Origin of the sequence: Endozoicomonas sp., from assembly GCF_965196975.1 — a bacterium.
Taxonomy (GTDB): Bacteria; Pseudomonadota; Gammaproteobacteria; order Pseudomonadales; family Endozoicomonadaceae; genus Endozoicomonas.
This window is the reverse complement of record NZ_OZ239981.1, coordinates 1,841,773-2,303,145: the sequence shown is the minus strand read 5'-3', so window position 1 is coordinate 2,303,145 and position 461,373 is coordinate 1,841,773. Positions and strand designations below refer to the sequence as shown.

General features: G+C 47.3%; 407 protein-coding genes, 16 tRNA genes, 1 other RNA gene, 7 pseudogenes and 1 riboswitch (1 of these 432 only partly in view). Of the genes and pseudogenes, 262 read left to right on the top strand and 169 right to left on the bottom strand.

What is annotated here, in order from left to right:
- Positions 1 to 173 precede the first annotated feature (173 nt).
- The 15 genes from acpP (at position 174) to ACOCLE_RS10215 (ending at position 14,740) form a co-directional block, all read left to right on the top strand.
- On the top strand, positions 174 to 407 hold the full coding sequence (gene acpP / locus ACOCLE_RS10285; RefSeq protein ID WP_020582918.1) for an acyl carrier protein: 234 nt from the start codon (positions 174 to 176) through the stop codon (positions 405 to 407).
- 314 nt (positions 408 to 721) lie between these two features.
- A complete protein-coding gene (gene fabF, locus ACOCLE_RS10280) occupies positions 722 to 1,963 on the top strand; it encodes a beta-ketoacyl-ACP synthase II (RefSeq protein ID WP_419537194.1) in 1,242 nt (413 codons plus the stop codon).
- Between the two features lie 31 nt (positions 1,964 to 1,994).
- On the top strand, positions 1,995 to 2,819 hold the full coding sequence (gene pabC / locus ACOCLE_RS10275) for an aminodeoxychorismate lyase (protein WP_419536618.1): 825 nt from the start codon (positions 1,995 to 1,997) through the stop codon (positions 2,817 to 2,819).
- A complete protein-coding gene (mltG, locus tag ACOCLE_RS10270; protein WP_419536617.1) occupies positions 2,812 to 3,855 on the top strand; it encodes an endolytic transglycosylase MltG in 1,044 nt (347 codons plus the stop codon). Before pabC ends, mltG begins: the two co-directional genes overlap by 8 nt.
- Positions 3,856 to 3,899: 44 nt before the next feature.
- A complete protein-coding gene (gene tmk, locus ACOCLE_RS10265; RefSeq protein ID WP_419536616.1) occupies positions 3,900 to 4,538 on the top strand; it encodes a dTMP kinase in 639 nt (212 codons plus the stop codon).
- Positions 4,539 to 4,654: 116 nt separating this feature from the next.
- Positions 4,655 to 5,674 carry a DNA polymerase III subunit delta' gene (locus tag ACOCLE_RS10260; protein ID WP_419536615.1) on the top strand — a complete coding sequence of 340 codons (1,020 nt, stop codon included), beginning with the start codon at positions 4,655 to 4,657 and terminating at the stop codon, positions 5,672 to 5,674.
- A 48-nt stretch (positions 5,675 to 5,722) separates the two neighbouring features.
- Positions 5,723 to 6,064: a PilZ domain-containing protein gene (locus tag ACOCLE_RS10255; RefSeq protein ID WP_419536614.1), complete on the top strand. Its 342-nt coding sequence runs from the start codon at positions 5,723 to 5,725 to the stop codon at positions 6,062 to 6,064.
- Between the two features lie 124 nt (positions 6,065 to 6,188).
- Complete coding sequence (locus tag ACOCLE_RS10250) at positions 6,189 to 6,971, top strand: TatD family hydrolase (protein WP_419536613.1); 783 nt, start codon at positions 6,189 to 6,191, stop codon at positions 6,969 to 6,971.
- A gap of 722 nt (positions 6,972 to 7,693) precedes the next feature.
- Positions 7,694 to 9,031 carry a Na(+)-translocating NADH-quinone reductase subunit A gene (locus ACOCLE_RS10245; protein WP_419536612.1) on the top strand — a complete coding sequence of 446 codons (1,338 nt, stop codon included), beginning with the start codon at positions 7,694 to 7,696 and terminating at the stop codon, positions 9,029 to 9,031.
- A 33-nt stretch (positions 9,032 to 9,064) separates the two neighbouring features.
- Entirely contained in the window at positions 9,065 to 10,237 is a 1,173-nt protein-coding gene (locus tag ACOCLE_RS10240; RefSeq protein WP_419536611.1) for an NADH:ubiquinone reductase (Na(+)-transporting) subunit B, read from the top strand.
- Positions 10,237 to 11,028 (top strand): Na(+)-translocating NADH-quinone reductase subunit C, encoded by a 792-nt coding sequence (locus ACOCLE_RS10235; RefSeq protein ID WP_419536610.1) that lies wholly within the window; start codon positions 10,237 to 10,239, stop codon positions 11,026 to 11,028. Before ACOCLE_RS10240 ends, ACOCLE_RS10235 begins: the two co-directional genes overlap by 1 nt.
- Positions 11,028 to 11,693 (top strand): NADH:ubiquinone reductase (Na(+)-transporting) subunit D, encoded by a 666-nt coding sequence (locus ACOCLE_RS10230; protein WP_419536609.1) that lies wholly within the window; start codon positions 11,028 to 11,030, stop codon positions 11,691 to 11,693. Before ACOCLE_RS10235 ends, ACOCLE_RS10230 begins: the two co-directional genes overlap by 1 nt.
- Positions 11,694 to 11,696: 3 nt before the next feature.
- Positions 11,697 to 12,293, top strand: coding sequence for an NADH:ubiquinone reductase (Na(+)-transporting) subunit E (gene nqrE / locus ACOCLE_RS10225; RefSeq protein ID WP_419536608.1), 597 nt, complete (start codon positions 11,697 to 11,699; stop codon positions 12,291 to 12,293).
- Between the two features lie 15 nt (positions 12,294 to 12,308).
- Positions 12,309 to 13,535 (top strand): NADH:ubiquinone reductase (Na(+)-transporting) subunit F, encoded by a 1,227-nt coding sequence (nqrF, locus tag ACOCLE_RS10220; protein ID WP_419536607.1) that lies wholly within the window; start codon positions 12,309 to 12,311, stop codon positions 13,533 to 13,535.
- A 314-nt stretch (positions 13,536 to 13,849) separates the two neighbouring features.
- Entirely contained in the window at positions 13,850 to 14,740 is an 891-nt protein-coding gene (locus ACOCLE_RS10215) for an IS982 family transposase (protein WP_419533099.1), read from the top strand.
- A 354-nt stretch (positions 14,741 to 15,094) separates the two neighbouring features.
- Here the strand turns inward: ACOCLE_RS10215 and ACOCLE_RS10210 are convergent, their stop codons facing one another.
- The 5 genes from ACOCLE_RS10210 to ACOCLE_RS10190 all read right to left on the bottom strand — a co-directional run bounded on the left by ACOCLE_RS10210 (position 15,095) and on the right by ACOCLE_RS10190 (position 21,659).
- On the bottom strand, positions 15,095 to 17,584 hold the full coding sequence (locus ACOCLE_RS10210; RefSeq protein ID WP_419536606.1) for a S8 family peptidase: 2,490 nt from the start codon (positions 17,582 to 17,584) through the stop codon (positions 15,095 to 15,097).
- A 623-nt stretch (positions 17,585 to 18,207) separates the two neighbouring features.
- Positions 18,208 to 19,098 carry an ABC transporter permease subunit gene (locus ACOCLE_RS10205; RefSeq protein WP_419536605.1) on the bottom strand — a complete coding sequence of 297 codons (891 nt, stop codon included), beginning with the start codon at positions 19,096 to 19,098 and terminating at the stop codon, positions 18,208 to 18,210.
- 1 nt (position 19,099) lies between these two features.
- Positions 19,100 to 19,951 (bottom strand): taurine ABC transporter ATP-binding protein, encoded by an 852-nt coding sequence (locus ACOCLE_RS10200; protein WP_419536604.1) that lies wholly within the window; start codon positions 19,949 to 19,951, stop codon positions 19,100 to 19,102.
- An 83-nt stretch (positions 19,952 to 20,034) separates the two neighbouring features.
- The gene (gene tauA / locus ACOCLE_RS10195; RefSeq protein WP_419536603.1) at positions 20,035 to 21,066 is read right to left on the bottom strand and encodes a taurine ABC transporter substrate-binding protein; all 1,032 of its coding nucleotides are present in this window, start codon (positions 21,064 to 21,066) and stop codon (positions 20,035 to 20,037) included.
- Between the two features lie 116 nt (positions 21,067 to 21,182).
- Positions 21,183 to 21,659: an aminotransferase class III-fold pyridoxal phosphate-dependent enzyme gene (locus ACOCLE_RS10190; RefSeq protein WP_419536602.1), complete on the bottom strand. Its 477-nt coding sequence runs from the start codon at positions 21,657 to 21,659 to the stop codon at positions 21,183 to 21,185.
- A 74-nt stretch (positions 21,660 to 21,733) separates the two neighbouring features.
- Here ACOCLE_RS10190 and tnpC (ACOCLE_RS10185) point away from each other — a divergent pair, with 74 nt between their 5' ends.
- On the top strand, positions 21,734 to 23,239 hold the full coding sequence (tnpC, locus tag ACOCLE_RS10185; protein WP_419532963.1) for an IS66 family transposase: 1,506 nt from the start codon (positions 21,734 to 21,736) through the stop codon (positions 23,237 to 23,239).
- Between the two features lie 6 nt (positions 23,240 to 23,245).
- Here tnpC (ACOCLE_RS10185) and ACOCLE_RS10180 read toward each other — a convergent pair.
- A pseudogene (locus tag ACOCLE_RS10180) lies at positions 23,246 to 24,142 on the bottom strand (aspartate aminotransferase family protein); the annotation flags it as partial.
- 204 nt (positions 24,143 to 24,346) lie between these two features.
- On the opposite strand from ACOCLE_RS10180, the gene ACOCLE_RS10175 reads away from it, so the two are divergent.
- From ACOCLE_RS10175 to ACOCLE_RS10165, 3 genes are all read left to right on the top strand, one after another.
- Positions 24,347 to 25,870 (top strand): PLP-dependent aminotransferase family protein, encoded by a 1,524-nt coding sequence (locus tag ACOCLE_RS10175; RefSeq protein WP_419536601.1) that lies wholly within the window; start codon positions 24,347 to 24,349, stop codon positions 25,868 to 25,870.
- 108 nt (positions 25,871 to 25,978) lie between these two features.
- Positions 25,979 to 26,713, top strand: coding sequence for a TSUP family transporter (locus ACOCLE_RS10170; RefSeq protein ID WP_419536600.1), 735 nt, complete (start codon positions 25,979 to 25,981; stop codon positions 26,711 to 26,713).
- 40 nt (positions 26,714 to 26,753) lie between these two features.
- Positions 26,754 to 27,518: an SDR family oxidoreductase gene (locus tag ACOCLE_RS10165; protein ID WP_419536599.1), complete on the top strand. Its 765-nt coding sequence runs from the start codon at positions 26,754 to 26,756 to the stop codon at positions 27,516 to 27,518.
- Between the two features lie 135 nt (positions 27,519 to 27,653).
- Here the strand turns inward: ACOCLE_RS10165 and ACOCLE_RS10160 are convergent, their stop codons facing one another.
- The 5 genes from ACOCLE_RS10160 to bla form a co-directional block, all read right to left on the bottom strand.
- A complete protein-coding gene (locus tag ACOCLE_RS10160) occupies positions 27,654 to 28,229 on the bottom strand; it encodes a hypothetical protein (RefSeq protein ID WP_419536598.1) in 576 nt (191 codons plus the stop codon).
- Between the two features lie 23 nt (positions 28,230 to 28,252).
- Positions 28,253 to 28,654, bottom strand: coding sequence for a hypothetical protein (locus ACOCLE_RS10155; RefSeq protein WP_419536597.1), 402 nt, complete (start codon positions 28,652 to 28,654; stop codon positions 28,253 to 28,255).
- A 90-nt stretch (positions 28,655 to 28,744) separates the two neighbouring features.
- Entirely contained in the window at positions 28,745 to 29,212 is a 468-nt protein-coding gene (locus ACOCLE_RS10150; RefSeq protein WP_419536596.1) for a hypothetical protein, read from the bottom strand.
- A 329-nt stretch (positions 29,213 to 29,541) separates the two neighbouring features.
- Positions 29,542 to 30,177 (bottom strand): nucleoside deaminase, encoded by a 636-nt coding sequence (locus ACOCLE_RS10145; RefSeq protein WP_419536595.1) that lies wholly within the window; start codon positions 30,175 to 30,177, stop codon positions 29,542 to 29,544.
- 83 nt (positions 30,178 to 30,260) lie between these two features.
- Complete coding sequence (gene bla, locus ACOCLE_RS10140; RefSeq protein WP_419536594.1) at positions 30,261 to 31,127, bottom strand: class A beta-lactamase; 867 nt, start codon at positions 31,125 to 31,127, stop codon at positions 30,261 to 30,263.
- A 98-nt stretch (positions 31,128 to 31,225) separates the two neighbouring features.
- On the opposite strand from bla, the gene ACOCLE_RS10135 reads away from it, so the two are divergent.
- The 7 genes from ACOCLE_RS10135 (at position 31,226) to dcuC (ending at position 38,689) form a co-directional block, all read left to right on the top strand.
- Positions 31,226 to 31,936 (top strand): SDR family NAD(P)-dependent oxidoreductase, encoded by a 711-nt coding sequence (locus ACOCLE_RS10135; protein ID WP_419536593.1) that lies wholly within the window; start codon positions 31,226 to 31,228, stop codon positions 31,934 to 31,936.
- Between the two features lie 381 nt (positions 31,937 to 32,317).
- Entirely contained in the window at positions 32,318 to 32,944 is a 627-nt protein-coding gene (locus ACOCLE_RS10130) for a hypothetical protein (RefSeq protein ID WP_419536592.1), read from the top strand.
- A gap of 191 nt (positions 32,945 to 33,135) precedes the next feature.
- Positions 33,136 to 33,726 carry a M20/M25/M40 family metallo-hydrolase gene (locus tag ACOCLE_RS10125; RefSeq protein ID WP_419536591.1) on the top strand — a complete coding sequence of 197 codons (591 nt, stop codon included), beginning with the start codon at positions 33,136 to 33,138 and terminating at the stop codon, positions 33,724 to 33,726.
- A 47-nt stretch (positions 33,727 to 33,773) separates the two neighbouring features.
- The gene (gene tnpC / locus ACOCLE_RS10120; RefSeq protein ID WP_419532963.1) at positions 33,774 to 35,279 is read left to right on the top strand and encodes an IS66 family transposase; all 1,506 of its coding nucleotides are present in this window, start codon (positions 33,774 to 33,776) and stop codon (positions 35,277 to 35,279) included.
- A 57-nt stretch (positions 35,280 to 35,336) separates the two neighbouring features.
- The gene (locus tag ACOCLE_RS10115; protein WP_419536590.1) at positions 35,337 to 35,957 is read left to right on the top strand and encodes a M20/M25/M40 family metallo-hydrolase; all 621 of its coding nucleotides are present in this window, start codon (positions 35,337 to 35,339) and stop codon (positions 35,955 to 35,957) included.
- A 63-nt stretch (positions 35,958 to 36,020) separates the two neighbouring features.
- Positions 36,021 to 37,331 (top strand): amidohydrolase, encoded by a 1,311-nt coding sequence (locus tag ACOCLE_RS10110; protein ID WP_419537193.1) that lies wholly within the window; start codon positions 36,021 to 36,023, stop codon positions 37,329 to 37,331.
- A gap of 98 nt (positions 37,332 to 37,429) precedes the next feature.
- Complete coding sequence (gene dcuC / locus ACOCLE_RS10105) at positions 37,430 to 38,689, top strand: C4-dicarboxylate transporter DcuC (RefSeq protein ID WP_419536589.1); 1,260 nt, start codon at positions 37,430 to 37,432, stop codon at positions 38,687 to 38,689.
- Positions 38,690 to 38,770: 81 nt separating this feature from the next.
- Here dcuC and ACOCLE_RS10100 read toward each other — a convergent pair whose 3' ends face one another.
- From ACOCLE_RS10100 to ACOCLE_RS10085, 4 genes are all read right to left on the bottom strand, one after another.
- Entirely contained in the window at positions 38,771 to 39,550 is a 780-nt protein-coding gene (locus ACOCLE_RS10100) for a DsbC family protein (protein WP_419536588.1), read from the bottom strand.
- A gap of 239 nt (positions 39,551 to 39,789) precedes the next feature.
- Positions 39,790 to 41,295: an IS66 family transposase gene (gene tnpC / locus ACOCLE_RS10095; protein WP_419532963.1), complete on the bottom strand. Its 1,506-nt coding sequence runs from the start codon at positions 41,293 to 41,295 to the stop codon at positions 39,790 to 39,792.
- 111 nt (positions 41,296 to 41,406) lie between these two features.
- On the bottom strand, positions 41,407 to 42,315 hold the full coding sequence (xerD, locus tag ACOCLE_RS10090) for a site-specific tyrosine recombinase XerD (protein WP_419536587.1): 909 nt from the start codon (positions 42,313 to 42,315) through the stop codon (positions 41,407 to 41,409).
- Positions 42,316 to 42,557: 242 nt separating this feature from the next.
- Positions 42,558 to 44,051 carry an LDL receptor domain-containing protein gene (locus ACOCLE_RS10085; RefSeq protein WP_419536586.1) on the bottom strand — a complete coding sequence of 498 codons (1,494 nt, stop codon included), beginning with the start codon at positions 44,049 to 44,051 and terminating at the stop codon, positions 42,558 to 42,560.
- 489 nt (positions 44,052 to 44,540) lie between these two features.
- Between ACOCLE_RS10085 and ACOCLE_RS10080 the strand changes: the two genes are divergently transcribed.
- Positions 44,541 to 45,821, top strand: coding sequence for an ISKra4 family transposase (locus ACOCLE_RS10080; protein ID WP_419532972.1), 1,281 nt, complete (start codon positions 44,541 to 44,543; stop codon positions 45,819 to 45,821).
- Positions 45,822 to 46,125: 304 nt separating this feature from the next.
- Here ACOCLE_RS10080 and ACOCLE_RS10075 read toward each other — a convergent pair whose 3' ends face one another.
- The 6 genes from ACOCLE_RS10075 to ffh all read right to left on the bottom strand — a co-directional run bounded on the left by ACOCLE_RS10075 (position 46,126) and on the right by ffh (position 51,297).
- Entirely contained in the window at positions 46,126 to 46,974 is an 849-nt protein-coding gene (locus ACOCLE_RS10075; protein WP_419536585.1) for a magnesium transporter, read from the bottom strand.
- Between the two features lie 510 nt (positions 46,975 to 47,484).
- Positions 47,485 to 47,838: a 50S ribosomal protein L19 gene (gene rplS / locus ACOCLE_RS10070; RefSeq protein WP_066013809.1), complete on the bottom strand. Its 354-nt coding sequence runs from the start codon at positions 47,836 to 47,838 to the stop codon at positions 47,485 to 47,487.
- Between the two features lie 15 nt (positions 47,839 to 47,853).
- On the bottom strand, positions 47,854 to 48,615 hold the full coding sequence (gene trmD, locus ACOCLE_RS10065; RefSeq protein WP_419537192.1) for a tRNA (guanosine(37)-N1)-methyltransferase TrmD: 762 nt from the start codon (positions 48,613 to 48,615) through the stop codon (positions 47,854 to 47,856).
- Between the two features lie 66 nt (positions 48,616 to 48,681).
- On the bottom strand, positions 48,682 to 49,233 hold the full coding sequence (gene rimM, locus ACOCLE_RS10060; protein ID WP_419536584.1) for a ribosome maturation factor RimM: 552 nt from the start codon (positions 49,231 to 49,233) through the stop codon (positions 48,682 to 48,684).
- Between the two features lie 13 nt (positions 49,234 to 49,246).
- Entirely contained in the window at positions 49,247 to 49,495 is a 249-nt protein-coding gene (rpsP, locus tag ACOCLE_RS10055) for a 30S ribosomal protein S16 (RefSeq protein WP_066013807.1), read from the bottom strand.
- Between the two features lie 386 nt (positions 49,496 to 49,881).
- Positions 49,882 to 51,297: a signal recognition particle protein gene (gene ffh, locus ACOCLE_RS10050; RefSeq protein WP_066013805.1), complete on the bottom strand. Its 1,416-nt coding sequence runs from the start codon at positions 51,295 to 51,297 to the stop codon at positions 49,882 to 49,884.
- A gap of 223 nt (positions 51,298 to 51,520) precedes the next feature.
- Here ffh and ACOCLE_RS10045 point away from each other — a divergent pair, with 223 nt between their 5' ends.
- The 3 genes from ACOCLE_RS10045 (at position 51,521) to ACOCLE_RS10035 (ending at position 54,409) form a co-directional block, all read left to right on the top strand.
- Positions 51,521 to 52,321, top strand: a complete 801-nt coding sequence (locus tag ACOCLE_RS10045; protein ID WP_419536583.1) for a cytochrome C assembly family protein — start codon at positions 51,521 to 51,523, stop codon at positions 52,319 to 52,321.
- 93 nt (positions 52,322 to 52,414) lie between these two features.
- Entirely contained in the window at positions 52,415 to 53,674 is a 1,260-nt protein-coding gene (locus tag ACOCLE_RS10040) for an HlyC/CorC family transporter (RefSeq protein ID WP_419536582.1), read from the top strand.
- A gap of 153 nt (positions 53,675 to 53,827) precedes the next feature.
- Entirely contained in the window at positions 53,828 to 54,409 is a 582-nt protein-coding gene (locus ACOCLE_RS10035; RefSeq protein ID WP_419536581.1) for a chalcone isomerase family protein, read from the top strand.
- A gap of 20 nt (positions 54,410 to 54,429) precedes the next feature.
- On the opposite strand, the gene ACOCLE_RS10030 is transcribed toward ACOCLE_RS10035, so the two are convergent.
- A complete protein-coding gene (locus tag ACOCLE_RS10030) occupies positions 54,430 to 55,038 on the bottom strand; it encodes a CoA pyrophosphatase (RefSeq protein WP_419536580.1) in 609 nt (202 codons plus the stop codon).
- A gap of 281 nt (positions 55,039 to 55,319) precedes the next feature.
- Here ACOCLE_RS10030 and ACOCLE_RS10025 point away from each other — a divergent pair, with 281 nt between their 5' ends.
- Positions 55,320 to 55,880: an NUDIX hydrolase gene (locus ACOCLE_RS10025; protein WP_419537191.1), complete on the top strand. Its 561-nt coding sequence runs from the start codon at positions 55,320 to 55,322 to the stop codon at positions 55,878 to 55,880.
- Here ACOCLE_RS10025 and ACOCLE_RS10020 read toward each other — a convergent pair.
- Together ACOCLE_RS10020 and ACOCLE_RS10015 are read right to left on the bottom strand one after the other, a co-directional pair.
- Positions 55,855 to 56,247: a hypothetical protein gene (locus ACOCLE_RS10020; RefSeq protein WP_419536579.1), complete on the bottom strand. Its 393-nt coding sequence runs from the start codon at positions 56,245 to 56,247 to the stop codon at positions 55,855 to 55,857. The two genes, ACOCLE_RS10025 and ACOCLE_RS10020, sit on opposite strands and share 26 nt — an antisense overlap.
- A 2-nt stretch (positions 56,248 to 56,249) precedes the next feature.
- Positions 56,250 to 57,416, bottom strand: a complete 1,167-nt coding sequence (locus ACOCLE_RS10015; RefSeq protein WP_419536578.1) for a 1-acyl-sn-glycerol-3-phosphate acyltransferase — start codon at positions 57,414 to 57,416, stop codon at positions 56,250 to 56,252.
- Positions 57,417 to 57,766: 350 nt separating this feature from the next.
- Here ACOCLE_RS10015 and ACOCLE_RS10010 point away from each other — a divergent pair, with 350 nt between their 5' ends.
- The 4 genes from ACOCLE_RS10010 to ACOCLE_RS09995 all read left to right on the top strand — a co-directional run bounded on the left by ACOCLE_RS10010 (position 57,767) and on the right by ACOCLE_RS09995 (position 62,604).
- Positions 57,767 to 58,351 (top strand): tetratricopeptide repeat protein, encoded by a 585-nt coding sequence (locus ACOCLE_RS10010; RefSeq protein ID WP_419536577.1) that lies wholly within the window; start codon positions 57,767 to 57,769, stop codon positions 58,349 to 58,351.
- Positions 58,348 to 58,587 (top strand): putative signal transducing protein, encoded by a 240-nt coding sequence (locus ACOCLE_RS10005; RefSeq protein ID WP_419536576.1) that lies wholly within the window; start codon positions 58,348 to 58,350, stop codon positions 58,585 to 58,587. The genes ACOCLE_RS10010 and ACOCLE_RS10005 overlap by 4 nt, the downstream gene beginning before the upstream one ends.
- Positions 58,588 to 58,590: 3 nt before the next feature.
- Positions 58,591 to 59,196: an SOS response-associated peptidase gene (locus ACOCLE_RS10000; protein ID WP_419536575.1), complete on the top strand. Its 606-nt coding sequence runs from the start codon at positions 58,591 to 58,593 to the stop codon at positions 59,194 to 59,196.
- A gap of 150 nt (positions 59,197 to 59,346) precedes the next feature.
- Positions 59,347 to 62,604, top strand: coding sequence for an ATP-binding protein (locus ACOCLE_RS09995; RefSeq protein ID WP_419536574.1), 3,258 nt, complete (start codon positions 59,347 to 59,349; stop codon positions 62,602 to 62,604).
- Positions 62,605 to 62,695: 91 nt separating this feature from the next.
- Here the strand turns inward: ACOCLE_RS09995 and ACOCLE_RS09990 are convergent, their stop codons facing one another.
- The 3 genes from ACOCLE_RS09990 to ACOCLE_RS09980 form a co-directional block, all read right to left on the bottom strand.
- On the bottom strand, positions 62,696 to 65,281 hold the full coding sequence (locus ACOCLE_RS09990) for a TRAP transporter permease (protein WP_419536573.1): 2,586 nt from the start codon (positions 65,279 to 65,281) through the stop codon (positions 62,696 to 62,698).
- A 267-nt stretch (positions 65,282 to 65,548) separates the two neighbouring features.
- Positions 65,549 to 66,529, bottom strand: a complete 981-nt coding sequence (locus ACOCLE_RS09985) for a TAXI family TRAP transporter solute-binding subunit (RefSeq protein ID WP_419536572.1) — start codon at positions 66,527 to 66,529, stop codon at positions 65,549 to 65,551.
- Positions 66,530 to 66,877: 348 nt separating this feature from the next.
- Positions 66,878 to 67,372, bottom strand: coding sequence for a YchJ family protein (locus ACOCLE_RS09980; protein ID WP_419536571.1), 495 nt, complete (start codon positions 67,370 to 67,372; stop codon positions 66,878 to 66,880).
- 205 nt (positions 67,373 to 67,577) lie between these two features.
- Here ACOCLE_RS09980 and ACOCLE_RS09975 point away from each other — a divergent pair, with 205 nt between their 5' ends.
- The 5 genes from ACOCLE_RS09975 to ACOCLE_RS09955 all read left to right on the top strand — a co-directional run bounded on the left by ACOCLE_RS09975 (position 67,578) and on the right by ACOCLE_RS09955 (position 73,287).
- A complete protein-coding gene (locus ACOCLE_RS09975) occupies positions 67,578 to 68,216 on the top strand; it encodes a hypothetical protein (protein WP_419536570.1) in 639 nt (212 codons plus the stop codon).
- 126 nt (positions 68,217 to 68,342) lie between these two features.
- Entirely contained in the window at positions 68,343 to 70,526 is a 2,184-nt protein-coding gene (dinG, locus tag ACOCLE_RS09970; RefSeq protein ID WP_419536569.1) for an ATP-dependent DNA helicase DinG, read from the top strand.
- Between the two features lie 53 nt (positions 70,527 to 70,579).
- Positions 70,580 to 71,029 (top strand): GNAT family N-acetyltransferase, encoded by a 450-nt coding sequence (locus ACOCLE_RS09965; protein ID WP_419536568.1) that lies wholly within the window; start codon positions 70,580 to 70,582, stop codon positions 71,027 to 71,029.
- Between the two features lie 162 nt (positions 71,030 to 71,191).
- Positions 71,192 to 71,575: a hypothetical protein gene (locus ACOCLE_RS09960; RefSeq protein WP_419536567.1), complete on the top strand. Its 384-nt coding sequence runs from the start codon at positions 71,192 to 71,194 to the stop codon at positions 71,573 to 71,575.
- Positions 71,576 to 72,093: 518 nt separating this feature from the next.
- Positions 72,094 to 73,287, top strand: a complete 1,194-nt coding sequence (locus tag ACOCLE_RS09955; RefSeq protein ID WP_419536566.1) for a hypothetical protein — start codon at positions 72,094 to 72,096, stop codon at positions 73,285 to 73,287.
- Between the two features lie 223 nt (positions 73,288 to 73,510).
- Here the strand turns inward: ACOCLE_RS09955 and glk are convergent, their stop codons facing one another.
- On the bottom strand, positions 73,511 to 74,485 hold the full coding sequence (gene glk, locus ACOCLE_RS09950) for a glucokinase (RefSeq protein WP_419536565.1): 975 nt from the start codon (positions 74,483 to 74,485) through the stop codon (positions 73,511 to 73,513).
- Between the two features lie 484 nt (positions 74,486 to 74,969).
- Between glk and prfB the strand changes: the two genes are divergently transcribed.
- The 3 genes from prfB to ACOCLE_RS09935 all read left to right on the top strand — a co-directional run bounded on the left by prfB (position 74,970) and on the right by ACOCLE_RS09935 (position 78,805).
- A protein-coding gene (gene prfB / locus ACOCLE_RS09945) for a peptide chain release factor 2 (RefSeq protein ID WP_419536564.1) occupies positions 74,970 to 76,068 on the top strand; the annotation gives its coding sequence in 2 pieces (ribosomal slippage) (positions 74,970 to 75,044 and positions 75,046 to 76,068; 1,098 coding nt in all).
- Between the two features lie 49 nt (positions 76,069 to 76,117).
- Positions 76,118 to 77,623, top strand: coding sequence for a lysine--tRNA ligase (gene lysS, locus ACOCLE_RS09940; protein WP_419536563.1), 1,506 nt, complete (start codon positions 76,118 to 76,120; stop codon positions 77,621 to 77,623).
- Between the two features lie 462 nt (positions 77,624 to 78,085).
- Positions 78,086 to 78,805, top strand: a complete 720-nt coding sequence (locus tag ACOCLE_RS09935) for a TetR/AcrR family transcriptional regulator (protein WP_419536562.1) — start codon at positions 78,086 to 78,088, stop codon at positions 78,803 to 78,805.
- A gap of 97 nt (positions 78,806 to 78,902) precedes the next feature.
- Here the strand turns inward: ACOCLE_RS09935 and ACOCLE_RS09930 are convergent, their stop codons facing one another.
- Positions 78,903 to 79,916, bottom strand: coding sequence for a Ppx/GppA phosphatase family protein (locus tag ACOCLE_RS09930; RefSeq protein ID WP_419536561.1), 1,014 nt, complete (start codon positions 79,914 to 79,916; stop codon positions 78,903 to 78,905).
- Positions 79,917 to 80,080: 164 nt separating this feature from the next.
- On the opposite strand from ACOCLE_RS09930, the gene ung reads away from it, so the two are divergent.
- The 5 genes from ung (at position 80,081) to ACOCLE_RS09905 (ending at position 81,868) form a co-directional block, all read left to right on the top strand.
- The gene (gene ung / locus ACOCLE_RS09925) at positions 80,081 to 80,767 is read left to right on the top strand and encodes a uracil-DNA glycosylase (protein WP_419536560.1); all 687 of its coding nucleotides are present in this window, start codon (positions 80,081 to 80,083) and stop codon (positions 80,765 to 80,767) included.
- A 115-nt stretch (positions 80,768 to 80,882) separates the two neighbouring features.
- Positions 80,883 to 80,959 (top strand) — tRNA-Arg (locus ACOCLE_RS09920).
- Positions 80,960 to 81,550: 591 nt separating this feature from the next.
- A tRNA-Arg gene (locus ACOCLE_RS09915) sits at positions 81,551 to 81,627 on the top strand.
- Between the two features lie 62 nt (positions 81,628 to 81,689).
- Positions 81,690 to 81,766, top strand: a tRNA-Arg gene (locus tag ACOCLE_RS09910).
- A 9-nt stretch (positions 81,767 to 81,775) separates the two neighbouring features.
- Positions 81,776 to 81,868, top strand: a tRNA-Ser gene (locus ACOCLE_RS09905).
- 33 nt (positions 81,869 to 81,901) lie between these two features.
- On the opposite strand, the gene ACOCLE_RS09900 is transcribed toward ACOCLE_RS09905, so the two are convergent.
- Complete coding sequence (locus tag ACOCLE_RS09900) at positions 81,902 to 82,915, bottom strand: phage integrase (RefSeq protein WP_419536559.1); 1,014 nt, start codon at positions 82,913 to 82,915, stop codon at positions 81,902 to 81,904.
- A 374-nt stretch (positions 82,916 to 83,289) separates the two neighbouring features.
- On the opposite strand from ACOCLE_RS09900, the gene ACOCLE_RS09895 reads away from it, so the two are divergent.
- The 8 genes from ACOCLE_RS09895 (at position 83,290) to ACOCLE_RS09860 (ending at position 89,384) form a co-directional block, all read left to right on the top strand.
- Positions 83,290 to 83,475 (top strand): excisionase family DNA-binding protein, encoded by a 186-nt coding sequence (locus ACOCLE_RS09895; protein ID WP_419536558.1) that lies wholly within the window; start codon positions 83,290 to 83,292, stop codon positions 83,473 to 83,475.
- 520 nt (positions 83,476 to 83,995) lie between these two features.
- Positions 83,996 to 84,286, top strand: a complete 291-nt coding sequence (locus ACOCLE_RS09890) for a hypothetical protein (protein WP_020582996.1) — start codon at positions 83,996 to 83,998, stop codon at positions 84,284 to 84,286.
- Positions 84,286 to 84,498, top strand: coding sequence for a hypothetical protein (locus ACOCLE_RS09885; protein WP_419536557.1), 213 nt, complete (start codon positions 84,286 to 84,288; stop codon positions 84,496 to 84,498). The genes ACOCLE_RS09890 and ACOCLE_RS09885 overlap by 1 nt, the downstream gene beginning before the upstream one ends.
- A gap of 18 nt (positions 84,499 to 84,516) precedes the next feature.
- Complete coding sequence (locus ACOCLE_RS09880; protein WP_419536556.1) at positions 84,517 to 84,720, top strand: major capsid protein; 204 nt, start codon at positions 84,517 to 84,519, stop codon at positions 84,718 to 84,720.
- A 129-nt stretch (positions 84,721 to 84,849) separates the two neighbouring features.
- Positions 84,850 to 86,175: a virulence factor TspB C-terminal domain-related protein gene (locus ACOCLE_RS09875; protein WP_419536555.1), complete on the top strand. Its 1,326-nt coding sequence runs from the start codon at positions 84,850 to 84,852 to the stop codon at positions 86,173 to 86,175.
- A 22-nt stretch (positions 86,176 to 86,197) separates the two neighbouring features.
- Positions 86,198 to 86,509 carry a DUF2523 family protein gene (locus ACOCLE_RS09870; RefSeq protein WP_020582999.1) on the top strand — a complete coding sequence of 104 codons (312 nt, stop codon included), beginning with the start codon at positions 86,198 to 86,200 and terminating at the stop codon, positions 86,507 to 86,509.
- 146 nt (positions 86,510 to 86,655) lie between these two features.
- Entirely contained in the window at positions 86,656 to 87,960 is a 1,305-nt protein-coding gene (locus ACOCLE_RS09865) for a zonular occludens toxin domain-containing protein (RefSeq protein ID WP_419536554.1), read from the top strand.
- Between the two features lie 116 nt (positions 87,961 to 88,076).
- On the top strand, positions 88,077 to 89,384 hold the full coding sequence (locus tag ACOCLE_RS09860; RefSeq protein WP_419536553.1) for a hypothetical protein: 1,308 nt from the start codon (positions 88,077 to 88,079) through the stop codon (positions 89,382 to 89,384).
- Between the two features lie 34 nt (positions 89,385 to 89,418).
- Here the strand turns inward: ACOCLE_RS09860 and ACOCLE_RS09855 are convergent, their stop codons facing one another.
- Positions 89,419 to 89,646, bottom strand: a complete 228-nt coding sequence (locus ACOCLE_RS09855) for a hypothetical protein (RefSeq protein WP_419536552.1) — start codon at positions 89,644 to 89,646, stop codon at positions 89,419 to 89,421.
- An 825-nt stretch (positions 89,647 to 90,471) separates the two neighbouring features.
- On the opposite strand from ACOCLE_RS09855, the gene ACOCLE_RS09850 reads away from it, so the two are divergent.
- The 3 genes from ACOCLE_RS09850 (at position 90,472) to ACOCLE_RS09840 (ending at position 93,947) form a co-directional block, all read left to right on the top strand.
- Entirely contained in the window at positions 90,472 to 91,272 is an 801-nt protein-coding gene (locus tag ACOCLE_RS09850; protein ID WP_419536551.1) for a hypothetical protein, read from the top strand.
- 93 nt (positions 91,273 to 91,365) lie between these two features.
- Positions 91,366 to 92,931, top strand: coding sequence for an ATP-dependent nuclease (locus ACOCLE_RS09845; RefSeq protein WP_419536550.1), 1,566 nt, complete (start codon positions 91,366 to 91,368; stop codon positions 92,929 to 92,931).
- Entirely contained in the window at positions 92,916 to 93,947 is a 1,032-nt protein-coding gene (locus tag ACOCLE_RS09840) for a hypothetical protein (protein WP_419536549.1), read from the top strand. The genes ACOCLE_RS09845 and ACOCLE_RS09840 overlap by 16 nt, the downstream gene beginning before the upstream one ends.
- Positions 93,948 to 94,154: 207 nt before the next feature.
- Here ACOCLE_RS09840 and ACOCLE_RS09835 read toward each other — a convergent pair whose 3' ends face one another.
- The 4 genes from ACOCLE_RS09835 to tnpC (ACOCLE_RS09820) all read right to left on the bottom strand — a co-directional run bounded on the left by ACOCLE_RS09835 (position 94,155) and on the right by tnpC (ACOCLE_RS09820) (position 103,040).
- Positions 94,155 to 95,435 (bottom strand): ISKra4 family transposase, encoded by a 1,281-nt coding sequence (locus tag ACOCLE_RS09835; protein ID WP_419532972.1) that lies wholly within the window; start codon positions 95,433 to 95,435, stop codon positions 94,155 to 94,157.
- A 100-nt stretch (positions 95,436 to 95,535) separates the two neighbouring features.
- Positions 95,536 to 96,570: an IS481 family transposase gene (locus ACOCLE_RS09830; protein ID WP_419533178.1), complete on the bottom strand. Its 1,035-nt coding sequence runs from the start codon at positions 96,568 to 96,570 to the stop codon at positions 95,536 to 95,538.
- Between the two features lie 1,023 nt (positions 96,571 to 97,593).
- Positions 97,594 to 101,259, bottom strand: coding sequence for a hypothetical protein (locus ACOCLE_RS09825; protein ID WP_419536548.1), 3,666 nt, complete (start codon positions 101,257 to 101,259; stop codon positions 97,594 to 97,596).
- A 275-nt stretch (positions 101,260 to 101,534) separates the two neighbouring features.
- Positions 101,535 to 103,040, bottom strand: coding sequence for an IS66 family transposase (tnpC, locus tag ACOCLE_RS09820; protein ID WP_419532963.1), 1,506 nt, complete (start codon positions 103,038 to 103,040; stop codon positions 101,535 to 101,537).
- 697 nt (positions 103,041 to 103,737) lie between these two features.
- On the opposite strand from tnpC (ACOCLE_RS09820), the gene ACOCLE_RS09815 reads away from it, so the two are divergent.
- From ACOCLE_RS09815 to ACOCLE_RS09805, 3 genes are all read left to right on the top strand, one after another.
- Positions 103,738 to 104,310: a TetR/AcrR family transcriptional regulator gene (locus tag ACOCLE_RS09815; protein ID WP_419536547.1), complete on the top strand. Its 573-nt coding sequence runs from the start codon at positions 103,738 to 103,740 to the stop codon at positions 104,308 to 104,310.
- Position 104,311: 1 nt separating this feature from the next.
- Complete coding sequence (locus tag ACOCLE_RS09810) at positions 104,312 to 104,818, top strand: GNAT family N-acetyltransferase (protein ID WP_419536546.1); 507 nt, start codon at positions 104,312 to 104,314, stop codon at positions 104,816 to 104,818.
- Positions 104,819 to 105,206: 388 nt separating this feature from the next.
- Positions 105,207 to 105,428 (top strand): YjhX family toxin, encoded by a 222-nt coding sequence (locus tag ACOCLE_RS09805; protein WP_419537190.1) that lies wholly within the window; start codon positions 105,207 to 105,209, stop codon positions 105,426 to 105,428.
- Here the strand turns inward: ACOCLE_RS09805 and ACOCLE_RS09800 are convergent.
- Entirely contained in the window at positions 105,379 to 105,690 is a 312-nt protein-coding gene (locus ACOCLE_RS09800; protein WP_419536545.1) for a hypothetical protein, read from the bottom strand. The two genes, ACOCLE_RS09805 and ACOCLE_RS09800, sit on opposite strands and share 50 nt — an antisense overlap.
- A gap of 274 nt (positions 105,691 to 105,964) precedes the next feature.
- On the opposite strand from ACOCLE_RS09800, the gene ACOCLE_RS09795 reads away from it, so the two are divergent.
- The 4 genes and pseudogenes from ACOCLE_RS09795 to tnpC (ACOCLE_RS09780) all read left to right on the top strand — a co-directional run bounded on the left by ACOCLE_RS09795 (position 105,965) and on the right by tnpC (ACOCLE_RS09780) (position 111,266).
- Positions 105,965 to 106,849, top strand: coding sequence for a hypothetical protein (locus ACOCLE_RS09795; protein WP_419536544.1), 885 nt, complete (start codon positions 105,965 to 105,967; stop codon positions 106,847 to 106,849).
- A gap of 101 nt (positions 106,850 to 106,950) precedes the next feature.
- Positions 106,951 to 107,975: pseudogene (locus ACOCLE_RS09790) on the top strand (IS481 family transposase).
- A 152-nt stretch (positions 107,976 to 108,127) separates the two neighbouring features.
- A complete protein-coding gene (locus tag ACOCLE_RS09785) occupies positions 108,128 to 109,408 on the top strand; it encodes an ISKra4 family transposase (protein WP_419532972.1) in 1,281 nt (426 codons plus the stop codon).
- A 352-nt stretch (positions 109,409 to 109,760) separates the two neighbouring features.
- The gene (gene tnpC, locus ACOCLE_RS09780; RefSeq protein WP_419532963.1) at positions 109,761 to 111,266 is read left to right on the top strand and encodes an IS66 family transposase; all 1,506 of its coding nucleotides are present in this window, start codon (positions 109,761 to 109,763) and stop codon (positions 111,264 to 111,266) included.
- A gap of 182 nt (positions 111,267 to 111,448) precedes the next feature.
- Here tnpC (ACOCLE_RS09780) and ACOCLE_RS09775 read toward each other — a convergent pair whose 3' ends face one another.
- A complete protein-coding gene (locus ACOCLE_RS09775) occupies positions 111,449 to 112,588 on the bottom strand; it encodes a hypothetical protein (RefSeq protein ID WP_419536543.1) in 1,140 nt (379 codons plus the stop codon).
- Positions 112,589 to 112,602: 14 nt separating this feature from the next.
- Between ACOCLE_RS09775 and ACOCLE_RS09770 the strand changes: the two genes are divergently transcribed.
- Positions 112,603 to 113,883: an ISKra4 family transposase gene (locus ACOCLE_RS09770; protein WP_419532972.1), complete on the top strand. Its 1,281-nt coding sequence runs from the start codon at positions 112,603 to 112,605 to the stop codon at positions 113,881 to 113,883.
- A gap of 8 nt (positions 113,884 to 113,891) precedes the next feature.
- On the opposite strand, the gene ACOCLE_RS09765 is transcribed toward ACOCLE_RS09770, so the two are convergent.
- Complete coding sequence (locus ACOCLE_RS09765; RefSeq protein WP_419536542.1) at positions 113,892 to 114,476, bottom strand: hypothetical protein; 585 nt, start codon at positions 114,474 to 114,476, stop codon at positions 113,892 to 113,894.
- A 273-nt stretch (positions 114,477 to 114,749) separates the two neighbouring features.
- Positions 114,750 to 115,421, bottom strand: coding sequence for a pyridoxamine 5'-phosphate oxidase family protein (locus ACOCLE_RS09760; protein ID WP_419536541.1), 672 nt, complete (start codon positions 115,419 to 115,421; stop codon positions 114,750 to 114,752).
- Positions 115,422 to 115,524: 103 nt separating this feature from the next.
- Between ACOCLE_RS09760 and ACOCLE_RS09755 the strand changes: the two genes are divergently transcribed.
- A complete protein-coding gene (locus ACOCLE_RS09755) occupies positions 115,525 to 116,985 on the top strand; it encodes a PLP-dependent aminotransferase family protein (protein ID WP_419536540.1) in 1,461 nt (486 codons plus the stop codon).
- A gap of 43 nt (positions 116,986 to 117,028) precedes the next feature.
- On the opposite strand, the gene ACOCLE_RS09750 is transcribed toward ACOCLE_RS09755, so the two are convergent.
- Together ACOCLE_RS09750 and ACOCLE_RS09745 are read right to left on the bottom strand one after the other, a co-directional pair.
- Positions 117,029 to 117,310 (bottom strand): hypothetical protein, encoded by a 282-nt coding sequence (locus tag ACOCLE_RS09750; RefSeq protein ID WP_419536539.1) that lies wholly within the window; start codon positions 117,308 to 117,310, stop codon positions 117,029 to 117,031.
- Positions 117,311 to 117,430: 120 nt separating this feature from the next.
- Positions 117,431 to 118,711, bottom strand: a complete 1,281-nt coding sequence (locus ACOCLE_RS09745; protein ID WP_419532972.1) for an ISKra4 family transposase — start codon at positions 118,709 to 118,711, stop codon at positions 117,431 to 117,433.
- 189 nt (positions 118,712 to 118,900) lie between these two features.
- Between ACOCLE_RS09745 and ACOCLE_RS09740 the strand changes: the two genes are divergently transcribed.
- Both ACOCLE_RS09740 and ACOCLE_RS09735 read left to right on the top strand, forming a co-directional pair.
- Entirely contained in the window at positions 118,901 to 119,098 is a 198-nt protein-coding gene (locus ACOCLE_RS09740; protein ID WP_419536538.1) for a hypothetical protein, read from the top strand.
- A gap of 218 nt (positions 119,099 to 119,316) precedes the next feature.
- Complete coding sequence (locus tag ACOCLE_RS09735; RefSeq protein WP_419536537.1) at positions 119,317 to 121,239, top strand: hypothetical protein; 1,923 nt, start codon at positions 119,317 to 119,319, stop codon at positions 121,237 to 121,239.
- Between the two features lie 205 nt (positions 121,240 to 121,444).
- Here ACOCLE_RS09735 and ACOCLE_RS09730 read toward each other — a convergent pair whose 3' ends face one another.
- Together ACOCLE_RS09730 and ACOCLE_RS09725 are read right to left on the bottom strand one after the other, a co-directional pair.
- Complete coding sequence (locus ACOCLE_RS09730) at positions 121,445 to 121,954, bottom strand: YqhA family protein (RefSeq protein ID WP_419536536.1); 510 nt, start codon at positions 121,952 to 121,954, stop codon at positions 121,445 to 121,447.
- Positions 121,955 to 122,066: 112 nt separating this feature from the next.
- On the bottom strand, positions 122,067 to 123,431 hold the full coding sequence (locus ACOCLE_RS09725) for a serine hydrolase domain-containing protein (protein WP_419536535.1): 1,365 nt from the start codon (positions 123,429 to 123,431) through the stop codon (positions 122,067 to 122,069).
- 186 nt (positions 123,432 to 123,617) lie between these two features.
- Between ACOCLE_RS09725 and ACOCLE_RS09720 the strand changes: the two genes are divergently transcribed.
- Entirely contained in the window at positions 123,618 to 123,917 is a 300-nt protein-coding gene (locus ACOCLE_RS09720) for a DUF1971 domain-containing protein (protein WP_419536534.1), read from the top strand.
- Here ACOCLE_RS09720 and ACOCLE_RS09715 read toward each other — a convergent pair.
- A complete protein-coding gene (locus ACOCLE_RS09715) occupies positions 123,907 to 124,950 on the bottom strand; it encodes a transposase (RefSeq protein ID WP_419533005.1) in 1,044 nt (347 codons plus the stop codon). The two genes, ACOCLE_RS09720 and ACOCLE_RS09715, sit on opposite strands and share 11 nt — an antisense overlap.
- A 392-nt stretch (positions 124,951 to 125,342) precedes the next feature.
- A complete protein-coding gene (locus tag ACOCLE_RS09710) occupies positions 125,343 to 126,623 on the bottom strand; it encodes an ISKra4 family transposase (RefSeq protein ID WP_419532972.1) in 1,281 nt (426 codons plus the stop codon).
- 256 nt (positions 126,624 to 126,879) lie between these two features.
- On the opposite strand from ACOCLE_RS09710, the gene ACOCLE_RS09705 reads away from it, so the two are divergent.
- Complete coding sequence (locus tag ACOCLE_RS09705; protein WP_419536533.1) at positions 126,880 to 129,660, top strand: ETS domain-containing protein; 2,781 nt, start codon at positions 126,880 to 126,882, stop codon at positions 129,658 to 129,660.
- A gap of 126 nt (positions 129,661 to 129,786) precedes the next feature.
- Here ACOCLE_RS09705 and ACOCLE_RS09700 read toward each other — a convergent pair whose 3' ends face one another.
- Together ACOCLE_RS09700 and ACOCLE_RS09695 are read right to left on the bottom strand one after the other, a co-directional pair.
- Positions 129,787 to 130,302 carry a hypothetical protein gene (locus ACOCLE_RS09700; RefSeq protein ID WP_419536532.1) on the bottom strand — a complete coding sequence of 172 codons (516 nt, stop codon included), beginning with the start codon at positions 130,300 to 130,302 and terminating at the stop codon, positions 129,787 to 129,789.
- Positions 130,303 to 130,509: 207 nt separating this feature from the next.
- Positions 130,510 to 131,292, bottom strand: a complete 783-nt coding sequence (locus ACOCLE_RS09695) for an MBL fold metallo-hydrolase (RefSeq protein ID WP_419536531.1) — start codon at positions 131,290 to 131,292, stop codon at positions 130,510 to 130,512.
- Positions 131,293 to 131,448: 156 nt separating this feature from the next.
- Here ACOCLE_RS09695 and ACOCLE_RS09690 point away from each other — a divergent pair, with 156 nt between their 5' ends.
- Entirely contained in the window at positions 131,449 to 132,423 is a 975-nt protein-coding gene (locus ACOCLE_RS09690; protein ID WP_419536530.1) for a GlxA family transcriptional regulator, read from the top strand.
- A gap of 420 nt (positions 132,424 to 132,843) precedes the next feature.
- Here ACOCLE_RS09690 and ACOCLE_RS09685 read toward each other — a convergent pair whose 3' ends face one another.
- The 3 genes from ACOCLE_RS09685 to ACOCLE_RS09675 all read right to left on the bottom strand — a co-directional run bounded on the left by ACOCLE_RS09685 (position 132,844) and on the right by ACOCLE_RS09675 (position 135,254).
- Positions 132,844 to 133,416, bottom strand: coding sequence for a class I SAM-dependent methyltransferase (locus ACOCLE_RS09685; protein ID WP_419537189.1), 573 nt, complete (start codon positions 133,414 to 133,416; stop codon positions 132,844 to 132,846).
- 335 nt (positions 133,417 to 133,751) lie between these two features.
- Complete coding sequence (locus ACOCLE_RS09680; RefSeq protein ID WP_419536529.1) at positions 133,752 to 134,249, bottom strand: YbaK/EbsC family protein; 498 nt, start codon at positions 134,247 to 134,249, stop codon at positions 133,752 to 133,754.
- A gap of 216 nt (positions 134,250 to 134,465) precedes the next feature.
- Positions 134,466 to 135,254 (bottom strand): NERD domain-containing protein, encoded by a 789-nt coding sequence (locus ACOCLE_RS09675; RefSeq protein ID WP_419536528.1) that lies wholly within the window; start codon positions 135,252 to 135,254, stop codon positions 134,466 to 134,468.
- A gap of 40 nt (positions 135,255 to 135,294) precedes the next feature.
- On the opposite strand from ACOCLE_RS09675, the gene ACOCLE_RS09670 reads away from it, so the two are divergent.
- Together ACOCLE_RS09670 and ACOCLE_RS09665 are read left to right on the top strand one after the other, a co-directional pair.
- On the top strand, positions 135,295 to 135,477 hold the full coding sequence (locus ACOCLE_RS09670) for a hypothetical protein (RefSeq protein WP_419536527.1): 183 nt from the start codon (positions 135,295 to 135,297) through the stop codon (positions 135,475 to 135,477).
- A 247-nt stretch (positions 135,478 to 135,724) separates the two neighbouring features.
- Positions 135,725 to 136,428, top strand: a protein-coding gene (locus ACOCLE_RS09665) for an IS1 family transposase (RefSeq protein WP_419533548.1) whose coding sequence is annotated in 2 segments (ribosomal slippage) — positions 135,725 to 135,965 and positions 135,965 to 136,428 — 705 coding nt in all. Because the reading frame shifts where the segments join, the coding sequence is not laid out codon by codon here.
- Between the two features lie 247 nt (positions 136,429 to 136,675).
- On the opposite strand, the gene ACOCLE_RS09660 is transcribed toward ACOCLE_RS09665, so the two are convergent.
- The 3 genes from ACOCLE_RS09660 to ACOCLE_RS09650 all read right to left on the bottom strand — a co-directional run bounded on the left by ACOCLE_RS09660 (position 136,676) and on the right by ACOCLE_RS09650 (position 139,436).
- On the bottom strand, positions 136,676 to 137,956 hold the full coding sequence (locus ACOCLE_RS09660; protein WP_419532972.1) for an ISKra4 family transposase: 1,281 nt from the start codon (positions 137,954 to 137,956) through the stop codon (positions 136,676 to 136,678).
- Between the two features lie 68 nt (positions 137,957 to 138,024).
- Positions 138,025 to 138,681: a hypothetical protein gene (locus tag ACOCLE_RS09655; RefSeq protein WP_419536526.1), complete on the bottom strand. Its 657-nt coding sequence runs from the start codon at positions 138,679 to 138,681 to the stop codon at positions 138,025 to 138,027.
- Positions 138,682 to 139,271: 590 nt separating this feature from the next.
- Positions 139,272 to 139,436, bottom strand: coding sequence for a hypothetical protein (locus tag ACOCLE_RS09650; protein ID WP_419536525.1), 165 nt, complete (start codon positions 139,434 to 139,436; stop codon positions 139,272 to 139,274).
- A 163-nt stretch (positions 139,437 to 139,599) separates the two neighbouring features.
- Between ACOCLE_RS09650 and ACOCLE_RS09645 the strand changes: the two genes are divergently transcribed.
- Complete coding sequence (locus ACOCLE_RS09645) at positions 139,600 to 141,381, top strand: protein kinase domain-containing protein (RefSeq protein WP_419536524.1); 1,782 nt, start codon at positions 139,600 to 139,602, stop codon at positions 141,379 to 141,381.
- Positions 141,382 to 141,453: 72 nt separating this feature from the next.
- Positions 141,454 to 141,672, top strand: a complete 219-nt coding sequence (locus ACOCLE_RS09640) for a hypothetical protein (protein ID WP_419536523.1) — start codon at positions 141,454 to 141,456, stop codon at positions 141,670 to 141,672.
- A gap of 215 nt (positions 141,673 to 141,887) precedes the next feature.
- Here the strand turns inward: ACOCLE_RS09640 and ACOCLE_RS09635 are convergent, their stop codons facing one another.
- Positions 141,888 to 143,327, bottom strand: a complete 1,440-nt coding sequence (locus tag ACOCLE_RS09635; RefSeq protein WP_419536522.1) for a catalase — start codon at positions 143,325 to 143,327, stop codon at positions 141,888 to 141,890.
- Positions 143,328 to 143,938: 611 nt separating this feature from the next.
- On the opposite strand from ACOCLE_RS09635, the gene ACOCLE_RS09630 reads away from it, so the two are divergent.
- Positions 143,939 to 145,219 carry an ISKra4 family transposase gene (locus ACOCLE_RS09630; RefSeq protein ID WP_419532972.1) on the top strand — a complete coding sequence of 427 codons (1,281 nt, stop codon included), beginning with the start codon at positions 143,939 to 143,941 and terminating at the stop codon, positions 145,217 to 145,219.
- A 31-nt stretch (positions 145,220 to 145,250) separates the two neighbouring features.
- Complete coding sequence (locus tag ACOCLE_RS09625; protein ID WP_419536521.1) at positions 145,251 to 145,709, top strand: hypothetical protein; 459 nt, start codon at positions 145,251 to 145,253, stop codon at positions 145,707 to 145,709.
- A gap of 218 nt (positions 145,710 to 145,927) precedes the next feature.
- Here the strand turns inward: ACOCLE_RS09625 and ACOCLE_RS09620 are convergent, their stop codons facing one another.
- The 3 genes from ACOCLE_RS09620 to ACOCLE_RS09610 all read right to left on the bottom strand — a co-directional run bounded on the left by ACOCLE_RS09620 (position 145,928) and on the right by ACOCLE_RS09610 (position 149,829).
- Positions 145,928 to 147,844 carry a monovalent cation:proton antiporter-2 (CPA2) family protein gene (locus ACOCLE_RS09620; protein ID WP_419536520.1) on the bottom strand — a complete coding sequence of 639 codons (1,917 nt, stop codon included), beginning with the start codon at positions 147,842 to 147,844 and terminating at the stop codon, positions 145,928 to 145,930.
- A gap of 2 nt (positions 147,845 to 147,846) precedes the next feature.
- Positions 147,847 to 148,464, bottom strand: coding sequence for an NAD(P)H-dependent oxidoreductase (locus ACOCLE_RS09615; protein ID WP_419536519.1), 618 nt, complete (start codon positions 148,462 to 148,464; stop codon positions 147,847 to 147,849).
- Positions 148,465 to 148,668: 204 nt separating this feature from the next.
- Positions 148,669 to 149,829 carry an AAA family ATPase gene (locus ACOCLE_RS09610; RefSeq protein WP_419537188.1) on the bottom strand — a complete coding sequence of 387 codons (1,161 nt, stop codon included), beginning with the start codon at positions 149,827 to 149,829 and terminating at the stop codon, positions 148,669 to 148,671.
- Positions 149,830 to 150,124: 295 nt separating this feature from the next.
- Here ACOCLE_RS09610 and ACOCLE_RS09605 point away from each other — a divergent pair, with 295 nt between their 5' ends.
- The 3 genes from ACOCLE_RS09605 to ACOCLE_RS09595 all read left to right on the top strand — a co-directional run bounded on the left by ACOCLE_RS09605 (position 150,125) and on the right by ACOCLE_RS09595 (position 153,015).
- Positions 150,125 to 151,498 carry a protein kinase domain-containing protein gene (locus tag ACOCLE_RS09605; protein ID WP_419536518.1) on the top strand — a complete coding sequence of 458 codons (1,374 nt, stop codon included), beginning with the start codon at positions 150,125 to 150,127 and terminating at the stop codon, positions 151,496 to 151,498.
- A 230-nt stretch (positions 151,499 to 151,728) separates the two neighbouring features.
- On the top strand, positions 151,729 to 152,109 hold the full coding sequence (locus ACOCLE_RS09600; protein WP_419536517.1) for a hypothetical protein: 381 nt from the start codon (positions 151,729 to 151,731) through the stop codon (positions 152,107 to 152,109).
- 93 nt (positions 152,110 to 152,202) lie between these two features.
- Complete coding sequence (locus tag ACOCLE_RS09595; RefSeq protein WP_419536516.1) at positions 152,203 to 153,015, top strand: crotonase/enoyl-CoA hydratase family protein; 813 nt, start codon at positions 152,203 to 152,205, stop codon at positions 153,013 to 153,015.
- A 23-nt stretch (positions 153,016 to 153,038) separates the two neighbouring features.
- Here the strand turns inward: ACOCLE_RS09595 and ACOCLE_RS09590 are convergent, their stop codons facing one another.
- From ACOCLE_RS09590 to ACOCLE_RS09580, 3 genes are all read right to left on the bottom strand, one after another.
- Positions 153,039 to 154,487, bottom strand: coding sequence for a cytochrome P450 (locus ACOCLE_RS09590; RefSeq protein WP_419536515.1), 1,449 nt, complete (start codon positions 154,485 to 154,487; stop codon positions 153,039 to 153,041).
- Between the two features lie 108 nt (positions 154,488 to 154,595).
- The gene (tnpC, locus tag ACOCLE_RS09585; protein WP_419535703.1) at positions 154,596 to 156,101 is read right to left on the bottom strand and encodes an IS66 family transposase; all 1,506 of its coding nucleotides are present in this window, start codon (positions 156,099 to 156,101) and stop codon (positions 154,596 to 154,598) included.
- Between the two features lie 198 nt (positions 156,102 to 156,299).
- A complete protein-coding gene (locus ACOCLE_RS09580; RefSeq protein WP_419536514.1) occupies positions 156,300 to 157,157 on the bottom strand; it encodes a DUF922 domain-containing protein in 858 nt (285 codons plus the stop codon).
- 244 nt (positions 157,158 to 157,401) lie between these two features.
- On the opposite strand from ACOCLE_RS09580, the gene ACOCLE_RS09575 reads away from it, so the two are divergent.
- From ACOCLE_RS09575 to ACOCLE_RS09555, 5 genes are read left to right on the top strand one after another with little or no spacing between them, the layout of a single operon-like run.
- Complete coding sequence (locus tag ACOCLE_RS09575; RefSeq protein ID WP_419536513.1) at positions 157,402 to 157,782, top strand: hypothetical protein; 381 nt, start codon at positions 157,402 to 157,404, stop codon at positions 157,780 to 157,782.
- Positions 157,783 to 157,824: 42 nt separating this feature from the next.
- Positions 157,825 to 158,496, top strand: coding sequence for a ZrgA family zinc uptake protein (locus tag ACOCLE_RS09570; protein ID WP_419536512.1), 672 nt, complete (start codon positions 157,825 to 157,827; stop codon positions 158,494 to 158,496).
- 1 nt (position 158,497) lies between these two features.
- Positions 158,498 to 159,241, top strand: coding sequence for an ATP-binding cassette domain-containing protein (locus ACOCLE_RS09565; protein ID WP_419536511.1), 744 nt, complete (start codon positions 158,498 to 158,500; stop codon positions 159,239 to 159,241).
- Positions 159,241 to 160,503 carry an ABC transporter permease gene (locus ACOCLE_RS09560; RefSeq protein WP_419536510.1) on the top strand — a complete coding sequence of 421 codons (1,263 nt, stop codon included), beginning with the start codon at positions 159,241 to 159,243 and terminating at the stop codon, positions 160,501 to 160,503. The genes ACOCLE_RS09565 and ACOCLE_RS09560 overlap by 1 nt, the downstream gene beginning before the upstream one ends.
- Positions 160,504 to 160,514: 11 nt before the next feature.
- The gene (locus ACOCLE_RS09555; RefSeq protein ID WP_419536509.1) at positions 160,515 to 161,051 is read left to right on the top strand and encodes a DUF3299 domain-containing protein; all 537 of its coding nucleotides are present in this window, start codon (positions 160,515 to 160,517) and stop codon (positions 161,049 to 161,051) included.
- 244 nt (positions 161,052 to 161,295) lie between these two features.
- On the opposite strand, the gene ACOCLE_RS09550 is transcribed toward ACOCLE_RS09555, so the two are convergent.
- A complete protein-coding gene (locus tag ACOCLE_RS09550) occupies positions 161,296 to 161,799 on the bottom strand; it encodes a hypothetical protein (protein WP_419536508.1) in 504 nt (167 codons plus the stop codon).
- A gap of 413 nt (positions 161,800 to 162,212) precedes the next feature.
- Here ACOCLE_RS09550 and ACOCLE_RS09545 point away from each other — a divergent pair, with 413 nt between their 5' ends.
- The 3 genes from ACOCLE_RS09545 to ACOCLE_RS09535 all read left to right on the top strand — a co-directional run bounded on the left by ACOCLE_RS09545 (position 162,213) and on the right by ACOCLE_RS09535 (position 164,392).
- A complete protein-coding gene (locus tag ACOCLE_RS09545) occupies positions 162,213 to 162,707 on the top strand; it encodes a CinA family protein (protein WP_419536507.1) in 495 nt (164 codons plus the stop codon).
- Between the two features lie 124 nt (positions 162,708 to 162,831).
- Positions 162,832 to 163,929 carry a recombinase RecA gene (gene recA, locus ACOCLE_RS09540; RefSeq protein ID WP_419536506.1) on the top strand — a complete coding sequence of 366 codons (1,098 nt, stop codon included), beginning with the start codon at positions 162,832 to 162,834 and terminating at the stop codon, positions 163,927 to 163,929.
- A gap of 4 nt (positions 163,930 to 163,933) precedes the next feature.
- Positions 163,934 to 164,392, top strand: a complete 459-nt coding sequence (locus tag ACOCLE_RS09535) for a regulatory protein RecX (RefSeq protein WP_419536505.1) — start codon at positions 163,934 to 163,936, stop codon at positions 164,390 to 164,392.
- A gap of 168 nt (positions 164,393 to 164,560) precedes the next feature.
- On the opposite strand, the gene ACOCLE_RS09530 is transcribed toward ACOCLE_RS09535, so the two are convergent.
- On the bottom strand, positions 164,561 to 165,478 hold the full coding sequence (locus ACOCLE_RS09530; protein ID WP_419536504.1) for a M14 family metallopeptidase: 918 nt from the start codon (positions 165,476 to 165,478) through the stop codon (positions 164,561 to 164,563).
- Positions 165,479 to 165,631: 153 nt separating this feature from the next.
- Between ACOCLE_RS09530 and ACOCLE_RS09525 the strand changes: the two are divergent.
- The 5 genes and pseudogenes from ACOCLE_RS09525 to ACOCLE_RS09505 all read left to right on the top strand — a co-directional run bounded on the left by ACOCLE_RS09525 (position 165,632) and on the right by ACOCLE_RS09505 (position 172,154).
- Positions 165,632 to 166,294: pseudogene (locus tag ACOCLE_RS09525) on the top strand (tRNA-uridine aminocarboxypropyltransferase).
- Between the two features lie 212 nt (positions 166,295 to 166,506).
- A complete protein-coding gene (gene alaS, locus ACOCLE_RS09520; RefSeq protein WP_419536503.1) occupies positions 166,507 to 169,128 on the top strand; it encodes an alanine--tRNA ligase in 2,622 nt (873 codons plus the stop codon).
- A gap of 452 nt (positions 169,129 to 169,580) precedes the next feature.
- Positions 169,581 to 170,822, top strand: coding sequence for an aspartate kinase (locus ACOCLE_RS09515; protein WP_419536502.1), 1,242 nt, complete (start codon positions 169,581 to 169,583; stop codon positions 170,820 to 170,822).
- 401 nt (positions 170,823 to 171,223) lie between these two features.
- Positions 171,224 to 171,388: pseudogene (gene csrA / locus ACOCLE_RS09510) on the top strand (carbon storage regulator CsrA); the annotation flags it as partial.
- Positions 171,389 to 172,061: 673 nt separating this feature from the next.
- Positions 172,062 to 172,154: transfer RNA gene (locus ACOCLE_RS09505), tRNA-Ser, on the top strand.
- Between the two features lie 318 nt (positions 172,155 to 172,472).
- Here the strand turns inward: ACOCLE_RS09505 and ACOCLE_RS09500 are convergent.
- On the bottom strand, positions 172,473 to 172,736 hold the full coding sequence (locus ACOCLE_RS09500) for a hypothetical protein (protein ID WP_419536501.1): 264 nt from the start codon (positions 172,734 to 172,736) through the stop codon (positions 172,473 to 172,475).
- Here ACOCLE_RS09500 and ACOCLE_RS09495 point away from each other — a divergent pair.
- The gene (locus ACOCLE_RS09495; protein ID WP_419532972.1) at positions 172,735 to 174,015 is read left to right on the top strand and encodes an ISKra4 family transposase; all 1,281 of its coding nucleotides are present in this window, start codon (positions 172,735 to 172,737) and stop codon (positions 174,013 to 174,015) included. The genes ACOCLE_RS09500 and ACOCLE_RS09495 overlap by 2 nt on opposite strands.
- Here the strand turns inward: ACOCLE_RS09495 and ACOCLE_RS09490 are convergent.
- Together ACOCLE_RS09490 and ACOCLE_RS09485 are read right to left on the bottom strand one after the other, a co-directional pair.
- The gene (locus tag ACOCLE_RS09490) at positions 174,010 to 176,805 is read right to left on the bottom strand and encodes a hypothetical protein (RefSeq protein ID WP_419536500.1); all 2,796 of its coding nucleotides are present in this window, start codon (positions 176,803 to 176,805) and stop codon (positions 174,010 to 174,012) included. The genes ACOCLE_RS09495 and ACOCLE_RS09490 overlap by 6 nt on opposite strands.
- A gap of 444 nt (positions 176,806 to 177,249) precedes the next feature.
- Positions 177,250 to 178,323 (bottom strand): hypothetical protein, encoded by a 1,074-nt coding sequence (locus tag ACOCLE_RS09485; protein ID WP_419536499.1) that lies wholly within the window; start codon positions 178,321 to 178,323, stop codon positions 177,250 to 177,252.
- Between the two features lie 337 nt (positions 178,324 to 178,660).
- On the opposite strand from ACOCLE_RS09485, the gene ACOCLE_RS09480 reads away from it, so the two are divergent.
- The 5 genes from ACOCLE_RS09480 (at position 178,661) to tnpC (ACOCLE_RS09460) (ending at position 183,919) form a co-directional block, all read left to right on the top strand.
- Positions 178,661 to 179,002 carry a hypothetical protein gene (locus ACOCLE_RS09480; RefSeq protein WP_419536498.1) on the top strand — a complete coding sequence of 114 codons (342 nt, stop codon included), beginning with the start codon at positions 178,661 to 178,663 and terminating at the stop codon, positions 179,000 to 179,002.
- Between the two features lie 308 nt (positions 179,003 to 179,310).
- Complete coding sequence (locus ACOCLE_RS09475) at positions 179,311 to 179,814, top strand: MauE/DoxX family redox-associated membrane protein (protein WP_419536497.1); 504 nt, start codon at positions 179,311 to 179,313, stop codon at positions 179,812 to 179,814.
- 176 nt (positions 179,815 to 179,990) lie between these two features.
- Entirely contained in the window at positions 179,991 to 181,271 is a 1,281-nt protein-coding gene (locus ACOCLE_RS09470; RefSeq protein ID WP_419532972.1) for an ISKra4 family transposase, read from the top strand.
- Between the two features lie 107 nt (positions 181,272 to 181,378).
- Entirely contained in the window at positions 181,379 to 181,900 is a 522-nt protein-coding gene (locus tag ACOCLE_RS09465; RefSeq protein WP_419536496.1) for a rhodanese-like domain-containing protein, read from the top strand.
- 513 nt (positions 181,901 to 182,413) lie between these two features.
- On the top strand, positions 182,414 to 183,919 hold the full coding sequence (gene tnpC, locus ACOCLE_RS09460; RefSeq protein WP_419532963.1) for an IS66 family transposase: 1,506 nt from the start codon (positions 182,414 to 182,416) through the stop codon (positions 183,917 to 183,919).
- Here tnpC (ACOCLE_RS09460) and ACOCLE_RS09455 read toward each other — a convergent pair whose 3' ends face one another.
- Positions 183,920 to 184,048, bottom strand: coding sequence for a hypothetical protein (locus ACOCLE_RS09455; protein WP_419536495.1), 129 nt, complete (start codon positions 184,046 to 184,048; stop codon positions 183,920 to 183,922). It abuts the gene before it with no gap.
- 74 nt (positions 184,049 to 184,122) lie between these two features.
- Between ACOCLE_RS09455 and tnpC (ACOCLE_RS09450) the strand changes: the two genes are divergently transcribed.
- From tnpC (ACOCLE_RS09450) to ACOCLE_RS09435, 4 genes are all read left to right on the top strand, one after another.
- The gene (gene tnpC / locus ACOCLE_RS09450; RefSeq protein ID WP_419532963.1) at positions 184,123 to 185,628 is read left to right on the top strand and encodes an IS66 family transposase; all 1,506 of its coding nucleotides are present in this window, start codon (positions 184,123 to 184,125) and stop codon (positions 185,626 to 185,628) included.
- A 207-nt stretch (positions 185,629 to 185,835) separates the two neighbouring features.
- Positions 185,836 to 186,048, top strand: coding sequence for a hypothetical protein (locus ACOCLE_RS09445; protein ID WP_419536494.1), 213 nt, complete (start codon positions 185,836 to 185,838; stop codon positions 186,046 to 186,048).
- 456 nt (positions 186,049 to 186,504) lie between these two features.
- On the top strand, positions 186,505 to 186,984 hold the full coding sequence (locus tag ACOCLE_RS09440) for a SycD/LcrH family type III secretion system chaperone (RefSeq protein WP_419536493.1): 480 nt from the start codon (positions 186,505 to 186,507) through the stop codon (positions 186,982 to 186,984).
- A 13-nt stretch (positions 186,985 to 186,997) separates the two neighbouring features.
- Positions 186,998 to 188,212 carry a hypothetical protein gene (locus ACOCLE_RS09435; protein ID WP_419536492.1) on the top strand — a complete coding sequence of 405 codons (1,215 nt, stop codon included), beginning with the start codon at positions 186,998 to 187,000 and terminating at the stop codon, positions 188,210 to 188,212.
- A gap of 122 nt (positions 188,213 to 188,334) precedes the next feature.
- Here ACOCLE_RS09435 and ACOCLE_RS09430 read toward each other — a convergent pair whose 3' ends face one another.
- From ACOCLE_RS09430 to ACOCLE_RS09410, 5 genes are all read right to left on the bottom strand, one after another.
- A complete protein-coding gene (locus tag ACOCLE_RS09430; protein ID WP_419536491.1) occupies positions 188,335 to 189,117 on the bottom strand; it encodes an SDR family NAD(P)-dependent oxidoreductase in 783 nt (260 codons plus the stop codon).
- Positions 189,118 to 189,163: 46 nt separating this feature from the next.
- The gene (locus tag ACOCLE_RS09425) at positions 189,164 to 189,862 is read right to left on the bottom strand and encodes an RraA family protein (RefSeq protein WP_419536490.1); all 699 of its coding nucleotides are present in this window, start codon (positions 189,860 to 189,862) and stop codon (positions 189,164 to 189,166) included.
- A 69-nt stretch (positions 189,863 to 189,931) separates the two neighbouring features.
- On the bottom strand, positions 189,932 to 191,434 hold the full coding sequence (locus tag ACOCLE_RS09420) for a tripartite tricarboxylate transporter permease (RefSeq protein WP_419536489.1): 1,503 nt from the start codon (positions 191,432 to 191,434) through the stop codon (positions 189,932 to 189,934).
- Between the two features lie 54 nt (positions 191,435 to 191,488).
- Positions 191,489 to 191,911: a hypothetical protein gene (locus ACOCLE_RS09415; protein WP_419536488.1), complete on the bottom strand. Its 423-nt coding sequence runs from the start codon at positions 191,909 to 191,911 to the stop codon at positions 191,489 to 191,491.
- 107 nt (positions 191,912 to 192,018) lie between these two features.
- On the bottom strand, positions 192,019 to 192,960 hold the full coding sequence (locus ACOCLE_RS09410; RefSeq protein ID WP_020583083.1) for a tripartite tricarboxylate transporter substrate binding protein: 942 nt from the start codon (positions 192,958 to 192,960) through the stop codon (positions 192,019 to 192,021).
- Between the two features lie 293 nt (positions 192,961 to 193,253).
- On the opposite strand from ACOCLE_RS09410, the gene ACOCLE_RS09405 reads away from it, so the two are divergent.
- Positions 193,254 to 194,534, top strand: coding sequence for an ISKra4 family transposase (locus ACOCLE_RS09405; RefSeq protein ID WP_419532972.1), 1,281 nt, complete (start codon positions 193,254 to 193,256; stop codon positions 194,532 to 194,534).
- 211 nt (positions 194,535 to 194,745) lie between these two features.
- Here ACOCLE_RS09405 and ACOCLE_RS09400 read toward each other — a convergent pair whose 3' ends face one another.
- The 7 genes and pseudogenes from ACOCLE_RS09400 to putP form a co-directional block, all read right to left on the bottom strand.
- A complete protein-coding gene (locus tag ACOCLE_RS09400; protein ID WP_419536487.1) occupies positions 194,746 to 195,435 on the bottom strand; it encodes a DUF1826 domain-containing protein in 690 nt (229 codons plus the stop codon).
- 2 nt (positions 195,436 to 195,437) lie between these two features.
- A pseudogene (gene zigA, locus ACOCLE_RS09395) lies at positions 195,438 to 196,640 on the bottom strand (zinc metallochaperone GTPase ZigA).
- Between the two features lie 212 nt (positions 196,641 to 196,852).
- Positions 196,853 to 198,037 (bottom strand): DUF819 family protein, encoded by a 1,185-nt coding sequence (locus ACOCLE_RS09390; RefSeq protein ID WP_419536486.1) that lies wholly within the window; start codon positions 198,035 to 198,037, stop codon positions 196,853 to 196,855.
- A 16-nt stretch (positions 198,038 to 198,053) separates the two neighbouring features.
- Positions 198,054 to 199,331 (bottom strand): alanine racemase, encoded by a 1,278-nt coding sequence (locus ACOCLE_RS09385; RefSeq protein ID WP_419536485.1) that lies wholly within the window; start codon positions 199,329 to 199,331, stop codon positions 198,054 to 198,056.
- Between the two features lie 119 nt (positions 199,332 to 199,450).
- Positions 199,451 to 200,812 (bottom strand): D-arabinono-1,4-lactone oxidase, encoded by a 1,362-nt coding sequence (locus ACOCLE_RS09380; protein WP_419536484.1) that lies wholly within the window; start codon positions 200,810 to 200,812, stop codon positions 199,451 to 199,453.
- 26 nt (positions 200,813 to 200,838) lie between these two features.
- Positions 200,839 to 201,219, bottom strand: coding sequence for a c-type cytochrome (locus ACOCLE_RS09375; RefSeq protein ID WP_419536483.1), 381 nt, complete (start codon positions 201,217 to 201,219; stop codon positions 200,839 to 200,841).
- A 219-nt stretch (positions 201,220 to 201,438) separates the two neighbouring features.
- Positions 201,439 to 202,929, bottom strand: a complete 1,491-nt coding sequence (putP, locus tag ACOCLE_RS09370) for a sodium/proline symporter PutP (protein WP_419536482.1) — start codon at positions 202,927 to 202,929, stop codon at positions 201,439 to 201,441.
- A 360-nt stretch (positions 202,930 to 203,289) separates the two neighbouring features.
- Here putP and ACOCLE_RS09365 point away from each other — a divergent pair, with 360 nt between their 5' ends.
- From ACOCLE_RS09365 to ACOCLE_RS09355, 3 genes are read left to right on the top strand one after another with little or no spacing between them, the layout of a single operon-like run.
- A complete protein-coding gene (locus ACOCLE_RS09365) occupies positions 203,290 to 203,682 on the top strand; it encodes a MerC domain-containing protein (RefSeq protein ID WP_419536481.1) in 393 nt (130 codons plus the stop codon).
- Between the two features lie 26 nt (positions 203,683 to 203,708).
- Positions 203,709 to 204,449 carry a DUF1007 family protein gene (locus ACOCLE_RS09360; protein ID WP_419536480.1) on the top strand — a complete coding sequence of 247 codons (741 nt, stop codon included), beginning with the start codon at positions 203,709 to 203,711 and terminating at the stop codon, positions 204,447 to 204,449.
- Positions 204,450 to 204,458: 9 nt separating this feature from the next.
- On the top strand, positions 204,459 to 205,502 hold the full coding sequence (locus ACOCLE_RS09355; protein ID WP_419536479.1) for a nickel/cobalt transporter: 1,044 nt from the start codon (positions 204,459 to 204,461) through the stop codon (positions 205,500 to 205,502).
- Positions 205,503 to 205,664: 162 nt separating this feature from the next.
- Here ACOCLE_RS09355 and ACOCLE_RS09350 read toward each other — a convergent pair whose 3' ends face one another.
- Both ACOCLE_RS09350 and ACOCLE_RS09345 read right to left on the bottom strand, forming a co-directional pair.
- On the bottom strand, positions 205,665 to 206,276 hold the full coding sequence (locus ACOCLE_RS09350) for a helix-turn-helix domain-containing protein (protein ID WP_419536478.1): 612 nt from the start codon (positions 206,274 to 206,276) through the stop codon (positions 205,665 to 205,667).
- A 326-nt stretch (positions 206,277 to 206,602) separates the two neighbouring features.
- A complete protein-coding gene (locus tag ACOCLE_RS09345; protein ID WP_419536477.1) occupies positions 206,603 to 211,789 on the bottom strand; it encodes a RecQ family ATP-dependent DNA helicase in 5,187 nt (1,728 codons plus the stop codon).
- A 217-nt stretch (positions 211,790 to 212,006) separates the two neighbouring features.
- Between ACOCLE_RS09345 and ACOCLE_RS09340 the strand changes: the two genes are divergently transcribed.
- On the top strand, positions 212,007 to 212,435 hold the full coding sequence (locus ACOCLE_RS09340) for a DUF5412 family protein (protein WP_419536476.1): 429 nt from the start codon (positions 212,007 to 212,009) through the stop codon (positions 212,433 to 212,435).
- A gap of 293 nt (positions 212,436 to 212,728) precedes the next feature.
- On the opposite strand, the gene ACOCLE_RS09335 is transcribed toward ACOCLE_RS09340, so the two are convergent.
- Positions 212,729 to 214,705: an NERD domain-containing protein gene (locus tag ACOCLE_RS09335; RefSeq protein ID WP_419536475.1), complete on the bottom strand. Its 1,977-nt coding sequence runs from the start codon at positions 214,703 to 214,705 to the stop codon at positions 212,729 to 212,731.
- 74 nt (positions 214,706 to 214,779) lie between these two features.
- On the opposite strand from ACOCLE_RS09335, the gene tnpC (ACOCLE_RS09330) reads away from it, so the two are divergent.
- Positions 214,780 to 216,285 carry an IS66 family transposase gene (gene tnpC, locus ACOCLE_RS09330; RefSeq protein ID WP_419532963.1) on the top strand — a complete coding sequence of 502 codons (1,506 nt, stop codon included), beginning with the start codon at positions 214,780 to 214,782 and terminating at the stop codon, positions 216,283 to 216,285.
- On the top strand, positions 216,275 to 216,835 hold the full coding sequence (locus ACOCLE_RS09325) for a hypothetical protein (protein ID WP_419536474.1): 561 nt from the start codon (positions 216,275 to 216,277) through the stop codon (positions 216,833 to 216,835). Before tnpC (ACOCLE_RS09330) ends, ACOCLE_RS09325 begins: the two co-directional genes overlap by 11 nt.
- A 333-nt stretch (positions 216,836 to 217,168) precedes the next feature.
- Here ACOCLE_RS09325 and ACOCLE_RS09320 read toward each other — a convergent pair.
- Positions 217,169 to 217,255, bottom strand: a tRNA-Leu gene (locus ACOCLE_RS09320).
- 350 nt (positions 217,256 to 217,605) lie between these two features.
- Between ACOCLE_RS09320 and queA the strand changes: the two genes are divergently transcribed.
- The 6 genes from queA to ACOCLE_RS09290 all read left to right on the top strand — a co-directional run bounded on the left by queA (position 217,606) and on the right by ACOCLE_RS09290 (position 223,842).
- A complete protein-coding gene (gene queA, locus ACOCLE_RS09315) occupies positions 217,606 to 218,634 on the top strand; it encodes a tRNA preQ1(34) S-adenosylmethionine ribosyltransferase-isomerase QueA (protein ID WP_419537187.1) in 1,029 nt (342 codons plus the stop codon).
- An 84-nt stretch (positions 218,635 to 218,718) separates the two neighbouring features.
- Positions 218,719 to 219,852, top strand: coding sequence for a tRNA guanosine(34) transglycosylase Tgt (gene tgt / locus ACOCLE_RS09310; protein WP_419536473.1), 1,134 nt, complete (start codon positions 218,719 to 218,721; stop codon positions 219,850 to 219,852).
- A gap of 267 nt (positions 219,853 to 220,119) precedes the next feature.
- Positions 220,120 to 220,467, top strand: a complete 348-nt coding sequence (gene yajC, locus ACOCLE_RS09305; RefSeq protein ID WP_419536472.1) for a preprotein translocase subunit YajC — start codon at positions 220,120 to 220,122, stop codon at positions 220,465 to 220,467.
- A 115-nt stretch (positions 220,468 to 220,582) separates the two neighbouring features.
- Positions 220,583 to 222,451 carry a protein translocase subunit SecD gene (gene secD, locus ACOCLE_RS09300; RefSeq protein WP_419536471.1) on the top strand — a complete coding sequence of 623 codons (1,869 nt, stop codon included), beginning with the start codon at positions 220,583 to 220,585 and terminating at the stop codon, positions 222,449 to 222,451.
- Between the two features lie 10 nt (positions 222,452 to 222,461).
- Entirely contained in the window at positions 222,462 to 223,379 is a 918-nt protein-coding gene (secF, locus tag ACOCLE_RS09295) for a protein translocase subunit SecF (RefSeq protein ID WP_419536470.1), read from the top strand.
- Between the two features lie 73 nt (positions 223,380 to 223,452).
- The gene (locus ACOCLE_RS09290) at positions 223,453 to 223,842 is read left to right on the top strand and encodes a hypothetical protein (RefSeq protein WP_419536469.1); all 390 of its coding nucleotides are present in this window, start codon (positions 223,453 to 223,455) and stop codon (positions 223,840 to 223,842) included.
- Positions 223,843 to 223,862: 20 nt separating this feature from the next.
- On the opposite strand, the gene ACOCLE_RS09285 is transcribed toward ACOCLE_RS09290, so the two are convergent.
- Complete coding sequence (locus tag ACOCLE_RS09285; protein ID WP_419536468.1) at positions 223,863 to 224,663, bottom strand: inositol monophosphatase family protein; 801 nt, start codon at positions 224,661 to 224,663, stop codon at positions 223,863 to 223,865.
- Between the two features lie 336 nt (positions 224,664 to 224,999).
- Here ACOCLE_RS09285 and trmJ point away from each other — a divergent pair, with 336 nt between their 5' ends.
- From trmJ to ACOCLE_RS09160, 25 genes are all read left to right on the top strand, one after another.
- On the top strand, positions 225,000 to 225,740 hold the full coding sequence (gene trmJ, locus ACOCLE_RS09280) for a tRNA (cytosine(32)/uridine(32)-2'-O)-methyltransferase TrmJ (protein WP_419536467.1): 741 nt from the start codon (positions 225,000 to 225,002) through the stop codon (positions 225,738 to 225,740).
- A gap of 154 nt (positions 225,741 to 225,894) precedes the next feature.
- Positions 225,895 to 226,713 carry a serine O-acetyltransferase gene (gene cysE / locus ACOCLE_RS09275; RefSeq protein ID WP_419536466.1) on the top strand — a complete coding sequence of 273 codons (819 nt, stop codon included), beginning with the start codon at positions 225,895 to 225,897 and terminating at the stop codon, positions 226,711 to 226,713.
- Between the two features lie 584 nt (positions 226,714 to 227,297).
- Positions 227,298 to 227,768, top strand: a complete 471-nt coding sequence (iscR, locus tag ACOCLE_RS09270) for a Fe-S cluster assembly transcriptional regulator IscR (RefSeq protein ID WP_419536465.1) — start codon at positions 227,298 to 227,300, stop codon at positions 227,766 to 227,768.
- Positions 227,769 to 227,877: 109 nt separating this feature from the next.
- On the top strand, positions 227,878 to 229,092 hold the full coding sequence (locus ACOCLE_RS09265) for an IscS subfamily cysteine desulfurase (protein WP_419536464.1): 1,215 nt from the start codon (positions 227,878 to 227,880) through the stop codon (positions 229,090 to 229,092).
- 62 nt (positions 229,093 to 229,154) lie between these two features.
- Entirely contained in the window at positions 229,155 to 229,559 is a 405-nt protein-coding gene (iscU, locus tag ACOCLE_RS09260; protein ID WP_066016291.1) for a Fe-S cluster assembly scaffold IscU, read from the top strand.
- Positions 229,560 to 229,663: 104 nt separating this feature from the next.
- On the top strand, positions 229,664 to 229,996 hold the full coding sequence (gene iscA / locus ACOCLE_RS09255) for an iron-sulfur cluster assembly protein IscA (RefSeq protein WP_066016292.1): 333 nt from the start codon (positions 229,664 to 229,666) through the stop codon (positions 229,994 to 229,996).
- 176 nt (positions 229,997 to 230,172) lie between these two features.
- On the top strand, positions 230,173 to 230,715 hold the full coding sequence (gene hscB, locus ACOCLE_RS09250) for a Fe-S protein assembly co-chaperone HscB (protein WP_419536463.1): 543 nt from the start codon (positions 230,173 to 230,175) through the stop codon (positions 230,713 to 230,715).
- A 21-nt stretch (positions 230,716 to 230,736) separates the two neighbouring features.
- Positions 230,737 to 232,614 (top strand): Fe-S protein assembly chaperone HscA, encoded by a 1,878-nt coding sequence (gene hscA, locus ACOCLE_RS09245; protein ID WP_419536462.1) that lies wholly within the window; start codon positions 230,737 to 230,739, stop codon positions 232,612 to 232,614.
- A 2-nt stretch (positions 232,615 to 232,616) separates the two neighbouring features.
- Entirely contained in the window at positions 232,617 to 232,955 is a 339-nt protein-coding gene (fdx, locus tag ACOCLE_RS09240; RefSeq protein ID WP_419536461.1) for an ISC system 2Fe-2S type ferredoxin, read from the top strand.
- A gap of 76 nt (positions 232,956 to 233,031) precedes the next feature.
- Positions 233,032 to 233,235: a Fe-S cluster assembly protein IscX gene (iscX, locus tag ACOCLE_RS09235; protein WP_419536460.1), complete on the top strand. Its 204-nt coding sequence runs from the start codon at positions 233,032 to 233,034 to the stop codon at positions 233,233 to 233,235.
- Positions 233,236 to 233,661: 426 nt separating this feature from the next.
- The gene (gene ndk, locus ACOCLE_RS09230; protein WP_419536459.1) at positions 233,662 to 234,093 is read left to right on the top strand and encodes a nucleoside-diphosphate kinase; all 432 of its coding nucleotides are present in this window, start codon (positions 233,662 to 233,664) and stop codon (positions 234,091 to 234,093) included.
- A gap of 118 nt (positions 234,094 to 234,211) precedes the next feature.
- On the top strand, positions 234,212 to 235,363 hold the full coding sequence (rlmN, locus tag ACOCLE_RS09225; RefSeq protein ID WP_419536458.1) for a 23S rRNA (adenine(2503)-C(2))-methyltransferase RlmN: 1,152 nt from the start codon (positions 234,212 to 234,214) through the stop codon (positions 235,361 to 235,363).
- A gap of 133 nt (positions 235,364 to 235,496) precedes the next feature.
- Positions 235,497 to 236,246 (top strand): type IV pilus biogenesis/stability protein PilW, encoded by a 750-nt coding sequence (pilW, locus tag ACOCLE_RS09220; RefSeq protein WP_419536457.1) that lies wholly within the window; start codon positions 235,497 to 235,499, stop codon positions 236,244 to 236,246.
- Positions 236,239 to 237,198, top strand: a complete 960-nt coding sequence (locus ACOCLE_RS09215; RefSeq protein WP_419536456.1) for a helix-turn-helix domain-containing protein — start codon at positions 236,239 to 236,241, stop codon at positions 237,196 to 237,198. Before pilW ends, ACOCLE_RS09215 begins: the two co-directional genes overlap by 8 nt.
- A 193-nt stretch (positions 237,199 to 237,391) precedes the next feature.
- Positions 237,392 to 238,669, top strand: coding sequence for a histidine--tRNA ligase (gene hisS / locus ACOCLE_RS09210; protein ID WP_419537186.1), 1,278 nt, complete (start codon positions 237,392 to 237,394; stop codon positions 238,667 to 238,669).
- Positions 238,670 to 238,746: 77 nt separating this feature from the next.
- Positions 238,747 to 239,436 carry a YfgM family protein gene (locus tag ACOCLE_RS09205; protein ID WP_419536455.1) on the top strand — a complete coding sequence of 230 codons (690 nt, stop codon included), beginning with the start codon at positions 238,747 to 238,749 and terminating at the stop codon, positions 239,434 to 239,436.
- 4 nt (positions 239,437 to 239,440) lie between these two features.
- Positions 239,441 to 240,607, top strand: a complete 1,167-nt coding sequence (gene bamB / locus ACOCLE_RS09200) for an outer membrane protein assembly factor BamB (protein WP_419536454.1) — start codon at positions 239,441 to 239,443, stop codon at positions 240,605 to 240,607.
- Positions 240,608 to 240,762: 155 nt separating this feature from the next.
- On the top strand, positions 240,763 to 242,187 hold the full coding sequence (gene der, locus ACOCLE_RS09195) for a ribosome biogenesis GTPase Der (RefSeq protein ID WP_419536453.1): 1,425 nt from the start codon (positions 240,763 to 240,765) through the stop codon (positions 242,185 to 242,187).
- A 16-nt stretch (positions 242,188 to 242,203) separates the two neighbouring features.
- The gene (locus ACOCLE_RS09190) at positions 242,204 to 242,536 is read left to right on the top strand and encodes a cupin domain-containing protein (RefSeq protein WP_419536452.1); all 333 of its coding nucleotides are present in this window, start codon (positions 242,204 to 242,206) and stop codon (positions 242,534 to 242,536) included.
- A gap of 220 nt (positions 242,537 to 242,756) precedes the next feature.
- Positions 242,757 to 243,290, top strand: coding sequence for a hypothetical protein (locus ACOCLE_RS09185; RefSeq protein ID WP_419536451.1), 534 nt, complete (start codon positions 242,757 to 242,759; stop codon positions 243,288 to 243,290).
- Between the two features lie 103 nt (positions 243,291 to 243,393).
- Positions 243,394 to 244,236, top strand: a complete 843-nt coding sequence (locus ACOCLE_RS09180) for an SPFH domain-containing protein (protein ID WP_419536450.1) — start codon at positions 243,394 to 243,396, stop codon at positions 244,234 to 244,236.
- 164 nt (positions 244,237 to 244,400) lie between these two features.
- Entirely contained in the window at positions 244,401 to 244,883 is a 483-nt protein-coding gene (gene purE / locus ACOCLE_RS09175) for a 5-(carboxyamino)imidazole ribonucleotide mutase (RefSeq protein ID WP_419536449.1), read from the top strand.
- Between the two features lie 51 nt (positions 244,884 to 244,934).
- The gene (locus ACOCLE_RS09170; RefSeq protein WP_419536448.1) at positions 244,935 to 246,044 is read left to right on the top strand and encodes a 5-(carboxyamino)imidazole ribonucleotide synthase; all 1,110 of its coding nucleotides are present in this window, start codon (positions 244,935 to 244,937) and stop codon (positions 246,042 to 246,044) included.
- Positions 246,045 to 246,360: 316 nt separating this feature from the next.
- Complete coding sequence (locus ACOCLE_RS09165) at positions 246,361 to 246,810, top strand: hypothetical protein (RefSeq protein WP_419536447.1); 450 nt, start codon at positions 246,361 to 246,363, stop codon at positions 246,808 to 246,810.
- A gap of 559 nt (positions 246,811 to 247,369) precedes the next feature.
- A complete protein-coding gene (locus ACOCLE_RS09160; RefSeq protein ID WP_419536446.1) occupies positions 247,370 to 248,086 on the top strand; it encodes a sulfite exporter TauE/SafE family protein in 717 nt (238 codons plus the stop codon).
- Positions 248,087 to 248,111: 25 nt separating this feature from the next.
- Here the strand turns inward: ACOCLE_RS09160 and ACOCLE_RS09155 are convergent, their stop codons facing one another.
- Together ACOCLE_RS09155 and yjeH are read right to left on the bottom strand one after the other, a co-directional pair.
- Positions 248,112 to 249,122 (bottom strand): hypothetical protein, encoded by a 1,011-nt coding sequence (locus tag ACOCLE_RS09155; protein ID WP_419536445.1) that lies wholly within the window; start codon positions 249,120 to 249,122, stop codon positions 248,112 to 248,114.
- Positions 249,123 to 249,333: 211 nt separating this feature from the next.
- Entirely contained in the window at positions 249,334 to 250,608 is a 1,275-nt protein-coding gene (gene yjeH / locus ACOCLE_RS09150) for an L-methionine/branched-chain amino acid transporter (RefSeq protein ID WP_419536444.1), read from the bottom strand.
- A gap of 140 nt (positions 250,609 to 250,748) precedes the next feature.
- On the opposite strand from yjeH, the gene ACOCLE_RS09145 reads away from it, so the two are divergent.
- The 3 genes from ACOCLE_RS09145 to ACOCLE_RS09135 all read left to right on the top strand — a co-directional run bounded on the left by ACOCLE_RS09145 (position 250,749) and on the right by ACOCLE_RS09135 (position 252,826).
- Positions 250,749 to 251,174 carry an Lrp/AsnC family transcriptional regulator gene (locus tag ACOCLE_RS09145; RefSeq protein WP_419536443.1) on the top strand — a complete coding sequence of 142 codons (426 nt, stop codon included), beginning with the start codon at positions 250,749 to 250,751 and terminating at the stop codon, positions 251,172 to 251,174.
- An 18-nt stretch (positions 251,175 to 251,192) separates the two neighbouring features.
- Complete coding sequence (locus ACOCLE_RS09140) at positions 251,193 to 252,035, top strand: helix-turn-helix domain-containing protein (RefSeq protein ID WP_419536442.1); 843 nt, start codon at positions 251,193 to 251,195, stop codon at positions 252,033 to 252,035.
- A gap of 341 nt (positions 252,036 to 252,376) precedes the next feature.
- Positions 252,377 to 252,826, top strand: a complete 450-nt coding sequence (locus ACOCLE_RS09135; protein WP_419536441.1) for a DUF2799 domain-containing protein — start codon at positions 252,377 to 252,379, stop codon at positions 252,824 to 252,826.
- Between the two features lie 114 nt (positions 252,827 to 252,940).
- On the opposite strand, the gene ACOCLE_RS09130 is transcribed toward ACOCLE_RS09135, so the two are convergent.
- Positions 252,941 to 253,573: a deoxynucleoside kinase gene (locus tag ACOCLE_RS09130; protein WP_419536440.1), complete on the bottom strand. Its 633-nt coding sequence runs from the start codon at positions 253,571 to 253,573 to the stop codon at positions 252,941 to 252,943.
- Positions 253,574 to 253,802: 229 nt separating this feature from the next.
- Between ACOCLE_RS09130 and ACOCLE_RS09125 the strand changes: the two genes are divergently transcribed.
- The 6 genes from ACOCLE_RS09125 to ACOCLE_RS09100 all read left to right on the top strand — a co-directional run bounded on the left by ACOCLE_RS09125 (position 253,803) and on the right by ACOCLE_RS09100 (position 258,874).
- A complete protein-coding gene (locus ACOCLE_RS09125; protein WP_419536439.1) occupies positions 253,803 to 254,162 on the top strand; it encodes an Hpt domain-containing protein in 360 nt (119 codons plus the stop codon).
- A gap of 100 nt (positions 254,163 to 254,262) precedes the next feature.
- Positions 254,263 to 254,781, top strand: a complete 519-nt coding sequence (locus ACOCLE_RS09120; RefSeq protein ID WP_419536438.1) for a M48 family metallopeptidase — start codon at positions 254,263 to 254,265, stop codon at positions 254,779 to 254,781.
- A 64-nt stretch (positions 254,782 to 254,845) separates the two neighbouring features.
- Positions 254,846 to 256,126, top strand: a complete 1,281-nt coding sequence (locus ACOCLE_RS09115; RefSeq protein ID WP_419532972.1) for an ISKra4 family transposase — start codon at positions 254,846 to 254,848, stop codon at positions 256,124 to 256,126.
- Positions 256,127 to 256,324: 198 nt separating this feature from the next.
- Complete coding sequence (locus tag ACOCLE_RS09110) at positions 256,325 to 256,735, top strand: response regulator (RefSeq protein ID WP_419536437.1); 411 nt, start codon at positions 256,325 to 256,327, stop codon at positions 256,733 to 256,735.
- 9 nt (positions 256,736 to 256,744) lie between these two features.
- Complete coding sequence (locus ACOCLE_RS09105) at positions 256,745 to 257,296, top strand: CHASE domain-containing protein (protein ID WP_419536436.1); 552 nt, start codon at positions 256,745 to 256,747, stop codon at positions 257,294 to 257,296.
- Between the two features lie 75 nt (positions 257,297 to 257,371).
- Complete coding sequence (locus ACOCLE_RS09100) at positions 257,372 to 258,874, top strand: ATP-binding protein (RefSeq protein WP_419536435.1); 1,503 nt, start codon at positions 257,372 to 257,374, stop codon at positions 258,872 to 258,874.
- Positions 258,875 to 258,897: 23 nt separating this feature from the next.
- Here the strand turns inward: ACOCLE_RS09100 and ACOCLE_RS09095 are convergent, their stop codons facing one another.
- The 3 genes from ACOCLE_RS09095 to ACOCLE_RS09085 all read right to left on the bottom strand — a co-directional run bounded on the left by ACOCLE_RS09095 (position 258,898) and on the right by ACOCLE_RS09085 (position 260,768).
- Complete coding sequence (locus ACOCLE_RS09095; protein WP_419536434.1) at positions 258,898 to 259,692, bottom strand: response regulator; 795 nt, start codon at positions 259,690 to 259,692, stop codon at positions 258,898 to 258,900.
- Positions 259,693 to 259,759: 67 nt separating this feature from the next.
- On the bottom strand, positions 259,760 to 260,071 hold the full coding sequence (locus ACOCLE_RS09090; RefSeq protein ID WP_419536433.1) for a TusE/DsrC/DsvC family sulfur relay protein: 312 nt from the start codon (positions 260,069 to 260,071) through the stop codon (positions 259,760 to 259,762).
- An 85-nt stretch (positions 260,072 to 260,156) separates the two neighbouring features.
- Positions 260,157 to 260,768, bottom strand: a complete 612-nt coding sequence (locus ACOCLE_RS09085) for an HNH endonuclease (RefSeq protein ID WP_419536432.1) — start codon at positions 260,766 to 260,768, stop codon at positions 260,157 to 260,159.
- Between the two features lie 324 nt (positions 260,769 to 261,092).
- On the opposite strand from ACOCLE_RS09085, the gene ACOCLE_RS09080 reads away from it, so the two are divergent.
- From ACOCLE_RS09080 to ACOCLE_RS09065, 4 genes are all read left to right on the top strand, one after another.
- Positions 261,093 to 261,458 carry a thiol-disulfide oxidoreductase DCC family protein gene (locus tag ACOCLE_RS09080; RefSeq protein ID WP_419536431.1) on the top strand — a complete coding sequence of 122 codons (366 nt, stop codon included), beginning with the start codon at positions 261,093 to 261,095 and terminating at the stop codon, positions 261,456 to 261,458.
- A gap of 43 nt (positions 261,459 to 261,501) precedes the next feature.
- Entirely contained in the window at positions 261,502 to 261,957 is a 456-nt protein-coding gene (locus ACOCLE_RS09075) for a DUF3429 domain-containing protein (protein ID WP_419536430.1), read from the top strand.
- Between the two features lie 35 nt (positions 261,958 to 261,992).
- The gene (locus ACOCLE_RS09070; protein WP_419536429.1) at positions 261,993 to 262,247 is read left to right on the top strand and encodes a DUF3081 family protein; all 255 of its coding nucleotides are present in this window, start codon (positions 261,993 to 261,995) and stop codon (positions 262,245 to 262,247) included.
- 140 nt (positions 262,248 to 262,387) lie between these two features.
- The gene (locus tag ACOCLE_RS09065) at positions 262,388 to 263,440 is read left to right on the top strand and encodes an aldo/keto reductase (RefSeq protein WP_419536428.1); all 1,053 of its coding nucleotides are present in this window, start codon (positions 262,388 to 262,390) and stop codon (positions 263,438 to 263,440) included.
- 102 nt (positions 263,441 to 263,542) lie between these two features.
- On the opposite strand, the gene ACOCLE_RS09060 is transcribed toward ACOCLE_RS09065, so the two are convergent.
- The 3 genes from ACOCLE_RS09060 to ACOCLE_RS09050 form a co-directional block, all read right to left on the bottom strand.
- Positions 263,543 to 263,851, bottom strand: coding sequence for a DUF1272 domain-containing protein (locus ACOCLE_RS09060; protein WP_419536427.1), 309 nt, complete (start codon positions 263,849 to 263,851; stop codon positions 263,543 to 263,545).
- A 26-nt stretch (positions 263,852 to 263,877) separates the two neighbouring features.
- On the bottom strand, positions 263,878 to 264,357 hold the full coding sequence (locus tag ACOCLE_RS09055; protein ID WP_419536426.1) for an avidin/streptavidin family protein: 480 nt from the start codon (positions 264,355 to 264,357) through the stop codon (positions 263,878 to 263,880).
- A gap of 94 nt (positions 264,358 to 264,451) precedes the next feature.
- Positions 264,452 to 265,483 carry a DUF2157 domain-containing protein gene (locus ACOCLE_RS09050; RefSeq protein WP_419536425.1) on the bottom strand — a complete coding sequence of 344 codons (1,032 nt, stop codon included), beginning with the start codon at positions 265,481 to 265,483 and terminating at the stop codon, positions 264,452 to 264,454.
- A gap of 191 nt (positions 265,484 to 265,674) precedes the next feature.
- On the opposite strand from ACOCLE_RS09050, the gene ACOCLE_RS09045 reads away from it, so the two are divergent.
- The gene (locus ACOCLE_RS09045; protein WP_419533099.1) at positions 265,675 to 266,565 is read left to right on the top strand and encodes an IS982 family transposase; all 891 of its coding nucleotides are present in this window, start codon (positions 265,675 to 265,677) and stop codon (positions 266,563 to 266,565) included.
- 323 nt (positions 266,566 to 266,888) lie between these two features.
- On the top strand, positions 266,889 to 267,278 hold the full coding sequence (locus ACOCLE_RS09040; protein ID WP_419536424.1) for a nuclear transport factor 2 family protein: 390 nt from the start codon (positions 266,889 to 266,891) through the stop codon (positions 267,276 to 267,278).
- Positions 267,279 to 267,324: 46 nt separating this feature from the next.
- On the opposite strand, the gene ACOCLE_RS09035 is transcribed toward ACOCLE_RS09040, so the two are convergent.
- The 9 genes from ACOCLE_RS09035 to ACOCLE_RS08995 form a co-directional block, all read right to left on the bottom strand.
- Entirely contained in the window at positions 267,325 to 267,750 is a 426-nt protein-coding gene (locus ACOCLE_RS09035) for a hypothetical protein (RefSeq protein ID WP_419536423.1), read from the bottom strand.
- Positions 267,747 to 268,457 (bottom strand): hypothetical protein, encoded by a 711-nt coding sequence (locus ACOCLE_RS09030; protein WP_419536422.1) that lies wholly within the window; start codon positions 268,455 to 268,457, stop codon positions 267,747 to 267,749. Before ACOCLE_RS09030 ends, ACOCLE_RS09035 begins: the two co-directional genes overlap by 4 nt.
- 101 nt (positions 268,458 to 268,558) lie before the next feature.
- Positions 268,559 to 269,104, bottom strand: a complete 546-nt coding sequence (locus ACOCLE_RS09025) for an MOSC domain-containing protein (RefSeq protein ID WP_419536421.1) — start codon at positions 269,102 to 269,104, stop codon at positions 268,559 to 268,561.
- 45 nt (positions 269,105 to 269,149) lie between these two features.
- On the bottom strand, positions 269,150 to 269,851 hold the full coding sequence (locus ACOCLE_RS09020) for a class I SAM-dependent methyltransferase (protein ID WP_419536420.1): 702 nt from the start codon (positions 269,849 to 269,851) through the stop codon (positions 269,150 to 269,152).
- Positions 269,852 to 270,080: 229 nt separating this feature from the next.
- A complete protein-coding gene (locus ACOCLE_RS09015; protein ID WP_419536419.1) occupies positions 270,081 to 270,428 on the bottom strand; it encodes a hypothetical protein in 348 nt (115 codons plus the stop codon).
- Positions 270,429 to 270,435: 7 nt separating this feature from the next.
- Positions 270,436 to 270,744 carry a DUF952 domain-containing protein gene (locus ACOCLE_RS09010; RefSeq protein ID WP_419536418.1) on the bottom strand — a complete coding sequence of 103 codons (309 nt, stop codon included), beginning with the start codon at positions 270,742 to 270,744 and terminating at the stop codon, positions 270,436 to 270,438.
- Between the two features lie 94 nt (positions 270,745 to 270,838).
- Positions 270,839 to 271,339: a GNAT family N-acetyltransferase gene (locus ACOCLE_RS09005; RefSeq protein WP_419536417.1), complete on the bottom strand. Its 501-nt coding sequence runs from the start codon at positions 271,337 to 271,339 to the stop codon at positions 270,839 to 270,841.
- 119 nt (positions 271,340 to 271,458) lie between these two features.
- The gene (locus ACOCLE_RS09000; protein ID WP_419536416.1) at positions 271,459 to 272,220 is read right to left on the bottom strand and encodes a hypothetical protein; all 762 of its coding nucleotides are present in this window, start codon (positions 272,218 to 272,220) and stop codon (positions 271,459 to 271,461) included.
- Positions 272,221 to 272,401: 181 nt separating this feature from the next.
- Positions 272,402 to 272,824 (bottom strand): hypothetical protein, encoded by a 423-nt coding sequence (locus ACOCLE_RS08995; protein WP_419536415.1) that lies wholly within the window; start codon positions 272,822 to 272,824, stop codon positions 272,402 to 272,404.
- On the opposite strand from ACOCLE_RS08995, the gene ACOCLE_RS08990 reads away from it, so the two are divergent.
- The 3 genes from ACOCLE_RS08990 (at position 272,809) to ACOCLE_RS08980 (ending at position 276,980) form a co-directional block, all read left to right on the top strand.
- Positions 272,809 to 273,924: a dual specificity protein phosphatase family protein gene (locus tag ACOCLE_RS08990; protein ID WP_419536414.1), complete on the top strand. Its 1,116-nt coding sequence runs from the start codon at positions 272,809 to 272,811 to the stop codon at positions 273,922 to 273,924. The genes ACOCLE_RS08995 and ACOCLE_RS08990 overlap by 16 nt on opposite strands.
- A 118-nt stretch (positions 273,925 to 274,042) precedes the next feature.
- Positions 274,043 to 275,323, top strand: a complete 1,281-nt coding sequence (locus tag ACOCLE_RS08985) for an ISKra4 family transposase (RefSeq protein WP_419532972.1) — start codon at positions 274,043 to 274,045, stop codon at positions 275,321 to 275,323.
- A 376-nt stretch (positions 275,324 to 275,699) separates the two neighbouring features.
- Positions 275,700 to 276,980, top strand: coding sequence for an ISKra4 family transposase (locus ACOCLE_RS08980; RefSeq protein WP_419532972.1), 1,281 nt, complete (start codon positions 275,700 to 275,702; stop codon positions 276,978 to 276,980).
- Between the two features lie 155 nt (positions 276,981 to 277,135).
- On the opposite strand, the gene tnpC (ACOCLE_RS08975) is transcribed toward ACOCLE_RS08980, so the two are convergent.
- From tnpC (ACOCLE_RS08975) to ACOCLE_RS08960, 4 genes are all read right to left on the bottom strand, one after another.
- Positions 277,136 to 278,641: an IS66 family transposase gene (gene tnpC, locus ACOCLE_RS08975; protein WP_419532963.1), complete on the bottom strand. Its 1,506-nt coding sequence runs from the start codon at positions 278,639 to 278,641 to the stop codon at positions 277,136 to 277,138.
- An 85-nt stretch (positions 278,642 to 278,726) separates the two neighbouring features.
- Entirely contained in the window at positions 278,727 to 279,638 is a 912-nt protein-coding gene (locus ACOCLE_RS08970) for a type I restriction endonuclease (protein WP_419536413.1), read from the bottom strand.
- Between the two features lie 22 nt (positions 279,639 to 279,660).
- Positions 279,661 to 280,959: a restriction endonuclease subunit S gene (locus tag ACOCLE_RS08965; RefSeq protein ID WP_419537185.1), complete on the bottom strand. Its 1,299-nt coding sequence runs from the start codon at positions 280,957 to 280,959 to the stop codon at positions 279,661 to 279,663.
- Positions 280,959 to 282,590, bottom strand: coding sequence for an N-6 DNA methylase (locus ACOCLE_RS08960; protein WP_419536412.1), 1,632 nt, complete (start codon positions 282,588 to 282,590; stop codon positions 280,959 to 280,961). The genes ACOCLE_RS08965 and ACOCLE_RS08960 overlap by 1 nt, the downstream gene beginning before the upstream one ends.
- Before the next feature lie 119 nt (positions 282,591 to 282,709).
- On the opposite strand from ACOCLE_RS08960, the gene ACOCLE_RS08955 reads away from it, so the two are divergent.
- From ACOCLE_RS08955 to ACOCLE_RS08920, 8 genes are all read left to right on the top strand, one after another.
- Positions 282,710 to 283,426, top strand: coding sequence for a hypothetical protein (locus tag ACOCLE_RS08955; RefSeq protein ID WP_419536411.1), 717 nt, complete (start codon positions 282,710 to 282,712; stop codon positions 283,424 to 283,426).
- Between the two features lie 64 nt (positions 283,427 to 283,490).
- A complete protein-coding gene (locus tag ACOCLE_RS08950; protein ID WP_419532972.1) occupies positions 283,491 to 284,771 on the top strand; it encodes an ISKra4 family transposase in 1,281 nt (426 codons plus the stop codon).
- Positions 284,772 to 284,783: 12 nt separating this feature from the next.
- Positions 284,784 to 285,134, top strand: a complete 351-nt coding sequence (locus ACOCLE_RS08945) for a DUF6387 family protein (RefSeq protein ID WP_419537184.1) — start codon at positions 284,784 to 284,786, stop codon at positions 285,132 to 285,134.
- Between the two features lie 153 nt (positions 285,135 to 285,287).
- Positions 285,288 to 285,491 (top strand): helix-turn-helix transcriptional regulator, encoded by a 204-nt coding sequence (locus ACOCLE_RS08940; protein WP_419536410.1) that lies wholly within the window; start codon positions 285,288 to 285,290, stop codon positions 285,489 to 285,491.
- Between the two features lie 9 nt (positions 285,492 to 285,500).
- Positions 285,501 to 285,956: a hypothetical protein gene (locus ACOCLE_RS08935; protein WP_419536409.1), complete on the top strand. Its 456-nt coding sequence runs from the start codon at positions 285,501 to 285,503 to the stop codon at positions 285,954 to 285,956.
- A 57-nt stretch (positions 285,957 to 286,013) separates the two neighbouring features.
- Positions 286,014 to 286,343: a BRO family protein gene (locus ACOCLE_RS08930; RefSeq protein ID WP_419536408.1), complete on the top strand. Its 330-nt coding sequence runs from the start codon at positions 286,014 to 286,016 to the stop codon at positions 286,341 to 286,343.
- 206 nt (positions 286,344 to 286,549) lie between these two features.
- The gene (locus ACOCLE_RS08925) at positions 286,550 to 286,774 is read left to right on the top strand and encodes a DUF4224 domain-containing protein (RefSeq protein ID WP_419536407.1); all 225 of its coding nucleotides are present in this window, start codon (positions 286,550 to 286,552) and stop codon (positions 286,772 to 286,774) included.
- A gap of 205 nt (positions 286,775 to 286,979) precedes the next feature.
- Positions 286,980 to 288,035 (top strand): tyrosine-type recombinase/integrase, encoded by a 1,056-nt coding sequence (locus ACOCLE_RS08920; RefSeq protein WP_419536406.1) that lies wholly within the window; start codon positions 286,980 to 286,982, stop codon positions 288,033 to 288,035.
- Between the two features lie 215 nt (positions 288,036 to 288,250).
- Here the strand turns inward: ACOCLE_RS08920 and ACOCLE_RS08915 are convergent.
- A tRNA-Ser gene (locus ACOCLE_RS08915) sits at positions 288,251 to 288,341 on the bottom strand.
- Positions 288,342 to 288,387: 46 nt separating this feature from the next.
- Positions 288,388 to 288,478 (bottom strand) — tRNA-Ser (locus tag ACOCLE_RS08910).
- A 207-nt stretch (positions 288,479 to 288,685) separates the two neighbouring features.
- Here ACOCLE_RS08910 and ACOCLE_RS08905 point away from each other — a divergent pair.
- The 9 genes from ACOCLE_RS08905 to ACOCLE_RS08865 all read left to right on the top strand — a co-directional run bounded on the left by ACOCLE_RS08905 (position 288,686) and on the right by ACOCLE_RS08865 (position 296,183).
- Complete coding sequence (locus ACOCLE_RS08905; protein ID WP_419536405.1) at positions 288,686 to 289,357, top strand: Bax inhibitor-1/YccA family protein; 672 nt, start codon at positions 288,686 to 288,688, stop codon at positions 289,355 to 289,357.
- A gap of 127 nt (positions 289,358 to 289,484) precedes the next feature.
- The gene (gene tusD, locus ACOCLE_RS08900) at positions 289,485 to 289,877 is read left to right on the top strand and encodes a sulfurtransferase complex subunit TusD (protein WP_419536404.1); all 393 of its coding nucleotides are present in this window, start codon (positions 289,485 to 289,487) and stop codon (positions 289,875 to 289,877) included.
- 1 nt (position 289,878) lies between these two features.
- The gene (gene tusC, locus ACOCLE_RS08895) at positions 289,879 to 290,238 is read left to right on the top strand and encodes a sulfurtransferase complex subunit TusC (RefSeq protein WP_419536403.1); all 360 of its coding nucleotides are present in this window, start codon (positions 289,879 to 289,881) and stop codon (positions 290,236 to 290,238) included.
- Positions 290,238 to 290,519: a sulfurtransferase complex subunit TusB gene (gene tusB / locus ACOCLE_RS08890; protein ID WP_419536402.1), complete on the top strand. Its 282-nt coding sequence runs from the start codon at positions 290,238 to 290,240 to the stop codon at positions 290,517 to 290,519. The genes tusC and tusB overlap by 1 nt, the downstream gene beginning before the upstream one ends.
- Before the next feature lie 301 nt (positions 290,520 to 290,820).
- Complete coding sequence (locus ACOCLE_RS08885; RefSeq protein ID WP_419536401.1) at positions 290,821 to 292,899, top strand: S9 family peptidase; 2,079 nt, start codon at positions 290,821 to 290,823, stop codon at positions 292,897 to 292,899.
- 265 nt (positions 292,900 to 293,164) lie between these two features.
- Positions 293,165 to 294,097 (top strand): SPFH domain-containing protein, encoded by a 933-nt coding sequence (locus ACOCLE_RS08880; protein ID WP_419536400.1) that lies wholly within the window; start codon positions 293,165 to 293,167, stop codon positions 294,095 to 294,097.
- Positions 294,097 to 294,546: an NfeD family protein gene (locus ACOCLE_RS08875; RefSeq protein WP_419536399.1), complete on the top strand. Its 450-nt coding sequence runs from the start codon at positions 294,097 to 294,099 to the stop codon at positions 294,544 to 294,546. Before ACOCLE_RS08880 ends, ACOCLE_RS08875 begins: the two co-directional genes overlap by 1 nt.
- 208 nt (positions 294,547 to 294,754) lie before the next feature.
- Positions 294,755 to 295,903 carry a Na/Pi symporter gene (locus ACOCLE_RS08870; RefSeq protein WP_419536398.1) on the top strand — a complete coding sequence of 383 codons (1,149 nt, stop codon included), beginning with the start codon at positions 294,755 to 294,757 and terminating at the stop codon, positions 295,901 to 295,903.
- A 10-nt stretch (positions 295,904 to 295,913) separates the two neighbouring features.
- Positions 295,914 to 296,183, top strand: coding sequence for a hypothetical protein (locus ACOCLE_RS08865; RefSeq protein ID WP_419536397.1), 270 nt, complete (start codon positions 295,914 to 295,916; stop codon positions 296,181 to 296,183).
- A gap of 51 nt (positions 296,184 to 296,234) precedes the next feature.
- Here the strand turns inward: ACOCLE_RS08865 and ACOCLE_RS08860 are convergent, their stop codons facing one another.
- From ACOCLE_RS08860 to ACOCLE_RS08845, 4 genes are all read right to left on the bottom strand, one after another.
- Positions 296,235 to 296,444 carry a hypothetical protein gene (locus tag ACOCLE_RS08860; RefSeq protein WP_419536396.1) on the bottom strand — a complete coding sequence of 70 codons (210 nt, stop codon included), beginning with the start codon at positions 296,442 to 296,444 and terminating at the stop codon, positions 296,235 to 296,237.
- 106 nt (positions 296,445 to 296,550) lie between these two features.
- Complete coding sequence (locus ACOCLE_RS08855) at positions 296,551 to 296,865, bottom strand: AzlD domain-containing protein (RefSeq protein WP_419536395.1); 315 nt, start codon at positions 296,863 to 296,865, stop codon at positions 296,551 to 296,553.
- Positions 296,865 to 297,590, bottom strand: a complete 726-nt coding sequence (locus ACOCLE_RS08850) for an AzlC family ABC transporter permease (protein ID WP_419536394.1) — start codon at positions 297,588 to 297,590, stop codon at positions 296,865 to 296,867. The genes ACOCLE_RS08855 and ACOCLE_RS08850 overlap by 1 nt, the downstream gene beginning before the upstream one ends.
- Before the next feature lie 117 nt (positions 297,591 to 297,707).
- Positions 297,708 to 299,102 carry a sodium:solute symporter family protein gene (locus ACOCLE_RS08845; RefSeq protein WP_419536393.1) on the bottom strand — a complete coding sequence of 465 codons (1,395 nt, stop codon included), beginning with the start codon at positions 299,100 to 299,102 and terminating at the stop codon, positions 297,708 to 297,710.
- 155 nt (positions 299,103 to 299,257) lie between these two features.
- On the opposite strand from ACOCLE_RS08845, the gene ACOCLE_RS08840 reads away from it, so the two are divergent.
- From ACOCLE_RS08840 to ACOCLE_RS08815, 6 genes are all read left to right on the top strand, one after another.
- Positions 299,258 to 300,262, top strand: a complete 1,005-nt coding sequence (locus ACOCLE_RS08840; protein ID WP_419536392.1) for a sialidase family protein — start codon at positions 299,258 to 299,260, stop codon at positions 300,260 to 300,262.
- A gap of 13 nt (positions 300,263 to 300,275) precedes the next feature.
- Entirely contained in the window at positions 300,276 to 300,743 is a 468-nt protein-coding gene (locus ACOCLE_RS08835) for an MEKHLA domain-containing protein (RefSeq protein ID WP_419536391.1), read from the top strand.
- Positions 300,744 to 300,867: 124 nt separating this feature from the next.
- Positions 300,868 to 301,233, top strand: coding sequence for a hypothetical protein (locus ACOCLE_RS08830; RefSeq protein WP_419536390.1), 366 nt, complete (start codon positions 300,868 to 300,870; stop codon positions 301,231 to 301,233).
- A gap of 114 nt (positions 301,234 to 301,347) precedes the next feature.
- Entirely contained in the window at positions 301,348 to 301,509 is a 162-nt protein-coding gene (locus ACOCLE_RS08825) for a DUF3012 domain-containing protein (protein WP_419536389.1), read from the top strand.
- A gap of 361 nt (positions 301,510 to 301,870) precedes the next feature.
- Positions 301,871 to 302,533 carry an RraA family protein gene (locus ACOCLE_RS08820; protein ID WP_419536388.1) on the top strand — a complete coding sequence of 221 codons (663 nt, stop codon included), beginning with the start codon at positions 301,871 to 301,873 and terminating at the stop codon, positions 302,531 to 302,533.
- A 296-nt stretch (positions 302,534 to 302,829) separates the two neighbouring features.
- Positions 302,830 to 303,063 carry a hypothetical protein gene (locus ACOCLE_RS08815; protein WP_419536387.1) on the top strand — a complete coding sequence of 78 codons (234 nt, stop codon included), beginning with the start codon at positions 302,830 to 302,832 and terminating at the stop codon, positions 303,061 to 303,063.
- A 40-nt stretch (positions 303,064 to 303,103) separates the two neighbouring features.
- Here the strand turns inward: ACOCLE_RS08815 and ACOCLE_RS08810 are convergent, their stop codons facing one another.
- Together ACOCLE_RS08810 and metH are read right to left on the bottom strand one after the other, a co-directional pair.
- The gene (locus tag ACOCLE_RS08810) at positions 303,104 to 304,426 is read right to left on the bottom strand and encodes an MATE family efflux transporter (protein ID WP_419536386.1); all 1,323 of its coding nucleotides are present in this window, start codon (positions 304,424 to 304,426) and stop codon (positions 303,104 to 303,106) included.
- 304 nt (positions 304,427 to 304,730) lie between these two features.
- Positions 304,731 to 308,438 (bottom strand): methionine synthase, encoded by a 3,708-nt coding sequence (gene metH, locus ACOCLE_RS08805; RefSeq protein ID WP_419536385.1) that lies wholly within the window; start codon positions 308,436 to 308,438, stop codon positions 304,731 to 304,733.
- Between the two features lie 200 nt (positions 308,439 to 308,638).
- On the opposite strand from metH, the gene ACOCLE_RS08800 reads away from it, so the two are divergent.
- Positions 308,639 to 311,935 (top strand): tetratricopeptide repeat protein, encoded by a 3,297-nt coding sequence (locus ACOCLE_RS08800; RefSeq protein ID WP_419536384.1) that lies wholly within the window; start codon positions 308,639 to 308,641, stop codon positions 311,933 to 311,935.
- A gap of 35 nt (positions 311,936 to 311,970) precedes the next feature.
- Here the strand turns inward: ACOCLE_RS08800 and ACOCLE_RS08795 are convergent, their stop codons facing one another.
- Complete coding sequence (locus tag ACOCLE_RS08795; protein WP_419536383.1) at positions 311,971 to 312,402, bottom strand: deoxycytidylate deaminase; 432 nt, start codon at positions 312,400 to 312,402, stop codon at positions 311,971 to 311,973.
- Positions 312,403 to 312,473: 71 nt separating this feature from the next.
- Positions 312,474 to 313,688 (bottom strand): multidrug effflux MFS transporter, encoded by a 1,215-nt coding sequence (locus ACOCLE_RS08790; RefSeq protein ID WP_419536382.1) that lies wholly within the window; start codon positions 313,686 to 313,688, stop codon positions 312,474 to 312,476.
- Positions 313,689 to 313,963: 275 nt separating this feature from the next.
- Here ACOCLE_RS08790 and ACOCLE_RS08785 point away from each other — a divergent pair, with 275 nt between their 5' ends.
- On the top strand, positions 313,964 to 315,013 hold the full coding sequence (locus tag ACOCLE_RS08785) for a potassium channel family protein (RefSeq protein WP_419536381.1): 1,050 nt from the start codon (positions 313,964 to 313,966) through the stop codon (positions 315,011 to 315,013).
- Positions 315,014 to 315,313: 300 nt separating this feature from the next.
- Here ACOCLE_RS08785 and tnpC (ACOCLE_RS08780) read toward each other — a convergent pair whose 3' ends face one another.
- A complete protein-coding gene (tnpC, locus tag ACOCLE_RS08780) occupies positions 315,314 to 316,819 on the bottom strand; it encodes an IS66 family transposase (protein ID WP_419532963.1) in 1,506 nt (501 codons plus the stop codon).
- Positions 316,820 to 316,924: 105 nt separating this feature from the next.
- Between tnpC (ACOCLE_RS08780) and ACOCLE_RS08775 the strand changes: the two genes are divergently transcribed.
- The 10 genes and pseudogenes from ACOCLE_RS08775 (at position 316,925) to ACOCLE_RS08730 (ending at position 327,417) form a co-directional block, all read left to right on the top strand.
- Positions 316,925 to 317,080 (top strand): periplasmic nitrate reductase, NapE protein, encoded by a 156-nt coding sequence (locus ACOCLE_RS08775; protein WP_202969810.1) that lies wholly within the window; start codon positions 316,925 to 316,927, stop codon positions 317,078 to 317,080.
- 151 nt (positions 317,081 to 317,231) lie between these two features.
- Positions 317,232 to 318,490 (top strand): annotated as a pseudogene (gene torC, locus ACOCLE_RS08770) (pentaheme c-type cytochrome TorC).
- 27 nt (positions 318,491 to 318,517) lie between these two features.
- Positions 318,518 to 320,992: a trimethylamine-N-oxide reductase TorA gene (gene torA / locus ACOCLE_RS08765; protein WP_419536380.1), complete on the top strand. Its 2,475-nt coding sequence runs from the start codon at positions 318,518 to 318,520 to the stop codon at positions 320,990 to 320,992.
- 142 nt (positions 320,993 to 321,134) lie between these two features.
- Positions 321,135 to 322,333, top strand: a protein-coding gene (locus ACOCLE_RS08760) for an IS3 family transposase (protein ID WP_419536379.1) whose coding sequence is annotated in 2 segments (ribosomal slippage) — positions 321,135 to 321,435 and positions 321,435 to 322,333 — 1,200 coding nt in all. Because the reading frame shifts where the segments join, the coding sequence is not laid out codon by codon here.
- A 236-nt stretch (positions 322,334 to 322,569) separates the two neighbouring features.
- Positions 322,570 to 323,094, top strand: a complete 525-nt coding sequence (locus ACOCLE_RS08755) for a porin family protein (protein WP_419536378.1) — start codon at positions 322,570 to 322,572, stop codon at positions 323,092 to 323,094.
- 149 nt (positions 323,095 to 323,243) lie between these two features.
- Positions 323,244 to 323,645: a globin gene (locus ACOCLE_RS08750; protein WP_419536377.1), complete on the top strand. Its 402-nt coding sequence runs from the start codon at positions 323,244 to 323,246 to the stop codon at positions 323,643 to 323,645.
- 461 nt (positions 323,646 to 324,106) lie between these two features.
- Positions 324,107 to 324,532 carry a hypothetical protein gene (locus tag ACOCLE_RS08745; RefSeq protein ID WP_419536376.1) on the top strand — a complete coding sequence of 142 codons (426 nt, stop codon included), beginning with the start codon at positions 324,107 to 324,109 and terminating at the stop codon, positions 324,530 to 324,532.
- Between the two features lie 146 nt (positions 324,533 to 324,678).
- Positions 324,679 to 325,959: an ISKra4 family transposase gene (locus tag ACOCLE_RS08740; protein WP_419532972.1), complete on the top strand. Its 1,281-nt coding sequence runs from the start codon at positions 324,679 to 324,681 to the stop codon at positions 325,957 to 325,959.
- Between the two features lie 71 nt (positions 325,960 to 326,030).
- Complete coding sequence (locus ACOCLE_RS08735) at positions 326,031 to 326,645, top strand: hypothetical protein (protein WP_419536375.1); 615 nt, start codon at positions 326,031 to 326,033, stop codon at positions 326,643 to 326,645.
- A gap of 103 nt (positions 326,646 to 326,748) precedes the next feature.
- Positions 326,749 to 327,417: a hypothetical protein gene (locus tag ACOCLE_RS08730; protein WP_419536374.1), complete on the top strand. Its 669-nt coding sequence runs from the start codon at positions 326,749 to 326,751 to the stop codon at positions 327,415 to 327,417.
- 141 nt (positions 327,418 to 327,558) lie between these two features.
- On the opposite strand, the gene ACOCLE_RS08725 is transcribed toward ACOCLE_RS08730, so the two are convergent.
- The 5 genes from ACOCLE_RS08725 to ACOCLE_RS08705 all read right to left on the bottom strand — a co-directional run bounded on the left by ACOCLE_RS08725 (position 327,559) and on the right by ACOCLE_RS08705 (position 333,084).
- Positions 327,559 to 328,839, bottom strand: coding sequence for an ISKra4 family transposase (locus ACOCLE_RS08725; protein WP_419532972.1), 1,281 nt, complete (start codon positions 328,837 to 328,839; stop codon positions 327,559 to 327,561).
- Between the two features lie 211 nt (positions 328,840 to 329,050).
- Positions 329,051 to 329,905, bottom strand: coding sequence for an SDR family NAD(P)-dependent oxidoreductase (locus ACOCLE_RS08720; protein WP_419536373.1), 855 nt, complete (start codon positions 329,903 to 329,905; stop codon positions 329,051 to 329,053).
- Entirely contained in the window at positions 329,902 to 330,846 is a 945-nt protein-coding gene (locus tag ACOCLE_RS08715) for an SDR family oxidoreductase (protein WP_419536372.1), read from the bottom strand. The genes ACOCLE_RS08720 and ACOCLE_RS08715 overlap by 4 nt, the downstream gene beginning before the upstream one ends.
- Positions 330,833 to 331,750 (bottom strand): bile acid:sodium symporter family protein, encoded by a 918-nt coding sequence (locus tag ACOCLE_RS08710; protein WP_419536371.1) that lies wholly within the window; start codon positions 331,748 to 331,750, stop codon positions 330,833 to 330,835. The genes ACOCLE_RS08715 and ACOCLE_RS08710 overlap by 14 nt, the downstream gene beginning before the upstream one ends.
- Positions 331,750 to 333,084 carry a flavin-containing monooxygenase gene (locus ACOCLE_RS08705; protein ID WP_419536370.1) on the bottom strand — a complete coding sequence of 445 codons (1,335 nt, stop codon included), beginning with the start codon at positions 333,082 to 333,084 and terminating at the stop codon, positions 331,750 to 331,752. Before ACOCLE_RS08705 ends, ACOCLE_RS08710 begins: the two co-directional genes overlap by 1 nt.
- A gap of 126 nt (positions 333,085 to 333,210) precedes the next feature.
- Between ACOCLE_RS08705 and ACOCLE_RS08700 the strand changes: the two genes are divergently transcribed.
- Entirely contained in the window at positions 333,211 to 334,188 is a 978-nt protein-coding gene (locus tag ACOCLE_RS08700) for an AraC family transcriptional regulator (protein ID WP_419536369.1), read from the top strand.
- Between the two features lie 40 nt (positions 334,189 to 334,228).
- Here the strand turns inward: ACOCLE_RS08700 and ACOCLE_RS08695 are convergent, their stop codons facing one another.
- From ACOCLE_RS08695 to napF, 8 genes are read right to left on the bottom strand one after another with little or no spacing between them, the layout of a single operon-like run.
- The gene (locus ACOCLE_RS08695) at positions 334,229 to 334,357 is read right to left on the bottom strand and encodes a TIGR02808 family protein (protein WP_419536368.1); all 129 of its coding nucleotides are present in this window, start codon (positions 334,355 to 334,357) and stop codon (positions 334,229 to 334,231) included.
- A 29-nt stretch (positions 334,358 to 334,386) separates the two neighbouring features.
- Positions 334,387 to 334,998 (bottom strand): NapC/NirT family cytochrome c, encoded by a 612-nt coding sequence (locus tag ACOCLE_RS08690; protein WP_419536367.1) that lies wholly within the window; start codon positions 334,996 to 334,998, stop codon positions 334,387 to 334,389.
- Positions 334,999 to 335,025: 27 nt separating this feature from the next.
- Positions 335,026 to 335,553 carry a nitrate reductase cytochrome c-type subunit gene (locus ACOCLE_RS08685; protein ID WP_419536366.1) on the bottom strand — a complete coding sequence of 176 codons (528 nt, stop codon included), beginning with the start codon at positions 335,551 to 335,553 and terminating at the stop codon, positions 335,026 to 335,028.
- A complete protein-coding gene (gene napH / locus ACOCLE_RS08680; protein WP_419536365.1) occupies positions 335,553 to 336,443 on the bottom strand; it encodes a quinol dehydrogenase ferredoxin subunit NapH in 891 nt (296 codons plus the stop codon). Before napH ends, ACOCLE_RS08685 begins: the two co-directional genes overlap by 1 nt.
- Positions 336,440 to 337,210 (bottom strand): ferredoxin-type protein NapG, encoded by a 771-nt coding sequence (gene napG, locus ACOCLE_RS08675; RefSeq protein ID WP_419536364.1) that lies wholly within the window; start codon positions 337,208 to 337,210, stop codon positions 336,440 to 336,442. The genes napH and napG overlap by 4 nt, the downstream gene beginning before the upstream one ends.
- A 23-nt stretch (positions 337,211 to 337,233) precedes the next feature.
- Positions 337,234 to 339,822, bottom strand: coding sequence for a nitrate reductase catalytic subunit NapA (gene napA / locus ACOCLE_RS08670; RefSeq protein WP_419536363.1), 2,589 nt, complete (start codon positions 339,820 to 339,822; stop codon positions 337,234 to 337,236).
- Between the two features lie 4 nt (positions 339,823 to 339,826).
- Complete coding sequence (locus ACOCLE_RS08665) at positions 339,827 to 340,078, bottom strand: chaperone NapD (RefSeq protein ID WP_020583073.1); 252 nt, start codon at positions 340,076 to 340,078, stop codon at positions 339,827 to 339,829.
- Positions 340,075 to 340,626 carry a ferredoxin-type protein NapF gene (napF, locus tag ACOCLE_RS08660; RefSeq protein ID WP_419536362.1) on the bottom strand — a complete coding sequence of 184 codons (552 nt, stop codon included), beginning with the start codon at positions 340,624 to 340,626 and terminating at the stop codon, positions 340,075 to 340,077. The genes ACOCLE_RS08665 and napF overlap by 4 nt, the downstream gene beginning before the upstream one ends.
- Positions 340,627 to 340,914: 288 nt before the next feature.
- Between napF and ACOCLE_RS08655 the strand changes: the two genes are divergently transcribed.
- Both ACOCLE_RS08655 and narL read left to right on the top strand, forming a co-directional pair.
- The gene (locus ACOCLE_RS08655) at positions 340,915 to 342,783 is read left to right on the top strand and encodes a histidine kinase (RefSeq protein ID WP_419536361.1); all 1,869 of its coding nucleotides are present in this window, start codon (positions 340,915 to 340,917) and stop codon (positions 342,781 to 342,783) included.
- Entirely contained in the window at positions 342,776 to 343,435 is a 660-nt protein-coding gene (gene narL / locus ACOCLE_RS08650) for a two-component system response regulator NarL (protein ID WP_419536360.1), read from the top strand. The genes ACOCLE_RS08655 and narL overlap by 8 nt, the downstream gene beginning before the upstream one ends.
- A 110-nt stretch (positions 343,436 to 343,545) precedes the next feature.
- Here the strand turns inward: narL and mukB are convergent, their stop codons facing one another.
- The 7 genes from mukB to ubiG all read right to left on the bottom strand — a co-directional run bounded on the left by mukB (position 343,546) and on the right by ubiG (position 354,689).
- On the bottom strand, positions 343,546 to 347,958 hold the full coding sequence (gene mukB / locus ACOCLE_RS08645) for a chromosome partition protein MukB (RefSeq protein WP_419536359.1): 4,413 nt from the start codon (positions 347,956 to 347,958) through the stop codon (positions 343,546 to 343,548).
- Positions 347,955 to 348,788: a chromosome partition protein MukE gene (locus ACOCLE_RS08640; RefSeq protein ID WP_419536358.1), complete on the bottom strand. Its 834-nt coding sequence runs from the start codon at positions 348,786 to 348,788 to the stop codon at positions 347,955 to 347,957. Before ACOCLE_RS08640 ends, mukB begins: the two co-directional genes overlap by 4 nt.
- Positions 348,775 to 350,145, bottom strand: coding sequence for a hypothetical protein (locus tag ACOCLE_RS08635; RefSeq protein WP_419536357.1), 1,371 nt, complete (start codon positions 350,143 to 350,145; stop codon positions 348,775 to 348,777). Before ACOCLE_RS08635 ends, ACOCLE_RS08640 begins: the two co-directional genes overlap by 14 nt.
- A 381-nt stretch (positions 350,146 to 350,526) precedes the next feature.
- Entirely contained in the window at positions 350,527 to 352,176 is a 1,650-nt protein-coding gene (locus ACOCLE_RS08630; RefSeq protein ID WP_419536356.1) for an HAD family acid phosphatase, read from the bottom strand.
- 182 nt (positions 352,177 to 352,358) lie between these two features.
- The gene (locus tag ACOCLE_RS08625) at positions 352,359 to 353,105 is read right to left on the bottom strand and encodes a YciK family oxidoreductase (RefSeq protein WP_419536355.1); all 747 of its coding nucleotides are present in this window, start codon (positions 353,103 to 353,105) and stop codon (positions 352,359 to 352,361) included.
- A 68-nt stretch (positions 353,106 to 353,173) separates the two neighbouring features.
- Positions 353,174 to 353,884 carry an HAD family hydrolase gene (locus tag ACOCLE_RS08620; RefSeq protein WP_419536354.1) on the bottom strand — a complete coding sequence of 237 codons (711 nt, stop codon included), beginning with the start codon at positions 353,882 to 353,884 and terminating at the stop codon, positions 353,174 to 353,176.
- A gap of 91 nt (positions 353,885 to 353,975) precedes the next feature.
- Positions 353,976 to 354,689, bottom strand: coding sequence for a bifunctional 2-polyprenyl-6-hydroxyphenol methylase/3-demethylubiquinol 3-O-methyltransferase UbiG (ubiG, locus tag ACOCLE_RS08615; protein ID WP_419536353.1), 714 nt, complete (start codon positions 354,687 to 354,689; stop codon positions 353,976 to 353,978).
- A gap of 569 nt (positions 354,690 to 355,258) precedes the next feature.
- On the opposite strand from ubiG, the gene gyrA reads away from it, so the two are divergent.
- The 13 genes from gyrA (at position 355,259) to ACOCLE_RS08550 (ending at position 373,494) form a co-directional block, all read left to right on the top strand.
- Positions 355,259 to 357,880: a DNA gyrase subunit A gene (gene gyrA / locus ACOCLE_RS08610; RefSeq protein WP_419536352.1), complete on the top strand. Its 2,622-nt coding sequence runs from the start codon at positions 355,259 to 355,261 to the stop codon at positions 357,878 to 357,880.
- A 164-nt stretch (positions 357,881 to 358,044) separates the two neighbouring features.
- Complete coding sequence (gene serC, locus ACOCLE_RS08605) at positions 358,045 to 359,163, top strand: 3-phosphoserine/phosphohydroxythreonine transaminase (RefSeq protein ID WP_419536351.1); 1,119 nt, start codon at positions 358,045 to 358,047, stop codon at positions 359,161 to 359,163.
- Positions 359,163 to 360,248, top strand: coding sequence for a prephenate dehydratase (pheA, locus tag ACOCLE_RS08600; protein ID WP_066013183.1), 1,086 nt, complete (start codon positions 359,163 to 359,165; stop codon positions 360,246 to 360,248). The genes serC and pheA overlap by 1 nt, the downstream gene beginning before the upstream one ends.
- Before the next feature lie 221 nt (positions 360,249 to 360,469).
- Positions 360,470 to 361,576, top strand: coding sequence for a histidinol-phosphate transaminase (hisC, locus tag ACOCLE_RS08595; RefSeq protein ID WP_419536350.1), 1,107 nt, complete (start codon positions 360,470 to 360,472; stop codon positions 361,574 to 361,576).
- A gap of 127 nt (positions 361,577 to 361,703) precedes the next feature.
- A complete protein-coding gene (locus tag ACOCLE_RS08590; protein WP_419536349.1) occupies positions 361,704 to 364,076 on the top strand; it encodes a bifunctional prephenate dehydrogenase/3-phosphoshikimate 1-carboxyvinyltransferase in 2,373 nt (790 codons plus the stop codon).
- 165 nt (positions 364,077 to 364,241) lie between these two features.
- Positions 364,242 to 364,937, top strand: a complete 696-nt coding sequence (gene cmk / locus ACOCLE_RS08585) for a (d)CMP kinase (protein ID WP_419536348.1) — start codon at positions 364,242 to 364,244, stop codon at positions 364,935 to 364,937.
- A gap of 256 nt (positions 364,938 to 365,193) precedes the next feature.
- Positions 365,194 to 366,873: a 30S ribosomal protein S1 gene (gene rpsA / locus ACOCLE_RS08580; protein WP_419537183.1), complete on the top strand. Its 1,680-nt coding sequence runs from the start codon at positions 365,194 to 365,196 to the stop codon at positions 366,871 to 366,873.
- A gap of 345 nt (positions 366,874 to 367,218) precedes the next feature.
- Positions 367,219 to 367,518, top strand: a complete 300-nt coding sequence (gene ihfB / locus ACOCLE_RS08575; RefSeq protein WP_419536347.1) for an integration host factor subunit beta — start codon at positions 367,219 to 367,221, stop codon at positions 367,516 to 367,518.
- A gap of 15 nt (positions 367,519 to 367,533) precedes the next feature.
- The gene (locus tag ACOCLE_RS08570) at positions 367,534 to 367,881 is read left to right on the top strand and encodes a hypothetical protein (RefSeq protein ID WP_419536346.1); all 348 of its coding nucleotides are present in this window, start codon (positions 367,534 to 367,536) and stop codon (positions 367,879 to 367,881) included.
- Positions 367,874 to 369,046, top strand: coding sequence for a lipopolysaccharide assembly protein LapB (gene lapB / locus ACOCLE_RS08565; RefSeq protein WP_419536345.1), 1,173 nt, complete (start codon positions 367,874 to 367,876; stop codon positions 369,044 to 369,046). The genes ACOCLE_RS08570 and lapB overlap by 8 nt, the downstream gene beginning before the upstream one ends.
- An 886-nt stretch (positions 369,047 to 369,932) precedes the next feature.
- Positions 369,933 to 371,438, top strand: a complete 1,506-nt coding sequence (gene tnpC / locus ACOCLE_RS08560; RefSeq protein ID WP_419532963.1) for an IS66 family transposase — start codon at positions 369,933 to 369,935, stop codon at positions 371,436 to 371,438.
- A complete protein-coding gene (locus ACOCLE_RS08555; RefSeq protein ID WP_419536344.1) occupies positions 371,428 to 372,039 on the top strand; it encodes a hypothetical protein in 612 nt (203 codons plus the stop codon). Before tnpC (ACOCLE_RS08560) ends, ACOCLE_RS08555 begins: the two co-directional genes overlap by 11 nt.
- Before the next feature lie 312 nt (positions 372,040 to 372,351).
- Complete coding sequence (locus ACOCLE_RS08550) at positions 372,352 to 373,494, top strand: hypothetical protein (protein ID WP_419536343.1); 1,143 nt, start codon at positions 372,352 to 372,354, stop codon at positions 373,492 to 373,494.
- 13 nt (positions 373,495 to 373,507) lie between these two features.
- On the opposite strand, the gene ACOCLE_RS08545 is transcribed toward ACOCLE_RS08550, so the two are convergent.
- Both ACOCLE_RS08545 and ACOCLE_RS08540 read right to left on the bottom strand, forming a co-directional pair.
- Positions 373,508 to 373,583: transfer RNA gene (locus tag ACOCLE_RS08545), tRNA-Asn, on the bottom strand.
- 86 nt (positions 373,584 to 373,669) lie between these two features.
- Positions 373,670 to 374,818: a pyridoxal phosphate-dependent aminotransferase gene (locus ACOCLE_RS08540; RefSeq protein ID WP_419536342.1), complete on the bottom strand. Its 1,149-nt coding sequence runs from the start codon at positions 374,816 to 374,818 to the stop codon at positions 373,670 to 373,672.
- Between the two features lie 329 nt (positions 374,819 to 375,147).
- Between ACOCLE_RS08540 and uvrB the strand changes: the two genes are divergently transcribed.
- Both uvrB and ACOCLE_RS08530 read left to right on the top strand, forming a co-directional pair.
- The gene (uvrB, locus tag ACOCLE_RS08535; RefSeq protein ID WP_419536341.1) at positions 375,148 to 377,160 is read left to right on the top strand and encodes an excinuclease ABC subunit UvrB; all 2,013 of its coding nucleotides are present in this window, start codon (positions 375,148 to 375,150) and stop codon (positions 377,158 to 377,160) included.
- Positions 377,161 to 377,241: 81 nt separating this feature from the next.
- A tRNA-Val gene (locus ACOCLE_RS08530) sits at positions 377,242 to 377,317 on the top strand.
- Positions 377,318 to 377,344: 27 nt separating this feature from the next.
- Here the strand turns inward: ACOCLE_RS08530 and ACOCLE_RS08525 are convergent.
- Positions 377,345 to 378,046 (bottom strand): hypothetical protein, encoded by a 702-nt coding sequence (locus ACOCLE_RS08525; protein WP_419536340.1) that lies wholly within the window; start codon positions 378,044 to 378,046, stop codon positions 377,345 to 377,347.
- Positions 378,047 to 378,100: 54 nt separating this feature from the next.
- A complete protein-coding gene (locus tag ACOCLE_RS08520) occupies positions 378,101 to 378,298 on the bottom strand; it encodes a hypothetical protein (protein WP_066016520.1) in 198 nt (65 codons plus the stop codon).
- Positions 378,299 to 378,453: 155 nt separating this feature from the next.
- On the opposite strand from ACOCLE_RS08520, the pseudogene ACOCLE_RS08515 reads away from it, so the two are divergent.
- Together ACOCLE_RS08515 and ACOCLE_RS08510 are read left to right on the top strand one after the other, a co-directional pair.
- Positions 378,454 to 380,733 (top strand): annotated as a pseudogene (locus ACOCLE_RS08515) (glycosyl hydrolase family 18 protein); the annotation flags it as partial.
- A complete protein-coding gene (locus ACOCLE_RS08510; RefSeq protein WP_419537182.1) occupies positions 380,722 to 381,543 on the top strand; it encodes a chitinase C-terminal domain-containing protein in 822 nt (273 codons plus the stop codon). The pseudogene ACOCLE_RS08515 and the gene ACOCLE_RS08510, both read left to right, overlap by 12 nt.
- Before the next feature lie 280 nt (positions 381,544 to 381,823).
- On the opposite strand, the gene lon (ACOCLE_RS08505) is transcribed toward ACOCLE_RS08510, so the two are convergent.
- Entirely contained in the window at positions 381,824 to 384,256 is a 2,433-nt protein-coding gene (gene lon, locus ACOCLE_RS08505; RefSeq protein ID WP_419537181.1) for an endopeptidase La, read from the bottom strand.
- Positions 384,257 to 384,714: 458 nt separating this feature from the next.
- Between lon (ACOCLE_RS08505) and ACOCLE_RS08500 the strand changes: the two genes are divergently transcribed.
- The 3 genes from ACOCLE_RS08500 (at position 384,715) to ACOCLE_RS08490 (ending at position 386,925) form a co-directional block, all read left to right on the top strand.
- Positions 384,715 to 385,320 carry a chalcone isomerase family protein gene (locus tag ACOCLE_RS08500; protein ID WP_419536339.1) on the top strand — a complete coding sequence of 202 codons (606 nt, stop codon included), beginning with the start codon at positions 384,715 to 384,717 and terminating at the stop codon, positions 385,318 to 385,320.
- 130 nt (positions 385,321 to 385,450) lie between these two features.
- Positions 385,451 to 385,732, top strand: a complete 282-nt coding sequence (locus ACOCLE_RS08495; RefSeq protein WP_419536338.1) for a ComEA family DNA-binding protein — start codon at positions 385,451 to 385,453, stop codon at positions 385,730 to 385,732.
- 158 nt (positions 385,733 to 385,890) lie between these two features.
- Positions 385,891 to 386,925 (top strand): IS481 family transposase, encoded by a 1,035-nt coding sequence (locus tag ACOCLE_RS08490; protein ID WP_419533178.1) that lies wholly within the window; start codon positions 385,891 to 385,893, stop codon positions 386,923 to 386,925.
- A gap of 89 nt (positions 386,926 to 387,014) precedes the next feature.
- Here the strand turns inward: ACOCLE_RS08490 and ACOCLE_RS08485 are convergent, their stop codons facing one another.
- Positions 387,015 to 388,937 (bottom strand): inositol phosphate phosphatase SopB, encoded by a 1,923-nt coding sequence (locus ACOCLE_RS08485; RefSeq protein WP_419536337.1) that lies wholly within the window; start codon positions 388,935 to 388,937, stop codon positions 387,015 to 387,017.
- A 193-nt stretch (positions 388,938 to 389,130) separates the two neighbouring features.
- Here ACOCLE_RS08485 and rarD point away from each other — a divergent pair, with 193 nt between their 5' ends.
- From rarD to ACOCLE_RS08470, 3 genes are all read left to right on the top strand, one after another.
- On the top strand, positions 389,131 to 390,138 hold the full coding sequence (gene rarD, locus ACOCLE_RS08480) for an EamA family transporter RarD (RefSeq protein ID WP_419537180.1): 1,008 nt from the start codon (positions 389,131 to 389,133) through the stop codon (positions 390,136 to 390,138).
- Positions 390,139 to 390,998: 860 nt separating this feature from the next.
- Entirely contained in the window at positions 390,999 to 392,279 is a 1,281-nt protein-coding gene (locus ACOCLE_RS08475; RefSeq protein ID WP_419532972.1) for an ISKra4 family transposase, read from the top strand.
- 63 nt (positions 392,280 to 392,342) lie between these two features.
- Positions 392,343 to 394,346 carry a Sip1-related alpha-galactosidase gene (locus ACOCLE_RS08470; RefSeq protein WP_419536336.1) on the top strand — a complete coding sequence of 668 codons (2,004 nt, stop codon included), beginning with the start codon at positions 392,343 to 392,345 and terminating at the stop codon, positions 394,344 to 394,346.
- Between the two features lie 46 nt (positions 394,347 to 394,392).
- On the opposite strand, the gene folD is transcribed toward ACOCLE_RS08470, so the two are convergent.
- Positions 394,393 to 395,247 (bottom strand): bifunctional methylenetetrahydrofolate dehydrogenase/methenyltetrahydrofolate cyclohydrolase FolD, encoded by an 855-nt coding sequence (folD, locus tag ACOCLE_RS08465; protein WP_419536335.1) that lies wholly within the window; start codon positions 395,245 to 395,247, stop codon positions 394,393 to 394,395.
- A gap of 353 nt (positions 395,248 to 395,600) precedes the next feature.
- Between folD and ACOCLE_RS08460 the strand changes: the two genes are divergently transcribed.
- The 7 genes from ACOCLE_RS08460 to clpX all read left to right on the top strand — a co-directional run bounded on the left by ACOCLE_RS08460 (position 395,601) and on the right by clpX (position 400,359).
- Positions 395,601 to 395,677, top strand: a tRNA-Pro gene (locus ACOCLE_RS08460).
- Positions 395,678 to 395,695: 18 nt separating this feature from the next.
- Positions 395,696 to 395,772, top strand: a tRNA-Arg gene (locus tag ACOCLE_RS08455).
- 73 nt (positions 395,773 to 395,845) lie between these two features.
- Positions 395,846 to 395,921: transfer RNA gene (locus ACOCLE_RS08450), tRNA-His, on the top strand.
- Between the two features lie 75 nt (positions 395,922 to 395,996).
- Positions 395,997 to 396,081 (top strand) — tRNA-Leu (locus tag ACOCLE_RS08445).
- 385 nt (positions 396,082 to 396,466) lie between these two features.
- Positions 396,467 to 397,810, top strand: coding sequence for a trigger factor (gene tig / locus ACOCLE_RS08440; RefSeq protein ID WP_419536334.1), 1,344 nt, complete (start codon positions 396,467 to 396,469; stop codon positions 397,808 to 397,810).
- Positions 397,811 to 398,002: 192 nt separating this feature from the next.
- Positions 398,003 to 398,653 carry an ATP-dependent Clp endopeptidase proteolytic subunit ClpP gene (gene clpP, locus ACOCLE_RS08435; RefSeq protein ID WP_419536333.1) on the top strand — a complete coding sequence of 217 codons (651 nt, stop codon included), beginning with the start codon at positions 398,003 to 398,005 and terminating at the stop codon, positions 398,651 to 398,653.
- A 404-nt stretch (positions 398,654 to 399,057) separates the two neighbouring features.
- Entirely contained in the window at positions 399,058 to 400,359 is a 1,302-nt protein-coding gene (clpX, locus tag ACOCLE_RS08430) for an ATP-dependent Clp protease ATP-binding subunit ClpX (protein ID WP_419536332.1), read from the top strand.
- 101 nt (positions 400,360 to 400,460) lie between these two features.
- On the opposite strand, the gene ACOCLE_RS08425 is transcribed toward clpX, so the two are convergent.
- Positions 400,461 to 401,768: a YjiH family protein gene (locus ACOCLE_RS08425; protein WP_419536331.1), complete on the bottom strand. Its 1,308-nt coding sequence runs from the start codon at positions 401,766 to 401,768 to the stop codon at positions 400,461 to 400,463.
- A 369-nt stretch (positions 401,769 to 402,137) separates the two neighbouring features.
- Here ACOCLE_RS08425 and ACOCLE_RS08420 point away from each other — a divergent pair, with 369 nt between their 5' ends.
- The gene (locus ACOCLE_RS08420; protein WP_419536330.1) at positions 402,138 to 402,437 is read left to right on the top strand and encodes a hypothetical protein; all 300 of its coding nucleotides are present in this window, start codon (positions 402,138 to 402,140) and stop codon (positions 402,435 to 402,437) included.
- A 72-nt stretch (positions 402,438 to 402,509) separates the two neighbouring features.
- Here ACOCLE_RS08420 and ACOCLE_RS08415 read toward each other — a convergent pair.
- Positions 402,510 to 402,586: transfer RNA gene (locus tag ACOCLE_RS08415), tRNA-Pro, on the bottom strand.
- A gap of 222 nt (positions 402,587 to 402,808) precedes the next feature.
- Between ACOCLE_RS08415 and ACOCLE_RS08410 the strand changes: the two genes are divergently transcribed.
- From ACOCLE_RS08410 to ACOCLE_RS08400, 3 genes are all read left to right on the top strand, one after another.
- Positions 402,809 to 403,453: a peptidylprolyl isomerase gene (locus ACOCLE_RS08410; protein WP_419536329.1), complete on the top strand. Its 645-nt coding sequence runs from the start codon at positions 402,809 to 402,811 to the stop codon at positions 403,451 to 403,453.
- A gap of 5 nt (positions 403,454 to 403,458) precedes the next feature.
- Positions 403,459 to 405,651: a tRNA(Met) cytidine acetyltransferase TmcA gene (locus tag ACOCLE_RS08405; RefSeq protein ID WP_419536328.1), complete on the top strand. Its 2,193-nt coding sequence runs from the start codon at positions 403,459 to 403,461 to the stop codon at positions 405,649 to 405,651.
- Positions 405,652 to 405,743: 92 nt separating this feature from the next.
- On the top strand, positions 405,744 to 405,986 hold the full coding sequence (locus ACOCLE_RS08400; RefSeq protein WP_419536327.1) for a GrxA family glutaredoxin: 243 nt from the start codon (positions 405,744 to 405,746) through the stop codon (positions 405,984 to 405,986).
- Between the two features lie 11 nt (positions 405,987 to 405,997).
- Here the strand turns inward: ACOCLE_RS08400 and ACOCLE_RS08395 are convergent, their stop codons facing one another.
- The 5 genes from ACOCLE_RS08395 to ACOCLE_RS08375 all read right to left on the bottom strand — a co-directional run bounded on the left by ACOCLE_RS08395 (position 405,998) and on the right by ACOCLE_RS08375 (position 410,518).
- Positions 405,998 to 406,894 (bottom strand): hypothetical protein, encoded by an 897-nt coding sequence (locus ACOCLE_RS08395; RefSeq protein ID WP_419536326.1) that lies wholly within the window; start codon positions 406,892 to 406,894, stop codon positions 405,998 to 406,000.
- Positions 406,895 to 406,928: 34 nt separating this feature from the next.
- Positions 406,929 to 407,576: a pyridoxamine 5'-phosphate oxidase gene (gene pdxH, locus ACOCLE_RS08390; RefSeq protein WP_419536325.1), complete on the bottom strand. Its 648-nt coding sequence runs from the start codon at positions 407,574 to 407,576 to the stop codon at positions 406,929 to 406,931.
- 53 nt (positions 407,577 to 407,629) lie between these two features.
- Positions 407,630 to 408,433 (bottom strand): MBL fold metallo-hydrolase, encoded by an 804-nt coding sequence (locus ACOCLE_RS08385; protein ID WP_419536324.1) that lies wholly within the window; start codon positions 408,431 to 408,433, stop codon positions 407,630 to 407,632.
- Between the two features lie 109 nt (positions 408,434 to 408,542).
- Entirely contained in the window at positions 408,543 to 409,100 is a 558-nt protein-coding gene (locus ACOCLE_RS08380) for a hypothetical protein (RefSeq protein WP_419536323.1), read from the bottom strand.
- A gap of 119 nt (positions 409,101 to 409,219) precedes the next feature.
- Positions 409,220 to 410,518, bottom strand: coding sequence for an inosine/guanosine kinase (locus ACOCLE_RS08375; protein ID WP_419536322.1), 1,299 nt, complete (start codon positions 410,516 to 410,518; stop codon positions 409,220 to 409,222).
- Positions 410,519 to 411,144: 626 nt separating this feature from the next.
- Here ACOCLE_RS08375 and ACOCLE_RS08370 point away from each other — a divergent pair.
- Both ACOCLE_RS08370 and ACOCLE_RS08365 read left to right on the top strand, forming a co-directional pair.
- Positions 411,145 to 413,940, top strand: coding sequence for an insulinase family protein (locus ACOCLE_RS08370; RefSeq protein WP_419536321.1), 2,796 nt, complete (start codon positions 411,145 to 411,147; stop codon positions 413,938 to 413,940).
- A gap of 357 nt (positions 413,941 to 414,297) precedes the next feature.
- Positions 414,298 to 415,395, top strand: coding sequence for an enoyl-CoA hydratase/isomerase family protein (locus ACOCLE_RS08365; protein WP_419536320.1), 1,098 nt, complete (start codon positions 414,298 to 414,300; stop codon positions 415,393 to 415,395).
- A gap of 156 nt (positions 415,396 to 415,551) precedes the next feature.
- On the opposite strand, the gene ACOCLE_RS08360 is transcribed toward ACOCLE_RS08365, so the two are convergent.
- Complete coding sequence (locus ACOCLE_RS08360) at positions 415,552 to 416,100, bottom strand: dihydrofolate reductase family protein (RefSeq protein WP_419536319.1); 549 nt, start codon at positions 416,098 to 416,100, stop codon at positions 415,552 to 415,554.
- An 80-nt stretch (positions 416,101 to 416,180) separates the two neighbouring features.
- Between ACOCLE_RS08360 and ACOCLE_RS08355 the strand changes: the two genes are divergently transcribed.
- The 3 genes from ACOCLE_RS08355 (at position 416,181) to ACOCLE_RS08345 (ending at position 418,617) form a co-directional block, all read left to right on the top strand.
- A complete protein-coding gene (locus ACOCLE_RS08355; protein ID WP_419536318.1) occupies positions 416,181 to 416,768 on the top strand; it encodes a TetR/AcrR family transcriptional regulator in 588 nt (195 codons plus the stop codon).
- Positions 416,769 to 416,860: 92 nt separating this feature from the next.
- The gene (locus tag ACOCLE_RS08350; protein WP_419536317.1) at positions 416,861 to 418,213 is read left to right on the top strand and encodes an MATE family efflux transporter; all 1,353 of its coding nucleotides are present in this window, start codon (positions 416,861 to 416,863) and stop codon (positions 418,211 to 418,213) included.
- 185 nt (positions 418,214 to 418,398) lie between these two features.
- Complete coding sequence (locus ACOCLE_RS08345) at positions 418,399 to 418,617, top strand: VF530 family DNA-binding protein (protein ID WP_419536316.1); 219 nt, start codon at positions 418,399 to 418,401, stop codon at positions 418,615 to 418,617.
- Between the two features lie 89 nt (positions 418,618 to 418,706).
- Here the strand turns inward: ACOCLE_RS08345 and ACOCLE_RS08340 are convergent, their stop codons facing one another.
- Positions 418,707 to 419,495, bottom strand: coding sequence for a transporter substrate-binding domain-containing protein (locus tag ACOCLE_RS08340; protein WP_419536315.1), 789 nt, complete (start codon positions 419,493 to 419,495; stop codon positions 418,707 to 418,709).
- 268 nt (positions 419,496 to 419,763) lie between these two features.
- Positions 419,764 to 420,453 (bottom strand): NUDIX hydrolase, encoded by a 690-nt coding sequence (locus ACOCLE_RS08335; protein ID WP_419536314.1) that lies wholly within the window; start codon positions 420,451 to 420,453, stop codon positions 419,764 to 419,766.
- A gap of 85 nt (positions 420,454 to 420,538) precedes the next feature.
- Between ACOCLE_RS08335 and ACOCLE_RS08330 the strand changes: the two genes are divergently transcribed.
- From ACOCLE_RS08330 to ACOCLE_RS08295, 8 genes are all read left to right on the top strand, one after another.
- Positions 420,539 to 421,213 carry an isochorismatase family protein gene (locus ACOCLE_RS08330; protein WP_419536313.1) on the top strand — a complete coding sequence of 225 codons (675 nt, stop codon included), beginning with the start codon at positions 420,539 to 420,541 and terminating at the stop codon, positions 421,211 to 421,213.
- Positions 421,214 to 421,224: 11 nt separating this feature from the next.
- Positions 421,225 to 422,409, top strand: a complete 1,185-nt coding sequence (gene pncB, locus ACOCLE_RS08325; RefSeq protein WP_419536312.1) for a nicotinate phosphoribosyltransferase — start codon at positions 421,225 to 421,227, stop codon at positions 422,407 to 422,409.
- A gap of 46 nt (positions 422,410 to 422,455) precedes the next feature.
- A riboswitch (yybP-ykoY riboswitch) is annotated at positions 422,456 to 422,634 on the top strand.
- Between the two features lie 16 nt (positions 422,635 to 422,650).
- On the top strand, positions 422,651 to 423,205 hold the full coding sequence (locus ACOCLE_RS08320) for a TMEM165/GDT1 family protein (RefSeq protein WP_419536311.1): 555 nt from the start codon (positions 422,651 to 422,653) through the stop codon (positions 423,203 to 423,205).
- Positions 423,206 to 423,395: 190 nt separating this feature from the next.
- An RNA gene (ffs, locus tag ACOCLE_RS08315) (signal recognition particle sRNA small type) lies at positions 423,396 to 423,492 on the top strand.
- 166 nt (positions 423,493 to 423,658) lie between these two features.
- Entirely contained in the window at positions 423,659 to 425,794 is a 2,136-nt protein-coding gene (gene dnaX, locus ACOCLE_RS08310; protein WP_419536310.1) for a DNA polymerase III subunit gamma/tau, read from the top strand.
- Positions 425,795 to 425,862: 68 nt separating this feature from the next.
- On the top strand, positions 425,863 to 426,189 hold the full coding sequence (locus ACOCLE_RS08305; protein ID WP_419536309.1) for a YbaB/EbfC family nucleoid-associated protein: 327 nt from the start codon (positions 425,863 to 425,865) through the stop codon (positions 426,187 to 426,189).
- 84 nt (positions 426,190 to 426,273) lie between these two features.
- Positions 426,274 to 426,873, top strand: a complete 600-nt coding sequence (recR, locus tag ACOCLE_RS08300) for a recombination mediator RecR (RefSeq protein ID WP_419536308.1) — start codon at positions 426,274 to 426,276, stop codon at positions 426,871 to 426,873.
- Positions 426,874 to 426,890: 17 nt separating this feature from the next.
- Complete coding sequence (locus tag ACOCLE_RS08295; protein WP_419536307.1) at positions 426,891 to 427,745, top strand: DUF72 domain-containing protein; 855 nt, start codon at positions 426,891 to 426,893, stop codon at positions 427,743 to 427,745.
- A gap of 11 nt (positions 427,746 to 427,756) precedes the next feature.
- Here ACOCLE_RS08295 and tnpC (ACOCLE_RS08290) read toward each other — a convergent pair whose 3' ends face one another.
- Together tnpC (ACOCLE_RS08290) and ACOCLE_RS08285 are read right to left on the bottom strand one after the other, a co-directional pair.
- Positions 427,757 to 429,262, bottom strand: a complete 1,506-nt coding sequence (gene tnpC / locus ACOCLE_RS08290; RefSeq protein WP_419532963.1) for an IS66 family transposase — start codon at positions 429,260 to 429,262, stop codon at positions 427,757 to 427,759.
- 204 nt (positions 429,263 to 429,466) lie between these two features.
- Entirely contained in the window at positions 429,467 to 430,453 is a 987-nt protein-coding gene (locus tag ACOCLE_RS08285; RefSeq protein ID WP_419536306.1) for a LacI family DNA-binding transcriptional regulator, read from the bottom strand.
- Positions 430,454 to 430,992: 539 nt separating this feature from the next.
- Here ACOCLE_RS08285 and ACOCLE_RS08280 point away from each other — a divergent pair.
- A complete protein-coding gene (locus ACOCLE_RS08280; RefSeq protein ID WP_419536305.1) occupies positions 430,993 to 432,294 on the top strand; it encodes a hemolysin family protein in 1,302 nt (433 codons plus the stop codon).
- A 142-nt stretch (positions 432,295 to 432,436) separates the two neighbouring features.
- Here the strand turns inward: ACOCLE_RS08280 and ACOCLE_RS08275 are convergent, their stop codons facing one another.
- Complete coding sequence (locus tag ACOCLE_RS08275) at positions 432,437 to 432,778, bottom strand: hypothetical protein (RefSeq protein ID WP_419536304.1); 342 nt, start codon at positions 432,776 to 432,778, stop codon at positions 432,437 to 432,439.
- Between the two features lie 219 nt (positions 432,779 to 432,997).
- Positions 432,998 to 433,074 (bottom strand) — tRNA-Pro (locus ACOCLE_RS08270).
- A gap of 531 nt (positions 433,075 to 433,605) precedes the next feature.
- On the opposite strand from ACOCLE_RS08270, the gene lon (ACOCLE_RS08265) reads away from it, so the two are divergent.
- From lon (ACOCLE_RS08265) to ACOCLE_RS08255, 3 genes are all read left to right on the top strand, one after another.
- On the top strand, positions 433,606 to 436,029 hold the full coding sequence (gene lon / locus ACOCLE_RS08265; RefSeq protein ID WP_419536303.1) for an endopeptidase La: 2,424 nt from the start codon (positions 433,606 to 433,608) through the stop codon (positions 436,027 to 436,029).
- A gap of 713 nt (positions 436,030 to 436,742) precedes the next feature.
- A complete protein-coding gene (hupB, locus tag ACOCLE_RS08260; protein ID WP_419536302.1) occupies positions 436,743 to 437,015 on the top strand; it encodes a nucleoid-associated protein HU-beta in 273 nt (90 codons plus the stop codon).
- A 250-nt stretch (positions 437,016 to 437,265) separates the two neighbouring features.
- Positions 437,266 to 439,131 carry a SurA N-terminal domain-containing protein gene (locus tag ACOCLE_RS08255; protein ID WP_419536301.1) on the top strand — a complete coding sequence of 622 codons (1,866 nt, stop codon included), beginning with the start codon at positions 437,266 to 437,268 and terminating at the stop codon, positions 439,129 to 439,131.
- 164 nt (positions 439,132 to 439,295) lie between these two features.
- On the opposite strand, the gene ACOCLE_RS08250 is transcribed toward ACOCLE_RS08255, so the two are convergent.
- Positions 439,296 to 440,165 carry a LysR family transcriptional regulator gene (locus ACOCLE_RS08250; RefSeq protein ID WP_419536300.1) on the bottom strand — a complete coding sequence of 290 codons (870 nt, stop codon included), beginning with the start codon at positions 440,163 to 440,165 and terminating at the stop codon, positions 439,296 to 439,298.
- 144 nt (positions 440,166 to 440,309) lie between these two features.
- Here ACOCLE_RS08250 and ACOCLE_RS08245 point away from each other — a divergent pair, with 144 nt between their 5' ends.
- Positions 440,310 to 441,440: an S-(hydroxymethyl)glutathione dehydrogenase/class III alcohol dehydrogenase gene (locus ACOCLE_RS08245; protein ID WP_419536299.1), complete on the top strand. Its 1,131-nt coding sequence runs from the start codon at positions 440,310 to 440,312 to the stop codon at positions 441,438 to 441,440.
- 76 nt (positions 441,441 to 441,516) lie between these two features.
- Entirely contained in the window at positions 441,517 to 442,356 is an 840-nt protein-coding gene (fghA, locus tag ACOCLE_RS08240) for an S-formylglutathione hydrolase (protein ID WP_419536298.1), read from the top strand.
- A 73-nt stretch (positions 442,357 to 442,429) separates the two neighbouring features.
- On the opposite strand, the gene tnpC (ACOCLE_RS08235) is transcribed toward fghA, so the two are convergent.
- The 3 genes from tnpC (ACOCLE_RS08235) to ACOCLE_RS08225 all read right to left on the bottom strand — a co-directional run bounded on the left by tnpC (ACOCLE_RS08235) (position 442,430) and on the right by ACOCLE_RS08225 (position 445,022).
- Positions 442,430 to 443,935, bottom strand: coding sequence for an IS66 family transposase (gene tnpC, locus ACOCLE_RS08235; RefSeq protein ID WP_419532963.1), 1,506 nt, complete (start codon positions 443,933 to 443,935; stop codon positions 442,430 to 442,432).
- Between the two features lie 85 nt (positions 443,936 to 444,020).
- On the bottom strand, positions 444,021 to 444,620 hold the full coding sequence (locus ACOCLE_RS08230; RefSeq protein ID WP_419536297.1) for a GTPase: 600 nt from the start codon (positions 444,618 to 444,620) through the stop codon (positions 444,021 to 444,023).
- A gap of 15 nt (positions 444,621 to 444,635) precedes the next feature.
- A complete protein-coding gene (locus ACOCLE_RS08225) occupies positions 444,636 to 445,022 on the bottom strand; it encodes a hypothetical protein (RefSeq protein ID WP_419536296.1) in 387 nt (128 codons plus the stop codon).
- 117 nt (positions 445,023 to 445,139) lie between these two features.
- On the opposite strand from ACOCLE_RS08225, the gene ACOCLE_RS08220 reads away from it, so the two are divergent.
- Entirely contained in the window at positions 445,140 to 446,420 is a 1,281-nt protein-coding gene (locus ACOCLE_RS08220; protein WP_419532972.1) for an ISKra4 family transposase, read from the top strand.
- 350 nt (positions 446,421 to 446,770) lie between these two features.
- On the opposite strand, the gene ACOCLE_RS08215 is transcribed toward ACOCLE_RS08220, so the two are convergent.
- Positions 446,771 to 447,474, bottom strand: a protein-coding gene (locus ACOCLE_RS08215; protein ID WP_419534371.1) for an IS1 family transposase whose coding sequence is annotated in 2 segments (ribosomal slippage) — positions 446,771 to 447,231 and positions 447,231 to 447,474 — 705 coding nt in all. Because the reading frame shifts where the segments join, the coding sequence is not laid out codon by codon here.
- Between the two features lie 119 nt (positions 447,475 to 447,593).
- Positions 447,594 to 448,166: a hypothetical protein gene (locus ACOCLE_RS08210; RefSeq protein ID WP_419536295.1), complete on the bottom strand. Its 573-nt coding sequence runs from the start codon at positions 448,164 to 448,166 to the stop codon at positions 447,594 to 447,596.
- A 159-nt stretch (positions 448,167 to 448,325) separates the two neighbouring features.
- On the opposite strand from ACOCLE_RS08210, the gene mak reads away from it, so the two are divergent.
- The gene (gene mak, locus ACOCLE_RS08205) at positions 448,326 to 449,249 is read left to right on the top strand and encodes a fructokinase (protein WP_419536294.1); all 924 of its coding nucleotides are present in this window, start codon (positions 448,326 to 448,328) and stop codon (positions 449,247 to 449,249) included.
- Here mak and phnP read toward each other — a convergent pair.
- The gene (gene phnP, locus ACOCLE_RS08200) at positions 449,246 to 449,998 is read right to left on the bottom strand and encodes a phosphonate metabolism protein PhnP (RefSeq protein WP_419536293.1); all 753 of its coding nucleotides are present in this window, start codon (positions 449,996 to 449,998) and stop codon (positions 449,246 to 449,248) included. The two genes, mak and phnP, sit on opposite strands and share 4 nt — an antisense overlap.
- 20 nt (positions 449,999 to 450,018) lie before the next feature.
- Positions 450,019 to 450,495, bottom strand: a complete 477-nt coding sequence (locus tag ACOCLE_RS08195; protein ID WP_419536292.1) for an Lrp/AsnC family transcriptional regulator — start codon at positions 450,493 to 450,495, stop codon at positions 450,019 to 450,021.
- Positions 450,496 to 450,829: 334 nt separating this feature from the next.
- Between ACOCLE_RS08195 and hppD the strand changes: the two genes are divergently transcribed.
- From hppD to ACOCLE_RS08165, 6 genes are all read left to right on the top strand, one after another.
- Entirely contained in the window at positions 450,830 to 451,909 is a 1,080-nt protein-coding gene (gene hppD / locus ACOCLE_RS08190; RefSeq protein ID WP_419537179.1) for a 4-hydroxyphenylpyruvate dioxygenase, read from the top strand.
- Between the two features lie 168 nt (positions 451,910 to 452,077).
- Positions 452,078 to 452,878, top strand: a complete 801-nt coding sequence (phhA, locus tag ACOCLE_RS08185) for a phenylalanine 4-monooxygenase (RefSeq protein ID WP_419536291.1) — start codon at positions 452,078 to 452,080, stop codon at positions 452,876 to 452,878.
- 267 nt (positions 452,879 to 453,145) lie between these two features.
- Positions 453,146 to 453,922 (top strand): cyclase family protein, encoded by a 777-nt coding sequence (locus ACOCLE_RS08180; protein ID WP_419536290.1) that lies wholly within the window; start codon positions 453,146 to 453,148, stop codon positions 453,920 to 453,922.
- A 154-nt stretch (positions 453,923 to 454,076) separates the two neighbouring features.
- Entirely contained in the window at positions 454,077 to 454,757 is a 681-nt protein-coding gene (locus ACOCLE_RS08175; RefSeq protein WP_419536289.1) for a Bax inhibitor-1 family protein, read from the top strand.
- Positions 454,758 to 454,972: 215 nt separating this feature from the next.
- On the top strand, positions 454,973 to 455,830 hold the full coding sequence (locus ACOCLE_RS08170) for an alpha/beta fold hydrolase (RefSeq protein ID WP_419536288.1): 858 nt from the start codon (positions 454,973 to 454,975) through the stop codon (positions 455,828 to 455,830).
- 164 nt (positions 455,831 to 455,994) lie between these two features.
- Entirely contained in the window at positions 455,995 to 456,789 is a 795-nt protein-coding gene (locus tag ACOCLE_RS08165; protein WP_419536287.1) for a DUF4892 domain-containing protein, read from the top strand.
- 20 nt (positions 456,790 to 456,809) lie between these two features.
- On the opposite strand, the gene ACOCLE_RS08160 is transcribed toward ACOCLE_RS08165, so the two are convergent.
- The 4 genes from ACOCLE_RS08160 to ACOCLE_RS08145 all read right to left on the bottom strand — a co-directional run bounded on the left by ACOCLE_RS08160 (position 456,810) and on the right by ACOCLE_RS08145 (position 459,723).
- On the bottom strand, positions 456,810 to 457,475 hold the full coding sequence (locus tag ACOCLE_RS08160) for a hemerythrin domain-containing protein (protein ID WP_419536286.1): 666 nt from the start codon (positions 457,473 to 457,475) through the stop codon (positions 456,810 to 456,812).
- 83 nt (positions 457,476 to 457,558) lie between these two features.
- A complete protein-coding gene (locus ACOCLE_RS08155) occupies positions 457,559 to 458,101 on the bottom strand; it encodes a YaeQ family protein (protein ID WP_419536285.1) in 543 nt (180 codons plus the stop codon).
- A gap of 72 nt (positions 458,102 to 458,173) precedes the next feature.
- A complete protein-coding gene (locus tag ACOCLE_RS08150) occupies positions 458,174 to 459,001 on the bottom strand; it encodes a hypothetical protein (RefSeq protein ID WP_419536284.1) in 828 nt (275 codons plus the stop codon).
- Positions 459,002 to 459,483: 482 nt separating this feature from the next.
- Entirely contained in the window at positions 459,484 to 459,723 is a 240-nt protein-coding gene (locus tag ACOCLE_RS08145) for a YecH family metal-binding protein (RefSeq protein ID WP_066016959.1), read from the bottom strand.
- A gap of 203 nt (positions 459,724 to 459,926) precedes the next feature.
- Between ACOCLE_RS08145 and ACOCLE_RS08140 the strand changes: the two genes are divergently transcribed.
- Positions 459,927 to 460,982: an ADP-ribosylglycohydrolase family protein gene (locus ACOCLE_RS08140; protein WP_419536283.1), complete on the top strand. Its 1,056-nt coding sequence runs from the start codon at positions 459,927 to 459,929 to the stop codon at positions 460,980 to 460,982.
- Positions 460,982 to 461,373, top strand: the 5' portion of a protein-coding gene (locus tag ACOCLE_RS08135; protein ID WP_419537178.1) for a DUF1579 family protein. 40 nt of this gene lie beyond the right edge of the window; 392 of the gene's 432 nt are visible here — the first part of the coding sequence; its start codon is at positions 460,982 to 460,984; its stop codon lies beyond the right edge, outside the window. The genes ACOCLE_RS08140 and ACOCLE_RS08135 overlap by 1 nt, the downstream gene beginning before the upstream one ends.

Below are 461,373 nucleotides of genomic sequence, written 5' to 3'. Positions count from 1 at the left end.
GAAAACCCTGTTCTTATGGGTTGGGTTTTGGGGTTTTATTAAATCTGTTGTCAATTTGCGTGGATAGTCACTGGTTTTCCATGAACTGGCTTGAAATTCCCATAATTGACCATATACACTAGTTCACCTGTAGCCTCAGGCTGCACCGAATATCGATAGGAGCACAACAAGGTATGAGCACCATTGAAGAGCGCGTTAAGAAGATTGTTTGCGAACAGCTTGGCGTGAAGGAAGACGAAGTCACTAACAGTGCGTCATTCGTAGAGGATCTGGGCGCGGACTCTCTGGACACTGTTGAGTTGGTGATGGCGTTGGAAGAGGAATTCGAAACTGAGATTCCTGATGAAGAGGCTGAAAAGATCACCACTGTTCAGGAAGCGATTGACTACGTTGTTGCACACTCCTGATTCTGCCTTGATTTGCACAACTGTTTCTTTGTGACACGCTTTTTCGATGCTTTTTCTTTAGTGGAAGTATTTCGAAAGTGTGCCAGTCGAAAGCCGCATGACGATTGTCTGCGGCTTTTGTTGTTTATGGCAGCCTGCTGGGCTATAAAGGCTGGCTGCATGGTGAAATTATCATCGTGTTGTTGTCGTTTTTCATATGAGCATCCCTGATGATGTTCTGATGTACAAATGACGGATCATTAAATCTGTACGGCAGGTCAGCAGGAGAGTCAGTCTTGTCGGAAGAAAAAAAAACAGAACGATTATCGCAGCGAATGCGTAGGCGAGTGGTTGTGACAGGCATGGGGGCGATCACCCCTGTGGGCAATAATGTCAATGACAGCTGGTCAAATCTGGTAGCAGGTCGCAGTGGTATTGAGGCGATCTCTCACCTTGATACCGAAGGGTTCAGTGTCTCTATCTGTGGGGCGGTCAAAAGTTTTGATCCTGCTGGTGTTATTGACAAAAAAGATGCCCGAAAAATGGACGTCTTCATCCAGTACGGTGTTGCTGCTGCAGCTGAAGCAATAGCGGACTCTGGTGTTGTTGTTGATGACGATTGTGCTCACCGTTATGGTGTGGCGATTGGTTCGGGTATTGGTGGTTTGACGTCTATTGAACAGAACCACTCTACGTTACTGAATAACGGTCCTCGTCGAATATCCCCATTCTTTATTCCCGCTGCGATTGTCAATATGGCGGCGGGCTGGGTCTCCATGAAGTACAACCTTCAGGGGCCCAATTTTGCGACCTCTACAGCCTGTGCAACAGGGAGCCATGCCATTGCTCTGGCGGCGAGAACTATTGCTTACGGTGATGCTGATCTTATGGTGGCTGGCGGTGCCGAAAAAGGTTCGTCAGCACTTGGAATGACTGGTTTTGCGGCAGCTCGTGCGCTTTCTACCCGCAATCATGAGCCTGAAAAAGCCAGTCGCCCCTGGGATGCGGAGCGTGATGGTTTTGTCCTGGGTGATGGTGCCGGTATTCTGGTGCTTGAAGAATACGAACATGCGGTTAAGCGTGGGGCCAGAATATACGCAGAACTCAGTGGTGCAGGCATGAGTGGTGATGCCTGGCATATGACGTCACCGCCTGAAGATGGTCGTGGCGCCGCACGTGCCATGATGTCAGCTCTGGAAGATGCAGGTTTGGTACCGGAAGAGGTGTCGTACATTAATGCTCACGGTACGTCCACACCCGCAGGGGATGTAGCAGAAACCCGGGCAATTCATAAGGTATTCGGCGAGCACGCTACCCGTCTGGCGGTCAGCTCTACAAAATCCATGACTGGCCATTTACTGGGCGCTGCCGGGGCTGTCGAGGCGGTATTCAGTATCAAGTCGCTAGTTGAGGGTGTGATTCCCCCGACCATCAATCTGGATGAGCTGGGCGAAGGCTGTGATCTTGATTATGTGCCGCACCATGCCAGAGAAATGCAGATGGATCATGTTTTATCCAACTCATTTGGCTTTGGTGGCACCAATGTCACGCTGGCATTTTCCAAAATAGACGGTTGACACTGAAACTGATGTGTAAGAGGGCGGCCGGATGAGTGATTTTTCAGTCTGGGTTAATGGTGAGCCTGAAGGTTTTTTGCCGGTTTCAGACCGCGGGCTGGCCTATGGGGATGGCTTATTTGAAACGGTTCGGGTTTCGGTTGGTAAGCCAACGCTTGCAGATTACCATTGGCGTCGCTTGCAGCGCTCTTGCGAACAGCTGGGTATTGCACTGGATATTGAACATCTGCTTGGAGAGGTGGATGCCTTTCTGTTGGATAACCAGGCCGGAGACGCTGTGCTGAAGGTTATGATAACCCGGGGCAGCGGTGGGCGAGGCTATAACCCCGAGGGTTGCCTCTCTCCTTGTCGGATCTTCTCACTTCACCCTCTGCCGTCAAGGTCGCGTGATCCTGGTTTGCATGGCGCGCGGGTAAAGCGCTGTCAGTTACGTCTTGGGCGAAGTGCTCTGGCAGGGTTGAAGCACCTGAACCGTCTTGAGCAGGTGCTGGCCAGAAGAGAATGGCAGGGAGATGCATACGACGAAGGTCTGTTGTGTGATTTCGACGACAACCTGATTGAGGGCACCATGAGTAATCTGTTTGTTGTGACTCATGAGGGGAGCCTGGTTACTCCGGATCTCTCGTTTAATGGTGTATCGGGGGTTTGTCGCGATTTTATTATTGAGTTTGCCCGTCATCGTGGAATTAGTGTTCAGGAGCAGTCTGTATCCCCTGATCTGGATGTTGCAGAAATCTTTCTCTGTAACAGTGTCAACGGTGTCTGGCCTGTGATTGAATATGAAGGAAGGGAGTGGGGGATTGGATCCCTGACCGCCCAAATTCGAGATTGTGTACTGGAAGAATTAAATGCTTAGGAAGTTGCTGCTGACGTTGTTCGGTGGTTTGCTGGCAGTGGTTATAGGTCTTGCTGTTGGCTGGTATGGTCTGCACTGGTACGGTGATCAGAAGATTCCGGTTGCCAGTGATGCAGAGTTTGTTATTGTGCCGGGAGACTCGCTGGGACGTGTGGTAAAGCGACTGTCGGCAGGCCAGCTTATTCAATACCCTGAAATGTTTAAGGTTCTTGCCAGGGTCAAGGGGGTTGCTGCGGACCTTCATGCTGGTGAGTACCTGATTGCTCCCGGTACGACCTATCGGCAGCTGTTGAACAAGTTTGTTGAAGGTGATGTCCGTTACTTCAGTGCTACTTTGGTGGAGGGGTGGACATTAAAAGAGTTACTAATGGACTTGAATAGCCACCCGAAGCTGAGCTCTCCTGTAGAGTTGAAAAACCTGGCGGCGGTAATGGCTCCAATTATTAAAGATGTTCCGCAGACAGAAAACCTGGAAGGGTTGTTTTATGCCGACACCTACAGCTTTGAGGCAGGAACCTCGGTTTCTTCCATTCTGAAAAGGGCTCATAAAAGGCTTCAGTCAGTTCTTGAGGATGAGTGGGGCAAGAAGGCTGAAGACCTGCCCTATAAATCGTCTTATGAAGCCTTAATCATGGCCTCGATTATTGAGAAAGAGACCGGCGTACCATCAGAACGACCTGATATTGCCGGTGTCTTTGTCAGGCGCCTGGAAAAAAGGATGCGACTGCAGACGGATCCGACGGTTATCTACGGTATGGGTGATCGCTATGAGGGGGAGCTGAATCGTCGTATGCTTCGGGAGCGAACAGCCTATAACACCTATGTTATTCACGGTCTGCCGCCTACACCGATAGCAATGGTTGGACGGGAGGCTATTCAGGCAGCACTGAATCCATCCGATGGGAAAGCGCTTTACTTTGTTGCCCGCGGTGATGGAACTCACCACTTTTCCAAAACACTGGCTGAGCATAATCGTGCCGTGCGAAAGTATCAGATTACGGAACGGCGGAAAGATTATCGCTCTTCTGTGCAATAATAATGCACAGAAAAATATTGGTTACTGATGAAACTGAGAGATAGATGGGTTTTTTTCTGACGATTGAAGGCTGTGAAGGGGCCGGAAAAACCACTGCGAAAGGGGTTGTTCTGCAATGGTTGAAAGCTGCTGGTCATGAGTTTATTGAGACTCGTGAGCCGGGTGGAACGCCATTGGCAGAACAGCTCAGAAATCTGGTGCTATCAGAGCATGAGGAAATCGTTACTGATACCACTGAGCTTCTGATGGTGTTTGCTGCGCGCAGTCAGAACTTAAGTCAGCGAATAGAGCCTGCTCTGGCAGAGGGTAAAGTGGTTGTTTGTGATCGGTTTACCGATGCAACCTATGCCTACCAGGGTGGGGGACGTGGTATTGATGAGCAGCGTATTGCCATACTGGAACGGCTGGTACAGGGTGATCGCAGGCCGGATATGACGCTGCTTCTTGATATTGAGCCAGAGTTAGGTCTGGCGAGGGCTAAAGGCCGTGCTATCGAGCAGGGTGGGTCTCTGGATCGAATTGAGCAGGAAGCGATCGAGTTCTTTCACCGTGTTCGCAATGTTTATCTAGAACGAGCTCAGCGCTTTCCAAATCAATACGTTGTTATTGATGGTGGTCAGTCGATTGCAGAGGTAGAAGCAAGCATAGTTAAAGCTTTGCAGGAACGGCTTGGGAATAAATAGTTTTCCTGCTGTCTAATGCATGGTCGCCCGTCAATCAATACCTGCAAAAGCATGAGCGGTTCTGGCTTTTTCAGACAGCGGTTAGCGTCTATTAAAGTGGTGAAAGGTTGGATTAATTGAGTTCTGAATCAACTGATATTGTAAACAATTTTCCGTCAGGGCCTCTGCCCTGGCAGGATGCGCAGTGGAAGCCTCTGATTCAGCGAATGCAGGCAGGCTTGCTTTCCCATGCGTTGTTGCTAAAGGGTGTGCCAGGTGTTGGCAAAGGGAATTTTGCCAGGGCTCTGGCTACCCGCGTACTGTGCAATCAAAATGCTGATGATTATGCCTGTGGTCACTGTAAAAGCTGTGAGCTGGTAAAGGCAGGTACTCATCCTGATCTGCTGGTGGTTCAACCTGAGGCAGCAGGAAAGCCCATTAAGATTGATCAGATTCGCCATGTCAATGAGTTTGCCCGTAAAACCGCCCAGCAGGGGGGGCGCAGGGTGATCGTTATTAACCCGGCCGAAGCGATGAATGTTAATGCTGCCAATGCATTACTGAAGAGTCTTGAAGAGCCGGGAGGTGATACCCTCTTTATTCTGGTCAGTGCTCGCTCCGGAGATATGTTACCCACAATCCGTAGTCGCTGTCAGATGGTTTCTTTCACCGTACCGGATCTTGCTCAGTCAAAAGCCTGGTTATCGGATCATATTGCCGATTCATTGGTGGTGGATCAGTTATTGAGCCTTTCATCAGGTTCACCTATGTCGGCCAGATCAATGTTTGATAATGACACCTTGTCGGTTCGTGGTCGCCTGGTTAATGCTGTGCCAGAGTTGTTCCGGGGGAATATTACTCCGGTAGAAATGGCGAAAGACTGGCATAACGGTAACGTTACTGAGCTGCTGGCATGGATGGGAAGTTGGCTGGATGATGCTGTAAAACTCAAATTGGCCGCCGATGAAAGCAGTATTAGAAATCGTGATTTGTTGAGAATGCTGAACTATCTTGCTAAGAAAGTTGAAGCGTCCGAGCTGTTGAAGTTGAGAGATAAAATCATGCTCCAGAGGCAGCAGTTGCTTGAAGGCGCCAACCTGAATAGCCAGATGCTGATGGAAGGTGTATTCAGTGACTATCTTGAGCTGGTGGTATAGTCAGGGTTTTAATGAGCTATTTTAGAAAATAGTAAGGAGAGGGTTGTCATGGGGAAAGGGATGCAGGGGCTGATGTCTCTGACCATACGGGACACGGCATCACTCTATGAAGCGTACATGCCATTTATCAGTGGTGGTGGATTGTTCGTACCGACCCATAAACATTACAACCTCGGGGATGATGTATTTATTCGTCTGACTCTGATGGATGAACCGGAAAAAATCCCGGTGCCCGGTAAAGTTGTGTGGGTTACTCCTATGGGAGCTCAGGGTGGCCGTCAGGCTGGCATTGGTATTCAATTTAATGATCCAACGGACAGTGTTCGAACCAAGATTGAAACCTATATTGCCGGGGCTCTGGCTTCAGATCGTCCAACTAATACGATGTGATTTCATAAGTTAGAAGATTTTAGCGGCTTTTACTGCACTGCAGTAAAAGCCGTGTTTTGTTGAAGTGTCTGTTGGCTGAAAGCTTTGATTGCTTCAGCTTGTGTGAAAGTCTATAGGGCTGTGTATGTTTATTGACTCCCACTGTCATCTGGATCGCCTGGATTTGAGTGTTTATCAAGGAAATCTTGATCTGGCGGTAGAGGCTGCCCGTGAAGCGGGCGTGGATCGCATGCTCTGTATTGGCATTGATCTGAAAAATGGTCCGGAAGTCGTATCGCTGGCGGAACGATATGAAGATGTGTATGCCTCAGTTGGTGTTCACCCGCTGGACTGTAAGGAGGTCGTGCCTGATATCGAGGTTGTTCGTTCACTTGCGAACCATAAAAAAGTGGTTGCTATCGGTGAGACAGGGCTTGATTACTACTATGCCACTACCGAAGGCGCTCAGGCGGTGCAGCGGCAGTCCTTTATTAACCATCTTGAGCTCGCCGCAGAGCTGGAGTTGCCAGTGGTAGTGCATACCCGCGATGCCAGGGAAGATACTCTGGACTTTATCCGTGAGTACGGTTCCAGAGAGTCTGCCGGGGTGCTGCACTGCTTTACCGAGTCTCTGGAAATGGCAAAGGCAGCCTTGGATCTGAATTACTTCATCTCCATCTCTGGTATCGTTACCTTTCGCAATGCTTCGGCGTTAAGAGAGGTGGTTGAATACCTGCCTATGGACCGGCTGCTGATTGAAACCGACTCCCCCTATCTTGCGCCGGTCCCGCATCGGGGAAAGTCCAATGAGCCTCGGTTTGTTGCCGATGTGGCACGATTTATTGCTGAGCTAAAGGGAGTTACGCCTGAGGAGCTTGGTGAAAAAACCTCTGACAATTTCTATCGGCTTTTTTATCGAGCAGTCTGATTAATAAATAATTGTCGTGTAACTTAATGCGATAAATAAAATGTCATTTATCAGGTTTTGTGTGTTTTATGGGGCTGTTTGCTCTGCTCTCACATCGTTTTTGTCTGCCGAAGCGGGGTGAGAAAAACTATGGCGATTAAGGTATTTTTTGGTTATTTCTAATAGATATTGGTAAAAATATCCTGCTCGCCAGTATGGCATATCACTTCCAGTCTCTTTATAATCGCACCACCATTTTCATCGGTGATGTTGCGGATTTAGGCTCAGGTACGGAATTTCCGATCATGCTTCGGCTAAATATAAGGAACTTAGTGTTCTCAAATTACGACGCGTGTCTATCTGGATGCCCATCAGAATTCTGCTGGTTTCAGCGGAGTCTTTTCTGTGTCTGATCGGATTGCCAGATTGCTTTCCGGGAATATAACTGCGCAGCAGTAACCTTGAAAAAGGGGTGCACTACTTAGCCCCTGCTGCTTGACCCTGATGCCTCCGGTCTCAGGGTTTTGCTTTGCCCGGCGTGTTTGCTCCCCTTTCTCAAGTTGTCTACTGACCATTATGTGCAGTGCCCCGGCCAGTGCTCTGGTTATCGGGAGCCGGTTTCTTTGTGTTTTTTCATCTGAGAAGACTCAATGAACCAGGCTTCCTTAATTCGTTAGGACAGTTCCGGATCACCGGAGAGACGGGTTACTCCTGACCTCAACTTGATTGATTAGGCGAAAGGTATGATCAAAATCAAACAGGGGCTGGATCTCCCGATCTCAGGATCGCCTGAACAAAGTATTACGGAAGGCAGAGCAGCACGCTCTGTGGCCGTGATTGGCTTTGATTACGTGGGTATGAAGCCTACGATGGCGGTTGCTGTGGGAGATCGAGTTAAAAAAGGGCAACTGCTCTTTACCGATAAGAAGACACCGGGTATCCGGTACACAGCGTTGGCTGGCGGTACAGTTTCAGCAATCAATCGTGGTGAAAAACGGATTTTGCAATCCGTGGTGATTGATGTTGATGGCCAGGAAGAAGAAGAGACCTTCACAGCGTACAAGCCTGAAGAACTGGCGGGACTGACCGCTGATCAGGTAGAAGCGCTGCTGAATGAGTCCGGTCTTTGGACTGCTCTGCGCACCCGTCCGTTCAGCAAGGTGCCAGCATTAGGAACCCGTCCGGCTTCCGTTTTTGTCACGGCGATTGATACTCACCCGCTGGCCGCAAACCCAGAAGTAGTGATCAGGGAGCACGCGGAAGCGTTTGAGCAGGGTATCAATATCCTGGGCAAACTCAGCGGTGGCAAGATCTTTCTGTGTAAGGCACCAGGTGCCAACATTCCAGCAGGCATTGCCAACAGCGAAGAGTTTGCGGGTCCTCACCCTGCAGGCCTGCCAAGCACGCACATCCATTTCCTGGATCCGGTTTCTGCCACCAAAACGGTTTGGCAGGTGGGTTATCAGGATGTGATCGCCGTGGGTAAACTGTTTACCACTGGCAAGCTTTTCACTGACCGTGTTGTCTCGCTGGCAGGACCTCAGGTTGAAAAGCCGCGTCTGGTTCGTACCCGCCTGGGTGCCTCCACCGATGAAATCACCGCTGGTGAACTGAAGCCTGCGACCAATCGTATTATTTCTGGTTCGGTTTTTGGTGGTCGCACTGCCAACGGCCCATTCGCTTACCTTGGACGTTACCATAATCAGGTTTCCGTGCTGGAAGAGAGCGATGAGCGTCTGTTCCTGGGCTGGGTTAATCCAATGGTTGACCGCTTCTCCATTCTGCGCGTCATGACCTCTGGCCTCAGCAAGAGCCGTCTGTTCAACTTCACCACAACCACGAACGGTGGTGAGCGTGCAATGGTACCCGTGGGTAACTACGAGCAGATGATGCCTCTGGACATCCTGGCGACACAGCTGCTTCGTGCAATCATCGTTGGCGATACCGATACCGCTCAGAAACTGGGTGCGCTTGAGCTGGAAGAAGAAGATCTGGCTCTTTGTACGTTTGTCTGTGCGGGTAAATATGAGTACGGCCCCCTGCTGCGTGACAACCTGACCCGTATTGAGCTGGAGGGGTAATCAGTGAAGCCATTAAGAAAACTCCTTGACTCGATGGAGCCCCATTTCGTCAAGGGCGGTAAATACGAAAAGTTCTATGCGCTGTTTGAAGCAGCTGACACGCTGTTCTATACACCGCTGGACAAAACCCATAACACCAGCCACGTACGTGATGCAGTTGACCTGAAACGTATGATGGGTCTGGTCTGGTTATGTACTTTCCCGGCCATGTTCTTCGGTATGTGGAACGTGGGTTATCAGGCAAACACTGCCATTGCCAATGGTCTGGGCACGATCCCGACTGACTGGCACGGCATGCTGATTGCCATGCTGGCTGGTAATGATCCTGCCAGTATCTGGGATAACCTGATCTACGGTGCCGTTTACTTCCTGCCCATTTATGCCGTGACGTTCTTTGTCGGTGGCTTCTGGGAAGTGCTGTTTGCGATCATCCGTAAGCACGAAGTGAACGAAGGTTTCTTCGTGACCTCCGTTCTGTTTGCCCTGATCGTTCCGCCATCCATCCCATTGTGGCAGGTAGCACTGGGTATCTCCTTCGGTGTTGTTATCGGTAAGGAAGTGTTCGGTGGTACTGGTAAGAACTTCCTGAACCCGGCACTTACTGGTCGCGCGTTCCTATTCTTTGCCTACCCTGCACAGATTTCTGGTGACCTGGTATGGACTGCCGTAGACGGCTTCTCCGGTGCAACCATGTTGAGCGTGGCTCAGCAGGGCGGTATGGAAGCGCTGCAACAGTCCATCAGCTGGATGCAGGCGTTCATTGGTGTGATGCAGGGGTCCGTTGGTGAGACTTCCACATTGGCTATCTTCATCGGTGGTGCGGTTCTGCTGTTCTCCGGCATTGCTTCCTGGAGAATTGTAGCGGGCACCATGATCGGTATGATCGCTCTGTCTACCCTGTTCAACTTTATTGGTTCTGATACCAATTACATGTTCCAAGTGCCATGGTACTGGCATATGGTGCTGGGTGGATTTGCCTTCGGTCTGATCTTCATGACCACGGATCCGGTATCCGCTTCCATGACCAACACTGGTCGCTGGTTCTACGGCGCGCTGATTGGTGTCATGGTTGTCCTGATTCGAGTGGTGAACCCTGCATATCCTGAAGGGATGATGCTGGCCATTCTGTTTGCCAACCTGTTTGCGCCGCTGATTGACCACTTTGTGGTAGAGGCCAATATCAAGCGTCGGGAGGCTCGGGCCTGATGGGAAACGATACGATTAAAAAGACGCTGCTGGTCACAGTGGTACTGTCACTGATCTGTTCAGTGCTGGTATCCATGGCGGCAGTATTCCTGAAGCCGGTTCAGGATCAGAACATCAAGCTGGACGTTCAGCGTAACATTCTGGACATCGCCGGTCTGAGCAGCGATGCAAGAGCGCTGAGTGCCACTGAAGTTGCTGAGCTGTACAAGCAGATTCAGCCACGCCTGGTTGATCTGAAAACCGGTAAGTTTGTTGATGAAGCCAATGGTCTGACGGTTGACCAGTACGATCAGCGTACTGCGGCTAAAGATCCTAAGGCTTCCAAAGCACTGGGCAGTGCCGACATCGCCGGTATTTCCCGCCAGGCTGACGTGGCCAAGGTCTACATGGTAGAAAAAGACGGCAAGATGCAGACGCTGATCCTGCCCGTTCACGGACGTGGTCTGTGGTCTACCATGTATGGGTTCCTGGCGCTGGAAAACAACCTGAACACCGTTAAAGGTTTCGGTTTCTTTGAGCAGGCGGAAACTCCCGGACTGGGCGGTGAAGTCAGCAACCCGGTATGGAAGTCCCGCTGGGTGGGCAAGGAAATCTACGGTGTTGATGGCAAGGTTGCACTGCACGTGATCAAGGGTGGTGTTGATCCAACCAACCCGGGTGCCGTAAACCAGATTGATGGCCTGGCTGGAGCGACGTTGACTGCCAATGGTGTCAGCAACCTGATCAAGTTCTGGTTGTCCGATGCCGGCTTTAAACTGTTCCTGAATAATCTGAAAGCGGGGAATGCATAATGTCTGTGAAGACCAAAGATATCCTGCTGGAACCGGTTGTTAAGAATAACCCCATTACCCTGCAGATCCTCGGTATCTGTTCGGCGCTGGCGGTAACGACCAGTATGCAGGTCAGCCTGGTAATGGCTCTGGCGGTAATCGGGGTAACCACCTGCTCCAACCTGGCGGTTTCCCTGATCCGTAACCACATTCCCAACAGTATTCGTATCATCTGTCAGATGACGGTTATTGCATCGCTGGTAATCGTGGTTGACCAGATCCTGAAAGCCTATGCTTACGACATTTCCAAGCAGCTGTCGGTATTCGTTGGCCTGATCATTACCAACTGTATCGTAATGGGTCGTGCGGAAGCCTTCGCCATGAAGAACGGTCCAATGCTGTCAGCTCTGGACGGTTTCGGTAACGGTCTGGGATATGGCTGTGTGCTGATGATTGTTGCTTTCTTCCGTGAGCTGTTCGGTGCCGGCAACCTGTTTGGTGTGGAAATCCTGGCAACCGTGAACAACGGCGGCTGGTACGTTCCAAACGGCCTGATGCTGCTGGCTCCTAGTGCCTTCTTCCTGATCGGTCTGCTGATCTGGGCGATTCGCAGCTGGAAGACAGACCAGGTTGAAGAGGTGGAATTCAAGATTGCACCCAACACCAAATTCAGCGAGGCGCACTAAGTCATGGAACATTTTATTTCGCTATTCGTGAAAGCAGTGTTCGTGGAAAACATGGCGCTTGCTTTCTTCCTGGGAATGTGTACTTTCCTCGCAGTATCCAAGCAGGTTAAAACTGCATTGGGTCTGGGGGTTGCGGTGGTTGCCGTACTGACCATCACCGTTCCTATTAACAACGTCATTTACCAGAACATCCTGAAAGACGGTGCCCTGGTTCCTGGTGTTGATCTGAGCTTCCTGGGTCTGATCACCTACATCGGTGTTATCGCAGCCCTGGTACAGATTCTGGAAATGTTTCTGGATAAATTTGTACCCGCTCTTTACAACGCGCTGGGCGTGTTTCTGCCACTGATCACCGTAAACTGTGCCATCATGGGTGCGTCACTGTTCATGGTTCAGCGTGACTACAACCTCGGTGAGTCCGTGGTTTATGGTTTCGGTGCTGGTGTGGGCTGGGCTCTGGCCATTGCTGCACTGGCGGGCATTCGTGAAAAGCTCAAGTACAGCGATGTACCTGCAGGACTGAGAGGTCTGGGCATTACCTTCATTACCGTTGGTTTGATGTCTCTGGGCTTCCTGTCGTTCTCTGGCGTACAGCTGTAAGGGGATTGGGACGATATGGATTTAAATATTATCTATGGCGTTGCCATGTTTACCATTATCGTACTGGCGCTGGTGTTGGTTATCCTCGCCGCCCGTTCGAAACTGGTGAGTATGGGTGACGTGACCATCGGGATTAACGAAGATCCTGAAAAGGCCGTGACGACTGCTGCCGGTGGCAAGCTGCTCAACACCCTGTCCAGTGCAGGTGTATTCCTGCCATCCGCCTGTGGTGGTGGTGGTACCTGTGCACAGTGTAAGTGTAAAGTGCTGTCCGGCGGTGGTGAAATGCTGCCAACCGAGCGCTCTCACTTCACCAAGCGTGAAGAGAAGGAAGGCTGGCGCCTTTCCTGCCAGGTCGCTGTGAAGCAGGACATGGAAATTGAAGTTGAAGAAGAACTCTTCGGCGTCAAGAAGTGGGAATGTGAAGTTGTATCCAATGACAACGTAGCCACCTTCATCAAGGAACTGGTACTGAAACTGCCAGAAGGTGAAGACGTTAACTTCCTTGCCGGTGGTTACGTTCAGCTGGAATGTCCTCCTCATACCGTTGAATACAAGAATTTTGATATTCAGGAAGAGTACCGTGGTGACTGGGATAAGTTTAACCAGTGGCAGTACGTTTCCAAGGTAGATGAAGAAACCATTCGTGCCTACTCCATGGCCAACTACCCAGAAGAGAAAGGCCTGCTGAAGTTCAATATCCGTATTGCTTCACCACCTCCAGGTACTGACTTTGCCCCTGGTAAGATGTCTTCGTTCGTCTTTAACCTGAAGCCAGGCGACAAGATGACCGTGTACGGACCATTTGGTGAGTTCTTTGCCAAAGAGACCGATAACGAGATGGTCTTCGTAGGCGGTGGTGCTGGTATGGCGCCAATGCGTTCGCACATCTTTGACCAGCTGAAGCGTCTGTCTTCCAAGCGGAAGATCTCTTTCTGGTACGGTGCACGTTCTCTGCGTGAAGCTTTCTACGTGGATGAGTTCGACAAGCTGGCTGAGGAGAATGAAAACTTCACTTGGCATCTGGCGCTGTCTGATCCGTTGCCAGAAGATAACTGGACCGGTTACACCGGCTTCATCCATCAGGTTCTGTACGATAACTATCTGAAGGATCATCCGGCTCCGGAAGACTGTGAGTTCTACATGTGTGGACCACCCATGATGAACGCAGCGGTTATCAAGATGCTGGAAGATCAGGGCGTAGAGCCTGAGAACATCCTGCTGGATGATTTCGGTGGTTAAATTCCCGCTTTAACGTTGTAAGAAAAGGCCGGAGCTCTTTGAGTCCGGCCTTTTTTATGATCTGAAAGTAAGTCATATCAATTGCACTACCTAACTCCTTATTGTGCGATGGCCTGAAGTGTATTCCTGCGTTGAAGCTCCTGCCGTAGCTACGGCTCGTTGCTTCGCCGCCCTTCAGGGTATTGCCTTACACTCCCGTCCCTCATGCTCATTACGGGTTTACGCCATGTGCGACTTTTAGGTTTGCATAAGGAGACATGACTGATCCTGCTTTCTGCTATTAAAAGCAGTAGAAAGCAAAGAAGGTTTCAGTCATGCCCGTTGAAGAGTTTATCACTACAGTCTACTGCTTGATCGACGATTTGGTAAAAGAGCTTTTTCCTGTACCACTGCGACTTCGAGGGTTTCCACCAAAGCTCACTGATAGTGAAGCGATCACCATGGAAGTTGTCGGTGAATGGCTTGGGCATCATAAGGACACTGAGATTTGGAAGTATTTTACCCGACACTGGCGACACCTGTTTCCTGACATTCCTTCACGCTCGGCATTTGTCAAACAGGCCGCCAACTTATGGCATGTGAAACAACGACTGCAAATTCGTATAGTCCAGATGATGCATGCAGATAATGCAGATATCCATTTAATCGATGGTTTTCCGATTGATGTTGTCGTCAGAACCCGTGCACCACAGAGCCGTATCTTTAAAGCTGAGGCTGGTTATGGTTACTGCGCTTCCAAGGACAAGAAGTTCTATGGCTTTCAGGGGCATTTGCTGGTTGAAGCACGAGGGATTCCTGTGGGTTTTACTCTGACCGCAGCGAACGTAGATGAGCGTGATGCAGCCTATGACATGCTCGAGACCATTTCTGGCCTCTTGCTTGGCGATAAGGGCTATATAAGGCCTGAGTTTAAAGCTGATTGTCAGGAATTAGGTATTGATCTTCAGACGCCACTGAGAAAAAACATGCAAGATGAACGTCCGAAGTCGTTTGTAAAGCTGGTATTACGGGTACGACGGAGAATAGAAACAGTGATAGGTCAATTGACAGAGCGCTTTGAAATAGAAAAGTGCCATTGTCGAGATAGATGGCATATGACATCACGTATCGCTCGGAAGTTACTGGCACATAATATTGGTTCTTATCTGAATATAATTGCTGGTCGTCCTGCAATACAGTTTGAGAACCTTATTTCCGAAGATTAAAAAACGGAAAGCAAATAATTGCGTGATTTTGAAGATACAACTTGGACTTACCATCATGCTAGCCCGGATATTTCATAAACGTGCTCCCGTTCTCGCTTGTCCTTTGCCGCCCTAAGGGAGTTTTGCTCGGTCGACCGTACTCCCCGGTACGGCACTCCCTCACAAAATCCCTTAGGGCGACAAAGTCCTGCCCGAGATTCGGGGCAGTTTATGAAATATCCGGGCTAGTAATTTGAGATAGTTTCAGACAAAGTCGCACATCGCGTGGGTTTAGAAAATTTTATTGGTACAATATATCTATCTTGTAAGCTGATTCTAAGGGTTTATTTTGGGTGGCTGGATTCTTTAGAAAAATCAGAACGCGAAGCTAAGGTTAAGTAGGGCAATAGTGTCATCGTTGTCAGGGATATTGCCATGATCAGTAATTTTGAGGAGATTTATTTTAAACGATAATGGGTGTTTTTCTGAAGACCAGGTGGCCACAAGCTCGTATTCCATATGATGACCGCCAGGTTCCAGATTTATATTGAATTTCTGATAAGACAGTTCATCATTGTTATACCTGACAGGAAGATCCAGCGCTGCTTCTCCACTCTGGAGCCTAGTAGGTTGCGTAATCAATAAACCGTATTCCCAATGATCATTTCCCTGAATCAAAAGTCCACTTGAAAATGCATTGGCAATAATGTCATCTGATATTTCCAGCAGCTCTGAGAACTGTTCAGGCTCAGTGGAGAGCTGGTAGTAACTCATCAGAAGTTGTAAGGATGGGGAAAGTTGATAATGAATTCTGGTGCCAATAAGCATGGTACTGCTGCCGTTTGCTGTGCTCCAAATTCCAGAACCATGACTGGCCAGTAAGGATTTGTTTTCCCGCATGCCACCCAGTACAAAACTGCCTGTTATGTCCTTGGTTATTGGTCGTGTCAGGTTAATCGACATAGTGGTTGTTGACAGTGGGCTTGAGTGGGCGCTTATGTTTTCGGACACTTTGCCATGGTAGGTTTCTGCAGTAAGGACACTCTTATCTGGAAAATGATACTTATATTGGACACTGTGCCCATGAGTCTGGAAGTGGGCTAATGGGTGATGGAATGCCTGACTGATGTGAAAATGGTCCAAAGAGGTATGACCCGAACTACTAGTGAAACTCCCGTAGTTTTTATTTCCATAACCAATGCTCAAGCTGGTGTTAGGGCCAAGGGAGTATTTAAGCTTATAGTGTGCTTGTATTTGTGAGTGAACCTGATCAAAAGGGTTAACGTTAAAGCTAAGGTTCTCGTTGATATGGGCCGTGTAGGATCTATCTTTACCCAGGCTGCGGCGAAGATAGGTAGAAGAATCAATCACCGTCGGGTTTTGATCCCCATTGCTGAGAAGATAAGTGGCAGGATAGATAAATCCAGCATTGTCGTAACTGTCTACAACAATAAAATGGATCCCTGACAGCTGCTTTTCGATCTCATTGCCTAAAATGAATGAGTGGTCGAGTTGGTTTTCTCCAAGCCTCAAGGTAGTGCCAGAGCTGGTGTGCAGCTGTGCAGTGCCTATTAGTGATGTGGCAGCATCCAGATTAAGCAGTCCCCGGCCGTAAACACTGTCAGTACCCTCTACACCCAGGTCGGTAGCTGACGTCAGTAGTCGGTTAACCACCGCTTTACTGTGACATTGGTTGCGATTATATCTTGGGTGTCCTTGCTGACAGACATCACGTTGCCGATTGTCTGAAGGCAGTTTCAAGTTTGGAAATGCTGCGGCGACCAGTGCAAATGCGCCAGATACCTGTGGGGTAGCCATGGAGGTTCCGGAAAGTGGCTGGTAACTGCCTCCAGGGTAAGTAGAGGTTACAGCGCTGCCTGGTGCAGAAATACAGAATTCAGCGGCATCACCACAAGCATGAGATGATAGTGCACGCCCCCCCTGATTATTGGTATTTATTACCGTAAGCCACTGATAGTCCAGATCATGCTTAATACTGGAGTCAGCATAGATTAACGGAGCCATGGACATTACTGATGGCTGTTCTGTTTCAGGCGTATTACCCACCAGATAGTGATCAAAATTACCAGCGGCCACAATAGTAACGAGTCCCTGCTGTAAAGCGGCTCTTGCTTGTTGGTAGTCACTTGCAGCATCCTCGCTTTCAGATCCGAAGAGGTGATTTTTTAACTCATCGTGATTGTAGTCAGGGTTCGGTCCAGCAATATCGGATGCAACCTTTGTCCGCCCGCCCTGAGTAAATGCATAACTCATATTAGCTACTGATGCGCCATTACTGGCTGACCAGAGCATCAACTCGCCGTTTCCTACAGGTTCTTGATAGCAACCACCTCGCACGTAAGCACAACCTGGCAGAATACGGGCATTAAAGGCTACTCCATGGATTCCACTGGTGTTTTTTTCGGCCGCTGCGATGCCCGCAACATGAGTACCGTGACCATTGGGATCTGATATGGAATAGTGTTCACTGCAGGGCAAACCAGTTTCACAGGGGGGAAGAATGTTTTCATTAAGATCTGGGTGAGTCGCATCAACTCCTGTATCCAGAATGGCTATCGTAATGCCTGCGCCACCCTGAAGTGCACCTGTACTACTGTTGAATGCCGCAATATTGGCATAAGCTTCCTTTGCTTTAATTGTGTCCAGGTCAGTGCGATTTAAATACTCGCTGGTTTGGTAGAACGAAGGGGACGTTGCATCTCCCTGCTCGCGGAAATTATCCGAAAATTCTGTGTTTCCAGGTTGAGTGAATGATGCAGGTTCAGGACTGTTGCTGCTGCCTGCACCAGCAAGAGATGCTGCTAGGCCTGTTGCGCTCCCCCCAATTAGCAGCCATGAGTTCATCCAGCTACCGGAGAGTATAGAACTTAGCCCAGACAGAAAGTGCTGAAGGGGACGGTCTTTCGACTGAGTTAATGGTGTGCAGTCATTGAGAGTTATAAAACTATCGGAAAGTACCGGATGGCATATGTGCCTTTGTATGCCTAAAGCTGATGAGTCTTGTTTCAGCGGTACTGATGGCTTTTCACTTGAAGTATCAGTATGTGACGTTCTTCCGAAGCAGGGTAGTGGATACAGTAGGATTAAGCTGATAGAAAGAACGGGGTAAACAGCAGTCCATGATCGCATACCTGAATTCCTTTTCAGTAGTGCTCAGTCCTTAGCCACTTTTTTATCTTCAAAATGATTATTTCAAAGCCAGCATCGTTCAAAGAAAATGGCTGATTTTAAGACCATTTAAGAAGCAATAGGTCAAAATATGCAATAGAGAAAAGAGAGGTACTTTCTTGACTTTTAGCGGAAAGTTGATGTGTCGCTTACAGGGGCGTGGGATCGGGCTGGATGAGTTTTTTTCGAAAAAAATTACCTGTGATGTTCAAATCAAACGAACCGGTGCCAGAAGCAAGAGTTCAACCAAGTGAGCCATCTTGTGACTTGCTCACTTGGTTGGTTCAGGAGTGCTTTGACTAATACCCTTTCCAGGGCACCAGTTTTTTCTCCAGATGACGCATCAGCATATCGAAACTATAGGCAATCAATCCAATAATAATAATCCCGGCAATGACCACATCCGTTACCATAAACTCGGCAGCGTTCAACACCATAAAGCCTATACCTGCTTCAGCGGCGACCATTTCTGAGGCTACCAGTGTCGTCCAGCCAAAGCCGATACCAATTCTCAGCCCGGTTAGTATCTCGGGCAGGGCACTTTTAATGATCACGTGGTAAAGCACCTGCAGTTTGCTGGCTCCCATGGAATAGGCCGCCTGAATCTGTTCACTTTTGGCAGCATTGACACCCGCACGTGCACTTAACGCAATGGGGGCAAACATGGCCAGATAGATCAGGGTTACCTTGCTCGCTTCGTCAATGCCCAGCCAGATAATGATCAGTGGAAGATAAGCCAGTGGTGGCAGTGGGCGGTAAAATTCAATAATGGGATCGAAAATACCGCGAAACCAGACATTGCAACCGATCAATATCCCCACAGGAATCGCAGTGACTGCTGCCAGTATGAATGCTCCAAAAACACGGCCAAGGCTGGCCTGCATGTGTTCAGCAAGGGACGCTCCGGCAAAACCATCCGTCACCAGCTCTCTCATTCTGGCTGCCACATCAAGCGGGGAAGGTAGAAACAAGGGCTTGATCCAGCCCAGTTCGGTGGCGGCCATCCATAGCAGAATGCAGCAGAGAGTGGTGACTATGGCAATGAGTCGACTGTCTCCCTGACCAGGCTCCCCATAATAACTGCCGGGTGTCATGGTTTTTGTCAGGATTTTGTCTTTCAATTTAACCAGCAATGGTGTCGGTTGCCTGTCTGCTTCACACTGTTCCAGTGGGATGGATTCTGTGTTCATTTCAGCAAGCCTCCTGAACTTCATCCTGGTGAATGATGGAGAGAATTTTTTCTCTCATTGCAATAAAATCAGGTTCAGATTTAACCGCTCTTGCATCCCTGCATTCCAGAAAACGACGGTTGAAGTTCAGGTCAAAGGCGTGGGTAATCCGCCCCGGTCTGGGAGACATGACGATCAGTTTTGAGGCCATAAACAGTGCTTCTTCGACACTGTGGGTAATAAAGAACATCATTTTGCTGGTGGCCTGCCAGGCGTCCAGCAGCAATTCCTGCAGTGTTTCCCTAGTCAGAGCATCCAGTGCGCCGAGTGGCTCATCCAGAAGCAGAATGCTTGGGTCATTGGTTAAGGCTCTGGCAATACCAACCCTCTGTTGCATACCACCGGACAGCTGATACACCTTGTGTTGATGAAAATCCTGAAGGCCGACCAGGGAGAGGTATTTTTCTGCTTTTTCACGGCGCTCTGAAGCATTGACTCCCTGAAGCTTCAAGCCAAACTCTGTGTTCTCTACCACATTCATCCACGGGAAGAGGGCATGCTTTTGAAAAACCACACCGCGTTCAGCGCTGGGGCCGAGAATCTGGTCACCAATGTCACGCCCCATGGATACCCGGGGGACACCCGATAACGTTGAGCTGCCCAGTGTCAGATACCCGTTGGTTGGCCTGATGAAGCCGGCAATAAGGTTGAGCAGTGTCGTTTTACCACAGCCTGAAGCACCAAGGGCGACGACCAGCTCTCCCTGTTCGATATCAAGATTGACACCGGACAGGGCAGTAACCGGGGATCCTCCCTGCAAACCGGGATATTCCACTGAGACGTCCCGGATTCTCAGCACCTTGTCCATACTCATGTGATTACTTCCTTATCCAGCGAATGGGAATACCTGACTTTTATAAAGTCAGGTATTAATGACACGCAAAAACTGTTCCGGAATCAGTCGGCCAGTTTCATGGCCAGTTCGGCATAGGCAGGGTTAACGAACGTGCTGTAGTCATTCTGAAGTGCATTGATCTTCTTTTCTTCCAGCAGAAATTCGGAGGTGTACAGAAGCGCTTTTGCCGCACCACCTTCCATCTGGCATCCAAGCCACTTGCAGGAAACCTGTGCAGGGATATCCGGGAAGTCATAAAGGGCCATTGCTTCCACCACCTGATCCAGTTCTCCACCTACGATGTTTTTGACAGACTGTGCGATAGGGTGTTCGCTGGAGAAGTCGGCACCCGCCTGGCGGTAAGTGCTGTCCACCTCAGCAATTACTTTGATCACTTTTGCCACAAATTCGGGAGATTCTTTGGCAAAGGACTTACTGGCGATCAGACCATCAAAGGTCGGTTTACCCCAGTTGCTCAGCTCTTTGGATGAAATAAGTACAGAGCCTTCTTTTTTGATGTTGCCCAGTACCGGGTCCCAGATAAAGGCGCCATCAATATCACCCCTGGCCCAGGCGGCAGAAATGGCATTGGGCTGCATATTGACCAGCTTTACGTCCTTTTCACTCAGGCCAAACTCTTTGAGGGCGAAGAGCATGTGGTAATGGGTGGTCGAAACAAAAGGTACGGCAATCCGCTTACCTTTCAGATCTGAAGGCGACTTGATTCCACTGCCATCACGAACTACCAGAGCTTCTGCCTCAGCAATGTTTTCCATAATCCAGACCAGCTCCACATCAACACCCCGGCTGACGGCAGTGGCAATAGGGCTGGAACCGGCTACGGTCAGGTCAACACTGCCAGAGGCAATGCCGGTAATGGCCTTGGCGCCGGAATCAAACTTCCGCCACTTGATCTCAACACCGGTCTCTTTTTCAACCAGTTTCTGGTCGATGGCGTATTTCCAGGGGTTGAACATCCCCTGATAGCCGATGGTGACCACGTCTTTGGCATAACTGATGCCAGACGTAACCGCCAGACCGAGAGAGAGGGCTACCGTACCCAGGGTATTTTTAAATGTACCGGTTTTGCTCATGACTGTTTCCTTTCAGTTTATGGTGACTGGTTGTATTTATAAGTTTGGGTTGCACCAAGTGGGTGCGTTAGTAAGGGTGTTTACTTTGTCGTGCACTGTTTGAAGTACAGTGTCTTCTAAGGTGATATCTCTGTAATCACTTCATCCAGAATGCTCAGGATACGATCCGCTTCTTCCTGGTTGATGGTCAGCGCAGGGCTGAGGCAGAGGGTATTATTGAACTGGCTGAAGGAGCGGTTGGTTCTGCCAATCATCAAGCCTTTCTGAAGGCACAGCCCTGCTACCTTGATGGCTACCTGCTCATCTACCGGCTCTTTGGATACAGGGTCATTGACGAGCTCAATGCCGAGGAAAAGGCCTTTGCCCCTGACATCGCCAACAACAGGGTGCTGTTGTTGAAGCTGTCTGAGACCAGCCATCAGGTACTCACCCATATGGCTGGCATTTTCCAGCAGCTTCTCATCTTCCAGAATTCGCAGGTTTTCCAGTGCAGCGGCGGGCCCGGCAGTGCATCCGCCAAAGGTGCTGATATCGCGGAAATAGTCTTCCCGGTCTGCAGGGTTGCCTTTAAATAGATTGTAACTATTCAGCACCCTTCATATAAATCTGGAATTTTCTGATTTTTCGACCATCATCTTATACTCAATTTTTCTAACAAATCTCCAGTATGGAACCAGACTTCCCAGCTACTCCGTTTACCGAAGCTCTCCTTAAAGAGAATGAAGAGCTTCGGACCGAGAATGCGCTTTTACGGGAACGTTGCAGCGAACTGGAAGAAAGGGTTAATAAAAACAGTCAAAACAGTAGTAAGCCACCATCGTCAGATGGTTATCAAAAGCCCAGTAAAAAAGGGAGTGATAAAGGTGATACATCTTCCAAAGAAGCCCCCTGCTCCTCACAGGAAACACCGAACCCCAAAAGCCTTAGACCATCTTCAGGCAATAAACCAGGTGGCCAGAAAGGTCATCAAGGCTCTTGTTTGAGACGTGTCGCCTTACCCGATTATGTCAGGCATCTGAAGGTTGAAAAATGTTGCTGTTGCCAGTCTTCGCTTATCGATATTAAACCCACCAAATACATTGAGCGACAGGTTTTTGATCCAGGTAGACCCGGAGAATTTGAAGTTACCGCGTACTGGGCAGACGTTAAAGTATGTCCTTGTGGTAAACGGAACACCGCTGAGTTTCCCCAAGGAGTGAAAGCCGCTGCTCAATACGGAGAAGTGACTCAGGCAATGGCTGTTCATTTAAACCAGTATCACTTCATCCCATATCACCGGGTGTCTGAGTATTTCAATACTATTTATTGCATGAGTGTCAGCGCAGGCTCTGTTGCCAATTTTGTTGCCTATACCCATGAGAACCTGGCCTCTACTGAGCAGAGTATCCGCGATGCTTTACAAGAAAGTCCGGTTGCAGGAGCGGATGAAACTGGCATGCGGGTTGACGGTTCACTGTGGTGGTTACACATTATGCGAGATGACCAATGGACGCTTTACTACCTCTCAGAAAGGCGAGGTTGTGAAGCAATGGATGCAATGGGCATCCTGCTGACTTTTGCAGGCATTCTGGTTCACGATCATTGGAAGTCCTACTTTGCCTATGCGGCAGTGCATGTGCTTTGTAATGCCCATCATCTGAGAGAGCTTCAGGGAGTTGTCGATAGGGATGCGAATAAGCTGGCTCTGCGGCTGATGAAATTGCTTACGCTCTCCTGGCACTTCTGCAAGAAATACAAAGCAGCCGGTCTGACTCAAATGCCTGGTGCAATACAGCTTCGCATTGAGACGATATACGACCAAATCCTTCAAAGGGCTCTCACGAAGGAAACCGCTTATATGGAAAAACAACGACAGGTGCTTGGACGTAAGAAGGTCAGGAATACCAAGGCCTACAACCTGTTCAAAAGGCTTATTGAGTTTAAGGTTGAAACGTTGCGCTTCATGTCGGACTTTTCAATTCCCTTCGATAACAATGGCAGTGAACGTGATGCCAGGATGGCCAAACTTAAGCAGAAGATCTCAGGCTGCTTCAGAAGCGAAGACGGAGGTACCATGTTTACCCGAATCCGAAGCTATTTATCATCTGCTAAAAAGCAGGGGTTGAACATATTTCAGGCGCTTCTTAAAGCGGTTCGAAATTACAACAATACGCCTTTGCTGGGTGCTGAATAGTTACAATAGATTAAAGACTTCTTCTGTAGTCACGGTGCAGGAGATCGCGGCGTAACCTGATGCAACGCCCTTGGCCAGAGTGACAATGTCCGGCTTGATACCGTAATGCTGATAACCAAACCAGGCACCGGTCCGGCCCATGCCGCAGACCACTTCGTCAATGTGCAGCAGAATGTCATACTTACGACAGATTTCCTGTATTTTCTGCCAGTACCCTTCCGGCGGGGTAATGACGCCACCTCCGGCAGTAATGGGCTCAAGGACAACCGCACCAACGGTGTCAGGCCCCTCTTTCAGAATGACCTCTTCCATCGCCTCTGCAGCGCGTATGCCATAGTCTGCGATATCGCCATACTGACTCCTGTACTCGCAGCAATGAGGGATTTCGATAAAACCGGGAGTAAAAGGGCCGTACTGTGAGCGTCGCTCTTCCTGTCCGGTTGAGCTGAGGCAGGTGATGGTTGTGCCGTGATAATCCCGTTCTCTGTACAGAATTTTGTGTTTTTTACCGTTGTATTTCTTATGGGCGATCTGACGCACCATTTTGTAGGCTTTCTCATTGGCTTCAGAGCCTGAGTTAGACAGATAGACTCGGCTCATGCCCGGCATCTTCTCCAGCAACTTCCTGCTGAACTCCGCAGCAACCGGTGTGCCAGCTGTTGCTGCAAAGAAGTTTAATGTTTCCAGCTGCTGCTTTACGGCCTCCGCAATTGAACGTCTGCCATAGCCGACATTCACCGTCCATACGCCACCGGCAGAAGCGTCCAGGTATTCATTACCATTGATGTCCCAGACTTTCAGTCCCTCACCTTTCACCATGACAGGAGGCTGTTTATGGTCATAGATGGCGTGTTGTGAAAGGTGGTGCCAGACGTGCTGACGATCAATTTCTGCAATATTCATTGGCTTACTCCCTGGCGTTTGTGCTTTTTTTCAAACTAAAAAAATCCTGCAAATGTCGCCTAGTGACAGTTTTGTTTTTTTATAAGGCCAGTAACCAGCAAATGGTTGGCCAGAAACTTGCTTTGCAGATACGGCAGGTGTTTAGAAAGGGAGTTGATAGGAATACTGCTCCAAAATGGTGAGGCTAAAGGAGATGGATGACGAATGAGTGAGCATTTGCTGCATATTGACTTTACCCGGGGAAGAGGTCTTCAGGAGCAGATTCGCGAGCACCTGACCACCATGATCCATCAGAACCATTTTGGCGATCGAGCGTTGCCCTCCTGCCGGAAGATGGCGGAAATGCTCAAGGTTTCCAGAAATACCATTGTCCTGGTTTATGAAAAGCTGGTGGATGAGGGATTTCTGATCTCACGGGAACGAAGCGGCTATTTTGTCAACCTGGACTACCTGTCACAGAATACACAACTGGTGTCCAGAACCTTTTCTCTGAACCCGTCAGTATCGGACTCATGTTCTTCTTCGATTTCCTGGAAAGATCGGCTTGTCAGGGATCTGTCCAGCTATCAAAACATCAGGAAACCCTCAGACTGGCAGGATTACCCATACCCTTTTATTTTTGGCCAGCCTGATCATTCACTTTTTCCCCTGAATCAGTGGCGTGAATGCAGTCGTCTGGCCCAGCGGCAGAGTGCGATGAAAGCGTGGGTTTCGGATTTTATGGATAATGATGATGAGTTTCTGGTTGATCAGTTAAAACAGCATGTGTTGAGTAAGCGGGGAATTCAGGTCAGCACGGATGAAATACTGGTGACTGTAGGCACCCAGAACTCTTTGTATCTTCTGGCATCCCTGCTGGCAGGGAAGGGGACCCGGCTGGGCATGGAAGATCCGGGCTATCCGGATGCCAGAAATATCTTTACCCATCATGGAGCGGAGGTGGTTCCGCTGGGAATGGATGATCAGGGCGTCATGCCGGATAGCCAAATGGATACCTGTGATTATCTATACCTCACGCCCAGTCATCAGGTACCCACCAATGTCACCATGTCGATGGAGCGACGGCAGGCACTGTTGTCTCAGGCCAGTAAGAAAGACTTCATCATTATTGAAGATGACTATGAGAGTGAAACAAACCTTCAGGCGCAGCCTCATCCTGCCTTGAAGAGCCTGGATCAGTCCGGGCGGGTGATCTACGTGGGCAGTCTTTCGAAGTCGTTGTCGCCAGGGCTGAGAATCGGGTTTCTTGTTGCGGATGCTGAACTGATTCAACAGGCCAGGATGTTACGGCGACTGATGTATCGACATCCTCCCATGAACAATCAGAGAACCGCAGCCCTGTTCATTTCCATGGGCTACTACGACAGCTATCTGCGCAAACTTCGCAAAAGCTACGGCGAAAAGTGGCAGGTGATGAGCGAAGCCCTTGAGCGCTATCTTCCCGGGAGTATCATTAATCACACGTCAGGTGGTTGTTCTTTCTGGCTGCGGTTACCCGATGCCATTGATTTGGATTCACTGGTGTTCAGGTGTGCCACAGAAGGCATTATTATTGAACCGGGAGATGTTCATTTTCTGTCGTCAAAATCACCGGGCAACTTTATCCGACTGGGCTTCTCTGCCATTGCTCCTGAAGCCATTACACCGGGTATTCAAATTCTGGCTCAGGTTATTTCAGCTCAGGCATACCCCTTGGACTGTCCATCAAGATTACCGGTAGCGGTATAGCAAGAATTAACCTTAATGATGGTTCTCTGTCCCTAAAAAAAATAGCTTCTGTCTCTAATGGTCCTGGTTCCCAGTGATTAGACTGAGAAGGGTTTATAGGGATAGTGTATGTTGTCGATCGAGTGGTTACTGTTTGTTCCTGTTGCCATTGCTGCGATGATCCGTGGGTATACAGGGTTTGGCTTTGCCGCCATTTCAATACTGGCTATCGGTCAGTGGTATCCGGTTCATATTGCCGTGCCTGTGGTGTTGCTTCTGGATGCTGTGACTGGGTTGCCGCTTCTGCTGGGCAGCTGGCGCCAATGCTGTGTCCCAACCCTGAATTCATTATTACTGGCTGGCGTTGCAGGCATGCCTGCCGGGTTGTTTCTGCTGTTCTATCTGGAAGAATCCACTCTGAGGCTGCTGGTGGCTCTGGTTATTCTGCTGATGGGGCTGATGAGTTATCTGCCATCCGGCGTTGGTCAGTCGGTGATAAAGTCTCGCTGGATCTGTGGCGTAATGTCTGGTTGGACAACCAGTGCCGTATCGGCGGGGGGGATCCCGGTGATTATGCACATGGTGCACTCGTCGCTGTCACTGCGAAAACAGCGGGCAACGCTCATCATGTATTTTGCGATCAGTTCCTTATTGTGTGTGTCACTTATTCTGATGGGCACAGAGGATCTGGATTCGGTATTTTCCCTTTTCCTGGGACTGCTTCCGGTTTGTATCACGGGTGCCCTGACAGGCAAGGCCATTTTCCACTTCTACGAGACTGGCAGGGTTCAACAAATCGCATTTTCCTTTATGATGCTTCTGGCATCGCTTTCACTGGTCAAGGCAGTTTATGTGGTGTTTTGATGTAAACTGCAACACAAGAAATGAAATGGAGTTACGCAGAATGAGTTCATCCACCGTTTTGATCACAGGGGCAACCTCCGGTTTTGGTCTGGCCAGTGCCAGGTTGTTTGCTGAGCATGGTCATCCTCTGATCATCACCGGTCGCCGTGCAGAACGTCTGCAGGCGCTGGCGGATGAGTTGACGCCCAAAGCGCCGGTTCACAGCGTGACTCTGGACGTTCGCGATACCCAGGCGGTATCGGATATGGTGGATTCACTGCCCGACAGTTTTCGAAATATTGAGGTTCTGGTGAATAATGCCGGTCTTGCGCTGGGAGCAGGCCCTGCGTGGGAAGCCAGCCTGGAAGACTGGCAGACCATGATTGATACCAATGTGACCGGGCTGGTGAATGTGACTCATAAATTACTGCCCATTCTTCGCGACCAACCTAAAGCGTCCATCATTAATCTGGCTTCAGTCGCTGCCAACTGGGCTTATCCGGGGAGTCATGTCTATGGAGCGAGTAAGGCATTTGTTGCCCAGTTCTCCCGCAACCTCCGTTGTGATCTGGCTGGCAGTGGCGTCCGTGTGACCAGCCTTGAACCTGGCATGTGCGAAACCGAGTTTTCACTGGTGCGTTTCAAAGGGGACCAGGCGAAAAGCGACAGTATTTATAAAGGGGTGAACCCGCTCCGTCCGGAAGACATTGCCGATATCATTCTCTGGATTGCCCAGCAGCCAGCACATATCAATATCAACAGCCTTGAAGTGATGCCCACCTCCCAGGCATGGGATAATTTCAAAGTGGTCCGCAAAGTGGACTGACGGGATGTTTTGTTTAACCACATAGGTCACAAAGAGCACAAAGGAAAAGAAAAGTTCTTCTTCGTGCTCTTTGTGATCTCTGTGGTTCAATTAGTATAAAATGTTGAATGCTTCACGCTAAGTTAGGCCGAGTATCTATGCTGGCTGGACGATTTGCCATGAGCCATCGGCTTGTAGACAGGCCTGTCCCCAGGCTTCCTCTGTTTTTCCACCAATCGTAACCGACTGCTGAAACTCTCGGCAGACCAGTCCGGAGGTTGAGCTTTTGCCTTCTTTGGTGGCAACAACATAACCATTGGCGTCACCATCGCTCCAGATTATCTTTTCACCTACCGTAGCAGTCGTCGCTTTAACCTGAGCAGCTTCGTGTTCCCGCTGGGCTGCTTCATTGATGTTGTCCAGAATTTTCAGCGTAATGGCCGTGAATGCCAGCCATTTCATTGCATCATGATCATCATGGTAGTGGCCATATCCCGCATAGGGGTGACCGTGTGGGCGAATCACCACAATGTTATTAATAACCCTTCTGCGGGGAACTACAATCGGTTGAACTCTGACTCGGCGGTGATCATCCCAGCGCTCATCCTGGCGGTAGTCCCTACGGTCATCACGCCGATCCACACGATCATCCACTCTTAAGTCAGCCGCCAGAGGCTGAGAAACCAGGCCAAGAGACAATAACACCAATAGTGGTGAGAGCAGCTTTTTCATATCAGTGATTCCTTTTCCTATTCTCAGGCTTCTTTACCCCAGAGCAGCACTGTTGCCTGGGCGCGCCCTTTGCCCTGGGTCTGATACCAGAAGGAGACTTTTTCGATGGCACGGGCTTTACCTGGCAGGTCGATCTGGCGGGTACTGCTGTTTTTGCGAACCAGGCCTTTCATGGCAATTTCACGGGTTTGACCATTTCGGTAATGGATGATGGCTCGCTTGAAGTCCACATCTGCACCACGAACCTTGAACTGAATCTTCCGAAATACCCCTTCGCGGGCTCCCACGAAAATAGTGTCAGCTTCTGTACGGCGACTGACTTGTTTCTCGCCCAGCAGCTCCCAACCAGAAGCCTGTACTGGTTGAATTAAGAGGGTAGTAATGAACATGGCAATCAGGCTGAAAGCGGTAAGATGACCTTTCATGGTTATTTTAACTCCAGTCATTTTTATTAATTATGCGTATTAATATGCAATTTAAAGACGTTTGTTCTAAATCGGTATTGTGGCTTTTACTTATAAAAAGTTATTGAATGACAAAACTGAGGTGCCCAGGGCAATTTTCAATGTTTTCAGCGCATCGTTTTCTGAAGTAACCGCTTTCAGCTGGTCAAGCAGGCGCATCATCGCTCCCTGGGTGGTAGGGTGGGGTGCACGGGACATCAGGTTATCAATAAACATTCTGACGACATTGCGAAAATGGGGGTCACTGTTTAATGCCGTTTCCCAGGATGAAATAAATGACTGACTGCTGGTGAAGTCGAGATTCCGGGCAACGATCGGCATCACCTTGCCCTGGAGGGCGGTAACAAAGTGCATTCTGCTTGGGTAGTAACGCTGCAGGGTTGATTTGCTGATGGTCAGCTCTCTTGCCAGGCGGTCATAAGTGATGGCCTCCCAGCTTTCTGTCATAAATATATTCAGAATAACTGCGTCGTACATTTGTTTACGGCGGGCACGCTCTTCACTACTGATTTTAGCCATAGTCTGTTTCTGAGGGCTCTCTTTCTGGCGATGCGTATAGCTGCTGTATACACATTAGGTTCACTGAAACTGGCGCTCCATACTATTTAGCATACAGCGCTTGTCAACAGGATAATTGCGGGCTTGCTTAATCTATCCCTTTTGTACGTTATTTTGAGTATGTGTATGCATTAATGCAAGTGTTTTATGCTTTCAGTTTGAAGATTGGTTTGATGATATATCTAGGTCAATGAAATGTGTAAGCAATGGTCTTTGGGGTATAAGAACCCTGCCCATGCGCTTTATGTCTATGATTCAGCATTGGAATGATTGTTAGGGGTGACTGATATTCACTCCCAGCTCGCTTTTTTGATGGTTTCAAATAAGTCGTTACACTCGGCTTCCAGTATTCCACCAACGACCTTCGTTTTTCTGAATGGTGTTCTTCTGGCCACTTCCTCCGCACGTATATCAATTTGCTTCCATCCCAGCTGTTTCAAATAAGGGATTGATGTTCCGTAAAAAACGTTTTGAATACCACACCATTCAATAGCACTCTGGCACATAGGGCAGGGCTCTGCAGTGGTGTAAAGCGAAAGGTTCGACCATTCTCTGGAATGATAAACATGTGCGCACTGATTGATCGCATCAATCTCACCATGAAAGATCGGGTTTTCAGCAACCCGGTTAAAGCCGGTCGCGATAACTTCCCCGGAACCTTGTTCCACAATGACAGAGCCAAATGGATATTCAGGCACTTGCCCGGCAACGGAAATGGCCATTTTCATATAATCTTCGTGGCAGTGTCCTTTCAGGTGTTTGTATTTATTTGATTGTATATTTTCTGCTGTAGCTTCAGACGGCCTGGCAAGCATCATGGAAAGTCCAACAAAAGAGAGTAGTGAATCCAGGAAAAATCGACGACGGGTAACATGAAGCGTCGTTTTTTCTTTATTACCCGCTGAAAATGAATCTGAATACTTCACGCTCTACACTGCACATTCAATAAATGGTCAGTGCAGTGTAGAGGCATATAGAAGAAGGGGCATGAAAATATGCAGGTATTGAATCACTGGATCCCAAAATGATGAAAAACAGCCTGACCGGTTTTTACAATTACCTGGTTTCTTTCTTCAAAACTGGCGTTTGTACCTGTCATATAAATACTGATGATCAGAGGCTGCCTTTTATTACTCCAGACAATGGCGGTGATTCCCCGCGAACCATGGCCGCCTGCTCCTGAGCGGTCAGCAATTGACCAGCCCTCTGGAAGCACAGAGCGAAGCAGGTTGTCTGCTACCTGATTGCCCATCATCCACGTTTTCAGCTGGGTCCGGGAAACGTCAGAGAGGGTATTCCCGAAAATCAGCTGGTTAAGGGTGTTTGTTATTGCCAGTGTCGTGGTGGTGTCCCGGTTGTCACCCGGCTGAGCTTCATTCAATTCAGGCTCAATACGGTCAAGACGGGTAGTATTATCCCCTGTAGAACGGAGGAAGTCGGTCAGTTGCTTCGGGCCACCGATGCCGGCCAGTACAAGATTGGCAGCAGTATTGTCGCTGGTGGACATTGTCGCTTCACAGGCCTGGTCCAGGGTGATTGTCTGGCCTGCCTGAGGTTCAGTGACCGGTGAGTAAGTGACCAGAGACTCCCTTTCAATTAGGGATTCAGTGGTCAGTTTCTGTTTTTTCTGATCAACATCTGCGAGCAATTTGGCACAGGCCAGCGTTTTGAACGTACTCATTAATGGAAAACGGGAGTTGCCCTGATAATGCCATAGAGACTGGTCTGAAGTGTCCAGTATGGCGACACCAATTTTGCCCCCATAGCGATTTTCCAGATTGCTGACCAATTCTGATACTGGGTGAGCAAGCGCATAGGGGGATAAGAAGAAAAGGGGAAATGCGATCAGAGAGAAAAAAAACGATCGTTTGGTCATTGGTAAGAGCATTGGTATTTAGTGAGCGCGATCAAGGAGGCTGGATGCTATCATCGAAAAATGACTTCAGGCCAGTTTTTTAGGGATGTAGTGACTGTATGTATTCAAATAAAGTGGTCATTGTGACCGGCGCCAGCCAGGGCATTGGTAATGCCATTGCCAGAGCTTATCTGGAGCAGGGGGCTGCAGTGGTTGGCTTCGATCTGCATAAACCATCAATACCTGGTATGGATTTCTGTTGTGTTGATCTTGGAAAACCGGAAATGATTGAGGCAGCCTTTGACGACATGGTTCGCCAATATGGCACTGCACATATTCTGGTGAATAATGGTGCTATCAGCCAGTTTAATAAACCGGTTGTTGAGCTCAGTGCTGCGGAGTTTTCCAGCGTTATTGATGTTAATCTGAATGGCAGCTTTAACTGTGCGAGAGCGTTTATTAAACGCCATAGAGATGAGAACTATGGTCGTATCATCAATATAGCGTCTACCCGCTGGTGCCAGAATGAACCGGGCTGGGAAGCCTATGGTGCTTCTAAAGGTGGGCTGGTATCACTGACCAATACACTGGCCATGTCACTGGCAGAAACACCGATTACGGTGAATGCAATCAGTCCGGGCTGGATTCAAACGGAAAATTACGATGACCTGACTGAGCAGGATCATCGACAGCATCCGTCAGGGCGTGTGGGTAAGCCACGGGATATTGTCAATACCTGCCTGTTTCTGACTCATGAAGAGAATGACTTTATCAACGGTGCCAATATCGTGGTGGATGGCGGAATGACGAAAAAAATGATTTACCTGTAAATTGTTCAGGCGGTGTTAACTGCACCAATTTCGATTGGAGTTGTTCTCCATAAGCTTTGCCCAAACACTATACTGGGCTCTCCTGAATAATCATGTAATGGTGCAGTGATTATAATCGGTATAGTGCGTTCTATTGCTTTGCCTGTCCTGCTGTTTCTTTCGCTGACGGCTATGTCCGAATCTCTGGATAGAACTGAGTGTGTCGAAAAAAGCAGGAATCAATATGAAGGTGATTTTCATAGCTATGCGTTGTCGTTCCCGGCTAAACATATAGAAAAAGCGCTTAAAGGGATTCCCAGTCAGCATAAGTATCGCAACATAAAACTATGGTCATGTGGCCCGAATTCGATTGCCCGGGCGATGATACTTGTTTCCGGAGAAGTGTTTTTTTCTTCGGAAATGGAGTATGCCCACTTTGCCCAAAGTGTACCCAAAACTCTGGGTGAGTATATGGATCACCGGTTTGATGAGCGACTGGTTATCGACAATCATCTGTTGAGAATGCTTAACTACCCAGTGCGCCTGTTATATATCAGCAATTTTCTGCAGCTACTGATTACCCGACTGTCACTGGAGGTTGGGGCTATGCCTGTCTGGCTGGCTGACTATATGAATGAATATGCTGCTTCTTCTGATCGACCCGGCTTCAATTTTGAGTTTTATTCTTCAACAACCTTTCCTCCAGTCATGGATGAGATTAAGTCACGCCTGTTGATGGGGCATGCAGTCATTCCACTGATGATAATGGGGCCACTAAACTGGCATTACCTGAATATCATTGGCTGGGATGAAAATAGTGAAACCATTCTTATTATGGACACAGACTCCAGAATATATCGCTGGTCTATTAAGGTTCTGAAATGTCTCATGAATACTGGTGCGAACAATCAGTGGGCAGGGTTGGGTGACATTCTCTCTCTGGGGGGGGCTGTTCTGGGAAATCAGATTTCTGAGATTAATTATTACAATGCTATTTTTGTGTCACTGCAGCCCACTTTAGATCAATGAAAGCTGTTATCAGGGATGAAAGATTAAAAAAGCATCATGATTGAGAGTTGCTGAACGGAAAGTGCACTAATGGTTACAAGTATTGACTGTTTTGATCATTGGTTGTCGTTTATTAACGTGTGTGGTTGATTGAAATCAAAACTTATCTCCAGACTCATGCCTAGTATGCGGATTTTGAGGGGTAAGTTAAGATGTCTACTACAAAAGCCGCCCTCCAGCACCTGTTCGATGAGCTTGCTGCCATTGGTCATACCAGCCATGGCATGAATCGCATCGCCTTCACACCACCTGAAAACCAGGCCTTCGAATTTATCAGCCAGATTCTTGATCAGCATGGCATCGCCCATCGCACTGATGGCTTTGGTAACCTTATTGCCCGTATTCACGGAGAAAAAAACAGACCGGCGGTTGCCACTGGCTCCCACCTTGACAGTGTACCTGACGGTGGTTGTTATGACGGTGCAGTGGGTGTGATTGCCGGGCTGTACGCGTTGATCGAGCTGCAAGAGGAAGCACTGAACCATCCTCTTGAATTAATTATTTTCAGAGCAGAAGAGTCCAGCCGTTTTGGCCATAGTTGCATGGCCAGCAAGCTGATGACCGGACAAGCTGACCTGGATAAATGGCGCGAGACGCGGGGGAGTGATGGCAAAAATATCTTTGATGCCCTGAGAGACAACGGACTTGACCCCGATCAGCTGGACCAGGTGAAAATTAACCCGGCGGATTATAAATCCTTCGTAACTATTCAGCACCCTTCATATAAATCTGGAATTTTCTGATTTTTCGACCATCATCTTATACTCAATTTTTCTAACAAATCTCCAGTATGGAACCAGACTTCCCAGCTACTCCGTTTACCGAAGCTCTCCTTAAAGAGAATGAAGAGCTTCGGACCGAGAATGCGCTTTTACGGGAACGTTGCAGCGAACTGGAAGAAAGGGTTAATAAAAACAGTCAAAACAGTAGTAAGCCACCATCGTCAGATGGTTATCAAAAGCCCAGTAAAAAAGGGAGTGATAAAGGTGATACATCTTCCAAAGAAGCCCCCTGCTCCTCACAGGAAACACCGAACCCCAAAAGCCTTAGACCATCTTCAGGCAATAAACCAGGTGGCCAGAAAGGTCATCAAGGCTCTTGTTTGAGACGTGTCGCCTTACCCGATTATGTCAGGCATCTGAAGGTTGAAAAATGTTGCTGTTGCCAGTCTTCGCTTATCGATATTAAACCCACCAAATACATTGAGCGACAGGTTTTTGATCCAGGTAGACCCGGAGAATTTGAAGTTACCGCGTACTGGGCAGACGTTAAAGTATGTCCTTGTGGTAAACGGAACACCGCTGAGTTTCCCCAAGGAGTGAAAGCCGCTGCTCAATACGGAGAAGTGACTCAGGCAATGGCTGTTCATTTAAACCAGTATCACTTCATCCCATATCACCGGGTGTCTGAGTATTTCAATACTATTTATTGCATGAGTGTCAGCGCAGGCTCTGTTGCCAATTTTGTTGCCTATACCCATGAGAACCTGGCCTCTACTGAGCAGAGTATCCGCGATGCTTTACAAGAAAGTCCGGTTGCAGGAGCGGATGAAACTGGCATGCGGGTTGACGGTTCACTGTGGTGGTTACACATTATGCGAGATGACCAATGGACGCTTTACTACCTCTCAGAAAGGCGAGGTTGTGAAGCAATGGATGCAATGGGCATCCTGCTGACTTTTGCAGGCATTCTGGTTCACGATCATTGGAAGTCCTACTTTGCCTATGCGGCAGTGCATGTGCTTTGTAATGCCCATCATCTGAGAGAGCTTCAGGGAGTTGTCGATAGGGATGCGAATAAGCTGGCTCTGCGGCTGATGAAATTGCTTACGCTCTCCTGGCACTTCTGCAAGAAATACAAAGCAGCCGGTCTGACTCAAATGCCTGGTGCAATACAGCTTCGCATTGAGACGATATACGACCAAATCCTTCAAAGGGCTCTCACGAAGGAAACCGCTTATATGGAAAAACAACGACAGGTGCTTGGACGTAAGAAGGTCAGGAATACCAAGGCCTACAACCTGTTCAAAAGGCTTATTGAGTTTAAGGTTGAAACGTTGCGCTTCATGTCGGACTTTTCAATTCCCTTCGATAACAATGGCAGTGAACGTGATGCCAGGATGGCCAAACTTAAGCAGAAGATCTCAGGCTGCTTCAGAAGCGAAGACGGAGGTACCATGTTTACCCGAATCCGAAGCTATTTATCATCTGCTAAAAAGCAGGGGTTGAACATATTTCAGGCGCTTCTTAAAGCGGTTCGAAATTACAACAATACGCCTTTGCTGGGTGCTGAATAGTTACAATCCTTCATAGAGTGTCATATTGAACAGGGCAGGGTGTTACTGGATAACCATTTGAGTTTGGGCGTGGTCTCTGCCATTGCGGCGCCAACTCGGTTTCTGATTGAGATCAACGGTATTGCTGATCATTCGGGTGCCACGCCGATGGGATTGCGTCACGATGCGTTGGTGGCGGCCTCTCAAGTAGTGACCCGGGTGAATACCATTGCTCAGCGTGAGGCTCTGCACGGCACTGTGGGTACCGTTGGCCGGATGGAAGTGTCGCCCAACGCCATGAACGTCATTCCCGGAAAAGTGGTGATGAGTATCGATATCCGCGGAATTGATACGGGCAGTATTCAACGAACCACTCATGACTTACTGACCTTTGTTTCTGAATTGGAAGGCGTTTCGGTCTTCATTACCCGCCTCTCAGAAGAAAAGCCGGTCCATCTGGATAATGACATTGCAGAGTTGCTGAATCAGTCCTGCCTGGAAGAGTCTATCCCAGCCATGCCCATGCAGAGTGGAGCAGGCCATGATGCCATGTATATGGCCAGAGAAATTCCTACTGCCATGCTGTTTGTACCATCGGTAAACGGGGTCAGTCATAACCCGGAAGAGTTCACCCCGTTTGATGATATCTGGAATGCCGCCAGAGTGCTGAAACGCACCATGCGAAAACTGGCTGCCTGAATTTGTAACGTCAACAGGCCCCTAAGAATCTTATATAAATCCAGTTGATAGGAGATTGTTGTGATGACCCTCATGCCGTCGGATTTTGTAAGCGCCAATAAAGAGAAATACACGGCGATCAGACGATTCTTTCACCAGATTCCAGAGCCGGGTTGGGAGGAGTATCTGACCACCTGGCATATTTATCAGCACCTGAAAAAGTTGGATGTTCCCTTCACCTTTACCATTGGTAAAGACCTGCTCAACAGTGACAGTCGTTTGGGCCTTCCCAGTGAACAAGTATTACTGGCTGCTTACCGTCGTCTTGAACAGGCTGAAGCGGATACCGGATTTATTGAAAAAATTGCTGGAGGCCACACAGGTCTGATGGTCACTCTGGAAAGCGGGCGACCCGGGCCAAACTCTCTGTTTCGGTTTGATATTGATGGCCTGCCTGTCAGAGAGGCTGACACCGAGAGGCATATTCCAGTCAAAGCAGGTTTTCAGTCCACCCATCCGGGGTATATGCATGCCTGTGGTCATGATGGTCATATCACTACCGGTCTGGCACTGGCGGAGTTTATTACCCTGAATCAGGATTCGCTCAATGGCCGAATTCAGTTGTTGTTCCAGCCTGCGGAAGAGGGGTGCAGGGGAGCAAAAGCGGTGGCGGATCGAGGCTGGATGAAGGATGTCGACCACTTTGTTTCCGGACATATTGGCATCAGTCAATATCCAGTCGGTACGGTGTCCGCCAGAACCTGCGATATGCTGGCAACCAGCAAGCTGGATATCCGTTTCAGCGGTCGTTCATCTCATGCCGCCAATAATCCCCAGGAAGGTCGTAACGCACTGCTGGCTGCCGCCAACTGTGCACTGGGGTTACACGGCATCAGCCGTCATTCGGATGGAGGCTCCCGGGTCAATGTGGGAACCCTGAATGCTGGCAGTGGCCGCAACATTATTGCAGATAAAGCGGAAATGATGGTGGAGCTTCGTGGTGAGAACGATGAGATCAATGCGTTCATGCTGGATCAGGCCAAAAAGGTGACTGAGGGCAGTGCACTGATGCACGGGGTTGAACACGAACTACTACTGGTGGGGCATGCACTGGCCGCCTCCTGTGACGAGCCGTTAGCAGAACGCATTGAAAACGTACTCAAGAGTAGCCCTGTGGTCACCGACGTGGTTCATCAGTTGCCACTGAAGGCTTCTGAGGATGCTTCGGTGTTGATGGGTGCCGTTCAGAAGAGCGGTGGACAGGCTACTTACCTGATGTTCTGTTCGCCCACCTGCGGTGGACACCATAACCCGGAATTTGATTTTGATGAGTCAGTACTGAGTATCACTATGGATGTGATGGCCCGCTCGCTTCTGGCTCTGAATGGCTCATAGGAGGCTGACAGCCTGATTGGATTCAGGCTGCTATCAACGCGCCTTGGCAGAACAGTATTCAATCCAATATCAATCATAATGAATGGGGGGAAGGCCGTATGTTACCGTTCATCGGCTTGTTGATTCTGTGTGGTACCGTTTATTGCTTAATTAAACGTCTGGAAACCCGAATGGTCTTGTTTGCGTCGGGACTGCTGATGTCTATAGTGGCGCTGCAGCCAATGCTGGCACTGGACAGTTTTGCCGGACGCATGACGTCAGGGGGGCTGATTCAGGCCATTTGTTCCGTAATGGGTTTTGCCTTTGTGATGAAATATACCGGCTGTGATATGCATCTGGTAAAAGCGTTGACTGGTGTACTGAAGAAGGGGGGGGGCCTTCTGATACCGGGAACGACCATGATCACATTTGCCATCAATATTGCTCTCCCGAGCGCTGCAGGTTGTTCTGCTGCGGTAGGGGCAACCATGATTCCGCTGCTGATGGCCGCAGGTATTCACCCAGCCATGGCGGGTGCGGCTGTACTGGCTGGAACCTATGGCAGTATGCTGAGCCCGGGATCGGCCCACAATGCCTTTATCTCCGAGCTCAGTGGCAAGACGGTTATGGAAGTGATTGCCGTTCATGCACCAGCAACGATAGCTGCCGGTATTGCTGGTGCAATCATTCTGACCGCCATCGCCTACTTTAGAAAGGAACACACGGGTCATCTGGTGCAGGCTACCGAAGGCACCATGGAAAACCAGGTTGATAAGGTTAATCCGCTGTATGCCCTGATGCCGGTACTGCCAGTATCCATTTTGATTCTGGGTTCTTCCGTGATGCCTGCGATCAAAATGGGGGTTCCGCAGGCCATGCTGATCGGTGTGGTGCTGTCGTTGCTGCTTACCCGCATGAACCCTCAGGAAGCGACCAAGAAATTCTTCAATGGTATGGGGACAGCTTATGCGGATGTTATTGGTATCATTATCGCGGCCAGCGTATTTGTTGCCGGTATGAAGGCACTGGGGATGGTGGATGTTTTCCTGAACTGGCTGATTAATACACCGAGCCTTGCGAAGTTTGGTTCAACCCTCGGCCCATTTATTCTGGCGATCCTGACTGGCACTGGTGATGCTGCTGCTTTCGCATTTAACGAAGCCGTGACGCCTTTCGCAGAGCAGTTCGGGATGACCATTGCCAATATGGGTACCGCTTCAGCGGTGGCTGGCGCCATTGGTCGAACTGCATCGCCTCTGGCAGGTGCAGCTATTGTCTGTGCCGGTATTGCCGGTGTGAGCCCTCTGGAACTTGCTAAACGAACTATGCCTGCAATGATCGTTGCATTGATTGTATTGATGATGATGCTGTTTTTGTAGTGCTTGATGGTGTGGGCCAGATTACGGAGATTGCACAGAGTAAGGGAGTCTGCCGGTAAGGCAGGCTCCTGGTTCAACAAACTAAGACTGATTTTTGATGATGTTGGCAATATCAGCCGCAGGGCGATAGCCTGGAATGACCTGGCCATTTTCCAGAACCATGGCCGGTGTGCCGTTAATACCCATCTGAACACCCAAATTGTAGTGGTCATTAATGACAGCATTGCAGACTGCTTTATCGCCTTTAATGTCCACACTGATGGGTTTGCCCGTTTTCAGATCCGTCAATGCCTGTTTTCGATCTACTGAACACCAGGCATCGGTCATCTTTCCATGCACGGGTGACTGTTGACCACCGCGAGGGAAGGCAAGGTAGCGTAATTCAATACCTAGCTCATTTAACTGGTCGACCTCACGATGTAATTTGCGGCAGTAGCCACAGTCGACATCCGTGAATGCATAAACAACACCTTTGGTTTCACCTTTCGGTGAAAAGATCACCATATCTTCCTGTTTCAGAGATTTGAGCAGCTTGGCATTTTGCTGGCTTTTAATTTCTTCTGTCAGGTTAACCAGTTTTTTGCCGCGAACTTCCAGCATGTCCCCTTTAATAAAATATTGCCCGTTTTCGCTGCTATAGAGAACAAAACCACCTTTGAGCATGACTTTGTAGACGCCAGGCATAGGACTTTTGGTGACCGACTCAATGGGAATGGTGGCATCCAGTTTTTTAAGCTGATTTTCAATAAGAGCCTCGGGGCTTGGGGTGTCCTTACTTTTGGGCTCTGCATTGACAGCCACTGACCAGCCAGCGCTCGTGGTCATCATGGCAGTTAATAGAAAAGCAGAGAGTTTAGACATACTGATTCCTTAATTGATCCAGAAAGATAAGCCTGACTGCCAGTAGGGCAGTCTATTATCAGACAGCCTTCTGAGTGCAGTACACCAATGGGTAGCCCAGACATCTCAGGGGCTATCGGCAAGCCGTTCTAGCATTGGAGAGAAGCGCTGGATAAAAACAGGAAAGTTTAGCCTTATTTCTCCCTGTTGTATCGCTTGGACACTGTTATCAGGTAAAGAGTTCTAAAAAATAATGGTAACTATTCAGCACCCAGCAAAGGCGTATTGTTGTAATTTCGAACCGCTTTAAGAAGCGCCTGAAATATGTTCAACCCCTGCTTTTTAGCAGATGATAAATAGCTTCGGATTCGGGTAAACATGGTACCTCCGTCTTCGCTTCTGAAGCAGCCTGAGATCTTCTGCTTAAGTTTGGCCATCCTGGCATCACGTTCACTGCCATTGTTATCGAAGGGAATTGAAAAGTCCGACATGAAGCGCAACGTTTCAACCTTAAACTCAATAAGCCTTTTGAACAGGTTGTAGGCCTTGGTATTCCTGACCTTCTTACGTCCAAGCACCTGTCGTTGTTTTTCCATATAAGCGGTTTCCTTCGTGAGAGCCCTTTGAAGGATTTGGTCGTATATCGTCTCAATGCGAAGCTGTATTGCACCAGGCATTTGAGTCAGACCGGCTGCTTTGTATTTCTTGCAGAAGTGCCAGGAGAGCGTAAGCAATTTCATCAGCCGCAGAGCCAGCTTATTCGCATCCCTATCGACAACTCCCTGAAGCTCTCTCAGATGATGGGCATTACAAAGCACATGCACTGCCGCATAGGCAAAGTAGGACTTCCAATGATCGTGAACCAGAATGCCTGCAAAAGTCAGCAGGATGCCCATTGCATCCATTGCTTCACAACCTCGCCTTTCTGAGAGGTAGTAAAGCGTCCATTGGTCATCTCGCATAATGTGTAACCACCACAGTGAACCGTCAACCCGCATGCCAGTTTCATCCGCTCCTGCAACCGGACTTTCTTGTAAAGCATCGCGGATACTCTGCTCAGTAGAGGCCAGGTTCTCATGGGTATAGGCAACAAAATTGGCAACAGAGCCTGCGCTGACACTCATGCAATAAATAGTATTGAAATACTCAGACACCCGGTGATATGGGATGAAGTGATACTGGTTTAAATGAACAGCCATTGCCTGAGTCACTTCTCCGTATTGAGCAGCGGCTTTCACTCCTTGGGGAAACTCAGCGGTGTTCCGTTTACCACAAGGACATACTTTAACGTCTGCCCAGTACGCGGTAACTTCAAATTCTCCGGGTCTACCTGGATCAAAAACCTGTCGCTCAATGTATTTGGTGGGTTTAATATCGATAAGCGAAGACTGGCAACAGCAACATTTTTCAACCTTCAGATGCCTGACATAATCGGGTAAGGCGACACGTCTCAAACAAGAGCCTTGATGACCTTTCTGGCCACCTGGTTTATTGCCTGAAGATGGTCTAAGGCTTTTGGGGTTCGGTGTTTCCTGTGAGGAGCAGGGGGCTTCTTTGGAAGATGTATCACCTTTATCACTCCCTTTTTTACTGGGCTTTTGATAACCATCTGACGATGGTGGCTTACTACTGTTTTGACTGTTTTTATTAACCCTTTCTTCCAGTTCGCTGCAACGTTCCCGTAAAAGCGCATTCTCGGTCCGAAGCTCTTCATTCTCTTTAAGGAGAGCTTCGGTAAACGGAGTAGCTGGGAAGTCTGGTTCCATACTGGAGATTTGTTAGAAAAATTGAGTATAAGATGATGGTCGAAAAATCAGAAAATTCCAGATTTATATGAAGGGTGCTGAATAGTTACAAATAATGTATAGATGGTCAGGTTATCCCCTGGGATGATGCTCACGGTGAAGTTCTGATAACCGGTGATTGGCGATATGGGTATATATCTGGGTGGTGGACAGATCGCTATGGCCAAGCAGCAGTTGGACGACTCGAAGATCTGCACCATGGTTCAGAAGATGAGTGGCAAAAGCGTGTCGAAGAACATGGGGAGAGACTTCCGTATTGATGCCAGCAATCGTATTGTAGTGCTTGATTCGATGCCAGAATGTCTGCCGGGTCATTGGGCGGCCCTGGCGACCAGGAAACAGAGTTCGGCTTTCGTGCTGGTTCAACAGATTACCTCTTGCCTGTTTTATATACTGCTCCAGCCACTCAATGGCGCTCTGACCCATGGGTACCAGTCGCTCTTTTCTGCCTTTGCCGATGATACGGATTACACCCTGTCTTAGATTTATATTATCCATGTTCAGGTTTACCAGCTCTGAGATTCTGAGGCCACAGGCATAAAGGATCTCAAGCATGGCACGATCACGAAGACCAATCGCGGTATTGGTGTCCGGACTACTCAGCAGAGCATCCACATCGTCTTCTGACAACGTTTTTGGCAACGCCTTACCCTGCCTGGGCATTTCAATGTTGGCCGTAATATCAGCAGAGATCTGTTCGGACTGTAGAAGGTAACGGTAAAAGGCTCTCAGGCTGGAGATCTGTCGGGCGGTTGACCTTGGGTGGTAACCCTGCTCATAGCGCCAGCCAAGAAACAGACGAAGATCATCCTCACTGGCTGTGAGTAATCGATTGCCTGTGTGTTGCGTATGCTCCTGCAGCCACTCAGAGAACAGCAGCAAATCTCGCTGGTAAGCTTCACGGGTATTTTTACTGAGGCCTCGTTCAAGCCAGAGGTGTTGTAAAAATTCCTGTGTTTCTGAAGAGGCAGGGGCAGGCATGGCAATTAATCTAATCTAGTACAGTTTGATAATAGTACCAGCATATAGTACTGAACGACTAAAGAGTTAGCCGCGCAGTAATAGATTAATAGCAGTTTTACAATTTAAAGTGGAACTTGGATATATTCGTGTTGACTTTCTGAACAATAACTCATGCTTTGCTGAATATTGAACACTTATAGATTTCAGAGGCAGAAAAAAAACGGTTGCAAGGGTTTATAGGTTGGTTTCTGCCTGTTCTATTAAAAACTTGTTTCATCAAACGTTACATATGTTTTACGAGGGAGCCTGACTCCGGCTCCATTTTCGATGGGCCCAGCTTTAGAAGGTTGCCTGTGTTCAGCTCTCATTCCTTTGGCTCGAAAAGCCGGAGTTGGTTCATTTTTTAAGTGTCTCTCATATTCAGCTCTCATTCCTGCGGTCAGGAACGTTGGAGTAGGTTCAGTTTTAGTGCGTCGTTTATCTTGGGCTCTTATTGCGGCGGTTAGGCGAATTGGAGCAGGTTCACTTTTAGTGGGTGGTTTTATTGGTGCTTCAACGGTTTCGGTGTCAACGGATGTGATAGATGGACATGCAGAAGTCTCGTAGACTTCTGCTTCTGCTTTGATATCGTGCAGAGGAACCCTGACAAGGTTTTCTTCATGAGTCGCTTCCTGAGGAGGGGGAGAAGTTCGGAATCTCCTTAACGTTATTGTATTTAAAAGAGCCTGCCCAATAATTCGGCAGCTTATAGGCCTGTTTTCTTCCGTACTAAGCCTGCGAGATTCAGCTATTAAGAATGTTGCAGCACATAAAGTTACAGCTACACAGCTAACACCAATAAATATGGGAATGGATAGATCAGAATGACTCGATTGTTCTTCAATAGGAAATGCTGTAGTACTATTAACACTCCATAACTCCGTACTATTGTCTGTTTCATTTGCTGGTAGTAATGTCTGTCCAGCCAAGGTGCTATTTGTCATCTCAGTTAGAGCTGTAGTGGTTGTATCGCTGGGAGGTATTTGAGCTGTAACTGAGTCGGAGTAGTTAATGGGTAGTGCAGTAGTGGTTTTCTCGATATTAATGAGTGGTTGATTTGTAGTTCTGATCTCAGGGCATGGCTGCCTTTTTTTAACTATAGAGCCATCAGGGCATTTATGTAATCCCTTTTCTTTATAATCTGAATCAGAGCAACTGGATTCATCAGAGTTATCTCGGCAGTTTTGTTTACCGTTGCAATATTTATCTATAGAAATAACTTTCTTATTTTTCTCACATTTGAACATTCCTGCTTTTTTATAATCGTCACCTGTGCAGGCAGTTTCGTCTGTTTTATCCGTGCAGTCTTCTTGGCCATCGCAGCGTTTTGATAGATCAATGATGTTGGTATTGTTGTCAGATTGATCACATACAAAGTGTTCTCCTGCAGCATAGTCGATTTGTTGATATAAAGTTAGCGCTGATAGAATTGCAGCCTTTCCTCCAGGTACTGCCAAATCAAAATCAGGTGAGGTTAATGCCTGTTGCACAACATAATTTACCAGACTTTTTGTTCCTTCCTGTACAAGCTGAATTCCGCGGCTTCCCACATGGTTACATACTGAATGAAGTTTTGATAAACCACTGTTAAAAATACTGGGTGTTGGATGACTATTTGAAATGCTTCGATTAAGGCTATTGACGGTGATATGTGGATCATTATTTATAGTTGGGTAAGGTGTGGTGTTTGAAAACACCGGGCTTAATGCTTCCATGGAGTATGCTCTCAGATTATTGGTTTTTGGTTTGATTGTTTTTTAAAGTCAACTTAACTGTTGCAATATATATGACGATTTTATGAGTCCATTGGATGCTTCTCTTATGTTTTTTATCATGCTGTATTGTATTTATAGATTTTTTTATTTATATCTAAAATGCTTTTTTTATTCTCATTGTTTTCATTTATTCAAAAGCCTCTTAAAGAAATCTGTTAAATTTAATGCTGGTTGGTTACTGAGCAGGAAGGCAGTGTAGAAGATTTACTGTTGAAGGATAAATGAATACGTCATTGTAAGGTTGTCTTTTTATATCCCAATGAAATGTGATTGAATATGATTTTTACAGATCAAAATTATTGATTGGTTTTCATGTGAGTTTTTCAGTGGAAATAGTGTGATGATTGGGTGCTCTCTCTGAATGATTGAAACAATAGTGCTCTATTTTCACAGCTACTATGGGAACACCACTCATAATAGTTAACTGTCATGCCCGCTTCTGTTATTTCCAGCTCTACCAAAAGCATCGTTTTGCAAATTGAAGTTTCTATAGATTCAGGCAACATGCTGAATCTTGAAGATAGTTTACAGCGTGCACTCAATGAAGCCGGGCAGCTTGGAACAAAAGAGTTATTGGGGCTATTTGAATCACCCAATAAAGAACCTATCGTCGTTAATCAGCAGAAGTGGAACTACAAAGGAAAGGTTCTTAAGCACTATGAAACCTTATACGGTCGTATACCTTTGGAGCGCTCCGTATATCAGGGTGTCAGAGGTGGCAGTACTCTGGCAGCACTTGATCTTCGTGCCGGTATTATTGGTTCAGCTACCCCCAAATTTGCCAAGTCTATCGCCTGGAAATACAGCCAGATGCCAGCGCCTGCGGTAAAAGAAGATTTTGAGACCAACCATCAAAGGACGCTTTCAAATTCTTATATCAAGCATTTATCGGACAGAGTAGGTGCATTAATTGAAGACCAGCAAGACACTCACTACCACCTTCCTCCACTAAAAGAGCCTGTTGAAACAATAGCCATTGGTCTGGATGGAACCTGCATGCTGCTTTGTGAAGAAGGCTGGAGGGAAGCCATGTGTGGGACATTGAGCCTATATTCTGCAGATGGAGACAGGCTCCACACGATATATACAGCCAGTTCGCCAGAGTATGGTAAACAAAGCTTTATGAGCAAGCTCGACGAGGAGATTGCAGATCTAAAACGACTCTACCCAAATGCCACATACATCGGGGTAGCTGACGGGGCTAGAGAAAACTGGAGTTATTTGAAACAACATACCTCTGGGCAGATACTCGATTTTTATCATGCATCTGAATATTTAGCTGGAGCAGCGGAAGCACTGTTTCCAACCAGTAAGGCGAAGCGACACCAGTGGCTTGAAGACAGGCTACATAGTTTGAAAAACAAGCGTGGAGCAGCCAAAAAAATCCTTCAGGAAATTGAATCAGCCGAGCTCCCGAAAAAGACAATCGCACTGACAGAGAAGCGCTACAAAGCTGTGAGCTATTTTACAAACAATCACCAGTTAATGAATTATCATCAGGCGCTTAAACGCCATTGGCCAATAGGTTCAGGAGTTACTGAAGCGGCTTGTAAGACTCTGGTAAAGCAACGATTATGTGGTTCTGGAATGAGGTGGAAAGCAACAGGAGCGGAAGTGCTTTTGACAACAAGAGCACTGATCCAGAGTAAGGGGCGCTGGGAACAACTTTGGTCTGAGTTCATGACTGGAAAGGTTGAAGCTAACCTATGAGTCAGTTATCAAATTGAGAGAGCACCCTGATGATTTATCTGACAAAGCTGGTTTCTCTGTGAACTTTTATTAAAACACCAAACATTAAATTTCCAAGCCAGCTGTAAATTTATTGGTCTAATCAATTTTTAGTAGAGATATAAATGTAAAAAAAATAATAAAATTGGTTGGGTGTATTTTTGATATAAAAATACCGGGTATTTATATTTATGGAACGCAAACTGATCAAAAAATATAAATACCCTGAGTTTTATACTGTATTTCATTCGGGCGTCGATTTGATTTGTCGAGTTTTCGCCACCGGTTATAGATTGAGTATCAATGTTGTGATGTAAAAATAAATTAGCATGCCCGTCATATCGACCAGAGAGGTTAAAACCGGGGTTACGATAACCGCTGGGTCCAGCTGTAATGAACGAACAAAAACCGGCAGTATGGCTCCAAAAAAACTGGAGCTGATTACCTGAATGGCCATGGCGCTAGAGACGGCAATGCCTACCTGGAAAAGCGTAATATCACCAGGAAGATTGACATCTGAGCCAAACCCGATGACCCGGATCATGATAATGCTGATCAAAGCTGCAGCCATGATCAAAGAGACTCTGAACTCCTTCCAGAGCACTTTTGCCCAGTCCCGGGTAGTTATTTCACCCGTTGCCAGTGAGCGAATCAACAGTGTTGACGCCTGTGCACCCACATTACCACCGGTATCCGCCATCACTGGCATGTAGATGGCCAGGATGACCAGGGCACTCAGTGCATCCTCGTAACTGGCAATGATCATGCCGGAAAGAATACCCAGCAGGGAGAGACTGACAATCCAGCCCAGCCGGGATTTTACATGTTCCATAACACCGGTTTGCAGGTAATTGCTATTTGGCGTTCTACTGGCTGTCGTCAAGCCAAGATCAGAGCAGAGACTGTTGTATTTGTAGGTCAGACCGGACGCTTTTAATTCATCAAGAAGCTCGTGAACCAGTTGGAGAGGCATCTGATGACATACTTCCAATACCTGTTCATAACTGAGTGATAGAAGAATGGATGAACGGGAGCCATTGTCGTTATGGGTTAACTGATAAACCGTTGCGCTGACATTAAACGCGTTATTTTCACTTTTCTGCTGCTCAAAAAATGTAATATCCAGGCCGGTCATGCTTATCCCTCTGCCCGGGTTTTCTGGTCATAAACGATTTGTGCGGTCCGGTGTGTTTGAGAAGTTAAACAGTATCGAACGACAGAATGATCTCAGAAAGCCCTTTCTGGTTGATTGTTGTTTGCAAAAATGGGGTGGGTAAGGAGGGAAGTGGACAGAGATCATCCGAGCCAGAAGACAGCCCGAAAACGATGGAACTTATGGGTCAGTCAGTGGGCAAATCACTCCTTACGTTGATACTCGGAGGTTGGTCGTTACTCATGCTTTGCTCCTGACAGAATTTAATGGCACCAAAGTCTATTGAGCTATGTTTCTCCGGGCAAGGGGCTTTACATAAAAGATGAAGCTTGTAGACACAGCCTTACGCTTCACTCAGGAGGGAACGGTTTTTTCGTGTGAACTGAAGCTGATGTTCAGACAAAAAAAAGCGGCTTTCGCCGCTTTTTCTGGATCGGGCGTTTGCCGATCCGCTCTTCTGAGAAAACAGTTGCCGGAAAATTAAACTGAATCTTAGTTGAGCTTTTCCTTGATACGAGCAGCTTTACCGCTCAGCTCACGGAGGTAGTACAGCTTAGCCTGACGAACGTCACCACGACGCTTCACAGTAACAGAAGCGATCAGCGGAGAGTAAGTCTGGAAAGTACGCTCAACGCCTACACCGCTGGAAATTTTACGAACGGTGAAAGCAGAGTTCAGGCCACGGTTACGCTTACCGATGACAACGCCTTCGAACGCCTGCAGACGCTCACGGTTGCCTTCTTTTACCTTAACCTGTACGACTACAGTGTCACCCTGGCCAAAGGCAGGGATCTCTTTGTTCATTTGTTCAGCTTCAAGCTGCGCAATGATTTTGTTTTTGCTCATTGATAATGCTCCCAGTTAGTCAGCATTCCGCGATTCAATAAAAGCCCGCTCGGCTTGGAACTCTGACAGTAACTTCTCTTCCTCGCTGGTCAGGGTCCTGTTTTCTAACAAATCAGGCCGTCTCAACCAGGTTCTGCCCAGGGATTGCTTCAGTCGCCAGCGGTCAATTTCAGCGTGGTTACCGGATAGCAATACCGGCGGCACTTCCTGTCCTTCAAACAACTCGGGACGGGTGTAGTGCGGGCAGTCAAGAAGACCATCTGCAAACGAGTCTTCTGCTGCGGAATCCTTATGACCAAGGGTGCCCGGTACAAAGCGTGAAACTGCATCAATCAGAGTCATGGCGGCGAGTTCACCACCACTTAACACGAAATCACCAATCGACCATTCTTCATCAATCTCGGTCTGGATTACGCGCTCGTCAATACCTTCATATCGCCCCGCGACCAGAATCAGTTTCTTGCCTCTGGCAAGTTCCTCTACACCTTGCTGGTCGAGTACACGACCCTGGGGAGAGAGGTAGATTACTTTGGCCTCGTTACCAGCAGCTTTGCGGGCTGCATGGATGGCGTCACGCAGAGGTTGAATTTTCATCAACATGCCGGGACCACCGCCATAAGGTCGGTCATCCACAGTTCGGTGCCGGTCATGGGTAAAATCCCTGGGATTCCAGGTCTCTACCTCGATTAAGCCTTCCTTCACCGCGCGGCCGGTAATACCGTGCTCGGTAATGGCCCGGAACATCTCCGGGAACAGGCTGACGACACCGAACCACATTTCGGTGTCCATGGCGCTAGTTTCAGAGTTTTCTTCAGAAAAGCTGTCGTGAGTCGTCATGGCCACTTAAAACTCCGGGTCCCAATCTACCCGGATAAATCCTTTCTCAGGATTTACGTCTAACACCACCGATCCGGTTAACCAGGGGACTAAACGTTCTCTGCGGTCAATGCTGCCTTTTGAAGGGCGAATGACCAGAACATCATTGGCTCCGGTTTCCATCAGGTGGCTGACTTTGCCCAGCAGAATATTATCTCCCTCAGCATTGCGGGAGAAGACATCCAGCGACTCCAGTTGATGCCAGTAAATCTCGTCATCTTCCGGTTCGGGCATCTCATCGGCGTTGATGGTGATCTGGTAACCACAGTAACTGCGGGCCAGTTCACGATCGTCACAGCCGACGATATGGGCAATCAGACCTTTACCGTGTGGGCGGGCCTGATCGATTTCAACGGTTTTTACATCACCGTTGCGGTCAAGAATCCAGCGTGGGTAGTTGAGGATGTTTTCCATCGGGCTGGTGTTGGAGTGAATCTTCAGCCAGCCTTTGACCCCGAATACGGAGGAAATATGGCCTAACGTAATGCGCTTCACAGCGCCCTCTACTGCCTTTGTCACTGGGTCGTTAACCTCACGCAGCCTTGTTAGCTTCTTTCAGAAGCTGGGCAACGCGGTCAGATGCAGTAGCACCCTGGCCCAGCCAGAATTCTACACGCTCGTTATCAACACGCAGACGCTCTTCCTGGCCACGAGCAGTAGGGTTGAAGAAACCTACACGCTCAATGAAACGACCGCCGTTAGCGTTACGGCTGTCAGCCACGGTCAGGTGGTAAAATGGACGCTTTTTAGAGCCGCCACGAGCAAGACGAATGGTTACCATGGAATAGGGTTTCCTATAGTTGTTTCCGGCAACTGGTTTTCTGTGTTCACGTTGCCAAACGCGCAAGGCGAGTGACTAAAACCCAGAAGAGTTCTGACAGATTTGAGCGAGGAAAAGTTCCTTTTTCATCATCCGTCAGCTAATCCATGATCGGATTAAGGCCAATCATAAAGGGCGCATATTGTAGGGAAATCAGAAGGGAGTGGCAATATAAAGCAGTAAGTATATACCCGCTATCATCATTTCTTTTCGCAGGCTTTATGCCGTTTTATAGGTATTCCGGAGGAAAAAGGCCTTCCATGAAGGCTTGATCTGTTAAAAACGGTCACAGGCGGACGGGAGTCTGCGCCCATGCAACAACGCAGACTCTCATTGGCTTTCAGGTATTAGAATGGAAACTTCTTACCACCGCCGGGAGGCATCATGCCGCCCATTCCACCCATGCCACCGGGAAGCTGGCCTTTCATGGCTGACATGCCGCGCATCAGCTTGTTCATGCCGCCTTTTTTGGTGACTTTCTTCATCATTTTACTCATCTGCTTGTGTTGCTTGATGAGTCGGTTAATGTCCTGAATCTGGGTGCCGGAACCGGCAGCTATACGCTTTTTACGTGATCCGTTCATGATGTCCGGATTTGCACGCTCAGCCGGAGTCATGGAGTTGATGATGGCTTCCATCTGGATGAAAATCTTGTTGTCCATTTGCCCCTGCATCTGTGGTGCCATACCACCCATGCCTGGCAGCTTGTCCATCATGCCACTGAGTCCACCCATCTTCTTCATTTGCTGAAGCTGGTCGCGGAAATCTTCCAGATCGAAGCCTTTCCCTTTTTTCAGCTTGCTGGCCAGCTTGTCCGCTTTGCTGCGGTCCAGCTTGCGCTCAGCTTCCTCGATCAGGGAGAGAATATCACCCATACCCAGAATGCGGGAGGCGATACGGTCTGGATAGAAAGGCTCCAGGGCATCGGTCTTCTCGCCCATACCGATAAACTTGATGGGCTTGCCAGTGATCTGGCGAACCGACAGCGCAGCACCGCCACGGGCATCACCATCCGCCTTGGTCAGGATGACACCGGTCAATGGCAGGGCATCACCAAATGCCTTGGCAGTATTGGCAGCATCCTGACCCGTCATGGCATCAACCACAAAGAGGGTTTCGATAGGGTTGATGGCACTGTGAAGCTGCTGGATTTCAGCCATCATATCGTTATCGATATGAAGGCGGCCGGCAGTGTCGACAATCAGTACATCTGCATGCTTGATCCGGGCCTCATGGATGGCACCGTTAACAATGTCTACAGGCTTCTGGTCAGCAGAGGATGGGAAAAAGTTAAGCCCGGTTTCCTGGGCCAGGGTTTCCAGCTGTTTGATCGCTGCCGGACGGTATACGTCGGCACTGACCACCATGACGGATTTTTTCTGGCGCTCTTTCAGCCATTTGCCCAGCTTGGCAACGGAGGTGGTTTTACCGGCACCCTGAAGACCGGCCATCAGAATGACGGCAGGCGGCTGGGTGGCCAGGTTCAGTTCGTCATTGGACGAACCCATCACCTCAATCAGTTCATTCTGGACAATTTTGACAAACGCCTGGCCCGGGCTGAGGCTGGACTGAACCTCCTGTCCGATGGCGCGTTCCTTGATCCGGTTGATAAACTCTCGAACCACCGGCAGGGCAACGTCTGCTTCCAGCAGGGCCATGCGCACTTCGCGCAGGGTGTCCTTGATATTGTCTTCGGTTAGCTTTGCCTTCCCGGTTACGGTTTTCAGTGTGCGGGATAGGCGTTCGGTTAAATTTTCGAACATTCTGGGAATTACCCTGATCTAAGGTGTTTATGCTCTGATGGGGGCATTATATAGGAATCGAGACTAAAGCGGCATCCATTTCAGTGGATCGGATTAAAGGTTGTTTGTCTAGCGCAATGTAATATGACAAACTGCCGGAGCTGTTGTTCGTTGAAGCCCATGGGCAAAGAGGGCTTCCTGCTTTGTATTTTTTCGCTGCTTTTGGGGATAATAGGCTTCGCTAATGGGTGTCATTTTCGTCAGCATGGGTGCGCTTGGTTGCTATCTGGCAGGCACAGTCGGGCAGGGGTTGCGAAACAGCGGGCGTGAAGTGCCCAGATCGCTGGTTCTGCTGATTACCGCTCTTGGTCTGGTGTTCCACGTTATTGCCTTATACATTTCCATCCATACTGATCGAGGCATCAATCTTGGCGTGTTCACCATGGGGTCGCTGACGGCCATGATGGTGACCATGATGGTGTTACTGAGCAGTTTGAAGAAACCATCGGAAAGTCTGCTGATCATGATTCTTCCGGTCAGCATGCTGGCTATTGTACTTGCCCTGGTGGCACCGATTGAACATATTGTCTGGAACCCCGCATCCTCCATGGTTTCCCATGTACTTCTCTCGGTAATGGCTTATGGCATTTTGATGGTCGCTGCATTTCAGGCCATTCTGCTCTCCTATCAGGAACATCAGTTGCGCACTCATCGGCATACCATCAAAACATTGCCGCCGTTGCAAACCATGGAGCGCCTATTATTTGAGTTCCTCGGTCTTGGGGTTATTCTGCTGACTCTCTCACTGGGCAGTGGCTTTCTTTTCCTGGAAGATATGTTTGCCCAGAAACTGGTGCATAAAACCGTATTGTCCATTACCGCCTGGTGCCTTTTTGCTGCACTGTTGGTTGGCCACTGGCGATTTGGCTGGCGGGGGCAGACGGCCGTTCGCTGGACTCTGGCGGGTTTTCTGTTCCTGATCCTTGCTTACTTTGGCTCCAGGCTGGTACTTGATTGCGTGGTTTCCGGTCAGACCTGCTTTTGACCGGTTCTGTACGATTAGGCTTGGGACTTCGCCCTGAAGCGAGTAAAATAGGTAATTTTACCTGCATTTGTTCTGACAAAAGGCGACAACTCGTTGAGTGAAGCACCCTTAAGCGCATTGATTGGCGCACTCGTTTTTCTCCTGCTGTTCTCTGCATTTTTCTCCAGTTCTGAAACCGGGATGATGGCCATTAACCGCTATCGTCTCCGACATCTTGCCCGCAAGGGTAACCGGGCGGCAAAAAGAACCAGCAGCCTGCTGGACAGGCCGGATCGACTGATCGGGGTCATTCTGATCGGCAACAATTTTGTCAATATTCTGGCCTCTGCCCTGGCAACCATTATTGCTGTGCGTCTCTGGGGAGACAGTGGTATTGCCATTGCCACCTTGGGGTTGACCTTTGTGGTGCTGATTTTTGGTGAGGTAACACCAAAAACGATCGCTGCCATGTACCCGGAAAAGGTGGCCTTTCCTGCTTCCATGGTTCTGGTTCCTCTGTTAAAGATTCTTTATCCGATGGTGGTGCTGGTTAACTGGATCTGTTCACTGCTGATGAGGCCTTTCGGTATTCGGCCAGGTCAGGAGGGTGAAGATCAGTTGAGCAGTGAAGAGTTGCGGACGCTGGTGAATGAGTCAGGTCTGCGTCTGCCGAAGAAACGCCGTGGTATGTTGCTGGGCATTCTTGATCTGGAGAAAGTGCGGGTAGATGATATTATGGTGCCCAGAAATGAGGTCTATGGCATTGATATTGAGGATGATATAAAAGAGATCATTCATCAGCTGAGAGATTGTCAGCATACCCGCATGCCGGTCTATCGCGGCGACATTAATAATATTGTCGGTATGCTTCACATGCGGAAGATTGCCCGTCTGCTGACTCTGGAAGAGGTCAACAAGGCGACACTGTTACAGGAAACCGCTGAGCCGTATTACATCCCCGAATCCACACCACTGCATACCCAGCTCTTTAATTTCCAGAAGGCCAAAGAGAGAACCGCCCTGGTTGTGGACGAATACGGCGATATTATGGGTCTTGTGACACTGGAAGACATTCTTGAAGAGATTGTGGGTGACTTTACGACCGATGTCTCTGACAGCAGTCAGGATATTACTCCTCAGGGAGACGGCAGTTATATCATTGATGGCGCGGCCTCCATTCGCGATGTGAACAAGGCGTTAGGCTGGGATCTGCCAACGGATGACGCACGAACCATTAATGGCCTGATTACCGAAGAGATGGAAGCGATTCCTGAGGCCAGTGTGTGTTGGAAAATCAATAACTGTCGCTTTGAGATCCTTCAGGTGAAAGATAACCGGATCAAGAGTGTCCGGATGTTTATGGCCACTAAATAGGCTGATAGTTTGCTGAATTGAAAACACATCTGATGATTGATCGATAAGTTTTAATGATTAGCTCTTTTGTATAGAAAAATCGGTGAGGATCTTTTTATATGGTTCTCCCGTACAACATGGCGATAACCATCATAACAAGTTACAGGGATTGCCATGCGGAAGGTCAGGGAGAAATCGCTTTCTTGCTATTTTGTAGAATTTTCCACGTTGGTAGGGCTGTTAATGCTCCTGCTTCCGGCTCAATGCTTTGCTGCTGGAGAAATGGCCTACAACAGTAAAGCAAGCGGCCCTGTCTGGCAGGATTGGCAGACGGTTGGTTATTCGACATTAACTTGGGGCTTCTGGGCGATTTATGATGCCCAGTTAAAAACGCCATCCGGTTTGTACCGGGCAGAGAAACCTTTTACTTCAAACATCGCCCTACTGATTGATTATCGTAGAAATATCAGCAAAAAGAGCCTGCTTTCGGCAACTGATGAACAATGGATGCATCTTGGCGTTTCCCGGGAAAATCGGAAACGCTGGATTCGGGTGCTTGATAAGATATGGAGAGATGTTAAAAAGGGCGATCGGCTGGTTTTTACCCTTACTGAAACGGGTGGGCGCTTTTATTTTGGTGATGAAATGATTGGCCGTATCGATGATTTGCTGCTGGCTCGGGCTTTTGTTGATATCTGGCTTTCAGAAAATAGCGCCTACCCTGGACTTCGGCGTCAGCTAATTGGTCTGGAGTAACCAGTATCACTTACTGCGTGTTATGCCTGCCGTTTCATATGATGACTGCTGAAATGGGGGGCATTTAAGGGAATTTCTGTGTCCAGGGTGATATTCAGAAACTCAACCAGCATCACTGCTGTCAGTCCCCAGATCAGATACTCTCCATAATAAAAGGACGGCATCATGTAGTCCTGGTTGCGCATTTTCCAGTGGTTGAATGTCAGGTTTTCTTTATCCAGAAAGTAGCTTAACGGGACTTTAAATATCCTGTCCAACTCCGCCATATTGGCTCTCAGTGGTGTATCAGCTTCGATAACTCCGACGATAGGCGTTACTTCCAGACCAAATCGGGAGATGACCGAGCCAGTCTGGCCAATGATTCTGACGGTTTCCGGGGGGAGGGCGATTTCTTCAAAGGACTCCCTCAGAGCAGTATGAACAAGGTCCCTGTCTGATGGGTCACGCTTGCCTCCCGGAAACGCAACCTCTCCACTGTGAGTGCTCATATGAGTGGCACGCCGGGTAAAGACCAGCTCTGGCTCAGATGCATTGGTAATGGGGATTAATACTGCCGCTTCTGGCAATTGAGCATTTATTGTTCTTGGCTGGTAGTTTTGCAGCCGTTCTTCAACCTGGTTCAACATCATGGTGACTTCAAAGGCATCCTTGCAAGGGACTTGAATTTATCATAAGTAGCTCAGCAGGATTTATCCAGTGTTCATCTTAACTCCTGCTATTTTGGTAATCTGCCGGGGGGGCAGATGTAACGCGTTTTATGACAGTCTATGTCGCGCAGCAGTGGTAATACTAACTGATTTTATTATTTCTTTGTCGTGTATCTGGTAAAACAGTTTGTTCATCGCTATGGGTTTGTTACTCTGGTATTGTTTTTCTTTACCCGACTGCCAGAAACAAGGAGTGAAGGTTGATGACAGGATCCTCTAACCATTACTGCAGTAATTGCGGTCATGAGACCCAGAAAAAAGTGCCTGAAGGGGATCATCGTCTGCGGGATGTGTGCGATCACTGTCAAACCATTCATTATCAGAATCCAAGGGTTGTGACGGGGTGCCTGCCTGTTTACCAGGATAAGGTGCTGCTGTGTAAGCGGGCGATTGAGCCCAGAAAAGGGTTCTGGACACTGCCCGGCGGCTTTATGGAGCTGGGAGAAACCATCGAGGAGGGAGCTGCCCGGGAAACCCGCGAAGAAGCTTGTGCGGATGTCACCATTGAATCTCTCTATATGTTGTTTAATGTGGTGCATGTCGGTCAGTTGTCGGCTTTCTTTCTGGCGAGACTGGACAGTCCGGAATATGCGCCGGGCGAGGAGAGTCTGGAGGTTGCCCTCTTTTCAGAAGATGAAATCCCCTGGGATGAGCTGGCTTTTTCTACCATCGGCCGAACGCTCCGTCATTATTTCGCAGATCGTCAGGAAGGCGTTTTTCCCATGAGGCTTGAGCATGTTACCCCTCCGGAGCGGCGAGACTGACCGGGTGGTAATCAAATGCAGGCATCTCATAAGGGTGTGCCTGCTGGAGAGCCTCAATGGCTGCCTTTAAAAACGGCTCCTGACAAATCATTTCTACCTTCCATGTTTCTTCTGCATGGATGTCGTTGGACTGTCCCGAGAAGGGCTGGCTTCCCTGTAAGGGGCGAAATTGGCCTGTCCCCAGGGTTTGCCAGCAACAGCAATCATAGGTTCCATAACGGCCAGCACCTGCAGAGAACATGGCCTCTTTGACCGTTTCAAGCCAGGCGGAAGGAATCATTACGCAGATCTTGTAGACCAGCTTTTCCGGCGTTTCATCAGTGCTGCCTGAACGCAATGTTTCCGGCTGTGCAGATGGCTCCTTCATGTTCAGGAGCCGTAACGGAAACGATTAATCACCGGTTGGGCGTACATCATTAAGAAGTGCGGGCGGTAGAGTTCCGGGCAACGCTCCAGATGCCGGGTAAATTCATCGCGTTTTTTCTCCAGATCAATACCCGGGAATAACTGGCTGATTGCTGGTACCTGAAGCATCTGGTCATGCTTGTTTATCTCGCTGCTGATCGCTTCCCAGGCAAAGATATTGGATGGCTGCAGCTCATAGTTGTGGTGAATCTGGTGGTTGACCTCTTTTACGACGGACGTCGCATCTTCGAAATCCTGTGTCAGAGGCTTGCCAAAGGCAACATGCACATGACCTTTGTAGCCTTCTATTCCGGTAACAATACTTTTCAGGTCTTCATCGTCGGCTTTCTGATACTGGCCAGTCTGCTGTTTTTCGTACAGTTCACGGGCCTTGTCACAGTCGCAGGGGTCAAACTCATAGGAAATGGATACGGGTACAATACTCAGTGAGCGAATATTGTCAGCAAAAGCGCTCTGCTTGCCACGACGGCTCAGGTTAAACATCTTGATAATGGCCGGGTCGGTCTGGTCATTTCCATCTTTTGCACGGCCTTCACTCTGTGCAATCCAGACAGGCTGGCCAGAGTCAATGCAGTGATGAATGTAGGCTGAGAGGTTCTGGAAAGCGAGCAGCTTTTCCCGTCGCCCTGACAGTGAGCGTTTGACGATAAAGCTTTTGTTCAGGCGCATCAGATCACTGACAAAAGGGCGCTTGACCAGGTTGTCGCCGATGGCGATCTGACAGGTTTCCATGTCGTTAAGATAGAGCGCGTAGTTGACCAGTGCTGGATCCAGGACAATGTCCCGGTGGTTTGATAGAAACAGATAAGCCTTGTCCTTCTTCAGGTGCTCAACGCCTGAAAAAGAAACCTTGCTGGTGGTGGTTTTGATCACACGGGTCAGATAGGGCTCAATGATGGCCTGAAAATCCCGGACATTGTGAATGTTTCGTGTTTTATACTTTAACGCTAAAGACGTTATCCAGGTCATGGTTCCGGAAAACTGCCGGGCTAAACCAGGGTAACGGTGCTTTGCCATCACATTGAGCAGGTCTTTATCATTTAACAGGCGTGCCAGTGTAGGCCGGACCTCATGGTCATAGTAAGGGCGGATATCGTCAAAAGCTTCCATTTGTGCCAATGCTTTGAGGTCAGTAGATAAGGAAAAAATCGTTATTGATCGTCGGGTTATTATATTTCATTGATTGACTGCTGGTCTGTATAGACACTGTCGCGTAATGTAACTGAGCCGTATTGGGGATGCAAACCAGAGGTGTTTTTCAACGCAATTGGTTGAGTATTTGAGGTGATTATCAGGTTGATGGCTAATTTACCGCGCCTACGGTTGTATCACTTTTATCTCTTACATGAGAATCACAGTGAGGAATACCTGCAAAACCGCTCCTGAACATCATATAATTCTGGTTTCAGGTTTTTGGAACCTGGCCATTTATAAAAATGCCAGAAAGGCAGGGGTTGTTCATGTTGAAGCAGTTTAAGAGTACTGTCAGTTTGGTTGTATTGCTGGCCGTGGTGACAGTGCCGGTCTGGGCTACCACCCCTGTTAGTGGTGTTACCGTCCAGAAAGAGCAGTCTGTTTCTGGTAAGGCTCAGGGGCGGTTAATTGAGGCCATTCAAATTCTACAGTCAGGTCAGGGCGCAAACTCGGCTAAAGCCATCAAATATTTGCAGCGTGTTGCGAGTCAGGGGGATCAGAAAGCCCGGGGTGAAGCCATGCTCTGGCTGGGAAGAGCTTATCGTGATGGGCTTGCCGGTACAGGCAAGGATATTGGAATGGCCTTTGATTATTTTGAGCAGGCTGCCGGCCGCGAAGGACTGAATCCTGAAGCCCAGTATGAGCTTGGCCGGGCTTATCTGAATGGTGAAGGCGCGGACCGTAATCTGATTGCTGCCTATATGTGGACAGAGCTCAGCCTGCATACCCCATCGAAAACATCAGTTTCTGCAGAAGCACAGAAAGCCAGACTGGCAAATATGCTGAATGACGTACAGCTGGACAAAGCCCGCGAGCTGGTAAACCAACTGGAAACCCTGTACCTGAAATGATTAAAGTCTACAGCCCGGCAAATCTGGTTGAAGCTCAGTGCTTGAAGGATTTGCTAACCAGTCGTCATATTTTCTGTCATCTCGCTGGTGTTGACCTGATCGGAGCCATGGGAGAGTTGCCTGCCCTTGGTTTGCTGGCGTTGTATGTTGATGACGCCGATGCCGGTCTGGCAAAAGAGTTGATTGAAGATTACCTGAATGCTGAGCCTGAGCAGGACCTGGGAGAGGTGGACTAATTCATGTGCAGCCGCTACTCATTCAACCTGTCCAAGGTCGACCTTGGCTTCCTCGGTATCAAAGATATTTTTTCTCAGAAACCGGTTCAACAGGTGGTTCCCGGGCAACAGGTGTGGCTGATTCGATATGATGAACAGGGTGCCCCTGAGTTGGCTCAGGCCAAGTGGGGACTTGCTCCTTCATGGCTGCAGGATTTATCCCGTGTTCAGATAAATGCCCGCGTGGAAACGGCATCTGAGTCAAGAATGTTTAGAAAAGCCTGGAAGGACAGGCGTTGCCTGATTCTGGCGGATAGCTATTACCAATGGCATATGGCTCCGGGAAACCGGCGACAGCTATGGCGTATTGGTGCAAAGGATGGTTCACTGATTCTGATGGCTGGATTGTGGGAGCGGTTCACGGTCGACAGCACCCTTTCTTTTGATTCCTGCGCTGTGTTAACCATGCCGGCAATGCAGTCATTAATGCTGATAGCTGGCAGAATGCCTGCACTGCTTACTGCTGCTCATGCAGAGAGTTGGCTTTCAGGTGCTCCTTTTGATATTGACCGCTTTTCTGCCTCTCTTGTCAGTTTTCCTTTTCACAGCCAGAATATCCTGAAAGGCTGACCCGGGGATCACAACGAAATGTAGGCTCCAGAGTTCATAAGAATCTCCATTCACTGCTGAAATGCTGGTCTATCATTAGCGTTCGTTGTGGCCTTTGCAGTGAACCCAGTGCAATTTTCCATTAGAAAAAAAATCATTTTTTTTACTGTCGTGCCTGTCACGCTCCTGTACAACCTGATCTTTGGTATCCACCTCTATTTCTCTCTCAAACAGGCTACCGATGCGGTAGCCAAAGGGTTGATTGAGCAGGTTTGGCATAATGCTGGGAAAATTGACAGTCATACGCAGCAGTTGATGACAATGACCTCATTCATGGCGGATATGCTCAGCCAGATGCCAGCGACTGATCATGCCATGATAAAGCACTTTCTCAGTGATCTGGTTGAAAGGAATCCACTTGTCCGTGGTTTCACTTATGTGAAGCTGGGAAGCAGCTTTCAGCATTGGGATGTGTTTCATGCCTATATGGATGATGGCAGCGTCAAACTGGATGAAACCATAGATACTGGCCTGTTCCCGGCTCAGTTCTGGTGGGCTAACCAGGGTATGCAGAGAGATGGCTTCTGGACATCACCCAGAGGGTCTGCAGAGCAGGGGTGGACGGTCAGTTATATCGTACCTGTATATTCTGAAACTACCCTTTATGGCTATTTCTGGATGGATATTAATCTTTCGGATCTGCGCCATCAGCTGGTAGAAAATACAACGGGCAATGCCAGCTTTTCCATTGTGAACGGTGCGGGAGAATACCTTCAAACAGACAGTGAAACTCCAAAGCGGTATCAGCTTAACAGTATTCACCAAAGTCAGTTTTATTATGGTTCTCCCGGGCTGTGGAATGATCTGGAAGAGCTGATTGAGAGAGGGGAGCCTGCATTCAGGCATAAATGGGTACCCGTTCGGCAAAACGAGTATTGGTTAATGGGGGCTCCCATTAAATCGGCTTCCTGGTGGATGATTAGCTATGCACCGAGGGAGACCGTATTAGCGCCTGTCATTGATCAGGCGCAGGTTAACGCATTGCTGATGATACTCTCCCTGACGCTTATATTTACCTGTGCCAGCCTTGTTTCCGTGCGAATTACCCGTCCGATTATCCGGTTGAAGCGAGCCATGGATGACTTTACCTATCGTCAGGTTAAGCCGGTCATCACTCATATCAGTCGGGATGAAATTGGCAGCTTAACGGAAAGCTTTCAGAAACTCGTTACCAAGCTGGCTGACCGGGAGAAAGCGCTTCATAAGGCCAGAACGAGCAATATAGGCCATCTACTGGAACGGCTGAGGGGAAACTATTTCTATTTCAACCTCAATAAAGATGGGTGTGTTACCCATGTCAGTTCTTCAATCGAGGCAATACTGGGTTACTCACAGAGTGAGTTTTTGCGTCCACTTATTGGTTATCTTGCTACTCAGGACAGCAAATTTCGCTTTCGGGATCAGTTCCGGGAGGCCAAGCTGGGGCGATGGGGGGATACCTTTGAGCTGGATATCAGACATCTGAATGGCAGCATCCGCAGGTTGGAAATTTTCTGGAGTGATATGGGCGATCTTCCGGGCAAACAATATCTTGTTGAAGGGCTGGCCAATGATATTACCGATCGCGTAAGCGATACCAAGAAATTCAAGCTGTTACTCGACAGTGCTCCAGATGCAACGATTATTGCAACGCCTGAAGGGATTATTGGTATGGCAAATAGCAGAACTGAAGATCTGTTTGGTTTTCATCGGGAAGACCTTGTCAATATGCCCTTAAGCCTGCTAACTCCACTGGAAAATCGTCTGGGGCATCCTCTCCTTGGAGATCTTGAGAAGGCCAGCTGGGAACAGTTATGTCTGGTGGGGTATGAGTCAAAGGGGATTGATCGTAAGGGCCGGATTTTTCCGGTAGAGATCACCAGTAATCCCTTGAAAACCGATGATGGTCTTCTCATTTCCATGGTCGTGCGCGATATCACTGAGCGCAAGCGCATTGAGCAGGAGTTGATGAGAGCCAAGGAAGAAGCGGAGCGTGCAAATCTTGCTAAGGGGCTTTTCCTGTCCAATATGAGCCATGAGCTAAGAACGCCATTGAACGGAGTGCTGGGTAATGCACAGTTGCTGCTTAGAAATCTCTCATTGTCGTCCGCACAGCGGAAAAGCCTGACGACTATTGAGGCCAGTGGCCAGCATCTGCTTTCTCTGATTAATGATATTCTTGATTTGACCAAAATTGAGTCCAGTCAGATCGAATTGCATCCCGCCGCAGTAAGGTTGATGGAGCTGCTAAGGGGAGTTCGCAATATCTTGATGGAAAGAGCTGCCAGCAAGGGGCTGGAGTTGCGCCTGCTGCCGATTGGGCCGTTGCCTGACATTGTTATGCTGGATGAAATCAAGGTACGTCAGGTATTACTGAACCTTCTCAGTAACGGGGTTAAATATACCGTTAAGGGATGGGTTGAGTGCAGAGTTTCGGTCGAGCGTAAGGATATCGTCTTTGAAGTGCGTGACACCGGGGTGGGCATTGCTCATGAGGATCTTGAAAAGGTCTTTGAACCTTTCCGGCAGGTACACCTGGGGCTTCAGATTGGAGGTTCCGGCCTTGGGCTGGCAATAAGTCGAAGACTGGTTTCAGCGATGGGAGGAGAGCTTCAGGTCTCCAGTGAGCCTGGTAAGGGTAGCCGGTTTATATTTACCTTGCCGCTTGTGAGGGGGAGCTTTGAAGCGCTGAAAGAGCATCAGCGTATGCTGCCCGGTTCTATCTATGTTCATCTGGAAGAGCGATTTCAAGGGGTTCGAGTACTGGTGGTGGATGATGTTGAGAGCAACCGGGATATGATCGCCGGGTTGCTTGAGTCAGCCGGTTTTTGTGTTGATACAGCCTGTAATGGCTTGCAGGCGCTGGAGGCTTTAAAACGGGTAGATTTCGACTTGATTTTGATGGATATATCCATGCCTGTCATGGATGGTGTTGCGGCGATTGAACATATACGCAAGCTGCCGGACAAAGCTGGTATCAAGGCTGTTGCTGTCACGGCCAGTGTCAGTCATGAAGCTCGGGAAAGGTTATTAAGCCAGGGGTTTGATGAGTACATTGGCAAACCGCTTGATGCCGGGTTGATGTTTGACAAAATCCGATGTCTGTTAGGTGTTGATTATGTTACAGCACCCCCAAAATCAGAGTGGAATGAGGATGTCCTTCTCAAACGGCTGAAAGACATGCACATGGATGCTTTTGTTCATGCGATTATTTCTGCTTTTGAACAGGGGGATCTGGAGTGTCTGGAGCAATCGCTTCACTCCTTTGAGACTGATCCAGCATTGGCCGACGTTGTTGGTTTCCTGCTGATGTTGACTGCTGATATGGATATTGCAAGGTTGGAAAATTTTATCAGACAACTTATCGAAAGCTTTGGCAGAGAAAGCTAAAGCTAAAGCAGTCGTGTGACAACAGAGATGAGGACTCTGAGAGTAACAGTTTCCAGTCAGTAAAACTGGAAACTGTTCATGAGGGGCAGAATTACAAGTGTTGTCTCCGTCTCTGGCCCAGGAAAATAAACAACAGCAGAATAAAAGCGGGTATCCACGTCAGTTGTTTTGGTAGTCGATCTGCTGGCACTTCCATACGATGAATCTGCCAGTCAAAATCAATGCCGACCTTCTGAGCCTCGCTGTTGAAGTCCACCATATCAATGACCAGATCATCCCCATCCATCAGAACTTCGAGCCCCATGTTGCGGAAACGGTCATCAGCGGTGGCCTGATCGCCAGCCGGGAGAATGACCATCTGGTTAACCTGCTTACCCTCCAGCGTTTCACCGGCTACCCAGAGACGCGCATCAGCTTGGTCTGGCAGCGCTTCAACCTGAGCTACAATGCTACTGCCTTCATAGGTTTCATAGGGAGGATAAACCTTATCCCACCAGAAGTCTGGTCTGAACAGGGTGAAGGCAATCAGCAGCATGCCCAGTGTTTCGTACCAGCGGTTTTTGACTAACCAGTGGCCCTGAGTTGCGGTCGCAAACACCAGCATGGCAGCAATGGCACCAAAGACGACAATCGCCAGTTGTGGAATGCTGTCAACGCCAATCAGCAGTAACTCCGTATTAAAGATAAACATAAATGGCAGAACGGCGGTTCGGATATCGTAAGTGAACCCCTGAATACCGGTCTTGATAGGGTCAGACTGTGCGATTGCCGCAGCGGCAAAAGCAGCCAGGCCAACCGGGGGGGTATCATCAGCCAGAATACCGAAGTAGAACACAAACAGATGGACAGCAATAAGAGGAACGATCAGTCCATGCTGTGCGCCCAGAGTCACAATAACCGGAGCCATCAGGGTGGACACAACAATGTAGTTTGCCGTGGTTGGCAAGCCCATGCCCAGCACCAGACAGATGATTGCTGTAAACAACAGCATAAGAATGATGCTGCCGGCAGAAATCCACTCTACGAACTCTGTCATGACCAGACCAACGCCGGTCAGAGTAACCGCGCCCACAACGATACCGGCGGTTGCGGTTGCAACACCAATGCCGATCATATTCCGGGCTCCGGTCGTCATCCCGTCAATAAGGTCGAGAAAGCCTTCTTTCAGATGCGTGGTTGTCTGTTCCTTCCGGAAAATATCAATCAGTGTTTTATGGGTCAGGGTGATGAAAACCATGACCAGGGTTGCCCAGAAGGCCGAAAGGCCTGGAGAGTATCGTTCAACCGTGAGGCACCACAGTAAAACCACCAGAGGCAGCAGATAATAGAGACCCCGCTTGATGGTTGGTCCAGGTACTGGAGTGCTTCGTATCTCATCTTCAATATTATTGATGAGATCAGGCTGTTTCGCGGCCACTTTCAGAAGCACCAGGTAACTGGCCAGTAATGCGAGCGTAATGATCCAGAGGGCATGCTCTCCCATGTACTGTCTTGTCCAGCCAACACCATAATAGACACCGGCACCCAGCAGGCAGAGCCCGGCAAACGAGCCCGTGAATGACATCAATGCCTGAGTCTTTGTGCGGGTAATGCTTCTTGGCAGTCCCTGCATGCCCGCTTTCAGGGCTTCCAGATGGACAATATAAAACAGGGCTATATAGGAAATGGCGGCGGGTAAGAGCGCGTGGCGAATGACATCAATGTAGGAGATGCCGACATACTCGACCATCAGGAACGCCGCAGCTCCCATAATAGGCGGCGTCAGTTGTCCATTGGTTGAGGCGGCAACCTCAATGGCCCCAGCCTTGTGAGCGGGAAAGCCGACACGCTTCATCAGAGGGATGGTGAATGTTCCGGTAGTTACCACATTAGCGATGGATGAGCCGGAAACGACACCGCTCAGGCCAGATGAAACTACCGCGGCCTTGGCTGGCCCACCTTTGAGGTGACCCAGTAGAGAGAATGCCACCTGAATGAAGTAGTTGCCCGCACCGGCCTTTTCCAGCAGTGAACCAAACAAAACAAACAGGAAAACAAAGCTGGTGGATACACCCAGGGCAACACCAAAGACACCTTCGGTCGTAATCCAGAAGTGCGACAGTGCCTTGTTGAGACTGGCGCCTTTGTGGGCAATGACATCCGGCATGTAAGGGCCGGCAAAGGCATAGGTAATAAAGATGGCCGCAACCACCATCAGAGGAGGTCCCAGTGCCCGGCGGGTAGCTTCCAGCAGAAGCAGCATACCTGCACCTGCCGTGACCAGGTCCATGGTAACGGGGGCACCGGCTCGGGTAGCCAGTTCCTGATGGAAAATATAAAGATAGGCGGCGCAGAAGCTGCCAGTCAGTGCAAATAGCCAGTCGGTAACGGGAATCTGATTGGAAAATGATTTTTTTCTGGCAGGGAAGGCTATAAACGCCAGGAAAATGGCAAAAGCGAGATGAATTGCACGTGCCTGGCCATCATTAAAAATACCGAAATTAAAAATATACGGCAGTGGTGATGCATTCCACAGTTGGAATAACGACCAGCTCAGGGCGGTACCCAGTAATACCAGTCTGGATTTGCCTATTGGTTGGCGGCCGCCCTGTTCGGACTGGTTAACCATTTGTTCAGCGGAGCTGGCGGAGTCTGCTGCTGGTGAATTGTTCAGCTTATCGCTGTTGACTGCTTCCATAATGTACCTGTTGTCATTGAAGTTATGCGCATTCCTTTGGAAGTGATGCATCCTTCATTCGATGGCTCATGGCCTTATGTTAATGGGGAAGCGGTATGTGAAGCCTATGAGGTAACAGAAGACGACAGTGCTTCCCCGTGCAGCCCTTTGTCCCGTGGTTAGGAGAGGGCTGTAAATGTCACCATGCAGAATTCAGGCAGCACTCTGAATGATGACAACCTGCATTTGGGAAGGTGCTGAGACACCTTCCCGGGTAGGGGGAACGATTTAGAGAAGTCCGACTTCCTGATAGTAACGCTTGGCACCTTCATGAAGTGGGATGCTGAGGCCATCAGATACCATCTCTTCTTTCTTCAGGGTGCCAAAGGCCTGATGCAGTTTCTTGAAAGTGGACAGGTCTTCAAATACGGCTTTGGTCACCTGATAGACAGCTTCTTCACTGGCTGCAGTGGAGGATACAAAGGTTGCCGCAACACCGAAGGTCTGAACGTCCTGCTCGTTGCCCTTGTACATGCCGCCAGGGATGGTTGCTGTGCGGTAGTAGGGGTTATCTTCGATCAGCTTGTTCACTTTGTCACCGGCAACGGTCACCAGTACGGTTTCACAGGAAGTGGTTGCTTCTTTGAAAGATCCGGATGGATGGCCAACGGTATAGACAAAGGCGTCAATCTTGTTGTCACAGAGTGCTTTAGCATGTTCGGCTGCTTTCAACTCAGAGACCAGAGAGAAGCTGTCGTGTGTCCAGCCATACACTTTCATCAGCTGTTCCATGGTGCCACGCTGGCCGGAGCCTGGGTTGCCAATGTTGACGCGCTTCCCTTTCAGGTCTTCAAATTTGCTGATGCCAGCATCTTTTCTAGCCAGAATGGTGAATGCTTCCGGGTGTACAGAGAAAATCGCCCGCAGATCTTTGTTGGCCCCTTGCTGTTCAAAGGCGCTGGTTCCCCGGTAGGCATGGAATTGCCAGTCAGACTGGACGATGCCCATATCGAGCTCACCAGCACGGATGGTGTTCAGGTTGTAGATAGAACCACCTGTGCTTTCTACAGAGCAGCGGATGCCGTGGTCTTTTCGCCCTTTATTCACCAGGCGGCAGATCGCACCACCGGTTGGGTAGTAAACGCCAGTTACGCCACCGGTACCGATGGTGACAAACTGCTGGCTGGATGTGGCGGCACTGGCGGTGGAGGTAATAGCAGCAAAGCCTGCCCCCAGAATGGCAAGTCCCAGTTTCTTAAAAATGGTCATTGTCAGTCCTCTTGATTTGAGCTTTTTTTACCATGGAAATGAGCAGGCGTTGAACATCAGTTCTGGTGTCCTGGGTTGGTTACCCAAACCGTTCTGATCGCTTCTGAACCGTACTTCTTGTTCATGGCTGTTATGTTCAGTCCGGGCAGCATTTCCATGTTGCCCGTTCCCCTGACTGAGTTGCTTCGCTTACCGTTGATGGAAAGCGCAGGGATTTGCCTGTCAGGCTGCTACTTTTTCGCGTAGTAACCTGTTGAAGGTGAGCGATAGTACCATGTTTGAGGGTTGATTTCTTTGATTTTTGTCTATTGATTCTCGGTAACTACCTATGATATTGCGGGGAATTTGTCAGCTTGATTGTGCGCAGCATTTTTTATATTTCTTGCCACTGCCGCAAGGGCAGGGATCATTTCTACCCACATTTTCTGTTTTGATCAGTGCCATTCCGGGATAGGCAAAATACCAGCGCCCTTCTTTTTTTAGGAAAGACGAGCGCTCGTGGTGGACTTTTTCAGGGCCTGAGAGTGACTCTTTAAACCAGGCTTTGAATTCAACAATACCTGTCAGGTCAGATGCTATACCTGCTTCAGTGTCAACAACCTCCAGTTTTTGCCAAAGCGTTCCGGTCGATTGCTGGTAAATTTTCTGCTGTGTGATTCTTTCCTGCTGTCCGGGGTGTGTTGTTTCAATCAGGTATTGAATGTTTTTTAAGGAGTACGCCGTATAACGGGAGCGCATTAATGCCTCTGCCGTTGGGGCAGGTTTTCCTTGAATATAAGGCTGACAGCATTCAGTGAATGATTTTCCAGAACCACAGGGGCAATTTGAGGGGGGGATGGACATGGTAACTACCCAGAAACGGCATATTTAAAGCGAGTGAACAAAATTTTTAAGTTGAAACATCAATACTAACCTAATGCCGCAAGGGCTATGAAAATAAATTCGATTTTTTGATTTGTGTCAATTTACCAGAGCAATAAATGCCATTACCCTCGCTAGGTAAAAATACCTATCTATAAAGAGATTAACAGAAGTTGCATAAATATTAATGGACATCAGCGCGGACGAAATTGATGATCTGCTTTTTTGGACACTTCAGCAGAGCTGGCCTGTAGAGCAACATCTGGTTGCTTTTGCCTCACAGCAGATAGGCTACGTAAATAATGAAGGAAACTGTGGTTTGCGTTACCCCGAGTCAGGCATTCATTCCGGTCTGTTACCTGGGCAGGTGGCTGTTCATCATTGGCGCCATGGTGAATATCTGGCGATCAGTGAAGTTGCCTATTTAAATGCCATGGCTCAGTTCCTGCGGGATCGGGGGGAAAATGGACTGGCGGATTCGTTGCCGCCCCCTGAGTCCCGTCGCAGGGAGTGCCTGTTGCTTGATTTATCGGGCGCTTCAACGGTATCGATACTGGTTTCCTGCCTGAAGAAACAGCTCGGCCTGCTGTACAACGGCGGTGGAATGGCGGGTATAAAACAGGCGATGATGGATGACCGCCTTTCCAATATGCCCAGATGCCTGGTCATAGAAGGGCTTGGGTTTATTGAGGGATTTCTGCCGGCCACCTGTAAGGAACTGATGGATATCATCGCCAGCTATCGCAGCGCATTTCCTGACCGGAACCTCACCTTGCGGGAAGACAGTCCTTCCGGAGAAGGCCGAAGTGTTGTTCAGCTCTTTTAACACTACTCGTATTGGCTTGTGGCATCTACCGCTGTGAAGCTTGACTAAATTCGATACAATCCAGTCAGAATATCTAATTTGGAGTTGCAGGGTATACTGGAACTCCCTCCCAGAGCGATTGGCATTGTGCTTGACGAACCCCAGAAGAGAGCCATCCAGAAAGCGTACAGTGCTTTTCTGGAAAGTAAAAAGCTAAAGGCCCGACCGGGGCAGAAGCAGATGATTGCCGAGATTGCCCGGGCACTTGGTGATATAAAAACTGACAATGAAGGTCGCAGAATCTCCGATCCCTCTGTTACGGTGATTGAAGCCGGTACGGGTACCGGAAAAACGGTGGGCTATGTGTTGCCTTCGGTGGTCATGGCTCAGGCCGCGAAAAAGCGTCTGGTCATTGCCACGGCTACAGTGACCCTTCAGGAGCAGGTCATCAATAAAGATCTGCCCGACATCATTTTAAAAACCGGACTCAAGTTCTCTTATACGCTTGCCAAGGGACGTGGGCGTTATGCCTGCCTGAGTAAGCTGGACAGGCTGCTTCAGGAAGAGGAAACGACCGCCTCGTTAATGGATATGTTCGCCTACGATGGCTATACCCTGGAAAACGATCAATCCTCGCTGGCGCTCTACCAGAGTATGCTGGAGGCATTTGCCGCTTCCAAGTGGGAAGGCGACCGGGACAGCTGGCCCGATGCCCTTGAAGACCAGCAGTGGCGAACCATTACTACCGATCATGCTCAATGCAGCGGGCGTCGCTGTGGTTATTTTCGACAGTGTCCATTTTATAAAGCAAGAGGTGACCTTGAGCATGCCGATGTGGTTGTTGCCAACCACGACCTGGTGCTGGCCGATCTGGCGTTGGGAGGTGGTGCGATCCTTCCTGAGCCCAAGGATGCTATCTATGTGTTTGACGAAGGTCATCACCTGCCAGACAAAGCTATTGATCACTTTACCTGTCAGTCCAGAGTCAAGGGAACTGCCAGCTGGCTTGAGAAGGCCGGACGACATCTGCAGAAAATTCTGACCCAGCAGACACTGCCGGGAGAACTTGGTGAATTGCTGGAGCGGATTCAACCGGAGTTCGACGCCCTGGTGAATGCCCTGGGTCATACCCGGGAGATGCTGCACAGCATTGCCCAGTTTGAACCAAAGACACAATTTACCACGCAGGGGGAAAGTCAGGTTGCTTATTATCGCTTTCCGGAAGGGGTTGTGCCTGAGCCACTGCAGCAGCAGGCTGAACGGCTGAAAGCCGGTTTCAGTAAGTGCAGCGGCATGCTGGAAAAGGTTGCCAAAGCCCTGGACGATGCAATGGATGGCGATGTTCCGGGTATTGACCGCTGGCAGGCGGAACAGCTCTACCCTGAAATCGGTGGTATGCAGTCACGGATGGAGAGCCATTTTCAACTCTGGCTGACTTACACCATGAAAGATCCTGAGGGTGAGCCGCCGTGTGCACGCTGGTTGAAATGGACCGAAGGTTCTTTTGGAGAAGAGCTGGAGGTTTTCAGCAGCCCGATCATGTCGTCCATGACGTTATGGCAGACTCTGTGGAATCCTGCTCATGCGGCTATTGTTACCTCGGCAACACTGGCCGCACTGGGCAGCTTTGGCCGGTTCCGGATGCGTTCCGGAGTACCTGCAGAGTCACGCTGTGTCGTGGTGCCCAGTCCATTTCTTCATGGTGAGGCGGCTTCACTGGTGATACCAGCCATGGCGTCCGACCCGCGGAATGCAGAAGAGCATACGGGGGAGATTATCGAGCTGTTGCCAGAACTGCTTTCTGGTGATGAACGCCCAAAAGGGATGTTGGTACTGTTTTCTTCCCGCAGGCAGATGAAGGATGTGCATTTTGGTCTGAATGCCGAATGGCAGGAGAAGATCCTGCTGCAGGATGACTATTCACGACAGGAGCTGTTAAAAAAGCATCGCCAGCAGATTGATGATGGCAAAACCAGTATTCTGTTTGGTCTGGCCAGTCTTGCAGAGGGTATTGACTTGCCCGGGCATTATTGTGAACACGTGATTATTGCTAAAATTCCCTTTGCTGTGCCCGATGACCCGGTGGAAGCGGCTTTGTCAGAGTGGCTGGAAGCTCAGGGGCGTAATCCGTTTATGGAGATTACCGTGCCGGATGCTGCTATCCGTCTGATACAGGCTTGTGGTCGTCTATTGCGTACTGAGCAGGATCGTGGTCGTATTACCATTATGGATCGACGCCTGGTTACTGCCCGATACGGCCAGATGATCATGAACTCTCTACCCCCATTCAGTCGGGTGATTGAGCCTGCTTCTGCAGTGATGATGCGATAATCAACCCAGCATGCACTGCACCTGAATTAATAATGAGCAAAGGTAAGGTTATTATGTCTGTACTGAACCATGCATTTGATCAACTGGATGTTCGTACGCTGTATCAGCTTCTTAAGCTCCGGGTTGATGTCTTTGTGGTTGAGCAGACGTGTCCTTATCCTGAGTTGGATAATAAAGATATTTTATCGTCTACCAGGCATCTCTATTTGAAAGACCAGGGGGCGTTAGTTGCCTGTGCCCGTTGTTTGGCCCCGGGTGTATCTTTCGAACAAGGGGCTGCCATTGGTCGTGTAGCTGTTGACCCTGAAAGTCGAGGGCATGGATATGCCAAGGTGATTATGGAGGAAGCTATCAAGACTTGTCTTCAGCAATGGCCTGATAAGCCAATACTGGTATCGGCGCAGCTTTACCTGGCGGGTTTTTATCAAAGCCTGGGTTTTGATGCATTCGGGGAGTCTTATGAAGAGGATGGCATTCCCCATCTGAATATGATTTTACAGTGAGCCTTGTCTGTGGAAGTGCCTGGGGTGTCTGCCTTCCCGATTACTCAGATTGTTTCCAGCTGGTTTCAGTGCTGACAGGTTAGCGCATTTCCTGCCGGGTTCTCTTATCTCAAGCTATACTGGTCAGGCATTACTTGACGTCAAAAACAGAGGAGTTTTGACATGAAGTTATGCCAGACGCTGGGTGTATGTGCTGTTACTATCGGGCTGTCGTCTTTTGCCCTGGCTTTTGAAAATGCCAACTGCGGCAGTGCTGATGACTGGCCTTCGCATCACCTGTGCTGCTCTCAACCTGGAGCTTCGGAAAACTCGATTTGGGCTGCTGCGCCAGGCAGTGGCTGGCACTGCATTTATCAGCAGCGCTCAAACTGTGGTGCAAATACCCATCTCTGGGATAACGATGGTAAGTATGTCACCAGTGATACTATGTACACCTATTGCTGGGCCAGAGGGCAGTCATACCCTGTTTTTGATGGAAAACCAGTTCCCCCTCCTGAAAAACTGGATGATGAGACTGGGCAGGCAACACGTCTAATTGAGCCTTAACGTATAGTTTGCAGTTATTTTCTCAAACACAGTCCTGAATAGTTGGAAGTGGCTGTGTTTGAGAACAAATGCCTATCTTGATTTATTTGTGAGGCCAGATTCCCAACTGATACGACCCTTCTTAAGTTGTGTTCACCTAAACGTTACTTTGACGCTGAGTGCTGCTTCATACCGGTTTTAAAGATTATCTCCATCTTCTTGTGCTCTAGAGTTTTTGAAAGCCCTGTCAATGCGTTTAATTGCAACCTGAACTGACTCAGTTTTTGGGTGTTGGGTTTAGAGGGTATTAGGTTTCTGTTTTCAGGTTATTTTTAATAACGGTAAATCCACGTTATAAATTCAAGTGCCTATTAATTGGATGACATGTCTGTTTGTTTTTGTTGTATGTCAATAAAAATAATCTGATATAGAAATTGAATGGCTATTTGTTATTGATTTTCTTATCTCTAAATATTCAGCAGAAAGTAAATATTATGGTGAAACTATAAAGAGAATATAATTCATCATATAGGGTTGTTATGTCTTTATCAGGTGCAGGTGAATTGAATGCTAGGGGAGTGCAGACGCTTCCAGCGATGGACTCTTCCACGAAAAATAATGAGTCTGAGGTAAAAGTCTTTAACAGAAGTGCAGAGTTGAATCGTGATCCTGAAACTGAGTTAAAAAGAGAGGGCATGCCTCCAGCCAGTGACTCAGTAAGTGAAGTAGAGCTTAATAAACGGCGTACCTCCTTGGAAGATGGTTCACCGCAGTTACAGGAGTCTGCCCAGGATTCTTCAGATACGAGTGGTGACGCAGGAGCAGAAGATGGACGAATAGAAGCACCTGTTAGGCCTGATCACAAGGCTGAAAAAACAGAAGTTGTCAGTTTTAAAGAACTCTCAAGTTCTATAAAGAGTATGTTGTTATTGTTAAATGCTTCTGATTATCGCTGCACACCAGAAAATTTCAGTATTTCTACCCTTGTTCGTTGTATGCAGAAATTAGATGGGCCGGCGTTCTTACAACTAATCAAATTAAACCTGATGTCAATTGGTTTAGGTCCATTTCACGATGAAGATGTAATAAATCTTATCGGAAGCGTGAGAGCGCTGGTTTTGGATAATAAAGCCAGCTGGGGTGATGTGAAGCCCTCGCTTGCCAGATTATATGGAGAAATTTTATATGCTTTACGCTTTGCAGGAGACCCTAATGGGTATCATTGTGAAGTATGTGATGTACTGATGTCTTTGCTAAAGGATTTTGTAGATCAAGACCCACAGCTGGCGGATGAGATCTATGTCTTCTTAACGAAAGTAAGTGTGCAAAAGAGCGAAAAGGGATTGCTGAAGGATACAAAAATTACTGAGATGATGAGGCAGGTTGGAAGTGCAATGAAAGATCCTGATTTCAGATCTGAAGACCGACCCCAATATGCGGCGGGTGTCCTTCCTATTCTTGCATCATATAGCCGTCTTTTGACGCATCTTTCTGGAAAGGTGAGCGCTAAGTCGCAGAGTAGTTTAGAGGAGCTATCTAAGCTTGCCGCTGTTAAAGTACAGGAACTGGAAAAGAGCATAGGTACTAGTGCTTCCGTTCAACGCTTCGGACAGCGAGTAGATAGAGAGTCGAGTGCTTTAAGTCAGGATAAGGCAACCCCTGAAGATTTTCGAGACGCTAAAAGTGAAGTGGACAAAATACGTTCTCAAATTAATGCACGCCGCTGGTCATAATAAGCATTGTGTTCAACATAATTTGGCAATTATAGGGCGTTTAGTACGGTACTGAGTCAATATCATTGCTGAATGGGAATGTTTTTTGAATAGAGTGTTTACTGGGGTGTCATAATGACTTGTTGTTATCAGGTTCTATTGCTTTGCGGTGTTTGGGGCAAAATAAGTGGCAGAAGAATTTTGCTGCAATCAAGGCTGGCCCATTGAGAGCCAGCCCGAAAAATTAATGAATTAACGGATTGCCTAACGCTTCACAGGCTCCTGTCAGCCCGGGATTGTCATGAACAATCAGGCTGGTGGGGATGCCTGCCAGATAATTGACCATCTTATCGTTCACTTCAAAAGACTTTCTGAAATCAGATTGAGCAAAAAAATCAGGGAAACGGGGGATAATACCACCAGCAATATAGACTCCACCCTGGGCTCCAGTGGTCAGGGCTGCATTGCTGGCGGCTCTGCCCAGCAGTTCGCAGAAATGCAGTAATGTCTGTTTGCAGAGGGGCTCTCCACTCATTGCCTGTGTTGTGATTTCATGATTTTTGAGTGTCTGTGTTTGACCGGACAGCGTGCTGTGTGCTTCAAACAGCAGTTCTATACCCGAACCACAAAGGACTGATTCCCAGGAAACATAGCCAATCTTCTGCTGAAGAACGTTGAGGATCTCGTTGTCCATGGAGGATATGGGAGAAAATGCCGCGTGGCCTCCTTCACCTGGCAGAGGTAGCCAGTGGTCACCTACCTTCTTCAATGCAGCAACACCCAGGCCGGTCCCTGGCCCAATAATGAGTTTGGTAGCTCCTTCAATGGCTTCTCCGCTGCCAACCTTGACCAGGGATGTTTCCGGCAAGGCAGGCAGTGCCAGGGCCTGGGCAGTAAAATCATTGATTACTTTGAAGGACTGCAGACTCAATGTGTCCTTCATTTCAGACTTGTTGAATGCCCAGTGATTATTGGTCATTTTGATGTTCTGGCCACTGACGGGGCAGGCAAACGCCATGCAGGCATGATCGACATTCACTTGCTGAAGTGCCAGGTAATGGCTGACTGCGTGGTCAAGGTTTTCATAGTCATTGCAGGCCAGAACTTTCACGGACTCTGGTTGTAGTTGACCATTCAGTGAAAGCGCAAATCTTGCATTGGTGCCACCGATATCGGCTACCAGTGCCATTGAGTCATTCAATAAGGTGTCACGTGACATAATGAAGAGTGCTCAATCTGTTAAGTGTCCAGGGGAGAAACCCGGTTGTATGATTATTCAGGTCTATACAGCCGGAATTTGTAGCTCTGGATACGGGTGAGGGAAGTAGTGGTGTGGGATTTTACCTTACTGCAGGATAAAGGCGTAGTTTGATGTCATGACATGGGTCAATGCGCAGGGATGCATTTTTTGAAACAGCGCACTGGGTAGTGCCTGTCATTGGTCATATCGCCTGACCACCGGAGCAATTCCAACCTACAGGCTATTGTTGTAGAATCGTTCAGTTGTATTACAGGTTCTGGTGATGGCCTTGCAGGTCGACCAGCTGTTTTTCATGAGCGGTGTTTCATGGGCAGCCATGTGCTGTTATCTCCATTCCCATTGTATTTCCAGAGCCGTCGGTATTGGTCAGCTCTTAATGGGGCTATGCAGTATTTGAGAGTTGGTGCCGTGGGCACCTGACAAAAGTGAGTGATATAGGGCAATGTTTGAAGTCAATCCCATTAAGGAGCGTATCAAGGACCTGACAGCGCGTACTGACGTGCTTAGGGGGTATCTTTGACTATGCTCACAAAAGTGAGCGGTTGCAGGAAGTAGAGCGGGAACTGGAAGACCCGAACGTCTGGAACGATCCGGAATATGCTCAGAAGCTGGGTAAAGAGCGATCCACCCTGGAAACCATTGTTTCTACCATTGATGAATTGACCAGCGGTCTGGTGGATTCAGAAGAACTTCTGGAAATGTCGGTAGAAGAAGAAGACGAAGATGGCGTTCAGGGCGTGGTGGATGAGCTTGATGAACTGGCTCAGAAGCTGGAAGTACTTGAGTTTCGTCGTATGTTCTCCGGTGAAATGGACCCCAATAACGCATTCCTTGATATTCAGGCAGGTTCTGGCGGTACTGAAGCCCAGGATTGGGCCAATATGCTGCTGAGAATGTACCTGCGCTGGGGTGAGGCCAATGGTTTCAAAACGGAAATTATTGAGGTTTCCGCCGGCGAAGTAGCGGGCATCAAGTCAGCAACGGTTCAGTTCATCGGAGATTATGCGTTTGGCTGGTTGAGAACCGAGATCGGGGTTCACCGTCTGGTTCGCAAATCGCCTTTTGATTCCGGAAATCGTCGCCATACCTCTTTTGCTTCTGTCTTTGTTTCTCCTGAGATTGATGACAATATTGATATAGAAATCAACCCGGCAGACCTGCGTGTTGATACCTATCGCTCCAGTGGTGCCGGTGGACAGCACGTAAACACCACCGATTCAGCGGTTCGTATCACCCACGTACCTACTGGTATTGTTGTACAGTGTCAGAACCAGCGTTCCCAGCACCAGAATAAAGACAAGGCCATGCAGCAATTGAAGGCCAAGCTTTATGAGATGGAGATGCAGAAGAGAACGGCTGAGTCGCAGGCGATGGAAGATTCCAAGTCTGATATTGGCTGGGGTAGTCAGATTCGTTCCTATGTTCTGGATGACTCCAGAATCAAGGACCTGCGTACCGGGGTGGAAACCCGCAATACCCAGTCCGTACTGGATGGTGACTTGAACAAGTTCATTGAAGCAAGCCTGAAAAAAGGTTTGTAAACGAATCACTCCGGTTGGCCATTGCCATCCGGTATTGGAAGATCATCTTATGTCTGAAGAACAGTTGTTAGAGGAAAGGGCTACTGAGGCTCAGGAAGAGAACCGACTGGTTGCCCTGCGCCGGGAAAAACTGGCGGCTATTCGCGAGAAGGGTGTGGCATTTCCCAATAAATTCCGTCGTGATGCGCTTGCTGGTGATCTTCAGGAGCAGTTCAAGGATCATGATAAGGCGGCTCTGGAAGGCCTGAACCACCCCGTTAAAGTGGCTGGCCGGATCATGCTGAACCGCGGCGCATTCATGGAACTGCAGGATATGTCCGGTCGTATCCAGCTTTATGTGAATCGCAAACAGTTGCCGAAGGAGACACTGGAAGCCATCAAGACCTGGGATCTGGGTGATATTATTGGCGTAGAAGGTACCGTTCAGCGCTCCGGTAAAGGTGATCTTTACGTCGATATGAGTGATGTCCGTCTGCTGACCAAGTCTCTGCGCCCATTGCCTGAAAAGCATAAAGGACTGACCGATACCGAGCAGCGTTATCGCCAGCGTTATGTTGATCTGATTACCAGTGAGCAATCCCGGGAAACCTTCCGCATTCGTTCCAGAATTATTCAGGGCATTCGTAACTACTTCCTGGGCCAGGACTTCATGGAAGTAGAAACACCGATGCTACAGGTGATTCCGGGTGGTGCTACGGCCAGACCATTTGTTACCCACCACAATGCTCTGGATATCGACATGTACCTTCGTATCGCTCCGGAACTTTATCTGAAGCGTGTGGTCGTTGGTGGTTTTGAACGGGTATTTGAGATTAACCGGAACTTCCGCAATGAGGGGCTGTCTACTAGACATAACCCGGAATTCACAATGATCGAATTCTATCAGGCTTATGCGGATTACACCGACATGATGGATCATACTGAAGCTATGCTGAAACAGCTGGCTCAGGACGTTCTGGGTAAAACTGAGTTCGAGTACCAGGGGCAGATGATTGATTTTGGCAAGCCGTTTGCGCGGATGTCGGTTTTCGAGTCTATCTTGCATTTTAACCCGGACCTTGATGCTTCTGACATTGATAATCTTGAGTCTGCTACTCAGGTTGCCGGAAAGTTAGGCATTGATGTGAAGCCAATCTGGGGGCTTGGCAAGGTTCAGATGGAAATTTTTGATGAGACGGTTGAGCATCATCTGCTAAACCCTACCTTCATCACTGATTATCCAACAGAAGTGTCGCCTCTGTCCCGTAAAAATGACGACAACCCCTTTGTTACCGAGCGCTTTGAGTTCTTTGTGGGTGGTCGCGAAATCGCCAATGGCTTCTCTGAGTTGAATGATTCAGAAGACCAGGCAGAGCGCTTCAGACAACAGGTAGCCGAGAAGGATGCCGGGGATGATGAGGCGATGCATTACGATGCGGACTACATCAATGCTCTTGAATATGGTTTGCCTCCGACAGCCGGAGAGGGTATTGGTATTGACCGTCTGGTAATGCTATTTACGGATGCGCCATCAATCAGAGACGTGTTGTTATTCCCTCATATGCGTCCTCAATAACATTGATGCTGGGAGTGGCCGTGTGTATATGTGTGCTGGCTGACTGGTTACATCAACGAGGTAGGTCATCGTTTACATAAGGTATGCGTAAATCTACAGCTTTGATGGAATATTATTAGTTACACACTAATCTTTTCTCGGTTACTCTCTGGGATGCTGATAATTCAGGATCTATCGTATGAGCAGGCCTTGGCCTGCTCATATATTATCTGAGGTATGGAACCTGAATTTGAGTTGATGCGCTTTACTGGTGAAGCCTGAGAGTCGCCAGTCGCTCTGTCTAATCGGCTATATGGATATCAGAGGCGAAACGTGAACGTTCGATTTTTCTGAACATAATTGGTACAGGTTTCCGGACAGATGGATGATTTCTGTACTAAGATGCATGTTCAAGCGATGGTACTGGACGAACTCTATAAAACAATCAGGCAACAGTAAGGCAGTCGTAATATGGTTTCAACAATGGATTTCCCATCAGAAGATTCGAACGGTTCTGGTAAGCTCGTCGGCGGTATGGAATTGAAATATCAGGGACGTAAAACCAGTCGTGCAAACAGTGAACAGCGTCGCCGCACAATTCTGGAAGCGGCATTAAGAATTGTTGTCAGAGATGGAGTTCGGGGTGTCCGCCATCGTGCTGTTGCTAAGGAAGCTAATGTCCCTCTTTCTGCAACCACCTACTATTTCAAAGACATTACCGATCTGATTACTGATACCTTTACTCTGTTTGTGGAGATGGGGGCTCAGAAGTTCAAGGCATACTGGGAAGAGTCTGACAGTATGTTGAAAACGGCAATGAGCGAGCTGGATCCTTCAGATTCGGCCAGTCGGCAGATCTTTGCTGAGCGTATTACTGACCTGGCCATTGAGTATGTTCTGGTTCAGCTGAGGGAGCACAGTGATTACCTGATTGCGGAAAGAGCTTTCCAGCAGGAATGCCTTCGGAATGAAAATCTTCGGCCCATCGCTTTCAGTCACCAGAGATTCTTTCTGGACAGTCTTGAGACCTTCTTCTCCAAAATTGGCTCAAGCCATCCAGATATTGATGCCAAACTTTTTGGCAGCATCATTCTACAGGTTGAGTATCAAGGACTCGTATCGGGCTATGAAGGGGAAAGCCTTGTAGGATTGCGGGCAATGTTGAAGCGCCAGATTGAACTGATGCTTGGTGTTTATCACTGATTATAAAAAACAGTCTTGATGCTGTTGTCCTTGCTTCACGGGATCGTCTTTAATAAGGCGACCCGGCGATGATGAAGAGAGTGATTGAAAGGGAGTTCTAATGCCAGAAGAGAGGGAATTCAAGCATTCCTAGAGTGCTGTTGTGATCTGAAATGTCGAGTGTTTCCATTCCAAGCTCTTCCATGAATCCCAAAACCAGTATGGCGTTAGCAAGGCTTACATCCTTGTCTTTATTGGATAGGCCATTGTTTTTTTCCCGTTCTTTTATAAATTTGTTTACCTGAATTTTATCTATCGTATTTCTTTTATTGGCTATTTGAGTGGCTACGCTTTCCTGAAATACAGAGCCAATGGCTGTGACCTTAATGTTATCTTTCTTTAATTCTCGCCTGATCAGGCGAGGGGTTTTTCGCGCAAGGAAACGGGCAAAATCAATGCCGGCATTAATCTCTTCAGCCGATATCGGGTACAGTTGAGTATTGGGTATGGCCTCCTTTTTTTGGACAACCTGCTTCAGGTAGTCCATAAAATTGACTGAGCCAAACTCTCCCTTGTAGGCGAATGGGCCTGATTCATGGTCTGCAATAATAAGTTGAAAGCTTTCTTTCCCAATATCCCATACCACCGGCATTTCAGTGTCATGGGTAACAGTGAATGCTGAGAAAAAATCCATTCTGTCTTCTTCCTCAGGGGACAGGATTTTAATATCAATACCTGATGTTCGTCGTACTTTCTGGACCAGCTCTTCAGCATTGTGAGCATCGCGAAATGTTTCAGTGGCAATGGCTCTTACTTTTACAGCGCTGAAGTGCTCTTGCCTGGTCCGGAGTTTTTGGAAAATTTCCTGAGCTTTTTTGAACATGCATTTACTGTAGAATCGATTATCACTGGCAGAAAGGTCATCATAAAAGCCCGCTTCAAGTGAGCCATAATCCAGATGCCGATAGATTTTATCGGTTTTTGAATTAACATCAGCAATTGCAAAGTGAACGGTATTTGCATCGATTTCGATAGACATTCTTCGTTCCAGCTCTGCAAAAACAGATTGGCTCGATAATGCCAGTATTACAAAAGAGGTGGCTTTGACGCGTGCTTTTGTGGAAAAAAACATTGTTATAGTGCAGTCCGGAAAATGGCTATTTATTGTGGTTATTAGAAGAGAAGTACTTGTGCTAAAGTGCATCCAGTGGCAGAGAGTGTAGTCGGCTCTTCTGCTGTTAGAGGTAAATTTTTTGTCAGCATCATAGAATCCAGGTGGAGGTTTGAAGCCATAAAATGCCGGACATTCGATTAGAACCTTCCTGGAAAGCGATGCTTCAGGATGAATTTACCAAAGAGTATATGCAGGCGCTTCGCCGCTTTCTTCAAAATGAAAAAGCCCAGGGAAAGATGATTTACCCCAGGGGTGGGGAATACTTTCGGGCTATGGATCTCACGCCCTTTGAACAGGTGAAAGTGGTAATCCTTGGGCAGGATCCTTATCACGGGCCTGGTCAGGCGCATGGCTTAAGCTTCTCTGTACACCCGGAAATCGCCATTCCTCCCTCACTGGTCAACATGTATAAAGAGCTGGAGTCCGATCTGGGCATTCCACCGGCAAGCCATGGCTTCCTGGAGCACTGGGCCCGGCAGGGCGTGTTACTGTTGAACAGCGTATTGACTGTCGAGCACAAGCAGGCAGCATCTCATCAGGGCAGGGGATGGGAGGAGTTTACCGACCAGGTTGTTGCCGCTTTAAATGAGCAGAGGGAGCATATTGTCTTTATTTTATGGGGCAGCTATGCACAGAAAAAAGGCCGGTTTATTGATACCCGTAAACACCTGGTTCTGAAATCAGTACACCCTTCACCGCTTTCTGCTTATCGAGGCTTCTTTGGCAGCAGGCCTTTCTCAAAGAGTAATGACTATCTGTGCAGTCATGGAATAGAGCCCATAGACTGGCAACTGCCACCCATCAATTAACTGGTGATATTTTGTTCTATTAATGCTGTACATAGAACATCGGTTTATGTAAGATCCACGCCACTGAATGAAGGCGGGGTTTTCACGTTAAGCCCAATGTTTCTTCAGCACATACGCGCTCGTAGCTCAGCTGGATAGAGTACCTGGCTACGAACCAGGCGGTCGGAGGTTCGAATCCTCCCGAGCGCGCCATATCAACGGCAGTTCATCTGCCGTTTTTTTATGCCTGAAATTTGCTGTTCCCTCCCTGCGCATGCGGTATCAATTGAACTTTCGAACGACGTCGCCTGTGCCCTATGGGTATGGTGATGTCGATGCCCGTTCTGCGTTGTAATGACTCGCCACAACCGGGGCAACAAATAGACCCGGTATGGCTCATCAAACCGCGATGCTCTGGCATCGATTTCATCCGGTTGTTCGCAGCTACGATGATTACACAGCCGTATTCTTAAGATCAGCACTGCTTGATGCTCTGGTTAACTCAAATCGTCAGGGTTCCCTGTTTCGTCTTCTTGGATCATGGTTACTGCTCACGTTTTTGATGACGTTATGGATTGGCCCAGCCTGTCTATGTTTCGGAAAGTGTGTTGGCTTATAAAGGCATGGAACACCTGAGCATTTGGGTGGCAGTCTGGGAGAAACCGGCACGTTGGCCTGAGTATATAAAGAGTAGCGCTCAAGGAAATGAAACCTGGTACCTGAGTATTTGTTTTACAGGATCAGTAAAAACCGAGTTTGACTCAACCTAATGAAATCTCTATAGTTTGCCTCCGTTGACGCAGGGCGCTCGTAGCTCAGCTGGATAGAGTACCTGGCTACGAACCAGGCGGTCGGAGGTTCGAATCCTCCCGAGCGCGCCAAGTCAACAAAAAGATTGACGAATCAAAAAGATTCAAATATCTTTCACGTCGCTTCAAACAACGCGCTCGTAGCTCAGCTGGATAGAGTACCTGGCTACGAACCAGGCGGTCGGAGGTTCGAATCCTCCCGAGCGCGCCATTTTGAAACGGTGAGGTGGCCGAGAGGCTGAAGGCGCTCCCCTGCTAAGGGAGTATACGGTTTGTAGCCGTATCGAGGGTTCGAATCCCTCCCTCACCGCCATATATCCTTCCTAACTCCTTGTTTTTCCTCTTCTTAATTCTCCACGATTTCTAGTTTTTCCTTAAGTGTCCAAGATGTGTCCATTTTGCTTAATGGATTTAGTCTAACGGCGTCGTTTAAGTGTTCTTTGCTGAATTTTGCGTATTTCATGGTCATCTTGATGTCAGCGTGACCGAGGATGCTTTGCAGTACCCGAATGTTTCCGCCGTTCATCATAAAGTGGCTGGCAAAGGTATGGCGTAGAACATGGCTGGCCTGTCCTCGAACCGTTCTGACTCCAGAGCGCAGTAAAGCCCTCCTGAACGATTCCTGGCAGTTAGTGAACTCGCCTTTCTCCCTGATGTGTTGTTTCACCTCCAGGAACAATGCTTCGTCTAGCGGGATAATCCGGTTCTTCTTGGACTTGGTGTAGGTCAGGTAAACCTGATTGTTCTTGAAGTGGTGATCCTTCCGGCTCTCGATCTCTCCCCAGCGAGCACCGGTAGACAGGCAAATCTTGGTGATCATCATTACATGGCGGCTTTTGCAGTTCTTCCTGATGTCTTCAAACAGCAGCTGAATCTCTTCATTGCTCAGGAAGACAAGCTCCTTCTCGTGGATACGAATCTTGTCTACGGGCTGAAAGGGGTTAGGGTAGCCAATGATGGCGTTCCTACTCAGGAAGTTATAGACCGCATTTATATAGCCCAGCATGTTATTGAGCGTCTTGTCTCCGATACCTGCCTCTCGCTTCTTCTGCTTATATCTATGCCAGTCCCTTGCGGTGACTTCTTTGGCTATCGGATTACCCATTACCTCACAAAAACGGATCAGGTTCTTCAGTGTCCTTTCATTGTCGGCCAGCTCAACACCTCTGGCTTCATACCAGATATCGATAAGCTCTCTGAGTGTTCGGTCATCCTTTTCTGGCGCTTCTTTATCTTTATCCGCAATGCACTTATCCCGAAACTGGATACACTCAAGTTTTGTCTTTGCGGTATGACGATAGCGTTTGCTGCCAATCCTGAAATCAATTTTCCATTGGTTGTTTATTTTTTTGATAGACATGTCTTTCTATTGTGTGAACTTGTGATGGTTCTATGAAACCCACTTTCTTATGGAATGTTTCATATTGTTGGATGAGTCTAAATTAATTGCAATTGATTTATTTTTATATTTGTCTGCATATGCAGACATGAATTTATGATTGGTTTTTGATAGCAGTTTTATTTTTTATTTTTATTTAAAAGGTCTAGGATTGATTTTTGATAGCAAAACATATGTTGGGTATATCTTTTAGATATGCCATGTATATACGCTGCATATACTTAAACTCTTTATGGATGTTTTTAAGGTCGTTTTTTATTAAAAAAAGATGTTGATTTTTAAAAATTGATTATGTATTCATATTATTTCCTCTAATCAACATGGATCGTTTATCTATGACAGAGCCCAATGACAGTGAATACTTCATACAGTCAGTAGAATCCTTTGCTCAGCGCGTGGGGGTATCTGCTGAAACAGTGCGAACCTGGATAAAGGACAATAGAATTCCCACAGTGAAAATGGGAAAACGTCGTTTGATCGATATCCGTAAGTTGAAAGCAAAGCTCGAAGATGATGACTGATACTTACTGCCTAAATACTCTTAAATATCAGTAATTATAGCTTTAAATACATGGTCTTACCTGTTTTTAGAGAGCCTTTTTTTGAAGCGAGGACGCAGGAAGCAAACGCACGATTCCACAGAAAGACTTTCCCAGCAAGTAGATGAGGCTTTGCAGCTTCAGGCTGATTTACCGTATATATTCTGCAATACCCTGTCATGGGTTGAATATGCCCGTTACATTCAATCAGAAAACTCCGTCTGGTTTCTGGATGTTGAGGAATCCAATAAACGATCAAAGCAATGAATTTTAATTATTGCTTTGGATGCCATTGTGCTTCACTTTTTTTGGCGATTTTCCCCATCGCCACAAAAAAATTGAAAGCATAATGGCAAGGCTCCAAAGCAAAAATTAAAAATTCATTTTGGTTGTTTTAAGTGGTTATAGGTCAGTATTAGAAAGTTTATTTTCACTTATTGCACATTTGGAAATCTGTGTATTTAATTCAATTCAGGTGAACCAAAAAAGGAGAAAATAAAAAATGGAAACCACCGTTAAAGCTCTCTACCTGGGAGCTAAAGTTACCGAGTTTGAAAGCTCGCGCTACTTAAAAGTTTTTCTTTCCGGAACGGGTGAGGATGATGATCCCAATATTTTTGGTTTGGATGTCATGATTTGCAGTTCTGATTATGAAAAGCTCGTTGATTTTCAATCACTGCAACCCTTAAAGCCGTATGAGTTTCGAACCAAGGTAATGTCCGGTTCAAAACAACGAATCTCTATCAAGATTCTTGGTATTAAAAAACCGGCATTAGAAAAGGCGGTTAAATAATGCAACTGCTTCTGTGTGATGGCTTTAGTTCGGACTCAGAAGGGCAGATTACCTGCTCCGGTGAGTCCGCCACCATCACGCTTGAAGAGGTGCAGGCGATCCCTGCATCGAATGGGCTGACGAAAGAACAGGCAGATGCCCTGATCAGCGCAACTCTCCTGCTGCTGGTCATTGGATTTATCTTTGCCCTGATTCTTCGTCAATTACGTTAACCAACAAGGAGATTAGCCATGAAGAAGCTAAAACACCTTGTACTCCTGCTGACAACTTCAGCACTGGCATCCAGTGCCTTTGCCGAGATTGATGTGTCAGCAGCCACTACTGCCATTTCAACCGATGGCTCGACAGCGATTACCGCTGTGGGGACTGCGTTGATTGGTGTGGCGGCACTTGCCGTGGTGTTCAAGTGGGTCAAAGGCGCGATTTTCGGCTGAGACTTGCTTGCATGGGTTGGCGGGAGGTTCGTCCTCCCGTCTTTATGTCCAGGGATGGACGGTATGCTGGCATTAATTGCCGGCATCTTTAACCAAGGATGATGGTGCAGTGTGGGTTCCAGACTATGGATGGTTCTATGTACTGGTTGTCCTGATGGCTGTCTGGGTCATGCGGCCATGAAAATCGCAACGCTTATTTTCACCTTTATTCCTGTTCTGGCTTTGGCTGGCCCAGACTATTGGGAGTCTGAAAATGGGCGCATAGTACCTGATGGTTCCAAAAGTGCAGTGGTTGCTGATTGTATGACGTATGAAGAATTTGGCCGTGCAACCTGGCTTAACAATCTGGCATTAAACTGCACCACTTCTGGTCATCGACTGCTTGACCGTTATCATGGCAAGTACGGTGAGATCCCCGCTGATCCTGAAGTCTGCCTTGATGCAAAACCAGTCACCAGTTCCACTAATGCGCAAACCGCCTGTTATAACCAGTGCAGCTATACCTCGCTGGGTGGCTTTCGGGACTATGACAACCTGTTGTCTCCAATTGCCTATGAATACATTCCGACAGGTGGCTCCTGTACCGGTAATGAAGAAACTGCCCAGCTTGCCGGTGTCAGTGAATACACCGAAATCAATGAAGATGAACTGCCTTGCCGTTCTGATGGCAATACTCAGGTGTGCATCAGTGCTGACCAGACCTGCAAGCTGGTAAATGGGGTTCCTGTCTGCATTGATAATGAAACACGGGAAGACCTGTTCAACTGTGGAACCTTTAATGGTGAAGTGGTCTGCTTCGAAAAGAATGCCTACAGCAACTGCCAATACGTCAATGGTGAATACCTTTGCACCTACCCTGAAGGCGATGTTGTTGATCCCAACTCTGTTGATCATCCTGCCAATGGTGGTAATGCCAATGGCAATTCAACGGATGATATTCTCGATCAGCAGGATCTCACGGATAACTCGCCTGAAGCCCAAACCGTTCAACACATTGTCAAAGAAACCGGCATTCGCCAACAGGCTGAGAAACAGGCAGAAAGCGACAACCCCAAATCAGCATTCTCTGGCTTTGAATGCGATAAAGAAGTGACCTGTTCCGGTGATGCCATCCAGTGCGCCATTGCTCGAATGGAGAAGAAGCAGTTGTGCCTCTCGGAATATAACGACGGTGAAATCAGTTCCATCATCAGCAACAACCCAAACATGACTCCCTTGGGATCATTACCGGGGGATACGTTGGAAATCCATGTTGAAGACTTTCTGGATACTGAAGAATACGTCACGTCGGATAACCAATGTCCCGATCCAATCAGCTTTACCGTTCTCGGTGCTGAGTTTGAATTTGCCCTGACTCCATTATGTGACCTGGCTTCCTATATCTCATGGTTCATTCTCTTCGCCACCTGGTTCTCAATGGCGGTGATATTGGCCAAGTCACTAGGCTCTGGTTAAACAAAAGGAATAGGGGAATATCATGGGCTACATACTGACTTTCATTGTTTCCACCATTGTCCCCATTGCATGGCTATTGCTGCGGGGGCTTGGGGTAGGCGTGGTCACTTATTTCGGGTTGGACATCATGGTGGATTATCTGGGCGAGCAGATTCAGGCCAATTTTGATGGTATGCCAGTGGCCATGTTCCAGATGCTTTCTCTTCTCGGTATCCCCAAAGCGGTCAATATCGCATTGTCGTTTATCACCGTCATCATGGTGATCAAGGGTGTCTCCTATTTTAACGGACGGCCAAAACAAAGCGTTTCCTTCTGGAAAGGCTTTGGTGGCTAGTCCTGAACCACGGGTTGTTAACGCTGTCTATTGAGCCGCTGGAAACGGTGTTCTTTTCTTGAAAAGAACTCGGTTTCCTGCGGAACCCAAAACCAACAGCCATTAACAATCCGCAGGATGACCACAGGAGAAAAGGGACACGTGCGATGCTTCACTTCATTACCGGCAGACCAGGTGCCAGCAAAAGCCTGAACTGCTTCAAAACCGTCTGCACCGATAAGAAATACGCTGGCAGACCCAAGTTCTACAACAACATCAAACTGAACCTGCTGGACTATCAGCAGTGCCAGACCTTTCAGGCGTTTTTCTACGACATCTATCTCCCATCGCTGACCAAGAATCAGAAGTCCGTCATCACCCCCATGATTCAACCGATCCATGAACAGAAGCGATTTGTGGAACTGAAGGATGCGCCGTTTCTGGAACAGGCTTTTCAGCAACACGACCCACTGAGGCAATGGCTGAAGTGGGTTAAAGTCTGTTATCCCGCTGCACAGGTGCAGAAGGTTTCAGAGATCGAGAAGAACGCTCCTGAAGGTGTGGAACTCACTTTCAAGGACTTCGAGCATCTGAACCTGCACTGGACGCACTTTCCTGATCCTCACCAATGGTATGACTTGCAAGGCTACTCGGTGCTGGTCATTGATGAGGCTCAGGAGTTCTTTCCAGTGCGCTCCGGCAAAGACAAAGTTCCTTTGTATGCGTCACGCTTCGAGAAGCATCGCCATGACAGCTTTGATGTCATCTTAATCACCCAGCATCCGAACTTTCTCGATGTCCACCTGAGAAGACTGTGCGGGCACCATACCCACTACTTCAATTTCTGGGGCTCCTCCAAAGTCACCCGATACACCTGGGACAAGTGCGTTGATCCTGATGATCACTTTGCCAAGAAAGAAGGGCGCAAGTCCGTCACCGGCAAGCCTAAGAAATACTTTGGGGTCTACTTCTCGGCCTTTGAGCACACGCACAAGCTGAGCCTTCCGCCGGTGATCTGGCTGATCCCGATACTGCTCGGTGCTGTCGGTTTTGCACTCTATCTCGGCTACACCACGCTTACCCCTGATCAACAAGGCGAAGCCGCACCGGCACCAGAACCCTCCGGTTCTCTGCTGCCGGTTGCTGACACCGAGCCTCAAAGCCGTGAACAGTATCTGCAAGAGCGCAAGCCGAGGATCACCGGCATGGCTCATACGGCACCGGTCTACGATCACCTGACCAAACCCCGTTCTTTTCCCAAACCACAGAACTGTGTGCTCTGGCGGGAGGGAACCGCACAGGAAGTCTGCATCTGTTACTCACAGCGGGTCACTCGCATGGATGTACCGGACTACCTGTGCAAGGCCATTGTCCGCAATGGCTACTTTGACGAAACCCTCTCGGATAAACGACACGACCGAAACAGTCGCCGCAGCCAGAAAAGAGAGATTGCACCCTATGACGAACTCTGAGCCAGGCACTGTGCGAGGCTGACACGCGCAGCGCAGCCCGCACAGGCGGACGTTCCTGTAGCACGTCATTAAAAAAGGGTAGTGAAAAACAAAAAGTTATAAAAAGGATTTTTTATATGAAACATTTGGATCGTTATGAACCATCAGCGGATGGTAAAACCACAAATCAACAAGATAAGGGACTCATGTTTGTTCATCCCAAATTCGGGAAAGTGCAGGATCTCTACCTTGAGAACTTCCAGATTGTCGGAACCTATGTGGATACCTTGCGACAACTGTTCAAGGGTGCCATGAATCTGGACTTCCTGACGGACATTGAGGGCTCACTGAGTGTTGGGGAGAAAACCTTTCGCTTCGTCGGCCACGACTGGATATTGGGAAAAAGTGGTAAGGCATCGGGTTATCAGTATCGGCTCCAGAACAATCAACTGGGAGTCATTATTTTCTGCAAAATGTTCCACTCCAGGGCGGAATCCATTGGCTCTCATCTGAAAATCGAATGTTCGCCGTGGTTCCTGGATAACAGATCTCCCAAAAAGGTGGATCAGTTCCTGGCGAATATAGCAAAGAAAGTACTGCGATGTGCTGAACCCCATTATCCCGCTATTCATCTGGCGGTAGACGTACAGGGCTGGAAACCGGATAACGACCTATCAGAACGAATGACCTGTAAATCCAGACGGGTCTCCAACTACTTCGGGATTGATAAAGCGGAATTCACCGTTTCCGATGTCTCCTGTGTCTATGATCGTGCCCAGTCGTTCAAATTCGGTTCTGCGGGTGCGGTACAGTTGGCGATCTACAACAAGACCATACAGGCGAGGGATATTGATAAGTTCGATTACATGGAACACAAGTGGCAGGAGAGCACCATGCTGGATGATGGCTCCAGTGGTTATGATCCTGAGTCTGATGTCTTCCGGTTTGAGGTACGATTCCACCATTCCGTGATCCAGCAATTTGCCCTGGGAACCTGTAATAAAGAAACCGGTGAAATCGGCGTTAAAATGAACACCTACTCTGAGGTGATTAAGCATATACAGGCACTCTGGCAATACGGTCTGAGATCCTTCAAGCTGAAATACAACAGTAACTACCTCGACCCTATCTGGACAATTCTGCTGGAAGATATCGTCTTCAAATACCCTGAGTCCGCTTACAAGGACAACCTCCATTACAAACGGTATTACAAGAAAGCCACGTCCTTCTCAGGTAAGAACTACCAGCTCTATATAGGCAATCTCCTGTCGGCCTGTGCAAGAAAAGGACTGAAATTTAAAAGGGTGCTCAGGGAGCTACAGGGAAGCGTGATATGGGACGATATTGCCCAGCACTACGAGAAAAAGAACACGACAGAAAACCAGCTGATTGAACGACTGCGAGAGTCTTACCAAGAAAGAATACTAATGGGTTACAGCATCTGAATAAGGGATCAGAAAGGGGATAAACCCCAATCTGTTACTTCTTGGTAGAGCGAGTCGGTTGCTCCTGTGAAGACTGATTTTTCAGGAAGTCGTGAAGGATTTCCAGAATGGCCACCAGTTCTTCGACTTCGGAGTTATAACTTTCGCGGATCACCTTGGTGGTGTATTGGCTCAGTTCTGAGATTTCATGGCGCTTGGTTTCAAGCTGGTTTTTGGTCAAATGGATCAGGGTGCAAAGCATGGAGTTAGTGAGTGTTTTCATGATGTTTTACCTCGTTTGCTGAATGTAATTTGCCCAGGAACGACAGGTAAGGACGTGTCCAAAAAATGTTTTGTCCGAAGAGACAACAGATTTATTGGACTAAGTCTGGTGTTGTTCAAAATTACCGGTATTCAGCAGGAGGTAGGCATTCAGAATAAACCTGACGTATAGACTCAACCCCCCCTGTATATAGTCAAGATTAAGGTTGAACCATTATATAGAAACGCGGTTCAGAGCCTTTATTGCCAAGTGATTAACTGTAAGTATAAGACGATGGATGCATAGTAAAGATTACCTTTAATTCTACTGCTTTACTTGATACTGTAGTCCCGTTTTTATTGACAACGGTTAACACCATCGAAAAATATTCCATCACAAAAATTGTTGTTGAGCTATTTCATACCCTGCTCCCTGATGTCAGTAAAAGGCAGAAGAACAAGTGATGGACGGTAGTGTGGCTGATGGGTCACCACTTTCCATTTGCTGTATGGGCATACAGATATAATAAGAAATCGGTGATTTTGCTAAATTTCCAGAGTATATAGCGCACTCCACAATTCTCGATAAATAGTGGTAAATAATTTAACTATATGTTTTTAAATAAATAATTTTAGACTCTGGATCTTTATGGCGAATCTTGATTCTAGATTAATACCAATTCTCGCTTTGTCAGAACATGACTAGTACGGCTTAATTAATTATTGTATTAAAAATTTATAATTTTCAATTAGTTGAAAGTTTTAAAGTGAACTCGTGCGTGCAGATATTCAAAGTGAAACGCGGAATTCGCACTAATAAGCGTTATGCATCTAAAGGAGATATTCGTTGTCGAAGAGTGAAGTAGTAGAGTCCATAAAGGCAGTTACTGTTGGCTCTAAAGATATGTCTAACAACTTAATTATAAATGTACTAGCTAAACATAATGAGTATGCAATATACGAAATTGAAACCGATGATATAAATAATAGATTGAAGGTCTTAATTGATGGGCATACTGACGAGGCAGAATTAAAAATACAAAGCCGATTCAATATAGTAAAACAAAAATATATTGAAGCTAAAGGCATGCTGTCAAAATCATCAAATTTTGAGATGATGAAACATCGTATTGCTCATACTCTATCCTCATGCTTGAATAGTGATGATACAGATGGAAAGAAAGAGTTCTCAGAATTAATATCAACTATTACAAGAGAGCATGAAGAGTTAGTCATAAACCGGACTCTTTATTTATCACCTGTTTTTATATCAACCATTTTTCTATTTGCATTAATGTATTGCAATATCGACTTGCGTATAGAAAATACTCCTCTTTGGCAGCTAACGACTATTTCTCTTGCTACAACATTGGGCAGTGGAATCAGTATATTTATAACTGCAAAAACATTGAACTTTGAAGATTTTAAAACAAAAAAGTATTATTTCATGCTTGGTGTTGAGCGTATATTCCTTTCATTTATGGCTGGCGCAATTGCCTTCATTGCAATACGCTCAGGTATTCTTACACCTAAGTTTATAAGCGAGAGCTATTGGTCTTATATGTTCATTATGGTTATCGCTGGATTTTCTGAGTCTTTTATACCTAGATTTTTGTCCAAGTCTGAGTCAACGATGCATAACAAGTAAATTCAGGTTTCGCCTACGGCGCACCTGATTTAGGCGTTACGCGTCTAAACAAACATTCATCACCGTATCTCTAAAATTTATAGGCAGTATTTGATGAAGCAGATTAAAAAGATAAAGCTGAAAAACTTTAAGAAATTTAGAGAAAGTGAAATCGTCTTTCATGAAGAAAAGAATATCTTAATCGGTGATAATGAGGCAGGCAAGAGCACGATTCTAACCGCTATTGAATTAGTTCTTAGCGGTAGCAAAAATAAAGTGGAATCAATTGGCCTAGAAAATATCTTCAATACAGATATTGTAAAAGAATTCTTGGATGGCGAAAAAAAAGAAAGTGACTTACCAATACTACATGTAGAAATATTTCTTAATGAACAAGACAATCCTGACCTAAGTGGAAAAAATAACACGGATGGCACTATATCAGATGGCCTTAAATTGGTTTGTGAGCCTGTCGAAGAATTAGGTAGTGAGATTCGTGAGGTTCTAAACCAAGACGAGAGCAATTTTCCATTTGAATATTACAGTATAAAGTTCAGCACTTTCTCCGGTGAGGCATATTCAGGGTATCGAAAATTCTTAAAATATTTATCTATTGATAGTTCTCAAATTAATAGTGAGTATGCGACAAGAGAATATATAAGAACTGTTTATGAGTCTCTAGCAGAACAAAACAAAAGAATTATATTAAGAAATGAATATAGGCTACAGAAGAAGAAATTTGTTGAAGAAAGCTTGGATCAAATAAATAAAGATGTCGATAAATATCAATTCTCTGTAAAAACAGGAAGCAAATCAAGCCTTGAAAATGATTTAACAATTACTGAAGATGATATTGCTCTTGAAAACAGAGGGAAAGGTCGACAATGCTTCATAAAAACAGAATTTGCTCTTAATCGCAGCGGTGATGGACAAAATATAGATGCGCTTTTACTTGAAGAGCCAGAGAACCATCTCAGTCACACGAATATGAAAAGGCTAATAAATAGAATTTCAAATTCTGAAGCAAAACAAATCTTTGTAGCAACTCACAATAGTTTGATTAGTACAAGGCTTGATTTGAGAAATACAATCCTGCTTAACAGTAATAGTGCAAGCCCAATATCTCTTGAGTCTTTACCGGAAGATACCGCCAAATTTTTCATGAAGGCGCCTGACAATAATATTCTAGAATTCATACTTTCTTCAAAAGTAATTTTGGTTGAAGGTGATGCAGAATATATATTAATGGGCGCTCTATATGAATCAGTAACATCAAGAAATTTAGAAGAAGATGATATTCATATAATCTCTGTAGGTGGGACGAGTTTTAAACGATATCTTGATTTAGCTAAACTTTTAAATATTCGTGTTGCAGTTGTAAGGGATAATGATGGTGACTATGAGTCGAATTGTTCTCAGAATTACAATGATTATTTAAGTGACAATATTAGTATATTTTATGAAGAGGACAATAATAAAAGCACCTTTGAGATTTGTTTTTATGATCAAAATCAGGTGATTTGTGATGAACTTTTCCTACCAGGCAGAAGGAAACTCACCGCTTTGGAGTATATGTTAAAAAATAAAGCAGACTGTGCTTTTGAGCTATTGGATAAAAAGGCAGATAAACTTAATTCACCTAATTATTTATCTCGAGCTATAGAATGGATAAACGAGTAGTTTTAGCTGTAGCTGGTTCAGGAAAAACCAGTCACATAATTAACAAGATTAATGAAAGCTCGCGAGTATTAATAGTAACTTACACAGAAAATAACTATAAGAACATTAAATCGAAGATTATTAATAAAATCGGATTTATACCTAAAGGTGTAAGAGTACAAACATATTTTAATTTTATTTATTCTTTTTGTTTTAAGCCATTACTAGGAAACAAAATCAAGTCAAAAGGAATAAATTGGGATTTACCGCCCGCATTCACTCTCAAGTTGAATAGGGGTGATCCTAGATTCTATTTAGATAGGAACAGCAGACTTTATCATAATAGAATTGCCAAGCTACTTGAGCAGTGGAATGCAATGAAAGAGGTATCAGAAAGAGTTGAAAAATATTTCGACATGGTGTGCTTTGATGAAGTGCAGGATTTTGGTGGTCATGACTTCAACTTCATTTGTAATTTATCTCCAAACATAGAAAGTCTACTTTTAGTGGGTGATTTTTTTCAACATACATTTGATACAAGTCGTGATGGAAATATCAACTCAAATATACACAAAAATCTTGATACTTATACAAAAAAACTGACACAAGCAGGATACACATTAGATTCAGAGATGCTGTCACATAGCTATCGTTGTAGCCCTACAACTTGTGATTTTGTTTCTGAGAATACAGGAATTCAAATTCAATCACACAGAGATGATGAGACACAAATTCAATTCATCCAGTCAGCTAAGCTAGCTGAAGAAATTTACTACGATATAAATATCGTAAAATTATTTTTCAGAGATAGTAAGCGGTATGACGGTTATACTGAAAATTGGGGAGCAACAAAAGGGCTCGATTGCTATTCTGATGTATGCATTGTTCTCAATCCTACAACATTGCAACACTACAAAAAAAACAAGCTAAATGAACTGGCACCCCAAACAAAGAATAAATTCTACGTTGCATGTACTCGAGCCAAAAGAAATATATTCTTTGTTCCCGAGAGTCTATACAAGCATCATAAACAATGAGTAAATGACGTGTTACAAGTGGTTCCTGGTCACCCCTACGGAGCTCCTGAACCAAGTGCTAGGCGATCCCAAACATCACTCTCAAATGTACCCATTCATATTAAGTTAAACTTCTTATTAATTTTTTCGAAGTATGAAATTTAAGATTTTACAGAAAAATAGTCCCAGGCCTTCTGCAGGGGGTGCTCTCTCAATTTGATAACTGACTCATAGGTTAGCTTCAACCTTTCCAGTCATGAACTCAGACCAAAGTTGTTCCCAGCGCCCCTTACTCTGGATCAGTGCTCTTGTTGTCAAAAGCACTTCCGCTCCTGTTGCTTTCCACCTCATTCCAGAACCACATAATCGTTGCTTTACCAGAGTCTTACAAGCCGCTTCAGTAACTCCTGAACCTATTGGCCAATGGCGTTTAAGCGCCTGATGATAATTCATTAACTGGTGATTGTTTGTAAAATAGCTCACAGCTTTGTAGCGCTTCTCTGTCAGTGCGATTGTCTTTTTCGGGAGCTCGGCTGATTCAATTTCCTGAAGGATTTTTTTGGCTGCTCCACGCTTGTTTTTCAAACTATGTAGCCTGTCTTCAAGCCACTGGTGTCGCTTCGCCTTACTGGTTGGAAACAGTGCTTCCGCTGCTCCAGCTAAATATTCAGATGCATGATAAAAATCGAGTATCTGCCCAGAGGTATGTTGTTTCAAATAACTCCAGTTTTCTCTAGCCCCGTCAGCTACCCCGATGTATGTGGCATTTGGGTAGAGTCGTTTTAGATCTGCAATCTCCTCGTCGAGCTTGCTCATAAAGCTTTGTTTACCATACTCTGGCGAACTGGCTGTATATATCGTGTGGAGCCTGTCTCCATCTGCAGAATATAGGCTCAATGTCCCACACATGGCTTCCCTCCAGCCTTCTTCACAAAGCAGCATGCAGGTTCCATCCAGACCAATGGCTATTGTTTCAACAGGCTCTTTTAGTGGAGGAAGGTGGTAGTGAGTGTCTTGCTGGTCTTCAATTAATGCACCTACTCTGTCCGATAAATGCTTGATATAAGAATTTGAAAGCGTCCTTTGATGGTTGGTCTCAAAATCTTCTTTTACCGCAGGCGCTGGCATCTGGCTGTATTTCCAGGCGATAGACTTGGCAAATTTGGGGGTAGCTGAACCAATAATACCGGCACGAAGATCAAGTGCTGCCAGAGTACTGCCACCTCTGACACCCTGATATACGGAGCGCTCCAAAGGTATACGACCGTATAAGGTTTCATAGTGCTTAAGAACCTTTCCTTTGTAGTTCCACTTCTGCTGATTAACGACGATAGGTTCTTTATTGGGTGATTCAAATAGCCCCAATAACTCTTTTGTTCCAAGCTGCCCGGCTTCATTGAGTGCACGCTGTAAACTATCTTCAAGATTCAGCATGTTGCCTGAATCTATAGAAACTTCAATTTGCAAAACGATGCTTTTGGTAGAGCTGGAAATAACAGAAGCGGGCATGACAGTTAACTATTATGAGTGGTGTTCCCATAGTAGCTGTGAAAATAGAGCACTATTGTTTCAATCATTCAGAGAGAGCACCCTGTCTGTCAGGTTAAATTCAGGCTATGAACTTTTCCTTCCAGATCTCTTTCCCATCAATCAGTGTTTCTATCGGCGTTCTCCCGTTGCACTGCTTACCTTGATGGGTACGCTCAGTATTGTAGTGAATTAACCATTCGTCCAGATCTGACTGAATCATCTCAATACTCGTATACAGCGTCTTTCTCAATGCAGGTTGATAAAACTCCTGCAGAATCGTTTTATGGAAGCGTTCACAGATTCCATTCGTTTGTGGATGCCGGGTTTTCGTCTTCGTATGTTCAATGTCGTTCACCGCCAGGTAAAGTTGATAATCGTGTTGATCAGCACGACCACAATACTCTGTACCTCTGTCTGTCAGTATTCTGAGCACAGGTAGCTCTTGAGCTTCATAGAATGGCAACACGCGGTCATTGAGCAGGTCTGCAGCCGTAATTGGGGTCTTTGTCTTATAGAGTTTGGCCTGCGCTACCTTGGAGTAAGTATCAACATAAGTCTGCTGATAAACGCGGCCAACACCTTTAAAGGTTCCAACATAGAAAGTGTCCTGTGAACCAAGGTAGCCAGGGTGCGCTGTGTCAATCTCACCACTGGCCTCATCATCCAGCTTCTTGCGCTCAAGTGCCCTGACCTGGGACTCGGTGAGAATGATTCCTTCTCGAGCCACTTTCTCTTCAAGGGCTTTGAGGCGCAGTTTGAAGCTTCCCAGATCATTTCTTAGCCAGATGCTTCTCACACCGCTGGGAGAGACGAAGATACCTTGCTTGCGAAGTTCATTGGAAACACGGGCCTGCCCATGGGCAGGATCTTCTACCGCATACTCAAGAACCGCTTTTTCAACAGCGGGGTCTACTCGGTTTTTGAGGTTTGGAACTCTTCGGCTTTGATCAAGAAGTGCTTCGACCCCACCTTCATCAACAGCATCCCGGTAACGATAAAATGTATCTCTGGAGACACCCATGGTTTTACAGGCTTTAGAGATGTTTCCGAGCTCATCTGCAAGGTTCAGTAGCCCGACCTTGTGCTTGATGATTTTCTGGTTGGTGTGAATCATAAGGGTCACCTTTAATGATTTAGATTTCAGTGAACTCACCTTCTTTCTAAATCGGTAACCCTTTTCTTTTGATGAGAAGAAAATGTCAGATTAAGTCTGAACTACTCCACTTAAATAGTAAAATTTAATCATAATTTGTTTTAATTTTATGTTAATAGCTCCTGATTTTTTCCAATTGGGAGTTTTTTCTATTAGGTCTTTGGTGTTCATAAAGTGTCCACCAAACTGACCAAAAACCACTTTTAGTAACCAAGTTGGACACTTTTTGTATTTTTATTCTTGCGTAACTCACTGATTTTTATTGTATTTCGTTGGCGGTGCAAGGATTCGAATCCCTCCCTCACCGCCATATATCCCTTCTGTAAACTACTGATTTTCCTTCCTAAAACCGCCCCTCTTTACGAGCATTGTCTTTTTCTGCCAACTAAGCGTCGGCAGCGAAAAAATATCCTGCATTTTCCAACTTAAATCGTTATTTCTTCCATTACCTCTCTTGCTTGTTCCGTGTCATCCTCCCTATCGGATAACGGATTCAAATTGATCGTCTCCTGAAAATGGCTTGGATCACATTTGGCGTATTGTAGGGTCACGGAAATATCGGCGTGTCCCAGTATCCGTTGCAGCACAATGATATTCGCGATTCATCATAGAGTGCTTGGCGAACGTGACTCACCTGTCCTCGGACGGTTCTGACTCCTGGGCGAGTGAGATAGCCAATGTTTTCTTGATGCTTACCTCGCCCGCTGAATGTAATGTTTCCAATAATGACAGGTGAGGGCGTGTCCACATACTGTTGTGCCCGAAGTAATAGCCGTTTTTTTGACTAAGTCTGGTTTTGTGAAAAGTGGCAGGTTAGGTATAAGCATAAAGAGAGCCTTTACCCAGGAATACAGCCCTTTCTAAACACCGCACTGTACCATTGAGTGAGTTAAACATGGCCTATTAACGAGCTCTCATTAAGCGAGATATTTATCAATGTTTTTTGTGATGGCTTTTACTGGTTACCTTTGTCACAAGAGCATCTCAGGATGCTCCTGATTCCAACTGAACTTTAATTTTTGTAAAACCTTCAATAGCTTTCTCCAGCTTCTTTTCGGCAGCATTGAGCATGTCGCAAACAGAGCTATCAACCTTCCATTCACCTTCTGATTTTTTCAGAAGTGATTCATAAACCGTGTCTTTTACTTCCTTGGCCTGACTATCTGCTGAACCTTCTGTCTGTTCACCCGTTCCACCTCTTGTTTTTATCGTTCTAAAAAGCGCCTTTCTTTTTTCTAAAAGATCAGGCATGTTCGGTACTGGTTGTAATTCTTTCAGGTACTGTCTTGCGTCGTTCATTTCGTCAATGATAAACGTCACCCTTTGCTGAAGGTGATACATTTGCATTTCCGTTTCTGCATTGACAGCCCCTACTATCCTATCCTGAGTCAATTGATGGACGGCATCTTTTGCTCTTGCAAGGGCTTTTTCATACAGAGATACGCTTTCGGATGCCCGTCGGATTAGCGTTTGAATATGCTCTGGGTCCGATATTTTTAAAAGCATTTGGATGCTGTTAATACTAATTGGCTGTTCAGGATTTCTATCATATAACCATTTTGAGTCATACGTTTTTGGTTGTTTGGCTGCTTCTTCAAGGGCAGCGGCACAGAACGACCTCATTTCTTCGAACTTCTTGGCGAAGACGGCAGCTCTTTTAAATTTATCCGAACATTTATTGCATAAGTTATAGGCAATGTCTCCATACACCCAGACTGCCAGAACCGGTGATTGTTGAGCTTCAGGGAATTCACTGTCAAGCATGTTAAGTTCATTTTCATAATCTTCACCTTGTTCCAGTCTTTTACTTAGCAATTGCAGGCGACCACTTATTTCATTCACAAGCTGTGCGTGACTGGATTCCAGCTCTTTACTCTCCAATGATCCAGAATTCCATTGTGTAACTTCTTCTTTAAGCTGATGGTTTCTTTTTTCTCTTGCTTGATATTTTTCTTTTGGCTGTTTCACTTTTTTAATGGTATCAACGAGCGCTTGATTTTCGTATTTTTTCTCACTCATGAGCTCCTTTAAATTTTGTTCGCGTTCCTGCTCAATTTCATCTAATCGGGTGTTACACGCTTCATTAAAGCCTTTGACACAGTCACTGAATTTCTGCTGTTCAATGTGATCTGGACTGGCTTTCTGAACGATTTTTTGATGCACATCTCGGAGTATCGAACAGCAAGTTTTCAGCTGTTGGACAAACTGTTCATGATCAGAAATATCCTTCAGGTAATGACTTTTCAGTGTTTTTAATAAATTGCCTGAGATTTGTGAAGAAACGATGGCTAAACGAATAATGAATACCTTGCTGCCATTTGCTTGTGCCGTTAACAACATTTCATGATCTGATAATGTTTTTAAGAGACACATGGCGGTGTTCAAGAGCTGTGGGTAGTGTAATGATTTCACCAGAATCATCAGAACTGCATTCTCCAGTTGTTTAACTGAGTTATGCCAGAGTTGCCTGGTGTCGTCAGGTACTTTTGCTTCCTGCAGTACCAGTAAACGCCGAAGTGGTTCACTTTGCAGGAGGAAACACAACGACTCCGTAGCCATTTTGAATTCGTCCGGAAATTCAGATATATGCTCAGATAATGTGCTAATGCTGTTAAGAAGGTTATCCAGAGTGTCGACAAGCCTCTCTCTATTACTCTGCGTGTCGTCCTCGCCCAATTTAATCATTTTATAAACAAGGTCGCAGGTTAATTGTATATGCCATTCAATACACTGCCTGGAAAACGTTTTCGGCACATTAGCTGGCTGGCCTTCGCCTGCCTGCTGCTTCAGTTTTATGGGCAGGCATTTTCCCAATGCATAGATCATTCTTTGATTATCGGCTATTTGATTATCAAGACTTTCCTCAAAGAAGGCTTGCTCTTCTGCGCCAAGCTCAAAAATTTTTGATCCATGTTTGATAAATGGCTGGTTTGACAACTGTGGCCGGCAGTAAAGCGTTTGTACCGAAGGGATGAAGGGCGCTTCAAGGTGAAAAACTTTTGGTTCGAAAAAGGCGTAGTAATACATAATTGTCACATCCAGGTTCCAAAGGTCATCGGTTTCTAGCCTTTTTATGTGTTCTCTTGCCTCCGTGGTTTTGGCCATTTTTTTCATATGGCTGATATCGTCAGCAGAAGACTTATGAGATGCCAGTAAAGCTGCCAGGCTCGTTCTTACCTTTTCCCTTTCTGTGAACTTAACCGGATCTAATACGGCTGCGGCATGGCTTAGTTGCCTGCTTAGTGGGTGAATGTTGGCATGGGTTGTTGGTCGAGTCAGAAGCACTTTGGAGGATGGTACCGCTTGCATTTTATGCAGAGGAGGCAATTGTACCAGGCTTCCACTCTCCCTGAGCTGATTCTGCAATTCCCTGTGCTGTTTTTTTAGCTCACTTTTTGAAAACTTTATTCTATTCCCTTTTTCATCAAAACCCTCGTTGGGGCGAATTTTCTGATGAAAGTCGAAGCAATCAATGGAGAGGTAGAGCAGCTTGAGTGAATAAGGAGTTTTTCTGACATCCCCGGGATGCCTGAGTTGAAGAACCTGTTGAACGGAAATGGGCATTCCGGGGCTATCTACCACTTCTGGGGCAGCTAATGGCGTTATTTCGGCATCAGGCTCGTTTGCTTTCGTGTGTTCCACTTGCGCCAGCTGCAAAGCTCCGGAAGATTCTTCACCTGACTCCAGATAAATACCTGCATCGCGATGTCCGCCGGTTGGTACTTTATCGGGTGTGCGCTGTAATAAACCTGAACTATCGCTGACTGGTGGTTTTCTATCTTCAGTGTTGATCGACTCCCTGGTGTTTGGTGTTTTGTTCTTTGCCAGCAGTTTCCTGGATAGGCATCCTTCTCCCTTGCTGCTGTCAAAAGCCTTCTCCTCTTGTCTGCAGTCTGTATGAGCCGTTTGTTTTTGAGAGCCTTGAAGTGCTTTTGGAACAAATTCAGCAGCTTCTGGATCTAAACAGGTTTTCGGTATGGCTGTTCCTCTATCCCCTTTCATCATGGTCATCTCAGGCTGATCCGTCTTGCCCTCAAGTCCCTGGCATCGTTCTTTTTCATGAGAAAGAAACTCAACTGCACCGGAAGATGGCCAGACTGGTGTTTGGTAAGAAGGTACTGGTAAGAAATTTTGATGAGGATTTATGTAATTGGGTGGAACTGTATTGGGTAATTGACACATTTGAGAGGCAGCCCCCCCATGAAAGGGCGTCAAAAGGGCTGTTTCATGGGGGGGCCCTAATAAAATGGCCCCACTGGGCCCAGGAATTAGGGGGCATGTTTGATCGTAAATATCCGGTTCTCTGGCATATGGCAGAGTATTCATGCTGCATGGAGCTTGTTGCAGAAATGAAATGGCAGCAGGAACCGATGGATTTCCAGTGCCCATTGCAGCAAATGGCTGACCGGTCATTTGGGGTGTCGGCAGATAATGGCCCGGCACTGTTGAAGCGGCCAGGATACCTCTTGAAGAAATGTCTGTTTGTTTTGGAGGGTAGGGGGTCGTAATGCCGGGTAACGATGTTTGATAACTTAACGGCAGCTGGTTTTGTGTATTGCCACTTTTCGAGCGAGGAGCTGCAGATGGACTTGGAACTTCTGTTCCTGAAAGGTAAGCGGAAGGGGAGTTGCTCAAATGAGGGAAGGGCATTTTAAAATCACTCCCAGTTAATCTAGAATTAATGAGTTTTTTTAAGTCCATTTCACAAAGGCTTACGAAACACCATTGGCTTAATTAAAATAATGAGCTATGGGTATTCGATTCTGCTAGGTGTTTCGGATCATGCCCTTTTGCCAAAAAGTGACGATTCAGGCAATTTTTAATAGCACTATGGCTTAATCGTGTGCGCAGAAGAATAGCACACCTTATACAGTACGCTTACATTTCATCTTTTCTTACCGGAAGCCATTCTATTTATATGGTAACTATTCAGCACCCAGCAAAGGCGTATTGTTGTAATTTCGAACCGCTTTAAGAAGCGCCTGAAATATGTTCAACCCCTGCTTTTTAGCAGATGATAAATAGCTTCGGATTCGGGTAAACATGGTACCTCCGTCTTCGCTTCTGAAGCAGCCTGAGATCTTCTGCTTAAGTTTGGCCATCCTGGCATCACGTTCACTGCCATTGTTATCGAAGGGAATTGAAAAGTCCGACATGAAGCGCAACGTTTCAACCTTAAACTCAATAAGCCTTTTGAACAGGTTGTAGGCCTTGGTATTCCTGACCTTCTTACGTCCAAGCACCTGTCGTTGTTTTTCCATATAAGCGGTTTCCTTCGTGAGAGCCCTTTGAAGGATTTGGTCGTATATCGTCTCAATGCGAAGCTGTATTGCACCAGGCATTTGAGTCAGACCGGCTGCTTTGTATTTCTTGCAGAAGTGCCAGGAGAGCGTAAGCAATTTCATCAGCCGCAGAGCCAGCTTATTCGCATCCCTATCGACAACTCCCTGAAGCTCTCTCAGATGATGGGCATTACAAAGCACATGCACTGCCGCATAGGCAAAGTAGGACTTCCAATGATCGTGAACCAGAATGCCTGCAAAAGTCAGCAGGATGCCCATTGCATCCATTGCTTCACAACCTCGCCTTTCTGAGAGGTAGTAAAGCGTCCATTGGTCATCTCGCATAATGTGTAACCACCACAGTGAACCGTCAACCCGCATGCCAGTTTCATCCGCTCCTGCAACCGGACTTTCTTGTAAAGCATCGCGGATACTCTGCTCAGTAGAGGCCAGGTTCTCATGGGTATAGGCAACAAAATTGGCAACAGAGCCTGCGCTGACACTCATGCAATAAATAGTATTGAAATACTCAGACACCCGGTGATATGGGATGAAGTGATACTGGTTTAAATGAACAGCCATTGCCTGAGTCACTTCTCCGTATTGAGCAGCGGCTTTCACTCCTTGGGGAAACTCAGCGGTGTTCCGTTTACCACAAGGACATACTTTAACGTCTGCCCAGTACGCGGTAACTTCAAATTCTCCGGGTCTACCTGGATCAAAAACCTGTCGCTCAATGTATTTGGTGGGTTTAATATCGATAAGCGAAGACTGGCAACAGCAACATTTTTCAACCTTCAGATGCCTGACATAATCGGGTAAGGCGACACGTCTCAAACAAGAGCCTTGATGACCTTTCTGGCCACCTGGTTTATTGCCTGAAGATGGTCTAAGGCTTTTGGGGTTCGGTGTTTCCTGTGAGGAGCAGGGGGCTTCTTTGGAAGATGTATCACCTTTATCACTCCCTTTTTTACTGGGCTTTTGATAACCATCTGACGATGGTGGCTTACTACTGTTTTGACTGTTTTTATTAACCCTTTCTTCCAGTTCGCTGCAACGTTCCCGTAAAAGCGCATTCTCGGTCCGAAGCTCTTCATTCTCTTTAAGGAGAGCTTCGGTAAACGGAGTAGCTGGGAAGTCTGGTTCCATACTGGAGATTTGTTAGAAAAATTGAGTATAAGATGATGGTCGAAAAATCAGAAAATTCCAGATTTATATGAAGGGTGCTGAATAGTTACTTTATATGAATGAGCCCAAGAACCATAAAATATACTGTTAACTTGAAATGGTTTTTACAGTGTTCAGGGTGTGCCTATTTTACTTCGTAAGTTTATTCTTATGGCGTCGTTTAAACGCATTTTATTGCATCATGACCATCTTAATGTCGGAATATCCGGAGGTACTTTTTCGATATCAGGCGTTTCCACTATTCATCATAAAGTGGCTGGCGAAGGAGTGTTGCAGAATACGGCTCGCCTCCTCTAGCAGATCTGACTCTATAGTGCAGTAAAGTCCTGCTGAGCGATTCCTGATATTGGGTGAGCTTGTCTTTCCCCTGATGGGCTGTATTACCGGCACAGCAAAAATGCAACCAGGATGACTGACGATCCGATTTGTCCCGGGTTTGTTGTCGGTTGCACTGTTGTTCAGGTTTTTAGTTCAACGGCATTGTGTGATTACCAGGCCGTTGGCAGCCACAGCAACGCTTCTTTACACTGATAATAATCACGGAAACTACGTAGGAGTTTGTGTATAAACTCAGGTTGCCAGTATATCGACTTGACACTATATTTTCTGCATACCGACCGGACGGTATGTTTTGATGGTTAAGGCACAGGTGAATCCCGTGGACAAAAAGCAGCAAATTCTTCAAGCGGCTATTGAGTTGTTTGCCATACAGGGTTACGAAAAGACGTCCATCGCCGCTATTTGCGAACACGTGAAGGTTTCAAAGGGAGCGGTCTTTCACCACTTTAAAAATAAGGAGGAATTACTCAGAGAGGCATTTATCCGCATGGCTCAGATCATGAATGAGATGGCAGACAATCTTGATGTCATTAATGAGGGGCTATCGGCCAAAGAGAAACTGGTGAATCTGCTGGAGCACATCTTTTCATCCATGGCTTCTGCGGAACACAAGTTATATTACCAGTTCGACTTTCAGGTCTTGTCTCAACCTTCGCTACGTCTGGTTTTAAACGATTTGATTGAGGAAAGGTACCGCCTTGCCATGGCATCTTTCCAACCCATTCTGGGGGATGTTCCTTCGGCGGATGGCATGGTTGATGGCCAAATGCTCATTGCTGAGATAGATGGTATCGCACTGAATTATCTCTTTGCAGAAGATGACTACCCGCTGGAAGCCATCAAAGAACGATTCATCAAAAAATATTTGTTATTACTGGGTCTTCAGGACTGAAATGAAAACACCATACGACATCCAATACGAAGCCTTCGCTGCGGCAGGGGGTCTTTATGATGAGCGTCACGCCAGACTCTATGCGCAGTTTGCAGACGACCTGATTGCCGACGGCAGTTTCTCTATCGTCCATGAGGGCGTCGCACACGCCTGCTACACGCCCATCACCATTGATGCAGCACCACACCTCAACTGTTATGTGCTGGCACCATTGGCCGTACTGCCTGAGTACCAGGGTAAGCGATACGCTACTCGACTGATGGATGAGGCTGAAAAGCAACTGGATGCCGACGTGATCTTTGTGATGGGTGACCCCATGCATTACGGGAAACGGTATAACACTGCTCACAAGGTGCTGCCACCGGTGGAAACCCAGGCTCCTCTGGACTGCTGGTTCGCCCGTGAGCTTACTTCAGGTGTTCTGGATGGAGTGGGAGAGTCCACCTCAAGCATCTCAGGTCCGTTCGCCGAGCCACGGATGTGGTCACATCCGAACGAACAGGTGTGACACTCGGGGCGTTTTTCGCCCCCTCTGCGACAGACAGGGTAGATCACTGAATCCAGTGCAGCGGTTAATTCTTTGATGAATGATACCAGGCTGTATTCAATTACATGATGCGGTTTTTCATCGAAATTAATGGAGCGTTTTTGACAGAGTCCCAGCCAATCACAGGTTCATAGTCCGAAGCGGACAGAGAACCAGTTACTTCAAAACGATGACGGCCTGCCTTTCATTTCATAAAGGGCCGTGTCATCAGTCATTAACATTTATGGTTTGGACCTGTTGATGTTTCGTTGCGAACTCAGCGAGGCGCACAGTCGGGCTAAGAAAAGCGTCAACAGGCCCTGGGACTGCTCCATTGAATATATCAAAACACGATCAGCGGGTTCTGCATGTGCTCGCACTGGGTGGTGAAATCCGCTGCTTCCGTGATGAAAGCGGAAAAATCCATGACATTATCTGCTACACAAGGGATGGTCATGTCTTGTCCAGTTTCACGGCTGATGTTTTTAAACGTCTTAAAAGCAAAAAGCTGATCAGTTCTAAAAAGGGCGCACCCTATCGGATCACGGATCTGGGGGCCCGATCCGTTCGATCACAAATGATGCAGCGCTAGCTGCCATAAGAGCGACTGATGGCGTACAAAGGCGCAGTAACGTACTGAAATCGGTGAAAAACTGAGTCTTTGTGCGGTTTTCTAGAAGCGGTGCATCCACGGTCGCTATTTCCAGTGTGACCACCCGCTCTTCAATTTCCGAGTTATTGCGCTCGCGGATCACCTCAGTAGTGTACTGGCTCAGTTCTGCGATTTCATGACGATTGGTTTCAAGCTTAAATGAATCAGGGTACATAAAAATAGAAATAGAGTCATTTTCCAATATTGCCCCGAACGGACCCTTTTTCGTATTTTTAATGAATATAACTGATTGATATTTCTAGGGTCATTGCTTTGTATAAGGAGGTGAACCTTCCTTCTCCATTATCTGCCCTGCCTGATGCCCATGGAGATGGTACGATTTCACTCCCCGAATATTCCCGTCATTGATCAATAGAATCATCAAAAAAAGGACTCATTGCGTTCTATACCAATGTCTTATTTTCCCAGTTACCAAAATAGTTAAGTTATTGAATTACTTACAAGGAGGTAGGGGCATGTTGGACATTAGTAGATATTCAAAGTTGGATGTGGTTGAGTTGGTTCAGGGTACTCAGACACCTCAAGATGGAAACGCTGAGGATAAAGCCTTTAATAAGAAAGTGGCGAAGCTGAGTGATGACCTTTATGTCTATCAGCTGGATGATGACCTTTGTTATGTTATGGAAAGAGTATCAGGCAGTCGTGTCGGTGAGTGGAAAGCCTATCATTCAAGGCAATGCTCAAAACTCCAGGAGGTCAATAATTACATCAAAACTGTAGGCATGAGTGCTGCCAGACGGGCTGAGCCTGATTATCCTTTTACTATGGTGAAATCAACACGTGATCCCCTGCAGCGTTTTGATCATTGCCTGAACTATGCCGATAAAGATGGGACCGAGTGTTGGGTTGCATACGCTGTTCATGGTGCCGTATCTAAACCCTATGAGCATAACCCGGAAAATGTTAAATCCGTTGAAATGGCAATGGCTGTGTTAACCAACCCAGATGCAAAGTTTCAATTGCATATGGGGATAGCAAGAGGTGTCGAATTTGTAGAGAGTAAGCAGAAAATGCATTCTGGCATATCGCTGGATATTCATGGGTTTGCAGCGAAGGTGATGAATCATGTTCATGGTAATCGGTTTATTGTTACCACACCGATGGACTCAATGAGAAAAATATTTGAAAAAAAGCTGGATGATCGTGTGTGTAAAACGGAATGTAATGAGAGTAATAGTTTTGTTCACGTTAAAAGAGATAAGCTTCATTATAGAGACATAGATTCCTTCAAACTGTGCGATGATAATGGTGCTGCTGTTTTTAATGCTGATAATAAAGAGAGTCTGGAAAAGAATGCATGGTTTTTCGAAAATACTCAACCAAGTATTCACTTGGAGTAGTTCAGACTTAATCTGACATTTTCTTCTCATCAAAAGAAAAGGGTTACCGATTTAGAAAGAAGGTGAGTTCACTGAAATCTAAATCATTAAAGGTGACCCTTATGATTCACACCAACCAGAAAATCATCAAGCACAAGGTCGGGCTACTGAACCTTGCAGATGAGCTCGGAAACATCTCTAAAGCCTGTAAAACCATGGGTGTCTCCAGAGATACATTTTATCGTTACCGGGATGCTGTTGATGAAGGTGGGGTCGAAGCACTTCTTGATCAAAGCCGAAGAGTTCCAAACCTCAAAAACCGAGTAGACCCCGCTGTTGAAATGAGTATGCGGTAGAAGATCCTGCCCATGGGCAGGCCCGTGTTTCCAATGAACTTCGCAAGCAAGGTATCTTCGTCTCTCCCAGCGGTGTGAGAAGCATCTGGCTAAGAAATGATCTGGGAAGCTTCAAACTGCGCCTCAAAGCCCTTGAAGAGAAAGTGGCTCGAGAAGGAATCATTCTCACCGAGTCCCAGGTCAGGGCACTTGAGCGCAAGAAGCTGGATGATGAGGCCAGTGGTGAGATTGACACAGCGCACCCTGGCTACCTTGGTTCACAGGACACTTTCTATGTTGGAACCTTTAAAGGTGTTGGCCGCGTTTATCAGCAGACTTATGTTGATACTTACTCCAAGGTAGCGCAGGCCAAACTCTATAAGACAAAGACCCCAATTACGGCTGCAGACCTGCTCAATGACCGCGTGTTGCCATTCTATGAAGCTCAAGAGCTACCTGTGCTCAGAATACTGACAGACAGAGGTACAGAGTATTGTGGTCGTGCTGATCAACACGATTATCAACTTTACCTGGCGGTGAACGACATTGAACATACGAAGACGAAAACCCGGCATCCACAAACGAATGGAATCTGTGAACGCTTCCATAAAACGATTCTGCAGGAGTTTTATCAACCTGCATTGAGAAAGACGCTGTATACGAGTATTGAGATGATTCAGTCAGATCTGGACGAATGGTTAATTCACTACAATACTGAGCGTACCCATCAAGGTAAGCAGTGCAACGGGAGAACGCCGATAGAAACACTGATTGATGGGAAAGAGATCTGGAAGGAAAAGTTCATAGCCTGAATTTAACCTGACAGACACCTTCTTGAAAATCGGTAACTGTCAGGTCAGGTCTGAACTTCTACAATTCACGGGTGCTCTCTCTGAATGATTGAAACAATAGTGCTCTATTTTCACAGCTACTATGGGAACACCACTCATAATAGTTAACTGTCATGCCCGCTTCTGTTATTTCCAGCTCTACCAAAAGCATCGTTTTGCAAATTGAAGTTTCTATAGATTCAGGCAACATGCTGAATCTTGAAGATAGTTTACAGCGTGCACTCAATGAAGCCGGGCAGCTTGGAACAAAAGAGTTATTGGGGCTATTTGAATCACCCAATAAAGAACCTATCGTCGTTAATCAGCAGAAGTGGAACTACAAAGGAAAGGTTCTTAAGCACTATGAAACCTTATACGGTCGTATACCTTTGGAGCGCTCCGTATATCAGGGTGTCAGAGGTGGCAGTACTCTGGCAGCACTTGATCTTCGTGCCGGTATTATTGGTTCAGCTACCCCCAAATTTGCCAAGTCTATCGCCTGGAAATACAGCCAGATGCCAGCGCCTGCGGTAAAAGAAGATTTTGAGACCAACCATCAAAGGACGCTTTCAAATTCTTATATCAAGCATTTATCGGACAGAGTAGGTGCATTAATTGAAGACCAGCAAGACACTCACTACCACCTTCCTCCACTAAAAGAGCCTGTTGAAACAATAGCCATTGGTCTGGATGGAACCTGCATGCTGCTTTGTGAAGAAGGCTGGAGGGAAGCCATGTGTGGGACATTGAGCCTATATTCTGCAGATGGAGACAGGCTCCACACGATATATACAGCCAGTTCGCCAGAGTATGGTAAACAAAGCTTTATGAGCAAGCTCGACGAGGAGATTGCAGATCTAAAACGACTCTACCCAAATGCCACATACATCGGGGTAGCTGACGGGGCTAGAGAAAACTGGAGTTATTTGAAACAACATACCTCTGGGCAGATACTCGATTTTTATCATGCATCTGAATATTTAGCTGGAGCAGCGGAAGCACTGTTTCCAACCAGTAAGGCGAAGCGACACCAGTGGCTTGAAGACAGGCTACATAGTTTGAAAAACAAGCGTGGAGCAGCCAAAAAAATCCTTCAGGAAATTGAATCAGCCGAGCTCCCGAAAAAGACAATCGCACTGACAGAGAAGCGCTACAAAGCTGTGAGCTATTTTACAAACAATCACCAGTTAATGAATTATCATCAGGCGCTTAAACGCCATTGGCCAATAGGTTCAGGAGTTACTGAAGCGGCTTGTAAGACTCTGGTAAAGCAACGATTATGTGGTTCTGGAATGAGGTGGAAAGCAACAGGAGCGGAAGTGCTTTTGACAACAAGAGCACTGATCCAGAGTAAGGGGCGCTGGGAACAACTTTGGTCTGAGTTCATGACTGGAAAGGTTGAAGCTAACCTATGAGTCAGTTATCAAATTGAGAGAGCACCCCAATTCACTGTCCGTATGTTGCGATTAAAATATAGTGTTTAGAGTCGGGTATGGTGTGTGATTTTTACGGTAAAGCTTCAGAAGAGTTGATACTGTTCTCCGTAGATATACTCCTCTGAACTTTTACCGAAATCATTAATCTTCTTGATCCATAACCAACCATTGAGTTGAGAATGTTAAAATTTTTAATACATTGCTCGTTTGCATTCTGTATGGATCTGACTGCTTTTTTATTCGTAACTATTCAGCACCCTTCATATAAATCTGGAATTTTCTGATTTTTCGACCATCATCTTATACTCAATTTTTCTAACAAATCTCCAGTATGGAACCAGACTTCCCAGCTACTCCGTTTACCGAAGCTCTCCTTAAAGAGAATGAAGAGCTTCGGACCGAGAATGCGCTTTTACGGGAACGTTGCAGCGAACTGGAAGAAAGGGTTAATAAAAACAGTCAAAACAGTAGTAAGCCACCATCGTCAGATGGTTATCAAAAGCCCAGTAAAAAAGGGAGTGATAAAGGTGATACATCTTCCAAAGAAGCCCCCTGCTCCTCACAGGAAACACCGAACCCCAAAAGCCTTAGACCATCTTCAGGCAATAAACCAGGTGGCCAGAAAGGTCATCAAGGCTCTTGTTTGAGACGTGTCGCCTTACCCGATTATGTCAGGCATCTGAAGGTTGAAAAATGTTGCTGTTGCCAGTCTTCGCTTATCGATATTAAACCCACCAAATACATTGAGCGACAGGTTTTTGATCCAGGTAGACCCGGAGAATTTGAAGTTACCGCGTACTGGGCAGACGTTAAAGTATGTCCTTGTGGTAAACGGAACACCGCTGAGTTTCCCCAAGGAGTGAAAGCCGCTGCTCAATACGGAGAAGTGACTCAGGCAATGGCTGTTCATTTAAACCAGTATCACTTCATCCCATATCACCGGGTGTCTGAGTATTTCAATACTATTTATTGCATGAGTGTCAGCGCAGGCTCTGTTGCCAATTTTGTTGCCTATACCCATGAGAACCTGGCCTCTACTGAGCAGAGTATCCGCGATGCTTTACAAGAAAGTCCGGTTGCAGGAGCGGATGAAACTGGCATGCGGGTTGACGGTTCACTGTGGTGGTTACACATTATGCGAGATGACCAATGGACGCTTTACTACCTCTCAGAAAGGCGAGGTTGTGAAGCAATGGATGCAATGGGCATCCTGCTGACTTTTGCAGGCATTCTGGTTCACGATCATTGGAAGTCCTACTTTGCCTATGCGGCAGTGCATGTGCTTTGTAATGCCCATCATCTGAGAGAGCTTCAGGGAGTTGTCGATAGGGATGCGAATAAGCTGGCTCTGCGGCTGATGAAATTGCTTACGCTCTCCTGGCACTTCTGCAAGAAATACAAAGCAGCCGGTCTGACTCAAATGCCTGGTGCAATACAGCTTCGCATTGAGACGATATACGACCAAATCCTTCAAAGGGCTCTCACGAAGGAAACCGCTTATATGGAAAAACAACGACAGGTGCTTGGACGTAAGAAGGTCAGGAATACCAAGGCCTACAACCTGTTCAAAAGGCTTATTGAGTTTAAGGTTGAAACGTTGCGCTTCATGTCGGACTTTTCAATTCCCTTCGATAACAATGGCAGTGAACGTGATGCCAGGATGGCCAAACTTAAGCAGAAGATCTCAGGCTGCTTCAGAAGCGAAGACGGAGGTACCATGTTTACCCGAATCCGAAGCTATTTATCATCTGCTAAAAAGCAGGGGTTGAACATATTTCAGGCGCTTCTTAAAGCGGTTCGAAATTACAACAATACGCCTTTGCTGGGTGCTGAATAGTTACTTTTATTCTAAAGAGGTTTCTTTAATACCCGCTTTTCTGCAAAACAATGCCTTCCATTCCCTGTGCTTCAGGGATCTCTAAAGGTTCAACGGTGAGCATAAAAACCATTCCAATAATTATCTGAATTGGCAGTACATTCCGTACCATTTATCCATGTTACTGAATCCGCGCATGTGAATTATGAGCGTACGTTGCTTTGTAGAAGCTCTGAAATGGCCGTTAAAGCTGACCTGATTTTTTCCTCCGTTGGTTTTTCTGCTTTGCCGGGGTAGGCAAATCGATCAGGGTCACTTTCACCTTTTGAGAGCTGAAACTCCAGGCTAGCTTTTATGTATTCTCCCAGTGTTGTCATTAATACGTGTTCATAGTGACCCTTTTTCTGGAAGTGAGTCATTATTGGCAGCCTGCTTTGATGAGTGTCTGGTGTCAGCTCTGCAAGGTGAGTATGGTCTGGAACTGGTCCCAGCCTATAATTATATAGGTCGCGTTCTCCAAGTATTCCTAAAAATGCACAAAGCATAGTGCAGTAATTTCTTGAGGACGTTGAATGAAAAGGAACACCATTAAATAAATATACCGCATCTCTTCCATCAGAGTCTGGACAACTAACTTCCAGGTAGTGATCTGTCTGAGAGTTGCAATAATTAATAATTTGTTGAGATATTGCTTTGTTGGCATCGCAATAAATATCATTAGGTATTGCATAACCAATGATTTTTTCACTAAAGCCATCACGGAGTGCCGTCAGCCCGATTAAAACAAGGTCCGGATCTCTTGAATCATCCTGATAGGTTTGAACGGATGGGTCTGAACGCCACACTTGCATCTTTGTCTGCTCTTCAAGGTGAGGTATTTTTTTCCCAATATCAGCATCAGTGTAGAGAACAAGTTTATCTTTTGGGATTTCAACCAGAAAGACATTTTCAGGACAGTCCAGTACATCAAGCATTATGCTTTCTTTATCAGTAGTCCCATAGCTTCTTTTTTCATGCAAAATATCTAAAACTTCTGAATTGTTCGTCATGAGGTAATAATCAACATTGGTTCCGCTGTTTTCAGCCGTATTTATATGCATAAAACTGGCGGCGTCATCACTGGATTCTTCCAGCCGCTGGATTAGCGAAACCATCTCATCAGTACCATATTGAATACATTGTGATGCGAGAGTGTTATATAGCTCACAAACTATACAGTACTGCTCCATATGGTCTAATGCTTTAAAGGTATCAAGTCTACAGGTATAAATTCCGGGTGCTCTCTCTGAATGATTGAAACAATAGTGCTCTATTTTCACAGCTACTATGGGAACACCACTCATAATAGTTAACTGTCATGCCCGCTTCTGTTATTTCCAGCTCTACCAAAAGCATCGTTTTGCAAATTGAAGTTTCTATAGATTCAGGCAACATGCTGAATCTTGAAGATAGTTTACAGCGTGCACTCAATGAAGCCGGGCAGCTTGGAACAAAAGAGTTATTGGGGCTATTTGAATCACCCAATAAAGAACCTATCGTCGTTAATCAGCAGAAGTGGAACTACAAAGGAAAGGTTCTTAAGCACTATGAAACCTTATACGGTCGTATACCTTTGGAGCGCTCCGTATATCAGGGTGTCAGAGGTGGCAGTACTCTGGCAGCACTTGATCTTCGTGCCGGTATTATTGGTTCAGCTACCCCCAAATTTGCCAAGTCTATCGCCTGGAAATACAGCCAGATGCCAGCGCCTGCGGTAAAAGAAGATTTTGAGACCAACCATCAAAGGACGCTTTCAAATTCTTATATCAAGCATTTATCGGACAGAGTAGGTGCATTAATTGAAGACCAGCAAGACACTCACTACCACCTTCCTCCACTAAAAGAGCCTGTTGAAACAATAGCCATTGGTCTGGATGGAACCTGCATGCTGCTTTGTGAAGAAGGCTGGAGGGAAGCCATGTGTGGGACATTGAGCCTATATTCTGCAGATGGAGACAGGCTCCACACGATATATACAGCCAGTTCGCCAGAGTATGGTAAACAAAGCTTTATGAGCAAGCTCGACGAGGAGATTGCAGATCTAAAACGACTCTACCCAAATGCCACATACATCGGGGTAGCTGACGGGGCTAGAGAAAACTGGAGTTATTTGAAACAACATACCTCTGGGCAGATACTCGATTTTTATCATGCATCTGAATATTTAGCTGGAGCAGCGGAAGCACTGTTTCCAACCAGTAAGGCGAAGCGACACCAGTGGCTTGAAGACAGGCTACATAGTTTGAAAAACAAGCGTGGAGCAGCCAAAAAAATCCTTCAGGAAATTGAATCAGCCGAGCTCCCGAAAAAGACAATCGCACTGACAGAGAAGCGCTACAAAGCTGTGAGCTATTTTACAAACAATCACCAGTTAATGAATTATCATCAGGCGCTTAAACGCCATTGGCCAATAGGTTCAGGAGTTACTGAAGCGGCTTGTAAGACTCTGGTAAAGCAACGATTATGTGGTTCTGGAATGAGGTGGAAAGCAACAGGAGCGGAAGTGCTTTTGACAACAAGAGCACTGATCCAGAGTAAGGGGCGCTGGGAACAACTTTGGTCTGAGTTCATGACTGGAAAGGTTGAAGCTAACCTATGAGTCAGTTATCAAATTGAGAGAGCACCCTGACTGTTAATCGTTGATAACTGCACACTTTGAAGCGCTTCTTTAGTTCTTTTCAAGTGAAGTGCTGCATCTATTTCACTGTTGTCAGGGTGCATAATGCCTTTATCAATGAGTAATGAAAAGGCATTGTGAAACGCTTCCAGTTCACCTTTTGTGGCAGCTATTTGTAATCCTTGAGAGTTTGCCTTCTTAATTTGAAGGAGCTCAAAAAAATAGGGAAAGGCAACTTCACGTACCTTATCCTGCCACTCTTTAGTAAACAGTAAACCTTCTTCTCGACTGAGCTGTTGATTATGACTGTGATATACCCTCATCGCTGATTTTAAGGTCTGGCAGCCTTTTAACCGATTCAGGGCACTTTTCAGTGTTTCGGACATTGGTCCTACTTTACGGTTATTAGCCGTATCAATTTGCCGTTGTTTTCCGCCCGCCGGAATGTCTTTACCACTGGATCTGGCTTCTGAAATAGTTCTTGCACCTTTTTTACCGTGTCTAACTGTCTGGCTGAGGGGCTGGTTTTGACCCGGCATCTGATCGCTTCGTGCGTTTCTTCGAATAAATGGCATATTTAAATCCTTTTAAATCATTGGGTTATCAGTTTTGTTTGCTGCCTTTCCAATATGTTGTATTGAGGATGGTTTATTGGCTGTGCCAAATGGTGTTATTCGATATTCTTACCTATAAGGTTAGTTTTATGCTGTCATTAGATACAGTTAGAGAGAGTGAATCCATTAGACATAGGTAAAACATTGGAGGATGACAGAGAGTAGCCCTTAATTAATCAGAAGAACTGCTCAGGAGGATCCCCCAGAGGCATAAAGGGTTATGGGGTTAGACACTTAATCTCGATGAAATGGGCAGCCCCCTTTATTTTTAATATCGGTGTTTTGCTGCTCTGAGAGGTAAATGGGCAATGTACCGTTCCACACTGGCAGTGCCAGATCCTCCTCTTCTTCGTTGGGGCCACCTTTGCGGCTTTTATAAGACGCTTCGTGAATGGTCAGTTTCAGCAATGCCGTGGCTTTACGCTCCTTGTTACTAGGGGGACGAATCTGACTCCACCGTCCGGGTTCGATATCCTCAATGATACTTTTGAAGGCGTGATCAAATTCTTCGGTGGATTCCACCCGGCTGCCGCTGCAGAAAAGCACCGCAGACCGGTAATTGACTCCGGTATGGTAGGCCGACTTGGAGAGCACCCACTCACTGGCCTCGGCAAACGAAATGCATATTTCACTGCCGGCGGAAATCAGCTTATCCAGCCGGGATTTATTCAGAGTATGGAAATAGAGGTACTCATCTATCCGCCAGAAGGTCATGGGAATGACGACCGGACACTGGCTCTCTGGATCATGGAAAGCCATATGGCCAAGCTTTAAATCATCGATAAGCTGAAATACATCGGCCTTATTATAGGAGGCGCGTTTGCTGCCACGGCGTACGGTTGAGCGTGGACTGCTGGTAAACTGGCTGTCTATTTCTTCATGCTCGTATTGAGAGTATTGGCTCATGTCCCGTTTCCATTGCTGATTTCCATCTACTCAGTTCAGCTAAAGTATCGTAAGCTATTGGTGCTCTTATAAGGTCCAATTTATAAAAATTCAGGGTGCCAATTTGGATTTGCGAAATATCCAACTCCAGCAGAAAAAACAGCACAGCCATGGTTTGTCGTTAACCCAACAGCTTTTTCTGGCCCTGCGGGAGAAAATTCTTTCTCAGCAGCTATTAGTCGGCAGTCGCTTACCTGCATCGCGTATCCTGGCGAAAGATCTGGGGGTTAGCCGAAATACAGTAAACAGTGTCTATGAACAGCTGCGTGCGGAGGGGTATGTCAACAGTCGTGAAGGCAGTGGTTTTTACATCAGTGAGCAATTGCCCCAGTTTGATCGTTCCCCCCATATTGCCAGGGGAAAGCCTGTTCAGGATTGGCCTCCACTGTCGGACTATGGCCATCAGCTGCTGAAGCGCCCTGGAGGGCATGGCTCAAAGCCAAAAGACATTGCCAATTTACCCTTCTCTGTAGGTTTGCCGGATTTTCAGGCATTCCCGATCAAGATCTGGCAACAGCTGATACGGCGGCACAGTGATCGACCAATTCTGATGGGCTATCACAGCCATCAGGGGTACGCGCCGCTTCGGAATGCGCTGGCAGACTACCTCAATATCAGCCGTGGGCTGAAATGCCAGCCTGAGCAGATCGTCATTACCCAGGGGGCTCAGCAGGGGCTGGCACTGTGCGCACAGTTACTGATGAACGCCGGTGATACGGCGCTGGTGGAAGAACCCGGCTACTCGGGAGCACGCAAAGCCCTGATGTCAAACGGTGCCAGCCTTCAAGCGGTCACTCATGGTGATAATGGCATTAATGTCGGTGCACTGCCCGAAGGTGAGTACCGGCTTCTCTGCTGTACGCCGACCCATCAATACCCCATGGGCGGGATTCTGACGGCCAGTGAGCGCCTGCAACTGCTGCAATGGGCCGAAAGAAACCGTTGCTGGATTGTAGAAGACGACTACGACAGTGAGTTTCATTACTACAGTCAGCCGATTGCGGCGATGGCCGGAATGGCTGAGCGTACACCGGTGATTTATATGGGCAGTTTCAGTAAGACGCTTCTGCCAGGGTTGCGTCTTGGATACCTGGTGGTTCCTGAGCACCTGGTCGGTGTGTTTGTTGATGCTAAAGCCTTCAGCGGGGGAGAGACACCGCTGTTAACTCAGGCCGTCGTGGCGGACTTTATTGAGGAAGGGCATTTTTACCGTCATCTCCGCCGAAGCAGAAAACTCTATCAGCAAAAGTGGGAGCATATGCAGCGTTTGTGTGAACAACACCTGGCCGGGATAATGACCCCGGTGGCACAAAGTGCTGGTATGCATCTGGCACTGGTATTTAACCATCAGCAGATTGATGATCGTAAAGTCTGCCAGGAATTTGCCATGAAAGGGTTTGGTGGCAGTCCACTCAGCAGCTATTACCATTCATCTCGACCACAAAAAGGACTGGTGCTGGGCTTTGCGAACACCTCTGAAGACGAACGGGTTAAAGGTATTAAAACGCTGAGCCAGTTACTGTAGTTTATTAACCCGATCGATAAAGTCAGTAAACACTGTGACCAGCTCAGTGTTTACTGGTAAAGAAGGGGGGGGAAGTTTCAAGATTAACACTGGCTTCAGTTGCTGAATCTTTCAGTACATGGTTCATGCCCTGAATAATGACTTTTTGAGCTTTTGGGCTTGCTGTGGCAAGAAACTCTGCGTCGTGAATACCCACCTGAAGATCAGTAGATCCCTGGATAATCAGGGTAGGAATCTTGAGCTTGGCCACCTCAATTGCCGGATCGTATTGAACCCAGGAAATCATATAGGGTTGGACACTGGGGCGGAAAAGTGAATTGAGCACAGGGTCTCTTTTCCAGAGAGCCAGAGTGGGTATCCAGTGAGATAATCGACTCGGATTGCCTGGCAAAAAGATTAATTGTGGTGACTATCAGTGGGGTGCTCTCTCAATTTGATAACTGACTCATAGGTTAGCTTCAACCTTTCCAGTCATGAACTCAGACCAAAGTTGTTCCCAGCGCCCCTTACTCTGGATCAGTGCTCTTGTTGTCAAAAGCACTTCCGCTCCTGTTGCTTTCCACCTCATTCCAGAACCACATAATCGTTGCTTTACCAGAGTCTTACAAGCCGCTTCAGTAACTCCTGAACCTATTGGCCAATGGCGTTTAAGCGCCTGATGATAATTCATTAACTGGTGATTGTTTGTAAAATAGCTCACAGCTTTGTAGCGCTTCTCTGTCAGTGCGATTGTCTTTTTCGGGAGCTCGGCTGATTCAATTTCCTGAAGGATTTTTTTGGCTGCTCCACGCTTGTTTTTCAAACTATGTAGCCTGTCTTCAAGCCACTGGTGTCGCTTCGCCTTACTGGTTGGAAACAGTGCTTCCGCTGCTCCAGCTAAATATTCAGATGCATGATAAAAATCGAGTATCTGCCCAGAGGTATGTTGTTTCAAATAACTCCAGTTTTCTCTAGCCCCGTCAGCTACCCCGATGTATGTGGCATTTGGGTAGAGTCGTTTTAGATCTGCAATCTCCTCGTCGAGCTTGCTCATAAAGCTTTGTTTACCATACTCTGGCGAACTGGCTGTATATATCGTGTGGAGCCTGTCTCCATCTGCAGAATATAGGCTCAATGTCCCACACATGGCTTCCCTCCAGCCTTCTTCACAAAGCAGCATGCAGGTTCCATCCAGACCAATGGCTATTGTTTCAACAGGCTCTTTTAGTGGAGGAAGGTGGTAGTGAGTGTCTTGCTGGTCTTCAATTAATGCACCTACTCTGTCCGATAAATGCTTGATATAAGAATTTGAAAGCGTCCTTTGATGATTGGTCTCAAAATCTTCTTTTACCGCAGGCGCTGGCATCTGGCTGTATTTCCAGGCGATAGACTTGGCAAATTTGGGGGTAGCTGAACCAATAATACCGGCACGAAGATCAAGTGCTGCCAGAGTACTGCCACCTCTGACACCCTGATATACGGAGCGCTCCAAAGGTATACGACCGTATAAGGTTTCATAGTGCTTAAGAACCTTTCCTTTGTAGTTCCACTTCTGCTGATTAACGACGATAGGTTCTTTATTGGGTGATTCAAATAGCCCCAATAACTCTTTTGTTCCAAGCTGCCCGGCTTCATTGAGTGCACGCTGTAAACTATCTTCAAGATTCAGCATGTTGCCTGAATCTATAGAAACTTCAATTTGCAAAACGATGCTTTTGGTAGAGCTGGAAATAACAGAAGCGGGCATGACAGTTAACTATTATGAGTGGTGTTCCCATAGTAGCTGTGAAAATAGAGCACTATTGTTTCAATCATTCAGAGAGAGCACCCTATCAGTGAAAACAGTAAGAGGCTTTTTTCGTATCCCAGTTGTATGGGGTTCCATAAAAAAAAAATGAGCATAGAACACAGTATTTAATGGTAACAGGGCTTAATGATGTTATTCGAAGCATTTTTCCAGGTTTTTGTCAGTGCAATGATGGGCATCAATATAATAAGTACATGGGCTGTCATGAGGCGGATTGAAATCAGCTTTGTGTTTGTTAGTCGTGATGTTGGCGGCAACCGCCTGTATTCCTGTGTGACTGGAGTTGACAGTATCAATGATGATTTTATTGCAGGTTTGTATTGTTAGTTTTTTTTTGAGATTGAATTGTTGAAAAATAGGTATGGGTATTTATTTCAGGTGTAAGTATATTATTAATAATATTTTTTTCTGGAATGAAAATTAATTTTAATTCAAATTAAAAGATAGTGGTTTTTTATTTGACGAGTATTTGTTCGTTTGATTTTTTTTGTTGATTAAGAACTTAACTGTTTTATGTTGGTCATATTTTTGCGATTAACTAAAGCGTGGACGTTGAGGATAAAAAAGACAGCTGTTTTCTGCTCTTCATGATCTTGGTAACTTCTTGGTGTTTTTTCAATCCGGTTTTTATTAAAAGAATCGGAACGTCGTCAAAGATATTTAAAGCATTCGGAGTAATTATTTTGGGACCGTCATCGTCATCACTATCTCAATATAGACATCAAATTGGGCAGTTTGAGAATAGAGAGTCAAGCAGCAGGGTAGAGGATAGAGCGCTTGAAAGAGCGATTGCACGTGCCACCCGTAATGATCAGGGTAATTATAATGGGCGATCGGTTACAGCAGCAAAAGCGATGATTGGTGTTATTATTGCCTCATCGATTGCTGCAGGGGTTGCTAGTGCTGCTACGAGCAGTTCTTCGGGTTCTGGTTGTTTACGTGTTACCAGGGCAAGTCAAAATGGAACAGGTTTTGGGGCAGTTAATGTTACTAATACTTGTGATTGGGGCGAAAGAGTTACATTCAAGCAGGAATGTATTAAGAGAAATAATGGACACCAAAAATCTTTTGATATTAAGCCTCATGAAAATACTATCCTTAGTAATGTTAAGGGTCGCTGTTATAGAGAAGGTAGATGGAAATCAGAAAGGGTTTATACCGAAAAAGAAGTGATGTGCGAAATAGCCAGAGGCTCAAATCATAATAAGTATGTTCGGATGGCTAAAGACTGGGTGTCGAGTTCTGGTACATCCTGCTCTCAAGGAAAAAAAATTCAGCGTGAGCGTATGGAGGAAATGAAAGAAGGTTTATCTACATGTTATGATTTAGATAATAAAGATAAGTTTAGTTTAAAATCGGAAGAAAAAGAAAAATGTTTCACTGTATTAACCGATGCTGCGAAATTGATGAAAGAGGAAAATCAAGGTGTATATTCATTAATGCTTGATCAGGCTGCAGCTGAATTCGATCCCGGTGAATGTAAAGGACATGTTACTCTCCAGAGGTATGGAGGTGTTTTTACTAGAGTTTGTGATAAATTGAATGAAGAAGAGGCTAAGAAAACGGATGATCAGCCTGGAACAGTAAATGATCTCTTGTGTGAATTGGCTAAAGGGCCAGAGAATAATATGCAGGCTGTAAAAGCTCGAGAGTTGCTATCTAGAGGTGATATTAGCTGTTCGGAAAGTAAAAAGCTTACAAGAGAAGAAATGATAGATTTGCAAGATATGTTAGTAGAGTGTGTTAGTTATGAAGGCTCTTTAAGGGAAAGTATCAGTACAGATAAAAGGAAAAGTTGTTATGAAACTCTGAAATCTGCAAGTGATTTTGTAAGGTCAAGAAATAAAGATGGAGACGAAGGGAGAGCAAATCTGTTAAGCATTGCAGCAGACGAGATTTATTCTGGGTTTGGTGGTAGATATATAAATTATAATGGATTGAGAGGGGTGATGGGTAGCGTATATGATGCATTATCTGACTTGGTGAACTTTGATTCTGGGGGGGGGGATGGTTCAAAGGGGAGAATGGAACAAATTAAGACGGCAGATGAAATGCTGTGTGGATTTTCATATGGAGTTGATTCTGATCCACAAGTTAAGTTGGCTAAGCAGTGGGTTGATAGTTCTAGTATGAATTGCATGTCAATGATAGAAGCTGGTGGCAGGGATGTGATTGAGCAATTACAAAAAGACTTGGTTAAATGTTACGGTTTTGATGGTAAATCTAGAAAAGATATCCCCAAAGAAGATAAAGAACAGTGTCAACAGGCTCTTACGGATGCTGCTTATTTAATGACTAAAGGGGTTGAGAATGGTGAAGTGTATGCTCAGTTATTGAGAAGTGCCGTTGTTGATTTTAGTCCTGATCGATGCGATGGTTACATCAATTTAAACTCTATTAAATCATCGCTTTCAAAAGCAAGTGAAATACTTAAAGCCAAATTAGGCGTCGATATTGAAGGTGACTAATTTCTGAAAATACTCTTCTAAACTGGAGCATAGGAGAGAAGAATAGATGCCATAATTAAATATTGCCTGTGGAGTCTACCTATAGACTCGCAAAGGAAAGTAGGTGCGATACAAAGTTTCGAGTAACTCGATTTGTTAGTGGGTTATATGTGTGAGGTACTTTTTAAAGCTCTCCCTTGTCACACATTTAACCCTCTACCAAATTTCATTCTTCACCTTCTGCCAGATTAAGAAACTTCAAGCCAAGACTTAAAAGCAGAATAGCGATGGGTAGCGTCAGTATCTGCCAGCTGAGGTTGTCGATGTTCATTAAAACAATTTCAAGGAACTTAACAAACAGAATAATCACGATCACCTCGGCCAGGACATTCTTCAGGTGCCCAATATTGGGTGTTTTGATCCAGGCAAGCACACTGGTACCGTCGTCGTTTGCTGGTTTCTTGTTGGAAATAAACAGCGTAAACACGCCATGGGCGAAAATAAACAGCACAAAGGCAATCAGGAAGGTATCCAGCGACTTGATCAAATAGGAGGTGGCAATGTCGGCTGTATCCAGGTGGGCAAGGCTTTTATGAGGGATTTTTCCCAGGAAAACCACGGCAAAAGCGGCGTAGGTTTTGGTCGCGCCAACAATAAAGAGCAGGAATGAACCAAGGGTTGAGCAGACAATGGCCACCCAGCCAATATAGCGAAAGATATTGAATGTTTTTTTCATGGCAAACGCATCACATGGAATGGTTTACCCAGTATATGCAACAGCAGGAAAGGATAACCGGTATCGCAAAGTACCGGCTATCCCGTTAATCAACAGCATTGAATGTGACGCTTCAGGTAGACGCTTTCAGTATGGCATCCAGCAACGCTTTATAGTTGTCTTCCATCGGGTAATCACCGGATGTCCAGCCCAGTCTGACCAGAACCGTATTGGCAGAGGGAATGATCATCACGGATTGTTTGCGATTTCCCAGCATGGCATAAGCATCTTCCGGGAGTGATGGCCAGCGCAGCTGATCATCTCCCCGGTTCAGCCAGAACTGGTAGCCATAAGACTTTTCATTGTCACTGGTGTTGGGCGCTTGTGCGGCAGTTACCCAGTTATCCGGCAGCAGCTTCTGTCCATTAATGTCACCGCTATTGGCCATAATCAAGCCGAACCGAGCCCAGTCCCTGCCAGAGGCATAGAGGTATGAGCTGCCCACCAGAACACCGGACGCATCGGGTTCAAAGGTGGCGGTCGAAATCCCGGCGGGCACAAATAATTCGGTTTGAACAAAGTCCATGGTTTGAGCCGGATCACTGCCCAGTGTCTGATGGATATAACGGGAAAGCAGATTCGTTGTGCCGGAGGAATAGGAAAAATGGCTGCCAGGTTCATGATCCAGTGGGCTGGTCATGGCAACATCCGAGGCACTGGGCGCAGTAAACAGCATATGGGTAGCATCACTGCCCGGAGCATAGGTTTCATCAAAGGCCAGACCACTGCTCATCTGCAGTAACTGCTCAAGGGAAAGTTCAGCCCGTGTATCCGTCCACTGGTCAAACAGTGCAGTGTCGTTTTTTGACACTTTCCCGAGGGCTTCCAGACGGCCCAGCATCATGGCCGTTATGCTTTTCCCCATGGACCAGCCTAATAAGGGAGTCGTCTGATTAAACCCGTTGCCATAGGCTTCGGCAATAATCTGGCCATCCTGAACCACCACCATGGCACGGCTGTCGAGCCCATTGCGATTGTCTTCAGCAAGCATCGATTCAAGGACATTCTGAATAGCCGGGTTAACCGTGCCGACGTGGTTTCCTTTCGGCCAGGGGGCATGATCCGGTTCTGGTAATGGCTGTGATGCCAATTGGTCCAGTGTATCGACACCATCAACATCAATGGTGCATCCCAGTCCCTGGCGGTAGGTAGCAACTGTGGGCGCCAGGCCAAAAAGATCAGCACTCACCTGACTGGGGGTATTGGAGTATTTAAGGTTAACCAGCTCTGTAACTGGAGAATAGGACGACAGGTCACTGACAATTTGTTGATCATCAAGACCGCTGATAAAGCGTGCGGAACAGGCCAGTTTGGCACTGAGGCTGGTGGCCACCTGAACCGCATGACCCAGATTAAACAGGGAGAACCCCAGAAAATAGGGCGGAACAGCAATCAGCAGGCCAGAAAACAGAGCCAGAGAAATCAATAGCTTTTTCATTATTGTTATTCTTTTGGGTTAGTTACAACGTCTGGCAAAGCTTATGGTGATCTGGGTCGGAAATCCAGTGGTTAACGCTGTTGATAGGTGTCTTTTAGTGGTTTTTCTGGAGGCAATTACCCATAAACGGGCCTATGGTTATCGAGTTAGACGACAAGTAGCCAGTAGTGAGCAGAAGAGGTTGTTATGAGCCATTTACGGATTCCAGCTAATTGGACGATCCAGCGTTCTACCCCTTTTTTTACCAAAGACAATGTACCGGAGGCGTTATTAACTCATCACAATACTGCAGCAGGTGTTTTTGGACAGCTGTGTGTGATGGAAGGTAGCGTAATCTATTACGGTTTTGCCGATCAGCAGGCGACGGAGCCAGAGGTAACGGTGGTCATCAATGCTGGTGAATTTGCCACCAGCCCACCTCAATACTGGCACCGGATTGAACTGAGTGATGATGCCCAGTTCAATATTATAGAACTTACGCATTGACAGCTCTGATAAAAGATGGTCTCAGCCAGTCTTTACCATCAGAGAAGCTCTTAATGAAGTCCCAAATAGCATCCTTGAGCGCATCATTCTTAACGCGATAGATGCTACTGAGAGATTCAGATACTTTCTTGGCCTGAAGGCAGGCATACCCAAAGATAGAGGCAAAAATATGGTTCCTGACCTGCTGCTTTCCTCTCACCTGAAAGCGCTCAATACTGCAGAGTTGTTTCAGCGCCCGGTGATACTCTTCGATCGCCCAATGGTGCAGGTGAAGTTCATTAAAGCCTACCTGTGGTGATACCTCTGATCCAGCATGGGGTGTGTAGACGACGTAATGGCGCAGCTCGTTTTTTAGCCGCGTCCGGTACAAACGCACAGAACCAAAATTACGTAGCCAAACGGTTATTCCCTCTTCAGGAATCTCCAGGCTCTGCACTTGTTGGTAGTCACCCTTTTGGATAGAAACAGTACGGTTGCTTTTAACGGCAAACATAAAACCCAGACCGTTGTTTTTCACAGTCTTCAGGTTTGCGGCACTGCTATACCAGGAATCCCCCGTAACAAATGCAGGTCGTAAGCCCCATACAAGTACTTCTTTCAGCATCTCGAGAAAATAATCATTTTTGGACTTTCCGTCCGCAGAGTCATAGATACGGAAATTGACAGGAAGGCTATAGCCTTTGATATCGGTGTAATAGAGCGTTATGAGATTAATGCCCTTGACGGCTTTATGATGCTTGCCCGAGTAATGATAGCCGATGAATGCCGTGTAGTTACTGTACGGCTTATCCAGCACCGTATCATCAACCGATAGCGTGCCCCCATCAAGAATCAGCCTTGCGGCTACTTCCATGAAAAGGTCATTGGGAGCAAAGTCTTCACGTTGTAGAAAACGGTTAACGCTGTGGTGTGACATATCTCCGATCTCACTAAGGCGAGTACAGGTTGCTGATTTCGGCTCACACAATAGAAACCCTGTATATTTCGGCAAATCACACCCAGCTGTTGTAGGTCTTGTTATCTTTCTACGCACGACGACATCCGCTATTTTTTGCTGATCTAGCAATTTTTACAGCTGCCTGTCAATGCGAAAGTCCTATATTAATTTCTGGTCTGAAAAAACGGTGGATCAACCGCTGTTTCAAACAGGCTGATCACAAGTGCTAACTGAACAGTGGATTGAGTCTGCGAGCTTAAATGATGGTTGCTGAGCGATCCGGTTTCTTATGCCCATAATCAGCGTTGTCCACTGACCAGACAGAAACATCGGTCTCTTTCATACTGGGGTAACAGTAAAAAATAGTTGGTATTATCGTTTTTGTTCAACGTGAGTCAGGTTACGCATCTTTTATTCAAACTCCGGTGATTTAAATTATTGAACTGTCAGAGTCATTAACGGGGTGCTCTCTCAATTTGATAACTGACTCATAGGTTAGCTTCAACCTTTCCAGTCATGAACTCAGACCAAAGTTGTTCCCAGCGCCCCTTACTCTGGATCAGTGCTCTTGTTGTCAAAAGCACTTCCGCTCCTGTTGCTTTCCACCTCATTCCAGAACCACATAATCGTTGCTTTACCAGAGTCTTACAAGCCGCTTCAGTAACTCCTGAACCTATTGGCCAATGGCGTTTAAGCGCCTGATGATAATTCATTAACTGGTGATTGTTTGTAAAATAGCTCACAGCTTTGTAGCGCTTCTCTGTCAGTGCGATTGTCTTTTTCGGGAGCTCGGCTGATTCAATTTCCTGAAGGATTTTTTTGGCTGCTCCACGCTTGTTTTTCAAACTATGTAGCCTGTCTTCAAGCCACTGGTGTCGCTTCGCCTTACTGGTTGGAAACAGTGCTTCCGCTGCTCCAGCTAAATATTCAGATGCATGATAAAAATCGAGTATCTGCCCAGAGGTATGTTGTTTCAAATAACTCCAGTTTTCTCTAGCCCCGTCAGCTACCCCGATGTATGTGGCATTTGGGTAGAGTCGTTTTAGATCTGCAATCTCCTCGTCGAGCTTGCTCATAAAGCTTTGTTTACCATACTCTGGCGAACTGGCTGTATATATCGTGTGGAGCCTGTCTCCATCTGCAGAATATAGGCTCAATGTCCCACACATGGCTTCCCTCCAGCCTTCTTCACAAAGCAGCATGCAGGTTCCATCCAGACCAATGGCTATTGTTTCAACAGGCTCTTTTAGTGGAGGAAGGTGGTAGTGAGTGTCTTGCTGGTCTTCAATTAATGCACCTACTCTGTCCGATAAATGCTTGATATAAGAATTTGAAAGCGTCCTTTGATGGTTGGTCTCAAAATCTTCTTTTACCGCAGGCGCTGGCATCTGGCTGTATTTCCAGGCGATAGACTTGGCAAATTTGGGGGTAGCTGAACCAATAATACCGGCACGAAGATCAAGTGCTGCCAGAGTACTGCCACCTCTGACACCCTGATATACGGAGCGCTCCAAAGGTATACGACCGTATAAGGTTTCATAGTGCTTAAGAACCTTTCCTTTGTAGTTCCACTTCTGCTGATTAACGACGATAGGTTCTTTATTGGGTGATTCAAATAGCCCCAATAACTCTTTTGTTCCAAGCTGCCCGGCTTCATTGAGTGCACGCTGTAAACTATCTTCAAGATTCAGCATGTTGCCTGAATCTATAGAAACTTCAATTTGCAAAACGATGCTTTTGGTAGAGCTGGAAATAACAGAAGCGGGCATGACAGTTAACTATTATGAGTGGTGTTCCCATAGTAGCTGTGAAAATAGAGCACTATTGTTTCAATCATTCAGAGAGAGCACCCCATTAACGATGTAATGAAAACGACGCTGAATCCATGAGTTTATCTGTCTTATCGGTCAATATTTGGAACATATTGGGTTTTCACCAGTCCAATCAGGCATATCAGATGACAAAAGATAATTCGTTCAGTGCACAGGGCAGTGAACGGACCAGATTATCTAAACGGGAGTAGTCATGGAGCCAGCTGCAGGTCAGTCCAATGGTTCAGGGTGTTATTCAGGCAATTCGGCTCTTGCATCCCGATCAGGGCCGTATCAACTGGTAGTAACAAACGGTAATGCAACACTGCAAAGTTTTTCTTTCGGTCATCGACGCATCAATACGTTAAATGAGCCGGTAGCCTTGTTACCTAAACCGGTAACCGAAAACTGGGGTTCCAGTCATGAGGTCAGTCCCATCAACCCGGGGTTTCCTGCTCCTAAGCTCTATCAAACGGGCTCTTCGCCATTGGTTAACACCCGTTATCTGGACTATAAGCCTCAATTACTGCCCACAAATAACGACGTTAACCCTCAGGTATTGAGCTACCCAGTGCCCAAACTTCTGGATCCGGGAGATGACCCTGATAATGAGAGTCCCCTCAGTATTGTAATAAGAAAGTTGGGTGAGGATGATTTTGTAGACAGTAACGAACAGCTGTCTGCAATTGAGTTCGTGCAGCATCAAGTGATACCTGAGTTGCAGCAGATGATTGCAAAGCTGGGGGATGATAATTGGCGTATCAGATTTGTTGAATGGGTTAATTTTCAGGATGAATATGGCTTTTCACCTTTGATGAATGCTTCAAGGCATGGTGCTCTGCCAGTCATTCCACTCTTAATTCGTCTTGGGGCAACGCCTCTTCGGGAGTATGGATCAACGGCATTTCACGAAGCGCTTTCCGGAGAAAAATCTGCGTGGGGTGCGACGCGTTATCAAGTGCTTCAAACGATGCTGGTCGAACTGAAACAAAAAGCACCAGACGAACTTCCTGAGGCTATTAATAAAAAACTTAGTCCTTATCAAGCTAGTCATTTTGAAAAAGTGCTGCGTGAGATGAAGCAAAAGCTGAAATTAGAGAATACGGCGTTACACCAGCTTATGGAAGGAGGGAATGGAATTGAAATTGACGAACTATTAACACTTGTCCAATTGCTGGTTGAATATGGCGCTGATCCAATGATCGAAAATGGAAAAGGTCGAACCGTTTTTGGATATGTTCATTCCGAAAGGTTTCCGGACCGGCAAAAAATTTTCCAATCCATCATTAATAACCTGCCTGTTGATGCTCTGAATAGAGTCCGTCGTCAAATAGCCCGATTACCATCAGGCCTGCAAATAGAGCTGCAAGCGTTAATCAATAAAAGAACATCGCTGGTAAAGGGTAATGCCTGCGCTGTTCGACCGCATCAACCGGTGAGTGTTTCCGGCAGGTTACCGTACCCTCAATCATTGCCAATGCAGAGTATCCGTGTTCCACCACCACTGAGCCAGCCTCATTTTCCCACCGGAGAAAAGAGGGGGGACGAGGCATCTGAATGGTTACCAAGAGGACGTTCCACTGTGGTCCCCAGGTCAGTATTCTCAGAATCGGTGTGGAATAGACCGGTAGCCCCTGTACGGCCAATGTTTCTATCAAGTCAGAGCCAGAGTCTGCAGCCTGTCCCTGATAGTTCCAGTGGGGTAAAGGCTACTGCTTCTGCAGAACAGGATGAAAATCAGATGGCATATACCCGCCAGATTGGACAGGGTCTAAATACGCCAGAGGTAAAACCGTTACCGCCGGTAATGAGTACAAACTCTTTTGCTGATGCTTTTATAAACCCTGCTGTAACCAGCACTCAGTCTTCAGCATCTTCAATGATTTATGAATCAGGTCATTTTTCTGAAATGGTGAGTGATTTTGGTCAGGAGGCACCTTCCGGAGGAGATCCAGAGCTGAATGCCTTGTGGGATGATTTATTCAGAGATGAGCCACTACCGGCCTGTAATCCAACAGTACCAGGGTTGCAAGAAGGCATGTCGCTAGTCAGTTCGGAATGCAAGACAAGCGCTACACCTTCCAGACCTTTTCTTCAGCAGGCACCAATGAGTGGGAGTGATGTTTATGAGCAGTTGGCAACAGCTTCTGATGGCCTGCCTCTGGCAGGGTTTATGCCGGGAACTTCTTACGATTCATTTTATTCAGGTTCGAATACAGGCACGATACAGAAGATGGTTGATACGTCTTTCTCACTGATGAATGACCCCTTAAAGATTGATCATACTGCTTTTGAGAAGGGCTCAGCCCCGGAATCACTGGAGTTCAGTAGTGATAGTGATTCAGAAGTACCCGCCAATGCCAACAGCCGTTTCCCGGGTAATGTCAATTGTTACGAGGGGCGGTCGCTGACTGATCGTCAAACTGTGCTTCAGGCAAGAAGGCTGTCCGAATTGGAGAGCGATGTGTCTGAACCCGCTGCTTTTATGCCCGGCATTCAGACACCGCAATACGAGCCTCCGGTATCAACAGTATGCAGTGCTGATCACAGCAACCATAATGATTATTCATTACTTCCGGTCATGGTTGCCAATGATTCACAACCAAGAAGAAGGGGAAGGCCACGAAACGTCGAAGCGGTAGCAGGTGTTGAAAGAACGCCTAGAAGGCGTTCAGGTAGGCAAGGTATCGCCATTATTGACTTTATTATATCCGAATTAGACAAAGGGGAATCACAGAGAGTTAAGGGGCTGAGGTGGTACGATCGGAGTAAAGGGATATTTATAAAGGAGCGAAAAGCAAATGATGAATTAGCCGGACGGTGGGGGGGGATCAAAGGTAATGACGATATGAATTATGAAAAATTTGCCAGAGCGATAAGGAACCACTATTCAACTGACAGCAGTGGTAGACGTATTGAGCACTTAATCTACGGACCGGATGGTACAAATGAAGGTCGGCAGAGAAGTGACTACTACCGGATTTATTGGAAATAGCCACAAGCATTCAGTGCTGCTGGAGAGGATATGCACAACACGGACTTAAGGGTAGGGTTAGTCAAAGGGCCGTGTATTTCCTGATGGTTGTCTGGCTTTCTTTTTCCAGGCAGACAATGCTAAGCATCACACAGGCTCAAAATAACAAAGACCGGTTTGACTAAGATTTTGCCCTTCAATTCGCAGCAGCCTGCCGGGCGTGCGGGCAGGGGAATGAATGGCGCCCACCGGGTAAAAGTACACGTCACCGGGCTTCAAGGTGTAGGTTCTGAGTTTTGCTACTTTCCCAGGTTCTTCCCCTTCAGCCTCGGAAACCATGGCCCAGTCCGTCATTTCCGTCTCTCCGGCAACCTGCCCATAGATGGCCCAGCTCGCACCGTGGTGATGGGGTGAAGACTCCTTGTAAGCCTGATTAATATGGCCGCAGATGCAAAAGCCATACATCGGGTCTTCATAAAGAATTTTTTTACCGTCCCAGTCACCCTTACCAAAGCAGTCATCCAGAAACAGAGGGTCTGTGATTACGGATTTCATCAGAGAAGAGAGTGTATTGCCAATGTCCTCAGGAAGCGCGCTTACGGTAAATAGGGTTTGGCAGTTTTGAGCAAACTGAAGAAAAGGGGACCGTGTTTTTGTGGCCATTGTCATCACCATACAGGTCAGCTGGAAGTACGGAACGTATGAATGTTTATAAACATGTAGCTATTGTTGTGAGGAGGCAGAGCTTCAACGCATATCATGTCAGAAAGCAGAGAAAATATCCCTGATACCGGGTGCTAATGAGTGTCTCGTTAGCACCGTATCAACGCCTTTGATATCAAGAGTGACTGGCTGAACGGGTCTACAACGTCAAAACGTCGGTTGCAGCTCACAGGTTTCGCCATCTTCCGGAACCAGCACGTAATCCAGAATGCCCTGTGCTGCGATAAACGACCTGAGTTCCGATCGTGTTAATGCCGCATGATTGACCGCCTCCATATGGGTGGCAATAATTGTCGCAGAGGGCAGTGCCTTGTGAGCATTCAAAACATCGTGCTTACCCATAATGATGGAACCTAAACCGGGCACCTGTGCGTCGCCGACATTCAAGACAATCACCTCTGGACGGTGTTGCTCAATCGCGTCAACAACGAACCGGTTCCATACGGTGTCGCCAGCAAAGTAAACGGTCTTCTCCTTCGGGTGTGAGAAAACGATGCCACACACCTCACCGAGCACATCGCCCAGCAGGGACGTGGTGTGATCAGAACCGTGTTGTCCCAATGTTTTTGATAACTGAATGTCGCCGCACGGTGTGTGATTTCCCAGAACGTGAACATTGGTGAAACCAGCGTCGTGCAGCTGCTTCTCATCATCGTCACCCTGAACAAACACCTTAATGTCTTTGGGAATGCGTTGGATTGCCGCTTCATCCCAGTGATCGGGGTGGGTGTGGGTCACGATAACGGCATCCACATCCAGTAGGGTTTCGATGCTCAACGGCAGGTCGACCGTCGGCCAGCTCAGGTGATCATTCAGGGTTCCCGTAAACCCAGGGTAGGCCTCTTTATCCGCCAGCACCGGGTCAATCAAAAAGCGTTTGTCAGCGTACTCAAGAATGGCGGTTGCATTGCGAACCTGAGTGAATTTCATGGCTTGGCTCCCGTAGTACTTAGTAATGGTCGTATTATTGAGAAGCCGCAGACAGAGGGATACGCAGGGAAATGACAATATTCAGGGGAATTGAGCCAAACTGAGGGAATCCATATACTCCGGCTCATCCACATCAGGGCGGCAGCAGGTTGAGTAATGCGTTCCCCATCCGGTATGAATTCCAGATTACCCGAAGTAGCACTCGTTGTTTTTGATCAATTCAGCCCTTTTCATCTTTCAGTGCCTTCACTGATTTTCAGTGATGATTTTCTGGACAGGCCCCGTTTCACGGTCAGGCTGGTGGCAGGGGAATCCGGGCCCATAACGTCTGACATAGGTATGTACATTAAGCCTCATGCCGGGTTGGAAGGACTGGAGAAGGCGGATGTGATTATTGTTCCTTACTGGCGTAGCCCTGATGAAGTACCAGGCCCTGAGTTACTGGCTGCCTTGGCTCAGGCTCATCAACGGGGTGCTACGCTGATCGGGCTGTGCCTGGGAGGCTACGTTCTGGCTTATTCCGGTGTGCTCGATGGCAGGCAGGCGGCGATGCACTGGGAGTTTGAGGATGACTTTGCGGCCCGTTTTCCGGCCATACGTCTGGAAAGCAATGCCCTGTATATCGAAGATCATGGCGTCATCACCTCGGCTGGTGTCGCTGCCAACATCGACTGTTGTCTGCATCTTTTTCAGACCTATTACGGCACCAAAGCCGCCAATGCCGTTGCCCGGCGTATGGTGATCTCACCGTATCGGGAAGGAGGGCGAACTCAGGTGGTTGAAAAATCACTGCCGGAAACCACCGCTGATGCGCGTATCAATAACCTGCTGGAGCAGATGAGACAACGGCTGTCGGATAAACATCGGGTGGATGCACTGGCCAGTTCGGTCATGATGACCCGTCGCACTTTTACCCGCAAATTCCAGCAGGCAACCGGTATGCCCGTTAGCCAGTGGCTGACTTCAGAACGGCTGAATCGGGCACGGGAACTGCTTGAATCAACCCGTCTGTCGGTGGACAGCATTGCAGAAGAAACGGGGTTTGCGTCAGAGGCAGCGCTTCGTGAGCAGTTTAAGAAACACTATGACCTGACGCCGCTGGGATGGAGGAAAAGGAATGGGAAAGGTTGAAAAGCGCCGTTAATGAAGGCGCCTGACCTGATCGGCCCTGACAGCAAGGTGAGTATTGAATCGTCCGGCAACCCTGCTCAAAAGAACCTGTGAAAGTGGGGCAGTAGGCTCGAAAATCGACGCTGTGTTGCCTGATTCTGGAGCGAGCCGGACAGCATCGATTCAAAATAAACCACTGCCTGATGACGGACTACACACCAAACCAGACAACATAGTCCACTGCTGAACCCAGAAGCACCGTGAAAAATACCAATCCGAAACGTACCTGCATAAGACACCTTTTATGATTGTTGTATTTGTCATTTGACAGTTAATACATGTATCACTTTCGGTGGGTGATGACCAGATCTCATCAACCGACACTGCTTAGTCATTAAGAATGGATGCGACCGTTTGGCGAAAAGTAGCCTTAAAAATAGGCTAAACAGAGTGTTTTACCCCTTTGATGGTATACAACAGCGGGGTAGGCTGCTCCTGGTGTAAAAAGTAAAACTGTCCCGGTTCTCGTTCAATCAACCCGTCGAAGCAATTGTAGGGGCTGTAGGGGTACTCATTAAGCTGGGTGATGTGCATACCGGCCTTGATCAACGCATTCACCACATCGCTGATGGGGTGCCCCCAGGTGGCTAATGTCTGTTTTTCACCAGTATCATTTTCCGTATAAGTGCCTTCTTCAATAACATCGGGCTCCGACTGGTGAAAGTAGGAATACCCGGCAAACACATCATACACCGGGTGGAACTCCGCCAGGTAAAACAGCCCGCCCGGCTTCAAGCTGCTGGCAATGGTGGCAGCCCATCGATCAAGGTCGGGCAGCCAGCAGAGCACACCGTAGGAAGTGAACACAATATCGTATTGCTCCCGGGAGGTTTCACCAAACTGGTACAGGTCTGAACAGATAAAGCGGGCATCAATGCCAACCGTTTCAGCCAGCTGCCTGGCCTGATCAATGGCGGTTGGCGACAAATCGACACCGGTTACTTCGGCACCCAGCCTTGCCCAGGAGAGCGTATCCAGGCCAAAGTGACACTGCAGGTGCAGCAGGGATTTGCCAGAGACATCCCCCAGGTCATTAAGCTCAATGCTTTGCAGGGAAGATTACCCCAGCAGAAAACCCTCAACATCATAGAAACGGGAGCTGAAGTGAATCTCTGCTCGTTTATTCCATGACGCTCGGTTAATGGTCAGATAATCCATCATGATTTCAGTACTGTGAATCAAACGTCGATAACTGATCCTGATGATAATGGCAGCCAGTTCATCTACCTAATCCTTTCAGCAGATGGGCGGCCCGGTAGGTACTGACCACTCACGAAAACGCCCACGAACTAAAATTCGATAAATTCAAATTTGTTCCCAAAAAGCGGTAAACATTTTCTAAATTCAGGTTGCGCTAAATCCAAGGTCTGCGTATTGAGGTTGGGGTGAAATTGCACAAACTCACTGTCACCCACGGAGTTATGCAATAGTAGCGTTACTGCGTTCTCATGATCGTTAAGCAGGCCAAAAGGCGATACTGAGCCCGGTGATAGGCCAAGAATTGTTGTCAGATTCTCTTCATTGGCAAATTTTAACTTCTCTCCCAGCATGAGACCCAGTTCTTTAAGGTTCACAGCCACATTTGCTGGAGCAACCACCAGGTAAAACCGTCTTGATTTTTGATCTTTCAAGAACAGGTTTTTGACTTCGATGCCTTTTGCACCAATATGCTCTGCTTTGGCTTCATCGCAGGTAAAGACCGCTTTATGCTCAAATAATTCGAAATGGATACCCTGTTCAATCAGATAACTTTTGACATCTACGGTTTGAAGCTTGTCTGAACACATAAGCAACGCTCATTGGAAAACCATGACAAAGTGTCGGGTACTTGTAGGACGTTCGGAGTGGGCCTCTTCAAACGAATTAACCGGTCACTCAGAAAACCGGTTTAACCGCAGTGCAGATCGCCACTTTATGGAATGCATCAGTATAAGCAGGAATTCGGTGTTTACTCATGAATGTTGTTCAGTCATGTAAAACAAGCGATGGCAATAACCGCCGCTTCAGATAACCGTTTCTTTATGCAGAATGGCGGCCCGGCATCGGGGATACTGTGTGCAACCCCAGAACCGGGTACCGGCTCGTGTGCCCTTTCTGGCGGTGCGCAATGCCATTGCGCTGCCGCATTTGGGGCAGGGTTTTTCAGCCGCTTTCTTCTGCTTAATCGCCTGAACGTGTCGGATATGCGCCCGGTGATTTTTCAGCGTGGGTGCCAGTCGTCCGGACTGAATACGCTCAATCACCTCTGCAACCTCACGGTCCGAAAATAAGGGTTCGGTTTTTGATCTGATATACCGGATCAGGCCACCCGCATAGGTCACGTTCTCCGGCATCGGGGTTTTAAAGGTACTGTCACCCACAAAGACCACCACCGGGAACAGTTTGCTGTCGTCCATGTTCAGGCAGGAAGACAGTGTTTTGGTGTGTTTATAGTTCTGGTGCAGTGGGTTCTGAAAACGAGCGGTGTGTTTAAAAATTTTCTGGGTCCACTGCTTCTGATGCTCAGAGCCAAAAATCCAGCCCTTCATATTTTTCGTCTCCACCACAAAAATACCATAGCGGGAGACAATAATATGGTCAATCTGGGTGGAGCCATCCTCCGTGGGCAGGGTGACATTATTCATCAAATGGTAATGCTTTTTATCCAGCATCAGCTTGATGGCAGTATTCACCATAAACTCACCCAATACCCCCTTAAACCAGGGTGATTTGGCAATGCCGATAACAAACAGCAGCGGGATAAGCCATAAAAGCATGGTCACTGCATTACTGATAATAGGGGAGAAGTCCAAGGTTGGATTCCAGTGTTGAGGTAGGTGACGGAGTCTTTAAATGGTAATGAAAACCAGTTTGGTGCTTATGTGCTTTACTCTTCCTGTAACGCCAAGTTCAGCCGCGCCGCCGACGGCGGCGTCGGGTGGAGGGGCGCAGCCCCGGAACGAACTGGAACTTTTTGTTAAGTGCCTGATGTTTGCAGTAGGTAAATTACATAACCTGCTGCTAATGAACTTGTAGCTGCAACCAACCATGAAAGTATTGTAGGCCAAAACCTTTCAAAAAATGTAGGCTCGACCTTTTGTAAATAGATAGCAGTATTAGGAATGAATTTACTATGGATCAAAAGTAATAAATTTAGAAGAGTAAAGACAACTAAAACAAAACCAGCCCTTTCATACCATTTTTCGGTGAAGGTTCAGAAGAGTTGATGGCTATTAACTAAGCTGAAGTCTGCTACTATGCCAGTCTTTTGTTCTGTACTGCTATGGCTTTTATTGAAGTTATCTGTATTCACTGTCGTAAATCTGATGATATTGTCAGAAATGGAAAGGCCAGATCAGGGCTCCAAAGGTTCCTATGCCGAAGTTGCAACAAGACCTTTCAGCTGCATTATCTCTACAACGCTAACCAACCAGGTATACATGAAAGGATTGTCCGGCTAACCCATAATGGCTCTGGTGTCAGAGACATTGAGCGATACCTCAATATTAGCCGAACCACTGTCATCGCCCACTTAAAAGACTATCGCCGCCAGCAGTAACAGAGTTTCCATTCGAGAATGCGAAGGTTAAGTTGATCTGCGAAATGGATGAACAGTGGTCATTCGTGGGCAGTAAGAAAAATCAACGCTGGCTCTGGTATGCCTGGGAGCCACGCTTCAAGCGGATAATTGCCCATGCATTTGGTCGCCGAACGGATGCGACACTGAAAAAGCTACTGAAATTGCTGGCCCCCTATCGATTTGAGTTTTTCTGTACGGATGACTGGGCATCCTATGCGAAGCAGTTACCAGAGAAAAAGCATATTATTGGTAAGCATTTTACTCAGCGTATAGAGAGGCAGAACCTGAATTTCAGGACACGTCTGAAGAGGTTGGCTCGACGATCTATTTGCTTTTCAAGATCAGAAGAAGTTCACGATAAAGTAATCGGAGAATTTATCTACCGAGAGCACTATCAACTCTTCTGAACCTCCACCCATTTTTCTATACCTGGAGTTACGATGAGCATGGTTATAAATATGAAACTATTGAGGTTAAGACCATGCTTTTTATATGTTGTTATGAAAGTATTTTGTTTTGGCTTTAGAAGTTGATCTATTGATTCCGCTTTACCTAAAACCCAAGATTCATTTATTCCAGAGACCCTTACTTCATTGGTACCACTCGAAGATAGTTCAACTACTACTAGGGTGCTCTCTCAATTTGATAACTGACTCATAGGTTAGCTTCAACCTTTCCAGTCATGAACTCAGACCAAAGTTGTTCCCAGCGCCCCTTACTCTGGATCAGTGCTCTTGTTGTCAAAAGCACTTCCGCTCCTGTTGCTTTCCACCTCATTCCAGAACCACATAATCGTTGCTTTACCAGAGTCTTACAAGCCGCTTCAGTAACTCCTGAACCTATTGGCCAATGGCGTTTAAGCGCCTGATGATAATTCATTAACTGGTGATTGTTTGTAAAATAGCTCACAGCTTTGTAGCGCTTCTCTGTCAGTGCGATTGTCTTTTTCGGGAGCTCGGCTGATTCAATTTCCTGAAGGATTTTTTTGGCTGCTCCACGCTTGTTTTTCAAACTATGTAGCCTGTCTTCAAGCCACTGGTGTCGCTTCGCCTTACTGGTTGGAAACAGTGCTTCCGCTGCTCCAGCTAAATATTCAGATGCATGATAAAAATCGAGTATCTGCCCAGAGGTATGTTGTTTCAAATAACTCCAGTTTTCTCTAGCCCCGTCAGCTACCCCGATGTATGTGGCATTTGGGTAGAGTCGTTTTAGATCTGCAATCTCCTCGTCGAGCTTGCTCATAAAGCTTTGTTTACCATACTCTGGCGAACTGGCTGTATATATCGTGTGGAGCCTGTCTCCATCTGCAGAATATAGGCTCAATGTCCCACACATGGCTTCCCTCCAGCCTTCTTCACAAAGCAGCATGCAGGTTCCATCCAGACCAATGGCTATTGTTTCAACAGGCTCTTTTAGTGGAGGAAGGTGGTAGTGAGTGTCTTGCTGGTCTTCAATTAATGCACCTACTCTGTCCGATAAATGCTTGATATAAGAATTTGAAAGCGTCCTTTGATGGTTGGTCTCAAAATCTTCTTTTACCGCAGGCGCTGGCATCTGGCTGTATTTCCAGGCGATAGACTTGGCAAATTTGGGGGTAGCTGAACCAATAATACCGGCACGAAGATCAAGTGCTGCCAGAGTACTGCCACCTCTGACACCCTGATATACGGAGCGCTCCAAAGGTATACGACCGTATAAGGTTTCATAGTGCTTAAGAACCTTTCCTTTGTAGTTCCACTTCTGCTGATTAACGACGATAGGTTCTTTATTGGGTGATTCAAATAGCCCCAATAACTCTTTTGTTCCAAGCTGCCCGGCTTCATTGAGTGCACGCTGTAAACTATCTTCAAGATTCAGCATGTTGCCTGAATCTATAGAAACTTCAATTTGCAAAACGATGCTTTTGGTAGAGCTGGAAATAACAGAAGCGGGCATGACAGTTAACTATTATGAGTGGTGTTCCCATAGTAGCTGTGAAAATAGAGCACTATTGTTTCAATCATTCAGAGAGAGCACCCTACTACTACACGATTGATTCCATAAGCTTCCGGCTCTTGAATTACAACTTTTAAATAGTTTATTTTTTCAAGACCTTCAAAATTTTCTAAGAAATCATCTGCATATTTCGTAACTTCACTTCCTCTAAGACTGTAAGTTACAATCGCTTTTCCATCTGTAAAGTCTTTTTTGATGAAATCTATAAGTTGAATAACATCAGATCTAAATAGTCTGAGTGAGCCTAGCTCAATACTCTTATTATGAATCTGCTCTGGAGTACTTTCGTTGTTTGAAGGGTTTTGTTCGTTTTTATTTATATTATGTGGAAATGCATCAAATGTTCCTGCTGTCCCGATAGTAGACTCCCAGTCGCCTTTGAAATGACCTGAATCAGTTAAATAACCTTTTACAGTAACATTTCCTTGTATTAAACCATCAACTTCTTGTGCTGGTGTACATACCATTACAATTTCATCATTAACAGTTCCTTCATAGGTATAAACGTAAACACCCATGACATTATCGTTAATTCTAACCGTACCAGAGATATTATTCCCTTCTTGTGAAAGATCGAAAAATAGATTTCCAGTATTTGTTCCATAGAGCCTTCCAGCCCATCTGTTAGCTAATTTTTGCATAATATCTCTAAAGTTTGGTGGCACTTAACATTGTATTAAAACTCAAATGAGTAATATTGAATATTTGGGCGCAATTAACTCATTCGAGTGATATTGGATATTTGGGCGTAATTATCTCATTCGAGTGATATTGGATATTTGGGCGCAATTATCTCATTCGAGTAATATTGGATATTTAGGCGTAATTAACTCAAAAGAGTAATAGTGGTTATATTTGGGCAGTGCGCTGAGAAGAAGTACATTATCCATAGCTTCCATCTTATGCTCCGCTAGACTCAACCCATAGAGGCATAACAAGCCTGTTTATAAAAAAGCACGCTACCGCCCGTCGATTTTTTGCAGTTCAAAAAATAACCGCAAACAGCAGGGTTCTTAGTAGCTGATTGTCATCGCTGAATTGTCATGTAATCACTCAAAGCGGCATGATTGTACGATAGTCTAATTAAAGACAAAAGTCGTTTATTGGTGGTTGTGTGAATAGTTATTTGATAACGGGGAATAGAAGAGTGGAGAAAGAGAGGGTAGCTGGTTACCTCTCTGAACTTGATCTGTTTTAAGAAGACTTTACAGTGACTCAGAGTCAGGAAGAAAGCGTTTGCTCTGTGTCTCTGTGGTTAACAAAAAAACTGCCCACTCATCGCCATGGCCATACGAATCCCCGCTTCATAAACCTTATGCACTTGACCAAACAGCTTCAGCTGCCGTTCCGCAATAGCCTGGGGAATGACCACCCGCACCTGGGAGTAGTGATGCCCGTTTTTATCAGAAAATGAACTCATGAAAATTCATGGTCGATGCCTTTCCAATAAAAAATGAACTATTTCTGCTTCTTGGTAACTAAGTGTCAGATGTAACTCATTATTACCCGTTCAATACCTTCAGGCGGTCTGTTTTGCCGTTGCTGGGCCGGCTGACTGGTAAGCGTAAAAGGGAGGCGTTGCTATGGGACCTCAAAGCTTGGATCACTCCGGATCCCCGGACGTCAGAAGCTTTTTTTCAAGAATGCGGGCGTGTTTTTCCACTCTGACCTGTGGTTGTTTTGGCCGAAGCGTGCGCTCTTATCAAATGCCTGATGCAAATTTAAATAATTCGGCTTCATCAACATCAGGTATGCCAGCAAATTACTTTGATCGCACGGTTACTCTGGGTGGTAAAGAGATACGAATCCAACAAAACCCAATCTATCGAACATTTTCCCAAGTCCCTGCAATACCTTGCAGACAACCATTAACCCCTCCAATACCTGAACGGCAACCATTAACAACCGCTAATGTTCCAGAAGATTTTTATTACGGTAGGACTGCCCATCCAGTATTATTGATGCAAGAGACCTTTATTGATACTCCCCTGGGCATGGAAGGGGATACTCCTTCTGGTCCGCTATCGCCGGGAAGTACTTGGCAAGCTCAACACCGTTGTCGTCCTGAAGGCCTGATAATCAGACAAAGGAGTTTTCCTGATCAATTCGTGGGTGCCTGCTCTCTTGACTCATGGGGGCAATCAACTCCAATGACTTCAGTGTCAAGTTCAGTCCCTCCCAGAAGACTGCCATTCATACAACGGGGCCCAGTGGCTCACTCGGCCGGCTCTAGAAGTCATCCTACGTCACCGACACAGCAATTATTTATTAATACTGACTTCCACGAGTCACATTCAAGCTGCCCGACAACGCCAGACATCAGATCGCCCTTCCAGGCAGGCTTCGATAATGCAGTCCTGGCATTTCAACAGGCAAACCCCGACTCTGTGTATTCTCTGGTCTCGTCGCCTTCTCACGTTGAGCTGGATGAATCATTCTCAAATCCAGAGCACATGCGATTGTACTCTTTTGACAGAGATAAAATGATTGGTACTGGGACTTTCTGTGCTGAAGCTGGTGGGGTGATCTCAGGAGTATATATTCCTGAGAACTTTTCATGTGCGTTTAAACCTGTTGGAAAAAGCAAAACTGGCCAAAATGAGATAACTCTTTTGGGCGAGCTCATGCATCCCAATATAGCCAACATGTTTAGCCCCTATTTTGATAAGCAAAGTGGCAAACAGTATGTTGTGATGGAAGATGGTGGTAAAAACCTGAAGGTAATGATGGAGGAGCGTGGCGGCGGACTGGATCCTGAAGACATCAAAATGATCTTGCCACAGCAACTGGTTGTTGTGGACTATTTGTATCATGAAAAAGGCATTATCCATGGAGATCTCAAACTGGATAATATGCTTTATAGGGATGGGCGGCTGAAAGCGTGTGATTTTGGTCTTGCAAGACGGGTTGGGGAAGCTCCAGCTGTGTTTGTCCTGGTTCCTTCTTATGTACCTCCAGAGACGATGAATTTTGAAAACGGTAAACCCAGTTATAACATCAGTGCTGAAAATGTTGATATATGGTCGATTGGTTGCACTCTGGCAGAACTGGTAACCGGCCAGAAGCTATTTCCTCTCGATGAGGTGGAACTTAATGCGATCGCCAAGAAAGCTTATATAACCCTTAGTGGCATGAAATCACAGATTGATCAGGCCGCTGAAGCAATAAAAAGTGCTTTGGGGGATGACATCAGTGAACTCTTTATTGACATGATGCAGCTTGATCCAGGGTACCGAATTACGCCTTCAGAAGCTTTGCAGCGCCCCTGTATTATCAGACTGAAAAGCAAGGTCCCAAAACCACTGGACTCTCCATTCTTTGTTAACGGTATGCCGCAGGAAATCCCTTTGGTTAATCAATATTGACAGTATCTGCAGTTTCACTGTACTGATTTACCAGTGGCCGGCGATTCGTCAGACTCCGAAAGTATGTTGCCAATGGCTGACCATGAACTGCAACCGGCCGTGATCCCGCCCCGGGTTCGTTATCTCAGCACGGTAGTAGAAGTGGCAACACCGAAAACGGGGCAGAGTGATAAAGACACGCCCCAGTTTACCTTTGATTACCCAGACCCCGAAACCAAATCAACCATTTTTTATTCAGAACTTCAGCACGCTGAATCCGAAGATCACATCGACGAAGGTAATGCCGCTTAGGGCGTATTGCAAAAGGCAAAGGTCGTATATCAGAGGTGTGAATGGTTACCGGGGGAGTTGGGGAAAAGGGGGCGGGAGCCCAATAGGGCTGATCGGTACCCGCCTGAATTTAATGCATCTTCTGGAAGAGTTCTTACCACTTTATCAAGAACACAGAGTCAGGAAGAAAAGCGTTTCCTCTGTGTTTTTGCGCCTTTGCAGTTAATTAATAGAAACTAGCCACTCATCGCCATCGCCTTACGAATGCCCGCTTCATAAGCCTCATGCACCTGACCAAACAGCTTCAGCTGCCGTTCGGCAATATCCTGGGGAATGGTCACCAGTTCACTGGCAATACGCTGATGAATCCGCTGATGTTCCTCTTCACTGAGCAGGTTATAGAGGGCCAGCACCTGGGAAAAGTAGTCATCATCCTGCCGATGGTTCCAATGGTCATCCGCTCCTTCCAGAGCCAGTGGTGGCTCGGCGGTTTCAGGGGATTCCTGGAACAGCCCAAAGCTATTGGGCTCATAGGTGATGCTGTCGCCACTGTTGCTGTCCACCCTCATGGCGCCGTCACGGTGGTAGTTGTGGAAGGGGCATTTGGGCGCATTCACCGGAATCTGGTGATGGTTTACCCCAAGACGATAGCGATGGGCATCACCATAGGAGAACAGTCGACCCTGCAACATTTTGTCCGGAGAGAAGCTGATGCCGGGCACCACACTGGCTGGGTTCATGGCCACCTGTTCAACCTCGTTAAAGTAGTTGTCCGGGTTGCGGTTCAGTTCAAAGTAGCCCACATCCATCAGGGGGGCATCGTTATGGCGCCAGACCTTGGTCAGGTCAAACGGATTGTAGGGCAGTTGTCTGGCCTGCTCTTCGGTCAGTACCTGGATCTGCATGGTCCAGCGGGGGTGTTCACCCCGTTCAATGGCGTTGAACAAGTCCCGTTGACTGGATTCACGGTCCATACCCACCAGTTTCATGGCGTCATCGTCCATCAGGTTCTCAATGCCTTGCTCGCAGCGGAAATGGAACTTCACCCAGTGTCGTTCATTATTGCGGTTGATCAGGCTGAAGGTATGGCTGCCAAAACCGTGCATATGGCGATAGGAGTGGGGCAGGCCCCGGTCACTGTAATCAATAGTGATCTGGTGCAGGGATTCAGGGAGATGGGAGAAGAAGTCCCACTTATGGGCGTTACTGCGCATATTGTCCCGTGGATCCCGTTTGACCACATGGTTCAGGTCGGGGAATTTCAATGGATCCCGCAGATAGAAGACCGGGGTGTTATTGCCCACCAGGTCCCAGTTTCCCTCGTCGGTGTAGTACTTCATGGCAAAGCCACGGATATCCCGTTCGGCATCCGCCGCACCGCGCTCACCGGCCACCGTTGAAAAGCGGATAAACATCGGGGTTTCCTTACCCACTTCCGAGAAGATAGCGGCTTTGCTGTATTTCGTGATGTCGTGAGTTACGGTAAAGGTGCCATGGGCACCGGAACCCTTGGCATGCATTCGCCGTTCCGGAATCACTTCCCTGGCAAAGTGAGCAAGCTTTTCCAGGTACCACACGTCTTCCAGCATCATCGGTCCCCGGGGACCGGCGGTTTTGACGTTATTGTTATCAGCAACCGGGGCTCCTGATACAGAAGTCAGGCGACGTTTGGACATACTGGTATCCTCATGACCAGAAACAGAAAGTGCAGCCTGTGACGTATGTTCAGGCTGCTGTCATAAGGTATAAGTGGAGATTGGCAATCCTGCAAAGTGGGAGGTTGCGGAGATCACAGATTTAAAAGTGTGAACCACGAAGAGCACAAAGGCCACAAAGTTGATAAGACTACGCTTTCCTCTTTGTACTTTGTGATCTCTTGGGTTGAAAATAAAATAAATGTTTGAATTGGAAAAATCATATTGTCTTAAGTCAGTTTTTTGAATGCGAAATTTTTTATGATGACTGAATGCGGAAAAACTAGTATTTGAGATTTTTAATGGGATGAAGGTATTGGGTTCCAGTTTTTATCGCATTTAAAACTTGTGCAAAAAGATAGTTTGACTAGTCTTTACAAGATAAAAATATTCAAGGCTTATTGAATCGAGGGTCTTTTTATATTGGCTAACTGTTTTTTGAATTTCATCCTGATAGTTAACGAAACATGATTGATGCCAAGTTAATAAATGTTTAGGAGTAAAATATGAGGGTGCTCTCTCTGAATGATTGAAACAATAGTGCTCTATTTTCACAGCTACTATGGGAACACCACTCATAATAGTTAACTGTCATGCCCGCTTCTGTTATTTCCAGCTCTACCAAAAGCATCGTTTTGCAAATTGAAGTTTCTATAGATTCAGGCAACATGCTGAATCTTGAAGATAGTTTACAGCGTGCACTCAATGAAGCCGGGCAGCTTGGAACAAAAGAGTTATTGGGGCTATTTGAATCACCCAATAAAGAACCTATCGTCGTTAATCAGCAGAAGTGGAACTACAAAGGAAAGGTTCTTAAGCACTATGAAACCTTATACGGTCGTATACCTTTGGAGCGCTCCGTATATCAGGGTGTCAGAGGTGGCAGTACTCTGGCAGCACTTGATCTTCGTGCCGGTATTATTGGTTCAGCTACCCCCAAATTTGCCAAGTCTATCGCCTGGAAATACAGCCAGATGCCAGCGCCTGCGGTAAAAGAAGATTTTGAGACCAACCATCAAAGGACGCTTTCAAATTCTTATATCAAGCATTTATCGGACAGAGTAGGTGCATTAATTGAAGACCAGCAAGACACTCACTACCACCTTCCTCCACTAAAAGAGCCTGTTGAAACAATAGCCATTGGTCTGGATGGAACCTGCATGCTGCTTTGTGAAGAAGGCTGGAGGGAAGCCATGTGTGGGACATTGAGCCTATATTCTGCAGATGGAGACAGGCTCCACACGATATATACAGCCAGTTCGCCAGAGTATGGTAAACAAAGCTTTATGAGCAAGCTCGACGAGGAGATTGCAGATCTAAAACGACTCTACCCAAATGCCACATACATCGGGGTAGCTGACGGGGCTAGAGAAAACTGGAGTTATTTGAAACAACATACCTCTGGGCAGATACTCGATTTTTATCATGCATCTGAATATTTAGCTGGAGCAGCGGAAGCACTGTTTCCAACCAGTAAGGCGAAGCGACACCAGTGGCTTGAAGACAGGCTACATAGTTTGAAAAACAAGCGTGGAGCAGCCAAAAAAATCCTTCAGGAAATTGAATCAGCCGAGCTCCCGAAAAAGACAATCGCACTGACAGAGAAGCGCTACAAAGCTGTGAGCTATTTTACAAACAATCACCAGTTAATGAATTATCATCAGGCGCTTAAACGCCATTGGCCAATAGGTTCAGGAGTTACTGAAGCGGCTTGTAAGACTCTGGTAAAGCAACGATTATGTGGTTCTGGAATGAGGTGGAAAGCAACAGGAGCGGAAGTGCTTTTGACAACAAGAGCACTGATCCAGAGTAAGGGGCGCTGGGAACAACTTTGGTCTGAGTTCATGACTGGAAAGGTTGAAGCTAACCTATGAGTCAGTTATCAAATTGAGAGAGCACCCAAATATGAACCCAATATTATTGTCTTATAATAGTATAGTTCGTAATACTGATCTTTATAATTCGCATCATAATGAAGTAAAGGCGGCCAAGATCGCCATGGCTAAGTTTGAAATGAATTTTCTTATAAAATGTGATCCAGCTCTTAAATTAGAAGACCAACAACGGTTATTAGAAAGACTGATCGATGAAAGCGATGGATATTGCAGGCCTCTGCTGAGAGAGCCTGAAAACGCTATTCATGAGGGCGAGTCTGTTGAACCTCCTGTAATGAACGCTGTTTGCAAAGTGCTTCTGAGTCTCTCTTTGGCTGGTTCGATGCTTTTAGAGACCGCAGCCAGAAATGGTGCTTCTGACACTCTTCATGACATGGCCAATAGGGGAGAGGATTCTTTTGATGTGACTGGACGTACTTTTATCGATGAGGAAGTCGAAAGTTCTGGTAATGAAAGTGAGGTCGATTAAATCGGCACATTTATTGCTACTCTGTGATCGATGTTTAAAATATCGCTTGAAATTAATTTTTTCTAAATACGTTACGGTTGAATTCTTCTAGGTATTTTATGATCAATGCAGTTAACAGGCAGTAATTAAACAACAGAGGTTGCACAGTCCACAAAGTTATTTAAAGAAATAGCTCTTTACTGTGTGTGCTTTACAATCTCTGTAGCTAATGAAAACAATTAATCAGCTTTGAAATCCTTTAAATAATCTTTCGGTGGTGGTGTCCAGCCCCGCTCAGACCTGGTGTGTCGGTCGGCCCGATCTTTTTTCATGGAATCCCGCATCAATCCTTCCAGTTTGATAAACAGGTCGCGGTAGTGATCCCCAAAGCTGCGTGATTCATCTTCTGCCCGCCAGCTTTCATAAAGTTTCAGACAGTTGCTGTTATCCACCTCAACAAAGTTCTGGCGCATCTGCTCCGCGTGGAATGGGTGAAAGCCCAGGGCTTCCAGTGCATGGGTGCCCATGTTCAGGGCGGAGTGGTAGGTTTCACTGACGATCAGATCAGCACCCGCATCCCTTAGTTCGTATTTATGGGCACGATCAAATGAGCGCACCAGCACCTTGATATGGGGGTGGTTCTGCTTCACATGTTCAACCAGCTCCAGCGCTCGGGCTCGGTCATCAATGGCAATAATCATCAGGCTGGCTTCATGAATACCAGCGGTGTGTAACAGGTCCGGGCGGCTGGCGTCGCCATAAAAGCTTTTGATATTCAGGCTGCGCATTACATCCACTTGTGCAGCGGAATGGTCGAGCACAACGGTCGGTATGTTATTGGCAACCAGCAGGCGATTTACGATCTGACCAACGCGACCAATGCCAGTAATAATGACTGGGCCTTGCTGGTCAATGGTATCGGGCTCCCGGTCATCGCTGCTTTTCTGGTATCGGGGCTGAATGACCTTTTCAAACAGGATAAACAGGGCAGGGGTCAGGAACATGGACAGTGCGACCACCATGGAAAGCATCTGTGCCAGGTCGTGTGGGATGACGTGTTCGGCAACGGTATAGCTCAGCAGTACAAACCCAAACTCACCGGCCTGGGCCAGACTCAGGGTAAACAGCCAACGGTCGCTATGATGCACGCGGAACAGGATGGCCAGGCCAAAGAGCACCAGTGCCTTGGTGAGCATCAGCCCCAGTGTCAGGCTTACAATGGTGATCAGGCTGCTGGAGAGAATCTCAAAATTGATGCCGGCGCCCACGGTGATAAAAAACAGGCCGAGCAAGAGGCCTTTAAATGGCTCGATATCCGCCTCCAGCTCATGGCGGAACTCGCTGTTGGCCAGAACCACACCGGCAAGGAAGGTTCCCAGCGCTGGAGAAAGACCAATCAGTCCCATGAGAGCCGCGATACCAATCACCAACATAAGAGCGGTGGCTGTGAAGACTTCTCTCAGCCCGGAATCAGCAACATAGCGAAACAGAGCTCGGCTCAGAAAGTGCCCTGCAGCAACCAGAGCGCCGATGGTGCCAAGAATCACCAGCCCTGTTGCCCAGGCGGGAAGATGGGCGACAATGCTCAGCTCTTCATGGTGTTCTGCTGCCGCTGAGAGTTTTGATGCGGCTTCCTGCAGCTCTGGCAATGCCAGCAGTGGAATAAAGGCCAGCATGGGGATGACGGCAATGTCCTGAAACAGCAGAACCGAAAAGGCACTCTTGCCGCCTTCGGTTTTAGACAGGCCTTTTTCATTAAACGTCTGCAGTACAATTGCCGTAGACGACAATGAGAAGATCAGACCAACGGCCAGTGCTACGGTCCACTGCAGGCCAAAGGCCAGGGCAACCCCTGTTACAACTGCTGCTGTCAGGGTTACCTGAAGACCGCCCAGACCAAGCAGTTTATGGCGCATCGACCAGAGTGCCTGGGGTTGTAATTCCAGCCCGACCAGAAAGAGCATCATGACCACGCCAAACTCTGCAAAATGCTGAATGGTGGTGGTTTCCTGTCCGACAAGCCCGGTCAATGGTCCAATGATCACGCCCGCAATCAGGTAGCCCAGTACCGAACCCAAACCCAGCCGTTTGGCGAGTGGTACCAGCAGGACTGCGGCACAAAGATAGATAAATGCCTGGATGAAGTATGCAGTCATGGTCAGTCCTTGAGAATCGATTCGAGTGGTTCGGCCAGGGTATTCAGGCCACGAACTTTGTTGACATCCACCCGGTTATCGATCAGCGCCTGAAGCAGATGCTGCCAGCGGCCAATATGCTGTTCAATCCGGTTTTCTTCCGCTGCCGTACGAGCGCTGAAGAGTGCAAAGGGTGGCAGGTAGTGCATGCCGGTCAAGTTAGCCGTCTGTTCAAGAGGCTGTAACAGTTCTCGGATGGTGAAGTGATTATAGCCTTCGGCCTGATACGCTTTTTCTGGCCCTCCGGCGGTGAGGGCGCATAAAAATACTTTGTCTTTTAATGCCACACCGTCACGGCCATAGGCAAAGCCGTATTCCAGTACCAGGTCTTGCCACTCTTTCAAAATAGCCGGTGTGGAGTACCAGTAAAGAGGAAACATAAAGACGATCACATCATGCTCCAGCAGACGCTGTTGCTCTTTCTCGATATTGATGCGCAGGGTTGGGTATTCTCGATAAAGATCCACCACGGTGACCTGCTCATAACCCTGGCTGGCCTTAAACAGCGGAAGATTAACTTCCGAACGGTGCTGGGATGGATGGGCAAACAGTATCAGTACTCGCTGCTGGTGGCTGGCCATGGCGATGGTTTTTCTCCTTGTTGTTGCTCTTGGCTGGCAATTGACAACAGTTGCCAGCCATGGCGCTAATGGTGGTTGATTGGGGTAGCTGGTGCAAGGGGGGACTGATGTAAACCACGAAGGTCACAAGGTTCGCAACGAAAGGTTAAACGGTTTATGAATGAAATGGTGTGATCTTCGCGGCTCAATAAGGGCAGACTACATTTAGTCAGGCCAGTGCCAGCTGGGAGTATCGAGAATACCCTGACCTTTGATTTCCGTTTGCCCAAGGTGCTTTTCCAGTTCGATCCAATGGCACTGCTCATGTTTGTTCAGAGCGTTTATTAATCGATTGGCATGGGATATTACCCAGATCTGGGAGTTTCTTGACGCGTGCACAATTAACCGGGCCAATGCGGGCAGTAAATCCGGGTGCAGGCTGGTTTCAGGCTCGTTCAGTACCATCAGGGCGGGTGGTCTTGGTGTCAGCAACGCGGCAATCCAGAGAATAAAACGCAGGGTACCATCGGACAGTTCAGCGCCCGTCAGTGGTCTCAGTAAGCCTTTCTGGCAAAACTCCAGTGAAAAACGGCTGTCTTCGGTGGTAACCACACGAAGCCGGCAGCCTGGGAATGCATCCTCTATGGCGGTGTCCAGTGCCTTGCGGTCACCGATTTCAATGATGGTCTGCAAAGCGGCGGCCAAATCTCGGCCATCGTGGTGTAACACTGGTGTCCGGGTGCCCAACTGGGGCTTTCTTGCCGGGGCCTCGGCATCGGTTCGGAAGTGGTCGTAAAACCGCCAGCTGCGAATCATTTCCCGCACATGAAAGACTTCTGCGGCACTGGATGGGTCAGCATGTGCATCAAACAGGCTATCGAAGTTGGGAATATGCTGTGTAACCACTTCCCATTGTCGATCATGGCGGATTTTGACCATGTTGCCCTTGCGCTCCACCAGTGCGGTGGCTGGTCGATAGGCTGGGCCACTGAAAATGCATTCGTGTTTGATTTCCGGGTCAAAGGTAAACGCTGACTGTTGGGGAGTGGGCAAGCCCAGGGAGATGGTGTAACCAAAGCTCTCACTGGCAAAGCCCAGCTTGAGTCGCACCACATTTTTCCGCTGTGTTCCCTGGATATCGACATCACCCCGCTTCATGGCATCGGTAAGCTCTTCCGGCCCAGCCCAGTAGGTGGAGTGCAGTCCACCTTCTTCAGCGAGTGAGTTGACGACGCCACCAGAGGCGGTTTTGGCCAGTAGTCGCAAGGCCTTGTAGAGATTGGATTTACCGCTGCCATTGGCTCCCGTAATCAGGTTCAGTGAACCCAGTGGCAAAGTCAGTGACATGATGGAGCGATAGTTTGCTATGGATAGGGTTGTCAGCATGGGCATTCGATGGTTTCTTATAGGCCGAAGCCATTCCGTTGATGTGTTGTCCGGATGATGCTGTCAGCTTAGTCTTTGTGTTTTGTAACGACGCTGTCTTTCAAATTATAAAGTGCGTTGTCTGGTCATCACTATATACCTTTTAAAGGCTGTTGAAAGTCACCTGGTATCGGCCATTGGCTTCCAGTTTGTATGACTTAAGTCGTAAACGTTCATGGACGGTTTTGTGGTAGATTGACGCAAAACAAGGGCAGTAAAGGACAAAATAAGCGTTTGAATTTGCCAGGGAGGCCGTATGCGGTTTAATCGAATCGGTGGTGAGCTTAATTCATATATCAGCCCAATCTATAAGGCCAGGGAAAAGGCTTACTATCAAGACTATTCCGTATCCAGCTTTATCTCTTTACCTTCCCCACCAAATTATGCGCGACAGTGCGAACTTTCTAACGGTTCTTGTCAGCGCGCTTTGTCAGACATGAAAATTCACCAGACTGATGATGGGTATGCTGGTTTGGATCAAACGCAGTACAGCCCTGAAACCCGATGGGTGAAAGAACGTGTTATTGGCCGGGGTGGGTTTGGCCAGGTCTGGAAAGTGGTTGATGCGATGGACAGCAGCCGGGAGTTGGCGTTCAAGGTGGCTTTACAAGACGTGGATCAGGTTAAACAAGAGTGCCAGATTATGCACTTGATCGGAGCGCATCCAAATATTGTCAACTGTTACGGTATGACGGAGATTGACGGTCAATCAGGCATGTTATTGGATTATATCCCCGGAGCCGATTTGTCGACGGTAATGGATACACTGATCGAGCAATACCATTCTGGAAAGATAACGCATTCAAGATTCTGGGGAACGATCCAGCATCTCATTAGAGACGTGGTTGATGTGCTTCGTCATCTGGAAACGCAAGGGTATTGCCACCAGGACATAAAACCGAAAAACATCCGAATATCCAGCAAAGATCTGAAGGCATTCGTTCTTGATTTTGGCAGTCTTGACAAAATAGGGGAGCAACAACGTGTTGGCTCAGAGTTCTATACCTCACCGGAATTCTATACCTCAGGAGGAACATCAACGATTTCCGATAAGGTGGATTGTTACAGTATCGGACAAATTCTGTATTCTATTTTTTCCAACGTTACCAACCCGAGAGGTGATGATCTTTTCACCGCCGGTGCAGAGTATGGAGACATTACCCTGTCATCAAGGATGGCGCTTATGTGGCGGCTAAAACAATCGATGCAAAAGTACCAGGCTTCGGATCAAGCAACGGGAGAGTGGCAGACAGCGCTTAAACCCGTAGATTTCCATGCAGTCGACCTGAAGTTAAATGAACCTGATCTTTTTGATGCGCTGCTTGAGGCAAAGTATTCCACGCCCGGAAATGAAGCGATGCCCCTGGATATCATGATTGAAGCGGTTGATGCAGACCTAAAAGAACTGAGAACCAGATTCCTGAGTGGCTTTCATGGCGCTGGTGGTGCAACGTCAGTTGTCGACTTTATTAACCGAAACCTTCATCCTTCATCGGATGGTCGATTGAATGCCTCAAGTGCACTGAAGCATGACTTCCTTACTGACATCATGTGTGATGATGCTTCGATAAAAAAAGTATTGAAAGCGGCCCTGGTGAAAATTGAAACCGAGAAGGGTAATGAAGAATAGCCTTTCTTTCGAACGTCGGTCTGGCTGACTCTTGCTTCAATGCTGATTACGGACTCTTTTAAATTGAACCGTTGTTTTAATATTTGTCGATAATTGCTGCAAACTGCATATCTTAAGATTCATTACGATTGGCAAGGCCGGAAAATACCACAATCCTCCTCAAATCAAGAACTGGATCTTGCTTTATGAAGTAAACTGTTCTGGTTACTGATCTAGATGGGGTGTTGTCGATGAAAGTAAAAACGATCTGTGCCGTGATCGCGGTAATTGCACTTACGGGCTGTGAACACTCAGAAGAAAAGCCCAGTATTGATAATAAAACCGCGGAAGCCATCTGCAACGCGAAAGAGAGTTTGCCCGGTGGCTGGGCAAAATCTGACGTCACCCCAGAGGCTAAGAAAGCGGTGGAACTGGTGATCAAGGGAATGGAAAAACCGGCAAAACTGAAAAAGATGCTTGCGGTTCACTCTCAGATTGTCAACGGGGTTAATTATGCCTTGGAGTTCCAGTTGGAAAATGGAACTATCTGGAGTGCTATTGTCTATCGGGATCTGGAAGGAAAATACAGCATTACACAAATGCCAATCCCCGGACTGTTTTGTGACCACTGATTGATCAGTTTTTACCGCCATTTTGCGACAGCATCCGATTTATGGAATGATTCGCTTCGATAATAATAATTACCGGATGCTGTTGAGGTTCCCATGCCTGATCAACCCCGCGTGCTCTGTGAAGTAAAAGGTCACATTGCCTACGTCACCATGAATCGTCCTGAGAAACATAACGGTCTGGATATGGCCATGTTTCGTGACATGATTTCTACCGCCAGAAAGATTCGGAAGGATCGAGGGATTCGCTGCGTAATTCTTTCCGGAAATGGCCCCTCTTTTTGCGCGGGGTTAGATTTTCAGGCCGTCAATAAAGACCCGAGCATTGTGGCGAAAGTCTTTCTGAAGTTGCCCTGGACCAAACAGAACATTGCCCAGGAGATTGCCCATTGCTGGCGGGACCTGCCAGTCCCCGTCATTTCGGTTATCCATGGCAACTGCTTTGGTGGTGGGATGCAGATTATTCTGGCGACGGATTATCGCATTGCCAGAGCGGATGCCAGTCTCGCCATTATGGAGATGAAGTGGGGCCTGATTCCCGATATGAGTGGTATGGCTACACTTTCACGGCTGACTCGTATTGATATCGCCCAGGAACTGACCATGACCGGGCGTAAGTTCAGTGCCCGGGAAGGGCATGATTATGGCTTGATCAGTCGATTGGCTGATGACCCGATGGCAGAGGCTGAGCAACTGGCTGAGACGATTTGCAGGCAGTCGCCAGATGCGGTAGCTGCGGCGAAATACCTGTTCAAGAAAACCTGGAAGGCTGACACTTGGAAGGCCCTGCGTTGGGAGCGCTGGGTTCAGGCTCGACTGCTGGGGCGAAAAAATCAGCGTATTGCCATGAAGAACGGTTTGAGCAAGCAGGGAGAACCTCAGCCGTTTATTGATCGGCGTTCATTTTGACAGGTGTCTTTTCTTGCGGCGGTTCAGGCACGGCCACTGAATGGTTTTAATTGTATGGAGTAGGCACTGGGTTTTACGACAAACGACAGATTCTCTTTAATATCGTCCAATGGTGTGACCATCTGCCATTCAAAGTAATGGCAGATCATGGCAATTGAGGCCTTGATTTCCATCAGTGCCAGTTGGCGGCCCGGGCAGAAGCGTGGGCCACTGCCAAAGGGAATTAATGTTTCCGGTGAATGGGGTTGATGCAACTCCGGGTATAACCATCGCTGAGGATTGAACATTTCTGCGTGTTGAAACCATGAATTCCGCTTGCCGGCATATTCTGTCATGGTGATCAATGACTCCCCCTGAGGAATCCGTACGCCGTCTACCTCGGTTTCCTGCAGGCAGGTCAGGTATAACAGTGGTGTCACCGGCTTAAGGCGCATGGTTTCCTGAATAATGGCATTCAGCAACGGCAGTTTCTCCAATTCATCCCAGCTTGGTTCCTCATGGCTACTGATCCCGTTTCTCAGCTCTGATCTCAGTTCTGCCAGCAAATCCGGGTCAATAGACAGGTAATAGATAATCCAGCAGAGGGTGTAAGCGGTGGTATCTTCTCCTGCCAGCAGCATGGTGATAATGCTACCAAACAGGGTCTCATCACTGGTATCACCATTAAGATCATTCTGTACCAGCAGGGATTCGAGAAAGTTTCCGGGCTGTTGTATCAATTCCGGCTGTTCAGCCATTTTATTACGCGCCTGGCTGATGAAGGTGTAGACATGTTTGCGCATAACCTCCAGGGAATATTCCAGGTTTCGGTCAGTCGGGAGTTTGATGTATCGCCAATAGGGAAAAGGCGCATTAAGGCGCTTCCATAAAATGGGAAACACACGCATGAGGTGTATTTGAAATTCCAGCTGGTCATTCTCGAGTGTGTTGATATCGTAGCCCATGGTCAGGTCGGTAGTGATATCCACGGTCATTTTCATCATGTCTTCCCTGACTGCGATGGGTTGGTCTTGAATCATCTGATTCTGCCAACGGCCTTTCAAGCGATTAATGGCTCTGATTATGCTGGGGTAGAAACGCTGCAGGTGTCGTGCATCCAGCCCTCGGGTCGTGGTTTTTCGGCTGGCTTTCCACTCTCTGCCTTCCATGCTGAATACACCGTGAATGCCCAGCTCCTTGAAGACGGGTTTGATGCTTCTGATTCGGGAGAAACGGTCCGGGCGTTGTTTCAGAACCTGCTGAATGGCTTCTGGATCTCCCATTACGGTGAACCGTTCCGGTCCCAGCTTAATATTGAACCAGGAGCCATAACGGTCACACCACTGTTCCAGCTGCAAGTGCAGAGCGTGCATATCAAGGCCGATCAGGTTGCCCGCAATAGGTAGCGTTCTGGGGCCGGGGAGGTCACTGATTGTCCGAACTGCCAATGTTGCAGGAATCGTTGTTTCACTGCCGTCTTTTTTTTTCACCATGAACGGACTCTCATTGACGGGAAAAGGATGTCGTTTTTCATGGCGTTTTATTCGGTAGGATTATCGTCCATGTGGTGCAGGCCTGATCCAGAGTTTGTTCATTGGTAACTATTCAGCACCCAGCAAAGGCGTATTGTTGTAATTTCGAACCGCTTTAAGAAGCGCCTGAAATATGTTCAACCCCTGCTTTTTAGCAGATGATAAATAGCTTCGGATTCGGGTAAACATGGTACCTCCGTCTTCGCTTCTGAAGCAGCCTGAGATCTTCTGCTTAAGTTTGGCCATCCTGGCATCACGTTCACTGCCATTGTTATCGAAGGGAATTGAAAAGTCCGACATGAAGCGCAACGTTTCAACCTTAAACTCAATAAGCCTTTTGAACAGGTTGTAGGCCTTGGTATTCCTGACCTTCTTACGTCCAAGCACCTGTCGTTGTTTTTCCATATAAGCGGTTTCCTTCGTGAGAGCCCTTTGAAGGATTTGGTCGTATATCGTCTCAATGCGAAGCTGTATTGCACCAGGCATTTGAGTCAGACCGGCTGCTTTGTATTTCTTGCAGAAGTGCCAGGAGAGCGTAAGCAATTTCATCAGCCGCAGAGCCAGCTTATTCGCATCCCTATCGACAACTCCCTGAAGCTCTCTCAGATGATGGGCATTACAAAGCACATGCACTGCCGCATAGGCAAAGTAGGACTTCCAATGATCGTGAACCAGAATGCCTGCAAAAGTCAGCAGGATGCCCATTGCATCCATTGCTTCACAACCTCGCCTTTCTGAGAGGTAGTAAAGCGTCCATTGGTCATCTCGCATAATGTGTAACCACCACAGTGAACCGTCAACCCGCATGCCAGTTTCATCCGCTCCTGCAACCGGACTTTCTTGTAAAGCATCGCGGATACTCTGCTCAGTAGAGGCCAGGTTCTCATGGGTATAGGCAACAAAATTGGCAACAGAGCCTGCGCTGACACTCATGCAATAAATAGTATTGAAATACTCAGACACCCGGTGATATGGGATGAAGTGATACTGGTTTAAATGAACAGCCATTGCCTGAGTCACTTCTCCGTATTGAGCAGCGGCTTTCACTCCTTGGGGAAACTCAGCGGTGTTCCGTTTACCACAAGGACATACTTTAACGTCTGCCCAGTACGCGGTAACTTCAAATTCTCCGGGTCTACCTGGATCAAAAACCTGTCGCTCAATGTATTTGGTGGGTTTAATATCGATAAGCGAAGACTGGCAACAGCAACATTTTTCAACCTTCAGATGCCTGACATAATCGGGTAAGGCGACACGTCTCAAACAAGAGCTTTGATGACCTTTCTGGCCACCTGGTTTATTGCCTGAAGATGGTCTAAGGCTTTTGGGGTTCGGTGTTTCCTGTGAGGAGCAGGGGGCTTCTTTGGAAGATGTATCACCTTTATCACTCCCTTTTTTACTGGGCTTTTGATAACCATCTGACGATGGTGGCTTACTACTGTTTTGACTGTTTTTATTAACCCTTTCTTCCAGTTCGCTGCAACGTTCCCGTAAAAGCGCATTCTCGGTCCGAAGCTCTTCATTCTCTTTAAGGAGAGCTTCGGTAAACGGAGTAGCTGGGAAGTCTGGTTCCATACTGGAGATTTGTTAGAAAAATTGAGTATAAGATGATGGTCGAAAAATCAGAAAATTCCAGATTTATATGAAGGGTGCTGAATAGTTACGTTCATTGTTCAATACAGGGGACGTCTGTTTGAAACAGACCTGGAGGCTGACGGCAATACCACTGACGCCAGCCTTTAGTGTAGATTGTTTTAGCGTTAAGTCAGGGGGTTAGAAAACAATGGCGCAACCGGACCGGCCAAAGTCTGTTGCCCGGTCATAGTCCATGTGGTCGTTGTTGGCCTGTTGATGGATGACATCCCATTTTGCTTTCAGCTCATCGTATAAATCGGAGCATTGGCTTTCCCCATGGTACGAAAGCACATCGGATATTTTTCTGGCTGCCTTCAGTGCATGGCCATGGTGAGCCATTTCATACTTCATCAGTGAGTCGTAGTAGCAGTTAAATTTTGCATTGATCAGACTGTCCTGCTGTGAGGCATAGTCCAGTTTGGGCATGCTGATGGTGGTTGTGAGGTTAATGTTAGCGGTGTCAACTTCACATCGGTCATTACCCAGCTCTCTGGGTTCGAAGTTCCATTCGATCAGCCATTTGCTATGACCGTGATGTCCATTAGGGGGTGTTTGATTGATGGTAGAAGCAATCTCTTCTGCCGAGGGGGGGGAAATGGTGTAGTGCTGGTAGTCAATGGTTGATTTGAGGGAGATCTTATCGTCATTCTGCTCAATGTCGATTACTGCTCTTGGGATGCTCGCTGGAGGCTCTGTGTCCACAAGGCCATCGGAAACCTCTGTACCGGTGAGTGTGATTAATTGCCAGTAGGAGTCTGGCTGAACCTCTGCATCGGTCAGTGCGACCAGTTGCCAGGTTGGTTCAGGCTCTCTTGTTTGCCTGCACTCTTGCGGATGAGGCTTCTGTTGCTTAAACAGTTTAACTGGATAGTGCTTTCTTACACATTGATCCTTGAGGTACTCTCTACCACCTGCGCCGATACATTGATCGGCAAAAGCGGTTGTCTGAATCAGACACAGCATTAGCGTTGCTGAAGATAACTTGTATATCGTCATATCAGAATCCTGAAAGAAAAAGGGGGAGGGTACGTGTCAAATGACGTTTATCTTATAGCACCGTTTCTACAGGGTAGATGTGGATTTTTTTCGGTAAAACAGTAGTAAGTCTGCTGGGCTGCTAGTAGGCTGGGCATGATCTTTTGGAGATCTGGTAATGTTATGTTATAACACCTTGCATCTTGATACTGGGTACTGGCCTCTGCTGACATGATGAGGACAATACCGAAAGGAATCGCAGAATATGACCATCAGCCTCTGCCGGAAAGACCATGGAAAAGACAGCAAACGATTGCTGTCCTGTCTGATGGTGGCGGTTTATCTGCTGGTGGTGCATTTCACATTGAGCCACGTTCATACTGCACCGGACAACACCCTGCAGTCTGAAATATCCTGGCAGCATCCCGTTATTTCACTGGTTGATGATACACCTGATAACCAGAACACTGAGCACCGCCATTCATCCGCCTGCATGCTGGTGTCTCAGGCCTCTTCGCCTTTACATCTGTCCAAAACAACCGTTCTTTTCGACCCAGTTCATAACGAACAACCCTATCTCCTGTCGATTCATTCTCCCACCCCAACGAAACGACAAACCCGGGCACCTCCTGGCTACAAAATCTGACATTCGATTTTTTTATCCATTATTTTTCTTTCAGGATTTTGTATGCGTCACTTTTCAAAAATGGCCGTTGTCACCTGCTCCTTACTATCAACTGGCGTGCTGGCTGATGCCAATCGTCATGCCGATGCCCATGTGCATGGTGCCGGTCATTTAAACTTTGCCATTGAAGGTCGTCAGGTTCATCTTGAGCTGGAAACACCGGGGTTTGATATTCTTGGCTTTGAATCCATTACTTCTGACGCTCAGCGCGGGCAGCTTAAAGATGCCCTGAATGAACTGAAAAAAGACGATTTATGGTCTTTTACACCGGCGGCTTCCTGTACATTGAAAACGGCATCGGCTTCGGCCAGTGGTGAGCATGGAGAAGGTCATCATGACCATCATGCGGATGCTGATGATCACCATGACTCGCACCATGATGATCATGGCCATGACAAGCACCATGCAGAGGCAGACGACCATCATGAATCACACCATGATGATCATGGGCACCATAATCAACATGCAGATTCAGGTGACCACCATGAATCTTCGCACATGGATATTGCCGCCACCTATGTTTATGAATGTGCCAATATTGCCAAGCTCAACAGTATATCGACCCGACTGTTTCAGCGGTTTGGCAACAGTGAGCAGTTGAAGGTTCAGGGTTTTACCGATTCAGGTCAGATAGCCGGGCAAATGAGCCGTCAGCGACCAGAGGTGCGCTTCTGATATGAGCAGTCTCCGTCAACCGGTGATTCATCTTAAGGGTGTCCAGTTTGGCTGGAAGCCGGGAACTGTGGTTCTGGATATACCGGAGCTGTTGGTCAGTCAGGGTGAGAAAGTGTTTATCCGGGGGCCTTCAGGATCGGGTAAAACGACGCTCCTGGGACTTCTTGGGGGAGTGCTCACACCGGTTGCCGGTGATGTGTCTGTGCTTGGAAATGACATTGGTCGTTTTTCATCGGCGCGGCGGGATCATTTCCGGGCGGATCACATCGGTTTTATCTTTCAGATGTTTAACCTGATTCCTTATCTATCGGTGATTGAGAATGTCACACTGCCACTGGGGTTTGCTAGAAAGCGTCGTGAAAACGTGCAGTCCATGGGCGTTGATGCCGGGCAGGAAGCGATTCGACTGCTGAATCACCTGGAGCTTACGGATACGCAGCTGCTACAGAGACCGGTAACCGAACTCAGTATTGGTCAGCAGCAGAGAGTGGCTGCGGCCAGAGCGTTGATTGGACGCCCTGAACTGGTGATTGCGGATGAACCGACGTCTGCCCTGGACAGTGATACCCGTGAGGCATTTATCCGCCTGTTGTTTACGGAGTGTGAGGCTGCCGGCAGTACGCTGGTTTTCGTCAGCCATGACTCTGCCCTGGAATCACTGTTTGATCGTTCGGTTGCCCTGAATGAAATCAATCGTGCCAGTCAGCATCGGCCATTGTCAGCTGAAGCATCGGGGGTGGTTTGATGTCGATTCTTCATCTGGCGGTGAAAAGTCTGAGTAACCGGAAAACGACGGCATTGCTGACTATTTTCTCCATCGCCATCAGCGTTGCTCTGTTGCTGGGCGTGGAAAGGGTTCGGGTTGAGGCACGAAACAGTTTTACCAGTACTGTGTCTGGTACCGATCTTGTGGTTGGAGCCCGGAGTAGTTCGCTTAACCTGCTGCTCTACTCGGTGTTTCATATTGGTAATGCGACCAATAACATCACCTGGGAAACGTATCAGGACCTGTCCACCAATAAGGCGGTCGCATGGACGATACCCATTGCCCTGGGGGACTCCCATCAGGGGTATCGCGTGGTGGGTACCTCTCAAACCCTGTTCGAGCACTTTCGTTACGGTGATGATCAGCCCATCCGCTTCAGAAAGGGGAAACCATTTGATGATCTCTATGATGCAGTCATTGGTTCTGAAGTGGCGGCGGTTCTCGGCTACCAGGTTGGGCAGGAGATTGTCCTGAGTCATGGCGTGGAAAGCAGGGCTCTGCAGGAACATCAGGATAAGCCTTTCAGGGTAGCTGGTGTGTTAACACCTACCGGAACCCCTATGGACAGGGTGATTATGATCTCTCTGGAGGGGATTGAAGCGCTGCACATTGACTGGGTCAATGGAGCGGCGCCCAATGCACTTTTCTCTGTGTCTGCCGACAGGGCACGGGCCATGGATTTGCAACCCTCCAGCATTACGGCCTATTTTGTGGGCCTGAAATCACGGGTGGCCGCTTTTCGTTATCAGCGTGAAGTGAATGAGTATCGTCAGGAAGCGCTGACGGCTATTTTGCCGGGTGTGGCTCTTGGGGAACTCTGGCAGCTGGTGGGTTCCGCTGAAAAAGCATTGCTGGCTGTTTCAGTGATGGTGGTGATTGCGGGGTTGGTTGGCATGTTGACCACCATTCTCACCTCCCTGAATGAACGGCGAAGAGAAATGGCCATTCTCCGCTCAGTAGGCGCCCGACCCGGGCATATCTTTACCCTGATGATTACCGAGTCCCTGATCTATGCCATCACTGGCACACTATTGGGTTTTGTAATGATGTATGGAATGCTGTTCGCCATTCAGCCAGTATTGCAAATGCAGCTGGGTTTGCACATTACCATTGCGTTACCAGGGCTGTTTGAGTGGGTTCTGGCGGTCGCCATCATTGTTTCGGCGACCATACTGGGTGCAGTGCCTGCCTGGCGAGCCTATAAAAATTCATTGGCAGATGGTCTGACGGTCAGGCTGTAGGAGAGCGAATAATGATAACGAGAAGACAACGCTTTGGCTGGATGGCACTGGTGCTCATGGTGCCTTTTATGCTGATGAATTTTGCCATGGCGGCAAAGATTGAACCCCCAAAGGCGCCTCCAGTTAAAGAGATTAACTGGGATGACCTGATGCCTCCGGTGGATGAGGAAATTGTCCGAAAGTATGAGGCCGGTGAAATCAGCCAGGTCGAGGCCATTGATTATATTGTTAAGCTGGGCAAGGTTCCTGTAAAAGACATGGATCAGCAGCGGGTTAAAATTCCCGGTTACCTGGTACCATTGAATATAGGTAAGGATCAATCAGCAACAGAGCTGTTACTGGTGCCCACCATGGGAGCCTGTGTTCATGTACCACCACCGCCACCTAATCAAACCATTTTTGTTCGCTATGATAAGGGTATTAAAGTGACGGAAGCGGGCTATACACCCTACTGGCTGGAAGGGGTGATCAGGGTTGAGAACAATACGTCCGAGTATACTGATGTTGTTTATGCCATTACGGTGGAAAGTATTAAGGAGTTTGAATAGGTTGGTGAGAGTCGCATTGCCATGAATATCTGCGTCAGAGTCTGGGATCAGACTTTTTCGATGAAGGCTAATTAGTGCAGTGAGCTTCAGACAGCGTGTTAGTTTTTAGCCAGCCTGCCATTGTAGGAAAACAAAAAACCGCCATTATATTTGGCGGTTTTTTCGTATCGGGCCGTGCTAAAAACTGGGTTGAAATAAACCTGTCAGAGCCGTTTTCCTTACTAAGAGTATATCATTGATTAAGCTACTTTTTGTAATATTCATAGGCTTCTTTGGCTGTTTTTGATGTTACCCTATTGAAACATTGATTGAATTCTAACTCTGAACGCTTTTTGCTTCTTTCAAATGATTCGTTGTAATCTCTGAGCTTTGTTTTTTCATGGTCAATGTTGACTGAAACAGGAGTTTCGTTACATTGTTCTTCGTAATCAACAATGGTTTCTGTTTTGCATTCTGTTGTTAGTTGATGATCGTATTCATAACTTCTACAAACGGTGTTCCCCGGTTTTTCTATTTTGACCCTTTTGCAGCTTTTTACCATTCTATAGCCCAGGTTAATGGCCGTGCTGCTCTCAAAAGCCATGTCTTCAAAGTCCCTGGCCTGCTGTTTATAGGCTTTCACTACAGAATCTTGCTCGCAAACGAAGTTGGCTCGATCAGCAGGCGTCATTTTTTCAAAGTCTCGTAACGTTACGCAGCCACTTAAAAAAAGAATGCTGAGAATAAGGCATATTCTTATCTGGTTCATTTATTCAGTCCCGATTTTTATTTTGGCTTCTAGCGTCGATTGTAATGATGAAATTTTAGACTAATTAATTTTTATCAGGATGACGTGAAATGATTTTATGGGTTTTTCCTGTGTAACTTATTAAAAATTAAGGGGTAAGATACAAACTTAAATAAAATTATTGATTGTCCTTGCTAACAGAAGTTCGATAAGTATCAACGAAGAGTGACTCACAATAACTGCATGCACCAGACGGCCAATGCTGCCAGATGAAAGAAAGAGCGTTGCCAGGGATTTTCGGGCAAAGCACTTTCTCTCCGGAAAACTGGCTTTGTGACGTGAACCGTTCGATGATTACTTGTGAAGAGTTCCCCTAATCGTGTTATAACATCCTATCCTGATTGGCTCCTCTGTTAACTGTATGGCGAGTGACCATGGAACCTACACTGCATTCTGCTACGTCCCCCATTGTCTACGAGATTGCTGAACTCCTGATTTCCAGAGGTTGGACACTGTCTACGGCCGAGTCCTGTACCGGAGGGGGGATTGGTCATGCCTTGACGGCGATGCCCGGTAGCTCAGCCTGGTTTGAAGGGGGGGTCATCTGTTATGCCAATGGCGTAAAGGCTCATCTTCTTCATGTGCCGGAAGTGTTGCTCAATAAGTACGGTGCCGTCAGTGAACAGGTGGCTATCGCCATGGCTCAGGGTGTACGGAAGTTGCTGAAAACCGATATTTCCGTGGCGGTGACCGGGGTTGCCGGACCGGGTGGCGCGACACCGGAAAAGCCGGTAGGAACCGTGTGGATAGCCTGGAGCACCGGACAGGAAGCCGCTGCAAGGCACTTTCATCTTGAGGGTGATCGTGATCAGATCAGGGAGCAAACGGTTGTTCAGGCATTGCAGGGGATTCTGACCTTGTTAACCTGAAAAAAGATCCGTTCCTGTCGAAGCAATAAATATACTGGACAAATATCCAGTATCTGTTTAAATATACAGTATTACTTATTTAGCTGTTCCTGATGAAGTCAGAATCGAACTGAGGGCGTGAAGAATGGATGATAACAGAAAAAAAGCGTTGGCAGCAGCACTTGGCCAGATTGACCGACAGTTTGGTAAAGGCGCCATCATGCGGATGGGTGACCAGAAGCAGGAAGCGATCCCGGCAATTTCCACCGGTTCTCTGCAGCTGGATATTGCCCTGGGTATTGGCGGTCTGCCAAAAGGCCGTGTTATCGAAATCTTCGGGCCTGAATCTTCCGGTAAAACCACGCTGACCCTGAGCGTTATTGCCCAGGCGCAGAAGCAGGGCGCTACCTGTGCCTTCGTTGATGCGGAGCATGCCCTGGACCCCCAGTACGCCGGTAAGCTGGGTGTGAATGTGGATGACCTGTATGTTTCCCAGCCGGATACCGGTGAACAGGCTCTGGAAATTACTGACATGCTGGTTCGTTCCGGAGCAGTCGATGTCATTGTTGTTGACTCTGTTGCTGCGCTGGTACCCAAGGCTGAAATTGAAGGTGAGATGGGGGATTCTCACGTTGGTCTGCAAGCCCGTCTGATGTCTCAGGCTCTGCGTAAGCTGACAGGCTCCATCAAGCAGACCAACTGCATGGTGATCTTCATCAACCAGATCCGTATGAAGATCGGTGTGATGTTTGGCAACCCGGAAACCACTACCGGTGGTAACGCACTGAAATTCTATTCTTCTGTACGCCTCGATATCCGTCGTACCGGTGCCGTGAAGCAGGGTGATGAAGTGATTGGTAACGAAACCCGCGTTAAGGTTGTGAAGAATAAGGTATCACCTCCGTTCCGTCAGGCTGAATTTCAGATTCTTTATGGCCAGGGTATCTACCATATGGGTGAGGTGATTGACCTGGGTGTGAAGCAGAAGCTGATCGATAAGTCCGGTGCCTGGTATGCCTATAAAGGCTCAAAAATTGGGCAGGGTAAAGCCAATGCTGCCCAGTATCTCTCTGATAATCCGGAAGTGGCGGCCGAAATCGAAGGGCTGATCCGTGATGAGTTGATGAGTACGCCAGAAAAAGATGCTGCCAAAAAGGCGGAAGCTGAAGCAAAGAAAGATGCGGGTAAAAAAGGTGACGCTGCCGCTGCAAGTGTGCAGCAGGACGAGCTGCTGGCTGAGTAATTGAATGTCTGCTGAAGCCATTCAAACGGTAAAAGATGTCCGTCGGGCTGCCATGGATCTGCTGGCCCGACGGGAACATGGTTTTACCGAGCTGGCCCGAAAGCTCTCGGTCCGTTTTCCCCATGAACTGGTGATTGAAGCGCTGACCCGTCTACGGGAGGAGCGGTTGCAAAGTGACGACCGCTTTGTTGAAAGCTACGTTTACAGCCGACAACAGCGAGGCTACGGTCCGGTTCGTATTAAGTCGGAACTGTTTCAGAAAGGGATTGATGGCGAGCTGATCGGTCAATACCTGTTGGAGCAGGATGATCATTGGGATGAGCTGGCAAAAGAGGTAAAAGAACGAAAATTTGGAGCCTCTGCTCCCAGAGATACTAAAGAGAGAGCCCGACAGACCCGTTTCCTGGCTCAGCGGGGCTTTTCCATGAGCCAGATATATCCTGCACTTTCTGGTAAAAACTGACTGTTATTTTCAACACTAAGGCACAGGGACACAAAGAAAGTTTTTTCTTTAACTTCTTTTGTTTGGCTTATACAGCCCTATCAAATAAAAGGGTTGAGTGGGCAGAACCAACTTGGTGTCTCTGTGCCTTTGTGGTCATTTTATTAAAAGTAAAGTTGCAATTTGCAATTACAGAAGACCGATTACATAGTCGAGCCCGCCTTTAACCGCCGCAACCTGAGCATCGTTACACTCTTCATCGGTCACTTTGGGGCTGTCCGGATAGACTTCCGTTGTCGTTCCATAGGTACAGTTGGTGACACCGCCGCATAAGCCAAGCTTAACCATCGGGTAATGGATCACACCATGCTGAACCATGGGTGAGTCGATAAGGTTTCCTTTCTCGTCAGCTGGCGCTATATGAGTGACGTTTGCCACAGACTCAATAATGGCTGCCTGAAATTCTGGCTGTGGATTTTCACTATCACCAACGGTGTAGAAACCATCAGGAATACTGCAGGGGACATACTCAATACCATTACGGGCTGCCAGGGCAGGGCGGAACTCGGTTTCATCGGTATCTGTGGTTTCGTGCAGGTCAAAATGGACCAGTACATTATCCAGTGTTGCAACCAGCTTCATCAGATTGGCTGACTCTTCAGAAGGGCTGTCCTGGTAAAATGAACGGTTTGGGTCAACTGCGTTTGGATTCCAGCGATTTATGGTTTCATAACCCCAGGGGCTGACACAGGGGGCAGCAACAACATTAAAGTGTTCCTGGTAATGCTCTGCCAGGGTATCCATAAACTTGATTGCACCGTGAACACCACTGGTTTCGTAACCATGTACACCACCCGTGATCAGAACGGTTGGCTTATTGCTGTCCCAGTTTTTACTTTTCAGGCAGAACAATGGAAAGCGGGCTTCATCGTAAGAGAGTGCACCGTACTGTTCGATGTCAAAGCGGTCTCCCAGGGCTTTGATTTTGGGAACCACTTCCTGTTGATATTCACGCTTGATCGTCACCTGTTCGCGCCAGGCCAGGCGTTCAGTGTCACTCCAGGGCTTGCCGGGTGTTCCAATCGGATAGCTTTTTGTTAATTGCATGTGGTTCCAACAGCTTGATTATTGTGAAAGTACAAATACAGTGCCGGACTGTTTTTTGTCCGGCTCGTTGAATGGTAATGTCAGTGTGTATGATGGCTCAAGAATGATGATGAAATTTATGAGATTTGAAAAGAAAGAAGGTCCCGGAAGGTAATGCCAGCAGTCAAAGGTGATTGTATTCAGTGCCGTTTGCCCGAGCGCGCCTGTATCTGCCCGTTAATCCCCCGGGTGGAATCTTCTGCCTGTTTCTGGCTGATTACTCACGATAAAGAGTTTGATAAGCCGACCAATACGGGCAAATTGATTCAGGCAGCGATACCCGGTAGCCGCCTGTTCAACTGGAGCCGGACTGCACCGGATGAGGAATTGCTGAGACTGTTGGAGGATCCGGCCTGGTTACCAGTACTGTTGTTTCCAACGGAATACGCTGTGGAAGCGCAGAGTAAAGCAGCGCCATGGCGTCATCATGCCTGATCTGATTGTAACATTGCCTTCATTATCATTGATGCAACCTGGCAGCAGGCCAGAAAGATGTATCGTCAAAGCCCCTGGCTGCATAACTTGAGTTTGCTGAGCTTGCAGCCAGAGGATCCATCCATTTATAGCCTCAGGCGAAATCGTCAGGAACAGCACCTGTTTACTGCCGAAGTGGCAGCGCTGGCGCTTGGACAGTTGGGTGAAAACACGAATCGTCAGCTGATGGAGGCACTGGTGCAAGTCTATTGTGACCGATATCTATGGGCTCGCAAAGGACAGAGAAAGGAAGAAAACCAAAGGTCTCTGGGCATTCTTGAGCAATACCAGCCAGATGGTTAACAGGACTTTCATGAGAAAAACCCACAAAAAGCACACGATTGATGCGGTGAAATGATCATTTTTTTTCACCGTTCCTATATAATGGCCGTTTTGCGTAAATTTACTATGAAAAGGCCGCTCGTTCAGACTTTGCAGGCATTTTCGTGTTTTGGAGTGAGCGGCCTTTTCCGCTCATGGCTGTTAAGAGATAACTCCCCCGGTGGGAACTGTATATGAAGACTAACGAAATACGTTCTGCTTTTCTGGAATACTTCAGGGAAAACGGCCATGAAGTGGTTGCCAGTAGTTCTCTGGTACCCCATGACGACCCAACCCTGCTGTTTACCAATGCCGGGATGAACCAGTTCAAAGACACTTTTCTGGGTCGTGAGCAGCGCGACTACAAACGTGCCACTACCTCTCAGAAGTGTGTGCGTGCCGGGGGAAAGCACAATGACCTCGACAACGTCGGCTATACCGCCCGTCACCATACCTTCTTTGAAATGCTGGGTAATTTCAGTTTTGGCGATTACTTCAAGAAAGAAGCGATCCATTTTGCCTGGAACTTTCTGACCGGTACGTTGAAGCTGCCTAAAGAGCGTCTTTGCGTCACCGTATATGCTTCTGACGATGAAGCCTACAATATCTGGTTAAACGACATTGGTGTCGCAGCGGACGATATTATCCGCATCGGTGACAACAAGGGAGCACCTTATGCTTCCGATAACTTCTGGCAGATGGGCGATACTGGCCCCTGTGGTCCCTGCACCGAAATTTTCTTTGATCATGGCGATCATATCTGGGGTGGCCGTCCGGGTACGCCAGAAGAAGACGGTGACCGTTTTATTGAAATCTGGAACATCGTATTCATGCAGTACAACCGTCAGGCCGACGGAGAAATGCAGCCGTTGCCCAAGCCATCGGTTGACACCGGCATGGGCCTGGAGCGTATTGCCGCAGTGATGCAGCATGTGAACAGCAACTACGAGATTGACCTGTTCCAGTCTCTCCTGAACGATGCGTCTGAGATTATCGGTGGTGTCGCTACAACTGAAGCGTCCCTGCGCGTTATTGCCGATCACATCCGTTCCTGCAGTTTTCTGATCAGCGATGGAGTGATGCCATCTAATGAAGGCCGCGGCTACACGCTGCGCCGTATTATCCGTCGTGCCTGCCGTCATGGGCACAAGCTGGGAGCCAAGGAATCCTTCTTCTATAAACTGGTGGGCTCACTGGTGAAGGTGATGGGCGACGCTTATCCGGACCTGGCAAAAAATCAGGCGCACATCGAGCGGGTTCTGCTGCAGGAAGAGGAGCAGTTTACCCGTACCCTGGATAAAGGGATGAAACTGCTGGAAGAGAGCATTGCTTCCATGAAGGGAGAGGTGATCTCCGGCGAAACACTGTTCACTCTGTATGATACTTACGGTTTCCCGGTTGACCTTACGGAAGATATCGCCCGCGAGCGTGAGCTGAAAGTCGACATTGATGGCTTTGAAAAAGCGCTGGAAGCCCAGCGTGAACGTGCCCGTGCATCCAGCAAGTTTGGTGTTGACTACAACGATCAGCTGGTGATTGAAGGCTCAACGGCCTTTACCGGCTATGAGAGCACGGCAGGTCAGGCTCGCGTTCACTCCCTGTTTGTCGGTGGTGATCAGGTAGAGCTGATCGGTGAAGGCCAGCAGGCGACGGTTGTTCTGGAACAGACGCCATTCTACGCCGAGTCTGGTGGCCAGGTAGGTGATACCGGCCTGCTGAACTTTGCTACTGGCTCAGTCCGTGTCGTGGATACCCGGAAGCAGGGTGATCATCACCTCCATATTGTCGAAGTGGTATCGGGTGAGCTGAAACCTGGTGATGAAGTGTCCGCTGATGTTGATGCTGCTAAGCGTCATGCGACGTCACTGAATCACTCGGCAACTCACCTGTTGCATGCAGCCCTGCGAGAGGTACTGGGTGATCATGTAACCCAGAAAGGCTCGCTGGTTGATCCGGAGCGCCTGCGTTTTGACTTCTCTCACCTTGAAGCGGTTAAGCCGGAAGAGCTCAAGACCATTGAAACGCTGGTGAATGAACAGATTCGTGCCAACACTCCGGTTCAGACCGAGCTGATGGATATGGGCGCCGCAAAGGCCAAAGGTGCCATGGCGCTGTTTGGTGAGAAGTACGCCGATGAGGTGCGGGTCCTGACCATGGGTGCTGACAACTTCTCCATCGAACTCTGTGGTGGTATTCATGCCAGTCGCACTGGTGATATTGGTGCGTTCCGCATAGTTGCTGAAAGTGGTATTGCCGCCGGTGTGCGCCGTATCGAGGCGGTAACGGGTGCTGGTGCCGAAGCTTTTGTTCAGACACGGTTTGCTGAGTTAGACAACGCTTGTCGAATGATGAAGGCCAAGCCTGAAAACCTTGAAGCCAAATTGCAGGCGCTGGTTGCCCAGAGCAAGAGCCTGGAAAAAGAGATGCAGCAGCTGAAGCAGAAGCTGGCGAGTGCCGGCAGCTCAGATCTGGTGTCTCAGGCGGTAGAGGTGAATGGTGTTAAGCTGTTGGCGACAGAGCTTGAGGGTATTGATCCCAAGTCCTTGCGCGACATGGTTGACCAGCTGAAGAACAAACTGGGTTCCGGTATTGTGTTCCTGGCGACCCAAGCCGATGGCAAGGTGCCTCTGGCGGCAGGTGTTACCAAAGACCTGACCGGACGCGTCAAAGCGGGTGATCTGCTGAAGATGGTGGCTGAGCAGCTGGGTGGCAAAGGTGGTGGTCGACCTGATTTTGCTCAGGGAGGTGGCTCCCAGCCTGAAAATCTGGATAAAGCGCTGTCGTCTATTAAAGGCTGGCTGGAAGGTCAGTTGTAAGCAGATTGGCCAGAATAGTTATCTGTTCTGACAGGCAAATGTAAAAACGGGCTGTTCCGCAGGGAGTGGCCCGTTTTTTATTGCCCTGAGGCATACACCCGGGTAGCGATTCATGGTACATTCTGCCATCCACTGAATGATAGAGATGGCAGCTTACGCTGTCCGGCTCCTGCCAGAATGTCTGTATTGTATAAAAGTGTGCTGTAAAATTTTATGGGACGTTACAGCGGGGAGCTGGTACAGGGAAGCTTGATCATAAGGAGTCTGTCCGAAAATAGACTGTCCTGCTGCGGTAGCAGGAAATTGGCCTAAAAATTCCGTTTTGTTCGACAAGTAGAACCGCTGTTCACCTCGCAAACCGAATTTTTATCCTCAATTTTCTGCGATTTTTGCTAAGGGCGTTATTCCCGGACAACCTCCTAGTCATGGCTGATTGAAGTAGAACGAATAAGATGGCGCTAATAGTACAGAAATTTGGCGGCACCTCTGTAGGCACTACTGAACGAATTCAGGGAGTTGCTGACAAGGTCAAGGGGTTCCGCGAACAGGGGCACGACGTAGTGGTTGTGGTTTCCGCCATGAGTGGTGAAACCAACCGTCTGGTTGAGCTGGCCCAGTCCATGCAGTCACAGCCTACGCCCAGGGAGATGGATGTTATTCTCTCGACGGGTGAGCAGGTGACCATCGGCCTTTTGAGTATGGCTCTGAATGAAAGGGGCTGTCCTGCCACATCCTATACCGGTAGCCAGGTGGCGATTGTTACTGACAATGCCCATACCAAGGCCCGTATCAAACGTATCGATACCGAACGCATCACCAGGGATCTTGAACTTGGCCGTGTTGTTGTGGTTGCCGGTTTCCAGGGTCGTGATGAAGAAGGCAATATCACTACATTGGGCCGGGGCGGTTCTGATACGACAGCAGTAGCGCTGGCGGCAGCGTTGAAAGCCGATGAATGTCAGATCTACACCGATGTCGACGGAGTTTACACCACTGACCCGAGAGTGGTTGAAGGTGCACGCCGCCTGGACAAGATCACCTTTGAAGAAATGCTGGAAATGGCCAGTCTGGGCTCCAAAGTTCTGCAAATCAGAGCCGTTGAGTTTGCTGGCAAGTACAATGTTAACCTGAGAGTTCTGCATACCTTCCAGGATGGCCCTGGAACACTGATTACACTGGATGAGGGTATCGCCATGGAGTCACCGGTAGTTTCCGGCATCGCATTCAACCGAGATGAAGCCAAACTGACGATTAAGGGCGTACCCGACATTCCCGGTGTGGCCTCCCGGATTCTTGGTCCGGTCAGCCGTGCCAATATCGAAGTCGATATGATTGTTCAGAATACGGCTGAGGACAAAACCACCGATTTCACCTTCACCGTTCATCGTAATGACTATGAGCGGGCAAAAGTTGTGGTCGAGCAGATCGTTGAAGAGCTCGAAGCTCGTGAATACGATGGTGATATGAAGATTGCCAAGGTCTCGATTGTTGGCGTAGGTATGCGCTCGCATGCGGGTGTTGCCACTAAAATGTTTGAGGCTCTGGCAGCGGAAGGGATTAATATTCAGATCATCTCAACGTCTGAAATCAAGGTTTCAGTCATCATTGCTGAAAAGTATCTGGAGCTGGCTGTTCGGGCGCTCCACTCGGCTTTTGAGCTGGACAGGGAACCATTGGAAGATAATGGGGTCTAAAACGTCAATATAATCAAAACCGTGGGCCTCGCGAGGGGTCCATACTGCCTCTATCTCCCTGATATGAAAAGGGTGAAAGAGGCAGTGTTATCAAGCCCTCAAACCATTTCCGGCAGGTAAAAATACGAATGGAAATCTTGAACTTGGTGACTAGACTGGGTTTGCTGAATAATTCTTAAGCATGAACGGTTGAGCTGACATATACTTCAATACTTTGAACTGAGTACTAAAGCAGTTTGAAGGGCAGGCAATTTTAATGTGAAATAATGTCTGTGCTGGGGTTGGTGTCGTATAATTTCACGCGAACATTTTGGGTGATTTCATCAGCTTCAAACCAATGCACCAGCGTGCTCAGAATTGACGGTTGTTGACTTAACAGAGATGTAAATAAGGAGATTGAAATGCTGATTCTGACTCGCCGCGTAGGAGAGACCCTGATGGTAGGGGACGAGGTCACTGTCACTGTTCTGGGTGTAAAGGGTAACCAGGTTCGTATCGGTGTTAACGCACCAAAAGAAGTCGCAGTTCACCGCGAAGAAATTTACCAGAGAATTCAAAAAGAGAAAGAGCACAAGAAAGGCGGTACTGGTCGCTCTTATGAAGAAGACGAAGGTTACGAGTCTGGATACGAATCCGAGTCTGAATCTTACGAATCTTACTGATGGATTTAAAACTGTCGTTTATATCTCTGATTGAGTTCATTAGATCGTTTTAATACGTAAACACAGTTTTCGAAAATGCCTGACTTATTGTCGGGCATTTTTGTATCTGCAGATAGGTACTAAAAATCTGCAATGCTCTTCATTCAAATCGTTGGCTTCTTTGATCCGCTTTTTAAACATAGCGGGGCTCATTGAGTCGTTTGTCTCTAAGCCAGCGTGTTGCACATGGGCTGCCCCTGACTCTGAGTTCATTTACACAACTCCAAGCCTCTACTCTGTATCTCTACAAGTTGTTAACCGAGAGTCTCTGTTTATGCTCATGGCGGAAAGTGCAGGCTTTGCGCCATATTATTCATACCTAATAGCGAGTTCAGCCTGTGCAATTGTGGCTGTATCCTGATCAAAAGGATAATACTCACGACAACTTGGCAGTCTTATGTGGGGGGCAAGGCTGTCTGTTTGGTCAGGCTGAAGTATCTATGTTGATAACCGCTACTATCCCAAGGCGTGTACAGATGAATTGGTTAAAAAAAGACTTGCTTTTCAAGGTGTTCAGGGTAACATAGCTCTCGTTCCCGGTGAGGTGGCCGAGAGGCTGAAGGCGCTCCCCTGCTAAGGGAGTATACGGTTTGTAGCCGTATCGAGGGTTCGAATCCCTCCCTCACCGCCATATATCCTTCCTAATTTATTGTTTTCCCTCTTACTAATCCCCAAAGTTACTACTTTTTCCTTAAGTGTCCAGAATGAGTCCATCTTGCTAAATAGCTTTATGGTTACATCTTAATTTTCGTGTTCTTTGTTGAGCTTTGCGTATTTCATGGTGTTGGAATGACTCAGGTTATTATAAGTACCTGAACGCTTCAATCGCCCATAATTACAGTGCCTATCGAAAATTTGGCACAGTTTATGACCGATCTTCCCTATGGAAGTCACCTCACTAAAAGCAGGAAAGAAGCAGTGTTAAATGAAGCTGTTGAAGAAAACACAGTTAATCGAGGTCTATTTCTTTCAGAGCGCTGGGAAGGTATTGTAAAACGCTATCGGGTAAACCGCTCGTTTTTGAAAACTGGATGAGCTGACCGGCCATTTCAGCGACATCCCGTCGAGTAATGTTTTCTCCTTTAATCAAAGAGAAAAATTCAAAGAGACCATCAACCATCTCTGATGGGGTGCTCTCTCTGAATGATTGAAACAATAGTGCTCTATTTTCACAGCTACTATGGGAACACCACTCATAATAGTTAACTGTCATGCCCGCTTCTGTTATTTCCAGCTCTACCAAAAGCATCGTTTTGCAAATTGAAGTTTCTATAGATTCAGGCAACATGCTGAATCTTGAAGATAGTTTACAGCGTGCACTCAATGAAGCCGGGCAGCTTGGAACAAAAGAGTTATTGGGGCTATTTGAATCACCCAATAAAGAACCTATCGTCGTTAATCAGCAGAAGTGGAACTACAAAGGAAAGGTTCTTAAGCACTATGAAACCTTATACGGTCGTATACCTTTGGAGCGCTCCGTATATCAGGGTGTCAGAGGTGGCAGTACTCTGGCAGCACTTGATCTTCGTGCCGGTATTATTGGTTCAGCTACCCCCAAATTTGCCAAGTCTATCGCCTGGAAATACAGCCAGATGCCAGCGCCTGCGGTAAAAGAAGATTTTGAGACCAACCATCAAAGGACGCTTTCAAATTCTTATATCAAGCATTTATCGGACAGAGTAGGTGCATTAATTGAAGACCAGCAAGACACTCACTACCACCTTCCTCCACTAAAAGAGCCTGTTGAAACAATAGCCATTGGTCTGGATGGAACCTGCATGCTGCTTTGTGAAGAAGGCTGGAGGGAAGCCATGTGTGGGACATTGAGCCTATATTCTGCAGATGGAGACAGGCTCCACACGATATATACAGCCAGTTCGCCAGAGTATGGTAAACAAAGCTTTATGAGCAAGCTCGACGAGGAGATTGCAGATCTAAAACGACTCTACCCAAATGCCACATACATCGGGGTAGCTGACGGGGCTAGAGAAAACTGGAGTTATTTGAAACAACATACCTCTGGGCAGATACTCGATTTTTATCATGCATCTGAATATTTAGCTGGAGCAGCGGAAGCACTGTTTCCAACCAGTAAGGCGAAGCGACACCAGTGGCTTGAAGACAGGCTACATAGTTTGAAAAACAAGCGTGGAGCAGCCAAAAAAATCCTTCAGGAAATTGAATCAGCCGAGCTCCCGAAAAAGACAATCGCACTGACAGAGAAGCGCTACAAAGCTGTGAGCTATTTTACAAACAATCACCAGTTAATGAATTATCATCAGGCGCTTAAACGCCATTGGCCAATAGGTTCAGGAGTTACTGAAGCGGCTTGTAAGACTCTGGTAAAGCAACGATTATGTGGTTCTGGAATGAGGTGGAAAGCAACAGGAGCGGAAGTGCTTTTGACAACAAGAGCACTGATCCAGAGTAAGGGGCGCTGGGAACAACTTTGGTCTGAGTTCATGACTGGAAAGGTTGAAGCTAACCTATGAGTCAGTTATCAAATTGAGAGAGCACCCCTCTGATGAGTCCTGATGAGTGATATCTACCTCAAATAGAGTGGATAGCTGATTAACCATTTCTGACAATCCATCGCGAATTTTCTGGGCAAGCATCACACCAACAACCGGTATTTTTTCCAGACCTTCGAGCAAAGGGATCAATTGCTGCTCAACAATTTGCAGAGGTGGAGTCTCTTCTGGGTCTTCAATGCCCAACGGTGTTTGTTTAATGATCTGGTTAAGTTGCTGCTCCAGTATATTCGTTATTTCCTCGCGTTCCTGTTCAGCAAAATCTTGTACGGTATCAGCTTCAATTTTTGAAAGTCCGTTCGATGCCAGTATGTTGGCTAATAGGTAAGAGAAAAAATGCGAGGAAACAGCAGAAAGTATTTCATCTTTTTTGTTGATGATTGTACGGACCGTCTCAGAACCCGGCATTTTTGTTTTATCAGTAACGTGATAAAAAATGATCATATAACGCAGCAATTGAACGGTTTTATTGAATTGGGTGAGCGCTGCACTCTGCTGATCCAACTTTTTGTTTTCTTCGGGTTTCACTGTCTTTTCACTTAATGCATATTCTATACGCCCTTTAATTTCCCCCATTGTAAAGGCTACGTGATCAGACCAGTCTACATTGGCATCTTTAAGATCCCGGCCATACTCTGCAGCGTAAGCAGCAGAAATGCCTTTGAGGACAAGGGTGTGCACTAAAGGAACCTCCAAGTCCAGAAGCAGCTCACTGTAATCGGCAAAAATGGCAGCCATCGCTTTCAGGTACTCTTCGGAGGAGCCGTTTGATGAATCCAGTTGCTGCCTGACTGTAGCGGTTATTTTCCTCTGTTTTATGAAAACATCCAACAGCAATTCATGGTTTGACAGTTTGCGCTTGAAATATTGGGAGGGGCCAACTTTATGCTTTAAGCGGGCAATCATTTCATCCATCAGTGGAGCTGATAATGCACCGGGTACAACCTTTTCTGGTTCAAACTCTGAGAGCGCATCAAAGCTCTCCAGAACGACAAGCTCTAATGCATCAATTTGCTGTTGGTCAAGACGGAATTTTAATGCATCCAATGCGCCTGGATTCTTTTGAATAGCTTTTCCCCTGATTAATTGTCGTGTCATACGCTCAATGGGAATGACGGCGAGCATTGCCCGGTACTCCTTCATAAAGGCTTGTTTAGCGGATTCTTTTTTAATAAGCAGCTCTGCTTCCTGTTGAGAGGGGGTGTTTTCACCTTGTTGTTTCAATACTTTCAGCTGATTATTCAGCGACTGTTCATACAAACCCCATTTTTCTTTCAATTGATCAGCCTTCTGAAGTAATTGTCGTACGGCTAGGCATTCCTGCTCGAGGTGGTACATACGCAAAATATCCCGAATTGCACTGCTGCTCGCTTGGGTAAGGGCCTTCTTTCTTTCTGTGCCTTTGGGAAGTTGAGATAACGACTTCAACAATTCTTCAGTTTGGTAAGGACAGCCTTCTGTGCGATCAGTAATAAAGTTTGCCAGACTTTTTATTCGCTCCTTCGGAGTATGAGCCAGATAGTCAACAGCCGCCTGATTACCATCTCCCAATGTGTTCAGCTCGAGTATGCTGACAAGATGTGAAAGCTGATCATCGTCCGGAACTCCGGGTGCGCCGCCATGGCACATCAGTAGCCTTTGGGTGGAACAGTGGCCACTGCTGTTCATGGCCCCTAACAGCTGCCAGAATCTTACATCACCCGTATATTGTGCCAGATTAATGAAGTGTTCAACGACATGGGGTGAATGCGCGAGTGTCCGGGTTCTCTTTTCTACAATCTGCGGCAACAATGCATGAAACGACTGAGTTGCCATGCTGATCAGTTGTTCTAATGAGCCTTTTGACTCACGGGCCTGTTTCTTCTGACGTTCTTGATCGGCCACTTCCAGCTGGTTCATGGCATCACCGACTCTCTCGTGCGGAAATGGATCCGCGCTATTGAGCTGATTGCCCAGCATAGGAGCCGTGGTCACTGCACTGGCCAGTGTTCCGAGAAGGCCAACGGCAGTAAGGGCGTTGTTTTTCAGTATGGCAGCCAGCTCTTCACAAAACACTTTCATGGTTTGAGGCTGCCACTCCGGGTCAACCAGCGAGGTAATGTCGCCATCACTGGCGAGCCGGCTGCATGACCAGAACACCAGAAGGTCTCGCAGCTTTTCGACGTCCTGGTGAGATGACGTTGTTCCTGCTCTGTCCGCAGCATTGTGATTTTTTATATAAGCTGCGATGGAATGTGCCAGAGGTGCCTGTTCTTTAAAGGCCTCTTCGCCTTTGGAAAAAGGAAAATATTGATCAGGCATCAGCTCAGTTAACAGTCTGACGGCTTTTTCAGGCAGTATTTCTGTCAGGTCAGCCAATAGCGTCATGACCGCTGATTGACTGATTGCACCCTGAATACCTTCCTGACTTGCATTGATCAGGGCTTTCAGTCCATGCAGTGGAAAGTGTCGGAGCAGAAAATGTGCTGAACTGGGTTGTCCGTTTTTCTGCGCATGAACGATGGCATCGAGTAATTGTCTTGCTGACGTGTGTACCCGAGCTTTACCGGCTTCTCCCTCATGACTCTCTGCGGGTTGAAAGCGGAGCAGGGCGTCATAGGGCTTGCGTTTCAGCACCACCGGGAAGCTGCTCATGTTCTGGGCCAGTTCCTCCAGAAGAATCTCACCAGCACCCTGTTGATCGCGTGAGGCTCTCAGGCATGAGTGGGGTACGGGAATAATCACCCGATCCTGACCCAGCAACTGCTGCATGGCTCTGTTAATAACATCAAACTGGAAAACGTCTGCATCAATGTGAAGGTAGGTATGACTGTTTTCCCGTTCGGTTGATGAATCACTGGTTATTCGTATACTGCCCATGGCTTTCCTGAGGACGACGTTGAGCAGCTCGTTACCCATCGATGTTTCAATGCTTTCCGGTAAGTCATCAAGAGAATAGACACCATCCGTTACCTTTAACGTCAGGTCAATCACCAGTGGTAGGTGAACATTGGGTAAACGAAGGTTTCCGGTGAAATTGATGACACCATTTCTATCTTCATCAATATCGAGATGGGCTTTAATTTCTCTTACTGAGGACTGGGGTGACCAATACGCTACGGATACTTTTCCAGGTGTGACGACCAGTTCTGTCGTCAGTGATGGGTAATAGGCATGAAGGTTTGCCTCGATTTTTGTATGCTGACTTTCAAAATGCTAGGTGGCTTCCCCGTCATCAAGACCTGCCTGCTTTTCTTTGAGCGACAGCTCCCCGATATCGAATGTAACCATTCTGGGTAAGGCGTGTTCAAACAGCATTTTTCCATTGTCAACATTGCTGCTTTTTAGGATCGACGCCACCATTGATGTCAATGATGGGGTGTTGTCATTAAATTGAAACCCTAGAACCAGATTTTTGACCGATACGGACAGTGCTTTCGATGCCGTGTCGGCTGGCTGACCTTCAGGGCCGCTGTTAAACGTCAGTGATTCAATCTCTATGGCGCCATCAGGTGTTGTTTTCAGTACTGCCTTAATATTGTTGATACTCTGGTTGCCAATTTGTACATGATCGATCACGACTTCTTTTCTGGATAGTTCATCCGAATCATCTAATTGCTCATATTGAGCGATCAAAATGGAGATAACCGAAAACACCAGTTGGGTAGCCTGATGGTTATTGGAAAAGTTCAGCTGTTTTTTAGCAATATCGGTTCCGAGTAAATAGCACAAGGCCACTCGTTTCAGCGTGCTGAATGCTTTATCAGCGAGTATTTTCGATACGACTGTTGCCGTGGACTGCCTGCTGTTAATTTTACCGTCAAGGTAGGGGGATATGGCCTCTAACGAGGCCATGGAAAAATGGGAGAGTGTGTCAAACAGGTAGGTTAATACGCCTTTATCAACGTCCTGAATATCCGGGAATTCCTCATCGGGAAACAGCGATTCAAGTTCTTTATCGCTGGTGTCTTCCAGGTCACTTTCTAAAGCATCGGTCACCTTATCCAGTTCATCATCCGAAAAAAGAAATGCGGCATCGTCGACATCCTCTGGATAAACCATGGGTTTTGCTTCGGGTAGCTTTTTAATGTGATCCATTTTTCCCAGCTTCTTAGCGTCAGAAGGCCGACTTTTACCGTGAAGTGCCGGTTGCTTATTGGGAAGTGAGTGAGTGACGTCTTTTCCCAGCCGATCCTTCCCTTTGGGTTCTGGGTGTTCAATGAGATCCTTTGACCTTTCAGGTACTGGGTGATTTGCCTGAGAGGGAATATGGCCAGGTGGGAGTGGCATTATTATCCTCCATGATAATAATCCTTGATCATCGTTATATTTTAGATGATCAGACGGCAGGCACTCTTGCTGGCCACTGTGCTGTCAGAGGGTGTGAAAGGTAACTGAATGATTTATAACGATGAGTTGTTTTTCTCATTGTGGTGGTGAGTGTTTCCGCTTTATTCACGGAATGGAACAACACGATACTGGAGCCATTATACGTTGGATTGTTTTAACTTCTTGATTGTCTTATAAAATAAAATGCCTTTCCTGGTATCACTATCCCTTTATTAAACCGGTTTGTTGAGTATTTCACCTCTGTATCTGACCTGATGAAGCCTTCATTCTGGGTGGTGTGTGTAAAAGTACAGCAGTGGCGGCTCAAATTGTGGGTATGCATGTGAAAAAGCAGCTGTTTGTTTATCTTACTGCCATTCTGTCGAATCCGGCTTATGGCATTGATAACCTGGCTCTGTGGGTTAAAGCGGTGACACCATTGGCCATACTGCAATTATTGAAACTGTCCTCAGGCCATTTTAATGCCTGGGTGGATGTTCTTGTGGCAGCACTCTTGCCGGTCATGGGCTTTATTGCACCCGGTATCGTCGTCAATGATCAGGTGTTGGGTATCGTGACCGATCAAGTAGCAGAGGCGCTACAACGGGTAATCGATACAACCTTTGGTGTTTTACTCTGAGCTGAGAAACTATTTCCATCATTTTCCAATCACCATGGATAATTCTTACCTATCAGAAAACAGTCACTTTACATGGAGTGCTGCTCTTATTCGCTGCAGGAAAAGGGCAGCAGCCAATGCTACAGAGACTGATCAAAAGTGGGTAGAGGTACCTTTATACTGACAGACATCAAAATTGACCTGATGTTGAGTTGTTATAGTCAGGGCTGATTCCCCAGTTTGGATTTCTGCCCGGTGTGAATAGTTCACCATGCCGGCTTCGCTGCAGCAGACTGGTGTCCGACAACCTCATTGATTCGGAGTGCCCTGTGAACCATTCCCAACCGGCGTTTTCCTTCCGGGAAGTGCCTGCACCCAAAAAATGGCTTACGGCCTTTTATCACTTCGCCCGACTGTTTCTCAGTGGTCTGTTTCTTTACGCTGCCCTTAGTAAGTTGACCGATATCGGGGTGTTTGCCGACACCATCTATGCTTTTGGTTTTGTGCCGGAGGGACTAACCCATCTAACCGCGTTTGCCGTTCTGGGTACTGAAATCGTGGCAGCACTCCTGCTGATGATGGATCGCCGGGGAGGACTGCTGCTGATAGGCCTGCTTACACTGATGTTCCTTCTGGTGCTGGGTTATGGCATCCACGCCGGACTGGATATTGACTGCGGCTGCTTTGGGGTTGATGACCCAGCAGGTAACGCGCTCTCCAGCCTGAGAGCATCGTTTGTCCGAAACATCGGTTTGCTGGGGGTTATGGCGTTTATCCAGTGGGCAAGAGCACACCTGAATCGTCACCCAGCACCGTTTGCCTGTTTTCAATAACCATCCGTAGCCAATTGCATGACATCGTCTTTCTGATTGATTCCTCAGGCACCCGGGCGGCACTGGTTGCACAGCCATGCGCTGACTGCAGAGGGGTGCTCTCTCTGAATGATTGAAACAATAGTGCTCTATTTTCACAGCTACTATGGGAACACCACTCATAATAGTTAACTGTCATGCCCGCTTCTGTTATTTCCAGCTCTACCAAAAGCATCGTTTTGCAAATTGAAGTTTCTATAGATTCAGGCAACATGCTGAATCTTGAAGATAGTTTACAGCGTGCACTCAATGAAGCCGGGCAGCTTGGAACAAAAGAGTTATTGGGGCTATTTGAATCACCCAATAAAGAACCTATCGTCGTTAATCAGCAGAAGTGGAACTACAAAGGAAAGGTTCTTAAGCACTATGAAACCTTATACGGTCGTATACCTTTGGAGCGCTCCGTATATCAGGGTGTCAGAGGTGGCAGTACTCTGGCAGCACTTGATCTTCGTGCCGGTATTATTGGTTCAGCTACCCCCAAATTTGCCAAGTCTATCGCCTGGAAATACAGCCAGATGCCAGCGCCTGCGGTAAAAGAAGATTTTGAGACCAACCATCAAAGGACGCTTTCAAATTCTTATATCAAGCATTTATCGGACAGAGTAGGTGCATTAATTGAAGACCAGCAAGACACTCACTACCACCTTCCTCCACTAAAAGAGCCTGTTGAAACAATAGCCATTGGTCTGGATGGAACCTGCATGCTGCTTTGTGAAGAAGGCTGGAGGGAAGCCATGTGTGGGACATTGAGCCTATATTCTGCAGATGGAGACAGGCTCCACACGATATATACAGCCAGTTCGCCAGAGTATGGTAAACAAAGCTTTATGAGCAAGCTCGACGAGGAGATTGCAGATCTAAAACGACTCTACCCAAATGCCACATACATCGGGGTAGCTGACGGGGCTAGAGAAAACTGGAGTTATTTGAAACAACATACCTCTGGGCAGATACTCGATTTTTATCATGCATCTGAATATTTAGCTGGAGCAGCGGAAGCACTGTTTCCAACCAGTAAGGCGAAGCGACACCAGTGGCTTGAAGACAGGCTACATAGTTTGAAAAACAAGCGTGGAGCAGCCAAAAAAATCCTTCAGGAAATTGAATCAGCCGAGCTCCCGAAAAAGACAATCGCACTGACAGAGAAGCGCTACAAAGCTGTGAGCTATTTTACAAACAATCACCAGTTAATGAATTATCATCAGGCGCTTAAACGCCATTGGCCAATAGGTTCAGGAGTTACTGAAGCGGCTTGTAAGACTCTGGTAAAGCAACGATTATGTGGTTCTGGAATGAGGTGGAAAGCAACAGGAGCGGAAGTGCTTTTGACAACAAGAGCACTGATCCAGAGTAAGGGGCGCTGGGAACAACTTTGGTCTGAGTTCATGACTGGAAAGGTTGAAGCTAACCTATGAGTCAGTTATCAAATTGAGAGAGCACCCCTGCAGAGTACCTGGTTCTCCATGACGGAAAGCTTCAATGCCATGTGAGTGGATACTTAACTTACTCCATGGGGGATAGTATGAAACGTGTAGCCATTTTGCTGTTGGCACTTCTTGTTGTGACCGGTGCCAGCTACGCCGGTTGGTTTGGCAGTAATAAATACGAAAAAGAAGTCGAAACGGAAACCAGTGCCGTCAATCTGGCCCGGGAAGCCGCCTCGGGTGACTACCAACTGGTAACGACGGCCGAACTGAAAGCCTGGATGGAGGATGGCAAACCGATGCTGATTATCGATGCCATGCCATTGGAAGCCAGCTACAACAAGGCGCACATTCCGGGAGCAAAGCAGTTTCTGTTTCCCATTCCGGATATGAAGGAGTGGAACGCCGCCGAAACCGAGAACCGTTCACTGGAAGATTACCAGGCACTGCTGGGTAATGATAAATATAAGTCCATCGTCGTTTACTGCGGGTTTGTAAAATGCACCCGCAGCCACAACGCCGCCATCTGGGCGAAAACACTCGGTTACAACAATGTGTACCGCTACCCCGGCGGCATCTATGCCTGGCAAGGGGCAGGCTACGCCATTGCCAGTAAATAATTAAGACTTGTATCGCGATGGTACCGGCTGTCTGCGCATTACTGCTATCAGTCTGTGCCAGGCGTGGTTGGTTAGAAGTACCCTTTCTAACGAATGTAAGCTCTGACTATAGGCTAAATGGACGTAGATTAATCGTTTTTAAAACACTCCTCAGCCCTTCTCGCTCGTGGGATTGTACGTCATATAAAAGTCAGTGGAAGAATAATTGGGTTTGCCTTTAACTGACGATATTTATTTGATACTTTAGTGCAAATTTTCTGTCAGCCACGGTTAACTGCATCGTAGAAAAACCATCATAAAAGTCGTTACTGAGCTATTTCATACCCTGCTCACGGATGTCAGTAAAAGGCAGAAGAACAAGTGACGGGCGGTAGCGTGCCTGATGGTCAACACGCTCCATTTGCTATGTGAATATACAGTTATAGTAACTATTCAGCACCCTTCATATAAATCTGGAATTTTCTGATTTTTCGACCATCATCTTATACTCAATTTTTCTAACAAATCTCCAGTATGGAACCAGACTTCCCAGCTACTCCGTTTACCGAAGCTCTCCTTAAAGAGAATGAAGAGCTTCGGACCGAGAATGCGCTTTTACGGGAACGTTGCAGCGAACTGGAAGAAAGGGTTAATAAAAACAGTCAAAACAGTAGTAAGCCACCATCGTCAGATGGTTATCAAAAGCCCAGTAAAAAAGGGAGTGATAAAGGTGATACATCTTCCAAAGAAGCCCCCTGCTCCTCACAGGAAACACCGAACCCCAAAAGCCTTAGACCATCTTCAGGCAATAAACCAGGTGGCCAGAAAGGTCATCAAGGCTCTTGTTTGAGACGTGTCGCCTTACCCGATTATGTCAGGCATCTGAAGGTTGAAAAATGTTGCTGTTGCCAGTCTTCGCTTATCGATATTAAACCCACCAAATACATTGAGCGACAGGTTTTTGATCCAGGTAGACCCGGAGAATTTGAAGTTACCGCGTACTGGGCAGACGTTAAAGTATGTCCTTGTGGTAAACGGAACACCGCTGAGTTTCCCCAAGGAGTGAAAGCCGCTGCTCAATACGGAGAAGTGACTCAGGCAATGGCTGTTCATTTAAACCAGTATCACTTCATCCCATATCACCGGGTGTCTGAGTATTTCAATACTATTTATTGCATGAGTGTCAGCGCAGGCTCTGTTGCCAATTTTGTTGCCTATACCCATGAGAACCTGGCCTCTACTGAGCAGAGTATCCGCGATGCTTTACAAGAAAGTCCGGTTGCAGGAGCGGATGAAACTGGCATGCGGGTTGACGGTTCACTGTGGTGGTTACACATTATGCGAGATGACCAATGGACGCTTTACTACCTCTCAGAAAGGCGAGGTTGTGAAGCAATGGATGCAATGGGCATCCTGCTGACTTTTGCAGGCATTCTGGTTCACGATCATTGGAAGTCCTACTTTGCCTATGCGGCAGTGCATGTGCTTTGTAATGCCCATCATCTGAGAGAGCTTCAGGGAGTTGTCGATAGGGATGCGAATAAGCTGGCTCTGCGGCTGATGAAATTGCTTACGCTCTCCTGGCACTTCTGCAAGAAATACAAAGCAGCCGGTCTGACTCAAATGCCTGGTGCAATACAGCTTCGCATTGAGACGATATACGACCAAATCCTTCAAAGGGCTCTCACGAAGGAAACCGCTTATATGGAAAAACAACGACAGGTGCTTGGACGTAAGAAGGTCAGGAATACCAAGGCCTACAACCTGTTCAAAAGGCTTATTGAGTTTAAGGTTGAAACGTTGCGCTTCATGTCGGACTTTTCAATTCCCTTCGATAACAATGGCAGTGAACGTGATGCCAGGATGGCCAAACTTAAGCAGAAGATCTCAGGCTGCTTCAGAAGCGAAGACGGAGGTACCATGTTTACCCGAATCCGAAGCTATTTATCATCTGCTAAAAAGCAGGGGTTGAACATATTTCAGGCGCTTCTTAAAGCGGTTCGAAATTACAACAATACGCCTTTGCTGGGTGCTGAATAGTTACGATTCAAATAGCCCCAATAACTCTTTTGTTCCAAGCTGCCCGGCTTCATTGAGTGCACGCTGTAAACTATCTTCAAGATTCAGCATGTTGCCTGAATCTATAGAAACTTCGTAACTATTCAGCACCCTTCATATAAATCTGGAATTTTCTGATTTTTCGACCATCATCTTATACTCAATTTTTCTAACAAATCTCCAGTATGGAACCAGACTTCCCAGCTACTCCGTTTACCGAAGCTCTCCTTAAAGAGAATGAAGAGCTTCGGACCGAGAATGCGCTTTTACGGGAACGTTGCAGCGAACTGGAAGAAAGGGTTAATAAAAACAGTCAAAACAGTAGTAAGCCACCATCGTCAGATGGTTATCAAAAGCCCAGTAAAAAAGGGAGTGATAAAGGTGATACATCTTCCAAAGAAGCCCCCTGCTCCTCACAGGAAACACCGAACCCCAAAAGCCTTAGACCATCTTCAGGCAATAAACCAGGTGGCCAGAAAGGTCATCAAGGCTCTTGTTTGAGACGTGTCGCCTTACCCGATTATGTCAGGCATCTGAAGGTTGAAAAATGTTGCTGTTGCCAGTCTTCGCTTATCGATATTAAACCCACCAAATACATTGAGCGACAGGTTTTTGATCCAGGTAGACCCGGAGAATTTGAAGTTACCGCGTACTGGGCAGACGTTAAAGTATGTCCTTGTGGTAAACGGAACACCGCTGAGTTTCCCCAAGGAGTGAAAGCCGCTGCTCAATACGGAGAAGTGACTCAGGCAATGGCTGTTCATTTAAACCAGTATCACTTCATCCCATATCACCGGGTGTCTGAGTATTTCAATACTATTTATTGCATGAGTGTCAGCGCAGGCTCTGTTGCCAATTTTGTTGCCTATACCCATGAGAACCTGGCCTCTACTGAGCAGAGTATCCGCGATGCTTTACAAGAAAGTCCGGTTGCAGGAGCGGATGAAACTGGCATGCGGGTTGACGGTTCACTGTGGTGGTTACACATTATGCGAGATGACCAATGGACGCTTTACTACCTCTCAGAAAGGCGAGGTTGTGAAGCAATGGATGCAATGGGCATCCTGCTGACTTTTGCAGGCATTCTGGTTCACGATCATTGGAAGTCCTACTTTGCCTATGCGGCAGTGCATGTGCTTTGTAATGCCCATCATCTGAGAGAGCTTCAGGGAGTTGTCGATAGGGATGCGAATAAGCTGGCTCTGCGGCTGATGAAATTGCTTACGCTCTCCTGGCACTTCTGCAAGAAATACAAAGCAGCCGGTCTGACTCAAATGCCTGGTGCAATACAGCTTCGCATTGAGACGATATACGACCAAATCCTTCAAAGGGCTCTCACGAAGGAAACCGCTTATATGGAAAAACAACGACAGGTGCTTGGACGTAAGAAGGTCAGGAATACCAAGGCCTACAACCTGTTCAAAAGGCTTATTGAGTTTAAGGTTGAAACGTTGCGCTTCATGTCGGACTTTTCAATTCCCTTCGATAACAATGGCAGTGAACGTGATGCCAGGATGGCCAAACTTAAGCAGAAGATCTCAGGCTGCTTCAGAAGCGAAGACGGAGGTACCATGTTTACCCGAATCCGAAGCTATTTATCATCTGCTAAAAAGCAGGGGTTGAACATATTTCAGGCGCTTCTTAAAGCGGTTCGAAATTACAACAATACGCCTTTGCTGGGTGCTGAATAGTTACGAAACTTCAATTTGCAAAACGATGCTTTTGGTAGAGCTGGAAATAACAGAAGCGGGCATGACAGTTAACTATTATGAGTGGTGTTCCCATAGTAGCTGTGAAAATAGAGCACTATTGTTTCAATCATTCAGAGAGAGCACCCTCATAGAAAGCAAAGGAAAGAAGGTCCTGCCCAAGCATTCATATTGGGTCAGCTAGCCTGCATGTTTTTCGCAGTACCCACAGCGGCGCTATTATGGTTTGCAACAAACAAGCATCTCGCTATTTGGGGTACAGGCGATTCATTTATTGGCAGCCAAGGTTTTTGGCTAATTATTGGGTGCTTTGCTTTTGTATCGCTCTTTCTTCCCAAGCTCTTTCCTGAATTACTTGGTAAAGTATGGCGCGGCATTATCAAGGGTGAGCAGTGGCTTTAAAACCCATAACAAGTCAAGGCACACGACGTCAAACTGTCGTTTGCCGCATGTGCTAACGGCGTTGTACGCTCGGATTTGAAAAAAAGGACATAAAGGACACCCATAAATAATTTGTACTGACCAAATAATTTATGGGTGTCCTCTTTATTTCTTCTGGTTTTAATCCGTTTTTCCGCACTGTCGGTTCAAAACCCTACCTTTCCACTACAGCCTCTCACACTCCCTTCTTCTATTCTGTGCTGATATCGGTCATTCCACCCGCATAAGCCCATTCTGCATGCCGGCAAGCTGATTTACTGTCGTTCTAATTGATATATTTCAATTTTTTCAATGCGTTACCTGTTTTTCTCTGGGTTTGATAAAAGCCTTTACAGCGCCCCATAAACCCGTGTTCTGACCGGTAAGTGCTATACCTATAAAGATACCGCCTCTTTCTGATCTGCAGGGACGCAGTCTATGAACGATTCATTATTGAGCGCATCCGATGCCCAGACCATGGCCGTCGTCGGGGATTATCTGGCTCGGGGGGGAAGCCTGGCCGAAGCCAGTGACATCAGTGCCGAGACACTGGAAGCCGTCTATGAGCTGGCTTATCTGAAATACAATAACGGTCAGTTTTCCCAAGCCGCCCGCCTTTTTCAATTTCTCTGTCTTTATAATCAGTGGAATCCCCGCTTTTTTACCGGGCTTGGCGCCTGCCAGCAAATGCTGAGCCTGTATGGCGATGCCATTGATACCTACCTTTATGCCGTCTCGCTGGGCGGTAATGATCCGCACCCGATGATATACGTTGGCGACTGCTATGCCGCATTGCACGAGCATTCCAAAGCGGCGCTGGCCTACCGGGCTGCTGCGTTGATGGCCAGTGATGCAGGCATGACCAGCCCGTATATCAACCGGGTTGACACCATTGTTCAAGAGCTGTCAGAGCACTGAAAGGAGCGAAGGAATGAGTGACGTATCAGGAGCGGGTGATCTACAGACGAAGCAGCTGGAGGCAACACTGGCAGAGCTTGTTGCCAGAGAGCAGGTCAAAGCCGCGACTGAAACGATCAACCGGGGTTATGACCAGACCAACACCGTGTCACAACGTGATGCGGGTACGGTTAATGAACTCCTTACCTCACAGCCGATCCCTGTGCCCACTTTACCCGCGGCATCTTCAGGTTCACGGGAAGTCTCTGCTGAGGATATCAATGGGCTTCAGTCAACCGCACTGACCGTCAGAGATGCCCTGGATCAGGAATTAGAGGAAGACGCTAACGCGCCTCTGGTTGGTGAGTCGTCAGACTCCCGTGGGGGAGTGGCGCAGCCGCAGACCCGTGAACAGAGCTCCACGAGCCCATCGTCATCGGGCAGTGATTCTTCCTCATTGCAGGCGATGGTGGCGAGTGTGCAGGCCGGGTTGCCAGCATCCACGGATGCTGCCCGTGTGGTGGGTGATTACGAGAACAGCATCCGGCAAGTGGCCGCATCGATCCAGCAAACGCCCGGAGCAGCACTCTCAGCGCCAGTACAAGCCCTCAGTGTGGCTGCCTTGAATGCATCCCCCTCGGTAGCGAAACTGGGGTCACTGGCGGTGCAAAGGCTTATTGATGACATTGTTGTTCTTAATCGGGAGCGTGGGGGAGCCGCAGTGGATGGCGATAAGGAGGTACAGCAGCAGAGTGCCGACCTATACGGCATACCGGAGCAGGTGCGGTTAAGTCTGTTGTCTCAGCGGCTGGGTATTGGCCTGGATCCACTGGTCAGAACCCGTGAAGCCTACCTTGAGGGTGTGTTATCCGTTCAGAGAGGGATTCTGTTGTCTCTGAAAGCGATGAGCAATACCGAGTTTCTGGAACTGTTGAAAGAGCGGTTGCGGGAAGACCAGGTCCGAGAAGATCAGCAGAAAGAGGCGGTGGAAAAATTGAAGCAGGCCATTGCCGCGCTGAAAGCGGGTGAACCCAAATTTGCGGCTGAAATACTGAACTCAGCAAGCCTGATTACCACGGCCCTGGAGCAGGTTGTTGACCGGTACACCTCCGATGAGACGCCCGGGAGTTTGCGACAGCATTTAAAAGAGCATCTCGCCCTGGTGCTGGATAGTGTGGTTAACGAAGGCTCCCATCAGGATATGATGAAGCGGCGAATCGAGCTGCTTCGCTCCACAACGAAAGCCTGAAAAGGGGCTTCGATAACTCGAGCCCTGTTGGTGGATTAACGTGGTTCACCGCCTCGGAAGGTTCTCCCACGGTATGAGAATTGAAACGACCATGACTCAATACCTGAGTCATGGTCGTTTTATTACGGTGCCAGTTGTCCGCCGTTTACGTCCAGAATCTGGCCGGTGATGTAACCGCTGCAGGCATGAGAGGCAAAGAAGGCGTAAGAGGGGGCAACCTCTTCAATGCGTCCGAAACGAACCATGGCGATGGATCCGGCAATCTTTTCTTTCAGTTCATCACTTTTGCCATCATGAAAGGCGGTATCGATGGTGCCCGGTGAGACAATATTGAAGCGGATATGGTCTTTAGTGAACTCCTTGACCCAGTTACGATGAATGTCGTGTAACCACGCTTTGGAGGCAGCATAAATACCGGCACCCACACCGCCGCCTTCTCTTCCGGCTATGGAGCCTGTGCTGATCACACAGGCGGTTTCCCCTGACTCAACCGCCGATTGACGCAGGTGGGGGATGGCGTATTTGGTGACCATCAGAACCGAGCGGGCATTCAGGTCCATTACCCGGTCGTAAAAGTCATCGGTAATCTCTTCCAGATTATTGCGGCCACCAAGACCACCGGCGTTGTTGATCAGAATGTCCAGCCCTCCGTAATGGGCGATAAATTCTCCAATCAGCCTTTCACATTCCGGTGTCTGGGTCAGGTTAGCCTGAATAAAAATGGTCTCGCTACCCAGTCCATTCAGTTCTTCAAGAAGGGCGTCAATCTGCTGATCTTTCCGGGAGCCGTTGATGGCGATTTTTGCACCGTATCTGGCAAAGGTTCTGGCAACCGCCAGACCAATGCCCGCCGTTGAGCCGGTAATCAATACCCGTTTATCTTTTAAATCGTTGAACATCATCATTAACAGTCAGTAACGTGTTGAATAAGTGGTACCGCATGCTGGTGGGTTACATCACACCAAACGTTGTGTAAGCCTCAACTGTGGACATGCCTTCTTTTAGCGCATTGAGCACACGCTTTTCAGCACGGGCTTTTTCAAAGGCGCCCATAAAGACTTTTTCTTCGATTGCTTTGGGAATAATCACGGTGCCATCAATATCGGCAAAGACGATATCACCCGGGTTGACGCGAACGGCACCAAATAGAATGGGAATGCCGTAATCCATAACCTTACCTCGAACCTTCTGGTCCTGGGCGTAGCTGCCCATGGAGGCGATGGGAAAGTCCAGTGCGTTGATTTCCCGAATGTCACGGCAGTAGCCGTTGACCACGGCACCGGCTGCCTGAAGGTATTTCGCCCGGGTGCTCATCAACCCGCCCCAGAGCGCGTAGGTTGGCGATGAGCCGGAGCAGATGTACACCTCATTCTTTTTGAGTGAGTCCAGCGCTTCGAACATCAAACCGAAATCTTTGGCGGTTACCGGATTGTTGACTGATGAATCGGCTGGCACCTGCACCACATCCGTTTCCAGCACGGTCATGGCCCGGCCAATGATGATGTGCTTCTCGTTCTGTACTTTGATTTCCGGGGGTAAAAACTGTGTCGTGTACCCCAGGTCATCCATGATGTCGCCAACCAGTGCGGTAAACAGTTCGGTCCGCGCCATCTGGAACAGCTGGTCATCGTCTTGCCAATAAACGTGCATGGTGTCATTGCCTGTCAGTGAATAGAAATCAATGGAGAAGCCTGCACCGCTTGGGTGCAGGCTGTTGTATCAGACGGCCAGCTGAGGGCTGGTGTTGGATTGAATCCTGCGTTTAATCCGCCAGGTGCTGTATAAAGACAGGGCTGAAAGCAGTACGAAGATCAGCACAATGGGACGGTCATAGAGGAAGCTCCAGGACCCTTCGTACATCATCAGGGATTTTCTCAGGTTGGTTTCTGCCATGGGCCCGAGAATTACGGCCAGCACAATGGGCGACAGCGGTATTTCAATTTTGGTCAGCAGATAACCCAGTAAACCAAAGGCGAGTGCTACGGCCACATCGAACATGCTGTTGTTCATGGAGTAGGCGCCAACCACGGAGAGCAGGGCGATCATCGGGATGATCAGTGCCTTTGGAATCTCCACGATCCGACAGAAAATTTTAATCCCGGCCAGGCCGACAATCAGCATCAGGATGTTGGCAACCAGCATGGAGCTGAACAGACCGTAGACAATGTCCGGGCTGTTCTGGAACAGCATGGGACCAGGCGCGATGCCCTGGATGGTTAATGCGCCCAGCAGAATGGCGGCGACGGCATCACCGGGTACGCCAAGCGTGAGCAGTGGCACCAGTGCGCCGCCGGTGACACCGTTGTTGCCGGACTCGGCAGCCGCGATACCTTCCAGAGCACCTTTACCAAAGTTTTCCGGGTTCTTGCTGCTGCGACGGGCCTCGTTGTAGCAGACAAAGGCCGCAATATCGGCGCCAGCACCAGGGACTGCTCCAATACAGGTACCCATCAGACTGCTTTTCAGCGCAGAGGGGAAGAATTTACGAAACTCTGGATAGCTGAACAGTTTATGACTGAAGGTCAGTGCTTTTTGACTTGCTTCTTTAACGATCTGTTCGGACTGGAGCAGACACTCTGAAATCGCGAAGAGACCAATCAGCACCGGAATAATCGACAGGCCATTGTACAGTTCCATGATGCCGAAGGTGTAACGTGGCGTACTGGTGATAGGGTCCAGACCAATGCAGGCGATGGCCAGACCGATGAAACCACTGATCAGACCTTTGACCAGGCTTTTCGATGAGATGCTACCGATAATGGTCAGACCGAATACGGCCAGCATCAAGTATTCCGGGGCACTGAATTTCAGGGCAAATCCCGCCAGCATCGGGGAAAGCGTGATCAACATGATGGTACTGATCAAGCCTCCCATAAATGAACATACGACCGAGATACTTAATGCTTTGGCGGCATGCCCTTGTTGCACCAGTTGGTGCCCATCCAGAACGGTCGCAGCGGATGCCGGTGTACCCGGCGTCCGCAGTAGGATTGCCGGAATGGAACCGCCATAAATCGCTCCCACATAGACGCCGATCAACATGGCCAGTGAGGCATTGGGACCCATGCCGAAGGTGAAGGGCAGCATGATGGCAACGCCCATGGTCGCTGTCAGCCCCGGGAGTGAGCCGATAATGATGCCGCCAGTGACACCGGCCAGCAACAGCAGGAAAATGCCCGGCTGTAACGTGCTCTGTAATCCCTGAAGTAAAAGTTCAAACATAAGTCACGTCCCTATTGAAACAGCAGGCCTGATGGCAGAAATACGAGAAAGATGTCAGCAAACACAACGTTCAGGCCATAGGAAAATATCGGGGCAGCCAGATACCAGAGCCAGTTTCTGACCCCTAACATAAAGAGAATGAGCGCAAAGCAGAGGATGGTGGCTGCCAGATAGCCAATCAGGTACATGGCAACGGCGTATCCGGCCAGAATGGAGAACATCCATACGGGGCGCCACGGAAATGATTTCCTGGTTGAACAGTTTGTTCTGCTTCAGGTCAAATACGACCTGAGTCGTAATTAACACAATCAGCGCAGCAGAAATCAATGACGGGTAAAAGCCAGGCCCCAGCGTATGGTTACCAATGGAGGGTACCGGAAATGTCGTTGCCAGGTAAAAAAAAGACAATGCAAAAATAAAAAGAAAAAGAAAAGAGTACAGCACAATGGTCAGCTGTGGACCTTTGAACTTTTCCATAGCGGATTCATCTTAAACAAATAAAGGGGGAGGGAACTGCCTGTTTAAATCGCTGGAAATGATGGATTCATTTGCTCAGCAATGTGATTCAAACAGGCGTTCAGTGTTTACATTTTTTCAATGATGGTATTCAGGGATTGAGTATCTTCAGCAATAAACTGAGTGAATGACTCGGAAGATTTGTCTTCAATAAAGAAGTTCCCTTTTTCCATAAAGCTGACAAAGCCTTCTTCTTTTACCGCTTTGGCAAATGCGTCTTCCAGTTTATCAACAATGGCGTCTGGTGTTCTGGAAGGAACGGCGATACCGCGCCAGGTTCCGGAAACCACATCGTAACCCAGTTCTTTCATGGTGGGGACGTCAGGCATGGACGACAGACGATTCTCTGCCAGTACGGCCAGTGGTTTCAGCTGGCCTGAGTCCAGCTGAGCTTTGACTTCACCCGGTCCGGTAATGGTGAACGCAACGTGACCACCCATAACCGCAGTAGTGGCTTCGGATGCACCATTAAATGGAATCTGGTTAAAGGTCACATTCTGATTCTGCTCAATGGCCAGAATATAGAAGTTGGGTTTTGCGGTTGAAGCGAATTGAATACGCCCTGGATTCTTTTTGGCCTCGTCAATGATTTCAGCCATGGTCGTGTACTGGCTGTCTGCACGGACCGTCACAATGGCAGGGTCAAGGTTGACCAGCCTGACCATTTTGAAGTCTTCGCTGTCAGCCTGCATTAATCCCATTTTCGGTAAAGAGGCCAGTTCTCTGGTGACCATGGTAATGGTGTAGCCATCGGGTCTGGAATTAGCACCAGCGGTCATGCCAACGCCGCCAGCACCACCGGTTCTGTTCATGATGGCAATGGGTTGCCCAAGGTGTGGTTCTGCGTATTTTGCCAGTGCCCTGGCCACCGCATCAGTACCACCACCGGCACCAAAGGGAACAATTAAACGAACGTTTCTGGCTGGATAATTATCAGCAGACGCAAAAGCAAATGCAGAGCTCAGGCTGAGAAGGGCAATGCCAACAGCCGCTTTAAATTTCATTTTCATGGAGAAAACCCGGTTGTTTACCGGCGTGAGTATATGAAGTGATCTGTTAGGATTTATTGATATGTGTCATCTGTAAATGTTGTACGCATTAAATTGATGTGCCATTTTTTATGAAAATGAAAGTCATTTTATTTTAATAAAATGATTTCTTTCATTTGAAATTCTGGGCAAAAAAAGATCAGTACAAAATACGTTCGATTTATCCGGGAAGGGTGCTCTCTCTGAATGATTGAAACAATAGTGCTCTATTTTCACAGCTACTATGGGAACACCACTCATAATAGTTAACTGTCATGCCCGCTTCTGTTATTTCCAGCTCTACCAAAAGCATCGTTTTGCAAATTGAAGTTTCTATAGATTCAGGCAACATGCTGAATCTTGAAGATAGTTTACAGCGTGCACTCAATGAAGCCGGGCAGCTTGGAACAAAAGAGTTATTGGGGCTATTTGAATCACCCAATAAAGAACCTATCGTCGTTAATCAGCAGAAGTGGAACTACAAAGGAAAGGTTCTTAAGCACTATGAAACCTTATACGGTCGTATACCTTTGGAGCGCTCCGTATATCAGGGTGTCAGAGGTGGCAGTACTCTGGCAGCACTTGATCTTCGTGCCGGTATTATTGGTTCAGCTACCCCCAAATTTGCCAAGTCTATCGCCTGGAAATACAGCCAGATGCCAGCGCCTGCGGTAAAAGAAGATTTTGAGACCAACCATCAAAGGACGCTTTCAAATTCTTATATCAAGCATTTATCGGACAGAGTAGGTGCATTAATTGAAGACCAGCAAGACACTCACTACCACCTTCCTCCACTAAAAGAGCCTGTTGAAACAATAGCCATTGGTCTGGATGGAACCTGCATGCTGCTTTGTGAAGAAGGCTGGAGGGAAGCCATGTGTGGGACATTGAGCCTATATTCTGCAGATGGAGACAGGCTCCACACGATATATACAGCCAGTTCGCCAGAGTATGGTAAACAAAGCTTTATGAGCAAGCTCGACGAGGAGATTGCAGATCTAAAACGACTCTACCCAAATGCCACATACATCGGGGTAGCTGACGGGGCTAGAGAAAACTGGAGTTATTTGAAACAACATACCTCTGGGCAGATACTCGATTTTTATCATGCATCTGAATATTTAGCTGGAGCAGCGGAAGCACTGTTTCCAACCAGTAAGGCGAAGCGACACCAGTGGCTTGAAGACAGGCTACATAGTTTGAAAAACAAGCGTGGAGCAGCCAAAAAAATCCTTCAGGAAATTGAATCAGCCGAGCTCCCGAAAAAGACAATCGCACTGACAGAGAAGCGCTACAAAGCTGTGAGCTATTTTACAAACAATCACCAGTTAATGAATTATCATCAGGCGCTTAAACGCCATTGGCCAATAGGTTCAGGAGTTACTGAAGCGGCTTGTAAGACTCTGGTAAAGCAACGATTATGTGGTTCTGGAATGAGGTGGAAAGCAACAGGAGCGGAAGTGCTTTTGACAACAAGAGCACTGATCCAGAGTAAGGGGCGCTGGGAACAACTTTGGTCTGAGTTCATGACTGGAAAGGTTGAAGCTAACCTATGAGTCAGTTATCAAATTGAGAGAGCACCCTCCGGGAAAACGTTTTAACGGGCTTTTTAACGATGGGTGTCGATTTAAAGGTTAGCTGCAGGATATTTTTTTTATAGTTAAAACGGTTTCTATATCGTTATTCGTTGTCGTTAATTCCATTTTTATTTTTTAATTGGCTATGAAGCTCCGATGACTCGGAGCTTTTATTTTGATTGAATTTTCATCAATGAATGAAATCCAACGTTAATAGCAGGCGTTTATCGGCACCGGGTAATACCGGGGAGCGATGAACCAAACCTGCATTCTCATTCCCCTGCCAAAGCGTCCCTTTCAACAGCGCTACATCACCACAGTTAAGTTGATGGATAGCCTGTTTTTGCTGATACAGGCCTGAGCGGTCATCCGTTTGGCCATGGCTTCCCTGGCCCAACTTTGTGTGATCAACCGTTTCATGGGGTAACCATTCCGTTGCAACACCTTGATAAGTCGTCACGAGGCGACAGGGGACTCGATCCACATGAAATTTCGGGCACATTGCCTGATCCAGTACTTGCATGCGCAGCCCAACCCGCGCCAAACCAAATAAACAGCAAAACATGTCGACCAGCAGCGCGATATCGTCACTCAATTCCGCCATTTCGGAGGTCTGAAAAGCATCATTAATGGCTGAAAGCACATTTTCCTGGGTGACCACCATTTTGGTTTCAACGGTGGCGTTTGAAGCCAGATAACTTTTCACCGCATCTTGCAGGGGAGCCGACAGTTTACGTTGCCAGATCGCTATATTGGTGTCGTCTTTATAAATGTCGCTCAGAACGGCTGGCTGCTGGCCTTGTGCTGAACGCCGAAAGGCTGTTGACTCTGAAGCCAGAGAGTCAGGAAAAGTGGTGTGTGGGGGGGTGGTAGACATCATTCCTACTGGCTCCATGCGGGGAAAGGGTCGTTTAACGTTGCCCAGTGGGCTTTGCCTTTCAGAACATCTTTTTCACTTAACAGGCAGTGGTTAAGTGCCTGGGTGATACCGTCTTGATCCAGCCCCTGGCCGATAAAAACGAGCTCCTGGCGCATATCACCAAAAGGCTCAACCCAGTGTTCTTGAATGCTGGATAGGTGGTCTTCATCATCAGGCCAGTTCTCCCTGGGAATGGCTTTCCAGAACATTCCCGCAAAACCATAGTGAGCCACGCCGCCAGCCTAACTCCATTGTCCGGCAAATTCAGGACGTGAAGCCAGCCAGAAATAGCCTTTGGAGCGCAGCAGCTTGCCGAAATTTTCTGTGCGGTGGAGAAATTGATAGAACTTTTCCGGGTGAAAGGGGCGGCGTGCTTCATAAGCGAAGCTAGTGATCCCGTATTCTTCCGTTTCGGGAGCATGCTCTCCACGCATTTCCTTGAGCCAGCCTGGTGCCTGCTGTGCGCGCTCGAAATCAAACAACCCGGTGTTAAGGACCGTGTCCAGATCCACTTGTCCCTGGGTTATTGGGATAATTCGGGCGTGGGTATTGAGGGTCTTGAGAATGGCGGTCAGGCGTTCGAGATCGATGTCCTGAACCAAATCGGTTTTACTGATAAGAATGACATCCGCAAACTCCACCTGATCAATGAGTAAATCGGCAACACTGCGTTCGTCTTCCTCACCAAGAGATTCCCCCGCTTCCTGCAAATACTGGGCTTGCTCGTAATCCTTCAGGAAATTGACAGCGTCCACCACGGTTACCATCGTATCCAGGCGGGCAAAGTCCGACAGTGAAATACCGCTGTCATCCGCAAAGGTGAACGTTTCTGCCACAGGCAGCGGTTCCGAAATGCCGGTGGATTCAATCAGCAGATAATCATAGCGTCCTTCCCGAGCAAGCTTATTGACCTCCTCCAGCAGGTCTTCGCGCAAGGTGCAGCAAATGCAGCCATTGCTCATCTCTACGAGCTTTTCTTCACTGCGATTGAACGAGATTTCATTTTGAACAATTGCAGAATCAATATTGATTTCGCTCATGTCGTTAACGATCACAGCCACTTTCTTACCTTGCCGGTTATTCAGAATGTGGCTGAGTACTGTGGTTTTTCCTGCGCCAAGAAAACCTGAAAGCACAGTAACCGGGAGTTTATGGGCTTCGAACATCGTCATTTCCACTCAGACCTGGATTTTTATAGTCAGGAAGATAATGTTGTAAATTATGTTATAACATAACAATAAGATTGTCGAAGTTAGTCACTCTCAAAACGTCCGTGAGGTGCTGGATCGTTATGAGGAAGGTGGGTGCTGCTGTCTGGCGGGGAGCATCAAAGATCTGTTGTTCCCCCCAGCGCAGGCTGGGGGATAGTCGCTTTTGTTTAGACGCCAAGCAGGTAACGAGTCCCGTAAGCAACGGCTACCCCCAGGTAATTCCCCAGCGCATAACCAATGATGGCAGCGGCAAAACCAGGCAGCAGAATTTCACGATTTTTCAGTGCCCCGGCAATCACCGGGATAAAGGGCACTGACATAATCGCTGCAGAAGAGGTGATCAGGAAGGTGTCTGTATCGATTTTCATCAGCTTGCAGACAATGGCCTGAACGAACAGGGAGCCCAGCAGGATAAAACCGATGTAGGCAAACAGATCCAAATTAAGATTGGTCAGAATGCTGGTGTCGGTCATGGTGCCCATGGTGAAACAGAAGACAAGAATCAGATACATACCCAGCTGAAAACTATTCGCCAGCTTACGGATATAGGGAATAAAGGAGGCTGCCAGCCCCAGACTGGTGATGGAAATGATGGTAACCACCGACGACATGGACTTGGGAAACAGTGATGACAAGCCCAGTGCGATCCCAACCACCAGTCCGGAAAACAGCAACGACTGAAGCGTCTGAGGCAGGGTCTTCAGGCTGGTCAGCACTTTATAGCTGTTTGCGCTTTCATCGGCCATATGAGCAAATTTGTCCTGATCTACAGAATCATTGGCATTGGCGTCCGACTGAAATGGGCGGAGAAACAAGCCAAACAGTGGCTTTGCCAGTGTCATGACAAACATCAGGTATAACGCTGAGAGCAGAATATCGTAGGTGGTCATGGTGATGAAGATGTCCTGATCGGCTTCGATAGCTGTTTTCACTGCCGCGATATTTGGGCCACCGCCGGTATAGGCGCCCACCGACATCCCGGCAATCTGCCAGATATTCTTCAGTTGATCATTAAACAGAACAGCACCGATGGCACTGATCACCATCACGCTCAACAGGGCGACGACCATGCTTTTCATGGTATCACCGGCCATGTTCAGGGAATGTTTCACATCAATAGAGAATAGCAGCAGGGGCAGAGCGAGGGCAATGGAGATTTCACTCAGGTTCATTTGAATGGATGACAGCTGTTCTTCTCCGAACAGGGCTGGCAGGTCGAAACCGGCACTCAGAGCGATGCCCAGACCAAACGACAACACCACAACACCGATTTTATCCAGCAGCCTGAGCTTTTGACACAGGATAATCAGTATGGCGGGCACCAGCAGATAAGCCAGGGCAGTAAATAACATGGACACAATAAACTCCTTATCCTTCAGCGGCTGATGCTGACAGATCCTTTGAAAACGAGGGTGTGGTTTTGGCTAACGGTGAGCCGGGTTCCGGGTATTGAAATACCGGCCAGTAGGTTTCTATATTTCCGTTATTCATCAACGCAATACTCCCAAACTGCAGAAAGACAGCTTCGCTCTGGCTGGGCCGGAAAAACATAAAGTCATCCCTTTGAATCGGGTGGTCTTTGTCGATTTCGTACAACTCCTGGTTGCTGGAGTGGCCAAGTAATCCCGAACGTTTGCTGCCAGGGGGGTAGCAGGGGGAAGCAAGCCAGTTACCCCCGTAGATAAATGCCGCCCGTTGCGGAGAAAGGCCCACCATTCTCAGTAGCGCTGAGATTCCTGAGGCCATGGGCAGATTGGGTTTCTGGACATCTTTTATAACCGGGGTGGCAATAAACGCAGCGGGGGAGTGATGGTCCAGAGTGAAAACGTCAAAATCAGTGGGCTTCACCAGGGCGGAAGCGGTGGCAATTTCATTGATCAGGCCGTTGTCCTGGTAGAGGGGGTAGGTGGTGCTTCCTCCCGCATTGAGACACAGGTTCTCTAATATCTGGTCACCCAATACCTTTCGTACTTGTTCAGTAAATTTCCGGTAGCTTTCCATCGCTAGTCGGAATGCCTTCTCCGGGCCGCCGATCAGGTTGGGAATCCTGGTGATGTGGGCTTCATAACCCATTAATCCGGAGAGGGACAGATGATCACTGTCTTTCAAGAGCTTGAGAGCCTGCTGGAATTCGGCAAGATCAGAAAAGCCACCCCGGTTGAGACCAATATTGATCTCAAGGTTAATTTGCAGTTGCAGGTTATTGTCCTGAGCAAAAGCATGATACTCCTGCAAACGTGGCAGAGAGTCTACCAGCCACTGGAGCTGAGATTCCGGCTGAAACTCACAGGGGTGTTGCTGGTGCCAGTCATAGAAGTATCGGACGGCACTGACCGGCATGGGTTTGCCCAGTAAAACATCCGATTCCGGAATGTGTTCGATCAGGTGAATCAGGAAAGGAACGTGAAAGCTCATTAAACGCCGGGTTCCCGTGCGCTCCATGATATAGCGCAACAGCGGGATAGACGGCAGTGACTTGGCAACAATTCGGTACTCGAAGCCCCGATTGATGACTTCCCTTAGCTGGCCAATATTGTGATCCAGCCGTTGTTTATCGATCACCAGCACAGGGGTGCAGAGGCCAGCCTTTTTCAGGCTCAGGCCCAGGTCCTCAAAGTAGCGATCATGTGTGTTGTTGTGAGTCATGGTCAGTATTGACCTTTATTATTCTTATAATTGACCAGTGCACTGGTAGTACCAGTGCAACTATTCTTAGCACCTGACAGGCCTGGGTAGCTATGCCATTCCAGGCCTTTTTTATCGGTTCAGGTAAACAGTTGCTTCAAATAGGGGTTCAGGAATTTACCCTGAGGATCCAGTTGCTGCCGGACCTGGTTGAACTCTTTCCACTTTGGATAGAGTCTGGAGAAATCCTGCGCAGTCAGCTTGTTCAGTTTACCCCAGTGAGGACGGCCGTCGTATTTACGAAGGATAGGCTCGATGGCCTTGAAAAAGTCCTGGTAATCCTCTTCAAAGAAACGGTGTATGGCAATGGAGCAGGTTTCCCGCTGGTAGAATGGACTTAACCAGATGTCATCACCTTTCACATAACGGAATTCGATGGGGAAAAAGACCTCATGGAAGTTTTCTTCCAGGACTTCACGAATTTCCTTCAGCGCTTTCAGGCCATTTTCCCTAGGCAGATGATACTCCATCTCGTTAAACCGGACATTTCGATCGTTGGCGTAATTCTTCCAGGAGCTTTCAATGACGATCTCGTCGTCAATGGTTTTCATGTACGTACTTAAGATCACCTCACGCAGGGCTGGTGACCAGCTTAACATATCCCTGGCCAGCTTAAGGTCGTTGGCGCCGTCATTGGTATCCAGTCGTTCAGTGCTGCCTAATGGCTCATTGGTAATGTTGTGGACGTCGGTCCAGCCCATACCGGTAAAGGGAATGTAGTAGAACTCGAAGTTACGGTTGTTGTCCGCCATGTCTTCTGCGACTTCGAGAATTTCATCAAATTCACGCCAGACCGTTTCCCGCTTTAACCGGTAAGGTGCTGAGTTCTGCATGGTGACTTTGGTGATAATACCCAGTGACCCCAGTGAGACCTTGGCAGCCTGGAACAGCTCTGCATTTTCCTGTTCGCTGCATTGCAATACTTCGCCACTGGCGGTGACCAGCTCCAGGGCCTCTACCATGGTGGGGATACAGCCGATACCGGCTCCTGTGCCATGGGTTGCGGTGGCGAGACAGCCAGCCAGTGACTGTTGATCGATGTCTGGCATGATGGTCAGGGCCTGACCCAGCTCCTCCAGCGGCTGGCCAATATCACCCAGACGGGTTCCACCCTGAATGGTGGCCTGCAATTTATCCGGATTATGATCGACGATGCCAGCCATACGGCTGAGAGACACCAGTGTGTCATCAGTAGGGACCAGAGCACTGAATGAATGTCCGGAACCCACTGGACGAATGACTCCCTTTGAGGATGTGATGATGTCCTGCAGCTCCGCAACGGTGCTCGGGGCTTTTCTGAATTCAGGAAAGCACTGCTGTGATCCAGACCAGTTGCGCCAGGGAATGCGGCGTTTTTCTGCAGCGAAACTGATGGTGGGTGAAATAGCCTGGGCTGCAGCAACAGCAACTAATGACGTCAAAAAATGTCGGCGACTTAACATAACGATATCCTGGTGTTCGCTTCTTATTATTCTGCTGGGGCAGCCATGAAGGTGATCAGGGCTTCAAACTGTTCGGGATCGCAGTCCATGCACATACCGAAAGGAGGCATACCACCAAAGCCGTTGATCACATTGTCCAGAAGCTCATCCATGCCTTTGTCCATCCGACTGTCCCAGCTGTGGCTGTCGCCAGTCAGTGGAGCACCGGTATTGGCAATGGTGTGGCAGGCCTTGCAACTGCGGTTGTAGATGGCGGATAGATGAGAATCTTCTGGCTGCAACTGACTGGCCAGTGCCGGGTCGAATGGCTCATTTGATGACAGGATTTGCGATGAGTCACAAGCTGTGAGCAGGAAAGAAAATAATACGGTACCTGTCAGGTATTTTGCGGTTTTCAGGAACTTCATAAAGCGGTTCTCTTATTGTTGTTTGCTTTCTACGCTTGAATTGAACCGGGATGATTTAATTTTCTTGTACCATAGTACAGTTTTGACTCAAAAAAAAGCCCCGTTTACACATGGTGGTCAGTAGAGTAAGGCTGAAGAACAAACATTGAGAGGTGTGTATAAAAAGAAGAAATCTGAAAAAAGGGAGCAGCGCATTGCTGCTCCCTTTGATAAATACCATCAGGATATCGTTTGCTTTACCAACTCAAACTCTTTTGTGATTTCTTCATCGGGAGCCTTGGTTATCAGGCTGATAATCACAATGGCTACAGAGGCAAACAGAATGCCGGGTACAATCTCATAGAGGTCGTAGATGCCACCACTCAGCTGCTTCCAGACGACAACCGTAACGCCACCAACCACAATGCCAGCCAGAGCGCCAAAGCGGTTCATCCGCTTCCAGAACATACTGATTAACAGCGCAGGGCCAAATGCAGCACCAAAGCCAGCCCAGGCATAGGAGACCAGACCCAGGACTGAACTGTCGGGATCAAAAGCCAGGGAAAGCGCCACCAGTGCAATCGCGATGACAGCAAGACGTCCTACAAGCATGACCTGATCTGAGGTCGCCTCTTTTTTCAGAATGTCTTTATAGAAATCCTCAGCCAGTGCAGAGGATGACACCAGCAACTGAGAGTCAGCGGTGCTCATAATGGCAGCCAGGATAGCGGCCAGCAGAATGCCGGCAATCACAGGATGGAAGATGGCATTTACCAGAACCATAAAGATGGTCTCACCATCGGCAAGTGCAGAGCCCTGGTCGTTCAGATAGGTCAGACCTGCGAGACCGACGAGGATGGCACCTGCCATGGATAAACCACTCCAGGTGACCGCTATGCGACGAGCCGTAGGAACATCGCTCTGAGAACGAATGCCGGCGAAGCGCGCGAGAATATGCGGCTGGCCAAAATAACCGAAACCCCAGGCAACCAGGGAAAGAATGGCAATCCATGTTAATGCTTCACCATCGGCGCTGGTCCAGGGGTTCAGCAGGTGTGGATTATGGTTTTCCAGCAGTGTGAGTAATGACTGGTCTGAAGAGCCGGACTGCAGGGCAATAATGGGAACAATTAACAATGCTGCCGCCATCAATAGCCCCTGAATAAGGTCAGTCCATGAAACGGCGAGAAATCCGCCAAACAGGGTGTAAGAGATGATGCATAGCGTGCCGACTATCACGGCAATGCTGTAATCAATACCAAAGACGGTTTCAAACAATTTGCCGCCGGCCACCAGTCCGGAACTGGTGTAAAACAGGAAGAACAGCAAAATGAAAAAGGCTGAAACCACCTGCAGCATTTTTGAGTGGTCTCTGAAGCGATTGGTGAAAAATTCCGGCAGAGTTACCGAGTTTCCGGCCGCTTCACTGTATACCCGTAGTCGTTTGGCCATTAACAGCCAGTTCAGCCAGGTACCCAATAACAAGCCACCGGCCAGCCAGAATGCTTCAAATCCGGCGGCAAAGGCGTAACCGGGCAGGCCAAGCAGGAGCCAGCCGCTCATATCCGAAGCTCCGGCACTGAGTGCCGCAGGCCATGGCCCCAGTGTTCGGCCGCCAAGGAAATAGTCTTCAGAATTGCTGGTGCGCTTCCAGGCCCGGAATCCAATGAACAGCATCAGGGCCAGGTAGACAATAAAGGTGATTAGAATGGCACTACTGCTCTCATTCATAAGTCGTCCTTTTTTAGAGTTATTGGTTTTTATTGTTATGCCAGAAGAACATTCCGAATATTGCTAGAGAATGAGTAATTCAGTATTTCATCCAGCACCCCGGATCAGGCTGCTAAAGCCTACCATTTTGTAAGTTTACTGTCGTGTTGTTTACGGCGGCCCCAGGAATATTGGGGACAAGTGATTGCAGCGGCGGCAATCAACAGAGTGACTCGACTCTACGAGTCGATGTAGATAAGGATCCATCAGGGTTGTTATCACAACCGCGTTTCGAGCTTTCTCTTTAATGAGCAATGTTGCGAATTTTAAATGTTATGTTATAACATTATCTTGGTTCGGGCTGACTACGGGTTACTACTGATGATGAAAAGTATGCAGAGTATTTTAGACAAAGTAGCGATCAGCATCTCTTTTCTGTGCATTATCCACTGTCTTCTGTTGCCTGTGCTTCTGTTGATGTTTCCGGTCCTGCTGGCTTTGCCATTGGAAGGAGAGTCTTTTCATCAATTACTGGTCATCCTGATTCTACCAACCAGTCTGATCGCATTGATTGCAGGATGCCGAAAGCATAATCGCAATACGGTGATGGTCTGGGGGATGAGTGGATTATTGATCGTCTTCTTTGCGGCGCTTTTTGGTCACGATACTGTTGGTGAACTTGGGGAGAAAATCTTAACCCTGCTTGGTTCGCTGATGATTGCCTGGGGACATTATAGAAACTTCCACCTATGCCGTTCCAGTGAATGTCACTGAGTGCTCTCTGGCTGGGGTTGTCCAACATGCACCGCCTGTCAGAGGCCATCAAATCTCTGGTTCTCAGCTTGAAATCAAGCGTCTCTGAGAAGGTGATAGTTCCAGTGCAGCTGACTGGTTTTTATCGAAAACCTGTAATCGTTGTGCTTGGGTTATTGATTTCAATGGATCTCTATTCTCATCCACATAGCTGGATTGACCTGCAAACTACACTGTACCTGAACGATGCGGGTCAACTGACGCAAATAATACAGCGATGGGAGTTTGATCCCTATTATTCATCCATCACACTGGCTGATCTGAAAAAAGAATACCCAAATGAAATGGAGGGTCTGCAGTTCAGGGCCGAAGAGATGGTAAGAAATCTTCGGGATTATCATTATTTTTCAGACCTTCGTATTGATGGTTTCAATGTTCCTATGGGTACTCCTAATGAGTATTCATTAAATAATAAACGACGCGAAGCAGAAAATATCCTTGAGCTGGAGATGGCATTTGATTTGGGGGATGGTGTGACTTTGAAACAGTCTACGCTCACTCTACAGGTTTATGATCCCACCTATTATATTGCCATGGCGCATTCCAGTGATGACCACATTCACGTCATCAGTCATAACGCTTTGTCCTGTCAGAAAAAACTGATCACTCCCGAACCTCCCAATGATCTGATCAGCTATGCCTTGAGCCTTGATCGCAATGAAACAAGCAGTAATGGCTTAGGCATCAAATTCGCTGAGACCGTTGAGATCCGTTGTTCATCATTATGAGAGATCAAAATGGCTTCACAATATGTTAATCGCCGTAAATCTCTGCCCAGACAATATGCAGGCCTGATTATTCTCTGTGTGATTTCAATTCTGCTGGTTGCGCTTTACTGGAAGTGTGACGGTGTCATACAAAGTGTGGTGATGCTGCAAAAGCAACTTCATGCGATGCTGGGTGAACACATACGTTCTGTCTCGAAAAATACAGACGATTTTGGCAGTTCTTTAATGGCTTTGAGTTTTGGTTATGGGGTATTTCACGCTATTGGTCCTGGTCATGGTAAGGCCATTATTGTTACCTATCTGACAACTCATAAAGAAAAGGTAACAACCGGCGTTGTTATGTCCTTTTCCGCAGCTCTTATACAGGCGCTGGTGGCTATAGTGCTGGTTAGCCTCCTTTCAGACGTTTTAGATTACCAGTTTTCCGAAGTGCGTCATTATGGGAACGGAGTGGCTCTGGCCAGTTATGTTCTGGTGATCATTCTTGGAGTGATGCTATCGCTAAGTACGGGTTATCGTCTGGTAAAGGCGACATTGTCTCAAAGGAGCGAGCAGCAGAAAATTTCAATCCACCAACACCAACACCAACACCAACACCAACACCAACACCAACACCAACACCAACACCAACACCAACACCAACACCAACACCATCATGGAAGTTGTGGTTGTTCTCACGGGTATGTACCGGATAAAAATAAATCGTTGTGGGAAGCTTTTCTGGTTGTATTGTCCATGGGCATTAGACCATGCTCTGGTGCCATCGTTGTGCTGATCTATGCCCACCTTGTCGGTGTTTACTTCTTCGGGATTATGGCAACTTTGCTGATGGGGTTTGGTACAGGATTGTCTGTTTGTATACTTGCAATCATTGCGCAATATGGGCGTTCATGGCTGGAAAAAATGCTTATAAAAGAGGATGAAGAGAGTTGGTATTCAAGATGGCCATTCACCGAATACGTTCGATTATTGGGAGGAGTGATTTTAATTTTACTGGGGTGGAGTTTCTATAGTGCAGCCTTAAAGGTAGTGGCTAATCATCCGCTGCTTTAGCTGCCAAATGGTGATTTATCGATGAACTGTGAAAATGGAATCGAATACTGCTGGGTGAGTGGATAGGCACTCTAAGGCACAACAATGGGAGCATAGCCATAGCAGTGTGGCTAGAGTTATAACGCAGCAGAGTGGCTGTCCATTTACTCAGAAAATACGATTTCATTTGGTTAACGACTTATCTTTCACAGTAGATTTCCCTGAACGATGGGTTGTGGGCCTCTGTTCCTGGGGGCGAGTGATTCCCAGTGCCTTCATACGGGATATCAACGTTGTTCTGGGTAGTTCAAGATCTCTTGCGGCGGCGGAAAGGTTATATTCCTGTTGTTGAATAGTCTTTTGAATCAGGCTGGTTTCGAACTCAGACAGGCGATTTTTCAATGAACCTTGCCTGTCATCGTGAAAGGAGTGATCGTGCTCTGTCTGCATAACAGGGTGGCTTGCTATCATCTCGACGCGATCAAGGGTTGTCTTATCCTCGGCGAGTAAAAGACTGCGTCGTATAACGTTTTCCAGTTCCCTGACATTACCAGGCCAGTCATGTGCCTCCAGCTGCTTTACTGCGGAGTCACCCAGGCAGGTTATTGATGGTTTCAACTCAGGTCCATATTTCAAGATTACGCATTTTGCGATAACAGCAATGTCCTTAATGCGCTGCCGTAAGGGGGGGATTTCAATGAGACCAACCGCTATTCGGTAATACAGGTCTTCCCGCAGTTTTCCTTTACTGATGGCTTTGTCCGTGATCAGAAAAATTGTCCCCCTGATTTTCATAAAACTGTCCGCTAAAGCCCCAAAACTACCATTTTTATGCCTGATTTATTTCCAAATAAGTGTCCGCTTTTTGCACTTTTGAGCAAATATGTGTCCGAAAAATGTGAAATAAAAATGTCCGGAAATTTGGCAATATAAGTGTCCGTTTTTTAACTGTGTTCTAAATATGATTTTCTTGTGTAAGTCGTATGGAAAAATACTTTTATATTAGCTGATTACGTTTTTTTAGTGGGTAGGAGCAAAGGTACGTAAATTTTCCAAGGGAAACCTCTTTAAGGCATTCCCCTGTAGATGGCTTGTGTTAGAAAAGGTACTGATCTGAATTATTAATAAGTCACTTCTATCACAGGAATCTCCCACTCTTCACACTTATGACTGTTCTGATACTTCTCTTCAGAGTCTTGTCGCAGGCGCTTGACCATGGCTATGATGCGACCTTGTGATTGAATGGTTCTGCCTTGAAGCCAGTCCTGACTTTTCTGTCTGGACAGAGAGATAACGGGTTGGTCTTGATTAAGAAACTCAATGAGAGCCGAGGATTTCCTGATCCCGACAAGGTCGCCGGCATTCATACTGCGAAGGTGCTGGTGAATTGGGTGGTTAGTATCCATCCGACCAGCATAACTTAAGTAGAGGTCTCTCATGCCTAGAAGTGAGTAGTGTTGTGGCACATAGCTCCCTTCTGAACTGCCTTCACGGAATAGACTATTATTCTCGCTGGTTAATGGCAGATGGGGGTTGCTCTGGTCATGTCGGCGAATGATCACTAGCTGTTCCATAGCGCGAGTCATCGCGACATAAAAAAGGCGACGCTCTTCTTCAGTATTGATCTCATGACGTAACTGCCAGCCTCCGTCCAGAATAATGACTACCCTGAACTCCATCCCTTTTGATCCATGGACTGTACCCAGGTGTACACCTTCCCCCAGACGCTGCTCCCTTCGAGTTTCACGCAGGTAGTCCAGGAGTGAAGTGGTGAATGCGGACACAGGCAGCTCTGTATTACCACTTTCGACTGACCAGTTATCCAATATGTCGTAAAGCTTGCTTCGCCATATGGAGTTGCTTAGCTCTAATTCATCAAGCCAAAGTCTCAGTTTTTCCGTATTTGCAAGCTCATGCTGATGCTGATTCAGTTTTGAAAGAGCGAGATGAAACTCCCGCACTCTCGCCAGCGGTATACTTTGACCACTTTCAAGAGGAAGGCTGGTGGGAATGTGATGCTGCTCAAGAGCTGAACGGATATGACTCAGTTCCGGTTTACTGATGCCATTTCTTGCCAGTATGGCGATATCCTGCCATCGAAGGTCATGGATCAACGTTTTGAGTCGGATTATTTCCTGTAGTACCGCCAGTGTTTGGTGAACAAGATTCTCGCTAGAGAGTATGTGAACTTTACCATGCACTATCGGATCCAACTGGGCAAGTAATCCTCCTTCTGGTTGCGCACGACGATTATCATTAATGGCAATGGCATGCTCGGTTTTCATCCGGTCTTTATTATGAGAGATCAGGCTATTGGCGGACTTAATGATATGTTGTGTTGATCGATAGTTCTGTACCAGGTAATGACGCTCAGCCTGATAGTCATCCTCAAACTGTCGAATAAAACGAACATTAGCTTGACGAAAACCATAGATGCTCTGATCGTCATCACCCACAGCCATGATACTGAGCTTATCATCACCATCTTCGAGAGAGCGGCCAGCGATAGCGGAGATCATGTTATATTGCAACTCATCAATATCCTGATATTCATCCACCAGTATATGCTGGAAGCCTGCGAGCAATCGTTCTCTTGCTTGATCTCCGGCAATACCCGGAAGCAGAATCTCACCTCGCAGAAGGGCTGTTGCTTTGGGTATCAATTCGTCAAAGTTAAAGTCTTGTTGTTTTTTCTGGTCGATACTTGCCCCGGTGAGGCGCATGGCCAGTCCATGAAAGGTTTGCACGGTAATTTCTCTGGCTTCATTACCCAGCAACGTTTGCAGGCGTTTACGCAGAGTCAGTGCTGCACTGTGGTTATAACACAGTACCAGGATACTATAGGGGCGCACCCGTTCGATGCGCATTAAATAAGCACAGCGGTGAACGACTACTTTCGTTTTACCAGCACCGGGGCCGGCAAGGACCAGCATGTTTCTATCTGAGGGAGCTTGCACTATGGCCTGCTGCTGCGGGTTGCCAAGATCTTCAACGATTGTCTTCAGGGACTGCTGGCTGGTCGCCAGTTCCAGCAGTTTCTTTCTGTCTCGAAAATATCGGTTCAGGAAGGTCACATTGTCCTGTTCAAAGTAATCCTGTACCAACCTCAACGCAGCGACCATGTTTTCCTGTCCCAGACGCACATACTCATTCATTACATGGACCTGGGTTACTCTGGCTTTGTAGTGGCGTGCCAGCGGGTCATAATCTCCCTTGTTGTAGCGTCGACCCTTTGCTTCATCGTTCATTTTCATGGTCATGGCCTGACGGAAAACTGCCAACCCATGTTGAAGAATGATGATGTTCTGCTCATGAAGAAACAGAAGTCCGCGCTCAATGGCAGGCAGTACCTTGCTTTGATCCACGTTCAGCGTCATGTCCTTACTGATGGCTTCTCGTAATGTTTCTAGAGAGAACTCAACTTTGACTTCACTTTGAGATGACTCTTCACCTTTTTTTAGTGCTGTATACAACACGTCGAGAATCGACTGGGCAAGTGTATGGCGGCGTTCCATGATCTGGGTGAGCGTATTCCAGCTTCTCCCCAGTTTAATGCTGTAGTGATCTTTGTAGATATAGTTGAACTCAAGGCTGCCCCGTGAGCCTGCGAGCCCCTTGCCATCTTCTGACAGACTTTTTAGTAAATTACGCAGTAAATCAGGGTTGCTGTAATCCAGTTGTTTATCCAGCAAATGTTGATTGAGTTTTCTCAAATCCAGCGGCAGGGTATTCTGCTCATGGTCATCCGGGTGCTCCTCCTGCAGAGCTGAAACCATCTGTTGTTCAAGCTCACACAGCTTTTTAAAGCTTGCCCGTGCGTTGTTTCTTCCTTTTGGGCGCAGAAATGCAGTCATCAGCAAGCCACTGGAGACAAGGCCTGCATCCCCCATCTGGTTGAGAATATCCATGACAAGCGTGGTATTGATCTCATTACGCTGATTCTCATCTTTAATCTCCCTGCCAATTTGCTCTGCCAGCAGGTCTGCACTGAGACCCTCGTCAGGGTCAGCATTAATCAGTGCGTTGATGATCAGTTCCCACTGTTTCCGCTTATAAGGAGACAGCTGCAGCTTGTCCAATTTGAGGGCCGCTTCTTCCAATGTGGCGAAGAGCGGTTTGCCTTGAAACACCTGGTTGGCATTTTCATTGCGCTCCATAAAACCGCTTCTTTCCAGCCAGGCTATGGCGCTCTTGACCTTGGTGTCAGCGGATTTATCGTCCAGATTAAACGACGTATTTACATGATCAGAGCGAAGAAGTTCTCCTGTGGTAATGACAACATCCTGTCCCGGCTTTTTTTCAAGCCGTCTTAGTCCTTTCAAAATCTGTTGAATATCCTTAAGTCGGACTTCGGACAAAGCACCCAGCTTGAATTGAGTTTCGATATCCTGCTCGTCAAAAAGCAGAACACACTCAGCAGGTTGTTCATCACGACCGGCTCGACCTGCTTCCTGAAGGTAGTTCTCAAGAGAACCGGGAATGTCTGCATGCACCACAAGGCGGACGTTATCTTTGTCAACGCCCATACCGAAGGCATTGGTTGCGCAAATGATTGGTGGGTGTCCTTCGATGAAATGTTCGAGTACTTCTTTCTTTTTGGCTGCATCGAGCCCGCCATGAAAGTAAGTGGCATCCAGACCTTTTTTAGCCAGAAATGTGGTTAACTCTTCGGTATGTTTGCGGGTGGCGCAGTAAACTACACAGCTCCCTGTTTCAGGGAGTCGTTCTTCAATCAGCTCTGCCACACGAGCATGTTTAGAGGCTTGAGTGACCAGGTGCACTTCATAAGACAGATTGGTTCGTTCAACGCCGCCCTGGAATAATCGGAGCTCCTGATTAATACGATCTCTGAAGTGCTGACATATATCATCAATAACATCGGTTTTTGCAGTCGCGGTATAACAGGCGACAGGGGGAACCGGTAACTTCAGTTGTGCTGATTGCTCCCGAATAAACCGTCCGCAGTACAGGTAATCCGGGCGAAAATCATGCCCCCATTTTGATAAACAGTGGGCTTCATCAAATACCCAACAGCCGATTTCCCGCTGGTTTAATGTATTGATCACCGATTTATTGCGCAGCTGTTCCGGGGAGATATAGAGAATCCCAATGTCCCCCATGCGGACCTGTTCCAGCACGGCTCCGCGTTCGGGAGGTGTCAGCATGCCATAGATCGCACCAACGGCCATAGAGCCGGTTTTCTTTTTAAGGTTATCAACCTGATCTTTCATCAGGGCTTGAAGTGGTGAAATCACCACTGTCAGAAGGCCTCGCCGATGATAACGAACCAGGGCGGGGATTTGGAAACAGATGGATTTGCCGCCCCCGGTGGGAAGAATGCCAAGAAGAGACTGGTCATTCATGCCTTCCTGAACGATATTTCGTTGCAAAGGTGTACCGTCTTTACTTAAGCGGAAGTCTGGATAATTGAAATATTGTTGCAACTGTTTAACGGGATCATGATTTTCTTGGCAGAATGCGCAATCATCATTCCCACAATGGACATCCCTCAGTTGTTTTAACATGGTGGGGATTTCTGGAAAACGATTGCGTACCCAGGGTGGAAGCACCGAGTTTCCAACTGATACTTTCAGCCAGGCAATACAATAGGGCAGCATTGCCCGCATATTCGATTTGGGCAGATAGCGTAATGCAATACGCTTAATCTGTTTTGGGCAGGCTAACCCTTTGCAGAGGTTGATTAATGTCTTAAGAACTTCCCAATCATATTGGTAAGGATCATCTACCAGAGAGTGAAACACTGCTGCCAGCCCGTCACAGTCACTTTCTCCGGATACCACTTTGGCAGTAGTAAAACAGTAGTGGTAAAAGCGTAGAAGGTCTGGTTCAGACTTAGCCATACTCTGGAAGGCTTGATACTGCTCCTGAAAAATGGATAACGCCAGTCGCGCATCAGCCACAGGATCATTAATGGCATCTCGAACCAGCTTGTAGTCTTTGATCAGTCGATGATATGGATTTTTAGGAAAGGCCAGCGGTGATAGAAACAGGGTGTCAATGACAGGCTTTTTCAGGATATCCAGGGATGAATTAATGGCTTTCAGGACAGGAATATCATGGCCAATCAGGTTGTGGCCCAGGAGGAATCGGGAGTTTTGCGAGAATTGATCAAGCTTTGTTAATGTATCCTGCAGTCTGCCTTGATCACATTGCCTGGACTGCCAGCTGCTACCATCAGAGGTCATTGCGCCGATGTGACGAATGTCTCCATATTTAGTGGTCTCAAGATCTAAAGCAATAATGTTCTTTAGCTGTTCAGGCAAGGCAAGTGCGGATGTATCAGGCATATTCTGTCGTCCATTAACCACACGACAGTTTATATAATTCAAGAGGGATTGGTAGTTATATCCACTAAAAAATCCTGATTCCAGTGCGAAGCGATCCCAACCTTGTGACCGTTCTTTTTTATTACCGAATGAACACTGTCAGTAGTGATGAAACTAAAGACGATTGGCTAAAGTTAGAACTTTCTTCTTGGGAGAGTTGAAGTGCAGGTATTAACCCATGATGGCTTTGACGAAAAAACGGTTTTGGATGATGACTCTGGCAAGCATAGTCATTGCCATTTCAGTGATTGGTATTGTCATACTGCTTTTGGTAGACATGTGTGGGAATGAAACGTTTGAAACGATGCTCAGTCCAGATGGAGTTAGGAAGGCTGTTATTTTTCAACGGGATTGCGGAGCCACCACAGACTTCAGTACACAGATTTCAATCATTGGTGGGGCTGATGACTTAGTGAATGAATCAGGCAATATATACATCGTTGCTGGTCATCCAAAAGAGTCCGCACCTGTGATCAGCTGGCAGGGCAATGATGTTCTTATTATTCATCGTGACCTGGATGGTTCTGAGTTTAATGCGGTAACGGTTTTAAAGGGCGATGGCAGAGTAAAGGTTGTCTATGCAGTAGCACCACAGCTAGCAGCATAGACCATCATAAATGGTTATGTTGATTGTGTTTCAGGTGAAACTGGCAAGGGTCAAGGCAAAACCAGCTCTACGCACGACAGACCTACACCTAGTCGTTCTGAAGTGGGTGCTGAAACGAATGCCTCAGGTGAAATCAGGCAGGCTCAAGACACACCTGACTCTACGCATAGCAAGCCTACACGCCGCCGTCTTGCTATGGGAGCTGAAGCAGTAGGGTTATCTCATATATTGAACTGCTTGTTAAGTGGGTATTTTTGTCGAGTTATATCGTTAATGTGACTCTATAACAGAACTTAATCAGTACCTAAGTTGAAAAGCCTAGCGTTGGGCTGCTTTTGCGCCTCTCGGGTTTGCTGCCAAATAAAGTCGTTCTCAATCATGTTGGTAAAGGATTTTACATCAAACCCACTGGGGTAGAGTGTCTGAGAGATAGATGGTCCTTCGTAGCCTGGGATGGGAGACCCAACAAGAAGATGAGCCTCGTCTTTTAACGCTATTAGAATTTCCTGCATTGAGACCTTGAGTGCTCCTGAGAATAACTCATGATCGCACTCAATCGTTGTATCAACAATCCAGTGATGGAATTGAAGCTTAGACGTGTCACTAATATTGAGGGTTTGAAAATCATCCGGTTGCTGAACCAGTAAAGTTTGTACTGCCTCCGCTTTTCGCTGAACCTGCTCACCGGCTTTTCTGAGAGTGCGTGTTTTATATTGCCAAATGCTTTTGGCAGAACTTCGCAGGTATGTGGATTTCACTTCAATAACCAATAGGTGAGAATCTTTATAACAAATCAGGTCGATCTCACCGGGATTCGTAGTTAAGGAAGGTGCAGGTTGAAATCCTGTCATTACCCTGAAACCGGCTTTTTTAAACGCTTGAGCCAAGTTTTCTTCGATCTGCCCAGTTTCACTTCTGGCTTCATCTCGGTGTGAACCGACTCGTCTCAGGTTATTGATAGCCGCTGTCGAGTTATTTTGGAAGGCTATAATCCATGGCACCTGAAAGGCGTACTCTCCCATTCTAAGAAATGGGCGTTCATTTAGCTCAGGTATCCTGGTTCCCGGGTTGTCTTTTGCCTCTTTAGCCAGTTTGCCAAGGTCGGCTGTCCAGAAATCAAGAATGGCTTTTGCCGCCTGTATACTGCCTTTGGGGTGCTCTTTACTGACGGTCCATCCAAGGATATTTCTGGCTTTGTCCTCTTCGTTAGACCAGGTAAATGGAAGGCGATTTTGCATACCCTCTACCAGCCCGTTGAAGGCCAGCATGGTTAAGGCTTCATTCCACTCCATGCCCTGGTCGAGGCTTTCATGAAAAGGCTCAACGTAGTCCTCCTTGAAAAAGGCCGACATGAGATGGCTGGCCAGTAATGCCTGATAAGTATCAACCTTGAGTCCGTTGTCAGTGGTGATGGCATCGCTAATACCGTATATTTCCTGCAACTCAAAAGTGCCGGATAGCGCTTTTATCACGCACATCGCATTGGATTCATGGTTTTCTGGTCTGCCGATTATCTGTTTAGACATCTCGGAGGCTTCGAAAGCTTGCCAGCCCCGATTAAACCAATAGCCATGTAGGGTGAGCAATTTATTGTTGCCTTCCAGCCACTTTTCTTTGGCTGTTGGATCAATAACGTCCAGTATTGCTGAACCATCGACTACGCTGAATTTGGAAGTATCGTCGAAACAGAAGGCATCAACACTTTCCGACAAAAAACGATCCAGTTCCAGTTGGGCATAAAATAGCTCAAAGAATGCTTTGTATCGTTCAAATGCCCTGGGCGCGTGGCCGGTTCGACTTGGAAAGAGAATTGGTGACAGGTGTGTCTTTAATGTTTTTCCGATAGCCCTCTCGGTGGGCCTGAGAGATATCAGTTTCGATGTTTGAAGTGATCGCTGAAGAATTCTCCCCATGGACTTCCATAAAGTTTGCTGGCCAACACGATCACCGGCTATCTCGAGATCACCTTGCATTAGTTGATCGAAGGCAAAAAGGCTGGAATAGCAAAGTATCTCCAGAGGCTCAAGTTTACTCAAGGGCTGCCATTTTTCATCAACCAGCTTTTTTCGATCGCGGTGTGCTTCCAGAAAAACTTGCCGGAGTTCCAGTAATTCAGCAAAGCATTCGTTCTGTTCTTCATTGATGGCTTGCAGTTCTTGCCAACGGATTGATTGCTTATCAAGAATAATGCCCGAGTAACGCACGCTGCGAACAATAACTTTCGGGGAAACGCTGGCTACCCGGGTAAGCAATATGTAACTATTCAGCACCCTTCATATAAATCTGGAATTTTCTGATTTTTCGACCATCATCTTATACTCAATTTTTCTAACAAATCTCCAGTATGGAACCAGACTTCCCAGCTACTCCGTTTACCGAAGCTCTCCTTAAAGAGAATGAAGAGCTTCGGACCGAGAATGCGCTTTTACGGGAACGTTGCAGCGAACTGGAAGAAAGGGTTAATAAAAACAGTCAAAACAGTAGTAAGCCACCATCGTCAGATGGTTATCAAAAGCCCAGTAAAAAAGGGAGTGATAAAGGTGATACATCTTCCAAAGAAGCCCCCTGCTCCTCACAGGAAACACCGAACCCCAAAAGCCTTAGACCATCTTCAGGCAATAAACCAGGTGGCCAGAAAGGTCATCAAGGCTCTTGTTTGAGACGTGTCGCCTTACCCGATTATGTCAGGCATCTGAAGGTTGAAAAATGTTGCTGTTGCCAGTCTTCGCTTATCGATATTAAACCCACCAAATACATTGAGCGACAGGTTTTTGATCCAGGTAGACCCGGAGAATTTGAAGTTACCGCGTACTGGGCAGACGTTAAAGTATGTCCTTGTGGTAAACGGAACACCGCTGAGTTTCCCCAAGGAGTGAAAGCCGCTGCTCAATACGGAGAAGTGACTCAGGCAATGGCTGTTCATTTAAACCAGTATCACTTCATCCCATATCACCGGGTGTCTGAGTATTTCAATACTATTTATTGCATGAGTGTCAGCGCAGGCTCTGTTGCCAATTTTGTTGCCTATACCCATGAGAACCTGGCCTCTACTGAGCAGAGTATCCGCGATGCTTTACAAGAAAGTCCGGTTGCAGGAGCGGATGAAACTGGCATGCGGGTTGACGGTTCACTGTGGTGGTTACACATTATGCGAGATGACCAATGGACGCTTTACTACCTCTCAGAAAGGCGAGGTTGTGAAGCAATGGATGCAATGGGCATCCTGCTGACTTTTGCAGGCATTCTGGTTCACGATCATTGGAAGTCCTACTTTGCCTATGCGGCAGTGCATGTGCTTTGTAATGCCCATCATCTGAGAGAGCTTCAGGGAGTTGTCGATAGGGATGCGAATAAGCTGGCTCTGCGGCTGATGAAATTGCTTACGCTCTCCTGGCACTTCTGCAAGAAATACAAAGCAGCCGGTCTGACTCAAATGCCTGGTGCAATACAGCTTCGCATTGAGACGATATACGACCAAATCCTTCAAAGGGCTCTCACGAAGGAAACCGCTTATATGGAAAAACAACGACAGGTGCTTGGACGTAAGAAGGTCAGGAATACCAAGGCCTACAACCTGTTCAAAAGGCTTATTGAGTTTAAGGTTGAAACGTTGCGCTTCATGTCGGACTTTTCAATTCCCTTCGATAACAATGGCAGTGAACGTGATGCCAGGATGGCCAAACTTAAGCAGAAGATCTCAGGCTGCTTCAGAAGCGAAGACGGAGGTACCATGTTTACCCGAATCCGAAGCTATTTATCATCTGCTAAAAAGCAGGGGTTGAACATATTTCAGGCGCTTCTTAAAGCGGTTCGAAATTACAACAATACGCCTTTGCTGGGTGCTGAATAGTTACTCTTTCTCTAAAGCAACGATCAGTCAATGGTTTTCTGATGGTAAGCGTGGAACTAGACCAACATTGAGTACTTTTCTGAATTTTTGTGTTGCTGTTCAGGTTAGTCCGGCAGACTTGCTGTTTCACCATGAGCGGATTAACCCAGCTGCGCAACTGGCAGAACTTGATGGACGGCAATCTTATGATAATGCTGACCAGCGTGATTGGGTTGAACGTCAGCTAACGAATATTGTTAAAAATCACAATGAGATTATTTCGGTTAACCAGATAGCGGAACAGCTTAAGGTTGGAGTGAGCTATCTCCGTTATCATTTTCCAGAAAAATCTGCCGAACTGGTTGCGAAGAATAATAAGCTTCGGGCGAAGAAGCGGGACGCTCGTAATAAAAGTAAAGTCTTGCTAGTTGAGGGCGCTTGTCAGTATTTACTGGATGGTGGCGTATTTCCCTCTCATAACTTTGTGAGAGCCGCTTTGAAAAATCAGCTGAAAAATTTTGGTTTTGGAGAGTTTACTAAAATATGGCGAGAGGTCACTGACAAGCTATAAGTCTTGAGCGTTTTTTCCCTTCTGAATTTCCTAAGATAAATCCCCTTTGGTGAATCTGGCTATTGCGTGATGTGCAGCCAGATTATTCACCACCTGATCAATCTTAAAAATCACATTTTTTGGGTTGTTGTTATTGCAAAATTTTTTTGCCGAAAGATGTCCGGAAGTTTTTCCTTAGAACTGTCCGCTTCTTGAAGTGAAATGAACATTTATGTTCAAAAAGCTGTCCGCTTTTATGAAAAGAGAATATAAAAAAATGGGAGTTTTTCGTAGAAGTTGTCCAAACGGACAAAATACGTGATCACGGACATGTAGGTTTAGAGCTTTTTAAATTGGTACCAGTGGTCGGACTCGAACCGACACGCCCGCAAAGGCAACGGATTTTGAATCCGTCATGTCTACCAATTCCATCACACTGGCATTTGATATGGCTGAGCTTATGTCATCTGTTCGCTGATTTCAAAGCTTTTTCTCATCGAGTGGGTCGTTGAGATTTGCTGGCGAAGTGGCGGTTGCTCAAGTGCGGCGAAGTATATCAAAGAGATTATTGAGATCAAGCAGTTATTGAGCGGCGAGAGCAAAAAAGTAAGGTAAGTCCGTAACGTTGCATGGGATAGCCCTCCTGACACCTTCCTCGTTTTGCAGTATCCTTCCGTGCTTTTTATTACGACTGGTTTCCCAGCGACTGGTTCCCTTGGTTTTTCTACGCTCTGTTCTATGAGAGGCGTGGACTGCTTATGGAAATGAAGACATTAACCACCGGATTGTCCATGCAAGTCAGTGATTTTGATTTTGATCTGCCCGATGAGCAGATTGCCCGGTTTCCTGCAGAAGACCGTACCGGGAGCCGCCTTCTGTGCCTTGATGGCAATAGCGGTGAGATTGAGCATCAACAGTTTTCTGATATAGAAAACCTTCTTGAGCCTGGTGATCTGCTGGTTCTGAACAATACCCGGGTGATTCCTGCCCGAATGTACGGGCAGAAAGAGACCGGCGGCAAAATTGAGGTGCTGATTGAGCGGGTGGTAGAAGATAACCTTGCCCTGGCTCAGGTACGTGCCAGCAAATCGCCAAAACCAGGCTCTGTGTTATTGCTGGCGGACGGTGCTGTGCGAGTTGTCGTTGAAGGGCGCCGGGATTTTCTGTTTATTCTCCGTTTTGAAACGTCAGTTTTACCACTGCTGCTTGAACACGGTCATATGCCGCTGCCCCCTTATATTGATCGTGAAGACGGTGACAGTGATCGGCTGCGTTACCAAACGGTGTTTGCAGCAAGGGACGGCGCAGTCGCTGCGCCAACCGCAGGGCTTCATTTTGATGAAGCATTGCTGGCGCGCCTTGAAGCAAAAGGCGTTCGAAAAGTGTTTGTGACACTGCATGTAGGGTCTGGAACTTATCAGCCGGTTCGGGTTGAAAAGATTGAAGACCATGTGATGCACGCAGAGTATATCGAAGTTTCTGAAGACGTCTGTCAGGCGGTACGGGAAACCCGTGCCAGAGGTAATCGTGTTGTTGCGGTTGGTACAACCTCGGTGCGAAGCCTTGAGTCGGCTTCTGCATCCGGTGAAATTGCACCGTTCCAGGGGGATTCCAGCATCTTTATTTATCCGGGCTATGAGTTTCGCAGTGTGGATTTGATGGTGACCAATTTTCACCTTCCGCAATCCACCTTATTAATGCTGGTCAGTGCATTTGCCGGACGGGAAAACGTTTTGGGTGCTTATAAAGAAGCAGTTGAACAAAAGTACCGTTTCTTTAGCTACGGCGATGCCATGTTACTGACCCGAAAGGCTGGCTAACAGGATATTTTCAGAGTTTGATGCACTGTTGAGTTTAAAGACGGTGTGTCTTTGTGGTTTAAGAGAAAGAGCTAAACAGAATTCATGACAAGAGAATGCTTTATGAAGTTTGAGCAGCTGGCTACCGATGGCAAAGCCCGTCGTGGTCGGTTGACATTCCCCCGTGGAACGGTTGAAACCCCTTGTTTCATGCCAGTGGGTACCTATGGCACTGTAAAAGGCATGTTGCCACGGGATATTGAAGAGATTGGTGCTGAAATTATCCTGGGTAATACCTTTCACCTGATGCTTCGTCCGGGCACCGAGATTATTCAGAAACATGGGGATCTGCACGACTTTAACCAGTGGCACGGTCCGATTCTGACGGATTCCGGCGGCTTTCAGGTGTTCAGTCTGGGCAAGCTGCGCAAAATTACGGAAGAGGGCGTTTCTTTCCAGTCTCCGGTTGATGGTTCCAGAGTGTTCCTGAACCCTGAGATTTCCATGCAGGTTCAGCGTGAGCTGGGTTCAGACATCGTGATGATCTTTGACGAGTGCACGCCGGGGGATGCGACTGAGGAGCAGGCGCGTACTTCTATGGAGCTCTCTCTGCGTTGGGCGGCCCGCTCCAAGGCAGCCCATGGTGAAAGCCCCTCTGCACTGTTTGGTATTATCCAGGGCGGGATGTTTGAAGAGCTTCGTGACGTTTCTCTTGCTGGTCTGACTGAGATTGGTTTTGATGGGTATGCCATTGGAGGCCTTTCTGTGGGTGAAAGCAAAGAGGATATGATGCGTATTCTCTCCCACATCACTCATAAGATTCCTGAGACCCACCCACGTTACCTGATGGGTGTTGGCAAGCCAGAGGATATCGTGGAGGCGGTTCGTAGAGGCGTTGATATGTTCGACTGCGTTATGCCAACACGAAACGCCCGTAATGGCCACCTGTTTGTGGACGAGGGTGTTATCAAGATCCGTAACTCCGCTCACAAGATGGATGAGCGTCCGCTTGAAGAACACTGTGATTGCTATACTTGCCAGAATTTCAGTCGCTCATACCTTCATCATCTGGATAAGTGTGGTGAGATTCTGGGTTCCATGCTGAATACCATTCATAACCTGCGTTATTACCAGCGGGTGATGGCAGGCCTGAGGGGCGCTATCGAAGAAGGTAAGCTGGAAGAATTTGTCGAAGAGTTCTATCGCAAGCGTGGACAGGATGTTCCTGACTGGGGTTGATCCTTTTTCAGGATCTATTGGGTGATTATCGGTCCTGCCAGGGTTGATATTTTCTGGATAGTCCCAATAAACAGTCTGTTTATGTAAATCCGGATAAACATCCCTTAGATGTCAGATCCCATGGGTTGACGCTTTTGCTTTCTTTCGGTGAAAGGGTGGGTTCTGGCACCGCTTTTGCCTTCTTTCGGTGAAAGGGTGGGTTCCGGACTGGTTGTTTTTCAGGTAAATTGCTGCGTCAACAGTAATAATACGATTAGGAGTATTGGAATGATTCCTTTCATCAGTCAGGCACACGCTGCTGCAGAAGGTGGTGCGGCTGCTGCAGCAGCTGGACCGGGTATGATCGGTCAGCTGGTGATGCTGGGTGGTTTTGTGCTGATCTTCTGGCTGCTGATCTGGCGTCCCCAGAGCAAGCGTGCCAAAGAGCACAAGAACCTGGTTGCTGGTCTTACCAAGGGTGATGAAGTAGTCACTACCGGTGGTATTCTCGGCAAAGTAAGCAATGTAACGGATGAGTTTGTAACCCTGCAGGTTGCCGATAATATGGAGCTGAACTTCCAGAAGGGCTCTGTTGCCGCAACCTTGCCGAAAGGTACGATTAAAGCTATTAAATAAGCTTTGAAAAAAGCAGCCTCTTTCAGGCTGCTTTTTTTCACCAAATGGACTGTGCCAAACGTCGTATAACAATGCCTCTATGGCGCTTCACTATTAAATCAGGAACCGGTGAGCCATGCTCAATCGCTATCCATTGTGGAAGTACCTGCTGATTCTGGTCATCGTAGGTCTCGGGTTTCTTTATGCCCTTCCCAATCTTTATCCCGCAGACCCCGCAGTACAGGTGACTGGTGCCAGTTCGTCCAGAGTGATGGATGAGCGAGTTCAGCAGCGTGCTGAAAAGGCGTTGGCAGCTGCCAATGTTGATGTTAAGTCTGTTGAGCTTGACGACAAGGCATTGCTGATTCGTCTTAACCGTGCTGATCAGCAGCAGTTGTCAAAATCGCTGATCAAAGAAGTACTTGGTGATGATTATGTTGTTGCCATCAACCTGGCTCAGACTACGCCAGAATGGTTGACTTCTATTGGGGCATACCCAATGAAGCTCGGGCTTGATCTTTCCGGTGGTGTTCACTTCCTGCTGGAGGTCGATACGGCTAAAGCCCTTCAGCTGAAAATGGACATTGCTACCTCAGAAATCCGATCCTCCCTCCGTAAAGAAAAGCTTCGTTATCGTACGATGCCAGAGCGTGCTGATGGTGCGCGACAGATGGCATTTAATGATGCTTCGTCCCGCGATAAGGCCGCTCGCCTGATCAGCAAAGATTTTCCGGATCTGACGGTAGAAAACTCTGAAGTTAATGGTCGTTCTGTGCTTTCTTATCGTTACTCTGAAACGGCGATTAAAGAGATTGAAGATTATGCGGTGCGACAGAACCTGACAACGGTACGTAACCGTGTCAATGAACTGGGTGTTTCTGAGCCACTGGTTCAGCGTCAGGGACGTAACGGTATCGTGGTTGAACTGCCGGGTGTTCAGGATACGGCAGAAGCGAAGCGTATTCTGGGTAAAACCGCCAACCTGCAGTTCCGCCTTGAAGCACTGCCAAATGCCTCCAGAGCCAGTACAGAGTCGTTCAGTTTCAGGGATTCCCGTCGTCCTCCAGTGGATCTTGAGCGGGACATCATCATTACCGGTGATCAGGTTTCCAGCGCTCAGTCCAACTTTGATGCCCAGACCGGCCAGCCGCAGGTTAATATCAACCTGGACAGTCATGGCGGTACCGTAATGAACCGAGCCACGCGTAACAACGTAGGGCGTGCCATGGCGGTGATCTTCATTGAGCAGAAGCCTGTGACCAAGGTTGTCACCAAGACAGTAGATGGTAAGCAGATTAAGGAAACTATTCAGAGTTTCCAGCAGGAAGAAAGCATTATCAGTCTGGCAACCATTCAGAGTGCATTGGGTAACCAGTTCCGTATTACCGGTCTGAACTCAACGGCAGAGGCCTCTGAGCTGGCGCTGCTGTTGAGAGCGGGTTCCCTTGCAGCTCCGATGTATTTCGCAGAAGAAAGAACGGTGGGTCCAAGCCTTGGTGCAGAGAATATCCAGATGGGTGTTCATTCTACCGTTATCGGTCTGTTTCTACTTCTGATCTTCATGGTTGTTGTTTATCGGGTGTTTGGTTTGCTGGCGAATATTGCCCTGGCCATGAATCTTGTGCTGTTGATGGCGGTGATGAGCTTGTTTGGCGCCACACTCACGATGCCGGGTATTGCCGGTATTGTGTTGACGCTGGGTATGGCGGTGGACGCCAATGTTCTGATTTTCTCTCGTATTCGGGAAGAGATTCGCAATGGGCGGCCGATTCAGCGAGCAATTCATGACGGTTTCGATCGGGCGTTTGTGTCCATCTTCGATGGTAATATCACAACCCTGCTCGTGGGTATCATTCTGTTTGCGGTGGGAACCGGCCCAATAAAAGGCTTTGCCGTAACCCTGTGTATCGGTATTCTGACGTCCATGTTCACAGCCATTGTTCTGACGCGTGCTCTGGTTAACCTGACCCACGGTGGTCGTAACCTGAAGAAACTGTATATTTGAGGTGGCAGTGATGAATGATTTGAAAATCATAAATTTCATGCGGCTGCGCTCCTTCGCTTCGGTGCTGTCGCTGTTGTTAATGCTGGGTTCATTCGGGGCTCTTGCGGTTAAAGGGATAAACTGGGGGCTGGATTTTACCGGTGGTACGCTGATTGAGCTGGTTTATGACCAACCGGTGAAAACGTCTGATATTCGTGATCAGCTGGCAACGGCTGGTTATGAGAATATTGTTGTTCAGGAGTTTGGTTCGGCTGAGGATATTCTGGTTCGTATCCCTGGGGATGACCCGAAAATGGGGGCGGCGGTTGCCAGTCTTCTGGATCAGAACTATGACGGAAATGTTGAAGCCGTCCGGGTTGAGTTTGTCGGACCTCAGGTGGGTGAGAGGCTGAGGGAGCAAGGTGGTCTTGGTATGCTGTTCGCCATGCTGCTGATCACTCTGTACATTGCTTTCCGCTTCCAGTTCAAGTTCTCTGTTGGTGCTATTCTGTCGCTGGCTCACGATGTGATTTTTACTCTGGGGCTGTTTGCCCTGTTAGGATTGCAGTTTGACCTGACGGTGATGGCAGCGCTGCTTGCGGTGATAGGTTACTCCCTGAACGATACGATCATTGTTTATGACCGTATCCGTGAGAACTTCCGCAAGCTGAGAAAAGGTGATGCAGAGGAAATTATCAATGTTTCATTGACCCAGACCCTGGGTCGTACATTGGCAACTTCCGGTACCACCTTGATGGTGTTGCTGGCGTTGTTCCTTTTTGGTGGTGATATGATTCACAACTTTGCCCTGGCATTGATTGTGGGCGTGGGTGTGGGTACCTATTCCTCCATTTATATCGCTTCGAATATGCTGATCTATATGAGAATCAGCAGGGAAGATCTGATCGTTCCAGTGAAGGAAAATGAAGATCTCGACCAGATGCCATAACGGGCGAGCTTCAGAGGTTAAAAAAAACCGGCGTTTTCGCCGGTTTTTTTATGAGTAGTTGTTGGGGGGATGTGTGTTTTTCTCATTACGTCGTATGCAGAGAGTGCCGGTAGCGTTGTGTCGGGTTCTGTTTTTATCTCTGCTTGTTATTGTTCTGGTAATGTCGTTAATTCCGGGTGAGGCTGATCCTTCCGGTTTTATGAATGATAAGGTCAAGCACGCGCTGGTGTTTTTTGTGCTGGCGTTTGTCATGGAGGTTTTGGCCTATCCATCGACGGTCTGGGGCTTTCGCAAGCCAGTGCTGTTAATGATGTTCGGCGTGTTGATTGAGGTGTTGCAGGGGCAGAGTGGGTATCGGGATTTTTCCCTGGGGGATATGCTGGCTGATGGGGTTGGTATTCTGATGTTTTATGTAGGTTGCCAATTGATCTGGCAATGTCAGAAAAGAAAAAGTGAGGCGTAAGTGCCTCACTTTTTATCTAATCAGTAACGGAACATGCCTTCGGTAACGAAAGGCCTGATTCGCTTCAGCATCTCTTTGAAACAGCCGCTGTTACCGGCAACGATCTGATTGTTCTTCATGTAGGTGTGACCACCTTTAAAGTCGCCAACCAGACCGCCGGCTTCCTGAATCATCAGAACGCCTGCGGCCATATCATAATCCTGCAGGCCGATTTCCCAGAACGCATCCAGGCGACCAGCGGCAACATAAGCCAGGTCCAGCGCTGCAGAGCCGGCGCGGCGAATGCCAGCGGTATCGCCCAGCAGGGTTCTCATCATGTTCAGGTAGCTGTCCAGATGGTTGATGCCCGGGTTCATGAATGGGATGCCGGTACCGATCAGGGCGCCTTCCAGGTTTCTGCGATTGCCTACGCGGATGCGCTTACTGTTCAGGGTGGCACCATGGCCACGGCTGGCGCAGTACTCTTCCTCTTTGAGGGGGTCAAGAATAACGGCGTGTTCAAGACGGCCACGGTATTGAACGGCAATGGATACCGCAAAATGCGGGATGCCATTGATGAAGTTGGTGGTGCCGTCAAGAGGGTCGATGATCCAGAGGTAATCTTTGCCTTCGCCTTTGCCTTCACGGTGTCCGCTTTCTTCACCGTAGAATCCATGGTCAGGGTAGGTTTTGCTCAGAGAAGCGATAATGGCTTTCTCAGCAGCCTTGTCTACCTCGGTTACAAAGTCGTTACGGCTTTTGAACTCGACATTGACGTGATCGAGATCTTTGTAGGCGCGGGCTATGATTTCGCCAGCCTGGCGCGCTGCACGCAGCGCCATATTAACCATCGGTTGCATAGGCTTAATTACATCTGAAATGTGAAAGATCGTATGGGGATGGAATTATACCGGATTCGCAGATCCGTTTGTATCCTGGCAGTGATGAGTAGGGGTATCGCTCAATCAGCTGCGCAGCCATCCAGCGTGTAAAAACGTTTGTCCAGTAGAGATGACAATATTTTTACGAAAAAGTGGGAGCGGATTCTGACAGGATGCGCTTTAACTTGCAATGGAGCATGTGCCTCCACTGGTCAGTAGTTTTACTATAAGCTTGGCATTGGCCGTAATTTGAGTACACTGACGGGCTGATACTACACAAAGCTAGAGATTCCTGCGGTGCTCGACAATATTTCCATTGTACTGGTTAATCCTTCCCATCCCGGTAACATCGGGGCTGCTGCCCGTGCTATGAAAACCATGGGGTTAAGCCAGTTATGTCTGGTCGCGCCTGATGACTTTCCATCCGGTACCGCAACAGCGCTGGCCTCTGGAGCTGACGATATCCTGAGAAATGCCAGGGTTTGTGAAACGTTGGATGAGGCTCTTGCGGATTGCCAGTTTGTGGTTGGTACCAGTGCGCGAGTGAGAGGGGTGTCTCTCCCGCTGGTGGATCCTCGAGACTGTGCCCAGAGTATCATTGATGAAGCAAAGACTCATAAAGTTGCGTTGATTTTTGGTCGGGAAGATAAAGGTCTGACCAATGAGCAATTGAGACGCTGCCATCTGCAGGTTCATATTCCAACCAATGAAGCGTTCAGTTCACTCAATCTTGGAGCTGCAGTACAGGTACTTTGTTACGAATTGCGGATGATGCAGTTGATCAGCGCTGAAGCGCTTGAGATGCCACAGCCTCGCAGTCATGAATTGGCAAATATGGATGATATGGAGCGTTACTATGATCATCTGTATCAGGTGCTGATGGAGATTGGTTTCCTTGATCACAGCAGTCACGAGAAGATCATGGCTAAGTTGAGACGGCTTTATGGCCGGGTACGTCCGGACCGTGTTGAGCTGAGCATTCTGCGGGGGATTCTGTCAGAGACTCAGCGATGTCTTGGTTCTGAAGAAAAAGAGTGAATACAGTAGCTGCTTGTTTTCAAAGCAGTGATGGAGGCTTCTGAATATCGTTGATTTGCTAATTATTGGTCAGAAGCTTTGACGATTGTGGGGCGGTAAGATTGGCGTTATCTTCCCACGATCCAGCAGGGAAAATAACAGACAGGCGCAGACCATGTTTGAGCGAATAAAAGAAGACATTAAAACGGTAATGGACCGTGATCCGGCGGCTCGTAATACGTTTGAGGTGGTTACGAATTACCCCGGGCTGCACGCGCTTTTACTGCACAGGGTTTCTCATAAACTCTGGAAGTCAGGGTTTCTGTGGTTGGGGCGTATGCTTTCAACATTCAACCGCTGGTTGACCGGCATTGAGATACATCCGGGAGCGACCATTGGGCGACGCTTTTTTATCGATCATGGTATGGGCGTTGTTATTGGTGAAACCGCCGTAATACACGATGATGTTACTCTTTATCACGGTGTGACACTGGGGGGGACTTCTCCTAATAAAGGTAAGGAGCATCCTGCGAATCAGGGTAAACGGCATCCTACACTGGCTAATGGCGTTGTTGTAGGTGCTGGAGCCAAAGTGCTTGGGCCATTTGTTGTGGGAGAGGGGGCCCGGGTTGGGTCAAATGCGGTGGTTGTGCGTGAAGTGCCCCCCGGCGCGACGGTTGTTGGGATTCCCGGCAGGATTGTGAAGAAGCCAGAGGTTGCTGGCAGCAATGGTGAGCGCCGTCATGCCAATGCAGAAAAAATTGCAGAAAAAATGGGCTTTGATGCTTATGCTGTCACGTCTGAAATGCCTGACCCAACGGCTCATGCCATTTCGGCCATGCTGGATCATCTCCATGAAGTGGATTCACGCTTTGAGACTTTGTGCCAGGTGTTAAAAGACAATGGCCTCGAGTGCAAGGTGCGACCACTGCCTGAATTGAAGAAAGAGGACTTTGCGCCGGTTAAGGATGACTCCAGAGAGGCTGTTTCCTGATTTGTTGTTAGCCTTCTTATCGGAGTGGTTCCTATAGCCCTTACTTATTATTCAGGGTTGTTGTTTCTCCAGGGCTAAGCTGGTCTGAATTCAATTGTCAGAGGTCGTTGAGTTGCCGTTGTGTGACTCGATGACCTGTGAATTTTTGATGTGCGTAAAGAGTATGCTTGGTTGTGGTAATTTCATAAAGCAAGCTCGATAAAGATGGTTGCATCTCCTGGTCACGCCATGTGCCTTGCTCAAGGGGGCTTTTGGTAGGCGCTTTTAGTTCGTTGATTAAACCTCTGGGGCTGGGCAAATTGTAATCGCTTTGAAAGTTGGCTCCTGTTTCTATAAAATGCCGAAAAATTATATGAAGCTGCTTTTTAAAATCTTTTTATATCCCCGCTTTATTTGACTATTCGCTTCTGTTTTATCTCTAATAGTTGACTATTTTGCTAAGGTATTTCATAATTTCATGCAGATACCTTGAGTCTGTGAAGATTCTGCTGCTGGGAGAGTCGCAGTTAAGAGTCATGGACTTAAAGTAATTAGGAACTGATACAAGAGTGATAACTCTGCCTGAATAGCAAGAGAGATGTTGTATGAGATTGACGACCAAAGGACGTTATGCGGTGACCGCCATGCTGGATCTGGCACTTCATGCCGATCAGGGGCCGGTTTCTCTCGCAGATATTTCGGATCGTCAAGGGATATCTCTCTCTTACCTGGAGCAGCTGTTCTCCAAACTCCGTCGTGGTGATCTGGTTTGCAGTGTGCGGGGGCCCGGGGGAGGGTACCGGCTCAGTCGTGGTGCTGACGCTATTTATGTTGCTCAGGTGATCGATGCGGTCAATGAGTCCGTAGACGCAACAAAGTGCAAGGGGGCAGGTGGTTGCCAGAAAGGCGTAACCTGTTTGACCCACCACTTGTGGCAGGACCTGAGTGAGCAGATTCATTCGTTTCTTGGAGGGATCAGCCTCGCTGATCTTGTTGCGCGCAGGGAAGTGCAAAATGTTGCTATTCGTCAGGATGAGCAGCAAGACAACAAAATTGCCGCAGACACCATTCTGTGAGGAATCTTTTTTAACGTTGTTAAAAAAGAGGAATGTGTAGGGGCATGATGATTTTAACCCTTTGCGAATCAAGGGCATTGAGCGTACTGACTGCCTGGAGATGTACCAGATGAAATTACCTATTTATCTCGATTATTCCGCAACAACACCGGTTGACCCGAGAGTGGCTGAGAAGATGATTCAGTGCCTCTCTCTTGAAGGTAATTTCGGTAACCCGGCTTCCCGCTCCCATGTTTTCGGCTGGCGTGCTGAAGAGGCGGTTGAAGATGCCCGTCGTCAAGTTGCAGATCTTATTCACGCTGACCCAAGAGAGATTGTCTGGACCTCCGGTGCTACCGAGTCCGACAACCTGGCCATCAAAGGTGTCGCCCATTTTTACAGTAAAAAGGGTAAGCACGTTATCACATCCCGTATTGAACATAAGGCTGTCTTGGACACTTGTCGGCAGTTGGAACGGGAGGGCTTTGAAGTCACTTACCTGGATCCTGACAGCGACGGTCTGATTACGCCTGAGATGGTTGAAAAGGCGATGCGGGATGACACCATTCTGGTTAGTTTGATGCACGTCAATAATGAAATTGGTGTGATCAACGATATTGAAGCGATCGGTGATCTGACCCGTTCGCGCAAGATTGTTTTCCATGTGGATGCAGCACAAAGTGCCGGCAAAATCCCGCTGAATATGGAAACCATGAAGGTTGACCTGCTGTCTATTTCTGCCCATAAGCTCTATGGCCCGAAAGGTATTGGTGTCCTTTATGTTCGCCGCAAGCCTCGTATTCGCCTGGAGTCCCAGATGCACGGTGGTGGTCATGAGCGGGGCATGCGCTCCGGTACTCTGGCAACTCACCAGATTGTTGGGATGGGTGAGGCCTGTCGTATCGCTGCGGCGGAGATGGATTCCGAAAGAACACGTCTGACTGGGCTGAAGGAGAGGGTGCTTTCCCAGCTTTCCGATCTGGAAGAAGTTCATGTTAATGGTTCTCTTGAGCAGAGAGTTCCGGGGATTCTGAATATCAGCTTTGCCTTTGTTGAAGGGGAGTCTCTGATGATGTCCCTGAAAGACCTTGCCATCTCTTCTGGCTCGGCATGTACCTCCGCCAGTCTTGAGCCTTCTTATGTGCTGAGGGCCTTGGGTTTGAGCGATGAGCTGGCCCATAGTTCCCTGAGAATCAGTCTGGGTCGATTTACTACAGAAGCTGAAGTGGATCATGCTGTTTCTGAGATTCGCGAAGCGGTTGCAAAACTCAGAGAACTGTCCCCTCTGTGGGATATGTACAAAGACGGTGTTGATTTAAGCCAGGTTGAGTGGGTTGCGCATTAACGCTCAGGGTTAACAGAATTTAGGGGTAGGCACTGAGGTGAGCTGCCCCGGAGGAGAGGAAAATGGCATACAGCGAAAAGGTTATCGATCACTACGAGAATCCGCGCAACGTAGGCAAGCTTGACCAGGATTCTCAAAGTGTGGGCACTGGCATGGTCGGTGCTCCAGCGTGTGGAGACGTCATGCGTCTTCAGATTCAGGTTAACGATGAAGGCGTCATTGAAGATGCCCGCTTCAAAACCTATGGGTGTGGCTCTGCCATTGCTTCCAGTTCCCTGGCAACAGAATGGATGAAGGGTAAGACGCTGGATGAAGCGGCAACCATCAAGAATACTGATATTGCGGAAGAGCTTGCGCTGCCACCTGTAAAAATTCACTGTTCAGTTCTGGCTGAAGATGCTATCAAGGCGGCAATTGACGACTATCGAGCCAAGCAGAAGCATGATGACGCAGCTCCAGCTGCCTGATGCTGTCTCTGGTAGTGTATTGAAGCCCTGTAGTTAAGTATTAAGTAGTGCAGGATTGTAGCCGGTGGAATCGGTTGATTTCCCGGAAGTGGATGGAGTATTAAATGGCAATTACCGTAACCGAAGCGGCTGCCCGTCATATCAGGGGGCAGCTTACCCGAAGAGGCAAGGGGCTCGGCATCAGGCTGGGTGTACGTACTTCGGGATGCTCTGGTATGGCCTATGTCCTTGAATTTGTGGATGTAGTTGATGAAGGTGATCAGGTTTTTGAAGATCACGAAGTCAAAGTGTTTGTTGACCCAAAGAGTCTGGTTTATCTGGATGGCACAGAGCTGGACTTTGTAAAGGAAGGGCTCAATGAAGGCTTGCAGTTTAACAATCCGAATGCTGCCAGTGAGTGTGGTTGCGGTGAAAGCTTTAATGTTGATGCTGGCTGACGGTGCTTCTGAAGCACTCCGGCTTCATGAATACTGTTAAAGAGGTCAGCTGATACTGCTGATTTGCCTTGCGGCCCGGCTGGTTCACACTGGTCGGGCCTTATTCATTTAAGGAGCACACATTTTTATGTTGAATGCTCCAGTATGTCATTTCTGACTTGGGATTTGATTGCGTTGTGGTTGATTTAACCAAAAACTATTTTGAGCTTTTTGAGTTGCCTGTTTCCTGTCAGGTTGATCAGCGGCGGCTGTCCAGTCAGTACCGGGCGTTACAGCGGGCAGTGCATCCTGATCGATTTGCTGGAGATGATGATCGTCAGCAGCGCCTCTCTATTCAATATGCTTCCCATGTTAATGAGGCCTTTAATACGCTGAAACAGCCGTTGAGCAGGGCAATCTATTTGCTGAAACTGTCTGGCCGCGATGTTGATATGGAGCGCAACACCATCATGGATCCAGTGTTTCTGATGGAACAGATGGAGTTGCGTGAGTCTGTTGCTGATATCAAGTCCAGCAAAAACCCTGAACAGGAAGTGGAGCAACTGGCTGGTCAGGTGGATGCGGATATTCATCGATACCTTCAGAAGTTTGAAGGTTTCTGGGTGTCTGGAACAGAACAGGATCTTGATCAGGCAGAAACGGTTGTAAGAAAGATGCAGTTCATGGTAAAGCTGGCGGCTGAATTGGAACAGCTGGAATCCGAGTTGTTGGACGACTAATCAGGAAGAGAAGAGGCAGATATGGCGTTACTGCAGATTTCCGAGCCGGGACAGGCTCCGGAACCTCATCAATACAAGCGTGCTGTAGGCATTGACCTGGGCACCACCAACTCCCTGGTCGCTTCTGTTCGATCAGGTGCTGCTGAGACGCTTCCTGATATCGATGGAAATCATACCTTACCTTCCGTTGTTCACTATGGAGAGGGGAGGGTTGATGTCGGCAATACCGCTAAAGCCAGTGCTCTGGTTGACCCGGAAAATACCATTATCTCTGTCAAGCGAATGATGGGTCGTGGGCTCGAGGATGTGGATGCCCTTGGCGGTGTATTGCCCTACCAGTTTGTCACCGATGCTTCGGGAAACAGTGAAGGCATGCCGTTCATCAAAACCCGGCGGGGTGATGTCAGTCCGGTGGAGGTGTCTGCTGAGATTCTCCGTTCTCTGGTTGGTCGTGCAGAAGAGACATTGGGTGGCGATCTGGATGGTGCAGTGATTACTGTGCCAGCGTATTTTGATGACGCCCAGAGGCAGGCAACAAAAGATGCTGCCAGGCTTGCAGGGTTGAAAGTCTATCGTCTGTTGAATGAGCCCACTGCGGCTGCCGTTGCTTATGGCCTGGATCAGGGGGGCGAAGGTATTATCGCTGTTTACGATCTTGGCGGCGGAACGTTTGATATCTCGATTTTGCGTCTGGAAAAAGGCGTTTTTGAAGTGATGGCTACCGGTGGTGATACTGCCCTGGGTGGTGATGACTTTGATCGGATGGTGGCGCGCTGGATGCTTCGTGAGGCGGGGGTTGATGAGTCTTCCATTAACTCACTGCAGCTTCGGGAGGCGATGGTTGAGGCTTGTCGGGCTAAGGAAGCCTTGACCACCGGGACTGAAGTTGAAGTCAACTTTGGGGAGTGGCGTGGGACGCTTTCCCGTGAGCAGTTTAACGAACTGGTGGATCCTTTGGTTGATCGTACCATCCGTGCGTTCAAACGGTCCCTTCGGGATGCGGGGCTGAAAGCCAATGAGATTGATGAAGTGGTTATGGTGGGTGGCTCTACCCGCGTACCCAGGGTTCGTGAGAGGGTTGAGGCGTTTTCCGGCAGGCAGCCGTTGACATCGATTGACCCTGATAGGGTGGTGGCTGTGGGTGCGGCTCTCCAGGCGAATGTTCTGGCTGGCAATAAATCAGCAGAAGATATGCTCCTGTTGGATGTTATTCCGCTCTCTCTGGGGCTGGAAACCATGGGGGGCCTGATGGAAAAGGTAATCCATCGAAATACCACCATTCCTGTCAGTCGAGCCCAGGAATTTACAACCTACAAGGATGGCCAGACAGCAATGGCCATTCATGTCTTCCAGGGTGAGCGAGAACTGATTCGCGATAACCGTTCTCTTGCACGGTTTGAGTTGCGTGGGATTCCCGCTATGCCTGCAGGCGGTGCGAAAATCCGTGTGACCTTTCAGGTGGATGCTGATGGTCTGCTCAGTGTTGCTGCGGAGGAGCTGTCAACTGGGGTTAAGAGCAGTATCCAAGTGAAGCCTTCCTATGGTCTCAGTGATTCAGATATTTCCCGAATGCTGAAAGATTCCTTTGAGCATGCTGGTGATGATCGTGATGCAAGGGCGTTGCTGGAGCAGCAGGTTGAGGCAGATCGTGTAATTGAGGCACTGGTGGTTGCACTGGACAAGGATGGTCAGACACTGCTGAGCAAAGATGAATATGCTTCATTGCTGGCAGATCTTGAGTCGCTGAAACAGTGTCGTGACATCGGTGATGCCAAGGCCATTGCCAGCGAAATTGAACGTATTGGTAAGTCCAGTGAAGAATTTGCTGCCCGTCGAATGAATCAGGGTATTCGTCAGGCTCTTTCCGGACAGAAGTTAGATGATTTGGAGGAGTTCTGATTATGACTCGTATCGTTTTTCTACCCCACGATGAGCTGTGTCCGGAAGGTGCGGTAATTGAAGCAGAGCCAGGCGTTACGGTGTGTGACGCAGCATTGCAGCATGGTATTGAGATCGAACATGCCTGTGAAAAGTCCTGTGCCTGTACCACCTGTCATGTCATTGTCAGAGAAGGCTTTGACAGCATGGAGGAGCCGGATGAGCTCGAAGAGGATATGCTGGACAAGGCCTGGGGGCTTGAGCCTGAGTCCCGGCTGAGCTGTCAGGCTGTTGTGGGTAATGAGGAGTTGGTGGTGGAGATTCCTAAATACACCATTAACCAGGTTTCTGAGCGTCGTTGATTTCTGTTTCTGGTCTGCCCGGGGTATTTAGTGCTTGGTTCCGGGCAAGATCTATCAATGATCATGGGGTGGGGAAATGAGTTTAAAGTGGTCGGATGTTTATGATATCGCCATTGAGCTTTATGAGGCATATCCGGATGTGGATCCCAAGTATGTCAATTTTGTTGATCTGAGAAGCTGGATTCTGGCGCTGGACAGTTTTGAGGATGATCCTGAACGCTGTGGCGAAAAGGTTCTTGAGGCCATTCAGATGGCGTGGATCGAAGAATCTGAAGACTGAGCTTGAGAGATCTTCCAAGGGCTGTAATTTTTTGCTTTTCGCTTGATGTAATTGGGAATGTTTATCCTTTCCTGTTTGCTCTCCTATACTATGAAAATGCCTCATTAGAGGCATTTTTTTTATACTCTTGATATATGAGCCTTTGGGGCTGGACGTTGACGGTTTTTGCTTTTTTAAGTCGATTTTTTCTCTTGAGAGCTGTTTTCTTGTAAACAAAAATGCTGATGAAATGAGTCTTGTTTGCTAAAACCTGGCGAGAGTTTAAATGCTATTTTTGTTACCTTGAGGCATAAGGGACTGACACTATCGACTCTATTGTATACAATGCTGCCAGAACTCCAGCTATGGACAGTTGAGAGAGTCGTACGTTTTTAATAAGTAATAACAATCCCGCAAGGGCACGAAAATGACAATCTGGAGATCGTAATGGCGGTAGAGCGCACTTTATCCATTATAAAACCTGATGCAGTAGCCAAGAGTGTCATCGGTAAAATCCTTGCTCGTTTTGAGCAGTCAGGGTTGAATGTTGTGGCGACCAAGATGCTTCATCTCTCTGATGAGCAGGCTGGGGGCTTTTATGCTGAACACAAAGAGCGTCCGTTCTATAAGGACCTGGTTGCTTTTATGACTTCAGGACCTGTCGTCGTATCAGTTCTTGAAGGTGAGAATGCGGTAGCCCTGAATCGTGAATTGATGGGGGCTACTAATCCGAAAGAGGCCGCAGAAGGCACGATTCGGGCTGATTTTGCAGAAACCATCGATGAAAATGCGGTTCATGGATCTGACTCAGTAGCATCTGCTGAGCGTGAAGTGGCCTACTTCTTCGAAGATTCGGAGATTTGCCCCAGAACGCGTTAACTGAATTTGGCCATTGAGCAAGTTGATAGTGTGCAGTGGCCTGACAGTGTTCGGGGTGAGCGTGAAAAAATAAGCCATCAGAGGGGAGGCCTTCTGATGGCTTTGAGGTATTAATAAGATGTCAGAATTGATCGAGCCATCTATCGATCAGGCCAGTGAACTGGCTGGTGAACAGACAAAAGTAAATTTGCTGGGGCTTTCTCGAAAAAAAATGGAAGCCTTCTTTCTCACCATTGGTGAGAAAAAATTCCGTGCTGAGCAGGTATTGAAGTGGATTCACCATCATCGTGTTGATGACTTTGATGATATGACGAACATCAGTAAGTCACTTCGTGAGCGGCTTAAAGCCAATGCTGAAATTCGTGGTCCTGAGGTGGTCAGCAGTCATTTTTCTGAGGATGGAACCTGCAAGTGGGTTGTACGCGTTGCCAGTGGCAGCTGTGTTGAAACGGTATTCATCCCGGATAATGGGCGCGGAACCCTGTGCGTCTCCTCCCAGGCAGGTTGTTCCCTGGATTGCAGTTTCTGCTCTACGGGTAAGCAGGGGTTTAACTCTGACCTGACAGTGGCTGAAATCATTGGGCAGGTGTGGGTAGCAGCGCGTCATTTTGGTAATGTACCGGCAAAGATGGATCGATCCATTACCAATGTGGTCATGATGGGTATGGGCGAACCATTGATGAACTTCGATAATGTCGTTGATGCCATGGATCTGATGATGGATGACCTGGGTTATGGGCTGTCAAAACGACGGGTAACCCTGAGTACATCGGGCGTCGTTCCTGCGCTGAGAAAGTTAAGCGAGGTGTCTAATGTTTCATTGGCTGTGTCACTGCATGCACCAAATAATGAACTGAGAAATCAACTGGTTCCGATCAACCGGAAGTACCCACTGGATCAGCTGCTTGACGCGATCCATCATTACATGAACAGTTTGACGGACAGCAAACGGGTCGTTACGATCGAGTATACGCTGCTTGCTGGTGTTAATGATCAGCCTGAACATGCGCAGCAACTGATTGCTTTGCTGAACGATGTGCCCTGCAAGATAAACCTTATTCCTTTCAATCCGTTTCCTCATTCAGGATATGAAAGACCCAGCAATAATGCAGTGAGACGCTTTCAGGAAAGTTTGCAGCTGGCTGGCTTTAATGTCACCGTAAGAAAGACAAGAGGCGATGATATTGATGCTGCCTGCGGTCAGTTGGTCGGTAATGTGATGGATAAAACCCGTCGCAGCGAACGCTACATAGCAGCAAGGCAGATCTAGGTGTTAGTTGGGCTTGAGGCGAGACTATACAGTTACGTAAGTGGGTACGGTCATTTGTTGTAACATCGCATTAAGTCAAAAGTACCGGTTTTATTTGAAGTTTTTTTACGTGGGGATGAGCATGGGGGTCAGAATGAAGCCCATTGCACTACTGTTTTCTGTATCACTGGTACTGACCGGCTGTGTCACCACTGACAGCCGGCCTGTCGATGAAAACAGAGCTGTAGTGGACTATATGAACCTTGCCAAAGGGTATCTTCAGGAAGGGTATTCTGAAAGGGCGGTCAAGCCACTTGAGAGAGCACTGGAGATAGAGCCTGACTCAGCCAGTGTTCACGGCATGCTGGGAATGGCTTATCAGCGTCAGGGCGAAGACCTTCTCGCTGAGAAAGCATTCAAAAGAGCACTTTCCATTGATTCTGGGGCATCCGATATTCGTAACAACTTTGGTGCTTTTCTTTTCTCAAAAAACAGAATTAATGAAGCTTATCGCCAGTTTGAACTAGCATCACAGGATGTCTCCTATTCCCAACGTAGTCGTACATTTGAAAATATGGGTATAGCGGCCTTGCGACTGGGCAAACCGGCACTGGCAGCTGAGCATTTTACCCGGGCACTGAGGTTGAACAACAATCTGCCAAAAGCCAATCTTGAGCTTGCCACTATCTACAGAGACGAAGGCAATCTCTATAAGGCATGGCAGCATTATCAGGCTTTTGATGAAGTGGCAGAGCAAAGTGCACGCAGCTTATTATTGGGCATTGGTTTGGCTACAGCCAATGGTGCCCACGGTAAAGCAGCCAGTTATGCACTGCGATTGGAACGACTTTATCCAGGCTCTATGGAGCTGAAGCAATATCGGAGTCAATTGGGGTATGAGTGATCAAGATACTCAACAGGAAGAATCCATTCAGCCTGCTTCTCCAGGTAGTGTGCTTGCCGAAGCCCGGAACAAACAGGGGCTATCAATAGTTGAGGTGGCAGAGAGCCTGAAAATTACCGAAAGCTATGTGAAAGCGATTGAAGAAAGTGCTTTTGATGTACTGCCCCAGTCTGCGTTTGTTCGTGGTTATATCCGTAATTACGCCAGGCTGGTTGGGCTTAGTGGAGAGGACCTGGTCAAAGATTTTGATCTCTACATTGGCAATGACGGTGTTGATACTCCAAGGCTACAGGGCTCAAAAAAAGTTAAGCCGCTGCGTGCTCATAGTGCACCTTCTCCGGTTCATGCGCTGGCTTTGTTACTGGTCGTGTCGTTAGGGGGGCTGAGCTACTATCTCTGGAATCATCGACTTGATGTTGAGCCAAATGCTGCGATTACCAGTATTGAAGAGCGCCCTGTTGAGTTTGACTCCTCTCTTCAGACCTCTGATATGGCGGATTCCGAGGTTTTTAGAGAAGAGACGTTGGGAGTGACTGAGGATCTATCCTCTACTCCGGCTCATTCAGGCGTTGAAGAGCAACCTTTGCAAAACGCTGTTGAGGAAGTTGAAGAGCCAGAGTTTCCACCAATCGCTGTTGAGAGTGCCGAGGTGGTGGATGTTACTGCTGAGGATGAGTTAACTAAGCCGGTGCTTGAGTCCGGTAAGCCTCTTGTTATTGATTTTTCAGAAGATTGCTGGGTGGAAATTAAGGATGGTTCAGGGAAAACCCTGGTTTCTTCTGTTCAGATAGCCGGTACCTCAATTAACTTGGATGTTATTCCTCCGGTCAGTGTTCGATTTGGCAATACACCCGGAGTGGAAAATATACTTTTTGACGGCAAGCCTGTGGCCAGACCGAATTCAAGTACCCGAGTTGCCAGTGTCTTATTGACAGGTAATAGTCAGGGGTGATTCTGCTCCACTAGACTCAGGCCTTTCTGATCAATCAACCGAAAACTGCTATGGAAACTCTTTTAAGAAAGAGCCGCTGGGATTGTCACAGAAAGGCCTTAACGGTTATAGTTGCCCATTTTCAAACCATATCTCCTGTGCCTGACGAGCCGGGCGATGTTATGTGGTGTTTTTAGGTTGAGGGTATTTGAACTTGGGCAAGCAGCTTCAAGCCATCCGTGGGATGAATGATATTCTTCCCGAACAGACTCCGGTCTGGCAGTACCTCGAGCATCAAGTACGCTCTGTTCTGACCACTTATGGGTATCAGGAAATCCGGATTCCTATTGTTGAAAGCTCTGCCCTGTTCAGCCGGGGCATTGGTTCCGGCACGGATATTGTTGAGAAAGAGATGTACACCTTTGAAGACCGCAATGGTGACAAGCTTTCTCTTCGTCCTGAGGCTACTGCAGGTGTTGTTCGTGCTGGAATTCAGCAGGGGCTGTTTTACAATCAGATTCAGCGGTTATGGACCTCTGGGCCCATGTTTCGATACGAGCGTCCTCAAAAAGGCCGTTATCGTCAGTTTCATCAGATCAGTGTTGAAGCTTATGGCATGACCGGACCAGATATTGATGCAGAAATGATTATGATGACTGCACGATTCTGGCAGAAGCTTGGTTTGTCAAAGCATGTTACGCTGGAGCTGAATACTCTGGGTACTCTGGAAGCTCGAATCCGTTATCGTGAAGCGCTGGTCACTTATCTTAAGGATTACGAGTCAGAGCTGGATGAGGATAGCCGTCGCCGCCTGACCATTAATCCGTTAAGAATTCTGGACAGTAAAGACCCTAACACTCAGAAAATTGTTGCCGATGCACCTGAGCTGTTTGACTATCTGGATGAAGAATCCCGGGTTCACTTTGCTGAACTGAAACAGATTCTTGATGAAGCGGGTATTCCCTATCGAGTGAATCCAAGGTTGGTGCGTGGTCTTGATTATTATGGAAGAACCGTTTTTGAGTGGGTGACCGAGAGTCTGGGAGCTCAGGGCACGGTGTGTGCTGGTGGCCGTTATGATGCTCTGGTTGAAATGCTGGGTGGAAAAACTACTTCTGCAGTAGGTTTTGCCATGGGTATTGAGCGTCTGGTATTGATGCTGGAGACTCTTCATCTCCTGCCGGAGAGTGTTTCTAACCGGATGGATATCGCCGTTGTTGCTGTTGGTGAGGGTGTGGGACACAGAGTACTTCCTGTCGTGGAAAGACTTCGTGACGCACTGCCACAGCTGAAGATTCTCATGAATTGTGGAGGCGGCGGCTTTAAAGCTCAAATGAAACGTGCAGATCGCAGCGGTGCTGCCTATGCTCTCATTCTGGGTGAAGATGAGCTGGGTGCTGGGATGGTTACTGTGAAGTCTCTGAGGACTGACGAAGCCCAGCAACAGCTGCCAATCGCCGACGTAGCCGGGCATTTGCAAAAAGTATTATAGAATACCGCTGTTCAGTAAGCTGCTCATTGAGATGAGCGTACTGTTAACGGTTTCAGGAAAGAAGTCAGGAGTAAAGGGTGAGTTACCAATCTGATGAAGAGCAGGTGGAACTGCTTAAGAATCTATGGAAAGACTATGGCCAGCCTGTCGTACTCGGAGTTGCCATCACGCTGGCAGCAGTATCCGGTTACAACTACTGGCAGAAGACACAGAGTCAGGAAATTTCGGAAGCTTCTGCGCTTTATCAGAATCTGCTGGATACTCTGTCTCTTGAGCAACAATCTCAGTTTGCCGCGCCGCTGACCGAAGAGCAGAAAGCAACGGTAAGTCATGTTGTTTCTTCATTGCAGGATGATTACGCCAGCAGTCAGTATGCAGCGTTTGCAACACTTTTTCTGGCTCAGCAGCAGGTTCAGGATAATCAGTTAGGTGCTGCCCGCGCCTCCCTTGAATGGGTACTGACACAGAAGCCTGCACCTGAAGTCGCAACGATGGCCAGTGTTCGGCTTGCCAGAGTGCTATTAAGCGAATCAACCGATAATGCACAGCAGGCGCTTGATATTCTGACCAAATTGAATGCTGGTAAGTCTTACGAGGCGACGGTTGAGTCAGCCAAAGGCGATGCATTTCTTGCTTTGGGTGACCGTAAACAGGCAGAAGTCGCCTACCAGAAGGCGGTTGAAGCAGCACAAAATAACGGTTTAAACCGTCCATTGCTGCAACTCAAATTGGACGATTTGGCAGCAATGGCACCTCAGGAGGGATAACATAATGGAGAGGTTATTCAGGGGCTCTTTAGTTCTTCTGCTGATGCTGGGGCTTTCTGCATGCAGTCTTTTTTCATCGGATGAAGAGGAGGTGAGAACCCCAAAACCTCTCCAGACGATTGCTGAAGAAAAGGTTCAGCTGGTGGAGGTGTGGTCCAAAGGTGTTGGCAAGGGAGTTGGTAAGCGATTCGAAAGTCTTAAGCCAGCAGTTGATGGAGACAAAATCTTTGTTTCTGGTGCAGAAGGTACTGTTTTTGCACTTGAGCGTGATACTGGAAAAGAAGTCTGGAAGAAAAAACTCAACACCCATGTTGGTGGAGGTGTCAGTGCTGCGGCGGGTATGGTGCTTCTGGGTACGCTGGATGGTGAAGTTGTTGCCTTGAGCCAAGAGAATGGAGATGAACTCTGGAGAGAGCGGGTAAGTAGTGAGATTCTCAGTGCGCCAGTAACTGATGGTTTCTATGTCGCTGTTCAGAGTATTGATGACCGTCTGACGGTGCTTGATGCTGAAAATGGCAAATATCTCTGGCGCCAGGAAGCACTTCAGCCAGCCTTGACTCTAAGAGGTTCTGCTTCACCATTGATATTTACAGAAGCGGTATTTGCCGGATTTGCCAGCGGCGAAGCAAAGGCTTTTCGGTTGAAAAATGGCGCACCACTCTGGAGTTCACGGGTTGCAGCACCAAAGGGCAGCACTGAGCTTGAGCGGATGGTAGATATCAAAGGTGCTCCTTTGATTATTGGAGACACCATTTTCTTTGTCAGCTTCCAGGGTAATGTTGCAGGGCTGGATCTTTATAGTGGTCGGGTTCGCTGGGCAAAAGAGCTATCCAGCTACGAATCTATGACAGAAGGTTTTGGTTCGATCTATCTTACCAGTGAAGACAGTTATGTCAGCTCCATTGACCAGAGAACCGGTGCTTCTAACTGGCGGCAGGAAGATTTTGAGTTTCGCCAGTTGTCTGCACCTGCAGCGTTCAGCAGCTATGTAGTGGTTGGTGATGGTGAAGGTTATGTTCACCTGTTGTCGCAGGTTGATGGCAGTCAGGCAGGTCGTTTCAAAGCCGATTCTTCCGCAATTAAAGCTCAGCCCCTGGTGGATGGTGAATTGATCCTGGTGTTGTCGGCTGATGGTGAACTGGTTGCTTTGAAAGAAAAAGCTTCCGAATAATCGGAATTAAGTAACCTATCTGTTAAGAATGTTGTCGGGCTGGACCTTTCATCGGGTTCGGCCCGTTTTCAATTTCGGTCTTACGGCCGATGCGCTGGGAGCGTCTTGTTCTGGATGGTTTCCCTGCTGCGTACTTTGTAATTTTGGTAAATCTTATGGTTCCTGTGATTGCCCTGGTGGGTCGGCCAAATGTTGGCAAATCCACCCTTTTTAACCGTCTGACCCGTTCCCGGGATGCTTTGGTAGCCAATGTGGCCGGGTTAACCCGAGACCGGAAATACGGCGAGGGCAAGGTTGGTTCGCATCCCTATATTGTCGTAGATACCGGTGGTATCTCGGGTGATGAAGAGGGTATTGACTCTGCAATGGCAGAACAGTCTCTGGCTGCAATTAATGAGGCTGATGTTGTTCTGTTTCTGGTTGATGCCCGCGCTGGGTTGACCGCTGCTGATGAAATGATTGCTTTGCACCTTCGCAAGCAGGGAAAGAAGTACCACCTTGTGCTTAATAAAGTGGACAGGGTTGATGCGGAGCAGGCTGAGACCGATTTTGCGTCACTGGGTATTGGTGATGCATTTCATATCGCAGCCGTGCATGGGCGGGGCGTCAGCAATATGATTAATGATGTACTGCTGGAGTGTACTGACGGTGAGACCGAAGAGTCTGATGAGCTGTCAACCAAACCAAGAGGTATCAAGATTGGTATCGTTGGCCGTCCTAATGTTGGTAAGTCTACCCTTGTAAACCGTTTGTTAGGTGAAGAACGGGTTGTTGTTTATGATCAGGCGGGAACGACACGTGACAGCGTTTACATTCCTTATGAACGTTTTGGGCAGGATTATACGCTGATTGATACTGCAGGTGTTCGCAGGCGAGGAAAGGTTTCCGAGTCCATCGAAAAGTTTTCGGTGATCAAGACGCTTCAGGCAATTGAAGATGCCAACGTAGTGGTTCTGGTTCTGGATGCCCGTGAGGGTATTGTAGAGCAGGATTTACACCTTCTGGGCTTTGTTCTGGATGCGGGGCGTGCTGTGGTTATTGCACTGAATAAGTGGGATGGCATGCAGGAAGAGCACAAAACACAAGTTAAGGAAGAGCTGAAGCGGCGTCTTGGTTTTATCAACTATGCTCGAATTCACATGATTTCTGCAAAGCATGGTACCGGAGTTGGTAACCTCTATGATTCAATTGAAGAGGCCTATGAAGCCGCTACCAGTAAGCTGTCGACCAATCGTTTGACGCGAATCCTGGAAGATGCCGTTAAGGAGCATCAACCTCCTATGGTCAACAATCGCCGTATTAAGCTGCGTTACTGCCATGCTGGTGCCATGAACCCCCCAACGATTATCATTCATGGAAATCAGACTGAACGGGTACCAGCGGCTTATCGACGTTATCTTGAAAATACGTTCCGTAAAGTGCTGAAGATTATGGGAACGCCCATACGGATTGAGTTCCGCTCGGGTGATAACCCTTTTGCTGAAACCAAGGAGCTTGATCAGAGGCAGGCTCACCGCAAACGTAGAGTTGAAAAGTCAGCACAGTTTGCCAAGGAAAAGCGTAAGACAAAACGTTCCTGACTGCTCAGGGGGATTGATGAAAAACAATCTGTTCGAACATATACCTGCAGAACTGCCTGAAGAGTTGTTTGAGACTCTGCAGGAGTTGGGTGGTGTTAAGATTGAGCGGATTATCTCCCGTGGTCATACGACTCCAAAAGGTGAGTGGTATGACCAGTCCTGGGATGAGTGGGTGATTCTTTTAAGTGGCTCAGCTGTGTTGGAGTTTGATCAGAATAGAGAGCCAGTTTTGCTAAAGCCTGGTGATTATATCATGCTGCCCTCGGGCCTCAGGCACCGGGTAACTCAGACTGACGCTGATACTGATACCATTTGGCTGGCTATTCATATCAATTCTGGAATCCACTGATTTTGTCTATCTCTTTGATAGCTGAAAACCAGCAGTCTTAGATTTCTTATCTTCTCCATACCACCTCAAAAAGTCAGGAGCCTACACCTTATACTGTCGATGTATCGGTATATTTGTCTGACTGATAGTGGACAGGGTGAATCAGACACGTTATCAATAATTATAAGGATCGATACATACAGGGACAGACAGCACAATGAAATGGATAACAATTCTAATAATGGTCATCGGGCTGGTATTGATTGTGTACAGTGGGTCAATGTACATCCAGTCGGGTGAGGTAGCTGAAACTATTCCCCTGGAAAATATTGGTGAGAGTGAGGGGGCTGTTGAGCTCACACCGGACATGAGCCCCGTTCGTGTGATATTGAATACTGAATTTATCAGCCGCACAAAAAGTGAAGCAGTAAAATTCTACAGTTATGCAATCGACATCAGGGATGATCAGGATAATGAGGTGCTTTCGAAAAGCGGGGCGCTCACCCTCCGGCGGGAAAGTAAGGATATCCCTGCTAATGAGTTATCCCGGACTCAGCGGCGTATTCATTCTATTGATGTCTTTTCCGTTCCTAAAAAGTCGACCTATCACTGGGAGACTCAGTTGACCAACCGACAGGCCGAGGTCAGCAGTGCTCATCTGGAAATTCGGAGGAATGTTGAAACCGAACTTCCCATGAGCTTATGGTTGGGGCTTGGTTTACTTATCGGTGGAATCCTTTTAGGATTTTTCATCACGAAAAAAAGCGAAGAGTAAATGCCACCATGCTGATGCCTGACTTTCGGTAATCATGCCTGTGTTTGGTACAGGAGCCAATCTTTTTGCTGATCTGATAATTAAAATAGAATCTAAGGATGTAATGATGCTTCAAAAGAAGTCTTCTCTGTTGGGAAGTGTGACTGGGCTTCTCGTTGTAGGGATTCTTTCTGTTTTATCGCTCACAGCATGTACCAACCCTAATACGCCTGCAGGCCACGAGGGCTATGTCTACGAAAAGCCAAGGGTGTTTGGGGCTGGAGGCTATCGGGCAACCCTGACCGGGCCGGGTAACTATGGTGTTTCTCTTTGGCGCAATCAGGTCATTAATATTGATATGAGACCCAACACTTATACCGAACATTTTAAAATACTGGCCAATGATGACCTGAATATTACGTTTGATTTTCACGCTGTGATTGCCATCAAACCGGGTACTGTTCGAGATGTGGTGGAGAATTATGGGGGGGAGAAGTGGTATGCACGGTATGTGCGGGAAACATTCCGAACCTTCGTTCGCGATGCGGTGCAGAAATACGATAGCGGGGATTTGAAAACCAATCGTGAAAATATTGCGCTGGAAGTGACCGAGAAGTTGCGTGGCTATCTTTCAGTAACGCCTTTCAATATAGCCAATATTGTTGTTGGCAATATCAATTACCCGGAAATCGTTGCCAATGCGGTTGAGAAAAAGCTCGCTGCTCAGCAACTGCTCTCTGAGAAAGAGACCCAGAAAGATATTGCCCGGAAAGATGCAGAAATACGGGTCGAAGAGGCTAAGGGGATTGCGGAGGCTCAGAGAATCATCAACGCAACGTTAACGTCAAACTACCTTCAGCATGAAGCCATTAATGCTCAGCTCAAGATGGCTGAGTCCCCCAATCACACCACGGTGTATATTCCAGTGGGTACCAACGGGATCCCGCTGGTAAAAGGGACTCAATAGGTATGATCAACCAGTGTTCATGATGAGCCATTTACCGTTTGGTTAATCTGAAAATAGCTCAGGCGTTGTGATTCGTAGATGCTGACAGTGTTTCACCCTGCTTTTCCCTGAAGTCAAGTCGGTTATATGTGCTATTATTGCCCGCTCAGAATAAAGGAGTGGTTATGACCGTTGCGATTATCATGGGGTCCAAGTCTGACTGGCCTACGATGCAGCATGCAGCTGACATGCTCGAAAGGTTTGGCATTGACTACGAAACAAAGGTTGTTTCTGCCCACCGCACTCCACAATTGCTGGCAGACTTCGCCTCTGAGGCCGCTGCCCGGGGGATAAAGGTGATTATTGCCGGCGCCGGGGGAGCTGCTCACTTGCCTGGTATGGCTGCTGCATTTACCAGCCTTCCCGTTCTGGGGGTGCCTGTTAAATCCAAGGCGCTGAACGGTATTGATTCCTTACTGTCTATATGTCAGATGCCAAAAGGGGTTGCTGTTGGCACGCTGGCTATTGGTGAAGCCGGCGCAGCTAACGCTGGCCTGTTGGCGGCACAGATCCTTGGCTGCCAAGAGCCTGAGCTGCGGGCCAAAATTGATGAGTTCAGAAAAGAGCAGACCGAAACGGTATTGGCCAACCCAGACCCTGCTGAGTAATACGAGATCAGTATGAATATTTTAGTGTTAGGTGCCGGACAGCTTGCGCGTATGATGAGCCTTGCGGGGGCACCGCTGAATATCAATATCATCTCTTATGATGTTGCCTCTAAAAAGCTGATGCATCCCTTGACACTTCATATCATCGATCAGAGCCTCCCGGAGGCTATTGCTGAATGTGATGCTATTACCGCGGAGTTTGAGCATATTCCGGACGATGTACTGACATTATGCTCAGCATCAGGAAAGTTCTATCCAGGAAAACAGGCCATAAAAGCAGGGGGGGACCGAAGTATTGAAAAAACATTACTGGATAAAACCGGTGTCCCCTGTGCCCCTTATCAGCTGATTACTGAACGAGCCCATCTGGAAACCGCTATTGAGAATCTGGGGCTTCCTCTGGTTATTAAAACCTGCCAGGCCGGTTATGATGGTAAAGGGCAGTGGCGAATCAAGGTAAATAGTAATGTGGATGAGATCTGGTCAGAAATGTCAGCATTTCTGGCAGCTGGCAGTGCCGATGCACCGCACTCGATCATTGCAGAGCAAATGATTCCCTTTCGTCGAGAAGTCTCCGTCATTGGTGCCCGTGACAGGTCTGGTAATATGGCCATCTATCCGGTTACTGAGAATGAGCATACCAACGGGGTACTTACACTGTCGGTGGCCAGGGCTGTTTCTACCGATATTCACCGTCAGGCAGTGGATGCCTTCAGCAAACTGGCTTCGGAGATGGATTATGTCGGTGTTCTCGCCATTGAGTTTTTTGATGTCGATGGCAAGCTGATGGTGAACGAGATAGCTCCTAGAGTCCATAACTCTGGCCATTGGACCCAGCAGGGAACCCTTTGCAGCCAGTTCGAAAACCATCTTCGTGCTGTTGCTGGTTTGCCCCTTGGCACCACCGAAGCAATTGGTCCAAGCGTCATGATTAACGTTCTTGGTCAGTCAGGCATTCCTGCGGAGGTTTTATCCGTGTCTAATGTTACTAGCCATTGGTACGGCAAATCTCAGCGGCCTGGCCGCAAAATGGGGCACATCAATGTGGTGGCTGAGTCGGAAGAAGCTCTGGGTGAAAAGCTGGTCGCTCTATCTGCGTTTTTACCTGAAGAGGATTACCCAGGGGTTGTCCAGCGGGGGCGGGATTTGTCTCAGGGCTGATTAGGGCTATTTTTCTGGTGTGGACTGATGTAATAGGTGATATGTGCCTGTTGCTTTGGTCCTTTCGATGATATTCCTTCTTTCTTAAGGTGAGTAATCCTGTTGCATTTTTGAAATACAAAAACGCTTTCTATCGTAAAATTGATATTGTTTTTTATTGATTATTTTAACTCTGGCTGGGTTGTTTATATTAATTGATGACCAGTACATGAAATAGTAAAGGAACCTTTATCGAAAAAATAAATCTTAGCTATGGATGTTCTGGTAAATATAAAATTCTGAAATTATATAAACCCTTTTATTTATGAGGTGTTGAATGATTTCTGCTACTAACGATTTTCCGGCTGGGCATCCTGGTGCGGGTTTTATAGAAGCTAAAAATAGAGAGACTCCAAAAGAAGTGGAACCGCAGAGTTTCTTTGGTATCACTTTTGAATGTCAGGAGAAGGCTGCATCAATAAGGAATAGAGTGGTTGAAGCCATTGATCGAGATGATAAGAAGGCAGTGTCCGTACATTATGTGAGAAACAGAACACTGTTAAATAACCAATATTTAAAAGCAGGATTATCATGGATATTTACCGTTGCTTCAGTTGCTGTTGTCCTTTATGCACTACCTCTACTGATTAGCTGTGCAGTTGTTACCTCGAGAAATGTGATTCGATGTCAGGAAACACAAAATACTGCATTGGATTATTTGCAGAAAAAAATGTCTGATAGAGAAATCCAAGTGCTGAATAACATGCCGAGTTCCTGTAAATTATAAAAACTTAGTATGGCGCGTGTAATCACAATCGATGAAAAGGTAATTAAGCCTAGATTTATATCAATGACGTGGAAAAATTAGGCATGATATTCGTTTCTTGTAATTATTAATTCAGTCCCTTATTGAAAATATTATTATAATATTTAGGGTTGTATTAATGAATATGTCGTTTATATAGGACTTGTCTTTGGGCGTTTGGTGGGGGTAAAGAGGTTTCGTTGAAATTACAGGTTATTTGCCTTGGCCATTGTGATTCAAAATAATGCAGAAATGATCAATATCATAGAATGCAATGAAAATATTCACGGAAGCCTCCAGTTTGCTACCTATGGTGTTGTATCCGAAGCATAGCTAACTGGCAATGGCCTCTCTTTTTCTCACCACCGCATTCACGTTTTATGATTAACGATAGAGCCAATAAAAAAAGTCATTTTCTTCGTCTGCAATGGACAGCCTTCCCAAAGGTATTTGCTGTTCACTGCGATATGTCAATTGTTTTCAGTCATAACTATGTATAATTTGGGAGTCGCTATCAGAAACTAGTGTGCCGAAATTGTAAATGGGAACTGAGTTACTGCTGGGCTTGTTGGCCCTTGTTGCTTCACTAATGGCCGCCATTGTTGGCTTTGGCGGTGGAATGATGCTGATTGCAGTAATGCCCCAGTTTTTTGCGCCATCGCTGGTTATTCCAATTCATGCTGTCACTCAGATCGCCAGCAACGTTTCACGGGTAGCCTTTTCTTTCAGTGATGTTCGCTGGTCTTTTTTCTATGCCTTTTTTATCGGCTCTGTTGCGGGAATATGTCTGTTTGGTCTGCTGCTGTTCAACATTCCCACTCATTATATTCCACTGGCCATTGGCATTTATATTCTACTCAAAACCTGGTGTCAGCAGTTTCTCAGAATTATTGAAGAGTATGAAAACCTATACCTGCTTGGTTTTCTGCAAACAGGGCTGGGAATAGTCGTTGGTTCAACCGGACCACTGGCTTTGAGCTACCTGGCCAATAAATTAACTGACAGGAATCAGATCATTGCTACCAGTGCAATGTTTATGACCTTCAGTCATGTCGCTAAAATCCCCATTTTTGGAATGATCGGAGTCTCACTGTGGGAGCATAAAACAGTCGTACTGATCATGGTGGCTGGATCAGTAATGGGTTCGTGGCTGGGCACAAAAATCCGCCGTAAATTCAACAATGAAAGGCTATTGTTAGCCATTAAATGGCTTTTGACGGCTCTGGCAATAAATATGATTGCCAGAGTACTACTTTGATGAAGTGTTGATTTTCTTGTTTATCTCAAAATAACGGAGTCTTAACGGTTACTTGCTTAGCTCTCCAGTTTTCGTGATCTTTATTTTGACTTTTGGCAATTTCTATAGCTTCAGCAATCAGTAAATCAGGTTTCATTGATGGAGTACCCTCAAAATAGCTCTTAAATCTACCTTGCATATAGTCTGGCTCCAGAGGTGATATTCGAGTCGAGCTCAATGCTTTACAAATAATACCTGCTGCAAGCTTACAGCCATCTGCTGGGAAGGTTAATCTTCCGCGCAATGCTTCCACTTCATTAATACGTTCAAATTTAATATTGGGCCACTGTTTACTGCCCTCAACAAACTTAACGCTTCTCTCCTCCATCCCTTTTTTAAGAGCCTCTCCAAAACCAGGGTTGTCAAAAGGATCAACCTCTACAAGAGTCATGTTTTTCTTTGGGATTCCATGCTTTAAGGCGATAGCTAGATATGACGCCATTTCCCAGCTACGGATATTTGTATTGTCTACTACTATAGTCAGTGGCTTTTGGTCTCCTGGGTCACCTTTGCAGTGATCGAATAATGCCATATCCATATCGTGCTGTGATTTACCATGAAGTTCTTTGGTTAGTGCTTGTCTGTCAGAACCTTCTCTGTCTTTGAAAAAAGTCTCAGTTAATTCGTTCTGATTTTGATTGTTAAGCTCGACACCTTGTCTTTTTGCCTCCTTTTCTGCAGCTACCAAATTCGCACTAATTACTTTTACCTCACGACCATTGAGCTCTTCCTCAACTCTAATAGTATTCTCACAATAATAAGTTTTTCCTTGGCCAGGCATACCTCTCATGAGGTACAAAGTAACATCATCACAGGGCGATAACGTATGACCATTTAAAATAGCTTGCCTTTTACTTTCAGAATATGCAGATAAATAGTGAGAACTGTTATTCAATAGTTCGTCATTTGCCGAGACAAATTCACAAACTCTTGGTTTGTAATGCTGTGATAAGGTGTCCATTTTAGATTCTTTAAAGATGATTAAAGAAACAACCATAGACCATATTTTGATAAATGGTATTTATTAATAATGTTTAGGCATTAGCCTCGATCTGATAAATACTATCTCAGTTTCAAACAGCTTATTGTTAATTAAAATTCCAATAAACTCTTTTCTGGATGATTCTTTTTGTGTGTGGGGGGGATTTACTCAGTTTGCTCAGAATATTGAAAGCAAACTGAGTAGAGTTAAGACGGTTGAATAGCGTTTACTCTAATGAATAATTGATATTATTCCGCTTTTGCTTCTGTTTTAGCAGCCACAGTAATGGTGGAGCAATTATCAGCATGCCGATTGCATAAATCATTTTCCATCCCAGTCCCCAGGCCAGCATCAGGCAGAACAGGCAGCCAAGGGCGGTTAACCAGTGATATTTTGAAGGTAACAGCTTGAAGGCAGCCAGCATAGAAGCAAGGTAAATGGTAACAAATACCCCATTGACCCATGATACCAGATCCTCCAAGTCTTGATTGGTAAGATGAGTAATGATCAGGATTGCCGCCATGATGATCAGTACCGTGGTCAGAGCACGCTCGGAAATACCATGATGATTCTGTTTACTGAACCATGATGGAAGAATGCCTTCCTGACTGAAGCTGAGTGTCAGGCGGATAAGACTGGCAGTATAGACATTAACGGCAGCTATCCCCCCTGCCAGCCCAAGAGTCCCAATAACAGGTGCACCCATACCACCAAAGAGTTGATCAAATGTACCGGTCATAGCCAGTGGAGCGTCTGTTGGAACGGCAAGGATCAACCAGGTACAGGCAAGATAGATACTTCCAACAATAACCACCCCGATCATCATTGCTGGCTTAAGGTCTTTTGCAGGGTTTTCAAAGTCATCTGACAGGTGTGACATGGCCTCCATGCCCAGAAAGCTCCAGAATGCCAGACCAGCGGCCTGAACGACCAGGCTACTATCTATCATGGCTGGTGTCTGGCTATAGGGAGCATCAGCTATACCCCAAGCGAACATCATCACCATTAACACCGCTACAATGGCGAGAGTAAGCATCAGTTGAAGCGTTGCCGATATGTGTATGCCCCGGAAATTAAGAATATAAATCAGCACCAGAAAACTCAGCTGTATTATCAGAATCATGGAATCCGGTACCATGAAAAGAGCATCGATAAATTGATACGTCATGATGATTGCAGCGGGAGCCCCCAGCGGAACGGCCAGCATGAAAATAATGCCGATGGTTCTGCCTGCAATGGAGCCAAACGCTTTCTCTACAAAATAGGCGGGGCCTGCTGCATGATGAAATCGGCTGGCCAGGCTGGCAAAAACCAGTGCGACTGGAAGAATGGTGATTGTCAGCAGAGCCCATGCCCATAATGCACCATAGCCTGCCAGTTTTATGGTTAACTGAGGGAGAATAAATACACTGGTACCCAGCAAGGTCGTGGCGAGCAGTCCTGCTCCCTGCCAGCGACCAATTCCAGAAGGTCTGTCCTGCACTGCGGTTGCCTTTGTCATATCGTTATTTGCCAATGGTTTACGGCTTCAACTATAGAGCAGTTTCACATAACATTCCGTCAGCCTTACCGGACATTTCACCTGTTCTTCCGTCACATTGACGGAGCAGTCTGGAGAATCACTAACTCGTTGGAGGGATCTTGGATAAGTTTGATCAGGCGATTATTGCAGAGCTTAAGAAGAATGCCCGTGCCAGTGTATCGTATATTGCTTTGCAGGTTAATCTGTCGCGTTCTTCAGTGTCTGAGCGAATAAAGAAGCTGGAGCTTAATGGTATGATCCGGGGTTACCAGGTTCTGCTGACGGAGTCCCAGAAAGAAGGGGTTTCTGTTTATTTTGAAATTCAGCATCAATGTGCACGATGCGCGGAAGTCATCCCGAAGTTTCGTAATATTCCGGAAGTGGTTACCTGTCATGGGATTTCAGGTGATATGGATCTGCTGGTTTTTGTCAAAGCTGATTCCATGCGGCGTATCCATGAAATCAGGGAGTCTCTGGATATGATGGACGACATTGTAAAAATAAAGACCCATGTTGTCATGAGTGAGTGGATTGATAATCGCTAATTCCGGTGTTTTGTTCTCATGATTGATAAAAGTATTGCTCAGCTCCAACTACCGACCGATCAACCGGTTAAGATTGTTCGGGTGGATGAAGCCAATCGTACAGACTATCAACGTCTGCCCCACCGGCATGATTTCTTTGAGGTGATCTGGACGGAGGAGGGGAGTGGCGTTCATTGTATCGACTTTAGCGAGTATCCATTACGCCCACGGACTCTTTACCTGATAGCTCCCGGGCAGGTACACCAGATTACTTCAGCCCCTGACCTGATGTATACCTTGTCTTTTCAAGTCGATTTTATTGGAGCAGGCTATCGAAGCCAGTTACTTCTTCAGGAAGCTTTTGCAACCTTCAGTCTTGAACGAGCCTGCATCTCTCTCGATGCTGATGGTTATCGTCATCTGGACTATCTGGGAGAGATGATGGAATACGAGCTCAGTCGTTCTATCACCGACTGGGATCTGCTTGAGGCCCTATTGACCGCTTTTCTTCACTACCTTACGCGCTATTTACCCGATAACAATCCCGAATCTGTCTACTTTGACCCCAGGGTAATAAAACTTCTTGAGTTAATTGATAACAACTTTCGCAATCATCGACATGGCTATTTTTATGCCGATATTGTTGGTTTGACTCTAAAGCGCTTAAATGAATTGTCACTTCAATATGTTGGGAAAACGGTTACTCAGTTGATCCATGAGCGCTTGATGGTTGAAGCTTGCCGTGAACTTGCCTTTACAACAAAAAATATCAAAGGCATTGCCTATGAGCTCGGCTTCGAAGATGATGCGTATTTCTGTCGATTCTTCCGTAGGGAATTAGGCGTCTCTCCAATGGGGTTCAGGAAACAAGTCTTTGCATGATGGCGGTATACTTCAGCAGCGAAAAAATAACCAGATTCATTGAGCCATACTCCAACTTCTAAAAAGTGTTTTTGTTAGTTGATGAATTTACATTTCATATATGAGTTTGATGATATTTTTCAAAAGACATTTTTTCATTTCACTGACATGATCTTTCCTGAAAAACGAAATATTCTTTTTTTGAGTTTCTTTTTTTATTTGCATTTGTTTAAACGATTTTTTATTTGGATGTTCTTTAAATGCTCTTTTGTAAGACCAGTATAAATCCACTTTATTTATTGACACTGAAGAGTAGTATTAAGAAGAAGGGCTTGTGGCATAATAAATAAGGAGAAGCGAGCGTGGGCATTTCGAAAAGACAGTTAGTCCTTATACTGTTTTCATCTGTTTTGGCAGGTTGCGCAGCTAAACCCAGTGCCTTGCAATTTGCCAGTCAGGGGCAGTGGGAAAGCTTGGGCTATCAGGATGGAGAGACTGGCAGTCAACAACGAACAGCTCTTGAATTGAATAAGTTAAGTACGACAACAGAGCAGTCCATTAATGACTATGTAACTGGTTACTCAACGGGGCTTGCCAGTTTCTGTGAAACTGAGAATGCTTATTTTGAAGGAGTAACAGGGCGTTTATACAAAGGGCAGTGTAAAAATATGCCCAATGAGGAAGCATTTATAGCTTATTGGCAAGAGGGGGGGGGGCAGTATGAATTTGAAGTTCTGGACCGACTGTGGCAGGAAACAGAAAATGATCGCTATGATGATCTTATGCAGGAATACACTCAGGAAATGAATTGAATTAGCTGATTATTGAGAATTTCAGAAATGGCATCATGATGTAGCCATTTCTGATTGGCGGATCTTCTTGAAAAACTTCGAGAAGAATAAAATTTGAGTTTTTACCTTTTCATTCTACCCATTGATCGGCTGGATGGTTTTCAGCAGCTGTTTTGCCAGCCTTTTCTCACACCCAAAATCATCCCAGTCCACTGTTATCAGAGGGGTGCCCATTGATCGGCATATTTGTGGCAAAATAGCTTCATGGTAGTTATGAATGTCACGTAGGTACGTCAGAGGTGTTCCATCTTCTGCACTTCTTGCTCTTTCTATCAGGCGGTTGTGGGCAATTTCCGGTGCTGTTCTCAGATACACGACAGCACTGATTACCGGATAGTCATTTAATCTTTTCTGTATTTCACAGTAGTGCAGCATGTAACGTTCGTCAGGTGATGTCATCCCGAGGAAGTTAGCCTGTGTAAAAATCAGATCTGAATACAGGGATCGTTCAATAAGATAATTACGATCAGTAGGCAGTTCCTGAACTATGCTGGCTCTGCGATTGGTAATGTATTCCTGAAACTTAATACGTTTCAATGCATCTGCTGGGTGATCGGTAAAATCCTGAAGCAGTCGTGTGAATTCCGGGTCATTGACAGGCTCCTGAATAGCATCCCAACCCAGCTCTGCTGCAAGTTTGGGCAGTAGAGTTGATTTACCTGCGGCAATGTTGGCTGCTACGGCGACAAAATGGTTGGTTTGCTTCATTAAGGACCCCAGTGACTGATGATACAACTCATGATACTTCCGTTCTGGTCATGAGAAGGGCAGGCACTTTATGAGGTTCAGCGTCCATGATCAATAAGTAATAGGCGAAAAGAGGGTAGGCATGCCCGTGGTGCGAAATAATATAGCTGTGTCTTTAAAGGGTATGTGCGCCTCAAGTTTCTCAAACCTGAGCCGAACAGATGAATAACCATGGTAATGTGTGTCTGAGATGGATAATTTAGAAAAATACGACCAGATGATGGCTGAGATTCGTCGAGATTATCTGGACAAATTGTCTGATATCTCTGACAAGATGAAGGCGCTTTCCCTGGAACCTTCACTTTGTATTACTGACAGTCAGGCGTTCTCTGAAATGAAAACGATTGCCCACAATCTGCATGGTTCGGCGGGCACCTTTGGCTTCAAGCAGATCAGCGAAGCTGCAACACCTCTGGATCGTTTTTTGACAGACCTAAAGCATGGTAGACAGGGAGAACCCATTGATGATCAAACGATGGAACGTGCAAGAATCTTGATCTCTGAGCTTATTACCCGTGTAGATGAGTCTCTGATGGGGGATGGTTGCTGATAGTACTACCTAGATTTTTATGTTGGGATTTCAATAAAACTTCCTATATTGTGCGACTTTCATTTCAGTCATTAGAGACGACAATAAAGACGTTCAATTTATGCACCCTTCTCTTCGATACATTCAAGGTTATCCAGTACAGATAATCGAGCAAGTCTCGCTACTGATCGATAATGGAAAACTGATTCCGTGGTTTGATCGGCGTTACCCATATAACCATCAAGTCAAAAGTGAAAAGGCGCTGTTTGACTACGTGATCGAGATCAAAAACCGATTCTTAAAAAAAGCCTCGCCCGTTAGAAAGGTGGTATACGACAATAAAATTCACCTGATCCATAATGCACTTGGTTTGCACAGTGTAATCAGCCGTAATCATGGTGGAAAACTGAAGTCAAACAATGAGATTAGAATTTCAAGTGCATTCAAAAATGCGCCAGAGCCCTTGTTACGAATGCTGGTTGTGCACGAGCTTGCCCACCTGCGTGAGAAAGACCATGATAAGTCCTTTTATCAGCTCTGCTGTTATATGGAGCCGGACTATCATCAGCTGGAGTTCGATGCTCGTTTGTTCATGATCTATCTGGATATAAAAGCTAAGAGGGGTGCTCTCTCTGAATGATTGAAACAATAGTGCTCTATTTTCACAGCTACTATGGGAACACCACTCATAATAGTTAACTGTCATGCCCGCTTCTGTTATTTCCAGCTCTACCAAAAGCATCGTTTTGCAAATTGAAGTTTCTATAGATTCAGGCAACATGCTGAATCTTGAAGATAGTTTACAGCGTGCACTCAATGAAGCCGGGCAGCTTGGAACAAAAGAGTTATTGGGGCTATTTGAATCACCCAATAAAGAACCTATCGTCGTTAATCAGCAGAAGTGGAACTACAAAGGAAAGGTTCTTAAGCACTATGAAACCTTATACGGTCGTATACCTTTGGAGCGCTCCGTATATCAGGGTGTCAGAGGTGGCAGTACTCTGGCAGCACTTGATCTTCGTGCCGGTATTATTGGTTCAGCTACCCCCAAATTTGCCAAGTCTATCGCCTGGAAATACAGCCAGATGCCAGCGCCTGCGGTAAAAGAAGATTTTGAGACCAACCATCAAAGGACGCTTTCAAATTCTTATATCAAGCATTTATCGGACAGAGTAGGTGCATTAATTGAAGACCAGCAAGACACTCACTACCACCTTCCTCCACTAAAAGAGCCTGTTGAAACAATAGCCATTGGTCTGGATGGAACCTGCATGCTGCTTTGTGAAGAAGGCTGGAGGGAAGCCATGTGTGGGACATTGAGCCTATATTCTGCAGATGGAGACAGGCTCCACACGATATATACAGCCAGTTCGCCAGAGTATGGTAAACAAAGCTTTATGAGCAAGCTCGACGAGGAGATTGCAGATCTAAAACGACTCTACCCAAATGCCACATACATCGGGGTAGCTGACGGGGCTAGAGAAAACTGGAGTTATTTGAAACAACATACCTCTGGGCAGATACTCGATTTTTATCATGCATCTGAATATTTAGCTGGAGCAGCGGAAGCACTGTTTCCAACCAGTAAGGCGAAGCGACACCAGTGGCTTGAAGACAGGCTACATAGTTTGAAAAACAAGCGTGGAGCAGCCAAAAAAATCCTTCAGGAAATTGAATCAGCCGAGCTCCCGAAAAAGACAATCGCACTGACAGAGAAGCGCTACAAAGCTGTGAGCTATTTTACAAACAATCACCAGTTAATGAATTATCATCAGGCGCTTAAACGCCATTGGCCAATAGGTTCAGGAGTTACTGAAGCGGCTTGTAAGACTCTGGTAAAGCAACGATTATGTGGTTCTGGAATGAGGTGGAAAGCAACAGGAGCGGAAGTGCTTTTGACAACAAGAGCACTGATCCAGAGTAAGGGGCGCTGGGAACAACTTTGGTCTGAGTTCATGACTGGAAAGGTTGAAGCTAACCTATGAGTCAGTTATCAAATTGAGAGAGCACCCGCTAAGAGCTAAGAGTGCTTAACTGTCCTCAAATATTCCGACAATGGTGTATAAAATCAATACATGCAGAATACCTGCGAGGGTGATATTACCGTAGCGATGATGCTTTTTAAGAAGTGGGCATAAGGGTCGATATATAAGGCAGTATTTCTATGACTGGACGCTATCGACATGGCCATGGCTCCTCCACTAAAGACCATTCTCTACGCTGAAGATGATGAAGATATTCGCAGTATTGTGGAGATATCCCTTCAGAATTTCTCTGACCTAAAGCTGATAGTCTGCAATGGTGGAACAGACGCGTTAAAAATGGCGGATAGCGGTACGCCTGATATGGTGCTGCTGGATGTTATGATGCCGGATGTTGATGGACTTACTGTCCTGAAATCACTCAAGCAGCGGGAAGACTATCAGAACGTGCCCATTGTGTTGATGACTGCCAAGGTTCAAAAATATGAAGTTGAACAGTTTAAGGCTCTTGGTGCTGTTGATGTGATTGTAAAGCCTTTTGACCCACTGACACTGTCTAATCAATTGACTGCTATCTGGAGCCAGTATCATGAGGGCGATCACCCTTTATGATTGTCCATCATGAAAATAAAAAATAGTGGGATCAAAATATTTCTGTTCACGTTGTTGCTGGTGTTGTCCAGTCTGATTCTATATAGCACTAATTATTATGTTCAGCTGATGGCTGAACACTCCAATAACGAATTTGAAAGCTTCCGAGAGAAGTCCATCAGAGCGTCTTTCACCATTCAAAATCACATTGATAAAGAAGTGGAAAGCCTGTTTCAGATGAGGGATGTGTATCGACTGAAGGGACGGAATTTAACACGGTATGAGTTCAACATGATTGCCCGGACAATTATGTCGAGAACGCAGGGAATTCAGGCATTAGAGTGGATTCCCCATGTTCAGCAAAAGCAGAGAGTCATGTATGAACAGCAAGCTCGGGATGAAGGTATTGAGGGGTTTTCTTTTAAGGCTATTTATGAAGACGGTGCGGTTAGGACTTCACCTGAAAAATCAGAATATTACCCTGTCTATTATGTGGAGCCTCTTTCAGGTAACGAGAAGGCGCTTGGGGTTGATTTGTCGTCAAGCCAACCCAGAATAAAAGCCCTATTAAAAAGTCTTTAGGTTAATAGTGTAGTAGCGAGTGAGGGCGTTAAGCTTGTACAGGAAGGAAAAGACTATAATGGGATTCTGCTTTTCTTGCCCATTGGTAATCTCAATAATGGAAATCAGGAAAGCTTTCTAATTGGTGTCTTTAAAATCAAAGATATGATTTCCAGTGCGTTTGCCGACAGTGTGCATCCGGACCTGATTATTCATGTTTATGATCTTAACGATGAAGATAACCTCTATCCTCTTGCCTCCATTGTTGAGTCAGAACATAGCTCCACATTACCGACTATTGAGGAGCTGACAGATGTTAATAGCTTATTAAATGTATCTACGATCGATATTGCCGGCCGGCAGTGGGCTTTAGTCATCAAGCCTGTGAATCCAATTGAGTATAAGGATTCTGAATACTTTGCCTGGCTGGTTTCCCTGTTATTGCTGGCAGTAATGTTGTTGGTAGCCATGTATTTATATTCGCAAATACGACATGCCAGTAAAAACAAAGAAGCTCATCTCCAATACCTGTCATTGAGTGAGAAACTTCAGGCGATTTTGAATAACACCGTTGATGGCATTATTACCATAAATCACCGTGGCGTTATTCAGTCGGTCAATAAAGCCGCTCTGGATATGTTTGGCTATTCCAGTGAGGAAATGATTGGTAATAATGTTAACATGATCACGCCTGAGCCTATCAGATCTGAGCACGACTCTTATATTAAAAATTACCTTGATGGAAAGCCACCAAAAGTGATTGGTTCTGGCCGTGATATTGAAGGCGTTAGAAAAGATGGAGTGAAGATACCGCTTCGATTGGGTGTGAGTAAGGCCAAGGTCAATGATGAAGTGGTTTTCATCGGGCTGCTTCATGACATATCAGAAAGAAAAAATAATGAGCGGATCAAGGATGAATTTATTTCAACGGTTAACCATGAATTGCGGACTCCTCTGACCTCAATTTTAGGGAGTATTCAGTTAATCAGTAAAGTTGCTTCAGATCAGCTGGATAAGAATACAAAAAAATTACTGAAGATATCCGAGAATAATTCCCGGCGTATTATCAGGATTGTCAATGATATCCTCGATCTACAGAAAATTAACTCTGGAGATATGACTTTTGATTTTGTTGATATAGATCTTGTCGCATTATCCAGAAAGAGTATGGAAGAATGTCAGCCCTATGCGGTGCAGCACGGGGTAACACTGGATATTGTAGAACCGACGGAAGGTATTCATGTGAACGCTGATAAATTGCGGATTGCACAGGTCATTACTAATTTTCTTTCCAATGCCGTCAAGTTTTCGCCCGAAAACACCCGGGTTTTGGTGCGTATTGAGCTTGCGACGGAAAGTAAATCAGTTGTTCTTTCAGTTGAGGACGAAGGGCCTGGTATATCCCGTGAGTTTCAAGACAAGATATTCCAGCCATTTACTCAGGCTGAGTCTCATATGACCAGGAAAACGTCGGGAACTGGTTTAGGGCTGAGTATCTCTAAATCCATTATTGAAAAACATAACGGCAGGATTGGCGTGAAAAATCGCGCAGAAGTGGGAGCTTGTTTTTATTTTATCTTGCCATTGTCTGAACAATAACCGTCGATGTGTTGATATAACTATTATCTGGCATTCCCTTTAAAGCTGACACTGCCCTTCAAGCGTGTGGGTGACTCAGAGTCCTCACAGGCCTTTTCAATAATCGTGATCAGGCCAAGAATTAATGCAGTTATCCGTGAGGAATCACTATCTGAAAGGGCAAATGTCTCGCTTTTGGGTGCAATGGTTTTCAGGAAGTTGGTGAGTATCTGAGCTGAACTGGAGATATCATTGAAACCATAAGTTTTACCAGACCCACACAGGTCATTGACCAGAATACAAAGATCATCCAGATGATCGGAAGAAAACTGTTTTTTCTCTTCAAGCCTGTCGAGGTGCTTATTCAGCAAATCAATGCTGGTATGAAGATTTTCCAGATATTCTTCCTGTAGCCCGCTGAACTGATTCATGTAAGCGTCATTGCGACTTTTATGGAAGCGAGTCCAGAGGGATTCAATCATATTGGCAAGTTCAGTGGGCTCAAAAGGTTTAGCGATGACACCATGAATGCCCAGCTGTTCAAACTCGGCTAGATCGTCACTGTGAACCTTTGATGTCAGGAAAAAATAAGGAAGGTCTCGATACTCAGGTAAAGCCTGTAACTTTTTCATGACGGTAGGGCCATCCATGCCAGGCATCATAACATCAAGAATAACCAGCTGTGGATTAAGTTTTGAAGCGTTGTTGAGCGCTGTTTCACCGCAATCGAAAGGGGTTACCTGATAATTATTGAGCACTGTCAATGTCATATTGAGCAGTGCCCGGATGTGGTAGCTATCTTCAACCAGCAGAATTCTGTCGAGTTTTGGGATTTCCATCTGCCCATATTCCTGATCAGGGTATTCTTATAATTTCTCGGCAGAATGGTCTGATTATTTATCGGGACTAGAAGCAGTTGGTAGGTCTTGGCAGTCCGGCAATTCGGGCTGCCACTCTGGCTGGACTTTCAGGAAAAAGTTTCATTAGATAGAGGCTGTTACCTTTGTCTTTTCCAAGGGTATTGGCAATGTGTTTAACAAACGGGCGTTGATTTGGGGCCAGCTCATATTGTTGATAGAACGCTCGCAGCGCATAAATGACTTCCCAGTGCGCTTCTGTGAGCACAACACCCTCAAGTGCCGCCAGCTCCATGGCAACATCGGTACTCCATTCGTCAAGGTTGGCCAGATAGCCATCGTTGTCGAGATTCAGGGGCATTGCTTATTCCAATACTAAAGTGAACAGGAGAGGATTTTACACTGGAGCTCTGGTTATAGACAGTGGCTCCAGCATATCTTGCTATTTAGAGGGGTTGTAGTATTCCGGATGGTTTAGTGCGATTGCGGCTTTTCCAGCGACAGTTTTTGGAAAACTGGGTTCTGAGATATTCAGCCTGATCCGGGAGGATTCGCTGACTGTTTACCAGCGCAAGGTATTCAGCAGCATTGGGACGATAGGGCAGGGCAATCAGTGACATTTCAGTATTTTCGAGCAGTTTGTCACCTTTGAACTGATTACAGCGCCGACAGGCGGCAACCACGTTCATCCAGTCATCAATACCGCCCCTGGATTTAGGTAGAATATGATCGCGGGTCAGCTCTCTTCGTTTGAAGAAGTGGCCACAATACATGCATTGAAAATTGTCTCTTTCAAACAGTGAGTAGTTGGTAAGGGCAGGGTTATTTCGGCAGGGGAAAAGGCGTTTACCACCACAGGCAACGATGCTTGGAAGCTCGATGATCGTTCGATCTTCGAGCCATCGGTTGTAGCCACCATGGATTCGGTAAATTACGTCACCCAGACTCCAGCGAACCAGCTCTCTTGAGTAAAGGCATACTGTTTCCTGCCAGGTCAGCCACTCAACAGGCTGGCCGGCTGTATTCAACCGCAGAATATACACGACAGAGGCTCCCATTTATCAATCCCTGATAAAGGTCAACCTTGCAGGCCCCCCACGGCTCATGATCAACGTATTGGCTGAGCAGAGCATTCTCTGATTGGGTTGGCCGCTTCGACCATGAAGGCCGAACGGTTAATCATTTTATCGGCTCTATTATTCTGATTTTTATCCACTTCAGGCTACCACATTCATTTGCCAATAAGAAACCCAACACAACTATTATAGCTTGATCCAGATACTCTGACCTTTCGTACAGATTGAAAAAGTTTACAAGTAATCAATCTTTTACCATGCGGGTTTCTGACTAATCTTGACTTGAGGAACCGACAGTAAGTGAGTATGAAAGCCACTGTTTTTTATGATGGGTCATGTCCTATCTGCCTGCGTGCACTCGCCCGATGGAGGCACAAGCCCTTCACCTGTGAGATTGAGTGGTTTGATATTACTGGTAAGGATGAAACATTGCTGGCCAGGGGCATCTGCCCGAATAAAGCACTGGAACAACTGCACATTCTTTGTGATGACGGAACCGTTCTCACCAGTATGAGCAGCTATGGTTTCCTGTTATGTCATCTGGCTCGCTGGCGTTGGTTGGGTATCCTGATCACATTACCCGGGATCAGACAGGTTCTGACCTGGGGGTACGATGCCATCACTCGACGGAGATTGAAGCGGGAAGGGCGTTATTGCAAGACAAAACGTTGAGTATTCGTGGCATTAACGAAAGGCAGAATAACCGGAGGTCTGAGTGGATCGCTTTCAACGACTCATGTGCTGGCTTGCCTGGCTGGGGATAACGCCTTTTATCATTTCACTGTCATTATCCATCAGGGATCAGTCTTTGTTTGGTGCCAGTGGAGAGCATCTTTTCATCATCTATTCCATCATCATCTGCAGCTTCATGGCTGGCTCTTTATGGGGGCAGGCTGTCTACAGTGAGAATCGCTCAAGAAGTATCATTAAAGTGCTGGCAAGTAATGCAATTGCACTTTGGGTATTTGGAGGCCTTCTGGCTGGGCTCGCCGATCGTCAAATGCTGGTGTTTCTTTCCATTGGCTATCTGGCAACCCTGATCATTGAGTGCGTTCATACTGAACCGCTACCCGATGGACGTGTTAAGTCCTATCTTTCCATGAGGGCAATCGTTACCCTTGTGGTATTTATATTGCACTGTTTTCTCTATGCATCCCTGAACATTACGTAGAAAGGAAAGTCTTAATTTACTGAAGGAGACAGTCAATGGATCAACACATCGACATTCAAAAATGTCTTTTGGCATTTGCCCAGATATTGGAGAAGGGAGAGCGGGTATCTGATGGTTATCTTCTGGAAGGCATTACCGCAAGCTCAATGGATGATGGCTATACCGTTAGGATGGGTAGTCGAGATTGCCAGTTGACGATCTATTTTCACAATAAATTTGGTATTGAATCACCCAGCCAGAAAAGTATGGATTCTTTTATTAAACAGCTCTACCGGATTGCTGAACAATAAATGGCCATTTCACTTGCTCGATTTCACTGATAGCTAAGTTCACCGGGGCGATTTGATTATTTTCCTGATTGTGTTTTTCTATTATGTGGAGAATTAATCAATAGCATGTTCACCCTTGAAAAACACCGGGGAGTCGGTCAGTGAAAAAAATCAAACTGGGAAGCAGTGAGCTGCAGGTGACTGAGGTCTGTCTTGGATCCATGACCTGGGGGCAACAGAACTCGCTTAATGAAGCGTTTGAGCAGATAGACTATGCCCTGGAGCAGGGAGTTAACTTTATTGATACCGCAGAAATGTACCCGGTTCCTCCTAATGAAGAGACCAGCGGTGAAACGGAACGTGTCATAGGTGAATGGATTCGGGCCAACCCGGGAAAACGTGACAATGTGGTGATCGCGACGAAAATTGCCGGTGTGGGTCTGCCATGGATACGAGATGGCAGTCCAATCAGTGGTAAAAGTATCAAAGAGGCCGTAGACGGCTCGTTGAAGCGCCTGAAAACAGACTGTATTGATCTTTATCAGCTGCACTGGCCAAACCGGATCTCTCCCCATTTTGCCAAACATTGGCCGGGCATGGTTCCCCATACTCAAGTGGATCGTGCGCAGCAGGAAGCGGAAATGCTGGATATTCTTCATGGGCTGGATGACTGCATTAAAGCAGGCAAGATTCGCTATTGTGGGCTGTCAGATGATACCCCCTGGGGTATTGGGGAGTATGTCCGCCTGAGCGAAAAATATGATCTGCCCAGAATGGTCTCGATTCAAAATGAGTTTAATTTGATTCATGCCAAGGATTCTCCTTATCTACTGGAATCCTGCGTTTTGAATGACATTGCTTATCTTCCCTGGTCTCCACTGGGAGGTGGTGTGTTATCCGGGAAATACCGACATGGTCAGATTCCGGCTGGCTCAAGATGGTCCGTCAAGCAGAGAAATGGCCATTTCCGAAATACTGCAATGACGCATAAGGCAATTGAGGGCTACCATGCTGTAGCAGAACGCCATGGGCTTTCCCTGGTACAGATGGCACTGGCCTGGGTGTATCAAACGGAAGGTGTGACCTCGACGATCATTGGAGCAAGCTCGCTGGCGCAGCTAAAAGAGAATATTGATGCGTATCATCTGACACTCTCAAAAGAGGTGCTGGACGATATCAATACGGTCTTCCGTCAATATCCGGTTCCCTTCTGACGGGAGTGATTAAGAAAAAATGCCTCCAGCCAGCAATGTTCAGGCATAAGAATATTCTGGCTGTTTTCTACCTGATTCCACCGTCCTCATGTCCCAGAAGACTTACTGACCAAAGAGCTTCTTTTTTACCTGATCAAGGCTGACATCGAGAGGCGTTCTGGTTCGTCTTGGTCGTTGTAGCAGCTCTCCACTGCAATTTGGGCAAATAAAGTCATGATGATCCGAGCAAGTGGAACAAAATGTACACTCAAAAGAACAAATAAACGCCAGATCGGTTTCATTGGTTTTAGCTTGACACTGCTGGCAGTGCTTTTTCATCTTGAGCATGCGACATCCCTGATTAGCTGTTATTCCTGGCATCATGCTACCACCGATGTCAGTGAATATCGAAACAGGATGCCCTTGAGCCATTACAATACTCCATAGTTCGTAGTAACTCAGGGAATGGAGGGGGGCTTCTCATTATTTTCCCTGTATGGCGTAAAAACAGAATGCCCCGTATTAAAATGCTCAATATATTTATTAACATTGGGCCGAACCCATAACCATAAGCTGGTGATGGTAGGGACTTCATCTTTAACGTCACAGTAGCCATTCCAGGATGAGATCGACTCATCCGGCCATTTAACGGTAAAAGAAAGGGTGCTTGCAGTTGCCGGAAATCCGTTGGACGCCATCTGCTGGCGGGTATTACCAGCATAGCCTGTCCCGGTATGAGGACCATCCTGGAATAGGCTGTCTGGTGACTTGAAGTTACCTGTGAGCTGGCCCGTAACAGGGTTAATCTCTTGAATGTCCAATTTGGCACCAGACTGGCTTATCCAGGTGCCTGTTGGATCATCGCAGTCCTGTGCAATAACGAAAGAGGTGAGAAATACGCTGGGAATGGCAACGATCAAAACGCTTTTTATCTTCATTACAGCTTGCCACTTGATCGAATGTGTCTGGGATTTTTATAGTTGAATCCCACTAAAAGGCAAACCGGTGCGTTTGATAGGAAACCTCTGGTTGTTAAAACTGGCGGTTTTCCAACAGTTCTTGCAGTGCAGTAGGCAGAAAAGTTCGGGCTTTTCTGGTGATCAGCTGTTCATTCCTTTGCCAGAGAATACCCAGATAGATGATGGTTAATCCAATGGCGGTAAGAGCGATAGGAAACAACCAGCTATCCTGGAAAACATCGTAAGCCAGGTGGGCAAGATAGCCACAGCAGCCTATGGCGCCAAATACCACAAAAACACGGCGGGTCAGGAGAACACCAACACCAATCATCACAAGGTTGATGCAAAGATAAATGAACTTTCCCAGCTCGCTGTTTGAGTCCTGCATCGACAGGCCACCCCAGAAGGCAATAACGCCAAAGAGATAAAGCCAGAACGCATAGTCTGCTTTTGCATGGGATCGGATATCTACCCAGAAGGCGAGCCCAATCATTAACAACCCCGTATAAAGGGAGACCAGCGAACGCAGCTCCCAGTCAACGTCCCCGCCGGAAATCATGGCAGAGATATCCATCGTCATGTACCAGAGCGTGGCGGCAATGGGCATAACCATAAATGGGTACTTGAACTTCCAGGCCAGAGAAATACCAACGGCTAAGGTCCCCAGCTCCATGTACAACCAGTGCCATTGAATATAACGATGATAATCCCTGTATACGCTGTCATCCGGCCAGAGTCCAAGCGCCTGTTGCAGGCCATAAATGAATAATGGGGTTAACGCAATGACAAAGGTGGCACAGATACCGGCTGGGACAACGAGCCCCCTGTTATTGAAGGAATACGTGATTTTCAGTCCGATAGCGGCATAAATCAGGGATATGGCAACAATACCGGTACCACCAAAAGACTCCCACCCAAGGTTCATGAACAGCGTCATGGCACCAATGGCGATTAAGCCTCCCAGGTAATAAAGTACATGAGTGAAGTCGAATCGTGGCTCGTTGCCAGGGTGGCTTTTCAGGAATTCAAAGAGCGAATCTGCTTGTTCTGCAGAAATAATACGCTGCTGTACCGCATCTTCCAGTTTTGTTCTGGTCAGCTTCAAACGGGAGTCTCCTTTGTTTCAGCCCGGTTTGCCTGATTGTTATTGTCTCAGGAGCAGTAGCCTTTCAACTTTTCCCGGTCACCTCACTATAACAATATACGCCATGTGCGACTTTTAGGTTTGCATAAGGAGACATGACTGATCCTGCTTTCTGCTATTAAAAGCAGTAGAAAGCAAAGAAGGTTTCAGTCATGCCCGTTGAAGAGTTTATCACTACAGTCTACTGCTTGATCGACGATTTGGTAAAAGAGCTTTTTCCTGTACCACTGCGACTTCGAGGGTTTCCACCAAAGCTCACTGATAGTGAAGCGATCACCATGGAAGTTGTCGGTGAATGGCTTGGGCATCATAAGGACACTGAGATTTGGAAGTATTTTACCCGACACTGGCGACACCTGTTTCCTGACATTCCTTCACGCTCGGCATTTGTCAAACAGGCCGCCAACTTATGGCATGTGAAACAACGACTGCAAATTCGTATAGTCCAGATGATGCATGCAGATAATGCAGATATCCATTTAATCGATGGTTTTCCGATTGATGTTGTCGTCAGAACCCGTGCACCACAGAGCCGTATCTTTAAAGCTGAGGCTGGTTATGGTTACTGCGCTTCCAAGGACAAGAAGTTCTATGGCTTTCAGGGGCATTTGCTGGTTGAAGCACGAGGGATTCCTGTGGGTTTTACTCTGACCGCAGCGAACGTAGATGAGCGTGATGCAGCCTATGACATGCTCGAGACCATTTCTGGCCTCTTGCTTGGCGATAAGGGCTATATAAGGCCTGAGTTTAAAGCTGATTGTCAGGAATTAGGTATTGATCTTCAGACGCCACTGAGAAAAAACATGCAAGATGAACGTCCGAAGTCGTTTGTAAAGCTGGTATTACGGGTACGACGGAGAATAGAAACAGTGATAGGTCAATTGACAGAGCGCTTTGAAATAGAAAAGTGCCATTGTCGAGATAGATGGCATATGACATCACGTATCGCTCGGAAGTTACTGGCACATAATATTGGTTCTTATCTGAATATAATTGCTGGTCGTCCTGCAATACAGTTTGAGAACCTTATTTCCGAAGATTAAAAAACGGAAAGCAAATAATTGCGTGATTTTGAAGATACAACTTGGACTTACCATCATGCTAGCCCGGATATTTCATAAACGTGCTCCCGTTCTCGCTTGTCCTTTGCCGCCCTAAGGGAGTTTTGCTCGGTCGACCGTACTCCCCGGTACGGCACTCCCTCACAAAATCCCTTAGGGCGACAAAGTCCTGCCCGAGATTCGGGGCAGTTTATGAAATATCCGGGCTAGTAATTTGAGATAGTTTCAGACAAAGTCGCACATCGCGTAACAATATCTTACCTATACTGTACTCGCCAATATCAGCGGTTTGGAAGAACATTAACATGACCACACAGGTGACCGGGGAAGCACTGGCTCCCTTCAAGCAACTGATTCATGAAATGGGTCAGGCATTTAAAGAAAAAGACATCAGTAAGGCAATGGCTAAATTCGTTGTGGATGAGGATATCTGCAGCTTTGGCTTTTATGCGGATATCGACAATAAGTCGGAGCTGGAACGTCACTGGAAAGACTATTTCAAGGATCATGAGTCTGCATCAAAAAGCGAAGAGCACTATACCGTATATGTCTATGGAACCGCAGCCTGTCTCTGCCTGACTCACAAAGCAGAGGGCAGCGGTGAGCCCATGAAACGGTTAACTCTTTTTCTGGAAAACCATAACGGCGCCTGGTTGATTCGCCACCGGCATCACTCATTCGTCCCAGCTGGCTGAAAGTTTTCAGCAGAAGGGGCTGGCTAACAATGGGAATACATGAAATTTACTCCTTTCCCATTGTCCCTATTTCTTGTGTTTGTGCTTCGACCTGATCCAGCTCTTCTCTGGACAAAGGACCATAGAAACGTGGGTAGTCCCAACCAAACCCCCATCGAAATGGTGTGGGCCATAATGGGCTACCACCCAGTCGAACACCGGCATACATCACAGCACCAATCCAGGGGTGTCCTGCGTCACGGACACACTGACGTAATATCTGGTCTGAATACTGTCGTTGGTTCGAGGTGCCACCTTTCCAGTAGGCCAGGTCGTGCCCGACACAGCAGTGCAACCATCGATCAGGTTCGGCATAAGAGCCATCAGGAAATAAGCTGCAGCCATCACTGGCAAACGGTTTTAACTCACTGGCTGTTGCCGAGTATGAGAAAAAAAACAGTAATGACAGTAACAGCGACTTTCCATAGGTCATTCTATTAAGCCTTGATTGTCTTCAGGGGCTGCTTGGGCAGAATATCGCTCTGGATCAAGGGTGTACATTCTGAATACAAAGACGGTTGACAGAGTGAACCCTATAGAGCTGAGAATGCCTGAAACAAAAGTGAATACAGGGCCAGCAAGACCGAGCAGGTTAAGAAAGGACTCCAGCAGTAATAATGGAATAACAATCGCCACAGGAATAAGTATTAGCCCACCCAGCAGTTGCCACTGTTCCTTGCGACTGTTTTGCCAGCTGTCCCATAAAGCTTCATAACCACTTTTGTTGTGGAGAAGACAGTAAAATTCGGCAAAAGCCAATCTGCCCATCACCATCAGGCCGGGAATAATCAGCAATAGAAATCCGGTGGCTATGGCAAGTGAAGACAGGATATAGACGGCCATCAATGGTAGCCAGTATTTCAGAGCCCGTTGATAGCAGGTTTTAACAGGAAGATATTCATCCGTCAGTACGGAAGCCAGAGAGAGGATCAGCGCACCCTGGTAAACAGGCATCAGCAGTAGCCCGACACCAGAGGACAGCCATAAAATGGAATCATCGCCCTTCTGATAAAGCGCGTCACAGATGCCATAGAATATTTCCAGCGGAATAATAACCGGCAGTACCACAGCACAGATGCTGCGAAGGTTGGTTTTGAAGAAAAAGAGTGACTCTTTCAATACTTCGTTAATTGGTTTCATCATTGTTATTCAGTGGAGTCTTCGTTTTTTGCCTGTCCTTAGGCTCTTTAGTGCATCATACCGGTGAGAAGAGGCCAACTCACCTGTTAAATGGATCATGATTACCAGACATACTCCAGTGGCTGGTGGGGTTCCGCCGGGAGTTCAATGCGAATGCTGTCTTCTGGCATCACCTTTCCGCCAGCAACAACAATGCCCATAACACCGGTTTTGCGGATCACCTTGCCATCCTCGTCTCGATCAATCACGGCCTTAAGCAGGCCTTTCTGAAAATGATCGATCTGCACACAGGGGTTACGCAAAGCGGTCAGCTCAATAACGACACTGTTTCCAATGAATAGGCGGGTGCCAGTGGGCAGGCCGAGCAGATTGATGCCCCGGGTATTGATATTCTCACCCAGTTCTCCAGCCTTCACGGTAAAGCCTTTTTCCAGTAACTCGTCAAACAGCTCGGTCTCAATCAGGTGTACCTGACGCAGGTTAGGGCGTGATGGGTCCTTCTTTAACAGGTAGAGGTGCTTGATGGTTTTGCCAGCATGGGCATCACCTTCCACCCCCACACCTTCGATCAGAGTAATGGATGGCTGGTTCTGTTTACTGAAATTGTGTTCAGCACTGCGACTGACAGCGGTGACAATGGCGTCCAAAAGTGACTGCTCCGTGTTGATCGTTTTATGTTTAAAAAAACGGCTTCAGCTTATGGCTTTGCATTCTACAAATAGAAAATTCGGGTTCCTGGACAGATGCTCGTAAGACTCCGGTGAGACCTCTTTCATGGCTTCAGCTGGGCAGCCCTCACTCAGGTTGGCAACACACAGGCCTGCATGGGCAATAGCCGTAAACAGCTCAGTCAGGGAACGTCGGTAAAACTGAACCTGAACCGGGTGACCAATGGTGTCCCACTCTTCAACAATCAATTCACGGGAGAAGTAGTTGCCAGAGGGAGACACTTCAAAGTCAACAATGGGATGATGGGTTGAAAAGAAAAATGAACCACCCGGTTTCAGTACCCGCCGGGCATCAGTAAAGAGAGGCGTCAGATCTTCAATGTAATGAATGGTCAGTGGGCAGACGATCAGGTCGTAGGATGCATCCTGCTCATTCGGAAGGCCATGGCTTAAATCCGCCACATAAGCAGTAACCTCATCACCAAACCGTTTCTGAACGATCTGCACCATTTCCGGAGAAATATCGCTGGCGGTAACACGGGCACCCTGACTGAGAAAGTGCTCCACATAGGCGCCTGGCCCACAACCCAGGTCAAGAATCGTCTTTTCCTCTAACTCAGGCAGCATGGCCAGCATGGATGGGCGCTCAAGCAGTGCATTATAAACATTATCGGTAATCGCCTTTGCATACTCATTGGCGTACTGGCTGTACATGGGAGCGCTCATAACAAACTCATAATGGTTTAATGGCTTGAAATAATATCGCCAATAAAAAAGCGGGAGAATGGGGGAATTTACGGTTGTTGAAGTAAAGGGGTGTCTATGAATGATGATGATCTGTTCACCACAAAGGCACAGAGACACCAAGAGAAAAGAATATCTTTTCTTCGTGTCTCTGTGCCTTTGTGGTCAATAAAGAGTCGTAAGACGAAGTCACCCTACTGATGGCCATCAATTAATTCCGGTCGATCGTAATGGATAACTGGTACTGGAAGGTTTCATTCCTTCGGGCAAAGGCCCTGGGCATCAGAACCCGCAGGGTATACTCATCATTGGTCAGTACAGTAAATGGCTGGTTATTTTCAAGAGCTGCTTCAACCGGCGCAACAATGATGACATCCAGTGCTGGTGTATTGATATCAATGGTCAGCCGGTCATTTCTGGCCAGTTTCAGGGCATAATCGTGGTAGGCATAACCTGATATTTTTCCTTCATGAATAATCTGATAATCACCCTGTTGCTGATTGAGTGTACAACCAGAGAGCACAAACAGCAGTAATAAACCAGAAAGTGTTCTGCACAAACCCATACTATTCCAGTACCTCAACACCCAATATCTCAGTTTGCTTTAATGGACGATTATAGACGTGTGGGAACAGCTCACCGGATTTCGCAGGTTCCCACTTCAGTGCATCACCAAAGTCTGCTGCAGCAAACTCCACGATATAGAGCGGCTTTATTCCCTTGAAAAACCGGTCAATGACTCCGTTGTATTGCTCTCTGGTTGAAAGGTGAATAAAACCATCTTCAAGGTCATCTTGTGAACCGGTAAATTCACCGTCATTGTCCAGTGCTGACCATTGTGCTTTTGTCAGTACTTTATAAACTGCATCACTCATATCCAGTCCTGATGATAAACAAAAGAGCCAATTGGCAAGAATAGGGCAAAGATAGCTGCTCTTCGCAAGTGACGTTATGTCTCTGCAGTAATAACTACTGAGTGCTTCCGCAGATCCTGGCCATCAGGTAGACATCCTCATAACGACCATTACGGAAAGCATAATCCCTGGCAGTACCTTCAATCTCAAAACCGAATTTTTTATAAAGGGCTATGCCTGCCGCGTTATCCGTATACACTTCCAGCTCGATTCGGCGAATGGCCATCCAATTCTCGGCCAGATCAATAACGGCTTCCAGCAGCTGACTGCCAATTCCCTGTCCCTGGGCATCCGTGCGCACTGCCATGCCGACATTGGCCACATGTCGGCGACGAGGATTGCTAAAGACCTCCATCCCGATCTGTCCCAGCACCTGATCCTGATCAATGGCTACCAGGCTGATGAAATTCGGGTTCTCCTTGTCTAGAAAATTCTGCCATTTTTCCAGGGAAGGGTAAGGCAGTTGCAAGGTATTGCTGTATGCTCCTTTTTCGGCATAGAGAACTCGAATTTGTGGGATATCATGAACTTTGCTGTGTCGGATTTGAATGGTCATTAACGGTTCTGAAGTTTATCGTTTATAAGAGAGCGCCACTGTTCAAAATTTTACGGTATAGTCAGTGGCATAACCATGTCCTTGATTAACAGTGGCTGTCTATGTACATCTTAATGTGCTCAGTCAGCCATTGATTGCACCCGAATATTGGTAAATCTCCACTCTCTTTTTCGCTTCGAAGCCGAGGTAGAAATCTTCTGGGCAATATCCAACTCTGCCAGATATATCGACCGGGTTTTTAGCCATATCTGGCCATTGGTACCGGTGTAATTACAGTCAATGTACAGTGCGTTGCCACTGAACAGGGGGTTGTACTCACTGGCTGGGAAAGCATCACCGGTGCTGCAGCGTAACCCTTCCTCATAACTACCCACCTGATGGCTGTCTACCGTATATCGGAATGTGTATTCGGTATTCTCACTGATTTTCCCGACGCTGCTGCTGGTCTCTGAGAAAGAAGTGATGGTTTTGGGTGGCTCCATTCTTTCCCTCGACGTGATCAAATCGTGATATATCAGGTCGAAAAGACCGTAATAGCCCAGGGTGTACTCTGAGAGGAAATGTATGTCGTTATTCACGTCTTTTATGACCGCTCGGGTCAGACCATTATCCAGCACATAGACGGTTTCTTCTTTAGCAAATGCGCTTTCTTTGCCATCCTCGATATTGATCATGGTTTTCTCAATATCCACCGTCCGGATCACGCGCCCCTCAGTCAGTTCCCCAAGCGCCTGTTGGACTTCCTGAGGAATATTGTGCACGGATAGGTTGTCCTGCATATAACGGTCATCGTTAGCCAATACATCCTTTACCAGCGGCTGTTGTGCCGCGCACCCTGACAGTAATACCGCACAAGCGACCAGAGCACATTGTTTATTCATTGTTATTAGTCTCAATAAGATATTCTAAGAAAAAGTAGATTGGATCATACGGTGAATGGATAAAAACTCAGAGTATTTGCTGGTTATTTACTCTATTTTTTTAACCACAAAGACAAAAGCTTAAAAGTTTTTCTTTGTGCCTCTGTGTCTTTGTGGTTAAAAAATGATCTCGCAGACGCCCTCAACCCCTTAACCACTCGGCGCTTTCCTGCCATGCCTGTCGGTTCATGCTTTTTTTGAAAAAACCAAAGTGGTCAATGGACTTCATCTGGTAATCCCTGGGATTCAGGATTTTTACATGGCTGTCCGCATTACTGAACAGACTCTGAAGCTGATAAACTGCGGTGGGTGGGGCAAAACGTCGATCGTCGGCCATACCATAAAAGCGCATCTTCCCGGTAAACCCCCGGAACCCCTCCCGTAATGGCCGTCCATCAAGATCAGCTATATACGCTTTCTTGCGACCAAAACGGCTCCAGTCACGGGCAACCTGTCGGGGGAGATACTCTGCCCCCAGCACCCATTTGGGCAAACCGCCCGTCAGGGTATAGAACAATGGCAGCACACCAAAGAAAAACGCGATGGTTAATGGCCGGTCTTTCAAGGGCCAGTGCTTCCAGTAAATATGCTGTGATGCGATGTTTAAAAATGGGTGTGATTTTTAGCTACACAAAAAATGAACAATCTGATGCTGAATCTTTCATCAAAGCCCTGGTTTTTATAAATAAGCTGAGGGGAAATGACTTCGTTGGCAAAGATAATATATTTAATCGTCTGGAAAAAAACTGGTTGAAAACAGAGCAAACTAAAAAAGAATTTTACTTGGATTTTATGCTGAATGCAGCAACATCTGGTCAAACCAACCCACAAGAACATCGTGATGTTATAGAAGCTTTAAAGGCGTTTGATTTAGTAGATTCTTTCATGGCTGATGAGTGCATAAACAGCATTCCTCCTGCCCCAGTTTCCGCTCGAGATACAGCTCATACTTCTGCACTCGTTCCTACTTATGCTCATGCCCCAGCTCCAGCAATGACTACAGTTCAAGGAGCAGCAGGTTTTTCCCGTGAGGAAGCAGCACCCAGAAGACCGTCGATGAGAGGACAAACGAATCAGGCCTCGCTGTCCAGTCGGCTATCGCGCATGAGCTTGGATGGCGATAATCCCAGACCATTCCAGCGTCGGGATTTGCATATTCCCGCTTCACCCAGACCTAACCTGACACATGACGATGCAGCGTATTGGCATGAGTTTGGGAAAATGTCTCGAATAGGTACTCCGTGTGATACTCATGCCAGACTCTATTTGGGGGGACTGAGTAATGATGAAGGTTATCCTCATGACTTGAGTGATTGTGACTTGATCATTAATCTATCAGGAGAGGACTATCGGGCTGAAAACCGGGTTAAAACCTCTGATGATCATGTCCACCGTGTTTCTGTCAATGATGATCCACGTTCCTGGGATCAGCTGCTGCGCGCCCTTCCAAAGATAAGGGGCAAGTTACAAAACGCAATTTCTCAACAACAAAAAATCTATGTGCATTGTCTTAATGGGCAATCACGAAGTGTTGCTGTGTTAATATGGTTTTTTTGTAAAGAGTACGGCTGTACTTTCAGTGAGGCAAAGGCACTGATTCAGGACAAACGCCCAGTTCTGAAATGCAAATTTGAACAACAGCTAATGAGCTTATTTCCCGGGTGATTTACCGGGGTTTAAGTGTTAACAGTACTCCTGACGGGTGCTCTCTCTGAATGATTGAAACAATAGTGCTCTATTTTCACAGCTACTATGGGAACACCACTCATAATAGTTAACTGTCATGCCCGCTTCTGTTATTTCCAGCTCTACCAAAAGCATCGTTTTGCAAATTGAAGTTTCTATAGATTCAGGCAACATGCTGAATCTTGAAGATAGTTTACAGCGTGCACTCAATGAAGCCGGGCAGCTTGGAACAAAAGAGTTATTGGGGCTATTTGAATCACCCAATAAAGAACCTATCGTCGTTAATCAGCAGAAGTGGAACTACAAAGGAAAGGTTCTTAAGCACTATGAAACCTTATACGGTCGTATACCTTTGGAGCGCTCCGTATATCAGGGTGTCAGAGGTGGCAGTACTCTGGCAGCACTTGATCTTCGTGCCGGTATTATTGGTTCAGCTACCCCCAAATTTGCCAAGTCTATCGCCTGGAAATACAGCCAGATGCCAGCGCCTGCGGTAAAAGAAGATTTTGAGACCAACCATCAAAGGACGCTTTCAAATTCTTATATCAAGCATTTATCGGACAGAGTAGGTGCATTAATTGAAGACCAGCAAGACACTCACTACCACCTTCCTCCACTAAAAGAGCCTGTTGAAACAATAGCCATTGGTCTGGATGGAACCTGCATGCTGCTTTGTGAAGAAGGCTGGAGGGAAGCCATGTGTGGGACATTGAGCCTATATTCTGCAGATGGAGACAGGCTCCACACGATATATACAGCCAGTTCGCCAGAGTATGGTAAACAAAGCTTTATGAGCAAGCTCGACGAGGAGATTGCAGATCTAAAACGACTCTACCCAAATGCCACATACATCGGGGTAGCTGACGGGGCTAGAGAAAACTGGAGTTATTTGAAACAACATACCTCTGGGCAGATACTCGATTTTTATCATGCATCTGAATATTTAGCTGGAGCAGCGGAAGCACTGTTTCCAACCAGTAAGGCGAAGCGACACCAGTGGCTTGAAGACAGGCTACATAGTTTGAAAAACAAGCGTGGAGCAGCCAAAAAAATCCTTCAGGAAATTGAATCAGCCGAGCTCCCGAAAAAGACAATCGCACTGACAGAGAAGCGCTACAAAGCTGTGAGCTATTTTACAAACAATCACCAGTTAATGAATTATCATCAGGCGCTTAAACGCCATTGGCCAATAGGTTCAGGAGTTACTGAAGCGGCTTGTAAGACTCTGGTAAAGCAACGATTATGTGGTTCTGGAATGAGGTGGAAAGCAACAGGAGCGGAAGTGCTTTTGACAACAAGAGCACTGATCCAGAGTAAGGGGCGCTGGGAACAACTTTGGTCTGAGTTCATGACTGGAAAGGTTGAAGCTAACCTATGAGTCAGTTATCAAATTGAGAGAGCACCCCTCCTGACCATTTCAGGGAAGGAGACGACAAACGATAACATTAATGCTGTACTGGTTATTTTGCAGGTGCATTAAATTAACGGGGCAGGTCTGAACTTCTATAATTCATTACATGTCCCATTCTTTTCATTGAGACATATTTTTTAACGCATGATTCAGCATTGATTTATCCAGTGCTTTTATACGTTATCTGTTACTTCACTGACAATGCCTTTCCATCGGCTTGGTTCAAGTTATTTTGAACCTGCATGGTTATACCCTATGGAGGGTGCTCTCTCTGAATGATTGAAACAATAGTGCTCTATTTTCACAGCTACTATGGGAACACCACTCATAATAGTTAACTGTCATGCCCGCTTCTGTTATTTCCAGCTCTACCAAAAGCATCGTTTTGCAAATTGAAGTTTCTATAGATTCAGGCAACATGCTGAATCTTGAAGATAGTTTACAGCGTGCACTCAATGAAGCCGGGCAGCTTGGAACAAAAGAGTTATTGGGGCTATTTGAATCACCCAATAAAGAACCTATCGTCGTTAATCAGCAGAAGTGGAACTACAAAGGAAAGGTTCTTAAGCACTATGAAACCTTATACGGTCGTATACCTTTGGAGCGCTCCGTATATCAGGGTGTCAGAGGTGGCAGTACTCTGGCAGCACTTGATCTTCGTGCCGGTATTATTGGTTCAGCTACCCCCAAATTTGCCAAGTCTATCGCCTGGAAATACAGCCAGATGCCAGCGCCTGCGGTAAAAGAAGATTTTGAGACCAACCATCAAAGGACGCTTTCAAATTCTTATATCAAGCATTTATCGGACAGAGTAGGTGCATTAATTGAAGACCAGCAAGACACTCACTACCACCTTCCTCCACTAAAAGAGCCTGTTGAAACAATAGCCATTGGTCTGGATGGAACCTGCATGCTGCTTTGTGAAGAAGGCTGGAGGGAAGCCATGTGTGGGACATTGAGCCTATATTCTGCAGATGGAGACAGGCTCCACACGATATATACAGCCAGTTCGCCAGAGTATGGTAAACAAAGCTTTATGAGCAAGCTCGACGAGGAGATTGCAGATCTAAAACGACTCTACCCAAATGCCACATACATCGGGGTAGCTGACGGGGCTAGAGAAAACTGGAGTTATTTGAAACAACATACCTCTGGGCAGATACTCGATTTTTATCATGCATCTGAATATTTAGCTGGAGCAGCGGAAGCACTGTTTCCAACCAGTAAGGCGAAGCGACACCAGTGGCTTGAAGACAGGCTACATAGTTTGAAAAACAAGCGTGGAGCAGCCAAAAAAATCCTTCAGGAAATTGAATCAGCCGAGCTCCCGAAAAAGACAATCGCACTGACAGAGAAGCGCTACAAAGCTGTGAGCTATTTTACAAACAATCACCAGTTAATGAATTATCATCAGGCGCTTAAACGCCATTGGCCAATAGGTTCAGGAGTTACTGAAGCGGCTTGTAAGACTCTGGTAAAGCAACGATTATGTGGTTCTGGAATGAGGTGGAAAGCAACAGGAGCGGAAGTGCTTTTGACAACAAGAGCACTGATCCAGAGTAAGGGGCGCTGGGAACAACTTTGGTCTGAGTTCATGACTGGAAAGGTTGAAGCTAACCTATGAGTCAGTTATCAAATTGAGAGAGCACCCCCTATGGACTGGCAGCTTTTTCTCAGGACTTTGTCACTCTCCATGAGTTAGAGTTGTCTTCGCAGGTTATAGCCGCTTGGTCATGTAGACAATTTCCAGATCCTCAGCAAGATCATTCAGAACCGTAACTATTCAGCACCCAGCAAAGGCGTATTGTTGTAATTTCGAACCGCTTTAAGAAGCGCCTGAAATATGTTCAACCCCTGCTTTTTAGCAGATGATAAATAGCTTCGGATTCGGGTAAACATGGTACCTCCGTCTTCGCTTCTGAAGCAGCCTGAGATCTTCTGCTTAAGTTTGGCCATCCTGGCATCACGTTCACTGCCATTGTTATCGAAGGGAATTGAAAAGTCCGACATGAAGCGCAACGTTTCAACCTTAAACTCAATAAGCCTTTTGAACAGGTTGTAGGCCTTGGTATTCCTGACCTTCTTACGTCCAAGCACCTGTCGTTGTTTTTCCATATAAGCGGTTTCCTTCGTGAGAGCCCTTTGAAGGATTTGGTCGTATATCGTCTCAATGCGAAGCTGTATTGCACCAGGCATTTGAGTCAGACCGGCTGCTTTGTATTTCTTGCAGAAGTGCCAGGAGAGCGTAAGCAATTTCATCAGCCGCAGAGCCAGCTTATTCGCATCCCTATCGACAACTCCCTGAAGCTCTCTCAGATGATGGGCATTACAAAGCACATGCACTGCCGCATAGGCAAAGTAGGACTTCCAATGATCGTGAACCAGAATGCCTGCAAAAGTCAGCAGGATGCCCATTGCATCCATTGCTTCACAACCTCGCCTTTCTGAGAGGTAGTAAAGCGTCCATTGGTCATCTCGCATAATGTGTAACCACCACAGTGAACCGTCAACCCGCATGCCAGTTTCATCCGCTCCTGCAACCGGACTTTCTTGTAAAGCATCGCGGATACTCTGCTCAGTAGAGGCCAGGTTCTCATGGGTATAGGCAACAAAATTGGCAACAGAGCCTGCGCTGACACTCATGCAATAAATAGTATTGAAATACTCAGACACCCGGTGATATGGGATGAAGTGATACTGGTTTAAATGAACAGCCATTGCCTGAGTCACTTCTCCGTATTGAGCAGCGGCTTTCACTCCTTGGGGAAACTCAGCGGTGTTCCGTTTACCACAAGGACATACTTTAACGTCTGCCCAGTACGCGGTAACTTCAAATTCTCCGGGTCTACCTGGATCAAAAACCTGTCGCTCAATGTATTTGGTGGGTTTAATATCGATAAGCGAAGACTGGCAACAGCAACATTTTTCAACCTTCAGATGCCTGACATAATCGGGTAAGGCGACACGTCTCAAACAAGAGCCTTGATGACCTTTCTGGCCACCTGGTTTATTGCCTGAAGATGGTCTAAGGCTTTTGGGGTTCGGTGTTTCCTGTGAGGAGCAGGGGGCTTCTTTGGAAGATGTATCACCTTTATCACTCCCTTTTTTACTGGGCTTTTGATAACCATCTGACGATGGTGGCTTACTACTGTTTTGACTGTTTTTATTAACCCTTTCTTCCAGTTCGCTGCAACGTTCCCGTAAAAGCGCATTCTCGGTCCGAAGCTCTTCATTCTCTTTAAGGAGAGCTTCGGTAAACGGAGTAGCTGGGAAGTCTGGTTCCATACTGGAGATTTGTTAGAAAAATTGAGTATAAGATGATGGTCGAAAAATCAGAAAATTCCAGATTTATATGAAGGGTGCTGAATAGTTACGTCAGGGTTTTACAGACCGCCCGCCACTGCTGGTAACGGGGCAGTTTTTTGATGGTGCGGCCATCGTCCAGTTCAAACAGGACAAAATGGGTGACCAGTTGCAGAAACCGGGACGGTTCAAACAACGCCCACAACAACCGGTCCTGCTCGGTCAGTGCGTCACTGCGCAAGGCGGCTTTCTCTACAAGAGAGGCTTCCTCAGCCGGTTCCAGCCGATAACGCAGGTAGAAGGCTTCCGGCGTAAAGATCGCCCCGTACAGCGCCTCATTGCGGTTGATGGCGACACAGACCTGGTTATAGAGAAAATGGCGGGGATGGCTGTTCTGGTAGGCCAGCAATTGGCGAATGCCCTGGCTGACTTTCACATGGCTGGCCTTACACTCGATCACCGCCAGCGGGATGCCGTTGACGAACAGCAGCAGGTCAGGCCGGAACAGATCGCCCTCGCTGTTGCTGCCGACGTACTGATCAACCACATGGAAGCGGTTGTCACTGACCTTGTCTGGATTAAAGAACCGCAGGCTGCGTAGACGCCCCTGTTCGTCTTTCACCTGAAGGTTGCCCTGGTGGACGACGTTCTGCCAGAACGCTTCGTTGGCGGTCATGAGCGGCTCGGAAGAAAAAGCTGCAGAGGCAAACCCCGCGCCGAACTGACGAACTTCCCGCAGCGCCGTTTCCACACCGCCGCTGACGTCTGCCAGCCACGGGTTCAGGTGGAGCAGCCGGTCACGCAGGATATCGGTCAACAAGGGTGGCAAATGCCGGTGTTCCTGCTGCTGGCCGACTTCACTGCCGGGCAGATGGGTATAGCCAAGAGCTTCCAGCCAGCGGATAGCGGGACGTTCAACGCCGTCCAGTTCGGGTTGATTGGAGAAAGTGCCAATCTGATCGCCAGCCGCTGTTTCCATGGTCATATTATTATTTCCGATATCAGACGTTGACACGCCACTGGCCGGTCAGCAGTTTTTGCATAAGGCCTTTTTTGAGTTGTTGATAGCTTGTTTTCTGCTCTTCTAAACGACCAATCTTGTTGTCAAGTGAGCTGAATATGTGGACGATCTGTTGCTGCTCATCGAGCGGTGGCACAGGTATTTGAAATTTTGCCCATTGATCATACTTAAACAACATTTTTTCTATATGTACGCCTATGCTGGCGAGCAAGAACGTTTTGAGATAGTGAGGTGTTTGAACTAATCGATTAATATATGGCAAAAAATAACCATCTTTGCTTTTGAAAGTGTGGTATTCGTTTGAAACTATAGCACCACTTAAGTGCGTACCAACTAGACCACAAGCGCCATGTACGATCTGTCGCTTTGAAATAAGAAAGTCCCCTTCTTTCAAAAAGTACTGGCTTTTTACTTTTATGTCCTTTCCTTCCAGGCGAGATCTTTTAACTACACCTCCATATCGCCGTTTCACTGTTACAAGCTGGTATTCGCTTGTATCTTCCATGCCTACTGGTCTTTCTATCATCTGTAGAGCGTCATCAAAGGTTTTTACTTCCCACCCAGCTGGAATCCGCCCAAGCTCGCTATCCTTATACTCGTTATGAGGCTGCCAGTGACCGTCCGCATCCTGAGTGCCGACGCCCTGAGAAAAGAGTCGTTGCATCAGCCCTTTCTTCAGGGTGCGAGTAGCGGTGATTTTCCGGTCGATCAGGTCCAGCTTGTTATCGACGGCGGACAGGATGCTGGCGATTTTTTTCTGTTCGGGGAGTGGGGGGAAGGCTACAGGTAGCGCTTGGTATTGCTGAGAATTAATATTTGGCTGTGCGCCGACTTTGATGGACGCTTTGATCCAGTTCCAGAATATGTCACACCGTAAATATTGTATTGCAAATCTAGGCTCTAGTTTTTCTTGATCTAATTTGAACTTGATCAAGTAGCCTGCAAATGCGCAACGCCCCATGTTAGGAGTAAACAATAATGACTTACCAACGGTATTACCTGTTCTAGCAATGACTATATCTCCGTCTTGGAGCATATAGTCATGAGCCTCGTTTTCAGGCAGTGCCTTGCAAGTGTCTGTCGTTAAAGTTCCATTGTCATTTATATCAGTTATCCGAATATACCGAATAAAATCATCGTCGCTAGGTTCTACGGCAGAAGCATTTGCTCCATATTCAGGTTTGCATGCTAAACCAGATTTGAACGGCAAACATTCCCACTCAGCCGGAATTGAGCCAATGGGGCTCTCTTTGTATCCTCTAGGCAGCGTAGATACCATCACGCCACCTCCGCCGCTTCAGGCGCAGCCAGCAGACCCAACTCTTTCAGGTGGCCATTCAGCTCATCATCCACCGTCGCCATCTGCCGATCCAGATCAGCAAGTTCCGCCAGCACAGCGGGAATATCCACCTGATCTTCCGGTTCAGATGTGTCGATATAGCGGGCAATGTTCAGGTTGTAATCGTTGGTGGCGATCTCGTCCATATCAACCACACGACAATATTTGTCTTTATCGGACTGCTGTTCGACCACTGCTGTGTAAGCCGTATGAATATGGTCGATATCCTGCGGGCGCAGACTGTTCTGGTTCTTGCCTTCGTGGAATTCACGGCTGGCGTCGATAAAGATCACCTTGTTCTTCAGCGCCGCCGGTTTCTGCTTGTTGATGACCAGGATACAGGCGGGAATACCGGTGTTGTAGAACAGTGCGGCGGGCAGGCCGATGACTGCTTCAATCCGGTCGCCGGGCAGTTTGCTGTTGCCCGCCAGCAGGCCGGTACGGATTTTCCCTTCCTCGCCGCCACGGAACAGGACACCGTGGGGCAGTACCACGCCCAAACGACCGTTGTCTTTCAGGCTGGCCAGCATGTGCTGGACGAACGCCAGGTCCGCATAACCCCGTGGCGGGATACCATAAGCAAGACGCCCATAGGGATCATTCAGATCTTTTTTGTAATTGGGAGCAACCTCCTTTTCTTTACCGTCTTTACCGATTTTGGTTTGCAGGTTCACTTCCAGCGGTGTCCACCACTGTTTAGCGGAAAATGGCGGATTGGCGATCACCCGGTCAAAGGTTTTCAGGCTGCGGTCACCGTCTTTATGGAGCGGGTTGACCAAGGTATCGCCCCGTTCAAGGAACGCTTCCATGTTGTGAAGGTACAGGTTCAGCTTGCCAATCGCCCAGGTGCCCAGGTTTTTTTCCTGGCCGTACAGGGAGATGTTGGGCGTGGTGGCGGTCAGCTTGCCGCCGGGCAGTTCCGCCACGTGATGGGCGCTTTCGACCAGCATGCCGCCGCAGCCGCAGGTGGGGTCGTAAACGGTCTGGCCCGGTTGTGGGTCGAGCAGGCGCACCAGCAACTGTACCACTGGCTTCGGTGTATAGAATTCGCCGCCTTTCTTACCGGCATCGTCCGCAAACTTACCGATCAGGTATTCGTAGGCGTCACCCAGCATGTCGGACTTATACAGGCTGTGGTTGCCCAGGTTGTACTTGTTGAAGTGGCGTAGCAGGCGTTCCAGCAGTTTGTCACCCAGCTTTTTCTTGTCGCCGAACTGGGTAGCGTTGAGCACGCCTTCAAGGTACGGGTTCAGGGCTTCGATTTCGGCAAAGGCTTCGTCGATGTATTCGCCGATATGCTGGGTGTGCTTGATGATGTAACCCCAGCGTGCCTCTTCCGGTACGTAGTGACGACCGTCTTCCTTTTCTTCCTCAATGGCTTCTTCACGGGAACAGTCTTCTTCTGCCATGATGGCGGCGACCCGTTCTTCAAAGACGTCGTTATACCGCTTCAGGAAAATCAGGCCGAAGATATAGTTCTTGAAGTCTGAACTGTCGATGGAGCCGCGCATGATGTTGGCGGATTCCCACAGCCAGCTTTCCAGGGTTTCGAGGGTGAGCTTTTGTGACATTGACATAACCGGTAGCAGGGCAGGGCTTAGGCTGGTGGAGCACTGGCGCGTTGTTGTGCCCGTGAATTAATACTGGGCGTTAGGTTACCGTAAAGGGGGGAGAAGGGGTATAGGGGCTAATGGTATTTATTGGGGCGTGTTGGTGTACCGTGAAGGCTGGTGGGGTTGATTTTATTGGGTGTGTTTGGGAATACTGGTTTTGTCGTTTAATAAGTGCAGTGGATGCAGGTATGAGTAAAAAAACAAAAATACGAACGATACATGAGTTACCGGAGTGGTTTGATCTGAGCCGGTATAAGGATTTGAGAACCTGTTCAAATTATGAACTAAGCTATGACCTAAAGCGACGGCATAGGATTTTTCATAATACATTCTATTCTTTAGCTGATAAGCGAAAGAAGTTTTGGGATATTGAGGACTATCCTCTTAAAAGACATTTCCCTTCAGAAGTAGGTCTCGAATATGATGAATGGCGAGATCTATTTAGAAGTCAAACTGCTGATCACGATTCGAACAGAACCACTTCTTCAACATTGAGCTTTACTGGTAAAGATAAAGAGATAGAGCGCCTCAAGGATGATGATGTGTTTGCTGACATGTGGGATAACTCTGTACTGAATTCAGTCAGAAGTACCTTAGTCAGGCCTGCAACTTCCAATGATATAAGCTCAATGCTTATAGAGGATCGGCTGGAACGAGGCTATGAACTTAACATGGAGTCTGGTTTTTTTAGATATGATGATCTTTATAAAGGTATTTTTCATAAGTCCAAAGCGCTGATACTTGTAGACTTAAATTCAACTAACAATCAGTTAAGGGGTGCTCTCTCTGAATGATTGAAACAATAGTGCTCTATTTTCACAGCTACTATGGGAACACCACTCATAATAGTTAACTGTCATGCCCGCTTCTGTTATTTCCAGCTCTACCAAAAGCATCGTTTTGCAAATTGAAGTTTCTATAGATTCAGGCAACATGCTGAATCTTGAAGATAGTTTACAGCGTGCACTCAATGAAGCCGGGCAGCTTGGAACAAAAGAGTTATTGGGGCTATTTGAATCACCCAATAAAGAACCTATCGTCGTTAATCAGCAGAAGTGGAACTACAAAGGAAAGGTTCTTAAGCACTATGAAACCTTATACGGTCGTATACCTTTGGAGCGCTCCGTATATCAGGGTGTCAGAGGTGGCAGTACTCTGGCAGCACTTGATCTTCGTGCCGGTATTATTGGTTCAGCTACCCCCAAATTTGCCAAGTCTATCGCCTGGAAATACAGCCAGATGCCAGCGCCTGCGGTAAAAGAAGATTTTGAGACCAACCATCAAAGGACGCTTTCAAATTCTTATATCAAGCATTTATCGGACAGAGTAGGTGCATTAATTGAAGACCAGCAAGACACTCACTACCACCTTCCTCCACTAAAAGAGCCTGTTGAAACAATAGCCATTGGTCTGGATGGAACCTGCATGCTGCTTTGTGAAGAAGGCTGGAGGGAAGCCATGTGTGGGACATTGAGCCTATATTCTGCAGATGGAGACAGGCTCCACACGATATATACAGCCAGTTCGCCAGAGTATGGTAAACAAAGCTTTATGAGCAAGCTCGACGAGGAGATTGCAGATCTAAAACGACTCTACCCAAATGCCACATACATCGGGGTAGCTGACGGGGCTAGAGAAAACTGGAGTTATTTGAAACAACATACCTCTGGGCAGATACTCGATTTTTATCATGCATCTGAATATTTAGCTGGAGCAGCGGAAGCACTGTTTCCAACCAGTAAGGCGAAGCGACACCAGTGGCTTGAAGACAGGCTACATAGTTTGAAAAACAAGCGTGGAGCAGCCAAAAAAATCCTTCAGGAAATTGAATCAGCCGAGCTCCCGAAAAAGACAATCGCACTGACAGAGAAGCGCTACAAAGCTGTGAGCTATTTTACAAACAATCACCAGTTAATGAATTATCATCAGGCGCTTAAACGCCATTGGCCAATAGGTTCAGGAGTTACTGAAGCGGCTTGTAAGACTCTGGTAAAGCAACGATTATGTGGTTCTGGAATGAGGTGGAAAGCAACAGGAGCGGAAGTGCTTTTGACAACAAGAGCACTGATCCAGAGTAAGGGGCGCTGGGAACAACTTTGGTCTGAGTTCATGACTGGAAAGGTTGAAGCTAACCTATGAGTCAGTTATCAAATTGAGAGAGCACCCCAGTTAAGTGCCGCTTTTGAAAAAACTCTAGCCCCTTATCGGGAGCGACTTGGTGTCCCCGAGCCTACTAAAAAAATAACTAATACCAAGATCCAAGACTTAAAAAACTTACCTATTATCCCGTTTATTGACCTGATGCTTTGGGCTGATTTATATGACTATGAAATAGCTGATTCTGTTTATGCAACAGCACTTTATCCAGATGGACGTTATGATGGAGATAAGGTGCGAATGGGTATTAGGCCTTTTGCTGAAGCAGTTCTTGAGCCTCAATTTTTGGGTGCGATCATCGAAATAGGTCTTCAAGATCGTTTAAGCGAGAGGGAAGAATCTTAAGAAAATTTCCGATGATTTTTTTGAAAATAAACTTCGGATAGTCTCTCTGTGAAAAAATATTCTGGATTTTTTGCTGTAAAAGTCATCCTTACATTGAGCTTCGATTGATATCTATGATGTCTCCTGACCCTTAACCAAAGTGCAGGAGGCACCATGAAACACCCATCCAAACAGCCCGTATTCCTCAGAAAAGGCCAGGTGGTTGAAATCACCGGTTTGTCACCTTCCACTTTGGAAAGGTTGATCAAGCAAAACCGCTTTCCAAAACCTATCTATCTGCATAAAAACTCCAGGATACCCCTGTGGCTTGATGATGTCGTTTATCAATGGATGAGAGACCTCGCAGATCAGGGTTAAGGGTGGGCGATGGCGCTTAATCGGCAGAAGGCAAAAGGAAGGCGGGAGAGCGGGCATTTTGCCGCGATTCCCCATGCTTTGATCCAGAGTGGTAACTTCCAGCGGATGAGTGGAAATGCCGTAAAGCTACTGGTCCAGATGATTGAGCAACTTAGATTCCAGAAAGGAGGTGGAACTAAAAACAACGGCGACCTGTGTGTGAGCTGGTCAGTGATGAGAGAGCGGGGCTGGCGTTCCAAGGATACCCTGCAGCGTGCCCGAAATGAGCTGCTGTACTACGGCTTTATTGAGCAGACCCGAATGGGACTGGCAATGGTCAGGGGCAGGCCTCATCTCTATGCGCTGACTTTTCTGGCTATTGATGAGTGCGGCGGCAAACTGGATGTTGCTGCTACACGGGTACCATCTGGGAAATGGAAAATTGAGCGGGCGTTATACAAACCGCCCTTAGAGTCATCTGAATAATGACTTGTCCAGCACCACCTGAACAAGTCAGAAACAGTCGTCAGACAAGGAACAAGTATGAATGAGCTGGTTTATTTTGAACACCCTAAGTATGGCCTGGTTTATGTTGCCATCATGTCATTACAGACAGGTGAGCTCTGTTATGAAGCTGTATCCGTGATACAGGCTTTGGGGTTTATCAACCCTGACAGGACACTGAATGAGCTGTGTATGGGACGAACCCGGTTTCTTAACAACGACCGACGTGTGATTGTAATCCCTGAAAGCGACGTGCTGCGCTTGGTTTCACATTCGACAAGTCAATACGCTGAATTATTTGGTCGCTGGCTATTAGAAGACGTTAAGCAGCATGTGCAGGCCAGCATCAGGCAGCAGTTATTATTCTAATTTTTACAACCCCGGAATTCGGTACGGTAAGAGGTGGAATCTGGTCTCTATTCGGTTGGAATCGGTAGTTATTCATTGTTTAGGGACTGGAAACCGGGTCGTATCCGTAGCGTGCGCACGCACCCAGTAGACCGGATTTCGGGGAACTTCTTATATATACCACACAGTGTAAGTGTACGAAGTCTTGGTCACAGGGAAATTTGATTATGGATGATGCCCTTTTACTCGATGAGTCAGAACTCAGGGATATTACCGGATACCAGAAACCAACTTGTCAGCTGCGAGCCCTGCAGCAAATGGGTTTTCGTGCAGCGCAGAATGCGAGAGGTCGCGTGCTGGTGTCACGAAGGCACGCCGAACAGGTGCTTTCAGGATCGAGAAGTGAGGAACGAGGTGTGGTTGCCCCGAACTTTGACTGGATGGAAGGCTAAGACCATTAGGAGTGAAGCATAGGTACACAATCTATGTGCCAGGGATGGGGCAATGTTGTGGAAGCTCGATCGTAATGAACCGTGGGCTAACGGTTGCTGATTGAGTGCATCATGTCTGGCGAACTGTATATTCCAATAACCGTGCTATTAATGGAGGGCTGGGGGAGCTGTTTTCCCCAGTATTGGCAAGAAAAAAGGAATCTGTATGACAAAAATGAAGACGTTATGTAAACGGGTGTACTGGTATAAGCATAAGTGGCGTTTTCGCCCTGCAGCACACCACAAACCTGCATTGAGTAAAATGGGGTATCCAACCAGTTGGGTGCCATTGAGTGCAAAGGATGATGACGCGCTGAGAAAGCTGACTGACCTGCTCGATCAGATGGATCGCCACTGTGGGTTAATGACCGGCATGAGGCGGGTATTTGACCGGTATGAGCAGGAGGTGGTTCCAAAATATGCCCCCAGAACCCAACAAGATAAAATCGATCACCTGAAGCGACTGCGGCGAAGTTTTGGTCACATGGAGCCTGACCAGATTAATACCGCAATGGTTCAGTCCTATGTGGATCGGCGTGGTAAAAGCAGTCCAAGTCAGGCAAATCAGGAAGCCAGTACGCTGAGTCAATCGTTACGGTACGCCAGAGTTTGGGGGATGATGAATGGAGCGAATCCCGTGCATGGCATTATTCGGCATGAGCTGAAAGCCAGAGAACGATTGCCGACCCTTGGTGAACTGGTTGTTTTCAAAAGTCATGCCTCACCCTTCATTGCTGCCTATACCGATTTTAAGCTTGAGACTGGTCTGCGGCAGGAGGATATATTGCGGCTGACTATGGCAGAAAGTTTCTCTGAGGATGGTATCCGGGTTCGTACAGGGAAGACGGGGAAACGGCTGTTTTTTCCCTGGACGGATCGGCTGACAGAGATTGTTGCTCGTATACGGTCACTCAACAGTGTTGAGAGCAATTTTCTGATGTGCAGCCCCAGTGGTGGAAAACTGAGCAAAAACACCTTCAGTGGCCGCTGGAGGGCGAGCATGTCGAAGGCCTTGTCAGCAGAAGAGAACCCCCTGGGCGAACGGTTCAATGAGCATGACATTCGTGCCACCCACGCCACACTGGTGGAAGAGCGAGTTGGAATCGAAGCCGCTTCCTTAAACCTGGGGCATGATAATTTGAAGACGACCAAGATGTATCTGCGGGGTAAAAAATACGAGCGGACAACGCCGTTTTCGGCCGTGGTAAACGACAGGGTTTAAGAATAGGCAGTATAGGGTGAAAAACAGCAAAGTTTCACTGTACGTTTGTTCTGTATACCAAGGTAACTATTGAGAAAGAAAGGGGAAAATTACATCAAACAAACCATTGTTCCAGGCAAAAGTTTCACCGGGGTGAAATTTCTGACCGTTTCACCGGGTAATATCAGGGCAGGAGATCACGATTTGGGAAGTTGTCAAACAGGGGGGATAGTAAGTGGCGGAGGGACAGGGATTCGAACCCTGGGTAGGCTATTAACCTACGCTGGTTTTCAAGACCAGTGCTTTCAACCGCTCAGCCATCCCTCCACAGGACTTTACTCTATCGCAGGTCGCGTAAGAATACATGCTGAAATGGCGGAGGGACAGGGATTCGAACCCTGGGTGGGCTATTAACCCACGCCGGTTTTCAAGACCGGTGCTTTCAACCGCTCAGCCATCCCTCCGCGACGAGGCAAATAGTACCTGAAATCAGAATTCTGTCAACGCCTTGATAAACGGTAATCTTTTTCTATGCTCCCAGCTCAGGCTAAGTGGAAAATCGTGAATGATATTCAGGTGCGCAAAATGTCAGGAATTGTTAAAACTATAGCCCCAGTAAATTGGTCTGATATAATGATTTGTATTACATCTATATTAGAGGAATGACAAAGATGGACCGCAAACCCGTGATGACTGCTGCTTCTACCAGCCTGGGTGCTGGCGTTGAAATCAATAAGGTTCTTCGCAATACCTACATGTTGCTGGGTATGACTTTGCTGTTCAGTGCTGTCACCGCAGGCGTTGCCATGGCTCTGCAGATCAGCCAGATGACGGCACTGATCCTTTCTCTGGTGGGCTTTGGCCTGTTGTTCGTAGTTAACAAGACCGCAGATTCTGCCAAGGGTATTGTCGCTGTTTTTGCGTTTACCGGTGTGCTTGGCGCAGCCCTGGGGCCAATGCTCAATCATTACCTCGGCATGGCTAATGGCCCATCCCTCATCATGCAGGCGCTGGGTGGTACTGCCGTGGTGTTCTTTGCCCTTTCCGGTTATGTCCTTACGACTCGTAAGGATTTTTCCTTCATGGGTGGTTTCCTGATGGTTGGCCTGATTGTCGCCGTGGTTGCCAGTCTGGCTTTGATGTTCTTTAACGTTCCGGCTGCCAGTTTGGCGCTTTCAGCCGTGATTGTTCTGCTGATGTCCGGTTTCATCCTGTTTGACACCAGCCGCATCATTCATGGTGGTGAGACTAACTATATCCGTGCGACAGTTTCGCTTTACCTGGATATCTATAACCTGTTCACTGCACTGCTCCACCTGCTGGGCGCTACCAGTGACGACTGATCATTAGTTCCGGTTATCTCGGGCCCCGCCAATTGGCGGGGCTTTTTTATGGATTGGTAAATCAGGCTGAAGTCCTTTTCTGTTAAGATGAATCAATCTCGGGTTGGTTTTATCAAAGGTTACCGATATGAAGTTTGCTCTGGCCGTATATGGAGCCCCGGCCAACAGTCAGGCTCCCCAGAGTGCACTGCACTTTGCCAGGGCTGTTGTAGCCCAGGGACATGAGATTGTTCGTCTGTTTTTTTATCAGGACGGTGTGAATACCGCCACAGCGATTGCGCAGCCGCCTCAGGATGAGTCGAACCTTCCGGAGGAATGGCAGCAGTTTGTTCAGGCTCATAATCTGGATGCCGTGGTGTGTATTGCCGCAGCATTAAGAAGAGGGGTTGTTGATCAGGCAGAGGCCAGCCGTTATGACCTGCCTGTCCAGAATCTCCGGGAAGGTTATGAGCTTTCTGGCCTGGGGCAGCTGCTCGATGGAGCGCTGATGGCGGATCGTTTTATCACCTTTGGAGGCTAGGATGGCTCATTCTGTCTGCGTTATTTCAACCCGTGCACCTTATCATGGCCAATCTGCCCGTGAAGCTTTGGATACTGCGCTGGTATCCGCCTCTTACGATATTGAGACGAGTTTTCTGTTGATGGGCGATGGTGTCTATCAATTATTAAAAGGTCAGGATGCAGGTCAAATTCCCCGCAAAACGATTTCAGCCATGCTGCAGGTGCTGCCTCTTTATGGCATTGACACCATATATGTGGATCAGGCTTCCCTGAAAGAACGCAGCATCACGCCGGATGTGCTTCAGGAAGGAGTGACAGTGCTGGCAGAGGGGGAGTTGCCCCAGTTTATCCAACAACATTCCAGGGTGTTTAATTTCTAATGAGTACGCTGCATACCGTTAATAAGCCCGGACAGGTGATGGAGCTTTGTATTCGTGCTCTTGCCAGTGGCGATACTGTATTGCTGATTGAAGATGCGGTTTATGAGCTGTTGTCATCCACACAGAGGTTGAAGAGCATACCCGGTGGTTGCCTGGTTTGTGTGATGGATATCGATGCAAAGGCTCGTGGAGTAGAGATAACGGCACCTTTTGAAACGATCAGTTATGAGCGTTTTGTCTCGTTATGCGTGGATCATGAGAAAGTGCTGTCTTGGTTTTGAGTGATATTATCCAATCATTCTTTCTGGTATTAACTAATACAATACACTCATTGACGTATTTGTTAGTCAGTGGGTTGGGAGTGATCCATCGCTATTGTGCTGGTAAATTGCGGGGTAGTGTAAAAACAGCGTTTACTGGAATATTGAAATAACGTTAAAGATAAACAGAACTTTGTGCTGCGGCTATGCTCAAAACTGTTGGGCTCTTTCTACCTCAGGCGCACATGGTATGCTGAAGAACTGTTTATCATTCTGTTTACTGATCACTTCCTTATCATTATCTGCCTCAGAGGAAATCCGATTGAAAGCACCGGTCGCCCCCAAAATTCCATATTCCATTGTTCAGCACGATCAGTCTCGTATTGATGAATACCACTGGTTGCGGGATGAACATTGGCAGAAAATTGTGGCAGGGGATCTGGATTTTAAAAACCCGGATGTTCTTGCGTACCTGAATGCAGAAAGTGCTTATAAAGATGAGCAGATGAAGGACAGTAAAGCCGTTCAGGAACAGCTTTATCAGGAAATTCTGTCCCGCATAAAGGAGGATTATCAATCCTGGCCGGTGAAAAAGGGAGACTACCTTTATTACTACCGGGAAGAAAAGGGGAAGAATTACCCAATCCTTTGCCGCCGCAATGCAGGTATGGATTTACCTGAAGTGGTTTACATGGATGTTAACAAAGAGGCTGATGGCAAAGACCTCTATATGTTTGGTCCTTCCAGAACCAATCGAGCCAATACGTTTCTTGCCTATGGCTATAACCTGACCGGTTCCATGGAACGTACCATACGGGTCCGAAATCTGGAGACAGGTAAGGACAGCGAATGGACCTTCCATAACAGTACTGGCTCAATACTCTGGGTTGATGATGAACATCTTCTGGTGGTTGAGCGTGATGAGCAGGCCCGAGGTAAAAATGTCTATAAGATTAATATTCATCAGGGACCAGAAAAGAAAGAGCTGGTTTTCTCCAAACCTGATGAGTATGACGGGATGTTTCTTTCACTCGCGGAAACCACAGACCATGAGTACGTTATGGTTTACCTCAACAGTGGTTCCAGTCAGGTTGTCTATGTTTCTCCCCAATCCACAATAGACTTCCGGCAGTTTGCCCATGGTACCGATGATGTGGTGTTCAGCCTGGATCACCACAGGGATGATTTTTATATTCTCACTAACCTTAATGGTGCCAATAATTTTCAGCTTTTTAAAACATCGGTAAACCAGTGGGATCAGAAGCATTGGAATCTGATTCAGGTGGAGAGTGATACGATCAGCCTTACAGATCTCCATTTTTACAATCATTACCTGATTATTGAGCAGAAAAATAACGAAAAAGCGCTGGATGAGTTAGTGGTTCAGGATATGGAATCCGGTAAAAAGCAGACAGTCTCCATGCCGGATGAGGCCTATGAGCTTGATTTTTCTGGTGACTGGAATCATAACGCAACAACCGTTCGGCTGGATTATTCCTCGCCGGTCATGCCCAGTACGGTTCTTGAACTTGATCTGAAAACTGTGCAAACCACCGCAGTTTATACCCGTGAGACTCCTAACTTTGATCCGGGAAAATATGAGGTTAAGCGAGAATATGCAACAGCCAACGATGGTGAACGGGTTCCGGTGACCATTATTCACCAAAAAGGTCTGGTGAAGGATGGATCACATCGTGCCCTGATTTATGGTTACGGTTCCTATGGCTATGGTATGACCGCTGGTTTTTCTTCAAAGCTGTTCAGTCTGGTTGACCGTGGCTTTGTCTATGCCACCGCACACATTCGTGGCGGAGATGAAAAAGGGTATCAGTGGTACCTCAATGGCAAGATGCATCATAAGATGAATACTTTTACGGATTTCATTAATGTTACGGAGTATCTGATAGAGCAGGGATATACCAGTAAGGGGCAGATTGCGATTAATGGCGGCAGTGCCGGCGGTCTGCTGATGGGAGCTGTGACGAATCTGCGTCCAGACCTTTTTGGTTGCGTGATTGCTGATGTGCCATTTGTGGATGTGATTAACACCATCAGTGATGCTTCTCTGCCACTGACTCCGCCTGAATGGGAGGAGTGGGGGAATCCGGTCACCAATGCTGACGATTTTGCGTATATTATGCGTTATTCCCCTTATGACAATGTTCAGGCCAGAGACTACCCGCCGATGCTGTTTAATTCGGGCATATCGGATGAACAGGTGACCTACTGGGAGCCGGCCAAAATGGTTGCACGCTTACGGGATAAGAAAACCGATGATAACCTGCTGCTGTTGAATATGAATATGCACGCTGGTCATGCAGGTGCCAGTAAGCGGTACGAATGGATTGATGAAGAGGCGTTTAATTACGCTTTTATGCTCAAGTGTTTTGGTCTGAAGTAGTGATTGCTTAACTTGCTCCGAAAAAATGGAGTAGTTATACCCAAAGGGTTTGGAGTTGCTACGCGGAGGTAAGAGAGCGAATCCTCCGGGCTCAGCATCCAGCAGGTGACTGGGGCCTGATGCTTCAGTGATTGATTGCATCCAACAAAGTAGCGACTTCAAAGGGGACGGGTAAGGACTCTGAAAAGAAGAATGGCTGAATAAACAACCGGGCTGTTTTAGAGGCAGCCCTTGATGATTAAAGTCGAGAAACAGGAGCCGTTTTATGGGTATGGAAATCACAGCAATCGCCTTTGTGGTGTTGATTGGTGTTCTTATTTCAACGGGGGTACGCATTATTCCCCAAGGGTATAACTACACGGTCGAGCGATTTGGTAAATACACGCGAACCTTAACGCCAGGTCTGCATGTGATCGTGCCGGTGATTGATACCATCGGTAAAAAAATGAACATGATGGAGCAGGTCCTGGATATCCCCCCTCAGGAGGTGATCAGTGCGGATAACGCTCAGGTTACGACGGATGCCGTTTGCTTCTACCTGGTCCAGGATGCGGTCAAAGCATCTTATGAGGTTAACGATCTTGATCGCGCCATGAAAAACCTGGTGATGACCAATATTCGTGCGGTCCTGGGCTCGATGGAACTGGATGAAATGCTTTCCAATCGGGACCGTATCAACGAAAGGTTGCTCGTAAAAGTTGATGAAGCCACGGACCCCTGGGGCTTGAAAGTAACCCGAATTGAACTTCGTGATATTGCCCCCCCGGCCGACCTGGTAGAAGCCATGGCTCGTCAGATGAAAGCCGAACGGGAAAAGCGTGCCCAGATTCTTGAGGCTGAGGGCTCCCGTGAAGCGGCCATTAAAGTGGCGGAGGGGGAAAAACAGGCACAGATTCTCAAGGCGGAAGGTGAGCTGGAAGCTGCCAAGCGCGAAGCGGAAGCCCGTGAGCGACTGGCAGAAGCGGAAGCCGTTGCTACCGCCATGGTGTCTAAGGCGATTGCTGAAGGCGATCATCGCGCCATCAACTACTTTGTTGCCCAGAAATACGTAGAAGCACTGAAGGATGTTGCCTCTGCAGAAAACAACAAAGTCATTATGATGCCACTGGAAGCGGGCAGCCTCATTGGTTCTATTGCGGGTATCAAGGAGCTGGTGGGTGAAGCCTCCCTGGGGCAGGGAAGTAAGAAGGAAGCTTAATGGATATTGCGTTCACACTGGAACCCTGGCATTGGTTGATCCTACTTTTTGTCCTTCTGGGTGCTGAAGCGCTGGGTGCTGGCGGTTTTCTTCTGGGCAGTGCCGCTGCTGCTGCTGTGGTTTCGCTCTGGCTCTGGTTGTCCCCGGATATGGGCTGGCCCCTGCAGCTGGTGATTTTTGGTGCTGGCAGTTTGTTGCTCTCATTTGCCTACTGGAAGGTGTTCAAAAAGGTAAACAATAAGAGCGATAACCCAGAGTTGAACAACCGGGCATCCCAGCTTGTTGGCAGGACTGTCGTGCTTGATCAGGATTTGCCCGCTGGGCAGAGTAAGCTGCAGATTGGCGATACTCTCTGGAAAGTCGAGTCTGACAGGGCTGTGCCGCTGGGTAAAAAAGTTTCGGTGACGGGGCATCAGGGAATGATGCTTTTGGTCCGAGAACAGGTCTAACGGTATACGTGGAGTGTATGACGGCGCTCCACGTAGTTTCGATATTCAATTCTACCTGGGACAGGGTTGAGACTCCTTTACGGTTTCTTTATGCTTGTCCTCCTTCAATGGAACGATCGTATTTTTTCGGTAATCCAGTTTGATACCGTGATGTCCAGTGCTGTTTTTTTCTGGGCGATCAAGTTTATTCACCTTGCAGGATGTTCAAATGCAACCCAGTTCTACAGCCGAGTCGACGCAATCGAAAGGTCAGGTTGTTCAGTGGCTCCTTGTTGCGCTGATGATCTACCTATTGCTGGTCGCTGTCGGGATGATTGGTTCCGGCTTTAAGTGGGCTTCCGGTGGTGCTGACGGTGCACGTCAGTTATTTGCTTTTGCCACCAACCCAATCATGGGGCTGGTGGCTGGTGCGCTGGCAACCGCCGTTGTCCAGTCTTCCAGTACCGTAACATCAGTGATCGTCGGGCTGGTGGCTGGTGGTCTCCCGGTAGCGACTGCCATTCCAATGATTATGGGTGCCAATATTGGTACCACGGTGACCAATACACTGGTCAGTATGGGGCATATCGGTAAGAAAAAAGAGTTTCGTCGAGCATTCTCGGCGGCTACTGTGCATGACTTCTTTAACCTGATGGCGGTGATTATTTTTCTTCCCCTGGAGATTATGACGGGCTTTCTGGCGAAATCATCCGATTTCCTGGCCAGTTTGCTGGTGGGTGGAGACTCCGTCAGTATTAAGGGGTTGAATTTTGTTAAAGTGCTGACCGGTCCCTCCGTCGATCTGTTTAAGGGGCTCTATGGTTCTCTGCCGGATCTCTGGGCCGGTGTCTGTCTGGCACTAACCGGGCTCGCGTTTATTTTTATTTCCATTATCTATCTTGGAAAACTGCTTAAGCACCTGATGGTTGGCAAAGCCAAGCAGATTCTGCACAAGGCGATTGGTCAGGGGCCGGCTACTGGTATTTTCTCAGGCATGATGATGACCATTGCCGTTCAATCATCCTCAACCTGTACCAGTCTGATCGTACCTCTGGCCGGTAATGGTATTTTCAAACTCAAAGAAATTTATCCATTTACCCTGGGATCCAACATCGGTACCACGATTACCGCATTGCTGGCGGCAACGGCTGTGCATGGAGCCATGGGATTCTTTGCTCTACAGATAGCCCTTGTGCATCTGTTGTTTAATGTCTCAGCAGTGTTTTTGATTTACACTATTCCTTTCCTTCGCAACATACCACCGAGGCTTGCCCGTCGCTTTGCCCAGGTGGCTAGCCGGAACAAATGGATGGTGTTGGCTTATGTGGTGGGTGTCTTTTTCATTCTGCCTGCTATCCTGATCGCGATGACTGCCTGAGGAGGACATGATGACAACACTCAAGGAATACAAGGCGCACAAGAAGGAGTTGAAAGCTCAGATCAAGGAGGTCAAGGCGACGTTAAAGCGCCTTGAAAAAGAGCTGGAAGCTGAACGTCAGGATATGCAGCACGAGGAAGTGGATCACCTGGATGAGTACTTCGATAAAGCTGAACCTCATCTGGTGGATGTGAAAAAGCTGGGTGCCTCGGCCATTGAAGACTTCAAAAAATCGGTTTCAAAGCTGATGAGCTCAATTACAGGTTCAGACAAGAAGTAATCCATCGTTTCAGTGCTCAGATAAACAGCAGCGCTATAAAAAAGCCAGCAGTTATTTGCTGGCTTTCTTTTTTACATCATCAATGACACCAGCCAGTCCCTGTCGTTTACCGAGGCTGACTTCAAACCATTTTTCCTGAGCGAAACGTGGAAATTCATAACGCAGGTAGTAGCCATCTTTGTACACCGACAGGTCAAAGCTTCTGGCCAGAACACCGGCGGCGATCAGAATAAGAAAAACAGCTGACAGTAGTTTGTACATGTGTAGGTCCCCGATAAAGTTTCATCCATGAATACTTCCCGTTCAGTCTAGCACGATGTTCCGTCTATTGTACCCTCTGTTCAAAGGCAATCTGGCGACCTATCAGTTAGATCAAATGCCTCAGTACCAGAAACGACATCATTCCCAGGATAACGGTCATTAAGGTGTTTCTTGTCACCAGTGCAAGAACGACCACAACAGCGCCTGCTATCAGGTAATGGTTGTCTATGGAAAAGCTCAACCGGTCATCTCGCATAAATACAATGGGGGCCGCAATGGCCGTGAGTACGGCTGGCGCTGAAAAACTCAGTACCTTCTGAACATTGTCACTGAGTTTGAGTGGTAACCATGGTTCCATCAGAAGAAAACGGCTGCCAAAAACCAGGGCCGTTACCGCTAGTAGAATGAACCAGGTTTCCATTAATTGTCTCCTTTCTCTGTGGCTTTGGCATAGGCAAAACCAACGAGCATGGCCAGCGGTGCTGAGATCAGAAGCCCTGCCTGAATATGCAGTACCTCACAAATAACGGAGGCCACCAGTGCGGTGAGCACGCAAGCAAGGACGGCACCGTTCTTGATGGTTGGAATCACCAGGGCAATGAAGGTGGCGGCGATGGCAAAGTCGAGCCCCAGAGCATCCAGATTATCGATGCTTTCTCCGGCAATGATCCCTCCAAGGGTCGCCAGATTCCAGCCAAGGTAGAAACAGAGTCCTCCACCCAATGCATACCAGCGATCAAAGCGAGCCAGCTGGCCAGGGTTGGCTATAGCAAACAGCTCATCGGTTAACAGAAACCCTAACGTCAGGCGCCACCGCAGAGGCAGTGGGCTGATGGCTTTACGCATGACCATGGAGTAGAGAAAATGGCGGGAGGTGATCAGCAGGGCTGAAATCAGGATGCTACCAAGCCCAACGCCAGCCTGAATCATGCCCATAATGGCAAGCTGAACGGCACCGGCAAAAATAATGCCCGATAATGCCTGGCTTTGAAGAGGGTCAAAACCGGACTCAATAGCCAGAGAGCCTGTCAGAATCCCCCAGGGAAGAACGGCAACCGTTAGCGGAATAATCGCTGCCGCACCTTTGAAAAGGGCCCGTATCTTTTCATTACTGCTTGAGTACTGAACAACGTCAGCCTGAGACATAATCACCTGTTTCCTTTACAACCCATCTCCCTGTTGAAGATGTCGATAAGCGAATAAACTGACTCGTTTAGACCGTTGGCAAGAAGAATAGTTTGTGATGGATGTAAAATAGACCATTCAGGACGATGTTGGCCGGGATACGGCTGCCGCTGCTTTTATTCTTGCTCGCCAGAGCAGAAGGATTGTACATAAACTATTGCCCGCTATACCAGCCAGTAGGGAGCCTGTGTTAATGATGTGCTCCGGAGCCAGCCACTTCCAGAGAAAAAGGCAGGCAATGCCTGTGATGCAGGGCAGGTAGAAATTCCGTTTAGGGAGTGTGGGGTAAAACAGGGCAACAAATAGAGGGGGAAGCAAGGTTGGCCCCCAGGCTTCGAAGGTACCCAGCAGTACGTCCAGAATATCGTTCACTTGCAGCGCAATTAGAACAGCGCCTGCACCAATCACTAAAGTAGCAATGCGCCCGAGAATGAGCTGCTGCCGGTCGGGCAAATGATTCTTGAGGGCAGGCAGCAGGTCGTTGGAAAACGCAATGGCAGCCGTATTCAGATAACTGTCGCAGGACGACATGATGGCCGCCAGCAAGCCCGTAACAGTCAGCAGTTTTAGCCAGAGGGGCTGTGAACTGATCAGAATATTGATGGTTCTGTGGCTATCCTGTCCTGGTTCCAGCAAGCTGGCAATAACACCAATCAGCCCACAAAGCAGTGTGACGATAAGGACAACGACAGCAGTTAATCGCAGAGCTTTACTGGCTTCAAGGTGGCTGCGTGCCATGGTGACCCGCTGTATGGAAATAGGAATCAGGGCATCACCCAGCAGGAATCCCACAAAAATGATCAACAATGTTGTCACTTGCCCGGTAGAGTGGTTCTCTGCATTGTTAAGCTGGAACTGCTGGTAGGTTGCTTCAATCCCGCCAAGAAACCATATTCCCCAGATGGTCAGTGTCACCAGGGCGAGCAGGAGGATGATGGCCTGAATGGTGTCAGTTGTTACCACGGAGCGCACGCCCCCCAGAGAGCTATAGAGAATTACGCTGATGATCAGACATGAAGCAACGGGTAATTCCCAGCCGGGAACCAGCATGCTGACCACCCTCTGTATGGCAATCATCTGGGCAGTGACAAGGCCCATGCAGAAAATCATCCATAGGGTTCCACTGATGAAGCGGATGTCTTTTCCTCCGTAAACCTGCCCAAGAATTTCACTGAAAGAGAGGCAGTGACGCCATCGATATATTCTGGGAGCCAGCTGCGCGGTTAACCATAATTGCAGTGAAAAACCAAGGCAGCCCAACGGATAGAACCACTCACCCCGATACGCTTTCTCGGCATTGCCCATAATCATGCCCGCACCAACGCCACTGGCAAGAATGGTGCAATAGATGGCCAGTGTCCCAAAAGCATCACGATCGAGAGCGAAGGCAGCAAAGCTGCGGATTGATTTCAATTGATAGAGACCAACCAGCAGAAAGAGCAGAGGAGGAAGTAGGAGAACAGTGATGATCATGGTCATGGATTCAAAAGGTTGCTGGCCTGACAGAGATACACTGAGTAATCTGTCCCTGAGACTCTATGCCTGTTTGGACACTCCGCAGTTTAAAAAGTTTATTAACACATCATTTTATAATGGGGGTCGCTTGAATCATTTACAGTGTAGTTCTTATGCTAATCCGATCTTCTGTTCTTTTACTGATGACGGTCGTCTTTATGACATCTCTTGCTGATGAAGCTGAACTGAGAATAGACACAAAAAGCTTTGTTGTAACATTGGATGGTTTGCCAACCCCCTCGTGTCACGCAGCCACGGTCGTTGAAACCGCTCCTGGCCGATTGATGGCGGCATGGTTTGGTGGCAGTCAGGAGGGAGCCCCGGATGTACGCATCTGGGGTGCACATTACGAGCAGGGACGCTGGAGTAACGCTGTCCCTCTGACGGAATCCTTAATGGACGGTGACGAGGCGCATTGGAATCCGGTGCTGTTCAAGACGGACAATGAACTGGTTCTGCATTTTAAAGCGGGCAAATCGCCCAGGCTATGGCGCGGGCTTTATAGAACATCCATTGACAAGGGACTGAATTGGAGCGGTGTACAGAGTCATCCGGCGGGTTTTCTTGGACCCGTGAGAAATAAACCTGTGAGCTTGCCGAATGGTCGTCTTATTTACCCTTCCAGCACCGAGCATCAGGGTTGGAGAGTGCATTTTGAACGGCCACTGCCCCAAGGCTCCCGCCGTATTGAGGTTGGTGACCCACAGATGCTGGGCGCCATTCAGCCGACCATATTGACCCACTCTGATGGCAGGCTTCAGGCACTGTGCCGAACACACTCTGGTGTGATTGCAGAGACATGGTCTCTGGATAACGGTGATAACTGGTCAGAGTTGGAGCCAACTGAATTACCAAATCCAAATTCCGGTATTGATGCCATTACCCTTGGTAATGGTCTGCATCTGCTGGTTTACAATCCGGTGATTGCCGGGAGGACACCGCTTGCCATAGCTCTGAGTAAAGATGGCGTTGACTGGCAGTTGGAAACGGTACTTGAAGAGGGTGATGGTGAGTTTTCCTATCCCGCCGTGATTGAAGACTCTGGCGGTAAAATTCATATCGTGTACACATGGCAGCGAAAGGCCATTCGCCATGTTCAGATAGACTATAAAAAGTGAGTGAGAAATCAGTATGAACGACATTCAACGATTATCTGATCCATTTTATGATGCCCATGGAAAGTTGATTTGTCAGAGCTTTCGTCAGTTGACTGGAAAGGAATTAATTCCAGCCGGCTCAGATAAGCCGGCAATAATGGCTATCAATGAAGCACCATTTGCTCTTGTTTCTCATGGCCGCGGTGAGGATCCAGTATTCAATTATGGAAACAGGACAGCGTTAACATTGTTTGAAATGGATTGGGAAATATTTACGACGTTACCTTCAAGGAAGTCCGCGGAGCCAGTGCATCGTGATGAACGTAAACAGCTGTTGTATGAAGTGGCAGTTAAAGGCTATATAGATAATTATTCCGGCATTCGTATTTCAGCAGCAGGTCGGCGCTTTTTTATTCATAATGCCATTGTCTGGAATCTTATTGATTCAAATGGCGTAAAACATGGGCAGGCCGCGATGTTTGCCCAGTGGCAGTATTTATAAATATTTTTTCATGTCCTCTGGAAAAGAGACTACTTTATATTAGTCCGTGCAGGGTTGATCTGATGTGATAAGACCCTGTGTCATGTTGTGACCTGTGATCAGGTCTTTTTTCTGGAGATTTATTATGAAGAAGTGGCTGATGCTTGCCTCTGGGCTTTTCTTTTCAGTGGGTGTACTGGCCGATGTGCCTGTTGCAACAGAGACCACTAATGAAGCCGTTTCTTCAGATCAACTGGTGCAAGCACTGCCTCCAAAATATCAGGATGTCAGTGATGTAAAAGATATGCTGGAGGCTCTGGAAAAGGATGAACTAGTACCAGTGACAGGTTTCCAGTCCATCAATGTTGATGAGAGTGTCGTTTATTTTCGGGATGAATGCAAAGCCGTATTCAAGCGCGATGATTCAAAGGACAGTCTGCAGGAGGGTTTTGTAGGCCCTGCGGCTTCTCTGGTTCTGGATCATATTGAGTGTGAAGCTCAAAATCCGTAGTGTGCACGCCTTGTAGTCTGGTTTCATGGCTAATTCAGACCGGCTCTGGCAATAGATCACCTTATCAGCGTATGCTGTCGTTTTTAACTGGCAATCAGTAGATAGGGTGATTTGATGAAACGGTGTATTAGTGTATTTCTGGCTGTTTTATTTCTGGCTGGGTGCTCCCCTGAGGTTGGCAGTGAAGCATGGTGTAATGACTTAAAGGAAAAATCAAAGGGTGACTGGACTGCGAATGAAGCGGCCGATTTTGCCAAACACTGCGTGTTTAAATAGTCTTCCAAAGCTCTGACGTCATTTCATAAGACTTTGTATCGTAAAAACGCCTTGTGTGTAAAAGACTTGTTGCTCTGTAGTCGTTCTGCATACAGCAAATCTTATGACTCATAAGGCGTTTTTCTCGTCAGGCTCCTCTCCAATGTCGCATCAGGGATAATCTGTTGCATAACCCTGCATCTTGCAATGTTTTGCCCTGCTTTGAATCCTTGCCTTCAGCACAAGCTTTCTGGTTTGAGTTGTTGATTAAGGAAACTAATCTCAACAGAGCCTACACTCTTACAGAGCAATCTGGCCGCTATCGGCAAGCACTTGTGTTTTGCCAGGTATGACAAGTATTCCACTGTGTCTGAGGTTTATCATGGAGTTAAATGAAATACGCACCCGCCTGTCCGAGTTGAATACGGCCCATCTTGCTGATGCTGACAAGCGCCTCAGGGTTATCAGTCCAGCCATAAGGCCACTTCAAACGGGTCTCAAGCTGGTAGGGTTGGCCTATACCGTGAATTGTCACAATGATTTCCTCACGGTTATCAAATCCATTCAGGATGCTCAGGAAGGCGATGTGATTGTCATCGAAACACAGGGTAGTCGGTTGGCTGTTGCAGGGGAGTTACTGTCTACTGAAGCAATGCGCAGAGGTATTGCCGGGTTTGTTATAGATGGTGCTTTTCGTGATTCAGCATCGGTCCGAACCATGAACTTTCCTGTTTATGCTCATTCCATAACACCTATGTCGGGAACGTCCAAGCGGGTATTCCATACTCAGGAAGTGATTGAGTGTGGTGGTGTTACCGTTCATCCTGGCGATGTTGTTTTTGGTGATGATGATGGTTTACTGGTGTTATCTCCGGAAGAGGCAGAGCGCCTGATTCCGGTTGCAGAAGATATTAAGGCGAAGGAAGATCGAGTGCTGGCCCGGCTTCAGAATGGGGAAGCTTTCTGTGATCTGATTAATTTCAATGAACACTGGCAAAAGGTTGAAGCCGGTGAAAAGAGCGAACTCCATTTTCTGTCAGACTGACTCAAGAGGAGAGCAGCTGATTAAATGTTGCTCAAGACGTTACGTAATATTATATTATTTTTAGTTTTCATACTCTTCCAGAGCTAAGTCTTTTTCATTACTTTGTTTTTTCATCTTATTTTTAGTCATTACTGCTGGAAGAGTCATTGCTTACAGGGACATGTAAAATGACAATAACAACAGCACCTGTTTCCAGATTCTGTCATTCTGTTTTTCACTCTTTTTCCATTAGCACCAGCCTTCTTTGTATCTCTCTTGCCTTGACCGGTTGCAGCGACAACAGTCCTGAGGTGTTGATGGGAAGCGTACCAAACATGTCGGATAACAGCACCATACAGAAAGCCTACGAGCGTTGTGTTATGGAAACGCAAGAGGAACTGGTAAAAGACAATCAGGGGACGCCTGAAGATATTATGGCTGTGATGTATTCCGGAGTGCTGCAGACCTGTGAATCGGCCGTTGTTATTACCTGTGAGAAAGGGGTGGAAACGGATTCCTGCAAGATTATTCTCGATATCTACAAACCCTGAGCTGAAACTGCGTTGTTGCCTGAGGCAGTAATGAGAGAATTTATACCTGAATTTTACTCCACCGCCTCGATTTCCACACAGCAAGAAAGCTGACTGAAGTGATCATTCTCTGAAGTGTGGGTACGACCCAGACTGCGGTTAGGCCAAGGCCGAGAATGGGACCAATCAACCAGCACAGAGGCAGTAGGATAAGCCATTGGGCAATAAAGCGGATACAGAGCACGGTTCGGTTGGCGCCAGCCCCAAGCAAGGCCTGGACAAAGACCAGCGACGGGGCGTCAAGAACTAAGCCAATACCCGTTAATTGCAGTGGTATTGCTCCCATCGCCAGCAGTGATGGGTCATGAAGGAAAAGCGACAGAACGGCCTCTGGAATAAAGATTAATGGCAGACTGAGTACCAGCAGGACAGCGCTGGCGGTATACATCACTTCCTGTCCCCATCGCCAGGCCACTTCTGGCTGACGGGCGCCAAGGCTCTGGCTGACCAGTGTGTTGGCGGCCATTCCCAGACCCAGGCCCGGTAATATCAACATCAGAGAGATATTCAGCAGAACATGGGCAATGGCCATTTCACTGATGCCTAATTGGGCAACAATGGCAAATAGCATCATCATGCCAAGAGCAAACAAGGTTTGTTGCAGGGAATCGGGAACGGCAAGAAATACCAGACGTTTTAATGCCGCCCAGTTTTTCGAGCGCGTTAAAAAGCCGTATTTTCTGGCGCGTTTATTGAGAATCCATAGATTGAGAAAAGCACCCAGGTACATGGATAATAAGGTTCCCAGGGCGGCCCCTTTTACTCCCATGGCGGGCAAACCCAGTTTCCCGTAAATCAGTATGAAACTGAGAATGACATTGCAAATATGAGTGCAGACCAGCAGTTTAAGAAACCCTTTGGGCTCACCAATACCGTTCCAGAAGCCACGAAATGAGAGGTTCATCGCCGCGGCGGTAAGGGCCATCACCCGAATCTGAAAATAGTCGGTTGCCTCCCCTTTGAAGGTAGGGGAGCTTTGATCAAATAAATCCAGCAACCAGGGAGCCGCCATAACCAGAATAATACTGAGCGGCATGGCAAAGCAGAATGCGATGATCAATCCGTGATTGGTTGGCATTGCACACTCATCAAGGCGGCCAGCACCTACGCGGCGGGCCACCTGAGCCTGAATGGCAGCGGAAAGGCCAGTCATCAACGACAGCGCTACAAAGTTCGCATAGCTACCTGCACCGACCGCGGCAAGGGCGTTCTCCCCCAGGGGACCCACCAGTGCAGCATCCACCAGGTTGATCATACTCTGCGAGAGCATGGCCAGCATGATGGGGAAACCTAACTGAAAAATTGTGGCAAGCCTTTGCTTCAAACTGACTCCATTATTTCTAACAGTTTTAGATGGCAATTGGGCGGCGATAACACTTAGCCGTAAGGCTAGTTGATCAAGCCAGCACTCAGAAAAAACATACAGTACTTACCTTATAGCAGTACGCTATTTTCATGATGAATAGCAAGAATTGTATGCACTTTTATTAGGTTTTGTCTGTGAGTTAACGGCTATTTTACTGAAAATCAACAGAGTCCATCCAGAAAGGTCTGGCAGGAAGGAGCAATCAAGTTTGAAAAATGAACAGGGGTTTTAAAAGAAAAGGGGCTGTATGGCCCCTTATTCATTAATCGGCAAGGTTTGGGCGAAGCCAGCGTTCAGCTTCTTCTAAAGACCAGCCTTTACGCTCGGCGTAAGCCTCCAGCTGATCTTTATCGATTTTACCCAGGCCAAAATATTTTGCTTCCGGGTGTGAGAAATACCAGCCACTGACACTGGCCGCAGGCATCATGGCAAAGTGTTCAGTGAGTGATACGCCTGCATTTTCTTCACCGTTCAGCAGCCTAAATAATGTAGCTTTCTCTGTATGGTCCGGGCAGGCAGGGTAGCCGGGTGCAGGGCGAATACCGGCGTATTTCTCCTTGATCAAGTCATCATTGCTGAACTGCTCATTGGAGGCATAGCCCCAGTACTCTTTTCGTACTTTTTCATGCATGCACTCAGCGAACGCTTCCGCCAGGCGGTCTGCCAATGCTTTCACCATGATGCTGTTGTAGTCATCACCGGCTTGTTCATATTCCCTGGCAAGTACATCTGCACCAATACCTGCCGTTACCACAAACCCGCCCACATAGTCTGGTAAACCGGTTGATTCCGGTGCCACAAAGTCAGACAGGCTGTAATTGGGCTTGTCCTCCGGTTTGGGGGCCTGCTGGCGGAGATGATGCAGTGTTGTTCTGACGTCACTTCTTGCTTCATCACGGTAAATGGCCAGATCGTCCTGATTGACCTGGTTGGCAGGCCAGAAGCCAATGGCTGCCCTGGCACTGATCAGCTGTTCGCTGATCAGCTTATCCAGCATCTGGCGTGCATCGTGATAAAGGCTGGTGGCTGCTTCACCGACCACTTCATCTTCAAGAATGGCCGGGAACTTACCGGCCAGATCCCAGGTGATAAAGAACGGTGTCCAGTCGATGTAATTGACCAGTTCATCCAGTGGGAAGTCGTCAAACACCTTAACGCCGGTAAATGCCGGGACCGGCGGCTGGTGACGTGACCAGTCCGGCTTGAAGGCATTATCCAGTGCTTCCGGGTAGGTGAGGAGTGCCCGTTTGTTACCGCGTCTCTCATGACGGACACGGATTTTTTCATACTCGGAACGGGTTTCTTCAATCAGGGCTGGCTTTAATGAATCGCTCATCAACCGTGTTGATACCCCTACACTGCGGGATGCATCGGTAACGTAGATGGCGAGGTCATCCTGGAACTGTGGCTCAATTTTGACGGCGGTATGGGCCCGTGATGTGGTGGCACCACCAATCATCAGTGGCAGTTTGATGCCCTGGCGCTGCATCTCACTGGCCACATGAACCATTTCATCCAGCGATGGGGTGATCAGGCCACTGAGCCCGATGATATCAACGTCTTCTTCCACCGCAGTTTTCAAGATGGTGTCACAGGGCACCATGACCCCAAGGTCAATAACCTCAAAGTTGTTACAGGCGAGCACGACGCCGACAATGTTTTTACCAATGTCGTGTACATCACCTTTTACCGTCGCCAGCAGAATCTTGCCATTGGATCGGGCAGAGGCACCTTTCTCCTCTTCAATAAAGGGCACGAGGTGAGCGACCGCCTGTTTCATGACCCGGGCACTTTTTACCACCTGGGGCAGGAACATCTTGCCGGCACCAAACAGATCACCCACCACGTTCATGCCATCCATCAGCGGGCCTTCAATCACCTCAATAGGGCGGGTGGCTTCCAGTCTTGCCGCTTCAGTATCTTCAACAATCCAGGTGGTAATGCCTTTGACCAGTGCATGCTCCAGTCGTTTGTTAACGGGCCATTCCCGCCAGGCCAGATCTTCCTCTTTTTTGCCTGAGGAACCCCCTTCGCGGTATTGATCCGCAATGGCCAGCAGTCCTTCAGTCGCATGCTCTGAACGGTTGAGAATAACGTCTTCAACCTTGTCTTTCAGCGCTCTGGGAATTTCTTCATAGATCTCCAGCTGGCCGGCATTCACAATGCCCATAGTCAGTCCGGCCTTGATAGCATGGTAAAGAAAGACCGCATGAATGGCTTCCCGAACCGGGTTGTTGCCCCGGAAAGAGAAGGAGACATTACTAACCCCACCTGAACTCATGGCATGGGGCAGATTTTCTCGAATGTATTGAACCGCATTGATGAAGTCGACCGCGTAGTTATTGTGGTCATCAATACCGGTGGCTACCGCAAAAATATTGGGATCAAAAATAATGTCCTGGGGCGGGAAGCCAATTTCATTGACCAGAATATCGTACGATCGCTGGCAGATTTCTATTTTCCTGGCTTCGGTATCCGCCTGGCCCTGTTCATCAAAGGCCATGACAACCACTGCGGCACCATAATTGCGGCAGAGACGAGCCTGTTTCCTGAAAATGTCTTCGCCTTCTTTCAGACTGATGGAGTTCACAATGCCCTTGCCCTGTATGCATTGCAGTCCTGCTTCGATGACCTCCCACTTGGAGGAATCCACCATGATCGGAACTCTGGAGATGTCCGGCTCGGAGGCCACCAGGTTAAGGAATGTGGTCATGGCGCTTTTGGCATCCAGCATCCCTTCGTCCATGTTGATGTCGATAACCTGTGCGCCGTTTTCTACCTGGTCACGGGCTACGTCCAGGGCAGTGTCGTAATCCTCTTCGATAATCAGCCGTTTGAAACGGGCAGAACCGGTCACGTTACAGCGTTCACCCACATTGACGAACAGAGAGTCCCGATGAATGTTAAATGGCTCCAGGTCACTTAAACGACAGGCCACAGGAATTTCAGGAATGGCACGACGGGGAATGTCAGCTACCTTCTCAGCAATGGCTTTAATGTGTGCCGGTGAGGTACCACAGCAGCCGCCAATAATATTGACCAGGCCGGAATGGGCAAACTCGGCGACAATCTCCGCCATCTCATCCGGACTCTGATCATATTCACCAAAGGCGTTGGGTAGACCGGCGTTAGGGTGAGCACTGATCCAGGTGCCTGCGCAGTTTGACAGTTCTTCAAGATAGGGGCGTAACTCACTGGCACCTAAAGCACAATTCAATCCAACGGATATTGGCTGGGCATGTTCTACTGAGTTCCAGAACGCTTCCGTCGTTTGACCGGACAGAGTTCGACCGGAGGCATCGGTTATGGTGCCGGAGATCATGATCGGCAATGAAAAGCCCAACTGCTCAAACAGGTCACGAACCGCATAGATGGCGGCTTTGGCGTTCAATGTATCAAAAATGGTTTCAATCAGCAGGATATCTGCGCCGCCCTCAATCAATGCTGTTGCGGCCTGCTGATAAGCGGTCACCAGCTCATTGAAGCTGGTGTTTCTATAGCCGGGATTGTTGACATCAGGGGAAATGGAAGCGGTTCTATTGGTTGGACCAAGAACACCTGCTACAAAACGTGGCTTATCCGGGTTAGCCCGTGTGAACTCATCAGCGACTTCGCGGGCAAGACGTGCGGCTTCACGATTAATCTCCGGTACCAGATCTTCCATCTGGTAATCCGCCATGGCGATGGTGGTGGCATTAAAGGTGTTGGTTTCGAGAATATCGGCTCCGGCTTCAAGGTACTCCCGGTGGATCTGTTGAATAATCGCCGGCTGGGTTAGTACCAGAAGGTCATTGTTGCCTTTTACATCGCAGGAATGACTGTCAAAGCGCTCACCACGATAATCAGTTTCCCCCAGTTTATAGCCCTGTATCATGGTACCCATGGCACCATCAAGAATCAGAATTCGTTGTTCCAGCAGTTGTTGCAGCTCAGAAAAGGCTTTTTTTTGATGTGGTGTAGCTTGCAGCATGGATAGCAGACCAGTATTTATTTTTTCTAGCGAGCTATGGTACCAGAATTTATCCCTTTATTGTCCCTAGTTTCTGGCTGTTTGAGAAAAAGTGTCAGTGTATAGGTTTTGAAAATAATCGGTCTATGGTTCCAACTTTATGGAACCTTTCGCAACGGGGGTTAACTAATTGATAATGAGCGTTAACTAGGGAAGAGAGCATGGATCCGACGAGTGGCTGCCACAACCTGACACCGTATGTTTTAGAGGCATTGAAGAGGCCTGAGCCACAACCCTGCATTGGTGTCCCCAAAGCGGTTGAAGGTGAAAAAAATATCAATGGTTTAGAACAATTCAAAGGCGAGAATGCAAAAGAAATTGTTGCCAGAGATGCTCGTATATTTGAAGAAACCGAAGAGTCTCATGTTGTAAGCTCACACGCTTTATTGGAATCAGCCCCTCGTATGAAGTCGGAGGAGTCTCAAGGTTTGTTACAGGGCGCTATCCCTGGTAGAACTCAAGAAAAAGAGACCCTGAGTCCGGATATATTGGCTGAGCACCTGGGTAAAATAGAAGATCAGATAATCCTTCTCATAGCAAACCATGGTGAGATACCACTGGATAAAATGATGAGGTTTAAATTAGCTGCTCTCTATATTCAGGAAAATATCCTCATAAGGATGTTACATGGTATGCCTAGCCAGGAAGAAGCATTCAGTAAGACTCACTCTCTTGGTGACTTATTACCGCAAACACCAAATGGTGTCGCTGATAAAAGTGTACTTGAACTATGGTGGATTTCTGATAACGAAAAATATTTTCCTAAAGCATGCGATGAGAGTTTAATCAAGCTTAAGTCTGCGTGTGAGCAATTGAAACTATCTATAAAGTTGTTCAACAAGAGCATGTCTTTTATGATGGCTTTTGAAAAATTGCTAAAAACAGACGCCACATCAGAAAGCGATGGTGATTCTGGCAGTTCAACTTCTTATATGTCTGAATTATTTGGGGATGGTGCAATAGGAAGAACCAGAGCTCTTCTTAAGCGTGGGGGTGATGACTCTTTTATTGCTGATCAGGAAAAAGCTGGTCAGTGCAACTCTGCTTTAGACGCTCAGGAAGGCCTTAGGCAGAATGAAACTGAAGTAGCTACTAAGGAATCTTTGGAAGATTCGAGGTCAGGACTGTGGCTTGAAAGAGAACAGCCTTCATTTAAGCTGATAAAACTTGATAAAGTAGTATTAGTATTGCATCACCTTTATCAAGAATTTAGTAATGACACAAGTGTTGGAATGATTAACGTTATAAATGTTGATATTCTTGATACTTACTTCAGACAGCTTATGTCTGAAACCGAGCTTTCATTTATTGAAAAAGAGATTGCACATTTTGCTTTTCTGCAATCACTGGCCCTGTTATATAATAAGATGGCTCTGGAATGTGCAGTTCTGAAGCTTGGTCACTCAGCTGTAAAAAGCACAACCATAAAGAGCGCTACTCTTGAGCAGTCGACTCATTATAATAGAATGCTACATAAAATGACCATTGACAGTCTCAATAATGGCATCTGTCGTGTTGCTGATTACTGGATCCTCAATCTTCTTGCTTCAGGGTTCTTAATGAATTACCGCTGGAAAAAATCCGATAAGAAAATGCTAGCTATGCTAGGTGCGGAATTGGAAAGAAGTCCTAAACAACAGACAGAAATCGCACTTTCAAAATATACTTGTATTTCAATATCAGAAGTATTAGAGGACGTTGAAGCGTTTGAGTGCATTGCTGAAAACTCTTCAAAATACAATACAGTTGCACTGTTAACTAAACTTTGGAATGATCTTGGGTTTTCCCTCTGGCCATATTCTACCACTTTGAATCCGGAAAAGGCTCTTGAATATCTAACTTTTATTCAAAGTGAGATCAGTGACCCTCATAACCAAGACGCAATGATAATCAAGCAGTCCATGGAAGTTGCTTATTCTTTAATTTTATTGATGCGCGGATCGACACCAACTGCACAGCTATGGTCAGAAAGAATTGCCCTGTATTATTTTATTTCTGGTGATCCTGCCAAAGCAACGGCTTTGCTTGAGTTTGCAAAACATAAAAACAAAACTTTTTATCTTGGGCTGGCCATGGCATCGAGGCGTGAATACCGGGTTGCTATTCAGTTTCTTGAAAAGGGAAATCCGAGAGATGTACGGATAAAAGCATTGCTAGGTGTTCTTTACGAGAAACTTGCCACCACCCAGGAAAAATCAGGTGAACAATTTTCAGAACTGCTCAGTAAAGCTGAACTCAATTATCGGGCAGTTATTACATCACGGCCTGAAATGAATAAACCTTTTGCGATATTACTTGAAAGGCGAAGCGATCTACTAGAGGCTTTGACTCGGTGGAAAGCTTACGAATGCTTTTTACATGATCAGGTAAATGTAAGTAGTTTAAGGTCGGTAAGATTCAAAACCCCAATGGAGCGTAAACTGGTTAGTGAAAAAATTTTGGATTTGGAGGAGCGATTAGATAATAAGTCTGAAAATAGTGCATCGCCTTTAGTGAGTAATAATAAATCACTCACTAAAGAATCTGAGGAAAATAAGCCCGAAGGTGAACGCTCCAAGAAAAGAAAACATAAGAAGTACAGGCAGACTTTTATCGATAGAAGGCCTGATTGTCAGGAGAAAAAAACAGAGGATATCCAATTAGAAAAAAGTTCTTCTACTCAAGTGCCAAATGTCGATTCAGAGCTGAATGTTAAAAGTGCATCAGGGATTGATGAACAAACTGATCATCAAGAGCAAAGTCTGGTTGAGAATGAATGGCAACTCGTGACTGGTAAGTCTAGATTGACTCGGTTTTATGTGGAACACGGCTTTAGTATTCCTTCCAGCTTCTCGATGAAAGAAGTTGAGCCGCACTGGGTTTCTACCCGCTCTTTCAGAAATGACTTAACCAATCAGCTTCTCCTCCTTGATGTTAGTAGAAATGATTATGATGGGGTTTTAGCAAAAATAAAACAATATGTGAAAAAGATTGAAAACCCGATAGCAAAGTTACACTTCATACAAAACAAACAATGGCTTTTGAGATGTCAGAGTTTTGATAAACATGCGCTTTACGCTCAGTGCAGCCGCTCTGGTCAATCAATTCAGGAATTAAAAAAAGAGTTACGGAAAAGTGTTTTGGATAGTGTACGGGGACAGGTCGAGCTTATTTTTCATCATGCCTTTCAGCGGTCACCTTCACCGCTTTGGTTTGATAATCCAGACTTGTTGGTAAAGGACTTTAAAAGCCTGATTGATCACGTTCATCCAGAGTTTTGTGTACAGGTTGGAGCGCAATTTTCAACAGCGGCCCACGTAATGAAAGATATTTATTGGGAGTTTACTCGGCAGAGGGATAATGGCCAGACATGCCACTCACTGTATGGCCACTCACCCAATTACTATTCTGATTTGGCAGAAAAGTTCTATGCTTTTCGTGATTTTATCGATCCGCACCATGTCTCGGATATTGTTTAGCGGCTTTCAGGAGAACGCCTGCTAATATCAAACGCTTATGTTTTATTGATTGATACCTGCTCAATAGCCACCCCGTTTTCCCGGCAGAACTGCGACAGCTCTTCCTGAGGGTTACGATCGTACTGGATGTCGTAAACGATGCGCTGGATACCGGCGGCTAACAGATTTTTTGTGCACTGATCACAGGGGCTGTGGGTCACATAAGCGGTCGCACCTTCGATGGGGGTACCTAACCTTGCTGCCCAGATGACTGCATTGAGTTCAGCATGAATCTCGTGTCGGAGCGACCAGGGGTGGTGCTCTTCGTAGTCGGCTTCATTGCAGTTGATATAGCCAGAAGGCGTGCCATTAACACCGGTGGAGAGAACTCGTCCGTCCTTGACCAGCAGGCAGCCCACCTGAAGGCGCACACACTTTGATAATTTGGCCAGAGAGTGGGCCATCTCCATGTAAACGGTATCGCTCATAAATATCAGGTACCTGAAACAGTCTGAAAAAGCGGGTATGGAGATTCATACCCGTTTCGATAGTAACAGATTCAGGCGACCTGTGGAGTAGCTTCTGATACATCCCTGGTGTTCATCAGACAGAAACCGGAGATGGCAACAGCAACCAGGGTAATGGCGGACAGTGAGAGTGTTCCTGCTTCCGGCAGGAAGCCAATCAACGCACTGATCAGCGTGGCCAGCAGCATCTCAATAAAGAAAATCAATCCTGCAGCAGTCCCCATATTCTCTTTCATATGTTCAGTGGCTCTGGCCTGACACAGTGGCATAAACAGACCAAGGCCCAGCTCATAAATGGCGATACCTGCAACATAGCCGGTAATGGATTGACCATCAGTCAGCAGGCCGCTTCCCAGGGAAACCATGGCGCCGATAATCAGCAGGCTGCCAGCGACCAGGGTACTCTGGCTACGGCTCATGTTAGCTGTCAGTTTAGGACCCATCGATGCGCTGAGCAGGTAGCTGGCAATCGCGACCGCAAACAGATAGCCATAGGTTGCTGGAGAGATGCCCAATTGGCCAATAAGGACAAAAGAGCCTCCGGCCACAAATACAAAGGCACCCGCAAACGCCGAACCGGCGGCGATAGTAAAACGCAGATAGCGTGCATCCGTCAGCACCGCTTTATAACCTGCCATCACAGAGTTTGCTGGTGCGGTTTCCGATGTTTTTTCCTGCTTTTTCTCAGGCAGAAGTGTCAATGCCAGCATGGCAATGACCGCCATTGCTGCCATCACGTAAAAGCTGTACTCCCAGCCGGCATACTCCTGCAGATAGCCACCGGCAATAGGCGCTGCCATGGGAGCAATGGTAAGACAGCCGCCAATATAGGCCAGCATTTTTACTTCCATCTGGTCGCGATAATAGTCACGAGCCATCATTCGGGCAACGGCCGTTCCAAAGCAACCGAAAATTGCCTGGGCAAAGCGGGCAGCAATAAAGAGATAAATGCTATCGGTCAGTAATGTTACTGCGGTGGCAGCGAGATAAAGAGAATACCCCATCACCAGGGTTTTTTTACGTCCCAGACGGTCTGCCAATGGACCGACAATCAGCATGGACAGGGAAAAGCCCAGCATGAATAAGCCAACACTCCATTGAGCGATAGCGGAGGTCGTTCCAAAAAACGCGGTGATTGCTGGTAGTGAGGGGGTGAATATATCAATGGACACAGGTCCTACCACCGCAAACAGGGTCAGGATGATCAGAACAAAAGCGGGGTGCTTTTCAGGAGTCAAGTGTCGCATAGTTGTCCGCTGGTTAATTGAAAAGGAGGCGGAGAATGCGACAGGTACGATTTATGAACAATCCGTGTTTATGCCAATTATCAGCATGTAGATGTCTATTTATATTGCGAACAGCAATTATATAAGGAGGCGTTGTTATGCGTTCAGTTAATCTAAATCATCGATGATAGAAGTTAATGTAATGCTTATATGTGTTACTATCGTACCTTTATAGGCTGTCGAACATTTCCACTCATGGCTCGACAGGCTCCTGGATCATTCATGGAGCAAGTAACTTGAGTTTTTTGAAATCAACATTACGTTTCTTTCACCATCAGTTTATCAAGCTGAGTTGGCTGGCTTTGCTGATGGTCTTGCTGGGGCACTTCATTTTATCCTGGACACTGATGTGGTTGGCCAGTGAATCAGCGCTTCTCCCGTTTGATCAGTGGTTCTATTTTTATGTCACAACATCAACCACCGTTGGTTATGGCGATCTGAGCCCCGGCAGTGCGCTTGGGCGGGTTCTGGCTGCACTGTTTATTCTTCCCGGAGGTGTGGTTTTTCTTGCAGCGGTTCTCGGGAAATTGTCATCTTTTTTTATTACGGTATGGAGAAGGGGAATGCAGGGCAGGGGTGACTACTCAGGGTTGGAAAATCATATTGTGATTTTTGGCTGGAACCGTAACCACACACCCAAAATGGTGGAGTTGATTTTTGGGGACAGCCGTCGTGAGAATCGCAAGGTCTTACTGTGCACCAGCCAGGAGATGGAGAATCCATTTCCCGAACGTGTGTTATTCGTTCGTGGTGAAAGCCTGACCGATCAGTCTTTTATCCAGCGAACCGGTATTGCCTCTGCGGCCAGAGTGATTGTGTTCCGAGACTCTGACGATCAGACTCTGGCAACCTGTCTGAGCATTGCCGCCACAAAAACAAAAGCCCATATCGTTGCCTGGTTTGAAAATCAGCAGATGGTAGATTTGCTTCAGTCTCACTGCCCGCAAATTGAGTGTCACAGTAATATCTCCATGGAGCTGCTGGTTCGCTCTGCTCAGGATCCGGGCTCTTCACGGGTTCAGCAGCAACTGTTATCAACGTTGATTGGGCCAACACAGTACAGTGTCCATGTACCTGAAGATTTCGCTGGCACTACCTTTGGTCGTCTACTGGAGTTTTTTAAAGTTCAGCATGAGGCAATCGCCCTCGGAGTGGCCGGGTCTGCGACCGGAAATGATCTGAGGCTGAACCCGCCCAGCAATGACCGGGTAGAAGCGGGGCAGGTCGTTTATTACATGTCCGCCCAGCGAATTCATGGGAATGAAATCCAGTGGGATCAGCTGTAACTGCCCGATAATTCATCTGCAGGGCCAGTCACTGTCAGTGATTGGCCTGAACCATTTCTCTATTGATTATTCATCATCACTGCAATCAAACCTGGTGGCGTTACCAACGGATTGATTCCCTCCCTTTACCGACCCTTTCAACGGATAAAAACGAAATCTGTCCTATACTGCTGCAGTAGAAGAAGTTCACGCTGTTCGATAATTACTGTGGCTGGTTCGAGTTCGCTGGTTTATTTGAAGTTTCAGAGGTCAGCCAGCACTTAGCCGGAAGCCATGGTTTTGTATTTACTTGAGGAGTAACTATTCAGCACCCAGCAAAGGCGTATTGTTGTAATTTCGAACCGCTTTAAGAAGCGCCTGAAATATGTTCAACCCCTGCTTTTTAGCAGATGATAAATAGCTTCGGATTCGGGTAAACATGGTACCTCCGTCTTCGCTTCTGAAGCAGCCTGAGATCTTCTGCTTAAGTTTGGCCATCCTGGCATCACGTTCACTGCCATTGTTATCGAAGGGAATTGAAAAGTCCGACATGAAGCGCAACGTTTCAACCTTAAACTCAATAAGCCTTTTGAACAGGTTGTAGGCCTTGGTATTCCTGACCTTCTTACGTCCAAGCACCTGTCGTTGTTTTTCCATATAAGCGGTTTCCTTCGTGAGAGCCCTTTGAAGGATTTGGTCGTATATCGTCTCAATGCGAAGCTGTATTGCACCAGGCATTTGAGTCAGACCGGCTGCTTTGTATTTCTTGCAGAAGTGCCAGGAGAGCGTAAGCAATTTCATCAGCCGCAGAGCCAGCTTATTCGCATCCCTATCGACAACTCCCTGAAGCTCTCTCAGATGATGGGCATTACAAAGCACATGCACTGCCGCATAGGCAAAGTAGGACTTCCAATGATCGTGAACCAGAATGCCTGCAAAAGTCAGCAGGATGCCCATTGCATCCATTGCTTCACAACCTCGCCTTTCTGAGAGGTAGTAAAGCGTCCATTGGTCATCTCGCATAATGTGTAACCACCACAGTGAACCGTCAACCCGCATGCCAGTTTCATCCGCTCCTGCAACCGGACTTTCTTGTAAAGCATCGCGGATACTCTGCTCAGTAGAGGCCAGGTTCTCATGGGTATAGGCAACAAAATTGGCAACAGAGCCTGCGCTGACACTCATGCAATAAATAGTATTGAAATACTCAGACACCCGGTGATATGGGATGAAGTGATACTGGTTTAAATGAACAGCCATTGCCTGAGTCACTTCTCCGTATTGAGCAGCGGCTTTCACTCCTTGGGGAAACTCAGCGGTGTTCCGTTTACCACAAGGACATACTTTAACGTCTGCCCAGTACGCGGTAACTTCAAATTCTCCGGGTCTACCTGGATCAAAAACCTGTCGCTCAATGTATTTGGTGGGTTTAATATCGATAAGCGAAGACTGGCAACAGCAACATTTTTCAACCTTCAGATGCCTGACATAATCGGGTAAGGCGACACGTCTCAAACAAGAGCCTTGATGACCTTTCTGGCCACCTGGTTTATTGCCTGAAGATGGTCTAAGGCTTTTGGGGTTCGGTGTTTCCTGTGAGGAGCAGGGGGCTTCTTTGGAAGATGTATCACCTTTATCACTCCCTTTTTTACTGGGCTTTTGATAACCATCTGACGATGGTGGCTTACTACTGTTTTGACTGTTTTTATTAACCCTTTCTTCCAGTTCGCTGCAACGTTCCCGTAAAAGCGCATTCTCGGTCCGAAGCTCTTCATTCTCTTTAAGGAGAGCTTCGGTAAACGGAGTAGCTGGGAAGTCTGGTTCCATACTGGAGATTTGTTAGAAAAATTGAGTATAAGATGATGGTCGAAAAATCAGAAAATTCCAGATTTATATGAAGGGTGCTGAATAGTTACCTTGAGGATACAGGTCGTGAGTGATCCCTCCACTGACCGTCGTCGGGAGTATAAAGCTCTGGCACTGGTCATCATTGTGCTCTTTCCTTTGTTAACGGTCATGTTGATCAGTAGCTATGGGTTTCTGGTCTGGTTCTCCCAGTTGCTTCTTGGCCCTCCGGGTCACGGGTAATCGTTGCTCGTCAATTCCACGTATCTGGCAATTCTCCAGCCGAGGGGCATTGGGGCGCGGGCAAACGTTGTCTCATGATTCTGCGGCGGACTGATTGTTTCCCAGAGTGAGAGTCTGATCAGCGTTCCTGAAACAAAAAGGCGATGGATGTATGGCTTTCGGAATAATTGAAAAAGTTATCAGGCCGTTATTATCGCTATGGCAGACATTATCAAAACCCGCTCAATACCTGAGTCTGGGAACGATTGCCATAGCTTCGTTTGTGATGGGGATTATCTTCTGGGGTGGCTTTAATACGGCACTTGAGGCGACCAATACGGAAGCCTTCTGTATCTCCTGTCATAGCATGCGGGACACCGTTTATCCGGAGTTGCAGGAACGGTTCACTGGAGCAATCACTCAGGGGTTCGTGCTACCTGTCCCGACTGCCATGTGCCCCATAACTGGACCCATAAGATTGCCCGGAAAATGCAGGCCTCCAAAGAAGTGTGGGGTGCTATTTTCGGTACGATTGATACCCCGGAAAAATTCGAAGCCAAGCGACTTGAACTGGCATCCCGGGAGTGGGCCAGGCTCTCCGCGAACAAGTCGCTGGAGTGCAAGAACTGCCACAGCTACAACAGCATGAAGTGGGAAGATATGTCACCTCTGGCAGCAAAACAGATGAAGGCTGCTGCCGAGAGAGATCAGAGCTGTATCGATTGTCACAAGGGGATTGCTCATCACCTGCCGTCTACGGATGGGCGGTCGCACCAGCTGCTGAGCGCAGTGAATATCTCAGTACCTGAGGTTGGCAAAAACTATTATGTCGTCCTTCAGAAACCCCTGTTCATGAGTGCAACCAGCAAAGAAGAGGCTGGAATGCTGAACATTGCCACAGAGATTGCGGTGACGGATAAGAGTGATGGCCGCGTTAAGTTCCGCCTCGACGGCTGGCGCAAGAGAATCGGTGCAGGACGGATTATCAATGAAGACTTTGGCATCAATATTAAAGAGGCGGAGCTGAGTAAAGAGGCGGCCCAATCGGATGCAGTGGTTAAGGTTCTCGATGAAAAAGTGGACGATGTGACCGGGTTGCCCTGGCAGAAAGTCACGGTTGATATGTGGACCGATGAGAGTGAGTTGACGGATAACGTCACCGGGATGTGGGATTTTGCCAGCAATACCTATCGGGAGGCGTGCAGTCAATGCCACAGCCAGCCTGAGGTCGCCCATTTTGACGCCAACACCTGGCCAGGCATGTTCAATGGCATGATCGCCTTTGTGAATATGGATGATGATACCCAGAATCTGGTGTTGAAGTACCTGCAGTTGCATTCCTCCACTTATGCAGGAGGACATGCTCAGCACGATGAACAGCCAGATGAGAAAGAACCTGAAGCCGCCCAGCCACTGGCAAAACGACAGTAGTCGAACCTGAACGAGGAGTAGTTGTTTATGACCATTAAGCGCCGTCGTTTTCTTCAGGGGATGCTGGCTGGCTCATCGGCGGGAATGCTGCCATTTTCAATGGTAAGAGCTGCGGCCAGTGAAGAGGGAGATGATGGTGTTATGGATGATGGCTGGCGGGTAACGGGCTCTCATTTTGGGGCGTTCAAAGCCTACCGTGCCAATGGTGTTGTTAAAGAAGTCCGCCCCTTCGAGCTCGACAGAAACCCTACTGAGATGTTGAAAGGCATTCAGGGCTCCATCTACAGTTCGTCACGCATCCGTTATCCGATGGTACGACTGGACTTCCTGAAGAATGGGTATAAATCGGATCGTTCAACGCTGGGTGATAATCGCTATGTTCGCGTGACCTGGCAGGAAGCCTATAACCTGTTAATCCGTGAGTTGAACCGTGTGCAGACCATGTATGGCCCCTGGGCGTTATACGCAGGTCAGACCGGCTGGCGGGCAACGGGGCAGTTTCATTCCTGTACCAATCATATGCAGAGGGCCATCGCGCTGCATGGGAACTACGTTCGAAAAATAGGGGATTACTCCACTGGGGCCGCTCAGGTTATTTTGCCTTATGTGATCGGTTCAACCGAGGTTTACTCTCAGGGCACCTCCTGGAGTTTGATTCTTGAAAATACTGACACACTGGTTCTCTGGGCTAATGACCCGCTGAAAAACCTGCAGGTAGGCTGGAACTGTGAAACCCACAGTGGCATCGGATATTTAAAACAGTTGAAGGCCAAGGTTCAGGAGAAAAAAATCCGCGTGATCAGTATTGATCCGACGGTGACCAAAACAGCGGCATTTCTGGGCGTAGAAACGGTCTATGTCAACCCACAGACCGATGTCCCGCTGATGCTGGCGATTGCCCATGAGATGATCGTTAAGAAAACCTACGATGCCGAATTTATCCGGGGTTACTCACTGGGCTTTAAAGAATTTAAAGCGTACGTCATGGGTGATACGGATAAGACGCCAAAAACGCCGGAATGGGCGGAACCGATCTGTGGTGTGCCAAAGGCCAAAATTCGTGAACTGGCCGGCATACTGACAACGGGTCAGGTGCAGATTATGATGGGGTGGTGCATTCAGCGACAACAGCATGGCGAGCAGCCCTACTGGATGGGCGTGGTGCTGGCCACCATGATTGGGCAGATAGGTCTGCCTGGTGGTGGTATCAGTTTTGGGCATCACTACTCATCCATTGGGACACCGTCGTCCGGTGGGTCCGGGCCGAATGCCTTTCCCCTGAATCCACCGGAGGATGTGCCTCCGATCTTCGATAATGATGACTTTAACGGCTACTCAAAGGTGATCCCCGTTGCCCGGTGGATTGATGCCATTCTGGAGCCGGGTAAGGTGATCGATTATAACGGCGGCAAGGTAACGTTGCCGGACTTGAAGATGATTGTGATATCCGGCAATAACCCCTGGCACCATCATCAGGACAAAAACCGGATGAAAAAAGCATTCCACAAGCTGGAGTGCGTAGTGACGGTGGATTATGCCTGGAATCCGACCTGTCGTTTTTCCGATATTGTGTTTCCTGCCTGCACTCAGTTTGAACGGCACGATCTTGATCTGTATGGCTCCTATGCCCAGCGAGGGGTGCTGGCCATGCAGAAACTGGTGGAGCCCCTGTTTGAGTCACGTTCAGATTGGGAGATATGGCGGGAGTTCAGTGCCCGCATAGGGCGGCACAAGGAATACACCATGGGAAGGGATGAGTTCACCTGGCTGAACCACTTATACGATGGTTGCCGAACCAAGAACAAAGGCAAGTTTGAAATGCCAGATTTTCCAACCTTCTGGCAGCAGGGGTTCTTTGATTTTGGTGAAGGAAAGCCCTGGGTGCGTCATGCTGAATTCAGAGACGATCCGGAAATTCACCCACTGGGAACACCTTCCGGGTTAATAGAAATCTACAGTCGAAAAATTGCCCGTTACAATTACAGCAACTGTAAGGGCCACCCAACCTGGATGGAAAAGGCGGAACGCAGCCATGGAGGGCCTGGCTCTGATCAATTTCCAATCGCTTTACAGTCCTGCCATCCCGATAAACGGTTACACTCGCAGCTCTGTGATTCCACCGAATTCCGTGAAACCTACTCGGTTCAGGGGCGAGAACCCGTTTATATGAATGCGGCTGATGCGAAGAAGCGAGGCATTAACGATGGTGACCTGGTTCGGGTATTCAATGACCGGGGAGAATTGATTGCCGGCGCAAGAATCTCTGACCGCTATTCACCGGGCGTTGCACGTATACAGGAAGGCGCATGGTATGCCCCTGTCAATGCAGAGATTGGTTCGGTGGATACCTATGGTGACCCCAATACGGTGACTCTTGATATCGGGACGTCTGATCTGGCGCAATGTTGCTCAGCGTTTACCTGCATTGTCGAAATCGAAAAGTGGCAGGGGGCTGCACCAAAGGTCACAGCATTTGGTGGTCCAAAGGTGGTCGATGTTTAATGTTTTATGCCGGAAAGTCGAGGAGGGTTGAGTTTCTTCAAAATTAATCGCCATGTACTTTATAAATAACAAGTGTTTAAAAGGGATTTTGTACTTCCCCCGTTTTAGTGGACACTGAAATCCAACTTAAACTGGGGGCTTTATGCCTGCATATAAGACTGGTAAAAAGACCAGACAATACACCAATGAGTTTAAGGTCACTGCCGTGCTGCTGACCTATAAACCCAACAAAATGATTAAAGATGTAGCCGAAGATTTGGATATACATCCTTTCATGCTGTCTCGCTGGCGAAAGGAATATCGAGAAGGAAAACTTGTGGCAGATAAGCGTAAGTTGCCAAAGCAACTCTCTAAGATAGCTCGTCCTGAACCTCAAACCGACAAACAACGAATGCGTCAGCTTGAAGCTGAGAATGCTGAACTCAGGCTGGAGATCGACTTGCTAAAAAAGTGGCAACGATTTCTAGCGGAGGAACAGCGACGAAGTTCAGGTTCATAAAGCAGTATCGATTTCGCTTTGGGATCACCAGGCTATGTTCCCGTCTTAATGTCTCCCGAAGTGGGTACTACGCCTGGTTAAGGAGAAAGCCTAGTGCCAGAGATCAGCAGGACTTATGGCTGAAGAAGCGTATTACTACATTGTTTCAGCAAAGTCGGGAAGTTTATGGCAGTCCTCGAATTCATAAAGCTTTGCTTAAACAAGGTATCAGTGTTGGTAAGAAGCGTGTTGAGCGTTTAATGCGTGAAGAAGGGTTAAAGGGACGTGTTGCACGAGTATATCGCCGGGTGCCGGGGTTACACCGTTTCTTTCAGAGCATTAAAAACAGGCGAAGAGAGTTACCGAAGCCAAGTCGCCCAAATCAACACTGGGCCGCTGATGTCACATACATCAGAGTAAAGAAAAAGTGGATGTACCTGTCTGCGGTGCTGGATTTGTATTCCAGACGAATTGTGGGTTGGTCACTGGGTAGCCGAAGAACGGTTGACTTGACGAAGGCTTCACTGATGATGGCTATCCGTAATAGAAGGCCGGAAAAGGGTTTGCTCTTCCATACTGACAGAGGGATTGAGTACAGAGCTAATGAGATACAAGCGGTACATCAGCGTTACGGAATTATCCCGAGCATGAACCGTCCAGGACAATGTACGGATAATGCTGAAATGGAATCATTTTTTCACTCTCTGAAAGGAGAGTTGATCAAGAACAAATACTTCTCAAGTGAGTATCATTTGAGAGATTCGGTGGCAGGTTACATTCAACATTTTTATAATCGGACTCGACTGCATTCGAGTCTTAATTATCAATCACCGGTAGAATACGAGACAGCATCATTGCTGTAGAGTGGTGTCTATTTTATCGGGGGAAGATCATTTCTTCGCAAAAACGAGTTCCATTTTTGAAGGTTTTCATATCCTTAAAGCACTTGGTTGATGGCCGTATTAACAGGAAATTGATTTGAATCATTTTCCTGTCGCTGAATGTACTCGAAGAGCTTTACTTGAGAAAGATTATGCATACTATCGCAAGATGGTAAAAGACGACTGTCTTTTGCTTTTTCTTTCAAAGGATGATTTGAGTGAATAAGAAAACTCTTCTTGCATTATCGCTTTCAATTCTTAGTCCTGTTGCTTTCGCCGGTGGTTATGCTGGTGGTAACGTGTCGGTTCTGGACTATTCAGAAAATGGCTTTGAAGATATGTCGGTCACTGCCGCAGCTGCAAAGCTGGGCTTTCAGGCAACGGATCATATTTTAGGCGAGCTGCGTCTTGGTTTTGGTCTCAATGATGACAGCGCTACCGCTATGGGCGAAGACATTAGCCTGGAAATCGACAATTACTTTGGCGCCTATGGCCGTGTCGGTATGCCTGTTGGTGATTTCTACCCCTATGCCATTGCTGGCTTTACCCGGGTTGAACTGACCGCCGGTGTTACCAGCATGGGTGTAGCCATGTCTGATTCAGGCACCAGTGTCTCCTACGGTGTTGGTGTGGATTACAGCATCAATGAAGCCATTAGCCTGAATGCTGAATACATGAATCTTTACGACAGAGATGCTGTAGAGATTGGTGGTTTCAGTGTCGGTGCCACGTACCACTTCTAAGGTAAAATGGCAGAGAAAGCGCTCTGCCATTCTCCCGCCACATATCCATTCTTTTGTTTTTATTTCCTGGTTGCTGTTTGAACTTACTGCGTTCAGGGGTATAACAATAGCTATACCTCGTAAAAGTTAGCTGACTGTGGGTGCCATGGATGGAAACAGAATACACACCGATATTTAATGACAGCTTCCAGCGCTGTACCGGTGACCCTGATTTTCTGGACCGTTTTTATCGGATATTCCTTTCCAGTTCCGAAGAAGTGAAAGCCAAATTTTCACACACGGATATGCAGCTTCAGAAGAAGATCATGTTGAAGTCCCTTGCCTATATGGTGCATGCAAATATTAACCCTGCATCAATTCACAAAACGGCCATTAACCACGATAAGCATCATCTCAATATTGCCCCTCACTTTTATGAGCTGTGGCTGGACTCAATGATTCAGGCAGTGGAGCAGACAGACCCGTGCTTCAATGAGAAAGTGGCGCAGGCCTGGAGAGAAACCCTCCAGCCCGGAATTAACCATATGATCAAGCAATACCATGCTTCCTGATGGGAAATATTCCCATTGTCGCCTTTCCCTTTCACCTCAGAGGGCGTCTTCACAACCAGCTCTGTAACGGAAGCTTGCTGTCAGTCCCGTGCAAAAACACAGGTTAGATAATATTCGATAGATTAAAGGCGATAGATCAATAATGACAGATGGCCTTTAACTCATACTTTACATTTGATACTTTAGTTCAGTTCATTGTCGGCACTGGTGTAGATATCGCTTATTTATTTTATCAAAAAGTGGTTGCTGAGCTGTTTCATAACTTGCTCCCGGATGTCAGTAAAAGGCAGAAGTAAAGTGACGGGCGGTAGCGTGCTTTTCAGATCTTTATGGAATTCACGCAGAGTTGATTGGAGTCAAAAAATGGTAATCCAAGGATGATGATTTGTGCAGCCTCCCCAGAAGACAAAGGTGAATTGGCACTGATAAGTGTTAGATGCTAATCGGAGTTATAATACATAATGAAGCTAATCGAAGCATTTTACATCCTTTATGCAGGCTACCTATCACTAGTACCGGCGGCAATTTTGTTCTTTACTTTTTCAAATTATGAGCAAGTTATAAACGATATCCCAGACACACAAAGCTTACTTGTTAAGATGGTGGGGTTATTCACTGTCTATTTAGTCTCTGCAATCTCTGCTCTTCTATTTTCTTTAGAGAAGGTTGGAAGAAAATATGTTTATTTAACTTCATTATTAGTGATTGCCTGGTTTTTCATTTACAGCTTATTTCTTGAAAAATTATCCGTTGGCTCCGGGGAGATGATCTTAGCAACTGTTCAGCTTGTACTTCCCACCTCATTATTTACTATTTTAGTTTGGTATAAGTACAGCCCAGAATCTTCAAACTCTAAGCAGTTAATCAAAAAGCTGCGCACTTTTTAGCCATGTCTAACTAAGTGTTCGTATTCGGCAGGCAGACTATCTGGGGTGCCGTAGGTGTCCCACGGGTGCTCTCTCTGAATGATTGAAACAATAGTGCTCTATTTTCACAGCTACTATGGGAACACCACTCATAATAGTTAACTGTCATGCCCGCTTCTGTTATTTCCAGCTCTACCAAAAGCATCGTTTTGCAAATTGAAGTTTCTATAGATTCAGGCAACATGCTGAATCTTGAAGATAGTTTACAGCGTGCACTCAATGAAGCCGGGCAGCTTGGAACAAAAGAGTTATTGGGGCTATTTGAATCACCCAATAAAGAACCTATCGTCGTTAATCAGCAGAAGTGGAACTACAAAGGAAAGGTTCTTAAGCACTATGAAACCTTATACGGTCGTATACCTTTGGAGCGCTCCGTATATCAGGGTGTCAGAGGTGGCAGTACTCTGGCAGCACTTGATCTTCGTGCCGGTATTATTGGTTCAGCTACCCCCAAATTTGCCAAGTCTATCGCCTGGAAATACAGCCAGATGCCAGCGCCTGCGGTAAAAGAAGATTTTGAGACCAACCATCAAAGGACGCTTTCAAATTCTTATATCAAGCATTTATCGGACAGAGTAGGTGCATTAATTGAAGACCAGCAAGACACTCACTACCACCTTCCTCCACTAAAAGAGCCTGTTGAAACAATAGCCATTGGTCTGGATGGAACCTGCATGCTGCTTTGTGAAGAAGGCTGGAGGGAAGCCATGTGTGGGACATTGAGCCTATATTCTGCAGATGGAGACAGGCTCCACACGATATATACAGCCAGTTCGCCAGAGTATGGTAAACAAAGCTTTATGAGCAAGCTCGACGAGGAGATTGCAGATCTAAAACGACTCTACCCAAATGCCACATACATCGGGGTAGCTGACGGGGCTAGAGAAAACTGGAGTTATTTGAAACAACATACCTCTGGGCAGATACTCGATTTTTATCATGCATCTGAATATTTAGCTGGAGCAGCGGAAGCACTGTTTCCAACCAGTAAGGCGAAGCGACACCAGTGGCTTGAAGACAGGCTACATAGTTTGAAAAACAAGCGTGGAGCAGCCAAAAAAATCCTTCAGGAAATTGAATCAGCCGAGCTCCCGAAAAAGACAATCGCACTGACAGAGAAGCGCTACAAAGCTGTGAGCTATTTTACAAACAATCACCAGTTAATGAATTATCATCAGGCGCTTAAACGCCATTGGCCAATAGGTTCAGGAGTTACTGAAGCGGCTTGTAAGACTCTGGTAAAGCAACGATTATGTGGTTCTGGAATGAGGTGGAAAGCAACAGGAGCGGAAGTGCTTTTGACAACAAGAGCACTGATCCAGAGTAAGGGGCGCTGGGAACAACTTTGGTCTGAGTTCATGACTGGAAAGGTTGAAGCTAACCTATGAGTCAGTTATCAAATTGAGAGAGCACCCTGTCCCACAACTTCGCGCTAACCATACAGGACTAGGTACAACCAATGAAGAGAATAATAACATCGCTTCTGTTTCTTCTATTTTCCTGCTTTGCATTTTCAGAAAACATACAAATTAAGGCTGCAGGGGAATTCGCAAATATTGATGTTCAAGAGCAGAATGAAATTCTAGGCAAGATTCTCAAAGGAGATAGAGACGCTATTGAATTGGTTGTTAAAGATCCCAGGAACTACAACCCTGTAGTCCTTTATGGACTATCAGCATCTCTTTTCAATAATGGGGAAAAAGATGATGCTGCATTCTGGTTTTATGTTGGTCAGCTCAGAGGACGAAGTGATGCCAATAAATCATTGGATATTAGTGCAAGGCAAGCAATAGCAATGCTTAATCAACGCTTTGGTGTGGCTATCAATCAATACGTAATGCAAGATTTGCCAAAGCTGAAGGAAATAGTGGCAAAGGCAGTAAGTTTTGATGAAAAAACTGCTAGAAATTATGATCCTAGATGGATTTCATTGCACGGCATGGATGTGTTTCTTAAGAAAGAAAAAATTGCTTTTGAACCTGAATCTAAATGGGAGGAGATTAATAATAAAACAAGAGCCGAATATTACGATGGTTTTAAGAAAGCTATAAAGAATTTTGAGCAACAAGGTTAATGAGTTTAGCAAGTGCTGTCCTTCAGTCTGGATAGGCTAACGCATGCAGCAGCTAAAAACTAAAGAAGTGAAATGGATTGTTTTCTTATAGGATCTAAGCGTTGTGAAAATAAGGGCGATAATTTTAACGCTTTCTATTGCAACCAGTTCTGTATTGCTAGGTGGCTGTCTGGCTATTGATACTGGTAATACCCTGACTCCTACATTCTCGGATGTTGACTATAAAAAAGTTAACGTCAAAGGCAGCCTTCTTACCGAAGACGATGGTGCTCTCTATAACTGTTATTTAGGAAGTATCTATAGTGGTCATAAGGTTCAGTCCACTAGAAATATGAATTACAACTATACCCTTCAGGTCTATAAGGGGGATGTTCCTGAGGATTTGATTTTCTGGTGTAATAAAGAGAAAGTGTATCACGAAAAATTTGATTTTAAGAACCAAACGGAGGTGAATATTGGTCTGGTTCGATTACCATGGACAACTACAAAAATTAATTTTTCAGGTCAAATAATAAGTCAAAGTGGCCAGAAAATTAATTACTGTCTTGTGTCGACAAAAATATCAGGAGAGGTCAGTACATTCTCTTCGCAATATATAGAAAATCCATCAAACTTTGACTATGAACTTGAGGTTAGTTATCAAAATCAATTTATAAATAAGGATATTGATTTGGATGTAACTTGTAATAGTCCTTATATCAAGCCTTTTGAAACAACTATTACAGCGGAAAATCGAGTTAACGTAAACTTGGGCACAATTTCTATACCTTAATGCGGCAATAGATGATCTAGCCAGGAAAGGTGCGAATGAGTCTAGCATCACCTTCGTCACCTCTGGCATTACTGACGCTATTATTAGAAAAAGGTAGTTATTCACTGTTTTCTTGGGTGCTCTCTCAATTTGATAACTGACTCATAGGTTAGCTTCAACCTTTCCAGTCATGAACTCAGACCAAAGTTGTTCCCAGCGCCCCTTACTCTGGATCAGTGCTCTTGTTGTCAAAAGCACTTCCGCTCCTGTTGCTTTCCACCTCATTCCAGAACCACATAATCGTTGCTTTACCAGAGTCTTACAAGCCGCTTCAGTAACTCCTGAACCTATTGGCCAATGGCGTTTAAGCGCCTGATGATAATTCATTAACTGGTGATTGTTTGTAAAATAGCTCACAGCTTTGTAGCGCTTCTCTGTCAGTGCGATTGTCTTTTTCGGGAGCTCGGCTGATTCAATTTCCTGAAGGATTTTTTTGGCTGCTCCACGCTTGTTTTTCAAACTATGTAGCCTGTCTTCAAGCCACTGGTGTCGCTTCGCCTTACTGGTTGGAAACAGTGCTTCCGCTGCTCCAGCTAAATATTCAGATGCATGATAAAAATCGAGTATCTGCCCAGAGGTATGTTGTTTCAAATAACTCCAGTTTTCTCTAGCCCCGTCAGCTACCCCGATGTATGTGGCATTTGGGTAGAGTCGTTTTAGATCTGCAATCTCCTCGTCGAGCTTGCTCATAAAGCTTTGTTTACCATACTCTGGCGAACTGGCTGTATATATCGTGTGGAGCCTGTCTCCATCTGCAGAATATAGGCTCAATGTCCCACACATGGCTTCCCTCCAGCCTTCTTCACAAAGCAGCATGCAGGTTCCATCCAGACCAATGGCTATTGTTTCAACAGGCTCTTTTAGTGGAGGAAGGTGGTAGTGAGTGTCTTGCTGGTCTTCAATTAATGCACCTACTCTGTCCGATAAATGCTTGATATAAGAATTTGAAAGCGTCCTTTGATGGTTGGTCTCAAAATCTTCTTTTACCGCAGGCGCTGGCATCTGGCTGTATTTCCAGGCGATAGACTTGGCAAATTTGGGGGTAGCTGAACCAATAATACCGGCACGAAGATCAAGTGCTGCCAGAGTACTGCCACCTCTGACACCCTGATATACGGAGCGCTCCAAAGGTATACGACCGTATAAGGTTTCATAGTGCTTAAGAACCTTTCCTTTGTAGTTCCACTTCTGCTGATTAACGACGATAGGTTCTTTATTGGGTGATTCAAATAGCCCCAATAACTCTTTTGTTCCAAGCTGCCCGGCTTCATTGAGTGCACGCTGTAAACTATCTTCAAGATTCAGCATGTTGCCTGAATCTATAGAAACTTCAATTTGCAAAACGATGCTTTTGGTAGAGCTGGAAATAACAGAAGCGGGCATGACAGTTAACTATTATGAGTGGTGTTCCCATAGTAGCTGTGAAAATAGAGCACTATTGTTTCAATCATTCAGAGAGAGCACCCGTTTTCTTAGTGTATAACAAGACGGTCCATTAACCTATGAAAAGTGCCTTTGTCATTATCTACTCTTTATGAAACTTGTTGAAAGCCAAGGAAAGTCCTTATCCCTCTGTGAATGTTCAATATCCAGGTTAATGGTTTGCCACTTGCTGGACTTCTGCTGGTATAGATAATTCAGATTTGAACTTCCTGCTCATCATTCTCAGATAAATCCCCGGAAACCACCGGTAGAATAAACTGGCCAACAATATGGCTTTACTGGGAAACAAGCGGCTTTTTCCCGAATGGCATGCATGGATAATCTGTTTTGCCATCCACTCAGCACTCTGAATATTCCCTATGGTTGAACGCGCATGGGTTGCCTTCTGGCCATTACCCGCCAGTGCATTCTTCTCAATATCCGTCGCCAGAAAGCTGGGGTAGACCATCAGAATGTTAAGAGGAAGATGGGCCGTTTCTGCTCTTAGTGTTTCAAAATACTGGTGCAGCGCAGACTTGGCTGCGCAATAGCCGGAGCGTGCCATAACCGGCATCCAGCCCGCCATACTGCCGATATTGATAATCGTTGTCGGCTTTTTCCGGCTTCCTGAATTGGCTAGCTGCTCAAACAGCTGTTGCGTGAGTTTGACCGGTACCAGAAAATCCAGGGCCATGACTTTTTCAATCACGTCTATTGAGGTTTCCCTGGCCAGTGAACGGTGGGTGATACCGGCATTGTTGACCAGCACATCAAGAGACGTGAAGTGCCTGGAGAGGGTGCCTTTAATGCATTCAATAGCATCTGACTCCAATAGATTGACAGCACAAAGCTCTATTTTCTGAGTGCTGCTGCTCATTTCGAGCAGAAATGCTTTTCTTGCCTCCAGCCCCTGCTGGTCCAGATCGACCAGACACAAGCTGTATCCTGCCTGCCAGAACTGTTGAGACAGAGCCCAGCCTAACCCATTGGCGGCACCGGTGATCAGGGCGACGGGTGCGTCCATCATTGCGCCGCCTCCCTATCAAGGTGTTCAGTAAACAGCTGGAACACTTCCGCTGACGTTTTTCTCGGGGTATAGCCAAACTGTTGTTTTAGTGCATCGTTGGCCAGCACCGGGCGGTAACGGAGAAATTTCAGCTGCTCTGGTCCATAGCGGGTGAGGCCGATGGTTTTACCGATCGCCAATGCAATCTTGAGCAGGGCAGGCGGTAGCGTAAATACCGGTTTATTAAGGAAGCGCGCAATATCTCTTAAGGTGAGAGCACCGTCTCCAGCGAGATTGAAAATACCGGATTTATGCTGCAGAACCCCATCACAGATAATCTGAACCACATCCTCATCCCAGATAAACACGAAAGGGGAGTCAGACCCTTTAATGGTCAGTATGCGTTTTTTCAGGAACAGGTTGGTGATCAAGTTACGGGTGTTTCTGCCAAGTACGGTTCCCGGCCGGAGGATCAGCTGCTTCAAACCCGGATAATCCACCCGGTATTGTTCAAGCATCTCCTCAACCAGGCGCTTATGCCACGAATAGGCAAACTCATAGTTGCCGCGCAGTGGCGAGCTTTCCTGTAACCAGGGGTCATTATCCGCATGATAGCCATAGGCCGCGCCACTGCTGGTGACGGTTAAATGGTGTACACCGGCCTGCAGGCAGGCTTCAATCACATTACGGGTGCCTTCTACATCGATACGGTAGTCACGCTCGCGGTCTTCACTGGCTTCCAGAACACTGGCCAGATGAACCACATGGGTAATTTGCTGACTGCGTAAGAGCTCAACCAGGGAAGCATCGCAGATATCCATTATTTCGATGGGGAAGTCAGCCGCCGTATTGGGTCGAATATCACAGCCAATCACAACCTGGGTTCTGGCCAGGGCATTCCCCACTTGATGGCCGATATAGCCGGCAGCGCCGGTAATCAGAATTTGGTTAGCTGTTGGCATAGCGAGCCTCCCTGGCATCAGAGCGTGCATTCCAGATCAGTGCGAGGCTTAACCCCGTCACCAGATGCAGAACACCCCAGAAGGCGGCAATAATCAGCATTCCTCCGTATTGCGGGAAGAAGGTGAACAGAATGCCCAGAGCCAGTCCTGAATTCTGAATGCCCACCTCCAGCGTCACTGCTCGCCTATCTGGCGTATTCAGCCGGGCCAGGTAGCCGCTGATCATACCGATCAACAGGGCGAGGGCATTGTGTGCCACCACCAGTAAAGCAAAGCTGCCCATATGCTCGATAAACACGCCCACATTGTTGGACACTGCGATCACGATAAAGACCATAAAGACCAGCAGTGATAGAAACCGGAACGGTGTGTCCGATCGTTCGGCAAACCTGGGGAACAGTTGCCCGATCACCATGCCTAGCAGGAGCGGAATGGCCAGCACCAGCGTCACCAACAGGAAGAGTTCAAAGGGCTGGATGGCGATCTCCTGGATTAAAGGACGGGTGACCGGGTTCAGCTGACCATAGAGGACAAAGTTAAAGGGCGTCATGACAATGGCGGCCAGACTGGAAACTGCCGTCATGGAGACGGATACAGCCACATTGCCCCGTCCAATATGGGTCATGATATTGCTGAATGAACCGCCCGGGCAGGAAGCCACCAGAATCATGCCCAGCGCCAGCTCAGGATCAATATCAAAGACCCAGGTCACCAGGGCTGTGGCGGCAGGCAGCACCATAAACTGGGCCAGCAGACCGATAGTGGGCGCAATGGGAGAGCGGAGAATCTGTTTGAAATCATCCGGTTTCAGCGTCAGTGAAACGCCAAACATCATCAGGGCCAGAATACCGTTCAGCAGTATCAGGCTCTGGGGATCGAAGTGGATTTGAACGTCAGTGAGCATCAAAAAGCCTCCGCCTGCGTGAACAGGTTATCGTTATCGGAGTAGTCTCTCTGCAACAGACGAATTCCCTGGTGTATGGCTTTCAGATACGAGGCTTTATCCACGTAATAGGCCATGCGCTCCAGCTCCAGATAATCCATTCCCCCCACAACCCGCTCAGCAAACTGCTGTTCGATGTTTTGCTCAAACACGGTTGCCGATGCTTTTTTATCCTGCTTCTGTCGTAGATACAGGGCAACCAGGTGGGCCTGATCGTCACGCCCCTGCCAGCCCAGACCCGCAGCTTCAACCATCCCCATCACAAAAATATTATTGTGTTCAGGATTGAAGACGTTCAGATGAAGCTGAGGTGCATATCCCTGCCAGTTCAGGTGCTTCTTATCGATAAACGGGTAGTGCAGTTTATAGCCAGTGGCTTCCAGAATGAGGTCATAACCCTGATTGGATCCATCACTGAATTCCACCATTTTGTCTGAAACGGATTTAATGGCAGGCCTTGGCGTGATGTCACCATGACCGATGTGGTGGAGAAACAGTGAATTGATGACCGGGTGACTTTCATAAAGACGGTAATCCGGGTCAGGCAGACCATAATCACTGGGCTTGCCAATAATCATGCGGATCAGCCAGCTGTCCACTATTTGCTTCAACCGCTTTGGCAGTTTTATTTTTCCACCCAGGCTGTCCGTCGGCTGGCCTTTGATGAATTTGGGCAGGAAGTAATAGCCACGCCTTACCGACATATCGACGCTTTTTGCCTGATGCACGGCATCAACGGCAATATCACAGCCACTGTTGCCACAGCCAATAATCAGCACCCGCTTATCTTTGAACAGTTGTGGGTCCTTGTATTGGGCGGCATGGAGGTGCTGTCCGGAAAAGTCACCCTTCAGGCTGGTTCTGTTCGGATGATGCAGGGTGCCATTGGCCAGCAGGACACCGGCAACGTCATAAGATACTTCCTGACCATCGGTTTCTGCGGTGATCCGCCAGTGATTGCCCTGGGGGGTAATGCTGTTGACGGTGTGTCCGAAGCGAAACCCTTGATACAGGTCGAAGTGTCTGGCGTATTTCTGAAAATACGCTTTCAGGTGCTGGTGGCTTGGGTAGGTCGGTACCGAATCATCCATGGGAAATTCGGCAAACTCGGTCTGCTTCTTTGAGCTGATCAGGTGTGCAGACTGGTACATGGTGCTGGTGGGGTTATCAATATCCCACAGGCCACCCACGTCGCGGTGAATCTCAAAGCCGATCCAGGGAATTTGATACTGGTTTAACCGTCTTGCCGTGCATAAACCCATGGGGCCTGCACCAATGATGGCATAGGGAAGCATTTAGCACTCCTTAACAGTCGTCTGTTATTGTTCTTGTTATTTTTATTGGGTTGACGCCTGACTTCTGTCTAACAAACAATGTACCCGTAAGGAAGCAAAATAACCTTGATTATTTGGGACATTGGCATGGTTAATTCGGGACATCCCACAGTTACGCAGCAGTTTACCAAGGCCATTGTGCGGACGTTGGAAGACTCTGGGTTGAAGGTTTCTGACGAGCTGAGCGGCATTATTGAAGAGATTAGCCAGCACGCCCGGGTGCCCATGCCGTTACAGGATCGTCTCTGGCGCTCTCTGATTGACGCGTATTCTGAGCCGGATCTGGGTCTGCGGCTGGGGCGTTATGTTCAGCCGGGGAATCTGGATATTGTCGGTTTTCTTCTGCTGAGCTGTGACACGCTGGAAGACGCGCTGGACGCACTGATCACTTACCATCCCATTGTCGGGGAGGGCGGGGAGTTTCTTTCCATGGAAGACGAAGTAAGCTGCCGGCTTATTTATTCCCCCTTCCATAATGTCTGTCGAACCACCCGGGTGGAAGCGGTCATGGCCACGCTGGTCCAGTTAGCCAGCTATCTTACCGACAATCGATTTGAACCTGCCTATATCTCATTCCAGCATGCGCCATTAATGGACCCTGAGCGTTATGAAGCAATGCTTGGGTGCCCGGTTCGATTCGAGCAACTGGCTGATGCCATGGTCTTTCCACGGTCACAGTATGCACTGCCATTGGTGCAGGCCAATAAATCACTGTATGCCCAGATGCGACAGCTGGCCGATCAGGCGCTGACCGATATGCAGGAGCGGGATTTTCGAACCCGGGTCGTCCGTATTCTTACAGCACACCCGAACTGGGGAAAAGAAAAAGTGGCCGAGCAGTTCGGTATCAGTGGCCGGCATCTGAACCGTACGCTGTCCCGGGAAGGCATTACCTTCAAACTGTTGTCTGATCAGACCCGGCTTGAAATGGCAAAAGCACTGATGACTGAAGGGGTTTCCGGAAGTGAGCTGGCAGCACGACTGGGTTTTCATGATGAGAGCGCGTTTAACAAAGCGTTCAAACGCTGGACGGGTATAACCCCTGGAGAGTATTGCTGTGTTTGACGATCAGGCTCTTGGACAAGAGCCTGATGTGGACGAAGCGTTACAGTTTTCCTGCCTTATCCATGATAAAACAGAAAACCAATGCCGTGGCGATAAACCCACCGATAAAAATGGCGGGCATGGTGGCATAGCCCAGGAAGTGCCAGATAAAAGACTCCAGTGTGCTCATTGTATTCTCCTTGCTTTCGCTGGGGCTGCTTACCAGCCCTCAATACCATGCATATTAGGCAGCTCGTGGGCAATACCCTTGTGGCAGTCAATACAGGTCTCACCAGTAGGAAGCATCTTGTCCGTTCCCAGGAAGGCCTTGGTGTGACTCTCCATCGCTCGGGCAGACTGTTCGGAAAAGTCCATGTAGTCGAAGTTGTGACAGTTCCGGCACTCCTGCGAATCATTGGCCTTCATCCGGGCCCATTCACGTTCAGCCATTTCACGACGATGTGCCACAAACTTTTCATGGGTATCAATTTTTCCCGTCATTTTACCCCAGAGTTCTTTGCTGGCCTGAATCTTTCTTACCAGCTTGGTTGTCCACTCCTTGGGTACGTGGCAATCGGAGCAGACAGCTCTGACACCTGACCGGTTATTGTAGTGAATGGTGGCTTTGTACTCTTCAAAGACATTGTCTTCCATTTCATGGCAGCTGATACAGAATTCTTCTGTATTGGTTTTCTCCATACCGGTATTGAAACCGCCCCAGAAAATAATGCCGGCAACAAAGCCGAAGGCGAGAATCACACCCATGGATATCTTGCCGGCCGGTGTGGTCAGCATCTTCCAGTAGCGTTTCAAAAAAAAGTCCTTACGCATCATGTTCACCTTTACCTACACGCGTCCTTACTTCAGGGAATCAACCGGCTCAAAGTTATTCTTTTGCAGCGGTGCTGTATCCGCTTGTGGCACATGGCACTGAAGACAGAAATAACGGTTAGGGGCCACGTCCGCGCGTTGTTTTCCTTCACGGTCGTAGAAGTGGGTGACGCTGATTCGGGTTGCTCCCCATTTGCTGGCATTCTTCCAGCTGTGGCATTGCAAACAGGTATTGACGTCTTTATTGACGGTGTAACCGCGAATGTCATGAGGAATCAGTGGCGGTTGCTCAATAAAATCACGGTGAAAGGTCGTGTCACTCTCCAGAACCTTTTTCATGGCTTCCGCAGGTGGCTCGACTGAGAGGTCAATCGTTCGCAGTGAATCCATGCCTCCGGTTTCAGCCACGGCAGTCATACTGACCATGGTTGAAACCAGTAATGTCATCACGCCTTTTGATGCTGCTTTTACCCAGCGGATATTATTCAATGAGAGTCTATTTCTCAGGGTCATTGGTTGGCTCATGGCAGTGTCTCCGCCTTCCTGGTCAGTCATTATTCAGAGTCCATAACCCGGTTATCTGACCGGGTTGATGCGATGATTTGATGGTTAAAGGATGCCTGGAAGGAAAAGACGTTCTTTTCACAGACATCAATACAGCGACCGCAGCGGGTACAGTCACGTTTGTTCAGTACCGGGCTGTCGCCCTTTTTTTCCTTAAGGGCCGCCGGAAGAATGTGTGGTTCGGGGCAGATGGCATAGCAGTCCATGCAGTCATCGCAATGGTTGCGCTCTGTGGCACTGACCTGCAGGGGACTGATGCGTCCAACCAACCCGTAAAATGCGCCCAGCGGGCAGAGGTGACCACACCAGCCTCGGGTGCTGATCAGGACATCAAACAGAAAGACGGCAGCGATCAGATACCAGCCCGCTCCCATGCCAAACAGAAGGCCTCGGATCATTTGGCTGACCGGGTTGAACAGCTCCCATACCATCATTCCAGTCACCAGTGGCAGCACCAGTACCATGGCCAGAATCCAATAGCGGCTGCTTCTGGACAGCTTATGACTGTTGCGGATTCCCAGCTTCTTCCTGAGCCAGGCGGCCAAGTCTGTGATCGGGTTGATCGGGCAAACCCAGCTGCAGAAACTCCGGCCACCGAGCAGTCCATAAAGAAGAATGACAACACCGGCACCAATAAGCCCCCGGGCTACCATTGGGTGACCAGCCAGTAGCCCTTGCAGTACGGCCAGAGGATCACTCATTGGCAGAGTGTCCAGGGTCAAACTGGACGACAGGTTTCCGTTGATCAGCAGTGTGTCACCGGTCCATTGCACCAGATATGGGGATGCCAGAAAGAGAGTTGGTACCATCAGCTGGCAAAATCGACGGAGCAGAAGAAAACGCCATTTCTTCCAGTTGCTTCGTGACGTTACGGCACTCATGATCCTTCTCCTGCAGGTCGATGCGCCGGTAATTTCAGGTTGCGGGGAACCAGCTGTGTACCGGTGCGTTCCTCTTCCTTCCAGCCCAGCCGATAGTGGCTCCCCAGTTCTCCCTGGGCCAGTTTGTGAGGCACTACCTTGATGGCCGCTTCATCCAGTACACAGGCCTGTTCGCATTTTCCACAACCGGTGCAGGCATCAGAATGCACGACCGGTTCAAAAATCGCGTGAACATTGGTGCGTGTGTTACGGCTCAGCTGCAGGGTGATGGCTTCATCAATGCGGGGGCAGACGCGATAGCAGACATCACAGCGAAGCCCCTGCAGGTTCAGGCAGTTCTCACGATCAATAAGAACCGCCAGTCCCATCCGGGCATCGTTAATATCCGTCAGTTCCGGTGACAGCGAGCCACTTGGGCAGTGGGTGATACAGGGAATGTCTTCGCACATCAGGCAGGGATTTTCCCTGGCTTCAAAGTACGGCGTACCCGAAGCAACCGGGTCTTCCGGTTGCGCCAGTTTCAGCACATCGTACGGGCAATCTCTGACACAGATACCGCAGCGCAGACAGGACGCCAGAAATTCATCTTCCGGCAATGCGCCGGGTGGTCGCAGAGCCTGAGCTTCCGGGGAGCTGGACTTGCTGCCAACCCAGCTCAGCCCCAAACCCAACAGACTGACAGCACAGGCGGCCTGGGCTGTGCCTGCAATAAAACGACGCCGGCTTACTGTACGATTGTCATGCTGGCTGGGCTTGTTCTTGCTCATACGATTCCTGACTCAGGGCTGCATCAAACTCTGACGATCTTCGCTGCGGTTTTCTTGAAATCCGTCTCTTTCGACAGCGGGTCGGTCGCGTCCAGAATCAACTTGTTCACCAGCTGGCCGGCATCGAAGAACGGCATGAACACCAGACCTTTGGGTGGCGTATTCCGGCCCCGGGTTTCCACACGGGTACGCACTTCGCCATAGCGGGTCACGATTTTCGCTTCCATACCACGGCGCAGACCGCGTGATTTGGCATCGTCAGGGTGCATGTAAACCACGGCATCGGGGAATGAACGATAAAGCTCAGGTACCCGGCGGGTCATTGAGCCTGAGTGCCAGTGCTCCAGAACACGGCCGGTGGACAGCCAGAGGTCGTACTCATCATCCGGTGCTTCATGAGGCGGCTCGTAGGGGAGGGCGAACAGCCACGCTTTACCGTCAGGCTTGCCGTAGAAACTCACTTCTTCACCGGCTTTCACATACGGGTCATAGCCTTCGCGGTAGCGCCACAGGGTTTCCTTGCCATCAACTACCGGCCAGCGCAGTCCGCGGGACTGGTGATAAAGATCGAATGGTGCCAGGTCATGGGCTTTGCCACGGCCAAAGGTGGCGTACTCTTCAAACAGGCCTTTCTGAACATAGAAACCAAAATCACGACTTTCGTCGTTCAGACGGTCGGCAGGAATCTCTTCCAGACTGTATTGATCGGCCTGCCCATTGGCATAGAGGACGTCAAACAGGGTTTTGCCCTTCAGTTCAGGCGCCTTGGCCAGCAGCTCATCGGACCAGACTTCTTCTACCTTGAAGCGCTTGGAAAACTCCATCAGCTGCCAGAGGTCTGATTTAGCGTCGCCCTGGGGGGCAACCTGCTGGTACCAGAACTGGGTCCGGCGCTCAGCATTGCCATAGGCACCTTCTTTCTCTACCCACATGGCGGTTGGCAGAATCAGGTCAGCAGCCTGGGCCGTTACTGTCGGATAAGGATCGGAAACGACGATAAAGTTTTCAGGGTTGCGATAGCCAGGCAGGCTCTCATGATTGATATTGGGCGCTGTCTGCATATTGTTGTTGCACATCACCCAGTAGGCATTGAGCTTGCCATCTTTGAGCATGCGGTTTTGCAGAACCGCGTGGTAACCCACCGTGGCGGGAATGGTGCCTTCAGGGAGTTTCCAGATTTTTTCAGATTTGTCGCGATGCTGCTTATTGGCCACGACCATGTCGGCTGGCAGGCGGTGGGCAAAGGTACCCACTTCACGGGCAGTACCACAGGCAGAAGGCTGACCGGTCAGGGAGAAAGGACCACAGCCAGGCTTGGAAATCTTACCGGTGAGCAGGTGCAGGTTGTAGATGATGTTGTTCATCCAGACACCACGGGTGTGCTGGTTAACACCCATGGTCCAGAGGGACATCACCTTGACCTTGGGATCGGCATACAGCTTCGCCAGGGCTTCCAGCTGATCTACTGGTACACCAGACAGTTTCGAGGTTTTTTCGGCAGTGTACTCACTGACAAAGGCCGCGAACTGATCAAAGGTAATCTCTTCCGAGCCACCGTTGCCGGGGTTTTTGGCCTGTTTCTCCAATGGGTGATCTGGACGAAGTCCATAGCCGATATCGGTGACACCGCTGCGGAAACGAGTGTGCTTTTTGACGAAGTCTTTATCGACGGCATTGTTCTGGATAATGTAATTGGCAATATAGTTACCAATGGCCAGATCGGTATGGGGGGTAAATACCATGCCAATGTCGGCCAGTTCAAAGGAACGGTGTTTGAACGTCGACAGAACGGATACATTGACCTGGTCACTGGAGAGGCGGCGGTCGGTCAGGCGTGACCAGAGCACCGGGTGCATCTCCGCCATATTGGAGCCCCAGAGCACAAACGCGTCCGCTTTTTCAAAATCGTCATAACAGCCCATCGGCTCATCCATACCAAAGGTACGCATAAAGCCAACGACTGCGGATGCCATGCAGTGACGGGCGTTAGGGTCAATATGGTTACTGCGGAAACCGGCTTTCATTAATTTTGCCGCAGCATAGCCTTCCCAGACGGTCCACTGGCCAGAACCAAACATGCCGACAGCAGGCATCTCGGGTGTGTTACGGGTTTTGGCAATGGCGGCTTTCCACTTGTCAGCCATGATGTCGAAAGCCTGATCCCAGGTGATGGGCGTGAATTCACCCTCTTTATGGAACTGGCCATTTTTCATCCGCAGCAAGGGGGTTTGTAAACGGTCAGAGCCGTACATGATCTTGGACAGGAAGTAACCCTTGATGCAGTTCAGACCACGGTTAACCGGTGCTTCCGGGTCACCCTGTGTGGCGACGACACGCCCATCCTTGCTGCCGACCAGAACAGAACAGCCGGTACCACAGAAACGGCAGGGGGCTTTGTCCCACTTGATTTCTGTTGCTTTACTGCTGGTGATCAGATTGGTGGCCGCTGCTGGTGTACTGACGCCGGCAGCCGCTGCGGTGGCAGCGATAGCACTGCTTTTTATAAAGTCCCTTCGACTTATTTGTGAAAAACATTTTTCTTGGTTATCGACGTTGCTTTCGGATGGCGAAAAATGTTTTTCTTCCGCTATGGGCATTCGTTTCATATCCATCTGTTTACTCCTGATGCGCATAAATCAGTGCAGCAGACAACACTCCCGCCACAGCATTAATTTCGGTCAGCCGGTCAACCATCAGCTTTTCACCGGGTAACTCTTCAACGGTAACCACCAGTTTTCCTTGTGGATCACAGGCGTGAACCTCAACACCTGGTAAGGCTTCCAGTTGCCGGGTGACGTCGGTTAACTGCTCTGGCAGGGCCCGGACAACAACGCCGGAGATGGCGCAGATTTCAGCAGCTTGAGTCATTCACAAATCCTTCTGGCCGGTGGCTTTTCTGAAGATGGTTGTTTTGAATTTGAAATCATGGAAATGGCGGTTATCGGACACAGGGAGACACACTCGCCACAGCCGGTACACTGGTCGGTATTGATGCTAGGAATGGCCACACCGCCAGTTTTAATCGTGAAACTGATGGCTCTGGCCTCGCAGGTTTCCTGACAGGTTCGGCAGTGCACCCGGTTCAGTGCCAGGCATTGTGAATTGATCGTGGCCAGGATATTCCAGGGGACGTCTTCGGTTTCTTGAATAACGTACTTTTGAATGACATCGTGCTGGCAGGCATCACTGCAGGAGCCGCAGAAAGAGCAACCGGCTTGTGAGAAGTCTGCCTCTGGAAAGCCACCACTGCCTTTTTTGAGAAGGCCTGTTTCACAAACGGCAATGCAGTCATCACAACGACGGCACTGGTCGATAAACTCTTCTTCCGGCGGCGTCCAGGGAGGGCGGAAAGTGGTGCCTTCCTGTCGGTTGCCGGTTAAGAAACGACGTCGTGAAATCAGGTTGCCTGCCCCCATGTTGATCGGTATCTTTTGTTCTGAATTAAACGTTAACTGTTGCTTTCAAGTGGATGATAATCCCTTGAGTAAAAGGGTAAAGACGGTGTAAACCGGGGTGGCAGGGTAGGGGTATTAAGGTTGTACCTCTAAAGAGGTATAAGCTTGGTGGTTCTTCTCAGGTTATGATTCTCGAAATCAGAAAAATAGCGTTAAAAAACAAGGGGGTCTCTTAATTCAGGCTTCATTTGAGTGCAGGCCTTGCTGCATATGGGGCTCTTATGGGACAAGTCAGAAAATAAGAGGTATATGCCTTCAACTGTAGGGAATGTTGATCTGGATCAATTAGTCTTTGGCTCTGACCAGGAGCAGAAAAAAAGTCGTATCGGCTCTCTGAGGCAGAAAGCACTGCTGGTGATATCAGGCATCTGTCTTCTTGCTCTGGTCAGTGTGGGTAGCTCTTTGTGGTTTGCCCTGGTGACGGAGAGTGATGCGGCGGCGATCAATATCTCAGGTTCTTTGCGCATGCAGTCCTGGCGACTGGCTGAACATGTCCTGATTCCTGAACTGACCAGTCCGGACACGCTGAACCGGTTACTGGATATCTATGACAACAGCATCAACAGCGAACCTCTGAGAAAATTACTGGATGATCGGAGCGATCTGGGTGAGGCCTATCGGTTGGTGGCCAGCCAATGGTTCTCAGAGATGAAACCACTGCTGGCTGACCCTCAGGGCTACGAAGCCTTTGTTCATCAGGTGCCGGAGTTTGTTGATCATATTGATCGTATGGTGAACTCACTGCAGCTGCATACCGAGCAGAAACTCCAGCAACTGTTTTTAACGGCGTTGTTTGTGCTGGCAGGTATTCTCACCATGGCATTGATGACCATCCGGTTTATTAATCGCCATCTTCTCAAGCCAATGGATGACCTGGGCAATGCCGCAGGTCTTATTCGAAATGGTCAGTTCAGTGAACTGGGTCTGAATTATCAGTCCAGTAATGAAATAGGAAACCTGACCCGGACCTTCCGTGTAATGGCCCTGGAACTCGGAAATCTGTATGGCCAATTGGAAGAAAAAGTAGAAGAGCAGACATACGCACTCGCCCAGTCCAATCATGCCCTTGAGCTGTTGTACAAAGCGTCCAGAAATCTGGCAACCAATCCATACGATGAGCATCTGGTGGCTTCTCTGGCCAGAGAATGGCAGGAGTTACTTGGGTTGGAGGATTGTTATCTGTGCCTTTCTGATACTGAAGACAGTAACCGTTTGCAGAGAATTGCCAGTGATCGCAAAAGGACCTGTGCCGGAGAGCATTGTGCGGACTGTCTGAATAAAACGATGGCAGGGGCATTGCCTGAACCAAAATCATGGCAGTTTGTTTTGTTGTCCAGGCAGCACCGTTTTGGTTTTTTGAAAGTAACCGCTGGTTCATCCATTGATCTGTCCGAAGAGAGTCAGCAATGGCTGCAGACCTTTGCCGATATTATCGCGACCGCCATTGACCAGAACCGCTCCAGAGCCCATGAACGACGGATGTTGTTGATGGAGGAAAGGGCGGTGATCGCCAGAGAGCTTCATGATTCTCTGGCCCAGGCACTCTCTTATCAGAAAATTCAGGTACTGCGCCTCAGGCGGCAACTGGAAAAGTCGGAAGCCCTCCCATCGGTTGTACCGATCCTTGATGAATTAAGGGAAGGCACGAACAATGCCTATGCCCAGTTAAGGGAGTTGTTAAGAACCTTCAGGCTGACCCTGTCTGAGGGAGGCCTTGAACAGGCCCTGCAAAAGACATTGGAAGAGTTCTCTCAGCGTTCACCGGACATTCATTTCCTGCTGGATTATCAACTGCGCTTTTCCAGCATCGGTGCCCATGACCAGATTCATGCCCTGCAGATTGTACGGGAAGCGCTAATGAACGTGGTAAAACATGCAAAAGCCAGTGAGGCCCGGGTCAGCTGTTTTATAACCGGTGATGGATCTCTGGGCATTACCGTGACTGACGACGGTTGTGGTATTGAGGCCAAACCCTCAGCACACGGTCATTATGGCACAACCATTATGCGTGAACGCGCGGCCAGTATGGGTGGAACACTGGATACCCGGAGGTTATCGTCTGGGGGGACGGAAGTGTATCTGGAATTCGGGCGGTCTGAAGAGAGAACTTATGAGTGAGCAAACCATCGATATTCTTCTGATTGATGATCACCCTTTGTTGCGAAAGGGCCTGGCCCAGTTAATCAATGAAGAAGACGGATTACATGTGATTGCTGAGGCTGGCAGTGGGGAAGCCGGGCTGGAAGCTGCGATCAAACTGGAGCCAGACTTGATCCTGCTGGATCTGAATATGAAAGGTATGGATGGTCTGGAGACGCTCAAGTCGATGAGAGCCGCTGACGTAGACAGTAAAGTGATCGTTCTGACGGTTTCCGAGCATCGAGAGGATGTTGCCGCGATGTTCCGGGCCGGAGCCGATGGCTATCTGCTGAAAGATATGGAACCGGAGGATTTACTGCTTCGAATTGGTGACGCTGCTCGTGGCAAGCTGGTAGTGGATGACAGGCTGGCGGAAGTACTGGCGTCGTTGCTCAGGCCCGAACAGGAGCAGGAAGACCGGCTGGAGCTGCTTACGTCCAAGGAAAGAGAAGTTCTTCACCTGATCGCTGAAGGTTTGGCCAATAAGATGATTGGACGGAAACTGTCGATCAGTGAGGGAACGGTCAAAGTGCATGTAAAACGGCTGTTGAAAAAGCTGGGTGTCCGCTCCCGGGTTGAGGCAGCAGTGTGGGTGCTGAGAAAACAAACTGCTGACGATGTTTTAGGCTAATTTGAGAAACCTCTTAAAAAAAATGAACGAAAAGCTAACCAAGTCATATAAATTAGCTCAAGCATCACTAGAGAAATCAATATGACTTGGTTGGTGAGAAACATTATTTCTTACGATTCACTAACCTGAGGCAGGCGTCCCTTCACCCCGGAAAATATAACGTGTTCATAAGGCTCCATTAATCGAACCATACGCCAGGTGACGCCATTTTTGGGCAGTACATTATCTGGAGCACCAACCAGTAATTGCAGGGACTGATGTCCACACAGCTCTTCCAGTGTCGCCAGGGCCCTGGCATCTAGACGGGCGGCCTCATCGAGAAAGAGAAGGCGACTGGCTGCATGGCCTTTCCCATAGCGGTTTTCTGTAGTGACCTCCCATGAATGCAACACCATGGTGAGAATAGCCAGGCCAGTACCAATCGCTTCTCCCGTAGACAGGTTGGTCGGGTTGGCCGGCTCATAGTGCTGACTGCCCGCGCGTTTAATCAGGATTTTCAGGCGAATATACTCACGGTAATCGAGCAGTTTGTCACCGACGATTGTGCCGCCCGTTTCCTTTTTGAACAGGTATTCCAATGCAGACTCGACGGTCATTTCAGGCTTTTGGAACAGGTCTGCATAAAACTCCTGTTGCAGGGCATCAAGAATTTTCTGAAAGCTGTCAATGACTTCGAGTTCAATTTTTATGGAGCGGACGGTGCCAAAATGAACGCTGGAAAGCGCTGCATTTAACTGGTGAATCTGCTTACGCTCTTTATTGATTTTGCGTTGAATGTTCTGGCCAAGACTGTCTGATTCGGCAAGGAAACGCTTTTCTGCATCTTTCAGCAGGGTTTCCAGACGGGTAAGGTGCTCTTCCAGCTTTTCAAGGTTCTGCCTGGGGTCATCGGACTGGTAAAGGGTCTTATCCATCCGTTGCGCCAGATAGCGCTGAGAATCCACAAAGCACTGGAATAGAGTAGGAAGGTCTGAGTTGTTACTGTCCAGCAGTCGCTGGTAAAGCGAGCTTTGTTCCGTTTCAAGGGCTTTGGTCAGCGAGGCTTTTGCGGCAGCTAGGCCGTTTCGGAGGATATCATCCTCCTTATCCAGCAGGTGATGGGTATGCAGACGGTTCTGCTGACCCGACTGTTCAACCATGGTGATGATGGCTGAATAATTATCACAGGCTTGTTTAACCCTGGGTTGAAGGTTATGGATGTCGGCAATGGTATTGCTGAGCAGCTCCTCGGTCTGCTTTCGGTCCGTCTCGGCAGCGACTTTATCTTGCTTCTTCTGCACCAGTTCACGGGCAAGGTCTGCCTTTTCTTTTCTGGTGACAGACAGTTGCTGCTCATACTCTCCTTTAATTCCATCACGCCAAGTAAGGGGAATCTCACTGATCTGTTGCCGAGCTTCAGCCTGATCTTTCAGGTTTTTGTCCACCAGTGTTTCGGTTGACGTGATGCGGGTGGCCAGTTGACTGCATTGGAGTCGCAGTTGTTCAACTTCCAGCCCTTTACGACTCGCTGAACTTTTCTTATGGCTATATTCCACTTTGAGCTGTTTCTGAAGGTTGTCCGTTTCTTCCTGACGGGCAACCGATTCCAAAAAGCGTAAATTGGGTGACTGACTGATAGCGGTGCTCAGCAAGTCTTTCTGCTGACTATAAAGGCTGAGCTGTTGCCTGAGTGAATTAAGCTGATCTCTCAGCTCATCAAGATCCTCTACCGGAGGCTGTTCAATATAGAGTCGATGAGACTGCAGCTGTTGAATGTCGTTTAAATGCTGATCCAGCCAGTACTGTGCCTGTTCAGCTTGTTGCAGGGATTCTTTAATGGCTGAAAGTGATAGTCTGGTTGGGTCATCATCTAATAACCAGGCACTGTTTTGCCATTGCTCCAGGGAGCGCACAACCCGGTTTAACTCTGTACTGGTTCTCTGGGCTTCTTCTATGGATGCAGTATGCGATTCAAATTGCCACTCAACTTCACGAATCTGCTCAACCAGTTCGGTTACCGGTGGCTCGTCAAGACCTAACCAGTGGCTTCTGGCGGATAGTTGGTCGAGAATCCCCTGACAGCGCTCCAGCTGTTTTTTTCGTATAGCCAGCGTCTGTAGTTGATCCAGCAGGTTTTCTTCCTGCTCCTGCAATCGTAGTTGCTCTTTTTCACGTGCCAGTCTGCCAATCGTTGGGAACTCAGGCTCGCGGCTTAGACGGGCGATGCGTTCACCCATTTCTACCAGAACGCTGCCGTCTTCTTTCTGCTCAAGGGGCGTATGAAGATAGTCGTCTTCCGAGAATGAACTGCCGGGCTCTCCAGATAATAGCCAGATGTGGTCAGGCCGGTCGCTTTCTTCACGAATAATGGCGGCAGCCTTATCGATATTTTTTACCTGGATGGCATGTCGCAAAGGGCCAAATTTTGCTTCAAGCCAGGCGGCTTCCTCCAGAGAGATATCGTCATTATCAAAATAATTACTGATGACAACACCGCCCGTGAGTTCTGCCAGTCGCTGCAGCTGCTGCAGCTCACTGGACGCTTTGATCTCAAGCTGGCTCATCCGGCTTCGCAGTGCTTCCAGCTGTTCACTGCAACGCGCCTTGGATTCAACGTTGATTTCCTGTTCTTCACTGACCTGCTGGCGGAAGGCAGAGAAATCCTGACTGCTATTCAGGGCTGCATTGGGTTGAACCGACAGAATATCCTGTGAGAGTTTTCTGGCTTCACTCCAGTGAACGTGGTCCATTCGGGCTTTATTTAACGCTGACTGCAGCTGGTCTCTTTTGTTAGCCGACAGGTCCCGCTCTCTATTAACGGTTTCTGTGTGCTCCTGCAACTCCTGCAGCTTCCTGCTGGTGATCCCAAGGCAACTGTTGTAGCTTTGTTGGTCCCTAATTGTTGAATGCCAGGTTTCAGGCAGTGCCGCTAACGCCTGCTTGAGCCTTTTGAGTTGTTCGGTGCCCTGCTGGCATTGTTGATGTTGTTGCTGCAGCAGAGGGATGCGAGCTGCCAGCTTTTCCTGCTGTTGGCCATGCGATAGCCAGTGGTCCGCACGGCTGGCTGCCTGATTCAGAGGGACATCTGTGTCACCCAGTCTATCCAGATGACTGAGAGTGATCTCAAAGTGACGGCGAATGTTTTCCGCCTGCTCCAGTAATGGCAACTGCTGGTAGTACTGCTCTGATGCTTCCTGTTGAACCTGAAGGTGACTGTCCAGGAGTGCTGCCAGCTCTGAAGCTTGCAGGTCATTCCGATGAAAAGCAGAGCGGACTTCGTTCAATGCACGTTCGGCGGCCAGGTAGAGCCCTGCTTTTCTGGCTTCTTCAGAGTATGCCTGCTGAACACTGGTCAGCTGATCAACCAGCTGAGTAACATCCGCCTGAAGCAGTTCAAGCTCTTCCGACTGCTCCTGATATTGATCATCTAGCTGAGCTTTTTGCTCATTCAGGGTTTCCAGCAGTGCACTGTGGTTACTGTGTTCATCTGCTAACCGTTCCAGATGAGTGTGCAGACGCTCAAGGTCTTTCGCCTGCTCGAGTTTCAGTACGATGTCTTCTTCTCGAAAAGCCACCTCATCTTCCAGTGTCTCCAGCACCTCAAGACGGGTTTCAATGGCGGCCAGTTGTTGTCTTCTGGTTTCAAGCTGATCTTCTGCCTGACGTTGCTGTTGCTGTTTCGACTGCAAAGTATTCTGCAGACGGGTTTGCTGCTTTTCAGACCAGGCCAGTACGTGTTCCCCAAGGTCGTAGCTGCTATCGAGCACTGCCCGTATTACTTTGCGGTCGCTTCGGGAGCTTTCAATCTGGCTGCGAGTGCGTTGCGTCTCTTTCAGCGCATTTTGCATGGAACCAATGGACTGGCGAACCTGATGGTCAGCGGGTAAAAGATAGTCTCTCAGCCCTTTCTGCAGTTCAGAAGACAGTCCTCCATAAAGGCTGGTTTCCAGCATTCGATAGTAGCGCTGTCGATCCTGACTGTTTTCCATTCGGCGGGGAATGATGCGCTGGTTGAACTGCCACTCCATATATTGTGCAGTGGTATCAAAACGAATCAGTTCTCCCCCCAGCAGTGAGATTTGATTTCGAAGCGCTTTACCGTCCAGTGCTTCATAACGCTGGCCTTCTCCGGGTACTGGTTTCATGACCAGGTCCCGCACCGGGATATCCGAATCAATGTCACTGATGGCAAATAGCTTGAGTTCAACACGGGGTTGGCTTAAGCGCTTGAGCTGTACGCCAGCGATCACCCGTTTTCCATCGTGTGTTATATAATCGGTGAGGCTGTAGCAGGTGCCCGCATTGATTCGTCCCCATATGCCATTATCACTTCGATCCTGCCCACTGTCGGAGTTGTTCCGCAATCGAACAAGCCGGTTATCGGGTACACGGTTAACCAGCAATGCGCCCATGATGGTCGTTTTACCGGCACCATTGTGACCAATCAGGTTGGTCATCAGTGGATGCATTTCCAATGTTTTAAAGAAGATGCCCCGGAAATTTACCAGTGTCAGGCTACGAATTTGGGTTCTGTTGTGGTTCATGCTTCCTGCTCTTCTTCCATCAAGGACTCGTATTGAGGTGTGGTCAGGCCGTTGTCTGTTTTGTCTGCTCTCTTCTGGTCTTCAACCCGGGAGTGGCAAGTATCATCCTGACGCTTTGACCGTCTTGGATGTTCTATTGATGAGTCCGTTTCATCTTCAGAGTCAAAACTGATGTATCCATCCGTAACCAGTGCTTCCATAGCTGCCCTGGTTGCTTCTGGCGTTGAACTGATGGCACGAACAGGCTCAATAAAACGCATCAGCGGTGACTGCGTTTGTAATCTATTGGCCTGGTTTCCTTCCAGTCTGACCATTCCAAGCCTTGCCAGTGTTCTTATGGCTCTACGAAGCGTTTCCATGGCTTTTTCACGATCTGCCTGAGTTTCGATTTTTCGGCGTTCCAAAAGCAGGCAGAGGTAGTCTGTGTCCAGTAGTAATCGCATACGTTCGTATATGGCATCCGCTGATATCCATCCATTGTCTTCCAGTTGTTCCGGGTCAAGATGGAACATGGCAAGCACCTGACCAACAATCATTGAGAGGGCATCAAGTTTCTGCGATCGAATCCAGTTTTTCCCTCCGGTAGCGGGGCGAAGGTAATAAAAGGACTCTGGAGCTTGTATCAGGTCGCTACCGTATCTCTGGTAATGTTCACTGAGCAAGTGGAATCCGTTACGGATCATGTTAAACAGTTGATGGCTTCGAGCATCGATATGCTCACCCCGACGAAGCCGTGAATCCAGTTCTGGAAAGTAATCATCGCTCATCAGGTCATTGATGTGCTGATAGGGGGGATGATCAATCAGCTCTTTACTTTCAACCTTGTCCATCAGTTAATATCTCCGTGAGCTGTTCATTTTTGCTGATTGCTGTTGGATGCTGCTCCAAATTCAGGTTTTCAGCATAAAAGTCAGGAACGATGGGGTGCCAATGTGAATTCGGTATTGACGTTTGCTCTTTCTGAAAGCCGCTCTCAGTAATGGCGCTGAACAGCCAGCCAGCAACCATGTGAAGCTTTTCCATGGGCCACTGCATGGCCAATAAAGCCAGTGCCTGTTCATAAGAAGGCAGCTGCCCCGTTCGCTTTATTTGATGCTCCAGCCAGGATCTGACTTCCTGTTTCAGCGCATCAAGGTCCTCCAGTGCAGCAGGGGCTCCTTCATCATGGATGATTTGTGCCCGGTTCTCTGTGGGAAGAGGTGGCTCAACGTCCCTCAGCCTGGTCAGCTTCTCCTCTGAGCTGTAGCGGAGAAACCAGGGGTTTTCCTGGTAATTGAGGATTCCTTCCCGCACCCTTTCCATTAATGCTTTGCGCTCATCCATGGTTACAAATTGCCGTAAATATTGATGAACACGGTGATGGAAACCTTCCCAGTGGTTCATTCGTTGAACACTCCAGTGTTCGATTCGATCCAGGTGTTGCTCCAGCCTGAGAACGCTATTCACTGCATTATGACGGCCTGCATTTCCGCAGCATCTGGCAATGGTGTCGAGAAGGGAACGAAGGTCGTGACAGGAGGCGAGAAGAAGCCGTTGTAAATCCTGTAAATGCGATTGTGTGCTGGTTAACAGTTGTTCGCACTGGTTGATGCTGTTTTGCCAGTTCTGTTTAAGTAACTCAACCACTTCTCTGCGGGTATTGACCGCTTCGCGGTCCAATTGTCGCTGGCGATGATCAATTGCTGTAACCAGCTGATTGACCGTAATGTCCAGTGGCGTTTCTATCTGCAGCTTCCAGAAGTGTTCGTTCCCTCCGTTAGTAGCAGAGTCCCTGATTTCTCTCAGGTGACTGGCTACGGTCATAAACAGAGTGCTCAGGGCTTCTCTGGATGCCTCCATGCCGATACAGACAGAGTCCACAATTTGCTCGGCAAGTGGGGTTATCAGGTAAGCGTGCTGTTGCTGTTCTCCACCCTCCAGACAAATCAACAGATGCTGCTGTAGAAGTCTGCGAATGGTTTCATTACAGCGTTGAGAAGCCTCTTCCCCTGAGCAGTCAACACGAGCCTTTTCAACACTCCGAAAGACGACGTAAAGTTCATCTTCACTGAACTCAGGTTGAGATTCTGCCTCTTTCCAGAAGCGAAGTGCCGAGAGGTAAGCCATATCAGCAGGTTGTAATTTGAGGCTGATACCTTGTGTCAGAATGTTACTGACCAGTGAGGGGATATGTCGTTGTACAGGCAATTGTTACTCCGTTAATCAATTACATCAGGTATTGAGCCTAAGTGAAGAAATGCGGCAATAGCAGAGGTGGTAACTGGTCTGAAAGAGCGGCGAAGCGTCACAATCGGGTTTCAGCTTTCATTATGAAAAACTCTGTATATTGCGTAAAGCAAAAAACGAACAGGGTCATTACAGCGGCGATATTGTAATGACGAAGCCTGACTATCTGAAGATAGAGCTTGTGCGCATAGGCTGTTCGGAAAGTGGATATGTTAGCAAAATTCCAGACACGCTATTCTTTAGTGGGTTTTATGGAGCGTGCCACGGCTTTTCTGCTCTGGCTTGACCTACCCTGAAACAGGGTAGGTGGCTCTTAATCAGTAATAACGCATCCCACTATGACTAGAGTTGATCCGATTGGTAGAGGTTTTTCTCCGGCCAGTCCTCTATCAGGCTCTTTCTGAGCTCAGAGCGTTCCTGCTCACTCAAATGGCATATATCCTTCCCTGCAGCCTTCGAATAATAGTGCCACATCCATGTTTTGTTGACTGGGTTGGGAATGATAAAATACTTCCTGCCATACTGATCCTTTGTTCGTTCAACGGACGATTTTTCAAAGGGTGATAAACCCTGCTCTTTCAGGTCAAAGTCATCCAGTAAATCACCCACAAAGAGTCGGATGTCATAGTTAATACCATCGACTTTTCCTGATGCAATGGCTTTGCGCTGGTACTCCTTATCGCAGCTTTTTCTACTCCTTGGGCAAAATTTTGCACGGTTAAGCAAATGACTTTGCTTAACTTTAGGAAATCCATGGTAACTAAGCTGCTTTAATGTGAAGTCTTCTACATCGCCTTTATGGCCAGGTCGGCCAGAGGAATGTTCCCTAGCGGTCAGGTAGAAAATTTCATAACCCAGTGCTGCCGCTTTGTTCAAAAACTCTCTGGCTCCGGGAATTGACGAAGCTTCCAGCTGTTGCTCAAAGTTCTTCATTTTTTCGGTGGGATCTGAGAATTTTTGGCAGAGTGGTGGCGTTACATGAATGGGGGGGTAGTCAATCAATGTTCCATCGATATCGACAACAATGGCTTTGTTTTTTGCGTTTCGATTTTCAGGAAGCTCAAGTGCTTTACTGGCCAGATTATAAGTCTGAAGGGCTGTTGCCTTAAAGTCTGCTGATTTACGGATCCAGAGATCCGCCATCATTACGTGTTGCTTATAAAGCTGAGAAATATTCAGAGAGCAATTTTCCTGCTGGGTTATCTGTACCCGGGCATTATGTTTTTCTTCAGGAGGAAGCGTTCGGTAATCTGTGGTGACTGCTTCCTCCCAAAAGCCATAGACCGTGTTGGGTAAGATAAACCACTCAATACCGAATTTATTTTGATTTTGATAAACCCAGTTTTTTTTCACTGGATAAAGCCCCTTGTCAACTTCCCCAAGGTCTTCCAGCTGATCACCAAACAGCATGACTGGGTAATAACCCATGTTGATTATTTGTTTTCGTTTGTCCTCTTTACTGAGCGTTACATTCTGTTCATTTTGCAACAGAATGTGGTGCTCATCACGTACTGGGTATCCCAATTTCTTTAATTTATCGAGGGTTACGGCTTTTACATCATTAAACCGCCCACTGATATAAAATATCTCCACCCCCTTTCTGTAAGCTTTCTGGAGAAAATCGACCGAGCCGGGGAGGGCTGTTGCCTCCTGATGATTCCACCAGTATCTTGATCGCTCAATATTTTTGGATTCATTGGTGTCAACCATACTGCTGAAATACGCAGTGCTGGGAATGAGTGTGTCATCAATATCTGTGATAATGGCAGGCTTTTTACCTTCCGGTAAATTCAGCAGGATGTTATCCAGCTGATCGGTGGCGGTATTAAAGCTTTGATGCAGGTAAGCTGCATACTCTCCTGAAAGCTGTTGCCAGTTGGCTGCAATTATGACCTCATTGTTTAAATCTTTTTGATCGTAGCTGTTGACGGACAATGATTGCCCCCCCAGAAATGGGGCGACTAGCAACGCAGCCAGGATTTTCTTATCCATAGATTCGAAATCTCATCATTATGATTCTGATAGAATTGACCGGTACAGGATAGACAATGAAATTTGAGCGCTATGGAAGACTTTGTTCTCAGTTTGCTTACAGATAAGTTCCTTTTTGTTGACAAAGGAGTTGAAATTATCGTTTGAAACCCTGACGTAGCATCAGGGTTATCAGCATTTTTTTATTCTGCCTGGGCATGAAAAGCCTGACCATTTATCTCCTGGCTTTCGTCACCCATCAGGTAAAGGTAAACCGGCATAATGTCTTCCGGGGTTGGCAGTTTCTCCGGGTCTTCTCCTGGGAAGGCAGAGGCTCTCATTGAGGTACGGGTGCCGCCAGGATTGATGCTATTGGCACGAACAGAGCTGATGCCGTCCTCCTCATCCGCCACGATTTGCATCAGGCCTTCAGTGGCAAATTTGGAAGCGCTGTAAGCTCCCCAGTGGGCACGTCCTTTATGACCCACTCCGGATGACGTGAAGATCACGGACGCTCTTGCAGAAAGGCGGAGCAGGGGCAGGAGTTCCCGGGTCATCATAAAGGCGGAGTTCAGATTTACCTGCATGATTCGCATCCAGGTTTCTGTTGGAAACTGGCTGATGGGTTTCAACTCACCAAGAAGACTGGCGTTGTGTAACAGGCCGTCTAACCGACCGAATTCGTTCTCAATGGTTTCTGCAAGATTGCTGAAATCGATATCGCCAGCACTTTCCAGGTTGAGTGGATAGATGGCTGGCTGCGGCCACTGGTTGAGTTCGATTTCATCATACACCGCTTCCAGTTTTTCAGTGCTTCTGCCCAGAAGAATGGCCGTGGCACCATGGCGGGCATAGGTCAGGGCGGCGACCCGGCCAATCCCGCTGCCTGCTCCGGTTACCAGTATGACTTTATCCTTCAGAAGGTCTTTCGGAGCCTGGTACTTAAACATGTTTCTACTCTCTGGTGTTTGTTGGCTAAACGATTTAAGCAATTCAGCACGAAAATCACTGCTCTTGATCAGGCATGAGACCTGTCGTTGATGATTTGCCAGTTGTGCTGTTCAAACCAGTGGTGCAGCTGCTGGACATTGTCGATATCCAGATCTGCGCCCCACAGCGCAGGGTCGTCCCCTTCAGCAATGTAGCCATAGTGTGCGGCAACAGTGATCATACCTGCTTTTTTTCCTGCTTCGATATCGCGAAGATGGTCACCAATATAGACACTGGCCTCCGGTGAGCAGCTGGCCTGTTTGCAGGCAAGAAAGAGCGCTTCAGGGTCCGGTTTCGGTTTTTTGACATCCTCTGGGCAGACAATGGCCTGACTGCGCTCAAGCAGGCCGATTTGTCGGATCAATGAGAGTGCATACGGCCTGGGTTTGTTGGTGACGATACCCCAGGCAATATCACGGCGCTCAAGTTCCTCGATCAATGGCAATATGCCAGGGTAGGGTTGTGCGAACGTTGAACGACGGTGATCCTGGATGTGGCGGTCATAGTATTGCAGGAACAAGGCTCTTTTCTGTTCCAGCTCATCTCCAGGTGTGAGATTAAAGGCAAGCTTCATCAGTGCCCTTGAGCCCGCTGAAACATTCCGCCGAATCACATGGCCATCCATCGCGGGGTGCTGGTGATCAGTCAGCATTTGATTCACTGTAATCACAAAGTCTTCAGCGGTGTCCAGAAGAGTGCCATCCAGATCAAAAAAAACGCCTTCAATGGCTTTCATCATCATTACTCTTTGTTGTTTCCTTGATGGCGGTAGTTCTGGTTGCTTTGAGACTGTTCTTCCAGAAGTCATGCCATCAATAGGAGGGTGCTTGCTATGATGTTGGCTTAGAACCATAAATCAGGTAATTGACGTCTACATCCTTTGGGTTAAGTCGGTACACTTTGGTTATTGGGTTGTAGGTCATGCCGGTCATATCATGAGTGTTGAGACCCGCTTTTCTCATGTCACGGCTTAATTCACTGGGTTTGATAAATTTGCTGTGTTCATGAGTGCCTTTGGGTAGCAGTTTGAGTATGTATTCCGCACCGACAATGGCGAAGAGGAAAGACTTGGGGTTACGGTTGATTGTGGCAAAAAAGATCTGCCCACCCGGTTTCAGGAGTTTGCTGCAGGCTTTGATGACGGAGGCTGGGTCAGGGACGTGCTCCAGCATTTCAAGGCAGGTAACCACATCAAACTGGCCAGGCATCTCTTCAGCCAGCTCTTCGGCGGTAATTCGGCGATAGTTCACTTGAACGCCACTTTCCATGCTGTGCAGGCGGGCAACGGATAGAGGCGCTTCACCCATATCAATACCGGTTACCTCGGCACCACGTTGAGCCATCGACTCACTCAGGATGCCGCCACCACAGCCAATATCCACCACGCGTTTTCCAGCCAGTCCAACACGTTCATCAATATAATTCAGGCGCAGGGGGTTGATCTGATGAAGCGGCCTGAACTCACTGTCCGGATCCCACCATCGGCTGGCCAGTTCTTCAAACTTGGCGATTTCTCCAAGATCCACATTTTGGGCTGAGCGCATTTCGGGCATTCGTTCTGATCCGTCAAAGCAGTGTGATTGAGGCAGTCAGGGCTGCCATATGTGCGGATTATACCGTTAATCCTGCAGCCGACCACAGTATTGATTTCTGGTGCTGACTGAGGTTTGAAAATTAACCCGTAACTCTCGTGGTTTTATCCCAGAGATATCTCGCGATCACAGCATGGACTGTGGTATTCTTCCTTCTTTATTGGTTGTCGAGCCAATAGCTGTATCATTGAGAAGTGGTTGACTGGAGTACGCTCTACCTGCTCTTGGGATTGCTGTTTTGTAGAAAGTATCTGTCTCATCTGGTGGTTGTATTGAAGATGGTGCTGAACTGTTTGCTCATGTACCCAAAGAGGCAGGCCTGCATCACCCGGCTGATAATTACCTCTTCCCACAGCTGATGAATGATGGTTCACCTTGGGTGATCCTACGAATAGTGATGCCTTGAGTGAAAGCGTTCTTATGAGTAGAGAGCTTTTCAACATCGGTATCCTGGTCCACAGAACTGGAATGGATGCTGACCGCTATCTGTTGGCCGTAAGCAAAAGGACGACTGGGTTTCCATGACTGAAATTGCCAAAGAGATTCTCCCGGTAAATATTGAAGATGAGCTCAAGCAGTCCTATCTGGACTACGCCATGAGTGTCATCGTTGGTCGTGCCCTGCCTGATGTACGTGACGGGCTTAAGCCCGTGCACCGGCGCGTACTGTTCGCCATGAGCGAACTGGGCAACGACTGGAATAAACCCTACAAAAAATCTGCACGTGTTGTCGGGGATGTGATCGGTAAGTATCACCCTCACGGCGACTCAGCAGTATATGACACCATTGTCCGGATGGCGCAGCCATTTTCCCTGCGTTACATGCTGGTTGATGGTCAGGGTAACTTCGGTTCCATTGACGGTGATTCCGCCGCAGCGATGCGTTATACGGAAATCCGGATGGATAAGATCGCCCACCAGTTGCTGGCAGATCTTGATAAGGAAACTGTTGACTACGTTCCAAACTATGACGGTACCGAGCAGATTCCGGCCGTTATGCCAACTCGGGTGCCGAACCTGCTGGTGAATGGGTCTGCTGGCATCGCCGTTGGTATGGCGACGAATATTCCACCTCATAATCTCACAGAAATCGTTACCGGTTGCCTGGCATTACTGGCCGATGAAACGCTGACCGTTGATGATCTGATGGAGTATATCCCGGGTCCTGATTTTCCAACGGCCGCCATGATTAATGGCCGCGCCGGGATATTGCAGGCTTATCGTACAGGACGTGGCCGGATCTATATTCGTTCCAAAGCGGATATTGAGCATGACGAAAAACGCAATAAAAGCACCATAATTATTAATGAAATACCTTATCAGGTTAACAAGGCTCGTCTGATCGAGAAGATTGCCGAGCTGGTTAAGGATCGTAAGATTGAAGGTATTGCAGAGCTTCGTGATGAATCTGATAAAGATGGTTTGCGCGTCGTTATTGAGTTAAAGCGTGGTGAAAATGCTGAAGTCGTTTTAAATAATCTTTATGCCCAGACACAGATGGAGACGGTGTTTGGCATCAATATGGTGGCGTTGCAGGACGGCCAGCCAAAATTGATGAATCTGAAAGATATTCTGGCTGCGTTTATCCGTCACCGTCGGGAGGTGGTGACCCGTCGGACCGTATATGAACTGAGAAAAGCCCGTGAGCGTGGTCATATTCTGGAAGGTCTGGCAGTTGCCCTGTCCAATATCGACCCGGTTATTCAGCTGATTAAGGACTCTCCAACCCCTGCTGAAGCAAAAGAAAAGCTGGTGGCCAAGGGGTGGAATCCGGGTCATATGATGGAAATGGCGGAGCGTGCCGGCGCAGATGCCTGTCGTCCTGATGATCTGCCGGAGGCTTATGGCCTCAGAGATGGCCTTTATTACCTCTCTCCAGGGCAGGCTCAGGCCATCTTGGAGATGCGCCTGCACCGGCTGACTGGTCTTGAACATGAGAAGCTTCTCTCCGAATACCGTGAACTGCTGGACAAAATTGCCGAGTTGATTCTGATCCTCTGTGACCCAATGAAGCTGCGTGAAGTTATTCGTGAAGAACTTGAACAGGTCAGGGATGAGTTCGGTGATGAGCGCCGTACTGAGATTACCAGCTCCCGTCGTGACCTGACGGTAGAGGATCTGATCGATGTAGAAGATATGGTGGTCACCCTGTCCCATGGTGGCTATGCCAAGACGACATCTCTGGATACCTATCAGGCACAGCGTCGTGGTGGTCGTGGTAAGTCAGCGGCTTCCGTTAAGGAAGAGGATTATGTCGAGCACATGCTGGTAGCCAATACCCATACCCAGATCCTCTGCTTCTCCAGCAAAGGTAAGGTTTATTGGCTGAAGGTTTACCAGATTCCGCAGGCTGGCCGAACGTCCCGTGGTCGACCCATCGTTAATATTCTGCCGTTGGAGCAGAATGAGAAAATCACGGCCATGTTACCGGTGGAAGAGTTTACCGAAGGCCATTTCGTCTTTATGGCAACGCTCAACGGTACCGTTAAGAAAACGCCTCTGGAGCAGTTTTCTCGTCCACGCTCTTCCGGCCTGATTGCACTGGGCCTGGATGAAGGCGATACGCTGGTGGGTGCTGAAATTACCACGGGAGAAAAGCAGGTAATGCTGCTGTCCAATGGCGGTAAAGCGGTTCGCTTCGAGGAAACCGATGTTCGTGCCATGGGCCGTACCGCCCGTGGTGTTCGTGGCATGAAACTGCCTGAAGGTCAGCGGATCATCTCTCTGATTATTCCAGAGGAGGATACCCAGATCCTGACAGCCAGTGCCAAAGGTTTCGGTAAGCGAACTGCTGTAGACGAGTTTCGACTGACCAGTCGTGGTGGTCAGGGCGTTATCTCCATGCAGTGCACTGAACGAAATGGTGAAATCGTTGGCGCTATTCAGGTGAAGAGCGGCGAACAGATTATGCTGATTTCAGACCAGGGGACGCTGGTGAGAACCGGTGTTGATGGCGTATCTTCGCTGGGTCGTAATACCCAGGGTGTTACGCTGATCAGGGTTTCTGAAGGTGAAAAACTGGTGGGTGTTGCCCGTGTCGAGGAGCCAGAGGCTGTCGATGTGCCTGAACTTGAGGCAGAAGCCGCTGGTGAGGCAGAAGGGCAGGGTGATCCCGTTGAAAACGAAGGGACGGTAGAATCCTGATAGTTTGAAAAAACGCCAGCCCAGTGCTGGCGTTTTTATGCCCAGGGATGGACGGTATGTTGGCAATGCAGGATCAATGGCCACTATTTGTTAGATAATATTAGCTGCAAAATTTTTTACGTAATGACCAGGGTAAACCGCCGTTAAGTGGAGAGGGAGTCATTGTGAAGCATTGTGTAAATGATGTTCTGGCACAGCTGGATAATCGGGTTTACAACTTTTCAGCCGGACCTGCACCGATTCCCCATGAGGTGCTTCAGCAGGCTCGCGATGAGATGATGAACTGGCAGGATGTGGGTGCTTCTGTGATGGAAGTAAGTCATCGTGGTAAGGAGTTTCTCGCGGTTGCTCATGAGGCAGAAAAAGACCTGCGTGATCTGTTGAACATCCCGAATAATTATAAGGTGCTTTTTCTTCAGGGTGGGGCGCGGGGACAGTTTGCCGCGGTACCATTAAACCTCAAAGGAGAGAAGACCTCTGCTGACTATGTCAACAGTGGTCACTGGGCTCAGTCGGCCATTAAGGAAGCTCAGCGCTATCTGGATGTGAATATTGTCGCTGATGGCAAGTCCAGTGCCTTTAATACCATGCCTGCAGAAGACCAGTGGCGGATAAGCAGAGATGCTGCTTATCTGCACTATACGCCGAATGAGACCATCGGTGGTCTGGAGTTTTCGTTTATTCCTGAGACGGGTGATGTGCCGCTGGTTGCGGACATGTCTTCCAATATCTTGTCTGGCCCGATTGATGTCAGTAAGTTTGGTGTTATTTATGCTGGTGCTCAGAAGAACATTGGCCCGGCAGGCCTTACTGTCGTGATTGTTCGTGATGATCTGTTGGAGCGCGGTTCATTGATGTGTCCTGCGGTACTGGATTATAAGCTGCAGGCCAACAATGACTCCATGTATAACACACCGCCCACCTTTGCCTGGTATCTTGCTGGCCTGGTCTTTAAATGGTTGAAAAAGCAGGGTGGGCTTGAAGCGGTTAATGCGCTCAATGAACGTAAGGCCACCAAACTGTATGCTCAGATTGATGGTTCCGGTTTTTATCAGAATCCGGTGGATCCACAGTGGCGCTCCCGCATGAATGTGCCTTTTACGCTGATTAAGCCTGAACTTGATGCGACATTCCTCGCCGAGTCTGAACAGGAAGGCTTCCGTTACCTGAAAGGACATAAGGCAGTAGGCGGTATGCGGGCAAGTATCTATAATGCAGTGCCAGAGCAGCATGTGGATGCGCTTATTGACTTCATGAAAGAATTTGAACGGCGGTACGGATAATGGCAGAAGAGAAGTTGGGGCAGTTGCGAATTCAAATTGATTCGCTGGATCAGAAAATTCTTGACCTGATCAGCGAACGTGCGCGATGCGCCCAGGAAGTGGCCCGTGTAAAAACAGAAGCTGACCCCTCTGCTGTGTTTTACCGCCCTGAGCGTGAAGCTCAGGTGCTTCGTAAAATCATGAAGAAAAATGACGGTCCTTTGAATGATGAAGAGATGGCCCGTCTGTTTCGTGAAATAATGTCGGCCTGTCTGGCCTTGGAAGACCCGGTCAAGGTCGCATTTCTGGGGCCTGAAGGCACATTTACCCAGCAGGCTTCGCTGAAGCACTTTGGTCATTCCGCTGTTTGTGTCCCGATGGCGGCTATTGATGAGGTGTTCCGGGAGGTGGCTGCCGGTGCCGTCAACTATGGTGTGGTGCCGGTTGAAAACTCCACGGAAGGTGTTGTCAGTCATACGCTGGACAGTTTTTTGGACTCTTCACTGAAGATCTGTGGTGAAGTGGTTCTCCGTATTCATCAGCACATGATGGTTTCAGAAAACACCCGACGGGATCATATTACCCGTATCTACTCCCATGCCCAGTCATTTGCCCAATGTCGTAAGTGGCTGGATTCCCACTGGCCAATGGCTGAACGGGTGGCAGTGAGTTCCAATGCGGAAGCGGCCAAGCGAATCAAGGGAGAATGGAACTCGGCGGCTATTGCCGGTGATATGGCTGCGGAAATGTATGGACTGGAAAAAATCGCAGAAAAGATCGAAGACCGCCCAGACAATTCAACCCGGTTTTTGATCATTGGTAATCAGCCGGTTCCGCCCAGTGGTGATGATAAGACGTCAGTCGTGATCAGCATGCGCAACCAGCCGGGTGCGCTGCATGCAATTCTTGAGCCTTTCCATGTCCACAACATCGACCTGACACGGGTTGAGACCCGTCCCTCCAGAACAGGGATCTGGAACTATGTGTTCTTTGTGGATTTTGAAGGTCATCAGGATGATCCTGTCGTTCGCAAGGTGCTGGAGAAGCTGGGTGAGCGTGCCAACGATCTTCGGGTTCTTGGTTCTTATCCCAAGGGTGTTCTCTAATTCGTTGTTGAAATAATAAGCGAGCCAGTTTTCAGTAGGAAGCTGGCTGGGCTTAACTGCATTTTGCAGTCTGTTTTTGTCTGGCAAGCGTATAACCTCTGAAATTTTCCATAATCAATAAAAATTGCCACGAGTTGGAAATGGCTTTCTTCATCATCTGAAACGATTGGTGGTTAAAAAAGCCCGTTTTCAAGTTCAATAACCCAACTAAAGGTCGAGTTATGTCCTGTGATTTTCTGGAGCTGGCGGTACCCGGAGTAAGAGGAATGAGTCCTTATCAACCTGGCAAGCCTATTGAGGAGCTTGCCAGGGAGCAGGGCTTGAGGGTTGAGGATATTGTCAAACTGGCCAGTAATGAAAACCCTCTGGGTCCACCACCTTCAGCCGTTAAAGCAATGGCTGAATCTCTTGCTGAGCTTGCCCGTTATCCGGATGGCAGCAGTTATCAGTTAAAACAGGTTCTGGCAGAAAAACTGAAGGTAACACCTGAACTGTTAACCCTGGGTAACGGGTCGAATGACGTGCTGGTGCTCCTGGCGGAATCTTTTCTGGATACCAACAGTTCAGCTGTTTTTTCTCAGTATGCTTTTGTCGTTTACCCATTGGCTGTGAAGGCAGTAGGTGCTGAAGGTATTGTGGTTCCAGCGCTGAATTACGGTCATGATCTTGATGCCATGGCTGAAGCGATCAAATCAAATACCCGAATTGTTTTTCTGGCAAACCCTAATAACCCAACAGGTACCAGCTTCAGCGAACAGGAGCTGGTTGGTTTTCTTGGTAAGGTGCCGGAAGAGGTCATCGTTGTCCTTGATGAAGCCTATTTTGAGTATGGTGTGGGTGGTGACCTGCCAAATGGCATTGAACTGCTTGACCGCTATCCAAACCTGGTGGTTACCCGCACTTTTTCCAAGGCTTACGGGCTGGCGGGAGCGCGAGTTGGTTACTCGATATCCAACCCTGAAATAGCGGATGTACTGAATCGTTTAAGGCAGCCATTCAACCTGAATCTTCCTGCCCAGTTCGGTGCGGTTGCAGCTCTGAAGGATGATGCGTATATGCAGAAGTCCATTGAGATTAATCAGCAGGGTATGGAGTACCTGGAGCAGGGGCTTGCTGGTCTTGGACTGAGTTGGATCCCTTCATCGGGTAATTTTATTACGGTTGATCTCAAGCGTGATGCTATGCCGATTTATGAAGGATTGCTGTCAAAGGGGGTTATTGTTCGTCCTGTCGCCAATTACGGTATGCCTGAACACCTTCGTATTTCAATTGGCTTGCCGGAAGAAAATCGTCGTTGTCTGGAAGCGCTGAGCCAGGTGCTGACATAAAAGAACGCCTCCCGCCTCCCACTTCCTGAAAGCCAGATTGGTTTGTACTTGAAAAGCCAGATTGGTTTGTACTTTTACGGGAAACCGGCAGCGGGAAGCGGATAGCGTTCTTATAAGGAGTGCGTTTGTGAAAACAGTTGATACACTGCTGGTGGTTGGGCTGGGCCTGATCGGGGGATCTTTTGCGGCGGCGGTAAAATCTGCCGGAGCGTGCCGGCAAGTGTATGGTTATGATCTGAATAAGGCTTCATTGGAAGAGGCGGAGGCGCTTGGGATCATTGATTGTGGCTTTGAGAATCTTTCTGAGGGGGTTGCGGCCGCTGATGTGATTATGCTGGCTGTTCCCATGCTGGCAATGAGGCCGGTGCTTGAGCAGATATCGCCATATTTACTTGGCGGTAGAGCCGCTCAGAAAGTGGTCACTGATGCCGGGTCCAGCAAAAAAGCGCTGCTCGATGCTGCGCTTGAGACCTTTGGAGAGATTCCCGCCTGGCTGGTGCCCGGTCATCCCATCGCGGGGTCTGAAAAAAGTGGTGTCGGTGCAGCGAAAGCTACTTTGTTTCAGGCGCATGATGTGATCCTGACCCCGTTGAAACATACGGATGATCTGGCACTTGAAAAGGTGAAGATGCTCTGGGAGGCCTGCGGGGCAGTGGTTACCAGTATGGATCCTTATCACCATGATGAGGTTCTGGCGAAGACCAGCCATCTTCCTCACTTTCTGGCATTCTCACTGGTGGATACGCTTGCCGGAAATCCTGATAATCAGGATATCTTCCGGTTTGCTGCCGGTGGGTTTCGAGATTTTACCCGGATAGCTGGCAGTGATCCTATTATGTGGCATGATGTTGCGCTGGGTAATAATCAGGCAGTGCTGGAAGCACTGGATGAGTTTACCGAAGGTCTTCAGGTGCTCCGAAAGGCGATTATCCAGAAAGACAGCCAGTCGCTATTGGGGATATTCAGTCGTGCGCAATCCGCACGTCAGCATTTCTCTTCTCTTCTGGAGAGCAGGAAGCAGCGCGTGAAGCCATTGCCTGATACTGCGATGGTCCACTCTGTTTTTTCGGGCTCCGTACTGGTTGAAGGTGAAGATACAAAACAAGAAGTTATGGAAAGTATGAAAGAAAGTAGTCAGACGTTTATTGCCAGCCCGGGAGGATCGATCTCAGGTGAGTTGCGTGTTCCCGGGGATAAGTCGATTTCTCATCGTTCCATAATGCTGGGTGCTCTGGCGGAAGGGGAGACGGTGGTTGAAGGGTTTCTCGAAGGAGAGGATGCCCTGGCAACCCTGAAGGCATTTCGGGACATGGGGGTTCAGATTGACGGCCCCTACCTTGGGAAGGTCACCATTCAGGGTGTAGGCATACATGGCCTCAAGCAGCCGGAAGGGCCACTTTATCTTGGTAATGCCGGTACAGCCATGCGGTTGATGGCCGGGTTGATGGCGGCTCAGTCCTTTGATGTCACCTTAACCGGTGATCACTCCCTGTCAGGCCGACCTATGAATCGGGTAGTGGACCCTCTTGGTCAGATGGGGGCGACCATTGAGACTTCCGAAGGAGGGCGTCCACCACTGAAGATCAAGGGTGGTGCACAGTTAAAAGGTATTGAGTACCATCTGCCCATGGCCTCAGCACAGGTGCAGTCCTGTTTGTTACTGGCTGGAATGTACGCTGATGGTGAAACAGTGACGGTTGCTCCGGGAATTGTTCGTGACCATACCAATCGTATGCTTAATGGTTTTGGTTACCCAGTCTCTGTCAGTGGCGAGAATGGCTGCCGGGTTGCCATCAAGGGCGGTGGAAAGTTAACTGCTACTAGAATTGATGTGCCGTCCGATGTGTCATCGGCTGCATTTTTCATGGTAGCTGCCTCAATAGCAGAGGGTTCAGAAGTTCGTCTTTCCCATGTAGGAATGAACCCGACCCGTTCTGGTGTGGTTGAGATCCTTCAGTTGATGGGCGCAGATATTACTCTGGAAAATGAGTCTGTTGTGGGCGGAGAGCCGGTGGCTGATCTGGTAGTGCGGTCAGCTCAGTTGAAAGGTATTGATATTCCTGAGCGCCTGGTTCCCATCGCGATTGATGAATTTCCAGTGCTTTTTGTTGCAGCCGCCTGTGCAGAAGGCAGAACGCTGCTGACAGGGGCCCGTGAGCTCCGGGTTAAAGAAAGTGATCGAATTCAGGCTATGGCAGATGGCTTGATTGCTCTGGGTATTGATGCACAACCACTGCCTGATGGTATGATGATCAATGGTTCCGGAAATACTCCTTCTGAAAGGAAAGGAGAGCCTGTATTTAACGGTGGCACTATTGACAGCCATGGCGATCATCGTATTGCCATGTCATTCGCAGTAGCTGCTCTGCGGGCAAAAGATGATATTCGCATTCTCAACTGTGCAAATGTGGCGACTTCATTCCCGGATTTTGCAGGTCTGGCAAATCGAGCCGGTATGCGTATTGTGGTAACCGAAGGTCTTGAAGACGGTTCCTGTTAAGGCGGTTTGTCCGTCTGATTAACCTGTCTCATGGTTGGTAGCCGCTTCAGTGTCCTGTGATGGAGAGCAGGCTCTGAGGCTGGTTTTCGCTGGGCGAAATCAGTTAACACGTTGAGCAGGCTTTTAACTGGGGCCCTTCGTTCCATGGAATAAAGGTAAATACGAGTGAGTGAGTCTCAGACACCAGTGACAGTGGTCACCATTGATGGTCCCAGTGGGTCTGGCAAGGGAACGATTGCAGCCCTGCTGGCCAGAGAACTTGGCTGGGGGTTGCTGGATAGTGGGGCGTTGTATCGATTAACCGCCCTGGCGGCAATGAATCACGGGGTTGATTTTGCCGATGAGTCATCCCTGGAGGTTTTGGCAGGCCACCTTGATGTTCAGTTTTTGCCATCAGAAACCGGCGAAGGCCTGACCATCATTCTCGAAGGTGAGCAGGTGGGCGCCAGTCTGCGAACGGAAGAGGTTGGCGCCATGGCTTCCAGAGTTGCTGCTCTTCCGGGTGTTCGGGCTGCGCTGTTACAACGGCAGCGCGATTTTGCCGAATTGCCCGGGCTTGTGGCAGACGGTCGTGACATGGGAACGGTTGTCTTTCCCGGGGCTGCGCTGAAAGTCTTCCTGACAGCCAGTGCTGAAGAGCGGGCAAAAAGACGTTACGATCAGTTGCATCAAAAAGGGATTGATGCTAGTTTTGATCGCCTTTTGGCAGATATTCAGGCCAGAGATGAGCGAGATAGCCAAAGGGCTGTAGCGCCGCTCAAACCTGCCGATGATGCCATCATTCTTGACAGTACCCGCATGAGTATCCAGGAGGTATTCAACAGGGTGCTGGAACAGATGCGTCTGAATGGACTTTTTTAGGTTTTTTCAGGTGCATGGAAGTGGGATTCCCGCTTCATAAAGCCTGAGTGCAGCCACAGACTGCGCTCAACATTTTTTGGAGGTTCGTTTCTGTCGTAAGGCCAGCATTGCAGATTCGAACCTGATTAAAGTAACCCATACCGGCTGGCGGTGTGGATGACAAGCAGCGTACGCTATCCAGTCATTATTGACTGGCTGGTCTTTCGTCAAGAGGGCGGGGATTGTGCATGAGCGTATGCTGTCACAGGAAAAATCCATGAGCGAAAGCTTTGCAGAACTTTTTGAAGAGAGCCTGAAAGAAATCGAAATGAAGCCAGGCGCCATTGTCAGTGGTGTTGTGGTTGATATCGACAGTGACTGGGTTACTGTTCATGCTGGTCTTAAGTCTGAAGGTGTTATTCCTAAGGCTCAGTTCCAGGATGACAATGGTGAACTGACCATCGCTATTGGTGATGAAGTTCAGGTAGCTCTGGACGCGGTTGAAGACGGTTTCGGTGAGACTCGTCTGTCCCGTGAAAAAGCCAAGCGTATGGAAGCCTGGAAGGAACTGGAAAAAGCCTTCGAAGCTGAAGACGTTGTTAAGGGTGTTATCAGTGGTAAGGTCAAGGGTGGCTTCACTGTTGACGTGGCTACTATCCGTGCGTTCCTGCCAGGCTCTCTGGTAGACGTTCGTCCGGTTCGCGACACTGCGCACCTGGAAGGCAAAGAGCTTGAGTTCAAAGTCATCAAGCTGGACCAGAAGCGTAACAACGTTGTTGTTTCCCGTCGCAGCGTTCTGGAAGCTGAAAACAGTGCTGAGCGTGAGCAGCTGCTGGGCTCTCTGCAGGAAGGTCTGGAAGTTAAGGGTATCGTTAAGAACCTGACTGACTACGGTGCCTTCGTTGATCTGGGTGGCGTTGACGGCCTGCTGCACATCACTGACATGGCCTGGAAGCGTATCAAGCATCCTAGCGAAATCGTTAACGTTGGTGACGAAATCAACGTTAAGGTCCTGAAGTTTGATCGTGACCGTAACCGCGTATCTCTGGGTCTCAAGCAGCTGGGTGAAGATCCATGGGTTGCTATCAACAAGCGCTTCCCTGAAGGTGCCCGTGCTTCTGGCCGCGTAACCAACCTGACTGACTACGGCTGCTTTGTTGAGCTGGAAGAAGGTGTTGAAGGTCTGGTGCACGTTTCTGAAATGGACTGGACCAACAAGAACATTCACCCATCCAAGGTTGTCAACCTGGGTGACGAAGTTGAAGTTCAGGTTCTGGACATTGACGAAGAGCGTCGTCGTATTTCTCTGGGTATCAAGCAGTGCAAGACTAACCCATGGGAAGACTTCTCCGGCTCCTTCAACAAGGGTGACAAGCTGGCTGGTAAGATCAAGTCTATCACTGACTTCGGTATCTTTATCGGTCTGGACGGTGGTATCGATGGTCTGGTTCACCTGTCTGACATCTCCTGGAACGAAACTGGAGAAGAAGCTGTTCGTCAGTACCGTAAGGGTGACGAAGTAGAAGCGGTTATCCTGGCGATCGACGCTGAGCGTGAGCGCATCTCCCTGGGTATCAAGCAGCTGTCCGAAGATCCATTCAATGCCTATGCTGGTCTGAATGAAAAAGGTACGGTTGTTAAGGGTATCGTTAAGGAAGTGAATGCCAAGGCTGCTGTTGTAGAGCTGGCTGAAGACGTTCTGGCTACCTTGAAAGCATCTGAAATCAGTGTTGACCGCGTTGAAGACGCAACTAACGTTCTGAAGGAAGGTGAAGAAGTCGAAGCTCGTATCATCAGCATCGACCGTAAGAACCGCAACATCAGCCTGTCTATCAAAGCGAAAGACCAGGCCGATGAAAAAGCAGCAATGAAAGAGCTGCGTACCAAGCAGGACGAAGAAGCTGCTGGTCCGACCACTATTGGTGATCTGATCAAGGCTCAGATGGAAAGCAAGTAATCCATCTTGTTCCTGGTTGCTCTCGGGGGGCTTTTATTTTCAAAAGCTACCTCTGAGGGCAGAGAAGACCGCGGGTGCTTTTGCCTCGCGGTTTTTTTTGGTCTGAATGTTGCTAAAATTTCCACATTAGCAATAAGGCATTCAACAGTCCCTGAGATAAATGAGAATATTCATTTTATGAAATATGCGGGCTAATCAAAGGGTTGCTTGATTTCTCTGTGTGGGTTAGCTAGTGTAGAAACTGTCTGGTTTTTTAAGGCGCTTTTTGAAGAATAAGCGGTGTCTTTCAAGGTCTACAGGGCCTTTTTAGGCATTCCGGGAATGGCAGGGAAAGGAAAAACGACGATGACCCGGTCTGAACTGATTGAGCGGATTGCCCAGTTGCAACCGCAGCTCTCTATCAAGGATATTGAGCTTGCTGTAAAAGCTATCATTGAACAAATGTCTAACTCGCTGGCTAATGGTGAGCGGGTTGAGATCAGGGGGTTTGGTAGCTTCTCCCTTCATTATCGTGCCCCTAGAGTTGGGCGGAACCCTAAAACTGGCGAAGCTGTGAGCCTTGATGGTAAGTATGTTCCTCACTTTAAGCCGGGCAAGGAGCTTCGGGACAGGGTGAACCGAGGCTTGCAGGCTGAGACGGATTGATCGTGAAATAAGTTTATGGCGGACTACGAGTTGACAGTTTTTGCGACGATAGTCGTATGGTTCAGGCGTCTTCTGGTTTTGGCGTTGTTTGTTGTTCTACTGGTGTTTTTTGTCAACTTTACCCTGTCGAATACAGAACAGATCAGCCTTGAGATGGGCGGGTTGGCCATACCTGCGGTAAGCAGTTCTACATTGGTTATGGTGCCTTTTATACTGGGGGGCTTTACTGGCTTGCTGGTTTCTCTGGTGCTCGTTATTCGTTTACGACTTGCCAATGCCAGCCTTAAAAGAAAGCTTGTGCGTCGTGACGCTGAAATACAAAAGTTGAGATCCAGTGCCCTGAAAGGGTTAACGGATGCCTGATATTGTATTATTAGGGCTTATTCTTGCTGCAATCGTGATTGGTTATTTTCTGGGATGGCGTGACCAGAAAAGAAGGCGATTAGATGGCTCTGGTCAGCTTTCCAGGGATTATTTTGTCGGTCTGAATTATCTGATTAATGAGCAGACCGATGAGGCTATTGATGTTTTTATCAAGGCTCTGGATATCAATAATGATACAGTGGATACCTACCTGGCGCTGGGGAGTTTGTTCAGTAAGCGTGGAGAAGTTGAAAAGTCCATCCGAGTTCATCAGGACCTGCTTGCCCGACCAAGTCTGACCTCTGCTCAGTCTTTTCAGGTTCAACTGGCGCTGGCCCAGAACTATTCTTCAGCTGGATTATTGGATCGCGCGGAATCTATTCTGATTGACCTCAGCCGTCAGAATCATGAACTTCGGGATCAGGCCTTGCAGCAATTGTTGCGAGTCTATGAGCAGGAGAGGGAGTGGTCCAGAGCTGCAGATGTTGCAGAGAGGCTGAGGCGATCTCGAGGTGAGCATTTTGCCATAATCCTGGCTCATTACTATTGTGAGCTGTGTGAAATTGCGCTTAAGCAGAATGATCATGTAACAGCGCGTCGTCTCATTCGTCAGGCATTTTCCCGGGATAAAAACAGTGTCAGGGCCAGCCTTTTACTGGGACAATTGGAGTTTGATGAAGGAGGCTACAAAGAGGCAATTAAAATATTGCAGAGAATATCGGTGCAGGACATTAGTTTTATGCCTCTCTCTCTACCGTTGTTGGAAAAATCCTTTGAACATTTGGGTAGTTTGCGGGGTTTTGGGGCGTATCTGGGCCGGTGCCTGAATGAACGCCCTGGTACTGCCATTATAATAGCGATGACACGTCTTTTGATCAGGGAGTCTGGAGAGTCTCAGGCTGTTAAATTTCTGACTGCTCAGCTTGAACGCCACCCTACACTCAGAGGTTTGAATGAACTGATTGACCTTCGTCGTCAGTTTCAGGGTGACTTGCCGGATAATGTTCTGGCATTGATCCATCGTATTACAGATCGAATGCTTGAGCTTAAGCCTGTCTTTTCCTGTGGAAAATGTGGGTTTTCTGGTAAGGAAATGCACTGGCAATGTCCACGGTGCCATCAATGGGGGGCCGTAAGTCCTATTCAGGGGTTTGAGGGGGAATAGTGCATTTCTGCGTATTTCATAATCTGTTTATTAGTCTGTGACGTTCAGTGTGGTCGAAACATCTATGAGGGAGGTGTTGGTATATCTTCTCAATGCCCAACACCCGCCTGCTTCAGCAGGCAGTTGTTATGCATAGGAATTGATTTGAAATAATTGCATAAATCTCTTATTTGCTCATGTTGTAAGTAGCAGGAGCAGAGTGCATCAATATATGAGTGATGCTTTTCTCTTTTTTTGTATTATAAAAAATTTTGGCTATATACCTGTCTGGTAGATCATTAAAAAGACAGGTGAAAAAAATCCTTTTTATTTATGGTCTTTTCACTTCGCTGGTCTGTCAATTTCTAAATCTTGGTATTCAAACTCCTTTGGTGTAGATCTTCTACTAATAATTACCGGTTTCGGTAAAATTGAGTTCTGTGTTTGATAGTCAATTTTTCTTTCAAAGATTGTATTTCTGTTTTTGGCCTGTTTTTTTCTTTTAAATTAAAGTTTTATTGTTTAAATGGTACTTATGTATCACTTTTCAGAATGAAGGTTGATTGTAGGAAGATTTTTTATTTTGTTCTTTTAAATCAAAATGTTTTGGTTGAAGAGTGTTGTTGCGTTAACTTTATTTGAATAAATAATAATAATTCCTGATTTTATGGAACTTTCTTACTAATCTCTCATCAAATATATCGCCAAATAGACTTAATATTTATTTTTAATTTCTTACGGTTGATAGAGCTCCTGCCTATTGAATAGTCATTCACAATTAATACAAGAGAGATGAAAATGGAACCAGTAATTCAAAAGTAACTATTCAGCACCCTTCATATAAATCTGGAATTTTCTGATTTTTCGACCATCATCTTATACTCAATTTTTCTAACAAATCTCCAGTATGGAACCAGACTTCCCAGCTACTCCGTTTACCGAAGCTCTCCTTAAAGAGAATGAAGAGCTTCGGACCGAGAATGCGCTTTTACGGGAACGTTGCAGCGAACTGGAAGAAAGGGTTAATAAAAACAGTCAAAACAGTAGTAAGCCACCATCGTCAGATGGTTATCAAAAGCCCAGTAAAAAAGGGAGTGATAAAGGTGATACATCTTCCAAAGAAGCCCCCTGCTCCTCACAGGAAACACCGAACCCCAAAAGCCTTAGACCATCTTCAGGCAATAAACCAGGTGGCCAGAAAGGTCATCAAGGCTCTTGTTTGAGACGTGTCGCCTTACCCGATTATGTCAGGCATCTGAAGGTTGAAAAATGTTGCTGTTGCCAGTCTTCGCTTATCGATATTAAACCCACCAAATACATTGAGCGACAGGTTTTTGATCCAGGTAGACCCGGAGAATTTGAAGTTACCGCGTACTGGGCAGACGTTAAAGTATGTCCTTGTGGTAAACGGAACACCGCTGAGTTTCCCCAAGGAGTGAAAGCCGCTGCTCAATACGGAGAAGTGACTCAGGCAATGGCTGTTCATTTAAACCAGTATCACTTCATCCCATATCACCGGGTGTCTGAGTATTTCAATACTATTTATTGCATGAGTGTCAGCGCAGGCTCTGTTGCCAATTTTGTTGCCTATACCCATGAGAACCTGGCCTCTACTGAGCAGAGTATCCGCGATGCTTTACAAGAAAGTCCGGTTGCAGGAGCGGATGAAACTGGCATGCGGGTTGACGGTTCACTGTGGTGGTTACACATTATGCGAGATGACCAATGGACGCTTTACTACCTCTCAGAAAGGCGAGGTTGTGAAGCAATGGATGCAATGGGCATCCTGCTGACTTTTGCAGGCATTCTGGTTCACGATCATTGGAAGTCCTACTTTGCCTATGCGGCAGTGCATGTGCTTTGTAATGCCCATCATCTGAGAGAGCTTCAGGGAGTTGTCGATAGGGATGCGAATAAGCTGGCTCTGCGGCTGATGAAATTGCTTACGCTCTCCTGGCACTTCTGCAAGAAATACAAAGCAGCCGGTCTGACTCAAATGCCTGGTGCAATACAGCTTCGCATTGAGACGATATACGACCAAATCCTTCAAAGGGCTCTCACGAAGGAAACCGCTTATATGGAAAAACAACGACAGGTGCTTGGACGTAAGAAGGTCAGGAATACCAAGGCCTACAACCTGTTCAAAAGGCTTATTGAGTTTAAGGTTGAAACGTTGCGCTTCATGTCGGACTTTTCAATTCCCTTCGATAACAATGGCAGTGAACGTGATGCCAGGATGGCCAAACTTAAGCAGAAGATCTCAGGCTGCTTCAGAAGCGAAGACGGAGGTACCATGTTTACCCGAATCCGAAGCTATTTATCATCTGCTAAAAAGCAGGGGTTGAACATATTTCAGGCGCTTCTTAAAGCGGTTCGAAATTACAACAATACGCCTTTGCTGGGTGCTGAATAGTTACATTCAAAATACAGTTAGATTTCAAAGTCAAGATGTTAATCGCGAGTTTAAGATTGAAAGATATCAGGATGCTGTTTCAGGGCATGAAGGTGATTCATCCAAGCTGGCAATGCTGAAAAGATTTATAGTGACGACTGTGAAAGCTGCAATACCCGTAGTGGGTGGTGCGGCAACTGAAGCAGGGCTTAGTGCACTGCCAGCTGCTGCTACCCTGCCTACGGCCGTTGTTACTGCAATACCAGTAGTCATGCCCTATATCATGCCTGTTGCTGGTGCAGTCTCGTTAGCCTATGCAGGCTACAAGGCGGTCAGTTATTTCAATACTAAACCTGTCGAAATTGCTGATGAAGTTACCAAGTTTACTATTACTGATGATAGTGAACAAAGTGACTATTACCTTGTCAGTGATGATAATCATTGGTCTTTGGAGGATTCCACTAGGAAGTTAACCAAAGTTGCAGATAGTAACAGTTATGAACTTCGTGTCAGAGGATTTACAGGATCTGAGTGTAAATTTGTCAGGTACGATACTGCGGATAGCGAGCGAGCTAATCCTGATTGGCAGTATGGTGACAACCTGCGTGTTAATGTGAGCTAGTTAAATATTTGTACTTAATATTAGGTATCAATAATTAGCTGACTTGATAGTCGTTTTTAACAGCGCTTCAGGTCGGCTTTTTTTATATTTAGTTTTATATAATTAAAATGCTCGTTGCACACGTTTAGCTGCTTTCTGTTGAACTCATGTTGCTTTTTCTTGTCTTTCCATATGAATGTAAGCGCATGAGGCTGTAGTGTGGATTCCACATCTGACGTAAATATTTCTCCAGATAGTCAAGTAGTTCTTGCTCCCACAAAGCTTGTTAACGGGGTTGATCGTCGCATTTGGGGGCATCAGCAGCGGCCAAAGATGTCTGGTCTTGAGGTTGCTGAGGTGCCTGTTGATTCGGTTATCCTATCTCCAGCGTACCAAAATTGGATCGTAATGTATGAAGAGGGTGACCAGCAAGGAGTATCCTTAAGGGAAAGGGAAGTCTTGGATACAAAAATAATTTCGGATGATGAATATGCTGTATCTGAGGTAGTACGACTTTCTGGGCTTTGGCAACAACTTTTAATTGATACATACGCAAATGTTGATGAGCTGTGTGATTTATTGCTGTGTGCTAAGGAAGTATTTTTCCGAAACAGTCTGATTCGTTTGCTTTTTAACCGTGTGAATAAAGACCCTGAACGTAATACAATTGGCGGAGAATATAGTCTCCTGGTTGGGTACTTGGATTCATTAGAGCGTGATCATCTTTCAAGTGATTTTAAGGAACGTTTATTAGAAAGAGTGAAATGTGCATTTGATAGTTTTATAGCTGATTCCATTAAGCATCAGGGGGTAAAACTCGTTTTTAACTCTGACGAATTGACTCCATTTAAGTTGAACGTGGGGGAGGATATATCCAGCAAGGTTAATCAAGAGTTCTGGCAATGTTTTGCTGGTAGTGGGGACATAAATTTTATACTTAAAGAAAATGGTGCTTCTATTTGGCAAAGTTCACCTGAACCATTTTTTAAAATACTTTTGGGTCAAGATAAAGAAGGAGGCGCTGTTATTCCATCTCAGCTTTTAAAGGTTTGTTCAGGGCAGTTTGATGAGATGATGCGGCAAGCAGGTGATACTGTTTTTAGTCAATACAGAGATTGTCTGCTTTTGGGGTTGGCTCAGGTGTCTCGTCAGTGTTTAGAGAGAGCGCGTATAAAAATTTCTGAACAGTTTGGTCGAGAGATATTTTATGGCAGAGGTTCTCAAGCTGTTGCTCCTGTTTATGATGTTAGAGTGGGGGAGGCTATCAAAGGATCCGTGTTAACTGTGGAAAAGCGACCCAGTGGAGAGCTTGAAGTCTCTTTCTGTTTCAAGAGTTCACCAATTACGTTTATCAAACTTGATTCAAGACAAAGCGTATCGAACGAAAGAGAAGTCAGCTGCAGAGTGGATGCTGAATTAGATGGTAGTGCTTTAAAGCTTAAAACTGCGGTTGTTGAAACGAAAGAAGCGATGTGATTGCTAGGCAGTTTGGCTCCCCGAGCTGGACTCGAACCAGCGACCCAATGATTAACAGTCATTTGCTCTACCAACTGAGCTATCGGGGATCAAAAGGTGTGTTAAATGATACCTCTCTTAATATGCCTGTCAAGTTACTGAGTACCAGAAGCTGGTACTCAGTACAAACAGCCAATCAGGACAAAGCTTGTTGAAGTCTGTCCAGAGCTTTCTCTAATGCTTCATCGCTGGTCGCGAATGAGAGTCTCATGCAGCCGTCAGAGCCAAAAGCGGATCCGGGAACCAGAGCAACGCCTTTTTCCAGAAAGAGAGCTGCGAGGTCTGTGTCTTTTTCAAAACCCAGCTTCTTCATCGCTTCACTGAAATCAGCAAAAGCGTAGAAAGTGCCGTCTCCCTCGATAGCGCTGACGCCTGGTAGCTGATTGAGTCGGCCAACAACGTAGTCATGGCGGTTTTTAAACACCTTGAGCATGTCTTTCACGCAATCCTGCGGTCCATTCAGTGCTGCCACGGCTGCTGCCTGAGCAATAGAGCAGGGGTTGGATGTGCTCTGGGACTGGATCTTCTTCATGTTCTTGATCAGCCACTCCGGTCCGCCAGCATAACCAATACGCCAGCCGGTCATGGAGTAAGCCTTAGATACACCATTGAGAACAATTGTACGTTCGTATAGCTCAGGGCAGGCCATCAGAATGTTGCAGAAAGGCGCTTCAGTCCAGAGGATGTGCTCATACATATCATCGGTTGCCACCATTACATCCGGGTGCTTTTTGAGCACTTCGCCCAAGGCCGCAAGCTCTTTGCGGGTATAAGCGGTTCCGGTTGGGTTGGAGGGGCTGTTGAGTACGACCAGTTTGGTTTTGTCCGTGATTGCAGCTTCGAGTTGCTCTGGCGTGATTTTGAAGCGGTTTTCCAAGCCGGCTTCTACGATAACCGGGACACCCTCGGCGATGACCACCATGTCTGGGTAAGATACCCAGTAAGGGGCTGGAATAATGACTTCATCGCCCTTATTCAGTAGAGCCAGAGCCAGGTTGAAGAAGCTCTGCTTGCCGCCACAGGAAACCAGAATCTGGCTTTGACCGTATTCAAGACCGTTATCACGCTTGAATTTGTCAATAATCGCCTGCTTAAGCTCGGTGGTTCCATCCACGGCGGTGTATTTTGTTTTCCCTTCAGCGATGGCTTTTACCGCTGCAGCCTTAATGTGCTCCGGTGTGTCGAAGTCGGGCTCTCCGGCGCCCAGGCCAATAATGTCATGTCCGGCAGCTCTCAGTTCGGCAGCCTTGGCGGTGACAGCCAGAGTTGGAGATGGCTTGACCATTTGTACGCGTTGGGATGGATGACCAGTCACAGTTTTCCTCGTTTATGGTTGTAACACTGAGAATTATAATGCTGTTTGCCTTCCGCTATTGGCCGGAGAAATTCGCTAGGTGGCATCTTGCCTGGGGAGTCAGTGGAAGCAATTATGCTGGTTTGGTTAGACTCCCTATGGCGGAAACTATCTACCAATACCTGTAGTATAACGGTGATGAGTAGCGAGTATCCGTCATGCGAACAACAGAAGGCATCATACACAATACGGTGATCTGTTGACATCCGTTTGTCAGTTACCGTTAGCAAAATTTTTTCTGCTCCAGATGGAAGGGTAGCATGAGTCGATCGTTTAAAGTTTCTTCCCGCTTCAGTCCTGCTGGTGATCAACCGGTTGCTATTGAGCAACTGGTCAAGGGCATTGATGCTGGCCTGGCCTGTCAAACCCTGCTGGGGGTAACCGGATCCGGCAAGACATTCACGGTTGCCAATGTGATCGAGAAAATCCAACGGCCGACGATCATCATGGCCCATAACAAAACACTGGCCGCACAGCTCTATGGTGAGTTTAAGGAGTTTTTTCCAGAGAATGCCGTGGAGTATTTTGTCTCCTACTATGACTATTATCAGCCAGAAGCTTACGTACCCACATCAGATACCTACATCGAGAAAGATGCGTCGGTTAATGAGCATATTGAACAAATGCGTCTCTCTGCCACCAAAGCCCTGATGGAGCGGCAGGATGCCATTATCGTAGCTACGGTCTCGGCCATCTATGGCCTGGGTGATCCTCAGTCTTATCTTAAAATGATGATGCATCTGGATCGTGGCGACAGGGTTGATCAGCGAACCATTCTGCGTCGACTGGCGGAATTGCAATACACTCGAAACGATGCGGATTTTCGGCGGGCAACCTATCGTGTTCGTGGTGATGTGATTGATATCTTTCCGGCAGAATCGGAAAAAGAGGCTGTTCGTTTAGAGCTTTTTGACGATGAGCTGGAGTCCATCAGTGAGTTTGACCCGCTAACCGGTGAGGTGTTGAGAAAGCTACCCCGGGCGACCATCTATCCAAAAACTCATTATGTGACGCCCAGGCAAACCATCCTGGATGCCGTAGAAGCCATTAAGGTCGAGCTGGTGGATCGGCTCCAGGTTTTGCGCGATAACAATAAGCTGGTGGAAGCTCAGCGTCTTGAGCAGCGAACGCAGTTTGACCTGGAGATGATGATTGAGCTGGGTTATTGCACGGGTATTGAGAACTATTCCCGCTATCTTTCCGGTAATAAACCCGGGGAGGCACCACCCACCCTGTTTGATTATATTCCGGACAATGCGCTGCTGGTGATTGATGAATCCCATGTCACTGTGCCGCAGATCGGTGCTATGTATAAAGGGGATCGCTCTCGAAAAGAGACACTGGTGGAATACGGATTCCGCTTACCTTCTGCTTTGGATAACCGACCCATGAAGTTTGAAGAGTGGGAAGGGCGACGGCCGCAGACTATTTTTGTTTCTGCAACTCCTGGTAAATATGAAGAAGAGAACCAGGGGCAGGTGGTTGATCAGGTGGTCAGGCCTACCGGTCTGGTTGACCCGGAAATTGAGGTTCGTCCAGCAACTACTCAGGTGGACGACCTGCTCATGGAAATTCATAAAACCGTTGCCAAAGAAGAACGGGTGCTGGTCACTGTACTCACCAAGCGCATGGCAGAGGATTTAACGGAATTTCTGCATGAGCAGGGTGTCCGGGTACGCTACCTGCACTCTGATATTGATACAGTGGAACGGGTAGAGATTATCCGTGATCTGCGTATTGGTGCTTTCGATGTGTTGGTGGGTATCAACCTGCTGCGGGAAGGTCTTGATATGCCAGAGGTCTCTCTGGTCACTATTTTGGACGCTGATAAAGAAGGTTTTCTCCGTTCTGACCGTTCATTGATTCAGACCATTGGTCGTGCTGCCCGAAACATCAATGGCCGGGCGATCCTTTATGGTGACCGGATTACCGGTTCCATGGAGCGGGCAATCAGTGAGACCGAGCGGCGACGTAAGAAGCAGATTGCCTATAACAAGAAACACAACATTACGCCAAAAGGCGTCTTCAAATCGGTGGCCGATATTCTTGAAGGTGCTGTAGTGCCCGGAAGGAAGAAAGGCAGTAAATCCCAGAAAGGTGTGGCTGAGCCGCGAACTGACTATCAGGTGCCTATGACGCCAGAAACCATGGCCGCGACGATTAAGAAGCTGGAGGCAAAAATGATGGAGCACTCCCGTAACCTGGAGTTTGAACAGGCTGCTGCTGTCCGGGATGAAATTGCCATGCTTCGGGAGCAGGTTTTGAAACACTGAGAGTAGGTATTTACCCTGTTAGAATTAAGCCGATTGGAGTGTTGCATTTTTTAGCTGCATTGATAATATACGCACCACTTCAGTCGGTTAGCTCAGTTGGTAGAGCACCACCTTGACATGGTGGGGGTCGCTGGTTCAAGTCCAGTACCGACTACCAAACTCTCTTTTTCTCATCATAATTCAATCATTTCTTCCTGGCTTTTCCTGTTAACCATGTACATGGCTTTCCTATTGGCTTGCTGAAATCTGGCGCAGGAATTGGGACGTTACTGGGTGATCTTAACCGTTCGAACAGGGACCATCTGTCTCTGAGTATGACTTGTTCTTTCGAATGTTCTAAAAGTAGCTCTCCCAGTGCAATGACGGGAATCAATTTTCCTTTATTGCCATAACTGTAGTCCATGGCAATTCCTTCGATAAACAGTCCTGATTCAACCCACTCAAGAGAGCCTTTGATGTAACTCGATCCAGTGTATTTTGGAATGCTGTGAGCAGTAATGATCATGTCAAACTGCCAGCTGTCTTCTGGAATGTTACCGGGTCTGAGTTGAAAGCGGGCAGCCATAAAGCGATGTTGATCCATTGCCAGTATAGGCGCAGGACTATGAGGGTCTTCGTAAATCCGTTTCTGTACATTTTCGATGGCATCAAAAGCAAGGCTGTCTGCAGAAATGTAAGGGCAACCAAAAGTGAATTCGCCACGGCTTTTGATCAGTATTGGTGACTCATCTTGTTCAGGTTGGTGTTCGGTTTCATTATCAATTCGAACAACAACGTGTCTTGTATTTTTTTCATCTATTTTGCCCAGGATATTCTCTAAATGCTGCAGGGCGTCTTTCAGTGTTTTTGGCTGCTCTACAGGGAATTTGGAATGAAGGCTGGTCATGGCCTCTGGCTCCTGTGTTTGAGACGACTCATCTGGGAACAGTGTTCGCTGGTTTCAAGTCAGTTCAACCGGCGTATACCACTTGGCATCCAGTGCTTTCAGCATTTTTCCACTGTCGTCTTTTGTATCAACCAGCCATCCAGATGGGCAGTCAATGGACCGGTAGCAGCGAATGACTGTCCTGGGCCGGTTTTTCTGAACAGGATAGAAATGTGTGGTTACCTGGTCTCCAGGCTGAAAAGGCATTTTCATGGCAGACTTCTGATATTTACCTAATTTCGTAATCGACTTCACACTTTGCTGTATTGCCTGCAAGGCTGACATCTGAGAATGTAACCAATGTAACCGGTTTCTGAAAGCGGTTTCATTGAAGTGAAACGAACTATTACATTCTTTGGGAACTATTCATGTTTAGACTATCCAGCCTGTTTGCGCTGAGCAGTTTAGCCATGGTGACCTCAGTCTCGGCATTGGCTTATGACTGCTCGCCACTTGGCTCATGGGAGTCAACTGTCGCTTATAATGGCGGTGACACGGTTCAACATAATAATAAAGCCTATCAGGCAAACTGGTGGACACAGGGAAATAATCCCGAAGAGTTTTCATCGGCTTACCAGGAATGGACTTTACTGGGGAGTTGTAGCGGGACTGAACCTCCGCCAGTAGAAAATAAGCCACCGCAGGTCAGTCTGACTGCGCCAGGAAATGGCGTAACTTACACAGAGGGAGATTCTGTCTTACTGCGTGCAAATGCATCCGATGAAGATGGTTCTGTCAGTAAAGTTGAGTTCTATGTCAATAATGCTTTGGCTGGATCGGATGCCACGGCACCTTATTCACTGAGCTGGAGTGCAGTTGTAGGGTCTCATTCGATTTCTGCCAGGGCTATTGATGACCAGGGCGCCAGCAGTGGCTCTTCGGCATCGGTTATTGAGGTTTTGGCGGTAGAGCAGAACCAGTTGCCACAGGTCACTCTGACCTCTCCGGTTGATGGTGCCGAATACCAGCCGGGAGATCAGGTGTCTCTGACCGCTGATGCCAGTGACCGTGATGGTACTATCAGTAAAGTGTCGTTTTATGCCAACAGTGTTCTTCTGGGAGAAGACAGTACCGAACCCTACTCACTGGAGTGGGTCGCTGCCGAAGGGCGTCAGCAAATCAAAGCGGTAGCTACTGATAACGACAATGGCTCCAGCACCTCAAAAACCGTCGTAGTCAATGTTGGTGAAGTGGTTCCTCCCCCACCGGGTGACAGCAGTTGCCGTCCTGATGGTCTCTATCAGACACCGGGTGTCAGTACACCCTACTGTACGGTATATGATGAACAGGGCAGGGAAAAAATGGGGGCTGATCATCCCCGCCGTATCATTGGTTACTTTACTGCCTGGCGGAACGGCGCCAATGGCCAGCCAGCTTATCTCGTAGACGATATCCCCTGGGATAAACTGACTCATATCAACTACGCCTTTGCTCATGTCAACAGTGAAAACCGGATCTCTATCGGTAATCCAGACAACCCTGAAAATCCTGCAACCGGCATGCTGTGGCCTGGGGTTGAAGGTGCGGAGATGTCTCCTGACTATCCATACCAGGGGCATTTTAATTTGCTGAACAAATACAAGCAGCAATACCCGGATGTGAAAACTCTGATCTCGGTTGGCGGCTGGGCGGAAACCGGTGGCTACTTTGACGACAATGGTGATCGTGTCGACAGCGGTGGCTTCTATACCATGACCACCAATGCGGATGGCAGCATCAATTACCAGGGCATCAACACCTTTGCTGATTCTGTCGTTGAATTCCTGCGGGACTAAGGCTTTGATGGCGCGGATATCGACTATGAATACCCGACATCCATGAACGATGCCGGAAACCCGTTGGACTTCCAGATCGCCAATGCTCTGCGTGGCAGCCTGATGAACTCTTATGTTGAGTTGATGAAAACACTTCGAGAAAAGCTGGATGCTGCTGGAGCAGAAGACGGTAAGCATTACATGCTGACCATTGCATCCCCATCCTCAGGCTACCTGCTTCGAGGCATGGAAACCTTCCAGGTTACTCAGTACCTGGACTATGTAAACATCATGTCCTACGAGCTACACGGTGCCTGGAATGAGTATGTGGGGCATAACGCTGCCCTGTTTGACACCGGTGAAGATGCAGAGCTGGCATCAGCTAATGTTTATGGCACTGAGCAGTATGGTGGAATCGGTTACCTGAATACGGACTGGGCGGTGAAATACTTCCGTGGTGCCATGCAGGCGGGTCGAATCAATATCGGTATTCCTTACTATACCCGTGGCTGGCAGGGTGTTACCGGTGGTAATTATGGGTTGAACGGGCGTGGTCCTCTGCCCAGTCAGGCTGATTGCCCAGTGGGTACTGGAGGCAGTGCCAAGTGTGGCTATGGAGCAACCGGTATTGACAATATGTGGCATGACAAGGATGAAAATGGCAATGAGATGGGTGCTGGCTCCAACCCGCTGTGGCATGCCAAAAACCTTGAGCAAAACATTGTGCCGAGTTACCTGAGGGACTGGGGGCTGAACCCGGAGAGTAATCCGGATCATCAGCTGAAGGGGCGTTACCAGCGCTATTACGACAGTGTTGCCGTCGCCCCATGGCTGTGGAATGCGGACAAACAGGTGTTCTTATCCATGGAAGACGAAGAGTCCATGGCAACCAAAGTTCAGTACGTGATCGATAATGACATTGGCGGGATCATGTTCTGGGAGCTGGCCGGTGATTACGGTTGGGATGCTGAGAAAGGGGAGTACGGTTTTGGTACAACGCTGACCTCATTGGCTTATGAGCAGTTTGTCAATGCAGAACCCTACGGTGATCGTCGTACCAGCCGGGTTATGCCAGAGGAGGCTGTGGGGGTTGATGTCGCTGTCTATGGCTTCAAGGAAGGCGATCAGAACTATCCTCTGAACCCAACCCTCAAAATCACCAACCAGTCCGGTGTAGCATTGCCCGGTGGCACTGAGTTCCGCTTTGATATGCCCACCTCAACGTCGGATTTCATTTCAGACCAGAGTGGCTTCAAGCTGGAAGTGGTGGAAAGTGGTGCCAATGCCAGTGGCAATAATATTGGTGGCCTGGAAAATGAGTTCCACCGTGTTGCCTTCAGTCTTCCTGGCTGGCAAAACCTGGGTGATGGCGAAAGTGTTGAGCTAACGCTTAATTATTATCTGCCAGTGACTGGCCCGCAGGCATGGACGGTCAATATCAATGGTCAGGATTATGCGTTGAAGTCAGAATACCCTGAACTGCCACTGGCGGATCTCAGCGGTGGCCCTGGTGGCGGTGGTGAGCTGTGCAGTGATCTGGGTGTTGATACTTCGAGTCTGAGCACTTACCCCGACTGGCCTAATGGTAGCAATGCCAATGGAGGGGATCAGGTGATCCATAATGGCAGTGTCTACAAGGCCAAATGGTGGACTACCAGTGAGCCGGGCAGTGATGAGTCCTGGTCGTTTGTCTGTGCTATGTGAAAATTGATGTTCTTACCATGAATTGCCTGCTCTAAGAGCAGGTTTTTTTATGGTAAGTGATAGAGATGATAGAATTGCTTGTATCTGTATATTTTAAAAAAGGGCCTATATATCTCCACATTGTCTTATAAAAATTTGAAACAGTGCAGGCTAGGAACCATACTCAATATGCTCACTAGCGTGTCCAAACGGGATTAGTTCCCGCTGCTATTGAAAGAGTGATTAAGAAAACGCCACCCAATTGGGTGGCGTTTTTTTTCATTTCATTTTTATATTGGTCTTATCTAGATTTCTTCCCTTTCTTATTGTTGATGCCAGAAAATGCCACTTTATAAACATCATCATAATGACTGGCAAAATGTGCAGTAATACCTTCACGTATATAATCAGGGAGCTCATCAAAATCTCTGCGATTATCTTCTGGAAGAACCAGCTCATTAATGCCTTGACGTCTAGCGGCAATGACTTTTTCCCTAATTCCTCCTACAGCAAGCACTCTACCTGTCAGTGTCAATTCACCGGTCATTGCAAGATTTTTAAGAGGTTTAATGCCGCAGGCCAGAGAGATGAGCGCCGTGGTCATTGTTACACCAGCACTGGGACCATCCTTTGGGGTGGCGCCTTCGGGAACATGAAGGTGTATAAATGCGGTTTTCAGGAAGTCTTCCTTAATTCCAAATTTTCTGGCGTGACTGGTAGTGTAACTATATGAAATTTCAGCAGACTCCTTCATTACCTCACCCAATTTGCCGGTCAGCTTAAAACCGGCTCTTTGCTGATGTATCAGGCAGGCTTCAACTGGAAGTGTGGCTCCGCCCATGGCTGTCCAGGCGAGGCCTGTGACTATGCCAATCCCTTCCATGGTTTTTTCTTTACGGAAATAGGGGGCTCCAAGGAAGTCTTCCAGATTTTTGGCTGAAACAGTGAGTTTGCTTTCATCATTTTCCAGAAACTGGACGACGACTTTACGAATGATTTTTTGTAGCAGCTTTTCGAAGTGGCGAACTCCGGCCTCTCGGGCGTAGCCATCAATTATTTTCCGGAAAGTAGTATCCGACATTCTAAGCTGGCTCTTTTTTAGACCAGCTTTTTTGAGTTGCTTGGGCCATAAATGATTCTTTGCAATGGCGACCTTTTCTTCGGTGATATAGCCAGAAAGTCTGATCACATCCATACGATCCAGTAGCGGGCCTGGGATCGTGTCCAGCTGATTGGCTGTGCAGATAAACAGTACTTTCGACAGATCGATCCTCATGTCCAGATAGTGGTCAAGAAACTCGGTATTCTGTTCGGGATCCAATACCTCAAGCAGAGCAGATGCGGGGTCCCCACGAAAAGAAGCCCCAATTTTATCAATTTCATCAAGCATGATAACGGGATTGGAAACCTCTACTTCCTTGAGTGCCTGAACCAGCTTTCCTGGCAGTGCTCCAATATACGTTCGACGATGTCCTTTGATCTCAGCTTCATCCCGCATTCCACCCAGGCTGAAGCGGTAAAATTTACGGTCCAGGGCTTTGGCGACAGACTTACCAATGGATGTCTTTCCCACGCCAGGAGGGCCAACAAGCAGCATGATGGACCCAGATACTTCTTTTCGGTATGCACCTACTGCCAGAAATTCAACAATGCGTTCTTTAACATCCTCAAGACCATCATGGTCGGAACTGAGTACATTTCTTGCGTGATGAAGGTCGAGGTTATCTTCGGAGTAGAGCCCCCAGGGGATGGACGTTGCCCAATCCAGATAATTTCTGCAGATTGCGTATTCCGGTGAACCGGTTTCCAGGATAGAAAGCTTTTTCAGCTCATCATCAATTTTACTTTTGGCGCTATCAGGAACCGTCAGCCTTTCCAGTCGCTGTTCGAACTGTTCAATTTCAGCAGTGCGGTCATCTTTTGATATGCCCAGCTCTTTTTGAATGACCTTGAGTTGTTCCTTCAGGAAGAATTCTCGCTGATGGTTACTGATCTTCCGGTTAACTTCTGCATTAATTTCGCTCTGAAGGCGTGCGACCTCCTGTTCTTTGCGAACCAACACCAGCACTTTTTCCATTCGGCGTTGAACAGGGATGGTTTCAAGGACTTCCTGAAGCTCCTGTCCAGGTGCAGTGGTAATAGCCGCTGCGAAATCAGCCAGAGGGGACGGATCTTTGGGACTGAATCGATTGAGGTAGTTTTTGAGCTCTTCACTGTATAAAGGATTGAGAGGAATGAGCTCTTTGATGGCCTGGATTAGAGCGAGAGCATAAGCTTTAACCTCATCGCTGTTGTCTTCAGGCGTTTCAATGTAGTCCACCTGAACAAGGTAGGGTGGGCGACGACGCAACCATTGTCTTATTCTGAACCGTTGCATGCCGAGTGCAATAAACTGCACCTGATCATTGTCAGAGACAATGTTGTGAATTTTGACAACGCAGCCTAATTGGGGAAAATCTTCCGGAGCGACATCAGTGCCTGGCATTCTACCGACAAAACTAAGGCCGACTGCTTTATGTGGGCTCTGGCCAACACGTTGCAGCGTTTCACCCCACTCCTGGCTGCTGAAGACCAGTGGTTGAACTTGTGCGGGGAAAAAGGGGCGGTTAGATACGGGGATCAGATAAAGTTTGTCTGGCAGTGCCTGGTGAGGAAGCACCAAACCGGTGCTGGCTTTTGGACTGTCTTCATCCCCACTGAGTACTTCGGGGTTGTTAGGATCCTGATCTGTCATAGTCTGTCTACAAAAGCTGGTTGAAGAAGAAAGTCTGGTTGAAAGACTGTTGTTGAGGTTTGCGGAAGTAGAGTCCGGGAAAATACGTGTATTTTCTCTTTCTGTCATGCAAACCAGATGGTTATTCTCTGGGTAACCTATTTTGAGCCTTATCCGGCAATTTCAATGGTCAATGAAGTTAAGTATGGTTTAGATAGTCAGGATTGGTAATCGTAAGGTGATGCCACTGACCAGTGGCTTATGGAGTTGAGTCATGCCTGGTATTGTTAAATACCTGTTGTTGGGTTAGTGACGTTTTTTTGACGCAGGGATGGCTATGTTTGATCGGTGCTTGAATTAGCTTCCCTTGGCTGTGTAAACCCTTACGCTGAAATTTAGTCTTCGATGGCGATATGCATGCTGGAAGCAACTGGTCAAGTAAGATAATATCCCTGCACAATAATAATAAGGAATGCAGTATGTTAAATTACCACTCTATATACCGCTTTATATTCTCAGCAATTTTACTTTTTTCGCTTTCAGTGCCAGCAAGTGCTTTAGTCATTAATAAGTATGATCTTCCAGATACCATTGCATCTAATGGTGACAAGCCTGAGCTTATTTTACAGGGGGCTGCGGTGAGGTCATGGTACCTTATGGTTAAAGGGTATATTGGTGCTTTGTATCTGGAGGAGCCTACTAGCAACCCTGAAGAAATTTACGCTTCTGACAGTCACCAGAGAATGGCATTTGTTATGTTGGTTTCAAAGATGAGTGCCCGGCGGATAGCCAATGCTTTCTATGACTCTATTCAGTTAAACAGCCCTCCCGATGAGCAGGAAGCCATGAAAGACGACCTCGAGAGAATCTTTGCACTTGTGGATGGCTCCATGAAAAAAGGTGAGCAGGCTGTGTTTGAGTATCTCCCGGGTAAAGGTTTGAGAATAGAGATCGCGGGTGTTGAGAAGGGGGTAGTGCCTGCAAGTAAAGAGGTGTTTAATCTTTTTCTGAGGGTCTGGATTGGTGAAACGCCACCGAGCAAATCCTTTAAAGAGCAGGTGTTAGGCGTTGCTCCGGCCGCGTGAGAATTTGACCCTTTTATCTACTCATGATTTTTTGTCTTGCAGATGCGCTGTCAATTGCCTTGAATGTTGATATGAGCAGAACGGATATCTGTTCTTATAACAATCTATTCATATTACAGGAGTAGACAATATGAATAAAAAAATAATAGCGTTCGTGGTTAGTGCATTTCTGAGTGTTTCTGCAATGGCTGCAGATCAAAAAGGGCAGGGAAGTAAGCATATCAATGTTAACCAAGCCACCGTTGAGGAACTTGATAAAGGATTACTGGGTGTTGGTCCCCGGATTGCGATGGAGATTGTGAAACATCGTGATCAACATGGCCCTTATCAGGACTTTGATGACTTAGATAAAGTTAAATACGTTGGCAGCAGAATGCTGGATAAAAATAAAGGACGCATCGTGTTTGATTGATTTGGTATGTGAGCCTGTGTTCTGCAGGCTTTCTCTCCACCTTTTTAAATGGAGTAGTTCAGACTTAATCTGACATTTTCTTCTCATCAAAAGAAAAGGGTTACCGATTTAGAAAGAAGGTGAGTTCACTGAAATCTAAATCATTAAAGGTGACCCTTATGATTCACACCAACCAGAAAATCATCAAGCACAAGGTCGGGCTACTGAACCTTGCAGATGAGCTCGGAAACATCTCTAAAGCCTGTAAAACCATGGGTGTCTCCAGAGATACATTTTATCGTTACCGGGATGCTGTTGATGAAGGTGGGGTCGAAGCACTTCTTGATCAAAGCCGAAGAGTTCCAAACCTCAAAAACCGAGTAGACCCCGCTGTTGAAAAAGCGGTTCTTGAGTATGCGGTAGAAGATCCTGCCCATGGGCAGGCCCGTGTTTCCAATGAACTTCGCAAGCAAGGTATCTTCGTCTCTCCCAGCGGTGTGAGAAGCATCTGGCTAAGAAATGATCTGGGAAGCTTCAAACTGCGCCTCAAAGCCCTTGAAGAGAAAGTGGCTCGAGAAGGAATCATTCTCACCGAGTCCCAGGTCAGGGCACTTGAGCGCAAGAAGCTGGATGATGAGGCCAGTGGTGAGATTGACACAGCGCACCCTGGCTACCTTGGTTCACAGGACACTTTCTATGTTGGAACCTTTAAAGGTGTTGGCCGCGTTTATCAGCAGACTTATGTTGATACTTACTCCAAGGTAGCGCAGGCCAAACTCTATAAGACAAAGACCCCAATTACGGCTGCAGACCTGCTCAATGACCGCGTGTTGCCATTCTATGAAGCTCAAGAGCTACCTGTGCTCAGAATACTGACAGACAGAGGTACAGAGTATTGTGGTCGTGCTGATCAACACGATTATCAACTTTACCTGGCGGTGAACGACATTGAACATACGAAGACGAAAACCCGGCATCCACAAACGAATGGAATCTGTGAACGCTTCCATAAAACGATTCTGCAGGAGTTTTATCAACCTGCATTGAGAAAGACGCTGTATACGAGTATTGAGATGATTCAGTCAGATCTGGACGAATGGTTAATTCACTACAATACTGAGCGTACCCATCAAGGTAAGCAGTGCAACGGGAGAACGCCGATAGAAACACTGATTGATGGGAAAGAGATCTGGAAGGAAAAGTTCATAGCCTGAATTTAACCTGACAGACACCTTCTTGAAAATCGGTAACTGTCAGGTCAGGTCTGAACTTCTACATTTTAAAGAATGTCGCGTGAATTGAATCAGGCCTTCACTGCGCCGGATAATCCTCTGACTCTGGAGCGGTATTTATTGAAGACTGCATTATTCAGGTAAGCTTTACCAATATGTTCATCAATGGACTCAATTCCTTCGGTCTTATACCCTTCGGCACCAGTGTTCAATTTTTGTATGTCGAGGTTTCCGCTGTTTAACAGGATATCTCTGAAAAGCTCCGCATCTAACTGGGGAATAGGTTGGCCAGGTTGTGGAACTTCTCCATAACGTTCGATCTGGGTTGCAAGCAGTTTTATCTCTGCATCCAACATTCCAGTGCGATCCTTGCCACTCTTGCAGTTAGACAGTGGAACTCCTTCGATCAAGCTGGTGAGCAGTGATATGCGCGCGGGAAGTTTATAGGCATCGTGCTTTTCGTAATGGTGCTCTTTGTTATTGAAAATGTTGCGGATTTGAGCAACCAACTGAAGAATAGCCTTACGCTTGAGATACATGACCTCCAAGTGCTCATGTATCTCTTGTTTCTGGCTACGACTCAGGTATGGTGCTGTCAGTTGGGTATTCAGTGTGACCATTTTTTGCTTTTGCTGGGCAAGGTAGTCGGCCACAATGCCTCCAACTGTGTGCTGGTCGGTGCTGCCAATGAGAGTGTTTAGCCCCTCTTTATTTAATTTGTCTGAGGTTTTCCAGCCGCCGACGACACCAGAAAAAGTCCCCTGGGCTCCTTTATTAACACCAAAATTGAATAATGCCATCTTGAATGTAACACGGATGGTGACAGGCTCTCCGTCTGAATCAACAACTGTCAGCTTAAGTGGTTGTTTAGCTCCCAATTCACGAAATGCGTCAACCTGTTCCTGTAACATTCTTGCTTCACTTTTTGCTCCCCTGCGAATGGGGTCTGGTGTTACTAATGAGGTAGAAGCCAGGTTAATATGAACAGACTTGGTTGGGGTACTGATGGCTTCTCGGAGTTGTTCGGGTTTTAAGGTTAATGCTGCAACCAAGGACTCTTTTGCCCTTTTCAAGTTGGCAGCCTGTCGTAGCGTAGGGTCTGTTATGCCAAAAGCGGAGTGAATACCATGGCGAACGCCTTGGTAGTTGAACTTGCCTTGAGGGGACACAAAAGAAGATGTCCAGAGATTAACTGCATGTTGTTGTGAGTCAGACGTTTGTGAGCAAATGCCTTCAATGTCACGGTAAGGTATTTCGAAGATATTATGAGCTCCAGGTTTCTCGCCCTGAAAAGGCATCTGCATTTTTGATGCAGGTATTTGATGGTGTTTCAGTGTGCCTGCATTGGTTTGATGAGTGCAGTCAAGTTCGTTCCAGCTTCTTTTATTCAGGGTTTGGTTGACATTCTTTCGGTAGCTGGAATTTACAACGCTTTCAGGTACTCCTGCCTTTTTAAGCCTGGATTTAAGTGATTTGCTGAGTTGTTTGGCATGTTTGATGGCTTTATTTGTCGCAGCGATTTCTCCTTTCAAGTTGAGAGTGTCATGCTGCTGTTGCTTTTCAAACAGTATTTCTTGCTCAAGTGATATAAGCTTCGAACCAAAGCCTGTATCAGGCGCGTTCTTGATATCATTGATGATTTTCAATGCGGCATCAAAATAGATGGACTCCAGAGAGAATAATGCGGCATTTGAGTTGCCATTTGCCCCGGGTGTTGTGTGGTCGCTTAATCGTTGCCATGATTCTGGGAGGTGATGGATATCCCGTGATGTTATTGGGTGGTCTATAGCCGGGTTTTTAACAGATCCTTTAGGGTGATATCGAGCCTTGAGAAGGGCTGTTTTGATGGGGGAAATAATCGATTTTGTTATTTTTTTTATGATTCTGTGCCGCCAGGTGGCTTTTCTGCTTCCAGAATTACCTGCCTGATTGTTCACAGGTTGTTGAATGCTTTCAGTATCCTTTTGCCTGTTTGGATTAACGCCAGGTGTCATTGCTAACATCCTTGTTGCAATAGTATTTATTCAATATACAACAAAGTGCTGCCTTTAGGCTCAAATAACCCTAAGTGAGTCTTTAAAACTCCCATTACGTACAGCATCAAAATCAAGTGAACATTAATAGTTATTTTATGCGTGATTAATCTTAATGCATTGTGTTATATAGCCAGTAACGTTGACAAGCACTGTGCTTTTCAAAGTCAGTGGCTTTTTTATTCAGAATGGATTTGCTTTTTGCAGGCTTAAGAACGATTTTAAGGGCCTGCTTCGGGGGTGGGGTGTGAAGGATAGTGGCGCTCAGTCTGGCCTAACGTTTGCTGTTGGGGCCTTTGCTTTATGGGGGCTTATACCCATCTATTTTAAAACTCTGGAAGAGGTGCCTCCTTTGGAAGTACTTGGGCACCGAGTTTTCTGGTCATCACTTTTGCTGGTTTGCTTTTTAGCTTTTCGTCATAAGCTCAAGGGGATTCTTGAATTAATAACGTCACCCCGGATATTAGGGTGGCTGGTCTTGTCGTCACTGCTTATCGCGGGTAACTGGCTGTGCTTTATCTGGGGAGTTACCAACGATAGAATTCTCGAAACCAGTCTTGGTTATTACATTAACCCACTGATCAGTGTTTTTTTTGGCTATTGTTTCCTGGGGGAACGTCTGACTCGATACCAGATGCTGGCAGTGCTGATAGCGGCAGCAGCTGTATCAATGCAGATGTTTTTGCTGGGTAAGCTGCCCTGGGTTGCCTTTGTGCTGGCTCTGTGTTTCGCGTTTTATGGTTTGATCCGAAAAAGGATTAATGTAGATGCAACCACTGGGCTTGCTATTGAGACATTGCTGTTGATGCCGGCAGCCGCTTTTTATTTCCTGTGGCTGATGGGCAATGACTTACACGCATTTCGCTTTTCTGATCCTGACACTAGCATTCTACTTGCCCTTGCCGGGTTTGTGACCACAATACCACTGGTGTTCTTTAATATGGCTACGCAAAAGTTGTCGTTGACGGTTTTGGGAATCATGCAGTATCTGGCGCCATCGATTTCATTTCTGGTGGGTGTGACGATTTATGATGAGCCGCTGGGTGTGGTGCAGGTGGCCACATTCGGTTTGATATGGCTTGCGCTGGCCATTTTTACACTGGACGGTCTATTTCGACATAAACGACAGCGTGATCGTCTGGAAATCCCGGTTACTGAGTAGGTCTACTTTGCTGTCTGGATATCAGGGGTGTTTTTTTGCTCTATTTTTCTGAATAGAGGTTTTTGAACGGGCTTTCTTGACGGGGAGTGAGAGAGCCTGATCTCTGGGCAGCACTCGATAAATCTGGCGATAGTATTCTTTCTCGAGATCACCAGGAGTTTCGGGAAGGGTCACCATACCCATCTGTCTGAGATAGGCTTCCATGCTGCTGAGTGATGGTTTGTTTATTGAGTAAGTCCTGAGTGATCCTGCTTTAAGTCACGAAGACAAATGATGTCGGCAGTTGGGTTTATTCCATTAAACCGGGTGTCGACTCGAAACGTTAAATGGTATGCATGCAGCATGCCATTTTTTTGACGACACTGTTTCCCTCCCTTTGTGCCTTATGTTGAATACATTGTAATTTCAGTGTTTGTGCGCATTTTTTTACCTAAATAGCTTCAGGGATTGATGGGCAAATTGCATAATTTTCAGAACAGTGAGAGGCAGTTTTGATGTTTAGTGTTGGTATGAGGTGTTACTTTCTGATTGTTTTTTTCTGTGTAGGTAACGCTGATAGATTGTCATACATTATTAACTTCAGGTTCCAGTAGGTGGCTGGCTCAGAGTCTAATCCAGAGAAATCTATTTTTAGATTTTCACTGCCGTATATTCAATTTTGAGAAATACTGTATGCAAAGGATGAGATCGTTTTTCCTATGATGCAGTTGAGGCCGCTATGTACTCTCTTTGTGAAAAAGACCAGTTGGTAAATCTGTGTTTTGACCAGGTTGCCGTGGGTGCTCTCTCTGAATGATTGAAACAATAGTGCTCTATTTTCACAGCTACTATGGGAACACCACTCATAATAGTTAACTGTCATGCCCGCTTCTGTTATTTCCAGCTCTACCAAAAGCATCGTTTTGCAAATTGAAGTTTCTATAGATTCAGGCAACATGCTGAATCTTGAAGATAGTTTACAGCGTGCACTCAATGAAGCCGGGCAGCTTGGAACAAAAGAGTTATTGGGGCTATTTGAATCACCCAATAAAGAACCTATCGTCGTTAATCAGCAGAAGTGGAACTACAAAGGAAAGGTTCTTAAGCACTATGAAACCTTATACGGTCGTATACCTTTGGAGCGCTCCGTATATCAGGGTGTCAGAGGTGGCAGTACTCTGGCAGCACTTGATCTTCGTGCCGGTATTATTGGTTCAGCTACCCCCAAATTTGCCAAGTCTATCGCCTGGAAATACAGCCAGATGCCAGCGCCTGCGGTAAAAGAAGATTTTGAGACCAACCATCAAAGGACGCTTTCAAATTCTTATATCAAGCATTTATCGGACAGAGTAGGTGCATTAATTGAAGACCAGCAAGACACTCACTACCACCTTCCTCCACTAAAAGAGCCTGTTGAAACAATAGCCATTGGTCTGGACGGAACCTGCATGCTGCTTTGTGAAGAAGGCTGGAGGGAAGCCATGTGTGGGACATTGAGCCTATATTCTGCAGATGGAGACAGGCTCCACACGATATATACAGCCAGTTCGCCAGAGTATGGTAAACAAAGCTTTATGAGCAAGCTCGACGAGGAGATTGCAGATCTAAAACGACTCTACCCAAATGCCACATACATCGGGGTAGCTGACGGGGCTAGAGAAAACTGGAGTTATTTGAAACAACATACCTCTGGGCAGATACTCGATTTTTATCATGCATCTGAATATTTAGCTGGAGCAGCGGAAGCACTGTTTCCAACCAGTAAGGCGAAGCGACACCAGTGGCTTGAAGACAGGCTACATAGTTTGAAAAACAAGCGTGGAGCAGCCAAAAAAATCCTTCAGGAAATTGAATCAGCCGAGCTCCCGAAAAAGACAATCGCACTGACAGAGAAGCGCTACAAAGCTGTGAGCTATTTTACAAACAATCACCAGTTAATGAATTATCATCAGGCGCTTAAACGCCATTGGCCAATAGGTTCAGGAGTTACTGAAGCGGCTTGTAAGACTCTGGTAAAGCAACGATTATGTGGTTCTGGAATGAGGTGGAAAGCAACAGGAGCGGAAGTGCTTTTGACAACAAGAGCACTGATCCAGAGTAAGGGGCGCTGGGAACAACTTTGGTCTGAGTTCATGACTGGAAAGGTTGAAGCTAACCTATGAGTCAGTTATCAAATTGAGAGAGCACCCGTTGCCGTTTATCAGGAGATTACTGTTTATGCTCGTTTGGACAATGAGGAGGAATATGTTCTGACATGGTCAGAGCAGGCTGGGGCATTTGTCCATGATGACTGGTTGTCTGCCAGGTTGTCTCTGGAAACAAAAGGAAGGCAGTTATTATTATCTTTGAGTGCGGAGATCAGCAAAGGGATCAGTTGGCCGGGTCGCAGCTGGCACCCTCAGTGCGCTGTTAGAATTCATATTGCTTCTTTGGGCGATATCTCTGGTTTGTGTGCCCATTATCTTTATAACAGTTGGTGGACTCGCCCCCATTTTGATTGCGTCCTTAATAATCTGCCAGAGAAAACACAGTCTTTACTGTATGGTCTCGGAGAAGAGTATCACCATCTGCTGGCAGTATGTGATGAACAGGTCCGCTGTGAATTTCAAGGGGGGGAAGTGGCTGGCATTGAGCTGGTAGCTGGCCCTTCAAAATCGGGCATCAGAGATTTTTCCGGCTTAATTGCCATTTATGGTGTCAGTACAGACCCATTTTTACTGATCAATGACAATGTGCAGTTGGGGCGTAACCATTTATCCCACTACTCCAGACCAAGGGAGCAACGCGCTTTGCCTGAGGTGTTTAAGTATCTCGGCTGGTGCAGTTGGGATGCCTGTTATCTTGATGTAAATGAGGATGCAGTCGTTGCTAAAGCCCAGGAGTTTCGATCAAAAAGAGTTCCGGTGAAGTGGATGCTGGTGGATGATGGGTGGTCTGAAGAGAAAGACCGTCGACTCTTGTCCTGGAAGGAAGATCAGGGGAAATTTCCGGCTGGGCTTGCCGGTTTGAAGCGGACGCTTGAGGATGACTATGGTATTCCCTGGATGGGGGTGTGGCATGCCCTGACAGGGCAGTGGGAGGGGATCGATGCGGAAGCCCGCTTTCCTGTTCGGTTAGATGCATTGGATTCATCTAGAATGTTGCCTCCAACCTCGGAAGGGGATGCATTTCGTTTCTGGCACGGTTGGCACGACTATCTGGCTCGGCAGGGAGTTGATTTCATCAAAGTCGATGTGCAGAGCAATCTTGCCAATCACTATAAATACCGGGATTTCCCTGGAAAAGTATCCAGAGTGGCGCATCAGGCACTTGAAGCATCTGTGGGGCTGCATTTTAACGGGCAGATGATCAACTGTATGGGGATGGCAAGTGATCAGCTATGGCATCGCCCTTCATCATCACTAGCTCGTAACAGTGATGATTTTTTTCCAAAGAAAAGTGGCAATCTTCAGGAACATGCTTTGCAGAATGCGTATAACGCGGTGTTCCATGATGCGTTTTTCCTGGGTGACTGGGATATGTGGTGGACCATTCATGAAGACTCTGATGCCCATGCCCTGCTCAGGGCAGTGAGTGGCGGACCAGTTTATACCAGTGATCCGGTTGGGCAGACGGATGCCGAGCAACTCATGAAGCTGGTGTTTAATGATGGCCTCGTGGTTCGTTGTGATCAACAGGGGAAAGTGGTTCGAGAACAGTTGTTTGAAAACCCGCTCTATTCCGGAAGATTACTGAAAGTGACCAACCGGATTGGTGCAGTGGCTGTACTGGCCTTGTTTAATATTACGGAGGATCACCAGCCGATTACAGAACGTATTACTACATCACCCATTGAAAATGACAGTGGCGACTGGTTGGTTTACTGGCCGGCACGACGGCAATGCTTTGGCCATTCTGAGCTGCCTGAAATACGGCTTGCCCAGAATGGTTCGGATCTGGTGCTGTTTTATCCTGACGAGTCGTTGGTTTGCCTTGGTCTGGAAGATAAGATTTTGCCTGCCTGTGCGGTTCTTGATCAGGTGGTGTGTTGGAAAGACAGTGGGGTGCGCCTGGAAAGTCGGCTCAGGCAGGGGGGCAGACTGTTAATCTACAGTGAGCATCCGATTTTGGAAGTCCTGATTAATGGGCAGGAGTATGAGTGGGAGGAGTCAGGCGATTTGTATCTGGTTGATTGCTCTGAGTGGGAAGAGGAGATCTTTCTGGAATGTCTTGCCGGCCTTAATGCCTGAGATGATTGCGCCGGCAGCCGGGCTGCCGGACTTGAATGCTTTTGATTTAATGGTGCAGATGGTCTGCGGCATACAGGGTGTTCTCAAGGAGTGTTGCGACTGTCATTGGGCCAACACCACCTGGAACCGGGGTAATCCAGGATGCTCTTTCTTTGGCTGCGTCAAACTCCACATCACCGACCAGCCGGCCATCATCCATACGGTTGATGCCAATATCAATGACCACCGCTCCGGGTTTAACCCAGCCACCTTTAACCAGGCCGGGTTTGCCTGCGCCAACCACCAGGATATCTGCCCGGGCCACTTCGGCGGCAAGATCTTCGGTAAAGCGATGAGTGGTGGTTGTAGTGCAGCCTGCCAGTAACAATTCCATGGTCATAGGGCGACCCACAATGTTAGAGGCGCCGACAATCACAGCATTCTTGCCACGAATTGGCTGACCTGTACTTTCCAGCAATGTCATAACCCCTTTTGGGGTGCATGGCCGCAGAAGCGGGATGCGCTGAACCAGTCTGCCAATGTTATAAGGGTGAAAGCCATCGACATCTTTATCCGGACGGATGCGTTCAATAACCAGTTCACTGTTGATGTGCTCAGGCAGTGGTAATTGAACAAGAATGCCATCAATTTCGGGGTCATTGTTCAGGCTGTCGATCAACTCAAGCAGATGCTGTTCGCTAGTGGAGGCTGGCAGGTCATGAGATACGGATTTGAAGCCCACCCGTTCACAGTCCTGTCTTTTTTTTCCTACATAAACCTTTGAGGCTGGGTCGTCGCCAATCAGAATAACGGCCAGCCCCGGAGCCCGGAGACCCTGTGAAGTTCTTTTTTTAACCTGTTCGGCGATAGTGTCGGTCAGTTGCAGGGCAATGGCTTTGCCATCAATAATTTTTGCTGTCATATGTGCTGAAGCCTGTTGCTGACAATATTGGGTGATTGGCGAATATTGAAAAATGACGGTTAGTTTAACAGTGCTCGAGCTCCGTTGACACAACAGCCTGCTGATAAAGCCAACGCTTTTCCATGTGGCTCAACATATATAGAGGGTATTCGATAAAAGGGGGGGGGGATGGTGGCATTCTTCCAGACAGGTTGATATGCTCGTTATCACGATGTGATGTTCCGCATTGTTTGAACATAAATGTGGATCAAAAAATGCATATGGCAATTGACGAGAGCCATGCTTGTGAGTAGTATTCGTCGCCGTTGTCCAGCAGAACTTTTCGGGTTTTCCTGAGGGTGGTTGGAAATGTTCGGGGTATAGCGCAGTCTGGTAGCGCGCCTGCTTTGGGAGCAGGATGTCGGGAGTTCGAATCTCTCTACCCCGACCAGTCAGAAAGACGATTAGAGCGCCCGTAGCTCAGTTGGATAGAGCATCCGCCTTCTAAGCGGATGGTCGCAGGTTCGAATCCTGCCGGGTGCGCCATTTTCAGATAGTCATTTGTTCTGTTGAGCTTGATTCTTTGGTTTAATTTGAATAGTCTTTCGAGCGGTCATTGGTGGGCGTAGCTCAGTTGGCAGAGCTCCGGATTGTGATTCCGGCGGTCGAGGGTTCGAGCCCCTTCGCCCACCCCAGATAAAAAGGTTGTCCTGATGTTGCAGGTGGCCTGAAGAATACAGTGTTTTGCGTGCTTCGTAGAAGCACTGTGAGCGGAAGTGGTGAAATTGGTAGACACGCTGGATTTAGGTTCCAGTGCCGCAAGGCGTGAGAGTTCGAGTCTCTCCTTCCGCACCAGTCATTAACGGGGATAAGCATGCTTATCCCCGTTTTTGTATGTTTCATCCAAAGAAACTGCCCTGATGGGGGGGTGTATGGACCCACTAGTCCTTAGCTTCGGGGAAACGTATATGAATATTACAGATATGAAAGGCTGAGCCAGGGCTGCTGTGTTTCGGGTCTTTAAAAATGCTTTTCATTTAACGTCTGTTTTATTCGTTGGTTTATGCCGTTGAGAAGTGAGAGTGGTGCAAATCCTGTAGGGAACTGGAATAAAAAGTGTTCCTTTGCCTTGCCTGGATCCATTGTGACAGAAGGTGTTTATGCATTTTCTGGGTACATTTGCTAGTCTATGCGCCTTTTGGCCCATTGTTTACACAGGTTTTGGTGTTGAGGAACAAAAATGCAAGTCTCTCTTGAAACGACTTCCGGTATTGAGCGCAAGCTGACGATCACTATCCCGGGTACTGATATCGATGGTGAAGTGAACAAGCGTCTGCAGGACCTGTCCCGACGTGTTCGTCTGGATGGCTTCCGTCCCGGTAAAGTTCCAATGAAAGTGGTTAAGCGTCGTTACGGTGCTGGTGCCAGGCAGGAAGTGCTCGGCGAGATGATGCTGTCTTCTTTTATTGAAGCCATTCAGGAGCAGAAGCTGAAACCTGCCGGTGCACCATCTGTTGAGGCTCAGTCTGATAACGACGAAGGATTCACCTTTGTTGCTACCTTTGAAATCTATCCTGAAATCGCTCTGAACGAGTTCGGCGGCATTTCTATTGAGCGTCCGGTTGCTGAGGTTCAGGAGTCTGATGTCGACGAAATGATCGAAACCCTGCGCAAGCAGAGCACAACCTTTGAAGATGTTGAGCGCGCTGCCGAGCTGGGTGACCGTGTTACCTTTGACTACGTTGGCACCAAAGACGGCGAAGCCTTCGAAGGTGGCAGTGCGGAAAACTCTACTCTGGAGCTGGGCTCTGGTCGCATGATTCCAGGCTTTGAAGACGGTCTGGTAGGTGTCTCTGCCGGAGAAGAGAAAGTGCTTTCCCTGACTTTCCCTGAAGACTATCAGGCGAAAGACCTGGCGGGTCAGGCTGTTGAGTTTGCCTGCAAGATTCATAAGGTTGCTGCACCTGCACTGCCTGAACTGAATGATGAATTCTTTGCACGATTTGGTGTAAGCGAGGGTGGTCTGGAAGGTTTCCGTACGGAAGTTTCCAAGAACATGGAGCGTGAACTGCGTCAGGCGGTTAAGAACAAGGTCAAGAATCAGGTAATGGATGGCCTGCTGAAAATTCATGAAGTAGACGTGCCTTCTGCTCTGACTTCTCAGGAAATCGACCGCATGCGCGAACAGGCCGTGCAGCAGTTCGGTGGCATGAAAGGTGGTTTTGATCCAAAGCAGCTGCCAGCAGAGCTCTTTGAAGCCGATGCCAAGAAGCGTGTTGCCCTGGGGCTGTTGATTGGTGAAGTGGTTAAGCAGCGTGAAGTCAAGGTTGATGATGAACGTGTGCGTGCCATGATCGAGGAAATGGCTTCCGCTTACCAGGAGCCTCAGCAGGTTATCGACTGGTACTACAGCAACGATGAGCAGCTGTCTCAGATCAAGTATGTTGTTCTGGAAGATCAGGTAGTGGATACTATTCTGGAAGCGGCTCAGGTTTCAGAAAAAGCATGCAGCTATCAGGACGCTATCAAGCCTGCTGAGCGTGCAGCTGAAGCTGAAGAGGCAGAGCAGGAAGAGACTGCCTGATTCCGCTTGTAGAAGAGCTCTTAATGAAGGGCGTGGGGAATGGGTGGCAGTTATACCGATTCCCCTGACAAGCAGCTAAGGTTTTACCGACTCCGGTCGTTTTAATCTGGTATGCAAGCGACTAATCTGTCAGTTTTTATGACTGGCAGAGCAGTCGCTTTTCTTCGACTTGGCAAGGAGTTAAGACAGGATATGTCCAATCTGATAGACCCGCACGCCGTCGCGATCACCAACTCAGGACTGGTACCTATTGTTGTTGAACAATCGGCCAGAGGTGAGCGTTCTTACGATATCTATTCCCGCCTCCTTAAAGAGCGAGTGATCTTCCTGGTAGGCCAGGTTGAAGATCATATGGCAAATCTGGTGGTTGCTCAGCTGCTGTTTCTTGAATCCGAAAATCCGGACAAGGATATTCACCTGTATATCAACTCTCCAGGTGGGTCTGTAACTGCCGGGATGTCAATTTATGACACTATGCAGTTTATCAAGCCTGATGTTTCGACCATGTGTATTGGCCAGGCTGCCAGCATGGGGGCGCTGCTGCTTGCCGGTGGTGCAGCAGGTAAGCGTTACTGTCTACCGCACTCCAGGGTGATGATTCATCAGCCGCTGGGTGGCTTTCAGGGGCAGGCATCTGATATCGAAATTCATGCCAAAGAAATCCTGAGCATCCGGAGCAAGCTGAACCATGTTCTGGCTCACCATACCGGTCAGCCGCTTGACGTTATTGAGCGTGATACTGATCGTGATAACTTTATGAATGGCGATGAGGCGGTTGAGTATGGCCTGATTGATCAGGTCATGAATCGTCGTGGTGAAGGCGGTAAGAAAGACAAAGAATAAGCTGATTGGCTTGTAATGAGCTAAGGGCTGCCTTTGTGATCTCCAGCGAGATGCTATCCTGCAATCAATGAAAATAGCCTCTGTGCAGTGTGCTATTTTCATTGTTAAATGATTCCTGCAGGTTGATTTTTATCCGAAGTCGTTGAACACTAACTTATTGGTTGGGTTCTCTTGATATGGAGGATCCTATCAGAATAGCTTTCCAGAAACATGCATGGTCCCGGATGGTCAGAGCATGAATTCTGGTCTCACGCGGATCAAGCACTTGAAAACATGCCTCGATGCCTGCATCTTATCAGGCATGTAATCGTGAATCATGGGATGGGCTTTGATCAGTTTGACTGTTAGGTCTATTTTCATTGACAAGTGCAGGGCAGGCATTGTCCGTATAACAGGGTAATCGAATGACCGACGAAACAAGCGGCAAGGGTGAAGACAGCAGCAAACTGTTGTACTGCTCTTTCTGCGGAAAGAGTCAGCATGAAGTACGCAAGCTGATTGCCGGCCCTTCCGTATTCATATGCGATGAATGTGTTGATCTATGCAACGATATCATCCGTGAAGAAATTCAGGACAGCAGTGGTGAAGAGTCTTCTGATAAGCTGCCGATCCCTCGCGAGATCAAGGAAACTCTCGACGAGTATGTAATTGGCCAGCCCCGGGCCAAGAAAGTTTTATCCGTAGCGGTTTACAATCACTACAAGCGCCTGCGTTTTGGCGATGCCAAGGGCGACAAGAAGAAAGATGAAGTTGAACTGGGTAAAAGTAATATCCTTCTGATAGGGCCTACCGGAAGTGGTAAAACGCTGCTTGCTGAAACGCTGGCTCGCATGCTCAACGTGCCATTCACCATTGCTGATGCCACCACCCTGACTGAAGCGGGTTATGTCGGTGAAGACGTTGAAAATATCATTCAGAAGCTGCTGCAGAAGTGCGACTACGATGTAGAAAAAGCCCAGATGGGTATTGTCTACATCGATGAAATCGACAAGATTTCCCGTAAATCTGATAACCCATCCATCACTCGTGATGTTTCCGGTGAGGGTGTTCAGCAGGCCCTGCTCAAGCTGATTGAGGGTACGGTTGCATCGGTTCCTCCGCAGGGTGGTCGTAAACATCCTCAGCAGGAGTTTCTGCAGGTTGATACCTCCAATATTCTCTTTATCTGTGGTGGCGCATTTGCCGGTCTGGATAAAGTGATTCGTGGTCGTACTGACAAGTCTGGTATTGGCTTCTCTGCGGAAGTTAGCAGCAAAGACGACAAGAAAGACTTGGGTGAAACCTTTAAGGAGGTTGAGCCGGAAGACCTGGTGAAATTTGGTCTTATCCCAGAGTTTGTTGGTCGTCTGCCTGTGATTGCTACGCTTGAAGAGCTGGATGAAGAGGCGTTGGTGCGCATCCTTGTTGAGCCTAAGAATGCGCTGACCAAACAGTACAGCAAGCTCTTCGATATGGAAGAGGTGGAGGTTGACTTCCGTCAGGATGCGCTTCGTGCGGTTGCGAAAAAAGCAATGGAGCGTAAAACGGGTGCTCGAGGCCTGCGCTCGATCCTTGAGGCAGTACTGCTTGACTCAATGTATGAGATTCCTTCTGATAAGAGCATTTCCAAGGTGGTGATTGATGCATCGGTTATCAATGGTGACTCTGAGCCGCTATTGATTTACGAAAACGCTGAAACACCGAAGGCGGCTCTTTCAGATAAGTGATTTGCTGTTACTCTCAATAAAAAAACCCTGCCTGGCAGGGTTTTTTTATGTCTTGTTCTTTTATCCTTTCCCTCCCTGCAAGATTGGTTTTCTGATGAGGTTTAATTGGCGAGGATGAGAGATATGGGAATGGCCAGTGCTAATGTTAGCGCAGTACGTATAAACCAGATCATCATCAGTTGTCTGACTGTCAGGGGAATGTTGGTTGCCAGTATGCAGGGGATGGATGCTGAAAAGAACAGAATAGGGGATACGCAGACAATTCCGGCGGCAAGGCGTGCGCTCAGATTGGCATCCTGCATAAGCATCGCAGGTAGAAATATTTCAGTCAGGCCTGTTGCGCTGGCTTTGGCAAGTTCCATGCCATTGTCTATGCCCCAGATCCAGATAACCGGATAGAATAAATAGCCAACCCAGTCGAATACGGGCGTGTACTTGGCTGTCAGCAGTCCAATTGTACCGATGGACATAATCGTAGGAATAATCGTAATGGTCATGACCATTCCGTCTTTGAGATTTTGGAGAAGGTTTTCTGTCAATCGTGGGGCATTTGCTGCTGCCTGAAGTCCCTGTTCCAGGGCTGTTTTCAAGAGTTGTTTGTTGAAAGGCTTATTCTTCTCTTCAGCATTAAATCGCTGCAGGTCGTTGAGAGTTGATAGTGGTGGAATCCGGGCGGTAATGGCGGTGACCACGAAAGTGACAGCCAGTGTTGTCCAGAAATACAGGTTCCATATCTCCATCAGATTCAACGTTTTGGCAATCGCGATCATGGTTGTTGCTGATACGGTTGAAAAGCCGGTGGCGATGATGGCAGCCTGTCTGGCACTGTACAGGCCATTGATATAAAGCCGGTTGGTGATTAACAGGGCGGTTGAATAACTGCCAACAAATGACGCAACCGCGTCAATGGCTGAACGACCGGGAGTGCGCCAGATCGGCATCATGATTCTGTGTAATATAACGCCAGTGCTTTCAAGCAGTCCGTAACTGACCAGAAGCATAAGAAATACAGAGCCGACAGGAACAATCAAGCTAACGGGTATTACCAGCTTGTTCAGCAGGAAAGGAAGTAAGTCCGGTTCCTGTAATAAAGCAGGGCCTGTTTCAAACAGGGCGAATACGGTAAGTAGCAGGCCGAGGCATTTAAGACCGAGGAAATATTTTTCACCCGGTTTTTGAAGCCAGCTTCCGTTACAAATAGGTAAAAAAGTTCCGGCGATCACCATGACCAGCGCATAAAATCCAGCATATTTTCCCATGCCGTGTTTAATCCAGAGCACAATATGGTCGATTGGGATGCTCTTGACGCCATACACGTTGATCGGAATGAAAAACATCAGAAAGCCGATGCTGCTCAGCCCAATGAATTTGCACCAGTGAACAAAAGGGTGAGCGGGGCATTGATTCATGTTATTTAACCCTCTTAATCGGTGCTGTGTGAATAAGGTGCATTTTCTAAAGTATGTTCTTAAGAAATATGTTCTTAAGATTGTATATAGTCATGGAATAATCGCTGAGCGTAGCAAAGACATTGTTATAGATATCTTTGTTTAATAAGAGGGAGCTAGTGCTTGTATCACACTGATTTTTTAATATGAATTATTGTAAAGCTATTCAGGAATGCAAATATAAATAAGACTGATTATTTTTTAAAATAATCATGAACTTCTAAGCGTTTTTTTGCTCCATAGTATTTTCTTGCATTTTATTTGATAAGTATTTACATTTTAGGCATTTATAATGAGTGATAATTCGGTTTCTTTACATAGGGTACACTCTTGGCCAATGATTTCGCCTCAGCAGGGTATGTTCCAGCAGGGGGCGCGCGTGTATTCAACAAGGAGAGTGTATTTGGTCGTCGAGTTGAGGTAAGTGATGATCAAAAACCTGATCGATATTTTACTATTGATATTCTCACCACTGAAGGGTATCGACATAAGGATCAGTCTGAAGCTGGTTCTAGTGCGGTTCCCGAAGACAGGCCTCTTTTAGAACGAGAAGCTACTGAGTTAAGTGTTTTTGAAAGAATTCGAAGGGCTGTTTCAAATTTGCCTTGTTTAAGGGGAGGAGATGCGTGAGGTGATTTGAGTTAATTTTGATTTGCTTGCATTCTTTATTCTAAATCAAATTAATCTAATGCCAGCAAAAACTGGTCGGAGCGAGAGGATTTGAACCTCCGACCCCCACAACCCCATTGTGGTGCGCTACCAGGCTGCGCTACGCTCCGACACATTAGAAAGGATAAAAAGCGTTTTTCTTGTCCCTTCAGGCGGAGCGTATATTACCCTAACGAACTCTATTTGCAAGCCCTCGCGTATTTCTTTTGCTGATTTTTCAGTGGAAAACCATCAGATGCTAAATAGGCTTTTTTTCTTGCTCCAGAGCATTTACTGTCTATCCGGTTGTATAGCATAAAGTGTTTTTAAGTTTTTCTACTTGGAGAGAATAAATGCGTCAGATGCGAAACTGGCTGCTCGGAAGCACCATCCTTTTTTTGACAACCGTGGCGTATGGTGCAGCGACTGAGTCTCCTGAATCCGTAAAGAAGAAGGTGGAATCGTTCCAGGTGGTTCTGGAAACCAATAAAGGCGATATTGTCCTGATGTTGGCGCCTGAAGAAGCGCCCGTTACCGTGAATAACTTTATCGAGTATGTTGAAAGTGGCTTCTACAATGGCCTGGTTTTTCATCGGGTAATTAATGACTTCATGATTCAGGGGGGAGGCTTTACCCCGGATATGAGCCAGCGTGCAACCCGAGCCCCGATCAAAAACGAGTCGCTGCTGAATCAACGTCTGGCAAACAGTCGTGGCACTATTGCCATGGCCAGAACCCAGATTGTTGACAGTGCAACCTCCCAGTTTTTCATCAATCTCAAAGACAATGAATTCCTGAATGGTAAGCCTTATAAGGCGGGTTATGCGGTTTTTGGTCATGTTGTTAAAGGAATGGATGTAGTAGACAGTATCGCCGGGGTGAAGACGGGGTATCGTGGTCCACACGGTGATGTACCGGTTGACTCTGTTATTATCAATAAAGCGTATGTTGTGAAAGAGGGGAAGAAGCCGGCTAAAGCCGAGTCTAAGGCTTCCTGATACCCATGAGTAAACAGACCATTTCTACCACTTGTGAACGTGTTCTATCGCTAAAATCAGCCGCCAGATTGTCTGGTCACCGGCGTCTTCTGGTATGCGCAGGTGATGCTGACTGGTGTGAGGCTCAAGTGGTTGAAATGGTACAAGCCCTGGCAGGAGAGTCTGTTCTTCTGATAGGGGAAGATTTCTCAGGGCTTGCAGCCTCAGATGCAGAGGTTATTGCTGCAAAAAAATGTCTGTCCAGGTTAGGCAGAGAACATCAGAACATTATCTTCAGTGCGCATGCAGGCTTTGATGTCGATGCATTTGGAGCCATCAGCGGGACGTTATGTGCTGGTGGTCTTATGGTGCTGTTAACCCCTGAGATGGATCAATGGCCATATTTTCACGATCCTGAACATCGCCGAATGCTGGTTTACCCTCAACAATTCGAAGATGTCTCTGGACGATATTTGAAGCGTTTGTCTCAAATTATTGAAGCCTCTGATCAGCTTTCTCTCTTTACTCAAGCTGGTGTGGTGCGGATTGAAGAGCCTAAAAATAATCGTGATAAAAAAACACCGGGCGAAAAGGACGAGGCGGTAATTGCTCCCTGTAAAAGCCGATCACAGATGAAGGCGCTTCAGGGAATACACAAGGTGCTTCGTGGACACCGTCGTCGCCCGTTGGTTCTGACAGCCGACCGGGGCAGAGGTAAAAGTGCGTCTCTTGGGATTGCAGCGGCACAGCTGTTGCTGGAAGGTGTTGAGCAGATAACCATAACTGCTCCTTCGAGAAGTACAGCCGATGTGTTTTTTCAGCATGCCGTCAAAGTGCTGGGTGAAGAAAATGAAGCACTCTTAAACAGGCTGCAATTTATTGCCCCGGATGACCTGGTTCAGACCCTTCCTGCAACACAGTTATTGCTGGTTGATGAGGCGGCTGCCATTCCTACACCCTTGTTGGAAAAAATGCTGACTCATTACAGTCGGATTGTCTATGCCACAACCATTCATGGTTACGAAGGCACCGGGCGGGGATTTGCAATACGCTTCAGAAAGGTTCTTGATAGTAAAACACCTCAGTGGCACGAGCTGAGGATGGAAGAACCGGTGCGCTGGCAGCCGGAAGATCCACTGGAGTCCTTTGTGTTCAAGGCGCTGCTGCTGAATGCAGTGCCGGCTGTTATTGATCAGCCAGAAAGTATCAGTCCGGAGAAGTGTACTTTCAGGCAGATATCATCTGAAGAGTTACTGCTTAATGAAGACTTGTTGAGTCAACTCTTTGGTTTGCTGGTACTGGCTCATTACCAGACACGGCCATTTGACCTTCGCCATCTGCTGGATGGTGGGAATATCGAGGTCTATGGTCTTTTTGATGGGCAGCATCGGTTGGTTGCCATCGTGCTGGCAGCAAGGGAAGGTGATATTGAATCGTTTCTGGCAGATGATATCTGGATGGGCAGGCGCAGGGTTCGAGGTCATTTGCTGCCTCAGTCGCTGAGTAACCACCTGGGCTTACCGGACGCTATTTACCTGAAAGGACTCCGGGTAATCAGAATAGCGGTTCACCCGGACTGTCAGAGAATAGGTTTGGGCCGAATGCTGCTGGATAAACTCCAACAGGATGCTACCCATAAGAAAATAGATTACCTGGGCACACTGTTTGGCGCTACTGATGACCTTCTGAAGTTCTGGGGTGATTCTTCTTATGTCCCTGTGCGGGTTGGTCTGACCAGAGATGCAGCTAGTGGTACCCATTCTGCGATGATGCTCAAGCCATTATCGTGCTCTGCGAAACGCCTGATTCACAAGGCCCATGAAAAATGCCTGGCCCAGCTGCAGTGGTTGTTAATGGATGAACTCAAAGGGCTCGATGTTGAGGTGGTTGCCGCTATCCTTTCCATGATGGAACCGATAATGCGAGCCAGTGAAAATTATGCATTGTCCTGTGACAATCAGCGTGAACTGACTTCTTTCACTGAGGGGCAGCGGCAATATGAGAATTGCATTGATGTCATTAAAAGAGTGGCCTTTCGAGTACTAGGGGCTGGTTGTATAGATAATGTGGATGCAACGCTTCTTGTCCGTCGAGTGATTCAGAATCACTCCTGGCATGAGGTGGTTGTAGCCTGCAACTTTTCTGGAGAAAAGCAGGCCCGGCAACGTCTGAGGGAGCTGATTTCTGTTAAAAACAGGCTGCACTTGTCAGCCAGTTAGCGTTATAGTGCCTACTTTAATACCTATTTGGTTAGGGCCTTTTGATCTGAGCCAACTGGGTGATTTCCTGTGAACCTGATGGAGCATAAATAATGGATCGGTTTACTGTGTTTGGCCGTCCTGGCTGTGGATTCTGTGTACGTGCCAAGCAGCTGTTGGAGACGAAAGGTTTGCCTTTCAAATACGTTGATATCTATGAAGAGGGTATCAGTAAGGCTGACCTCTCCAAGACCGTAGGAAAGGAAGTTGAAACTGTTCCTCAGATCTTTCATGGTCAGCAGTACGTTGGCGGTTATACAGACCTGGAAGCCTATCTCAAGGAAAAAGAAGCCTGAGCGTCTTGGCGTCAGGCGTAACGGTAGATCCTTGAATGGGGATTGTCGTTGATTTTCACCAAGCGGGCATCACTGCGCTGCAGTCTTTCCTGTCTGGTGGATGGGTTATAGGGGCGAATCCGGTTGAACTCCGGTAATGGCTCTCCCGGCTTCAGCTGAATGAACAGGGGAAGGGGGGAGTTAATCTGTGCCGGATACTGCTTTTTCAGTACCGGATCCGCCTGCCTGAGTGCCTGAATATCCTTTGACCAGGTAATATTGGCCCTCAGGTGTGGAGCCAGTATGCGTTTGATGACCACTACTTCTTCGGCAGGCATCTTCTCCAGAAGGCAAATGTCTTCATTAACGGCGACAGAGGCTATGTATTTCTTTCTGAAATGATTGATCGCTTCCTCTGCAGTCAGCTTTACCGTCCCACTGTGACTGGCAGCCCAGCTGAAACCAACCCGCCTGGGGGGCTCTTGAAAGAGTTTGAGTTGTCGGTAACATTGCACAAAGTGCAGATGTTTGATCTGAAGCCCCCCCAGTAATCCATCCCGCAAATCGTCGGATGCCTGTTCAATGGCCTCTATGCTGTCTCCAAAGAGCTTGCGAAAGTTGGCTATCGCGCTTTTAAAGTGATCACGACAGAGATTCAGTTCTTCGCCCAGTCGTAAGGTGTTCTCAGAAATGCCTACTAATCCGGTTAAACGAGCCGTCTCCTGCTTGTTCTGCTCTTCAATATAGGTCAGTCGGGTTGCAATGCTCGCTGCCAGAGCGCGTTGGTTTCTGGATTCAGAGTCCGCTTCCATGATCCAGATGGGGAAGCCATGGTCAGACTCAACAGATTCCCGAAATGAGCGGTTCAGCTCAACCAGTTGAATCAGAGCATCCCTTACGGCGATGCGTGCAGCGGTTTCTTTACTCATAGCTTGCTCATAAAAAAGATCACCTGACGGGTTTTCAAGGAGAGAGACGGTCGATTTGCCAATCACAGCCTTTCTCTGCGGACAGTCGGGCGTATTGAAAACGGTCGTGAAGGCGGCTTGGACGACCTTGCCAGAATTCCATTTTTTCCGGCACTACCCGATAGCCTCCCCAGAAATCGGGAAGAGGAACCTTTCCTTCCTTGAATTTACGCTTCATTTCTTCGAGCTTAAGTTCCAGAACTTTGCGCCCCGTGATTATCGAACTTTGTTGTGATACCCAGGCGCCTAACTGACTGCCATGTGGTCGGCTGGTAAAGTATCGGAGTGATTCAGAGGTTGAAATTTTTTCTGCCCGGCCCTGAATAATGACCTGGCGTTCAAGGGCTACCCAGGGAAACATAATGGCAACATTCGGGTTGCTGGTAATATCTCTGGCTTTATTGCTGCTGTAATTCGTGAAAAAAACAAAACCGGACTGATCAAAATACTTGAGGAGTACCGTTCTCAGGGATGGCATGCCCAATGAAGAGACGGTAGCAAGGCTCATTGCATTAGGTTCAGCAAGTTGAGCCTGCTGGGCCTGCTCAAACCAGAGTTCAAACTGATCAAAAGGGCTTGTTCTCAGGTTGTCCCGACTTAGCCCTGCCTGAGTGTACTCTTCTCTTAAATGGCTGATATCCATGGCGGCACTGTGCTATTAAATGATGTCTTATTTTAACTGCGTCACCGCTTTCTTTACAGTATCACTTTTAGGGACTCCCTGATCAGGTTGCGTTTTGAGAAACCAAAACCGGTGAGATAACTCATACCATCTTCTTTACCCAGTATCTTTCGGGTGATTTCCTTAATCGACTGTCCTTGATGGTGCAGGTTTTGGGCGCGTTCACATAACTCAAGCAGGTTGTTCATTTTTTCCTGCAGAGCCTGCTTTCCATCCGGAACGATACCGCGATGAGGGCAAAGTACTGTAGTAAAATCCCTCGCGAGAACTTTTCGTATGCTCTTGATCAGCATGGTGAGGTTCTCGTCATCACGCATATAGCGGATGGTGCGGGAAATATAGAGGTCAGCGGTAAAAACAAAACCGTGTTCGGGAGAGAAATAACACACCATGTCTTCTGCATGTCCGGGTGTTGAAATGGATTCAAGCCGGCTGCCGTCATCCAGCTCAATAACATCCGGTAGAGGCTGAAGGTTAATTGCTGGACTGCTACCCCAGAGGTATCGCTGGATCCATGAAATGGAAAAGCCCATCGTCATGATGGTGCGTGTTGCGTCATCTGCTGATGGAGTAATTCCAGTCATTTTTTCAAGGTTGGCTGCGTTCCCGCTATGGTCCTCATGGTGATGGGTCAACAGGATCTGACGAATGGGCTTTTCCTGGAAAAACGTCCGGATATGACGCCACTGATTGGAAGGAGCTGTGTCAATTATGGTATCGCCAAAACGGTAGACAATGAAGGATGTGTTTACGCTGTTTTTTCTACCGCAACGAATACCGTCGATGAATTCGTGGTTGATGCGCTGAAGAATGCTCATATATACGTCAGTGTTTTTATTGTTATCTTAAGGCTTTGGAAATCATAGCGTCTTGATGGATAAAAAGCATCCTGACCATTTATAAGAATGGAGTCCTCGAGCTGTCTGGTTATTTCCTCAAGTGCTCATGGAAATTTCGGTCGCTGGCTTTTATGAATTCAAATAAATGTTGCTCGAACCCATCACCGTAGTTGCTTATTGTCAGGGAGTTAAGTGGATAGCCACAGACGGTGGATGAAATACGGGTGTTTTCTGAAAAGCAAAAGCACTTTTTACCAAGGGTCAAAGCAGTTGCAAGCTCGAAGCCCGCGCCTGTAGATGGGTATGTCAAATCCCAAAGGCAGAAGCGGGCATTTCTCAAACTGTCCAGTCCCCAGTAGTAACAGGCCAGTTCTTTATGAAGCTCGTTTGGATCAGAGGCACGAAAAGGGTGTAGCTTATTAACCTGTTCTTCCGTACTTAGCTTGAGAAACTTTTCAGGGATATTGGTTATGGACGCTGCTGATCGGCTGTGCAACTTATCATCAAGAACAACATCTGCATGGCACTGGAAACCATAGTCTCTTAGCAGCTCACAGATATGTATCGCACGGTCAACAATTTCCCGTGCCTGAGTTTTTGATCGACTGGTTACACTGGCACCATAAAAGACGACACAATCCTTCATCGCAGCTTCTCTAGCATCTGTGGATCGAACAACTATAGCAGCTGGCGGTTTAAAACCGTGGAGAATAACGATGCCGTTGGTCTTGGCATCGTTAAAAAAGAAGGGTGGGATATGGGGGCTTATTGATCCCAGTAACTGTCTTCCAGGCTCATTTCCCGTTCTGGCAGAGCCCTGGAAAGGCGGGGAGAACTTTGTGCAAGCACCTCAAAACTGACCCGATTCGCGTATTTGCATACCTGGGCAAAAGAAGAGTATGTCACCCACGGTTTATTATGCTTGCTGGATGTTGGCAGCATCTGGCGATGATAGGCATTGGCTGCCATATCGTGAATAAGTGCAGCCAATGCACCATCTCCAGCACCATTGGTGTTTTTTATGTTTTTAGGCCCGCCCAGGTAGGGGCTGATATGCGAGTATATTTTCAGCGGCTCATCACAGTGTGAGCGGAGTAATGGGCGACTGAATTCATATCGGTTGAAATCACTGATTGTACCGGATCTAATAGGGTTATCGGTTTCTCTGGCTATGGCCTTTTCGGTATAACCACTTAAATAAAGGCCTTCAGCACCAGCCGTCAGTAACACCATGTCGACCCACTGCAGCATATGTTCAGAAGCTGACAGTGGATCCAGTTCTCCCGTCAATGCCTCAGCTTCCTCCTCGTTCATTGCAGCAATGGTGACATATTCATTAAGAAACTCGATCAGAGGTTGCTTGATTGCATTCACCAGTCCACGCGTGCCCAGTGTCAAAATGACGGGAATATCATGTTTTTTTGCTAACTGAGCTGCTTTCACCATTGAGTGGTAGATGGGCAGGGTGGAATCAGCCAGCGTGTAAGCACATAAAACCAAGGCGGATGACTCGGCAATAATGGTTTCATTAATGAATTCTGGGCTGAGCTGGTTCATAAAACCGGGACTGATACCGAAAGTGCGCTCACCATCTTCCGTAATTAGCGCGAAACACCGGCCAATAGGCCCATCGACAGGCTGGAGCCAGGTAAGATCGACTTTACTGCTGGTATTACACAGATAGCGATAAGCGTAGTCACCAACCTGAATGTTTTTACTCATGACACCAAATTGAACGGAGCGGTCATCAGCCAGCACGGAATAGTTATGAAGTGTGTTACCAATGGTGCCACCGGCAAACTGGTCTTCGATGAGCTGGTGCTCCTGAAGAAAACCATAGAGGCGATTAGCCTGGTCATTGTCTATCCACTGAGAGGCTCCCTTGTCGAGTCCAAAGTCTCGAAGTACAGAGTCATCGACTCGGGCAGTAATATCCACCAGATTCTGATCAATCCCACAGACATAGGTGTTGGCCTGGCCAAACACAGAGCTTTCCATGTCAAATCGATTGTGGGTATTGACCGGGAAGTAATGCTTGATCTTTCGTCGGCCGGGGAATTTCATGAAGGTAAAGAAAATGAAGTGTCGAAAGGGGAGGCTGATTATTCATGAAAAACAGCCAAAAAACCAGAGGGTTAACAAGAATTCCCACTCCTGATTATCGGTGTATATCAGAAGGGAAGGTCAAAAATAAGTCATGAAAAGAATGGCACGAGTTGCCAGCCAAATACGGAATATCGTAAAGCAAGTTAAAGTTTCTACTCATGTTCTCATTTTTATGACATCAATGAATGTTATAACAGGAACAGTGTGCGACTCAGGACAGGCTAAGATAATAAGTCTCTATTTTCATAAAAAGCTATTACTGTTGTAGTTCACATAAAGATGCGCCATGCTGGCATTCAATGGATTTATTATGTGATATGAGAAACGTTTGGAAATAAAGTGATTTGCCTAAACTTTCTGCCTGATTTACTCCTTTGACATTGTTGTTTGATTTGGTAGTTCGCGGATTGGCTTAACCCTGGTGTGTTACATTGTTGTTGTTCAACAAGATGCCAGAAAACTGAATAGAACGGGATAGATCAAAAGATTGTATGATGTTTCAGACAGTGAAAGCTGATATGTTAAAAAAACTGGTGTCAATGGTTATGGGAGTATTAACCATGGTTTCAATAGTAGGTTGCTCAATGACGACGGAGAGAGAAGCCCTTGTGACCCAGGACGAAGTGATAAAAAGCCCTGCTGATGATCGGGATTATCGTTACATCACACTGGATAATGGCCTTAAGGTATTGCTGATTTCTGATCCTGATACGGATAAATCTGCAGCAGCAGTGGATGTGAACGTTGGTAGTTATCAGGATCCGGATGATCGTCTTGGGCTTGCCCACTTTCTTGAGCATATGCTGTTTATGGGGACGGAAAAGTACCCAGACGTAGACAGTTACTCTGAATTTATCCGTGCCAATGGTGGCAGCAGTAATGCTTATACTGCAGATGTGCGGACTAATTACTACTTTGACATTAATAGCGATCAGCTTCAGCCAGCATTGGATCGTCTTGCCCAGTTCTTTATTGCCCCTAAACTGGATCATGATTATGTTGAACGGGAAAAAAATGCAGTAGATTCTGAGTATCGACTTCATGCCAGGGAAGATGGTTGGCGGCTCTTTATGGCATTGAACACAACATCAAATCCTGATCACCCCAAAAGCCGGTTTAATATTGGCAGTCTTGATACACTTCATGATAGAGATGGAAATCTCTGGCAGTCACTTAAGGATTTTCATGACAAGTACTATGTGGCCTCGAACATGGGGGTTGTTGTCTATGGCAAAGAGTCACTGGATGAACTTGAAAACTGGGTAAGTGGTTCTTTTGCAGCGGTACCATCTGGCACCAAACCTGACTTAACGATTGGCAGACCGCCATACACTCAGGAAGAACTGCAGGTTCGTGTGAATATCGAACCTTTAAAAGACACCCGGGTTCTGTCATTGAGTTTTCCTATGCCCAGCGCCCAGCCTTTTTACAATATCAAACCATTGGGGTATCTTGCCAGGATCATTGGCTATGAGGGTAAAGGTAGTCTGCATAGCTTATTAAAAGAACGCGGCCTGATTGATTCCCTGGCAGCCTACAGCAGCGACCTTCCTAATGAGTACAGTGAATTCACTGTTCGCATGGAGTTGACTCCAGAAGGGCTTAAACAAGTTGATGAGATTACTGCGATCGTATTTGATTATTTTGACCTTATTCGCAGAGAAGGCCTCCGGCCATGGCTTTATGAAGAGAGTAAGCAAATTGCCGAGCTTGCTTTTCGTTACCAGGAAGACCGAAATCCACAGCAGACAGTTTCAGGCCTTGCGGCGAGGATGCACTATTTACCTCCTGAGCATCTTCTTGAAGCAAACTACCTCTATGAATCCTATGATCCAGAGCTGATTATGGGGTATCTCGGTAGAATGACCGCTGCGAATCTCCGTCAGGTGGTGATTGCCCAGAACTTGCCAACAGATAAGGTGGAGCCGTATTTTGAGACAAAATACAGCGTCCAGAAGTTGTCTGATGAATTGGTAAAACGCCTGGAAACGCCTGTTTCCCGAAAACCCCTGACCATTCCAGAACCAAATCCATTTATTGCAGGCAACCTCAAACTCAAAGAGAGCAGTCTGACCAGAGAACCATCGATTATTCTGGAAGAGCCGGGCATGCGGTTGTGGAGCCTGACTGATACGAGCTTCAATATGCCCCGCGGTAATGTGAGGGTGATGATTTCGACTCCCTCTGCATCAGCTACGCCAGATGATAATGTGTTGATTCAGATCTACAAGTCTTTGCTCTCAAGAAGTCTTAATGAGTATGGCTATCCGGCCAAGGAAGCAGGCCTTAATTACAGCATAACCGCTGGTCGGCGTGGGCTGCTGATCAGTCTTGCGGGATATCAGGATAAGCAAGCTGTTCTTCTGGAAGATATTCTGAGGGCAATTGAAACCTTTAAGCCTGAAAAAAGTGCTTTTGAGCAGGAAAAAGCAGTTCTGATACGAGGGCTGAAGAATAAAAAATTCCATGCGCCATACCGGTTGGGAATGGATGCTTTAAATCAGGCAACTTATCCATCTTATCCTGAAGATGAAGTACTGCTTGAGGCTGCAGAAGCAGTAACCTATGAGCAGCTGATCAAGTATGCCAGAGCATTTTACTCCCAGATTCATGTGGAAATGCTCGTTTACGGGAATCACAGTAAGCAAGAAGCATTAAAGCTCGCCGCAATGGTGGAGTCTGTATTACTTAATGAGCATAACCGGCATGAACGCTATGACCTGCCTTTCTATTTGCTGGGTGATACGAACCGTGTTCTGAACATGGATATTGAGCATGATGACTCGATGCTGATCAGCTACTATCAAATTCCTGAAACAAACAACAGGCAAAGGGCTCAATATGCACTATTGGGGCGCCTGCTTGCCAATCCGTTTTTTAACAGCCTGCGTACTGAGCAACAGCTGGGATATGTGGTATTTGCCGGTCCCCGCCCATTTGAGAAGCATCCTGGAGTGATTTTTGTAGTTCAGTCTCCAAAACTGGATCCCATCGGTATTGAGGGGCGAGTGGATCAGTTCCTTTTAGACCAGAAGGTTGCGCTGGCCAAATTGAAGGATAGTGATCTTGAGCAGTATCGACAGGGGTTGATTGGCGACCTTCTGAAGAAAGATGACAATATGGATGAGCGCAATGGCCGATTCTGGCAGGGAATTGCCAGTGGTGAACTGGATTTTGAGAATCGGGTTAAAATTGCTGATGAAATTCGCCAATTAAAGCCTTCTGATATGCAGTTGGCGCTGGACAGGCTCATGGAAAATCAAGGAAAGCTTGTCATTCGCTCTTTTGGCATCCCGCATAAAGGTGAATACCGTAAGGAATTAAAGAGAACCGAATGCAGTAGTATTGATTGTCTGAAGGATCTGCCCGTCAGCAAATAGCCATTTGATCAGGGCAGTTATTACTGCCCTGATTTAGTTCTGATAGTTACTCTTATCACATTCAATCTTCTTCATTTGAGAACTGGTCAGATGGAAACAGCTTAGTACTCTTAAAGAAACTTACACTTGGTCTTCTATAAAAATATCTGTATCAGGATTTCAATATAATATTCCCCTTATTAAACCTCAGCATGAGTAATGTTGTGTCCTAGCTCATTTGGGTTAGTCTTTTTGGTAGATGATGGTGTAAATATTTGTTTATTTTCACCATGATTTGCATCAGTTGTGGTATTTTCATTGATAATCAAGGCTCAGTTACATATGCTTTTTCCCAACGGATATGGAGGGGTAATTTATATGGCCACTGACGTTCTGTTTTCCGAACTGAATGCCCAAGATAATAAAAAGATTGGTCTGATCACGCTGAATGCAGAAAAAGCATTGAATGCACTCAACCAGTCCATGATTGACTTATTGTTTAATCAGCTTTCTGATTGGCGTGATGATGATGACATTGTTGCCGTGTTTATGCAGGGCAGTGGTGAAAAGGCATTTTGTGCTGGTGGTGATGTTAGGGCGCTGAGGCAAGCTGTAATTGACGGTATGCCAGAAGTTCCCGGCCATTTCTTTGAAACCGAGTATCGGGTTGATTACCTGATTCACACCTTCCCAAAGCCTGTTATATGCTGGGGGAATGGTATTGTTATGGGGGGGGGTATTGGACTGATGGCCGGGGCTGATTTCAGGGTGGTAACTGATACCTCAATGCTGGCAATGCCTGAAATAAGTATTGGCCTTTACCCGGATGTTGCTGGAAGCTGGATTTTGAGTCACCTGCCTGCAAAGCTTGGTTTGTTTATGGCCTTGACCGGGTGTCGCTTAAATGCAGCTGACGCAATCTATGTAGGGTTGGCAAACCGTTTTGTTGATCATGCCTTTTGTGACAATGTGCTTGAATCACTGCAGCAGGCTGATTGGAAAGCTGCTGAACCCCATGCTGTTGTTTATGGTGTTATACAGAAATACAGGGAAAAAAGTGTTGGCTGGTTGCCGTACTCAAAAGTACGGGAGCACCGAGATTTGATCGCAGGATTGATGGATAAGCCAACATTGGCTGATGTCATGTCCGCTCTTGAGAATCTTGAAACTGATGATGATTGGTTACAGTCTGCCAGAAAGAATGCGTTGAAGGGATCCCCATTGTCTGCAGCCATTGGTTATGTTCAGCTCAAAAAAGCTCGTCATATGTCGCTTAAAGAGGCATTTCAGAGTGAGCTGGTTCTTTCCGTGAATGCTGTTCTTAAAGGGGATTTCTGCGAAGGTGTTCGCTCCCTGCTAGTGGATAAGGATAGGAAGCCAAAGTGGAAGTTTGCAAGTGTGGAGAAAGTTGATGAGCAATTTCTCAGTGAGCTTTTTAGTTCTCCATGGGCAGAAAGCCCTTTAAATGACCTTTAATCATAAAAACGCGCTTTTCATTAGATAGTTTAGTTCTTTTGTAGACGTCTTTTATTAATGACGTCTACAAAAAGCTGATGGCTGGCCTTAACTTTTAAAAGTGTACAAAAAATCAACCGAGTTTATACGATAATCGATTGCCCAGTGGGGCATGATTTAAAGCCTGCTGTTAGCTCTTTTACGCTTGTAAGAGCTTTTCACCATACTGTTCAGTAAAACCTCTGTTTTCTGGTGCTCAAAAGTTTGAGGATGTTCTAAGTGGGTAAACAGCGGAATGCCTTCACCCAATAGAATTGGAATGGTGGTGATGATCATTTCATCAATGAGGTCACATTGAAGGAATTGTTGAATGGTTACACCACCATCTATGTAAAGGTTTTTCAAGCCTCGTCCGTTGAGAGTGGTCAGTATCTCCCCAGGTGTTCCCTGAATCAATGACGCTTTATCATCCAAATCGGAAGGTATCATTTCCAGTGAGTTGCTGGCCACGTAGACCGGCTTTGTATAGGGCCATGCACCATCAAAGCTCAACACCGTTTCAAAGGTATTCCTCCCCATCAGCAGTGCATCTACACTTGCCATGAATTCAGCAAAGCCAAAATCGGATCCATCAGAGTTGGGTATTGAGTGAAGCCAGTCCAGACCACCATTTCTGTCGGCAATAAACCCATCGAGGCTGGTGGCAATGTATACACGATTGGACATATTAAAACTCGACTTTAAATGAGGTTGATAGATTAATTCTACGGTGTAGAATTATGTCGCTAGTCTATTGGGATTAAAAGATGTCTGTCAAGGCGAAGAAACCCGTGAAAAGGCGAGGTCGTCCTCCGGTTGAAAAGGGACTAATGAGTTCTGAAAAGATAGTACTTAAGGCGAAAGAACTGTTAAAAGAAACGGGAAAAATTCCCAGTGTTCGCCAATTGGCTAGAGCTCTGAGCGTGGATGCCATGGCTATTTATTATTACTTCAGTAATAAAAATGCCCTGTTGGAAGCGGTCACTGTCTCTTTGATTGATGCGATCTATGATCCCGTTGAGTCCGCTGACTGGCAGACAGAGCTGCGTATGTTGTGTCTGAGCTACCTGCGTTTGCTGATTGATCATCCCGGGTTGCTGGAAACCTTGCTTGGGATGAGCGGTCACGGGCCTGCTGAGGTGTTTATCGAGCGCTATGAGCGTGCGGTATCACTTCTGGACCTGCCCATACTGTATAGAAAGTCTGCTCTTGACCTGCTGGTTGATTACCTCCATGGGTTTGCTTTAGCGTTGAACTATCAGAAGGGTACCTCTCTTTCCATTGAGCATATGGACGGGCCTGTAACTCTCTATATTGAGATGCTGATGTTAAAAAAACACCATAAAAAGTCATGATGATCCATTTTTAAACCAAGATATCGGATGGAAAATACCATTTATTCTTTTGCAGTCTCAGACTGTAGTTATGTATTTGGATGAATGGTTTTATGGCTTCAATTGATCTTCGCAATGACCCAATTCCTTCAAGCTTCCTGCACTACCTGCTGCCTGCTGTCAGCGGCATGGTTGTGAAATCTCTCTACGTGATGGTAGACAGCATCATGGTTGGGCGGGGAGTTGGTGCGGATGCTCTGGCTGCACTCTCACTGACCGTCCCGTTTTTTGCCTTGTTTCTTGCTCTGGCCCTAATGATAGGTGTAGGCGGGGCTGCATTAATGTCCACTCAGTTTGGCCGGGGCAACCGGGTGGAAGGGCAGACTATTTTTAATCAGTCAGTATTGATGACCCTGCTTATCAGTGGCTTTCTCGTTACGGTTGGTTTTATCTGGCTGGATGAGTTGGTATTGATGACCGGTGCCAGTGAGTCGTTGTTTAGTATGACGAAGGACTATCTGGAAATCATGTTGATGTTCTTTATGGTCTACGCCTTGGGATGGGTGCTGTCCTGCTTTGTGCGCAATGATGGAAACCCCCGGCTCGCTATGTATTCGCTGGTGGCCAGTGCGCTGACCAATGTTGTGCTGGATTATCTCTTTATCTTTGTCTTTCCCTGGGGGGTGAAAGGTGCGGCATTGGCCACGGGGCTTTCCCAGCTTGTGTTGCTTGCTGGTGTGTTGATTCACTTTATCGGTGGTCGAGGTGAATTGAGGATACGTTTTAACCTTATTGGAGGAAACTGGGTTGGCAGGATTTTCAATACTGGGTTGCCAACGTTTTTTATTGAGTCAACGGTGGGTGTCAGTACGCTGATCTTTAACTGGGTGTTGATTCGTCAAGGTGGGGATCTTTATGTCACAGCCTATAGTATCGTGATTAACGTGGCTGTACTGGTATTATTTGTTCTCATGGGAATAGGTCAGGCCTGTCAGCCAATTATCAGCTTTAATCATGGCGCTAATGCAGTTAGCCGTGTGCGCGACACTCTGTTGCTGGGTATTAAATGCGCCATTGGTGTTGGGGTTGCTGCGCTGATGGTTGCCTCGATGGCTACAGGGTGGCTGGTAGAGTTGTTTGTGGTGGACTATCCCGAGTTGTTTCAGCTGGCGAGTCTGGCAATGCCACTTTACTTCCTGGCCTTTCCCTGTATGGCGGTAAACTTGATGATTGCTTCGTTATTTCAGGCGGTCGAAAAGCCCATGCTGGCCACAGCATTATCAATAGGAAGAGGGTTTGGCTTTGTGTTGATTGGTCTGGTGGTGATGCCCCGGATTATCCCGGAATACGGAATCTGGCTGGTGGTGCCTTTTGCCGAAATGATTACATTGTTGTTCAGCCTTGTGCTATACAACCGACATGTTGCACAGGTTAATAAAATGTCATTGGTTGTGTTAAATACTTGATCTATTTTCAAAAGGTTAAATGGTTTTTTGTTGTATAAAAAACTGTTGTTTTGGGCTAGTGGCCATGGGTTTGGTGCTGCTGGTAAGTACTTTTCATATGCGCTGAGTGGGTGTGTTGCAAAATCACCAGCGCTAATACAAGTAGTATCGAATAGTTTGTGACCTTATTTTAGGAGTTGAACTGGATGAATCAGGAGCAGCCGAACAACCCGCTTCATGGCATAACCCTTGAAAGGGTATTGGAGCATCTGGTTGAACACTTTGGGTGGGATGGCTTATACCAGAAGATACGAGTGAATTGTTTTTGCAATGATCCATCAATCAAGTCTTCCCTTAAGTTTTTGCGAAAAACTCAGTGGGCGAGAGATAAGGTTGAAGCGTTGTATATTCAGACGTTTACTTGATTACGTTAACTCTCTAGCCACTGAAGCTTTCCTTTCAGGAGGAGAAACGGTGGATGAAAGTAGTCCATCGTTTGCATTTGGATAGGAGACTAGAACCATTTCTTCTGAATGCTCTGTATATCAGTCTGCTTTAGCCATCGATTGACCTCACTCATCAGTAACAGACTGCTTTTCTGTGTCATGAATATTTTGTGAGATACCGTCCAGGAGAACATGGCGTCATTAACAATCATCAGTGAGGGTATTTGCTTTACCTGATAAAGGGCTTCAGTCCGATCTGTAATCATGGCGTCAGCCTGATGTTGCTGTAACATCAGAAAAGGTTCTCGATTATCTGCAGTTAAAGTGACACGCATATCTGGCAGGTGTTTTCTAACGAACCGCTGATTGGTTCCCCCTGGGTTAATCACCAGATGCAGGTTGGAAATGTTCAGGTGTTTTGTCAGTTGATGGTCATTCATTCCGAGGTAGGCATCTGCCTTACTCTGTTGCATTAATAAGACCTTACCGCTAGGTATGACATTGTCAGAGACTAGAAAATGTTGACTGCGATCGTCAGTACGGGTTATTCCACCCATGGCAACATCAAACCGATCATTGGCCAGATCGCTGTGTAGATCTGGCCAGTTGGTTTTTACAAACTCAACGCTGATGGTTTTCCCGGTGATTTGCGACAGATAATTCCCCAGTGATTTTGCCATATCAATGGCAAATCCTTCACAATGCCCCAGGCTGTCACAGCGCGTCAGCGGGGCATAATCTCCGGTGGTTCCTACTCGCAGTGAGCTGGAGCGAATGATATCTGGTAGGTTCCTTGCCATTACCGAGTGAGAAATGACCATACTCGCAACAGCGATAGCCTGAAAAAACGGTTTCATGTTTTTTACCTGTCCACTTTTTTACTGTTTGTGAAAGACGGGATGTCCTCTCCAGTCATTCAATGAGCCATACTTTCTGAATTTCACGCTCATCGGTTCTATAAATATGAGAGGATAAGCAACAACATTATCGTTGGGGCTGCCGACCGTTTCTGAAGGCTTAAGGCTGAGCGCAAGACTCTGGCCAGGAATTGCCTTTTCTATTTAAGGCGTTAATTGAACAAGTACAAGAGTGGACAGAGTTTATTAGATAGAGTTCCCAGGTTCATCATTGTGTTGAAAGGTAGGTTCTGTTGAATATCGTATTTCTTTCTATCTCGTTTATAGAGTAGAGGCTGGCAGGGCGATTACTTCCATAACGCTTTTTACCCGTATCTCTAAGTAGGCCATAGCTAAGGAAACGGTTACGGATTGAACGCATTGGTGGAGCCTTATCGAGAATGACGGAAAAGACATTCTGAATATCCGACAGGGTAAACTCCTCAGGCAGTAGATAAACAGGCAGGGCGCTGTACTGTATTTTATTTTTCAGTCTGTCCAGAGCTTCCATAACCAGCTGGTTGTGGTCATAAGCCAGTGTTGTTTCAGGTTGACCATTCACAATATCAATCCAGGTGGCATCTTGTTTTAATGACTGAACAGTACCCGGGCGGAGCAGCACGTAGTAAACGACGGTTAATGACCAACCCCTGGAATCCCTTCTGTTGTCACCAATAGTAATCACCTGCTCAAAATACGTAGCTGGCTCTGAAGTAAGCCTGATCAACTGTCGCTTGGCAGTATCTTCCAGACAATGATCACACTCAGGCTCAATTCTACCCGCTGGGAGTTGAGGGCGTTCATTTTCCCGTAACTGGTGGGCAAGTACCTGTAGCCTGTTGTTTTCACTGAGCTGAAACGCGACCAGATCGACTGAGATAAGCGCCGTGTTCAGGCTCTTGATCGGCTGAGGGCTCATTATCAGGTCCTTATTGAGGTTGACAGGTTAGGGAACATAATTCACTATGTTAGTGAACTAGATTCCTTTTGTCACGGTGAAAATAATGTATTCCATTGGGTCGAGGGAGACCGTAGCCGCTTTTGATGTGGATGCCCAGAAGTGTTTCACCCCACTTTGCCCGGATGAGTTGCCGGTTCCGGAAGGTCACCAGATTGCTGAAGAGCTGAATCGTCAGGCTCAGCTGGCTGGTGTTCGAGTGGGCTCCAAGGATGCGCATCCGGCCAATGCGGTATGGATAGCTACGGAAGAACACCCCCAGTTGACGCCGGTAACTGGCCATAAAAATGTTGACTTGCGCTGGAATCGACATGCCGTACCCGGGACAACAGGTTTTGAGCTGGTGGATGGACTGCCTGATGTTACGGATTATGATTATTTTGTCTGGAAAGGGGTAGAGGCGGACATTCATCCTTATGGTGCCTGTTTTCACGATCTGGAAGAGAGGCTGAGTACGGGCGTTATCGAATTTTTAAAGAATAAAGGCGTTACCACCGTATTGGTCGGTGGGCTGGCGTTTGATTTCTGTGTGAAAACCACCGCTCTGCAGCTGCAGCGGTCGGGTTTTCAGGTGTATGTCAACCGTGCAGCTACTCGTGGCCTGGCAGAATCATCGGTTGCAGATGCCATTGTTGAGCTGGAAGCTGCCGGTATTATTCTGATAGAAAGTTCCAGTGACGTGACCATTGCTGATGCTGTCAGTGATGCCTGCACTATCTGAAGGAAAAGTGTATGGGTAGCCCGATCATTCCCACTCTGCTCGATACCGATCTTTATAAATACACCATGCAGCAATCCATGGTGCATCGCTACCCAGATGCCTGGGCTCGCATGGAATTTCATTGTCGGAATGACAGCCCGTTAGCGGTCTCTAAAAAGCAGCTGAAAAGGCAGTGTGAATTTCTGGGTGACCTGCGTCTGGGTTCAGAAGAGCTTGAGTGGCTGTCGACTCTGCCATTTATTGCTGAGGATTTTATTGATTACCTTGAGCGTTTCAGACTTGATCCGGGTGCGGTGAAGATTGAGCAGAGTCAGGGGCAATTGTCGCTGGTTATCGAAGGGTTGTGGAGTGAAATTACTCACTTCGAAATTTTTCTGCTGGCAATCATCAGTGAGCTTCATGGCCACAGCTTCTACAGTCATGGGGCGCAGGATGATGTTATTGCTCAAGGCCAGCATCGCCTTGATGAGAAGCTGGATCAGCTTCCTGACAAGAGTGGATTTACACTGGTCGACTTTGGTACACGTCGGCGGTTTTCCAGGGACTGGCATTACCATGTGGTGGAGAGCCTGAAGCATCGGTTACCCGATAACTTTATGGGTACCAGTAACCTGAATCTGGCAAGAACGCTTGGGTTGCAACCGGTAGGAACCATGGCGCATGAGTGGCTGCAGTCCCATCAGGTGTTGGGCATGAGTCTGCGGAGCAGTCAGAAAGATGCCTTAAGGGTCTGGCTGGAGGAGTACAGAGGTCAGCTCGGTATCGCACTCACTGATACGATCAGTATGGATGCCTTTCTGAAGGACTTTGACGTTGAGCTGGCCAGAGCCTATCAGGGTATGCGACATGACTCCGGTGACCCCTTTGTGTGGGGTGAGCTGGCGATTGATCATTATCGCCGACTGGGTATTGATCCACGCACCAAAAGTCTGGTGTTCAGTGACAAGCTCAACTTCGATAAAGCGTTGGCAATTCATCAGTGGTTTGCCGGCAAAATCAATGTCAGCTTCGGAATCGGTACCTATCTCACCAACGATATGGGCTTCAAGGCGCCTAATATTGTCCTGAAATTAACGGAGCTGAATGGGGCGCCAGTTGCCAAGCTTTCAGACAGTCCGGGCAAGACGCTGTGCCGTGATGAGGACTATATTGAGCTGTTGAAAAAAACGTTTGGCTATCAACTCAGTGCTGCCTGATGTCCGGTTAATCGGGTTTGATTTTTCATTTTTACCTCTGTATGTTTCCACCCACCCAGGGGAGTAGTCTCTCTAAACTGATTGTTCAGAGGTTGTCGTCAACATAATTGGGCCTCAATGCTCATGGCGATAACGGCATAAGTCCATTGCTTGGACATGCCTGGCAAGACCTGTGGTATGGCTGATCCTCGTGGCGGGAGATTGGTTGTGCCACCGTGTTTTGCTCCCGCCTGGACTTGTTATGGAAACCCTTTCCCTTTCCACATTTGTTGTTTTTCTCGCCGAAATTGGTGATAAGACCCAGCTGCTCTCGCTGATGCTGGCGCTTCGGTTTCGTGCTCCCTGGTTGATCTCTCTGGCTATTTTGCTGGCTACTCTGTTGAACCATGCCGTTGCCGCCTGGTTTGGCAGTTGGGTCATCGGTTGGGTCTCTCCTGATATTCTTCAATATCTGATTGCCGTTTCCTTTTTTGCTGTTGCTGCATGGACCCTGATACCTGATAAGCTGGATGACAATGATGATTCAATGAATGGCTATGGCGTTTTTCTGACGACGCTGGTTCTGTTTTTTGTGGCTGAAATTGGCGATAAGACTCAAGTGGCGACGGTGCTTCTGGCTGCGGAGTATTCGGCAACCAGCATGGTGATTCTTGGTACAACACTTGGCATGCTGCTGGCCAATATTCCTGTGGTTTTTTTTGGTGAGAAGTTGGCGCAAAGGCTGCCGTTGCTATGGATTCGCCGTGGGGCAGCGTTGTTGTTTGTGGTGTTGGGTGCTATGGCTCTTGTGAATTAGGAGGTGTTACCAGCTGCCAATACAGCAAGATGGTGACATCCCTGATCATAATGATTTTGGATTCAGTACAAACCAAATCCGGTACTGAACAAAATGTGAGTCAGATGCACGCTGGCAGTTGACGTCAGGTCGGGTTTTATGGAGAATGCGCTGCATCGGGACGCGATGTCCTGGTCTCTATGGCGGACCTTGCCGGTCCCCCCGCAATAATCAGCTACGAACCCCGCCAGGCCCGGAAGGGAGCAACGGTAGTAGTGACATTATGTGCCGGGGTGTGGCTGGCAGGGTTCGCCTCCATTATTTTCGGGTTCTCCAGATTTTTCCTACCAAGTCCAGTTCAACCACTTCCTGATCGTGCAATTTCAAGGCTTCTTGGTTAGCATAGGTACTCTTTAATTGTGAAAAGCCGCTCAAGGCTGTTCTAATTCTGACATCAGGTATTGACGCTACTCAATGAGCTATCAGGTTCTTGCACGCAAATGGCGACCCCGTTCTTTTAAAGAGCTGGTAGGGCAGTCTCATGTTCTTCAGGCACTGGTTAATGCCCTGGATCAGGATCGTCTTCACCATGCTTACCTGTTTACCGGTACACGGGGTGTCGGTAAGACCACCATTGCCCGTATTTTTGCCAAGTGCCTGAATTGTGAACAGGGTGTCAGCTCAACACCCTGTGGCCAGTGTTCGGCCTGTAAAGAGATTGATGATGGCCGGTTTGTAGACCTGATTGAAGTGGACGCGGCCTCCAGAACCAAGGTGGAGGATACCCGGGAGCTGCTGGATAATGTCCAGTATGCGCCAACCCGTGGGCGTTATAAGGTGTATCTGATTGATGAGGTACACATGCTCTCGGCTCACAGTTTCAATGCATTATTGAAAACGCTGGAAGAACCTCCTCCCCATGTGAAATTCCTGCTGGCAACCACCGACCCTCAGAAACTGCCAGTGACGATCTTGTCACGTTGCCTTCAGTTCAGTCTGAAGAATATGACGCCGGAACGGATTGTCGGTCATCTGGAAAATATCCTCGGCCAGGAACAGATTCCCTGTGAAGTAGCGGCCCTGTGGCAGCTGGCTCGTGCTGCAGATGGCAGTATGCGTGATGCCCTGAGTCTGACGGATCAGGCCATTGCCTTTGGTAATGGTCGGGTCAGCGAGGCCGAAGTAGGCGCCATGCTGGGTACCATAGACCAGGGGCAGGTGATGAAAATGGTGATGGCGCTGTCGACGGCCAATGCGGCCCATATCCTGGGTTCTGTTTCGTCTCTGGCGGAGCATTCGCCGGATTACCTGGCGGTATTGGATGACATGCTGTCCCTGTTACACCGGGTGGCTATTGCCCAGGCTGTGCCGGATGCCGTTGATAACAGTCAGGGAGATCGTGAGCAGGTTATTGAACTGGCCTCGTCAATGACGGCAGAAGATGTTCAGCTTTATTACCAGATTGGTCTTGTGGGCAAGAAAGATCTGCCCCTTGCGCCAGATCCTCGTGGTGGCTTTGAAATGGCCCTGCTGCGTATGCTGGCATTCAGACCCGATGGTGCACCAGCGGGTGGCAGGCCTCTTAATATTTCCAGTGCAAAACACGATGTGGCGACGGTTACTGAACTGCCGACAAATAATGCGGCTTCTACATCGTCTGAACGCGCGGCATTCGCTGAAGGCTCTGCATCTCACAACAGCACCTCTAATGAGGAAGGTGCCTCTGATCCGGAGCCTGAGCCTGCTGCTCAACAAGTCGATGCTCCTGTTGTTCATGAAGCGGGTGTGGCAGAAGGGCTATCACCCCAGACCGTTGTAAAAAGGGATACGTTTGAACCTGCAGCGGTTATTGAAGAGCAGCCGAAGCCCTTACCTGAAAAAGTAGCTCCTCAGACAGTAGCTCCTCAGACCGTGGTTGCTGAAGATGCACCACCGATTCTGGAGGCTGTTCCATTGTCAGCTTATGATCAGGCTGCCTTTGAGCCGCCGGTATATGAGGATCAAGCTTATGATGCCGGACCTTCACTGGATGATATGCAGGTGCACTGGACTTCCGGAGCCGATCATCAGGAAACTGTAAGTGCTGTGAGTACCCCGGCTGATCAGTCTCTGAATCTTCGGGTGGCTGCTGAATCGCTCAGTGTTCCACCAGAAGCACCGGTCAGAGCAGTAGTGGAGTTGCCTGCAAAAGAAGACCGGGTGACATTCACGCAAATGGATGCTGTGAGCTGGATTCTGGTTTTTCGCGGTCTTCCCCTGGGAGGGGTGACCGGCACCATTGGTTCCCACTGTGAGTTTGTTGAGAGTGAACAGGGTGTTGTTCAGTTACGTCTTGATGAGGAGCGTAGCACGCTCTACAACGATACTCATCGACAGCGCATGGAGAAGGCGCTGTGTGATTATTTTGAGCAGTCCGTTAAACTGTCAATTGACACTGGTCGTATTGTTAATGAAACTCCTGCAGCCTGGCGTGAGCGAAAAATCGCTGAACGTCTTCAGGAAGCGAGAGAGAGTATTTATTCAGATGCCAGGGTGCAGGGGCTGGTTGAAACCTTTTCTGCCATGGTGCTGGACGACTCGATTCAGCCAGTAGGTAATATCATCAAGTAAAAAGCCTGAGCGGGGTTACCGATGAAATCTGGTGATTCTTCTCTGGTGTTTTTTGTGCAGAGGTCAATATGTTTAAAGGTGGCATGGGCAATCTGATGAAGCAGGCCCAGAAAATGCAGGAAGATATGCAGAAACTCCAGGAGGAGTTGGCCAATGCAGAAGTAACTGGCGAAGCCGGTGCCGGCCTGGTTAAGGTGATCATGACCGGCCGTTATGATGTACGTAAAGTAGAGATTGATCCAAGTCTGTTTGAAGAAGACAAGGAGATGCTGGAAGATCTGCTGGCTGCTGCTGTAAATGATGCAGTTCGTAAGGTGGAAGAGAACAGCAAGGAAAAGATGGGAGAGCTTACCTCAGGACTTGGCCTTCCAGCCGGTATGAAATTACCATTCTAAACTACTTACGCCCGACACTCTTATGCTGGTGTGTAGGAATAATGGGTGTCGGGCAGGTTTGTCATTTTTATTCAGGTTTCGTTTATGTTCAGCCCCATGATCAGGGAATTGATGGAGTCATTGCGTTGTCTACCAGGAGTGGGGCCGCGCTCGGCTCAGCGAATGGCATTGCATCTGCTGGAAAGGGATCGTGATGGGGCTGTGCGCTTGTCTGCTGCTCTCAAGCAGGCTGCCGAAGGGGTAGGGCGATGTCAGCATTGTCGTACGCTCACCGAAGAGCCTGTCTGTCAGATCTGTGCCAACCCTGGCAGAGATGAAAAACTTTTGTGCATTGTCGAGAATCCTTCGGACGTTATGGCCTTTGAGCAGGCTGGTGGTTTCTCGGGACGATATTTTGTGTTGATGGGGCATTTGTCGCCTATTGATGGTATCGGTCCAGAAGATATTGGCATTGAACATTTGTTGAAAACGGTGACAGAAAACCAGGTTGACGAAGTTATTCTGGCCACTAACCCTAACGTTGAAGGCGAGGCTACGGCTCACTATATTGCTGAAGAGCTGAAATCTCTTGGTGTGACGGCCACTCGCATCGCCCATGGTGTTCCCCTGGGAGGGGAGCTTGAATTTGTGGATGGTGGTACCTTGGCTCATGCATTGGCAGGTCGTAAAAAGGTTGAAATCTGACCGGAGATTGGTAAACGATGTCAAAACCTCCCTATTTTCTTGGATTGCCCATGTGGAGCAACCGGGACTGGTTGGGAGGGCTGTTCCCGCAGAATGCCTCCAGTAAAGACTTTCTGAGTCATTACAGTAATGCTTTTAACACGGTTGAAGGGAATACCACTTTTTACGCATTACCCAGCGAAGCCACTGTGGCGAACTGGAAGGCTCAGTTAACACCCGGTTTCCGCTTCTGTTTCAAATTACCCAGAGAAGTGACTCATACTGGGCATTTAGTAAATGGTGACAGACTTCACCAGTTCTTTCAGCGATTGAGTCCATTGAGTGATTTCCTTGGTCCTTTCATGATCCAGTTGCCTGCTGCTTTTGACCCTTCCCGTTTTATTGAACTTGAATACTTTTTAACGTCATTGCCAGAACATTATTCATATGCTGTCGAGGTTCGTCATCGTGCTTTTTTCAATAAAGGTGATGAAGAACGTCAGCTCAATCGCCTGCTGATGAACTTGAATATTGATCGAGTGTGTTTTGATAGCCGGTCGTTATTCAGCAGGCCTGCGAAGAGTGACGCTGAAAGAGATGCTCAGGGTAAAAAGCCCCAACTTCCTGTTCATGCCATTTCCACAGGGGAGTTTCCAATAGTTCGTTTTATTGGGCTGGGAGACAGTGCCTATGATGAGCAATATCTGGAGCCCTGGAAGTCCAAGTTGCAGGAGTGGATTGCTCAAGGGAAATATCCTTTCTTCTTTATGCACAGTCCCAGTAACCTTGATGTTCCTTATCAGGCTCAGAGTTTTCATAATTATTTTAAAGATCTGGATGGTTGGGAGCCTTTGAACCTTCCAGAACAGGCAGAGCAATTGGCAATCTTTTAACTGATTTGTAACTATTCAGCACCCAGCAAAGGCGTATTGTTGTAATTTCGAACCGCTTTAAGAAGCGCCTGAAATATGTTCAACCCCTGCTTTTTAGCAGATGATAAATAGCTTCGGATTCGGGTAAACATGGTACCTCCGTCTTCGCTTCTGAAGCAGCCTGAGATCTTCTGCTTAAGTTTGGCCATCCTGGCATCACGTTCACTGCCATTGTTATCGAAGGGAATTGAAAAGTCCGACATGAAGCGCAACGTTTCAACCTTAAACTCAATAAGCCTTTTGAACAGGTTGTAGGCCTTGGTATTCCTGACCTTCTTACGTCCAAGCACCTGTCGTTGTTTTTCCATATAAGCGGTTTCCTTCGTGAGAGCCCTTTGAAGGATTTGGTCGTATATCGTCTCAATGCGAAGCTGTATTGCACCAGGCATTTGAGTCAGACCGGCTGCTTTGTATTTCTTGCAGAAGTGCCAGGAGAGCGTAAGCAATTTCATCAGCCGCAGAGCCAGCTTATTCGCATCCCTATCGACAACTCCCTGAAGCTCTCTCAGATGATGGGCATTACAAAGCACATGCACTGCCGCATAGGCAAAGTAGGACTTCCAATGATCGTGAACCAGAATGCCTGCAAAAGTCAGCAGGATGCCCATTGCATCCATTGCTTCACAACCTCGCCTTTCTGAGAGGTAGTAAAGCGTCCATTGGTCATCTCGCATAATGTGTAACCACCACAGTGAACCGTCAACCCGCATGCCAGTTTCATCCGCTCCTGCAACCGGACTTTCTTGTAAAGCATCGCGGATACTCTGCTCAGTAGAGGCCAGGTTCTCATGGGTATAGGCAACAAAATTGGCAACAGAGCCTGCGCTGACACTCATGCAATAAATAGTATTGAAATACTCAGACACCCGGTGATATGGGATGAAGTGATACTGGTTTAAATGAACAGCCATTGCCTGAGTCACTTCTCCGTATTGAGCAGCGGCTTTCACTCCTTGGGGAAACTCAGCGGTGTTCCGTTTACCACAAGGACATACTTTAACGTCTGCCCAGTACGCGGTAACTTCAAATTCTCCGGGTCTACCTGGATCAAAAACCTGTCGCTCAATGTATTTGGTGGGTTTAATATCGATAAGCGAAGACTGGCAACAGCAACATTTTTCAACCTTCAGATGCCTGACATAATCGGGTAAGGCGACACGTCTCAAACAAGAGCCTTGATGACCTTTCTGGCCACCTGGTTTATTGCCTGAAGATGGTCTAAGGCTTTTGGGGTTCGGTGTTTCCTGTGAGGAGCAGGGGGCTTCTTTGGAAGATGTATCACCTTTATCACTCCCTTTTTTACTGGGCTTTTGATAACCATCTGACGATGGTGGCTTACTACTGTTTTGACTGTTTTTATTAACCCTTTCTTCCAGTTCGCTGCAACGTTCCCGTAAAAGCGCATTCTCGGTCCGAAGCTCTTCATTCTCTTTAAGGAGAGCTTCGGTAAACGGAGTAGCTGGGAAGTCTGGTTCCATACTGGAGATTTGTTAGAAAAATTGAGTATAAGATGATGGTCGAAAAATCAGAAAATTCCAGATTTATATGAAGGGTGCTGAATAGTTACACTGATTTTACTGAAATTTGATGTTTAAACGCGATAATATCTCGAATCAGCTGGCTCTGGCGTGAAGCTTAATCAGTTTAAAAAAACGGCATAGAAAATAAGAATACTCCTTAAATTAAAAACTATCCCTTTTGATTAAGCAGGTGGAAATGATGTTGTGAGAGTCAATATCGCTATTCCCATTAATGGCACTAAAGAGTATTTCTGCGGCCAGACTGCCCATTTTCGATTTATGATAGGAGACAGTGGTCAGCGCCGGCACAGTGAATCCAGACTCGGGGATATCATTAAAACCAACCAGTTTAAGATCGCCGGGAACAGTAATGCCATGTTCACGACTTGCACGAATAATACCGATCGCCATCTCATCGCTACTGGAAAAAATGGCACGGGGGACCACACCTTTTTCCAGAAGGGCTTTCATCTGCTGATAACCACTCTCTTCAGTGAGTTCGGCATGTACAATAAATTCACTGTTGAATTCAATATTGAAACAGGCAAGTGCTGCGGAATAGCCATCAAGGCGTTGCTGGTTATCGTAGGAACCCGGAGAGCCGCTGAAGTAATAAACTTCTCTGCAGCCGGAAGATATCAGTGCTTTGGTTGCGGTATAATCGCCACCATAATGATCGATCAGAACGTTGTAGATATGAAGGCCTTGGATTTGCTGGTTGAGGACGACCATCGGAAGATCTTCCGATGCAACAGCATGCAGGAACTTATCATCGAATGAGCTGGTAAGGAAAACAGCACCATCCACCATACCGTCGCGAAGGTATTTGTAAGCAGTGGAGTGCTCTTCACCATACAGACTACAGGCAACCAGATCGTAGCCCATTTTATGTACAGTCTTTTCAATGCTGTGAACAGTGTCACTGTATATGGGGGAAAACCATGAGTTAAAAAAAAGACCAATGGTACGGGTCTTCTTTTGTTTTAAGAGTTTTGCATTTCTATTAGCGACGTAGTTCAGCTCTTTGGCAACGTCCAGTACCCGCTGTCGGGTTGTTTCACTGATGCGTTCATTTCCATTGATGGCGTAAGAAACCGTTGAAATGGAAACACCGGCTGCTTTGGCAACATCTTTAATGGTCGCTTTCACCGCAATACTCCTGTGTTTTGCAGTAATAATTTCTATGGGAAGTTAACCTGAATACGCCTTAATCACCATTTGTAATCAAGAACTTGTTGAGGATTTCACATGCCCACATCATGTTGGTTTAGCAAGTTGAAACGATTCTATCAGCTGTTTTTGTCTATGGCATTAACAATTCAGCACAAGGCAATAGCTTTCATGCAATAAGAAAAGTTGAATTCACGGTGGTTGGTGTTTTCTTGAAATCGTTCTTCCAGAGGTTGGAAATTAATCAGCTGCAGGGCAGTTCAATGAAAATACTGATGTTTCATTGAATTTTATTTACGGATGAGTAGCAAATTGCTGACACTTCGCTGCAGGGGTAAAGCAGGTCAATGTTACACAGAAAATCTCTGAGGGAAAATAAGAGAATACAGTGATTTATTATGCCATTAATCAGTTCTATAGTTTTGCTACCAAGCAGGCTCAACCGCCAACAGGGTCTGACAAATGTTATTAAGCCGATTAAATAAGGATCCGGTCAGCATGTTTGAAGAGGTGTATTCATGGATGTGCTGATACTGACTGCGCTGATTCTGCTGAATGGCGTCTTTGCCATGTCTGAGATTGCTCTGGTATCGGCCCGTAAAAGCCGTCTGCAAAAGCTGGCTGACAAAGGGGATGCCGGGGCTGCTACCGCCATCAAACTGGGTGAAGAGCCGACCCGCTTTTTATCGACGGTGCAGATTGGTATCACGGTAATTGGTCTGCTCAATGGCATCTATGGTGAGGCGGCGTTGGCAGCCCCCCTGGCCGAGTATATGTCCACCTTTGATATTTCCAGAAAAACCGCATCGGCTGCATCGACGGCGGTTGTCGTTATTGTTATTACCTATTTATCCATTGTTGTGGGCGAGCTGGTTCCCAAAAGACTGGCGCAGCTTAACCCCGAACTGTTTGCCCGTATGATGGCGCGTCCGCTAAGCCTTCTTGTGCTGTTTTCCAAACCTTTTGTTTCCCTGCTGGCCTGGTCAACGGATTTACTGTTGCGTTTGCTGGGCAAAAGCGGTGGTGAATCGGAAGAGAATATTATCGAAGAAGATATTTTTGCCTTGGTTAATGAAGGTTCTCGCACTGGGGTTATTGAAGCCCATGAGCGTGACATGGTGCGGAATGTATTCCATCTGGATGATCGGAAAGTCTCTTCATTAATGACGCCACGCAGTGAGATGAAGGCGTTTGATCTGCGAAAATCCCTTGATGAGAATTTGCAGTGCCTGTTGGCCTGTGGTCATGAGCGCTTCCCGGTTATCGAGGGAGATATGGATAACCCTATTGGGGTGTTGTCCGCCAAGCAGCTGTTGAACATCAAGTTCACAGGGGCAGGGGACAATGATGCGATTAAAGCCGTTACCCAGCCAGCGGTGTTTGTCCCGAAAAGCTGGAGTGGTTCAAGGCTTCTTGAGTTTTATCGTCAATGCAATGATCACCTGGTATTTGTGGTTGACGAGTATGGAGACCTGAAAGGCATTGTGACCCATGGTGATCTGCTGGAGGCTCTGGCCGGGGAGTTTAAATCCAGCCTTCCAGAGGATAACTGGTCTGAGCAGCATGTTGATGGCAGCTGGACCATGGATGGACTGATACCGGTTTCCGTGTTCAGAGACCTGCTCGAACTGGATAGCGTTCCGGACGAGAGCAAGCGTGGGTACCATACCCTGAGTGGTATGATGATGTGGTGCCTTGGGGAGATGCCGATAGTCGGCGAATCGGTCGAGTGGGAAGGCTGGCAATTTATCCTGCTGTCGGTGGAAGGTAACCGACCAGAAAAAATACTGGTGAGAAGAAGAGTTCTTGACAGTTTATAGTAATGAACTGCTTTTAATTAGATAACAGTACTTGATAGTGTGTTTTTATCTAAATTGTCACTTTCCCCGTGAATTGATTCCCATTTTTATGGGTGGGTATTGGTGCTAATGAGCTTTGTAACAAAATAGGGTTTTTATGGGGTCAAATGTTTTCATTTCCCCAAAGTGTTTCCAGTTGTTTCTTGTTGATTATTTTAGAAACGCTTTTTCGGTAGTCTTGAAAATTTTCTTTATGCGCAGAAGATAGTTCAGGTGAATTATCAGAAAATTGCTTTCTTGCCTGTTGGTTTTTTTTATAAAGCTCGATTTTTAATTCCATAATTTGCTCAGCTTGTCTGCTGCTGAGATCCATGATGATTGTCATTTCCTGTACTTCACTCTTGAATCGTTTCTTTGGTCCAGAAGGGATTTCAGCACTAACTACAGGGGAAGTGACAAACAAAAGTAGGGTATTTAATACTAGTACGAGAAGAGTTTTTTTCATTGAGTAAGCTTGCTTGATACAAATGAGTATCTTCCAATTCTGGCAGACTTTACTAGGACGTTCGAGTTTTATGTGGGGGTGGATGGGTTTGGCTTGACGGAGTTATGAGGGATTGACGCTAATCTGTATGCTAATGGAGTAGAGTTAGCCAAGAGTAATAAAGATAGAAATAATTTAAGAAAAAATAAGGTGGAAGAATCCTGTTATTCTGGTGAAACTTGGTCGGAGCGAGAGGATTTGAACCTCCGACCCCCACAACCCCATTGTGGTGCGCTACCAGGCTGCGCTACGCTCCGACTTGTCCAGGAAGCCATTGAGACATCTCCTTGGACGAGTCTTATGTTACCTAAAAGTCATTTTTTTGCAAGTTATTGATGTTACAGGTTCTTTTTTATGCTTTCTATGCCTGAACATTTTACTGGTATCGATTGTATTTACGATTCCGTTTTTTCTTGCAGTGTGGCTATTCCTTTTGACGCCGTATAACAATGAAGCTCATTCAGAGATTTAGAATCAGGCACCATGGAACCTTCAAGTAGCAAGGCCTCATATCAGTTGCTGGTTGATGGAACTTTATCGATTTTCAACGGACGAAAAGACATGGCTATTGTAATTTAGCTGGAAAAGCCCCATCTTAGAGACTATGGCCAGTCTTGCAGGTGAATGAGGCTGTTATTTAAGGCATTTCCTGTTGTGGGCTGACCATTAATTAAGCACGTAAAACATCGTGTCATGTATGCCTGTCAGGTTTTTATCTTCTTTTTTTGTCCGGTGAGTAGGCCGGTAGATGGCGGGCTTTACTGGTAATCTATATAAGGGGCTGAGCTATGGATAATAAAGATACCCTGCAACCATCTGAAAGCTATGAGCTGCCGTTGTTGCCCCTCCGTGATGTTGTTGTCTATCCACACATGGTGATTCCTCTTTTTGTTGGTCGGGAAAAATCCATCCAGGCGCTGGATCTGGCAATGTCAGCGGATAAGAGGATCCTGCTGGTTGCTCAGAAAAGCGCGCAAACTGATGATCCGCAGGTGGATGATCTGTTTTCAGTGGGGACTGTGGCGAGTATTCTTCAGTTGCTTAAACTGCCAGATGGTACGGTAAAAGTTCTGGTTGAAGGTGAGACTCGGGTAACGATTGACTCGATTTATGAAGATGACGGACTTGTTAAAGCAAAGGTTCATGAGCAATTCTCAGAACAAATCAGTGATCGTGAAGGAGAGCTGTTAGTTCGCTCTGTTATGTCGCAGTTTGAACAGTACGTTCAACTGAGTAAAAAAGTTCCTAATGAGGTACTCAGTTCTCTGGCTGGTATTAAGGAGCCTGACAAACTGGTGGATACCATCAGCGCTCATATGCCGATGAAAATCGAAGATAAGCAGAAAATGCTTGAAATTGAGGATTTGGGTGAACGCCTGGAGTACCTGATTGGCATTATGCAGGGAGAGATGGATTTTCTTCAGGTTGAGAAAAAAATTCGTGGCCGCGTTAAAAAACAGATGGAACGTAGCCAGCGAGAGTACTATCTGAATGAACAGATGAAAGCGATCCAGAAAGAATTGGGTGATATGGATGATGCTCCCAATGAACTGGAGGAGTTAAAAACCAAAATCGATCAGGCGGGCATGACCCAGGAAGCAAGAGAGAAAGCGCTTGCTGAACTGGCTAAGCTCAAAATGATGTCACCCATGTCTGCTGAAGCTACGGTGGTGCGTGGATACATTGACTGGATGCTCAGTGTTCCCTGGAAAAAACGCAGCAAAGTTCGACATGATATGGCTCGTGCCCAGGACATCCTTGAAGCCGATCACTACGGCTTGGAAGAGGTTAAGGAACGTATCCTGGAATACCTTGCTGTACAAAAAAGAGTACGCAAGCTGAAAGGGCCTGTACTTTGTCTGGTAGGGCCTCCTGGTGTTGGTAAAACGTCGCTCGGTGAGTCACTGGCCAGAGCTACAAATCGCAAGTTTGTCCGTATGGCACTGGGTGGTGTTCGTGACGAAGCTGAGATTCGTGGACACCGCCGGACTTACATTGGCTCAATGCCCGGTAAACTGATTCAGAAGATGGCGAAGGTTGAAGTGAAAAACCCGCTGATCTTGCTGGATGAGATCGACAAAATGGGTTCTGATATGCGTGGAGACCCTGCTTCTGCGTTACTGGAAGTGTTGGATCCTGAACAGAACAACTCATTCAACGATCACTATCTGGAAGTGGATTATGATCTTTCAGATGTCATGTTCGTCTGTACATCAAACTCCATGGATATTCCCGGACCTTTACTGGACCGGATGGAAGTCATTCGGATACCTGGTTATACCGAAGATGAAAAGCTGAATATTGCCAAGCGTTATTTAATTCCTAAGCAGATCAAGCGCAGTGGATTGAGAAAAGGAGAGCTTTCTTTCGATGATGCTGCTGTTCTGGATATCATACGTTATTACACCAAAGAGGCTGGTGTTCGTGGTTTGGAGCGTGAGATTGCCAAAGTGTGCCGACGGGCTGTGAAGCAAGAGGCGCTTTCTGAGAAAGACCGCAAGAGCCTGGTCATGCCCGAAGTGCTTGAAGATTTTCTGGGTGTTCGTAAATTTACTTATGGACGTGCTGAGGATCAGGACAAGATTGGACAGGTAACAGGTCTTGCCTGGACATCGGTTGGTGGTGAACTGTTGACCATCGAGTCTGTTGCCGTTCCTGGAAAAGGACAGATTATCAAGACGGGATCTCTCGGTGATGTCATGCAGGAGTCCATACAGGCGGCATTAACGGTTGTTCGTTCCCGGGCTTCAGCACTGGGTATTGACCCTGAATTCCATCAAAAGAATGACCTTCATATTCACGTTCCCGAAGGGGCTACCCCTAAAGATGGTCCAAGTGCCGGAATTGGTATGTGTACAGCCCTGGTCTCTATCCTTACTGGAATCCCTGTTAGGGCTGATGTTGCCATGACGGGTGAGATTACTCTCAGAGGTCAGGTACTGGCGATAGGCGGGCTTAAAGAAAAGCTGCTGGCGGCACATCGAGGTGGTATCAAGAAAGTGTTGATTCCCGAAGAAAACCGGAGAGATCTCAAGGAAATTCCTGATAACATCAAGGCTGACTTGGAGATCTTGCCAGTTCAGTGGATTGATGAAGTTCTTGAGGTGGCTTTGGCATATATGCCTGAGGCTTTACCGGAAAAAACACTGGAAGTATCTGAATCAGAGCAAAAAACTGCTCTAAAGAGTGATGAGCGCGTCAATACTCACTGATGGTAAATGCTGGACGATTGTCTTAAATTGGGCGGTCGTTCAGTAATGGCGGGGCTTTCCGGTTGATTCTTCAGTTGACATGACTGTCGGACGATTGGTATAAATTGCCGCTACTTCGGATCTAGAGGTTTGTGGGAGCCAGTGAGCCAAGGGTGTTAAGCAGCTTTTGCTCGTGCGGATAAAAGTTTTCTTCTTTTACCTTATAACCCGAACAGATAAGCCTGATGGTTTATTCTGATACTGGTGATTGGCTTCTTGAAAAACCTCCGGACAGGAAATGCAGAAAACTTGATCTGTTTTCCAGCTTGAATAGCCTTTTCTGTTGATTGCAGTAATTTATTATTAGTAATCCTGATGAGGTGCGGCCTGGTCCGCCTACGACTTCGTAAATGTAGTTTTAAATCTGCTTGACGGCAGATTGTCAGTCCTCATACTGCCACGATGATGAACGCATTGTGATTCATTTTTTCGGGTAGGGTGGGTGCTGGTTGGCTATTGTCAGTAGTCAGGGATTAATTTGGCTGGATAGCAGGCTATTAAGCACTAAGGTGCCTTTATGGTGCTTGTTTTTCACTTGAAAATGCAGCAGCATAGCCATCGCACCCGATCGGGTAGATAATAGAAGACCGGCAAATATATTCAGTTGCCAGCACGCTTTCTGTGTCTATCCTCTGTTAATGATTGAAACGCATCCTACTTAGAAGGGGAATAGAGTGAACAAGTCCGAGCTTATTGATGCTATTGCTGCATCTGCAGACATTTCTAAGGCTGCCGCTGGTCGAGCCCTGGACGCCGTGATTAACTCTGTCACTGGTGCACTGAAAGATGGTGAGCAGGTTGTTCTGGTAGGTTTTGGAACATTTTCTGTTAAAGAGCGTGCCGCTCGTACTGGCCGTAACCCACAGACTGGCGAACCTATTGAAATCGCTGCTGCAAGAATTCCAAGCTTCAAGGTTGGTAAGGCTCTTAAGGATGCAGTGAACTGATCAGGCACTCTCCGTAGGGCTTCAATATCGGTTCTATTTCATCAGGTGGACAAGGCAGGGTTCCACATGAATTTTTTTCAGGGGAGTTGTCTGCCAGTTCACAAGAAAGCGCATCCGATGATGCGCTTTTTTTTTAAGCCCGGTCTTCATCACCGGGGGTGAAGAATAAGGGGTTTTTACTGCTGTCTCAGCGGCCCTGGTACCTGAGGTTAATATGCTGCAATCGATGAGGGACAAAGCGAAGAGTTGGGTGACATTTGTTGTCGTCGGCATCATCGCTTTTATGATGGCCATTACCGGCCTGGAAACACTTGCGCCTAATCCAAACAATCCAGAAGTGGCGTCAGTGAATGGTAAGGATATAACACGGGCAGAGCTGGCTCAGGCTGTTGATCAGCAGAGAAGAGTACTGATTCAGCAGATGGGTGAGCAATTTGATCCCTCGATGCTGGATGACCAGTTGTTGCAGAGTTCTGTTTTGAATGCCCTGATTGATCGTCAGCTGATGCTTCAGAGTGCTGAAGACCAGGATATGGGAGTTGGAGAGTCGCAGATTGATAAACTGATACTGTCCATGCCTCAGTTTCAGCAAAATGGCCGGTTTGATAAAGATCGTTTCCAGATGATGGTCCGCAGTTATGGAATGTCTCCATTGCAGTTCAGAGATGCTCTGCGTGAAGAAACCCTGTTACTACAGCTTCGTTCCGGTATTGCCAATACTGAGTTTGTTACAGAGCAGGAGCTGAAGCGTCTACAGAGCCTTGAGGGACAGACTCGAGATCTCTCCTGGTTCATCTTGCCAGTTAAGCAGGTCCGTCAATCAATCACTCCATCTGAAGATGAGATAAAAGCTTACTACGACGCTAACTCAAGTCAGTTTATGACGCCAGAAGAGGTCGTCGTAGACTATGTTGTTTTGAACAAGGCAGATATTGCCAAAAATATCAGTGTAACCTCTGAAGAGGTTGAAGCCGAGTATCAGTATCGCGTTGAACAGCTGAAACAGCAGGCAGGCAATAACACTCAGGTTTCGGTCATCCTGATTCAGTCAGATGAGGAGCGGTCCTTAGAAGAGGCGAAATCCAGGGCTGCTGAGGTCATTTCAAAGCTGAATGCTGGCAAAAACTTCTCTGACCTGGCCAGACAATACTCTGATGACCGTATGACAGCAGAAAAAGGCGGTGATCTTGGTACGGTGGAGCCTGGCTTCTTTGGAGATGATTTTGATAATACAGTTGCTGCCTTGAAAGTTGGAGAGGTATCGGCTCCGATTGAAACTGATTTTGGAATACAGATCCTTAAAGTTACTTCTCGTGATCAACATAACGTTCCATCTCTGGACTCTATGCGTTCTGAGATTGAGGCAGCACTTAAGCAGAATGAAGTTGACTCGTTGTTCATAGAACAATCAAGGGCATTGGCTGATATTAGCTTTGAGGCTTCAGACCTCGTTCAGCCTGCAGAGCAGCTGGGTTTGACTATTACCACTAGTGAACCCTTTGGCCGTAATGGTTCGGATGCGGGTATTTCTTCAGATCGTCGTATTCCAGCCGCCGCATTCAGTGATGATGTATTGAACCTTGGTGCAAACAGTGAGCTGATTGAAATCACCCCTGAGCAAGCTTTGGTTCTCAGAGTAAAAGAACACAAGAAGCCTGAACTGATTCCACTGGTTGATAGTAAAGAGGCGATTGTTACCACGTTGAAAGATCGTCAGGCTGCCGAGCAACTTGCCTTACGATCGGAAGAAATGGTTGCCAGACTGCAGTCTGGTACCTCAATGAAGGTATTAGCGGATGAGCAGAAATTGAAGGTTGTGGAAAGCCTGAAAACGACAAGAAATCAGGCAGGTGTTCCAGCTCAACTTCTTCAGAAAGCTTTTAAAATGCCTCATCCCGGTGCAAGCTTATCGTTCAATACGGCAGTACTTCCGAATGGAGATTATGCTGTGATTGCTTTATCTGGAATCACTCCTGGTGAGTCGACTGCAAATTCTGAGCAGTTAAAAGGCCTCGGACAGTTGATTGCGGCCAGTAATGGTCGAGTCATGTTTGATGAGTACCTGGCAAGCCTGAAGGAAAGAGGTAAGGTTAAAGTACTGTCAAACGATGAATGATTAGCTGACCAGTTATGTTCAATCTTTTTAAGGCCACCTTCCGGTGGCCTTATACGTTATAAAGCGGATAAGTTCAGAGAAAGTTAATGGTTAGTGACCGTGAAATAAAGGCAGTGATGATAATTGGCTCTGATGTGCATTTTGATTGTTCTAGCGCTCCTCTGTTATGGGAGTTTCATTGACAGGAAGTCAACCAGTATTCGTATTTTTGGAGATAATTGGCGATTATGTGGGTATAGAGCCCAGATACCTTCTTCAGGCTCACAATACCTTTCCAGCAAGGTTATAAGCTCACCAGAACGTATAGCACCATCAACATAATATCCGGGTAGCTGTACGATACCCAGACCACGTTTTGCTGCTTCTGTTAACGTATATCCACTCATGCATTGCAGGTTACCCTTGACCTTGATCGTTCGTTGACGATTATTTTCCATAAACCGCCAGTAAGGGCTGTTACCAATCAGACAGTTGTGACTTCCCAATTCTGATAAGGTATAAGGACTGCCGTAACGATCCAGATATGGTGGCGCAGCGCATACGTAGAGGGTTCGAGTTGATAACCGTTTTGCCATCATGGATGAGTCGGGAAGATGGCCAAGTCGAATCGCAAGATCATAACCTTCATTAATGAGATCAATTGTCTGATTGGTTAAATTGCAGAGAACCTCAATATTTGGGTACTTCTCCATGTAATTCAGAACAATAGGCATAACATACTGTTCTCCATAGGCCACCGGAGCCGTCATCCTGATCAATCCCTGTGGTGTTTCCTGTCGATTGGAGATAGCCCTTTCCGCATCTTCAAGGTTGTTGAGAATTTGCCGGCAGTGTTGATAGAAAATCCCGCCTTCTTCGGTCATCGACACCTTACGGGTGGTTCGGTAGAACAGCTTTGTCTTAAGTCGTGTTTCCAATTGATTGATCTGTCGACTGACCTGGGCTGTAGAGATACTCAGGCGTTTTCCTGCTGTTGTGAAACTGCTGGTTTCAGCTACGGTTACAAATTCGGTAATACCTTCCAGTAACGACATTATTGCACTCAGGTAAAAAACATTTTCAATCAGGGTGGATTATCGGTGTCTCGAAAATAAATACAATGTTCAGCAAATGTATTTACCCATGACCGCCTCCTTTTTTCGAAGTGGTCTACGAATGAGCGGTGTTGAGGATTTTCAATGTCAGATCAATTTATCAAATCAAAAGCAGCCATTGCCTGGGGCCCAGGCCAGCCACTGTCGATTGAAGAAGTCGATGTCATGTTACCTAAAGCCGGTGAGGTCCTGGTTCGCATCGTTGCCACGGGTGTCTGCCATACGGATGCATTTACCTTATCGGGTGATGATCCGGAGGGTGTATTCCCGGCGATCCTGGGACATGAGGGTGGAGGTATTGTTGAACAGGTGGGTGAAGGGGTGAGCAGTGTCGCTGTAGGTGATCATGTTATCCCGCTTTATACGCCGGAATGTGGGGAGTGTAAATTCTGTCGCTCAGGCAAAACCAACCTGTGTCAGAAAATACGTGATACGCAGGGGAAAGGGCTGATGCCGGATGGAACTACACGATTTTATAAGGATGGTCAGCCAATTTATCACTATATGGGCTGTTCAACATTCTCCGAATATACGGTATTACCCGAGATTTCATTGGCAAAAGTAAGCCGTGATGCCCCACTGGAAGAGGTCTGCCTTCTTGGTTGCGGAGTTACCACTGGTATGGGGGCAGTATTAAAGACTGCAAAGGTTCAGCCAGGAGACACCGTTGCGGTCTTTGGTCTTGGTGGTATTGGTTTATCAGCAATCATTGGCGCCAAAATGGCCGGTGCAGGCAGGATTATTGGTGTTGATATTAATGAGACCAAATTTGAGCTTGCCAGAAAGCTGGGAGCTACTGACTGTGTCAATCCGAAGTTGTTTGATAAGCCGGTTCAGGACGTCATTGTAGAAATGACCGATGGTGGTGTTGACTTCTCATTTGAGTGTATCGGTAATGTGAATGTCATGCGATCTGCACTGGAATGCTGTCACAAAGGTTGGGGAGAGTCGGTAATTATCGGGGTAGCTGGAGCTGGCCAGGAAATATCCACCCGTCCATTCCAGCTGGTTACCGGGCGTGTATGGCGGGGATCTGCTTTTGGGGGGGTGAAAGGTCGCTCTGAGCTGCCGGGCATTGTTGAGCAATATTTGGCAGGTGAATTCAGGCTCGACGATTTTATCACTCATACCATGCCCCTGGAGGAGGTTAATACCGCCTTTGACTTAATGCATAAGGGTGAAAGTATTCGTTCTGTGATTCATTACCAGCCATAATTTCACCGTCTGTCGTTTCTGTTCACCAAGGCCTTGCTGCTTATTCTGCAAGGCCTGACCTTACTGAGCAAAGTCTATGTCTCTTGAGAATATCAGCAGCAATAAGCTGTTTGGTGGCTGGCATAAGCAGTACACCCACGACTCACAAACCCTTAACTGCAACATGCGTTTTGCCATCTATCTGCCTCCTCAAAGCCAGTATAAACCGGTTCCCGTTTTGTACTGGTTATCTGGACTGACCTGCACGGATGAGAACTTCATGCAGAAGTCTGGAGCTCAGCGTATAGCTTCAGAGTTAGGAATTGCCATTGTCGCACCGGATACCAGTCCCAGGGGGGATCGTGTTCCGGATGACCCTGAGTCGGCGTACGATTTCGGGCTCGGTGCCGGTTTTTATGTGAATGCCACGCAACAGCCGTGGCGTCAGAACTATCGAATGTACGATTATGTGATTACCGAACTGCCCGATCTTATTGAGCACTATTTTCCGGTTAATGATAAGCGGAGTATTGCCGGTCACTCGATGGGAGGGCATGGTGCGCTTGTGGTGGCTCTGAGAAACCCTGATCGTTATTCGTCAGTCTCTGCTTTCAGCCCCATCAGTAACCCGATCAACTCACCCTGGGGGCAGAAGGCGTTTGCAAACTATCTGGGGGCTGATCGGGCGCTATGGAAAGCTTACGATGCCAGTGAATTGATAAAAATATGCGGTAACCCCGTTCCTGCACTGGTTGATCAGGGGAGTGATGATTCTTTTTTATCAGAGCAGCTCAAACCTGAAGTATTAAGACAGGTTGCAGCCGAGAAAAGGTATCCTTTAAATCTACGAATACAGGAAGGTTACGATCATTCCTATTATTTTGTTGCCACATTTATAGAAGAACATTTAATGTTTCATGCTGATTATATGTTGTAAAACACAGCATTTATCATTTAAGTCGATATTTCATGCGTTTAAGCTGCCATCTTATTTTTATCATTTATCGTAACTATTCAGCACCCAGCAAAGGCGTATTGTTGTAATTTCGAACCGCTTTAAGAAGCGCCTGAAATATGTTCAACCCCTGCTTTTTAGCAGATGATAAATAGCTTCGGATTCGGGTAAACATGGTACCTCCGTCTTCGCTTCTGAAGCAGCCTGAGATCTTCTGCTTAAGTTTGGCCATCCTGGCATCACGTTCACTGCCATTGTTATCGAAGGGAATTGAAAAGTCCGACATGAAGCGCAACGTTTCAACCTTAAACTCAATAAGCCTTTTGAACAGGTTGTAGGCCTTGGTATTCCTGACCTTCTTACGTCCAAGCACCTGTCGTTGTTTTTCCATATAAGCGGTTTCCTTCGTGAGAGCCCTTTGAAGGATTTGGTCGTATATCGTCTCAATGCGAAGCTGTATTGCACCAGGCATTTGAGTCAGACCGGCTGCTTTGTATTTCTTGCAGAAGTGCCAGGAGAGCGTAAGCAATTTCATCAGCCGCAGAGCCAGCTTATTCGCATCCCTATCGACAACTCCCTGAAGCTCTCTCAGATGATGGGCATTACAAAGCACATGCACTGCCGCATAGGCAAAGTAGGACTTCCAATGATCGTGAACCAGAATGCCTGCAAAAGTCAGCAGGATGCCCATTGCATCCATTGCTTCACAACCTCGCCTTTCTGAGAGGTAGTAAAGCGTCCATTGGTCATCTCGCATAATGTGTAACCACCACAGTGAACCGTCAACCCGCATGCCAGTTTCATCCGCTCCTGCAACCGGACTTTCTTGTAAAGCATCGCGGATACTCTGCTCAGTAGAGGCCAGGTTCTCATGGGTATAGGCAACAAAATTGGCAACAGAGCCTGCGCTGACACTCATGCAATAAATAGTATTGAAATACTCAGACACCCGGTGATATGGGATGAAGTGATACTGGTTTAAATGAACAGCCATTGCCTGAGTCACTTCTCCGTATTGAGCAGCGGCTTTCACTCCTTGGGGAAACTCAGCGGTGTTCCGTTTACCACAAGGACATACTTTAACGTCTGCCCAGTACGCGGTAACTTCAAATTCTCCGGGTCTACCTGGATCAAAAACCTGTCGCTCAATGTATTTGGTGGGTTTAATATCGATAAGCGAAGACTGGCAACAGCAACATTTTTCAACCTTCAGATGCCTGACATAATCGGGTAAGGCGACACGTCTCAAACAAGAGCCTTGATGACCTTTCTGGCCACCTGGTTTATTGCCTGAAGATGGTCTAAGGCTTTTGGGGTTCGGTGTTTCCTGTGAGGAGCAGGGGGCTTCTTTGGAAGATGTATCACCTTTATCACTCCCTTTTTTACTGGGCTTTTGATAACCATCTGACGATGGTGGCTTACTACTGTTTTGACTGTTTTTATTAACCCTTTCTTCCAGTTCGCTGCAACGTTCCCGTAAAAGCGCATTCTCGGTCCGAAGCTCTTCATTCTCTTTAAGGAGAGCTTCGGTAAACGGAGTAGCTGGGAAGTCTGGTTCCATACTGGAGATTTGTTAGAAAAATTGAGTATAAGATGATGGTCGAAAAATCAGAAAATTCCAGATTTATATGAAGGGTGCTGAATAGTTACCATTTATCTAACTTTTTCTGGGAGAGAAGTGCTTTTTGCAGATGAGCAAGGCTAGGTTTGTCTCCTCCTTGATCTTTACTGGCTAAATTTAGGTGATACAAGCCTTCTGGCCTCAAGCGATTTCTGGAAGGTAGTGTTGACATCTCCTCTGATATTTTTTGCATGGTCTCTTCAGGTCTGAGACCATTATCACGTAATCCGTCTTCAATATCTCGGTCAGCTTTGGCTCTGACAATATGGAACGGAATGCCAGCATCTTTAGCCTGTTGTGTAATTTGCAGTGAATCAGAAGCCCCGACAGAAACAACAATAATGAGTGCATCATATTTCAATAGTTTGGTTTGTTCTGAAAAATGCTGCGTTGGCCATTTGTATGAGCCATAAGCCGGTAGTTCGCATAAAAACTGTGAGTCCGAAAGTTGATAACGCTTTGTCTCTTCTTGACAGGTAGCAGAAACACCCGTCTTAGCTGCTTCAGGATTTCGTGGGGCTATCCCACGCAATGCATTAATAAGACTTCCTTTTCCTGCGTCTGATTGACCTACCACACCAATATTAACCGTATTTGGAAACTTATCTGGTGTGTTTGGATCCATCGTCAGTTGGGCTGGTTATCTGGAGCTCAATGGGGTTTCTGTATGATGAGATGAAACATTTTTACCATGATCTGCTGCTATAGGTAGTAGAGGTATATCAAATTCTCCTCGATTGATGTAGGGGATCAGACCATTATCCGCATGTGTGACTAGACGTGCGTATAATTCGCTGTCCTCTTCGAGTGACTTTAAGCCAGCTTTGTAGTCATTTGCCCAGAAATACCATTTTATTGCGTTTTTCAGGTAACTAAAAAAACCACTCTCAAGTTCAAGTTGGCAAACTGCGCGACCCTCTCTGGTTCTACCGTAACATGGGTTTAATGATTGCCAGCTCGCTGGATTATAAACATCAAGTGCTGTCACAGAGGTTTGCAATGCTTGCTCTTGGGTAATTATTGTCATACCTTATTCCTTGGATTTTGCTGTTGTTTTAAAAGGGTGCTCTCTCTGAATGATTGAAACAATAGTGCTCTATTTTCACAGCTACTATGGGAACACCACTCATAATAGTTAACTGTCATGCCCGCTTCTGTTATTTCCAGCTCTACCAAAAGCATCGTTTTGCAAATTGAAGTTTCTATAGATTCAGGCAACATGCTGAATCTTGAAGATAGTTTACAGCGTGCACTCAATGAAGCCGGGCAGCTTGGAACAAAAGAGTTATTGGGGCTATTTGAATCACCCAATAAAGAACCTATCGTCGTTAATCAGCAGAAGTGGAACTACAAAGGAAAGGTTCTTAAGCACTATGAAACCTTATACGGTCGTATACCTTTGGAGCGCTCCGTATATCAGGGTGTCAGAGGTGGCAGTACTCTGGCAGCACTTGATCTTCGTGCCGGTATTATTGGTTCAGCTACCCCCAAATTTGCCAAGTCTATCGCCTGGAAATACAGCCAGATGCCAGCGCCTGCGGTAAAAGAAGATTTTGAGACCAACCATCAAAGGACGCTTTCAAATTCTTATATCAAGCATTTATCGGACAGAGTAGGTGCATTAATTGAAGACCAGCAAGACACTCACTACCACCTTCCTCCACTAAAAGAGCCTGTTGAAACAATAGCCATTGGTCTGGATGGAACCTGCATGCTGCTTTGTGAAGAAGGCTGGAGGGAAGCCATGTGTGGGACATTGAGCCTATATTCTGCAGATGGAGACAGGCTCCACACGATATATACAGCCAGTTCGCCAGAGTATGGTAAACAAAGCTTTATGAGCAAGCTCGACGAGGAGATTGCAGATCTAAAACGACTCTACCCAAATGCCACATACATCGGGGTAGCTGACGGGGCTAGAGAAAACTGGAGTTATTTGAAACAACATACCTCTGGGCAGATACTCGATTTTTATCATGCATCTGAATATTTAGCTGGAGCAGCGGAAGCACTGTTTCCAACCAGTAAGGCGAAGCGACACCAGTGGCTTGAAGACAGGCTACATAGTTTGAAAAACAAGCGTGGAGCAGCCAAAAAAATCCTTCAGGAAATTGAATCAGCCGAGCTCCCGAAAAAGACAATCGCACTGACAGAGAAGCGCTACAAAGCTGTGAGCTATTTTACAAACAATCACCAGTTAATGAATTATCATCAGGCGCTTAAACGCCATTGGCCAATAGGTTCAGGAGTTACTGAAGCGGCTTGTAAGACTCTGGTAAAGCAACGATTATGTGGTTCTGGAATGAGGTGGAAAGCAACAGGAGCGGAAGTGCTTTTGACAACAAGAGCACTGATCCAGAGTAAGGGGCGCTGGGAACAACTTTGGTCTGAGTTCATGACTGGAAAGGTTGAAGCTAACCTATGAGTCAGTTATCAAATTGAGAGAGCACCCTTTTAAAATATCAAAAAAAACAATAGGTTAACTGATTAGACAGTTTTATGATCTAAAAGTTCTTGAATCGTTTGTTCTTGTTAATAGTTTGTTCTGTCTTTACTGGTGGGTGGAGTCAATAGCTCATTGACTCCAAAATTTTTTATATTTGATTTACGGTTTGGAAGTCTAATGGCTGTTTTGGTATCAAAAGGGCTTGATGATTTTTTATGATTTCTCCGATGTTAACAATTAACTTTATTCTTTTCCTTGTTTAGCTAAGAGCACTGACCGTCCACTGTATTGATTTAATGGTTATGAGTGCTGAAAAAACGGGTGATGTATCAAAACTGTTGATAGTGGTTTCGCGAGATAAATTCCCCGATAACCTTATCATGAATGTCTATTGATCTTGAGAAGCAAATAGTCCTTCTGGATAACCGTTTCAAGCAAGTTCTCAAGGTCAGATTCTGCCGCTCAATCCGCTGAGTAAAGTGCTTTCCAATGATATGTTTATCTTCTGGTAAACAGGATGTGTATGGCTGCCAGTCATCTGTGCAGTAAAAACTAACTTTGAAGCGGGCCAGACGCCCCAACAGCTTTTTGAGCGTCTCTGTGCTTCTGGAGCCGAACGCATGGGCAATGATCTTCTTGAAACGTGGCTCCCATGCATAAAACAGCCAGCGTTGCTGCTTCTTGCTACCAACAAATGACCACTGCTCATCCATTTCGAAAATAATCTTGACTTGGGCATTTTCGAAGGGGAGTTGTGTTACTGTTGGCGGGTCGAGTTTTTTAAATGAGCCAATACAGTCGTTGGACTGATCTCAAGGACACGTCCGATATCTCTGACCCCGGAGCCATTCATGGTCATCTTTATGATCTGCTCATGAGTACCAGGCAGATTGCCATTATAGCGATACTCAAGTTGGAAGCTCTTATTACAGTCCTTGCATCTATACCGCTGGTGACCCGTTTCAGCTTTCCCGTTCTTAACAACATTGATCGTTTGTTGACAATGGATACAGGCAACTTGAACTACAGCCATAGATGACTCAAAAAGTTAGGAATGTATCAGATCAACAGCTCTGACACATCACCAAAAAACGGCAATACGATAAATTCCATGGCGTTTGAACTGGCCTCCTATCGTATTTCATGGGTTTGCTATTGGCCTATTTCTTCTTCCCAGTCGTCAATTAACCAATCACCGGTCATCCAGTACTGGTCAATATCCATGCTTCTCACTGGGTCATCGCCCCTATCGAACATGGCTTTGCCTTCTTCAAATGCTTCACAGCATTCCTTAGCCAGTATTTGGCCATGAATCGTGAGGCTTTTTCTAAAATCGTCCGGGTAGCGTTTGAGGTTTTCATCCAAACTCTGGCTAGGATCTTCTGTCCAGATTTTTTTCAGATCAGCTCGAGAAACCCCATAAATAATCTCATTAATGTGGATTCCCCGACAACGCGCCCAGAAGATCGCCATCAGGCTCAGGTCATCGGGTTCTGAAATTGTGATGAGTGTCAATGACTGTTTCTGGTGGCAGTCAAATTCACTGGATAGTAGATGCAGAGCCAGCCCTTCAGCGGTATAGAGGGGACTTATATGGCAAGCATTGCAGGCGGTAACGAGTATCTGTCCGGAAGAGTCAAGGATGCAGGTGGTAAATGGAAACGCCGGGTTGGCATTGACGCCAAGCTCCAGCAGCTCACCCATCAGCTCGGTGTAATCTGACATATTGATAGCTCCAAACAGCGTGAGCCAAATAGCTAGCCAAGACTCACAGTCAACAATAATGTGGCATGCTTACTAAACAAGATACCTCAACATAGTTGATGCTTGCTATTTTGTCCGCTGGTAGCCCTCATTTAAGTTTTTAAAATAGAATATCTACTGTTGTTGCTTTCTTATCTGGAGTTTGCAGTGCGAATTGGGGTTGATCTTGGTGGTACTAAAATAGAGGTTGTTGCCCTTGACGATGCTAGAAATGAGCTTTTTAGAAAGAGGGTAGCCACACCAAGGGAGTGCTATCAGCAAACCCTTGGTGTTATATCTCAACTGGTCTCTGAAACTGAAGTCTATTTGGGGCAGAAGGGAACGGTGGGTGTGGGTATCCCAGGAACAGTTTCAAGCGTTTCGGGTAAGGTAAAAAATGCAAACTCGACGTGGATAAATGGAGAATGTCTTCATTATGATCTCAGTGATCGTCTGCAACGGGAGATTCGTGTAGCCAATGATGCTAACTGTATGGCGTTATCTGAATCAATTGATGGTTCTGCAAAAGGGCAGGGAGTCGTATTTGCTGCAATTCTTGGCACAGGATGTGGCGCTGGAATTGCGATCAACAGCAGGGTTCACTCAGGAATAAATGAGGTGGCAGGAGAGTGGGGACATAATCCTTTACCTTGGCTGAATCACGGTGATGAGCCGCCACTTGAGTGTTATTGCGGGCGAGTCAATTGCCTCGAAACGTGGGTGTCAGGAACTGGGTTTTCCCAGTCATATCAGCGTCGGACAGGAAAGGCTTTGTCAGCTGAGTGCATTATCGAAAATGTCGGGCAGGGTGAGTTCGAAGCTATTGCTGAATTGGAGCTGTACGAACATCGGTTGGCAAGAGGCCTGGCGCAGGTCATTAATACACTTGATCCCGATGTGATTGTATTAGGTGGTGGAATGTCTAACGTAGACAGTCTTTACCAAGCACTTCCTGTACAACTCTCTGAGTGGGTGTTCGGTGGGGAATGTTCTACCCCCGTAGTAAAAGCCATGCATGGTGACTCCAGTGGAGTCAGAGGCGCCGCATTTCTATGGGGTTTTTAAAGCGTGATTACCAGCCCATCATGCCCAGCTTCAATATCTTTTGGTAAAGGGTTGGCATTCATCCAGTTATCCAGCTCATGGCCAATATGAGTGAGTATCGTGCGCGATGGTTCTATCTTCTGGTGGAGCTCCATGACATCTTTCAGGTTGTTGTGAGATCCGGGAGGTTCAGACATATCCGGAGCGTAGCTGCAGTCAATAATCATGACATTCAGAGGATTACTGGTCAAAAAGGTAAGGGTCTCATCTGGCAGTCCCAGGGTATCTGTCAGATAGGCCAGGGTTCTGCCGTTGCGTTCGAAAACATAGCCAAATGTCGGACGGGAATGACTCAGGGGAACGGGGGTTACCTTGACGCCGTTGATACTGAAGGGGGAGAACTGAGTGGTTGTCTGGGAAAAATCGAGAATACCCGGATGCTTCATCAGCTCGACGGGAGCATCGGAAGTATCAGGGCCCATTACGGATATTTTGAAGGCGCTCCCCCATCGAAGGCTGAACAATCCAGCAATATGATCCATATGATAATGCGTTAAAAGAACCTGTTTAAGGGTACCTGCAGGAAAACGCTCTTGTATATCTGTCAGTCCGGCATCAATAAGAATGAGTTCTCCATCAGATTCCAGAAGTGCAGATGCTGGGCTGCGTCTGAGAAAAGGATCCATGATGGCTTTGATACAGGCGGGGCAGTCACAACCGTAAACTGGGCAACCTTTCACACTGCCTGTGCCAGTTAGGGTGAATTTCATCGGGAACTCCATAATACCCTCTATAAACTGAGTGGCAGTGCCGTAGTGGATTTAATGGCGGAAAGTGCCAGTGCTGTTTTAATCTGGCTGACCCCGGGAACTTTCATCAGCTCTTCCATCAGGAAAAAAGAGAGTGCCTGCTGATTTTTTGCGACAACCTTCAATAGGTAGTCGCCATCACTACCCGTGATGGCGTGGCATTCCATCACAGGGGACATTTTAAGGATGGCTTCTTTGAAATAGGTTGCAGAGTCCGGCGTATGATTATCAAGAGCAACCGTGACAAAGGCCTCCACATCCAGGCCTACAGCCTGTGGATTCAATAAAGTGACTTGCTTCTGGATATAACCTTTAGCTTTCAACCGACTGATCCGTCGTGAGCATTGCGATGCTGACAGGCTGACCAGCTCTGCAAGACATTGCAGAGATAACGCATCGTCCTGCTGGAGTGCAGATAATAGCCTTATGTCGTAAGTATCCAGTACATTCCTGCTCATCATCCGATCCCTCGCTACCTTTAGGCCGCACTTCGTTGCAATACAGAAATGCGCAGGTTAATCATCTTTTCTAACTGGGATAATGCTCGACTTCCATCATCAGCCTCGGACAATCAGCGCTTCTGCCGAAATTATTGACAGGATCTATACAAAAACTGAAGGTCTGGCTGCTTATGTCAGGAAGTGTAAGCCCAGTTTGATGGCTCCGCCAATTCATCTGATGCAAACCTTTTGTATCATCTTGCGTAAGGAGGCTGCAGATCGCAAGGCTTTTGCATCAGGCCAATCGTATACTTTTTCTATACTGTGGCTGGAATGTAAAAGAGGACGAAGCATGACAACGAACAAAATGTCAAAGATTACCAGCACGAACCCGATGGGAACCGACGGGTTTGAGTTTGTCGAATACGCAGCGCCTGACCCGGTTGCTCTGGACAGCCTCTTCAAACAGTTTGGATTTGTTCCGGTAGCGCGCCATCGATCTAAAGAGGTGACATTATATCGCCAAGGGGGAATTAACTTTATCGTTAATGGCGAGCCTGACTCATTTGCCCAGAAATTTGCCCGTGAACATGGTCCCTGTGCCTGTGCATTTGCCATTCGGGTAGAAGATGCGGCTTTTGCCTATGAGAGGGCACTTCAACTGGGTTGTGAACCAGGGCCGACCCAGAGTGGGCCAATGGAGCTGAATATTCCCTCCATTGTTGGCATTGGCGGCAGCCTGATTTACCTGGTTGACCGTTACGGTGATAAAGGCTCGATCTATGATGTGGACTTCGTTCCCATCGAGGGGGTAGATCAGGAGCCGGAAGGGGTTGGCCTGACGTTTATTGATCATCTTACCCATAATGTTCATCAGGGTAACATGGATAAGTGGGCATCATACTATGAAGATATCTTTAACTTCCGTGAAATCCGGTATTTTGATATTGAAGGTAAGCTAACAGGGTTGAAGTCAAGAGCGATGACCAGTCCCTGTGGAAAAGTAAAAATTCCTATTAATGAGTCCTCTGATGATAAGAGTCAGATTGAAGAATATCTTAAGGAATACAACGGTGAGGGTATTCAGCACATTGCCATGTACTCTAAAGATATTTATCACACGGTGCCGGCTATGCGCTCGAATGGTACTGCTTTTATGACACCGCCTCCTGATACCTATTATGAGATGCTTTCGGGTCGGCTGCCCTGGCACCATGAGAATCTGGATGAGCTCAAGAAAAACGCCATTCTTATGGATGGGGCACCTACAGAAGACGGGGGGTTGCTGCTGCAAATATTTACAGAAACGGTTATCGGGCCAATTTTCTTCGAAATCATACAACGCAAAGGTGATGAAGGGTTTGGTGAAGGTAATTTTACCGCTCTATTCGAGAGCATAGAACGAGACCAGATTAAAAGAGGGGTTCTTTAATTACTCTAACTGTAATGCATTGATTTAAAAATAATTTATGTTTTTATTCGGTGTGGCGTAACTACAGATGGCCTATATTTATTATAGGCTTTTCAGGGAATGAACCTTCAATCGTGTGGGGTAATTCGGTAATTCATTACCCCAACAACAAGGTCGGGGAGAGTATTTATGAAGTCATCCAAATATCAGGCCAGAAAGCCTGATGAGTCGGGCTTTATTGAATATACGGAAGAGGAGCACGAAACCTGGAGTATTCTGTATCACCGACAGATTGAGTTACTGAAAGGCCGGGCATGCGATGAATATATGAGCGGTATCGAAGAGCTCTCCATGCCATCAGAACGTATCCCCCAGCTGGATGAAATCAACCGGGTTCTTAATGATAAAACCGGCTGGGGAGTTGCCAGAGTACCTGCTCTGATTTCCTTTGACAGTTTTTTTAAGCTTTTAGCGGACAAGCAATTCCCTGTTGCTACCTTTATTCGGGTTAGAGAAGAGCTGGATTATCTTCAGGAACCGGACATTTTTCATGAAATATTTGGCCACTGTCCTTTGCTCACCAACCAGGATTTTGCTGACTTTACGGAAACCTATGGCAGGCTTGGATTGGCTGCCACCAAAGAAGAACGGGTTTATCTTGCCAGACTTTACTGGATGACGGTTGAGTTTGGCTTATTGAATACCTCACAGGGCTTGCGTATCTACGGAGGTGGCATTCTCTCCAGCTATGGTGAAACGGCCTATGCATTGGATAGTAATATTCCCGTCAGAGCACCCTTTGATCCACTGACTGCACTGAGAACACCCTACCGGATCGATATCTTGCAGCCATTGTATTATGTATTGGACGATATTACGGTCCTTCATCGTCTCTGCGAAATGGACATTATGGCGCTGGTACATCAGGCTATGACGATGCCTCTGCTTCCCCCTATGTTTGAGCCAAAGCCTAAGGAAGGTGCTGCGTGAGATGAGCTTTCTACCACTTCAAGGTGGTAGAACTCAGCATGATAGCTCTTTACCTACTACGATTAGTGCTCATTAATAAATTATAATATCCAATCATATCTATTCTTGGCATAAGTTAATCAGGACCAACTTTTAAGGTTGATCAGATCCTGGAAACTGATAATTATCTTTGTGTTGAGGCGTAAAGTTGGGCGCGCGTTAGTTGCCTAAGTGCTAGTTGACTATAAATATACAGATTCAAAAAGAACCGATTTGAGGAGAGTTTCTGTGCCAAGACGGATAATTGATATTTCCATGCATCTGGAAAATGATGTGATATCCGATCCCCCGGGATACGGCCCTAAGATTACTTACATGTCCCATAAAGACACATTCTCTCAAATAGCCCCTTTTTTCCCGGGGCTGGAACAGGAAGACCTGCCGGATGGGGAAGCATGGGCTATTGAGAAAGTAGAGTTGATTACCCATAACGGGACGCACCTGGATGCTCCTTATCATTTTCATTCCACAATGAATGAGGGAGAGCGGGCTATACCCATTGATGAAGTACCTTTGGACTGGTGTTTTCAGCAAGGGGTAAAACTCGATTTTCGCCATTTTGATAATGGATACGTGGTGAAGGCTGAAGATGTTGAGCAGGAATTAGCCAGAATAGGTCATGAATTGCAGCCAATGGATATTGTTGTGGTCAATACCCGGGCTGGTAGTCGGTATGGTAAGGATGATTATGTGGCTTCTGGTTGTGGGATGGGCCTTGAGGCCACGATGTACCTGCTTGAGAGAGGGGTTAAGCTGACGGGGACAGATGCCTGGAGCTGGGATGCCCCTTTTGTGCATACTGCAGAGAAATACCAGAAAACAAAAGATGCTTCGCTGATCTGGGAAGGCCATAAAGCGGGTCGACATATGGCCTACTGCCATTTGGAGAAGCTTCATAATCTGGAGGCACTTCCGGATAAAGGCTTTATGGTTTCCTGTTTTCCGGTAAAAATTCGTGGTGCATCTGCAGGCTGGACACGGGCGGTTGCCATTCTTGATGATTAGCTCTCGGAATAATCATTCGCTGCCTGCTCTTAATACGATGTTATACCGCCTTTTTAAAGGAAAACACTGACTCCTCACTCGGCCTCTACATAAGGTAATATTTCTCATTGTTTAAAAAAAATGTGTCGTTTATATTGTCTTGATTGGGGTGCTTATGGAAATGGAGCAGAAAAGGGATTTTACAGAGTATCTAACTCTGATTTTTCTTAAGGATAGACAGGTCAGCAAGCCGGTATTCAATCTGGTTGTTGGTCTTGTTCTGATGTGGGGCTTTCTACTCAACTATTGGATTGTACAGTATTTTCCTACGGAATGGCTGACAGCACTTGACCTCTGGGTCTTTCTGCTTCTCTGTTTTGTGATGAGCGGGGTTGGGGTGGTAATTATGCTCTATTACGAAATGCCACTTTTCAGTTTTATTGGTTATAGCATTATGACCTCTACTGTCGGTTTTCTGTTAAATATTTATCTTGGGTACTTTAGTGGTGAAGAGGTGATTCGTGCCATTCAGTATACGGCATGGACCACATTTGGAATGATTATAGCCGCAACCCTTTTACCAAAATTATTTATGCGCCTTCACACGATTCTTGCTGTGATTGTCTCGTCTGTAGTTGTTATTGAATTTGGCTGGATTCTCCTGTTTGGCCAGAGTGGTAATTTTTTTCACTGGATTGTTGCCATCAGCATGTGCGGCTATATTGGCTATCATTGGGCTGATATGCAGGATTGTGGTGATACGCTGGATCAGGCTATTGATTTTGGTGGTTTGCTTTATATGGCCATTATCAACTTGTTCATTCGTATTCTCGAGCTGCTGCGACTCTCAAAGTAGCTGGCTGACTCATGAGCTGTCCCTGTCTTTGAAGTGGGCAGCTCTTCAAGAACTGTTTTCGTTTTCTAATTTCCTGATCATTCCAGATACCCCTTATTTCCATGTCCCTTCTGTGTGTTAGTATTCAGCTATTTTATCAGATCGGCCATGGTATTGATTCGGGTGTGCGATCTTGTTTTTAATGGGCCATTGCTTTGCGTTACAAGGAGTCTTCGATGCAGCCAAGGGAACTGAGCATTCAAACACCTCATCTGACATTTGCAGCCGTGGAGTGGGGGGACCCTCAGGGGCAACCGGTGATAGCCCTTCATGGCTGGCTTGACAATGCGGCAAGTTTTACACCAATGGCAGCAAAACTAAAGGGGATACGGTTAATCGCTGTGGATCAGGCCGGTCATGGTCTTTCTGAACACCGTCCAGCGTGGTTCAGTTATGATGTCTGGCACTACGTTGAAGATTTGGTCTATATTGCGGAGTCTCTGAAGCTTGAACGGTTTGGTCTGCTCGGTCATTCCATGGGAGGGGTGGTCAGTACCATGGCAGCGGGTTCAGTCCTGAAGGATCAGGTTACCGGGTTAGTGGCGATTGATGGGCTTTTCCCCTGGCCAAGGAACCCGGGAGATGCCCCTAAGGCGCTGGTGGACTATATCAATCAACGCAGAACACCGGCTGATCAGCTGCCAGTAACCCGCTATCGATCAAAACAGCAGGCGGTTCGTGCCAGGGCAATGAGCCAGTTCAAAGTGTCCAGGCAATCCTCGGAGCTGCTGGTGGACCGATCGATTATTGAGGATGGCGAAGACTGGATCTGGACGGCTGACCCGCGGCTTAAGTTGGGGTCTCCTACCCGTTTTTCCCTTGAGCAGACCCTGGCATTTCCCCGACAGATCACCTGTCCTGCCCATATGGTCTATGTTGACAGTGGTGCGATCAGTGATGCTATTACCCAGTATCATGAGCAGCTTCCCAATATTCATTTTCACCCGATGAGTGGCAATCATCATCTTCATATGGATGATCAGGTGGAAGCTATTGCTGATATAGTTAACTCTGTTTTAGGCCGAAAATTATGATAGTCTGAAGCGTCGATGGGGGAAGCCTTGGATTGTATTTCATGAATAAAGTGACTGTAGATTTCATGGGTCTACTGAAGACTCTTCAATCGCGCTATTTAACCACTACCAACAAAATTATCTGTGCCTTCCTTTGCCTGGTTATTGTTCCTTCAACTAATGCATTGGAACTTCCAGCGTATCCTAATGCCCGTACTGAGCTTTCCGTCAATGAGAGTCGCCAGAATCATCCGATAATTACCCATCGGATGAAGCGGGTCAACGGCGTTGTTACCTCTGACGGTGCTAAGTGGCTTGATGGGCACCTGATCAGGCACCTCTACTTTCTGCCTCCCGGTCATAGCAGTAACCAGGGCTATGAGTTTTATGTCAGCCTGTTGCGGGCCGAGGGTGTTGAGACGTTGTTCGAATGTCGCAGTTTTTCCTGTGGTGCCAGTAACTTCTGGGCTAATGATATCTTCGACATCTCAACGCTCTATGGTCAGGATAAAGAACAGGCTTTTTATATTGGGAAAAAGCAGAACATCTTTTATGCAGTCTACGCAGTTAGACGCGGGAATGGCCGTATTTATACTTTGGTGGATGTCTTTAAGCCTCATGACTATGAGATGGAAAGTGCTGCGGTACAGAGTAGCGGCAGTAGTTTCCTGAGACTTGCTTCCGGTAAATCAGAGATTGAAAAGAGCTCTGATCTGACGTCATTTTCAGCAAACATGAACTCTGATTCATCCATGAATGCACTGCTTATCATTCACAGCACGGTACCCGATACCCTGGCAGAGCTGGATACATGGCAGATCAAAATGCAAGCGTTGCAAGACTCTATTGTTCAGTATTTAAAGGAGCAGGGGATCAGTGAATCACGATTGCGCTTCAATATATCTATTGGCACTCATGAGAACGTTCTGAATTCAAACGTAAAGCCGTCTTTCTGGTTAGAAATTGTACCTTTGAATTAGATGATTAGAGATGAGATGGCTTAGATGGTGCTAATATGTTCGAACTCTTTCGAGCTTAACTCCTTTTCAGCCACCCTCATCAGTTGTTGGTAAAACTCCGATGGTGCATTGCCCTTTAACAGTGTGATTAAGCTGTCTCTTTCGCTGGGTGTCAGAGCCGGGACGATATACTTAAACCATAACACGATCTGTTCAGGTTCCATATTGGCCATCACTTGATCATGAAGCTGGTTTAACTCTGAGTCAGAAAAATACCGCCAGAACAACGGTAGAAAACGGTTTTCTTCTAATTGCATGTGCTTCAATAGATCGGGGATCAACAGGTTTGCCTGTTGCCTGATGCTTTGGAACTTTTCCTCGGATGGAGCTTCGGATAACACGGATAACTGTTCTGAGAGCATGGTAATCTGATTATCCAGTTGCTCATGTTCTTCAACGTCACGCTGTGTCGTTAAGTTCTGACTCATTTTTTCGGCAAGGGAAACCATCAGTATTTCATTTTCAGAATGAGAGTGGTTTTTTACCATAATCGCCAGTTCAGAAGCCTGTTCTTTTAATGCATGAACTGCACACTGATCTTCTGCATCCGTTGTGTCCATATTTGCCAGAAGTCTGGTCAGGCCGTTACGAAGGCCTTTATGGGGAAAGGCATAGAGGTTGTGACGCATAATGAATCCACTGGGCAAGAGTTTAAGCCCCTTCATAGGGAAGGGACATTCATCATTTAAGATAGTCGCCACTCAAGTTGTTAACCAGTGAATACCCTGCGTCAATGATCAGGAAATCGTTGTGCGATCTCGATTGTCATGCTTTCAGTATCATTGCCCATGGTGACCTGCTGATCCTGTATGATGCAGTGAAGCTTCATGTTTTTGTCAATCTGCCGGGCGAGTTCATTAGCTTCTGCAGGAATTCGATAAATATGCAGGTTATCAAACCGCTTTACTTTGTCCTGGTACTGCTGCCACCAGATATCTGAACTACGGCCTCCATAGTTATAGATAAACACCTGCCTGGATCGGCCACATGCTTTTCTGAGTCGCTTTTCATCGGGTTGCCCAAGCTCTATCCAGGTTTCAATATCGCCACTGAGGCTTTTCTGCCAGATGTCCGGCTCATCATCTGTACTGATCCCACGGGTGAAGGTCAGGTTATCAGATGCGTGAAGTGTCCATGTCAGCAGCCTCAACATTGCCCGCTCATCGTTTTCTGATGGGTGGCGGGCAATGGTCAAGTCATGGTCGGCATAATAATGACGGTTCATATCTGCAATATTGACAGCAGCTTTATAGATGGTTGCTTTCAGGGCCATTAATATCAGCTCGACTAAATAGCGAAGTGTAACCTGAAGCAGTGGCTTTCTGCCAAGCAGAAAGCCAGAAGTTTACTGAAAATGACGGTCTGGATGGCGCAGAGAAAGGTCTCGAATATGTTGATAAATAACCGGGTAATCAATTCCTGCCAATTGAAGAATTTGAGCCAGCTGCTGATACGTATAGCCAGTATCCAGGCGATCACGAAGGATGGTGTTAAATGCCGTTTGACTATCAATGTATGCCTGATAGTAGGGAAGCTCTATGACCTTTTCCATATTCTCAATATAGCGGTACGTGGTCGTTTTCATGGACGCGCTTAGTTGTTCAGGGTCAAGGTGCTGCTCAAATGTCTGACGGGTAATATTACCCATGCTATGACAGGCACTCTGTTTTAAATCATGACTGGCAGGTTTGTTTAAATACTGACTGCATTCTCCAAGCTTATTATTGAATTCATCCAGTACTGAGTTGATTTTGTTTAATGAAAATGCCTGCTTTTGGTGTTTGTCAGACCATGTGGTTAGCATGCTACCCAGCCTATTGATCCAGTTTTTTTTCTGTTCATCAGGGTAGTCTGCCTGGTCGAGTAACTCCTGCCATTGTCTTAAAGCCGCTTCATTTGCGAGTTCAATGGTTTGCCCGGGGATTTCCAGTGCTCTGGGTAACCAGGCAAGGTAAAGTTGGCGAAGCTGATAACGGTAGCCTTCAGTAATCATGCCCTGGGCACTTTTTTGATAGGCATCTGCGAGCATTCCATAATGAAGGGCATACTCAATCAGGTCCCGGTTTGATCGAGCTACAGGTGGTTGAATATTCGTATCAGACAGTTTTAAGGCTTTGGTCTGGTGATCACCTTCAATTTTGTAAACCGATGTGATGGCACTGGAGCTGCTCATTACTGATAACGTGAACAAGCCAGTGCCCAGTAAAATCATGATAGGGAGCTTATTAATAGTCATAATATTCCGAGAGAATTTGGTTGTCTTTTTGTAAAAGATGTTATCGGCATGGTCTTCGCACTTGATGATGTTTTTTGTTAATGACGTTGTTATTCGGCTAGTGCCTCAGGGGGGGGGAGGAAAGTGAGTCTTTGTGAAAGAACAGGAATGGCTTTTGTCAAGATGATGTAATGTTGATGCAGGTCAATATGGCGAAAAAAAACAATACGTATTATGGCTTACGCCTGATGGAGAAAAGAGAAGGGGGATTTCTCCAGTTAAAGGTCTTTACGTCGCGGGGGAGGTGACACAAAGGCCACGAAGATGAGACAGGCAACAACAATAAAATTTTGAAACCGGTTCTTGTGACCGGTTTTTTGTTTCTGTTCAATAAGCTTGAAGAAGTGTGAGTCAAAAAAAAGCCCGTACACGGGCTTTTTTTAATGACAGTGGCAGTTGCACCCTTTGTACTGGATACCTTCACCTGTTTCGATCAGCTTACCTTTATCAACGAACTGATCAACAAGCTCTTCCGCCGTCAGTTCGCGTGCGGAGCAGGTGTGATAACGTGCTTGTTCTCCAAATGCTGCTGAGATAGCGGTTAGGAGCGCCTCTTTGCTCAGAACTACTTCCTGTTCCTTGATCAGGTTCAGTACATTATGACCGTGTACGGATTCCATGGACTTATTCTCATATAAATAGCGTGGACTTTAGTTAACAATACTCTGACTAATGTAATTAAACAGTCGTATATATTCGTATAGGTCTACTGCTTGATCGCCGTTCCAAATGCTCGTGTGTGAAACAGGTGCTAATACCCTGCGACAGCCTATAAATTCAACTATGTTCATGAGGTATATGTGGTTTTATGTGAGGCCGCTCTATGACATCAACACCTACCATCAAATCATATCCTCCAGACATTGGTAAGCTGAGTCGTGTAAAGGGTGGTGTGGCTGGCTTACTGATTGGTGATGCCCTGGGTGTTGGCACTCAGTGGTATTATGACCTCGATCAACTGGCACAGGATTATGGCCCCTGGATTGATACTTATAAGGATCCTGCGGTTAATGGTAGCCATGGTTTTGCCAACATCAGTCATTATCGATATGAGCAGGGAGTCAGGGCCGGAGACCTTTCCCAGACGGGTCAGGTGATTGTATTGCTGCTTGAATCTCTGGCCAGTTGTGATGGCTTCGTACTGGCCGACTTTCTTGAGCGGCTTGATGATTTCTTTGCGCCATTGTCCGGTGAGTCTTTTTCAGGGCGATATACCGATGAATTGATGGTGGATTTGATAAAGATGCGACGAACGGGGTTGCACTGGGGTGATCCCCAGATTGCTTCGGGTTGTGATACCACAGAAGGAGCACAGTTTGTCTCCCTGCTGGCACTGGCTATTGATGACCCGGTTGAGCTGGTAAACGCTGCAGGAAAACTCCTGCAGACATTCTATCGTGAGTCTTTTATACGACAGAATACGCTGGTATTTGCCCTGGTGGTTCAAGCCATGGCTAACAGCATTCCACTGATAGAATTGCCGGGCTACTTAACGGGGATGGCAAAACGTTCTGAGGTGATGTCTGCCATACAGCGTTACGATAATCTCCTGACTCCGGGAAATGGGCAGGTGGCCTGGCAAACAGACACGGTTCATATAGATCCTGCTCTTCATATCAGTCAGGTCTATGGCATGGATTGCCAACTTGTTCATCAGCTTCCCTGTGCTTATTACCTGATACATCGATACCCGGATCAATTTGAACAGGGTGTATTGTCTGCGATTAACGGGGGGGGCAACAATATGGCCAGGGCCGCTTTAACGGGTGTTCTCCTGGGTGCCATGAATGGGCTGGAGTCGATTCCAGATCATTTGTTGAAGGGGATCCATGACAGTGACCGCTATTTAATGCTGGCAGATATGATGAGGGAGCAGTGATGTTGTGGCAAAACGTGTTGAGAACGTTTGTTGGTGAGTTTCGTGTGCAGTCTCACATATACCGGGATAATGAAAAATGCACGTTCCCTGGCATTCAGACAGGCGCACTGGTTAATAATGGCCGGGGTGTGATGGCTCAGTACATCGCGAACTCAGCAGAGGCTGATCCAGTGAGAATGCAGGGGATGCTTACCTATAACAGCAGCCGGGATCGATTCGAGTGTACCTGGGCCGGTAGTAACGTTGATGGCATTGTCTATTACCACAGGCAGTTAAAGAATGAAAAGCTGGTCTTATCGCAAGTCACATCGGATTCAGAGAGAAGGGTAATGACCACTGAATTTCTGGATGACGATCATTTTACCGTTCTATTGAACCCGGGGATGACATT

What these genes read in the sequence shown, in the direction of transcription:
- ACOCLE_RS08155 (WP_419536285.1), bottom strand. Translation starts at nt 458,101, where the DNA reads ATGGCCCTGAAAGCAACCATCTATAAAGCTGCTGTCAATATTGCAGAT.
- tauA (WP_419536603.1), bottom strand. Translation starts at nt 21,066, where the DNA reads ATGAGCAAAACCGGTACATTTAAAAATACCCTGGGTACGGTAGCCCTC.
- ACOCLE_RS08490 (WP_419533178.1), top strand. Translation starts at nt 385,891, where the DNA reads ATGATTCACACCAACCAGAAAATCATCAAGCACAAGGTCGGGCTACTG.
- ACOCLE_RS08320 (WP_419536311.1), top strand. Translation starts at nt 422,651, where the DNA reads ATGGAAACCCTTTCCCTTTCCACATTTGTTGTTTTTCTCGCCGAAATT.
- ACOCLE_RS09085 (WP_419536432.1), bottom strand. Translation starts at nt 260,768, where the DNA reads ATGGGAGCCTCTGTCGTGTATATTCTGCGGTTGAATACAGCCGGCCAG.
- ACOCLE_RS08330 (WP_419536313.1), top strand. Translation starts at nt 420,539, where the DNA reads ATGTATTCCATTGGGTCGAGGGAGACCGTAGCCGCTTTTGATGTGGAT.
- ACOCLE_RS08355 (WP_419536318.1), top strand. Translation starts at nt 416,181, where the DNA reads ATGTCTGTCAAGGCGAAGAAACCCGTGAAAAGGCGAGGTCGTCCTCCG.
- phhA (WP_419536291.1), top strand. Translation starts at nt 452,078, where the DNA reads ATGAAGTCATCCAAATATCAGGCCAGAAAGCCTGATGAGTCGGGCTTT.
- tnpC (WP_419532963.1), top strand. Translation starts at nt 182,414, where the DNA reads ATGGAACCAGACTTCCCAGCTACTCCGTTTACCGAAGCTCTCCTTAAA.
- yjeH (WP_419536444.1), bottom strand. Translation starts at nt 250,608, where the DNA reads ATGACAAAGGCAACCGCAGTGCAGGACAGACCTTCTGGAATTGGTCGC.
- ACOCLE_RS10125 (WP_419536591.1), top strand. Translation starts at nt 33,136, where the DNA reads ATGTCTACTACAAAAGCCGCCCTCCAGCACCTGTTCGATGAGCTTGCT.
- ACOCLE_RS09010 (WP_419536418.1), bottom strand. Translation starts at nt 270,744, where the DNA reads ATGAGTGATGCAGTTTATAAAGTACTGACAAAAGCACAATGGTCAGCA.
- ACOCLE_RS09415 (WP_419536488.1), bottom strand. Translation starts at nt 191,911, where the DNA reads ATGGAAAAGTTCAAAGGTCCACAGCTGACCATTGTGCTGTACTCTTTT.
- ACOCLE_RS10150 (WP_419536596.1), bottom strand. Translation starts at nt 29,212, where the DNA reads ATGGCTAAAATCAGTAGTGAAGAGCGTGCCCGCCGTAAACAAATGTAC.
- acpP (WP_020582918.1), top strand. Translation starts at nt 174, where the DNA reads ATGAGCACCATTGAAGAGCGCGTTAAGAAGATTGTTTGCGAACAGCTT.
- ACOCLE_RS08620 (WP_419536354.1), bottom strand. Translation starts at nt 353,884, where the DNA reads ATGATGAAAGCCATTGAAGGCGTTTTTTTTGATCTGGATGGCACTCTT.
- ACOCLE_RS10200 (WP_419536604.1), bottom strand. Translation starts at nt 19,951, where the DNA reads ATGAGTATGGACAAGGTGCTGAGAATCCGGGACGTCTCAGTGGAATAT.
- ACOCLE_RS09020 (WP_419536420.1), bottom strand. Translation starts at nt 269,851, where the DNA reads ATGAGCGCTCCCATGTACAGCCAGTACGCCAATGAGTATGCAAAGGCG.
- ACOCLE_RS09635 (WP_419536522.1), bottom strand. Translation starts at nt 143,327, where the DNA reads ATGTCCAAACGTCGCCTGACTTCTGTATCAGGAGCCCCGGTTGCTGAT.
- ACOCLE_RS10250 (WP_419536613.1), top strand. Translation starts at nt 6,189, where the DNA reads ATGTTTATTGACTCCCACTGTCATCTGGATCGCCTGGATTTGAGTGTT.
- ACOCLE_RS08745 (WP_419536376.1), top strand. Translation starts at nt 324,107, where the DNA reads ATGAAGCTAATCGAAGCATTTTACATCCTTTATGCAGGCTACCTATCA.
- ACOCLE_RS09725 (WP_419536535.1), bottom strand. Translation starts at nt 123,431, where the DNA reads ATGAAAAAGCTATTGATTTCTCTGGCTCTGTTTTCTGGCCTGCTGATT.
- clpP (WP_419536333.1), top strand. Translation starts at nt 398,003, where the DNA reads ATGTCCAATCTGATAGACCCGCACGCCGTCGCGATCACCAACTCAGGA.
- ACOCLE_RS08705 (WP_419536370.1), bottom strand. Translation starts at nt 333,084, where the DNA reads ATGCTTCCCTATGCCATCATTGGTGCAGGCCCCATGGGTTTATGCACG.
- ACOCLE_RS09595 (WP_419536516.1), top strand. Translation starts at nt 152,203, where the DNA reads ATGCCTGATCAACCCCGCGTGCTCTGTGAAGTAAAAGGTCACATTGCC.
- ACOCLE_RS08550 (WP_419536343.1), top strand. Translation starts at nt 372,352, where the DNA reads ATGTCTGGTCTTGAGGTTGCTGAGGTGCCTGTTGATTCGGTTATCCTA.
- ACOCLE_RS10035 (WP_419536581.1), top strand. Translation starts at nt 53,828, where the DNA reads ATGCGGAAGGTCAGGGAGAAATCGCTTTCTTGCTATTTTGTAGAATTT.
- tnpC (WP_419532963.1), bottom strand. Translation starts at nt 41,295, where the DNA reads ATGGAACCAGACTTCCCAGCTACTCCGTTTACCGAAGCTCTCCTTAAA.
- ACOCLE_RS09610 (WP_419537188.1), bottom strand. Translation starts at nt 149,829, where the DNA reads ATGCTGACAACCCTATCCATAGCAAACTATCGCTCCATCATGTCACTG.
- phnP (WP_419536293.1), bottom strand. Translation starts at nt 449,998, where the DNA reads ATGAAATTCACCCTAACTGGCACAGGCAGTGTGAAAGGTTGCCCAGTT.
- narL (WP_419536360.1), top strand. Translation starts at nt 342,776, where the DNA reads ATGAGTGAGCAAACCATCGATATTCTTCTGATTGATGATCACCCTTTG.
- ACOCLE_RS08725 (WP_419532972.1), bottom strand. Translation starts at nt 328,839, where the DNA reads ATGCCCGCTTCTGTTATTTCCAGCTCTACCAAAAGCATCGTTTTGCAA.
- ACOCLE_RS08920 (WP_419536406.1), top strand. Translation starts at nt 286,980, where the DNA reads ATGACAAAAATGAAGACGTTATGTAAACGGGTGTACTGGTATAAGCAT.
- ACOCLE_RS09775 (WP_419536543.1), bottom strand. Translation starts at nt 112,588, where the DNA reads ATGAGTGGTGTTCCCATAGTAGCTGTGAAAATAGAGCACTATTGTTTC.
- tnpC (WP_419532963.1), top strand. Translation starts at nt 33,774, where the DNA reads ATGGAACCAGACTTCCCAGCTACTCCGTTTACCGAAGCTCTCCTTAAA.
- tnpC (WP_419532963.1), top strand. Translation starts at nt 369,933, where the DNA reads ATGGAACCAGACTTCCCAGCTACTCCGTTTACCGAAGCTCTCCTTAAA.
- ACOCLE_RS09955 (WP_419536566.1), top strand. Translation starts at nt 72,094, where the DNA reads ATGTCTTTATCAGGTGCAGGTGAATTGAATGCTAGGGGAGTGCAGACG.
- ACOCLE_RS10240 (WP_419536611.1), top strand. Translation starts at nt 9,065, where the DNA reads ATGGAGCCCCATTTCGTCAAGGGCGGTAAATACGAAAAGTTCTATGCG.
- ACOCLE_RS08965 (WP_419537185.1), bottom strand. Translation starts at nt 280,959, where the DNA reads ATGGTATCTACGCTGCCTAGAGGATACAAAGAGAGCCCCATTGGCTCA.
- ACOCLE_RS09125 (WP_419536439.1), top strand. Translation starts at nt 253,803, where the DNA reads ATGGATAATTTAGAAAAATACGACCAGATGATGGCTGAGATTCGTCGA.
- ACOCLE_RS09770 (WP_419532972.1), top strand. Translation starts at nt 112,603, where the DNA reads ATGCCCGCTTCTGTTATTTCCAGCTCTACCAAAAGCATCGTTTTGCAA.
- ACOCLE_RS09575 (WP_419536513.1), top strand. Translation starts at nt 157,402, where the DNA reads ATGACCATCAGCCTCTGCCGGAAAGACCATGGAAAAGACAGCAAACGA.
- tnpC (WP_419532963.1), top strand. Translation starts at nt 214,780, where the DNA reads ATGGAACCAGACTTCCCAGCTACTCCGTTTACCGAAGCTCTCCTTAAA.
- fdx (WP_419536461.1), top strand. Translation starts at nt 232,617, where the DNA reads ATGACTCGTATCGTTTTTCTACCCCACGATGAGCTGTGTCCGGAAGGT.
- recA (WP_419536506.1), top strand. Translation starts at nt 162,832, where the DNA reads ATGGATGATAACAGAAAAAAAGCGTTGGCAGCAGCACTTGGCCAGATT.
- yajC (WP_419536472.1), top strand. Translation starts at nt 220,120, where the DNA reads ATGATTCCTTTCATCAGTCAGGCACACGCTGCTGCAGAAGGTGGTGCG.
- pdxH (WP_419536325.1), bottom strand. Translation starts at nt 407,576, where the DNA reads ATGGATATCAGCCATTTAAGAGAAGAGTACACTCAGGCAGGGCTAAGT.
- dnaX (WP_419536310.1), top strand. Translation starts at nt 423,659, where the DNA reads ATGAGCTATCAGGTTCTTGCACGCAAATGGCGACCCCGTTCTTTTAAA.
- ACOCLE_RS08305 (WP_419536309.1), top strand. Translation starts at nt 425,863, where the DNA reads ATGTTTAAAGGTGGCATGGGCAATCTGATGAAGCAGGCCCAGAAAATG.
- ACOCLE_RS09155 (WP_419536445.1), bottom strand. Translation starts at nt 249,122, where the DNA reads ATGGTTGTTTCTTTAATCATCTTTAAAGAATCTAAAATGGACACCTTA.
- ACOCLE_RS08365 (WP_419536320.1), top strand. Translation starts at nt 414,298, where the DNA reads ATGGCCACTGACGTTCTGTTTTCCGAACTGAATGCCCAAGATAATAAA.
- ACOCLE_RS09835 (WP_419532972.1), bottom strand. Translation starts at nt 95,435, where the DNA reads ATGCCCGCTTCTGTTATTTCCAGCTCTACCAAAAGCATCGTTTTGCAA.
- ACOCLE_RS08385 (WP_419536324.1), bottom strand. Translation starts at nt 408,433, where the DNA reads ATGAGCATTCTTCAGCGCATCAACCACGAATTCATCGACGGTATTCGT.
- ACOCLE_RS09555 (WP_419536509.1), top strand. Translation starts at nt 160,515, where the DNA reads ATGATAACGAGAAGACAACGCTTTGGCTGGATGGCACTGGTGCTCATG.
- ACOCLE_RS08520 (WP_066016520.1), bottom strand. Translation starts at nt 378,298, where the DNA reads ATGAAAATGCCTTTTCAGCCTGGAGACCAGGTAACCACACATTTCTAT.
- ACOCLE_RS09060 (WP_419536427.1), bottom strand. Translation starts at nt 263,851, where the DNA reads ATGGCTCAAGGGCATCCTGTTTCGATATTCACTGACATCGGTGGTAGC.
- ACOCLE_RS08500 (WP_419536339.1), top strand. Translation starts at nt 384,715, where the DNA reads ATGTTAAATTACCACTCTATATACCGCTTTATATTCTCAGCAATTTTA.
- ACOCLE_RS09350 (WP_419536478.1), bottom strand. Translation starts at nt 206,276, where the DNA reads ATGAAAATCAGGGGGACAATTTTTCTGATCACGGACAAAGCCATCAGT.
- ACOCLE_RS09000 (WP_419536416.1), bottom strand. Translation starts at nt 272,220, where the DNA reads ATGAATAAACAATGTGCTCTGGTCGCTTGTGCGGTATTACTGTCAGGG.
- rpsA (WP_419537183.1), top strand. Translation starts at nt 365,194, where the DNA reads ATGAGCGAAAGCTTTGCAGAACTTTTTGAAGAGAGCCTGAAAGAAATC.
- nqrE (WP_419536608.1), top strand. Translation starts at nt 11,697, where the DNA reads ATGGAACATTTTATTTCGCTATTCGTGAAAGCAGTGTTCGTGGAAAAC.
- ACOCLE_RS09730 (WP_419536536.1), bottom strand. Translation starts at nt 121,954, where the DNA reads ATGAAAAAAACATTCAATATCTTTCGCTATATTGGCTGGGTGGCCATT.
- ACOCLE_RS08950 (WP_419532972.1), top strand. Translation starts at nt 283,491, where the DNA reads ATGCCCGCTTCTGTTATTTCCAGCTCTACCAAAAGCATCGTTTTGCAA.
- ACOCLE_RS09110 (WP_419536437.1), top strand. Translation starts at nt 256,325, where the DNA reads ATGGCCATGGCTCCTCCACTAAAGACCATTCTCTACGCTGAAGATGAT.
- ACOCLE_RS08840 (WP_419536392.1), top strand. Translation starts at nt 299,258, where the DNA reads ATGCTAATCCGATCTTCTGTTCTTTTACTGATGACGGTCGTCTTTATG.
- ACOCLE_RS08750 (WP_419536377.1), top strand. Translation starts at nt 323,244, where the DNA reads ATGGAAACAGAATACACACCGATATTTAATGACAGCTTCCAGCGCTGT.
- putP (WP_419536482.1), bottom strand. Translation starts at nt 202,929, where the DNA reads ATGAATGAGAGCAGTAGTGCCATTCTAATCACCTTTATTGTCTACCTG.
- ACOCLE_RS09430 (WP_419536491.1), bottom strand. Translation starts at nt 189,117, where the DNA reads ATGATGATGTTCAACGATTTAAAAGATAAACGGGTATTGATTACCGGC.
- ACOCLE_RS09495 (WP_419532972.1), top strand. Translation starts at nt 172,735, where the DNA reads ATGCCCGCTTCTGTTATTTCCAGCTCTACCAAAAGCATCGTTTTGCAA.
- napA (WP_419536363.1), bottom strand. Translation starts at nt 339,822, where the DNA reads ATGGATATGAAACGAATGCCCATAGCGGAAGAAAAACATTTTTCGCCA.
- napG (WP_419536364.1), bottom strand. Translation starts at nt 337,210, where the DNA reads ATGAGCAAGAACAAGCCCAGCCAGCATGACAATCGTACAGTAAGCCGG.
- lapB (WP_419536345.1), top strand. Translation starts at nt 367,874, where the DNA reads ATGCCTGATATTGTATTATTAGGGCTTATTCTTGCTGCAATCGTGATT.
- ACOCLE_RS08815 (WP_419536387.1), top strand. Translation starts at nt 302,830, where the DNA reads ATGGGAAGCGTACCAAACATGTCGGATAACAGCACCATACAGAAAGCC.
- ACOCLE_RS09875 (WP_419536555.1), top strand. Translation starts at nt 84,850, where the DNA reads ATGGTTCTATGTACTGGTTGTCCTGATGGCTGTCTGGGTCATGCGGCC.
- ACOCLE_RS09400 (WP_419536487.1), bottom strand. Translation starts at nt 195,435, where the DNA reads ATGATGTCTACCACCCCCCCACACACCACTTTTCCTGACTCTCTGGCT.
- ACOCLE_RS08570 (WP_419536346.1), top strand. Translation starts at nt 367,534, where the DNA reads ATGGCGGACTACGAGTTGACAGTTTTTGCGACGATAGTCGTATGGTTC.
- tnpC (WP_419532963.1), top strand. Translation starts at nt 109,761, where the DNA reads ATGGAACCAGACTTCCCAGCTACTCCGTTTACCGAAGCTCTCCTTAAA.
- ACOCLE_RS09440 (WP_419536493.1), top strand. Translation starts at nt 186,505, where the DNA reads ATGAACGATTCATTATTGAGCGCATCCGATGCCCAGACCATGGCCGTC.
- ACOCLE_RS08410 (WP_419536329.1), top strand. Translation starts at nt 402,809, where the DNA reads ATGCGTCAGATGCGAAACTGGCTGCTCGGAAGCACCATCCTTTTTTTG.
- ACOCLE_RS09900 (WP_419536559.1), bottom strand. Translation starts at nt 82,915, where the DNA reads ATGTCTATCAAAAAAATAAACAACCAATGGAAAATTGATTTCAGGATT.
- ACOCLE_RS09845 (WP_419536550.1), top strand. Translation starts at nt 91,366, where the DNA reads ATGAAGCAGATTAAAAAGATAAAGCTGAAAAACTTTAAGAAATTTAGA.
- ACOCLE_RS09870 (WP_020582999.1), top strand. Translation starts at nt 86,198, where the DNA reads ATGGGCTACATACTGACTTTCATTGTTTCCACCATTGTCCCCATTGCA.
- ACOCLE_RS09180 (WP_419536450.1), top strand. Translation starts at nt 243,394, where the DNA reads ATGATGCTTCAAAAGAAGTCTTCTCTGTTGGGAAGTGTGACTGGGCTT.
- ACOCLE_RS08150 (WP_419536284.1), bottom strand. Translation starts at nt 459,001, where the DNA reads ATGAGCAGCTCCAGTGCCATCACATCGGTTTACAAAATTGAAGGTGAT.
- ACOCLE_RS09045 (WP_419533099.1), top strand. Translation starts at nt 265,675, where the DNA reads ATGCCCGTTGAAGAGTTTATCACTACAGTCTACTGCTTGATCGACGAT.
- ACOCLE_RS09410 (WP_020583083.1), bottom strand. Translation starts at nt 192,960, where the DNA reads ATGAAAATGAAATTTAAAGCGGCTGTTGGCATTGCCCTTCTCAGCCTG.
- ACOCLE_RS08350 (WP_419536317.1), top strand. Translation starts at nt 416,861, where the DNA reads ATGGCTTCAATTGATCTTCGCAATGACCCAATTCCTTCAAGCTTCCTG.
- ACOCLE_RS09365 (WP_419536481.1), top strand. Translation starts at nt 203,290, where the DNA reads ATGATGAAAAGTATGCAGAGTATTTTAGACAAAGTAGCGATCAGCATC.
- ACOCLE_RS08985 (WP_419532972.1), top strand. Translation starts at nt 274,043, where the DNA reads ATGCCCGCTTCTGTTATTTCCAGCTCTACCAAAAGCATCGTTTTGCAA.
- ACOCLE_RS09130 (WP_419536440.1), bottom strand. Translation starts at nt 253,573, where the DNA reads ATGAAGCAAACCAACCATTTTGTCGCCGTAGCAGCCAACATTGCCGCA.
- ACOCLE_RS08940 (WP_419536410.1), top strand. Translation starts at nt 285,288, where the DNA reads ATGAAACACCCATCCAAACAGCCCGTATTCCTCAGAAAAGGCCAGGTG.
- tig (WP_419536334.1), top strand. Translation starts at nt 396,467, where the DNA reads ATGCAAGTCTCTCTTGAAACGACTTCCGGTATTGAGCGCAAGCTGACG.
- ACOCLE_RS09115 (WP_419532972.1), top strand. Translation starts at nt 254,846, where the DNA reads ATGCCCGCTTCTGTTATTTCCAGCTCTACCAAAAGCATCGTTTTGCAA.
- ffh (WP_066013805.1), bottom strand. Translation starts at nt 51,297, where the DNA reads ATGTTCGAAAATTTAACCGAACGCCTATCCCGCACACTGAAAACCGTA.
- nqrF (WP_419536607.1), top strand. Translation starts at nt 12,309, where the DNA reads ATGGATTTAAATATTATCTATGGCGTTGCCATGTTTACCATTATCGTA.
- tnpC (WP_419532963.1), bottom strand. Translation starts at nt 443,935, where the DNA reads ATGGAACCAGACTTCCCAGCTACTCCGTTTACCGAAGCTCTCCTTAAA.
- ACOCLE_RS09650 (WP_419536525.1), bottom strand. Translation starts at nt 139,436, where the DNA reads ATGAGTTCATTTTCTGATAAAAACGGGCATCACTACTCCCAGGTGCGG.
- ACOCLE_RS08860 (WP_419536396.1), bottom strand. Translation starts at nt 296,444, where the DNA reads ATGTACAAACTACTGTCAGCTGTTTTTCTTATTCTGATCGCCGCCGGT.
- lon (WP_419537181.1), bottom strand. Translation starts at nt 384,256, where the DNA reads ATGACAGATCAGGATCCTAACAACCCCGAAGTACTCAGTGGGGATGAA.
- ACOCLE_RS09620 (WP_419536520.1), bottom strand. Translation starts at nt 147,844, where the DNA reads ATGACTGCATACTTCATCCAGGCATTTATCTATCTTTGTGCCGCAGTC.
- ACOCLE_RS10030 (WP_419536580.1), bottom strand. Translation starts at nt 55,038, where the DNA reads ATGATGTTGAACCAGGTTGAAGAACGGCTGCAAAACTACCAGCCAAGA.
- trmD (WP_419537192.1), bottom strand. Translation starts at nt 48,615, where the DNA reads ATGTGGTTCGGTGTCGTCAGCCTGTTCCCGGAGATGTTCCGGGCCATT.
- ACOCLE_RS09550 (WP_419536508.1), bottom strand. Translation starts at nt 161,799, where the DNA reads ATGAACCAGATAAGAATATGCCTTATTCTCAGCATTCTTTTTTTAAGT.
- fghA (WP_419536298.1), top strand. Translation starts at nt 441,517, where the DNA reads ATGTCTCTTGAGAATATCAGCAGCAATAAGCTGTTTGGTGGCTGGCAT.
- ACOCLE_RS08475 (WP_419532972.1), top strand. Translation starts at nt 390,999, where the DNA reads ATGCCCGCTTCTGTTATTTCCAGCTCTACCAAAAGCATCGTTTTGCAA.
- ACOCLE_RS09040 (WP_419536424.1), top strand. Translation starts at nt 266,889, where the DNA reads ATGACCACACAGGTGACCGGGGAAGCACTGGCTCCCTTCAAGCAACTG.
- ACOCLE_RS08925 (WP_419536407.1), top strand. Translation starts at nt 286,550, where the DNA reads ATGGATGATGCCCTTTTACTCGATGAGTCAGAACTCAGGGATATTACC.
- ACOCLE_RS08710 (WP_419536371.1), bottom strand. Translation starts at nt 331,750, where the DNA reads ATGCTCACTGACGTTCAAATCCACTTCGATCCCCAGAGCCTGATACTG.
- ACOCLE_RS08960 (WP_419536412.1), bottom strand. Translation starts at nt 282,590, where the DNA reads ATGTCACAAAAGCTCACCCTCGAAACCCTGGAAAGCTGGCTGTGGGAA.
- ACOCLE_RS09435 (WP_419536492.1), top strand. Translation starts at nt 186,998, where the DNA reads ATGAGTGACGTATCAGGAGCGGGTGATCTACAGACGAAGCAGCTGGAG.
- metH (WP_419536385.1), bottom strand. Translation starts at nt 308,438, where the DNA reads ATGCTGCAAGCTACACCACATCAAAAAAAAGCCTTTTCTGAGCTGCAA.
- ACOCLE_RS09120 (WP_419536438.1), top strand. Translation starts at nt 254,263, where the DNA reads ATGCACCCTTCTCTTCGATACATTCAAGGTTATCCAGTACAGATAATC.
- ACOCLE_RS08880 (WP_419536400.1), top strand. Translation starts at nt 293,165, where the DNA reads ATGGGTATGGAAATCACAGCAATCGCCTTTGTGGTGTTGATTGGTGTT.
- ACOCLE_RS09030 (WP_419536422.1), bottom strand. Translation starts at nt 268,457, where the DNA reads ATGAAACCAATTAACGAAGTATTGAAAGAGTCACTCTTTTTCTTCAAA.
- lon (WP_419536303.1), top strand. Translation starts at nt 433,606, where the DNA reads ATGGATAATAAAGATACCCTGCAACCATCTGAAAGCTATGAGCTGCCG.
- rplS (WP_066013809.1), bottom strand. Translation starts at nt 47,838, where the DNA reads ATGAGCAAAAACAAAATCATTGCGCAGCTTGAAGCTGAACAAATGAAC.
- napF (WP_419536362.1), bottom strand. Translation starts at nt 340,626, where the DNA reads ATGGGGGCAGGCAACCTGATTTCACGACGTCGTTTCTTAACCGGCAAC.
- ACOCLE_RS10210 (WP_419536606.1), bottom strand. Translation starts at nt 17,584, where the DNA reads ATGAACTCATGGCTGCTAATTGGGGGGAGCGCAACAGGCCTAGCAGCA.
- ACOCLE_RS08980 (WP_419532972.1), top strand. Translation starts at nt 275,700, where the DNA reads ATGCCCGCTTCTGTTATTTCCAGCTCTACCAAAAGCATCGTTTTGCAA.
- ACOCLE_RS09825 (WP_419536548.1), bottom strand. Translation starts at nt 101,259, where the DNA reads ATGCCCTTCCCTCATTTGAGCAACTCCCCTTCCGCTTACCTTTCAGGA.
- ACOCLE_RS08225 (WP_419536296.1), bottom strand. Translation starts at nt 445,022, where the DNA reads ATGACAATAATTACCCAAGAGCAAGCATTGCAAACCTCTGTGACAGCA.
- ACOCLE_RS09990 (WP_419536573.1), bottom strand. Translation starts at nt 65,281, where the DNA reads ATGGAAGCAGTCAACAGCGATAAGCTGAACAATTCACCAGCAGCAGAC.
- ACOCLE_RS08690 (WP_419536367.1), bottom strand. Translation starts at nt 334,998, where the DNA reads ATGCGTAAGGACTTTTTTTTGAAACGCTACTGGAAGATGCTGACCACA.
- napH (WP_419536365.1), bottom strand. Translation starts at nt 336,443, where the DNA reads ATGAGTGCCGTAACGTCACGAAGCAACTGGAAGAAATGGCGTTTTCTT.
- cysE (WP_419536466.1), top strand. Translation starts at nt 225,895, where the DNA reads ATGTTTGAGCGAATAAAAGAAGACATTAAAACGGTAATGGACCGTGAT.
- ACOCLE_RS09960 (WP_419536567.1), top strand. Translation starts at nt 71,192, where the DNA reads ATGAAGTTATGCCAGACGCTGGGTGTATGTGCTGTTACTATCGGGCTG.
- ACOCLE_RS09720 (WP_419536534.1), top strand. Translation starts at nt 123,618, where the DNA reads ATGAGCCATTTACGGATTCCAGCTAATTGGACGATCCAGCGTTCTACC.
- ACOCLE_RS09690 (WP_419536530.1), top strand. Translation starts at nt 131,449, where the DNA reads ATGCGTTCCCCATCCGGTATGAATTCCAGATTACCCGAAGTAGCACTC.
- ACOCLE_RS09795 (WP_419536544.1), top strand. Translation starts at nt 105,965, where the DNA reads ATGTTGGACATTAGTAGATATTCAAAGTTGGATGTGGTTGAGTTGGTT.
- ACOCLE_RS08970 (WP_419536413.1), bottom strand. Translation starts at nt 279,638, where the DNA reads ATGGAAACAGCGGCTGGCGATCAGATTGGCACTTTCTCCAATCAACCC.
- ACOCLE_RS09485 (WP_419536499.1), bottom strand. Translation starts at nt 178,323, where the DNA reads ATGCCACTCCCACCTGGCCATATTCCCTCTCAGGCAAATCACCCAGTA.
- xerD (WP_419536587.1), bottom strand. Translation starts at nt 42,315, where the DNA reads ATGCCTGCCCCTGCCTCTTCAGAAACACAGGAATTTTTACAACACCTC.
- ACOCLE_RS09660 (WP_419532972.1), bottom strand. Translation starts at nt 137,956, where the DNA reads ATGCCCGCTTCTGTTATTTCCAGCTCTACCAAAAGCATCGTTTTGCAA.
- ACOCLE_RS08665 (WP_020583073.1), bottom strand. Translation starts at nt 340,078, where the DNA reads ATGACTCAAGCTGCTGAAATCTGCGCCATCTCCGGCGTTGTTGTCCGG.
- ACOCLE_RS09895 (WP_419536558.1), top strand. Translation starts at nt 83,290, where the DNA reads ATGACAGAGCCCAATGACAGTGAATACTTCATACAGTCAGTAGAATCC.
- ACOCLE_RS08220 (WP_419532972.1), top strand. Translation starts at nt 445,140, where the DNA reads ATGCCCGCTTCTGTTATTTCCAGCTCTACCAAAAGCATCGTTTTGCAA.
- ACOCLE_RS10245 (WP_419536612.1), top strand. Translation starts at nt 7,694, where the DNA reads ATGATCAAAATCAAACAGGGGCTGGATCTCCCGATCTCAGGATCGCCT.
- ACOCLE_RS08495 (WP_419536338.1), top strand. Translation starts at nt 385,451, where the DNA reads ATGAATAAAAAAATAATAGCGTTCGTGGTTAGTGCATTTCTGAGTGTT.
- ubiG (WP_419536353.1), bottom strand. Translation starts at nt 354,689, where the DNA reads ATGCGCTCAGCCCAAAATGTGGATCTTGGAGAAATCGCCAAGTTTGAA.
- iscU (WP_066016291.1), top strand. Translation starts at nt 229,155, where the DNA reads ATGGCATACAGCGAAAAGGTTATCGATCACTACGAGAATCCGCGCAAC.
- ACOCLE_RS09625 (WP_419536521.1), top strand. Translation starts at nt 145,251, where the DNA reads ATGAACCCAATATTATTGTCTTATAATAGTATAGTTCGTAATACTGAT.
- ACOCLE_RS10000 (WP_419536575.1), top strand. Translation starts at nt 58,591, where the DNA reads ATGTGCAGCCGCTACTCATTCAACCTGTCCAAGGTCGACCTTGGCTTC.
- recR (WP_419536308.1), top strand. Translation starts at nt 426,274, where the DNA reads ATGTTCAGCCCCATGATCAGGGAATTGATGGAGTCATTGCGTTGTCTA.
- ACOCLE_RS08395 (WP_419536326.1), bottom strand. Translation starts at nt 406,894, where the DNA reads ATGAGTAAAGAAACCGCTGCACGCATCGCCGTAAGGGATGCTCTGATT.
- ACOCLE_RS09545 (WP_419536507.1), top strand. Translation starts at nt 162,213, where the DNA reads ATGGAACCTACACTGCATTCTGCTACGTCCCCCATTGTCTACGAGATT.
- ACOCLE_RS09005 (WP_419536417.1), bottom strand. Translation starts at nt 271,339, where the DNA reads ATGACCATTCAAATCCGACACAGCAAAGTTCATGATATCCCACAAATT.
- ACOCLE_RS09965 (WP_419536568.1), top strand. Translation starts at nt 70,580, where the DNA reads ATGTCTGTACTGAACCATGCATTTGATCAACTGGATGTTCGTACGCTG.
- ACOCLE_RS09680 (WP_419536529.1), bottom strand. Translation starts at nt 134,249, where the DNA reads ATGTGTTCAGACAAGCTTCAAACCGTAGATGTCAAAAGTTATCTGATT.
- ACOCLE_RS09445 (WP_419536494.1), top strand. Translation starts at nt 185,836, where the DNA reads ATGTTTTTCGCAGTACCCACAGCGGCGCTATTATGGTTTGCAACAAAC.
- ACOCLE_RS09345 (WP_419536477.1), bottom strand. Translation starts at nt 211,789, where the DNA reads ATGCCTGATACATCCGCACTTGCCTTGCCTGAACAGCTAAAGAACATT.
- ACOCLE_RS08700 (WP_419536369.1), top strand. Translation starts at nt 333,211, where the DNA reads ATGGTTAATTCGGGACATCCCACAGTTACGCAGCAGTTTACCAAGGCC.
- ACOCLE_RS08360 (WP_419536319.1), bottom strand. Translation starts at nt 416,100, where the DNA reads ATGTCCAATCGTGTATACATTGCCACCAGCCTCGATGGGTTTATTGCC.
- ACOCLE_RS09355 (WP_419536479.1), top strand. Translation starts at nt 204,459, where the DNA reads ATGGCTTCACAATATGTTAATCGCCGTAAATCTCTGCCCAGACAATAT.
- ACOCLE_RS08875 (WP_419536399.1), top strand. Translation starts at nt 294,097, where the DNA reads ATGGATATTGCGTTCACACTGGAACCCTGGCATTGGTTGATCCTACTT.
- ACOCLE_RS09285 (WP_419536468.1), bottom strand. Translation starts at nt 224,663, where the DNA reads ATGGCGCTGCGTGCAGCGCGCCAGGCTGGCGAAATCATAGCCCGCGCC.
- ACOCLE_RS08735 (WP_419536375.1), top strand. Translation starts at nt 326,031, where the DNA reads ATGAAGAGAATAATAACATCGCTTCTGTTTCTTCTATTTTCCTGCTTT.
- ung (WP_419536560.1), top strand. Translation starts at nt 80,081, where the DNA reads ATGCCGGACATTCGATTAGAACCTTCCTGGAAAGCGATGCTTCAGGAT.
- pncB (WP_419536312.1), top strand. Translation starts at nt 421,225, where the DNA reads ATGGGTAGCCCGATCATTCCCACTCTGCTCGATACCGATCTTTATAAA.
- ACOCLE_RS09985 (WP_419536572.1), bottom strand. Translation starts at nt 66,529, where the DNA reads ATGACCATTTTTAAGAAACTGGGACTTGCCATTCTGGGGGCAGGCTTT.
- pilW (WP_419536457.1), top strand. Translation starts at nt 235,497, where the DNA reads ATGAAGCCCATTGCACTACTGTTTTCTGTATCACTGGTACTGACCGGC.
- ACOCLE_RS08370 (WP_419536321.1), top strand. Translation starts at nt 411,145, where the DNA reads ATGACGACGGAGAGAGAAGCCCTTGTGACCCAGGACGAAGTGATAAAA.
- ACOCLE_RS09470 (WP_419532972.1), top strand. Translation starts at nt 179,991, where the DNA reads ATGCCCGCTTCTGTTATTTCCAGCTCTACCAAAAGCATCGTTTTGCAA.
- ACOCLE_RS09185 (WP_419536451.1), top strand. Translation starts at nt 242,757, where the DNA reads ATGGTCATCGGGCTGGTATTGATTGTGTACAGTGGGTCAATGTACATC.
- ACOCLE_RS10205 (WP_419536605.1), bottom strand. Translation starts at nt 19,098, where the DNA reads ATGAACACAGAATCCATCCCACTGGAACAGTGTGAAGCAGACAGGCAA.
- ACOCLE_RS08830 (WP_419536390.1), top strand. Translation starts at nt 300,868, where the DNA reads ATGAAGAAGTGGCTGATGCTTGCCTCTGGGCTTTTCTTTTCAGTGGGT.
- ACOCLE_RS09215 (WP_419536456.1), top strand. Translation starts at nt 236,239, where the DNA reads ATGAGTGATCAAGATACTCAACAGGAAGAATCCATTCAGCCTGCTTCT.
- ACOCLE_RS09980 (WP_419536571.1), bottom strand. Translation starts at nt 67,372, where the DNA reads ATGTCCATCCCCCCCTCAAATTGCCCCTGTGGTTCTGGAAAATCATTC.
- ACOCLE_RS10015 (WP_419536578.1), bottom strand. Translation starts at nt 57,416, where the DNA reads ATGGAAGCTTTTGACGATATCCGCCCTTACTATGACCATGAGGTCCGG.
- ACOCLE_RS09375 (WP_419536483.1), bottom strand. Translation starts at nt 201,219, where the DNA reads ATGAAGTTCCTGAAAACCGCAAAATACCTGACAGGTACCGTATTATTT.
- mukB (WP_419536359.1), bottom strand. Translation starts at nt 347,958, where the DNA reads ATGAACCACAACAGAACCCAAATTCGTAGCCTGACACTGGTAAATTTC.
- ACOCLE_RS09535 (WP_419536505.1), top strand. Translation starts at nt 163,934, where the DNA reads ATGTCTGCTGAAGCCATTCAAACGGTAAAAGATGTCCGTCGGGCTGCC.
- ACOCLE_RS08990 (WP_419536414.1), top strand. Translation starts at nt 272,809, where the DNA reads ATGGCCGGTCTTTCAAGGGCCAGTGCTTCCAGTAAATATGCTGTGATG.
- rlmN (WP_419536458.1), top strand. Translation starts at nt 234,212, where the DNA reads ATGTCAGAATTGATCGAGCCATCTATCGATCAGGCCAGTGAACTGGCT.
- ACOCLE_RS09975 (WP_419536570.1), top strand. Translation starts at nt 67,578, where the DNA reads ATGGACATCAGCGCGGACGAAATTGATGATCTGCTTTTTTGGACACTT.
- ACOCLE_RS08930 (WP_419536408.1), top strand. Translation starts at nt 286,014, where the DNA reads ATGAATGAGCTGGTTTATTTTGAACACCCTAAGTATGGCCTGGTTTAT.
- ACOCLE_RS09160 (WP_419536446.1), top strand. Translation starts at nt 247,370, where the DNA reads ATGGGAACTGAGTTACTGCTGGGCTTGTTGGCCCTTGTTGCTTCACTA.
- ACOCLE_RS09880 (WP_419536556.1), top strand. Translation starts at nt 84,517, where the DNA reads ATGAAGAAGCTAAAACACCTTGTACTCCTGCTGACAACTTCAGCACTG.
- ACOCLE_RS10100 (WP_419536588.1), bottom strand. Translation starts at nt 39,550, where the DNA reads ATGTCTAAACTCTCTGCTTTTCTATTAACTGCCATGATGACCACGAGC.
- ACOCLE_RS09930 (WP_419536561.1), bottom strand. Translation starts at nt 79,916, where the DNA reads ATGTTTTTTTCCACAAAAGCACGCGTCAAAGCCACCTCTTTTGTAATA.
- tnpC (WP_419532963.1), bottom strand. Translation starts at nt 429,262, where the DNA reads ATGGAACCAGACTTCCCAGCTACTCCGTTTACCGAAGCTCTCCTTAAA.
- ACOCLE_RS09855 (WP_419536552.1), bottom strand. Translation starts at nt 89,646, where the DNA reads ATGAAAACACTCACTAACTCCATGCTTTGCACCCTGATCCATTTGACC.
- ACOCLE_RS09705 (WP_419536533.1), top strand. Translation starts at nt 126,880, where the DNA reads ATGGAGCCAGCTGCAGGTCAGTCCAATGGTTCAGGGTGTTATTCAGGC.
- ACOCLE_RS08795 (WP_419536383.1), bottom strand. Translation starts at nt 312,402, where the DNA reads ATGAGCGATACCGTTTACATGGAGATGGCCCACTCTCTGGCCAAATTA.
- ACOCLE_RS09080 (WP_419536431.1), top strand. Translation starts at nt 261,093, where the DNA reads ATGAAAGCCACTGTTTTTTATGATGGGTCATGTCCTATCTGCCTGCGT.
- ACOCLE_RS09405 (WP_419532972.1), top strand. Translation starts at nt 193,254, where the DNA reads ATGCCCGCTTCTGTTATTTCCAGCTCTACCAAAAGCATCGTTTTGCAA.
- ACOCLE_RS09190 (WP_419536452.1), top strand. Translation starts at nt 242,204, where the DNA reads ATGAAAAACAATCTGTTCGAACATATACCTGCAGAACTGCCTGAAGAG.
- ACOCLE_RS09390 (WP_419536486.1), bottom strand. Translation starts at nt 198,037, where the DNA reads ATGTTATTTACTGCCCTGGCTTATCTGCTGGTGCCCGCCATACTGATT.
- ACOCLE_RS09785 (WP_419532972.1), top strand. Translation starts at nt 108,128, where the DNA reads ATGCCCGCTTCTGTTATTTCCAGCTCTACCAAAAGCATCGTTTTGCAA.
- torA (WP_419536380.1), top strand. Translation starts at nt 318,518, where the DNA reads ATGACCATTAAGCGCCGTCGTTTTCTTCAGGGGATGCTGGCTGGCTCA.
- ACOCLE_RS08845 (WP_419536393.1), bottom strand. Translation starts at nt 299,102, where the DNA reads ATGATCATCACTGTTCTCCTACTTCCTCCTCTGCTCTTTCTGCTGGTT.
- ACOCLE_RS08295 (WP_419536307.1), top strand. Translation starts at nt 426,891, where the DNA reads ATGTCAAAACCTCCCTATTTTCTTGGATTGCCCATGTGGAGCAACCGG.
- ACOCLE_RS08865 (WP_419536397.1), top strand. Translation starts at nt 295,914, where the DNA reads ATGACAACACTCAAGGAATACAAGGCGCACAAGAAGGAGTTGAAAGCT.
- ACOCLE_RS09490 (WP_419536500.1), bottom strand. Translation starts at nt 176,805, where the DNA reads ATGCAGCAGTTGCTGGGTCAGGATCGGGTGATTATTCCCGTACCCCAC.
- ACOCLE_RS08175 (WP_419536289.1), top strand. Translation starts at nt 454,077, where the DNA reads ATGGAAATGGAGCAGAAAAGGGATTTTACAGAGTATCTAACTCTGATT.
- hscA (WP_419536462.1), top strand. Translation starts at nt 230,737, where the DNA reads ATGGCGTTACTGCAGATTTCCGAGCCGGGACAGGCTCCGGAACCTCAT.
- ACOCLE_RS09090 (WP_419536433.1), bottom strand. Translation starts at nt 260,071, where the DNA reads ATGCCCCTGAATCTCGACAACGATGGCTATCTGGCCAACCTTGACGAA.
- pabC (WP_419536618.1), top strand. Translation starts at nt 1,995, where the DNA reads ATGAGTGATTTTTCAGTCTGGGTTAATGGTGAGCCTGAAGGTTTTTTG.
- ACOCLE_RS09265 (WP_419536464.1), top strand. Translation starts at nt 227,878, where the DNA reads ATGAAATTACCTATTTATCTCGATTATTCCGCAACAACACCGGTTGAC.
- ACOCLE_RS08715 (WP_419536372.1), bottom strand. Translation starts at nt 330,846, where the DNA reads ATGCCAACAGCTAACCAAATTCTGATTACCGGCGCTGCCGGCTATATC.
- ACOCLE_RS09890 (WP_020582996.1), top strand. Translation starts at nt 83,996, where the DNA reads ATGGAAACCACCGTTAAAGCTCTCTACCTGGGAGCTAAAGTTACCGAG.
- ACOCLE_RS08790 (WP_419536382.1), bottom strand. Translation starts at nt 313,688, where the DNA reads ATGCGACACTTGACTCCTGAAAAGCACCCCGCTTTTGTTCTGATCATC.
- ACOCLE_RS08400 (WP_419536327.1), top strand. Translation starts at nt 405,744, where the DNA reads ATGGATCGGTTTACTGTGTTTGGCCGTCCTGGCTGTGGATTCTGTGTA.
- mltG (WP_419536617.1), top strand. Translation starts at nt 2,812, where the DNA reads ATGCTTAGGAAGTTGCTGCTGACGTTGTTCGGTGGTTTGCTGGCAGTG.
- ACOCLE_RS08630 (WP_419536356.1), bottom strand. Translation starts at nt 352,176, where the DNA reads ATGGATAAGAAAATCCTGGCTGCGTTGCTAGTCGCCCCATTTCTGGGG.
- ACOCLE_RS08820 (WP_419536388.1), top strand. Translation starts at nt 301,871, where the DNA reads ATGGAGTTAAATGAAATACGCACCCGCCTGTCCGAGTTGAATACGGCC.
- ACOCLE_RS08540 (WP_419536342.1), bottom strand. Translation starts at nt 374,818, where the DNA reads ATGGTCAAGCCATCTCCAACTCTGGCTGTCACCGCCAAGGCTGCCGAA.
- ACOCLE_RS08835 (WP_419536391.1), top strand. Translation starts at nt 300,276, where the DNA reads ATGAACGACATTCAACGATTATCTGATCCATTTTATGATGCCCATGGA.
- ACOCLE_RS08720 (WP_419536373.1), bottom strand. Translation starts at nt 329,905, where the DNA reads ATGATGGACGCACCCGTCGCCCTGATCACCGGTGCCGCCAATGGGTTA.
- clpX (WP_419536332.1), top strand. Translation starts at nt 399,058, where the DNA reads ATGACCGACGAAACAAGCGGCAAGGGTGAAGACAGCAGCAAACTGTTG.
- bla (WP_419536594.1), bottom strand. Translation starts at nt 31,127, where the DNA reads ATGACCAAACGATCGTTTTTTTTCTCTCTGATCGCATTTCCCCTTTTC.
- ACOCLE_RS08210 (WP_419536295.1), bottom strand. Translation starts at nt 448,166, where the DNA reads ATGTCAGATTACACCGAGCTGATGGGTGAGCTGCTGGAGCTTGGCGTC.
- ACOCLE_RS10135 (WP_419536593.1), top strand. Translation starts at nt 31,226, where the DNA reads ATGTATTCAAATAAAGTGGTCATTGTGACCGGCGCCAGCCAGGGCATT.
- ACOCLE_RS09420 (WP_419536489.1), bottom strand. Translation starts at nt 191,434, where the DNA reads ATGTTTGAACTTTTACTTCAGGGATTACAGAGCACGTTACAGCCGGGC.
- tusC (WP_419536403.1), top strand. Translation starts at nt 289,879, where the DNA reads ATGGCTCATTCTGTCTGCGTTATTTCAACCCGTGCACCTTATCATGGC.
- fabF (WP_419537194.1), top strand. Translation starts at nt 722, where the DNA reads ATGCGTAGGCGAGTGGTTGTGACAGGCATGGGGGCGATCACCCCTGTG.
- ACOCLE_RS08170 (WP_419536288.1), top strand. Translation starts at nt 454,973, where the DNA reads ATGCAGCCAAGGGAACTGAGCATTCAAACACCTCATCTGACATTTGCA.
- tnpC (WP_419532963.1), top strand. Translation starts at nt 21,734, where the DNA reads ATGGAACCAGACTTCCCAGCTACTCCGTTTACCGAAGCTCTCCTTAAA.
- ACOCLE_RS09615 (WP_419536519.1), bottom strand. Translation starts at nt 148,464, where the DNA reads ATGGCCAGCCACCAGCAGCGAGTACTGATACTGTTTGCCCATCCATCC.
- ACOCLE_RS09580 (WP_419536514.1), bottom strand. Translation starts at nt 157,157, where the DNA reads ATGACGATATACAAGTTATCTTCAGCAACGCTAATGCTGTGTCTGATT.
- ACOCLE_RS09560 (WP_419536510.1), top strand. Translation starts at nt 159,241, where the DNA reads ATGTCGATTCTTCATCTGGCGGTGAAAAGTCTGAGTAACCGGAAAACG.
- ACOCLE_RS10005 (WP_419536576.1), top strand. Translation starts at nt 58,348, where the DNA reads ATGATTAAAGTCTACAGCCCGGCAAATCTGGTTGAAGCTCAGTGCTTG.
- pheA (WP_066013183.1), top strand. Translation starts at nt 359,163, where the DNA reads ATGGCAGAAGAGAAGTTGGGGCAGTTGCGAATTCAAATTGATTCGCTG.
- ACOCLE_RS08425 (WP_419536331.1), bottom strand. Translation starts at nt 401,768, where the DNA reads ATGAATCAATGCCCCGCTCACCCTTTTGTTCACTGGTGCAAATTCATT.
- ACOCLE_RS10165 (WP_419536599.1), top strand. Translation starts at nt 26,754, where the DNA reads ATGAGTTCATCCACCGTTTTGATCACAGGGGCAACCTCCGGTTTTGGT.
- iscA (WP_066016292.1), top strand. Translation starts at nt 229,664, where the DNA reads ATGGCAATTACCGTAACCGAAGCGGCTGCCCGTCATATCAGGGGGCAG.
- ACOCLE_RS09810 (WP_419536546.1), top strand. Translation starts at nt 104,312, where the DNA reads ATGAAAACACCATACGACATCCAATACGAAGCCTTCGCTGCGGCAGGG.
- tgt (WP_419536473.1), top strand. Translation starts at nt 218,719, where the DNA reads ATGACAAGAGAATGCTTTATGAAGTTTGAGCAGCTGGCTACCGATGGC.
- ACOCLE_RS08245 (WP_419536299.1), top strand. Translation starts at nt 440,310, where the DNA reads ATGTCAGATCAATTTATCAAATCAAAAGCAGCCATTGCCTGGGGCCCA.
- ACOCLE_RS09630 (WP_419532972.1), top strand. Translation starts at nt 143,939, where the DNA reads ATGCCCGCTTCTGTTATTTCCAGCTCTACCAAAAGCATCGTTTTGCAA.
- ACOCLE_RS09840 (WP_419536549.1), top strand. Translation starts at nt 92,916, where the DNA reads ATGGATAAACGAGTAGTTTTAGCTGTAGCTGGTTCAGGAAAAACCAGT.
- ACOCLE_RS09035 (WP_419536423.1), bottom strand. Translation starts at nt 267,750, where the DNA reads ATGACCTATGGAAAGTCGCTGTTACTGTCATTACTGTTTTTTTTCTCA.
- folD (WP_419536335.1), bottom strand. Translation starts at nt 395,247, where the DNA reads ATGACAGCAAAAATTATTGATGGCAAAGCCATTGCCCTGCAACTGACC.
- queA (WP_419537187.1), top strand. Translation starts at nt 217,606, where the DNA reads ATGCAAGTCAGTGATTTTGATTTTGATCTGCCCGATGAGCAGATTGCC.
- ACOCLE_RS09105 (WP_419536436.1), top strand. Translation starts at nt 256,745, where the DNA reads ATGAAAATAAAAAATAGTGGGATCAAAATATTTCTGTTCACGTTGTTG.
- ACOCLE_RS09640 (WP_419536523.1), top strand. Translation starts at nt 141,454, where the DNA reads ATGGCTGACCATGAACTGCAACCGGCCGTGATCCCGCCCCGGGTTCGT.
- secD (WP_419536471.1), top strand. Translation starts at nt 220,583, where the DNA reads ATGCTCAATCGCTATCCATTGTGGAAGTACCTGCTGATTCTGGTCATC.
- ACOCLE_RS09605 (WP_419536518.1), top strand. Translation starts at nt 150,125, where the DNA reads ATGCGGTTTAATCGAATCGGTGGTGAGCTTAATTCATATATCAGCCCA.
- ACOCLE_RS08800 (WP_419536384.1), top strand. Translation starts at nt 308,639, where the DNA reads ATGGATCCGACGAGTGGCTGCCACAACCTGACACCGTATGTTTTAGAG.
- ACOCLE_RS09340 (WP_419536476.1), top strand. Translation starts at nt 212,007, where the DNA reads ATGATGGCTTTGACGAAAAAACGGTTTTGGATGATGACTCTGGCAAGC.
- ACOCLE_RS09830 (WP_419533178.1), bottom strand. Translation starts at nt 96,570, where the DNA reads ATGATTCACACCAACCAGAAAATCATCAAGCACAAGGTCGGGCTACTG.
- tmk (WP_419536616.1), top strand. Translation starts at nt 3,900, where the DNA reads ATGGGTTTTTTTCTGACGATTGAAGGCTGTGAAGGGGCCGGAAAAACC.
- ACOCLE_RS08655 (WP_419536361.1), top strand. Translation starts at nt 340,915, where the DNA reads ATGCCTTCAACTGTAGGGAATGTTGATCTGGATCAATTAGTCTTTGGC.
- ACOCLE_RS09670 (WP_419536527.1), top strand. Translation starts at nt 135,295, where the DNA reads ATGGTAATGAAAACCAGTTTGGTGCTTATGTGCTTTACTCTTCCTGTA.
- ihfB (WP_419536347.1), top strand. Translation starts at nt 367,219, where the DNA reads ATGACCCGGTCTGAACTGATTGAGCGGATTGCCCAGTTGCAACCGCAG.
- ACOCLE_RS10230 (WP_419536609.1), top strand. Translation starts at nt 11,028, where the DNA reads ATGTCTGTGAAGACCAAAGATATCCTGCTGGAACCGGTTGTTAAGAAT.
- ACOCLE_RS08855 (WP_419536395.1), bottom strand. Translation starts at nt 296,865, where the DNA reads ATGGAAACCTGGTTCATTCTACTAGCGGTAACGGCCCTGGTTTTTGGC.
- ACOCLE_RS10025 (WP_419537191.1), top strand. Translation starts at nt 55,320, where the DNA reads ATGACAGGATCCTCTAACCATTACTGCAGTAATTGCGGTCATGAGACC.
- ACOCLE_RS08525 (WP_419536340.1), bottom strand. Translation starts at nt 378,046, where the DNA reads ATGACCAGCCTTCATTCCAAATTCCCTGTAGAGCAGCCAAAAACACTG.
- ACOCLE_RS09565 (WP_419536511.1), top strand. Translation starts at nt 158,498, where the DNA reads ATGAGCAGTCTCCGTCAACCGGTGATTCATCTTAAGGGTGTCCAGTTT.
- ACOCLE_RS10175 (WP_419536601.1), top strand. Translation starts at nt 24,347, where the DNA reads ATGAGTGAGCATTTGCTGCATATTGACTTTACCCGGGGAAGAGGTCTT.
- ACOCLE_RS10155 (WP_419536597.1), bottom strand. Translation starts at nt 28,654, where the DNA reads ATGAAAGGTCATCTTACCGCTTTCAGCCTGATTGCCATGTTCATTACT.
- tnpC (WP_419532963.1), top strand. Translation starts at nt 184,123, where the DNA reads ATGGAACCAGACTTCCCAGCTACTCCGTTTACCGAAGCTCTCCTTAAA.
- ACOCLE_RS09425 (WP_419536490.1), bottom strand. Translation starts at nt 189,862, where the DNA reads ATGCACGTTTATTGGCAAGACGATGACCAGCTGTTCCAGATGGCGCGG.
- ACOCLE_RS09710 (WP_419532972.1), bottom strand. Translation starts at nt 126,623, where the DNA reads ATGCCCGCTTCTGTTATTTCCAGCTCTACCAAAAGCATCGTTTTGCAA.
- ACOCLE_RS08340 (WP_419536315.1), bottom strand. Translation starts at nt 419,495, where the DNA reads ATGAAACCGTTTTTTCAGGCTATCGCTGTTGCGAGTATGGTCATTTCT.
- hppD (WP_419537179.1), top strand. Translation starts at nt 450,830, where the DNA reads ATGACAACGAACAAAATGTCAAAGATTACCAGCACGAACCCGATGGGA.
- ACOCLE_RS08935 (WP_419536409.1), top strand. Translation starts at nt 285,501, where the DNA reads ATGGCGCTTAATCGGCAGAAGGCAAAAGGAAGGCGGGAGAGCGGGCAT.
- ACOCLE_RS09500 (WP_419536501.1), bottom strand. Translation starts at nt 172,736, where the DNA reads ATGACAGTTAACTATTATGAGTGGTGTTCCCATAGTAGCTGTGAAAAT.
- ACOCLE_RS09885 (WP_419536557.1), top strand. Translation starts at nt 84,286, where the DNA reads ATGCAACTGCTTCTGTGTGATGGCTTTAGTTCGGACTCAGAAGGGCAG.
- ACOCLE_RS08145 (WP_066016959.1), bottom strand. Translation starts at nt 459,723, where the DNA reads ATGGAATCCGTACACGGTCATAATGTACTGAACCTGATCAAGGAACAG.
- ACOCLE_RS08905 (WP_419536405.1), top strand. Translation starts at nt 288,686, where the DNA reads ATGGACCGCAAACCCGTGATGACTGCTGCTTCTACCAGCCTGGGTGCT.
- uvrB (WP_419536341.1), top strand. Translation starts at nt 375,148, where the DNA reads ATGAGTCGATCGTTTAAAGTTTCTTCCCGCTTCAGTCCTGCTGGTGAT.
- tnpC (WP_419535703.1), bottom strand. Translation starts at nt 156,101, where the DNA reads ATGGAACCAGACTTCCCAGCTACTCCGTTTACCGAAGCTCTCCTTAAA.
- ACOCLE_RS10235 (WP_419536610.1), top strand. Translation starts at nt 10,237, where the DNA reads ATGGGAAACGATACGATTAAAAAGACGCTGCTGGTCACAGTGGTACTG.
- ACOCLE_RS09740 (WP_419536538.1), top strand. Translation starts at nt 118,901, where the DNA reads ATGTTATTCGAAGCATTTTTCCAGGTTTTTGTCAGTGCAATGATGGGC.
- ACOCLE_RS09070 (WP_419536429.1), top strand. Translation starts at nt 261,993, where the DNA reads ATGGATCAACACATCGACATTCAAAAATGTCTTTTGGCATTTGCCCAG.
- ndk (WP_419536459.1), top strand. Translation starts at nt 233,662, where the DNA reads ATGGCGGTAGAGCGCACTTTATCCATTATAAAACCTGATGCAGTAGCC.
- ACOCLE_RS10255 (WP_419536614.1), top strand. Translation starts at nt 5,723, where the DNA reads ATGGGGAAAGGGATGCAGGGGCTGATGTCTCTGACCATACGGGACACG.
- ACOCLE_RS08485 (WP_419536337.1), bottom strand. Translation starts at nt 388,937, where the DNA reads ATGACACCTGGCGTTAATCCAAACAGGCAAAAGGATACTGAAAGCATT.
- ACOCLE_RS10020 (WP_419536579.1), bottom strand. Translation starts at nt 56,247, where the DNA reads ATGAAGGAGCCATCTGCACAGCCGGAAACATTGCGTTCAGGCAGCACT.
- ACOCLE_RS09590 (WP_419536515.1), bottom strand. Translation starts at nt 154,487, where the DNA reads ATGGTGAAAAAAAAAGACGGCAGTGAAACAACGATTCCTGCAACATTG.
- ACOCLE_RS10110 (WP_419537193.1), top strand. Translation starts at nt 36,021, where the DNA reads ATGACCCTCATGCCGTCGGATTTTGTAAGCGCCAATAAAGAGAAATAC.
- ACOCLE_RS08510 (WP_419537182.1), top strand. Translation starts at nt 380,722, where the DNA reads ATGGCAACCAAAGTTCAGTACGTGATCGATAATGACATTGGCGGGATC.
- ACOCLE_RS10045 (WP_419536583.1), top strand. Translation starts at nt 51,521, where the DNA reads ATGGGTGTCATTTTCGTCAGCATGGGTGCGCTTGGTTGCTATCTGGCA.
- ACOCLE_RS10075 (WP_419536585.1), bottom strand. Translation starts at nt 46,974, where the DNA reads ATGACCGGCCTGGATATTACATTTTTTGAGCAGCAGAAAAGTGAAAAT.
- tnpC (WP_419532963.1), bottom strand. Translation starts at nt 316,819, where the DNA reads ATGGAACCAGACTTCCCAGCTACTCCGTTTACCGAAGCTCTCCTTAAA.
- ACOCLE_RS10085 (WP_419536586.1), bottom strand. Translation starts at nt 44,051, where the DNA reads ATGGAAGCATTAAGCCCGGTGTTTTCAAACACCACACCTTACCCAACT.
- ACOCLE_RS08870 (WP_419536398.1), top strand. Translation starts at nt 294,755, where the DNA reads ATGCAACCCAGTTCTACAGCCGAGTCGACGCAATCGAAAGGTCAGGTT.
- ACOCLE_RS09865 (WP_419536554.1), top strand. Translation starts at nt 86,656, where the DNA reads ATGCTTCACTTCATTACCGGCAGACCAGGTGCCAGCAAAAGCCTGAAC.
- ACOCLE_RS09530 (WP_419536504.1), bottom strand. Translation starts at nt 165,478, where the DNA reads ATGCAATTAACAAAAAGCTATCCGATTGGAACACCCGGCAAGCCCTGG.
- alaS (WP_419536503.1), top strand. Translation starts at nt 166,507, where the DNA reads ATGAAGACTAACGAAATACGTTCTGCTTTTCTGGAATACTTCAGGGAA.
- ACOCLE_RS10010 (WP_419536577.1), top strand. Translation starts at nt 57,767, where the DNA reads ATGTTGAAGCAGTTTAAGAGTACTGTCAGTTTGGTTGTATTGCTGGCC.
- secF (WP_419536470.1), top strand. Translation starts at nt 222,462, where the DNA reads ATGAATGATTTGAAAATCATAAATTTCATGCGGCTGCGCTCCTTCGCT.
- ACOCLE_RS10215 (WP_419533099.1), top strand. Translation starts at nt 13,850, where the DNA reads ATGCCCGTTGAAGAGTTTATCACTACAGTCTACTGCTTGATCGACGAT.
- ACOCLE_RS08230 (WP_419536297.1), bottom strand. Translation starts at nt 444,620, where the DNA reads ATGGATCCAAACACACCAGATAAGTTTCCAAATACGGTTAATATTGGT.
- ACOCLE_RS09600 (WP_419536517.1), top strand. Translation starts at nt 151,729, where the DNA reads ATGAAAGTAAAAACGATCTGTGCCGTGATCGCGGTAATTGCACTTACG.
- iscR (WP_419536465.1), top strand. Translation starts at nt 227,298, where the DNA reads ATGAGATTGACGACCAAAGGACGTTATGCGGTGACCGCCATGCTGGAT.
- ACOCLE_RS08195 (WP_419536292.1), bottom strand. Translation starts at nt 450,495, where the DNA reads ATGAGCAGGAATGTACTGGATACTTACGACATAAGGCTATTATCTGCA.
- purE (WP_419536449.1), top strand. Translation starts at nt 244,401, where the DNA reads ATGACCGTTGCGATTATCATGGGGTCCAAGTCTGACTGGCCTACGATG.
- ACOCLE_RS10160 (WP_419536598.1), bottom strand. Translation starts at nt 28,229, where the DNA reads ATGAAAAAGCTGCTCTCACCACTATTGGTGTTATTGTCTCTTGGCCTG.
- iscX (WP_419536460.1), top strand. Translation starts at nt 233,032, where the DNA reads ATGAGTTTAAAGTGGTCGGATGTTTATGATATCGCCATTGAGCTTTAT.
- ACOCLE_RS09465 (WP_419536496.1), top strand. Translation starts at nt 181,379, where the DNA reads ATGAAACGTGTAGCCATTTTGCTGTTGGCACTTCTTGTTGTGACCGGT.
- ACOCLE_RS09095 (WP_419536434.1), bottom strand. Translation starts at nt 259,692, where the DNA reads ATGGAAATCCCAAAACTCGACAGAATTCTGCTGGTTGAAGATAGCTAC.
- ACOCLE_RS09760 (WP_419536541.1), bottom strand. Translation starts at nt 115,421, where the DNA reads ATGAGCCAATACTCTCAATACGAGCATGAAGAAATAGACAGCCAGTTT.
- ACOCLE_RS09935 (WP_419536562.1), top strand. Translation starts at nt 78,086, where the DNA reads ATGGATTTCCCATCAGAAGATTCGAACGGTTCTGGTAAGCTCGTCGGC.
- tusB (WP_419536402.1), top strand. Translation starts at nt 290,238, where the DNA reads ATGAGTACGCTGCATACCGTTAATAAGCCCGGACAGGTGATGGAGCTT.
- ACOCLE_RS09860 (WP_419536553.1), top strand. Translation starts at nt 88,077, where the DNA reads ATGAAACATTTGGATCGTTATGAACCATCAGCGGATGGTAAAACCACA.
- ACOCLE_RS09170 (WP_419536448.1), top strand. Translation starts at nt 244,935, where the DNA reads ATGATGAGCCTTGCGGGGGCACCGCTGAATATCAATATCATCTCTTAT.
- ACOCLE_RS08280 (WP_419536305.1), top strand. Translation starts at nt 430,993, where the DNA reads ATGGATGTGCTGATACTGACTGCGCTGATTCTGCTGAATGGCGTCTTT.
- ACOCLE_RS08695 (WP_419536368.1), bottom strand. Translation starts at nt 334,357, where the DNA reads ATGAGCACACTGGAGTCTTTTATCTGGCACTTCCTGGGCTATGCCACC.
- ACOCLE_RS10080 (WP_419532972.1), top strand. Translation starts at nt 44,541, where the DNA reads ATGCCCGCTTCTGTTATTTCCAGCTCTACCAAAAGCATCGTTTTGCAA.
- ACOCLE_RS09140 (WP_419536442.1), top strand. Translation starts at nt 251,193, where the DNA reads ATGATTGATAAAAGTATTGCTCAGCTCCAACTACCGACCGATCAACCG.
- hisC (WP_419536350.1), top strand. Translation starts at nt 360,470, where the DNA reads ATGTCCTGTGATTTTCTGGAGCTGGCGGTACCCGGAGTAAGAGGAATG.
- ACOCLE_RS09380 (WP_419536484.1), bottom strand. Translation starts at nt 200,812, where the DNA reads ATGTTAAGTCGCCGACATTTTTTGACGTCATTAGTTGCTGTTGCTGCA.
- ACOCLE_RS08335 (WP_419536314.1), bottom strand. Translation starts at nt 420,453, where the DNA reads ATGAGCCCTCAGCCGATCAAGAGCCTGAACACGGCGCTTATCTCAGTC.
- glk (WP_419536565.1), bottom strand. Translation starts at nt 74,485, where the DNA reads ATGTCACGTGACACCTTATTGAATGACTCAATGGCACTGGTAGCCGAT.
- tnpC (WP_419532963.1), bottom strand. Translation starts at nt 103,040, where the DNA reads ATGGAACCAGACTTCCCAGCTACTCCGTTTACCGAAGCTCTCCTTAAA.
- tnpC (WP_419532963.1), bottom strand. Translation starts at nt 278,641, where the DNA reads ATGGAACCAGACTTCCCAGCTACTCCGTTTACCGAAGCTCTCCTTAAA.
- der (WP_419536453.1), top strand. Translation starts at nt 240,763, where the DNA reads ATGGTTCCTGTGATTGCCCTGGTGGGTCGGCCAAATGTTGGCAAATCC.
- ACOCLE_RS08405 (WP_419536328.1), top strand. Translation starts at nt 403,459, where the DNA reads ATGAGTAAACAGACCATTTCTACCACTTGTGAACGTGTTCTATCGCTA.
- ACOCLE_RS09700 (WP_419536532.1), bottom strand. Translation starts at nt 130,302, where the DNA reads ATGGCCACAAAAACACGGTCCCCTTTTCTTCAGTTTGCTCAAAACTGC.
- ACOCLE_RS09385 (WP_419536485.1), bottom strand. Translation starts at nt 199,331, where the DNA reads ATGACTCACAACAACACACATGATCGCTACTTTGAGGACCTGGGCCTG.
- ACOCLE_RS08375 (WP_419536322.1), bottom strand. Translation starts at nt 410,518, where the DNA reads ATGAAATTCCCCGGCCGACGAAAGATCAAGCATTACTTCCCGGTCAAT.
- bamB (WP_419536454.1), top strand. Translation starts at nt 239,441, where the DNA reads ATGGAGAGGTTATTCAGGGGCTCTTTAGTTCTTCTGCTGATGCTGGGG.
- ACOCLE_RS09570 (WP_419536512.1), top strand. Translation starts at nt 157,825, where the DNA reads ATGCGTCACTTTTCAAAAATGGCCGTTGTCACCTGCTCCTTACTATCA.
- ACOCLE_RS09745 (WP_419532972.1), bottom strand. Translation starts at nt 118,711, where the DNA reads ATGCCCGCTTCTGTTATTTCCAGCTCTACCAAAAGCATCGTTTTGCAA.
- ACOCLE_RS08250 (WP_419536300.1), bottom strand. Translation starts at nt 440,165, where the DNA reads ATGTCGTTACTGGAAGGTATTACCGAATTTGTAACCGTAGCTGAAACC.
- ACOCLE_RS08685 (WP_419536366.1), bottom strand. Translation starts at nt 335,553, where the DNA reads ATGACTGACCAGGAAGGCGGAGACACTGCCATGAGCCAACCAATGACC.
- ACOCLE_RS08625 (WP_419536355.1), bottom strand. Translation starts at nt 353,105, where the DNA reads ATGTTTAAGTACCAGGCTCCGAAAGACCTTCTGAAGGATAAAGTCATA.
- ACOCLE_RS09515 (WP_419536502.1), top strand. Translation starts at nt 169,581, where the DNA reads ATGGCGCTAATAGTACAGAAATTTGGCGGCACCTCTGTAGGCACTACT.
- tusD (WP_419536404.1), top strand. Translation starts at nt 289,485, where the DNA reads ATGAAGTTTGCTCTGGCCGTATATGGAGCCCCGGCCAACAGTCAGGCT.
- ACOCLE_RS09695 (WP_419536531.1), bottom strand. Translation starts at nt 131,292, where the DNA reads ATGAAATTCACTCAGGTTCGCAATGCAACCGCCATTCTTGAGTACGCT.
- ACOCLE_RS09360 (WP_419536480.1), top strand. Translation starts at nt 203,709, where the DNA reads ATGCACCGCCTGTCAGAGGCCATCAAATCTCTGGTTCTCAGCTTGAAA.
- ACOCLE_RS08740 (WP_419532972.1), top strand. Translation starts at nt 324,679, where the DNA reads ATGCCCGCTTCTGTTATTTCCAGCTCTACCAAAAGCATCGTTTTGCAA.
- ACOCLE_RS10170 (WP_419536600.1), top strand. Translation starts at nt 25,979, where the DNA reads ATGTTGTCGATCGAGTGGTTACTGTTTGTTCCTGTTGCCATTGCTGCG.
- ACOCLE_RS08850 (WP_419536394.1), bottom strand. Translation starts at nt 297,590, where the DNA reads ATGTCTCAGGCTGACGTTGTTCAGTACTCAAGCAGTAATGAAAAGATA.
- ACOCLE_RS08955 (WP_419536411.1), top strand. Translation starts at nt 282,710, where the DNA reads ATGGTATTTATTGGGGCGTGTTGGTGTACCGTGAAGGCTGGTGGGGTT.
- ACOCLE_RS08640 (WP_419536358.1), bottom strand. Translation starts at nt 348,788, where the DNA reads ATGGACAAGGTTGAAAGTAAAGAGCTGATTGATCATCCCCCCTATCAG.
- ACOCLE_RS08380 (WP_419536323.1), bottom strand. Translation starts at nt 409,100, where the DNA reads ATGAAGGATTGTGTCGTCTTTTATGGTGCCAGTGTAACCAGTCGATCA.
- dcuC (WP_419536589.1), top strand. Translation starts at nt 37,430, where the DNA reads ATGTTACCGTTCATCGGCTTGTTGATTCTGTGTGGTACCGTTTATTGC.
- ACOCLE_RS08275 (WP_419536304.1), bottom strand. Translation starts at nt 432,778, where the DNA reads ATGAAAAAAACTCTTCTCGTACTAGTATTAAATACCCTACTTTTGTTT.
- ACOCLE_RS09165 (WP_419536447.1), top strand. Translation starts at nt 246,361, where the DNA reads ATGATTTCTGCTACTAACGATTTTCCGGCTGGGCATCCTGGTGCGGGT.
- gyrA (WP_419536352.1), top strand. Translation starts at nt 355,259, where the DNA reads ATGACTGAAATTGCCAAAGAGATTCTCCCGGTAAATATTGAAGATGAG.
- ACOCLE_RS09645 (WP_419536524.1), top strand. Translation starts at nt 139,600, where the DNA reads ATGGGACCTCAAAGCTTGGATCACTCCGGATCCCCGGACGTCAGAAGC.
- ACOCLE_RS08140 (WP_419536283.1), top strand. Translation starts at nt 459,927, where the DNA reads ATGACATCAACACCTACCATCAAATCATATCCTCCAGACATTGGTAAG.
- rpsP (WP_066013807.1), bottom strand. Translation starts at nt 49,495, where the DNA reads ATGGTAACCATTCGTCTTGCTCGTGGCGGCTCTAAAAAGCGTCCATTT.
- ACOCLE_RS08825 (WP_419536389.1), top strand. Translation starts at nt 301,348, where the DNA reads ATGAAACGGTGTATTAGTGTATTTCTGGCTGTTTTATTTCTGGCTGGG.
- ACOCLE_RS09055 (WP_419536426.1), bottom strand. Translation starts at nt 264,357, where the DNA reads ATGAAGATAAAAAGCGTTTTGATCGTTGCCATTCCCAGCGTATTTCTC.
- lysS (WP_419536563.1), top strand. Translation starts at nt 76,118, where the DNA reads ATGTCTGAAGAACAGTTGTTAGAGGAAAGGGCTACTGAGGCTCAGGAA.
- ACOCLE_RS08345 (WP_419536316.1), top strand. Translation starts at nt 418,399, where the DNA reads ATGAATCAGGAGCAGCCGAACAACCCGCTTCATGGCATAACCCTTGAA.
- ACOCLE_RS09765 (WP_419536542.1), bottom strand. Translation starts at nt 114,476, where the DNA reads ATGCCATTTATTCGAAGAAACGCACGAAGCGATCAGATGCCGGGTCAA.